We start from the raw sequence: 461,373 nt of genomic DNA, 5'->3' as shown, positions 1-461,373 counted from the left end.
ACGGGCCGTCGGAGGACACCACCTATTCGACCTGGACCCGCCGTGCAGCGGGCGGTCGCGCGAACATCGGCCGTCCCCTCAAGCACACCGCCAGCTATTTGCTGGACGCCGACCTGCAGCCGGTGCCCCAAGGCGTGTCCGCCGAGCTGTACCTGGCGGGCGCCGGCATCACGCGCGGTTACCTCGCACGCCCAGGCATGACTGCCGAAAAATACGTGCCGAACCCGTTCGCCAGCAACGGCGAGCGCTTGTACCGCACCGGCGACTTGACCCGTTATCAGGTCGACGGTTCGCTGCAATACGTCGGGCGCATCGACCATCAGGTCAAGGTCCGTGGCTTCCGTATCGAGCTGGGCGAAATCGAAGCACGGCTGTTGCAGCAAGCGGACGTGCGCGAACTGGCTGTGTTGGCGCAGGACGGCGTCAACGGGCAGCAACTGGTGGCCTACATCGTGCCGACCGATCCGGCGTTGGTCGATGACGCCGATGCGCAAGCCACCCTGCGTGAAACCCTGAAAGCGGCATTGCGCCAACACCTGCCGGACTACATGGTCCCGGCGTTCCTGCTGTTCCTCGCGCAGCTGCCGCTGACCCCCAACGGCAAACTCGACCGCAAGGCCTTGCCGGCGATTGACGGCGCGCAGCAACAGCGTGAGCACGTCGCTCCGCGCACAACGATGGAAAAAGCCCTCGCCGCGATCTGGCAGGACGTGCTGGCCATCGACAACGTCGGCCTTGAAGACAACTTCTTCGAACTGGGCGGCGACTCCATCGTCTCGATGCAAGTGGTCAGCCGTGCGCGCCAGGCCGGGATCGTGTTGAGCCCCAAGGACCTGTTCCAGCACCAGACCGTCCGCAGCCTGGCCCAGGCTGCCCGCAGCGGCGAGCACGCGTTGATCGATCAAGGTCCGGCGACTGGCGCGGTCGCGCTGGCGCCGGTGCAACAGGGGTTCTTCGAGCAAGCAATTCCCGAGCGTCAGCACTGGAACCAGTCGCTGTTGCTGGTGCCGCGCGAGGCGTTGAACGTCGAGGCGCTGGACCGCGCGCTTGAGCAGTTGCTGACCCATCACGACAGCTTGCGCCTGCGTTACGAGCAGACCGCCGATGGTTGGCAGCAAGCCTACGCGGCGCCGACCACCGAGTCAGTGTTGTGGCAGCGTCAGGCGCAATCGGTCGAAGCACTCAATGCGCTGTGCGACGAAGCCCAGCGCAGCCTCGATCTGCAAAATGGCCCGTTGATCCGGGCGCTGCTGGTGGCGATGGCGGACGGTTCTCAGCGTTTACTGCTGGTCATCCATCACCTGGCGGTGGACGGTGTTTCCTGGCGCGTGCTGTTGGACGATCTGCAACAGTTCTACAGCGGCAGCGCCGTGAAGAGGGCGAAAACCAGCACGTATCAACGCTGGGTCGCCCGTCTGCAAGAACATTTGCCAGCGTTTGAAAACAGCCTCGGTCACTGGCAGGCCCAGCTGCGCGACGCACCGACCGATTTGCCGTGTGACCGTCCGAACGGCGCGCTGCAAAACCGCTTTGAGCACAAACTCGAAATCAAACTCGACGCCGAGCAAACCCGCAAATTGCTGCAACAGGCTCCGGCGGCATATCGCACCCAGGTCAACGACCTGCTGCTGACCGCGCTGGCACGGTCGGTGTGCCGCTGGAGCGGGCAGGGCAGCACGCTGATTCAGCTCGAAGGCCATGGTCGTGAAGACCTGTTTGACGACATCGATCTGACCCGCACCGTCGGCTGGTTCACCAGCCTGTTCCCGGTCAACCTGACGCCGTCGAGTGACCTCGGCGGGTCGATCAAGGCCATCAAGGAACAACTGCGTGCCGTGCCGGACAAAGGCCTCGGCTACGGCGCGCTGCGTTACCTCGGCGACCCGGCGATGCGCGCTGAACTGGCCGCGTTGCCGCAACCGCGCATCACCTTTAACTACCTCGGGCAGTTCGACCGCCAGTTCGACGACGCCGCGCTGTTCGTGCCGTCCACCGAAGGCAACGGCGTGGCCCAGGATCCGTCGGCGCCGCTGGGCAACTGGCTGACGGTCGAAGGCCAGGTCTACGGTGGCGAGTTGGCGCTGAGCTGGGGTTTCAGTCGCGAGATGTTCAACACCGCGACCATCCAGCGTCTGGCGGACGATTACGCCCAAGAACTCAACGCGCTGATCGAACACTGCTGCGGCGTTGAAGTGCCTCAGGCCACGCCGTCGGATTTCCCGTTGGCGCGCATCAGTCAGGTGCAACTCGACGAATTGTCGGTCGCGACCCTTAAAGACCTGTATCCCCTGTCGCCAATGCAGCAGGGCATGCTGTTCCACACGCTGTACGAACCGCAAGTCGGCGCCTACATCAGTCAGTTACGTCTGGACATCCAGGGCCTCGATCCGCAGCGATTCGCTCAGGCCTGGCAAACCGCGCTGGAGCGTCACGACATCCTGCGCAGCCGCTTCCACTGGCAAGGCCTCGACACCGCGCATCAGGCGATTGTCCGCAACGTCGCGTTGCCGCTTGAAGTGCTGGACGCCACCGACACCGATGCGCTGGCCGACGCCGAACGTGCCCAAGGTTTTGAGTTAGGCAGTGCGCCGCTGTTTCGCTTGAAGCTGGTGCGCATGGGCGCCAATGACTGGCACCTGATCTACACCAGCCACCATATTTTGATGGACGGCTGGAGCAACGCGCAGTTGCTCGCCGAAGTGATCCAGCATTACGCCACTGGCAAGGCGCTGCCGGCACCGACCGGGCAATACCGTGATTATCTGGGCTGGTTGCAGCAGCAATCGGCTGCCGAAGGCGAGCAGTTCTGGAAAGCCGTTTTGGCACCGCTGGAAGCGCCGACGTTGCTGGCCGAAGCCTTGCGCCCGCCCGTGGGCGCCGTGGGCAGCGAGGAGTACCGCGTCGCCCTTGATAGCCGCGCCACCCAGCGTCTGATCGAGTTCGCCCGCCAGCAGAAAGTCACACTCAACACCGTGCTGCAAGGGGCGTGGAGCCTGTTGCTGCATCGTTGCACCGGCCAGGATTGCGTGGTGTTTGGGGCCACGGTTGCCGGGCGTTCGGCGCCGTTGCCGGGGATCGAAGCGCAACTCGGGTTGTTCATCAATACGCTGCCGCTGGTCTGTGCGATGAAGCCGGATTGCACGGTCAGCCAATGGCTGGGCGAGCTGCAAGGGCTGAACCTGGCCATGCGCGAGTTCGAGCACGTGCCGCTTTACGACATTCAGGGCTGGGCGGGACAGCAGGGTTCGGCGCTGTTCGACAGCCTGCTGGTGTTCGAAAACTTCCCGGTGGCCGAAGCGTTGAAACAGGGCGCACCGGCCGGGTTGTCGTTCGGCAATTTGCACAATCACGAGCGCACCCACTATCCGCTGACGTTGGGCATCGAGTTGGGCGAAGGCCTGAGCCTGGACTTCAGCTACGACGCCGCGCGTTTCAGCGCGGCGCAAGTTGCCGGGTTGTCGGCCAATTTGCAGCACCTGCTCATGCAACTTGTCACCCAGCCGGACGCCGCACTTGGCGCGCTGGAACTGCTCGACGTCGACGGCAAAAACGCGCTGCTCGCGATCAGCCAACCGCCGACAATCGAGTTGTCCACAACACTTCTGGCCCACGAGCAGATCGCCGCGCAGGCCACCGCGACCCCGGACGCGCTGGCGTTGCAGGTTGACGGCCAGTCCCTGAGCTACGCGCAATTGAACACCCAGGCCAACCGTCTGGCCCATCGTCTGATGGCCAACGGTGCCGGTCCGGGCAAGCGTGTCGGCCTGGCGCTGCACCGCGGTCCGCAGCTGATCGTCAGCCTGCTGGCGGTGCTCAAAAGTGGCGCCGCCTACGTGCCGCTCGATCCGAAATACCCGAACGAACGTCTGGCCTACATGATCGATGACAGCCGTCTCGACGTGCTGCTGTGCGAATCCGGTCTGCTGGAGGAGGTGCCGGACGTGCGCCGTCTCAGCCTTGAGGACGGCACCGACTACCCCGACAGCAATCCGCACAACCACGCGGTCGCCGGCGATCTGGCCTACATCATCTATACCTCCGGCTCCACCGGCCAACCCAAAGGCGTGGCCATCGCCCATGCCGCGTTGCGCGAGTTCTGCCAGAGCGCCGCCGACTATTCGGTGCTGTCGGCGTCGGACCGGGTGTTGCAATTCGCGACCTTCAGCTTCGACGGTTTCGTCGAGCAATGTTTCCCGGCGTTGTGCGTCGGCGCGGCGTTGATCATGCGCGGCGATGACGTGTGGGACGCCGGTCGCCTCGCCGCCGAAATCGTCCGGCACGGCGTGACCGTGGCGGACTTGCCGGCCGCTTACTGGTACTTGCTCGCTCGCGAATGCGCGAGCGGCGTGGTCAGCGGTCTCGGTGCTTTGCGCCAGGTCCACGTCGGTGGCGAAGCGATGTCGGTCGAAGGTTTGCGCCTGTGGCATCAGGCCGGATTGAGCCACATGCGACTGCTCAACACCTACGGCCCGACCGAAGCGACCGTGGTGTCCAGCGTGCATGAGTGCCGTCTCGACGATGCCAGCGATGCGTTTGGCATTCCGATTGGTCGTGCCATCGCCGGTCGTGCGCTGTATGTGCTGGATGCGGCGGGTCAGTTGCTGCCGTCCGGCGGTGTCGGCGAACTGTGCATCGGCGCTCCGGCTTGCCTCGCGCAAAGCTACTTCAATCGTCCGGCGCTGACCGCTGAACGTTTCCTGCCGGACCCGTTTGCCCGTGAACCGGGCGCGCGTCTGTACCGCAGCGGCGATCTGGCGCGCTACAACGCTCAAGGGCAGCTGGAATACGTCGGCCGCATCGACCATCAAGTGAAGATCCGCGGTTTCCGCATCGAAATGGGCGAGATCGAAGCCTGCCTGCAAGCCCGTGAAGACGTGCGTGAAGCGGCGGTCATCGCCCAGGACGGCACGCAACTGGTGGCGTACATCGTGGCCGGCGATTCGCTGTCGTCCGAAGTTGATTATCTGGAAGGCCTGAAAGCCGCTCTGCATCAGTCGCTGCCGGAATACATGGTGCCGAATCACTTGGTCCTGCTGCCGAAGCTGCCGCTCAACAACAACGGCAAACTGGATCGCAAAGCCTTGCCACGCGCCGAGGCCAGCGATGCACAGCGTGACTTCGTGGCCCCGGTCGAAGGGCTGGAAACGCAACTCGCGCTGATCTGGCAGGACGTGTTGCAGGTCGGGCAAGTTGGCCGCAACGACAACTTCTTCGCGCTCGGCGGGCACTCGTTGCTGGTGCTTCAGGTGATCTCGCGGGTGCGGCAGCAATTGCAGCTCGAACTGTCGGTGAGCAGCCTGTTCTCCGCTGCGAACCTGGCGGAATTTGCCGGGCGTGCCGCGCTGGCAAATATCAGCGGTCAACCTTTGCTACAACGTGCCGTGATCGATCAGCCGCAGGTTTTGTCTTTTGCCCAACAGCGCCAATGGATTCTCTGGCAACTGGACCCGCAAAGCCCGGCCTACAACATTCCTGCCGCACTGCGCCTCATAGGCCCGCTGAACCGCGAAGCCCTGCGCGAAGCCTTCGCCCGGTTGCAGGCCCGTCACCAAACCCTGCGCACGACCTTCGAACAAGATGGTCAGCAGGCACGTGCGGTGCTGCACGACAATCTGGCGATGCAACTGGAGGAACGCACACTCGATCAGGTGTCGGTCGACACGGCCGTGGCCGAAGAAATCGCCCGTCCGTTCGACCTGAGCAACGGTCCGCTATGGCGCATGTTGCTGCTGCAAGTGAACACCGACGAACACGTGCTGGTCCTCACCGTCCATCACATCGCTGCCGACGGCTGGTCGATGCAGGTCATGGTCGATGAGTTCAGCTCCTTGTATCAGGCGGCCGCCTGCGGTCGCGTCGCCGGTTTGGCTGACCTGCCGGTGAACTACAGCGACTACGCTCGTTGGCAGCGCGACTGGCTGGAAGCGGGCGAGGGGGCACGCCAACTGACGTGGTGGCGTGAGCAACTGGCCGGCAGCCAGGCGCCGCTGGAATTGCCCAGCGAACTGACCCGTCCGGCCCGCCGCAGCGAGCGCGGTGCCAGCCTGATGCTCAACGTGGATCGCGAGTTGCTCGCCGGTTTACGTCAACGCGCCCAGGAACAACAAGTGACGTTGTTCATGCTGTTGCTGGCGAGTTTCCAGACCTTGCTGCATCGCCAGAGCGGGCAGTCGCGTATCAGCGTTGGCGTGCCGAGCGCCGGTCGTTCGCGTCTCGAAACCGAAGGCCTGATCGGCTTCTTCATCAACACCCAGGTGCTGCGTGCCGAGATCGATGGGCAGCAGCCGTTCAGCACCTTGTTGCAACAGGTCAAACAGGTTGCATTGGGCGCGCAAGCGAATCAGGACTTGCCGTTCGAGCAGCTGGTCGACGCCTTGCAACCGGACCGCAGCCTCAATCACAGCCCGTTGTTCCAGGTGCTCTACAACCATCAGCAGCCGTTGGGCGCGAGTGTCGAACGCACGGTTGCCGACCTGAACGTCGAGCGTCTGCACTGGCAGCAACACACCACGCAATTCGATCTGATCCTCGATACTCAGGAGCAGGGCGAAGCACTGGATGCCAGCCTGACCTATGCCACGGATGTGTATGACGAAGCGTCGATGCAGCGCCTTGGCGAGCAGTGGCTGAACCTGCTGCGCGCGGTGGTCAGCGATCCGCAGCAACGCGTCGCCGAACTGCCCCTGATTGACGGGTCGCAGCAAGAGGCTTTGGTGCAGCACTGGAACCCCGCATTCCAGGCGCAACCGACGTCGCCGACCTTGCATCAGTTGTTCGAAGCGCAAGCCGCACAACGGCCGAATGCCGTCGCGCTGGTCTACGAAGGCGAGCAATTGACCTACACCGCACTCAACGCCCAGGCCAACCGCTTGGCGCGCACACTGCGCGAGCAGGGCGTCGGGCCTGAAGTGCGGGTAGGCATCGCCGCCCAGCGGGCGGTGCCATTGGTGATCGGCTTGCTGGCGATTCTCAAGGCCGGCGGCGCCTACGTGCCCCTCGACCCGCATTACCCGGCCGAACGCCTGAGCTACATGATCGAAGACAGCGGCATCACGCTGCTACTGACCCAGCAACACTTGATCGACAGTCTGCCGGCCCGAGACGGCGTGCAGGTGCTGAGCCTGGAATCGTTGCAGCTGGATGGGGTCAGTGACGCCAACCTGCCTGCGTTGGCGACCCCGGACAACCTCGCCTACGTGATCTACACCTCCGGTTCCACCGGTCGTCCTAAAGGTGCATTGCTCAGCCATGGCAACGTCGGGCGTCTGCTCACGGCCACGGCTGGCGAGTTCAGCTTCGGTCCGGACGATGTCTGGACGCTGTTCCATTCCTACGCCTTCGACTTCTCGGTGTGGGAGCTGTTTGGTTCGCTGTGCACCGGCGGGCGTCTGGTGATCGTGCCGTATGACATCAGCCGCGAGCCGCAGCAATTCCATCGCTTGCTCTGTGATGAGGGCGTGACGGTGTTGAACCAGACGCCGAGCGCGTTCCGCCAGTTGTTGCCGATTGCCTGTGCCAGCCCACGAAGCATGGCGTTGCGTCAGGTGATTTTCGGTGGCGAAGCCCTCGAAGTCGCGAGCCTGCGTCCGTGGTTCGAACGCTTCGGCGACCAACAGCCAACCCTGGTCAACATGTACGGCATCACCGAAACCACGGTGCACGTGACCTACCGTGCAATCCGCCTGGCCGACCTCGACGGCAAGGCCCAAAGCCCGATTGGCCTGCCGATCCGCGACCTGCGCTGGTACTTGCTCGACAGTCAGCTGCAACCGGTGCCGGTGGGTGTGGCGGGCGAGTTGTACATCGCCGGCGCCGGTCTGGCGCGGGGTTATCACGGCCGTTTCGGCCTGACCGCCGAGCGTTTTGTGCCGAGCCCGTTCGAGGCTTCGCAGCGTCTTTATCGCAGCGGCGACCTGGCGCGTCAGCGTGCCGATGGCAGCATCGACTACCTCGGCCGGATCGACCAGCAAGTAAAAATCCGCGGTTTCCGCATCGAATTGGGTGAAATCGAAGCTGCGCTGCTGGCCCAACCGGGCGTGCGCCAAGCGGTGTTGAGCGTGCATGCCGGCGACGGCGGGCCGCAGCTGTGCGCCTACGTCGTGGCCGAGCAAACCCCGCATGACCCGATCGCCTGGCGCGACAACCTGCGCACCGCGCTCAAGGTGGATCTGCCGGACTACATGGTGCCGAGCCACTGGTTGCTGCTGGATGCCTTGCCATTGACCGGCAACGGCAAGCTCGACCGCAAGGCGCTGCCGGTGCCCGATGCCCAGGAATGGCAACGGCCGTTCGAAGCCCCCGAGGGCGACCTCGAACAGCAACTGGCCGCGATCTGGGCCGACGTGCTGGGCGTGGCGCAGATAGGCCGACGCGACAACTTCTTTGAATTGGGCGGGCATTCATTGCTCGCGGCCCAGGCCAATGCCCGTGTGGAACTGGAACTGGGCATCGAGCTGCCGCTGCGCGCGCTGTTCGAATCCACCGACCTTCAGGCTTATGCCGCCATGGCCGGGCAACACGCCCCGGCTGACAACGATGCACGTCTTGATGCGCTTGAGTCGCTTCTCGACGAGATGGAGATCAACTGATGGAACACACTACTGCCCAGCGCATCGCCAGCCGCTTCGCCGGCCTGCCGGCTGATAAGCGCCGCGAGTTTCTGCAACGCATGCAAGAGCAGGGCGTGAGCTTCGGCCAGCTGCCGATTCCGCCGGCTGCCGAGCCGCAAGCAACGTTCGAATTGTCATACGCGCAGCAGCGCCAATGGTTCCTCTGGCAACTTGATCCACACAGTTCGGCGTACAACATTCCGGCCGCGCTGCGTTTGCACGGGCCGCTGAACGTTGCTGCGTTGCAGCAGAGTTTCGATGGGCTGCTGGAGCGGCATCAGAGTTTGCGCAGCCGGTTCGTCGAGGATGACGGGCAAGTGGTGCAGACGCTGGTCGAGTTCACCTCGCTGCCCATCGAGCAGATCGACCTGCGCGGCGAACCTCAGGATCAGCGCTTCGATCAGGCGATGAACAGCGTCGAACAGGACATCGCCCGGCCGTTCGATCTGCAACACGGTCCGCTGTTGCGGGTCAGCCTGTTGCAACTTGATGCCGAAGACCACGTGCTGTTGCTGACCTTGCACCACATCGTCACCGATGGCTGGTCGATGGGCGTGCTGGTGGAAGAGTTTTCCCGGCTCTACGCCGCGCATTGCCAAGGTCAGAACACGGAGCTGGAGGCACTGCCGATCCAGTATTCAGACTATGCGATGTGGCAACGCCGCTGGATGGAGGCGGGCGAGCTGGAACGTCAACTCAACTGGTGGCGCGACCGCCTGGGCAGCGAACAACCGCTGCTCGAATTACCGACCGACCGTCCGCGCCCGGCGCAACCGAGCCAGCGCGGTGCGCGTCTGGATTTCGCCCTCGATACCACGTTGGCCAGCGGTCTGATGAGCCTGGCCAAGCAGCGCGGTGTCACGCCGTTCATGCTGTTGCTGGCGAGCTTCCAGGCCTTGCTCTATCGCTACAGCGGCCAGGCCGACGTGCGTGTCGGTGTGCCGATTGCCAACCGTAATCGCGCGGAAACCCGTGGCTTGATCGGGTTCTTCGTCAACACTCAGGTGATGCGTGCCGAGCTCGATGGACGTCTGCCGTTCAGCCAATTGCTCGACCAGACCCGCGCCGCCTCGCTGGATGCCCAGGATTATCAGGACTTGCCGTTCGAGCGTCTGGTGCAGGCGCTGCAAGGTGAACGCAGCCTCAGTCACAGCCCGCTGTTCCAGGTGATGTTCAACCACCAGCAAGCCAAACCCGCGGCGGTCAGCGGCTTGCTCGCCGGCCTGCGCGTCGAGGCATTGAACGCCACGGCGCACACCACCCAGTTCGACCTGCAACTGGACATCCAGGAGGAGGGCGACAAACTGTTCGCCAGCCTGACTTACGCCACCGATCTGTTCGACGCTGAACGTATCGAGCACCTCGCGCGGCACTGGCGCAATTTGTTGGCCGGTGTTCTGGCCAACCCGCAATGCCCGCTCGCCGAGTTGCCGTTGCTGGACGCCGATGAGCGTCTGCGCATCCTCGACGAGCTCAACGACACCGCTCAGGCCTATCCGGGCGAAGTCTGCATGCAGCGCCATTTCGAAGAACGCGTAGTTGAACACCCAGAGGCGACGGCGCTGGTGTTCCAGGGCCAGTCCCTGAGTTACGCCGAGCTGAACCGGCGCGCCAACCGTTTGGCTCACCACTTGCGTGCCCAGGGTCTCGGCCCGGACGTGCTGGTGGGGATTGCCTGCGACCGTTCGTTTGAAATGGTTGTCGGCCTGCTGGCGATTCTCAAGGCGGGCGGTGCGTACGTGCCGCTGGACCCGGAATACCCGGTTGATCGCTTGAGCTACATGATCGAAGACAGCGGCATTGCGTTGTTGCTGACCCAGGAATATCTGCTGGCGCAACTGCCGACCCCGGACAACGTGCGCACCTTGTGCCTGCACGCCGACGCCGATTGGCTGAACGACTTGCCGGGCACTGACCTGCCCAACCTTGCGGTCGCGGAAAACCTCGCTTATGTGATTTACACCTCCGGCTCCACCGGCAAACCCAAGGGCGCCGGTAACCGCCATGTGGCGCTGCATAACCGTCTGGCTTGGATGCAGCAAGCCTACAACTTGCAGCCGAGCGACCGCGTGCTGCAAAAGACGCCGTTCAGTTTCGACGTGTCGGTGTGGGAGTTTTTCTGGCCGCTGATGAAGGGCGCCACCCTGGTGATCGCCGCGCCGGGCGAGCACCGTGATCCGCAACGCCTGGCCGCGTTGATCGTCGAGCAGGCGATCACCACGCTGCACTTCGTGCCGTCGATGCTCTCGGCGTTCATCGCTGCCGACGAAGCGCTGGCCTGCAACTCGTTGCAGCGGATCATTTGCAGCGGTGAAGCGCTGCCGATGGAACTGCAACGCCAGACCTTGCGCAGCCTGCCGCAAGCCAATCTCTACAACCTCTATGGTCCGACCGAAGCGGCCATCGACGTGACCCACTGGACCTGCGTGGAAGAAGGGCGTGACAGCGTGCCGATTGGCCGGCCGATTGCCAACTTGCGCACCTGCATCCTCGACAGCGAACTGCAACCGTTGCCACTGGGCGCGGTGGGCGAGTTGTACCTGGGCGGCGTCGGCCTGGCGCGCGGTTACCACCGTCGTGGCGCGCTGACCGCCGAGCGTTTCGTGGTCGACCCGTTTGGCAGCGGCGAGCGTCTGTACCGCACCGGTGACCTGGCACGCTATCGCACGGACGGCGCCATCGAATACTGCGGGCGTATCGACCATCAAGTGAAGATTCGCGGTTTGCGCATCGAACTGGGCGAAATCGAAGCGCGCCTGCAAGAACATGGGGACGTGCAGGAAGCCGTAGTGTTGGCCCTCGATGGCCCGGGCGGCAAGCAGTTGGTCGCGTACATCGTGCCGCAGGACCGAGCCTTGGTCAGCGCCGATGCCGAGCAACAAGGCGCGTGGCGTGAAACCCTGAAAAGCCATTTGCTGGCGGGCCTGCCGGATTACATGGTGCCGGCGCAGACCGTGCTGATCGAGCAAATGCCCCTGAGCCCCAACGGCAAACTCGAGCGCAAACGCCTGCCCGCGCCGACCGCACAGGTCAGCCAACGCGCCTTCGAAGCGCCACGCAGCGAACATGAACAGGTGCTGGCGCAGATCTGGCAGGACGTGCTGGGCGTGGAGCAGGTCGGGCGTCAGGACAATTTTTTTGAACTGGGCGGCGACTCGATCATCTCGATCCAGGTGGTCAGCCGTGCGCGCCGCGCCGGCCTGAGCCTGCAACCCCGCGACCTGTTCCAGCAGCAAACCTTGCAAGCCCTGGCCGCCGTGGTCAAGGAACAGGCCGCCCCGCTGGCGCAGCAAGGGCCGGTGGAAGGTGTGCAAACACTCACGCCGATCCAGCGCTGGTTCTTCGACGAGCCGATCCCGCAACGCGCGCACTGGAACCAGGCGGTGCTGCTGACGCCACGCGAAACCCTTGAATTGCCACGCCTGCAAGCCGCGCTGCAACGTTTGCTCAAGCAGCATGATGCCCTGCGTCTGCGCTTCAGTCAGGTCGATGGCCAATGGTCGGCGCGTTATGTCGGGGCCGACAGCTGCGATGTGATCGACATGCTCTGGACCGCCCGCGTGGCCAACGATGCTTCGCTGGAATCGGTGTGCGACGAGGCGCAGCGCAGCCTCAGTCTGCAAGACGGTCCGCTGCTGCGCATCGCGTTGATCGCTCAGGCGGATGGTTCGCAGCGGTTGCTGTTGGTGATCCATCACCTGGCGGTGGACGGGGTGTCGTGGCGGGTGTTGCTGGAAGATTTGCAAGCGGCTTATCAAGGGCAAGACCTGCCACCGAAGACCAGCGCTTTCCAGGCCTGGGCCGACAAACTTGACGCCTACGCCCGCTCCGAAGCCGCTGCCAGCGAACTGGACTGGTGGCAAGCGCAGCTGAGCGTCGCCAATGATTCGCTGCCCGCCGCCAATGCCCAAGCCAGTCAGGCCGGGCATCTGCGCCAAGGCGTGAGCATCGGCCTGGACCGCGATCAAACCACCAGGCTGCTGCAACAGGCGCCAGCGATTTACCGCACACAGGTCAACGACCTGCTGCTGACCGCGCTGGCCCGAACCCTCAGCCGCTGGACCGGTGACGCTTCGGCGCTGATTCAACTCGAAGGCCATGGTCGCGAAGAGCTGTTCGATGACATCGACCTGACCCGCACCGTCGGCTGGTTCTCCAGTCTGTTTCCGGTGCGCCTGACGCCGACCGCCGACCTGGCGGGCTCGATCAAGGCCATCAAGCAGCAACTGCGCGAAATCCCCGGAAAAGGCCTGGGCTACGGCCTGCTGCGCTACCTGGGCGATGCCTCGACCCAAGCGGCGTTGGCCGGTTTGCCGCAAGCACGCGTGACGTTCAACTACCTCGGGCAGTTCGACCAGAGCTTCGCCGAAGACGCCCTGTTCACCCCGGCCAAGGAATCCAGCGGCGCCGCGCAATCGGCGGACGCACCGTTGCCGAACTGGCTGTCGGTGGACGGCCAGGTGTATGGCGGCGAACTGAAACTCGACTGGACCTTCAGCCGCGAATGCTTCGACACACGTGAAATCGAAGCGCTGGCCGCCGATTACCAACGTGAATTGCTGGCGCTGATCGCCCATTGCCTGAGCGACGGTGCGGGAGGCGTGACCCCGGCGGACTTCCCGCTGGCACGCCTGACCCAGGCGCAACTCGATGGCTTGCCGGTGCCGCCGGCGCAGATCGAAGACCTGTATCCGCTGTCGCCGATGCAGGCCGGTCTGTTGTTCCACAGCCTCTATGAATCGGCGTCTGGCGCCTACGTCAATCAGCTCAGCGTCCAAGCCTGTGGCCTCGACGCCGAGCGTCTTGGCCGCGCCTGGCAAGCGGTGCTCGACACCCATCCGATCCTGCGCAGCAGCTTCCACTTCCCCGACGGTTTCGAAGCGCCGGTGCAAGTGGTCCATCGTCATTTGCAACTGCCGATGACGTGTCTGGACTGGCGTGGCCGCAGCGATCAGGCCGAAGCATTGATTGAACTGATCGACAACGAGCGCCTGCAACTCGATTCGACCCGGGCGCCATTGATGCGCCTGACCCTGGTGCGGCTGGACGATGAGCGTCAGCAATTGATCTACACCCACCATCACCTGTTGCTGGATGGCTGGAGTAATTCGCTGCTGCTGAGCGAAGTCTTGCAGCGTTATGCCGGGCAGGATGTGCAGGCGCCGACTGGGCGTTTCGCCGATTACATCGGCTGGCTGCAACGTCAGGATGCCCACGCCGACGAGGTCTTCTGGCGCGAGCAGCTGGCGACCCTCGACAACCCGACGTTACTGGCGCAGAGCCTGGCCCATGGCGACGGTAAAAATCAGTTGGCCGTAGAATTTGCCGACCATCGCCAGACCTTCGATGTCGCCACCAGCCAGCGTTTCAGCGAGTTTGCCCGTCAGCAAAAAGTCACCCTCAACACCTTGGTGCAAGGCGCCTGGGCACTGTTGCTGCAACGCTACAGCGGCCAGCGCAGTGTCGCGTTCGGCGCGACTGTGGCGGGGCGGCCGGTGGATTTGCCGGGTGCCGAAAGCCAGCTGGGCCTGTTCATCAACACCTTGCCGGTGATCAGCAGCCCGGACGCGGTGGAAAGCGTCGGCCAGTGGCTGACCCGTTTGCAGGCACAAAACCTCGAACTGCGTGAGCATGAATTCACCGCATTGGGGGACATTCAGCGCTGGGCCGGGCGTGCCGGTGAGCCGCTGTTCGACAGCCTGCTGGTGTTCGAAAACTTCCCGGTGGCCGAAGCGCTGCAACAAGGCGCGCCGGCCGGTTTGAGCTTCTCGGTTCCGCAGAACCATGAACGCACTAACTTCCCGCTGACCCTGGCGGCCACCGCCGAAAGCCAATTGAGCCTGAACTGGAGTTACCAGTGCGCCCATTTCAGCGGCGAAGCGATTGTTCGGATGAGCGAGCATCTGGCCGCGCTGCTGGCGGCGATGGTCGCCGCGCCAAACGCGGCATTGAGTGAACTGGACCTGCTGACCGCGCCGGAACGCGCGCAACAGTTGGTCGAATGGAACCCGGCATTCACGGCCGCGCAAAACCCGCTCTGTGTGCATCAGTTGATCGAGGCCCAAGCGGTCATTCGCCCGGACGCCACCGCGCTGATCTTCAACGATCTGCAATTGAGCTTCGATCAGCTCAACCGTCGCGCCAACCAATTGGCCCATCGTCTTCGCGCACTGGGCATTGGTCCGGAAGTGCGGGTTGGCCTGGCGATGCAGCGCTCACCGGAAATGATCGTCGGCCTGCTGGCGATCCTCAAGGCCGGCGGCGCCTACGTGCCGCTGGACCCGGCTTACCCGACGGAACGCCTGCGCTACCTGATGGAAGACAGCGGCATTTCGCTGATGATCAGCCAGTCGTGGCTGCGGGAAAAACTGCCGTTGCCCGAAGGCCTGCCGGTGCTGGAAATCGACCGCGAGCCGCTGGCGTCCATGGCGGACACCAATCCGGTCAACCTGACCTGCGGCGAAAACCTCGCGTACCTGATTTACACCTCAGGCTCCACCGGGCGGCCCAAAGGCGTCAGTGTGGCCCACGGTCCGCTGGCCATGCATTGCCTGTCGATCGGCGAGTTGTACGGCATGACCCCGGACGACCGCGAGTTGCAATTCGCCTCGATCAGTTTCGACGGCGCCCACGAACGCTGGCTGACGCCGCTGGTGTTCGGTTCGGCAGTCATGCCCCGCGATGACGAGTTGTGGAGCGTGGAGCGCACCTGCGCCGAGATCGAAAAACACGGCATCACCATTGCCTGTTTTACCCCGACCTATCTGTCGCAGATCGCCGACTTCATGGGCGAAGCGGGGCGTGATTTGCCGATCCGCTCCTACACCCCGTGCGGCGAAGGCATGGCCAAGCACGCGTTCGATGAAGTCCAGCAAGTGCTGCAACCCAAGCGTTTGATCAACGGTTACGGTCCGACCGAAACGGTGATCACACCACTGATCTGGCTGGCGTACCCGGATACCGAGTTCGACTCGGCGTTCATGCCGATTGGCCGGCCGGTGGGCAACCGCAGCGCCTACATTCTGGACGTCGGCTTGCAACCGCTGCCGGTTGGCGTCGCGGGCGAGTTGTACCTGGGTGGCGAAGGCGTTGCCCGTGGTTACCATCAACGTCCGGACCTGACCGCTGAACGCTTCGTGCCGGATCCATTCGTGCCGGGTGCGCGTTTGTACCGCAGCGGCGACCTCGCACGGTTCCGCGCCGATGGCGTCGTTGAATACCTCGGCCGTATCGACCAGCAAGTGAAGATTCGCGGGTTCCGTATCGAACTCGGCGAAATCGAAGCCTGCCTGTTGGAACACGAAGGTGTGCGTGAATCGTTCGTGATCGACCGTGAAGGTCCGGTGAGCCGCCAGTTGGTCGGTTACGTGGTGCCCCGCGATCCGCTTGCCGATGAGCAGGCTCTGCGTGAAGCGCTGACGGCTCATCTGCGCAGCCGATTGCCGGCGCACATGTTGCCGGCGCACTTGATGTGCCTGGCCGCGTTGCCGCTGACGCCGAACGGGAAGCTTGATCGCCAAGGCCTGCCGGCGCCGGAAGCCACTCGGCAGAACCACGATCACGTGGCCGCCGCAACACCGGCCGAAGTGTTGCTGGTTGAGATCTGGCAGGAACTGCTGGGGCTGGAGTCGGTGGGTGTCACCGAGAACTTCTTTGAGCTGGGCGGTGATTCGATCATTTCGCTGCAAGCGGTGAGCCGTGCCGGGCAGCGTGGGCTGGTGTTCAGTCCGAAGCAGCTGTTCGAGCAGCAGACCATTCGTGCTTTGGCCTCCGTGGCCAGCAGCCGTGAAGCAAGATTGATCGAAGCGCCAAACGTCGAAGCTTTCTCACTGGTGCCGCACATCGACATCGCTGCCCGTGAAGGTCTGCAAGACTTGTATCCGCTGTCGCCGATGCAGCAAGGCATGCTGTTCCATTGCCTGGATTCACCGGAGCTCAACCCCTACGTCAACCAGTTGAGCGTGGCGGTCGACGGCTTGCAGGTGCCGCGTTTCCGCGCGGCCTGGCAGACGCTGGTCGAGCGGCATGAAGTGCTGCGCGCCGCGTTCCGCTGGCGCGATGGCTTGGCCGATCCGCTGCAAGCGGTGTTCGCCGACGTCGAGTTGCCGATCGAAGAACTCGACTGGCGCGACCGCTCCGACACCGAGCAGGCGCTGGGCGAACTGGCCGCAGCGGAACAGGCCAAGGGCTTCGACCTGAGCTGCCCGCCGTTGATGCGTTTCATCCTGGTGCGCCTGGGTGATGACCGTTACCAGATGATCTGGATCTACCATCACCTCTTGCTCGACGGCTGGAGCGCTTCGCGTCTGTTGGGCGACATGCTGCGCCTGTACCACAACGACAGCCTGCCGACCCTGACCGGGCGCTACGCCGACTACATCGCCTGGCTGCAACGCCAGGACGGCGCGCAAGCCGAAGGCTTCTGGCGTGAGCGCCTGGCGCTGCTCGAAGAACCGACCATTCTGGCCAAAGCTTCCGGTGCCGCTGGTTCCGGCCACGGCGTGATGTACAGCCACCTCGACGCCGAGGCGACGCGCAAACTGCACAGCTTCGCCAAGCGTCAACGCGTGACACTGAACACGCTGGTGCAAGGCGCGTGGCTGTTGCTGCTGCAACGCCACAGCGGCCAGCGCAGTGTCGCGTTCGGCGCCACGGTGGCGGGGCGCCCGACCGGGTTGGCCGGTGCGCAGGACATGCTCGGTCTGTTCATCAACACCTTGCCGGTGATTCAGACCCTTGATCCGCAACAGCCGGTGGGCGAGTGGCTGCGCGACTTGCAGGATTACAACCTGATGGTGCGTGACTACGAACACACGCCGTTGTCGGACATTCAGCGCTGGGCCGGGCAGGGTGGCCAGGGTTTGTTCGACAGCATCATCGTGTTCGAAAACCATCCGGTGGACCGCGCCTTGAAAGGCGGCGAGGAAGGCGAGCTGCGCTTTGCCGAAGTCGGCAGCGGCGGGGTGACCAACTTCCCGATGGACTTGATGGTCAGCGCCAACGAAGAAGGCCTGGAAGTTGAGTACCTGTTCCTGCGTGATCGCTTCAGTGACGTGGAAGTCGAGCGGATTCGTGCGCAGTTGGAAGGATTGCTGCGTGCGTTGCCGGAGGATGCTACGCGTCTGCTTGGCAATATTGGCTTGCCTGAGGCGCGTTTGAGTCTGCCGCAGGTGTCAGATGACAGCGCTGATTTGCTTCACGCGTTTAATCAACACGTCAAAGCGCAGCCGCAGAAAATCGCCTTGATCTGCGAAGGTCGGCACGTCAGTTATGCACAGCTTGAGGCGCAGGCCAATGGGTTGGCGCAGCAACTGATCGGTCGCGGCATCGGCCCGGAAAGTCTGGTGGCGGTGGCGTTGCCGCGTTCCGAACGCACCATCGTTGCGTTCCTCGCGGTGCTTAAAGCAGGGGCGGCGTATCTGCCTTTGGACCTCGCGTACCCGGCCGAGCGGCTGGCTTATATGTTGAGCGATTCTGCGGCCAGCCTGTTGCTCTGTGACAGCAATCTGGGGGATCGACTGACCCCGGCCGACAGCCCGCCACGTCTGCTGCTCGACCAGTTGAGCGTTACCGATCACGCTGAATGCCCGGTTTCCAATCCGTTGCCGGGACACTTTGCGTATTTGATTTACACCTCCGGTTCCACGGGCCAGCCCAAAGGCGTGGCGGTGGCACGTGGGCCGATTGCCCGGCATTGCCGCGGCATCATCGAGCTCTACGAACTGGCACCGCGCAGCCGTGAGCTGCACTTCATGTCGTTCGCCTTCGACGGTGCGCAGGAGCGTTGGCTGAGTGTGATGCTGGCCGGTGGCAGCCTGGTGATCCGCGAGGACAGTTTATGGACCCCGGAGCAAACCCTCGAAGTGATGCAGCGTCATGGCGTCACCGTCGCCTGCTTCCCGCCGGCCTACTTGCAACAGATGGCCGAAGTGGCCGAACGCCTTGGCAATCCACCGGCGGTCGAGGTGTATTGCTTTGGCGGTGATGCGGTGCCGGAGGCGAGCTTCGAGCAGGTCAAGCGCGCCTTGCGTCCGCAGCGTCTGGTCAACGGTTATGGCCCGACCGAAACCGTGGTCACGCCGCTGCTGTGGCGTGCCGAGGCCAGCGAAACCTGCGACGCGGCGTATGCGCCGATTGGGCGTGGCGTGGCCGGGCGTGGTGTGTATGTGCTGGACGCCGACCTCAATCCGCTGCCGGTCGGTGTCAGCGGCGAGTTGTACCTGGGCGGCGAATGCCTGGCGCGCGGTTACCACCAGCATCCCGGCATGAGCGCCGAGCGTTTCATCCCCGATCCGTTCGAGGCCGGTGGCCGCATGTACCGCACCGGCGACCTGGTGCGCCAGCGCGAATGCGGGTTGATCGACTATCTGGGGCGTCTTGACCAGCAAGTGAAGATCCGTGGTTTCCGCATCGAGCCGGGCGAGATCGAAGCGCGTCTGCGCGAATGCGTTGGGGTGCAGGATGCCGCCGTGGTGGTACACGACACGCCGACCGGCAAGCAATTGGTCGGTTATGTGGTGGCGGCCGGTGCTGTCGGGCTGGATCGTCGCTTGAAATCTGAGCTGCAAGCGCAACTGCCTGACTACATGGTGCCGCCACGGATCCTGGTGCTGGAACGCTTTCCGCTGTCGGCCAACGGCAAGCTCGACCGTCGCGCACTGCCAATGCCTGAATGGGCGCTCGGTGGTTATCGCGCGCCACGCAACGATCTGGAAAAGGCGCTGACCGCGATCTGGCAAGAGGTGCTCGGCGTGCCGCAAGTGGGCATCGACGACAACTTCTTCGAACTGGGCGGCGACTCGTTGCAGGTGCTCAAAGTCATCTCGCGGGTGCGCAGTCAGCCGCAACTGGGCTTCGAGTTGAAGCTGCGGGATCTGATGCAGAAACCGTGCATTGCCGAACTCAGTGGTTTTCAGGTGACCGAACCCACGTCTGCGCCGGACCCTTTGCTGGCGCTGAATGCGCGGATCCCGAATGTGCCGGCGCTGTTTTGCCTGCACGCCGGTTTCGGCACGGTGTTCGACTACGAACCGTTGGCCCGGCGTCTGGAAGGACGACGCACGGTTTACGGCGTGCAATGCCGCATGCTGCTTGACCCGCACTGGCAGGACGAATCGCTGCTCGCCATGGCGCAAGCCTATGCGCAGCGGATTCGCAGTCAGCAGGCCAAAGGACCGTATTACTTGTTGGGCTGGTCGTTGGGCGGCGCGTTGACGCAGTTGGTTGCCCACGAATTGGAAGGCCAAGGTGAAACCGTGGCGTTTGCCGGGTTGGTCGACAGCTACGTGGCCGGCACCGCAGAGGCGGGGGACTGGCGTGAGGACCTCGGTGATTTCCTGAGGTTTGTGCTCGGTTTGCCCGCCGATGAGGCTCAGGCGTTGATTGCGCGCAAAGCCGCTGGCTTGAGTGAACGCGAGGGCTCCACCGCCGTGATTGAAGCCGCCTTGCACGGTTCCAATGAACAAGCCGCATTGGGCGCGGGGGAGCTCACGCAGATCTTCGCCACCGGCTCACGCCTAAAGCAACTGGCGCTGGCGCATCGGCAACTGCCGACGATCAAGGCCTCGGCCCATCGTTGGTGGGTGGCCGGGCGCGACGACGAACGTCGGGTGTTCGAGGGCCAGGTCGGCAGTCATGGCGTTGATCGCCTGTTGGCCGGCGGGCACTACGAGTTGTTGCGTGGTGATGAGTTGCTTGATGAGCTTGAGGACTTACTGGAACGCCGTTTGGCCATTGCGTAACTCATTTTTGTAGGAGCGAGGCTTGCCCGCGAAGGCGATCTCAAGGACGCCTTCGCGGGCAAGCCTCGCTCCTACAGATCACGGCTTTTCTCGCATTTTTTTACTTGTTTATTTAAAGGATTCGTCCCATGGCCGTGTTGCCAGAACTTGAAGCATTTCTCGAACTCGCCGAGTTCGGCCGGATGACCGGCAAGAGTCGCGCGATGCATGAACAATCGCCGCAACAGGCACGGATCGATTTTGAAGCCTCCTCGGGGTTTCTCGATGTGCCGCTGGACAGCGTGGCCTGCGAGGACTTCACCATTGCCGCGCGGGATGGCCACAGTCTGTCGGCAAGGGTGTATCGCGATGGGCAAGCGGTCGACGGCTTGCAGCCGGTGTTGCTGTATTTTCATGGCGGCGGCTATGTGGTCGGCAGCCTCGATTCCCATGATGCGCTGTGCCGGCGACTGGCCTCGCAAGGCGGGTTTGCGTTGTTGACCGTGGATTACCGACTGGCGCCGCAATGGCGTTTCCCGACGCCGGTGCAGGACGCTTGCGATGCGGGCAACTGGCTGGTGCGAGAGGGCGCTGCGCGTGGGCTGGATGCGAACCGGGTGGCGCTGGTCGGTGACAGCGTGGGTGCAACATTGGCCACGGTGTTGTCGATCATGGCAGTGCGTGAACCTGAGGAACTGGCGTTGAAACCCAAGGCCCAGGTGTTGCTGTATCCGGTAACGGATGCGACGACGAAACGCGCCTCGCACCGGGATTTTGCCGAGGGCTATTTGCTGGAGACGCCGACGCTGGACTGGTTCTACGCGCATTACGGGCGCACGCCGGATGACCTGGCGGATTGGCGTTGCTCGCCGTTGCTGGCGGCGGATTTATCAGGCGTGGCACCGGCGCTGGTGTACTTGGCCGGGCATGATCCGCTGCATGATGAAGGGCTGGCGTATGCCGAGCGGTTGCGTGCGGCGGGGAATGAAGTGACATTGCTGGAACAGCCGGGGATGACCCATGACTTCATGCGCATGGCCGGGTTGCTGGGGGAAGTGGAAGGGATTCACTCGGAAGTGGCGGGGTGGGTGCGTTCGCGGATCTGAATTGCCATGAAAAAAACCGCCATGCCTGGATCAGGGGTGGCGGTTTTTTTGTGTCCGGTCCAGGGGATTTCTGGTGGGCGACAATTGCCTTCGCGGGCAAGCCTCGCTCCTACAGGTTGGCGTCGAGTTGTGGCATGGTGCCAACCTGTAGGAGCGAGGCTTGCCCGCGAAGGCGGACTCCCATTCACCACAAAATCCCTGGCCAAAAAAAATGCCCGCATCTGACGACACGGGCATTTTTCATTTCAGCTCACGACTCAGAAATCATACTTCGCGGTGACCTGCACGTTACGCGGCTCGCCGTAGAACGTGGTGTCGAAGTTGCCCAGGCCCGTCAGGTAGTTCTTGTCGAAGACGTTGTTGGCATTGACGGTGAAGCTCAGATGGTCGTCGTACTGGTAACGGGTCATCAGGTCCACGAGGGTGTAGCCACCTTGCTTGATCTGGGTGTAGTCGCCCGCGCTGGCGCTGTAGATCTTGCCGTAGAACGCGCTCTGCCAGCTCACGCCGCCACCGACGGTGAACTGGTTCATCACGCCCGGCAGACGGTAGGTGGTGAAGGTACGAACGACGTGTTCAGGGCGCGTGGTGGACAGCGGGTAGCCAAAGATCCGTTGCTCGTCCTGGTCACGGGTCCGGGCGTAGGTGTAGCCCGCGGACAGGTTCCAGCCCTCGGCCAGTTCACCGGCCAGTTCCAGTTCCACACCTTTGGTGGTCGCGCCGTCGATGGCTTTGTAGATACCTTCGTTGGTGACCGGGTTGGTGCCGATCGATTCAGCGACGTTGTCCTGTTCGATGCGGAAGAAGGCCAGGCTGGCGTTCAGCTTGCCTTCGAAGTAGGCCGCTTTCAGACCGGTCTCGTAGGCGTTGCCTTCAACCGGCTGCAGGGTCGAGCCGTTGGCGTCCTTGTAGATTTGCGGCTGGTAGATATTGGTGTAGCTGGCGTACGCGGAGTACGTGTCGTTGAGGTCGTAAACCACACCGGCATACGGGGTGACGACGCCGTGTTCCTTGTAGCTGGCGTGGGTGTCGGTCTGGTTGGCGCCCGGGTTGTAGTTGTAGTCTTCGTTGTACTTGAAGGTGCTCAGGCGGGTGCCGAGGATGAACGACAGGTCATCGGTCGGGCGCAGGCGCGTGGCCAGGTAAACGCCGTTCTGGCTCTGGGTACGTTCGTATTTGCCGTTCTTCGGGAATTCCTGTTTCGGCAGTTCGCCGTTCCAGTCATAGATGCTGCCGGGCACTTGGGAGAACGCACTGGTGTCGTAAGTCGAACCGGTCTGGCGCGAGTGGGACGCCATGACACCGGCGACCAGTTCGTGCTCGCGACCGCCCAGGCTGAAGGGGCCGGAGACGTTCACGTCAGCGGTGTTCTGCACGCGATGACCTTCCCAGCGACCCCAGTAAAGGAACATGCCTTCACCAGTGGCGCGGTCCGGGTTGCCGCCGCTGGCCGAGGCCAGTTGGGTGTCGTGATCGGTGGTTTTCTGGTCCAGGCTGACTTTGAGTTTCCAGTCATTGGCCAGCGCTTGCTCCAGCGATGCAAAGTAGGTGGTGCTGTCGAAATCACGACGGCTCCAGTCGGCCGCCGGGTTGAAGTGACGCGGGAACTCGGTACGGCCGCCATCGGCGAAATATGTCGGGTTACCGGTCCACGACGAACCGCGCGGGGTGGCGCTGGATTTGTCGATGCCGAAGATCAGCAGGGTGTCGTCGGTCAGGTCGGCTTCGAGTACGCCGTAAAACAGGTCTTTCTTCTGGCTGTAGTGATCCAGGTAGGAGTTGGCGTCCTGGTACGTGGTGACGAAGCGACCGCGGACGTTGCCGGAATCGGTCAGCGAACCGGAAATATCACCTTCAGCACGGTACTTGTCCCAGCGGCCGGCGGTGGCGCTGACCGAGGCCTTGAATTCCTTGGTCGGCTTCTTGCGGATCAGGTTGACCGTGGCGGACGGATCGCCGGTGCCGGTCATCAGGCCGGTAGCGCCTTTGATGACTTCGATGTGGTCGAGGCTGGCCGAGTCGTCGCTGTTGTTCGGGTTTTCACCGTACACACCGTCGTAGATAGTGTTGACGCCATCGTACTGGAAGTTGGTGATGGCCTGGCCACGGGCGGAAAACTCGGTACGGTCACTGTCGTACTTCTGCGACGTGATGCCGGGGGTGTTGCGCAGTGCGTCGGCAACGCTGGTGACGCCGCGATCGTCCATCTGCTGGCGGGTGACCACGGTTACCGATTGCGGTGTTTCGCGAAGGGTCAGCGGCAGCTTGGTCGCGGTGGTGGTGGCGCCGGTGGTATAGGAGCCGGTGTCTTCAGTGGTCAGGCCCAGGGCCTGGCCGGAAATCGTGGTCGCGCCCAGTTGCAGGCCCGAACCGCCGCCGGAGACCAGCGTGACGCTGTTGCCGTTGATCTGGAACGAAATGCCGGTGCCTTTGAGCAGGGCACTCAGGGCTTCGGACGGCTCCAGCGAACCTGACACTGCACGGGACTTGATACCCGCCACCTGATCCGGGCTGTAGAGGATCTGCAGGTTGGTCTGCATGCCCAGCTCGGTCAGCGCGTTGGAAAGCGGCTGGACGGCAATGTTCACTTTTACAGGTGCAGCATTGGCCATCGAGCTCCCCAGCAAGGTGGCGGTCAGCAGCACGCTGGTAAACAGGGTGCGATGCAATGTCGGGCGCTGTACGGCCAGCGCGAGAGGTGTGCGGCGTGGTAGAGGTCGCATTACTTACCTGAGCTCCTGAAAAGTGGGGTGCAGAGTTTTTGTTAATAAGAATGATTATTAGACGCGGCGCGAAGCAAAAACCGGAAAGAAAGACGTCAATTAATTTTCAGAAAGAAGAAACCGTGGCGAGGGGTTCGCCCAAATGTCGGCCCGTTAAGAGAAACAACGGTGGGGGCGAGCCTGCTCGCGATGGGGGTATTTCATTCACCATTGAAGGTGACTGATCCACCGCTATCGCGAGCAGGCTCGCTCCCGCAGGGTCAGGCCGGTGTCAGCTCGGTGACGACCCGGCCGCTCTCCATGCGCACCAACTGGTCGGCCACGTCGAAGTAACGGTCATCGTGGGAGATCACGATGATGGTTTTGCCCAGGCGCTTGAGGTCCGGCAGCAGCTCGGTGTAGAAAATCCGGCGGAAGGTCGGGTCCTGGTCGGCCGCCCATTCATCGAACACCAGTACCGGGCGTTCTTCGAGCCAGGCATTGACCAGCGCCAGGCGCTTGCGCTGGCCGGTGGAAAGGTCGGTGGTGGTGAAATTGCCGTCCTTGACGCTGACCTTGTGCGCGATTTCCAGGCGTTGCAGGTATTTGTTGGCGTCTTCGGGGATGTGCGTGTCGCCCTGGACCACGTCATCGAACAGGTAATAATCAGCGAAGATCGTGGTGAACAACTGGCGATAGTCATCACGATTTTGCGCATCAATCGCCTCGCCGTTGACCCGGATCTCGCCCTGTTGCGGCGTGTACAAGCCCAGCAGTAACTTGATCAGCGTGGTCTTGCCGCAACCGTTCTCACCGACAATAAACGTGATGTCGCCTTGCTTGATCGTCAGGTTGACCGGGCCCAACTGGAAGGGTGCAGCGCCTTCGACAGCCGGGAAGGCGAAACGCACATCGGCCAGTTTCAGTTCGTGCACGGCTTGCTTGACGTTGCCCTGATCGCTGAGCAGCAAGTGCGGCTCAGGGGTGGAAAACTGCTCGGACAACTCGGCGATCCGGCGGAAGGCGATCTGCGCACGGCTGACAATCGGCAACGTGCTGATCAAATGCTCCAGCGGGCCTTTCATATACAACAGCACCAGCACGAAGCCGCTCATCACGGTCTTGTCGGCGTTTGGCCAGAAGGATTGCAGCGCCAGCACCAGGCCGATGACCACGAAGAACAGCATCGAGCCGAAGGTCTTGGCGATCACGAAGGTGTTGACCGAGCGCACCTGGGTCTTGCAGATGAAATCGGCTGTCGCCTTGATCCCCGACACGAACATGCGTTGGCGACGCGGGCGGTGGATTCGCAGTTCCTTGGCGCCATCGGCAATCGCGTTGTAGTGCTTTTGCAGCTCGTCTTCAGCGTCACGGGCGGCCATGAAACCCTGCACACCCTTGCTCTGGGCGTAAGCCTGGATCGCGGTGCCGATCAGGATCGCGGCGACCATGATCAGGAACATCGGCCACGACAGGATGGCCAGGTAACCCATGCAACCGAGGGTCACGGTGAGGGAAATCGCCAGGGGGGCGAAGGCGAAGGCGAAGTCGCTGATGGTATCGACGTCGTGGGTCAGGACCGGAATCAAGCGGTGGCTGCGATAGCGTTCGATCTGCTCGATGGGGGCCGACAGGACTTTTTCACCGAGCTGTTTGCGCAGCCTGGCAATGATGTGCTGGCCGACGTAGTTGGTGCCGATGTCCGAGCAGATCGAGCTCAGCAGCGCCAGCAGGCACAGGCCGGCAAACAAGGCGACTACGCCTTGGGTCAGGCCGGTGTCCGAATGCAGGGCGTTGTTGATGGTCGCCAGCAGTACCGTGACACTCAAGCCGCCGACCATGCCCAGGAAAATGGACGCGGCGACGATGAGTCGAAACGGTTTCAACAGGGCGAACAACTCGCCGATGGCGCCACGGGGAGGCTGGGTCATGGAAGACAGTTCCTTGGGTATAAAGGCAGATACCCAGTAGAACGTCTGATCGAAGGGTTAATTTACAGGGGCGCCGACTGGCGGCGTTTGCCGGGCATAGCGAAAATAACTGACACCACACTAAACCTTGTGGGAGCGAGCCTGCTCGCGAAAGCGGTGAGTCAGCCGACATCCATGTCGACTGTTAAACAGCCTTCGCGAGCAGGCTCGCTCCCACAGGATCGGGATTATGGTTTAGAGATCACGCACGATACGGAAACCTATCCAGTCGCCACGCTCTTGCGGGTACTGGCTGTTGCGGTTGCCGGAGCGGGAGAACACTGGCGCTTCACCCCAGTCGTTGCCGCGAATGCGCACCGCTTCGCAGTTGGGTTCTACCCAGGCACTGCCATCGGTGGGCGCGCCGACGTAGTTGGGGTGTTCGCAGTCTTCGACCCATTCGTAGACATTGCCGTGCATGTCGTACAGGCCGAACGCATTCGGTGCATAGCTGCCGACCGGCGAGCTGTAGCTGTAACCGTCCGCCGGGCCGTAGGTGTTGGCGTGTTGGCTGATGCTGTATTCCTTGCCTTCATCGAACGGGAAGGGGAACGGACCCTTGGTGCCGCCGCGCGCGGCGTATTCGCGTTGAGCTTCGCTGACCATGTGGTACTTCTGCCCGGTCTTCTTCGAGAGCCAGGTGATGTAGTTCTTCACGTCATCGAAATTCATGCACACCGCCGGCTGACGCGGGCCTTGCGGGTAACGCGGTTTGCTGGCGACGCACTCGCGACCCGGTCGGGTATCGCCATTTTCGATGGTCACGCCACTCTCGCGCACGTAGCTGTCCCATTCACCTGCGGTGACCTGGAAGCGGCTCATGGCGAAGGGTTTGGCGAAGGTCACCTCGTGCATCGGGCTTTCGTCGGGCTCGCGACCGACTTCATCGTCCGGCGTACCCATGGTGAACGTACCGGCGGGCAGCACGACCATTTCCGGGCAATCGCGGCAGTCCTTGAATACTTTGCCGGGTTGCGGGGTGGTGGCCGCCTGGGCGGTGGTTGGCAGCAGACCGGCGAGGAGGGCGGACAAGGCGAGGGCCTTGAGAGGCACGGTTAATAGATCTCGGTTCATTTGTCGTCTCGATTCAAAGAAAACTGGCGTCTCTGTGGCGAGGGAGCAAGCTCCCTCGCCACAAGGGGCCGCATCAGACGGTTTTGCTCAGCAAGGCCATGACGCGGTCGATATGGTTTTCGGTGTTGAGCAGGCCGGGCGCGATGCGGATCACCGGGCCGACGTCGCGGTCCACCGAGTCGCAAACCACGCGGTTTTTCATCAACTGGACGGCGATTTTTTCGCAGTCGCGGTCCTTGACCCGGAAGAAGGTGAACCCGGCCGACAGGTCCGGGCTCCTGGGCGTGACCAATTCAATCTGCGGGTGTTCCAACAGCCGGTTTTTCGCATAGGTATTGAGGGCGTGAATGCGCGCCTGGACCTCGGCCTTGCCCAGTTCCAGGTGCAGCTTGAACGCCTCGTCCAGGGCCCAGCGATGTTCGAAGCTGTGATAACCGCCGGGGGTCATGATCGTCGAGAACGTGGTCGCTTCGGAGAAGGTCGGAATCGTCGGCGTCACATTCTTGAGCTCGGCTGAACGGGCGCAGATGATCCCGGTGCCGCGCGGGCCGAACATCCATTTGTGGGTGCCGGCGATGAAAAAGTCGCAGTGCATGTCTGGGAAGTCGAGCTCTTCGACGCCGAAACCGTGCACGCCATCGACCACATACAGGATGCGGTCCTTTTCCTCACGATTGCGATTGCGCTCCGCCACCAGCTTGCCGATCTCACCAATCGGCAGCTTCACGCCGCTGCCGGACTGCACCCAGGTCATTCCCAGCACGCGGGTCTCAGGGCGAATGCCTTTGGCAATCGAACCCAGCACCTCATCCGCTGAAACGTTGTGGCTGTTCTCGAACAGCTTGAGCTTGCGCACCTTGACCCCGTCCTTTTGCTGGCGATAGCCCAGAGCGTAATTGGTGGCGTAGTGTTCGTGCTCGCTGGTGAGGATTTCCTGATCCGGGCGCACATGGATGCCGCCGTAGATCAGCGACAGACCTTCTGTGGTGCTGCCGGTCAGTGCGATTTGCTCAGGCTTGGCCTTGAGGTAATGACCGGCCCAGACGCGCACCGCGTGCTCGCGTTTTTCGGTTTCGCCCAGGTCCCAATCCATTGCCAGCCCCGGGTTGCGGTCGAGGTTGGCGCGGTGGCGTTCAATCGCCTCACGCACCGGACGTGGGTGGGACGTCACCAGGAAATTGGCGAAGTGCAGGTAGTCCGGATCCTGGTCGAACAATGAACGCAATTGCGCCCATTTGTCCTTGGACAGTGGCGGTGGATTGGCAGCCAGTGCCGGCAGATTCACGGCAGCACTCAGGGGCAGGCCAGCCGCGAGAATACCGGCCTGCTTGAGGAATGAACGGCGGTTAGTCATGAGCTCGGTTCGCTTTTGCAAAAGAGGACATCAGTTTTTTGCCACCGGTCTGGACGACTTCTGCACCTGGTCCCAGACCCGCAGGAAATTCCCGCCCCAAAGCTTGGCGATATCGGCCTCGCTGTAGCCGCGACTGATCAGCTCGGCCGTCACGTTGCGAGCTTCGCTCACATCCTTCCAGCCCTCCAGACCGCCGCCGTCGTTGAAATCGGAACTGATGCCGACGTGGTCGATACCGATTTTTTTTACCGCGTAATCAATCGCGTCGCCGTAGTCCTTGAGGGTGGCTTTCGGTTCTTCGTCGACGATGGCGTAGAGCTGGCTGGCGTACTCGCCGAAACGTTGCTCGGACCAGACGGTGATCACCGGGTCGCCCGGCATCAGCGCCATCTCCAGGCCTTGCAGCGGTTGCAGGTCGAAGCGTGCGCGCAGGGCGTTGAGTTTGTCTTGGGTGGCCTGGCTCAGCGGACGGATGTAGGTCGGGAAGCCGACAATCTGCACCACGCCGCCGCTGTTCTTGATCAGCTGCATTTCCTGGTCGCTGAGGTTGCGCGGGATGTCCACCAGGGCGCGCGGTGCCGAGTGCGAGGCGACCATCGGCGTGCGGCTCAACTGGGCGACTTGCTCCAGGGCTTTGGTCGACATCTGCGACACGTCGATGATCACGCCCAGATCGTTGAGACGATGCACCGCTTGTTTGCCGATCTCCGACAGGCCCCCAAGGGCGTCGCGCGAATCATTGAAGAACGGCAGCGGTCGGGACGAATCCGCCCAGGCGTTGTTACCCACGTAACTGAAACCGAACATGCGCATGCCACGAGCGGCCCAGGTGTCCAGCGCGGTCAGGTCGTTGCCCAGCGGGTAGGCGTTGAGCATGCTCATGAAGATCGCGAACTTGCCTTCGCCGTGCAGGCGACGGAAATCGTCCGGGGTGTAGGCAATGGCAACCTGGTTGGGGAAGTCGCGAACCATCGTGCTGATGATTTTGTAGCGGGTTTCCTGCTCGAACCGGGCTTCGTCGACGAAGCCGGCGGTGGGGCGATGCGGGGCGTTGGCGCCGTTCCAGATTTCCGGCCAGCCGAAAATCGTCAGGGCCGCGCCGGACAAGCGACCGCGGCCGGTCTTGACCAGGTCGAATTGCCCGGTACCGTCCTTGTCCGCTTCATTGCCGGCGGTGCCGAAGTCCAGCGGTACGGTGACGTGGCTGTCGAACGAGAGGATGCGCTCTTGCAACTCATCGGCCTGTTTCATCACCTTGGCCGGGTAGCCTGGATTGTCCTTGAACCAGTAATCCCAGGCCGCGTAGCCTGCCCCGGCACTGATCGCCAGGGCCAGCGGCAGGCCGATGTAGAGAGCCTTTTTCGAACGTGGTTTTGTCATTGCCATCTCAGTCAGGTTCGTCGCCCCGGTGCGGGCGCAGGGGCCTTTGCTATCTGGGAAGAACGAGTGGTCCGGTTGGAAATTTAGTGGGACTGATGGCCTCTTCGCGGGCAAGCCTCGCTCCTACGGGTTAATGCAGGACCTGTAGGAGCGAGGCTTGCCCGCGAAGCTTGTAAATTTTTGCAGGCAACAAACGTTCTAGCTTGGATAAAGCCTGCTTCATGGCTGACACAGGTAGGGCAATGACGATTTCTCGACGATGGTTCATGGCAGGCCTGGCGCTCACCGGCGCCGCCGTGCCTGCGGCTTTTTATGGGCATCGCGAATGGACGAAACCGGATCCGACGATCACCCCCGGCGAAGCTTCATTCGATGTGGCGGATGTCGCCGGCCAGCAGTTGGCGAACACCTTGCGTGGCGTCTGGCAGATTCGTTTCGAAGGGCGTGACGCCGGTATCGAAGGCTTGCCACGGGACGGGCTGGAAGTGTTTCTCGACGTCGGCCACAAAGGTCGCGGCCTGATCGGATTCCTCGACACCGCCCAGCGTTTACGCTCCAGCGATGAGCCGCGCTACCGGGTGCTGGGCGATCTGGCAGAAGCCAAACCGGCCGAGCTGAGCTGGCGGCTGGTCAGTGCCACCGCCGCCAGAGGCACGCCAGATTACGAATTCAGCATGTCGCTGGACGAAGTCTGGGCCGGTTTCGGCAACGCAGGCAGCGGCACCCTCAGTGGCCGGGTGTTGAACCTCGATCGCCCGTTGATGATGACCGCACAAGACAATCGCTTCATCGCGGTCAAGCGGGTGTTTCCCGAAGCTCGCGAGCGAACCGGTCTCAACGCGCCGCTGCTGGCGTGGCTGGTGTCCGCCGAACATCGGCTGTTTCACCAGCTCTGGCATGCCTCCCGGGACAAGTGGCACACCCTCTCCGAAGACAAGCGCAACGCCCTGCGCGGTATCGGCTGGCAGCCCGGCCCGCGGGACAAGGAGCGTGATGCCCGTGGCGCGCGAAAGGATCGCAACGGTTCAGGCGTGGACTTTTTCTTCATGCACCGGCACATGCTGGGCACGGCGCGTTCGATGCAGAATTTGCCGTCATGGCAGCATTTTCCACTGCCGCAGCCGGAACTGGCCCGGGATCGCATCGGTTTCGCCAATTACTGCGACAACCATGACGGCACCGCATTGCCACCGACCTGGCAGGCCGACGACGATGCCGAATATTCGCAATGGGTCAGCGACATCAAGACCGCTGAGACGTATCACAGCAACTTCCAGGTCTGGGAGTCGCGCTATCGGGATCCGCGTTATCTGTCGAAACTCACCCTTGGGCAGTTCGGTTCAGAGGTCGAGCTGGGGCTGCACGACTGGCTGCATATGCGCTGGGCGTCGGTGCCGCGTGATCCGTCCAATGGCCAGCCGGTGCCGTTCGCGAGGGATCCGGCGGACTTTTCCGCGCGCTGGTATGCGCCGGAAAACGACTTCCTCGGCGACCCGTTTTCATCCCACGTGAACCCGGTGTTCTGGCATTTTCACGGCTGGATCGACGATCGCCTGGAAGACTGGTTTCGCGCCCACGAGCGTTTTCATCCGGGGGAGGTGAGTCGGCTGGAGGTCAACGGTGTGGCGTGGTTTGCGCCGGGGCGCTGGGTCGAGGTGGCTGATCCGTGGCTGGGGCCGAGCACCCATGGTTGCAGCACGACGCCGGGGTTGCAGATGGGCAAGTCGGTCGAGATGGACCCGGAAACCATGAAACTGGCGTTGCGCATCACCTTTGGTGAAGACGATAAAAAGCTGGCGGACCTGTTCCGCAAAGTGCCGCAGCGGCCTTGGTATGCGCGGCATTTGAAGGCCAGGCCGATTGCCAGCTAAACCGATAGACCGGGTTATCGTTCTTCGCGGGCAAGCCTCGCTCCTACAAGGGCATCATATGTACCTGTAGGAGCGAGGCTTGCCCGCGAAGCGGCCCTCACTGGCATCTCAAATCACAGAACCTGCCACCCGCCACCCAACGCCTTGTACAGCGCAATACTCGCCTGCAACCGTGACAACCGCAGCTGCACATTCAGATCCTGCGCCGCATACAGCGTGCGCTGGGTCTCCAGCACGGTCAGCAAATCCTCGGCTCCGGCCTGATAACGGCTTTGCGCGATATTGAAGGCGGTCTGCGCCTGGCTCAGTTCCTCGCTTTGCCACTGTCGCTGTGCATCCAGCCCGCGAATGCTGTTGAGGGCTTTTTCCACGTCGGCGAAGCCGTTGATGATCGCCCCGCGATAGGTTTCCAGCAGTTCTTCCTGGCGGGCCGTGGCTTTGTCGCGCTCGGCGCCCAAGCGACCATTGTTGAAGATCGGCGCAAGCAATCCGGCGGTGAGGTTGTAGAAAGGACTGCGCAGAATATCTGCCGCCCGGTTCGCCCCCGACCCCAGTTCGGCACTCAACGTCACCTTCGGCAGCATCGCCGCGCGGGCGACGGTGACGTCGGCTTGTGCGGCGGCCAGTTGCGCTTCGGCGCGGGCGATGTCCGGGCGGCGGGTGAGCAGTTCGCTGGGGGCGCCGGCCGCTATGGTCGGCCATGACAGCTGATCAAAGCGCTCCTGCCCCAGCGCCAGTTGCTGAACCGGCCGGCCGAGCAGGGCGGCCAGACCGATCAGCGCGTCTTGAGCCTGTTGCTGCACCAGCGGCAACTGCCGTTGTTGCGCGGCCACCAGGCTCTTCTGCTGCGCCAGCTCAAGTGCCGTTGCGGACCCTGAATCGAATCGCGTCTGCACCAGTTTCAATACGTTCTGCGCGTTGGCCAGGTTCAGCTCGGCGATGCGGCTTTGCTCGCGCAGCGACAAGGCCTGCGCGTAGGTGTTGGCGACGCCGCTGAGCAGCGTCAATTCCACGGTGGCCTGATCAAACTCGCTGGCCTGCAAAGCGAATTGCGCGCTGTCACGGGAGGCCCGTTGACCACCCCAGAAATCGATTTCGTAAGTGGCGCTGAGGCTCGCGTTGAAGTAATCGACGGCCTTGTTTTCGCTGTCGGCGTCGAGCTGGCTGTAACCGTTGCCGCGCAGCAGTTTTTGCCGATTGGCGTTGAGGCCAGCCTTGACCTCCGGCAGCAGCGAGCCACCGGCAACCACCGTCTCGGCCTGCGCCTGGCGCACCCGCGCGATGGCCGCGGCCAGGTCGTAACTGCCGACCCGCGCCTGTTCGATCAGTTGATCCAGCTGTGGGCTGCCAAACCGCGTCCACCATTGCAGGTTGTTGCGGGTGGCGTCTTGCGTGTGCGGCGATTGCCAGGCGTCGGGTGGCTGGAGGCCGCTGTCCGGGCGCTGGGCGGGCGTGCCGCAGGCGCCGAGCAACAGGCAGAGGGTCAGTAAACTCAGTTGCGGCTTCATGGAGAGATCATTCACTGGTAAGGGCCGTGACCGGATCGAGTCGGGCAGCTTTGCGGGCCGGCATGAAGCCGAAGACAACACCGGTGACCAGGGCGCAGGCGAAGGCGCCGAGCACCGCTATCAAAGAGAACGCGACCGCGACTTCGCTGAGGATCAGCACGCCGCCGACGATCAGCGCCAGGGCAATCCCGGCGAGACCGCCGACCACCGAAAGCATCACCGCTTCCGTCAGGAACTGGCGCAGGATGTCGCGCTGACGGGCGCCGGTGGCCATGCGGATACCGATCTCCCGCGTGCGCTCGCGCACGGTCATCAGCATGATGTTCATCACCCCGATGCCGCCGACCAGCAGTGAGATGGCGGCAATCGAGCCGAGCATCAATGACAAGGTGTTTTGCGTGCGCGCTTCGGCCTGGATCATCGCGGCGTTGTTGGTCAGTTCGAAATCCTTCTTGCCGTTGTGCAGGCGCAGCATCAATTGCTCGATGGCGATTTCGGTCTCCTTGACCTTGCGTGCGTCGGCAGCGGCGATAGCCACGTATTCGGGATTATGCGTGCCGAACAGCCGCACACTGGCGGCGGAGTAGGGGATGGCGATGCGGTCGTCGCTGTCGGAGTCGCCGGAGCTGGCGCCTTTTTCGGCGAGCACGCCGACCACCTGGAACGGCACGTTTTCGATCAGGATGTACTCGCCGATCGGGTTGGCCACGTCCTTGAGCAACTTGGTCCGCACCTTGTGGCCAATCACTGCCACTGCGGCGGCGTTACGTTCATCGTCCTGGGTGAAATAGCTGCCTTGCACCACCGGCCAGTTGAAGATGGCCGGGAAATTGGTGTCGTTGCCGCCGACGTAGCTCAAGTGGTCGAGGTTGCCGAAACGCACCCCGGCCTCCTGGCCGTTGACCGGCATGATCCGCGTCACCTGCGGCAGGCTTCCCACCGCCGCGACGTCATTCAGGGTGACGATGCCTCGCGGTGTTCGCGGGTTGGGTGATGAGCCACTGAGATAAATGATGTTTGAGCCGAAGGCGCCCATTTGCGCCATGACCTGGCGTTTGCTGCCTTCGCCGACGGCCAGCATGACCACCACCGACGCCACGCCGATGATGATGCCGAGCAGCGTCAGCGCGGTGCGAAAGCGGTTGATCCACATCACCCGCCACGCCGCTTGTACGGCGTCGATCAGTTCGCCTTTCCAGGCCCCGGTCGCTTCGGCGCCTTCGGTCAGGCGCTTGCGCAGATCCACCGCTTGCAGCGCACCGGGGTTGGCCGAGGTTTGTGCTTGAGGGTTGTCCACCGCGCTGTCGCTGATGATCAGCCCGTCGCGGATTTCGATGATGCGCTTGGCCCGGGCCGCGACTTCACGGTCGTGGGTGATGAGGATGACCACGTGGCCCTGGCTCGCCAGTTCGTCGAGCAGGGTCATGACCTCGGCGCCGCTGTGGCTGTCGAGGGCGCCGGTGGGTTCGTCGGCGAGGATGATGTGGCCGCCGTTCATCAAGGCGCGGGCAATCGACACCCGTTGTTGCTGGCCGCCGGAGAGCTGGTGCGGGCGGTTGCCGGTGCGCGACGCCAGGCCGAGGCGGTCGAGCAGGGCGGCGGCGCGGGCATGGCGTTCGGCGGCGGGCAGGCCTGCGTAGATGGCCGGCATCTCGACGTTTTCCTGGGCCGAGCCGGACGGGATCAGGTGATAACCCTGGAACACAAAGCCAAAGGCTTCGCGGCGCAGCCAAGCCAGCTCGTCGCTGTCGAGGGCGGCGACGTTTTGCCCGGCGAACCGGTATTCGCCCGAGGTCGGGCGGTCGAGGCAACCGAGGATGTTCATCAGCGTCGATTTGCCGGAGCCGGACGCGCCGACAATCGCCACGAATTCCCCGGCATGAATCGACAGGTCGATGCCGCGCAACACGTGAACTTGCGGTGAATCGCCGCCGCCGTAGGCTTTGCGGATGTCCTGCAGGTCGATCAGAGGCGTCTGCATTCAGCCGCCACTCCCGTCGGCCGTGCCGATCAGCAGGTGATCGCCTTCCTGCAAACCGTCGAGGATCTGTACCCGCAGACGATCGCTGATGCCGGTGCGCACGTCGCGCTGCTGGATATTGCCGTTTTCAGCGACGACCTGGGCAATTTGCCTATTCGCTTCAGTGCCGGCCTGCAGCGCCGCGACCGGCGCGGTCAGGGTGTTTTTTGCCTGATCCGAAACGAAGAACACCTGGGTGGTCATTTCCGCCATCAGCGCGTTGTCGGCGTTATCGACGTCCAGCAACACCGTATACAGCACCACGCGCGCGCTGCCGCTTTTGCTCGAACTGGCCGGGCTGCCGCCGCCCTGGCTAGTCTGGTCCAGTGGCTTGGGCGGCACCGGCAGAATCTGCCGCACGGTGCTGCTCCAACGCCGGTTGCCGCTGCTGAGGGTGGTGAACCAGGCGGTCATGCCGGGTTTGACGTGGCCGATGTCGGCTTCCGAAACTTCGGCCCACACCGTCATTGGCGACAACTTGGCGATGCGCAGAATCAACGGTGTTTGCTGCTGGGCGTTGAGGGTCTGGCCGACCCGGGCGTCGAGGGCGACCACGGTGCCGGCCATCGGTGCGTAAATCCGCGTGTAACCGAGTTCGGCCTGATCGCTGCGCAGGCTGGCCTGGGCCTGACGGATCTGCGCCTGAAACATGTCGATGCGCGCCTGGGTGGCACGCAGTTCGGCCTGGGCGGTTTGCACGTCTTCTTCGCGGGTCGCGCCGCCGGCCTTGAGGTTCTGCTGGCGCTGGAATTTCTGCCGGGCCAGTTCATGCTGGGCTCGTTGTTCCTGGAGCTGCGCCTTGAGGTTCTCGATGGAGAACCGGCCGGCGTCGAGCTTGGCCTGCTGGGTGGACGGATCGATCTCCACCAGCAGCTGGCCTTCCTTGACGACGTCGCCGACCTCCACATGAATCTTCTGGATCTGCCCGGACGCCTGCGCACCCACGTCGACATAACGCCGGGGCTGCAGGGTGCCCAACGCGGTGACGCTGCTTTCAATGTCGCCACGACTGACTTGCACGGTGGCGAATTTATCCCGGCCCGGTGGGATCACTTGCCAGGCGGCGATGGCGATAACGGGGATCAGACAAAGTGCTACAAGCAGGGCGCGTCGGGTCTGTCGGGGACGTTTCATGCAGGGTTCCGGCCAATGGGTATCGGCCCGTCGTTCATCCTGCGCACGAAAAGCGGCGGCAGGCGAACGCTGTCGGGGAGCCGACAGACACGGGGAGCTGTCCTGTAAACGAGGAATGTCGCGGGGAATTTAGGTGCGGACACATACCGTTACAGGTGTAGCGCATGACTATTTATCAGGTAAGTCAAAGCAACACTTTAAATCTATATGAGAATTACTATAAATTACGCGACTCGAACTGCCACCATCTTGCCACTGCCCATTTGTGCGGTCGCGGAAGTGGCTCAAGGATAGAAACCGCACCCTGTGCGGCCGGGAGTCATGTTGGAAAACTACTATCGCGAGCTGGTGTGTTTCCTGAACGCCAGGCTAGGCAACCGTCAGGTGGCCGAAGATGTGGTGCATGACGCTTATCTGCGGGTGCTGGAGCGTTCCAGTGACACACCGATCGAGCAGCCCCGGGCCTTCCTTTATCGCACCGCGCTGAACCTGGTGATCGACGATCATCGCCGCAATGCCTTGCGCCAGGTTGAATCGCTGGACGTGCTCGACAACGAAGAGCGCTACTTCACCCCGTCCCCGCACAACTGCCTCGATCATGGCCAGCGCCTGGAAATGCTCCAGCGTGCCCTGGCGGAATTGCCGCGGCTGTGTCGCGAAAGTTTTCTGCTGCGCAAGATCGACGGCCTGTCGCACCCGGAAATTGCAGAGCACCTCGGTATCTCGCGCGCGCTGGTGGAGAAGCACATCGTCAATGCCATGAAGCATTGCCGCGTGCGGATGCGACAGTGGGACGCCCATTGATCCCTTCTCTCTAAATTTTTTTTCATTGTCCTCGTTCCTACTCAACAGACGACCTGCTGTCCTGCATCAGGTCACTTAGGCTTATTCCCCTTGTTGAGGGGTTCATCCAGAGGACACTGGAAATGACACAGGCAATTGCATCGCCCATCGTTCACGACCTGATCGGCGTCGGTTTCGGCCCTTCGAACCTGGCGCTGGCCATCGCTCTGCAAGAGCGCGGGCCGAGCCAGGGCGAGCTGGATGTTCTGTTTCTCGACAAGCAGGCGGACTATCGCTGGCACGGCAACACCCTGGTGACCCAGAGCGAGTTGCAGATCTCCTTCCTCAAGGACCTGGTGACCCTGCGCAACCCGACCAGCCCGTATTCGTTCGTTAACTACCTTAAGCATCACGGACGTCTGGTGGACTTCATCAACCTCGGCACCTTCTACCCGTGCCGCATGGAGTACAACGACTACCTGCGCTGGGTCGCCGGCCAGTTTGAAGCCCAGAGCCGCTATGGCGAAGAAGTGCTGACCATCGAGCCGGTGCTGCACAACCAGCAGGTCGAGGCGCTGCGGGTGATCTCTCGCGATACCCAAGGGCAGCAACACGTGCGCACCACCCGTTCGGTGGTGGTCAGTGCCGGCGGTACGCCGCGCATTCCCGAAGCGTTCAAGGCGCTCAAGGATGACGGCCGCGTGTTCCACCACTCGCAGTACCTGGCGCAGATGGCCAAACAGCCTTGCGTGAACAATCAGCCGATGAGCATCGCAATCATCGGCGGCGGCCAGAGCGCGGCGGAAGCCTTCATCGATTTGAACGACAGCTTCCCGTCGGTGCAGGTCGACATGATCCTGCGTGGCTCGGCGCTGAAGCCGGCGGATGACAGCCCGTTCGTCAACGAAGTGTTCTCGCCGGAGTTCACCGACCTGGTGTTCCAGCAGGCGAGCAGCGAGCGTGAGCGTCTGGTCAACGAGTACCACAACACCAACTATTCGGTGGTGGACATTGACCTGATCGAACGCATCTACGGCATCTTCTATCGCCAGAAAGTCTCGGGTATCGCGCGTCACACCTTCCGTACGCTGACCACCATCGAAAAAGCCACCGCCACCGAGCGCGGCATCGAGCTGGCGGTGCGCAACAATGCCACCGGTGAAGTCTCGGTTCGTCTGTACGATGCCGTGGTATTGGCCACCGGCTACGAGCGCCAGATGCACCGTAAACTGCTGGCGCCGCTGGAGCAATACCTGGGTGATTTCGAGGTGGATCGCAACTACAAGCTGATCACCGACGAGCGCTGCAAGGCCGGCATCTATATGCAGGGCTTCTGCCAGGCGAGCCACGGTTTGAGCGACACGCTGTTGTCGATCCTGCCGATACGCGCGGATGAGATTGCCGGGTCGTTGTATGACCATGGCAAGCACCGTGGGCATAGCCGGTCGGTGGTGGATTTGTTGTTGGCCACTGCCAGTTAAATTTTCTGTGTCTGTTGACCCGTCATCGCGAGCAGGCTCGCTCCCACAATGGACCTGTGTCTGCAGGCCTGATGCGGGAGCGAGCCTGCTCGCGATGGGCCCTGAAGAACACCACAAATATTGAAAGCTGAACCCTTCCTGAAGAACCCCGCAATTCCCCCACCCGCCGCCGCTCCTTCGTTTACTCTCCAGAAATCGGGGCGTAAGCATCGCGCGTTTTCATCAATAGCGGAGACCCTCAGTGGGTACTTGTTCGAGTGACAGTAGTCGGCCGGTTTCGATAACCGGCACCTTCCCGGCAAGATAACGCGCAGCCTCTTGCCGTTGTCTCGCCGATAAGCGAGCAGCGGAAATCCCGATCGCGGCCAGCCCTGGACCTGGTACGTATTCGACGCCAATACCCCGGTCCATCAAACGCTCTTCCAGTCCGGCTGGTTCGTGGTCGGGCTGCTGACTCAGACCTTGATCGTGCACATGATCCGCACGCCGAAAATCCCGTTCCTGCAAAGCCGCGCAGCCATGCCGTTGATGGTCATGACCGGGGTCATCATGGCCGTGGGGATATTCCTGCCGATGGGGCCGTTGGCGCACTACTTCAAGCTTCAGGCGTTGCCGTCGCTGTATTTCGTGTTCCTGCCGCTGATTCTGCTGGCGTACATGGGGCTGACTCAGGCAGTGATGGGTTTCTACATTCGGCGGTTTGGATGGCAGTAATGGCCGGAAACTGCGGTCTTTTAGGAAAAGTCCTACAGAAACATCTGTGCGCCTCCCGTAGCCTCGCCGCTTCAAAAATCAGCTATTCACACATGAGGCTACGATGCCGAATAAAGCCTTGCGCATCTTGATCGCCGACGAGCAACACTTTCACCGGATGCTGATCGAGCGGCTGTTCAATCAGCTCGATTATTACCGCGTGGCGCCGGTGCAGGACCTTGCTTCAATGCTGACTCTGGTCGAGTACGGTTGCGAGCCGTTCGACCTGGTGGTCGTCAATGCCGCGCTGGCGGCAGGCGAACTGGATTTGCTCAGCTATTTTCTCGATAACCGGCAGGTTCGCCACGCACTGATTTTCGACGGCCAACGGGCACAGTTGCCGACGATCCCGGCCAACTCGCGACCCAAGGTTCAGGTGAGTCACGCGGCGCTGCCTGATCTGCGTTGTATTCAGACGTTGCTGGCGATCATTGATCCATCGTCGCAGGAGCGTAATCAGCGGTACGCCGGGTGATTGCCGCATACCGTTCGTCGGTACTGTCATTTCTGACAGGTAGATTCTGCCTTTCTCCCATGCAACAGTCCTGGCGCAGCCGTTGCGTCTGCCCCGGCGTTATCCGACGGGCATTCGTTGAGTTTTTGCACAGGGAGTTGCCATGAAGAGAGCGATGATTGTGGACGATCATCCGGTGGTTCGCGCCGCAGTGAAACTTGTACTTGGGCGGGAAGGCTTCAAGCAGATTCATGAGGCGGCCAGCGTTGGGGAAGCGTTGACCACACTCCGTGAGCAACAAGTGGATCTGCTGATCCTGGATCTGGTGATGCCCGGCGGCAACGGCCTGGACCTGCTGGAGCGAATCAAGGCCTGCGACTGGAAATGCGTAGTGCTGGTGTTCACCTCCCTCGATCCACTGTTTTTCCAGGAGCGATGCATGCGCGGCGGCGCGTTGGCGTATGTCTCAAAAAACAACAGCCTGGAGCAATTGCAAAAGGCTGTGCACGCGTTGATGGCGGGCTACACCTACTTTTCGCAGTTGCTGTCCAGACCGATGAACCCGCTGCAACACAGCGAAAAAAAGTTGATCGATACACTGTCCAACCGCGAGTTGACCATCTTGCAATACCTTGCCCGAGGCTTTTCCAACAAAGCGATCGCCGAAGCCATGAACCTGAGCCACAAAACCGTCAGCACCTACAAAACACGCTTGGTCATAAAACTGGGGGTTGTGGCGGCAGTGCATCTGCGGGACTTCGCCATACGCAATAACCTGATCTGAGTGCGCCTGACCGTGCGTGTATGGCTGCTGCGCCTCATGTTATGTCTCGTGCCGGCGGTATCGGCTATCGCCGGCGAGCCTGAGCGCTTGCAATTGCTGGGGCGTTCCACGGTGGAGGGCTACGCGGTCGATCTGGATGAACAAGACCGGCAATGGCTGCGCAACAAGCGTGTGTTGCGCCTCGGGGTGAGCGGGCCGGACTACCCGCCGTTCGAAGTGACGCGCAATCACGACGAGCTGGAAGGCATCACCGCCGATTACGCCATACTCGTTGCGCAACTGCTGAACGTACAGATCGAAGTGCTGCGTTATGTCACCCGAGAAGCGGCCATGGAGGCGCTTAGATTCGGCGAACTGGATCTGCTGGGCACTTCGAACAACTTTGAACTGGCCGACCCCGAGCTGATCCTGTCCAGCGCTTATGCTGAAGACCAGCCGATGCTGGTCACCCGACTGGACGAGCACATGCCCGTGGATCTGGCGGGTAAGCGCATTGCCATGGCCGATGATTACCTGCCGGCGCAGACCGTTGAATCGTTCTATCCCCAGGCCAGCCTGCAACGTTATCCTTCGACGCTCGATGCGCTCGGGGCGGTGGCGTATGGGCAGGTTGACGTATCCCTCGTAGACATCTTCAGCGCCAATTACCTGATCAACAATAACTACCTCAATGACATTCAACTGATGGGGCCGGCCAGCCTCGACGCTAACCCGTTCGGCTTCGCGCTGGCTCGGGACAACCTGGCGCTGAAGGACCTCATCGACAAGGCGCTGGTGGCGATCCCCATGGAGCAGCGCTCTATCATCGAGCAGCGCTGGAGCGCCGGCAGGGCGAAAGTGGCGGGACAGCAACGCGTGGATCTGAGTGAGAGTGAACAGCGCTGGCTGGATCAGCATCCGACGGTCAATGTGGGGGTTGTGGAGAATTTTGCGCCCTTGACGTTCTACGATCCCGAGGGCCGATTCAGCGGGTTGGCGGCGCAAATGCTGACGCTCATCAGCCAGCGCAGCGGTTTGAATTTCAACGTGTTGCGAGGCCAATCCCTGGACCAGCAGATCCAGCGACTCAAGGCCGGCGAGATTGACATCTTGCCCGCCATCATTCCCACGACCGAAGGCGTATCCGGGCTGCACTTTACCCGGTCCTATGCAGTCAATCCCTACACGCTGGTCAGTGCGACCACCTCCGGTAGTCCACAGACGCTGGGCGATCTGGCCGGTAAGCGCCTGGCGATTTATCCCCGTCACCCCATGCGCGCGTTCATTCAGGCACGGTCACCGCAGGTGCAGATGGTGGACGTACAAAACCCGGCCGAAGGTCTGGAGTCGGTGGCGAAGGGACAGGCCGATGCCGCGCTCAGTTCATTGTTCATGACCCGTTACCTGATTGCCCGGTATTACCAGGGACGTTTACGCATCAGCAGTACCGTGGGCGATGAACCGGCGCGCATCTCGATGGCAACCGGCCGTGATGAATCGGTGTTGAACTCGATTTTGAACAAGGCCTTGCTGAGCATTTCGCCCGAGGAAATGGACGATCTGGTCGCCCGCTGGAGCAGTGATGCGGTGGTCGATGACAGTTATTGGCTGCGCCATCGGCGAGCTATTTTGCAGGGGTTTGCGGCGGCCGGGGCGTTGTTGTTGCTGGCCTTGGGATGGATCGCCTGGCAGCGTCGGCAAATTCGCCAACGCCAGCAGTGGCTGCAGCAGTTGCAGCAGGCCAAGGACGTTGCGGACGATGCCAACCGTGCCAAAACCACTTTTTTGGCAACCATGAGCCATGAAATCCGCACACCGATGAGTGCCCTGATCGGGTTTCTGGAAATGGCCTGGAAGCGGGCTGAAGAGGGCGTTGCCGATCGCCGATCCCTTGAGGTCGCCGCTACGGCTGCTCAGCAGTTGCTGGCGTTGATCGGCGACATTCTGGATATCGCGCGCATTGAGTCCGGGCGTTTATCGCTGACGCCCGAACGTGCCAATCTGCGTGATCTGGTGGCGTCGATCTGTCGGGTCTTTGAAGGACTTGCCCGGGAAAGGCACTTGGCGTGGCGCGTCGATCTGGACCCGCGCAGCGACCGTGAGGTGCTGATCGACCCCACGCGCTTCAAGCAGGTGCTGTCCAACCTGTTGAGCAACGCGATCAAGTTCACCCGTGAGGGTGAGGTGAGTTTGACGTTAAGTGTGGTGCCCGGATTGTCAGGGCATCTGGGGGTCAATGTGCGCATTGAAGACACCGGCATCGGCATCAGCGCAGCTGACCAGAAACGCTTGTTCAGTCCGTTCGTTCAGGCCGGTAACAGCCAGCAATCCGCGAGCATGGGGTCCGGGCTGGGGTTGGTGATCAGTCAGGCGTTGTGCGAAATGATGGGGGGGCGGCTGGTGCTGCGCAGCGTCCTCGGCCAAGGCTCGCAAGTCGACATCAGCCTTTCGCTGATGGCGTTGAAGCCGTTACCACCCTGTGCATCAGTCGACAGCGGATCACCGATACCCACGCGGCCACTGACCATTCTGGTGATTGACGATTACCCGGCCAATCGCCTGTTGCTCTCAAGCCAGCTGAGCTACCTGGGGCATCGCGTGATGGAGGCCGAAGAGGGAGAGCGAGGGCTGGAACTGTGGCGTACACACGAGTTTGATGTGGTCATCACTGACTGCAATATGCCGAAGCTCAGCGGTTATGAATTGACCGGTGAGATACGCGATGAAGAGCACGCGTATGGCCTGCTGCCGACGCTGATCCTGGGTTTTACCGCCAATGCGCAGCCTGAGGAAAAGGTCCGGTGCCTGGAAGCGGGCATGGACGATTGTCTGTTCAAGCCGATTCGGCTGGCGGATCTGAGTAGTTGGTTGGCCGACCGGTTTGCAGAGACGACGAACGAACAACCCCCATCATCCGAGATCGATTTGAGCGAGCTGGAGCAATACGTCGGAGAAGACCGGACGTTGATCAATCAATTGCTGCGTGAACTGGCAATAACCAATCGCAACGACCGCGAACATCTGCTTCAAGCACACGCCGACAACAATCTCCCGGGTCTGCGAGACCTGGCGCACCGTATCAAGGGCGGTGCGCGCATGGTCCGGGCCCAACGGTTGATCGAAAGGTGCAAGGCGCTGGAACGCGCCTGCGCCGAAGGTCGTGCGACATCGATCGACGAAGCCGTCGATCAATTGCAGGACGCCATGCGAAGTCTCGATCAGAGCCTTGAGACGGGCTGACACTTAATCCCAGTGCGGCGCGATACCTTTGGGGCTGGTCAATCGATGGCCGCGATCCAGGCCGGCGATCAACGCCATGTCGGCTTCGCTCAACTGCAGGTCACAGGCTTTCAGATTGCTTTGCAGGTTGGCGCGTTTGGTGGAAGAGGGGATAACCGCGTACCCCGACTGCATGGCCCAGGCCAGCGTGACTTGGGCCGGGGTAGCCTGAAGACGAGCGGCGATTTGCTGGATGACCGGGTCTTTCAACACTTCGCCGTAGGCCAGGGTCATGTAGGACGTGATCTGGATGCCCTGGCGGCGGGCAAACTCAACGACCTTGCGGTTCTGCAGGTACGGGTGCAGCTCGATCTGGTTGGTCGCGATGTTCTCGGCACCGACCGCTGCAATCGCTTTTTGCATCAGCTCGACGGTGAAGTTGGAGACGCCGATCTGCCGGGTCAGGCCCAGTCGCTTGGCTTCGAGCAAGGCGCCCATGAACTCTTCGACCGGCACTTGATCGTCCGGGGACGGCCAGTGGATCAGCGTCAGGTCCAGGTAATCGGTCTGCAGTTTGCGCAGGCTTTCTTTGAGGCTGTCGATCAACCGGTCTTTGGCGAAATTGGCGATCCAGATTTTACTGGTGATGAACAATTCTTCACGGGCGATACCGCTGGCGGCAATGGCCTCGCCGACCTCGGCTTCGTTTTCGTAGATTTGCGCGGTGTCGATCACTCGGTAACCCAGCGCGAGGCCGGTGCTCACCGAATCGATGACCACTTGGCCTTGCAAACGAAAGGTACCAAGACCGAATGCGGGAATAGACATCAATGACTCCAAGGGTTGCAGTGGGAATGGACAGGAGTATCCCCGGCTGCCTCCCTGGGAAAAACCGCTGGATGGGCAAAGCAATGTTTACCGCAAGTCATGAATCGGGGGGCCGCCTGGAGGATTGAGGGTGTCTGGTCTGCCGTCTTCGCGGGCAAGCCTCGCTCCTACAGGGCGGCGTTGCGTTTGTAGGCGCGAGCCTGCTCGCAATGGCCACAACTCGGTCTCGGAACTTACCCCCGAGCCTCAAGAATCATGCAAGTCGTCGACCCCGTCGCATACAACCGTCCATCCACATCATAAATCCGCCCCTCGGCCAGGGCGGTGGAGCGGCCCAGATGCACAATTTTCCCTTCGGCCCGGACTGGTCCGCTGGCGCCGGTCAACGCCCGGACGTAGCTGATGCGCAAGTCCAGCGTCGTATACCCCTGGCCTTTCTTAAGCTGTGTATGAATCGCGCAGCCCATGCACGAATCCAGCAAGGTCGCCGCGTAGCCGCCATGCACGCTGCCCAGCGGGTTGTAGTGCCGCGAATCCGGCGTGCCCTGGAAAATGAACAGCCCGGTCGACCATTCGATGGGGATGAAATCCATCAAGACGCCGATGGGCGGTGAAGGCAGTGCGCCGTCGCCGATACCCTGGAAAAACTCGGCGGGTGACAGCGCGCTGACCTCAGCCATGGACAGGCTGCCCGGTCCGGCCAGACGCGAGCGCATGGCCTGTTCCTGGGCGATCCATTGGGCGAGGGTGGCGTCGCGGGTGGGGCTTTGCATGATGAGTTCCTCGAACGAGAGCGGATATTATGGTTGTAATCTCGATCGATATTATGTCTGAAATAAAAACTCCGCCAGCCCCGCGTGTCGAGTCGTCACACGCTATCGCCCAGGCGCAATTCCTCGCCGATTACCGGCCCTGTCGAAACCTTTGCCATCGTTCTCCAGGTAGAACGCTCAGGCTGATTTTTGCCGTCTAGTGGATTGAAGCGTTCGGTCTTAAGCTGAGTCCATTGCGTCAAACAACGAATTTGGAGGCAGGATGAAAAACATCATCGGTATTTACACCAGCCCGCGCACCCACTGGGTCGGCGACGGTTTCCCGGTTCGCACACTGTTTTCCTATGACAACCTGGCCAAACACATCAGCCCGTTTTTGCTGCTCGATCATGCTGGCCCCGCCGAATTCACCCCGACCACCGAGCGTCGTGGCGTGGGTCAGCATCCGCACCGCGGTTTCGAAACCGTGACCATCGTTTACAAGGGCGAAGTGGAGCACCGCGACTCCACCGGCAGCGGCGGCAGGATTGGCCCCGGCGATGTGCAATGGATGACCGCGGCGTCGGGGATTCTCCACGAGGAATTTCACTCCGAAGAGTTCGCCAGGACCGGCGGCACCCTGGAAATGGTGCAGCTGTGGGTCAACCTGCCGGCCAGGGACAAAATGGCCGATGCCGGTTACCAGACGATTCTCGATGGCGACATCCCGAACCTCCCGCTCAAGGACAAGGCTGGCAGCTTGCGCTTGATCGCGGGCGAGTTTGAGGGGCACACCGGTCCGGCGCGCACGTTCACGCCGATCGACGTCTGGGACCTGCGCCTCAACGGCGGCAAGTTGTTGACCCTCGACCTGCACGAAGGCCGTAACACCGCGCTGGTGGTGTTGCGCGGCACGGTTGAGGTCAACGGCCTGGAACTTATGCGCGAAGGGCAGTTGGCGTTGTTCGAACGCGATGGCCATCAGCTCAGCCTGGAAGCCAATGATGACGCCGTGGTGTTGCTGCTCAGCGGCGAGCCGATCGACGAACCGATTGTCGGTCACGGCCCGTTCGTGATGAACAGCGAGCAAGAGATTCATCAGGCCTTTGCTGACTTCCAGTCGGGCCGTTTCGGCCAGATGAGCGGTTGAGCTCATTATCTTGACGCTGGGCTGTGCCAACACTCATCCCTGTGGGAGCGAGCCTGCTCGCGAATGCGGTAGGACAGCCACCGACTCAGTGACTGTCTGACCGCCATCGCGAGCAGGCTCGCTTCCACAGTTTTTTGAGGTGTTATCAGATCCGCATTTACTCCTACACTGTGCCCATCCGTACATGGCTGGAGTTGTTTGATGCTGTCACTGCTTACCAATCACCCCTTGATCAGCGCGCTGGTCCTGATCCTGATTGATCTCGGCTTGTGGCGCTTGATCAGTGCCAACGGCAGCAACTGGAAACTGGTCGTGCGGCTGGTGATTTTTGCGCTGTTCAGCGTCTTGTTGTTCAACGAAGGCATGAACCCGCTGGAGCCGGCACCCTGGGCCGATAACGTACCGCTGCACCTGGCGGCCACGGGGTTGCAGATCGGCTGGTGGCTGTTCGGCGCGCGCACCCTGACGGTGTTGATCGGTGCAGTGATGATGCAACGGGTCGGGCACACGGGGCGGTTGCTGCAGGATCTGCTCGGTGCGGTGATCTTTCTGATCGCCGTCATCGCCGCCCTGGCCTATGTGCTCGAACTGCCGGTCAAAGGCGTGCTCGCGACCTCCGGTGCGTTGGCGATCATCGTCGGCCTGGCCTTGCAAAGCACCCTCAGCGACGTGTTCTCCGGGATCGTCCTCAACACCACCAAACCCTATCAACTGGATGACTGGATCTCCATCGACGGCACCGAAGGCCGGGTCACCGACATCGATTGGCGCGCCACGCGCCTGCAAACGTCCCAGGGCAGCATGGTGGTGATTCCCAACTCGCTGGCGGCCAAGGCCAAGATCATCAATTTCAGCCGGCCGAGCGATATGTTCGGCGTCTCGATCAGCCTGCAACTGAGCCCGCACGCGCGCCCGCAAACGGTGCTCGACGCGTTGGAGCGGGCGATGCAGGGTTGCCGTTATCTGCTGAGCAAACCGGCGCCAAGTGTGGCGTTGAAAGGCTCGAGCGCCAGTGGCGTGGAGTACGAAATCAGTGGCTTCGTGGTCTCCATGGATCAGAAACGCATGGTGCGCAATCTGCTGTTCGACCTGGCGTACCGGCACTTGCAGGCGTCTGGTGTCAGCCTGTTGTCGAGCGTCGAATCCAACGCGCCTGCCGTCCTGTCACGGCCACGGGCGTTGCTGGACAGTTCGAACATTTTCTCGACCCTGCGTCAGGAAGAGAAAGACACCTTCAGCCAGAACATGACCCTGCAAACCTTCCGCGCCGGTGACATGATCCTGCCGGCGGGTGAGGTCAGCGATCACCTGTTCATCATCGAATCGGGTGTGGTTTCGGTGCAGTTGAGCCGGGCCGGGGTCAAGTTCGAATCCGGGCGCATGGGCCCGGGCGAGGTGATCGGCGAGGGCGGGATTTTGTCCGATACCGCGCTGCCGGCGGAGTTCAGCGCCAAGACCGCCTGCAGCTTGTATCGCATCGAGAAGGACTACCTCAAACCGTGCCTGGATGCGCGTCATGACATCAGCGAAGCGATGACGGCGTTGCTGGATTTCCGCTTGCACAAGGCGCAGGCCCTGACCCAGGAAGTGCCGAAGGTGGTGGAGAAGAAAGGGTTTTTGCGCTGGTTACGCAGTCGGGCGTAGGGATCTTCGGGGATGAGCACTGCGCGGTTCGTGAGCAGGAAAACCGCGTTTCAGCTCGCCAATCCATCATCGGCACATCCAATGGTCTCCTTGACTTTGGTGATATTGGTTATTTGTGAGAGGGGTGTGGGGGATTAACTTGGCTCCACCCCCATTTGGTATTGGAGTCCACCATGAAACCTCGCCTCGATTTCTACACCGCGTCCCCTGACGCACTCAAAGCCATGATCGCGCTGGAAGGCGCGGTTTCGAAGCTGCCGCTGGAAAAGACTCTGATCGAACTGGTCAAGCTGCGCACCTCGCAAATCAACGGCTGCGCCTTCTGCCTGGACATGCACAGCGCCGATGCGCGCAAGGGCGGTGAAGACGAGCGCCGTCTGTACACACTGTCGGCCTGGCGGGAAACGCCGTTCTTCACCCCGCGTGAACGTGCGGCGCTGGCGTGGACCGAGTCCCTGACGCTGCTGAGTCAGACTCACGCGCCGGATGAGGACTACGAACTGGCGGCGTCCGAGTTCAGCCCTAAGGAATTGGTCGACCTGACCGTGGCCATTACCACCATCAACGCCTGGAATCGCCTGGCGGTGGGTTTCCGCAAAATGCCTCAAGCCTGATCAGTGAGCGTCTGCTGACGGCGCGGCCGGTGGCTGCACCTTGCGCATCAAGGGCACCATCGCCGTGGCTATGATGAAGCACACCATAATCATCAGAAAGGCGTCGCCGTAGGTCTGGGTCTGGGCTTCGCGGTAGGTCAGCAGCCAGAGTTGATGCAGGCTGGCGGTGACGCCGGCGTCGCCGCTCTGGCCGAGGGCGGCGAAGTTATTGCCGACCTGGGACAGCCATTGGTTCAGCGCTTCGTTGGTGCTGTTGAGGTTTTCCGCCAACCGGGTGAAGTGCAGGTTGGTGCGGTCGTTGAGGATGGTCGCACACGCGGCAATGCCGATGGCGCCCCCCAGGTTTCGCATCAGGTTGAACAGCCCCGAGGCATGTTTGAGCCGTGCCGGCGCCAGTCCGCCGAGGGTCAATGTCACCGCTGGCGGCACGGCCAGTTGCTGGGCGATTCCGCGCAAGGCTTGCGGCAGCATCAGTTCTTTGGCCCCCCAGTCATGGGTGATCGGGCTGAAATCCCACATCGACAGCGCGAACAGACCAAGGCCGCTCATCATGATCCAGCGCAGGTCGATGCGATTGGCCAGAAAGGCGTACAGCGGAATCGCCATGATCTGGAACACTCCGGTGGAGAAAACTGCCAGACCAATGTCCAGCGCACCGTAGCCGCGCACCCGGCCGAGGAACAGCGGCGTCAGGTAAATGGTGGCAAACAGGCCGATCCCGGTGACGAACGAGAAGAAACAACCGAGGGCGAAGTTGCGGTCCTTCAAGGCACGCAAATCGACGATCGGGTTGGCCACATGCAAGGTTCGCCCGATGAAAGCCAGGCCGGCCAGGCCACTGATCCATGCCGTGGTCAAAATTGTGCTGTCGCTGAACCAGTTCCAGCGCGGACCTTCTTCGAGGGTGTATTCCAGGCAACCGAGAAACAGCGCCATGAACACCATGCTCAAGTAGTCGGCGCCCTTGAGCAGCGACAGTTCCGGCTGGTCGATTTTCACCAGCATCGGCACTGCCACCGCGACGAAAATCCCCGGCACCAGGTTGATGTAGAACAGCCAGTGCCAGGATGAAATGTCGGTGATCCAGCCACCAATCACCGGCCCCAGGGTCGGTGCCAGCGAAGCCACTGCGCCGATGGTCGCGGCCGCGATCACCCGTTGTTTGCCGGTGAAGAAAAAGAACGCGGTGGTGAATACCAGCGGGATCATCGAACCACCGAGAAAGCCTTGCAGGGCACGGAAGGCGATCATGCTCTGGATGTTCCAGGCCGCGCCGCAGAGCAGGCTGGCCAAGGTGAATCCCACCGCAGAAGCGCAAAACAGCCAGCGCGTCGAGAACACCCGCGACAGCCAGCCCGACAGCGGGATCACGATGATTTCGGCAATCAGGTAACTGGTTTGCACCCACGCCGTTTCATCGGTGCCGGCCGAGAGTCCGCCGCCGATGTCACGCAGCGAAGCGGAGACGATCTGGATATCCAGCAGCGCGATGAACATGCCGATACACATGGAGGCAAAGGCGAAAACCTTGGTCGCCGTCGCCATGTTCGCGGCATTGAACGGTTGCGCGGGGGCGGCGAGGGCGCGGCTCATGGCGCGCGGGCCACGGCCGGGGTTGCAGATTCCTTGCGAGTGTCCACTTCGGCGGTGACCGACAGGCCCGGACGCAGGTGGCCGAGCACGCCATCGGCCGGATCAAGCACGATGCGCACCGGCACCCGCTGAACGATTTTAGTGAAGTTGCCGGTGGCGTTTTCCGGCGGCAGCACGCTGAACTGTGAGCCACTGGCCGGCGCGAGGCTGTCCAGATGACCATGAAACGCCTGCCCGGAAAGCACGTCGGCATGAATAACCACCCGCTGCCCCGGATTCATGCGCGCCAGTTGATCTTCCTTGAAGTTGGCATCGACCCACAGGCCACTCGACGGTACCACCGACAGCAGTTGCGAACCGGCCTGGGCATAAGCGCCGACCCGCGCCCGACGATTGCCGATTACGCCGTCCACTGGGGCCTTCAGTTCGGTGTAACCCACGTTCAGTTGCGCCAGATCACGTTCGGCGTGGGCCTGCATCAGCGCGGCACGGGCCTGCTGCTTTTGCGTTGCGATCACGTTGAGCTGCCGCTGCGCCGCCAGCAGTTCGGCCTGGGCCCTCGAACTGAGGGCCTGAGCCGTTTTGAACGTCGCGTCGGCGCGTTGGGCGCTTTCCACCGAGACCGCATTACTGCCAACCAGTTTTTTGTAGCGCGCATTGTCGTCCCGTGAGCGAGCGGTTTCGGCGCCGGCGGCATCGATGCCGGCGCGGGCCTGGCCGATCACCGCGTGTTGCAGTTGTTCGGTGGCGTCGAGGTTGGCCAGCAACGCTTCTTCGGCGGCCACCGCGCCGTCGGCCCTGGCCAGGTTGGCGCGGTAGTCACGGGCGTCGAGGCGGATCAGCACGTCGCCGGCCTTGACCTTCTGATTGTCGGTGACCAGCACTTCTTCGATGTACCCCGCGACTTTCGGGCCGATCACTGTCACGTCGCCGCCGATATAGGCATCGTCGGTTTCTTCAATGAAACGCCCGGTGGTCCACCAATGCGTCGCGTACAGCCCGGCAAACACCAGGGCAGCGATGGCCGCCGTCAGCAAGATCAACCGTTTGAGCAGGGGAGACTTGGGTGTGCTCACCGGGACAGCGACGTCGGGTTCGAGGCTGGGCATGCTGGTCATTGAGTAAATACCTATGGGAAGCGGGTCTTTATTACGCATGTAATATGACGTAGGTAATATTTTGTGGCAAATGATTTCTGTTGCCAGTCGTCAGGGCGATGACAGCGGGAACGAACAGGAACGATAAGGAAACCAATTGTTTAAGAAATGTAAGCGTTGTAGGACGCATCTTGCATTTGTGTAGGAACGATCTGACTATCACTCGCATTGATGGGATGGCATTAAGCCATTTGATGATGACAGGGATGTTGAGTGCCGTATTCGTTTCGCGTTGTGCCTCGCCGTTGTTGCTCGCCTTGCACGCTGTTGTTGGCTTCGTTGTTGAGCCTGAGTGCTTCTGCACTCCAGGCGGCAGAGCCTTCCGCCCCAGGCCAGGAAGTGCTGCGCCAGCAACAACAGCAACAGCGCGATCTGCAACAGCTGCAACTGGAGCAGCGTCGCCGGCAACTGGAGCGCGGCAGCTTTGGTCCTGCGCCAGTCGCGCCGGCCGTCCCCGCCAGTGTGCCCGCCGATGAACGTTGCTGGCCCCTAAGTGGCACGCGTGTCGGTGGCGTCACCCTGATCAGCAGCAAGACCCTCGACGAGCGGATCAAGCCGCAACTGTCGTCGTGCATGGGCGTCGGCCAGATCAACCATCTGTTGGCGACCATCACCGGCCTGTATGTGGACGCGGGGTACATCGCCAGTCGGCCGTACCTGCGCAGCGCTCCGGTCGCCGGGCAATCGCTGGATATCGTGGTCGATGAAGGTTACGTCGAGTCCATCGAACTGGCCGACCAGCGCCTGCCGGTGTCCCTCGGTGGCGCCTTCCCCGGAATGCTCGGCAAGCCGCTGTACCTGCGCGATCTTGAGCAAGGCCTGGATCAGTTGAACCGCTTGCGTTCGCTTGACCTGACGGCCGATATAGCCCCCGGCTCGCAGCCCGGCGCCTCGCGGATCATCCTGCGTTCGCGCACCAGCGGCCAATCTCGATGGGCGTTGGGGCTGGGCGTCGACAACTTCGGCAGCGCCAGCACCGGGCGTGATCGCGACACCCTGAGCCTGAGCCTCGACAGTCCGCTGGAGCTCAATGACGCCCTCAACGTGAGTGCCAGTGACACCCTCAATCGGGGCGATCGCTACAGCCGCAACGCCAGCGTTTACTACGCCATTCCCTACGGTTACTGGACCTACAGCGTATTCGCCAGCCATGCCGAATACCGCGCGCCGTTCAAGCTCAGCACCCTGAAATTCCACAGCAGCGGCATCACCGACCAGCTCAGCGTGCGCGCCGACCGGGTGTTGTGGCGCGATCAGAGCCATCAGTTCAGCGCCAACCTGCAACTGGCCCACAAGGACGTCGACAGTTATCTGGAGAACATTCGCCTCGGTATCCAGAGCCCGACCCTGACCGTGGCCGAAGCCGGTTTGAACCTGTTCTGGCTCAACAGCGCCGTGTGGAACCTGGACGTCAATTACGCCCAGGGCCTGCGCTGGTTCGGTGCCGATGACGATGCCCAGCGCCAGGTCAACAACCTGCCCAAGGCGCAGTTTCGCAAGTACCGCGCCGGTCTCAGCCAATGGCGAAACGGCCAGTTTGGTCAGCAGACATGGCAGTGGCAAAGCCAGTTGAACATTCAGTACAGCCCCGATCCGCTGCCGGCGATCGAACAACTGCTCGGCACCGATGATTCCGCCGTGCGCGGTTACCGGGTCAACAGTGCGTCCGGTGCCAGCGGCGCGATCTGGCGCAACACCTTGCGCCTGCCGTTGCGCAGCGATTGGCCGGTGCAAGTCACTCCGCGCCTGGGGCTGGACAACGGCTGGATCAAGGCCGACCACGGCACCCAGGGGCAACGCCTGAGCGGGGCCAGCGCCGGGGTCAACCTGAGCTGGAAAAACCTGCAAGTGGACGTCGATTACCAACGCAGCCTAAACACCCCCAGCGGTTTAAGGCATGAGCCAGAAACCTGGCTGATGCGCGTGGGGGTGCAGATATGACCACCGACTCACTCGACACACATTCAGCCGTCGGACCTGTGCGCGACAGCCTCGGCAATCATCCCAACGCGCAACGTGATGCCGCACTTTTATTGAGAGGTTCCTATGCCTGAACAAACATTTGCGTTCCATCTTTCCCCTCGGGGAAAACTGCGCTGGGCGATTGCCAGCCTGTTCCTGATTGCCCATCTGCCAAACGCCCTCGCGGGTGGCGTGGTGGTCGCACCGGGCCCCGGCGGCACCGCACAACTGCAAACCCAGGGCGGCGTGCCGATCGTCAATATCGTTGCACCCAACGGCTCGGGCCTGTCGCATAACCAGTTCCTCGACTACAACGTCGATCGCCAGGGCCTGGTGTTGAACAACGCCTTGCAGGCCGGGCAATCCCAACTCGCCGGGCAACTGGCCGCCAACCCGCAGCTCCAGGGCCAGGCCGCGAGCGTGATCCTCAACGAAGTGGTCAGCCGCAACGCCTCGGCCATCAACGGCGCCCAGGAAATCTTCGGCCGCGCCGCCGATTATGTGTTGGCCAACCCCAACGGCATCTCGGTGAACGGCGGCAGTTTCATCAACACACCCAACGCCAATCTGGTGGTCGGCCGTCCCGAATTGAACGACGGCAAGCTGCAAGCCCTGAGCACCCGTGAGGCCACCGGGACGTTGCAGATTCAGGGCGCGGGCCTGCAAAACCGTGAGGGCTCGATCAACCTGATCGCCCCGCGCATCCACAGCCAGGGCAGCCTCAACGCTCGGGATCAACTGAACCTCACCGTCGGCCGCAATCAGGTGGATTACGCCTCGGGCCAGGTGAAAACCGTGGACCCGGCCGGCAACACCACCGACCACCGCATCGACGCCAGCCTGTTTGGCGCCATGCAAGCGGGGCGCATCAACATCGTCAGCACCGCTGAAGGCGCCGGCGTGCGGGTCGGGCCGGTGCAGGTCGCGGGTCGCGAGGGTGTGCAGATTCGCTCGGCAGGGGATTTGAGCATCAGTGGCCAAGCCGTCCCCGACAGCCTTGAGGTAATCCGGGCAGGCGTTCGCAGCAGCCAGGGTGACGTCCGCTTGCACAGTGGCAAGGACCTGACCCTGGCCGCCGCCGACGTCAGTGGCCGTGACGTCAAACTCGACGCCGGACGCAACTTGACCTTGAGCACCGTCGAAAGCCGCCGTCTCCAGGAGACGCGCGAAAACTGGAACAACAGCACCATCGGCATCACCTGGGAAACCTACGACCGCACGCAGACCGACAGCGATTCACGCCAGCACGGCAGCCAGATTCTCGCCAGCCGCGACGCGCAATTGTCGTCCGCTGGTGACACTGAACTGAAAGCGGCCAAGGTCAAAGCGGCGAACAATCTGACCGTGCAAAGCGGCGGCGATCTACGCCTGAGCGCCGCCACCGAAAGCCACACCCAGACCGATCAGGGCAACCACCGCAAACACTTGTGGAAAGCCGATTGGAACACCAGCAGCGAAGAGCAGCGCAGCATCACCAGCCACTTGGAGGGCGGCAACATCGCCCTGCAGACCGCCGCGTTATTGCGTTCCGAAGGGGCTGAGTTGAGCAGCGCCGCTGACATCCACCTCGCGGGCAAACAGGTGGAAATCACCAGTGCGAGCCGCACTCAGCGCACCAGCGACAACCGTTACTCGGGCGATCTGGTGGGCGGCGGTTTCTTTGGCAAGACCGGCGACGCCGATCAGGGCAAGACCCAGAACCAGGGCAGCAAAATCAACGCGGCCGGCAAGTTGATCGTCAAGGCGGACGACGTGCGGATCAGCGGCAGCCAGGTGCGCGGCGGTACCGAATCGAGCGTCATCAGCGACAAGGGTTCGCTGGTGATCGATGGCGTACAGGACACTTCTCACACCAACAGCCACGACAAGGACAGCAAGTTCTTCGGCATCACCAAGGACGAAACCCGGCAGAACGCCAAGGACAGCAGCACGGTGCGCAGCGAGCTGACCTCGGACAGCAACCTTGGGCTCAAGAGCGCCAAGGACATTGAGGTGGCCGGTTCCACGGTCAAGGCTGGCGGCAACCTGAGTGCTGACGCGGCGGGGGATGTGAAGGTGCATTCCGCGCAAGACACTCGCGACAGCAGCACAACCACCGAGACGCGTGGCTTCGATGCCTACGCCAGGGAAAACAGTCCGGACGCCGGGCAGTATCGTGCCGGTGTGCATTACGAAGGCAAGCAGAAAACCGTGACCGGCAACGACATCAAGCAGCAGGGCTCAAGCCTCAGCGGCGGCACTGTGCAACTGGCGGCGGGCGGCGACCTGACGCTCAAAGGCTCCGAGGTCAACGCCACACACGGCGACGCGACGCTGACCGGCAAGAACGTCTCGCTGCTGGCCGAGCAGAACAGCCACAGCACCTCGACGGATAAAACCGGCACCAGCGGCGGCTTCTACTACACCGGCGGCCTCGACCGCGCCGGCAGTGGCATCGATTTCGCGCACACCTCCTCGCAAGACACCACTGGCACAACCACCGCGCAAACCAGCAGCGTGCAGAGCAGCGGCAACCTGAACATCAACACCGGCAAACTGACCACCGAAGGCGCGCGTCTGGATGCCGGCAAAGGCCTGAATGTCGCTGCCGTCGAGGTAGACAATCGCGCTGCGCACAACACCGACAGCAGCACCCACAAAGACAGCAACTGGTCAGCGGACATCGGCGCCAACGTCGAGTACAAGGACATCGCCCGGCCGATCGCCGGAGCGGTCAAGGATGTGCTGGCCGGCAAGGTGCCGGACAAGGATGCGCTGGCCAACCTCGGTCAACCCAACGTCGGCATCGGCGTTGCGATCGGTCATCAGAACGCCAGCCATACCGAGCAAACCAGCACCGCCGTGGTCAGCCAGTTCAAGGGCGGCACCGTGGAGATGAACGTGGCCGGGACGTTGCAGGACCAGGGCACTCAGTACCAAGCGAGCACGGGCAAGGTCAACATCAACGCCGATACCTTGGTGGCGACCGCCGCGAATAACACCCACCGCAGGACCGATCAGGCGCTGGACGCCAAGGCTGATGTGCGGGTCTACACCAAGACCGGTGAGGACGTGAACGTCGCCGGCAGCGGTGCGGGTGGCAGCAGCCAGACGCGCAAGGACACGTCCACTGCTGTCGTCGGCAGCTATGCCGGCAGCAAAGGGGTGACCATCAATCTGCGTGGCGATGGCCAGTTCGAAGGCAGCCATTTCGATGGCGGGCAGGGCGGTGTCTCGATCAAGACCGGCGGTGACCTGGCGCTGAATCAGGCCACTGACCGCCAGAGCAACGACACCTCCAGCCTACGCGGCAACGGCTCGTTGAACGTCGGCACTGCACCGGGCACCAACGGCACCAATGTCGATCTGGGTGCGGGTTTCCAGCTCGATCACACCGGCAAACAAACCCGGGACAGCCAGGCGCAGGTGTCGAGTATTCAGGGTAAAGGTCCGGTGCTGTTGAGCAGCGGTGGCGATCAGATCCTGCAAGGGACGAAGGTCGACACGCGGGGCGGCATTGACCTGAAGGCTGGCGGCCAACTCGATCTGCAAGCGGCAACCGACACCCACACCGCGACCGGCAGCAACCTCGGCGGCGGCCTCAAGGTGGGCGGCAGCAAAACCAGCACGGAGATAAGTGCTGACCAGGGCGGCAACGTGAGCGGCAATTTCAACATCGGTCGGGTCAACGAAACGACACGGACTTTGACCGGTGGACAGCTCAACAGCCAGGGCAACATCGCCCTCGGTGGTGACGCGATCCACCTGCAAGGCACCCAGGTCAGCGCCCCGAGCGTCAGCCTCGATGCGCAGAGCGGCGGCATCCTCCAGGCGTCGGCCGAGTCCACACAGAACCGCACAAACTGGAATGTGGCACTGAATGCCGGCGGCAACCTGAGCAACAGCACACCGGTCGTCGCGGATGAAAAGCACGTCGCCACAAGTGATCACGGCTTCAATGCCGGGGCCAAGGTCGGCGTGGATTACCTGCAAGGCACGATCCAGCAGAACAGCCAGATCAAGGCTGACAACGTGGTGTTGAACAGCGTGGGTGATACTCGTCTGGCGGGTGCGCGGATTGATGCGACGACCGTCAGCGGCAAGGTCGGCGGTGACCTGAGCGTGGAAAGTCGCCAGGACAGCCAGACTAGCGCCAAGGTTGATGTTGACCTCGGCCTGACAGGCAAGAAGGTTGCACCAGCCGACAAGGACAAAGTGGCCGAGAACACCAAACCGGGCGGGACTGACTACAAGCCGACACTGAAACTAGATGGCGGTTACGCGCATAAGGACAGCGTCGGCCAGGCTTCCGGTATCAGTGGCAGCCAGGGTGTAAGTCTAAAGGTGGGCGGCGCCACGCAACTGAGCGGTGCACGGATTGCATCGACTGACGGCCGCGTGGGGCTCGGTGGTTCCAAAGTCACCACTGCCACCGTGAGCAACCGTGATTACGGGATCAACGCCGGTCTGGATTTGCCTGAAAAGGCAGAAGGTGAAGCCGGTAAACCGGTCGTTACAACCCCGGGTGAGCACAGCATCAAACTCGGTCCGGTCACCCTGGGCGGTCATTACGACAGCCAATCGTTACAAGCTGGGATCGACGAGAAAAATATCTAGGCTCCGCCTTCCCTGTGGGAGCGAGCACGCTCGCTTCCCCATTTGATTGTTAGCGGGAAACTTGCGGTGCGTGACTCGGAGGGGTTCTCAGCCCTGCCGTTTCACCACCGTCCACCGTCAACACCGTACCGTTGACGTAGCTGGACGCTGGCGACAGCAACCAGCAAATCGCCTGGGCCACTTCTTCGGGCGCGGCCAGGCGGCCTACGGGAATCCTTGCGGTCAGGGCAGCCAGACGAGGTGCGTCCTTCATGATCGCGTCCATCATGCGCGTGGCGATCTGACCGGGGCACACCGCGTTGAACCGTACGCTTGCGCCATATTCCAGGGCCAGCGCCTGCGTCATGCCAATCAAGGCCGCCTTGCTGGCGCAGTAAGTGGCCAGTCCCTCTTCGCCGGTCTTGCCGGCGATCGACGACACATTCACCACCGCTCCATGACCCGCCTGCAAGCCGGGCAAGGCGTGCTTGATGAAGAAAAATGCCGAGCGGGTGTTGACCTCGAACATCGTGTCCCATTCCAGTTGTGAGGTCTGTGTGAGCGCCTTGCGCCCGGCCATGCCGGCGTTGTTGACCAGACCTTGCAAGGAGCCGTTACCCAGTTCCAGTGCGCGGTAGACGACGCGTTGACAGTCGGCCTCTTGCCGCACGTCGCCCGCCACGAACGTGCTGCCCGGCAGGCGCTGGGACAGCTGCTCTCCCGCATCGACGTCACGTCCAGTGAACACCACTGACATGCCCTGGCCGATTAACTGCTCTACGGTGACGGCACCGATGCCCTGGGTGCCGCCGGTCACGATGTACATGCTCATAGGTTATTGCTCCTTGAGTTGGCGGGCGTTGCGTTGTGCTCGCAAGGTCAGCCAGGTAGTGGTCATCAGCCCGACAATGCCCACCAGTAGCAACAATGTCGACATGGCGAGAATCGAGGGGTCGATGGTGTCGCGTATGCCATCGAACATTTGCCGGGGCAAGGTCCGTTGGCTGGGGCCGCCGATGAACAGCACCACGACGATTTCGTCGAACGATGTCATGAAGGCGAAGAGTGCGCCCGATATCACACCAGGTGCGATGATTGGCAAAGCAATACCCGCGAAGGCCCGCACAGGTGAGGCGCCGGACATGGCGGCGGCCTTGAGCAAGGTCATGTCGAAACCCTGCAGGCTGGCGGCAACACTGATCAGGACGAAAGGCGTGGCCAGGACGGTGTGGGCCAGAATCAGACCGAACAAAGTACCTGTCAGGCCCAGTTTGCCGAAGAGAAAATACATGCCCAGCCCGGAGATCACAGGTGGGAAAATCATCGGTGAAATCAGCAGGCCGAGCATTCCGCTGGCGGCTGGCAGGTTGCGGCGTGCAAAGGCCAGCGCGGCCAGCGTTCCGAGCAATGTCGCCAGCAGTGTCGAGGCGATGCCGACCCACAGGCTGTTGCTCAGCGCTTGCATCCAGGGACCGCTGGTGAATACCCGTTCATACCATTGCAGGGAGAGTCCCGGGAGCGGGTAGGAGAGGAACGTGCCACTGCTGAATGAAATCGGTACCACCGCCAACAGTGGTGCGATCATGAAAATGCTCATCAATAGACCGAACAACACATGAGCCTTGCGGGCGAGGTAAGCCTGTATGAAATGGTTCATGGGAGCTCCTTCAGCGCAGGCCGGCAATCTGGCGAATACCCACCAGGCGCGCGGCCAGCAGGTAAATGACCATGACACAGGAAATCAGCACCAGCCCGAGTGCCGAGGCCATGCCCCAATTGACGGTGGTGTTGGTATAGAACGCAATGAAATAGCCAAGCATCTGTTCGCGGGCACTGCCCACCAGGGTCGGCGTCACGTAGTAACCCGCCGCGACGATGAACGTGAGCAGGGTGCCGGAACCGATCCCCGTCAAGGTCAGGGGCAAGTAGACCTGCATGAACCCGCGTATGGGATGAGCGCCGAGTGAGGCTGAGGCGCGCATGAAATGGGGCGGGATATTTTTCATCACGTTGTACAGCGGCAGCACGCTGAACGGCAGCAGGATGTGCACCATCACGATGTACACACCCGACAGGTTGAAAATCATCGGCAGCGGGTGATCGATCAGGCCGAAGCGCAGCAGTAACGTGTTGACGATGCCTTTGTCCTGCAGTACCACGATCCAGGCCGTGGTTCGTGCCAGCAACGAGGTCCAGAACGGCAGCATGACCGCCAGAAACAGCAAGACTTGCAGGGCCGGTGAAGCCTTGACCATCAACGCGGCAAACGGAAAGCCCAGCAACAGACACAACAGCGAGACTATCAGGGCGATTTTCAGGGTCTTGAAGGTCAAGTCCAGGTACACCCGCTGGCTTTCTTCGACCGGCGCGACACCTTGATCCGTTTGCTTCAAGTCCAGGGCGGCCAGCAGGTAATACGGCGTATAGGCCGGGGACGCGCGGCGAAAGTCCTCCCACACCTGTGGTGAAATCCAGCGTTCATCGATGGCGGCCAAACGCTCTCGGGCGCTCTGGCTTTCCGGGTTCGCCAGCGGCGTTCTGTAGGTCCGTGCGGTGTTCATGACCAGGAAGCGATAACCACTGTTCTCGTAGTTGAGGCGTCGTGCCGCCTCACCAATGACTGCATTGCTCGGGGCGTTGATAAAGTCTTGCTCGAGCGCATCGAACACCCGGTCAGTTGGCAGCGCCGTTGAATCCTTCGCCGGCTCGTCGACCATCGTCCTGATGGCCGTGGGGAACGCTTGTAGCAGTTCGGGATTGCTGACGGCCCGGTAGAACATCATGCCGATCGGCAGAGCGAAGAAAACACAGGTGTAAGCCAGCAGCGGCAAGAGCAGCAGCATCGAAACCCAGCGCTTGCGGCGACTGGATTGATAATGGGCGACGGCCAGCGTGTCGACGCAAGCCGGTGCATCTATTGAGGAAACGGACATAGTGAAACCCACCTTGATAAAACCATACTCGAACCGCGCCTCCGTCATCGGCGGCGCGGTCTTGAGGCCTGTTTACTGTGCGACCCAGCGGGTAAACCGGTTCATCAGGTCTTCCTCGTAGTTGACCCAGAACGGTGTATCGAGCAGCAGGGCATCTTTCATGTTGGCCGGGGCGTTGGGCAACGCGCTGGCCGTCTTCTCATCCATGGCCGCTATGGCCTTGCTGTTGACAATGCCGTAAGGAATCGCGTGGGCGAAATCGCTTTGGGCCTTGGCACCGAGGATGTAGTCGAGGAGTTGATAACTGGCGGTTTTGTTCGGGGTGTTCTTGATGATGGTCCAGTAGTCCATGCTGTACAGCTGTTGCTGCCAGATCAGTGGAAAATGGTTTCCCTGTTGATTGGCGATGGCGATCCGGCCGTTGTAGGCGGCACTCACGGCGATGTTACCGGCGGCCAGCCATTCCAGCGGCTGAGCGCCGGTTTCCCACCATTGGATGTAGGGTTTGATTTGGTCCAGTTTGGCAAATGCACGGTTCTGTCCCGCCGGGGTCGCCAGCAATTTATAGACGTCGGCCGGTGCGACACCGTCGGCCATCAAGGCAATTTCCAGGGTCATGCGTGCCTGTTTACGCAAGCCGCGTTTGCCTGGCCATTTCTGGACGTTCCAGAAATCAGCCCAGCTTTTCGGGCCGTCGGCGCCAAATTTTTTCGGGTCGTAGGTCATCACTTCGGACCAAACAAACGCCCCCACACCGCACTCCGAAAAGGCCTCGGGATTAACCTCGGGCGCATTCTTCAATTGTTTGTGATCCAGGTCTTCGAGCAGGCCCTGTTCGCAGGCCAATTCCATTTCGTTCTGGTCCATCTGCACCAGGTCCCACGTGGGATTACCTGACTCGACCATCGCTTTCTGTTTCGCCAGGCCGCCGCCGTAGCTGTCTTGAACCACCGGTTTGGCGCTTTGCGCGGCAAACGGTTTGAACCAGGCCTTGTCGAAAGCCTCCTGCGTGGCGCCACCGAAACCGACCACCGTCAGGTCGCGGGCCTGGGCGAGGGGGCCGGTCAGTGCCAGCGTGAGTACAAGGGCCAAGCGTGTTGAATGTGAGTGCATGGTGCAACTCTCCTGCTGAAGGAAAAGCAAATAGGGATTAGCGGGTGTACCGGCAGGAAAGCGGCTCAGGTCGAGTGATCGAAACTGTGCATAGTGATGACCTTCTTATTGTTGTGGGTGTGGTGTGTTTCGGTGGTGACAAGGGTTTTGGGTCAGGCGCGGAGCGGTGCTCAACCCTGCGCGAAAACCCGCGCGTCTTCGGGGCGCCAGCTAAAACCGATGCGCTGACCGTTGTTCAAGCCCTTGATGGCCTCATCGTTGGCGGTTTTCACAATCAGCGTGTCGTCGTTGTCCAGTTTCAAGTGAATGCGCAGGTGATCGCCCAGGTAGACACGGTCGGCCAGAGTTGCCTGATAGCTGTTCTGATTGATCGGGGACAGTCGGATGTTCTCCGGACGGATCAGCAGCTCGACTTTTTTCGAGGCGCCGATTGGCATCGTCACGCCCATGCCACGGGCCTCGAAACCAGCGTCAAGTGCGACCTCGACCTCATGCCCATGGCGTGCAACGAGACTCCCGCGCAATACATTGTTTTCACCGATAAACGTGGCCACGTAAGCGTTTTCAGGATGCTCGTACAGCGAAACCGGATCGCCGATCTGGGCAATATCACCTTGATGAAACACGGCTACCCGGTCGGACATGGTCAAGGCTTCGCCCTGATCGTGGGTCACGTACACCACCGTGACGCCGAGTCTTCGATGCAACTGTTTGATTTCGTACTGCATGTGCTCGCGCAGGTTCTTGTCGAGAGCGCCGAGCGGTTCGTCCATCAGGATGACCTGTGGCTCGAATACCATGGCGCGGGCAAGGGCGACGCGTTGCTGCTGGCCGCCGGACAACTCCGTGGGGCGCCGTTGCTGCATGTCATGCAACTGGACCATCTCGATCGCACGCTTGACCTTGCTCTGCACCTCGATGCGATTGAGTCCGCGCATTTTCAATGGATAAGCCAGGTTCTCGGCCACGGTCATGTGCGGAAACAGCGCGTAGTTCTGGAATACCATGCCCATGCCGCGTCGGTGTGCCGGGACGTTCTGGATCGGTTTGCCCATCATGCGGATTTCGCCGCGGGTCGGGGTTTCGAAGCCGGCAAGCATCATCAGCGTGGTGGTCTTGCCCGATCCGGACGCACCGAGCAGCGTCAGGAATTCTCCTTGCGCGATGGAGAGATTCAGGTCCTTGATGATCAGCGTCTTGCCGTCATAACTCTTTTGCACATGGTTGAGGTCGATCAACGCACCGGATGAGTCGAGGGAATGGGCGAGGCTATTCATGAGCAGTGTCCCGTGGCGTGATTGACGTCGTTCAGCGCGTCCGTCAGGCGGCTGACCAGTTCGCGCAGCTGTGTCGGTTCAATAATGAAAGGTGGCGCCAGGGCGATTGAATCGCCCATGTTGCGCACGATCAGGCCGTGCTTGCGTGCCGCCAGTTCGACCTGCGCGCCGATCGCCACCTGCGCCGAAAACGAGCGTCGCGATGACTTGTCAGCCACCAGTTCCAGACCCGCAACCAGCCCGATGCCGCGGATTTCGCCAACCAGAGGGTGGTCGAACAGTGGCGCCAGTTCGCCGTGCAGAACCTCACCCAACTGGCGGGTGCGGGCAGGGATGTCCAGCTCCTGGTAGATGGATAGCGTCTCAAGGGCGACGGCGGCGGCCACCGGGTGCCCGGAGTAGGTGAAGCCATGTCCGAAGCCGTTCAGTTGCTGGCTCTGTTCTTCAAGCACTCGGTAGACCGGGCCGCTGACCACGGTGCAGGAAATTGGCTGATAGCCCGCCGAAAGGCTTTTGGCGCAAGCCATCATGTCGGGTGCAAAGCCCATCGTCTGATGGCCGAACCACTGACCGGTACGACCAAAGCCACAAATGATTTCGTCGGCCAGCATCAGAATGTCGTAACGGGCCAGCAGTGCCTGTACCGCGGAAAAATAGCCGGATGGCGGGACGATCACGCCGCCGGCTCCCATGACAGGTTCGCTGATGAAGGCAGCGATGGTGTCTGCTCCTTCAGCCTCGATGCGTCGCTGCAAGTCGGCGACCAAGCGTTCGCAGAAGGCGGCCTCAGACTCACCGGGCAAGCCATTACGGTAGTAATGGGGGCACTCGACATGAATCACCTGGTCCAGCGGCAAGCCGAATGCAGCGTGCATGTTTGGCAACCCGGACAGCGTCGCCCCCATCACCGTGGAGCCATGAAAACCTTTCTGGTGGGCGATGATTTTGCGCTTGTGCGTATTGCCCCGCGCCCGGTGCCAGGCCCAGGACATTTTGATCATCGAGTCGTTCGCTTCCGAGCCCGAACAGGCAAAAAACACTCTCGCATCCGGTAGTGGCGCGAGGGTGGCGATGCGTTCGGCTAAGCGTGCCGTCACCGCTGGAACCCGATGATTGAAGGTGTGGTAGTAGGGCAGCACGTCGAACTGGCGTTGTGCGGCGTCGGCCAGTCGACGATTGGAAAACCCCAGACTGGCACACCAGAGACCGGACATTCCTTCAATGTATCGCTGTCCGTGTTCGTCGATGACGTGGATGCCATCTCCGCGTTCGATGACCATCGGGCCTTGTTGTTGATGGCGCCGCAGGTTGGTCTGCGAGTGCAGGTGAAAGCGTTGATCTGCCTGGGCCAGAACGCTGGCTGCGGGGGTGTTTTCGTGCGGCACGAGTGGCATCTCCGAGAGCTGAAATCAATATAACTTATAAGATCGCAAAATTCGGCCTAGTCTGGCCGGGGCATTTCTGCCTGTTGGAAAAAATAACGCCAACGGCTTGTTGTTGCAATATATATCTTATAAGTTGTAAGAAGGAGGCCGTGAGAGCGGTCGCCTTTCTAACAACCATTCAGGAAATGCAGCCATGTCGATAGCCGCTCCACCCCCCATTCCCGTTCCGGTCGAGGACCTGAGTCCCGGGCACATCGCCCACCTCAAAGAGCGCGCGCTGTTTGTACGCCTGGAAACCGTGCGCCTGATTTCCATCGCCAAGGTGGGGCACTACACCTCGGTGTTTTCCTGTGCTGAAATTTTCTCGGCGCTGTATTACGACGCCATGCGCTTGCGCCACGGCGAGCCCAAGTGGCCAGGTCGTGATCGCTTCTTGATGGGCAAGGGACATGCCGCAGTTGGGCTGTATCCGTTACTGGCGGACTGGGGCTTTTTCGACAAGGCGCTGCTCGACGGCTATACGCGCCTGGGTAATCCGTTAGGTGATCACCCGGATATGCGCAAGGTCGCGGGGGTCGATTTCAGTTCCGGTTCCATTGGTCATGCATTGTCCGGCGGACTGGGCATGGCGTTGGGTGGACGGCTGCAGAACAATCCGTTCGATGTGTATGTGCTGCTTGGCGACGGCGAAATGCATGAAGGCCAGGTCTGGGAAGCGGCAATGGCGGCTGCGCATTACAAAACATCGAACCTGATCGCGATCATCGACCGAAACGGTTACCAGCTCGACGGCAAGGTCGACGACATCATCGGAATTGAACCGCTGGGCGACAAATGGCGCGCTTTCGGCTGGGACGTGCATGAGGTCGACGGGCATGACGTCGCCGCCGTGGCTCGTCTGTTGCGCCAGCTGAAAGCCGATACGCAACGCGAAAAGCCAGTCTGCGTGATCGCCTTGACCGTCAAGGGCAAAGGCGTCGAGTACATGGAAACCGAGCCCGGCTGGCATCTTGGCTGGTTGGCCGAGGAAGACGAATTGCTCGCTATCGAAGAAATCAAATCCAAAGGAGGTGTGCAATGAGCTCGCCCGTCAGCGCCGATACCTGGCAGTACCGGCAGATCAACGCTCGCGCCCCCGGCCTGAACTATTTGTCTGATGCGTTGATCGACCTGGTTGACGCCGGTCACAAGATCGCCGTCGGCACCGCTGACCTCCAGTACTCCAACGGCTTGAGTCGCTTCGCTCAGCGCCACCCCGAACTGTTTATCCAGTTCGGTATCTCCGAGCAAAACATGGTCACCGCGGCGGCGGGCATTGCCACCACCGGGAGCATGCCGTTTGTGGCGACATTCGCTTCATTCCTGGCCTTGCTCTGCTGCGAGCAGATTCGCATGGATGTGGCCTACAGCGCACTTCCGGTGCGGCTGATCGGACACCATTCGGGAATCAGCCTCGGTTTCTATGGCACCTCGCATCACGCCACCGAAGACCTGGCAATCACCCGCAGCATCGCTGATCTGACGGTCGTCGCACCCGCCGATGGCCCACAGTTGGCGGCGGCGATACGTGCCTCGATCAACCATTCGCAACCGATTTACTTCCGTATTGGTCGGGGCCAGGAACCTAACGTTTACCCCGATGACGTGGTGTTCGAGTTTGGCAAAGCCATCGTTCATGAGCGGGGTAGTGACCTGACCCTGATCGCCACCGGCAGCATGCTTCACCCGACGCTGGAAGCCGCGCAGGCCTTGCGCGCCAGTGGTTTATCGGTCGGGGTGATCGATATGCACACCATCAAACCGCTGGATCGTGATGCGGTGCTGCATGCGGCGGGCGAAAGCGGGTTGTTGATGACCGTCGAAGAACACAACGTGCTGGGAGGGCTGGGCGGTGCTGTGGCGGAAGTGCTGGCCGACACGGGTCAAGGGACGCGTTTGCGGCGTCACGGGATCGAAGATGAATACAGCCTCATTGCCCCGCCGACCCATCTCTATCGCCATTACCGGCTGGATGCCGTGGGTATTGAAGCCGTTGCCCGGGAGGCACTTGCCCCAGGAGTCGATCATGTTGCTTGACGCCAATCAGTCCTTGCATGAACGGGCTCGGCAGGTGTTGCCGGGCGGCCATCTGAGCCCGAGCCGCAAACTCGGTCAGCCTTATGCGTTTGTTCGTGCAGAAGGTCCGTATCTGTACGACGCCAACGGCGACCGTCATACCGATTTCCACTGTGGTTTCGGCGCGCATGTGCTCGGGCACGGCAATCAGGCGATTCGTCAAAAGGTTGCACACGTCAGCGAACGCCTTGACCTGATCGGCGCCGGCATTACCGATCTGGAAGTCGAGACGGCGCAAGCGCTGGTCGAGTGCATTCCCTGCGCCGAGCAGGTCGCGTTTTGCAACAGCGGCTCCGAAGCGACTTATCACGCCTTGCGCCTGGCGCGGGCCGTCACCGGCGCCAAACGGATCATAAAATTCCAGGGCGGATATCACGGCTGGCACGACTATGTGGCGATGAACGGCCAGACATCCCGTGAGCGCATGGACAGTTTCGACCCGATGTCTGACGGTATTCTGCTGGATGCCGCGCAGTACACGATCATCCTTCCGTATAACGATGCCGAGGCGGTGGAGCGTTACCTCAAGTCCAATCCGGGGGAGGTCGCGGCGATCATCGTCGAACCGATTGCCCACAACATGGGCTCGGTGACGGCATCGACGGCATTTCTGCGGGCGCTTCGGCAATTGACCGTCGAGCACGGCGTGATTCTGATTTTCGATGAGGTCATCACCGGCTTTCGTCATGCGCTGGGCGGCTATCAGTCGATCGTCGGCGTGACACCGGATCTGGCAACCTTCGGCAAGGCGGCTTCATCAGGTTATCCCGTGGGCTTGGTCGCCGGCCGTCGGGATCTGTTGGAGCGCGTAGGGCAGTCGGGCGACCGGGGCGTGTTCATGGGCGGAACGTTCAATGGAACGCCATCGACGCTGGCGGCGGTGCTGGCGACCATCGAGGAGCTTTCTCGCGAAGGCGTCTACGAACGCCTGTTCGCCATGGGCGACTATTTGCGCGGGCAGCTCGACGGCATTATCCAGCGGCTGGGCATTCCCGCTCAAAGTGCCGGATATGGGTCGGTCTGGCTGATGTACTTTTTCGAGGGGCCGTACAGCCAGTACCGTGATTTGTTGCGCAACGATGACGCGCTGGACCTGGCGTTTCGCAAGCGTTTGATCGAGCAGCGGATGATTTTTCAGCCATTACCCCTCAAGCGCCTGTACCTGTCGACCTCGCATACCACAAAGATTCTCGATGAAAGCCTCGACGTCATCGAAAACGCCCTCAAGGCGCTGATTCGCTAGGCCGAGCAACGGAGAGCGGCACGCGCAGTGCCGCTCTTTCTGCATATGATTCCCAAACCGCTGTAGAGCGAGGTTGAGTGTTACTTATAGGATATAAGACAATGTATTTCAGATTTTTGGCGCAACCCCGACAGGCTGCGCAATAAAAAGCATTATCCAGGAGTTCGACCGTGCAGATTCAACCGCTGGAACAAGGCAACCTGTCCGCCCGCGCCTATTACGCCATTCGCGAAGGACTGATCGCCGGCAACTTCCGGCCCGGCGAGCGGCTGGTCATGCAAGACCTGGCCGACAAGCTTGGCACCAGCGTCACCCCAGTCCGCGAAGCCTGCCTGAGGCTGGTCAGCGAGCGCGGTCTCGAGTTGCGTTCGGGCCGTTTTGCCATGGTTCCGGAGCTGACCATGAGCCGGTATTTGGAGGTGCGCACGATCCGCATCGCACTGGAAGGCCTGGCCGCTGAGCTCGCCACGCGCAACGTTACGCCGCAGGACCTGACTCGGCTGGAAGAACTGCATGCCAGTTTTCAACAAGCCGACCAAGCCAACGACGGTCCGCAAGCAATGCATTTCAACCGTGAGTTCCACTTCACGGTCTACCGGTTGGCGGCAATGGACATGCTGACTGCCCAGATCGAAGGGTTGTGGGTTTCCATGGGGCCGATCCTCAATCTGTTTTACACCAAGGGGCATAACACCTACATCGGTGCCGACGAGCATCTGGTACTGATCGAAGCCCTGCGCGAGAAAAAGCCGGCCAAGGCGCGCAAGGCCATTGCTGAAGACATCATGCGCGGTGGTGTCAGCATCATCGGCTTCATTACCGAAAGCGAAGGCAAGTAATCCGAGATTGAAGTAGATAACCCACCAGTTCCTCGATACGGACCTGGGGAATGTTGGCCGCACGGCACGGCGACGTGTTCTGGGAGTTAATCCAGGGCGTGGGGAAGGGGCGGGATTGATGGATTGCGACCAGTTGCCGAAGGAAATCATCAAGCAGCAGCGATGCCCGGCGTTGCACCGGACATCGCGCTAACACTCAAACTCGCTCAAAAATCGCCGCAATTCCCTGACCACCGCCAATGCACATGGTCACCAGCGCATATCGCCCGTTGATGCGCTGCAGTTCGTGGATGGCTTTGGTGGCAATCATTGCGCCGGTCGCGCCCACTGGGTGACCGAGGGAAATACCCGAGCCATTCGGGTTGACCTTGGCCGGGTCTAGGTCCAGTTCCTGGCTGACGGCACAGGCCTGGGCGGCGAAGGCGATGTTGGCTTCGATCACGTCCAGGTCAGCCACGGTCAGGCCTGCGCGTTTGAGTGCCAGGCGCGTGGCGGGAATCGGGCCCAGGCCCATCAGTTCTGGCTCAACACCGGCGTGGGCATAGCTGACCAGGCGAGCGAGCGGGCGCAGGTTGTTGACCTGCACCGCGCTGCCGGTGGCCATGACCAGTGCCGCAGCGCCGTCGTTCAGGCCCGAGGCATTGCCGGCCGTGACTGAACCGTCCTTCTTGAACGCCGGCTTCATCTGCGCGAGTTGTTCCAGGGAAGTGGAACGCGGGTGTTCGTCGATGCTGAACAGCGTCGTTTCCTTGCGGCCACGGATTTCGACCGCTGCGATCTGCTCACTGAAGTAGCCATTGGCGATGGCGAACGCCGCGCGTTTTTGATCTTCCAGGGCTAGGGCGTCTTGCATGTCGCGGGTGATGCCGTTGCGCTCGGCAATGTTTTCGGCGGTGATGCCCATATGGATGCCATGGAACGGGTCATGCAGGATGCCCAGCATGTAGTCGATGGCCTGGACGTTGCCCATGCGCGCGCCCCAACGGGCGGACGGCATCAGGTACGGGCCGCGGCTCATGGACTCGGCACCGGCGCCGATGGCAATCTCGGCGTCGCCCAGCAGCAAGGTCTGGGCCGCGCTGATGATGGCTTGCAGGCCGGAACCGCAGAGGCGGTTGACGTTGTAGGCGGGGGTTTCCTTGGGGATACCGGCGTTCATCGCGGCGACCCGGGAAATGTACGCGTCGCGGGTCTCGGTCGGGATCACGTTGCCCATCACCAGATGGCCGATTTGCGCCGGGTCCACGCCGGAGCGCTCCAGGGCGGCCTTGACGGCCGTGGTCGCCAGATCGGCCAGCGGGACATCTTTGAGCGAGCCACCAAAGGAGCCGATGGCGGTGCGTGCGGCGCTGACAACAAATACGTCTGGGGTGTTCATGAAGGCTTTCCTGTAGATGGGTTCTTTTCAGTGCTGCGATTAACCAGTGCGTTCAACGCTGCCTGCGCTTCAGGGGTGGTCAGGCGCTTGATGAACAGCAAGTTCTCCTGGCGAATGGTGGCTTGCAGTTCCGGCATGGACGTCTGCTTGAGCAGTTGCCGGGTCTGACGCAGGGATTCCTGGGGGAGCGCCAGCAGGCGACGAGCCATGCGCTCGGCGGCCGCCAGGCACTGTGGCCCGTCGTCGAACAGTTCGTTGGCCAATCCGCACGCGACGGCGGCGGCACCGTCCAGGCTGTCGCCCCACAGCAGCAAGCGCGCCGCCCGGGCATGACCGAGCAGGCGCGGCAGCAGCAGGCTGGCGCCGAACTCCGGGCACAGGCCCAGGTTCACGAACGGCATGCGTAACCGGGCATTGCGCGTGACCAGCACCTGATCGCAATGCAGCAGCAGGGTGGTGCCGATGCCGATGGCCGCTCCGCAGACCGCCGCGATCAACGGTTTTTGCAGGTGGATCACCACGCGCATCAGGCGAAACGCCGGGCTATCCAGATCGGTCGGCGGATGCTGGAGAAAATCCGCCAGGTCGTTGCCACTGGTAAAGCAGGTGTCGCCACCGGTGACAATGATCACGCCGATTTCAGCGTCTTCATCAGCGGCCAGCAACAGATCGGCCAGCTGCGTGTACATGCGATTATTCAGCGCGTTGAGCTTGTCGGGGCGGTCAAAGGTGAGCGTCAGTACACCTTCGTTTCGTTCTTGTTTGATCAGGTCGTTCATGTACGTGCCCTGGGTGATCGCTATGAACGGCACTCTAAGCGCGGGACCGGCGCCGGATCTATGACAAAACCAGTCAACGAAACTGCCGCTTTTTGCCATGTCGGCCGTCGCGAGCGCCACAAACCGGCCCACACACCCATTCGGGGTATGGCGCGGTTGGCTGAATCGACCAATAGTGGATTCATCCGCTCATCCAGATCGGAACTCGCTTGATAAGGTGAATTTGCTATGCGCAAGGCCTTCTTGGTGATGCTTGGTGCGTTGATTGTGCCGCTGTCGGCAGCCGTCCACGGCGCCGAAGTGGACGATAGCCACACGCTGCGGCTGTATAACTGGGCGGATTACATTGGCGAAAAAACCATTGCCGACTTTCAGAAAGCCACCGGCATCCGGGTGATCTACGACACCTTTGATGCCTATGAAACGGTTCAGGCCAAGTTGCTCACCGGTCACTCCGGCTATGACCTGGTGGTGTTGAACGCCTCCCTCGCACCACCGCTGATCAAAGCCAAAGTGTTCCAGCCGCTCGACAAAAAGTTGCTGCCAGGCTGGGCCAATCTGGACCCGAAAGTCTTGCAGGACTTGCAGGGGTTCGATGCAGGCACGCTGTACTCGGCGCCCTATACCTGGGGCAGCAATGGCATCACGTACAACGTCGACAAAATCAAGGAGCGCATGCCGGACGCGCCGATTGGCTCGTTGGCGATGATCTTCGACCCTAAAATCGTCTCGCGCTTCGCCGATTGCGGCGTGACCCTGGTCGATGCACCCACTGAAGTCATTCCACTGGCGCTGAAGTACCTGGGGCGCGACCCGCGAAGCGCCGCGCCGGAGGACCTCAAGGCCGCCCAGGATTTGCTGCTGTCGGTCAGGCCGTACATCCGCAAGTTCGACTCGGTCAACTACCTGACCAGCCTGCCCAATGGCGATGTGTGCATGGCCATGACCTGGTCCGGCGATTACGCGACCGCCATGGCTCGCGCCGAAGAAGCCAAACTGAAGATCAAGCTGGCCTATTTCATTCCCAAGGAAGGTTCGCTGATCTGGTTCGACAACCTGTACATCCCCGCCGATGCGCCCCACGTGGCCAACGCCCACACGTTCCTCGATTACTTGATGCAGCCACAAGTCATGGCCGACGTGACGGACTTCATTCACTACGCCAACAGCAACGCGGCGGCCACACCGTTAGTGCACGCCGATGTGCGCAATAACCCGGCGATTTATCCCGATGACGAAACCCGCCAGCGGCTGTTTCCGCAGAAAACCCAGGATGCAAAAGAGATGCGTGCCATGACCCGGGTCTGGAGCACGGTGAAGAGCGGGATTTGATCGTTTACCCCCTTTGGTTTGAGGTTTGTGTATGGCTACTCCAACTCAGAAAATGCTGTCGAGCGTTGATAACGCCCATTTGCTCAAAGCCGATAAAGCCCACTACATGCACGGCTATCACATGTTCGACGAACACGCCGAGCAGGGCGCGCTGAACATTGTGGCCGGTGACGGTGCTTATATTTACGACACCCAGGGCAACCGCTTTCTCGATGCGGTGGGCGGCATGTGGTGCACGAACATCGGGTTGGGCCGAGAGGAAATGGCACTGACGATTGCCGACCAGGTCCGTCAACTGGCGTACTCGAACCCGTTTTCCGACATGTCGAATAACGTCGCCATCCAGTTGTGCGAGAAACTCGCCAGCCTTGCCCCCGGTGACCTCGATCACGTGTTCCTGACCACCGGCGGATCCACTGCCGTGGACACCGCTTACCGGTTGATTCAGTACTATCAGAACTGCCGTGGCAAACCGGAAAAGAAGCACGTCATCGCCCGTTTCAACGCGTATCACGGCTCGACCACACTGACCATGTCGATCGGCAACAAGGCCGCCGACCGTGTGCCGGAATTCGATTACGCCAACGACAAGATTCACCACGTCTCCAACCCAAATCCTTACCGGGCGCCGGATGGCATGGACGAGACGCAGTTTCTCGAGTTTCTGATCAAGGAGTTCGAAGACAAGATCCTGTCCATCGGCGCAGACAAGGTCGCGGGCTTTTTTGCCGAGCCGATCATGGGCTCCGGCGGCGTGATCATTCCGCCCAAGGGTTACCTGAAACGCATGTGGGAAGTCTGCCAGCGCTACGACATTCTGTTTGTCGCCGACGAGGTGGTGACGTCGTTCGGGCGCCTGGGCAAGTTCTTCGCCTCGTATGAGGTGTTCGATGTTCAGCCGGACATCATCACCACGGCCAAGGGGCTGACGTCGGCTTACTTGCCGTTGGGCGCGTGCATTTTTTCCGACCGTATCTGGAAAGTGATTGCCGAGCCCGGCAAGGGCCGTTGCTTCACCCACGGCTTCACCTACAGCGGCCACCCGGTCTGCTGCACGGCGGCACTGAAAAACATCGAGATCATCGAGCGCGAACACCTGCTGGAGCATGTCGACGTGGTCGGCGCGTATCTGGAACAGCGTCTGGCCACACTCAGCGACTTGCCGCTGGTGGGCGATGTGCGCTGCCAGAAGTTCATGGCCTGCGTGGAGTTCGTGGCCGATAAACGCACCAAGGCGTTGTTCGCCGACGAGATCAATATCGGCGAGATGATTCACTCCAGGGCGCAGGCCCGGGGGCTGCTGGTGCGGCCGATCATGCACCTCAATGTCATGTCGCCGCCGCTGATCCTGTCTTGCGCACAGGTGGATGAAATCGTTGAGACCCTGCGGGTGTGCATTCTTGAAGTGGCGGGCGAACTTGAGCAGAACGGCCTGTATTTCGGCCAATGAGTTCGTCGAATCCGCGGTTATCAGGTGCCGGTTCACCCGCTAGACTGCGGGGCATGAGCAAACCAAACGATGACACATTGATCGCCTTGCCCTTCGGCGCCTTGCATAAATGGCACGGCGAAATGCGCCAGGCCTTCGCCCATATCGATGAGCCCGACGCGCTGAGCTTTTTGGCGTCGGCCTTCGGGCATCTGGTGGCTATCGAATCGGTGATGATCAGCCTGGAACACAAGGACCGCCCGCCACAATTGTTGTATCAGCGGGGCATCCCGGAAAAATACCGGGAGTCGATCATCGACCGCTATTTTTCCGGGGGCTACCTGCTCGACCCGTTTTGCCTGGCGGTGGAGCAGGGGCTGGCGCAAGGGTTTTATCACCTGGAGGACATTGCCCCGGACAACTTCTTCGACAGTGAGTACTACAAGACTTACTACTTGAAGGCCGGGAGTTCGGAAGACAGTTTTTACATTGTCGATACCGGCCATGACACCCAGGTGTCGGTGAGCCTGTTTCAAGGCTTCGGCGGGGAAAGTCTGCGGCTTGAACAGCTGAACCTGCTGCGGGCGGTTGAGCCGCTGGTGCGCGAATTCATCAGCGAGTTCAGCCGCCGGGGCTTGCAGCTCAGCGCCGTCAATGAGGGCGTGCGTGACGATCTCAAACAGCGTGTGCAGTCTGCCTTCGAGCAGTTCGGCTGCGACTTGCTGACCGAGCGCGAGCGGGAAGTGGCGCACATGGTGCTGCGGGGGCACTCGGTGAAATCCACGGCCAGCCAGATGAGCATCTCGCCGGAGACGGTGCGCATGCACCGCAAGAACCTTTATCTGAAGTTGAACATCGGTTCACAGTCGGAATTGTTTGCGCTGTTTATCGAGTGGCTGCGCAAGCACTGATCCAACCGCCAGCCGCTCCCACAAGGCATCACGATAGACGACGGGATGAGCAATTAGCCGGGTCTTCGAACCACTACGGATCTGACTTTTTATCGACCCGGGGAGCCAAGGGGCTATCCAGCACCCAATGCATTTTCTGAAAGGCTTTGCGCTCGCGCGCGACCGCAACGTCCCATTCATCCCCGAACGCCTTGCCCGAGCGGACCAGCTCCATGACGGCCGCCGTTGCGACGGTCAGTTCGAGGCGCGCCTGGCGCAGGTCTTCGTTGAACTTCTCAATCGTCATCCATGCACTCTGAAAGTCGTCGCAGCCGTTTGTATGGCCGGGAAGCAGATTTTTTCGGCCAGATTTGAGGGTCGATTGGTCGCAAGTCATCGAGGTTCAACTAGAATTTTAGACGTCGGAAGGCAGGTTGCAGCCGCGCTCAAACAACAAAAACAGTGCAAAACAAGGGGCATCCAACCTTGAAAATTTCAGCCCTCTGCGCTACCGGGAGCTTGTTGGTTTCGACTGCGGTGTCTGCCACCGGGATTATTCCTGTCCTCGACCTGGACTTCACACGACCGGCTGTCGAGACCCTGAAAAAAATCGGCATCAATGACGCGTGTATTATTGCCGCCTCCAACCCTGCAGCGTTCACCTACTGCCGGGAAGGGTCATCAACGCTCTGGAAGTATCAGGCGCTCGATCTGGAGCAACAGGCGTCGATCCTTAAAGGCGAACAGCGACCCGCCACGGATTTCGGGCGAATCACCGTGGTGGAAGTTGACAGTGCCGCCTGCCTGGAAGACACCCCTGCGCCTTTGATCAAGCCGGCTATCACTCGCGGGTTGGCCTTGGGCGTGATCTTGCTGTTTTTGTTGATCGGCTTTCGATACACCTACCGGGCGATCATGCCCCACCGCGATGACCACGCAGTGCTGTCGGACGCGTCCTTGCAACGATTGACCGGATACTTGCCGGCAAAGGCGCTGGGAGCGTTTGGTATTGCCGCTGCCGTGACGCTGGTTTACTGCTTCTGGTGACATCACCGGCAACAGCGTTCGTCCGACAACTCGATCAACTGTGGGAGTGAGCCTGCTGCCTGTTTGGCGTGCATGTTTAAAGGCGTTTAAGGTTACTTCCTGAAAGCTACAGCGCCTTGCGCCATTGCCTACGACTACGCCAGAATCCGCCGGCTTGTGCGCTTTTGTCCCCCTCGGTAACTTGGTCCCCGTCACTGATTCCCAGTGATCGGGTTTAGTAGCCCGAAGGTTTGAAGGCTGCACAAGCGTCTGTCAGACAGGTGTTCCAATGCCTGTCCCTGATGGTGGCTGTGCGCAGGGCGCCCTCGGGCGCGCCGGCTTTGCCTTCTTTCCCCGGTCTACTAACCTGCGTACAGCCGCCACCCCTTGTATTAGTAGCGAGGTGTGGCTGCCCATTAAGGAAGAAAGGCATAGGTGCAAAGTTACTCCAAACCCGCCAGACACTGATCCGGCATCCCCCTACGAATCACTCGATTCCAAAAAACTCCACGAAGCCGCCGAACGCGCCCTCGACCATTACCTCAACCCCGCCGCCCTCAAAATCCCGGTCATTCGAAAACCGAGCACCATGTTCATGATTGCACCGGACATCAAAGACGAAGACCTGCTGGCGCACACCTGCGAATCACTGGCCTCGGCCAGCGTCATGACCGCCGATTTCGCGGCCTTCCTGGAAGGACCGCATCGGCATACGGCGCTGGGGATCCAGCAGATCATCATGCAAGCGGAACTGGCGGTGAACCGGATGATGGATAACGTCGACGTGCCCCAGTAAGCAGCGTAATACCGCGTCGTCGTTCTTCGCGAGCAGGCTCACTCCCACATTAAACCGCGTCCGCCCGGACAACTCGGTCAACTGTGGGAGTGAGCCTGCTCGCGGTGGCATCACCTCGGTCTCAAGTGAGCCGATATCTACACATCAACTCATGCAGGGTTTGCACGTCCTTGAAGTAAGACTGTGCTGTCAGCTCCTTCTGATTTTTCCTGTTCGTCGGCTATACACACCAACGGCTGTGTACCTTGTCGGCAAGGACTCAATTTTGAGAGAAACAGCATGGAAACGTCTTCAAGGAAAACCGTTACGGACAGCGTTCTGGAACAGGCCCTGTTAATGGTTGATCTAACCGAATCAAACAATCCCGACCATTCCGTCCGGCTCCTGCTAACTGAAATACTCCAAGGACTTGCCGAAAAAGGTTGGCCTCAGGCTCAACTGCAAACGGGGCCGCGAATTGTCTCCGCCGAGGAAAATTACGGATTACTCGGCTATGACCCGGCAGAGGTCACGCTAGGGAGTGAGCACACCCGTTGGGTCGATGAATACTCGCTGTTGAGAACACAAACCACCAGCCAGATTCCGGCCGCGCTTCAGCGAGCGGCTCAAGTGCGGCAACCGGGGCAAACGATCTTGCTGGCCGCGCCGGGTATAACTTTCCGTCGTGATAGCCGGGATCGTTGGCATTGCGCGGAGCCACATCAGATGGATGTCTGGGTATTGGGTGATCCGGAGCTGTCGACGCATGAACAGCTGTTGCGTCTGGTCGGCGACATCCTCAAGTCTGCTGTTCCTGAAAAATCCTGGGTCTACAGCGACAGTCCGCATCACTACACGGAGGGTGGAATCGAAGTGAATGTGGTGAATGACGGTGCTCCGGTTGAAGTACTGGAGTGCGGCCGTATAGCGAGGTCTTTGTTGGAGCGCTTGAAGATTGATCCGCAGCGTCATGGAGGGTTGGCGCTTGGGATGGGGCTGGATCGGCTGACGATGTTGCGCAAAGGTATCCCGGATATTCGCTTGCTGCGAGATCAGAACGTGCGAGTGCAGGCGCAGATGCATGATCTGAATCCATGGGCCCCGGTATCACGTTTGCCATCGATTGCTCGTGACATTTCGTTGGCGGTTACGCCCGGGCTGAGCGAGGAGGTGTTGACCGAGAGAATGCTGCAGGCGGCGGGTGACTGTTCTGACTGGATCGAGGAGATGCAGATCAAGGGGCGTTGGGCATTCTCGGATTTACCCGCGCAGGCGATTGAACGGCTCGGGCTGCTGCCGGGCCAGGAAAATGTGCTATTGCGCGTGGTGCTGCGTGATTGTTCGCGATCGATCACTACTGCTGAGGCGAACGCTTTGTATGCGGACATTCAGGCGGCGATGCATGAAGGAGCGCCGGGGGCTGGTTATCGAATGGATCTGCCAAAAGCCTAAAACTAACCTACCCGCGTATTCATTGATGCGTCGCGTCATCGTTCTTCGCGAGCAGGCTCGCTCCCACATTAAACCGCGTCCGTCCGGACCACTCGGTCAACGGTGGGAGCCTGCTCGCCATAGTAGTCTTTCAGGCGACATCATTCCTGGGTGACTAACGGCAAATGAGGGCTTTCAAAAAAGATGACTTTTTGAGGCCTGTAAAATCAATAGGTTGTGCATCTTTTTTGACATGACCGCTTCATGGGGTTTTCAGTTTTGTTGATAAAAGCCTTTGAAGTTTTCAAAATAAATGAACCAGCTTCGGCTGGTTTTTTTATCAACCTCCTATGGCAAGAAGAAATCGACCGGATGCACACGTTCGTGACCATCCCCCAAAAGCCGAAGTTTCAGTCTCAAGGCCACTCCCGGCCCGAAGTCGGTTGCTCATGCCTTCTTCTCCTTGGGGTTCAGCCAATCAAGGACCTCCTGGCATATAGCAGGATCGCCGAGGTCGGCGATCAAGGTATCCTCGGCTTTTTCGCTCGGTCCGGTCTTCACCCATGCGAGCGATGAGTGATTGTCGGGAAGAAGCTGCTCGATAGCTGACCTCGAAGATTCGTCAGGTCCTACCGCCGGCCAAAGCATTAAGAGGAGAAGAGCTCGCCGCTTACCGTTCTCCGATATTCCGCGCGCAAGCTCAAGGCGCTCCTGAAGATCCATTCGACATGCTGCGATGAGAGTCAACATGGCGGCTATTGATGGGTCGCGCTTTGCCAAGAGATCTACGGTGATCTGGTCAATTACCGCAGAGTCCAGTATTTGTACCTCCATCAACATCGCGCGGGCTGCCGCGCGCCTGACGTGAATGCGACCGGGCGTAACTGCGAGCTCTAAAAGCCGCTCTTGGAACGTGCCTCCGCCCTGCACAGCGATAATTTTGAACAAGTTAGCCCGGACCAGGCAGTCAGAGGTCCCAAGCGCGATCTCCTGTAGCTTTTCAAGGATTTCAGCATCAAGAGGCTCAAGAACGGCGATCGCATCGACTGCCGAGCGCGCGATGGGGAATTTGTCATCTTCGCCATAGAACCGTGATGATGAAGACCATTGATCATGCGCTAGGTGCAGCAGCACTGGAAGGTGGTTCAGATGAGGCTTGGCCCCTAGTAAGCGGACCAAGGCCTTCCTCACTGGGCTAGCTTGGGCATGTGCCAAAGCGAGTAATTCTGCGGGTAGGGGCGCCGCTATGCTGGCTCCGACCTCAAGGAGTGCTTTAGCCACGACATGTGAATATCTATGGTCGAGCGCCCCGGCGGTAATATCTGTCATTCCAAGTGCAATGGCGGCATCAATTGCTTCAACGCATGACTCATGATCATCGCTATGGGCGAGGGTCCACTCTATGTCCGCGCGCGCAGAGCTTGGAAGGTCAAGGTGTCGACGAATGCGCAACGCACGCACGCTTGGGCTTGATCGGATCGGCTTTGCCAGTAGGGTGATTGCGGCCGAAGATAAAGGCAGCGGTTCTTCTTTCGCGCTCTTCTGGGCTGCTCTGCACAGTTCGCGAAGTTCGGGATTGAGGCTATTCAGAGCAATTGTGGCGGCTGATTCATGCTTGTCGCCGTCGCCCTTGTGCTGATCGTGAAGATGTGCGAGGTCGATCATGAGTTCGACAACCCGCTCATCCTTTCCAACCTGACGAAGGTCATCGGCAATCGTCGACAGCGAGTCTGGTGTTTTTTCAATGACGCACGCCAGTGCGGCATGCCGTACTGCGGCTAGTGAAGCCCCCTCACGGACGCGGGAAAGAAGCTGCTCCCGATACTGCTCGTCCCAATGCTTCACCATGATTAACCATAGGGCATCCTCTTCGTCGCTACCGAATGCGGCGGCGAATGCACCAGCGATTTCGTCGATAGACGGCGGCTCGGTATCTGCTTCCTTCATGAGAGAGCGCATCCAATAGGGTAGGAGCGGCGCGGCGTGTCGGTGCTGCGCGAGACTGCGCCACCCGTTCACTTCACGTATACGATCGGCATAGGCTTGTAGAAACTCCGCCGCCGTATAACCATCATCATTGTCGGAGAGATGTTCGGCGTAATCGCTGTTGTAAACATCATTGATGATGGCGAGGTGGATGGCGCGCGTCTCTGCCTGCTCGTCGGGTGTTGGTGTGAGTACTTCGATCGCTATATCTACGATAGTCTCGAAGCCGTCAAGATCGCGCAAGGCGCCGGCAGCGATAACATCGGAGGAGTGGATGACCCCATAGCGGACGATGGCCGCAGCTGTTTCGAGATAGGCGGAAGTCAGGTCGGGCGCCAAGCGATTGAGGTCGTCGACAAAAGACAAACTATAGTGATCTTGATCATCTGGCAGCATTTCTCGGATGTAGCGCCCGGCGATCACTGCAGTCGTTCGATCTGCGCGTAGGCGGTCGTACCAGGCTTCGGGATGTTCAGGACTCTCCCAAAAATGCATACCGCCAAAGCTATGATCCGGTCGGTGTAGAAGGTAGCGAGCAAACTCGGCAGCGTTGGACGCAGGTGACCCCGCCGCAGCTGCAAGCTTTGCATACTCGCTCAATTTGAAAGAAGGGTCGAGGAGTCGATCAGATAGCCAGGCGTCGATCTTAGCTGCCGCTTTAGGGCGCGGAAGGAGCCTCAGCTGTGTGATACGCTGTGCAGCAGCGACGATGCGCGCGGCGATCCCCGCTCCCCAATCTTCCCCTGGTCCATCTGCATCGGTCAGTACGTCGAGGAGCGTCCGCAATGCGAGGGTTACGGGAATCGAATGGCGCTTGAGTGCCGCTTCTACACCGGCTTCGACACGGGGATGATAATAACTTACGTCCCCTGCGCCTGAACGCAGGTTGCGTGCGGCGACGAAAAAATCCACCAAAGGCATAATGCCTTTTTCGAAGGCCGGCAGCGATTCGGCAAGATTAAGCTCCAAGTTGCGAAGCATCTGGAGTGACAGATGATCGCTTGCCTTCAGGAACCCCCAGATAACGGCTGCGGCTCGAACATCTTCCCGCTCTTCAATTTGCTGAACGACTGTTAATTCAATCGACTGCTCATGAGCTTTGGCGATCGCGTCACCTATGAACGCATGCTCACCATATTTCTGTGGACGCCCCATGGTGCGCAGCGCATCGAAAAATTTTTCGATTTCAAGCGGGGTTGCCAAGCTATCGAGTACCTGCGGCTCTGCCCCGGCCGCCAGTAGGCGTACGTCCCTTGGCAGAGTATCGATTCTTGTGCGATAGAGCCGCTGTCGCTCAGGCTTGCCGTAATGTTCTGCCTCGAGCCGAACCACCCACGGATCAACCGATTTCAGCGCGCCTGACGACATGGCCACGTCCCGCCGGCTCGTCGCTATGATCATACTATCGGCACGTGCTCGCCCAAGCCATTTGGCAAGTTCGTCGTTCCAAGGCCGGTTTGCAGGATCGAAATCGTAGCGGCCCCACGGATCCTCGATGTCATAGAGAACAGGCGGCGACGTCACGTCATCGCGCAGCTGTTGCGGGCTGCGGATTGGAACGCGGGTCAACTCTGGGTTCTCGCGGTGAAGCTCTTCGTAGAGTTTGCTTGTCGCGAGCGTCTTTCCAGTCCCGGATTGACCAATGATGATAGCGGCGTATTTAGGGCTTTTCATCGCGTCGCGCAGATCTTGCCAGTTTCGTGGGTGGACATAGTTGTCGAGTTGCGGCGAACTCGCGAGGTAGCCGTCGTGGCTGCGGATCACCTGCGCGAGATCTTCCCGGCGCCAGCGTCCTTCACCCGCGCGCCGAACGCGCAGCCGTGCCTCTTCGCGGAGCGCGTGGAGACACTCGATCCAGCGTGAGTTCGGGACTCCAAACCGTTCGATCAGGAGTCGTTTAATTTCTTGGATTAAGTGTTCTACGCCCAAATTGCCAATGACGGCGACGCGCCCTGCGGCTCCTGCCGGTAACTCCTTGACCATCGAGGCAGGCATTCCGCTGCTATTAGGCCAACTCCCAGGACGCTTGATTGCTAGCCCTCTCGTTTTTCCGTTTAAAGCCGCGCTTGTTACTAAAAGGTATCGGATAGTAGGGGAGGCCAGCCGCCGCGCTGCCGATAATCGGGTTGCACTTCCATGTTTCAGGACACGACTGATGCCCTTGACGGTCCAGGCGTCGCCGCTGCGGAGTTTTGCCTGCACGACGAGGGTGTAGCCATCCAGACCAACTTTTGTTGCTACGCGCCCGGGCTCGTCGTCTGCCAGTTGCGCTTCGAGATCCTCCTCGCTGCTGGGCTCAAGTTCGACCATCTGAGTCAGGCCAGTACCAAGCATTAGATCGAGGGCCAACCAGATGGAGATGTCGACTTGATAGTCATAGCCAGCGAGAGAATGGGCGCCTGAACCTGCTTCCTCCCCAGCGTCACGGTCTGCTGAGAACATCGGCTCCTCATCCTCTTCCATATCATTTCACTCCGAATTGCGCGCCTGCGTTTCTACAACGGTAGACATATCCTACTTGAATTCCTATAAGCCCCTGTATAGGGCAAAAAAGGAACGCATTCCGTGCATTTGCAGAGAACAAGGCACCTCCCAAGTCCTAAAGGCTGAAGTGAAAATGCCTAACAAAGGAAACCTCCTGTAAACCCATTTTTTTCACTGTTAACAGCACTGGTTAACAGTGAAAAAAATAGGTTTACAGTCTCAGCAGTGCACCGAGTTGACTTGCCTGGTTGGGAGTTGCCGAGACACAGCAAGTGCTGCTGAGGTTGAAGAGCTACAGCTACAGGCGCTGAGCAATCGCAAAAAGCAGAAGCACAAGGACTTGCAATGCCCCTTCGATCTGCCCGATGCGATGAAGCCAAACGTCGTAGATTTCACCCGTGCAGATCGTAGCGAACGTGTGATTGCGACGGTCTTTCAATCCTCGTTGAGCGAGAAAGAACGAGCAGCAGTCAGAGATATGGGTACTCTGGGGATCGACGCGCCCAAGGCAGTCAAATCGCCCTGTCGCACTCCAGTTTCGAATCTGACTGATGAGGAGAAAGCGAGTGCTTTCCTTGAGTATAAGGACAACGTGGCACGTCCCAAGCCGGAACGGCCAACGTGACAAGCCAAATGAAACAGGCATGCTTTCAGCTATTCATCCCCAGTGTTAACCGCTTTTTCACTGTGTTAACCATCTTGGTTTACTGATTATTCTGTTATGAGAGAGTAGGTTGTAGTGATGTTCACTTTCTCCACATACGGTTAAACGAATGGTTCGCGGATAGGTCTACTCAATAATACGGTAGGCGATGAGTCATCGTTTCTATGCCATTCAGCAGCCCTGCGCTTCAAGACCGGGCTAGCCACTCTCTACGCCAACGTGGTGGCGACGTCCTAGTTCCAGGAAGGTCAGATGAAAAGTCTCCCCGATATTCAAGAATTGGAGGTGTTCGAAACATCAATAAAGTCTTTTGATTTTATGCTGTGCATCGACCTTGAGGCGACATGCGACGAGCTCATGGAGTCCGAAAATCCTCGAGCACTGGTCGTCAGCCCAGATGAGATGGAAACGATCGAGATAGGCGTAGCCGTGATTGATCTACGAAGAATGGAAACCGTAGACATGTTTCAGCGCTATGTGCGCCCAGTCCTCCACCCTACACTGACTGACTTCTGTATCAATCTGACATCTATTAGGCAAGCCGATGTGGATGCTGCCCAATCGTTCCCAGAGGTAGCAACGAAGCTCACTGCATTCCTTCAGAAATACCCCAACGCAGTATGGGGATCGTGGGGAGATTACGACGCTGATCAGCTCGCAGCTGACGCCCTGAGAGCCAATTGCACGCCGATACTGCGTGGAGTTCAACATTTGGATGTTGAACGAATCTATCGCGAAATATTTGCATGTCAGTCAATAGGATTGAGGGCTGCCGTCGAAGCACTTGGGCTAAATTGGAGCGGCCAGTACCACCGAGGGATCGATGACGCCAAGAATCTAGCCGACATGGTTGTGCTACTGCTCGCAAGGTCTCGAAAAATCCAATAGATGCACGCACCCTGGTGCCTATCGAAGTTATCTTGCTCCCGCTATCAACACTCTCCGCTCGATGGGGGAATGCTTCGCCATTTTTTGCCGTTCGCGCGCAAAGACTGGTCAGTTGCGGCTGCTCTCGTTCTGAGCATAACCGAGTGTCAGGCGATAGACCTTGATGATAGCCGTCGGCTACTATGTCGAGACCCCAACAGAGCGTGATTGGGGAACTGACGAGTAGGGATACCAATGTCAACTGCTACTATTTTTAAGGATTTTGTCTCCAATCTGCGCATCACCAACCACGTGACGATTGAAGATCGTTACTCCGGTATCACTCGATCGCTCAATAAGTATTTTCGTACGCTGGACTCGACCGCCAATAACCTCCAAGTAGGCTCCTATGGCCGGTGGACAGCCATCAAAGGCGTTTCCGACCTCGATATGTTGTACATCATGCCCAACAGTGCCTGGGACAAGTACGACAAGGAAGGCGGGCAGTCGAAGCTACTCTCAGACGCCAAAGCTGCCATCCAAGAACGGTACTCCACGACCGCGATCACTGTTGACCGCTTGGTGGTTTGCGTTAAGTTCCTGAACTTCAACGTTGAGGTTCAGCCTGTTTTCAAGCAAGACGACGGTAGCTTCAAATACCCTGATACGTACAACGGCGGATCGTGGAAGATCACCAAACCCAAAGATGAAATTAAAGCTACCGGCGATGTCGATGATGACCAGAATGGAAACTTGCGTCGCCTCTGCAAAATGCTACGGGCGTGGAAGAACAAACACGGTATCGGGATTGGGGGGCTGCTGATCGACACGTTGGCGCATAATTTCCTCACGCAGACAGACGATTACGCTGACAAAAGCTTCGCCTCCTACGACTGCATGGTCAGGGACTTCTTTCACTACGCGTCAAACCTTCCACAACAGGAACGCTACGCGGCTCTGGGCAGTCGCCAACACGTCAAGGTGAAACAGAAATTTCAAAAGCCGGCCAAGCGAGCATACGAGCTATCCCTGAAGGCCATTGAAGCTGCAGGTAAGGAAACTGAGGGTGAGCGTTGGAGGAAGGTGTTCGGTCGCGATTTCCCAACAACACGGGCCGCCGCACGCGCCGGTATGGAGTCGCTGGCCGCCAATTCCCTTTATGCCTTCAAGGACACCGAAGAATTTATCGAGGATATCGCACCTGTCGATATTCGCTACCCACTATTGATCGACTGTGACGTTGAGCAGAAAGGTTTTCGAGAACGGTTGCTGAGTGAGCTGATTTCACTAGGATTGCCCCTTCAAGCGCGCAAGACGCTCAAATTTAAAATCACTCGAAACGACGTTCCAAAGCCGTACACCGTTAAATGGAAGGTGCTCAATATCGGGCAAGAAGCTGAGAAGCGTGATTGCGTCCGCGGCTACATAACAGGCGACACGGGACATGAGACAATTCAGGAATCCACGAGCTTCAAAGGCGACCACCTGGTTGAATGCTACATCCTGAAGGATGATGTTGTCGTAGCCCGCAGCGAAATAACCGTACCTATTAGTGAAAGCATATGAGCCAAGTGTCTTTACTCAAGAGCATCGCAGAAACGGGCTACAACGTTGGTTTCGGCGGCCGAAAGCATTGGGCAACTTATGACATCGTAGAAAAGATTCCTGGGTTGATTGGATTCATCGGCACTGCCATAGGCATTTTTTCTCTGGTTTATGATTCTTTGTCAGCCAAAGACGTCTCCGCAGCACTGGCAGTGTTGGGAGTTATCGGTATTTACATCTCGGTTTACGATTCAAAAAAATCAGACTATGAAAAATCTGCTGTGGAGATCACCAAAATTTTCAACGGCCTGCGAGACCTGTACCGAGAGGTTGAAGCGCTCGCGCCAAATGCTGACTTTTCCCTTTACTGGGCGCGCTTGGCGGCATTTGAATCGCAATACTATGGTGCTTCTATCAGTAAACAAATTCTCTTCAGCGACTGGTACGCTCACTATAAATTCTTTTGGCAGTACCAAATTGACTGGGTAGCAAAACAGAAAAACTTCAGTTTTTGGAGAGATAAGGTACCTCTTACGGGATGGCTGGCTTTATCCGCCATTGTTGTTTCGGTAGCAACCTACTTCGCCTTACACATCGACTCAGTCAAGAACTGCTTCGGTGTAGTCTGAGCCATTTGGATGGGCGGATGTTTACTTTAATATCGTTGGTGAAAAACGCGACGATATTAACTGGGGACCTCTGATCAAAGAGTGATTCTGGGTAGTCCCGGTGCGGGCCTACCTTATTGCGGAAAAAAGGCGGCAGATTTGTCGCCCATGCACACCACAAACCTCGCATAAGTTGGTCAACTAATCCTGGAGACATAAATGCCAAAAATTACTTTGAAAGATGGCGTACTTAGTTCTGACAGTTATGTCAAAGCAACTCGCCAATACACCTGTGGCAAGGGAACAGTCAGTGAGTTGACGTTGGACATGCCGGCAGGCCTGACTGTTCAGGGAGCGATCAGCGTAAATGCCCACTGCTCTTGTTGTGGAGAGAAGGTAGAAATCCCAACTGGGAAACACAGTGTCAATAGCGATGGCGTCCTGATCACCGAGTAGCCTAACGTCGCTCTGTTAACGCTACCTGCTCAAGATCACTCGGTCACCACGCTGAGGTAGGGGAAAGTCGCGGAAAAGCTCAAGCCCAGCCCCTGCTGGGCTCATGCAGTGAAGCGGTGGTCCGATTCGCCGATGCCATCGGCTTGTGCAATTTTTCGGTCAAGATGAGACGCGTCGCGTGGATAAATCACGGGTATAAAAGCCGCCTTTCAGGGGCGGCTTTTTGTGCCTGTCCGGTTAGTAGCCGTGTCGGCTCGCTCACACGGAACGCGTCGTGCGAAATGAGCTTACACAGGTGGCCAGAGTGGTCGAGACTTGCCCATCAGGCGAATGGTGGATCTACTCTCAACATTGGCAGACAGGCGATGAAGCCGCTGTGCCGGAGAGAGGCTCGTGTCGTTGGACTCGGGCATCCTAATGTCCATTGGTATCGAGTTGATCATTACTACGACGAGTTGCACAAAGTTCGGAGTACGGTTGTTAAAAATTTTTCTTTAGAAAAAGGGAGTTGCACCATGACAGCATTCAAATGGCTGGTGAAGGATTCCCCCTATTGAGTCGCCTTGGCTGCGCGGCACAAAAACCTTTGGGGTCAATAAGCCCGTCATGTTGATCGATCAGTTCGGCGGTAAACAACCGTATCTGATCAACCAGCAGTATCGGGAAGAGGGCGAGTTGAGTTATCCGGCCTGCGCTAGGGTCGTGGTCGACTCCAATTTGTTGGACGGCATCGCAGGATTAATGTCCGGTGAGGAGATAGATGATGGCATGCGTGGTTTTATTGAATTCGTCTCTCGCGAAGGCTGGGATATCAACGCCGGCTTCTTTTTGACCGAGCAGTATGCGAAATCAACACGTGCGAATTTCTTGCTTCATGCTACACGGCGGTTACGTTTGCTTTATCGATTTCTAGCCATGGACACCGAGTATTTTCTGACGACGGGCAACGTCCGCCTGCTCCCGGCTGCCGTCGCGCATTATCTTGCGAAGGAAGGCGTAGATTCCCTTGATGAAATCGCCGAGCAGCACGTGCAATCATTTATCGCAAACCACACCCAGCGTGAGGCCCTGGAGACTGTTGAAGTTACCGAGATCGCATTACTGAAGATGGTTCTATTACGCGAATTTGAAATGCGAGGTTCACCGCCTGCGGACCAGTACATTGCTTATCAGCGCTTCATCAGCGCTACGGTGAATGTTTCGCTTGCCCGGGAAAGCCAGTTAGCCTTGCACTATTTCAGCGGGCAAGCAGGCTCTCTGCTCGGAATCAAGGAGAACACCTCGCGTAAAAAGGCGCTCAGAAATATTTCCGCTACAGCGTGGGACTTGCTGCTGCTGAGGACGCCGGAACTGTTATTGAAGCCACCAGTGAGTGGCGGTCATGTCGAGATAGTCTTTGTGGCGACGCATGAGCAGAAGCTGGCCGAGCTGGCACAACTCATGGCAATACATACATTGTTCCCTGGCACGACCCCCATCGTTCAATACGATATGACGAAGGTACCGGATGACATCATCGATACCATTCGAAATGAGTTTGATGGGCAAATGGTGAGCCCGATTTTACGGAAGGGACCACCGAACATCCCGACGGGGCTGCGTGATGCGCTTAGTCATGCCCTTATGGAGCGATTGCCGCCTACGAAGGAAGTTTGAATAAGAAATTTGTTAGATGGACATTTTGCAGCTAGAGAAATGTTCATTCCACATACCGTGCCGCGGATGTGCAATGCCTTGCCGATAATAATTATTCTCATGCTGCGGATTGTTTCTCAACCGGAGCTGAGTTCACCGTTATCCATGTCGCGTAAATATTCGATGTTTTTTGGATTTGGCAGCGTTTTTCTGCTCACAACAAACGAAGGCAAGGCGCTAGATTGCCCATTGTGACATTTTTCCGAGAAACTGCTCCTGATTGTCGTTGAAACCCAAGAAAACCGGGCAATTTCAGAAAGTATTCGCGATAGCTGAACGACCCTTGTTATCAAGTGTATAAATAGCGCAGTGTGACTTTAGTCTGGGAGCAATGATGTCGAAGGACGCGATAGCGGAAATATTGGCCAAGAGCGGACCAATGCTCAGCAGCGAGCTTGCGAAGATTTTGGAGGCTACATATAAGTTGGCAGCTCCGGCAGCACGCAAGCGTGTAGAGCGCGGCTGCGATGATATGAGAAAGCTTGGTCATTTGGTTTTCCCGCATCGCGCCCGGTTTGTCTACTTGCGTTCCGATTACGGTTCGCCAAGATTTTTCTCGAAGCTGATGGATGCGCTCCAGGAGACGAACAGTACGTATTACCAAGCGCTCCAGGCTTTGAAGATGCGCTCCAACATAATGATGCGTTCACACTTTCTCATAGCCTGTGGGGCGCCAGTCGCTCAGCTAAAACACATTTCCGCGCATACTCTCCTTGAGCGTTTGATCAGTGCAGATCTCGTCAAGGAGGTCACCCTCCCGGGTGGTGATGTATGCATCGTGAGGTGCGATCAGGAGATGTCTCTCAACGACGGATTCACACTTCCCCGACTTAAAGCTCGAAATATTTGTGAGCGAGTGGCGCTCTTGGCAGTTAAAGACTGGGCGCGAAATTTGGGCCTGGTGAGCTACGAGGCGGTCAAAACGCGTGAAGACGACGGTCTTGAGAAGATGCCTCAAGTAGGCACGTTCCAATGGGATATGGCCGGGCCGTCTTATCTGTTCCCAATGCGTTCCTACACTGAAGCCGCTGGCGTTAAAGGAGGCTTTTTTGTTTGCGACATTGCCTTGAATGGCAAGGTAACAGCCAAAGAGCTGAGCGCGTTCGTAAAAAAATGTACGACGCTTCGAAGCCTGAAGAAGGTGAACCGCTGTCTTCAGCTTTTTGTAGCCGAAGAGTTTTCAATGGAAGCGTTCGCGCTGTTGAAAAGCGAGGGCGTCATTCCGGCCACAACAGAAAACCTCTTCGGCCTAGAAGTCGCTAGGGTCCTTAAGAATTTATGCTCGGTGCTCGAGAATACGGCGAGGCTTCTGGATAGCCCTGAGACTCTGGATAAGATTTTCAACGTCCTTTCCCGAATCGAAGGCGCCGCCTCCACGTTACGAGGCAGTCTGTTCGAATTTGCGGTGGCTCTGATTGCCAAGACCAGCTTTCCAGGTGGCGATCCTGAGGTAAATCGCAAGGTCAAAGATAGCCTAGGACGAGTAGCTGAAATTGACGTCTTGATTGCCAGAAGAAATCGAGACGTAGTGTTCATTGAGTGTAAGGGGGTTAACCCCATGGGCAATGTTGACGACGCTGAGGTCGTGAAATGGCTTGATGAGCGGATCCCGGTGATTCGCGAAGTGGCCAAGCGTCACTCAGAGTGGCAAGACCTTACGCAGCGTTTTGAAATTTGGAGCAGTGGTCGATTCACGCCCGAGGCGCTGCTGATGATCTCGGAGAGAAACCTTCAAACTCAAAAGTACGAGATCGTTGCCAGGGGCTCAGATCAGGTTTTCGAGCAAGTCTTGGGTAGTAACGATGCAGGGCTGATCCGCACCTACGAACAGCACTTCATCAACCACCCTTTGAAAGAAATTGAGATGAGCCACGAGCGAGCGGCCAGAAAAAAGGAGCGGGACAAAAAGCGAGCCGCGGTTGAGAACACTTCAGTGCCAGCTTCCCCAGCGCCACTCATATCTGTATCAGCTTCCGGGGCGGCGTAGTGCTGCTGGTATGGTAACGGCGCCTCCTTTTTTACCCAGTGATGCCAATGTGGTATTACTGGGTTAATATACAGCTCTATCACTGGTGTTCGCTCAAGAGGACTGTATGGCTCCTACTCATGGCATCATCGAACTCAGATCGCTTGTCGATCTCCTCTCCCTGTTCAAAATCTGCCCTGACATCACGTTGACCAAGGAGCAGTACAGTCACCCATTACGCCCATATCGCTTGATCCAGCCTGAAGCCAGTTGCCAATACCAAAAAAAAGGTACGCGCTGTTCGAAGATGCATCAGCATGGCTTTGTCGTCGAACTCAAAGATGGCTCTAACGTATTGATCGGTCATTGCTGCGCCCACAATCACCTGGGCCTTCATGACGCTGAGGTCAAAGGCGCGTTAAAACAACTTTCAGCTGCGGAAAAACGAAATATTCGCCGCCATAAGGTGGAGACGTTACTCCTCCAGCGGGATGCGTTTGTTGAGCGGGTAAGAACGGCAAATATCAGGCATCGCGGGCTATTGGAAAGAATTGACCACCTCATGCAAATCCTTCCCGAGCGTGTGGGTGACATCCTGCGAACTCGGTGGAAAAGCAGCCAGTTGGAAGTGCGATGGGACTATCAAATCATCAAAAAAGGGATTGATGAGAAGGGTAAGTCCTATGAGGAGCGTCACTGGTACCCCCATTCCTTCGGAAATCTCAAAGGCATGGGGTTATGGCTACAATTGGATCAACAGAGGTACCAGGAGCGTTTGTTCGATTTTCGCCGCTTACTTGAAGCCATTCCCTCAAGTACTCGTTTGACCAATGCACAGCTAGAACAGGCAGAGGCTGTTTTCAACCGACTGAATGAGCTCGCAGTCATCGAGAGAGATATACAGTCCCAGACGAAGCTGATCGACGAATTCCTTAATCCCGCCAATCTGGAAATGGTTATCCAGTTGACCAGCAATCAAAAAATCCGCGCGGAAACGGTGCTCGCCGTGTATCAGCTTCGAAATGAGCCTTGCGGCATGCCTCCTGAGAAATACGTAGCCGAAATCGACCGAATGCTGAAGCAACGATATTCCGCCGGAGCAATACGAATCTCTGAGTGATTCTTCTCGCCCCGCGTCAAAGCTCGGTTCGCCGATATCGACCTCTAGGGCAGAGCGCGCGGGTCCTGCGTTGGTGTAGGGGGCGGGTTGGTGTTTTGCTGGTCGATGAGCTGTGCTCGAGAAATTCGCCAAGTCCAGATAATCGTGGTGAGCATGCAGATGACGGCTACGATCATGGCAATCGTAATTCCTGTAATGCTCAGCAGAAAACCTAATACGCCATCTATGTCTGCGCTTTGCCCCACCGTGCGCTGTAGAACCATGAAACGAATTCTGGCTGCGATGTCGGCCTTCATTGCGCCGAACGCCGCTTTCTCTATGTTCACATCTGTGTCACTGGGCATCATCTTGAACGTTGTCTTGTAAAGCTCCACTGCCGTGCCGCAATAGTAATTGAGGTTCGCATCATTATTTTTTGATGCATCGATGCAAAGCTCAAGGTAATCAATCGTTCGCTGGTCTTGGTTTTCGGCAAGCATGAAACCGTATTTAGCGTTATGTTCGTTGGAGCTTTTCCGGTACTCACCTAGCAGGTAGGTAAGATATCCAAGGTAGCTACCTAAGATGACAATTCCCACGGTGGCCATGAGCAGCACCCTAGTCAGTACGCGTTTCGAGGCCTTGAGCGTAATCTTTTTGGCTAGCTTTCCCAGAAAGCCTGCATCATCAAATCCATCCTTAATGCTGCCCATGTAGTTCCTTCAACAGTTTCGTGCTTATCTTAGGTGGCCAGCATTCCTGCCTGCACGTGAGTGGGTGAGTACACCCTACGCCAGGGAGAAGTGAAAAGCGGCACGACTTTGTGCCGCTTAGCAGGGGCTTACCAATCCAATAGCTCGTCTTTGTTTTGCACCCAGGCCTCAAGGTGACGTCGCAGCGTTGTGAGCGGGAGTTCGTAACCGGGGAAGTCGGCTGGATTGATTGACTCGCACCGTGCGATGGCGATGTCTAGTCCGACGAATGTTTCAATCGTATCTCTGCTGAACATGTATTGCACTTTGCCCACTCGATCGCCGAGTACGTGGCTGGTCCCAGAGCTCATCAGATTTGAGGCCATGATCGTGAATTTCTGATCCGTACCGATCGCACCCTGTAACCACCTTCGTGGCTCATCAACCGATCCGGAGTAGTTCTTCCATCGATAAAGCAGTGAAGCAAGGTCGGGCTCTAACAACAGCGCGTTATCGTCTGCTGCTCGACTCCGAACCAACTGCAACCAGATAGCCTTCATCGCTTCGACCGTCGGTACATCAAGCGTAGGCTTGAAATCAGCCTTGTCTTTATGATCTGCAGGGTCACTGAGATGAACGAGGATCGCGGCCACGGACAAAGCTTTGGTCTCCCGAAAAGCCTCGACTGCTAGGCTACCGCGCTTGTCCTCGGGGATGGCCTTCAAAAACCATGATGTCGTCCTCCATGCGCGAACCCATGGCGAGCTAAATGGATCACCGTCATCGCCAACGAATTTTTGTGCGATGGTAAATAGTCCTGGAAGCAGCACTGCAGCATTCTCGACCGGCAGCCGATTGACCGATTCGTCGAGCCTCGCCACGAGCGCAGGGAGCAGCCCGTCTTTCTCGATTGCCGCGATCGAAGCGGCCAGTTGCTCTTCCGTCAGCGCTGCATTGATGAACTGAGTGAAGCGGCGTTCTGAAATTTCACCGAGTGCGGTCTGCAGTTCGAAATACCGCGGGAAAAATCGAGAACTGCACACTTGCTTCGCTTCAGCCCATTGCTGTTGAAAACCATGGTCGTAACGAGGGCCGCCCATTGCCCACTCGACCTGAGGGAACAGCAGCTTTAAGGTTTCCTTGGCCAGCTCGCGGCGTTCCTCCGTCACGGTGTTGAGTAGATCCTTAATGGCTGCTTCCTCTATCGGCCTTTTGCCGTCTCCCATGTGCCGACCGCCCTGCAGCAGCAGAGATTTTTCCAGAAAAATCGTTTCGTGCAGATCCGGCTCGAAAACCCGAAGTGTTTCCAAAACTAAGAAATCCACGATGTTTACTTCGAGCAAATCACCAGACGCATGCAGCGGTAGATGGACCGCCACGGAGGAGACCAACCGATGGGCATCCCGCATGTTACGAAGCCGTGGTTGAATGGAGCCAATTAATGCATTGCCCCAGCGGGTCTGATCAAAACCGTTTTTCTCTGTGGCGTAGGAGTTCGCCAATTGCGACAAATTTTCAGTGAAAATCCTATGCACCATATGTGTTGGCACCATGGGAAGATCGAAGCTCGCTTGGACGATTTTCTCAAGAAAGGCTCGACCATCCCCGTCTGCTACTGGGTTCAGTGCGCTCTCCACGATGCTCGGCTGGAACAGCAAAACGAAAACGATGTTGGGGAGGTTCGCATTGGCTTTAACCTGACGAAGCAGCACTCGAATCTGGTCTGGTTCGAGCCGATCTATGTCGTCGACAAAGACGATTAGCGGCCGTTTCAATTCGCGGAGACGCTCCTCTAGGGCTTTACGGACTTGATCGAGTGATTCGTTGCTACGGTCCCGTCCTAGATGACTTAACCAGCGACCGAGTAGTGATATGGCAATAGCTATCCCAGCCAGAACACCAGCGACCGTCGCTGCCGAGGGCAAGTCGAAGCCGATGGAGGAGGCAATGGAAATCAAAGATGCATTCGTGAGTATCGTCGTAATCTTTTGTTGCGAACCTCCAGCCTGCTTGAGCGGTGCACTTCCGCCTGACAGTATCGCGCCGTATTTCCGAAGGGTCGCGGCGCGCTTCAGCGCTTCCTGGGAGTTATCGCCGCCCAGTCTGTCCGCGATCTGGCCGAAAAGTGCTCGGCTGATGGCGTTTCCGTCACCCCACTGCCACGGGTTGAAATCCAGCCAATTGGAGTGCTTGTCTCTGGCCTCAAGCTGTTCAATGACAAGGTGTTTTAGGGAAGATTTGCCAAAGCCCCAGCCACCGCGGATCGCAAAGACCCGCCCTTCACGAGGGCTAAGCTCCGACAGCACGTCCGCGATGCGAGATGCATAACCTACTCTGCGCAGACGGTCTTCGCCCTTAGTACGGATAGGAGCCTCTGTACCTATTTCCATCGGCGGTGGTGCTAGAGGGACTACGCTCGTTATCCCTCGTAGGTTGGCAAGCCAATGCTTCACAACGTTCCACAGGTCTCTCAAATCCCTGAGCTCCAATCCAGTTCCTTAACCTTTCAATGCACAGCAATCTAATGCGGGACCTCCAGCACATGAACAGCAGGAGTCACACTGCTGATGCTGGGTGCCAGGATTCTTGGTGTGTGAGCCCGGTTGCCGGAAATTAGGAAACCTTTCGCCATCAACACAGGGAGTGTAATGGGCATGAACGTCCCTATGCACGACCTGAAAGCCCCTCGGCGATTTGGCAGAGTAAACCAGCTAACTCGATAAGTAGCCACCCGGGGCGCCTGTTCGAATTTTGGGCAGGAAAATCTCAGCTGTTTTTGAACCAAGCGTTGGACTCGGCGATTGCCAGCAAGCACATACCCAATGCGCGTGTCTTGGCATGAGGCTGTTGGAACCCCAGGATGTAGCGTGGGCGGTTCAGGAGGGACTTGAGGTTATCGTCGTATTCGCTGAAATCGGCTGCGCGGCCGACCATGTCGTGAATTTCCGGCTTGTACCACTGATAGCGTTCGGGCAGGCGGAAAAAGTTGGCGAAGTCATCCCATTCTGGCGTATTGCCCTTGACTTTGAGTTCGATGTCGTCCTCCTTAAGATGGCGAATGTCTATGCTTGAAAACTTCGTCTCGAAGGACATCTGGGACGTTGTTGCCGGATCGAATGGATTAGGCAGCGTTTTACTAGGGCAATTATCGAGTTTTACGCTGGAGTTGCACTGATGGCACGAGGGTACGAGGTTCTGGATCGATACCGCGAGATAAGGGTAGCGCGACTTGGGAAGGTAGTGGTCAAGTGGCGGGCGGAGTGTCAGGGAGCCTTTTTTATTTGCGTTGTGGTAGTTGACATGCTGTAGCTGGCAATACGGACAGATGCGAAGCCCGTGTTTTGTTACAAGTGCGTAGGCATTCCAGTCATCGTTTTTTTGAATGAACATGGAGTAGTCGAAAAGCGATGCTATTTGGGTGATCAGCTTCTGGAAGGAGTCGTTATACTTGTTTTTTGAATTCCTTTTTGGGCGATCTTCCAGGTACTTCTTGAAGTTGGCATCCACGTCGTCTACTTCCTGGATAACTCTCCATAGCTCGCTCGGAGTGCCTATCAGCAGCACGTCACGGTGCTTTTTCAATAGGTCGACAATGTCGCTGGTGAAAGCGGGAAAGTCATTGCCGTATGGTTTCGTCCAGAGATTCAGCGCAGAGTCGAAGCGGGCGCCCAGAACCTTCCGATGAAGGTCGAGGGTAGCGCTGTCGAGCGCCTTAGTCTTGAGCATTCAGGTTCTCCAGATGCTGATGAAGGCGCTGCTCCACCTGCTCCCTGACATCGTCATTGGAAAGGCTTCTGGCAATCTGCAGGGCTTCTCTGAGCTGTTCGTCCGTCGAGTGCTTGGATTTCAACGTGGCGGAGATTTTGGCTATGAGCCCTGCGCTGTAGTCTCCGCTAAACTCCTCGACGTTGAATACACCAGAGAGGGTCTGCTTCGGGCTGTAGCCGAACGCGTTTTTCAGGCGCTTTTCCTCCAGGTCGAACAGCCTGCCGGGCGGCGAGTCGGCAGCGACGATGAGCGAGTGCGTGGACACCAGCAGGTGGAGCTTGCTGGCGGCACCGGGGAAGGTATGGGTGAACTCCAGCAGGTGGGAAATGTATTCCCGTTGCCAGCGCGGGTGCATGAACATTTCCCCTTCGTCGATGCACAGCAGGAGGGCGGAGGCGTCGCTGTCCTTTTCGAACGCGCCCAGTGTCATTGCCAGTGAGCAGTACAGCGACATCATGCTCGCCTGGCCTGAACTGAGTTCATGAAACGACCAGCGCAGAAAACCCAGTTTCGTCAGCTTTGCGACCAATCCCGCGTTGCCACGGATCAAGTTGCCGATCTTTTCGTCCAGGAAGGAAATCTTGGCAGTACGCCGCCAGCTTTCATTATCTTCGAATAGCGCGCAAATCAACTGATAGCCATTAAACGCTTCCTGATACCTTTTTCTCAGGTCTGTATTGGTGAAAGCGAGGTAGGAAAACTTTGCCCACGTGTCCGCACTAGGCTGCGTAGCTGAGGCCGAATGGTTGTAGAGCATTTCCCGCAGTTCATCGGTAAAGCTGTACAACTCACCGGCGGTATCGTTCTCGGCACTGTCGAGAATTATGAAGCTGAGCGCGAACCGCTCTTCCTGGTCGAGCGCGCGGCTTGCGGCCTTTACGCTGTTATTGCGCAAGGAGGGTGACTGTGAAATCTCCTTCCTTACCGATGGGAAACTGTAGGTTTTCAGCAGGGAGAAAAGGTCGGGTATGCTCGCCTTCATTTCCACCTTGGCATTGGCAACGAACGGGGCCCTGTTTCTCAACAACTCATAGGCGAGGAAGGTTGAGGGTGCATCGAAGCTGACCTGGCTACCGAAGCGAGGGCTTATGTCGAGTACGCCACGGGCTTTCAGTCGGGCTCTTCGCAGGCTCTCGAAAGGCGAGGTGGTATAGAACGCAGTGGTGATTGCCGGTGCTTTCTTATGAACGATCCCCTCGAAGGGGGACTGCACCGGGACCTTCTTCAGAGAGTCGCTGCGGGCCAGTTTCAGCCCGTGCTCGTCTTCCCACAACAGGCTGAGCCGGGACTTGGGCGTCCATGCCGCCAACCCCTGACACAACGTTAGGAGCAGGTCGGTTTTTCCGCTGCCGTTCTCACCGAACAGGGTGGTGAAGGAGGCGAGGTTAAGTGACACGCCCGGGTGTTTTTCGGTGCTTCGGCTGATTTTGATCTCACTGGCTTGTCCGCTTTGTGGGTTGTTGCTCAGTTCAACCGAATATTCCGAGGTCAGCGCAAGTACCGTGAGCTTGCTTGCTTCAAGGAAAAAAACGTTATGGATTTTCAACGTGTTGACTGGCAAGGCTTTTCTCGCTTAGGGTCGGTGATCGTTGCGCAATGGATGATATACCGGGTATTTAACAGGTAATAAAGGCCATATGCCACTTCGGCGCCCGCAGGCGTTTTCATCTGGTGCCAGGTTCCAGATGCCAGTCAACTTCCCAAGCGTGGTGTTACAGAAGTACCGCCGAAAAAATCATGGCCCCAGCGCTCCAAGAATATCCTGACGGGATTGAACCGCGGATACGAGTAGCCTCGATTTATCAGTGTGCTATGCGGATCGGGATCGCGAAATATTCGCAGGTGCAGAGGACGGTGGTTGTCGAACGTTATCTAATTCACGATAGCTGCATTGATGCGACGTTGAGGATGGGAGCTATCACAGTCGGGCGACGTTGACCGCATGGGTTCGCCAAACATAGCCTGAACAGGGTGACGACTATAATTTTGACAGTCGACAAGAGTGCGTGCAGGCTGTAGCTGAAAGACTTGGTATATGCAGGCCGGCGCAGCTACTTAGTCTGGAGGCTACCGAATCTATAAAACCAAACAACGTATAGGTGATGCGGCCAAGCCTTGACAAATTGAGAAGGGTGCTCGCTAGAAAAAAGCGATCACAGTCGTGTTGTGAAGTTCATTGGACAAACGGATGCCATTAGTCGGTCCGCTTTGTGTTATCGCTGAAAGTCCCGTTCCTTGAGATACCGAGCCGCAACCCTGAGAAAGGCGGCTCTTCTGGTGAGAGTCGCTCTATGGGCTACATTCGTTGGTTTCTAAGCACGTAACCTTCTGCCATACGTATTGCCTACATTTCAGAGGTGTTGAGGAGGGGCCAGCGACGGGTACTACACCCAGTTTTTCCATGTGACTGACCGCTTGTTTTGAGGTTAAGCAAAAGGTTTTGGCAAGCTCACTTCCCAAAATGTAGGATTGCTTGAAATGCTCGATTGAATCCAAATTGATCCGTTGTGATGTAACACCGTTTTTGAATTCAGCGTTCGAATTCAGCAGCCCGTAACGAATGAGGGTATAGGCCACGTCGTTCGTAATACCTAAAATTTTGGCAGCTTGCGCAACGCTTAGCGATTGAGAAGCAACTGTTCGCCTCATATGCGCGCTGAGCCAGGTCTGCCATTCATCACTTTCCAGTCGCCACTCCCCAATCACACCGGCGTCCGATTTAGCTTTGAATGAAACCGATAAGGTGCCTTCCTGAATTGCTTTGAAAAGGTGAGCTACCCCTTCCCCTGAAATGAAGGGGTGACGGAGTGCATCACTCAAGGAGAGAGTGCTCGAGCTTGATCGTCGATATTTGATGCAAACATTGGAGATGTCGAACGAATTTGTATCGATCCACCACGATTGTCCCGCTGCGGGCCGGCCGCCTCGGCAAGTAAAACAGCCGTTTTTGCATAGCACTTTGATGGTATTGACTGGCAGCTTTAGTTGATTGGCTGCTTGCGCAATATTTAACAAGGGAGGCAGGGTGGCGGCGAGGTGCCTGGCTTGTATCAGATCAACGGCAATCGTCTTATTGCCGCATGCAGAGATGCCTCTATATCCGTGAAGTTCGCCTTCGGCGATCAACCTTTTTAGCAATGGAACGTTAAGGTTGAGTGTTTTTGATGCGACCTCCAAGGACGCCAACTTCTTTGGTTCACTGCGTAAATGGGAGCCGGGATGCGAATTGCCTCGGGCACAGTCTGGATGAAGTGAATGTGTTTCAAGCTCAGAACGAACAAAATCAAAGGCGTGACTCGTGAGCCCTTCATAGATATTCATTCTCAAACGATCTGCATGTCTTGCCGCTGAATTCCTCTTGGCGGTTGCAATACGTGCATCCAGTTTTTGAAGCGAGCAATGAAAGGAAGCTGGCCAGTCCGACAAGAGTCGGCCGGCCATCGAGGTCATTTGATAAACGTTCTCTACCTGGCACAGGTTGTTGGTTCTCTTCGCAAAGGTATTTTCAGCGGTGCATCCAAGAGCTGCTAACCACATTGCAATGCAGTGAAGATCCAGGGCATCCAGTTGATCGATGGGGGAGTCGCCGTCGGAGTCGGTGCCCCTCAGTCGCTTTTCAAATTCACAACACAACCACACCGCCTCTTGAGAGGCGATGTGGTGCGCTGTTGTACAGTTGAAGATTGAGGCACCACAACGCAGGCACTTTTGGCATTCGATGGTTTGAAGGTTGAAAGGATTTGCGCAATGATGGCACCGATCCCTAAGTAAAATGTTATGTGAAGCGCATACAGTGTTCAGTGTCAGATCCCAGGTCTCCTTGATTTGTTGATGCTCCGAAAAGCAGGAGGTGCAAATTTTGGGTTTTAGACAAGACCACGTTTTATTAGTGGTTTGAGATGTCAGGTATTCATAGGCTGATCTCCAGGTTTTTGGGAACAATGAGTCCGGAAAAATGTTCGGCTGTGTAGAATCCCTAAGGTGTGACACGAGATCTGTTAACTTTAAAAAGTTGGCAGCAGCTACTCGTTGCAGAAAATTCGTCAAGCTTTCGCCAGGAACAGCACTCAGGCCAACTGTTAGGCCGAACATCGGTACTCTCTCCTCTAATAAGAAGAATGGCTCCACGATTCGCGGTTACTCAAAAAGCTTTCTACGCCGGACAAAATAAAGCGGCACCATTTTCGTTGCGTCCCAACAGGGATCGCGCCAACAACATGAGAAATGCTGTTGTATACAGTGGCGGACGTGTCGTTGTATGACCTAAAACTTCGAGTAGAGGCCAGTAATCTATGAAAACCGTTCGGCCAGTCCAATAATGCGCTGGTCGCCTTTTTACAGCGCCGATGACAGAGTTTTAGGCTCACGATTTTACGACTTAAATCCAGATACGTCGTACTTGGGTCTTCTGACAGGGCTGCTAGTAACGTTAGCAATTCCAGTACGTCCAGTAACTCCATCGAGAGAACTTCATCCGGATAAAAACGGCTGTCATCAGCAATAGGTTGCCTGGTAAATTTTGCCGCAATGATGCTACCCATCTCTTGTAGCGGTTCAGAACTGTCAGTTGAGGACATTTTTGAGTAGCGTGCCCCACACGAGCAAACATCGTAAGCGGGACGTGTTGCTGTTAGCGGTTTTTCACATGCTGCGCAAGTGTCGATCAGCATACATTTATGCATCTCACAGACGGAAAACAGGGCCAGCGACCAGTATGATTTTCCGTATCCTAGTTCCTCCACACAATGAGGACACACGCGGTAGGAACTGAGCGCGAGGTGCTTGATCGGTAAAAGATGCCCCTGCAGCCTAATCGCCGATTTGCTCATCAGAGTTGGAATTGCTGGGGATAGTGCTCTCAAGTCCTGGCCGAGCGCTATGCCTAACTGCAGGTGTCGCGGAAACGACATCACCCCATTCTCCGGAAGCATGAGTGCACGCTGCAGAATGGAAATGCCTGAAAGTTGATTCAACGTAGATACCCGAAAGAGTAGGCTTTCAAGGCTTTCCCAAGGAAAAAGTTTGGTCTTGATCAGTAAGTTGATGGTAGGTGGCGCAAGTGCTTCATTTGCGGCGTGCATTCTTTGCATCGCAGCAAGCTCGCGGGCCTCATTTTTTTCTCTCAATACAATGAGCTGTTGGTCGATGTGTTCAGCGCTTTTATAAAGCATGGTGACGCTCCTCGTTATTGTTGATCGTTGTCAACTTTATAGAATGGTTCGTGGCGCCCGATAAGAGAACGGAAGTTAAACTGAGAGGAGAAGGGATTGCGGTTGTCCTTTGCACCGCTCCAAACCTCGTCGGCGAATGCCTGAGAAAGCACTTCAAGGGTAATGCCCTCTAATCTATTTTTGATAACAAGAAGTGTTGCGCGATCAAAGATTTTGACCAAATAGTCTATAAGGCCATAAGAGGCGTAGTAGAACCTTTGGAGCATCTCGTTGGTAGTGAAGCTGATGGATTTAACTTTGATGATGGTCTCCAGGGTTTTGAGTAGTGAGGAGAAATGGCTTGGAGGTGAGTTGTTGATATTGAATCTGTCAAAATCAACTGTGGCGGAAAAGCGCCTGCGTAGCTGCTGGTCGTTATTCAATATTTCTTGGGTTTCTCGCATGCCAATAAGAATCACAGCTACACCTGTGTGGTTCATCAGGTACTTAATCCATTTGCTTGTTTCTTCAGTGTTTCGACGATACTCAACGATGTGTTGAACCTCGTCAAAAATAATAAGCTCAGTTCCGATTGTCTTAATTAATCCGACAATTCGAAGTAGTTTGAACTCCGCCGAGTGACCATGCTTCCTCGCAAAAGGATCTTGTAGTGCTTCCAGAAATGCTTCCCCCATAGATTTTGTTGTAGGTTTTGAGGGTATCTCCATGTAAATAGTTTTAAAATCTTGGTCGTCAGTAATTTCAATGCGGCGATCCTTTATGATTTTTTTGATCATGGTACTTTTACCAGCACCGCTGGGGCCGCAAATGACAAGACCTTTAGCCTTTCCAGAGGATCTTGTATCATCGATAACCTCATATATTCGTGCCGAAGTTCGCTCGATCTGAGGGGTAGTAATGAAATGGTTGCTTAGCCTAGATGTCTCCCCGGTGGTTGGCGTCAGGTTCATGTCACACCTCCACCGGGGAAAATGATTGAACGGGGAACATCGACGGAGTTTCGTCGCGATCATTTTCCATAAAAGGAAATTCATACGAGTTCGGTGATGCTGCGATGGGTTGGCTGCTAGAATTTTTATTCAAAGTAGCCTCTTTTTTTGCAGCGTCACGTCGAGTACGCAATTTGTTAGAGCGACGCTCCTCTTCTATATCTGCACGGAGTTGATGATATGCGCGCTGAACGGCCTCTCGATCTATACTGCTTGCGTTTTCGAATTTAGCTGCTTTTGTCGCAACCTTGTATAAGTCTCGGCTCATACCTACGAGTCGCTTGTCCTTAGCCGGAACTTCAAAAAAAACGTTGCGGAAAGGATCATGTACCCAAATATGACCGAGTTCGTCCCGATATCTGATCTGTACCTTTTTTTCTTCGCCCAATCTAACTCGTAAGCTGGCGAGCTCATCAGAATGATAAAAGTTGTTGGACAGTTGTATGCCATACGCTTGTATAGTCGAGAGTTTCCTGTGCGATAGCGCGGTCTCAAGGGCGTCAAGATCTGCTGGCATCTGTATGACGCGAGATGGCTCCATGGCTTTCCAGATTGCCATGGGTGTCATCGAAGCAAGCCCTTTGTGTGGCGTTTGGTGATAGATATCCACTATCCATTTAATAAGGGCCGACTCGAGGGCCTGTAGTGTGAGGCACGCGTGTTTTTCAGGAGTGTAATCCCCCCGTTCTTTGACACTCGAAAAGGTAGTACCTGGAAGGGTATGTATTAGCCCCATGTTTAGAGTTCTAAAGAAACGCTCGACAGCACCTTTCATTTGAGGGCCCCTAGAGCGTGGGAACATTATTTCGATACCCATTTCCGTAAATGCGATGACCAAATTGTCAGCGTGAAATTCGGCAGCGTTATCAGGAACGATACGCAAGGGGAGGCCGCGAGCTGGCCATTCGTTTATAACGTTAGGAAATTTCGCGAGCCAAGATGCTTTCGGGCTAATTGCTCTCTCTATCACTTGCAGAACACTTTCTGTATTGGGGGCTGCAAAGTGGAGCCAGAACGCCATAATCATCCTGCTATAGCGGTCCATTACGACAGTGAGGAAGGGGCGCCCAATCATACGACCTGTGACTGGATCCACTGCCATGACATCGAGTGCTGTATGGTCAATTTCCCAACGATCAAGAATATTGCTGACGGTAAGTTGTCCAACCGCTTTCGAGAATTTTTTATCTGCCGCGTGCCGTCCATTTTTTTTGACTTCGACCTGGTAAGGGTCGAGTTTCTCGATGTAGCGTCGAACAGTAGATTCAGAAATATGTTTCAGCTGTGCGGACGGCAATTTATCCTTGTTGTATTCGCGGGTTCGACGAATGAATTCTTCGTAAACGTGCTTAATTGGTACCGACTCGGGTTTAAAATAAATCGTGTTTAAAACATCTAGGAGTAAATCTTCTAGTTCGGGAGTGTATACTGTCGCTCGACCTTTTTTTGCGTGCTGCGGTACCAAAGCAACGATGCTGTTGCCTTTAGCTTTGTAATACCAGCGTCTAAACGTAACCGCTGAGGGCGCTCCCTTCAGGTCTTCAAGCTTCTTTGCAAGCTCCGGAATCTTTTTATTTAGTTCTTTTCTGCTAGGTAGTTCGCCTTCAAAAGTTGCAGCATCAAGATAGCGTTTACGTCGCACTGCTTCTTCCGAGTGATGTTTCGGATAGCACGTCAAATCTGGCGCGACATTACGAACGTATGGGATTTGGCCTAGGTGAGGCTGATTTTTATCGATGGTGATCTTCCGTTGATCAAAGAGATAGTAAAATTCTCTCTCGGAGAAGGTAATAGGTTCTCCGTATTCGTCCTTGAAAATTAGTTTGTGGTTTATGCTTTTTCCCATAAAACGCATAACACGATCTTCATGGATTATCACAAGTGAAGGTTTAAGCGAAAAGGTTTTCATGGCGATGACCTCCGGTCAGGAAAATTGGAGTCGAGGCGGAAATAGGATTTCTAAGATCTATACCTATGTAACCCAAACCTAATAATCGCCATGCTTCTTGCGCACCTAATAGATCAATCAAATCAGCCAGTGTCTGACTGGGGGCGCTGTTGAATTTAGAACTCAAACTTTCACTGTACTCCGCTGATACGTCCTCTCCGCGCCGGTGGTACATCAGGGTTAAAAGGTTGTCTGCCATCGGCACCGCGAGGATTAATTTCTCTGTCGCGATATGGAATGTGCGCTCCGTACTTGCGAAGTGAGCTTGTATCGCCTTGGTTTTTAGTGCCACCTTATGGTTGAGAAGTCGCATCGACGGTTTAACTTCAAACCACCCCGTCGTCCCATCGATAAAATTGACGCATACATCTGGTATGTATTTGGTTTCCTTGCCGTCGATAGAAAATACCTCCACTGACGGCTGGACTTCATATGTCAGGACTTCAGGGGAGAGCTCTAGGAGACGAAGGAAGCTAGCTTCCAACTGGGACTCCCAGGCAATAGATAGTCCATTCTTACGTGACGGATGAAATCCCCTGAAATGGTTTGACCTTCGCGTTACGACTTTTCTTACAGGCATCTGCAACTCCCTCACGAGCAAGCGTCTACACAACGCTCGACAAGTGCGTTGGACTTGAGGCTTTCGACAGGCAACACTTTCCCGTCGAGTGGCCTCGCTGAAATCGAAGTTATGGGAGGGGCTTGACAGACGACGAAAAAAAGGAAGAAACTACAAGCACCACACTGTGTAGTTGCTTCAATTGTTTTCGTCGCGGTCTTAACCCCTCAAGGTTGGCCGCGTTTTACATTCTGATACCTCCTCTTTAAAGCCAGGTAGTGAGTCTAAAACTCATTTCTGGCTTTTTTCGTTTTTATGACGAACGGTTCACAATCCTCCGACAAAGCCAGAGTGTCTTGCTAACCAATTTTTTACACGTAGTTATAATTTTCTGCATCTGTCAGTGATTCGATAACGTGTAAGTGTAAAGCTCTTTAGCACTCTTCCCGTGAGCAACACGTAAGTATATTCCGGTGCCTGACTACGAAGCCGATAACGCGTAAGTATATTTCGGCGCCTGACTGCGAAGCCAATAACGCGTAAGTGTATTTCTGAGGTGGCTCGGCGCGCCGATAAGGTCGGATCTTAATTCAATAAAATTCGCCGTGACAATAATTATTTTGAGGGCGTTAGATTTATTTTTTTTCAGAAGGATTTTGATAATTAAGTGTTTGGCGGGTTTTGTTAAATATTTGTCGATGTGCGAATACACAGTATGCAATGTGCATTGCACATAGATGTTCGCTACTTATCGAAGAGCAGCCACTTAGCCCAGAGGGAGAGTTTTTTAGGTCTTTAGCAATGCTGAAACCCTTTACAGCACGCTGCTGGAGCCAGCTTTCACCCCGTTTTTTCGCATTCCATGTGAAAGCTTTCGTAAAAAAAACAATTAGTTAGATAGTCTGCCTGGATCATTTATTTGCCATTTTTGTCATCTTTTTTGAAAACCTACAGCAAACCTGGCGATGTGGAATCCATTGCTTCCCATTAATAGGAAGCATTACTATTCACGCCCCGTCTCCACAGCACACCGCAATGACCCCCAAGTTGCCCCGCAGACACGGCTTTTTCGAGCATTACGAAGAGTTGGTTGGCACCTGGACCCGTCGCCTGAGAAATCGTCAGCAGGCCGAGGACCTGGCGCACGACACCTTCGTGCGGGTGCTTGAGTCCGATTCGTCGGCGGTGGAACAACCTCGGGCCTATTTGCACCAGACCGCGCGCAATATCGCGGTGGATGGTTATCGGCGTGAGGACCGGCGGGGCGCCATGGAGTCGGAGGCGGTTGATCACAGTGGGTCTTCGTCCGGCGACCCGGAGCATTTCATGCAGGCGATCCAGTTGGCTGATTCCATCGAACGGGCGCTCTGCGAGCTGCCGGTCAACTGCCGAAAAGTTTTTGTCTGGCAGAAGATCGAAGGCCTGACCCAGGCGGAAATCGCCGAACGCCTGGGTCTGTCCAAGAACATGGTGGAAAAGTATATGATCCGCACCTTGCGGCATCTGCGCGACCGCCTCGACGGACTGCACCCATGATCGGCCGCGCTTTCTCATCCCCAGCCAAACAGGAACTTCCATGATGGATACTCGTGATTGTGCGTGCGGGCAAACAACGGTGCGCGACGATGCGGTGCGCTGGTTTGTGCGTTTGCAGGAACCGGCCGTGGACGTCGAAGCGTATCGGCGTTTCGAAGCCTGGCTGGCTGAACATCCCCAACATCGCGACGAATTCCAGGTGCTGCAGGGCTTATGGACGGCCGCCGATCTGCTGCCCGCCAAGCGTCTGCAAGCCCTGTGCGAAACGCCGCCGGCACGTCGCAAGCGTCAGCCGCTGGTGCGTTATGCGGTGGCGGCCAGTGTGCTGGCCGTGGCGCTTGGCTTGGGGTTGTTCAGCGGGTTGAATCACCCGACGACCTACACGGCCGACTATTCCACGGCCTTGGGCGAGCGTCGTCATGTGGCGTTGCCCGACGGTTCGGTGATCGACCTGAACAGTCGCAGCCGCGTTCTGGTGCGTTATGAAAAGGACCGTCGCGGTATCGAACTGATGGAAGGTGAGGCCATGTTCAGCGTCGAGCACGACATCAACCGGCCGTTCGTGGTCGAGGCGGGTAGCGGCAAGGTGACGGTCACCGGCACGCGTTTCGATGTGCGCCGCGACCTGACCGAAACCCGGGTCGCGGTGGAGCAGGGCACGGTCAAGGTTCAGGGGCAGGGACCTGATGTGATCAGCCTCACCGCCGGCCTCGGCACTCGTGTCGATGCCAAAGGCGTGGTTGCCGCCGCTTATGCGGTCAATCCGGCGGAACTGACCGCGTGGCGCAGCGGCAAACTGGTGTTCAACAACGCCAGCCTTGCCGATGTCGCCGCAGAAGTCTCGCGCTACCGCGAGAAGCCACTGACGGTCGGCAACGACAAAGTGGGCAATCTGCGCCTGACCAGCGTGTTCAAAGCCGACAACACCGACGCGCTGCTCAAGGCCTTGCCGAGCATTCTGCCGGTGGCCGTGCGGACCCTCGATGACGGCAGTCAGGAAATAATTTCCAATTAATTTCCAAACCGATTCAGGTTTTTTTTGAGTTCTTCGTCTTCTTGTCCAACTGCAACTGGTTTGCATTAACAGCCGCACACTCTTGCGATCTACAGGACAATGTTCGACGTGAAGAAAACCCCCGCTAAAAACAATAAGTCACCTTGGCTGCGGCTTGTGCTCGCCCTGGCCGTCAGTGCCGCGCTTCCCCAGGCATTTGCCGCCGACGGCATTCATATTCCCGCGCAACCGTTGGGCCAGGCCTTGAGTGAGCTGGGTCAGCAAACGTCGTTGCAGGTTTTCTTCAGTCCTGAGCTGGTGGCCGGCAAACAGGCCCCCGCCGTCGACGGCGACCTCTCGCCGGAACAGGCCTTGCGCCAATTGCTGCAAGGCAGCGGCCTGCAATACCAGATCGATCAAGGCTCGGTGACCCTGATGCCAGCGCCGACTTCCGCAACGGCCGGCCCGATCGAGCTGGGCATGACCGACATCAAAGTGGTCGGCGACTGGCTCGGCGATGCCGACGCTGCGGTGGTGCAGAACCATCCCGGCGCACGTACCGTGATCCGCCGCGAAGCGATGGTCGAGCAGGGCGCCATGAACGTCGGCGACGTATTGAAGCGCGTGCCCGGCGTGCAAGTGCAGGACGCCAACGGCACCGGCGGCAGCGACATTTCCCTGAACGTCGGCGTGCGCGGCCTGACCTCGCGCCTGTCGCCACGCTCCACCGTGCTGATCGACGGCATACCGGCAGCCTTCGCGCCCTACGGCCAGCCGCAACTGTCCATGGCACCGATTTCCTCCGGCAACCTCGACAGCATCGACGTGGTGCGCGGCGCCGGTTCCGTGCGGTATGGACCGCAGAACGTCGGTGGCGTGATCAACTTCGTGACGCGCGCGATCCCGGAAAAAGCCACCGGTGAAATCGGCACCACCCTGGAAACGTCCCAGCACGGCGGCTGGAAGCACATCGACACCGCATTCCTCGGCGGCACCGCCGACAATGGCATCGGCATGGCGCTGTTGTATTCCGGCGTGAACGGCAACGGTTACCGCGAGCGCAACAACGGCAATGACATCGACGACGTGATGCTCAAGACGCACTGGGCGCCCACCGATGTCGACGATTTCAGCCTCAACTTTCACTACTACGACGCCAGCGCCGACATGCCCGGCGGCCTGACCCAGGCACAGTACGACGCCGATCCGTTTCAGTCCGACCGCAATAACGACAACTTCAGCGGGCGCCGCAAGGATGTCTCGTTCAAGTGGACGCGGCAGCTCGATGATCGCACTCAGGCCGAAGTGCTGACGTACTACACCGACAGCTTCCGTGGCAGCAATATTGCGGCTCGCAATCAGCAAACCCTGGGCTCGTTCCCGCGCACGTATTACACCTTCGGTATAGAACCGCGGGTGTCCCGTGTGTTTGACGTCGGCCCGACCACCCAGGAAGTCAGTGTCGGTTATCGCTACCTCAAGGAGGGCATGCACGAGCAGGCGAGCCGCCTGGCGCTGGTCAACAACGAGCCAGTGATTCGTCCTGGTTCGGACGGCCATGTGTACCAGGATCGTACCGGCGGCACTGAAGCCAACTCGGTGTACGTCGACAACAAGATCGACGTCGGTAACTGGACGATTACGCCCGGCATCCGCTTCGAACACATCAGCACCGACTGGCACGACCGCGCCGTGCTCGACACCGCCGGCAGACGTGTACCGGAGAAGAACCGCAGCATCGAAAGCAACGAGCCGCTGCCTGCCCTGAGCGTGATGTATCACCTGTCGGAGGAGTGGAAGCTGTTCGCCAACTACGAAACCTCGTTCGGCAGCCTGCAGTATTTCCAGCTGGGTCAGGGTGGCACGGGGGATGAACCCGCCAATGGCCTGGAGCCAGAAAAGGCCAAGACTTATGAAGTCGGCACGCGCTACAACAATGAGGTGTGGGGCGGCGAGTTGACGGCGTTCTACATCGACTTCGATAAAGAGTTGCAATACATCAGCAATGACGCGGGCTGGACCAACCTCGGCGCGACCACGCACCAGGGCATCGAGGCGTCAGTGCACTACAACATGGCGGCACTGGACCCACGGCTCGACGGCCTGACCGCCAACGCCGGGTTCACCTACACCCGTGCCGTGTATGAAGGTGAAATTCCAGGCTTCAAGGGCCGTGACCTGCCGTTCTATTCGCGCCAGGTGGCGACCGCCGGCCTGCGTTACGACATCAACCGCTGGACCTACAACCTCGACGCGTTTGCCCAGTCCAAGCAGCGCTCACCAGGTGTTGCGGTGAACGCCGATGGCAGCTTCACCAACAACTACATCACTGAAGGCTCTGCTGATGGTCAGTACGGCGACATTCCGGGCTACGTAACTTGGAACGTGCGCGGTGGGTATGACTTCGGCGCGCAGTTGTCGAATCTGAAGCTCGGGGCCGGGGTGAAAAACATCTTCGACAAGCAGTACTTCACCCGCTCCAGCGACAACAACTCGGGGATGTACGTCGGTGCACCACGCACGTTCTTTGTGCAGGCCAGCGTCGGGTTCTGATAGCCCGAGTCGCCTTCATTCGCGGGCAAGCCTCGCTCCTACAGGGATCACCGAACCTGTAGGAGCGAAGCTTGCCCGCGAAGCTTTCAAACCTTCAACACTTTCCCGCCAATGGCTACCGCCACCAGCAACACCGCCATCAACCCGAAGGCAAAACTCAAGCTGCTGCCATGGGCGATAAAGCCGATCACTGCCGGGCCCGCGAGAATTCCTGCGTAGCCCAATGTGGTAATGGCCGGCACTGCAATGTGCTCAGGCATGACCGTCTGTTTCCCGACCGCGGTGTACAGCACCGGCACGATGTTCGAGCAGCCCGCACCCAATAACGCATACCCGACCAGTGCCGCCTCCCAGGCCGGCGCAAACGTCGCCAATGTCAAACCCGCCGCCGCCATCAGGCCGCCGAACACCATCACCCGCGTCGCGCCCAGGCGTCGGACAATCCTGTCGCCGGTCAGCCGTCCGGCGGTCATGGTCAGCGCAAACGCGGCGTAACCGAGCCCCGCATACGCCGTGTCAATCCCGCGTTCCTGCGCCAGGAACACCGCGCTCCAGTCGAGCGCCGCGCCTTCGGCTAGGAACACGATGAAACACATGCCGCCAATAAACAGCACGATGCCATGGGGCACGGCAAAGGCCGGTCCCGAGCTTTCGCTGCCGTAAGGCAACAGGTGCGGCGCGGCTTTGAGCAAGGCCAGCACCAGAACCACGATCACCACCGCCATCGCCCCCAACGGCGACAGACCCAAGCCGAGCAGGGCGCTGACACCCGCCGCGCCGACAATCCCGCCGAGGCTGAACATCCCGTGAAACCCCGACATCATGTTCTTGCCGCTGGCCCGCTCGACGATCACCGCTTGCAGGTTCACCGTCGAGTCCACCGTGCCCAGGCCCGCGCCGAACATGAACAGCGTGGCGATCAATGCCGGTATTGACGACACGGTGGCCAGCAACGGCAACGCCGCGCAAATCAACAACGTCCCCCCGGTTGCCACACGACGGCAGCCGAAACGCGTGGCGAGCAGGCCAGCTATCGGCATCGCCAGAATCGAGCCCACCCCCAGGCACAACAGCAACAACCCGAGCGTCCCTTCGTCGAGCCCGGCCCGTGCCTTGGCATAAGGCACCAGCGGCGCCCAGGCGGCGATGCCAAGACCGGCAATGAAAAAGGCGATGCGGGTGGACATCTGCTCCAGGCGTCCGGGAACAAATGAGGCTTGGGTATTGAGGCTGGTCATATCGATCCTTGGCAAAAAAACGTCGCATTCCCAAAGGGACAGTGACTGACCCATAGGGTTCGGTCAGCGTCCACAGCGGTTTGCGGTCAGGCAGGGCGACATCCTTGCATAGCCTGACCCTCTGTCGCGAGCGCAGGCCGCGAGTTAATCGCCTGTGCAGGCGACAACGTATGGATTCTGAAGGTTTGCAGCGATATTTTCCGACGCACTGGCTGTGGTCACGAACGGTTGTCGATCAACGAGCAATAAAACGTGTCACCGAGACGATCTGCGTTCCTTGCACTCGAATGTGCAAGAGCGCGGCAGGGAGGGAGGGCTCGTCGTCGAAACATTCAACAATGACAGTGCTGGCTGTTGTCGCCTGGATCGAAAGGCGCAGCGAGCGGCGTAACAGGCGTTTGATCGCAGCACTCAGGGGGACGGCTGATTTGCCATTGCGCACTTGCTCACAAAACGCCAGCGCTACCTCGCGCGGTGTGGGGGGAGGCGGCGAAACAATTGCGGCTTCGTCAAACAGTCGATTGAGCTGATCGGCCGCAGCCACCGCTCTCGGAAAACCGGCGAAGGCTGAAGCCTGCAGCAATATTCCCGTCAGTTCTGCCGGTGCGAGCCCCGAGGCCAGCCCCGTCTTGAAATGCACACTCAACGGTGGCCCGACCATGCCCGCCGCGACAATCGCAGCAAACGACACCGCTTCACGCAGACGAGGATCCAAGTCAGAACAGTCATGCAAATAACCGTAAACAACACCCACCGCCAGTTCGCCCAGGGCCGGAACCGTTCTGAACAGTGCGCCCAGGCGAGTTGCGCCGTCAGGAACCAGATCGATGAAGGATTTCCGGCCCTCGCTGTATAGCGTTTCCATGGGAGAGATCGGGTATCGGCTGCTCATGTCGTGCCCTCTTTTCAGACCTGCAACGCCAATCTAGAAGGTGCCTCTTGTCTCGCTCTCGGTGCCGCTGGTGAAGCTGACGTTTGGTTCTGGCTGCCAACGCGCGGCGTGCGACGCGTCGTTATTGCGCTCGATGCATTTCCACAGGATGTCTTGATCCGCCGGCACATCAATCGAACCGTTCCATTGGTTCTGTGCAGGCCTGTGGGCCAATGCCACGGCATGACGAGGATCCCAGGCCCCCAGTTCCAGCGATGAGCCCACGGCATAATCGTCGCGCAGCGTGATGAATTCGGCGTTGAAGGTTTCGAACACGCGCGGGTTGTCGGTCTTTAGATCGGCGTTGCCATCGCGGAAGGTGTCGCCCTTAGCGCAGGCGCCACAATCATGGCGGCATTCGCTCCGGCCTCTGAGGAACAGCGGTTCATTGCGATTGTTTTCGGCCATGGGGTTGGGTACGACGTCGTAGACCAATTTAACGCCTGCAGTTACTCCGCCGAGTACCAGGGCAATGAGCAGGGACACTAGGGAAGCCCGTTTCATGACCTTCCTCCGAACGTGCATCAGGAGCTTCACTCTGGCCCGGGGGCGAAGGCTTGTCTGCTGTCATAACTGACAGATCTGGCAGACTTGTTCGCAATAAGTGTCGAGGGATTTATAACTGAGTGACTGGAGGAACGCCCGGCTCTTGCTCACACAACGCCCGAACCAGTGGGTCGCGCACCTGCATCAGTTCGAACAGGCCCAGGGCACGTAGCGCCGGCAACGCCTGGAGAATGTCTTGCGTGGCGGCCGTGCGTTGATCCTCCGGTGTCTGGGGATCGATCAGCATCCGGGCATTGATCAGAAAGGCCCCGACCGTGCCTTTGCGCACGACAGTTCCATTGAATTGGCTTTGGTTCAGATCGTCGGGAAGCAGGTCTTCGGCGCGCATGGTTGAGACTCCGGTGAATGAGTGCCCAGACTAATCCGTTGCTCATGGCTAAACTGCGCTATCCGGGTCATTCGATAACGTGAAACTGCCAATGGCTGAACCGCTGATATCTATTGAACAGGCGCAATCCAACGCAGGGCCGCTGGTGATTGCCTCGGTCCTGGACAGTCCCATTGAGCGCACCAGCGCTCCCCACCGGCATGCGCGCGGGCAACTGTTGGGCGCGCGGCGCGGGCTGTTGACGGTGGAGGCGGCAGATCATCACTGGGTGGTGCCGGCGACCCATGCGGTGTGGATTCCACCCGACTGTGTGCATGGCTTGCGCTCCCACGGCCCCTTCCATGGCTGGAGTGTCTACGTGGTCGCGCCGGCCTGTGTCGTATTGCCCGGACAACCCTGCATCATTGCGACTTCGGGTTTGCTTTGTGAGGCCGTCGACCGGGCGGCGACCTGGAGCGAGGGACCGCTGGATCAGCGACAGGAGCGGATCGCTCAATTGATTGTGGATGAGGTCGCCGCGCTGCCCGCCGAGCCCTTCGGTCTGAAGCTGCCGCTCGACCCGCGTCTGCGGCGGATCAGTCAGGCGCTGGCCGACGACCTCGCCGACAACCGTTCGCTCACCGAGTGGGCGCAATGGGCCGGTTTGTCCGCCCGGACCCTGGCCCGGCGCTTCGTCGATGAAACAGGCTTCAGCTTCAGCCAATGGCGCCAGCGCGCACGCTTGCTGCGAGCGCTGGAGTTACTCGCCGCCGACGTACCGGTGACTACCATCGCCCTGGAACTGGGCTACGACAATGTCAGCGCGTTCATTGCGATGTTCCGGCGAACGTTTGGCGTGACGCCGGGGCGGTATTTCATCGCAGGCCGTTGACGCCTACAGTACGGGCTCTTTTCAAGCTGACTTTCAGGACTGATCCATGACGCCGTTCTACGATGCTCGAGGCAATATCTACGCGGTGCTGACGCCCGACGAGGTGCGCGGTCGCGGTATCGATTTGCCGGACCACGCTCGCGACGCCGCGCAGATCCGCGAGCACTGGGCATCGGCCGCTATCGAGGCATTCTGCAGTTGGGCGCCCGGTTCACAGCCATCGGGCAGCAAAGACCATCGCTGCGACGGGCTGCTGGTGGGGCCGTTTCAATCCTCGCCGCCCTTTGATCTGTTGATCGTCAATACCGACGGCACCCTGGCCGAGCGCAGTGGTAATGGGCTGACGATTTTTTCCCAGGCGCTCAGCGAGCAAGGATTGATGCCCGAGGAGCAGGCGTGCCTGCTGCGGGTTCATCACGACAAGCGCGATGCGGTTTCACCGGTGGAAACCACTGTGGACGCCGCTGAGGTCGACGGTGTGCAAGGGTTCTGGCTGGATTTGGGCAAGCCTTCGTTCGGGCCGCAAGCGGTGGGTGCGCGCGAGGCTGAACGCGTGACGCTGAACGAGCGCGAAGTCAGCCATGTGCAGCCGTTGTCGGCGCTTGATCCTGCCTGGAACCGCAGCCAGTTTGTGCGCATCGGCAATCCCCATTGCGTGACGCTGCTGACGAATGCCGACGCGTTGCCCAGCAATGAGCAGATGCGAGAATCGCCCTTGGCCCAAGGCTTGATGCGTATCGCCTATGCCGCGCCGACCGGGGCTGGGCAGCCGTTTCCGGCGGGGGTGAATTTGCAATGGGCGATGCTTGAGTCAGAGGGGAGAGTGGTGGCGCGGGTGTTTGAGCGCGGGGAAGGGCCGACGGCGTCGTCAGGCACCAGCGCCAGTGCGGTGGCGTGTGCGGCGTGGCGGGTGGGTTGGGTGACGGCGGGTGAAGTGAAAGTCGTCATGCCGGGCGGCACGGCGCCGGTTTTGTTGGAAGAGTCGGAGGGGAAATTGAGTCGGGTCAGGCTGTTTGGCACGGCGCGGTTGATGGGTTGATTATTAGATAGCCATCGCGAGCAGGCTCACTCCCACAGGGGGTTTATGATCGGCTCGCCCCCCCTGTGGGAGCGAGCCTGCTCGCGAAGAGGCCCGCCCAATCAGCGAAATTTCAGAGCTGATCCGCCCATTCCACCACCGGCATCGTCCGCTTCATCAACACCTTGCCATCGCGCACCGAATACAACGGCAACCCCTGGCTGCGAATCACCTCGTAGTCACTGTCCGCCGACAGAATCAGCAAATTCGCCGGCCGTCCGGCCTCCAGCCCATAACGGTCCCCAAGGTTCATGGCCTTGGCGCTGTTGTCGGTGACCAGGTCCAGCGCACTTTGCAGGTTGCGATACCCCAGCATGTGGCAGATATGCAGCCCCGCTTCCAGCACCCGCAGAATGTTGCCGTTGCCCAGCGGATACCACGGGTCAACGATCGAATCCTGGCCAAAGCACACGTTCATCCCCGCTTCCAGCAACTCATTGACCCGGGTCACGCCGCGGCGTTTCGGGAAGGTGTCGAAGCGCCCTTGCAGGTGAATGCTTTCGGTGGGGCAGGAGACGAAACTGATCCCTGAATGCCCGAGCAGACGGAAGAGTTTGGCGCAGTACGCGTTGTCGTAAGAGCCCATGGCCGTGGTGTGGCTGGCGGTCACCCGCGAACCCATGCCACGGCTGCGGGCTTCTTCGGCCAGCACTTCCAGAAACCGTGAATGCGGGTCGTCGGTTTCGTCGCAATGCACGTCCACCAGGCAGCCGGTGCGCTCGGCGAGGTCCATCAGAAACTTCACTGAGCTGACGCCCTGATCGCGGGTGTATTCGAAATGCGGAATGCCCCCCACCACATCGGCGCCCATACGGATCGCTTCTTCCATCAGCTCCCGGCCGTTGCGGTAGGACTCGATGCCTTCCTGCGGGAACGCGACGATTTGCAGGTCGATCAGGTGCCGGCTTTCCTCGCGCACTTCAAGCATTGCCTTGAGCGCAGTCAGTTGCGGGTCGGTGACGTCGACGTGGGTGCGCACATGCTGGATGCCGTGGGCAGCGAGGGTCTGGATGGTTTTCTTGGCGCGGGCCTTGGTGTCTTCCTCGGTGATGGTCACCTTGCGTTCGCCCCAGCACTCGATGCCCTCGAACAGCGTGCCACTCATGTTCCAGCGTGGCTCGCCAGCGGTGAGGGTGGCGTCGAGGTGAATGTGCGGCTCGACAAAGGGCGGCACCACCAGGTTGCCGCCGGCGTCGAGGTCGTCGGGCCCCAGGGTGGGGGCTTCGGTCTGACGGGCGATGGTGCGGATCAGGCCGTTTTCCAGGTGCAACTCATGCAGGCCTTCTTGGTTGCGCAGGCGGGCGTTGATGATGTGCATCAGGCGAATCCTTTTATAGATCTTGTAAGGGAGCTTCAGCGGCACGGGCACCCAGTACGCTGGTCAATAGCACATACGTTAGCGCGGCAGCGGCAATCCCTACCAGTGGCGCGATCCAGGGCGAGCTGAATGCGGCGACGGTGCCGACGGCATAGGCGGTCAAACCGGGCCAGTTGAACGCCGGCAATCGAGCATCGGCCAGACGAGGATATTGACCACGATAGCGGTAGAAGAAATCCGCCATGATCACGCCGCCTATCGGCGGAATCACCGTGCCCAGCAGAATCAGATACGGCACCAGCATGTCGTACATGCCCAGCAGCGCGAGCAAGGTGCCGATCACCGCGCCGGCCAGGGTCACGGTTTTGCGACGTCCGGTGCGCAACAGGTTGCAGCCGGCGACGGCGAAGTTGTAGATGGTGTTGTCCTGGGTGCTCCAGATGTTGAGCAGCAACATGGCCATCGCGGCCATGGCGAAACCTTGCAACAGCAGCACTTCGACCACGTCCGGTTGCTGGTAGACGATGGCCCCGTAGGCCCCGATCAACACCATCAGGCCGTTGCCGATAAAGAAGCCGATCAGGCTCGCCAGCACCGCGACCCGGGCGGAACGGGAGAAGCGCGTCCAGTTGGTCGCTTGGGTGGCGCCGCTGACAAAGGTGCCCAAGACCAAAGTGATCGCGGTCGACCAGTCAAGCGTTCCCGTCGGAACCACCGCGAGCAGCCCATCGAGCCCGCCGACCTTCACTGTGGCGACCCACATCGACAGCATCAGCAGCAACATCATGGCGGGCACCGCGATGTACGAAAGGATTTCCAGCCCGCGATAACCGACATACGCCGTGGCGCAAAATGCCAGGCCGAACAGCACCATCAGGCCCAGAACGGTGCCCTCGCTCAGTTCGAAATACTTGCCCAGCACCACGGCGGCTGTGGCCGTGCCCCAGGCGTACCAGCCGATCTGGGTAAAACCGAGGATCAAGTCGCTGAGCTTGCTGCCGACCTCGCCGAAGCAAAAACGCCCCATCAGCACCGAATTGAGGCCGCTCTTGAAGGCGATGTAACCCAGGCTTGCGGCGTAGATGCCCAGCAGCAGATTGCCGACGATAATCACCGCCATCATCTCGCCAAAACTGAACGCCACGCCGAGCTTGCCGCCGGCGAACATGGTGGCGGTGAAGAAGGTGAATCCCAGCAGCACCATGGCGGTGGAGGCGAGGCCTTTGCGGGCATGCATCGGTACTTCGCTGAGAGGGTAATCGTTGCCCGGATCTTTTTGCGTCATGTGGCGTTCCTTGCTGAATGGGTGACGCGGGAGGCGTTGCAGTGGTCGTGGCAATGGCTGGATATGCAGTTACTTATAGTCGAGCCGGAGAGTTTGGCGCGGGAGGGGCACAAATGCGGTGCACCTGAAGGAATATGGAGCCCATGTGGGAGCGAGCCTGCTCGCGAATGCGGTGTGTCAGGCAATGTAGATGTCGACTGATACACCGCATTCGCGAGCAGGCTCGCTCCCACAGGGATTCGGTTTCTTCAGGAGGGCTGGATTAAGGGCAGGAACCGCAGTAAAGCCGCGACGATGGCCTCGGGCGCATCCTCCTGAACCAGGTGCCCGGCATTGGGAACCGGATGAAATTGCGACCCGGCGATCATCTGATGCAGTGCCCGTCCACGCTCGATGGGAATCCACTGATCCTCCTCGCCCCACAGAATCTGCACCGGGCAACGCACCGTTGGGTACAACACCTCCGCCTCGCGGGTGTAACGCTCGTCCATCTGCGCAATCTGCCGATAGAACGCCGCTTGCCCGGGATCGCCCAGCCACGGTTGTACATACGGGTCGAGCTCTTCATCGGGGATGTCGCGCTTGATCGCCCCGCGAATATATGTCGGCACAATCGCCTGTTGAATGTAATCGGGCAGTCCGCTGAACGCCGCTTCATGCTGGCGTACATGCTGCACGAACGGCGAACCCCAGGGCGTCAACGCCACCGGATCAATCAATGTCAAACTGCGGTAATCCTTGCCGTTGAGCAGGTGCGCGCGCAGCGCGGTGGCACCGCCGAAGTCGTGGGCGACCACGTCCGGCCGCGCCAGGCCCCAGTGATCGAGCAAGCTCGCCAACAGGTCGTTCTGTACCCCCAGCGATACGTCGCCGGTGATTTTCTCGGATTGCCCATAACCCAGCAGGTCGAAGTAATGCACCCGGTGGGTGGTGATGAAATGTGGAGCGATGCGGTGCCACACGTAAGACGAAAAGGGCGTGCCGTGCACAAACACCAGTGGCGGGCCGTCGCCGCGTACGGCGTAGCGAACGGAATGCCCGTTGAAGCGATAGGTCTGAGCCAGCGGCCAGTCAGTCCTCATGGGGATGTCCTCTTGGCATGTTCGAGCCAAAAAGCATAGGCATAAAAAAACAGCCAATGAAGGCTGTTTTTTGTATCACTGACGAAACGCATTGCTCCTTGTGGGAGCGAGCCTGCTCGCGATAGCGTCGGCACACATGGCATCAATGTGACTGACAGGGCGCTATCGCGAGCAGGCTCGCTCCCACAGGGGAATTGTGTTGTCTTTTAGAGCGGGTTACTCGCCGTGATAGATGCAGCCGCTGGTGCACGTCTCGTGGATACGGATCGCGCTGAGTTCCGGCAGCAGGGGCTTGAGTTCCTTCCAGATGAACTTGGCCAGCACTTCGCTGGTCGGGTTTTCCAGGCCGGGAATATCGTTCAGGTAGTTGTGGTCGAGGCGCTCGTACAACGGCTTGAAAATCGCCTTGATTTCCGAGAAGTCGCGGATCCAGCCGGTGTGCGGATCGAGGTCGCCGCTCAAGTGGATCGCCACTTTGAACGAGTGACCGTGCAAACGGCCGCATTTGTGGCCTTCCGGTACGTGAGGCAGGCGGTGGGCGGATTCGAACGTAAACTCTTTGAAGATTTCCACAGTGATTTCAGCTCTGTCAGGTGGCGATCGCCGCGGCGATGTGGGCAGGCGGCGAGTTTACCAGAGCGCCAGGCAAAACACTGACTAAAGGGTCAGCAAGCGCTCGCCGAGGCGACCATTGGCGGCCAGTTCGAGAAACTCGTCACCCAGGCGACGGCTTTCGTCCATCGTCGCACGCCAGTATTTCTGCCGGCTCGGGGCATCGCCCATGAAGCGCTTGAAGTCGTTGCGGTCCGGCAGTTTGCCGTAGGGCAGGCGCGCCAGGTAGTCCTTCGATGGCGCCAGCAGCAGGACATCCTGCAACCGCGCCGGGCAGGCTCGGCGCCACGGCAGGGTCTTGTCGAACCAGCCGGGAATGACCCGGTCGGTGAAATGCGGATAGAGCACGATGTCGTTGCCGCTGTAGGGCAGGTCGAGGTGATAGTCGAGCAGGCCGCCATCGCGAAACGTCCCCGCGCCTGCGCCCGGCAGGTCACGCACGCCTTCCATCACCATCGGGATCGAGCCCGACGCAAGCAGCGCCTGACGCAGGTTACCGGCATTCAGCGCGACGAAGCGTGACGGGAAATCGTTGAGTGCATGGACCGGCGGCGCCAGGCGCGGGTCGTGGATGATCAGCCGTTCGAAATGCCGCGACAGCCGTGCGCGCCCCCGCAGGTTGTCGGCGATCACCGACGACAGGCCCAGCCCGAGACGGCCGCGATGATCGTCCGCGAGCAAGCCGTGGCTTTTGACCACCATGATGTTCAGGCGGTAGTGGGCGTTGTCCAGAATCGACGCATCGCGACCGTCGAGCAGTTCATCGAGCATGCGCCGGGAGCTCTGGCTGATCTGCGCCATGGTCACGCCCTTGTCGAAGTTCTGCTCGGTGTAGAGGTGACCGAGGCGCCGGATGCCTTCGGCGGCGTCCGGCAGACAGGCGCTGGCGAAGCGCCAGGAGCCCACCGACGCTCCGATCAACGCACGCTCGCGCGGTGCGGCCGGCAGCCATTCGCCAAACAACGCCAGGTCCAGACCTTGAATCCCCAACGCTTTCGGCCCCCCGGCGGCCCCCGGCAACGTGCCGACATCGGCGGCGCTCAAACCGTTTTCACGGATGCGTGCCAAGGCCCGCGGGCCGGCCTTGAGGGTCAGGGAAGGGAACTTGATGTGGATGGCGGTCATACCGGTCTCGATGTCGGGCAAGCGGGGGATTATAAACAGCTCAGGCAACGCCACCAATCCACACTGTGGGCGTGAGCCTGCTCGCGATTGCGGTCTGTCAGGCAATAAAGATGTCGACTGACATGACGCTATCGCGAGCAGGCTCGCGCCCACAGGGTCGGTGTTCGCCCAGGGTTTATGGGTTGCTCCAATGATGGCAATTCAGTTTCAGTTAAGTTCAGCCCGCTAAGGTGCTCCTCGTAGGCAACACATAAAAAATACGGAGACACCCATGAAAACCCTGACTGCCCTGTTCACCGCGTCCATCCTTACCCTGACCGCCAGCCTCGCCCACGCCCGTGATTTAGGCCCCGATGAAGCCCTGCGATTACGCGACGCTGGTACCATTGTGTCTTTCGAGAAGCTCAACGCCACCGCTCTGGCCAAACATCCCGGTGCCAAAATCACCGAAACCGAGCTGGAAGAAGAGTACGGCAAGTACATCTACCAGGTTGAGCTGCGCGACCCACAGGGCATTGATTGGGATCTGGAATTAGACGCGGTCAGCGGCCAGGTTCTCAAGGATCATCAGGATACGTAATGAAGGTGTGTTCATTTTCACGCATGGCGCTGGTGCTGCTGGCGTTCTGCTCGGTCGTCATGGCCCGCGACCTCGATCAGGACGAAGCCCTGCGCTTGCGCCAGCAAGGCGTGATCCTGCCGCTTGAGCAATTGTTAAAACAGGCGTTGGACCGCTACCCCGGCTCCAAACTGCTGGAAGCCGAGCTTGAAGAAAAACACGACGTCTACATTTACGAAGTCGAGTTGCTGACTACCGAAGGGGTGGTTCGTGAACTGGACCTCGACGCCACCACTGGCCAGTTACTGAAAGACAAGGAAGATTGATCGATGCGTTTGCTTCTGGTGGAAGACCACGTGCCGCTGGCCGACGAATTGATGGCCGGCCTCAACCGGCAGGGGTATGCCGTGGACTGGCTGGCCGATGGCCGAGACGCGGTGTATCAGGGCAGCAGCGAGCCGTATGACCTGATCATCCTCGACCTGGGCCTGCCGGGTTTGCCGGGGCTTGAGGTGCTGGCGCAATGGCGGGCCGGTGGTCTGGTCACGCCGGTGCTGATCCTCACGGCACGCGGTTCCTGGGCCGAGCGCATCGAAGGCCTCAAGGCCGGTGCCGACGATTACCTGACCAAACCGTTCCACCCCGAAGAGCTGCACCTGCGGGTCCAGGCGTTATTGCGGCGCTCCCACGGTCAGGCCAACCAGCCGACGCTCAAATCGGCGGGGCTGCACCTGGATGAAGGTCGTCAGTGCGTCACGCGTGACGGTGCCGATATCCAGCTGACAGCCTCCGAGTTTCGCCTGCTGCGCTATTTCATGCTGCACCCCGAGCAGATCCTTTCCAAAAGCCACCTCGCCGAACACCTCTACGACGGTGAAACCGAGCGCGATTCCAACGTGCTCGAAGTCCACGTCAACCACCTGCGGCGCAAGCTTGGGAAAAGTGTGATCGAAACCCGTCGCGGCCAGGGCTACCTGTTCGGCGGACAAGCCCAGTGAGGTCGATTCAGCGCCGCTTGAGTCTGGGGCTGATCAGCGTGATGGTGGTCGTCGGCCTGGTGCTGGCGCAAACCAGCCTGTGGTTGTTCGAAAAAGGGCTGCAGCGTTACCTCGAAGACGGTTTGCGCAACGACAGTGAAAACCTGCTGGTGGCGCTGGTGCGCGGGCCGGCGGGGTTGCAACTGGATGAGCGGCACCTGTCGCCGGCCTATCAACGGCCGTTTTCCGGGCACTACTTCCGTATCGATTTCGCCGACAAGCATTGGCGTTCCCGCTCGTTGTGGGATCAGGAACTGCCGCCACTCGACCATCCCGGCCTGCACAGCAACCTGCAACTGGGGCCGGAAGGTCAGCAATTGCTGGTGCTGCGTTCGGACTATCGCCGGCTCGGGCAATCGATTTCGATCAGTGTGGCGCAGGACTACACGCCCGTGCGCGAGAGTTTTCGGCGCATGCAACAAGTCGGCCTGGGCCTCGGGCTGGCGGGGTTGCTGCTGATTTTGCTGCTGCAACGGATCACCGTGCGCCGCGCCTTGCGCCCACTGGAAAAGGCCCGTGAGCAAATCGCCCAGTTGCAGCAGGGCCAGCGCTCGCAACTCGATGACCAGGTGCCGGTGGAGCTGGAGCCGCTGGTGGCACAGATCAACCATTTGCTGGCCCACACCGAAGACAGCCTTAAACGTTCGCGCAATGCCCTGGGCAACCTTGGGCATGCGTTGAAAACGCCGTTGGCGGTGTTGCTGAGCGTAGCTTCCAGCGAGAAGCTCGACGCTTATCCCGAACTGCGCAAACTCCTCAAGGCTCAATTGGAACAGGTCCAGCAGCGGCTCAGTCGCGAACTCAATCGCGCCCGCTTGTCCGGCGATGCGTTGCCGGGAGCGCTGTTTGATTGCGATGGGGAACTGCCGGGGTTGTTGGCGACGTTGAACATGATTCACGGCGAACACCTGAACCTGAGCTACCGCGCACCAACCGGTTTGCAGCTGCCGTGGGATCGCGAGGATTTGCTCGAACTGCTAGGCAATCTCTTGGATAACGCCTGCAAATGGGCGGACGCCGAGGTTCGGTTGAGCGTGGTCGAGACGGCGCAAGGGTTTGAATTAAGCGTGGAAGATGATGGGCCGGGGATTCCCGAGGCGCAGCGCGATCAGGTGCTGAACCGGGGGACACGGCTGGATGAACAGACGGATGGGCATGGGTTGGGGCTTGGGATTGTGCGCGACATCGTCGACACGTGGGGCGCGGTGATGCGGTTGGAGGAAAGCGAGTGGGGCGGCCTGAAAGTGCTGATCAAACTCCCCAAACGCTGAGTATCCCTGTAGGAGCGAGCCTGCTCGCGATAGCGGTGTGTCAGTCGACATCTCTGTTGGCTGACAAACCGCAATCGCGAGCAGGCTCACTCCCACACTTTGATCTTCAGTGGACGCGATAACGGCGTTAAACGCGAAACTGATCCATCAGACTCTGCTGCTGATTCGCCAGGCTATTGAGTGACTGACTCACCCGCGCCGATTCATTCGCCTGTCCCGACAGCGACTCCGTCACATCGCGAATCGTCGCCACGTTGCTGTTGATCTCCTCGGCCACCGCGCTCTGCTCTTCGGCCGCAGACGCAATCTGCAGGTTCATGTCGCTGATTACCGTCACCGCCTCGCCGATCTGGCGCAGCGCTGTCACCGCTTGGCCCACTTGCTCGACGCTGCCTTGCGCCTGGCGATGGCTGTTGTTCATCGAGCCAACCACGTCCTGCGTGCCGCACTGCAATTGCTCGATCACGACGCGGGTTTCTTCAACCGACTCCTGGGTGCGTCGCGCCAGGTTGCGCACTTCATCGGCGACCACCGCAAAACCTCGTCCGGCCTCACCGGCGCGGGCCGCTTCGATCGCGGCGTTGAGGGCCAGCAGATTGGTTTGTTCGGCAATGGCGCGAATCACTTCCAGCACCGAACCGATTTTCTCGCTGTTGGCCGCCAGGCCTTCCACTTGCACCATGGCCGCGCTCATGTCGGCGGCGAGGTTGCCGATGCTGGTGGTGGTCTGGTCGATGACGGTCAGGCCCCGGCGAGTCGCTTGGTCGGCATCCTTCGCGGCCTGGGCGGCTTGCGCGGCACTGCGGGCGACGTCCTGGGCGGTGGCGCTCATTTCGTGGGAGGCGGTGGCGACCTGATCGACCTGACGGTATTGCTGCTCCATGCCGGCGCTGGTCTGCGTGGCGATGGCGGAGGATTGATCCGCGGTGCTGCGGGCGTCCTGCACCGAGCGTTTCACTTCGGCGATGATCGGTTGCAGCTTGTCGAGGAAGCGGTTGAACCAGCCAGCCAACTGGCCCAGTTCGTCCTGCTTGTCGTAAGCCAGGCGTCGGGTCAGGTCGCCTTCGCCGCTGGCGATGTCTTCGAGCATGTGCGCCACGCCGAGGATCGGTCTGGTCACGCTGCGCGCCATCAGCCACACCAGCAGCAAGCCAATCAGCGCGGCCAGTACACCGAGGCCGAGCTCAATCAGGGTGCCGCTGCGGTTGCTGTCATCGAGTTGGTTTTTCAGGGTTTCGGCGGGGCCGACCAGGACTTTTTCCGGCACGTCGAGCAACACGCCCCAGGACTTCCCGCCGGGAATCGGCTGGAACGGCGACAGCACTTTCAGTTGCTGGTTGCTGTGCAGGCTTTCGGTGGTGCTGCTGGCCGCGAGCATGCGAATCAGCTCGGTGCCGTCGGACGTGTCCACGGTGTCCAGGCGCTGGCTGAGTTTGCTGGCGTCCGCGCTGTAACCGGCGAGTAAGCCGACCGGGCTGATGATGCTGACGCGGGTCTGGCCGTCGTAGAGCTTTTTGCTCGCGCCCTGACTCATGGCCTGCAAGCTGTTGAGGTTGATGTCCACCGACAGCGAAGCGATGACTTTGCCGTTGACCATCAGCGGGAACACGATGCTGGTCATCAGCACCTGCTGGCCGTCGATCACATAGAAATACGGTTCGATCACGCACGGCTTGAGCGTTGTGCGCGGGCAGGTGAACCAGGCGTTGGCCGGCTCGCCGCTGGGACCGGCCTTGGTGTCGGCCATGTCGCTTTCCGGCAGCGCCATGGAGGTCACTTTGCCAGGCACAGGTTGCGACCAATACAGGGCAAAACGGCCCTTGTCGTTGCTGCCCAGTTCAGCCTGGCCAGCGAACAGATCGTCCTTGCCGTCCAGCGCGTTGGCTTCGAACACCAGGGACAGGCCGAGCAAATCCGGGTTGGCTTGCAGCGCCGACTTGACCTGGCGGGTCAGGTCTTCACGCAGGTCGAAGGCGTCCAGAAAACGCTTTTCCGCCTGGTCGCGCAGGAACAGCACCTGGCGCGAAAAGCCGTGGCCGTATTGATAGGCGTCCATGAACTGCTGACGAATCACCAGCGCCTGGTTTTCCCCCTGGGATTCGATCCGGGCCTGAGCGGCTTCGGTGAGCATCTCCATGCTCGAGGCTTTCACCATCTCGGAGCTGTGCTCCATGCGATACAGCGAAAGACCCACCAGCAGGGTCACGATGCCGGCCAGGCAAAGCCCGGCCAGCAGGGTGATTTTCCATTGGATGGAAAGTTGTCTGAGCGACATGGAGAGACGTCCTTATTCGATATTTATCTGAGACTTTGCACTGTAACGGCCACGATTCAGCTTTCTTTATGCCTGTATCCGAATAAGGCTCGCCGCTGATTTTGTGGCGAGAACGCTTACCTGTGGCGAGGGAGCTTGCTCCCGTTGGGTTGCGAAGCGACCCCTGGCATTCCGTCAGCCACTACGCATCGGCAGGTTTTACGCCTGCTGCGCAGTCGAACGGGAGCAAGCTCCCTCGCCACAGGTATTTCGTGGCCCGTTACATACAGGTCGGCCCATGCGCTTTGACACCGGGCCGACTCTGCGGCACAGTGCGCGCCCTCTAATAAAACCCATTCCTTGATCTGCTGGCGGCGCTTCGCAGACTGCCGGCTGAGCTCATTTCGCTTGCCCTGAGGTAACGATGATTAATGCTGTAATTGCCGCGGTCGGCGTCATGCTGGTCCTTAGCCTGTCCCGTGTGCACGTAGTGATCGCGCTGATTGTCGGCGCCCTGGTGGGGGGGCTGACCGGTGGCCTGGGCATCGATGCCACCCTGAAAGCCTTTAATAGCGGCCTCGGCGGCGGGGCGACGGTGGCGTTGTCCTACGCCTTGCTTGGTGCGTTCGCCGTGGCGATTGCCAAGTCCGGCCTGGCCCATGCCCTGGCGGACAAGGCCCTGTTGATGGTGGATCGCCAACACGCCAGCGGTGGCGGCCAGGTCAAGTGGCTGCTGATCGGCTTGCTGTGGGTGGTGGCCATCGCTTCGCAGAACATTCTGCCGATACATATCGCCTTTATTCCGCTGCTGGTGCCGCCGCTTTTATATGTGCTGACCAAGTTGCAACTGGATCGCCGCTTGATCGCCTGCGTCATGACCTTCGGCCTGATCACGCCGTACATGTTCCTGCCGGTGGGCTTCGGCAACATCTTTCTGAATGAAATCCTGCTGGCCAACGTTGCGCGCAGCGGCGTCGATATCAGCGGCATCAACGTCACCCATGCCATGGGCATTCCGGCGTTGGGCATGGTCGTCGGCCTCGCGGTGGCGTTTATCAGCTATCGCAAGAAGCGCGTCTACGACCTGGAAAAGATCGAGAAAGTCGAGCAAGTCGCGGTGGAGTACAACCCGCTGAGCCTGATCGTCGCCGGTGTGGCCATCGCGGCGGCGTTCATCATTCAGCTGCTGCTGGACTCGATGATCATTGGTGCGCTGGCGGGTTTCCTGATCTTTTCGGTGTCGGGCATTGTGAAGTGGCGCGACACTGACGACCTGTTCACCGAAGGCATGAAAATGATGGCGATGATCGGTTTCATCATGATCGCCGCCTCGGGTTTCGCCGAAGTGATGAAAGCCACCGGTCAGGTGCAGACGCTGGTGCAAACGTCGGCGTCGTGGATCGGGCACAGCAAAGGCGTCGGCGCGCTGTTGATGTTGCTGGTCGGCCTGCTGGTGACCATGGGCATCGGCTCGTCGTTTTCCACCGTGCCGATCCTGGCGGCGATCTTCGTGCCGTTGTGCGTGCAGTTGGGTTTCAGCCCGATCGCGATCGTGTGCATCGTCGGCACGGCCGGTGCGTTGGGTGACGCCGGTTCGCCGGCCTCGGACTCGACGCTGGGCCCGACCTCCGGTCTGAACATTGATGGCCAGCATCACCACATCTGGGACACCGTGGTCCCGACCTTCCTGCATTACAACCTGCCGCTGCTGGCGTTCGGCTGGGTGGCCGCGATGGTCCTCTGATTTCACTTCCGTAGGAGCCAGCGGTTCGGCGATCCGATGCCGCTGGCTCCTACAGTTTTTCGTTGGCGTGCCGTTAAAGCCTTTAACCACGCCAACAAAATCAAAAGAGTGAACCGTCATGCGCATGAGCCTGAAGGCTAAAGTCCTGTCCCTTGCTGTCCTCCCGGTGTTGCTCTTTGCGCTAGTCATCAGCCTGACCACGCTGTTCATTCTGCAGGAGCAGGCCAGCAAGGAAGTCGAGGAAACCCGCCAGCGCCTGCTCAGCGATGCCAAGGCCACCCTGCAAAGTTACGTGGCCGTGGCCATGACCACGATCAAACCGCTTTACGACGCGGCCACCCCTGGCGATGACGCGGCGCGGGCGCAGGTGATCAAGCTGTTGTCGAGCATCACCTACGGCAAGGACGGCTACTTCTTCGGCTACGACTCCAACACCGTGCGCCTGTTCAAGGCCAACAGCCCGGAAGGCGTGGGCCAGAGCTTCAAGGACAACCGCGACCCGAACGGCGTCTACGTCAACCGCGACCTGGTCAAAGTCGCCAAAGACGGCACCCACTACCTGCAATACAGCTCGCCACTGCCCGGCAACACTCAAGTGCTGGTGCCGAAACTGGGCTACACCGAATACCTGCCGAAGTGGGACATGGCGGTCGGTACGTCGGTGAACCTTGATGGTATCGAGGCGCAAGTCGCGCTGGTCCAGGCCAAGGTGCAGGAGCGGATGGAAGGCGTGGTGCTGACCATCGTCGGTATCGCCGTGGTGATGCTGCTGGTGATCGCGGCAGCCGGGATGCTGCTGGCCAATACCATTCTGCGTCCGCTGAACCTGATGAAAGCCAACCTCGATGACATCGCGGCGGGCGAGGGCGACCTGACCCGTCGTCTGACCATCACCAGCCAGGACGAACTCGGCGAACTGGCCGGCTCGTTCAATCGCTTTGTCGACAAGATCCACGGCCTGGTGCGTCAGATCACCGAAATGACGTCGCAACTGACCGGCCTGGTGAATCAGGTCTCCGACCAGGCCCAGCGCTCGGATCAGGCTATGGAGCGTCAGCGCCACGAGACCGATCAGGTCGCCACGGCGATCAACGAAATGTCGGCGGCGGCTCAGGAAGTGGCGAAAAGCGCACAAAACGCGGCGGTAGCGGCCCAACAAACCGACGAAGAAGGCCAGGCCGCCAAGCGTGTGGTGGCCGGCAGCATCGTCAAGATTCATGCGTTGGTGAACGACATCCGCAGCAGTGGCGTGTCCCTCGACAGCCTGCAAAAAGACGTTTCGTCGATTGTCAGCGTGCTGGGGGTGATTCGTTCGATTGCCGAACAGACCAACTTGCTGGCACTGAACGCTGCCATTGAAGCCGCGCGTGCCGGTGAAGCCGGTCGTGGTTTTGCGGTGGTGGCCGACGAAGTGCGGGCGCTGGCCAGCCGCACGCAGATCAGCACCCAGGAAATCCAGGGCATGATCGACCGCTTGCAGGCCGGAACCCAATCGGCGGTGGAAGCGATGCGTCGTTCCAGCGAAGCGGGCGATGGCACCTCGGCCCAGGCCAATGAAGCCGGCGCATCGCTGGACACCATGGCCCAGCTGATCGGCACTATCAATTCGATGAACGCGCAAATCGCCAGCGCGGCTGAAGAGCAGACCGCCGTGGCCGAAGAGATCAACCGCAGCGTGCATCAGATCGCCGTGGCGGTGGACAGCGTCGCCGACGAAACCCAACTCGGTGCCCAGACCTCACGCAGCCTCGCCGACCTCGGCCAGCGCTTGGGCAAACTGGTCGGCCAGTTCCGGATCTGACAAGCGACGCGAGCCTGCTCGCGATAGCGGTCTGTCAGCCAATATTAATGTTGGATGTGCCGGCCCCATCGCGAGCCGGCTCGCTCCCACAGGGTTTGTTTGGTGTCAGGGTCTGTCCCAGTAGGGCACCGTTCCGAAGCACTCCACGAAGAAATCAATCACCGTGCGCACCTTCACCGACAACCGTCGGCTACCTGGCCACAGCACCGCAATCTGCTGCGGTTCGAGGCTGTTGGACACCTGATATTCCCCCAGCACCGGCACCAGCGTGCCGTTGCGCACCGCCTCGCCGATCAGCCACGACGGAAACATCACCAACCCCAGGCCTTGTTCGGCGGCTTGCGTGAGCGTGTCGGCGTGGTTGCCGGTGATCGGGCCTTTGACGGAGTAGGGCGTCCAGTCCTGCGCGTCCTTGCGGAAAAACCAGCGTTGCTGCCCGGCCACGCCCTTGTAGGCCAGGCACTGATGCGCCGCCAATTCTTCGGGATGGTGCGGCGTGCCATGGCGTTTGAGGTAGGCCGGGCTGGCGGCAACTTGAAAGCGATGGGGCGCCAGAATCCGCGCCTGCATGCTCGAATCGTGCAGCGGGCCAATGCGAAACAGCAAATCGGCGCCTTCCTGCAACGGGTCGACGTAGCTGTCGGTTTGCTGGATATCCAGTTGCAGTTTCGGATAGCGCTCGCACAACAGCCCCAGCCACGGCGTCAGATGCCGTTGCCCGAAGACCACCGGCGCATTGATCCGCACCAGCCCGCCGGGTTCGCTTTGCTGCTCCTGCAAGGCCTGTTCGGCTTCCTCCAGTTGCACCAGCACCAGCCGCGCGTGATGACCGAGCATGCGGCCGGCTTCGGTGGGCGTGACGGCGCGCGTGTGGCGGTAGAGCAATTGCTGGTTCAAGGCTTGTTCCATCAACTGGATCTGCCGGGAAATCGACGAGGGTGCCAGGCCCTCGCGGCGGGCGACTTCGGAGAAGCTGCCATGGTCGAGCACCGCGACAAACAGCCGAAGTGCCTTGAATCCGAGCTCGTTGAGGCCATGCATGGTCGATCCTGCTGTGCGAGTTGCGCAAAAGTGTTGTCGGGATGCTCCCATTTATCGCAAAGGATCGCCAGCCGATAATGCCTGCCACAACAGCCCCTTGGCAGGAGCGAAGGTTGCTCGCGAAGGCGGCGTGTCAGACGCCGGAAATGTCGACTGATATGACGCCTTCGCGAGCAAGCTTCGCTCCTACCGGGGCCGTATTCATCTGACGAGCAGGTTTTCCTTATGCAATCTTCTTCAATCGACATCGCTTCAGTGCCAGCGGCCAAACCAGGGCTGCGGCTGTTGCTGCTGCCTCTGGTGATCCTCGCCGGCATGGGCCTTTCCGTGGAGGCCGGTCTGCTCGGGCCGCTCGGGGTTCAGGTCGGGCATTTATGGGCGACGTTGAGCATCTTCGGCGTCGGCTCGGCGATTCTGTTTCTGCTGTTGTTGTTCAGCGGCAAGCAACAAGGTCCGGCGTTGAACACCTTGCCGCGCTGGCAGTTGATCGGCGGCTTCCTCGGGCCGATCTACGTGGTGGTGCTGACCCTGGCCACGCCGCACATCGGGATCGCGATGACGATGATCGCGATCCTCTCCGGGCAGGTCGGCAAAAGCGTGTTGATCGACCACTTCGGATGGTTCGGCGCCACCCGCAAAAAGGTCAACGGTGAGCGTTGGCTAGCGTTGCTGCTGATTGTCGCGGCACTTGTTCTGATTGCTCGGGGTTGATGATGAATCTGATTATTTTGTTGGCCGTGGTGGTGGCCGCCGGCGCGGTGTTGAGCATCCAGGCGGCGATCAACGGGCGCCTGGGGGAAACCGTCGGCGTGTTGCGCAGCAGTTTGCTGACTTTCGCAGTGGGCGCGGTGGTCACCGGGTTGCTGATCCTGTTTTTTGAACCGGCCCATGCCGTGAGCCTGCTGGACGTGCCGAAATGGCAACTAAGCGGTGCCTTGTTCGGCGTCGTCTACATGATGGTCATGGTCGGCGCGGTGCCGCGGGTCGGCACGGCGGTGGCAACCGTGGCGGTGATCGTCGGGCAGTTGGGCATGGGGATGTTGATCGATAACTTCGGCTGGCTGGGTAACCCGGCGATCGAGTTGTCGAGCAGTCGGTTGCTGGCGATGGTGTGCCTGGCGCTGGCGTTGCTGTTCATGTATCGCAGCAGCACTCGAAGCGAGTAACTGCGCGCCATTTTGTAGCTCCTACACTGATGAGTGAAGTGCGCATTTGCCGCACGCGACGACCACACCCAAGGAGTCAGACTCATGATCGACAGTGAAAGTACCTGCGACTGCCCCAAATGCTCCTGCAAACTGGGCGAGCACCCGATAGCGCGTCACGGCAAACACTATTGCTGTGAAGCGTGCGCCAAGCACCACGAACATGGCGAGGAGTGTGCGAGCAAGGGTTGCAAGTGCGCACACGCCAAATAGCTTATCAACATGAAGTGGAGCCTCTCGGGCTCCACTTTCAATGTCGGATAACTACCCCCTGTAATGCTCAGCCCGCCGGTCGCCACGTTACATTTTCGATGCCGAATTTCTCCGCCAGCGGCTTGCTGGTTTTTTGCACCTTCTCTCGGCCAAAGCGGGGTATTCGTCCAACCCCTGCGTCACAACTGGCCCAGTGCCAAGCCTCCGCGTTGTCCATTTTGTCCAGGCGGATAATGAAAGACTTTGGCGCGCCATGAAGGGTGTATTCAATGACGAAAAGTTTTGCGTTGTTCATAAAGCCCGTATTCCTCCCTGTGGTAATACAAGGATCGTTGGGGTTAAGGAAAATTCATTCGGATTGTCAGACGGCTGCCGCCGGTGGCGACAAGGTGAGTGGCCCGTTACCATGCAAGACCTGAAAACCCCAATGATCATTGCCCATGGCCCTTGCCGCCCCGCCAGACCTGAGTGACACCGATGTGCCCGTGCAACCGCTGGCACGCACTTACTCGCGTGGCTTGTACATCGAGCCCCACGAGCATGAATGGGGCCAATTGCTGTACGCCATGAGCGGGGTCATGTGGGTGGAAACGCCCCAAGAGGCGTTGGTGGTGCCGCCGCAACGGGCGGTGTGGCTGCCGCCAGGCGTGCCGCATGGCATCCGCGTGGTCTCGGACCTGCAGATGCGCAACATCTACCTTCGGCCCTCATTGGCGGTCACGTTGGATGACAGTGTTCAGGTGATCGAAGTCGGCGGGCTGCTGCGTGAGCTGATCGTCGGGCTGGTGGAGCAGGGCGATGATGGCGCGCCCGAGTACTACGAGGCGCTGGTCGGCCTGGCGTTGCTGGAGCTTAGACGAGCCAGGCGTTCGCTGTTGAAAATCCCGTTGCCGGATGATTCCGACCGACGCCTGATGAACCTGTGTCAGGCGGTCATGGCCGCGCCTTCGCTGGCCATTCCCTTCGAGCAGCACGCGGAAAATGCCGGTGCCAGCGTGCGCACCCTGGCGCGGCTGTTCAAGGAAGGCCTGGGCATGGGCTTCGCCGAATGGCGGAGGCAGGTGCAATTGGCGACCGCGGCGGCGGAGTTGATTCAAGGCGTGCCGGTCAGCACGATTGCCCGCGAACTGGGCTATTCGCCGAGCAGCTTCAGCGACATGTTCCGCCGGGAACTGGGTGTCGCGCCTTCGCAGTTTGCGGCGAGCCAACACCCCGTCCAGCCATGACGCACCCCTGTAGCAGAGCGAAAACCTTGTAGGCGTGAGCCTGCTCGCGATAGCGGTGTATCAGGTAGCACAGATGTCGACTGACACTCCGCTATCGCGAACAGGCTCACGCCTGCAGGGCTCCGCCGCTACACAATTGGCAGTGCACCCGCCGCGCTTTGGCCGATATTCAGAAGCACTTGGCCGATGCCCGCCGCCAACGCTCTTTAGACTTCAGGCATACCTTGTTTGCCCACGGAGTCTGCCATGAGCTACCTCATCTCGCTGGTCATTGGTCTGGGCGTCGGCCTGCTCTACGGCGCACTGGATTTTCGTTCGCCCGCCCCACCGGCGATTGCCCTGGTGGGCCTGCTGGGCATGCTCGCCGGCGAAAAGTTGTGGCCCATGGGCCGGCAACTGGTGGCGGGCTGGGTCTCCTGAAACCCCTTTCTTTATGCGATGGACACTCCCATGAAAGCACTGCAATTCGACCAGACCGGCGACCTCTCGGCCTTGCGTTATGTCGATGTCCCGACCCCCGTTCCCGGCGCCGATGAAGTGCTGGTGCAGATCAAGGCGGCCGGCCTCAACCCCAGCGATGTGAAGAACGTGTTGGGACGGTTTCCCTACACCACCTTGCCACGGATTCCCGGTCGGGATTTCGCCGGTGTGGTGGTTGAAGGGCCGCAGGCACTGATCGGTCAGGAAGTCTGGGGCACCGGTCGTGAACTGGGTTTCTTTGCCGATGGCTCCCATGCGCAATTCGTCAAACTGCCGGCCAATGGCGTGGCGCTCAAACCCACCCATCTGAGCTTCGCCCAGGCCGCCAGCCTCGGCGTGCCCTACACCACGGCGTGGGATGCGCTGGAACGCAGTCTGGTGACTGCTGCAACGCGGCTGTTGGTGATCGGCGGCGGAGCGGTCGGCAGTGCCGCGCTGGCGTTGGCCAAGGTGCGGGGTGCTCAAGTCCTGGCGGCGGCGCGGCGACCCGAGCAGGTCAAGGATCTCCAGGCGCAGGGGTATCAGACGCTGCAACTGGATAAACCGGACGAGCTGGGGGCGCAGGTGCAGGCCGTGTATACCGGCGGCGCCGACGTGATTTTCGACACCACCGGCTTCTGGCTACCGGCCTCGGTCCCGGCGCTCGCGGCGTTCGGCCGCATCGCGATCATCGCGGCGCCGGTCGACGGCATGGTGCAACTGCCGGCGCTGGCGTTGTATCGCAAGGGCGGTTCGGTGGTGGGGATCAATTCGTTGTTGTATGGCGTGCAGGCGTGTGCGGCGATGCTCGATCAGTTCGGCAAGTTCTTTGATCAGGGGGTGTTGCCGTTGCCGGAAGGGTTGTTTGAATCGCCGCTGGCCGAAGGGCTGGAACGGTATGAAGAAGTGAACCAAGGTGCCGGGGATAAGGTGATTTTGGTGCCGTAACGCCGATCAAAATGTGGGAGTGAGCCTGCTCGCGATGACGGAGTGTCAGTCGACATTTGTGTTGCCTGATACACCGTCATCGCGAGCAGGCTCGCTCCCACAGGGTTTTGCATTGTCAGATCAAGCCTCGGGAACACCATTCTCCCACGCCGACCAATTGTTCAAGATCTCCAGCACCAACGGATTCCCCGTCCGGTACAGGTTCTCCAGTGCCGGCACAAACCCGCCCTGATCCGCATACTTGAGCAGGTTGTCCACCTCGCTCTGGCCCGGGGCCGGTCGATCAAAGTCGGAGCCCGCGCGCACCACCGCCAGGCGTTGCACATCCACCAGACCCTCGCGACTGGCCCGCAGCAGCGCTTCGTAGGTGGAGTTATCTTCCTGTTGCGTCGTGCAGTATTCGCCTTTGTCGTCGGTCAACAGCTTGGTCCAGACCTCGGCACGTTCACTCAAGCGCGTCCCGGAAAACCAGGTATTACCGGCCAGCGTGTCGCACTTCGTCACCGTCGGTGGCTGATTGGCTGGGGCCGACGGGTATTTCAGGCGCCATGCCGCCGATTCCTTGCTCTCGCTCAACTTGACGTTGTGCGTCAGGGCGAATGCCTTGGCCTGCAACTTCGGATTGAGCTCGAACACTTCGGTCTTGTAGTCCAGCGGCGGTTTTTGGTTCGGGCCTTGGGTGTTGATGCCGATGTATCCGGTTGGCCAGTCTTTCGGCGCGTCTCGCGAATCCAGTTCCCACTGGGTGCCGAACTCCACCAGGTAATGGGCCCACGCGGCGGTGCCAATGGTCCCGTGTTTCGGGCTGATTCCGGCAATGCCGGCGATCAGGAAGTAGCTTTTACGCAGGTCGAATTTCGGCGACAGGGCCAGGGCCAGTGTCGAAGCTGCGGCGTTGGTCTGGCCCATGCCTGTGACCATCAGGCACACCTGCTGCGTGTTGCAGCGAATGGTCGGGTACTCGGCGGACAGGCCCGGCACTCGAACTTCCTGCTTGAGCTCCAGACGATCGATCCAGTTTTGCGCCTCGGGGGCGAACATGGTGATCAGCATCACTTTCGGCTGCATCGGTGCTTCGCTTGCCCAGGCAGTGGAAGAGAGCAGGGCGGCACAGGCCAGGGACATACGCGTCATTGCATTCATAAAACCTCCAGGTTCAATCAAGCCTCAGAACTGATAACCGATGCCGGCGTAGTAACCCCAGCCATTGGAGCGAGCGCGGAAGTCGCCGTCGCCGAAATTCAACTCGCTGCCATCCTCCCAGTTGCCGCCGTTGTGGAAGTAACGGCCGACCAGGGTGAAGCGCAAGTGTGTGAACGAGTACAGCAAGACGTTGGTGGCGACGGTGGCGTTGGCGGTGCGGGCCGGGTTGTCCTTGTGCAGGTCGGAGCCGAAATCGAAGTTGGTGAAGCCGATGTACGTCAGTGACGCGCCGTTGCTGAAGCTGCTGATCGGCACGATGTATTTGAGCTGGGCACGGTAGCCGTCCCACGAATACTCGTTGCTGGCGCCGTAGTTTTCCCACTGATAACGCCCGTAGAAGTTCGCCGACAAGTTGACTCGCGAGTGGGTGTCGATGTCGGTGCCCAGGCCGCTGTAAAGCGTATTGGCGCGGTTGGCGCTGTTGCTGCCGTGGTCGTAGATCCAGTCGAACGCCACGTACCATTCTTTGAACGGCCCGATGGCCAGGCTGCGGCCGGCAAGGTGGTCGATGGAAATGCGCGGTTCGTGCTCCATGAACACCGGCGAACCGTGGTCCCACACGCCTTTGTCATGACTGTTGCCGATGTCGAAGATCTTCGGGATGTCGATGTAGCCGTACAACTCGAACGGCCCTTTGCGCCCGAAGTACTCGTACTCCAGGTAAATATCGTCGGCCGGTTGCGGGCCGAAACTGATGTCTTTGCTGCCGATGACGGTCAGGTCCTGATTGAACCAGTCCGACAGGTAAACGCCTTTTTTCGGCGGGCTGGCTTCGGGACTCAGGGTTTCGCCCTGGGCGGATTCTTCGGCGGGCGCGGATTGCGCCAAAACGGTGCTGCTGAGTAGTCCTGTAACGCTGGCCAGCAGCAAGGAAACAGCAAGAGTGCGCGAGCAAGTCACGCGGCTGGACGTGCGGTGCATTAAAAGTCCCTTTTCGTGCGGATCAAAAGCCCGATTCTTCGGGCTTGCGCGGTTATGTCGCGAAAACGTCTATATCAGCGACTCGCAAACGTTTGCATAACAGATGCCAATTATTTCAATTCCATGAAAAATCGACGAAATAAGGCTTTTTATTGTCGGGTTGGTCAGTTACGCGAACTGACACTTCTGTAGCTGCTACAAGGCCGGTGGTGTTGCGCCTTGGATTGACCGCCAGTGGTAGACTCGCCCCCATTGTCTTCACGAGGTATTCCCATGAGCGAGCCGATTCGTCTGACCCAATACAGCCACGGCGCCGGCTGTGGCTGCAAAATTTCGCCGCAAGTGCTTGAGGTGATTCTGGCCGGCAGTGGCGCGCAGAACCTGGATCCCAGGCTTTGGGTCGGCAATGCCTCGCGCGATGACGCGGCGGTGTACGCGATCGACGAAGAACGCGGCGTGGTCTCGACCACCGACTTCTTTATGCCGATCGTCGACGACCCGTTCGATTTCGGCCGCATTGCCGCCACCAACGCCATCAGCGATATCTACGCCATGGGCGGTGATCCGCTGATGGCGATTGCGATCCTTGGCTGGCCGGTGAATGTATTGGCGCCGGAGATTGCCCGGGAAGTGATTCGCGGTGGACGTTCGGTGTGTGACGAGGCGGGCATTCCGTTGGCCGGTGGGCATTCCATCGACGCCCCGGAGCCGATCTTCGGCTTGGCGGTGACCGGGCTGGTTGAAAAGCGCCACATGAAGCGCAACGACACCGCCACCGCCGGTTGCCTGCTTTACCTCACCAAACCGCTGGGCATCGGCATCCTCACCACCGCCGAGAAGAAGGGCAAGCTGCGCACGGCCGACATTGGCCTGGCTCGCGACTGGATGTGCACCCTGAACAAACCCGGCAGCCGTTTCGGCAAGCTCGACGGCGTGACGGCGATGACCGACGTCACCGGTTTCGGCTTGTTGGGGCATCTGGTGGAAATGGCCGACGGCAGCAACGTCACCGCACGCATCGAATACAACCGTGTGCCGCGTCTGCCGGGTGTCGAGTATTACCTCGACCAGGGCTGCGTGCCGGGCGGCACCCTGCGTAATTTCGACAGTTACGCGAGCAAGGTCGGGCGCGTGCAGGAATTGCATAAGCGGGTGCTGTGCGATCCGCAGACCAGCGGCGGCCTGCTGGTGGCGGTCACGCCCGAAGGCAACGAGCAATTCCTCAAAGTGGCCAGCGAATTGGGCCTGGCCCTTGAGCCAATCGGTGAGCTGGTCGAGCGACAGACCCACGCGGTCGAGGTGTTTTGATGTCAATCGACTTCACCGACTACCGCGACATCTTTCTCAACGACCGGCCGATGCTGGATGCCCGCGCGCCGATCGAATTCCACAAGGGCGCGTTCCCCGGGGTGGTCAATCTGCCGCTGATGAACGACCACGAGCGGCAGCGGATCGGCACCTGCTACAAGCAACACGGCCAGCAAGCGGCGATCACCCTGGGGCATCAATTGGTGTCCGGCGAGATCAAGGCCGAACGCATCCAGGCCTGGGCCGATTTTGCCCGGGCGCACCCCGAGGGCTATTTGTATTGTTTTCGCGGCGGCTTGCGTTCGCAGATCGTCCAGCAGTGGCTCAAGGACGAGGCCGGCATCGACTATCCGCGCGTCGGTGGCGGCTACAAGGCCATGCGCAGCTTCTTGCTGGACACGGTCGATCAGGCCGTTGCCCAGTGCGATTTCGTATTGCTGGGCGGCATGACCGGCACCGGCAAGACCGAGGTGCTCACGCAGCTACGCAACGGCCTGGACCTCGAAGGCCACGCCAATCATCGCGGTTCCAGCTTCGGCAAACGCGCCACCGTCCAACCGTCCAATATCGACTTTGAAAACCGCCTGGCGGTAGACGTGCTGAAGAAGCGCGCTCACGGCATCGAGCAGTTTGTGCTGGAAGACGAAAGCCGGGCGATTGGCAGCTGCGCGTTGCCCTTGCCGCTGTTTCAGGGCATGCAGCAGTACCCGATGGTCTGGCTGGAGGACAGCCAGGAAGGGCGGGTCGAACGGATCTTGCGCGATTACGTCGTGGACTTGTGTGCCGAGTTCATCAGCGTGCATGGCGATGAAGGCTTTGCGCTGTTTTCCGAGCGTCTGCTGGAAAGCTTGAACAATGTGCAGAAGCGCCTGGGCGGTGAACGGCACCGGCGGATGTTGATCTTGATGGAAGACGCGTTGGCGGAGCAGGCGAACAGCGGGGCGGTGGATTTGCACCGGGGCTGGATCGAAGGGTTGCTGCGTGAGTATTACGATCCGATGTATGCCTTTCAGCGGGAGAAGAAGGGCGCGCGGATTGAGTTTGCCGGGGAGCGGGAAGCGGTTCTCGAATACTTGCTAGAGCGCATCAATCAGCGAGGGTGAGGTTGTTTTGCCGGCCCCATCGCGAGCAGGCTCGCTCCCACACTGGATTTGTGTCGCGCCGGAGATCCAATGTGGGAGATCAACCGACAGTGATGTGTCGGTTGATCTGGCCCCATCGCGAGCAGGCTCGCTCCCACACTGGATTTGTGTCGCGCCGGAGATCCAATGAGGTAGATCAGCCGACAGTGATGGGTTGGTTTTCTGGCCCCATCGCGAGCAGGCTCGCTCCCACACTGGATTTGTGTCGCGCCGGAGATCCAATGTGGGAGATCAACCGACAGTGATGTGTTGGTTTTTCTGGCCCCATCGCGAGCAGGCTCGCTCCTACACTGGATCTGTGTCGCGCCGGAGATCCAATGTGGGAGATCAACCGACAGTGATGTGTTGGTTTTTCTGGCCCCATCGCGAGCAGGCTCGCTCCCACACTGGATTTGTGTCGCGCCGGAGATCCAATGAGGCAGATCAACCGACAGTGATGTGTCGGTTTTTCTGGCCCCATCGCGAGCAGGCTCGCTCCCACACTGGATTTGTGTCGCGCCGGAGATCCAATGAGGGAGATCAACCGACAGTGATGTGTCGGTTTTTCTGACCCCATCGCGAGCAGGCTCGCTCCCACACTGGATCTGTGTCGCGCCGGAGATCCAATGTGGGAGATCAACCGACAGTGATGTATTGGTTTTTCTGGCCCCATCGCGAGCAGGCTCGCTCCTACACTGGATCGGTGTAGCGCCGGAGATCCAGTGTGGGAGCGAGCCTGCTCGCGATAGGGCCCAGACAGGCGCTATAAACTTTAATGCCTGGAGGGTATCGACTGCTTACGTCGGACACGTCTCCCGCCCATTATCGAGCCCTTGCTTGTAGCTATGGCTCTGCAGGCTCGCCTTGCCGTTATGCCAGGTCAGCGTGAGCACAAACAGCGAGTCGTAGTCGCTGGATTCCCAGTCTTCGGTGATCTTCTGTTTCTTTCCGACTGCATCTCCCGCGACCTTGTTGATCAGCTCGGGCAGGTAACCGTGGGACCAGGCGGTGTAGATGACCGAGTTGTGGTACTTGTCGTGGAGCAATTCATCGGCCAGGTCGCTGGTGTCGTTGGCTGAAAAGTTGATGTTCACCGGCAAGCCGAGCTTGATCGCGCTGGGGCTGATGGTCATCAGGGGGCGAATGTAGCTGTAGGAATTGTCCAGTTCGCCTTCCTCGACATTACGTGTCGGGTTGGCGGCAAAGACGTAATTGGCCTTGCCGAATTTTTCCGGCAGCAAGGTGGCCAGGTCGATGGCACGGTTCAGGCCCTGGCAGTTGAGCTGGCCCAGACCACCTTCGGGTTTTTCCGCGTGACGCAGGAATACCAGGGTCTGGGTGCCGTCTGCCGGTTGGGCGCGGCTTTCACTGGACTCCAGCGACAAAAACAACGCGCTCATCGCCAGCAGGGAGGGCAGGACGACATACGCGCGTTGCTTGAAGCGATCGGCAAATTTGAAAAGGTTCATCATTTAATAGGTGATCTTCAGCGCATTCGGTTAAGGCTGACAAACCTTTACACCACGAGCTCCCAGCATCGGGTGTTTTCCATGTCATTGGGCCGGTCCGTTTCCGAAAGGGCAGTTCTCAGAGTCCTCTGAAGCCCATTTGGTTCGATTCCGGCGAGTGCGCCGCAATGTACCGGTAACCTTGCATGGGTTGGAGCAGAGGTTATCGACAGGATGTTGCGGATTTATGGACACGGTACAGGTAGCGGCGCAGAACGATGACTGCAATGTTTTGATCTTCTTCATCAACAAGATTGATACGCAAAAAACCAGTCTCCTCCATTATGATCAGCGCTTACTGTTCACTGTGGATGCTCCCCATGACCGATCTGTCCGCGTTCCCGATTACCCAAAAATGGCCGGCCCACTACCCGGACTGGATTCAGCTGTACTCCTTGCCGACCCCCAATGGCGTCAAGGTCTCGATCATGCTCGAAGAGATCGGTCTGCCCTACGAGCCCCATCGCGTGGGCTTCGACAGCAACGATCAGATGTCCCCCGAATTTTTGTCGCTGAACCCCAACAACAAGATTCCGGCGATCCTCGATCCCCACGGCCCTGATGACAAACCCCTGCCGCTGTTCGAGTCCGGGGCTATCCTGATTTACCTTGCCGACAAGAGCGGCCAGTTACTGGCGCAGGAGTCGGCGGCGCGTTACGAGACGATCCAGTGGCTGATGTTCCAGATGGGTGGCATCGGGCCGATGTTTGGCCAGCTCGGGTTCTTCAATAAGTTCGCCGGCAAGGACTACGAGGACAAACGTCCCCGTGACCGCTACGTCGACGAAAGCAAACGCCTGCTGAAAGTACTGGACAGCCGTCTGCAAGGGCGCGACTGGATCATGGGCGAACGCTACACCATTGCCGACATCGCGACCTTTCCGTGGGTGCGCAACCTGATCGGCTTCTATGAGGCTGGCGATCTGGTGGGCATCAAGGATTTCCCCAACGTCACTCGCGTGCTGGAGCGCTTCCTGGCGCGGCCGGCGGTGATACGCGGGCTGGAAATTCCCAAGTAAATATCTTCGACTCTCTCAAGACCAAGGCAGGCAATGAGCTCATTCGATTTCAAACAAGTAGATGTCTTCAGCCAGGTTGCACTCAAGGGCAATCCGTTGGCAGTCGTGTTCGACGCAGACAGGCTCAGCGATGAACGCATGGCGGCGTTCGCAAGCTGGACCAACCTCAGCGAAACCACATTCATCCTCGAACCGCGCGACCCTCGCGCCGACTATCGGGTACGGATCTTCACCACCCTCACCGAGTTGCCGTTCGCCGGTCACCCGACCTTGGGCACTTGCCATGCATGGCTTGAGGCCGGGGGCGTGCCCAAGGGCGAGGAGATCATTCAGGAGTGCGGCGTCGGTCTGGTGCGGGTCCGCAGGCAAGGCGCGGAGCTGGCCTTTCTCGCGCCGCCACTGATCAAGACAGGGCCGGTGGACGCTGACGTCGTCGAGCGCGTGCGCCGAGGGCTGCGACTGGAGCCGGGGGCGATTGTCCGGGCTCAATGGGTCGATAACGGTGCCGGCTGGTTGGCGGTGATGGTCGAGGACCGCCGACAGGTGCTGGATTTGCAGCCGGATCATTCACAGATGCTGGGCCTGGCCGTCGGCGTGATAGCGCCATGGCACCCTGAGCGCGATGGCGATGATGCGCAGTTTGAAGTGCGCGCTTTCATCTCCGGCGATGGCATGCCGGAAGACCCGGCTACCGGCAGCTTGAACGCCGGGATTGCGCAGTGGTTGCTTGCCGAAGGCTTGGCGCCGGCGTCCTACGTGGTCAGCCAGGGCCTGACCATGGGCCGCGCCGGGCGCATTCAGGTGGAGCAGGTGGGTGATGAGATCTGGATTGGTGGTTCGGTGGTGACCTGCATCAGCGGTGTGCTGGAAATCTAAAACTTGTGGGCGCGGGCTTGCTCGCGAAGGCGGTGCGTCAGATACATCCTTGTTGGATGTGCCGCCGTCTTCGCGAGCAAGCCCGCTCCCACAGGGAACCGCGTTATATCGCGCGATTATTGCGGCCTCGGTAACGCAGTCTTGGGCGATCGAGGTTTGTGCCCCGCGCCTTTGAGGGCATAAGCTTCGCCCCCTACGACTTTCATCTCGACCTCCGTTTTTCAGGAACCCCTCATGTCAAGCCAGTTCCCCGAAGCACGTCCACGCCGTCTGCGCCGCAATGCGAGCCTGCGCAGCCTGTTCCAGGAAACCGAGTTCAGTCTGAACGACCTGGTGCTGCCGATTTTCGTCGAGGAAGAAATCGATGACTTCGTGCCGATCAAAAGCATGCCCGGCGTGATGCGCATTCCAGAGTCGAAACTGGCCGGTGAGATCGAGCGTTACGCCCGCGCCGGGATCAAGTCGGTGATGACGTTCGGCGTGTCCCATCACCTGGACAGCAGCGGCAGTGACACCTGGAGCGACAACGGCCTGGTGTCGCGCATGTCGCGCATTGCCAAGGACGCGGTGCCGGAGATGATCGTGATGTCCGACACCTGCTTCTGCGAATACACCGACCACGGCCATTGTGGCGTGATGCACAACCATGAAGTCGACAACGACCAGACCCTGATCAACCTCGGCAAACAAGCCGTGGCGGCGGCACGGGCCGGTGCGGATGTGATTGCACCGTCAGCGGCCATGGACGGGCAGGTCCAGGCCATTCGCCGGGCCCTCGACCAAGCCGGTTTCACCCAGACCGCGATCATGGCCTATTCGACCAAATTTGCGTCTGCGCTCTACGGCCCGTTCCGCGAAGCTGGCGGCAGCGCGTTGAAAGGCGACCGCAAAAGCTACCAGATGAACCCGATGAACCGCCGCGAAGCGGTGCGCGAGTCTCTGATGGACGAGCAGGAAGGCGCCGATGCGCTGATGGTCAAACCGGCCGGCGCGTACCTGGACATCATCCGCGACATCCGCGAAGTGTCGCGTTTGCCGTTGTCGGCGTATCAGGTCAGCGGCGAGTACGCGATGATCAAATTCGCCGCGCAGGCCGGGGCGATTGATGAGGACCGCGTGGTGCGTGAAAGCCTTGGCGCGATCAAGCGGGCGGGGGCGGATCTGATCTTTACCTACTTCGCGATGGACCTGGCCCTGGCCGGGATCTAAGAAACACCTCGGAACCCCTGTAGGAGTGAGCCTGCTCGCGATGGCGTCTTGTCATTCGACCCATGTATTGACTGATACGCCGCCATCGCGAGCAGGCTCACTTCCACAGTAAATACTGGGGGCTCAGGGGCTGCCGAAAAACGGCCGGATCCCGTGCTCCTTGAAATACCGCTCAATCACCTTGGGATCCGCCGAGTTGTCGGCAATCGCCACATACGTATCCGGACGCAGCAGGTAAAACCCGTTACGCCCCAACCCCGCCGCTTCAAACGCCGGCCGCCAGTCGAACACGTGCAACGGCAGGTGATGCTCGTGACACCAGGCGATCATTTCGTCACTGGTGTCGCCATACACATGCACCTGCCAGGTCAGACACTTCAGCGATTCGAAATTGTCCCCCTCACCGTCGTGAGCCCAGGGCAGGCGGTCGCCGCCATGAACGTGGCCCGCGACCCCCGTGCTCAACGCCGTCCCACGATAGTTCAGGGTGATCTGCGACACCGTGCGAAACAGGAACTCACGGGACGTTTCGAATGAGGCCATTTTGGGGATCAGGAACGGCGCCAGACGGGTGCGCAACAAATCGGCCATGCGCCCTTCGGCAGTCACGAAGGTGAAGACCCGGTCGGTGGTGGCCACCAGTTTGCGGGCGAAGGTGATGCGTTCGGTTTCGTAGGTGTCGAGCAGCGTGGCTGTGGCGCCGCCGCTCAAGACGGCCGCCAGCTTCCAGGCCAGGTTGATGGCATCGCCGATCCCGGTGTTCATGCCCTGACCGCCCGCCGGGCTGTGGACGTGGGCCGCGTCGCCCAATAGAAAGGCGCGACCGTTGCGAAAGTGATCCGCCACCCGATGATGCACACGATACGTCGAGAACCAGTTGACCTGCTCAATCTGCACCTTCAGGTGTTCGATGGCCCGACTGCTGACGTCGGCAAACCCGAGGGTTTCAGCACGGTCGGCGCGCTCGTCGCGCACGGTGCCGATCAAGCGGGCGCGGCCTTCGCCGGCTAACGGAAACACCGCGAGAAAGTCCGCTTCATCCAGGTCCAGGTGCAGTTCGCCGTTGAACGTCGGCCCGTGAGCCTGCACGTCCGCCACGTAGAAAACCTGCTGGTAGGTGCCGCCGGGAAAACCGGTGTCGAGGGTCTTGCGCACGATTGACCGGGCGCCGTCGCAACCCGCCAGGTAACACGCCTGGCAGATTTCCTGTTGGCCATCGTGCAAGCGCAGCCTTGCACTGATGCCATCGCCGGTCTCTTCAAAACCCTCCAGTTCGGTGCTGCGTTCGACCTTGATACCGAACCCTTCGAGGCGTTCAATCAGCAATTGTTCGTGCTCATCCTGAGGGAACATCTCGAGAAACGCGTAAGGCGTCAGCCCCTCGCCGATGCCGGTCAATGGCAAGCGCGCTACGGGCTCGCCCTTGACCCAGAAATTCGCTGCGTCCACCCGGTGGCCTTTTTGTACCACGGCATTGCTGAGGTCGAGCTGACGGTAAAGCTCCAGCGTCCGTGCCTGGACCGCCAGCGCCCGGGACGTGGTGCCGGGGGCCGACGTCTTGTCGATAATCCTTACCACAATCCCCAGTTTGCTCAGCCACAGCGCCAATACCAGCCCGGTCGGGCCGGCGCCGACGATCAGCACGTCGCTACGGTTCATGAGCCTGTCCTCCTCGGTGTGTGGCACAAGTATGGTCCAGCGCGGGGATATGAAAAGGCAGGCCGCCCAACGGAAAAGGCCCGCAACCGTGAAGTGGTGGGGGATGAAAGGGGAACGGGGCGTTGCGGCAGCAGTCATAGCCTGCGCCATGCCTTTGATCGTATGGTTAACCCGGTTCAGCAGAGTTGATGGAGCACCATGCAAGCCAATCGATTGATCATGAGTCTCGCGGCGCTGCTGGTGCTGGCGGGTTGCGGCACCCAGCGCACTCAGGAGTTGCCGGCCCGCAAACCCGCCGAGGTCAAGGCCGAGATTGTGCGCCTGCTGCCGGCGAAAACCGTTGACCGCCAAGGCTGGGCCACGGACATCTACGCCGCTTTTGCCGCGCAGAACATCTATCCCTCCACGCAAAACCTGTGTTCGGTGCTCGCGGTCACCGAGCAAGAGTCGACCTTCCAGGTCGACCCACCCGTGCCGGGCCTGGGCAAGATCGCCCGCGAAGAGATCGACCGTCGTGCCGCTAAAGTCCATATCCCCAGCCTGCTGGTCAGCGGTGCACTGCAGGTCAGTTCATCCAACGGTAAAAGCTACAGCGACCGGCTGAATGCGGCGCGCAGCGAAAAAGAACTCAGCGCGATTTTCGATGACTTCATCGGCATTGTGCCCATGGGGCGGACCTTGTTTGGAGGGCTCAATCCGGTGCACACCGGTGGGCCGATGCAGGTCAGCATCGACTTCGCCGAGCAACAGGCACGGGATTATCCGTATCCGTATCCGTATCCGGTGAACGGCTCGATCCGTCGTGAAGTGTTCAGCCGTCGCGGCGGCATGTACTTCGGCATTGCTCACTTGCTCGGGTACCCGGTGAGCTACAAACAGCCGCTGTATCGCTTCGCCGATTTCAATGCCGGTTGGTACGCCAGCCGCAATGCGGCGTTTCAGAATGCGGTGAGTCGAGCGTCAGGCATCCCTTTGGCGCTGGATGGTGATCTGGTGCGCTACGACGCGATCATGCCGGGCACCACGGAATTGGCGGTGCGCAGCCTTGGCAAGCAATTGGGCATGCGCAACACGACCATTCGCGATCAATTGGAGGAGGGCAAAAACCTGCAGTTCGAGGACACCCAGCTTTATGCGCGGGTGTTCGACCTGGCCGAGAAGGCGGAAGGTCGGCCGTTGCCTCGTGCAGTGTTGCCGGGGATCGTGCTGCAAAGCCCGAAAATCACCCGCAAACTCACGACGGCGTGGTTTGCCAAGCGGGTGGATGAGCGTTATCAGCGCTGCATGACACGGGCGGGCAAGTGACCGGCCGCAAAAAACAGGCAAAAAAAACCCGGCTGATGAGGCCGGGTTTTTCATTGAGTACTGCGGTAAAACCCTTCATTTATACAGCGCGGCTTTCGATCAGACGATCCGAACCACCTTCAGCGACGCGGTTTTCGATCAGACGATCCGAACCACCTTCAGCGACGCGGTTTTCGATCAGACGATCCGAACCACCTTCAGCAACGCGGTTTTCGATCAGACGATCCGAGCCACCTTCAGCGACGCGGTTTTCGATCAGACGATCCGAGCCACCTTCAGCGACGCGGTTTTCGATCAGACGATCCGAGCCACCTTCAGCAACGCGGTTTTCGATCAGGCGATCCGAACCACCTTCAGCAACGCGGTTTTCGATCAGACGATCGGAACCACCTTCAGCTACGCGGTTTTCGATCAGGCGGTCAGAACCACCTTCAGCAACGCGGTTTTCGATCAGACGATCCGAACCACCTTCAGCGACGCGGTTTTCGATCAAACGATCCGAACCACCTTCAGCCACACGACTTTCGATCAGGCGATCCGAGCCGCCTTCAGCGACAACCGGGTGAGCAGAAGAAGCGGCGAAAGCGTTAACTGCAAAAACCGAGAAAGCGATGCTGAGAAGGATTTGGCGTTTCATGATGGTGTGCTCCGGGGTGTAGTTGTTTGGTATGGAGGCGATGTTACGCCGCGGATTTTTTATGAGAACTTCATTGAGGTGATGGTGAACATCGACGGCATTGATAGGTGACACGATCCCCCTCACGCGGGCGTGATGGTTCAGTCGTCGGATGGCGGCGGCGGGGTCGATCGGCGCTTCTACACTGGATAGCTGGCGCGTGCCTTTACCTTCGAGGAGTCGATCATGAGTGCCAGTTCCCATGCTCCCGAGCACACCGGCCTGCTGCTGGTGGATCCTTACAACGACTTCCTCAGCGAAGGCGGCAAACTGCATGGCCGCGCTCAACCGGTGGCTGATAGCGTCGGTACGCTGGCCAACCTGAAAACCGTGGTGGCGGCTGTTCGCAAGGCCGGCATCCAGGTTTTCTATGTTCCGCATCACCGCGCCGAGCCCGATGAACTGGCGCGCTGGAAACACCCCACTCCCTATCAACAAGGCGCCAGCCGTGCGCAAGTATTTGCCGCCGGAACCTGGGGCGGGGAATGGCACCCGGATTTCCAGCCACAGGCCGGTGACGTGGTCGTCAAGGAACACTGGGGCGGCAGTGGTTTTGCCAACACCGATCTGGACTATCTGCTCAAACAGCACGGGATCAACAAGGTTGTGGTGGTGGGGATGCTCGCCAATACGTGCATCGAAAGCACCGCCAGGTTCGCCGCCGAACTGGGCTATCACGTCACGCTGGTGCGCGACGCCACGGCCGCGTTCAGTGTCGAGGCCATGCACGCCGCGCATGAGATCAATGGCCCGACGTATGCCCACTCGATTGTCACGACGGCGGAGTTGATCGCGGCGCTCGGTTGATCGCGCTCAGATGACTTTCACTGCCCGACCGATGAATTGAATCGGCCCGGTCGGCTTGCCGATCGGTGAGCCCTGCGGATTTTCCAGGGTCAGCTCGAACAGTTGATTGGGTTGCAGTGGCGGCAATTTGTCGAGCGGAATCGATAGGGTCTGTCCCGGTTTGACCAAGCCCAGAGACACCGGTCCTTGCCAGTCATCGGCCTTGGTCCAGAACTCGAGCGCCTTGTCGGCCGGGACCTCAATGACACCCAGCGGAATCAGCTGGATTTCCCTCGGGTTGCTGGCCTGGATCACCCAGCCAGGTGCCTTGTCCTGAGGACCGACCAACACCACCAGATAGGTAGGCTTGACGGTGGTTTGCGTCAGCATCAATGCGCCGAGCAGCAACGTGGCCGCCAGCCCTGCACCGGCGAGCCCGCGCCAGAGCGGCAACAGATTCCACCAGGATAAAGACTGAGCCGCGATGAGCGACGGTGGCCGTGTCACCTTGTTCACGCTGCGCTCGATACGCTGCCAAAGGTAGGGTGACGGCGGGTGAGGTTCTGCCAGATCGGTCAGGCCGAGCAGGCGACGCTCCCAGGCGTCCACGGCGGCCCGCAAATCAGGTTCGTCGCGCAGGCGCTGTCGGACCTGGGTGCGAAGCTCTGCGGACAGGGTGCCCAACACATATTCGCTGGCCAGTTCGTCGAGTTCTTCCGGGGTTTCATTCGTCAGTTTGCTGATCATCCCATGCACTCCCGCAGTGCCGTCAGGCTCCGCTTGATCCAGGCTTTGACGGTGCCCAGCGGGGTGCCGAGTTTGTGTGAGATTTCAGTATGAGAATACCCGTCGACGTAGGCATGCAGGATACAGGCGCGCCTTGCAGGCTCCAGTTGCTCCAGGCATTGATGAATGCGCCCGGAATGAGCCTGGGCATCGAAGGTTGCCGTGTCGTCCACCCCATCGAAATCACCTTGAATCTCGCGGCTGTTGTCACGGATGAAATTCAGGGCCAGATGCCGCGTCAAACTGAATATCCACCCCCGCGCCGACCCTCGCGCCGGGTCGAACTGCGCGGCGCCATTCCATATCTTGATGAAGGCATCGTGGACGATGTCTTCCGCCAGCGCAGTGTCACGCACCAGGCGTTTGGCAACGCCCAGCAGGCGCGGACTCTCCTGCACATACAAATCACGCAGGGCCTGACGCTCACCGCGGGCGCAGGCGGCGATATGGGCTTCGTAATCGAAAAGAGTTTCGGGTAAGGACACTGAGTTCAGCCGTCAATAATGGGCAGCAGCCCCGGGCCATCGGACCGGGGCCAGTGCTGAGCAGCGTAGACCAATTTCCCGCAGGCCTGGTTTCAGTTGGCCGCCCAGAAAATGTAATCCGCCTGGTACTTCACTATTTCTTGCTTGCCCTTGTTGGCCGCCGAGCATTCAGCGCTCGGGGCCACGCCACCTTTGAGGGCGACGCGCTGGATGTAGCTGACGCCGGTCATTGCGCCTTTTCCTTCGGCCGGGTTGGCCTTGACCAATTGATAGGGCAGGTTGCCCGGACTCGAAGGCGCGACAGCCAGTTGAGTGCCGGTGACTTTCGAACCGTCTTTCGCCTGCCAGGTGGCGGGCGGTCCGAAATAGGTGCCGACCTGTTTGCCGCTGCGATCATTGAGTACCGCTTTGGGGCCGACAAAGAACCATTCGGTCTGGCCGGCGGCATTGACCTTGTCACGGCATTCGTAAGTGATCTCGCCGACACCGGTGGTTTCCAGGGCGACCTTGTGCCCGTCCGGGACCTTGATACTGTCGGGCAGACCTGACTGGGCGTAGGCCATTGGGCCCGCGACGAACAAACCGGCAAGGCAAATCAGCTGTTTGGCATTCATGAATAGCGCTCCGTAAATGAGTAATCTGCTCGGCAGCCTCAGGGGCTGTTACTGGTACTACCCATCGGAAAGCGATTTGGATGCAGTGGCATAAAAAGAAATTTTCCAGCATGGTCAGTATCAGATGCTACAAAGAGACACTCTTGAAGGGGGGGCTTATGTACCAGCTCTACGGACACCAGAATTCCGGCGCCGCCGCGATAGAGGCCGCCCTCGAACTCTGTGAAATCCCTTATCGTTTTATCGACGTCGAGTCGTCTGCGGAGGCTGCCAAAGCCCTGGAGAAACTCAACCCGCTCAAGCAGATTCCCACCTTGCAATTGCCCGACGGCAGCGTCCTCACCGAAAGCGCGGCGATCCTGATTCATCTGGGGCTCGCGTTTCCCGAGTCAAACCTGCTGTCGAACACGCCCGCCGAGCGTGATCAAGCGATCCGGGGCCTGGTGTACATCGTCAGCAATTGCTATGCGGCCATCGGCATCATCGATTACCCCGAGCGCTGGCTGATCGAGCCGAATCAATCGGCCATGGAAAACCTCATGGCCGGCGCCCGTCGACGGTTGCACTGGAGTTGGGAGGTGTTTGCCGATCAGTTCTCGGGCGAGTTGTACCTGGACGACGAGACGCCTGGGGCACTGGATGTGCTGGCGGCGGTGGTGACGCGATGGGCGGGCAGTCGTGAGCATCTGCGCAATGCCCGACCCGGTTTTTATGCGTGGCTGACGCGAATCGATCGCCACCCGACGCTGGCACCGGTTTTCGCCCGGCATTGGCCAACCTGAAAACCAGGCAAATCAAAAGTGGGAGCGAGCCTGCTCGCTCCCACAGGGGAACTGCGTAATTTCAGAGTCACTCGCCGCGAATGTACTGCTCCAACTGGCGAATCAATTCAGCCTGTTCGGCGATGGCTTCCTTGACCAGGTCACCGATCGACAGCAAGCCGATCAACTTGCCGTTTTCCACCACAGGCAGGTGGCGCAGGCGTCTGTCGGACATGATGCCCAGGCAGGTATCAACGGTTTGATGGGTGTCCACGGTGATCACCGGCGACACCATGATGTCGCGAACCGGCGTGCCCACCGAAGAACGGCCATGCAGCACCAGTTTGCGCGCGTAGTCCCGCTCGCTGATGATCCCCAGCACTTCGTCATTCTCCACCACCAACAAGGCGCCGACGTTTTTTTCGGCCATCTTCATCAGGGCTTCGAGCACCATGTGATCGGGTTTGATCTGGTGCACTTCCTGATTTTTCTGATCTTTCAACTTGAGCAGTTGGGCGACGGTTTTCATGATGGCTTCTCAGGTGTTGTCGTTGTTATTGAAGAATCGTAGACCCAGGCGCCGAGGGCAAGGCGGAAAGCGGCAGATAACGCGCAAAAAACGTCATTCGGCGGATTTTCTTCGATTAACCGGAAGTTTTTCGCTGATCCATGGGCTGAACCCAGCCCCCTGTGGGAGTGAGCCTGCTCGCGATAGCGCAGGGTCAGCCAATACAAGCGGCGACGGATGCACCGCCATCGCAAGCAGGCCCGCTCCCAAAGGGGGTGCATTCAGCTCAGAGAGGGCTATCCCCCGCGATGACGCGTAGAATTGCCGCTTGAATCAAATCTTGAGGTTGCAGTGGTGGATTTACAGCAGGGCTTCGTCCTGACCCGGCATTGGCGCGACACCCCGGCCGGTACGCAAGTCGAGTTCTGGCTGGCGACCGACGCCGGTCCCCAACGTATCCGTCTGCCACATCAACCGTCGGTGGCATTTATCCCGGCGGCCCGGCGCGAGCAAGCCGAGGCTGTTTTGCGCGGCGAAAAAAATGTCGAGCTCAAGCCATTGGCCCTTCAGGATTTCGAGCACCGCCCGGTGCTCGGCCTGTATTGCCAGCAACATGGTCAGTTGATGCGCCTGGAAACCGCGCTGCGCAAAGCCGGCGTCGAGATGTTCGAAGCTGACGTGCGCCCGCCGGAACGCTACATGATGGAGCGTTTCATCACCGCGCCGGTCCTTTTTGGTGGCACGCCAGGGTCCGAAGGCCTGCTGCTCGACGCGCAGATGAAACCCGCTCCCGACTACCGGCCCAACCTCAGGCTGGTGTCCCTGGACATCGAAACCACGGCTCAGGGCGAGTTGTATTCCATTGCCCTGGAAGGCTGCGGCGAGCGCCAGGTCTACATGCTTGGTCCGCCCAATGGCGATGACAGCGCGGTGGATTTCCAACTCGACTACTGCGACTCCCGAACCGTCCTGCTGAAAAAGCTCAACGAATGGTTCGCCCGCCATGACCCCGACGCGATCATTGGCTGGAACGTCGTGCAGTTCGACCTGCGCGTGCTGCACCAGCACGCCCGTCAGCTGGGTGTACCGCTGAAACTGGGGCGCGGCGGCGAAGAAATGCAATGGCGCGAGCACGGCAGCCGCAACCATTACTTCGCCTCCGCCGCCGGTCGGTTGATCATCGACGGCATCGAATCCCTGCGCTCGGCGACCTGGAGCTTCCCCTCGTTCAGCCTGGAAAACGTCGCGCAAACCCTGCTCGGCGAGGGCAAGGCGATCAGCACGCCGTACCAGCGCATGGACGAAATCAACCGCATGTTCGCCGAGGACAAGCCGGCACTCGCCACGTACAACCTCAAGGACTGCGAGCTGGTGACGCGGATTTTCGCCAAGACCCAACTGCTGACCTTCCTCCTGGAACGGGCCAGCGTCACCGGTTTGCCGGCGGACCGCAGTGGCGGCTCGGTGGCGGCGTTCACCCACCTGTACATGCCGCTGATGCACCGACAGGGTTTCGTGGCGCCGAATCTGGGCAACAAGCCCGCGCAGGCCAGCCCCGGCGGTTTTGTCATGGATTCGCAGCCGGGCTTGTACGAGTCGGTGCTGGTACTCGACTACAAAAGCCTCTATCCGTCGATTATCCGCACTTTCCTGATTGATCCGGTCGGGCTGATCGAAGGCTTGCAGCATCCCGAAGACAGCGAGTCTGTGCCGGGTTTTCGCGGTGCGCGTTTTTCCAGGACCCGGCATTGCCTGCCGGCGATCGTCGCGCGGGTAGCCGAAGGCCGCGAGACCGCCAAGCGCGAGCACAACGCGCCGTTGTCGCAAGCGCTGAAGATCATCATGAACGCCTTCTATGGAGTGCTCGGTTCCAGCGGCTGTCGCTTCTTCGATACGCGCCTGGCGTCGTCCATCACCTTGCGCGGCCACGAGATCATGCTGCGCACCCGGCAGCTGATCGAAGCCCAGGGGCACACGGTGATTTACGGCGACACCGATTCGACGTTCGTCTGGCTGCGTCGTGCCCACGGCCAGGAAGAGGCCGCGCAGATCGGCCGCGCGCTGGTGGACCACGTCAACCAATGGTGGCGCGAACATGTGCAACAGGAATACGGGCTGGAAAGCGCCCTGGAATTGCAGTTCGAGACCCACTACAAACGCTTTCTGATGCCGACGATTCGTGGCGCCGAGGAGGGCAGCAAGAAGCGTTACGCCGGGCTGGTCACCCGCGCCGATGGCACTGACGAAATGGTCTACAAGGGCCTGGAAACCGTGCGCACCGACTGGTCGCCGCTGGCCCGGCAATTCCAGCAGGAACTGTACTCACGGATTTTCCATCGCCAGCCCTATCAGGATTACGTGCGCGACTACGTGCGCAAGACCCTGGCCGGCGAGTTCGACGACCGCCTGATCTACCGCAAGCGCCTGCGCCGTACTCTGGATGACTATGAACGCAACGTGCCGCCCCACGTCCGTGCGGCGCGGATCGCCGATGACTACAACGACCAGCAGGGCCGCCCCAGGCAATACCAGAACGGCGGCTGGATCAGCTACGTGATCAGCGTCGCCGGGCCCGAACCGCTGGAGATTCGCAGCGCGCCCATCGACTACGACCATTACGTCACCCGGCAATTGCAACCGGTGGCGGATGCGATTCTGCCCTTCGTGGACGACGACTTTTCAACCTTGATTGGTGGGCAACTGGGCTTGTTTTGAGTCCAGCAGCTGCAGCGTCCAGTCATCCCGTATGCCGTGAAAGTATTGATCCAGTGCCTTATGGAACACGCTGCCCTTGGGGGCGATTTGGGCGAACAGGGTCATCGACGAGTGAAACTTGAGGTTGTCGGGGTGTCCGAAAATCTCGGCGATCGAGCGTTGTTTGATGTCCAGGACCAATTGAGTGCAGGTTCGCAGTCGAGCGCCCAGCGTTGGATGCTCAAGGTAGGCCATGGCTTCCTCGCGGGAGTGGATCGCGTAATGTCGAGACATCTGGCTACCGCCCAATCCGGCGAACTGCGGAAAAACGAACCACATCCAGTGCCGGCGCTTGCGGCCGGCTTTCAACTCTTCCCGGACCCACTCGAACACGGGGTCTTGTGCTTGCACAAAGCGTGGCAAATTGAAGTCGTCGAGCTGATCAGTGCTTCTCATGCAGAAGCCCTCTGACAGTACCGCGATGGCTTAGACCATGGCCAACCGGTGCTTGCGTTGTGGCGCGTGAAACGCGTGGTCCAGCGCCTTCAAGTCCTCGTCGTCGAGCCGCAGTTGTGCGGCCTGCGCATTCAGTTGCACATGTTCAGGAGCGACCGCTTTGGGGATGGCGATCACGCCTGTCTGTCGCAGAATCCATGCCAGTGCTATCTGAGCCGGCTTCGCGGCGTGACGGGCGGCAATCTGCCTGAGCGCCGGATGGGTCAGCATCGTTCCTCCCTGACCGATGGGACAGTATGCCATCAACGGCTGCTGATGCTGTTGACACCAGGGCAGAAGATCAAATTCGATGCCGCGCTCTTCCAGGTTGTACAGCACCTGGTTGGTAGCGCAGGCCGGTGAGTTCAATTCCTCCAGGTCGTCAACGTCGAAATTGGACACGCCCCAACGGCCGATTTTGCCGTCTTCTCGCAGTCGTTCGAAGGCTGCGACGGTTTCCTCGAGCGGATACTGGCCGCGCCAATGCAGCAGGTATAAATCGATGTAATCGGTGTTCAAGCGCCGCAGGCTGCGTTCGCAGGCCTGGGGGATGCCTTTGCGGCTGGCGTTGTGCGGGTAGACCTTGCTGACCAGGAAGACCTTGTCGCGCAGGCCTGTTATGGCTTCACCCACCACTTCCTCCGCGCCGCCTTCAGCGTACATCTCGGCGGTGTCGATCAGGGTCATGCCCAGCTCGATGCCCAGGCGCAGCGCGGCAACTTCCTTGTTGTGTTGCGAGGGATCTTCGCCCATGCGCCAGGTGCCTTGACCGATGACCGGTACGTCGACGCCGGCCAGTTCGAGGGTCCGCATGAAAACCTCCTTTTTCGAATCGATAGATACTCTCCAGTTGGCAGCAGAATACCCCGGTGGTTCCGTGGACGTGTAGCAGCTGCTCGGCAGCTGCTTGATTGTGGGGGGGTTTAGTGGGCCGAAAACTTCAGCACAGTGCTCTGGGTATAGGTCTTGCCCGGGTCAAGTCGGGTGGACGGGAAGTTCGGCTGGTTCGGTGAGTCCGGGTAGTGCTGGGTCTCGAGGGTAAACGCGCCCCAATGCGGATAAACCTTGCCGCCCTTGCCCTTGACCGTGCCATCGAGGAAGTTGCTGGTGTAGAACTGCACGCCGGGTTCAGTGGTGTAGAGCTGCAAGCGGCGCCCGGAGAGTGGGTCGCTGACATCGGCCGCCAGCTTGCCCACATCACCCTTGGCGTCCAGGGCCCAGTTGAAGTCAAAGCCGCCCTGTTTCGGCTCGGCGAATTTCAGTTGCGGGTGATCGGCCTTGATGTTTTTGCCGATGGCGGTGGGTTGTGTGAAGTCCATCGGCGTACCCGCGACCGGGGCCAGTTCGCCGGTCGGAATCAGTTTGGCGGTGACCGGCGTGTAATGGGTCGAATGCAGGGTGACGAGCTGTTTCAGAACATCCCCGTTGCCCGCGCCGGCGAGGTTGAAATAGCTGTGATTGGTCAGGTTCAGTACGGTCGGTTTATCAGTGCTGGCCTTGTAGTCGATGCGCAGTTCATTGTTCTCGGTGAGGCTGTAAGTGACCTCGGTCTTGAGGTTGCCGGGGAAGCCCATTTCGCCGTCCGCCGACAGATAGGTCAGGGTAACGCCCACAGAATCCTTGCCTTTGCTCGGCTGAGCTTTCCACACGTGCTTGTCAAACCCTTGCGGGCCGCCGTGCAGCGAGTTGGAGCCGTCGTTGAGCGGCACCTGATAGCGTTTGCCGTCCAGTTCGAACGCGCCGTTGGCCAGGCGATTGCCGAAACGCCCGATGGTCGCGCCAAAGTAAGCGGTGCCGCTCTGATAGCCCTGGACATCGTCAAAACCCAGCACCACGTCGTCGAGCTTGCCGTTTTTGTCCGGCACCTTCAGCGACTGCAAAATGCCGCCGTAGGTAATGATCGTGGCTTGCAGGCCATGGCTGTTGCGCAAGACGTATTGCTCGACGGGTGTGCCGTCGTTGGTCTTGCCGAAGGCTTTGTGTTCGCTGGACAGGCCAGCCGCTTGAGTGGGGAGGGTGGCGATCATCAGGGACAGTCCGAGGCCGGAGAGCAGGTGTCGGGAGTGCAGCATGGTTGACCTTCCTTTTTGTTGTTTTTGGAATGTAGTCATACTAATGATCGATTTTGATCGTCGATCAAGGAAGGATTTATAGCTGATATGTGAAGTGTTGCAATTAAAAGTATGACTAATTTGTCGGTGTTTGTTATGGAGGCCAGGGTTTACGGACCATCGGCACTGCACTTTTTCAGCTTTGGCGGCTCTATCCTTGGCCAGCCTGCGGCGATCCCCTCCGTCGGCCCATGCCCAAGTTCAAGCACCCATGGTTCGAGTTTTACCCTTTTTTGCTTCACTTCTACGTCGCCGATGCCTGCTGCTGGCCAGCCTGTCGATGCTCTTCGCCAGCGGTTGCAGCCAGCAACAGGGCAGCGACATCGTCAACCAGTTCCGCGAAGGCACGCCCCGGGAATTCCTCCAGACCAGCGTCGACCGCATGGCGACCCTGGCGATGCGCGACAACCTCGACAGCCTCTACTTGCTGATGAGCAAGCTTTACCTGCGTAACCCGGACGAGTTGAAAAAATCCGGCTTCCTCGACGCCCGCACCGCCGGTAAACAAGTGCGCCTGGCCATCGAACAACAGCAGCCGCTGCCGACCCTCGGTGGCAAGAAGGACCTCGCGGCGCTGAGCTACGCCATGAGCCCGGAGTTTCTCGGCGACCGGGTCGGCGCCTTCATCTACGCCATCGGCAGCATGCTGGTCACCGCTCACGGCAACCGTCTCGAGTTCTATATGACCGATGCGATCAACCCGACCTTCGTCAACAACGCCGCTCGCAACATCGAGAAAGCCACCTGGATCCTGAGCCAGCGGCAAAACAAAAACGGCGAGCCCTTGCTGTTCTCCAACGAAATTTCGGAGGAGGGCAGCAACCTGAGTTTTGCCGTGGAGTTCGGCAAGATCGTCGCGCGGCTGGATCTGCTGACGCAGATGCTGGACGAGCGTTATCGGCGGATCGGCCTGAACTACGCGCAGAGCTTGCTGTTTTTGAATTTCCTGCCCGTGCAGTAAATCAACCCCACCGCACTCACTGACACAGCAGATCCCCCTGAGGCGCGAGCCTGCTCGCGATAGCGTTGGCACATTCAATATCACGTGACTGAAACATCGCCATCGCGAGCAGGCTCGCTCCCACAGGGGGGGTTGAGTAAATAGGAAAAGTAGTAAGTTGTGGAATAACGATAGTTCGCATCGATATAACTGGTTATAAGAAAAATCGCTATGCTGCGGTCCAGTTTTTCCATGCGTTTTATTGCGGGCGTGTTAATGGATTTCGTTAACTTCGGGTTGGTGGTGGCAGGGTTGGTCGTCGGCTTTATCGTCGGCATGACCGGGGTAGGCGGTGGGTCTTTGATGACCCCGATTCTGCTGTGGTTCGGTATCAATCCGGCCACGGCGGTGGGCACCGACTTGCTGTACGCGGCCATTACCAAATCCAGCGGTGTGCTGGTTCATCGCAAGAACAATAATATCGACTGGGCGATCACCGGTTGGCTGACCCTCGGCAGCGTGCCGGCAGTAGCGCTGACGTTGTGGTTCCTGAGCAGTTTGCAGACTTCTCCCGACGCGATGAATGCCGTTATCAAACAAGCCCTCGGCTTCGTTCTGTTTGCCACGGCCCTGGCGATTTTCTTCAAAAAACGCTTGCTCGACTTCGCCCACAAACGGGCTGGCGGCCATTACAACCCCAGCGGTTCGCGCCTGAATGTGTTGACGGTCATCACCGGTCTGGTCCTGGGCACCATGGTCGCGCTAACCTCCATCGGTGCCGGCGCCCTCGGCACCGTAGCGCTGTTCATCCTCTATCCGTTGCTGCCGACCCGACGCCTCGTCGGCACGGAAATCGCCCACGCCGTGCCGTTGACCCTGGTCGCCGGCCTGGGCCATGCCAGCATGGGCAACATGGATTGGCAGGTGCTGGGTTACTTGCTGGTGGGTTCGCTGCCGGGGATTTACCTGGGCAGCCACTTGACCGGTCGTATCTCCGACGAAGTGCTGCGTCCTTGCCTGGCCACGATGCTGGTGTTGATCGGCTACAAACTGGCGTTTTAGCGTGTACCCCAGATAAAAATGTAAATTGTCTAGTCTTGAAGCAGGGCTACGCCTGTTTCACCCGAACGCCCGATGCACCGCATCGGGCGTTTTGTATTTTAAGGACAGGTGTGGGCACTCTTGGTTGTCGATAAAGATCGCTGCCGCACCCTCTGCTCAAAAAGTGCTGCGCAGGTGAACGTCAGTTGGTGACCAACAGCTCCGGGCCGAGGTAGTCGTTGATGTGGTCAATATCGTCGTCGCCCAGACTGCCCACCGAAGAGGCCAGGCGCAGGCGCGACATCAAGTAGCGCAGCTTGGCCTCGAACAAATCGTGGCGCGCATCGAAGAGCAGCTCTTCGGCATTGAGAACGTCCGAGTTGGTGCTGGTGCCGCCTTCTTTGAAGCCTTTGCGTGTCGAAGTCAGTGAGCGTTCGTTGGACTCCACTGCTCTCTCCAGCGCGCGAATACGTTGGGCGCCGCTCTCTACGCCGCGATACTCACGGGTGGTACCGGAGATGACTTCCTGGCGCGTAGCGTCGAGTTCGTCCAGGGCCTTATAGCTATTGGCACTCGCCTGGCGCGTCAACGCGCTAGTGCCACCACCGTTGTACAACGGGAAGTTTGCCTCCAGCCCGATTGAGGCGTAGCGGTTGCGTTGATTCAGCTCGGAGATTGATTGGCTATCGCCCGCGGTGTAGCCGGCAACGAAATCAAGTGTCGGCCAGTGACCAGCCCTGGCGCGCTTCACTTCTTCTTCAGCGAGGTCGCTGCTATGACGGCGCGCATGGATCAGCGGGCTGTCAGTCTGAGCCTTGATTAACCAGTCCTGCAGGTTGCTCGGTAGCAGCGGTGGCGTATTGAAGGTCGGACGCAAGGTGGTCAGGGATTCGGGGGATTCTCCGATGTATTCCTCAAGCTTGCGGCGCGCGTTGACCAGGTTGTCCTGCGCTTCGATCAGCTCAACCGCGGCGAGGTCGCGGCGAGCGATCGACTCGTCGATGTCGGTGACGGTACCGGCCCCCAACTCCATGCGTCGTTTAGCCGAAGCGAGTTGCTCGTCAAAGGCGTTTAACTTGGCTTTGGCAAGGATGATGGTTTCGCTGGCCAGGAGCACGTCGAAATAGCTTTCGGCCAGGCGCACTGCGGCGTCCTGACTCTTGGCATCGAACACCGCGACGCTGTAGTCGGCACGCTGTTTACCCTGGCGGAACTCGGCCATTTTCTGTTTGTTGAACAGCGGCTGGCGCAAGCGCACATTAGCGCCCTTGGAGTCGTAGTCGAGATCCCTTTCGATGCCGCTCTGGCGCTGGGTGCCATTGACCTTGTTGTCGTAGGCCGAGGCACTGATCTGCGGTAGCAGGCCGGCCTGGCCAATGGCGCGGTTTTCCAGGCCGGCCTCTTTTTCATGTACGGCGGCGCGATAGACGGGGCCTTGGTACTGCAACAGATCCCAGGCTTGCTTGAGGTCCATGGCGCTAACCGGGAAGGACAGCGCAAGCAGGCAAAAGATCAGGCAATGACGGTCCATTTCATTGTTCCTTGAACGAGCTGTCGACACGCTCGAGCATTGGTTTGAGAAGATAGCTCATCAAGTTGCGCTCGCCGGTCTTGATGGTGACGCTGGCGGGCATACCGGGACGAATGTGATTGCTGCCAAGCTGGCTCATGCCATCGGGAGTGACTTCTACCTGTGCCAGATAGAACGGTTGCTTGCTTTCCTCGTCGAGCAGGCGGTCGGCGGAGACTGTCTTCACACGGCCAGGGATGTTGGGCGTCTGGGCATGGTTGAAGGCCGGAAACGCAATGTCCACGGCCAGGCCGGGGACCATCTTGTCGATCGCCTGTACCGGAATCATCGCGTCAACCTGCAGCGGTTCATTGTCCGGAACGATTTCCATGATTTTGAAGCCGGGCTGAATGATCCCGCCGATGGTCGCAATGCTCAGTGAATGGACGATGCCATCGATCGGCGAGCGAATCACCGTGTGGGTCACTTCATAGTCCAGCGCACGCAAGCGGTCGGCCAGGGTGGTATTTTCCTTGGCGGTGTCGGTGAGCTGCGATTCGACTTCCTTCTGGTAATCGTGCTGGCGCTGAAGGATGCGCAGCTTGATTTCGGTGGTCTGGCTGCGTATGCGGGCGATGTTGTTGAGGTTTTCGGCCTGGCCGGCGGAGAGGTCGGAATTGCTGCGTTCCAGCTCAAGCAGGCGGTTGCGTGGCACATAGCCTTCGGCCGCCAGCACGCGGGTACCTTTTAGTTCCTGGTTGAGGAAGTCGATCTGCGAGGCGCGGGCGCCATAGACCTGCTGCAGGCCCTTGAGCTGCACCGCCGACGCCGCGAGGTTTTCCTGAAGGATGCTGATTTCGCCAGCGAGGCCGGCGCGTCGGGTGTCCAGGAGGCGTTGTTGCAGATTCATGGCGGCCACCAGGCGGTGGTCATTCCCGAAGCGCTTGAGCAATTCGGGGTCGTAGTTCACCACGTCGCGGCCGTCGCGTTCCGCTTCCAGACGGTTTTCCACCGTCTTGCTGACGATGTACTGGGCGCTGACCGCACCCTGTTCGGAGGCGGCGCGCAGCGAGTCGAGGCGGACCAGCTCCTGGCCTTTTTTCACTGCATCACCTTCGCGAACAAGAATGGCCTCCACAGTGCCGCCGGTCAGATGCTGCACGGCTTTACGATTGCTGGTGACTTTGACCGTGCCAGTCGCGACCACGCCGGCATCCAGTGGCGCCAGCCAGGACCACAGGAGGAAGCCGCCGAAGCCGGCGAGCATCAGCAACATGCCCCAGCGCACGGGTTTACCGACGTCCAGATCCACCACGTTCCTGGGATCGGCGAGAATCATCTCGGTGTGTTGGCTCATTTGCATGATCGGTCACTCCCGTGATTTGACGGAGGCCAGCGGAGTCGATGCGCCTGCAGGCATCACACTGGCCTTGCGCAGCGCTGCAAATACTTCGTCGCGAGTACCGAGCATCTGCACACCGCCGTCGCGCAGCATCAGCACCTTATCGACGGCGCAGAGCACATTGGGACGGTGGGAAATCAGAATGACGGTGGCGCCGCGGTTTTTCAGTTGAGCCAGCGCCTCGACCAAGCCCTTTTCACCGACGTCGTCGAGGTTGGCGTTCGGCTCGTCCAGCACAATCAGATTGGGTTCTCCATACAGCGCGCGAGCCAAGGCGATGCGTTGCTTCTGGCCTCCGGACAGCGGGCTGCCATCGGTGCCCAGACGGGTCTCATAACCCTGCGCCAAACGCAGGATCATCTCGTGCACTCCTGTCGTCCTGGCGGCGCGTATGACCGCATCGCTGTCCACTTCGCCAAAGCGCGCAATGTTGTCGGCGATGGTGCCCTCGAACAGCTCCACGTCCTGTGGCAGGTAACCGAGCCAGGGGCCAAGTTCGCCCTTGTTCCAGGTGAATATGTCCGCGCCGTCCAGGCGCACCTTGCCGGCCTGCGCCGGCCAAACGCCAACCAACAGACGAGCGAGGGTGGATTTGCCCGAGGCGGATGGACCGATAATGCCAAGGCTTTCGCCGGGGGAAAGGTTGAAGCTCACTCCGCGCAGAATCGTGTTGCTGGTGCCGGGCGCACCGGCATACACATTCTCCACCGCCAGCATGCCCAGCGGCCGCTGCAGCGACATGCTCGGTGGCCGGCGAGGATAGTCGTTCAGCATCTCGTTCAACCGGGCCCAGGCCGAACGGCAGCCAAGCAATTGCTTCCATGACGCGATGACTTGTTCAACCGGGGCCAGCGCGCGGCCGGTGAGGATCGAGCAAGCGATCATCATCCCCGGGGTGATCTTGCCTTCGATCGCCAGCAACGCGCCGGCGCCGAGGATCAGCGATTGCAAAGTGATGCGCACGAAGCGTCCGGTACTGCTGATCAGGGCGGCACGGTCGGAAGCCAGGGTCTGCATTTCCAGAATGTGCAAATGGCTTTGGTACCAGCGCTTGCCGATCGAAGGCAGCATGCCCATGGCCTCGATAACCTCGGCGTTGCGCAGGTTGTTGTTGGCGTAGCTGGCGGAGGTGAGGGCAGCCTGATTGGCTTCGGCCAGTGGCTTTTGCGTTGCCTTCTCGGTGAGATAAGCCAGGCCCACCAGAATCAGCGAGCCGATCAGCGTGACCAGTCCGAGCAGCGGGTGGATCAAATAGGCGACCAGCAGGTAGATGGGGGTCCAAGGCGCATCAAAGAATGCGAACAGACCATTGCCGGTGAGAAATTGACGCACCTGTGCGAGATCTTGCAGGGCCTGGGCCGGATTGCCTCCGGCGCGACTCAGGTTGCGCTCGAATGCTGCGGTGAAAATGCGTCGATTGAGGTCCATGTCGAGGCAGTTGCCGACTCGGATCAGCACACGGGTGCGGAACATTTCCAGCGTGGCCATTAGCAAGAACAGGCCTATCACCAGGAAGGTCAGCATCGTCAATGTTGTGACGTTACGACTGACCAAGGCCCGATCGTAGACCTGCAGCATATAAATAGCTGGCGTCAACATCATGACGTTGATGACGCCGCTGAATCCGGCCAACGAGTAAAAACTGCGGCGAAGTCGAAAGAGCGCGTCGGCCAGTTCGGATCGGGTACTTGAGAGCTTGTGCATTTGATAGACCCTCACCGAAAAGCCGGGTGTGCTTGCGGCAAAAAGCAGCAAGGAAAATGTGTGAAAAACCATAGATGTAGTTGCGAATGCTTCTCGCGGACACAAGCCATAGCGTTCCTGGAAAAGTTCCGTAAATTTTTATGTTCACATGCAGCAGCGTAGGTGGCGTTTGTCTCTCTAGCGATACAGTTTGAAATAACATTTCGCTCTAGTAGTTCGTATGAATATTTATATGTCGTTTAATAACAGTAAGTTGGCATGTCCAATGACGATGATATTTTTTTACGTCGTAATATTGACAGCGCATTGCTATAGAACTTTAGTCATGTTCAAGGGCGCCCGTCTGAATCTTGCCATCGCTTCGAAAGTGCAGGGCACGGTGGTCCTGAAGGAGCACGGCATGTCGATCATTTTGTTCTGTTGCACCGTGACGGAGCTGTTCAGGAAGTTCGCTTCGACTTCCCGATTCCATGGCCCACCAGTGGCTCGGAATCGCTCTGCCTAAACGCTCAGCGAGCAATTTCATCCAGCGAATTCCAGGCGCGCATTCACCGGCGCAGGGGACGGCTTTGCCTGCCCCACGCCTGCTCTCGCCAAACACTGAACCAACGAACTGCGCAAGCCAGCACGTGACTTGGCGCGGGAGGATTTATTCGTCCCGAGCCTTTCCCATATAGATCGAGGGCAATCGAAATGGCCAATTTCAACAAGTCGGACCTGGAGTTCATTCTCAAGCAAATCTTCATCGCAGAAGCGCATGCCGACGGCGCCAGCCTTAGTGATTTGCTACCCAACAGTCAGGTGCCATACGGCCTGCGAACCGTCGATGGCAGCTACAACAACCTGGTCGCCGGACAAAGCGAATTTGGCGCTGCGGACAATTCCTTCCTGCGCCTGCTTGACGCTTCGTATCGTGCGTCGTACGCCGGGACAGGGACGGTGGTCGATCCGCAGCCACGGATTATCAGTAACCTGATCAACGACCAGACCGCCAACAACCCGGCCGCTGTCGCTGCGAACGGTGGTGCTGACCCAGTGATCAGCCCCGGTCTGGACGGCGTGTTCGGCACGGCCGACGACAAGGAAGTATTCTTCATCCCCAACGAGTCGCCGGACGCCGGCCTGACCGCCGGCTTCAACTCGTGGATGACCTTCTTCGGCCAGTTCTTCGACCACGGCCTTGATCTGCTCAGCAAGAGCAGTACCGACGTTGTGTTTATTCCGCTGCAGCCGGACGATCCGTTGTTTGTGCCGGGCAGCCCGACCAACTTCATGGTGCTGCCACGTGCAGTGCGTACGGCCGGCGCGGACGGAATTGTCGGCACTTCCGATGATGGTCAGCCCAACACCACCTCACCGTTCGTAGACCAGAGCCAAACATACAGCTCGCACCCGTCGCACCAGGTGTTCCTGCGTGAGTACGTCCTCAACGCGGCCGGTGACCCTATTGCAACGGGGCGCTTGATTACCAACCGCGATCTCGGCGCTGATGGCAAATTCGGCACGGCCGATGATGGCGACGGCGAAAGCGGCGGCATGGCGACCTGGGCAGTGGTAAAAGCCCAGGCCCGTGACATTCTCGGCATCAACCTGACCGACCTCGATGTGCACAACGTGCCGTTGCTCGCGACTGATGCCTATGGCAGCTTCATCCGGGGGCCGAACGGTATGCCGCAGGTGGTGATGCGCACCAGTAACGGTACCGACGGTATTGCCGGGACGGCTGATGACGTCACGCAACTGGTCGAAGGCAACCGGGATGCGCCGATCAGTCTGGCCAACGCCGTAAGCACCGGACATGGTTTCCTCGACGACATCGCCCACAATGCCGCGCCGGTCGTCGTCGGTGGGGTTCTGCAAGCGGATGCCGACGCCGATGTCGGCAATGCGCAGCCCGTGGGTGCGGGCGGAAACAACCTGACCTATGACAACGAACTGCTCGACGCCCACTACATTGCCGGCGACGGCCGGGCGAACGAAAACATTGGCCTGACCGCCGTGCACCATGTGTTCCACTCCGAGCACAACCGCCTGGTCCAGCAATCCAAGCAAACCATCCTGGCCGCCGGCGATCTGGCGTTTCTCAATGAGTGGCTGGTGGACGACGTCGCCGCAATGCCTACGACACTCGCCGAAATATCAGCCTTGGTGTGGGACGGCGAACGCCTGTTCCAGGCCGCCAAGTTCGGCACCGAGATGCAGTACCAGCACCTCGTCTTCGAAGAGTTCGCGCGGACCATTCAGCCGCAGGTTGACGCATTCCTTGCCCCCAACGGGTATGACACCTCGATCAACCCGGCCATCCTCGCCGAGTTCGCCCATGTGGTGTATCGCTTCGGTCACTCGATGTTGACCGAGACCGTCGATCGTTTCGACCCCGAATTTAATCCGCTGCTCACTGACCCGAACAACCCGGATTCGCAAATGGGTCTGATCGCGGCCTTCCTCAATCCGCTGGCATTCGCCGGCAGTGGCGCTACTGCAGACGAAGCGGCAGGGGCGATCATTCGCGGTGTGACCCGTCAGGTCGGCAACGAGATCGACGAGTTCGTCACTGAAGCGTTGCGCAACAATCTGCTCGGTCTGCCCCTCGATTTGCCGGCCTTGAATCTGGCGCGTGGTCGCGACACGGGTATCCCGACCTTGAATGAGGCGCGGCGTGAGTTCTACTCATCAACCGGCGACAGCCAACTCAAGCCGTACATCAGTTGGGCAGACTTCGCGGACAACCTCAAACACCCCGAGTCGTTGGTCAACTTCATCGCAGCCTATGGCACGCATGAAACGATTACGGCGGCGACCACGCTGGCAGACAAACGCGCTGCAGCCCTGGCACTGGTATTCGGTGGTGATGATGCGCCGGCTGACCGCCTGGACTTCCTCAACAGTACCGGTGCCTATGGCAACGTAACGCTGGCCGGCAAGGATGGGCTGCTGGGTACTGCCGACGATGTGGCGGGTGTAACGATCACGGGCGTCGACGATATCGACTTCTGGGTCGGTGGCCTCGCCGAGCAGAAGATGCCGTTCGGCGGTATGCTCGGTTCGTCGTTCAACTTTGTGTTTGAGACCCAGATGGAGGCGTTGCAGGACGGCGACCGTTTCTACTATCTGTCGCGTACCGCGGGCCTGAACTTCGGCACCGAGTTGGAAAACAACTCCTTTGCCAAGCTGATCATGCTCAACACCGATGTCACACACCTGTCGAACACCGTGTTCCTGACGCCGACGTTCACCCTCGAAGTGGATCAGGCCAATCAGTTCACTGGCCTTGGCGCGGGCAGCGCCGATCCAACTGGCGGCCTCATGATCAACGGTGTGGAAATCGTGCCGCTGGTGATCCGCGATAACCCCGACACCGTGGGGGCGGACAGTAATTATCTGCAATACACCGGCGAAGACCATGTCGTTCTGGGTGGCACCGCTGGCAATGACATCATCGTCTCCGGTGAGGGCGATGACACCCTTTACGGCGACGGTGGCAACGACCGCCTCGAAGGCGGCGCCGGCAACGATGCGGTACTGGGCGGCGCGGGCGATGACATCATCACCGACTCGTTCGGTGACAACCGTCTGGAAGGTAATGCCGGTAACGATGTGATCGTCGCCGGTAGCATGCTGGTTGGCGGCAACCTGATCCTGGGGGGCGATGGCCAGGACTTCATCATCACCACCGAAGACATCAGCACCACCTTCGGCGGTCAGGGTGACGATTTCATCCTCGGGGCCAAGACCAACCTGCCAGCTACGGGCAATGAAGGAGATGACTGGATCGAGAGCGGCACCCAGGACGGCGCGCCAGGCGATAACGCCTCGCCGTTGCTCAATGACGACGTGATCGGCAACGATATCTTTGTCGGTGGTGGTGGCTTCGACGAAATGATCGGCGAGGGTGGCGATGACATCTTCGTCGGCAGCGATGCCCAGGACAATATGGACGGCATGTCCGGTTTCGACTGGGTGACCTACAAAAATGACAGGGTCGGTGTGACCGTTGACCTGACCATGGCCACGCTGGCGCAACCACACGGCAACGCGCCAAACCAGAACAACGGGCCGTTCAATCCGGTCGGTGCCTCGCCGACCTCGATCCTCGACCGTTTTGCCGAGGTCGAAGGCTTGTCCGGTTCGCAATTTGGCGATGTGCTCAAGGGCGATAATGTTGATGCGATCACGATTGCCGACCACGGCGGGACCACGGGCAGTGCGCTGACCAATGTGGCGTTGATTCGCGGACTGGAGCAATTCCTGGCCGATGCCGGCTTGCCGACCACTGGTTTTGCCACGGGCAATATCATCCTCGGTGGCAATGGCAGTGACCTGATCGAGGGGCGTGGTGGCGATGACCTGATCGATGGCGACAAATGGATCAACGTCAGAATTGCGGTGTATGGCCCCAACGACGTCAACCATACCGGCCCTGAAATCGCCACCTTCGACAGCATGGTCGACATGATTCCGTTCATGATCGACGGCACCTATAACCCAGGTCAGCTCAAGGCCGTGCGGGAAATCCTGCCCGGCACTTCGACAGGCGGGGCGGCTTTCGACACTGCCGTTTTCTCCGGCCTTCAGTCTGAGTATGTGGTGACGCGTGACACCCGAGGCACGGCCAATGTGGCGGACGATGTCTGGACAGTGACCGATACCGAAGCGGGTCGCGACGGCACCGATACCTTGCTGCATATCGAACGCCTGCAGTTCGCCGATACCCAGCAAGTGCTGGTGCCGGATCTGAACGCACAACCGTTGGGCAGACCGACCGTCGCGGATGGAAACGGCGGCGCGATCACAGTGGGCGACACATTGACGGTGAGCATGGCCGGAGTGCGCGATTCCGACAACATCACGGTGGGTAACCCGCAGGGTTTCGTCAACAATGCCTCGGTGTCCTACTATTGGCAGTTCGAAGCCGACCCCGGCACCGGCGTGTTCGAAGACATCATCCAGCTGCCAGCGGGTGACCTGGCGTTCCAAAGTGCCGACGGCACCACGTTCAAGGTCTCGCCGGATCTTGCCGGGCTGGCACTGCGGGTCAAAGCGATCTACCAGGATGGTCACGGCACGACTGAAGTGGTGTTCTCGCAACCGACTGATGTGGTGGCTCCCGGCGAGCCGGTTGTGCCGACGGCGCAGACACCGGTAGTCAATGCCACCGCGGGGGGCGAGGGCCTTAACATGGTCCGCTCCGACCTCAACTTCATCCTTGATCAGATCAAGATTGCCGAGGCTGATGCGGCCGGTCAGGACATCCTCTCGCTGATCCCGAATATCCGCGCGCCGTTGGGCCTGCGTGCGGTCGACGGCTCGAACAACAACCTGATGAACCTCAACGGCATCAACAACACCGAGTTTGGTGCCGCGGATAACACCTTCCCGCGCTTGACCGATCCGGTCTTCAATCCGGCGGAAGGTGCTCCTGCCGGCTTCTTCGGCCCCGGCTCGCCGGCCATTCCGGGATCGTCGTATCAGCAGAACAGCGGCTTTGTGTTTGACTCGCAGCCGCGCACGATCAGTAATCTGATCGTCGACCAGACGTCGAACAACCCGGCGGCCTATGCCACTGCTTACGACCCGGGTGCGGACGGTGTGCTCAACTTCGGCGCAGAGGGGAACGACGACGTGCTCAAGGATGGCACTCGAATAGTCGCCAGCCCCGGCATGGATGGTCAGTTCGGTACTGCCGACGACCATGATGTGTACCTGTTCGAGAACACCGCGTCGGACGCAGGGTTGTCCGCGCCGTTCAACGCCTGGATGACCTTCTTCGGGCAGTTCTTCGATCACGGTCTGGACCTGGTGACCAAAGGCGGTTCGGGCACGATCTTCATCCCGCTGCAACCGGATGATCCGCTGTATGTGCCCGGTGGCAACACCAACTTCATGGTGCTGACCCGCGCGACCAACCTGCCCGGGGCGGATGGCGTTCTCGGCACGGCCGACGACATCCATGAGCACACCAACACCACGTCGCCATTCGTGGATCAAAACCAGACCTACAGCTCGCACCCATCACACCAGGTTTTCCTGCGCGGTTATGAGCTGACCGACAACGGCCCCATCGCGACCGGCAGATTGATCACTAACCGTGACCTGGGGGCGGATGGCAAGTTTGGTACCGCAGACGACACCGAAATCGGTGGTATGGCGACCTGGAAAGTGGTCAAGGCGCAGGCCAACGACATTCTGGGTATCCGCCTTACCGACGCCGACGTCGACAACTCCCCGCTGTTGGCGACCGACGCTTATGGCAATTTCATCAAGGGGCCGAACGGCTTCCCGATGGTCGTGATGAAGGGCGCTGACGGTCTTGGTGGCACGGCTGATGACGTCCTTGTCGAAGGCAATCCGCTCGACCCCATTAGCCTGACCAACGCTGTGCGTACCGGTCACCAGTTCCTCGCCGACATTGCCCACAATGCGGCGCCGGTGTTCAGCGGTGGCGTGCTCGTGCCTGACGCGGATTCGGATACTGGCAACGCAGTGCCGTTCAATCCGCAGACCGGGGCCAACCTGGCCTACGACAACGAGTTGCTCGATGCGCATTACATCGCTGGCGACGGCCGGGTCAACGAGAACATCGGCCTGACCGCGGTGCATGCGATCTTCCACTCCGAGCATAATCGGCTGGTCGCGCAGACCAAGGACACCGTGCTTGATTCGGGTGACGTAGCCTTCCTCAACGAGTGGCTGCTCACTCCGGTGAGCGCTTTGCCCGCCAACCAGGCTGAGATCGATGCGCTTGTGTGGAATGGCGAGCGCTTGTTCCAGGCTGCCAAGTTCGGCACCGAGATGCAGTATCAGCACCTGGTGTTCGAGGAGTTTGCGCGGACCATCCAGCCCAACGTTGACCTGTTCTTTGCACCGACCCAGGTCTATGACGTTGACCTCGATGCCTCGATCGTCGCCGAGTTCGCCCATACCGTGTACCGGTTTGGCCACTCGATGCTGACCGAGACCGTCGATCGCTTCGACGTCGACTTCAACGTGATCGGCGATCCGAACAGCGCTGATCCTGATCAGCAACTCGGTCTGATCGCGGCGTTCCTCAACCCGTTGGCGTATGCCGCCAGTGGCGTGACGCCCGAAGATGCGACCAGTGCGATCGTGCGTGGGATGACTCGGCAAGCCGGTAACGAAATCGACGAGTTCGTCACCGAGGCGCTGCGCAACAACCTGCTCGGCCTGCCGCTCGACCTGCCGGCGATCAACATTGCCCGTGGCCGCGACGTGGGGATTCCTTCGCTCAATGCGGTCCGCCGCGACATCTACAGCCAAACCGGTGATACCCAACTCAAGCCTTACATCAGCTGGGTCGACCTGGTGCAGCACCTCAAGCATCCAGAGTCGTTGATCAACTTCATCGCAGCCTATGGCACGCATAGCACGATCACGGAGGCGACCACACTGGAAGCCAAACGCGCTGCAGCCATGGCGCTGGTATTTGGTGGTGATGATGCGCCGGCTGACCGCTTGGACTTCCTCAACGGAACCGGTACCTGGGCCAACGTCACGCTGGCCGGCAAAGATGGGGTGATGGGAACTGCCGACGATCTGAAGGGAGTGACGATCACGGGCGTAGATGCCATCGATCTCTGGATCGGCGGCCTGGCCGAAGAGAAAACCCCGTTCGGCGGCATGCTCGGCTCGACCTTCAACTTCGTGTTCGAGAACCAGCTGGAAAAACTGCAGGACGGTGACCGCTTCTACTATCTGGAGCGTACGGCTGGCCTGTCGATGAATGCCGAACTGGAAAGCAATTCGTTCGCCAAGCTGATCATGGCCAACACCTCGGCTACGCACTTGCCGGGCCTGGTGTTCTCGGACCCTGGTTTCTATCTGGAAAGGGACCAGAGCAAGCAGTACAACGATGGCCTGGGCAACGCTGATCCGCTTGGCGAGAACGGCGAGCAGGTCGTGTTCCGCGACAACCCGCTGACCGCAGGACCGGACACCAACTACATCAAGTACACGGGTGATCAGCACATCGTGCTGGGCGGCACCAACAATGCCGACATCCTCATCGCCAGTGAAGGCGATGACACGGTCTGGGGTGACGGCGGCAACGATGTCATCGAAGGCGGTGACGGCAACGACCAACTGCGCGGTGGCGCCGGCGACGACATCATCACTGACCGCGGCGGCGACGATAACATCCAGGGGGGCGACGGCAACGACGTGCTGCACGGTGGCAATGGCGTCAACCTGATCATCGGCGGGTTCGGCAATGACTTCATCGTGACCGGCGAGGACGCCTCCGAGGCTATTGGTGGCCACGGCAACGACTTCATTCTGGGCAGCAAAGCCAACGAACAGGACATGGGTAACGAAGGCGACGACTGGATCGAGAAGGGCACGTCGGATGGTGCACCTGGCGACAACTTCGACCCGCTCGGCAACGACCCGATAATCGGCCACGATGTGTTCATCGGCGCTAGCGAAAACGACAAGTTCAACGGCGAGGGCGGCGACGACATCATGGTCGGCAGTCTCGGCCTGGGTGACCGCTATATCGGTGGCTCCGGCTATGACTGGGCAACCTTCAAGGGGCTCGCCCAGGGCGTGACCATCGACTTCACCGATCGCTTTTTCGATGTTCCGCCGGTGCCGGGTTCGGGGGCTTCGGCGCTGGTGCGGTTCGACATCATGGAAGGTTTGTCGGGTTCATCACACGGGGACTACCTGCGCGGTGATAACGAAGATGCCACAACACTGCCCGGCGCCGGAGCAACTGGCAGTGTGCTGACCAACATCAACCTGATCGACGGCCTGGTTGATCTTCTGCCCGCCGGAGCAACGTTCTTCGACGGTGGCAACATCATCCTCGGCGGCAGCGGCAGCGACCTGATCGAAGGTCGCGGTGGTGACGACATCATCGATGGTGACAAGTGGCTGAACGTGCGTATAAGCGTGCGGGAAAATGTCGATGGCACAGGCGAGGAAATCGCCACGTTCGACAGCATGGAGCCGCTGGTGCCGTTTATGTTGAACGGTACTTACAACCCGGGCCAGTTGGTCATCGTGCGGGAGATTCTGACCGGCAATGACAGCTACGACACTGCATTGTTCTCCGGTAATTTGGGGGAATACGGCATCGAGATCGATGGCGACACTGTCATCGTGACCGACTCGGTGGCGGGGCGTGATGGCGTCGATCGCCTGACAGGCATCGAGCGTCTGCAGTTCGCTGACGTGGCGCAATCGTCCGGAGTGGGCACCGCTCAAAACAACGACCCATCGGGTCATCTGGCAATCCTCGATGCTGCAACCGGTGTGCGTGACGAAACGCCTGTCGCCGGCCAGTTGCTGCGAGTCAGTGATCGGGCGGTACACGACGCGGACAACCAAAACGGGACCAACCCGACGGGTGCGGTGACTGGCGGGGTGGCTTACTACTGGCAGGTCGAAACCATTGCCGGCACGGGCGTTTATGATGACATCACCTCCCTCGCTGCGGGCGAGGCAACGCGGGCGATCGGCACCACCTACCGGGTGACGGACGATGTGGCAGGTCTGAACATCCGCGTCCGGGCGGTGTACCAGGATGCCAAGGGCACGCTGGAGATCGTCGATTCGTCCGGGAACAGCACACCGACCGAAGGGCCGACCGTTACCGGGCTTGCCGTGCAGAACCAGCTGTTGACCGCTGACCCGTCGAGCATCATCGACCTCGATGGCCTGAGCAATCCGCAGTTCACCTATCAGTGGCAGGCGAACGACGGGCTTGGCTTCGTCAACATCGCCGGCGCTACCGGTAGCACGTTCGCGCTTGGCCAGGCTCAGGTCGATCAGGAAGTGCGCCTGGTCATCGGTTACGTAGATGCGTTCGGTGTGGCCGAAAGCGTTTCGTCCAACATCCTGGGGCCGGTGGAAAACGTCAACGATGCTCCGACTGCAGGGCCAACCTTAACCGGGCTTGCCGTGCAGAACCAGGTGTTGACCGCTGACCCGGCGAGCATCATCGACGTCGATGGCTTGAGCAATCCGCAGTTCACCTACCAATGGCAGGCGAACAACGGGTCTGGCTTCGTCGACATCAACGGCGCTACCGGTAGCACGTTCGCGCTTGGCCAGGCTCAGGTCGGACAAGCAGTGCGCGTGGTCATCGGTTACGTGGATGACTTCGGTGCGGCCGAAAGCGTTTCATCCAACACCCTGGGGCCGGTGGCCAACGCCAATGATGCACCGACAGGCGCATTGCTGATCAGCGATACGACACCGAATCAAGGGCAGGTGCTAACCGCGCTGACGGGCGAGATTGTCGATGCGGATGGGCTGGGCACCTTCAGCTTCCAGTGGCAGCAAGGTGTCGGTGTGTCCTTCACTGACATCAACGGTGCGACTGCTGCGACCTTCACCCCGGGTGCGGCGCAGGGCAATCTGCAACTGCGAGTGATCGTGCGCTACACCGATGGCTTCGGCACGCTGGAGTCGGTGACCTCTGCGGCGACGGCGGCAGTAACGGTACTGAGTGGCGTGGTCCTGCAGGGCAATGCTTTTGCGAACACCCTCACCGGCACAGCGGGTAACGATGTGCTGATTGGCCTGGGCGGGAGCGATACGCTGAATGGCCTGGCCGGTATCGACCAGTTGTTTGGCGGCACGGGCAACGACATCCTCAACGGCGGAGACGACAACGACGTCCTCAATGGCGAGGACGGCACCGACACCCTCAACGGTGGGCTCGGCGCGGATACCATGAACGGCGGTGCCGGCAACGACACGTTTGTGGTCGACAACGTCGGTGACCTTGTCACCGAGGCGCTGGGTGGTGGTACCGATCTGGTGCGGACCAGTCTGACGAGCTACCAGCTCGGTGCCAACGTCGAGAACCTGACCTATACGGGAACCGCAAACTTCACCGGTACCGGTAACGCGCTAGCCAACATCATCACCGGCGGGGTGGGTAGCGACCTCCTCAATGGCGGTGCAGGTGCTGACCGGTTGGTGGGGGGCGCCGGCAACGATACCTATGTCGTCGACGCAGCCTTGGACGTGGTGGTCGAGGTGTTAGGTGGCGGTACGGACACCGTGCAGACCTCGCTGGCCAGCTACACGCTTGGCGCTAATGTCGAGAATCTGACCTACACCGGAGTCGGCAACTTCGTCGGCAACGGCAACGGGTTGAACAACGTCATCACCGCCGGAGCGGGTAATGACACCCTCAATGGTAACGACGGCAACGACCAACTGTTCGGTGGCATTGGCACCGATACCCTGAACGGCGGCAATGGCGATGACAGCCTCGACGGCGGTGATGGGGCGGATGTCTTGAATGGTGGATCAGGCAACGACACGCTGCTCGGTGGTGACGCTAACGACATATTGTTGGGTGGAACCGGCGTTGACTTTATCGATGGCGGAATTGGCAACGATACGGTCACTGGCGGTGCCGGTAACGACATGATGGTTGCCAGCAGTGGCAACGATATCTTCATGTTCGCAGCGGGCTTCGGGGCCGATCAGATCATCGGCTTCGATGCCGACGCGGTGGGAGGCCAGGACCGGCTCGATATTTCCGCGTTCGGCGTCACTGCTGCGACCTTTGCCGGCATCGTTATCATCACCGATATCGGTGCGGATACCTTGATCAGCTCCGCAGGGCCTGAATCCATCCGCCTGGTCGGTGTGGCCGATGCAACAACCGTCACTGCCGCAGACTTCATTCTGGCCACTTGAGGTTCTGATCAACAATGTCGCAGGGAGCGTGGACATCGGAGGGGAGGGCAATGGATGCCCTCCGTTTTTTTAAAACTCTGGCCGTTTGTTCGGCCGAAAATGCGTGAACCACTCTGCCACGCCGGTATGTCGGTTCGTGGGAAACGCTCGATCAACATTTGACCAGGGAATGGAAATAGGGGAGCCCGACCTTGAACATTTCAACGACCTGCGCCATGAGCAGCCTGTTGGTTTCGCTCACCGCTTCTGCTACCGGGATCATTCCGGTCTTCGAGCTGGACTTCACCCGATCCGCAACAGAAACGCTGCAAAAAATGGGCATCAACGACGCTTGTATTATTGCCGCTTCACATCCCGCTGAATTTACCTACTGCCGAGAAGGGTCTTCAACGCTCTGGAAGTATCAGGCGTTGGATCTAGAGCAACAGGCGGCGATCCAAATTGGCCAAACGCGGTCTTCGATGGATCATCAGCGAATTACTGTCGCGCAATTCAATAGCACTGCCTGCGAAGAAGATCACCTTGAGCCAGTGGTAAATCCGGCGATTAGTCTTGGATTTGTCCTCGGCCTGTTCACCCTGTTTCTGTTGATCGGTTTTCGACGCGCCCGCCACCTGTAATCCAAACGTGATGAATGCTTCCCACGGACTCTTGACTGCTGAACAAGCTGATAAGACGCCGGGCTGTTCCTGTCGCAAAAATCCTGGAGCAACGCAGCCTGGCGTTCCGGCCTTTTTTCACCACCAGGCAAGGTGGCCTGGTGCAGGTCAAGCGGATGATGGAGCGGTGCGGCGGGGTGTTCAGTCGGGAAAGTCGCGAGGGCGACGGCACGGTGTGTCCGCCTGTTGTTCAAGCGAATTCCCTGAATATGGGGAAGAACTTTACCCAGTAGCGGGTGCCATGCCCCAGTCGCTTTCGGGCATGGCAAATTGATGTTGATAAGCCATTGTTCTGCTGGGTATTGATGCTTTGTATAGAACATTACGAATCTGGCGAACTCCTTGCACTCCTCCCATTACCCCCTTCACGATTTAGAGGCGGCTGGTGATGGACAGAAAAGCGCGGCACCCCTGCAAATGGTTTGGTCTCCTGACGCCCCTGAGCGTCCTTCTGACAATGACGCTCGGCACAACAAACCTGCGCGCCAGCCCGATCGACGACGAACGACAGCCCGAACCCTCCGACCCTTCAGCGTACTACGACGAACCGACTGACAAAGTAGGCGCCTTGAACGCCATTTTGACCATGCCCCCGGCTAACCTCGATTCCTTCGACTTGCCGGGTGGCGTCAAAGGCAGCAAAGACACCACGCGCAAGGAAAACATCCTGCCGCCAGCGCTGCAGACCAGTTTCAATTACCCCACCAACGGAAAACCCAGTCCGCTGTATGGTGCTCTGCCGTTCACTCAACCACTGGCGCTGTTCGAAGAATTCGGTGTGGAAAAACTCGACCCCACCACCCCGGCGGCACTGTTGCCGTTTCCACCCGCCGCCATTGGCCCGCTGCCACAACAAGATCCCACCAGCGTCGCACGCAGCGCTCCGCCGAGTGCGGCGCTCGACGCGTTCTTGCGTCAACCAGGCCTGACTCCGTTCCCCAGCCAGTATTCCAACGTGGTCGACCGCAACCCTTGGCAGAAGCAGATTGAATTTTTCCTCAACCGCCGTATCGGCTCGTCGGCTGAAGGCCGTCCGCCAGGAAAAGGCTGGTCGCACCAACGCTGGAACGAGTTTTACCCGCAGGTGGCCTACAAGACCGTGCAAGCCGGCGCACGGGTGAATACCGGTTTGCGTGACAGTCGCCAGATGCACCGCTATGCCGTGGGTGAGTTCGGTCCCAGTGGTCTCTATTACAACGTGGCTGGCGTGCCAGCGACAGCTGGCACCTCCAAAGGATTTGAACCGCGTTTTCACCCGAAAATGCCGGTGCAGAAACACAACTCGGTCTGGACCTTCGACGGCACCTTGCCGCCAAAATTGCTCATGGTGCGGTACGGGCAACCTGTGTTGATGCGTCATTACAACGGCTTGCCGATCGACCCGTCGGCGAACATGGGTTTTGGTCTGCACACCATCACCACCCACGAACACAACGGCCACGTACCGGCGGAAAGCGACGGTTACACCAATGCGTTTTTCTTCCCTGGGCAATTCTACGACTATCGCTGGCCGATCCAGTTGGCCGGTTACGACAGCATCAACACCAAGGCTGAAGACCCGCGTGCAGCGTTTCCGTGCTCGCCGGGCGAAACCCTGTGGACTAACGACCTCGCCCCCGGCCGCAAAACCTGCGACAACGGGATGATCAAAATCCGCGGTGACTGGCGCGAAACCATGAGCACCCACTGGTTCCACGACCACATGCTCGATTTCACCGCGCAGAACGTCTACAAGGGCAACGCGGCGATGATGAACTACTACAGCGCCCTGGACCGCGCCAATGAATCGGTGAATGACGGCGTCAACCTGCGCCTCCCCAGCGGCAGCGCCTTGCCCTGGGGTAACCGCGACTACGACGTCAACCTGATGTTTGCCGACAAGGCGTGGGATAAGAACGGTCAACTGTGGTTCAACCCCTTCAACACTGCCGGCTTCCTCGGTGACCAGGTGCTGGTCAACTGGAAGTGGAAACCAACCTTGGACGTCCGTGCCCGCAGCTATCGGTTCCGTATGCTCAACGGCTCCGTGTCGCGCTACTTCAAGATGGCGCTGGTGCGCGAGATCAAGGGCACCAGCGGCGAGTTCCAAGGGCCTGTCGGGTCGGGCGTGTCGTATGCCCGGGTGCCGTTCCACCTGATCGCCAACGACGGCAATATCATGGAACACGCCGTGCCGTTCGACGGCACCATGGACCTGGATGCCGACGGTGACAAACAGAACCACAACGCGATCCTGCCAACCCTGGGCATCGCCGAGCGTTTCGACATCATCGTTAACTTCTCGAAAAACGGGATCAAACCAGGCGACAAGCTGTTCTTCGTCAACCTGCTGGTGCACCAAGACGGCAAGGGTCCGGAAGAACCCGTCGCCCTGGCTGACGTGCTGTCCGAGAAGTACCGGGCGATCATCAAGCAAACCAGCAAGGGGCCAAAGTGGGAGGACGGTGATCCGGCGGTAGGCAAGGTGTTGCAACTCAACGTCAAGGCTTACACCGGTCAGGACCTGGCCATGGACCCGGCCGCTTATGAGCCGGCCAAACCGGGCAAGGCTGAAGGCCTGTTTATGATCCCGCTGAAAATCCATCGCGACAATGCGGCCGACAAGGCGCTGCTGGCTCAGGCTCGTCACCGCACCTTTACTTTCGGCCGTTCTGATGGCACCGATGAAGCACCCTGGACGGTCAAGACCGACGGCGGTTTCGGGTTTCGCATGGACCCACGTCGGCTGAACACCTCGACCAAACTGGCCAGCGGTCCGACCGATGCCGGCGCCACGGGCTTCGGCACGCTGGAAGTGTGGCACATCAAGGGTAATGACACGGGCTGGGGCCACCCGGTGCACGTGCACTTCGAGGAAGGGATCATCCTCAGCCGTGGCGGCAAGCCACCACCGGAATGGGAAAAATGGGCACGCAAGGACGTGTATCGCGTCGGTTCGGAAAAGGATGGTACGGACAATGTCGAGATTGCGATCCAATTTCGCGAATTCGCCGGCACCTACATGGAGCACTGCCACAACACTCAGCATGAGGACAACTCAATGCTGTTGCGTTGGGACGTTGAAAAACCCGGGCAAGTGCAGTTGATGCCGACTCCGTTGCCGAGCTGGGATGGCGTGCGCTACGTGAACTCCGCTGCGCTGCCAACCTTCCGCACCGGCGACGGCTACGGTACCAAAGCAGCGGTCACACCATGATCCGCAGGGGAGCCGACATGACATCAACTACGCCGCGCTCCCGCGCCCTGGGCATGCACCTGATTTTGCTGCTGGTCACCGGCGTGCTGGCCGCTTGGCTGCTGCTCGCTCATGAAGGTGCACCGTCGCCCACGGAATCGGCGACACCCTGGGGCGGCGATTACTTCCCCAACACCTTGCTGACCGATCAGGACGGTCGGCAGGTGCGTTTTTTCGAGGACCTGATCAAGGGCAAAGTGGTGGTGATCAACTTCATCTTCACCACGTGCAGCGACTCCTGTCCGCTGGAAACCGCGCGCCTGCGCCAAATGCAACAGTTGCTCGGGGACCGGGTCGGGAAGGATATCTTTTTCTACTCGATCAGCATCGACCCGCTGAGCGATACCCCCGAGGTGCTTAAAGCCTACGCCCAGCGCTTCAAGGTGGGACCGGGCTGGCAGTTTCTCACCGGCGAATTCGAGGCCGTTACCGACCTGCGAAAAAAACTCGGGCTGTTTATCGAAGGCGTCGACAACGGACGCAGCAAGGATCACAACCTGAGCCTGATCGTTGGCAACCAGAGCACCGGTCGCTGGATGAAAGCCTCGCCGTTCGAGAACCCGTGGATCCTCGCCGATCAGTTGGCCAATACCTTGCAGAACTGGAAGCAGGCCAGTGCCGAAGGGAGCTACGCCAATGCGCCCGAGATTCGTCCGCCGAGCAACGGAGAAGAATTGTTTCGCACCCGTTGCGCGTCGTGTCACAGCCTCGGGCCGCAAGACGGGCAGGGCATCGGCATGCGCAGCATCGGCCCGGACCTGATCGGCGTGACCCGTCAGCGAGACCCCGCCTGGCTCAATCGCTGGATCCGCGAACCGGACCGCATGCTTGCCGAGAAGGACCCGATTGCGCTGGAACTGTTTGAGCGCTTTGACAAGATTCCGATGCCCAACCTGCGCCTGGATGAAGACGCAGCGCAGTCGATCATGGATTTTTTGCAGGAAGAAACTGACCGTCAACAATCGTTGCAGGCGGCGCAGCTGCAATAGCAGCTGAATACAATCATTGAGCCGTCGGGCTCGATCAATGCCACCTGCACTGATCTGATGAAAAGGCTTCGTCCAGTACTCAGGAGCCACCCATGCAGATACTCCAGCGCCAAAAAGTACCTGCGCTGCCGCACACGGCGGCAGGAGAAGGCACGGGCTTGCGTGGTCAGTTCAATCTGCTGCGCTGGTTTTCCCTGGGCAGTTTTTTCATCATCGCCGCCGTGGCGCTGGGGCTGGGTTATATATCTACGCGCTTCGTCGTCGAGGAAAGCATCGAGCGCGACTCCATGCTGACCGCGCAATTCATTCAGGCCATTGGTGATGCCGAAATCCGCCACGCCTCGATTACCCCGAACAGAACCATGGGCGAAATGCTCGATCCTCGAGGTGACAATTCCTATTCCGACGTCGATCCGGGCTCTCGTGCGGCTGCCCGCACAGAGTTTCTCGATCATGTCGCACACTTGCCGGACACGCTGTTGGCGGTGGTGTACGCTCTGGATCGCACGGTGGTCTGGTCGACCAACCCGGAGTTGGTCGGCGTGCGCATTGAAAATGATAAGGAGCTGGACGAATCCTTTGAGATGAAGGAAACCGTGTCCACCAGCTACCACCAGATCGATGAAGAACGTCCCGAACAGATGCTGCTGCGCGAACCCAAGTACTTGTTCATCGAGAACTACATCCCGATGTTCAATGCCGACAAAAGCAAAGTGATCGCCATGGTGGAGATCTACAAAGAACCTGCAGACCTGGTGGCGCGCATCCAGCGTGGTTTCAAGTCGATCTGGCTGGCGACCCTGCTTGGTGGTGCCGTCATTTACCTCGGGCTATTCTGGATTGTCTGGCGTGCGTCCGAGCTGCTCGAGAGCCAGCAGAAACAGTTGATCGCCAACGAAACCTTCGTGGCGCTGGGTGAAATGTCCTCGGCCGTGGCCCACAGTTTGCGCAATCCGCTGGCGAACATTCGCTCGAGCGCCGAACTGGCCCAGGAAATCGCCAGCCAGAATACGCAAAAGAACATCGGCGACATCATCAATCAGGTCGATCGCATGTCGCGTTGGGTTCGTGAATTGCTGATGTCGTTGCGGCCGATGAATGACGACTATGAGGCGGTGGATCTGGTATTGATCATTGATGACACCCTGGGTGCCTTCGACGCGCTGATCAAACGCTCCGGCGTTGAAGTCCGTTTCACACCCAAGGTCTGCCCGCCAGTGGTTAGTCAGCAGGTGTTGCTGACGCAAATTCTCAATAGCCTGATTGCCAACGCCCTGGAAGCCATGCCCAGGGGCGGCGTGCTGAGTATCGAGATTGAATCGCCGCAGACGGGCCATGTGTGCATGATCCTGAGCGATACCGGCAAGGGCATGACCAAGCAACAGCAACAAATGGTCTTCAAGCCGTTTTTTACCACCAAACAAGGCGGGTTGGGCGTAGGCCTGGCCCTGGTCAAAAGGATAATGGAACGCTTAGAGGGCTCGGTCGAGCTGACCAGCCAGGAGCAGGCAGGAACCCGCGTTTGTCTCAACTTTAAAGTGGCAACGGGGGGAGAGTACGGAGCACAGCATACCGCTGGTCGAGGATGATGGAGCGCTCATGGCGGGTTCTCACGGCGGATCAGGTGTATCGTCATAAGGGATGAGATTAGCTCAGCCTGTTGCGCAATGACCGCCCTGACCTAAGCTTTGGTCAAGGCGGAACACAATTGCGGTGCGTCACCCGGAACGATCGCCGCGATGCGCAATCATTAGAGCGTGGATATCAAAAGGAGATGCGCATGCTCATCAGGTCTTTGACCCTGACTACCTTGCTGGCTTTCGCCGGCCCCTTGCTCGCCGCCGAAGACGGCTCACCGCTGGACAATGACAAAGGCAGATCCCGGCCACTGATTGTGATTGCTTCGAGTACCGTTGACCCGGTCTGGGTGAGCCTGAAAAAGGCGATGGACGATCCGGCCAACAAGGATGGCGTCAAGCAACGCAATATCAGGGTGTACACCGTGCTGAACATGTTCGGTCAGCTCGACGGCAAGGATCTCGGCCAGCAGGACACCATGGCGCTGATCCGCTCGCTGAAACTCGGCGCGGGGGCGTTTCCCAAAGTCATCCTGGTGGGCAAGGATGGTGAGAAGAAGTTCGAGAGTTCGGGGGATGAATCGAAGTCGGTCGACTTGAAGAAGATTTTCGACACCATCGACGCCTTGCCAGCCGCCGAAAAAGAAGCCGCACCGCCGACAGTCGCAACGCCCGTCGTCGCCGAACCGGCCGCTAAAGGCGCCAAGGGTGCAAAACCGGGAAAACCGGCGAAACCGGCCAAGCCTCCTGAAATGCCGGATGATTGAATCCCTATTGACCCCGGGTGAGCAGACTCCGATTCTTGTAAACGTCGCCACCCACTGTGGGCGCGAGCGTGCTCGCGAAAGCGGTCTGGCAGGCAACCTTGATGTTGGATGTGCCAGCTCCTTCGCGGGTAAGCCCGCTCCCACAGGGATGCCCTTTTGGCACAAGGGTTGGGGGCGTTACCAGTTGTAGCGATAGCCGACCGTCAGCGCCCAAGGCTGTTCGATATCGTTGCCTTTGGTGTAGCCCGCTTCGGCGAAGAAGTTGTGTTTTTCAACCGCCGTCACAGTGACGCCACCCGCTACCTCGGCTCGTGAACCCGGCAAGCGGCTGTCGAGTTTTGCCCCGTTGACGTTCACTGTGCTGTCGCCTGCATGTTCGGTGATCCAGGCGGCCTTGACGTAAGGTTTCACCGCAACGCCATTGCCTGGCTGCAGATTTCGCCCGAACGCCCCGCCAACACGGCTTTGCAGCGAAACCATCGAATCCTGTTTAACGCTCAGGCCATTGCTCGCCGTGTAGCTGCCGCCACTGATGCGCGCTACCTGCAGCCCCGCTTGGGGTTCAACGAACCAGCCCTGGCTTAGGTCGATAGTCTTGCCGAGTTGAACGTCAGCACTCACGGCGTGGTTCTTGTAGCGCGCCTTGACCTTGTCGCCGAGGTTGCTGGTGATGTCGACGTCATTGTTCAGGTGGCTGTATTTCAGCGCGCCATCGACATACATCCCGCTGCGGTCCAGATAGGCGGCATAACCCCCCAGCGTCGCGCTGTCGATCGTGCCATTGCTGGCCTCGCCAAAGTGTTGCCGCGCCTGACCCTTGCCGAGCAAGCCGCCCACATACAGCGTACCGTCGGCAAAGGACAGGGCCGTGTCGGCGCCGATTTCCAGGCCGTTGACCTGTTGCTGGAACGCGCGACTGGCACCTGTGTCCAGGCGTTGTTCAGTGCCATAGCCACGGATCCACAGACCTCCCTGATCCTTACCCGAACGAAGATCGCCCAAATGCTGGGTCGTCGCATTCATCTGCGCGCCGATCAGCGCAGCGGAGGCGGCGTGGCTGGCGACCGCCGCGTTGGCGCCTTTGCTGAGAACTTTTGCCTGAGGAACAGGGTGAGTCTGGATCGGTTGCGGCGTTTGCGGTGGCGGGGCGATGACTGGCTTGTCTGGCTGTTCAGTGACGGGTGGGGTCACCGGGTTCACTGGATCGACCGTATCGATCGGATCTACGGGATCTGCCGGATCTACCGGATCTACGGGATCTGCCGGATCTATGGGATCTACCGGATCAACCGGATCCAGGTCAGGTGTGTTTTCGCCTGGTTTGGCCAGGAACCAATCGTCGTCGTGCTGTTGCAGGGTGTAGCGGTAGGCGCCGGCATCGACGGTCCCGCCATGGAGTTTAAAATCACCGCTGCCACCGTTGCCATCCACCAGCATCAGTTGCTGCTGCTCGCCGCTCGGCGCGTTCCCGGAGTCGGCAACCACCAGGGTGTGGCTGTCGCTGATCGGCCCTTGCACCTTGATCAGGTCGCCTTGCAGTGAGGCCAGGTCCGTGTTCATCAGGAAGCTGCCATTGCCGGTCAACGGGCCTTTAATCGTCAGCGTGTGAAAACCGTTGATGGCCGGATCGGCGAACGTGACTTGACCGGTGATATGGTTCGCGCCGCCCAGCACTGCATCACCCTTGAGTCGCAGAACACCACCCGAATTGATCGTTGTGTCACTGGCTTCGGCCAGGTCGCCGAGCACCATGAGGCCACCCTGATTGACGGTGGTGAAGTGGATATGCGGGCCAGCCCCACTATCCATCATCCCGCCCTGATTGACCACGGTGTTGATGACCGAGGCGTTCTCGCTGAGGGAAAGTTCGCCACCGTCATTGACCGTCGTGCGGTCGGCATTGCCGTTTTCGTAAACGGTCATCTGACTGTTGTTGACGAAAGTGTTCTTGGCGGTGGCATCGGTATACACCCACATAGTGCCGCCTTTGAGCTGGGTATCACTGACCACCGCGTTCTGCGCCACCTCCAGGTTGCCGTCGTTGACGATGGTGCGCAGGGCTGTGGCTGAACCGACGACGACCATGGTGCCGTTTTCAACGACGGTGCTGAATGCCGCCGCAGAGTCATAGACACTCAGCCTTCCACTGCCATCGACTGTGGTGCCGTTCGCGCGCCCGCCGTCCAGAAGTTGGATGAACCCATTGCTCACGGTGCTATCGGTCAGGGTGCCGCCCGTACCGACGTAAATCGTCGAGCCATCGTTCACCGCTACATTGGCCTGAGGCGTTGTCAGGCAGTTGAGCGAGTCGCAGCTGGCAGCAAAGGCGCCGGCAGGCGCGCAGCCCAGCATCAACAATGCCCCGGACAGGGAGACACGAGAAAACGGTACACCAAAAGTAAACATAACGATCCGCCGACTGCATGGAAATGAGCGCGGATTCTCCGGGTGTGGGCGAGGCGGATAACGCAGCCGCTTCCTATCTTTTTGTAGGACGCGTCCTACAAAAGTCGACCGTTGAGGTGCTCTTGAAGGCTGTTTTGCAGGCGTTGCATCTGCTTGGCAAAGGCCTGATGCAGGCGACTCAAGGCGTCTAGCGGAATCGACTGGCCACACGCCTGCTCCAGTTCCTCGCAAGCGCTGATCAGCGGCGCCGCGTGGATGATCCGCGCGCTGCCGAGAATCTTGTGACTGCGCCGCCCCATGGCGCTGTAATCGCCAGCGGCATACAGCGCCTGCATGGCGTCGAAGTCTTCCTGATTAGTGCGCAGTACCGTGGCCAGCAACTGGCGAGTCATGGCCGCATCACCCGCCGTAATATCGCTGACCTTCGAGATATCGAAGCAGGGAGCCGCCGCCTGTTGCACTTGTTCGACCTGGCGAAGATAGCGCTCAAGTGCCGAGCGGGTGACGGGTTTGAACAGGCAGTCGTTCATGCCGGCATCCAGGCAGCGCTGTATTTCCTGAGGCTGAGCATTGGCCGTCAGTCCGACCACATGGGTTGCAGTTCGTCCTTCCCGGGCCTCGACCGACCTGAGTTGGCGGGTCATCTGGTCGCCGCTCATTTGCGGCATGTTGCAGTCGGTGATCACGTAGTCGAAGATTTCCCGGTCCCACACCCGCAATCCCTCGAGCCCGTTCTCGGCGCACGTCACGCGCATGCCCAGCGACTCCAGTTGACGTTGCAGCACCACGCGGTTGAACTCGTGATCTTCGACGATCAGGATATCGCGCGCCGGCAGCGGTGCCAGGTGTTCAGTGCTGTCCAAAGGCACCGGGGCGTCGTCAGGCGCCAGGTCCGCGTCGAGTTCCAGGGTAAAACGCGAGCCTTGTCCCGGCGCGCTGACGCAGCTAAGTCGCCCGCCCATCAACTGCGTCAACTGCTGACAGATCGCCAGGCCCAGCCCCGTACCGATCTGCAACTCGCTGTCGCTGGATGCGAACTGGGTATAGGGCTGGAACAGCCGCTCGCGCTGTTTATCATCCATGCCGACACCGGTGTCTTGAACACTCAGGCGCACGTGGGCGAGGTCGCCTTGCGGTTCAATCAACAGCCGCACCATCACCGAACCTTGCGGAGTGAATTTGATCGCGTTGCTGATCAGGTTGGACGCAATCTGGCGGAACCGCAGCGAGTCCAGCTCCACCGCGGTATCGAGCCCTTGGTTGATGAATTCCAGCGCGACGTTTTTCTGCTGCGCAAGGCTGGCGAAACTCTGAATCACCGTGCTGACCAATCGCTCGGGATGGCAGGTGCCGCTGCGCAGCTCGAACTTGCCGGATTCGATTTTCGACAGATCAAGAATTTCGCCGATCAGCTCCATCATGCCGCTCGCGGACTTTTGTGCGATGTCGATCAGCTGCGCGTCGGAGCGATGGTCGCGCATCAGTTCGAGCACGCCGATCAAGGCGCTCATCGGCGTGCGGATCTCATGGCTCATCACCGCGAGGAAGTGACTCTTGCCCCGGTTGGCTGCTTCTGCCAGGTCCTTGGCCTGATGCAGTGCGTGCTGCAAATGCTGCTGTTCGGTAAGGTCGATCCAGCCGCCGATCACCCCGGTCATGGTGCCGTCGGAATCGCGGTAGGGCAGGGCCCAGTGGTAAATGTGGTACGTCTTGCCGTTGACGGTCATGGTGAAGTTGTCGAAGGACGGCTCGCCGCTGTCGAGCGTCGCGCGATGAATGCGCTTGTAGCTCCAGGCGTCGTCGGGGGCAAGAATGTTTGCTTCGATCAGGCCTTTGCCCTGCACCTGCTCCAGTTCGATTTCCATCACTTGCAGGTAGGCGCGGTTGCAGGTCAGCAGCAAGCCTTGGCGGTCGCGCACGTAAATCGGATGCGGCGTGCCGTCCACCAGCACTTTCATGAACTCCAGTTGGTCATTCAGGGCTTTTTGCGCTTTCTGACGTTCGGCGATTTGCCGGCGCAAGCCGCGGTTCCATGCCAGGATCGCCAGCACTACCACCAGTAGCCCCAGCACCGCTTTATAGAACCAGCTTTTGTAAGCGCTCCAGCCGCCCTGGCTCTCCTGCGGGTTCTGCCAGCGGTTGGCCAGGTCGCTGAACTTCTCGGGACGGATATCGAGCAGGGCCTTGTTGAGGATCGAGACCAGTTCGGCATTCTGATGCCCGGTGGCAAAGCCGATCAGCGCGGGTTGGGAGCCGATCACCGAGTCGATTTGCAGTCGGCCACGGAAAAAACGGTCGATCAGGTACGTCGCGCCCAGTTGCGGCTGGATGACGCCCTCGACCCGGCCTTCAGCGAGCAATTCATATGTCTCGATGGGCGCGTCCACTGAGACCTGTTGAATGTCCGGCCACTCGCGTTCCAGCCAGTTGGCGGCGGCCGAGCCTTTGACGAGCGCGACTGGCCGGCCTTTCATGCCCGTCAGGCCCGAATGCTCGGGTTGCGTGCGTGTCACCAGCACAAAGGGGTTGATCACGTAGGGGCGGGAGAACATCAGGCCGGGTTCGCGGCGTTCACTGTAGGTCAGCGCGGCAATGATGCTGACCGGGTCCCGTTGTGCCCGGCTGGTCATGGCATCGACGGAAGTGATTTTGCTCGGACGGAACACCAGCCCCGTTCGGTCATTGATCAGTTCGAGCAAGTCCGCCGCCATACCGCGGAGTTGACCTTCCGCGTCGAAAAAGCTGAAGGGCGAATACAAGTCGTTGGCCAGCACATCGATCTGCGGGTGATCCTTGATCCATTGCTGTTCCCCCGGCGTCAATTGCAGACGGCTGTAACCCAGCCTTGGATTGGCGCCGATGCCCCAGCGCCGGGCCATCACGCCGCGTTCCTGGGGGGAAATGTTTGCCAGGGCACTGTTGAGCAGCGTGCGCAACGGCGTGTTCCCGCGCTGTACCGCAAAGCTGAAGCCCAGGCCTTCGGAGTCGCGCTGGATCGTCTGCTTAAGGCTTTGCTGATAGCTGCGCTCCACCAGGTACTGCGCGGAAATGGCGTCGGTGAGCAGCACCATTCCTTCGCCATAGGCAACCCGGCCCAAACCTTCATCGGTCGATTGCACCGACTCGACCTGCAACTGCGGGAACAATGAGGCAACCCGTTCCCGCTGAATCCAGTCGGGATCGAACAATACGGTAGTGCCGGCCGGGGGGTGGTCTGCGGGCCAGTGCGTACCGAACTTGCTGATCAACACCGCCTGGTCGTAGGCGTAAGGTGCACTCAGCAGCAGATCGGCACGGACGGCTTCGAGGTGATTGATTCGCGGCACCAGATCGACTTCGCCCTGTTGCAGCGCGGCCAGCGCCTGTTCCTGGCTGGCATAGCGATTAACCTGCAAACGTACACCGAGCCCACGGGCCAGCACGTCGAGGTAATCGGCGGAGAGGCCTTCGTAATCCTTTTGATTGGCGGTGATATCCAGCGGCGGCCGGTCGGGCAGATACACGCCAACCCGCAGCACGGCATTTTGATGGAGCCACTGGCGTTGCGCGGCAGTGAGTGTGAGCGCGACGCTGCTGTCCGCGGCGCGGCTGAGCAATGAAAGCGGTTCTGCGCACGCGCTATAGGACAGGAGCATCAGCACGCCCAGCAGCACTCGGCGGATCGCGGTCATGAGTCAGACCAGATCATTGCGTTTGGCAAATTCGATCAGCTCCAGCAGCGTCGAGACGTTGAGCTTTTCCATCAGGCGGGTTTTATAGGTGCTGACCGTCTTGTTGCTGAGCAGCATGTCGTCGGCGATTTCCTTGTTGCTCTTGCCCAGTGCCAGACCGTGCAGCACTTTGAGTTCACGGCGGGTAACGGCGCTCAGGAGCTGCGCATCGTTGTGGGCGAAATCGCTTTTGCGCACCGAATCGAACGTGCTGACCGGAAACCATGTCTTGCCGCTGGCCACGGCTTTGAGCGCGGCGACGATTTCTGCCGGATCATCGATTTTCGACAAAAAGCCCGATGCGCCGGCCCGCAGGCACTGCGCCGCGTAGGCCTGGCTTTTCAGCCCGGTGTGCACCAGCACATGGGCCTGGCTGCCGCCGATGCGCAGCCGGTCAATGACTGCCATGCCGTCGAGTCGCGGGATGTCGAGGTCCAGCACAATGGCATCCGGCTTCAGCTCGAATGCCTTGCTGAGGGCGTCTACACCGTTGTCGCACTCACCGACAATCTCATGGCCCTCACGGGCCAGAATCATCCCGATTGCCATGCGCACCACAGCGTGATCATCGACCAACAGTACTTTCATGGGTCAGCCCTTAATGCTCTGATTCAGCATAGTCCTGTCGCAGATAAGCGGTATGGAGGGCTGATGCGTGGTGGTGGGGTGAGAAAAAAGAGGGCGATGCTACTTGGTTTGGGTGGGGTATGTAATCTTTAACGAGGGGGCCATTGTGCAGCACCACAGGTTTTGCATTGGTCGACAATCGGGTTCAAATCGATCCTCCACAGCGGCTATAAAAACCGCGTGTACCGCTGGGGGCCTGATTTCATTGGTCTCGGAAATTTCCTGCAAGTCCTGTCGGACTTCATGAACTGGTTTCTGTCAGAGCGCGCCGTTAGCCTTCGTCAGCCACCGCAACCATCGCGGTCGGACGTGGGAGTCCGCAACACTGAGGGATCCAGGGACGAAATAACCAATGGCCAGAAAGGAGCCTCGTCTATGAAGAAGTTCGGCAAAAATGATCCGCAACGCCCAACCGATGCCACTCACCTGAAGCTTGTCCGGGCGGGCGACACGACCGAGCACGACACCCGCATTCGAGTGCGCAAGCCCAGACGTTCCGTCCCGGTCAACCAGATCTTGTCTGTTGCCCCGGGCGTCGACACCCTCACTCTCTTGCATCAGGCCAGCGAAACCCTTGCGTCGCTGAATGCGGTGCTTGTGAATTTTGCCGTCAAGCTGGATGGCTCGAACAGGGTGATGCTGGGGGCGATTCAGCAGTTGGCGGGGATTGCAGAGTTGTTGGTGGCTCAGGCTCGGGACAATCTTGATCCGAGGAACGATGCGCCTGACGCTCCAGCGCCGACTCGGCATTGAGCCGACGTAATAACGACAATGGGCGACCCCAAAGAGGTCGCCCATTTTTATTGCCAGCATTGACCCCTGTGGCGAGGATTACTCGGTAAGGGCACTCAATATGTTGTGAGCGATCTTGATTCGCTCGGCGTTCGGGTAATTCTTGTTCGCCAGAATCACGATTCCGATATCTTCCGAAGGCACGAACGCGACATACGCGCCGAAACCACCCGTCGACCCGGTCTTGTTGAACCATGCCGCGTCTTGCGCAGGTTGTGGCGGGTTCAGCCACTGGACTTTGTGCGCCTCCATCGCCATCTCCGTCGAGTTGCCACTCAGTAACGTTTCGAGGCTGGCCGGATAGTGGTAGTGCTCCCAGCCCAAGCCTTGCGTCATCTCGCCCACGGTGTAGTAACCGCTGTGAGTGAGGGCGATCGCTTGTTGCAATGGCTTCTCCAGCGCTGCCGGTTTCAGGTTCGCTTCAACATAACGAAGCAAATCCGCCGCGCTGGTTTTCACCCCATACGCCTCCGAATCCAGCGCTCCCGGGCTCACCCGCACCGGTTTGCCATCCTTGCCGTAACCCTGGGCGTAAAGCCCCATCTGATCCTGCGGCACCTTGAGATAGGTGTGCTTGAGGCCGAGTTTGGGCAGCAGGTTTTTTTCCATCAGCTCATCGAACGGCTGGCCCATGCTTTTGGCCGCCAGATAACCGGACAGCCCAAGGCTGGGGTTCGAATACTGGCGGTGGGTGCCTGCGGCATAAACGGGCTTCCACTGTTTGAAGTAGGCGAGCATTTTGTCTGGATGATCGGCCTCGTCAGGAAACTGCAGCGGCAACCCGCCAGCGGTGTAAGTGGCGAGTTGCAACACGCTGATGGTGTCGAATGCACTGCCGCGCAGATCAGGCCACACCTGGCTGGCCCGGTCAGACAAAGACAGTTTGCCGCTCGCCTGGGCGTAAGCCGTCAACGTGGTGGCAAAGGTTTTACTCACGGAGCCGATTTCGAACAGCGTGTCTTTGCTGACGGGTTTACCGTCCTCTTTCGACGCCATGCCGTAATTAAAGTAATGCTGCTGACCCTTTAAGGTGATCGCGACCGCGACGCCAGGGATATTCTGTTGTTGCATGACCGGCCCGATGGCGGCTTTCACCAGGGCGTCGAGCTGATCGTCGGATTTTGTTGCGGCCATACAGTGACTTGCGCCGAGGAACAGGGCGAAAGCGCTGAGGGACGCCAGTCTTGGCAGTTGAAATTTGAACATGATTGGAATCACTCTCCATGAGTTGCCATTACTTTAACCGCTACACTCCGTCCGGATCCAACACCGGACGGCTGATGGGCGCGCCAAATCTAGGCAGTCGGGTGAAAATCGACAAACGACGATATTTCGGGTTAGCCATTAGAAAAATTTGGGAGTTGGCATGATTCGTCCTCATCTGCCGCTGAACGCATTGCGGGCCTTCGAGGCTTCCGCACGCCATTTGAGCTTTACTCGGGCAGCGGTGGAGTTGTTCGTCACGCCGGCGGCGGTCAGCCATCAAGTCAAAAGCCTTGAAGCCCAGCTTAACGTAACGCTGTTCAAACGCTTGCCCCGCGGCCTGATGCTGACCAGTGAAGGCGAAACCTTGCTGCCGGTGTTGCGCGAGTCCTTTGACCGGATTGCCGAAACCCTTGAACGTTTCGAGGGCGGGCATTTTCGTGAAGTGTTGACCGTGGGTGCCGTGGGGACCTTTGCGGTGGGTTGGCTGTTGCCGCGACTGGCGGACTTCCAGTCGAAACATCCGTTCATAGATTTGCGCCTGTCGACTAACAACAATCGGGTGGACGTGGCTGCCGAAGGCCTGGATTACGCCATCCGGTTTGGCGCCGGCGCATGGCACGGGATCGAGGCGTCAAAGCTGATCGAGGCGCCGTTGTCGGTGCTCTGCGTGCCGGAAATAGCCGGGCAGTTGCAAGAACCTGCGGACTTGCTCAAGCAGACGCTGTTGCGTTCCTATCGCACGGACGAGTGGCCCGAGTGGTTTCTGGCCGCCGGGTTGCGGGCCAATACGCCGGCGCCCAGGAGCATCGTCTTCGACTCCTCGCTGGCCATGATGGAGGCGGCGCTACAAGGCGCCGGCATTGCCTTGGCGCCGCCGCTGATGTTCGCCCGGCAACTGGCGGCGGGGGCGATCGAGCAACCGTTCGACATCGGTATCACCACCGGCAGCTATTGGCTGACCCGTTTGCAGTCGCGTCCTGAAACGTCGGCGATGACGATGTTCAAGGAGTGGCTGCTGCAAGCGGCCAGGACCCACTGACGAATACCATTTCCCCTGGAGGCGTGAGCCTGCTCGCGATGGCGGTGTAACAGTCAACGATGAGGTTGAATGTTATGGCCTCATCGCGAGCAGGCTCGCTCCTACAGGGGATTTTTGGTGCTGCGAGGGTTTAGCGCACCAGGCACGGCCGCTTGTTATCGAACTTCCACCCCGGAATCAGAAATTGCATCGCCACGCTGTCATCCCGGGCGCCCAGTCCCATGCCTTTGTACAACTCATGAGCCTTGGCCAGTTGATCCAGATCCAGCTCAACCCCTAACCCGGGCTTCTTCGGCACCTGCACGCACCCCCCGACGATTTGCAGCGCAGCCTTGGTCAGGCGCTGACCGTCCTGCCAGATCCAGTGGGTGTCGATGGCCGTGATTTCACCCGGCGCAGCCGCGGCGACATGGGTGAACATGGCCAGGGAAATGTCGAAGTGGTTATTGGAGTGCGAACCCCAGGTCAGGCCCCATTCGTGGCACATCTGCGCCACGCGAACCGAACCCTGCATCGTCCAGAAATGCGGGTCGGCCAGCGGAATATCCACCGATTGCAACTGGATGGCGTGGCCCATTTCCCGCCAGTCGGTGGCGATCATGTTGGTCGCGGTTTTCAGGCCTGTGGCACGGCGGAACTCAGCCATGACTTCTCGCCCCGAATACCCGTTTTCCGCCCCGCACGGGTCTTCGGCATAAGCGAGTACGTGATGCTGGTCGCGGCACAGTCGAATGGCTTCCTTGAGTGACCACGCACCATTCGGGTCGAGGGTAATGCGCGCATCGGGAAAGCGTTCGGCCAGCGCGGTGACGGCTTCGATTTCCGCGTCGCCGCTGAGCACGCCACCCTTGAGTTTGAAGTCCTTGAAGCCGTAACGGGCGTGCGCGGCCTCGGCCAGGCGCACCACGGCATCGGCGGTCATGGCTTTGTCGTGGCGCACGCGAAACCAGTCATTATCGGCCTCCGGTTCGCTGCGATAGGGCAGGTCGGTTTCATTGCGGTCACCGACATAAAACAGATAACCGAGCATCTTCACTTCGTCACGTTGCTGGCCTTCACCGAGCAGGGCCGCAACCGGCACGTCCAGATGCTGGCCGAGCAAGTCGAGGAGGGCGGCTTCCAGGCCCGTGACCGCGTGGATGGTGATGCGCAGGTCAAACGTCTGCAATCCGCGACCGCCAGCATCACGATCAGCAAAGGTCTGGCGCACCTGATTGAGGATCTTCTGATACGTGCCGATCGGACTGCCGACCACCAGCGAACGTGCATCTTCCAGCGTCTGGCGAATGCGCTCGCCCCCCGGCACTTCGCCGACCCCGGTGTGCCCGGCGTTGTCCTTGAGAATCACGATATTGCGGGTGAAAAACGGGCCGTGGGCGCCGCTCAGATTGAGTAACATGCCGTCATGACCGGCCACCGGCACCACTTGCATGCTGGTGATGATCGGGGCTTTGGCGGTGTCTTGTGGGTTCATTGTCTTGTCCTTCAACACAGAGATTCAGGCGTGATTGGGCGCTGGTTTGCCCAAGGCAACGGCGGGTGCGGTTTTCGGTGTGTTGCGCGCGGCGAAGACGATGATCGCGGCGATGATCGATGTCGCGGCCAGGCCATACAGCCCGCCCTGAATCGACCCGGTATGTTCTTCCAGCAGACCGAACGTGGTCGGTGCCACGAAGCCGCCAAGGTTGCCCACCGAGTTGATCAGCGCGATGACGCCCGCCGCGATTCGCGCATCCAGATAAGCCTGAGGAATCGGCCAGAACAGCGACGAGGCCGACTTGAAGCCCAGCGCCGCGAAGCAGATCGCCACGAAGGCAAAGATCGGCCCGCCCGTGGTGGACATGAACATTCCGGCAGCCGCGATCAGCAGGGCAGCGGCGACCCAGGCCTGCTGGTGTTTCCATTTCGCCGACAGCGAAGCGAAGGCGTACATGCCGACGATCGACAGCAACCACGGGATCGAGTTGAAGAGCCCGACCTGAATGTCGCTGAGGTCGCCCATCTTTTTGATGATGCTCGGCAGCCAGAAGGTCGCGGCATAAATGGTCAATTGGATGAAGAAGTAGATCAGGCAGAACAGGATGATCTGGCGATCTTTGAGCAACGTGCCCAACGACGGCTTGATCGGTGTCGCTGCTTCCCGGGCCAGTTGTTCGTCATCGATGGCTTTGACCAGCGCATCTTGCTCGGTGCGGGTCAGCCATTTGGCGTCGTGGGGTTTGGAGTCCAGCCAGAACCACACAAATACGCACAGCCCGACTGAAAACATCCCCTCGATGAAATACATCCACTGCCAGCCATGCATCCCGAATCCGCTGATCTGCAACAGCAAACCGGACAGCGGGCCGGAGATCAGCGAGGCAATGGCCGAGCCGCTGAGGAAAATGGCAATCGCTTTGCCACGCTCGACGCCAGGCAACCAGCGCGTGAAGTAATAGATCACCCCGGGAAAGAACCCGGCTTCAGCCACGCCCAGCAGGAACCGCAGGATGTAGAAGTGGGTTTCGTTCTGGATGAAGGCCATGCCGGCGGCGACCAGGCCCCAGGTCAGCATGATGCGGGTCAGCCAGATGCGGGCGCCGACTTTTTGCAGAAGCATGTTGGAAGGGACTTCGAACAGCGCATAGCCGATGAAGAACAGGCCGGCGCCGAGGCCGTAGGCGGCAGCTCCGATGCCCAGGTCCTGCTCCATGTGGGCGCGGACGAAGCCGATGTTCACGCGGTCTATGTAATTGACGATGAACATGATGACGAAGAGCGGCAGGACATGGCGTTTCACTTTCGAGATGGCGGACTTCAGGACCGAATCGGCGCCCTCGTGCATCCCGGATATGGAGGTATTCACTTGGTTTTCTCCCACTGATTATTTTTATGCGGGGTGTGGCTGGATGTTGCTGTGTTGATAGACATCATACAACTACATTTTTTTTTCCTGCAAGCAGTCTGACCTAATAAAATGGCGTTTATTTTCGCTGTGCTCACTTTTTTGCTGATGGGTGGCGCCTTAAATAACGGTCTTTTTTAGCCGATTGTTGAGTGTTGTCATACAAGTTGGTCGTGGTTTTCTTGGGATTCCAGCTGAGCGCAGTGCTACGATTCCGTTAGCCCTGCTTCCGGATGATCGCCATGCAAGAAGACCTCGACGCGCCTGCCCGCAAGCGCACCCACAACCTGGCCCATGACCTGGTGGCCAAACTGAGCCAGAGCATCTTGCTCGGGCAGATGTTGCCGGGAGACAAGCTGCCGTCGGAGAACACGATTGTTCAGGAGCACGGGGTCAGCCGCACCGTGGTGCGTGAGGCGATCTCGAAGTTGCAGGCCTCAGGCCTGGTGGAAACCCGTCACGGCATCGGCACCTTCGTGCTGGAGCGCGCACCGGAGCAGGGGCTGCGATTGAATGTCGATACCGCGCTGGGAGTGCGCAGCATTCTGGAGTTGCGCATGGGCCTGGAAACCCAGGCTGCCGCGTTGGCGGCGAGCCGTCGTACCGATCAGCAGTTGATGCAGATGCGCGAAGCGCTCGACGACTATCAGAGCCTGCTCGCCAACAACGACAGCTGCGTCGAGGCCGACAAGCGCTTCCACCTGCTGATCGCCGAAGCCACCGGCAATGTGTGCTTCACCGAAATCATGCAGCACCTGGGCAGCGCCATGATTCCCCGGACCCGGGTCAATGCCGCCGAACGCGGCGCGGCGGATTTGAGCAAACTCGGGCAACTGGCCAACCTCGAGCACGAGGCAATTCTCAACGCGATCAAACGCCAGGACCCGGACGCTGCGCGGGCCGCCATGTGGCTGCACCTGACCAACAGCCGCGACCGGTTTTCGGCCGGTGCCTGACAACCGTTTGTCCAGTTGATAGCACGCTATTCCCGCACCCGCTTCCAACCAGTACGGCCCGGATTTTCTGGACCTCATCAGTGAGGTGCGTCATGGCAAACGACTCAATGCTCCAGGGTGGAACACCCAATACCGACCCCACCAGACCCATGCCCGGCACTGACGAGCCGACGCTGGATGACGATGCTCCGCCTGGTAGGGACCCTTCACTGGACCCGGCGGCCGCAGACGCCGATCGACCTGAAGACTGGAAGGATCCGGCTGCTGACGAGGACGTACCGCCGGCGGATGAGCCAACCCCTTTATCCGATGACAGGCGATAAAAAGAACCCGGCCACTGTGCCGGGTTTTTCTTTACTGTTCGACCTTGACCAGCCTGACTCGACTCTCGGTGCCCCCTAACTTGGACGAGGACACAAAGAAGTAAGCGTAGTCTTCAAGGTAGAAAATCTTGCTGTCACGTTTGATCTTCTGGCCAAGGTCAAACTGACAGCGCAGTTCTTTGGCGGGGCCTTTCAGTTCGCTGTTGACCTGGGCTGCGTCGAGCACACGCTGCACGGTGCATTGCACACTTTCCCGTTTCATTGTTTCGCCGTCGAGGGTGCTTCGTTCCCGTTTGCTGGCACGCATTTCCAGTGACGCACCCACCGGCATGCGTTGCCAATCGCCGGTGAAACTCAGTTGCTGAGTGTCGGTGACGGTGGATAACGGTGGTCTGTTTCGCTTGCTCTCTGTCAGCGAGTATTGTTCTGCCAGTGGCAACAAGCCCCTGAAACTGACGATGTACCGGCCGACGGGAGCCTGTTCCCGGCGCTCGCGCAATTGTCCGCTCTGAGCGTCGGTGTCGAACACCAGCGCATTTTCCGTGCTTGAGTTTGAAAAATAAAAGTGCGTGTTATTGATCTTCGACACCGTGCGCTTGAGTGTCCGGGTGGGCGGCGCAAGCTTTAAATCGGTGATGGCTTTCAATACCGAAGCGGACACAGGTTCTATCTGGTAGCTCAGCGGGAAGTTTGGCGCGGGCGACATACGCAGGCAGTGTCGAGCGCGGCGAGGGTGCGGTGCACGCAGCGCTCAGCAAGGTCTGGGTGTCCGCGCTGCCTTGGGCGAAGGCCTGCGACGGGTTGTTCAGTACCCCGCCCATGGACACCCGATCATTCGGGCCAAGCTGGAATGAGCTCAACACTCGATAGGTCTTGCGTGCGCAATCGACTTCGTAGCGCTCGCGAGTCTGTCCGAACAGTTGCAGGTTGGGCTTGTCGGTGAGCAGCACGGGTTCGTCGAATCCGCCCCAGAACCGCCTGACGTTGCCCTCGATTTTCAGGCTGTTGACGTCGATCATCACCCAGCGAGCGGCTTCAGTGCGATGGACAATGCGCCAGTCCGACGCTGCGGTGCGCGCACAGGCTTCGCTGAAGTGCGGCTTGCTGGCCAGTTCGGTTGCCAGTTCCTTGGGAATCAGTACGGTCAGCGGTGTGTGTTGGTGGCTGCCATCCGTCGTCGCGATGGGGAAGTTGTCGAGGAACAGTAGTTTGACATCGGGCACCTTGCAGTCCGCTTGCAGCTGTACAACGCTCGGTAAACCATCGCGAGTGTAAGCCGGTGTGTGGACTTGAAAGCTGAGGGTATCGCCGTTACGCATCACCGAGTTTTCCAGTGGCGTTTTCTTGAACACTTCTTGCACCGTCAGTACCGGCTGCCGGTAGGGAGGTGTGGCGGGAGTCGCGGGTGGCGGGCTGGCGCAACCGGACAATATCCCTAGCACACAGGCAGCAGCGAAACGGGTCATAAGCATTTCCAGGCGATGGCGTCACGTTCATGTGAACAGAGGACGTCGGCATCGCCAGGCGATTCTTTAATTCGCATGGCGTGCAGTCATGGCCGGGCGGGCGGCGCCGCGATGACGGCGGAACGCCGCTCCAGATTCAACGCCAGCACGCTGATCAGCACCACCATCGCACCTATCCCGACCATCAACGTTGGCTGCTCGCCCAAGGCAAACGCTGCAATCGCCATGGCGGTGGGCGGAATCAGATACAGCGTCATGGTCGCGCGACTCAAATCGATGTGGGCCAGTACAAATGCCCAGGCCAGGTAGGCGAGGGCGCTGGGAAACACGCCCAAGGCAACCACGGTCATTTGCACCTGCATCGGCGCGCTGGCGACTTTGCCGGCCAGCCCCGGCAGGTAAATCAGCAACAGCGCCGTGCCCGACCAGACCGTGTAGCAGACCAGCGTCAACCCGTCGTAGCGAGCGCAATGATGCTTTTGCAAGGCGAAGTAGAAACTCCACGACACCGCCGCCAGCAAGATCAGCAACCCGTGCGCATCCATGCTGCCCAGCCCTCGATCACCGGCCACCACAATCACCACGCCGATCAATCCCAACAAGACACACCCCCAGCGCCAGGCGCTGACCCGGTCCTTGAACACGAAACGCGCCAGCAAGGTACTGAACAACGGGGTCGATTGCGCCAGCACACTGGAGGCGCCGGCGCTGACATTTTGCTGGCCGATATTCAAGGCGACGTGGTGAAGGCTCACGGCAAAAAAACCAAGGACGAACAGTAACGGCAGATCGCCAAGCTTCGGCAGACTGATGCCTTTGAAGGCGGCGACGACCGCCATGAACACCGAAGCGATCAGAAAGCGCAGCAGCGCCAAGTGGCCGGGGTCGTAGGCCTGCAAGCCGATGTGGATGCCGGTCGGTGAGAAGCCCCAGCAGGCGACGACAAACGCCATGGCCAAGAGAATTTTCAGGGTGTGCGTGGAGGGCTTCATGGTCGATTACCGGTGGGTTGATGCACCGAGTATCAGAAGTCTGACCATTCGCAACAACTGACTTATACTGCGGCAACTGTTCACTTTGGGTGATGTATGGAGTTGGCGCAGATTCGCATGTTCAAGACCGTTGCCGAGGTCGGCAGCATCGCCCGGGCGGCGGAGCTGTTGCATTGCGTGCCGTCGAACATCACGGCACGCATCAAGTCGCTGGAAGCCGAGTTGGGGGTGGCGCTGTTTCTACGCGAGGGCCGAGGCTTGCGTATCAGCCCGGCGGGCCAGACGTTTCTGTCATACGCCTCGAAAATTCTGGCGCTGACTGTTGAAGCCAAACGGGCGGTGGACCCTTCGGCCGAACCGTCCGGCCCGCTACGCATCGGCGCCATCGAATCCTCGGCCACCGGTCGCCTGCCGCGTCTGCTGGCCAAGTTTCACAAGCGATATCCTGGCGTCGCGTTGGAACTGACCACCGGAACCTGGAGCCAACTGCTCGATGACACCCTCAATCATCGGCTCGACGGCGCGATCGTCGCGGTGGATGTCGAGCGCTCGCTGCTCAAGCGCACGCCGATGTACCGCGAAGAGCTGCTGCTTATAGCCTCGACATCCCTGGGGCCGGTGCGCGATATCGCCGACTTGCAGGACAAGACCGTGTTCATGTGGCCGCAAGGCTGTCCTTACCGGGCGGCGCTGGAGCACTGGTTGTTGCGGCAGGGGCAGGCGCTGCCGATTGTCAGTCTGGCCAGTTATGGCGCGATAGTCGGGTGTGTCAGCGCCGGGGCCGGCGTCGCGCTGGTGCCCAAAGGGGTATTTGAACAGTACGCCAAAGGGGCGGGGTGCGCGGGGTTTGAGTTCCCTGAGCTGACGGCGATCGACAACCTGTTTTACTGGCATGAAAACGCCGGGGTTCACCCGGCGCGGGAAGCGTTTGTGGCGATGTTGCGTGAGGAATTTGCGTAGGCGCGGGCGCAGACGGCGATCTTTGGTACGGATCTACACGCCCACATCCCGCATCAACAACCCGAACTTCAAATCCACCGCATCCGGAATCGGCACATACACCGTGTGCCCATCCCCCGGCGCCACTTCGATCGCTTCACCTTTGATGTTCTGCAACTGATGCAGATCGAAGTGGAAATTACCCTGGGGCGTCATCAGTTCCATGTGATCGCCCAGGCTGAACCGGTTCTTGACCTTCACTTGCGCCAGGCGATCACGGCGCTCGCCGGTCAACTCGCCGACAAACTGCTGGCGCTCTGAAACCGAGCTGCCGTGCTGATAGTTCTGGTATTCGTCATGCACATGCCGGCGCAGGAAGCCTTCGGTGTAGCCGCGCTGGGCCAGGGACTCCAGATCCGTCATCAGGCTGCGATCAAATTCGCGGCCGGCCACGGCATCATCAATCGCCCGGCGATAGACCTGCGTGGTGCGTGCGCAATAGAAGTGCGATTTGGTCCGGCCTTCGATCTTCAGCGAGTGCACGCCCATCTGCGTCAGCCGCCCGACATGCTGAACGGCGCGCAGGTCCTTGGCGTTCATGATGTAGGTGCCGTGCTCGTCCTCGAAGGCCGGCATCAATTCGTCCGGGCGATTGGCTTCCTGCAACAGGAACACCTGGTCGGTCGGTGCGCCGATGCCCAGGGTCGGCTCGGGCTGGAATTGCTGAACGATTTCACCGAGCTGACTTTCCGTGGCTTGCGTCGCCGAATACTTCCAGCGACAGGCGTTAGTGCAGCTGCCCTGATTGGCATCGCGCTTGTTCATGTAGCCCGATAACAGGCAGCGGCCGGAATAGGCCATGCACAACGCGCCATGGACAAAGACCTCCAGCTCCATCGCCGGGACGTGCTGGCGGATCTCGGCGATTTCTTCCAGCGACAGTTCCCGGGACAGGATGATCCGGCTCAAGCCCTGTTGCTGCCAGAACTCGACACTGGCCCAGTTCACCGTGTTGGCTTGTACCGACAGGTGAATCGGCATCTGCGGGAAGTGTCGGCGTACCAGCATGATCAGGCCCGGGTCGGACATGATCAGCGCATCCGGGGCCATGGCAATCACGGGGGCCAGGTCGTTGAGGAAGGTCTTGAGCTTGGCGTTGTGCGGCGCAATGTTCACCACCACATAGAAGCGCTTGCCTTGGGCCTGTGCCTCTTTGATGCCGAGCGCGAGATTGGCGTGGTCAAATTCGTTGTTGCGCACCCGCAGGCTGTAACGTGGCTGGCCGGCGTAGACCGCATCGGCACCGTAGGCGAAGGCGTATCGCATGTTTTTCAAGGTGCCGGCGGGAGCGAGCAGTTCTGGGGCAAGGAGCGTCATGGCAGTGTCGATCGCAAAAGTCCGGGAGGGTAATCGCCTTGCCCGCGAGGTTCATTGATCTGGATCTATGCTTGATGAACAAACGGATGGCACTCGCGCGAACCGTGGCGGACTAAGCATCAGCACGGCTCTTCAATACGAGAGCGCACTGACATGGATCGGACATGAACGAACAGACGGTACACAACAAATCGCTGGTGATCTTGCTCGGGGTGGTCACCGCCGCCTTTATCTGGATTTTGCTGCCGTTCTACGGCGCGGTGTTCTGGGCGGTGATCCTCGGGATTCTGTTCGCGCCGCTGCAACGCCGGATACAACTGAAGTTCAGCTGGCCGCGCAACCTGACGTCGTTGCTCACCCTGAGCATCTGCCTGGTGATCGCGATCCTGCCGGTGATTATCCTCAGCATCTTGCTGGTTCAGGAAGGGGCTGCGCTGTACAAGAGCATCGAAAGCGGCGAGCTGGACATCGCGGGGTATGTGACGCATTTCAAACACAGCCTGCCGCCGTACTTCCAGCATTTGCTGGATCGGGCCGGGCTCGGCGAGCTGGACGGGCTGCGGGAGAAAATCATCAAGAGTGCGGTGACGGGCAATGAGTTTGTCGCCACGCAAGTCTTCAGTTTCGGTCAAGGCACGTTCGATTTTGTGGTGGGTTTTTTCATCATGCTCTACCTGCTGTTCTTCTTCCTGCGAGACGGTGCGGAACTGGCGCGTAAAGTTCGCTCCGCCGTCCCGTTGCAGGAGCACCAGAAACGCCGTTTGCAGCTGAAGTTCAACCGTGTGGTGCGGGCGACCGTAAAGGGCAACCTGCTGGTGGCGATTACGCAGGGCGCATTGGGCGGTTTGATTTTCTGGTTTCTGGACATCCCGAGCGCGTTGCTCTGGGCGGTATTGATGGCGTTTCTATCGCTGTTGCCAGCCGTGGGGGCCGGGATTGTCTGGGCACCGGTGGCGGCGTTCTTCCTGTTCACAGGGGCGATCTGGCAAGGGGTGGTGCTGGGGTTGTTCGGGGTTTTTGTGATCGGCCTGGTGGATAACGTGCTGCGCCCGATCCTGGTGGGCAAGGACACGAAGATGCCGGACTATCTGATCCTCATCTCGACCCTTGGCGGTCTGGCCATTTTCGGCCTGAACGGCTTTGTCATTGGGCCGCTGATCGCGGCGTTGTTCATGTCGAGCTGGGCGATCTTCATCGAAACCAAACCAAGGGTGCAGCTGCCTTAAGCGCTGAGCTGCCCCTGGCCGATTTGTTGCGACAGTGCCTTGGCGGCCGGCAGCGAAGTGAGCGGTCCGCTGATCGGTTCGCCGTCCTGCACCAGATACCAACAGGCGAGCAATCCTAGCTCTCTGAGCGGTGCGGGAACGGCGCTGCCAATTACGGACATGATCTGAACCTGGGACATAAATACCTCCATCAATCGATGGAGCTACCTTACGGACCTGCCTCGTTAACGGACAATCAACACTTTCGATAGTCGTCATTGACGCCAATGAGTTTTCAGCTCAGTCGACCACCAGGTCAAGCATATGGACCACTTCCTGCTCGTTGAGCAGGCCTTTGCGCACCAGGTTTTCGGCCAGCAGCGAAAGAAACTTGGCGCTGCGATGGCCTTCCAGGTGCTTGAGTTCGGTCAAAGCGTTGTACACCTTGCTGGAAGTGCACAAGCCGACAATGCGGTGCGGGTTTTGCGTGGGCATGAGGTCGTCCTTGTTTTTATCAACCTGTTGTTTACGTACAGATCCAAGCTTGCGGAGCTGACATGACATAAATATGACCGTTTTTCCCAAGTCGGGGGAAGGGCGGTCGAGTCAATCTTGCCAACTTGAACCGTCCACACTGTCTCCACAGCGACATTGGCGCGATTTTTCCAGACCTTCGCCGACGAACGGTCACAAAAAAGCCCCGCTGATTAGGCGGGGCCTGATGAGTCTGTTACCAGCGGCCATAACCGTGGGGATGGCCGTAGTAACCGCGCGGTGGACCGTAATAACCACGGGGCGGGCCGTAGTAAACCGGCGGTGGTGCGTAGTAGACCGGTTGCTGCACGTAGACCGGCGCAGGCTGGTAATAAACCGGTGGTGGCTGTTGTATGTAAACCGGCTGAGGCTGGGCGTAGACCGGTTGCTGTACATACACCGGTCGGTTGCTGTTGATGATGGCCGAGCCGACGATTGCCGAACCAACGATCGCGCCAAATACCGCTGGACCCTGCCAACCGTGACCGCCGCCAGCCTCTGCCTGCCCTGTAATAGCAAGAGCACCGAGCAGCAAGGCAACTGTGGGGATTTTACGGATCATGATAATTCCTCGGTTCTTCGACCCGGCGCTTGCGTCTGCAATAGACCCAAGGATCGTCGCGGGGATACCTCTAAGACAGCGTTTTTTTGAAAATCAGCACAGCCGTTGGGTAAATTTTGTGTAAGGTCTGTACCGGCTTCTTTACGGCCGCTGCCACCCTGCGCGGGCACGCCGTTATGATCGATCAGAATTCGATGGAATGGCTCATCCCGTCCATCTGAAAGTGCTTATGAAGGAGATATTTCATGCAGATGAACCCCAACCGAGACACCCAGCTGTGCATGTCGCTTTCCGGGCGTCCCGGCAATTTCGGCCTGCGGTTTCACAATCATCTGTATGAACAGTTGGGCCTGAATTTCTACTACAAGGCGTTCAGCAGTCAGGATCTGCCGGGTGCTGTTGGCGGCATTCGTGCGCTGGGTATTCGTGGCTGCGGCGTGTCGATGCCGTTCAAGGAGGCCTGCATTGCGCTGGTCGATGAGCTGGACGCGTCCGCAGCGGCCATTCAATCGATCAATACCATCGTCAACACCCATGGCCATCTCAAAGCCTACAACACCGATTACATCGCCATCGCCCAGCTGCTTGAAACCCATCAGGTGCCGAAGGAATCGACCTTTGCCCTGCGCGGCAGCGGCGGCATGGCCAAAGCCGTGGCCAGTGCCTTGCGTGATGGCGGCTATCAAAACGGCGTGATCGTGGCCCGTAACGAACAGGCCGGGCGGGCGTTGGCTGAATCACTGGGCTATCAGTGGCAGGCGGAACTGGGCTCTCAGCGTCCGCAGATGTTGATCAACGTCACGCCGATCGGCATGAGCGGCGGTCCCGAGGCCGATCAACTGGCGTTCGACGCTGAAACCATCGCGGCTGCCGAAACTGTCTTCGATGTGGTGGCGATTCCCTCGGAAACACCGCTGATCGTGCGCGGTCGCGCCGAGGGCAAACGCGTCATTACCGGGTTGGAAGTGATCGCGATCCAGGCGCTGGAGCAGTTTGTCCTGTACACCGGCGTGCGGCCGACGGATGAGCAGTTCAAGAAAGCGGTGGAGTTTGCTCGCGGTTGATCCTTCAGATTATTGGTTGGCTGTACCGGCCTCATCGCGAGCAGGCTCGCTCCCACAATGGATTGGCGTCGTACACATTTTTTGTGTCCGACAGAAAACCCTGTGGGAGCGAGCCTGCTCGCGATGGGCGCAACTCGGTCTCTCAAGTGCATCTGCCGCCTATACTCCCCGCCAGCAAAGACTTGCCGCCCCAACCAACAAACCGTGCCCGAGGTTCCCATGCATCCCCCCATTCTCAACCTGAATCAGGTCGAACTCGAACCGTTGCCCGAAGCCCTGGCGCCCACCGGTGATACCGCTGGCCGCTACCAGCAAAGAATGGCCCGTGTCGGCCAGCAGTTGGGGTCGCAAAAGCTCGGTTATCGGTTATACGTGCTGGAACCGGGCATGCGTGGCAGCCCGTTTCACAGTCATCGGGTCAACGAGGAGATGTTTTACGTCGTGGCCGGGGAAGGGGAGGTGCGCCTCGGTGCCGAACGGTTTCCGATCCGCGCCGGCGACGTGATCGCCTGCCCGCCGGGCGGTCCTGAAGCGGCGCACCAGATCATCAACACCAGCAAGGGCGAACTGCGCTACCTGGCGGTCAGCACTCAGCAATCGCCGGAGATTTGCGAGTACCCGGATTCCGGCAAATACGTGGTGATGGACCACTTCAAGGTCGACGCCGAAGGTAATCCCTCAGGCTTCGTCGCCATCGCCCGGCCGGGCGATGGCGTGGATTACTGGGACGGCGAGTAGCACTCCCTTTAGTAGGCGCGAGGCTTGCCCGCGAAGGCGATTTTCAGTTCGACGATAATGTTGAATCGCTTTCGCGGGCAAGCTCCTTACAAATCACAACGTTGGTTATTCGAGGCGCGCCAGGCGCTCTTCGAGTGCGGCAATCCTCGCTTCGAGCTCTTCGATTCGTTCAACCGACACACCGCTACCGGCACTGCGTTCGGCCGGGTTTTGCCGGGCGGCGAGGATGACTTCGATATCCGCCGGATCCCCCAGCGCATGCATATAGCGGTCTTCCCGCTGGCCGGCCTGACGCGGAATCAGCAGTGCCAATCCGCGAGCAATCAGACGTTCCAGTTGATGCACAACCTGCTCGGCATCTTCAAACTCATGCATGCGTGCGCTGCGGGTCAGCAGTTCATTGACCGTCTGCGGACCGCGCAAAAACAACAGCCCCGTCAGAATCACCTGGGACGGCACCAGTTCCAGTGCCTTGTCGACCTTATGTTCCCAGCGATCGGCACGGCTGCCCATCACCAGTTTGGTAAACCCGCGGCCTTCAAGGGCGCGCAGGCTCTGGCCGACCTGGCCCTGAGTGAGGTTCATCACCGGTTCGCGACTGGTTTTCTGGTTGCAGGCAATCACCAGCGCATTGAGGGTCAGCGGATAGGTTTCCGGGCTGGTGGCCTGCTTCTCGATCAACGAGCCCAGAATGCGGATTTCCGTGCTGTTGAGGCGCGGCTCGTCGAAGGTCGTTTCTTGCTCAGTGCTCATCGCGCTTTTCCCTATGCAATCGAAGCATGCAGTCGAAGCCGCCTAGCCTAATCCTTGCTGGATAAAAGACAAGCCGCAGGAGGGGCGGGCATGGCTATAATCGGCCCACGTTTTCCTCCTGTCACCACACGAGACTGTCATGACTATTTCCCTGTATGCCGCTTCCGTTCCTGTTTTCAAACAAATGCTCAACGCCCTGAGCGACGTTCTGAACAAGGCCGAAGCCCACGCCACCGCCAAGAACATCGACCCGAACGCATTCCTGCAAGCCCGCCTGTACCCGGACATGTTCCCGCTGGTGCGTCAGGTGCAGATCGCCGTTGATTTCGCCAAAGGCGTGTCCTCGCGCCTGGCCGAGATCGAAGTGCCGAAGTACGACGACACCGAAACCACCTTCGCTGAACTGCAAGCCCTGATCACCAAGGTTCTGGCCTACATCGGCGAGATCAAGCCAGAGCAGATCGACGGCAAGGAAGGCATCGAGATCGTGACGCGTCCAGGCACGCCGAAAGAGAAGCGCTTCAGTGGCCAGGCTTACCTGCTGACCTACGGCCTGCCGCAGTTCTTCTTCCACGTCACCACCGCTTACGCACTGCTGCGTCACAACGGTGTGGAAGTGGGCAAGCGCGATTACATGGGCGCGTTCTAAACCGCCCGCGCACAAAAAAGCCCCCGCAGCCTGACGTTGCGGGGGCTTTTTCATGGGTAAGTATTATTCAACGATGCCGCAGATCCTGTGGGAGCGAGCCTGCTCGCGAAGGCGGTACATCAGCCAACATCATCGTTAAGTGTTGGTCGGCATTCGCGAGCAGGCTCGCTCCCACAGAGATGTGGGTCAGGCCAGGCGTTCGGCTTTTGCTTCTTCACCCAGGCAAGCCGCGGCGGTGAACAGCACATCCGTGGACGAGTTCAGCGCCGTCTCCGCGGAATCCTGCAACACACCAATAATGAAACCCACCGCTACCACCTGCATGGCGATTTCACTCGGAATGCCAAACAGGCTGCACGCCAGCGGGATCAGCAATAACGAACCACCGGCCACGCCCGAAGCACCACACGCACAGATCGCCGCCACCACACTGAGCAGAATGGCTGTCGGGATATCCACGGCGATGCCCAGGGTATGCACGGCCGCCAGGGTCAGCACGGTGATGGTAATCGCCGCGCCGGCCATGTTGATGGTCGCACCCAGCGGAATCGATACCGAGTAAGTGTCTTCATGCAGGCCCAGGCGCTTGCTCAATTCCAGGTTGACCGGAATGTTCGCCGCCGAGCTGCGGGTAAAGAACGCGGTGATGCCGCTTTCTCGCAAGCACATCAGCACCAGCGGATACGGGTTGCGGCGCAGTTTCCAGAACACGATCAGCGGGTTCATCACCAGCGCGACAAACAACATGCAGCCCAGCAGCACGGCCAGCAGATGCACGTAGCCGATCAACGCCCCGAAGCCAGACGTGGCCAAGGTCGACGCGACCAGGCCGAAGATCCCCAGCGGTGCGAAACGAATCACCAGGCGCACGATCAGGGTCACGCCATTGGACAGGTCGCCGAGCACCTCGCGAGTGGTGTCACCGGCATGGCGAATCGCAACGCCCATGCCGATCGCCCAGGCCAGAATGCCGATGAAGTTGGCGTTCATCAGCGCACTGACCGGGTTGTCGACCACGCTGAGCAGCAGACTTTGCAGCACTTCGCTGATGCCGCCCGGCGCAGTCACGGCGACGTCATGAGTGGACAGCACCAGGCTGGACGGGAACATCATGCTGGCAACCACCGCGACCACCGCGGCGGCAAACGTCCCCAGCAAGTACAAAAACAGAATCGGCCGGATGTGGGTTTCCTGGCCGTGCTTATGGTTGGCGATCGACGCCATCACCAGCACGAACACCAGAATCGGCGCGACGGCTTTGAGTGCCGAAACGAAGACCTTGCCGATGAATGCCGTGGATTTCGCCACCTCAGGCGCGATCAGCGCCAGGGCAATCCCGGCGATCAGGCCGATGACGATTTGCGAGACCAGGCTCAAGCGTTTCAAGCGTTGCAATAGCGAAGGGGATGAAGCAGTCATAAAACGGCATCTCTGATTATTAGGTGCGGGGGTGTCGCGACATCAATGCCAGTGAATGGCCGATGAACAAGGTGTACGTATCGCAGGGCGCGGACTTTATCACAGCGTGGTCTTGATCCTTCAGACCTGTGACGATCTGCCGCCCGCGTGATCAACGAGATCGGCAGGTTCGTGCAACCCTGATCGGAAACACTCTGTTAAGATTGCGCATCCTCATTTTCAAGTCATGCCAGTGGGCCTTCGGGCTATCGCTGGTGTTGTCGTTTTCTGGAGTTCTGCATGCTGTTGCCCATCCTTCTGTTGTCGGCCGCCGGTTTTACCGTGCTGACCACGGAATTCGTCATCGTCGGCCTGTTGCCGGCGATTGCCCGAGACCTTGAAGTCAGCATCCCCCAAGCAGGTTTGCTGGTGACCCTGTTCGCCTTTACCGTCGCCGCGTTCGGGCCGTTCCTGACCGCGTACTTCGCCAGGTTCGAGCGGCGCAAGCTGTTCATCTCGGTGCTGATCATGTTCGGCCTGGCCAACACCCTCGCGGCGTTTGCGCCGAACATCTGGGTGATGGCCATCGCCCGCTTGATCCCCGCGTTGGGGTTGCCGGTGTTCTGGGCGCTGGCCAGTGAAACCGCCGTGGACATCGTCGGGCCGGATTACGCCGGGCGGGCAATTGCCAAAATCGGTTTCGGCATTGTCTGTGCCACGGTGTTCGGCATTCCGGTGGGCACGTTGATTTCCGATGCGTTCGGCTGGCGCAGTGCCTTCGGCATTCTGGCGGTGATCGCGTTTGCCAAGGCGTTGCTGCTGTTTATCTACCTGCCGAAAACCAACCTGCATCAGCATCAGGTGAGCTTCCGTTCGCAGTTCAAGATCTTGCGCAGCCCGTTGATGCTGGGCCATGTGCTTCTGTCGATCCTGGTGTTCAGCGGCATGTTTACCGCTTACACCTACCTGGCGGACATCCTTGAGCGCCTCGCAGGTTTCAACGGTACGGTGGTCGGCTGGTGCCTGATGGGCTTCGGCGCGGTCGGTCTGATCGGCAACTCGTTGGGTGGTCGCGCGGTGGATCGTCATCCGTTGATGGCTTCGATGATGTTCTGCACGTTCATGATCGCCGGCATGGTGGCGTTGGTACCGAACATTCATTCCCCGCTCGGTCTGGCGGCGGCGATGGGCATCTGGGGCGTGACTCAGGCGGCGTTGTTCCTGGTCAGTCATGTGCGATTGATGAAGGCCGCGCCCGAGGCACCGGCCTTTGCCGCGTCGCTGAACATCGCCGGGGCCAACCTCGGGATCGGCCTGGGTGCGATGGTCGGCGGACGGGTGATCGACAGCGTTGGCCTGGGCGGGCTGGGTTTTGCGGCTGCCGCGTTTATCCTGGTTTCGATTCTCCTGGCCATGGCGCTGATGACCATGAAACCTCGCGAGATCTGCGCCTGACCTTCACAGCTCGGTAAACAGCTCGCGTCGGGCACCTTCGGTAATCGCCACGATGCCGGGGTGCTTGACCTTGCGTTCCACGGAAATGGCGTAGAACGACTCCGTCACGGCGTCGGTCTGGCCAATCAACTCCACGCCGTATTGGCGTTTCACTTCGTCGGCAATCACGCTCGGGCCGATGAAAATCCCGCTGCCCGATTGACCGAAAGCCTGCATCAGCGCGCTGTCGTCGAACTCGCCGACAATGCGCGGCTGGATTTGCTGCTCGGCAAACCAGCGCTGCAAGCGACTGCGCACCACGGTTTCCGGCCCGGGAATCAGCAGTGGTGCGCCGTGCAGGCTGCGTGGGAAATCCTGACCGTACTGTGCTGCCAACTCGGCGGTGGCGAAGAAGCTGATCCCGCATTCACCGAGTTTCTGGCTGTAACCCTTGATGTCCAGGTGCGAGGGCATCGGGCTGTCGGAAATCACCAGGTCCAGGCGCTGGATCGCCAGGTCGGCGAGCAGCCGTTCCAGTTTGTCTTCGCGGCAGGTGATGCGCAGCGGTTCACTCAACTCCATGGTCGGTGCGATCAGGCGATAGACGATGGATTTGGGCACCACATCGGCGACGCCCACCCGAAACAGGATCTGCTGTTCATTGGGTTGTGCCCGCAGCATCAACTCCAGTTCGCCGCCCAGCTGAAACATTTGCTCGGCGTAGGGCAGGGTCTGACGCCCGGCCTCCGTCAGCTCAAGCTGGCGACCGACCCGCCGGAACAGCTCGATGCCATAGGTTTGTTCGAGCAGGGAAATCTGCCCGCTGATGGTCTGGGGCGTCAGGTTCAGCTGCTCGCAGGCGCGCACGATGCTGCCGGTCTTGGCCACCACCCAGAAGTAATGCAATTGGCGATAGTTGAGCATGACGGCCTACAGTTCGTAAAAACCGAAGTATAACCGCTAAAAATACGAATTTTCCTGAAGTGTTTGCCTCCCTAGAATGCCTCGCTATCAACGGGCCATCGTTTCGGCCCGTTTTGTTCTATCGAGGAAAGCATCATGAAGCTTAAAACCACGGCACTGTTGATTGCGTCTTTACTGGTATTGGCCGGTTGCGACCAGGCCGAGAAAAGCGCGCAGCAATTGATGGGCAAGGCTGCCGAATCCGCCAAACAGGCGATCGACGACACCCACAAAGCCGCCGAACAAGCGATCAGTGATGCCACCGGCGGCCTGATCAGCAAGAAAGAATCATCGGCCGAAGACCAGCGCAAAACCGAATCTTCGTCCCAGGAAATCTAAACCGTCTACAACGAGTCAGGACTGACCCATGGAATATCTTTTAGAACTTGCTGCAAGCCCCACCGCCTGGGTCGCCCTGGCCACGTTGATCGTCATGGAAATCGTGCTCGGCATCGATAACCTGATCTTCATCTCGATCCTGACCAACAAGCTGCCCGAGCAGCATCGGCAGAAAGCACGCCGCATCGGTATCGGCATGGCGCTGATTCTGCGACTGGGCCTGCTGAGCACTATCGCGTTCATCGTCCAGTTGACCGAGCCTGTGATCGATATTCTCGGCCATGCGTTCTCCTGGAAGGACATGATCCTGATCGCCGGTGGCCTGTTCCTGTTGTGGAAGGCGACTACCGAGATCCATCACAGCATGGACCCGGCCCCGGATGATCCGATGTCGGCGACCTCGACCGTGACCCTGGGCTTTGCTGCCGCGATCGGTCAGATCCTGATGCTGGACATGGTGTTTTCCATCGACAGCATCATTACCGCTGTGGGCATGACCGAGCATTTGCCGATCATGATCATCGCCGTAGTGGTGTCGGTGCTGGTGATGTTGCTGGCGGCTGATCCTCTGGCCAAATTCATCAACGACAACCCGACCGTGGTGATGCTGGCGCTGGGCTTCCTGATCATGATCGGTATGACACTGATCGCTGAAGGTTTCGGGGCTCACGTGCCTAAAGGCTACGTCTATGCGGCCATGGCTTTCTCGGCGACCATCGAGGGCTTGAACATGATGTCGCGTCGGGCCAAGCAGAAGAAAATAGCGGCTGAAGCTTAACCCGCGGAAAAACGAAACGGCCGCCTGCGCTCGAAAGAGCCCAGGCGGCCGTTTTTGTTGGCGAATCCGAAGGATCAGTGCGCGGTCGCGTGGTGGACCGGTGGTTTGTCGGTCTTCGCCAAAGGCGCCGATTGAACGGGGTGGTGATGGTGCCGACGGGTAATCCGCAAAACGCCCCACAGCATGGCGGCGGCCACGGCCAGCCAGCCGGAAATCAACATCACGATTGTCATTGTCAGGCTCATCAGTGCCTCCTCTTTGCCCTGCATCGGGCACACACTCTTTGCAAATGACAGTCTAGTCGCTGCTGTGTTTCAGGCTATTGACCAAAGGTCGGCTGTCATCAACCAGTTCGCTCTATTGAATGCACTCAACTGTAGGTTAAGGCTATACCGCCACCGCGTGGCGTCCTATGATCGACGGCCAAGCCGGGAGCGTATTGACTGGCGTCTGAACAAGAGAGTGATGATCGTGCGGGTATTTTCTCGAATTCGAGCGGCGGCGCTGATTGTCGGCTGCGTTGCAGGTTTGGCCGGATGCGCAGGGAGTGTGGCGCCGGAGATCAAGCGGTTGCCCGAGCGGGTAGAACTCAGCGGCACGTTCTACCGTGGCCAGGACTATCAGAGCGGGCCACAGGTATTGGCCAGCATGCTGGCACAGCAGGGCATCGTGATTACGCCCGGGTTGCTGCAAAAACCCCTGCACTTGCCCGGCGCCGAAGCACAGCTGCAACAGAATATGCAAAACCTGGCGCGTGAGTACGGGATGGTGGTGTATCCCCTCGACAGCCATTTGCCGGCGCTGTTGACCCAGGTCGCGGCCGGTTATCCGGTGATGGTGCGCTTCACTGAAGGCTCGGCGCTCTGGGCTGAGCCGCGTTACGCCATTCTCGCCGGATACAATCGCCAGAAGCAGACGGTGTTGCTGCGTGCCGGGATGAATCGCCGGAACTTGATGAGCTTCAGTTCGTTTGAGTCCTCTTTCAAGGATGCTGGCGGCTGGGCCGTATTGATTCAGAAACCCAATCAGATCCCTGCCAACGTTGATCAGCAGCGCTGGCTGAAGGCGGCGAGCGATCTTGGCCAGGCCGGTCAGGAACAGGCCGCTGCCCGCGCGAAGAAGGCGTTGACCGCACAATAAGCTTCCGTTCGTCATGTGCCCGGCACCGTCGGGCATGCCTGGCCTCTAAAGGACAAGACCCGGTTTCTCCGGGCCAGATCCCAGGAGGCGCCCCATGGCACATTCCAATACCCCCGACGGCCCGCATTCATCCGAACATTCTTCGGGCGACGAATTGGGATTCGACCCCGATTCGCCGGACCTCGCCGACCCTCAGGTCGATCCCATCGGTCCTGCCAAGGCGCCGAGGGATGTAAAGCCGGGCGACAATCCCAAGGCTCCGGCGAAGCCTTACGACCCACTCGCTGATCTGAAACCCTAACCCTTGGTGAGGTGCGTATGTCTACTGATTCGAGTTTCAACGACAAACGTCCGGACAGTGTTCCAACGACCCCTGAAGAGGGTGTTGATCCGGTGATGGATCCGAACGATCCGTTAAGGGATCCGTTGGCCCGTCCGATGGTGGTCCCGACGGAGCATCCCCATGGCATGAAAGATCCAAGCGCCGGGGATGGCATTCCGGATGACGATCAGATGCCGCTGCCCAACGATTAACGCCAGACGAAAAAAAGCCCCGAATGATCGGGGCTTTGTTTTTTCTGTCGCTGACTTATTTCGAGGCTTCAACCACACCGCTCTGGCGGTGCTTGAGGTTCTTGTCCGACTTGTACTGCAAGGCTACCGACGGCACGTCTGCGCCTTTGCCGGTTTCCACCCAGCTGCGGATGCGGGCGGCATCGGCAAAATGCGTGTACTTGCCGAAGGCGTCGAGAATCACCAGCGCCACTTGGCGATTGCCCATGCTGGTCACCAACACCAGGCAGTGACCGGCTTCGTTGGTGAACCCGGTTTTGGTCAGCTTGATGTCCCAGTTTGGCTTGCGGACCAAATGGTCGGTGTTACGGAAACCCAGGCTGTAGTTGGGTTTGCGGAAGGTGACGGTTTTTTCCTTGGTGGTGCTCAACTCGGTCAATAACGGGTATTTGTGTGCGGCGATCAGCAATTTGCTCAGGTCGCGGGCGGTAGAGACGTTACGCGGGGAGAGGCCCGTCGGCTCGACGAAGTGGGTGCTGGTCATGCCCAGCGCCTTTGCCTTGGCGTTCATCGCGGCAATGAATGCGACGTAGCCACCCGGATAATGATGAGCCAGGCTCGCCGCTGCACGGTTTTCCGAGGACATCAGGGCGATCAGCAGCATTTCCCTGCGCGGCAATTCGCTTTTGAGTTTGACCCGGGAAAACACGCCTTTCATTTCTGGCGTGTCGCTGATGTTGATATTGATGTACTCGTCCATGTTCTGCCTGGCTTCGACCACAACCAGACCGGTCATCAATTTGCTGACCGAGGCGATAGGGACAACCACATCGGGGTTGCTGGCATAGATGACTTTGTTGGTCTGCATATCCAGCAGCAAAGAGCTGCCGGAAGCGAGCTTGAGTTGTTTCGTGTCTCGGGGGGCTGCGGTGGTCTCCGCGGCGCTGGCGATTGGCGTGATGAACGTCCCTGTAAATACAAAAAATAGGCTCAGGATGGAAAGACGGATTTTCACGCTGGCGGACTCATAAGGTGTTGATAAGCCGTTATGTAACGGGTTATTTCGTAAAAAGCGCGACATTCTGGAGTATGGCTGAATAACTGTCGATGGTTGTTCAAGGAGGAGGTGAAAGTCCTTGGAAACATGAAAAAAAAGTCATTTTCCGGCGGATGGTCGATCTTTCACCCCAGGCAAAAAGAACCCCGCCATTGGCGGGGTTCTTTTGTACATCGCTTATTTCGAAGCAGGCACTCAGCTGTGCAGTGTTTCTGCCGCGTACAGCGTGTTTTCCAGCAGGCAGGCACGCGTCATCGGGCCAACACCGCCCGGTACCGGCGTGATCCAGCCAGCGCGGGGCAGGGCGGTTTCGTAGATGACGTCACCGACCAGTTTGCCGTCTTCCTGGCGGTTGATGCCGACGTCGATCACGATCGCGCCTTCCTTGATCCACTCACCTTTGACCAGGCCCGGTTTGCCGGCGGCGACGACAACCAGGTCGGCACGGCCGACGTGGCCGGCCAGATCCTTGGTGAAGCGGTGGGTGACGGTCACGGTGCAACCGGCGAGCAGCAATTCCATCGCCATCGGACGGCCAACGATGTTGGAGGCTCCGACGACCACCGCGTCCATCCCGTAAAGGTCGACACCGGTGCTTTCCAGCAAGGTCATAATGCCTTTGGGGGTGCACGGACGCAGCAACGGGATGCGCTGGGCCAGGCGGCCGACGTTATAAGGATGGAAGCCGTCGACGTCTTTATCTGGACGAATGCGCTCCAGCAATTTGGAGGCATCCAGGTGCTCAGGTAAAGGAAGCTGAAGCAGAACGCCGTCAATTGCCGGATCGTCGTTCAGGCGATCGATCAGGTCGGTCAGTGCTTCTTGAGTGGTTTCGGAAGGCAGGTCGTAGGCTTGGGAAATGAAGCCGACCTCTTCACAGTCTTTACGCTTGTGCGAGACATAAACCTGAGAGGCGGGATCGCTGCCGACCAGGATCACCGCGAGGCCCGGGGTGCGCAGGCCTTGCTCGCGACGCTCGGTGACTCGTTTGGCGATCTGCTGGCGCAGGCTGGCGGCGATCGATTTGCCGTCGATTAGTTGTGCAGTCATTGCGCGTGATTAACCATCGAGAGGGGAAAAAAAGAGAACGCATTCTCGCATGTCATGAGGTGAGGGCAAAGGCGCTTGGTCTGCAAATTCCTCTAAGCCCTTTAATTAAATGAATTTTTTATAAAAAGCATTTGACGGCCTTCGGGGCGCTCTATACTATTCGTCGCACTTGTCGGGCACAGCCTAGCACTGGATGAGAAGGTCAAGCGGAATTACGGTTCTGCGAGACTGGAAAGCTCTTAGTTTGTAGTCCTCCAAGAGTACAGATTAATAAGGCGCCCGTAGCTCAGCTGGATAGAGCATCCGCCTTCTAAGCGGATGGTCGCAGGTTCGAGTCCTGCCGGGTGCGCCATTAGGCAGCTTTGGCACAAGTAGCGCGATATGGTGGGCGTAGCTCAGTTGGTAGAGCACGGGATTGTGACTCCCGTTGTCGAGGGTTCGATCCCCTTCGTCCACCCCATATTTCAAAAGGCGCCAGATTAACAGTCTGGCGCCTTTGCTTTAACAGCTTCAAACGCGGATGTGGTGGAATTGGTAGACACACTGGATTTAGGTTCCAGCGCCGCAAGGTGTAAGAGTTCGAGTCTCTTCATCCGCACCAAATAAAGCTTCACTCAAGCCGGTTGGCCTGGTTGGGGCGCAGCAAGGGAGTTGATTGGCTTCTTTGCAAGGCAATATGGTGGGCGTAGCTCAGTTGGTAGAGCACGGGATTGTGACTCCCGTTGTCGAGGGTTCGATCCCCTTCGTCCACCCCATATTTCGAGAGGCGCCAGATTTAACAGTCTGGCGCCTTTTTTGTTTTAGCGGTTCGAGTGTCAAGCGGCTGCATGTCCTGGGTCGCAGGGGTGGGGTGTTTCGTCGTATTTATGTTTCTCGATGATGCCGCGCCGCCCGCCGGCTTGCTCGCAAGACCGGCTGTCAGGGAGATGATTGGCAACTTCTTCTATATATAGAAGGATTGGTGCAGAGCCCTGGCGTGACTGGCTGTATTTGCTAACAGGGCGAGGCACAACCGTTTGTCCCCGCCTATAAATTGCCTGCTGCTTTTTTACCCGTTTTCAGTAGGGTGACTTCTTGAGTTTGACCCACTAGAATGCATGCCCTTGATTCTGGGGTCGGAAACGGCCGGCTAACGTCTGTGCAACGAGGAATATCCATGCAAGTTTCTGTTGAAAATACTTCTGCTCTTGAGCGCCGCATGAGCATCACCGTGCCGGCTGAGCGCATCGAGACTCAGGTCAACAAGCGTCTGCAGCAGACTGCCCAAAAGGCCAAGATTGCTGGCTTCCGTCCAGGCAAAGTGCCAATGAGCGAAATCAAGCGCCGTTTCGGTGCTGATGCGCGTCAGGAAGCTGTAGGCGATGTGATCCAGTCTTCGTTCTACGAAGCTGTTGTCGAGCAAAAGCTGAACCCGGCTGGCGCTCCTTCGATCGAGCCTAAATCGATGGAAGCTGGCAAAGATCTGGAATACGTTGCAGTTTTCGAAGTGTTCCCTGAGTTCACCGTTGCTGGCTTCGACGGCATCACCGTAGAGCGCCTGAGCGCTGACGTGGCTGACGCCGATCTGGACAAGATGCTGGACGTGCTGCGCAAGCAGAACACCCGTTTCGAAGTGGCTGAGCGCGCCGCTCAGAACGAAGACCAACTGAACATCGATTTCGTTGGCAAGGTTGACGGTGAAGTGTTCGCTGGCGGTTCTGCCAAGGGTACTCAGCTGGTGCTGGGTTCCGGCCGCATGATCCCTGGTTTCGAAGACGGCCTGGTTGGCGCTAAAGCCGGCGAAGAGCGCGTGCTGAACCTGACCTTCCCGGAGGACTATCAGAACCTCGACCTGGCTGGCAAAACCGCTGAGTTCACCGTGACCGTGAACACTGTTTCCGAGCCGAAACTGCCAGAACTGAACGAAGAATTCTTCGCTCAATTCGGCATCAAGGAAACGGGCCTGGAAGGCTTCCGCACCGAAGTTCGCAAGAACATGGAGCGTGAACTGCGTCAGGCGATCAAATCCAAGGTCAAGAATCAGGTAATGGACGGTCTGCTGGCCACCAACCCGATCGAAGTGCCTAAGGCGCTGCTGTCCAACGAAGTTGACCGTCTGCGCGTGCAGGCTGTTCAGCAGTTCGGCGGCAACATCAAGCCTGACCAACTGCCGGCCGAGCTGTTCGAAGAACAAGCCAAGCGCCGTGTTGTTCTGGGTCTGATCGTGGCTGAAGTGGTCAAGCAATTCGACCTCAAGCCTGACGAAGCCCGCGTTCGTGAAATGATTCAGGAAATGGCTTCGGCCTACCAAGAGCCTGAGCAGGTTGTGTCCTGGTACTACAAGAACGACCAGCAACTGAACGAAGTTCGTTCGGTTGTGCTGGAAGAACAAGTTGTGGATACTGTTCTGCAGAAAGCTAGCGTGACCGACAAATCGGTCTCTTACGAAGAAGCAGTCAAGCCGGTAGAAGCTCCACAAGCCGACTGATCGTTTTTGCGGTAAGAAGCACACACCATAAGCCAGCCTTCGTGCTGGCTTATGCGTATTCAAGACATAACTATTTGGGAGTGACTGCAGAGCATGTTCCGTAATTCGTATATTCAGCAGAACTCTGATATCCAGGCCGCTGGCGGCCTGGTCCCGATGGTTGTCGAGCAGTCTGCTCGTGGCGAGCGCGCCTATGACATCTACTCGCGCCTTCTCAAGGAACGAGTGATTTTTCTGGTTGGCCCGGTAGAGGACTACATGGCCAACCTGATTTGTGCGCAATTGCTGTTCCTTGAAGCGGAAAACCCGGACAAGGACATCCATCTCTATATCAACTCCCCGGGCGGTTCGGTGACAGCGGGCATGTCGATCTATGACACCATGCAGTTCATCAAACCCAATGTATCGACCACCTGTATTGGTCAGGCCTGCAGCATGGGCGCCTTCCTTTTGACGGCCGGTGCCGCCGGCAAGCGTTATTGCCTGCCGAATTCGCGCGTGATGATTCACCAGCCACTGGGCGGTTTCCAAGGCCAGGCTTCGGATATCGAAATCCATGCCAAGGAAATTCTCTTCATTCGTGAGCGTCTCAACACGCTGATGGCCAAGCACAGCGGCCACACACTTGAAGAAATCGAGCGCGATACCAACCGCGATAACTTCATGAGTGCAGAAGCCGCGCGTGAGTACGGGTTGATCGATGAAGTGATCAACCAGCGCCCCGCTTAAATTAAGCAGCTCAAAATAGGGTGGGTCGGCTGGTCCGATCACCGGCGGGCTTGAAAAAGCCCGCAATAGCCTTCATCTTGTGTTGCAAGCCTATCGGATTTGGATCGAACGAATGACTGACACCCGCAACGGCGAGGACAACGGCAAGCTGCTCTATTGCTCCTTCTGTGGCAAAAGCCAGCATGAAGTACGCAAATTGATTGCCGGCCCCTCGGTCTTTATCTGCGACGAGTGCGTCGACCTGTGCAATGACATCATCCGAGAGGAGGTGCAGGAAGCCCAGGCCGAAAGCAGCGCGCATAAATTGCCTTCGCCTAAAGAAATCAGCGGCATCCTTGATCAGTACGTGATTGGTCAGGAGCGTGCGAAAAAGGTTCTGGCCGTAGCGGTGTACAACCACTACAAGCGTCTGAACCAGCGCGACAAAAAGAATGACGACGTCGAACTTGGCAAAAGCAACATCTTGCTGATCGGCCCGACAGGCTCGGGTAAAACCCTGCTTGCCGAAACACTGGCCCGCTTGCTGAACGTTCCGTTCACCATCGCCGATGCAACCACCCTCACCGAGGCGGGTTACGTGGGTGAAGATGTCGAGAACATCATTCAGAAGCTGCTGCAGAAGTGCGATTACGACGTGGAAAAAGCCCAGATGGGCATTGTCTACATCGACGAAATCGACAAGATCTCGCGCAAGTCTGACAACCCGTCGATCACCCGGGACGTTTCCGGTGAAGGCGTGCAGCAGGCCCTGCTCAAGTTGATCGAAGGCACGGTCGCTTCCGTTCCGCCGCAAGGTGGTCGCAAGCATCCGCAGCAGGAATTCCTTCAGGTCGACACCCGTAACATCCTGTTCATCTGCGGTGGTGCGTTCTCCGGTCTGGAAAAGGTTATTCAAAACCGTTCCACCAAGGGCGGCATCGGTTTCAACGCGGAAGTTCGCAGCAAGGAAGAAGGCAAGAAGGTGGGTGAATCCCTGCGTGAAGTCGAGCCTGACGATCTGGTCAAGTTCGGTCTGATCCCGGAGTTCGTCGGTCGTCTGCCGGTCCTTGCCACGCTGGACGAGCTTGATGAAGCTGCGTTAATGCAGATTCTCACCGAGCCGAAAAATGCTTTGACCAAGCAGTATGCCAAGCTGTTCGAGATGGAAGGTGTAGACCTGGAATTCCGGGCCGACGCACTGAAGTCGGTCGCCAAACGTGCTCTGGAACGCAAGACCGGTGCCCGTGGACTGCGTTCGATTCTCGAAGGTGTATTGCTCGACACTATGTATGAAATCCCCTCGCAGTCCGAGGTGAGTAAAGTAGTGATCGACGAAAGCGTTATAGAAGGCAAGTCCAAGCCACTGTATATCTACGAAAACAGTGAGCCGGCTGCCAAGGCTGCGCCAGACGCTTAAGCGTCCGGCAGCTGGAACAAAGAAGGGGCCTTCGGGCCCCTTTTCTTTTAAAGCGTTTTTAACACCCTCTTTGCGCTTGTTTTTTTTCAAAGCAGCCCCCATCTTGGTTTCAAGCTTACTTCCATCTGTTTACGGCCATATGGCCGCCGTAGAGGCGAAATCATGAAGACAACCATCGAATTGCCTCTCCTGCCATTGCGTGATGTTGTGGTTTATCCGCACATGGTTATCCCGCTGTTCGTGGGGCGCGAGAAATCCATCGAAGCCCTCGAGGCTGCGATGACGGGCGACAAGCAGATTCTTCTGCTGGCTCAGAGAAACCCTGCTGACGACGATCCCGGTGAAGATGCACTTTATCGCGTAGGCACCATTGCGACCGTTCTGCAGCTGCTCAAGCTGCCTGACGGCACGGTCAAGGTTCTGGTCGAAGGCGAGCAGCGGGGCGCCGTGGAGCGCTTCAGCGAAGTGGACGGCCACTGCCGTGCCGAAGTCTCGCTGATCGACGAAGTCGACGCGCCTGAGCGCGAGTCGGAAGTGTTCGTCCGCAGCCTTTTGGCTCAGTTCGAACAATATGTGCAGCTGGGCAAGAAAGTCCCGGCTGAAGTCCTCTCGTCGCTCAACAGCATCGACGAGCCGGGTCGCCTGGTCGACACCATGGCCGCTCACATGGCCCTGAAGATCGAGCAGAAGCAGGAAATCCTCGAAATCATCGATTTGTCGGCCCGGGTCGAGCACGTTCTGGCGTTGCTGGATGCCGAGATCGACCTGCTGCAGGTCGAAAAACGCATTCGCGGTCGCGTCAAGAAACAAATGGAGCGCAGCCAGCGCGAGTACTACCTGAATGAGCAGATGAAGGCCATTCAGAAAGAGCTCGGCGACAGCGACGAAGGCCACAACGAAATCGAAGAGCTGAAAAAGCGCATCGATGCCGCGGGCCTGCCCAAAGATGCCTTGGCCAAGGCCCAGGGTGAACTGAACAAGTTGAAACAAATGTCGCCAATGTCCGCGGAAGCGACCGTGGTGCGTTCGTACATCGACTGGCTGGTTCAGGTGCCGTGGAAGGCCCAGAGCAAAGTGCGCCTGGACCTTGCGCGCGCAGAAGACATTCTTGATGCAGACCACTACGGTCTGGAAGAAGTCAAAGAGCGGATCCTCGAATACCTCGCCGTGCAAAAGCGCGTGAAGAAAATTCGTGGTCCGGTGTTGTGCCTGGTCGGTCCTCCAGGGGTGGGTAAAACCTCTCTGGCAGAGTCGATCGCTCACGCCACCAACCGCAAATTTGTCCGTATGGCCCTCGGTGGCGTGCGTGACGAAGCGGAAATTCGTGGTCATCGCCGGACTTACATCGGTTCGATGCCAGGAAGATTGATTCAAAAGATGACGAAGGTGGGCGTCCGCAACCCGCTGTTCCTGCTCGATGAAATCGACAAAATGGGCAGCGACATGCGTGGCGATCCGGCGTCGGCGTTGCTGGAAGTGCTCGATCCGGAGCAGAACCACAACTTCAACGATCACTATCTGGAAGTCGACTACGACTTGTCCGATGTGATGTTCCTGTGCACCTCGAACTCCATGAATATTCCGCCGGCGCTGCTCGACCGGATGGAAGTGATTCGTCTGCCTGGCTACACCGAAGACGAAAAGATCAACATCGCCGTCAAATACCTCTCGCCCAAGCAGATTACTGCCAACGGCTTGAAGAAAGGCGAGCTGGAATTCGACGCCGAAGCGATCCGCGACATCATCCGCTACTACACCCGCGAAGCCGGTGTGCGTGGGCTGGAACGCCAGATTGCGAAGGTTTGCCGCAAGGCGGTCAAAGAGCACGCACTGGAAAAACGCTTCTCGGTGAAGGTCACTGCCGAGATGCTGGAACACTTCCTGGGTGTGCGCAAATTCCGCTACGGTCTGGCTGAATCGCAGGATCAGATCGGTCAGGTCACCGGTCTGGCATGGACTCAGGTGGGTGGTGAATTGCTGACCATCGAAGCTGCTGTTGTGCCGGGTAAAGGCCAGTTGATCAAGACCGGTTCGCTGGGTGATGTGATGGTCGAATCGATCACGGCCGCGCTGACCGTTGTGCGCAGCCGTGCGAAGAGCCTGGGGATTCCCCTGGACTTCCACGAGAAGCGCGACACGCACATCCACATGCCGGAAGGGGCGACCCCGAAAGACGGCCCTAGCGCCGGCGTAGGCATGTGCACGGCCCTGGTGTCGGCATTGACCGGGATTCCAGTACGTGCGGATGTTGCCATGACAGGCGAAATCACCTTGCGTGGCCAGGTGTTGGCGATTGGCGGATTGAAGGAAAAACTGCTGGCTGCTCACCGTGGCGGGATCAAGACCGTGATCATTCCTGAAGAGAACGTGCGCGATCTGAAGGAAATTCCTGACAATATCAAGCAAGATCTGCAGATTAAACCGGTTAAATGGATTGACGAGGTCCTGCAAATTGCGCTGCAATACGCGCCGGAGCCGCTGCCAGATGTGGTTCCAGAGATAGTTGCAAAGGATGAAAAACGCGAGTCTGACTCTAAGGAAAGAATTAGCACGCATTAGTACGCATTTGCCTGAGTGGCTTGTTGACAGCTTTTTAGAGCCCTTGTTATAAAGCGGCTCTTAAGTGTCTGTAGGCCATTCAGCACTCGTTTTTGCTTTCACCAAAAAACTTAGAATCATACTCAAATAGATATAAGGGGACTTAGAGTGAACAAGTCGGAACTGATTGATGCTATCGCTGCATCCGCTGATATCCCGAAAGCTGCTGCTGGCCGTGCGCTGGACGCTGTAATCGAATCCGTCACTGGCGCTCTCAAGGCTGGCGACTCTGTTGTTCTGGTTGGTTTCGGTACCTTCTCCGTTACCGATCGTCCAGCTCGCATTGGTCGTAACCCACAGACCGGTAAGACGCTGGAAATCGCAGCAGCCAAAAAACCAGGTTTCAAAGCCGGTAAAGCACTGAAAGAAGCTGTCAACTAAGTTCGTTTCAGGTTTTTGCCTATCCGGGTCGGGGTCATGCCTGACCTGGCAGCGGAGCGGTAGTCCAGTCGGCAAGTTGCCGGTCCGAGACGCCGAGGGTCGCAAGTTCGAACCCTTGGTCCGCTCCGCCAGTTACGAGAAGGCGCATCCTCGGATGCGCCTTTCTTCTATCCGGATTCTACCCACGCTCCACGGTTGCCTAATTTTGAAGTTCAACCGTTTCTGGGGGACGCATGCTGCAGAATATCAGGGACAATTCACAAGGCTGGATTGCCAAGACCATTATCGGGGTCATCGTTGCACTGATGGCTTTGACCGGTTTCGACGCCATTTTTCAGGCCACCACCAGTCGTAATGATGCGGCCAAGGTTAACGGCGAAGAAATCAGCCAGAACGAGCTGAGCCAGGCGGTCGATATGCAACGCCGTCAGCTGATGCAACAGCTGGGCAAGGATTTCGACGCTTCCTTGCTCGACGAAAAAATGCTGCGCGAATCGGCTCTCAAAGGCTTGATCGACCGCAAACTGCTGCTGCAAGGCGCAGAAGAATCGAAATTCGCTTTCTCCGAAGCGGCCTTGGACCAAGTGATCCTGCAAACACCTGAGTTCCAGGTGGATGGCAAGTTCAGTGCTGAGCGCTTCGATCAGGTGATTCGTCAACTGGGCTACAGCCGCATGCAATTCCGCCAGATGCTGGCTCAGGAAATGCTGATCGGTCAGCTGCGCGCTGGCCTGGCGGGTAGCGGTTTCGTCACCGACGCACAGGTTCTGGCCTTCGCCCGTCTGGAAAAACAGACCCGCGATTTCGCTTCCCTGAACGTCAAGGTTGACCCGGCAGCGGTGAAGCTGACCGACGATGAGGTCAAGGCCTACTACGACGAACATGCCAAGGAATTCATGACGCCGGATCAGGTTGTCATCGATTACCTGGAATTGAAGAAGTCTTCCTTCTTCGATCAGGTCAGCGTCAAGGACGAAGACCTGCAAGCGGCGTATCAGAAAGAAATCGCGAACCTGTCCGAGCAACGCCGGGCTGCGCACATTCTGATCGAAGTGAACGATAAAGTGACCGAGGCGCAAGCCAAGGCCAAGATCGAAGACATTCAGGCGCGTCTGGCCAAAGGCGAGAAATTCGAGGCGCTGGCCAAGGAATTCTCCCAGGACCCGGGTTCGGCGAACAACGGCGGTGACCTGGGCTACGCAGGCCCTGGTGTATACGACCCTGCATTTGAAACCGCGCTGTATGCGTTGGCCAAGGATCAAGTGTCGGCACCGATTCGCACTGACTTCGGTTTCCACCTGATCAAACTGTTGGGCGTTGAAGCACCGGAAGTGCCGACGCTGGCCAGCCTGAAAGACAAGCTGACCCGTGAGCTGAAAACCCAGCAGGTCGAGCAGCGTTTTGTCGAGGCGACCAAGCAACTGGAAGACTCTTCGTTCGAGTCCTCCGATCTGGCCCAGCCGGCGCAAGACCTGAAGCTGACTGTCCACACCTCCAAGCCGTTTGGCCGCGAGGGTGGCGAAGGTGTGGCGGCTAACCGTGCCGTGATCACCGCGGCGTTCAGTCCTGAAGTGCTGGATGAAGGTGCCAACAGCACCGCCATCGAGCTGGACCCGGAAACCGTGATCGTGCTGCGCGCCAAGGAACACTTGAAGCCTGCGCAACTGCCGCTGGAAAGCGTCAATGCCAGCATTCGTGCGCAGTTGGCCAAGGAGCACGCCAGTGCTGCCGCCAAGACCAAGGCTGATGAGTTGATCGCCAGCCTGCGCGATGGCAAGACTCCGCTGGACAAGGCGATTGACGGTCAGAACTGGAAAGTGACTGAAGCGGCAACTCGCGCTCAGGAAGGGATTGACCCAACCGTGCTGCAAGCGCTGTTCCGCATGCCAAAACCTGTCGCCAAGGACAAGCCGACCTACAGCAGCGTGACCCTGACGGATGGTAGTCTCGTGATCGTGCGCCTGAACGGCGTGAACGAAGCCGCCGCGCCGACCGAAGAAGAGAAGGCCCAATACCGTCGCTTCCTCGCCTCGCGCATTGGCCAGCAGGACTTTGCGGCCTACCGCAAACAGCTGGAAAGCCAGGCCGAGATCAAGCGTTTCTGATGCTTGACTGAGTTGCCCGTTCCATAAAGACCCCGGCCGAAAGGCCGGGGTTTTTTATGTGTGCGATCCAGGCCGCGACTTCCGAGGGGCCCTTCGGTCACTCAGACGGGACTTTTTCCCATAGCTGACAGTCAGTAGCCTTGTAAATGTTTTAAGACACTAATCGATGCTCCGCTAAGCATCGATCTGTTGCACAATACGCCCCGGACCGTTTCCCTCAGGATGTTCAATGTTTAAATCAATTCCCATGCGTGTTGCCGGGCTGGCGTTGTTGCTGGCCGCCGCTGCCGGCTGCTCGTCGAAGAAAGCCCCCATCTACGAGCATGAGAACTTCGATGACTCCGGGACGTTTTCGCGCAATTACCCGGTGACGGATGCGCAGACCTGCGAAGCCGCCCGTCGGGCGTTGCTGAGCCAGGGCTATATCATCACCAGCGCCGACCCGAAGCTGGTCAGCGGACACAAAAGCTTCCAGCAGACCGGCGAGACCCACATGGAGATCAGCTTCAGTGTGGTGTGTGCCGATGATGGCAGTGAGGGCCATCATGCGACCATGTTCGCCAACGCCCTGCAGGACCGTTATGCGCTGAAGAAAACCAATAACTCGGCCAGTGTGGGCGTGGGTGTGTTGGGTTCGGTGTCGATGCCGATCGGTTCCTCCGACGATTCGATGGTCAAGGTTGCCAGCGAAACCGTCTCGTCGGCCAAGTTCTACGAGCGTTTCTTTGCGCTGGTGGAGTTGTTCCTGCCGCCGGAAGCGAAAAAGGCTGCACACATCCCCGAGAAACCCAAGACCGACCTGGGCATGCCGGAAGCCAAGGCTGCTCCGGCGCCTTTGGCCCCAACGCCGGCCCCTGCTGCGGAGCCTGCGCCAGCGCCTGCAGTTGAACCTGCTCCAGCCCCCGCGGCCTCGGAACCCGTCGCACCACCGCCTGAAACAGCGCCGATCACCCCGGTTGAAAACCCGGAGCCGGTTCCGTCCCCGGAAACCGTTACGCCACCGCCGCAATCCAGCCTGCCGCCACCGAGCGAGCCTATTTCGGCCATGCCGGCTGCCAGCCAGTAATCGATGTACATTTCGGGATCGTGTCAGATGGCACCGTTCCCGAAATGGCTGTTAGTTTGATCCGCGTCAACCAGGCTGCAGTCCTACAGCCTTTATCGAAAAAATCCTGTGATAAATTCCTGACCGCCTGCTACGTTTTATAAGTAGCCGCTGAGCGGTGCGCCCGCGTCATTTTTCTTTCACGCGGGCACTTTATGCTCGGGGCGTTGGTCATTTATTCAGGCATTTTTAAACGAGCGGTAGGGGGATTTCACAATGGACGATTATCAAGAAGAGCTGCTCGAGTATCAGGCATTTGAACTGGACCCATTGGAGCCAGCAGAAGACGCTACAGAGCTTTGAGCATCACGCGGATTGGCGATGGCTGCGGCGAAACTCGCCGGGTGTCTGGCCGTTCCAGCGTTTGAAGGCGCGTTGGAAAGCTTCGGCTGAGGCAAAACCCAGCAGGTAGGCGATTTCACCGAACGCCAGTTCCGTGTCGCGAATGTAGGTCATGGCCAGGTCGCGGCGCGTGTCATTGAGAATGGCGCGAAATTGCGTGCCTTCCTCGGCGAGTTTGCGACGCAAGGTCCAGGTCGGCAGCTTCAGGCGTGCCGCCACTTCTTCCAGGTCGGGTTCCCGGCCACCATTGAGCAATGGCCCCAGCAACTGAGTGATGCGTTCACGCAGGCTGCGGGTGCGTGTCAGTTGCTCCAGTTCCCGCTCACAGAGTTGCAGCAAGTGTCGCCAGGTACTCGGGCAGTGCTCCGGGTTGCGCTGGGCGAGGCTGGCCAGGCTCAGGCGCAGTTGATTCTGTTCTGCACCAAACTGAATCGGACAATCGCCCAGCGCGGCATATGCTTCACGATAATCCGGTTCGGCAAACTCAATCTCGATCCGTTCGGCGCGAAGCGGGGCAGGGCTCACGCTGGACAATTGCTGCAACCACCCGGCGATGATCGAATCCACCACGAAGCGGTTGTAGGCGTTGTAGGGACTGATGGAATAGAACCGCAGCCACGCGCCCTGAGCGTCTTCATGAAAGCTCGATTGACCACGGTAGTTGGAGCCATACAGGGCTTCAAAACGAATCAGGCAGCGCGCCGCTTCGCGAACCGTCGGCGCCTGGGCGGCGGTGACTCCGGCCAGGCCGGCCTGACTCAGACGACTGAGCTGGCCCATGCGCAAACCCAGCGCCGGGTCATCGGTCAGTTGAATGGCTCCGTGGCCCAGGCGCATGTAGCGCGGGATCGACAGCCGGGCCCCCGCTTCGGCCAGGCGCGCGGCATCGAGGCCGTATTGCTCAAGCAACGGTTGCGGGTCCACACCGTGGCTGCGCACGGCGTCGGCCAGGCTGTGTACAAAGCCCACCGACAGATCCCCAAGGCGCATCGGCAGCGGTTTCATGGGTTACAACCAGAGGTTCAGCAAACGCGCGCCACGGGCGTTGCCGTCGGCGAACTGCTGCCCGTTGTTGATGAGAAAACTTTGACCCGCGCTGCCCTTGTCCCAGAATTGACCGCGCAGGAACACGCTCATGCCGGCAATGGCCTGGCTGCTGGGCGGCTGGCCGGTCAATGTCAGACGATGCCAGGCCTGGCCTTCACTGAGTTCACCGGCCTTGAGGCTGACGGAGCTGGGCGTCGACAGCCCCTTGTAACCCCGCCACGGTTTGTCCCAGGTGTCGCGGCCAACGACATACGCCGGAACAGCCACCAAATGGGCGCCCTGTGCGTCGAGTTTGCGGTAGTTGTCCGGGTACCAGCTGTCGCTGCCGATCAGTATGCCCAAGCGTCCAGCCGGTGTGTCGACAACGTTGAGCGTATGCTCGCCATTGGCCTGGATGACGTCATGGTCAGCAAAGACCGGATGCATCTGGCGTTGCGGCTGGCCGATCGGCACACCGTCGCGACCGAACACCACGCTGCTGTTGTACAACGCACCGCGGCCGACTTTCAGTGTTCCGTCGATGATGCTCGGTTCGGGCAGCACGATAGTGCCGGCCACCAGGGTCACGTTGAACGCCTTCGCCAGCCCCCCGAACAGTGTCTGATAATCCTTGGCCATGCTTTTGGCCTTCATTCGCAAGTGAGCGTCATCGAGACGACTGTCGCCCTTGGCGCTGATCAACGCACGGACGAACTGCACAGGATTGCTCACCGCCAGCCAGTTCATGGCTTCCTCAAGTGTGGTCGCCTGGTACAGCTCATCTTTCTCGCCGCTGACCATCAGCCAGGTGCCGATATGTTCGGGCAGCACGACGATGGTCTTTTCATTGAGCAAGCCTTGGTCCTGGGCCTGCTGCAAATAGGCGGCGAGCTTGCGGTGCAGGCGTTCGGGGCTTTGATAGTCGGTGGGAAACAGCTCGGGCTGGATACCCAGCAGATTGCCGCGATCGGCGGGTGTGCCTTGATCGACCGCGAGTTGGATGCGCAGGTCCGACAGGTAATGACCCACCGGACGGTCCGCGGCCCACATGGCGTAGGTCGTGAGGGCGGCAATCAATGCCATGGAGAAAGTCAGGTACAGAAGTTTGCGCATGGAAAACAGTCGACAGCCGTGTGCAGGGTTCGCGACTAGGGTAGGGCCCATGCCGACGCTTGCCAAGGGGCGCTGCACATTTGGATCAATAAGTTGTCAGTTTCGGTCATTGAGTGACGGGGGCGCGACTCTTAGTCTGTCCAACATGACTGACGGGGGCCGAAGAGCTCCTGCATTTTTTCCGTGATCGCTCGATGTGGAGTTACAAATGGCCGCCGCTCATTACCCGCACCTGTTGGCCCCGCTGGACCTGGGTTTCACCACGCTGCGCAACCGCACCCTGATGGGTTCGATGCACACCGGTCTTGAGGAAAAGCCTGGTGGTTTCGAACGCATGGCGGCGTACTTCGCCGAGCGTGCTCGCGGCGGTGTCGGCCTGATGGTCACCGGCGGCATTGGTCCGAACGATGAGGGCGGGGTGTATTCCGGCGCGGCCAAACTGACCACCGAGGAAGAAGCGCTCAAGCACCAGATCGTGACCCGTGCAGTGCACGAGGCGGGCGGCAAGATCTGCATGCAGATCCTCCACGCCGGTCGTTATGCCTACAGCCCGAAACAGGTCGCGCCGAGTGCCATTCAGGCGCCGATCAACCCGTTCAAGCCTAAAGAGCTGGACGAGGAAGGTATCGAGAAGCAGATCAGCGATTTCGTCACGTGCTCGACCCTGGCGCAAAAAGCCGAGTACGACGGCGTCGAGATCATGGGTTCGGAAGGTTATTTCATTAACCAGTTCCTCGCCGCCCACACCAACCACCGCACCGACCGTTGGGGGGGCAGCTACGAAAACCGTATGCGCCTGCCGGTGGAAATCGTCCGCCGTGTACGCGAAGCGGTCGGCCCGAACTTCATCATCATCTTCCGCCTGTCGATGCTCGACCTGGTGGAAGGCGGCAGCAGCTGGGAAGAGATCGTGACCCTGGCCAAAGCCATCGAGCAGGCCGGCGCGACCATCATCAACACCGGCATCGGCTGGCACGAAGCGCGGATTCCGACCATCGCCACCAAAGTGCCGCGTGCGGCGTTCAGCAAAGTCACGGCCAAGCTGCGTGGTTCGGTGAGCATTCCGTTGATCACCACCAACCGCATCAATACGCCAGAAGTGGCCGAGCAGATTCTGGCCGAAGGCGATGCCGACATGGTGTCCATGGCGCGGCCGTTCCTCGCCGACCCGGACTTCGTCAACAAGGCGGCCGCTGGCCGTGGCGACGAAATCAATACCTGCATCGGTTGCAACCAGGCATGCCTGGATCACACCTTCGGCGGCAAGTTGACCAGCTGCCTGGTGAACCCCCGTGCTTGCCATGAAACCGAGCTTAACTACCTGCCCGTGCAGCAGATCAAGAAAATCGCCGTGGTGGGTGCCGGTCCTGCGGGCCTGTCCGCGGCCACTGTGGCGGCCGAGCGTGGGCACTCGGTGACGCTGTTTGATTCGGCCAGCGAGATTGGCGGTCAGTTCAACATTGCCAAGCGTGTGCCGGGCAAGGAAGAGTTCGTCGAAACCCTGCGCTATTTCAACCGCAAACTGCAAACTACCAACGTCGAGGTGTGCCTGAACACCCGTGTCGACGTGGCGAAACTGGTTGAGGGCGGTTACGACGAAATCATCCTGGCCACCGGCATCGCCCCAAGAACCCCGGCGATTCCCGGCGTTGAAAACGCCAAGGTGCTGAGCTACCTGGACGTGATTCTCGAGCGTAAACCGGTGGGCAAGCGTGTCGCGGTAATTGGCGCAGGCGGTATCGGTTTCGACGTGTCGGAATTCCTGGTTCACCAAGGCGTTTCCACCAGTCTGGACCGCGATGCGTTCTGGAAGGAGTGGGGCATCGACACGCATCTTGAAGCGCGCGGCGGTGTTGCCGGCATCAAGGCTGAACCCCATGCGCCGGCTCGCGAGGTGTTCCTGCTGCAACGCAAGAAATCCAAGGTCGGTGACGGCCTGGGCAAAACCACGGGCTGGATTCATCGCACCGGTCTTAAGAACAAGCAGGTGCAGATGCTCAACAGCGTCGAATACTTGAAGATTGATGATGAAGGCCTGCACATCCGCATCGGCGAAACCGGTGAGCCGCAGGTGCTGCCGGTGGACAACATCGTGATCTGCGCCGGGCAGGATCCGCTGCGTGAATTGCAGGAGGGTCTGGTGGCTGCCGGGCAGAACGTGCATTTGATTGGTGGCGCGGACGTGGCGGCGGAGTTGGATGCCAAGCGCGCGATCAATCAGGGTTCGCGGTTGGCTGCTGAGTTGTAAGCAACTCAATCCCTGTGGCGAGGGAGCTTGCTCCCGTTGGAGTCCGAAGGACTCCCTCTATCAGCGATCGTGGTGTGTCAGGTTAATCACTGTCGCCAGTTTTGCGGCCGCTGCGCAGCCGAGCGGGAGCAAGCTCCCTCGCCACACATTGGCTGCTAAGATGCCGACTCTTCACCCAGAGCCGGCATTGATGCTTCTCCCTCCCAACGACTGGCTACCCCAAGCCCCGCTCCAGCCCCTTGACCTCGACTGGCTCACCACGGCCAGCATCGAAGTCGCCATCCTGCGTCTCGACCGGATCGATCCACTGATCAGCGGCAACAAGTGGTTCAAACTCATCGAACACCTCAACGCCGCTGACCGGATTGGCGCCCAAGGCATCATCAGCCTCGGCGGTGCCTACTCCAATCATCTGCATGCACTGGCAGCTGCCGGCAAACGTTTCGATTTCAAAACGGTCGGCCTGCTGCGCGGTCATCCGCTGGAAACACCGACGGTGAAAGACTTGCAAGCGTTCGGCATGCAGTTGCACTGGTTGGGTTATGGCGGTTATCGAGCGCGGCATGAAGCGGGTTTCTGGCTGCCCTGGCAGGTGCAATATCCCGACCTGTATCCGGTGCCTGAAGGCGGCGGCGGTCTTCGGGGGGCGCGGGGTTGCAGGCAGTTGAAGGCGATGGTCCTCGATCAACTCGGCGACCTGGGCTGGAGCGATTACGACGGTTGGTGGCTGGCTTGCGGAACCGGCACGACCCTGGCCGGCCTGACGCTGGCGGAGGCGGGCGAACACCCGGTGTATGGCGCGCTCGCGGTGCCCGACGATCATGGTGTGGCACAGCAGGTTGAATCGATTGTCCGAGAGGCGGGTAGTCATGACGTGGCTTACGAACTGTTCGATGCCAGCCGTGGTGGCTTTGCCAAAGTCGATCCTCTGCTGCTCAGTTTCATCGACCAGGCGGAACAGGCTTCGGGAGTTCCCCTCGAACCGCTGTACACCGGCAAGGCGCTGCTGATGCTCAAGCAGCAAGTCGAGGCTGGAACATTTGAAAAGGGCACACGGCTGATCTTCGTCCACACGGGCGGATTGCAGGGCTGCCGGGGGGCAGCTTGAAAACCTGAAACCCCCTCGCCATAGGGATCAGTGTTTTTCACCCGCGCTTGGGCATCATCCGCAGCAGCGTGTTATCGCGCACCACGTAGTGGTGATAAATCCCCGCCGCCGCGTGCAGGCCGATCAGCCAATAGCCGATGGTGCCGCCGAGTTCATGCCATTCCTCGATTTGCTTGGCCAGCGTCTTGTCCTCCGGGATCAGCAGCGGTAGGTCAACGCCATAAAACATCACCTGATGCCCCTTGGCGCTGGTCACCAGCCAACCGAGTATCGGCATCGCGATCATGAAAATGTACAGCGCCCAGTGCATCAGTCTGGCCAGCACGGTCTGCCAGCGGGGCGAGGCCGGGAAGATCTGTGGTGCCGGGCCCAGGCTGCGCGCGAACAACCGCAGCCAAACCAATACGAACACCGTCAAGCCGAGCATGAAGTGCGATTCGGTGATCAGCGTCCGGCCACCGCTGCCTTTTGGAAAGATCCCGCGAAATTCGATACAGGCGTAAACCAGCGCCAGCAGGACCAGCATCAACCAATGCAGCGTGATCGATACAGTGCTGTAGCGTGATTCGGAGTTCTTCCAGGGCATACGGTGTTCCTCACAGTCTGGTCAAAAAGCCCAACGTTCTTGTTCGACGGTGTTTTTTAACTGTAAACCGCTTTGGTCGATTTGCCTGTGGCTGTTTGGGCATTCAATGCTCTGGCTCAAGTGATCGCCCAAAAAAAGCGCCAGTTCCGAAACGGAGCTGGCGCTTTTTTATGAATCAGTAAACGTTATCAACTGCTTTGTGGCATCTCACCCTTGGCCAGACGCTTGTTGATGTCGGCGATCACTTGCGGCAAGTCGGTGATGGTATCGATCATGTAGTGCGGCCGCGAACCTTCGAACATCGCGTGGATGCGTTTGCGTTCACTGTCGAGTTGCTCGCTGCCCAAGGCGCGGAAACCTTTGTAATCCAGCCCCAGCGCGTTACCGGAGCAGATCAGCGCCACGGTCCACATGCCGGCGCGACGTCCTTCGAGAATACCCGGCACAGTGTCATCGATCTTCACGCAGGCCGCGACGTCGTCGATGCCCAGCGCAATCACGTTGGCCAAGGCCTGTGCCGGCCATGGACGGCCGTTAGGCACTTCGTCGGTGGCGACCACGTGATCGGCCACGTAACCGTTGGTGGCGGCCAGTTCGACCACCTTGTCCATGACCTGTTTCGGGTAGCCGGAGCAGGAGCCGATCTTGATCCCTTGCTGACGCAGGTTGGCGATGGTGTCGAGTGCACCCGGAATCAGCGCCGAGTGCTCGGCGATTTTCTCGATCTGCAGCGGCATGAAACGCTTGTAGATGGCGGTGACATCATCGTCGGTCGGGGTGCGGCCGAACACGGTGCGATAACGCTCGGCAACTTCCGGCTGATCACACAGGGTGCGAATGTGGTCCCACTTGCCCATGCCCATCGGCCCGCGGGCTTCTTCGATGGAGACCTGGACGTCGAACTCGGCGAAGGCTTCGACAAAAATCTGCGTCGGCGCGAACGAGCCGAAGTCGACCACGGTGCCGGCCCAGTCGAGGATGGCGGCCTGTAGTTTGGTTGGGTTGTTGTAGTTCATGTGTTGTGTCCCTTGTAGGAGCGAGGCTTGCCCGCGAAGAACGATAATTCGGTGTGTTCGAAGAACCGCGTCGTCTGCATTCGCGGGCAAGCCTCGCTCCTACAGGATCAGCGGTGCCTGCCCATTCAGATTTCGAGGACTTCCATCTCGCGCAGTACGTCGGCCACCGCCGCTACCGCTGCGTGCATCTCGGCCTGGTTGACGTGTCCGATGCAGCCGACGCGGAAGGTTTCGACCTGGGTCAATTTGCCGGGGTAGAGGATGAAACCCTTGGCCTTGACGCGTTCGTAGAACTCCTTGAACTGATAGCGCGGGTCTTTCGGCGCGTGGAACGTGACAATGATCGGGGCCTGGATCGCGGCGGGCAGGAAGCTGCGCAAGCCGAGTTTGGCCATGTCATCGAGCAGCACCTGGCAGTTGTTGGCATAGCGCTGATGCCGCGCCGGCAAACCACCTTCTTCGTTGTATTGCAGCAAGGCTTCGTGCAGCGCGGCGACCACATGGGTGGGCGGCGTAAAGCGCCATTGGCCGGTCTTGGCCATGTAGGTGTGCTGGTCGAACAAATCCATCGCCAGCGAGTGCGAATTGCCAGCCGCGTTGGCCAGTGCGTCTTTGCGGGCAAAGACGAAACCCATGCCCGGCACGCCTTCCAGGCATTTGCCCGAGGCGGCGATCAGCGCGTCGAACGGCACCTGTTGCGCATCGATTGGCAGCGCGCCAAAGGAACTCATGGCGTCGATGATCAGGCGTTTGCCGTGTTGCGCAATGACGTGGGCAATCTCCGGCAGCGGATTGAGGATGCCGGTGCTGGTTTCGCAGTGAATCAGCGCAACGTGGGTAATGCTGGCATCGGCGTGCAGCAGACGGTCGACGTCGGCGGCGGTGGTCGGTTCGTCTTCGGCGGTTTCGAAGGTGCTGAAGGAGCGCCCGAGCACTTCGCAGATTTTCGCCAGGCGTTTGCCGTAGGCGCCGTTGATCAGCACCAGCACTTTGCCGTCGCGAGGCACCAGCGTGCCGATGGCCGCTTCGACCGCGAACGTACCGCTGCCTTGCAAGGGCACGCAGTGGTGGCTGTCGCCGCCGTTGATGATTGCCAGCAATTGCTCGCACAGGCTGGCGGTCAGTTGATTGAAGCGGTCATCCCATGAACCCCAGTCGACCATCATCGCCTGACGGGTGCGGGCCGACGTGGTCAGTGGGCCGGGGGTGAGCAGGATTGGCTCGGCAGTGCTCATTCTTGTGTCCTCGCAAAAGCTCTCTGTGGGATGAAGCTACGGGGCATAAATTGCAATTTCGGGTGCTATCAATCAAATTGTTTGTTGTTATGCCAGCCATCAGTGAGAGTTATTCATGAACCTGTTCCAGCTTCGAGCCTTCGACGCCGTGGCCCGCGAAGGCAGCTTCACCCGTGCGGCCGAGCGGCTGTTCATCAGCCAACCGGCGGTCACCGGGCACATCAAGGCGTTGGAGGAGCATTATCAAATCACCTTGCTGCGCCGCACCGCGCGACGCGTGGAGCTGACGGAGGAGGGCACCAAGCTGGCGGCGATCACCCGGGCGATGTTTGGCCTGGCCGAAGAAGCGCAAGTGCTGCTGGAAGCGAATCGACAGTTGCTGACCGGGCGCCTGGAAGTCGCAGCGGACGGGCCGCACATGGTGATGCCGATGCTCGCCAGTCTGCGCGCGCGATACCCCGGAATTACCGTGAATCTGCGCTTGGGCAATGCTCAGGAAACCCTGGCAGCGTTGTTGTCCGAGCATGCCGACGTGGCGGTGTTGACTGAAGTCGAGCCGCGCAAAGGCCTGCATCTGCAAGCGTTGAGCGAATCACGGATTTGCGCGCTGGTGCCTGACAGTCATCCCTGGGCCAAGGCGTCCAAGGGCGTGAAGCTCAAGGAGCTGGATCAGGTGATCATGGTGTTGCGTGAGCCGAGTTCGATTACCCGGCGGACATTCGATGAAGCTTGCGCGTCGGCATCGGTCAACCCGAGGGTGTTGCTGGAGTTGGACAGTCGCGAGGCGGTGACCGAGGCCGTGGCCGCCGAGTTGGGGGTTGGCGTGGTGTCTTCGGTTGAGGTCAGTCATGACCCGCGGGTGGCGGCAGTGCCGATTTTGGGTGAAGGGCTGGTTAACCGGCACATGATCGGGTGCATGGAACGGCGGCGGGATTTGCGTTTGATTCGGGCGTTTTTTGAGTTGGCGCCTATCCGATAAACCGAGGCGCGGCCTTCGCGGGCAAGCCTCGCTCCCACAGGTTATGCGTCGTATACAAGATCTGCGGCCAGCATAAACCCCTGTGGGAGCGAGGCTTGCCCGCGAAGAGGCCAGACCTGCCTACACCAGACTCTCGCGCACCATCTCCAGAAACGTCGCCACCACCCGCCGTGAACTCTGCTCGCGCAGGCACACCAGCGTCTCTGTCAATCGCCGTGTGCAATCGGTAATCGGCAACGCACACACCCGCGAATCCGCGCCAAACTCGGCGGCGGACACCACGCCCACCCCGATCCCCACGACCACCGCCTCACGCGCCGCTTCCCGGCCTTCAACCTGGATCGCCGGGCGGATGGAAAACCCGGCCTGGGCCATTTCCTCTTCCAGTGTCTGACGCGTCACCGAACCGATTTCCCGCAGCACCAGGGGCGTGTCGTGTAAATCCGCCAGGCAAATCGATTCGCGATTCGCCCACGGATGATTGTGTGAAACGAAGGCCACCATCGGGTCATTGCGCAGCGGCAGCGAGATCAGCCGCTCGTCACTCACATCCCGGCCGAGCAACGCCAGGTCGGCCTGATAGTTGAACAGGCGAAACAGAGATTCGTCGGTGTTGCCGGTTTCGATTTTTACGCTGATGCCGGGGTAGCGTTCACAGAAACGCGCAATCTGCGGCAGTACGTGCACCGGCGCATCCACCGCGAGAATCAGGCTGCCGGTCTGCAAGGCCCGGGAGTCATGCAAGAGCTCCTGCGCCTCGTCCTCGATGACGAACAGGCGCTGGGTAATGCTCAACAAGCGCTCGCCCAGATCCGTCAGGCGCACCGAGCGTTTGTTGCGGTGAAACAGCAACACCCCGAAGCGCTCTTCGAGCTTGCGCACTTGGTCGGAAATCGCCGGTTGCGTAAGAAAAAGCCGCTCGGCGGCTTTGGTAAAGCTTCCGTGGACGGCCACGGCGTGGAAGGCTTTGAGTTGGGCGTGGGAAACCGACATCGAAACCTCCAGTAACAAGTCGAGCCTATATTGGAAATACGATAAATCGATTTCACTTATTAATCAGTAATTGTTTTTATCGAACTGAGCCCCGGTGACTGATCAGTCGAACAGCGTCGGTGGCCATGAGCCTGCGCGTGCAGTTACAGGCCTCATCTGACCGGTATCGCCTCAGGGAAGCAGCGGTATCGAAGTGCTCAACAATAAAAAAACAGGCGTTATTTCTCAATTTCTGCCGGCACACTCACACCCTGAGGTCAGAAATCACAATGAACAATTCCATCGGCACCATCAAGCGGTGGCGCGTGCAGATCTTCGCGATCACCTGGCTCGCCTACGCCGCTTTCTACTTCACCCGCAAAGCCTTTTCCGTGGCCAAACTGGGGATCGCCGAAGACCCCACCTTCATGCTCGACAAAATGGCCATGGCCAACCTCGACGCCCTCTACCTGACCGCCTACGCCTTCGGTCAATTCACTTGGGGCATCCTCGCCGACCGCTTTGGCCCTCGGGTCGTGGTGCTTGGCGGATTGCTCATTTCCGCGGCGGCCGCCCTGGTGATGGGCAGTTTCGCGACGTTACCGATCTTTGCCACCTGCATGCTGATTCAAGGCCTGGCGCAGTCCACCGGATGGTCGGGGCTGTGCAAGAACATGGGCAGTTTTTTCCCTGCCCGGCAGCGCGGAAGGGTGCTGGGGCTGTGGAGTTCCTGCTACGCCTTTGGCGGTCTGGTGGCCTCGCCGTTTGCCGGCTGGTGGGCGTATACGCTCATCGGCAGCTGGCACGCGGCGTTCATTTCCAGTGCGGCAGTGGTTGGGCTGGTCGCCGTGCTGTTTCTTATTTTCCAACGCAATAAACCGCAAGACGTCGGCTTGCCCGCAGTGGAGCCGGAACTGACAACGAAAGAGGCCTGCGCGCAAAGCAAGACCAGCGTGCTTGAACCGTTAAAGGAAATCCTGCGCAACCGCACGGTGCTGGTATTGGGCCTGGCGTATTTCCTTTTGAAACCGGCGCGCTACGCGATTCTGCTCTGGGGGCCGGTGATCGTCTTCGAGCAGATGCCCTCGGTGGGCAAAGTGGGCGCGGCAATCATTCCTACCGCGTTTGAACTGGCCGGGCTGCTGGGGCCGATCCTGCTTGGGCTGGCTTCGGACAAACTGTTCGGCGCCCGGCGCATGCCGGCCTGCGTGATCAGTCTGTTGGCATTGACCGTTTCCCTGGCGCTGTTCATGGGCGCTCTGCACACCGGCAGCGTGTTGTGGGTGGTGGCGCTGCTGTTTGTCATGGGCCTGACCTTGTACGGGCCGGATTCGATGATCAGCGGGGCGGCAGCGATTGATTTCGGCACCGCCAAGGCGGGCGCCACGGCCGCCGGGTTCGTCAACGGTTGCGGCTCGGTCGGGGCAATTCTCGGCGGATTGCTGCCGGGTTACTTCGACTCGGTCACCGTGTTCATCGTCTTCGCCGGCTGCGCATTGTTTTCCGCCCTGGTGCTGATCCCCCACTGGAACAGCCGTCCGACTGGCCTGCGCGTCGAAAGCGCTTCCGTGCCTAACCAGGCGATGACCGTAAAACCCCTGCGTACCTGAGGAAAAACCGATGAGACCTTTCTGGCTGAAACAGGCGCTGGAGGCCTGGTCCTGCGTGCCGTAAAAACATACAGGAACCTGCAGGAGCGAAGCTTGCTCGCGAAAGCGCTGTGGATGTGCGCCTGACCAGGTTCGCGGCGGCTGGCAAGGCTGACAAGGGCTGATCAGTCCCGACGGTTGACCAGCCAATCGAGCAACAGAAGGCCATCGCTGCGTGGCTGGCGAGTGGGTCGAGGCGCTGGCGGGTTGCTCGCCGCCGCACACAACACAGGACGATCCGGGTCGCTGTCGAGAAAACTGATGAGCACGTCGGTACCGGCGAGCGGCAGCCTGGACGGGTCGATCCGACCGTCCGGCGTGGCGAGGGCCACGGGTAGCCAGAGGCCGGTGGATTCCTTGTCGTCGGCTTGTGCGGTGGGCCACAACCGGACCTCAATCCGCCCTTGAGCATCCAGCACCGCGGGTTGCCCGACAGCGCCCAGCACTCGCGCCTTCTGATAGCCCGGAATGCTCGGTCTGGCCTGTGTGAGCGCTGGCCGGAACACCGTGGACCACGGAATCGCGCTGAACTGATTGCTGTAACGCCGGAGCTTGTCGGTGTCCTCGGCGAGAATCGACGGCTGTCGGCCCTGATGCCGGATCTCGGTCAGCAGCCATTGGTCGTTGAAGTTCGCGATGGGATGTTCCGACACTTGCACGATGCATCCGCCGCGCAAATCACTGTGATTGCTTTGCCCCTGAATCTGCCGATGCCGGCAGCGCAGCCGTTCCAGTGATCGACGGCTCGATTGCTCGCGCTGGAGCTGTTGCGGTGCAGGCGAGGCATGGCGCTGGAACAACTCAGTGATCACCGGCACGCTGGCGGGGTCGGCCGTCTCGCCGTGAAAGGGCATCAGCAGCGGTTCCTGGGGAAAGCTCAGGCTGTCATCCGCCAACACCAGCACATGGCCGTCGTGCTGATGTTCGAAGTGATAGTGGATGCCTTCCTCTTCGCAGAGCCGTTGCAGGAACGCCAGGTCGGTCTCATCAAACTGAATGCAGAACGGTCGCACCGCATAGCGTCCGTTGGGCAGTTCAAAACGGAAGCTGTCTTCGGCGATCGCGTTTTCGCTGAGCAACTGACGCAGGATGGCGGGCGCGTCGAGTTGATGAAAAACCCGACGGCAAGGGTGTTGGTCCAGTTGCTGCAACCAAGGCACCAGCACCAGATGGTAGCCGATTCGGTGCGGGCCACGGTGCTCGCGACTGGCGCTGTGCAAGATGCCGTGAATGCCGCTGTCACCCCTCAGGCTCAGGAACGCCGGTTGCTGCAGCAACTGCTCGAGGTTCATGGCGGGTGCCAGGCCGATTACTTCGATCTCGAAACGATAGGGCTGGTTGAGACTTTCTCGGCCACTGAACTGCAACACCTGCAGAGTCAATCCACTGTCCAGGAGGGTCAGGGTGTAGGGACTTTCCTTGTCGTTGTGCATCGAACGCGCTTCTGCCATGGAATATGGGCGCAGAGGGTACGAAACCACGGGCCTTTATGGTCACCGCAAGTGAACATTTCAGAATCGCCCTACAACCGCCGGTGAAGAAGTCGATTGGTCATGCCGGTGAGCCGGGGTGGATTTTTTGGTCGATTGCCAACTTTAGGCCGTATAAACTTGCGCAAAGCGTCGGCCAATAGATGTCTCGGCGCCACAGATAAGAGAGTGAGTAATGGGCGCACAGTGGAAGGTTAAACACAAAGAAGCGGCATCTAACGCCAAGGGCAAGATCTTCGGCAAACTGGTGAAAGAAATCACTATTGCTGCCCGCAACGGTGCCGATACCGCCACCAACGCACACCTGCGTCTGGTGGTCGAGCAGGCGAAAAAAGCCTCGATGCCCAAGGAAACCCTGGATCGTGCGATCAAGAAAGGCGCGGGTCTGTTGGGCGAAACCGTGCAATACCATCGTGTGACGTATGAAGGTTTCGCTCCGCATCAGGTGCCGCTGATCGTTGAATGCGTCACCGACAACATCAACCGCACCGTCGCGGAAATCCGCGTGGCTTTCCGCAAGGGCCAGTTGGGCGCTTCCGGTTCGGTATCGTGGGACTTCAACCATGTGGGCATGATCGAAGCGTCTCCGGACAGCCCTGACGCCGATCCGGAAATGGCTGCGATTGAAGCGGGAGCCCAGGATTTCGAGCCAGGAGACGAAGAGGGCACGACCCTGTTCCTGACCGACCCTGCGGACCTGGACGCCGTTCAGAAAGCGCTGCCTGAGCAAGGTTTTACCGTGTTGTCGGCCAAATTGGGGTATCAGCCAAAAAACCCGGTAAGCGGTTTGAGCGATGAGCAGATGGCTGAAGTCGAGGCGTTCCTGGAAGGCCTCGATAACCATGATGATGTGCAGGATATGTTTGTGGGTTTGGCGGGTTAAGCCGAACCGGTTGTAATTCTATTTGTGGCGAGGGAGCTTGCTCCCGCTCGGGTGCGCAGCAGCCGTCGTTTTTGGGACGGCTGCGCCGTCCAGCGGGAGCAAGCTCCCTCGCCACAGGTTTTGTACTTGCCTTTAGCTCAGTTGAACGCGGCTAACGCCTGTCCTATCTCACTGAACCCCGGCCGCGCCAGCACCTGCGGCTGGCAGCAGCGCTGCTGCAACGCCTCCAGCTGTAAACGCCTTTCATCACTCAACCCAGAGTCGATCCGCTCCAGCAATTCCCCCAGCAACACCCCGAATGCCCGCACTTCGATCCGTTGCAGCGCACGGCTTTCAAGGCTGTCGCACGTCGCATGGAAAGACGCCGCGCCAAAGTCCCCCAACAGGCAATTACCGTGCTCGTTGCACAAAATATTGTGGCCATAGAGATCGCCATGGGTGATGCCCTGGTGATGCAGATGCTCGGCCACCGAGGCGATTGCGCGGGCCATGCGCAGTGCTACGTGCGCACTGAAACGGGTGCCATCGGCATAGACGTCACGGGTACAGGACGCCAGGCTCGGCAGCCCGGCCAGGTTGCGATAACTCGGATCAATCAGTTGCATCACCAGCCCGGCCTGCTCTTCGGGATGCCCGACGATTCGGCCTTCGACCCGGATCAGATTGGGGTGAAGACCGGCGGTAATGCAGGCGTTCATTTCGTGCAGCGGTGAACCGTCGCTGGTCATTTCGCCTTTGTAGAGTTTGACCGCAACCTGGGTGGCCGGTTGACCCGGTTGCTCCCACGCCGCCCGATGAATCACTCCCGAAGCACCTTCGCCCAGCTGTTGCTCCAGGCGCAGCTCGGACCACGCAATACTCGCCGTGGCATCGAGGGCTGCGGCATCGGCTTCGGTTTCCAGCGGGTTACCGGCATAGGCCAGCCAGGTCAGGCTTGGCAGGGTCAGCAGCCACTCGGGCAGCTCAGTCAGTTGGTTGGCGGCGATGCGGATCAGTTCGAGTCGATGGCATTGGCTCAGGCTTTCGGGCAGGCGCTGCAAGCGATTGCCGGCGAGCATGAGTTTTTGCAGGTGTGGGCGCTGACCCAACTCGGTGGGCAATTCACTGAGGCGGTTATCGGTCAGGATCAGCCAACGCAGCAATGGCGGCAGCGCAGCGGCGGGCACCGTCTCGATGGCATTGGCCTTGAAGCCGATCATCGTCAATGCGGTGCATTGGCCGAGGCACGCGGGCAGTTCGGTGAACAGGTTGTCCGAGCAAAACAGCACGCGCAAGCGGGCCAGGCGGTGCAGATCATCTGGCAGCCGGCTCAAGGCGTTGCCGCTGAGGTTGAGCACTTCGAGCGAGTCCGCCAGGTCGAAGATTTCTCGCGGAAATTCAGTCAGGCCGCAGGCCAGGTCCAGGCGGGTGATACCTGTCAGTTGACCGGCGCGCAGTTGGGCAAGGGTATCCATGGGCGGGTTCGCTATTGATCGAGGGGAGGGCGCGGGGGCTTGGAAATGGGCGACATGATAGCGGCAAAGGTGTGCAGCCGGTGCTGCAACACACAATTTACGGCGGCCCGACTTTCACCAACCGTGTGCAATAAACCTTCCGACGGATAATGGGCGCTCGCCCTCAGCAGAATGCCCCGTTGGGCTGCTTAGCAGTCCAACGGGGTGATGCGGCGTGTCAGTCACTACCGTTCGATACTGCGATTCCACCGTGCATTCCACGCCGGGCGCTGCTCATTGACCTGGTCCCAGTCAACGGCAATCGCGGTGGTCAGGTACTGTTTCATCGCCTCGACCTGACCCCGGGTTTTGTCGGTGGTCGGCGTATTCGGGTTGGACGGGATCTGGTCGCCATCCTCCAGCGCCGTGGCCTGGGCTTGCGGCGTCAGCAAAAACGCCGCGAGTTTCTGTGCCAGTTCCGGCTGCGTGTTGTTGGCGATGGCGCACTCGGCCACGTTGAGCACCACGGCGCCTTCCTTGGGCTGCGCGTATTCCACCGGCATGCCTTTGAGTTTCAGCGCAGTGACTTGGGTCGGGGTCAGCGGGAACAGCGCGGCTTCGTCGGTCTGGAGCATTTCGGAAATCTTCGCCGAGCTCGGAATGTATTCCAGCACGTTGCGGCCGACGGTGTTCGGCCAGGCCTTGAAGCCTGGCTCGACGTCGGTTTCGCTGCCGCCCTGAATCCGGTTGAACATCAGGAAGCCATGCAGGCCGAAGGTCGAGGAGGCCATCGACTGGAACACCAGCTTGTCCTTGAAGCGCGGGTCGGCCATGTCCATCCACGAGGTCGGCGCCGCCCAGCCTTTTTCCTTGAACAGACGCGTGTTGTACGCCAGCCCGGTCACGCCGAGGCTGACCGCCACCGCTTGATCCTTGATGCGACCCTTGGCCGGAATCTGCGCCAGCGGTGCGCTGTCTTCGAGTTTGTCGCACAAGCCCATGGCGATGGCGCGGTACATGATGCCGTCGTCGAGGAACATCACGTGCATCTGCGGGTTGCCTTTGCTGGCCTGGACCTTGGCCAGGATATCGGCGGAAGTCCCCGGTACGATCACCACTTTGACGTTGTTGGCTTTCTCGAACGCCGGCAGCACCTTGTCGGCGTAGAGCCGCTCCATGGTCCCGCCGTTCATGCCGAGATAAAGCGTGGGTTCGGCCTGTGCCTGGGTGACCGTGAGCAGGGCAGTCAGACAGGAGAAACCGAGCAGTGCAGTGCGTTTGACGTTATTCATTGGCGCGACCTTCCTCTATCAAGCAACGGAGATGGAGTGAAACCGGGTGATGGAAAACGCATCCAGTGGCGTCTTGGAGGCGCCACTGCAGATGATCTCGGTGAGCGCCTGGCCCACCGCAGGACCGATCTGGAAACCCGCACCGGCAAAGCCGAAGGCGTGCAACAGACCGGGTTGAGTGCTGCTATGACCGATCACCGGTTGGCGATCAGGCAAGTAGCCTTCGGTACCGCTCCAGGTGCGAATCGCCTGGGCGCCTTGAAGAAACGGGTAGAGTTCGACGGCCTGGCGCAGGATCTCGATCACGGCGTGTTGGCCGGGCCGTGCGCGAGCGTCATCGAGGGCAAAACCCTGGCCGCCACCGAGCACGCAATTGCCACGTGCTACCTGACGCGCATAGATGCCGCCACCCTCGACGCCGGTGCTGGCATTCATCACCCATGGCAACGGCTCGGTGACCAGCATCGCCGGGTGGCCGGCGTGCATCGGCACCGCTTCGCCGAATTGTTCAGCCAGGCGTCCGGCCCAGGCCCCGGCGCAGTTCAGCAGCCAGGGCGCGTGCAATTCGAGGCCGGTTTGCGTGCGGACGCGAAAGCGCTGACCGTCGTGTTCTACCGCTGTGACGGCGCATTGTTCATGGACTTGCGCGCCGTGCCGACGGGCCGTTTGAGCAAAGGCGGGGGACACCAGGCGCGGGTTGGCGTGGCCGTCGTCCGGGCAAAACGATGCGCCGGCCGCGACGTCGCCGACCCACGGAAACCGCGCGCGCAATTGATGGCGGTCGAGCAGCTGCAAATCGAGGCCGAAGCCTTGGCTGCTGACGGCATAGTGCTGCAAGGCGTTCAGGTCGTTGAGGCTGCGGGCCAGTTTCAAGTGACCGCTGCGTTGATATTCGCCGTCGATGCCGATCAGTTGCGGCAACTGTCCCCAGAGCTCGTGGGCCCGTTGCGACAGCGGCAATTGCGACAGTGGGCGCCCCTGACGCCGAACACCGCCGTAGTTCACGCCGCTGGAATGCGAGCCGCAAAAGTCACGCTCCAGCAGTGCAACACGCCGGCCGGCCTTGCTCAGGAACAGCGCGGCCGAGGCCCCGACAATGCCGCCGCCAATGATCACTGCATCGACTTCGATCATGCCTCGACCTCCAGGCCAAACGGCAGTGGTTTGATCGGCGCCTGCGCCCGCAAGCGACCGATGTCCGAGACCGGGCGCCGGCTTTCGCAGGCGATGATTTCCGCCGCTGCGGCGCCGCACATGCGCCCCTGACAACGGCCCATGCCAATGCGGCAATGCGCCTTGACCCGATTGATTTCCCAGTGACCTTCGCGCACCACCTGGCGGATGTCGCCGGCCAGCACTTCTTCGCAACGGCAGACGATCACCTCATCGGCGGTTTCGCTGGCCCAGTGCTCGGGGAAGGCGAAGGCGCGCTCCAGTCCGTTGCGGAATTCGCCGATGCGCTGCAGGGCGCGTTCAAGGTGGTCGGGATGTTTTGGCGGAATCAGGAAACCGATGTCTTCGAGCAACGCCAGCGCCGCTCGTTCGCCCGCCATTTCAGCGGCGTCGGCGCCCATGATGCCGGCGCCATCACCGGCCAGATAAACCTCGGCGACACTGCTGCGACCGGCGGGGTCACGTTGCGGTAGCCAGGCGCGGTTGAGTAGGTTCCAGGCGAATTCACAGCCGAGCAAATCGGCGAGTTGGGTTTCACTGCGCAGGCCGTGGGCGAAAGCAACGGCGTCGCAATCGAGCAGATGTTCGCCTTTGGCGTTGGACCAATCCACTGATTGCACGCGCTGTTCGCCATTGATGCGTTTGAGGGTTGCGCCCTGATGCACCGGGATGCCGTGGGCGGTCAGCCAGCTGCGGTAATAAATGCCTTTGGCGAGTGTGGCCGGTTGCGACAGCAGGCCGGGCAGGGCGCGGGCCTGAGCGCTGAAGGGTGAGCTGTCGAGCACCGCGAGCACTTTCGCACCGGCCTTGGCGTATTGATACGCCACCAGGTACAGCAACGGGCCGCTGCCAGCGAACACCACCCGCTCACCGATGGCGCAGCCCTGAAACTTGAGCGCGATCTGCGCTGCGCCAAGGCTGTAGACACCCGGCAGCGTCCAGCCTGACACCGGCAGAATCCGGTCGGTGGCCCCCGTGGCGACGATCACTCGGGAGAATTCCAGTCGTGAGGCACGGCCCTCATGCACCGTGTCCAGCGCACCGTCTTCGGCGTTCCACACCAGCGTCTCGGGGCGGTAGTCGAGTTGCTCACGCAGCGCGTCGATCGTTTGATGCAAGGCACTGGCCTTGCGCGCTTCAAAGCCGTACAGCTTGACCGCCGAGCGTTTGAAATTCTCCGGCTGACGTCGATAAATCTGCCCGCCACCGCGCGCCGCTTCGTCCAGCAGCACCGGACGAACACCATGCGCCACCAACGTCTGCGCCGCACGAATCCCGGCCGGGCCTGCGCCAATGACGACCACAGCCTTCATACCCACCTCATCCATGAGCACTGCAAATCCCCTGTGGGAGCGAGCCTGCTCGCGATGGTGGCGGCACATTCAACAGATGTGTTGGCGGACAAACCGCTTTCGCGAGCAGGCTCGCTCCCAAAGGGGATTCCGGTTCTGCGGGTAGTCAATGTATTCATAGGGTGCGTCCCGGTTCGCGGCTTATTTGTTGGCCAGCTTCGAGCAGCGTCGAGCAGGCCCGCACGCGGCGGCCGTCGCCCAGGCGGACCCAGCAGTCCTGACAGGCGCCCATCAGGCAGAAACCGGCGCGGGGTTCGGCGCTGAAGTCGCTGCCGCGCAGGTGTTCGCTGCAAGTCAGCACTGCGGTCAGCAAGGTATCGCCGAGCAGGCCGCTGGCCGGTTCGCCGTCCAGGGTAAATTCCACAGCCGGGCGATCGCCTTCGGCCAGTCGTTTCAGCAGAGCCATGGCGCCCTCATTGTTTACCCACCAGAACCCGATCCAGGCCGTACACCCGATCGAGCAGAATCATGGTCAGCGCGGTCAGGCCGATCACCAATGCCGACACCGCCGCCATCATCGGGTCGATGGACTCGGTGGCGTAGACGTACATGCGCACCGGCAGGGTTTGCGTGGCCGGCGAGGTGACGAAGATCGACAGCGTGACCTCGTCAAAACTGTTGATGAACGCCAGCAGCCAGCCCCCGGCAACCCCCGGCAGAATCATCGGCAAGGTGATTTCCCGGAACAGCGTGAAGCGTCCGGCACCCAGCGACTGCGCGGCGTGTTCGGCGCTGCGGTCCAGGCCAATGGCCGACGCCAACACCAGGCGCAGCACATACGGCGTGATCACCAGCACATGGGCGAAGATCAGCCAGGCGAAACTGCCGTTGACGCCCATCAGCGCAAACAGACGCAACAACGCCACGCCCAATACCAGGTGCGGAATGATGATCGGTGACAGAAACAGGCCGTTGAGAAAGTCCCGTCCAGGGAACTCGAAGCGCGTGATCGCCAGCGCCGCCGGCACCGCAATCAGCGTGGCAATACTGGCCGCGCAGAACGCCAGGATCAGGCTGTTGTAGAACGCATCGACAAAGTCGGCACGCTCGAACACCGCACGAAACCATCGCAACGAAAACTCGGTGGTCGGCAGGCTCAGGGTGTTTTCCGGGGTGAAGGCCACGAGGCACACCACCACCAGCGGCGCGAGCATGAACAGCACCACCAGGGCATGGAACAGCAGGGCGAAAGGACCGTTCTTGGACATGACGAGTTATCCCAATGACTTCTTGTAGCGGCCTTCGATCATCCGGTTCCACGACAGCATGATCAGCAGGTTGAGCAACAGCAGCGCGACCGCGATGGCCGCGCCCATCGGCCAGTTGAGCTCCGACAGGTATTGGTCGTAGATCAACGTGGCGACCATCTTCAAGCGACGTCCGCCGAGCAGACCGGGAATGGCGAACGAACTGGCGGCCAGACCAAACACAATCAAGGTGCCCGAGAGCACGCCGGGCATGATTTGCGGCAACACCACCTGGCGCATCACCGTGAAGTGGCTGGCCCCCAGCGACAGCGCGGCCTGCTCGGCGGCGGGGTCGAGTTTTTGCAGCGAGGTCCACACCGGAATGATCATGAACGGCAGCATCACGTGCACCAGCGCAATCACCACCGCGAACGGCGTGTACAGCAACTTCATCGGCGAGCCACCAAAGGCTTGCAGGGTCTGATTGACCAGCCCGTCGGCACCCAGCAGCAGGCTCCAGCCGAAGGCACGCACCACCACCGAAATCAGCAGCGGCGTGAGGATCAGAATCAGGAAAATCGAGCGCCAGGGGGCGCCCATGCGGCTGAGGATGTAGGCCTCGGGCACGCCGATCACCACGCAGAGCAGGGTGGTCAGGGCGCTGATCCACATCGTGCGCAGGAAGATCTCGTAGAAGTACGGATCGCCCAGCAAGCTGCTGTAGTGGTCGAGGGTGAAGGCGTCGCCGTTGATCCCCGAGCTGTAATCGAAGACGTTGAACGACAGCACCAGAGTCAGCAGCAGCGGGATGATCAGCAGGCCGAGGTACAACGCCAGGGCCGGTGCCGACAGCCAATACCCTTGGCGTCCCTGGCGAATGGCAGCAAGCGTACTCATGCCGGCACCTCATCCACGCTCAGTACCCGCAGCAAGGTCGCGTCCCAATCGAGTCCGACTGCTGTGCCTTCGGTCAAGGGTGCCGAGCCGTCGTTGCGGCGCACCACGCTGAGTTCGCCCAAGGTCGTCGAGACGCCGTACAACCATTGGCTGCCAAGGAAGAAACGGCTGACGATCTGGCCTTGCAGCCGACCTTGGCCGTGCTCCCGCAGATCGATTTTTTCCGGGCGCAGACTCAGGGTCAGTTCACCGCCCCTTTGCACCTGGACCACGCCCGCGCCATCACGCTCGCCCGGCAGCAAATTGGCTTTGCCGACGAACCCGGAAATGAACTCGGTGCGTGGGTGTTCATAAAGGGTGTAGGGCGCGTCGATCTGGGTGATGCGCCCGGCCTGCATCACCACCACGCGGTCGCTGATGGACAGCGCTTCGGACTGATCGTGGGTGACCATCAACGTGGTGATCCCGACTTCACGCTGGATGCGGCGGATCTCGAACTGCATCTCTTCGCGCAGGTTGGCGTCGAGGTTGGACAGCGGCTCATCGAGCAGCAGCACGGGAGGCTCGATCACCAGCGCCCGGGCCAGCGCGACACGCTGACGCTGGCCACCGGAGAGTTCCCGTGGGTAACGCTCGGCGTGCTGATTCAGGCGCACCAGTTTCAACACCCGATCCACCCGTTGCTGCAACTCGGCGCCTGGCACTTTGCGCATCCGCAGGCCGAAGGCGACGTTGTCTTTGACAGTCATGTGCGGGAACAGCGCGTAACTCTGGAACACCACGCCCAAGCCACGGCTGGCGGGTTTGGCGTGGGTGATGTCGCGACCGTCGAGCAGGATGCGTCCGCTGCTGACTTCGACGAAGCCGGCGATCATTTGCAGGGTGGTGGTTTTGCCGCAGCCGGAGGGGCCGAGCAGGGACACGAACTCGCCTTTCTCGACCGAGAGGTTGGTGGCGACGACGGCGTCGATCTCGCCGTAACGTTTGCCGAGTCCTTCAAGTTGCACAAAAGCCATGACTGCGCTCCACCTGAGATTGTTATGCGTCGCCCGAAGGCGCGCTTTTTTGTATGGGCAGATACGAAAAGATGTTGCGGGGTGCGTTGGCGCTCGACTTCAGTCGGCTGCCGCTGTTGTTCGAATCGCCCCTGTCTGGACGCAGAGTAGGACGAAGAATAGGATGGGCTCAATGGCCTATTTCACTGAAGCGATGACTATTTTCAGTTTCATTCGGTGAGTAAATTTTTTGTCGAGTAATCACATGCCTGATTCCACTGAGCGGAATGAAAACAAAAATGAAGTCGGTGTCGGGGCTGTGTCCAGACTGTTTGCCGTGTTGCGCAGTCTGGGTGACGCCGTCGAGGGCGGGGAGCGTGTGACCCAACTGGCCCAGCGTATCGGCCTGTCGCAACCGACCACGCACCGTTTGTTGCGCAGCCTGATGGACGAAGGCATGGTCGAACAGGACGCTCGCAGCAAACGCTATCGCCTGAGCCTGGATTTTTTTGCGTTGGCGGCGCGGGCCGGCAACACCGGGAATCTGCGCGAACTGGTGCGACCGTCGTTGCTGCGACTGTCGGCTTCGTTGGGGGATTCGTTGTTTTTACTGGCGCGCAGCGGGTTTGATGCAATCTGCCTGGACCGCAGTGAAGGACCGTTCCCGATCCGCACCTTTACCGGTGATATCGGCGGGCGGGTGGCGCTGGGCGTCGGCCAGGGCAGTCTGGCGATTCTGGCGTTTCTGCCGGAAGAAGAGCGCGATACGGTGATCCATTACAACTTGCCGCGGCTCAAGGATTTTCACCTGTACGACGAGGTGTTCCTGCGTTCGGAAGTCGAGAACGTGCGCGCGCTGGGTTACGCCGGGCGCAACACTGGCGTACTGCAAGGCATGGCCGGCGTGGCGGTGCCGATTCTCGATCGGGAAGGACGGGCCGTGGCGGCGTTGAGCGTGGCCACGGTGAGTGATCGCCTGGGGCCGGATCGTTTGCCGACGGTGGTGGAGATGCTCAAGCGCGAAGCGGCGCTGATCGGGCCGCGGATCAATCCGTTTGATCCGCTGCTGCGTAGGCCTTCGCAGGTGTTCGGGCAGGGCTGAGCGCATTCTCCAAATAACCGCCGCTCCCCTGTATGAGTGAGCCTCAAGGGGAATGCGGTGGTGGTCAGAATTGGGTGGTTTGCTTGAGCTTCTGCGCCGCCGGCGTATCGCTCGGGCTGACCATCGCATAGTTGTAGCCGGCGCCGGACCAATACTCGGCCTGCAACTCGCCATCGCTGCGACTGCCCCGAGGCAGCAGGTTGTTTTTCGGTCCTGGTGGTCGCACGTAGAAGCTGATCTTGTGACCGCCCTGGTCTTCGTAAACCACCATCGCTGCCGGCCCTTGCTCGGTGCTGAGCAAGCGACCACTGACCGGCTTGTACCCCGAATCCGTCAGGTCCGGCAGTCGATTGGCGCGGGTGAAATAACGGTCGAGCCAGGCCTGCATGTCACCGTCGTCGCTGACCTTGAAGTCGGCCGGCAGAATGCCTTGCTGGGCGATCAAGCGGTACGCCTGCAGGGCATCGGTCATCGGCGGTTGCGCGCTGACCAGTGTCATTTCCCGCGCCTGCCAGCCGCTCAGTCCACCGACGCTGACGGCGATCAAGAGCACCGCGGCGCTGGCCAGATGACGGCGCGACTGGCGTTTGATCCGCTGGCGAATCAGCGCCGGGTCGAGGTCCGGGTTGGCCGTATGGTGCAACGCGCCGCTCATGGCCGCGCGCAGGTGCTGGGCGTCCTGCTGCCAGGCGCGCACTTGCGCGGCGGTTTGAGGGTTGCTGGCCAGGTAAGTCTCGACCAGGCGTCGGTCGGCGTCATTGAGTTGATGATCGACGTAGGCGTGCAGGTCGCGTTCGCTCGGGGGCATGCTGATCATTTGAGTATCCGCAGAGAAGGGCTGGTGATTTCGCCGTCGCTGAGTTGGCGCAGGGCCTGACGGGCGCGGGACAGGCGGGACATCACGGTGCCGGTGGGGACGTCGAGAATCTCGGCGACCTCTTTATAACTCAAACCTTCCACCGACACCCAGAGCAGCAGCGCGCGCTGTTCGGTGGTGAGTTGGTCGAAGGCTTGCAGAGTCGATTGGGCGAGCACGGTACGTTCTACCGACGGTTGCGCATCGTCACGACCGGTAAAGAATTCGAGCATCCGCGCATAACGCCGGGAGCGCCGGTGGGCGTCGAGAAACTGCCGATAAAGGATCGAAAACAACCACGCGCGCAAGTCGCCCTCGGGGCGTTTGTCGCCCCAGCTCGACAGGGCGCGCTCCAGGCTCGACTGCACCAGATCGTCGGCGCTGCTGGGATTGCGGGTCAGCGACACGGCAAATCGCCGCAACCTGGGAATGATTTCTCTGAGTTGTTCGTCGATATCGTTCATGAAGTTCTGACTAGTCACTACGCTGTGGACTAGGAAGACGCCCGGCATTGGAGGTTATTCCACGTCCGGAAAAATAAATACCGGGCGATGGAATAAAGCTCTGTGGCGTACGTCTGCTTGGTTCTTCTCACTTGTGGCCGATGGCCCTGGAGTCATTCATGGTAGATCGTTCATCACCGCCCACCCGGCCACCGCTGAGTGCTGCAAGCCTGACGTTACGCCTGGGCGGCATTGCCGTGGTAGTCGCGGCGCTGGCCGGTGCTTTTGCCTACGTCAACGGCACGCTCGACCCGCACCGCCTGACGCCGAAAAAGCTGATCAATGTGCTGGAAACCAACAACGGCGTGCACCCCGGATTTCGCCGTAACCACTCAAAAGGGGTGTGCGTGATCGGGCATTTCGAAAGCAGTGGCGAGGCGCGCAGCTATTCCAGCGCCCAGGTCTTCAACGAGGCGCAGACCCCTGTGGTCGGGCGTTTTGCCTTGCCTGCGGGTAATCCCTACGCGCCGGACAGCAGCGTGCCGATCCGCAGCATGGCGTTGCGTTTTACCCAGGCCAACGGCCAGCAATGGCGCACCGGGATGAACAGCATGCCGGTGTTCCCGGTGGGTACGCCTGAAGCGTTCTATCAATTGCAGCAAGCGCAATCGCCGGATCCGGCCACCGGCAAGCCCAATCCTGCGGCGGTTCCGGCGTTCTTTGGAGCTCACCCGGAAGCCGCGCCATTCCTGGCCTGGATCAAGACGGCCAAGCCTTCGGCCAGCTATGCGACGGAGACGTACAACAGCGTTAACGCGTTTTACCTGGTGAACGCGGCCGGCCAGCGCCAAGCGGTGCGCTGGAGCATGACACCGATAGCGCAGGATGCTGCGGGTGCCACGGCGCCTGAAGGGGCAGACTTTCTTGAAAAAGACCTGGTTCAGCGTTTATCCGCCGGGCCGCTGCGTTGGCAGTTGAACATTACCCTGGCTAACCCCGGTGATCCGGTCAACGACGCCAGCAAGGCCTGGCCTGACGGTCGCAAAGTGGTGAATGCCGGCACCTTGGTGCTGGAACGCACCCAGCCGCAACTCGATGGCGAATGCCGCGACATCAACTATGACCCGCTCGTATTGCCGGCCGGTATCGAAGGCTCCGACGACCCATTGCTCGCCGCTCGCTCGGCGGGGTACGCCAGTTCCTATCTGCGCCGCACCAGTGAAGTCAAACAGTTGCCTGCCGCCAACGCTAAACAGGAGGCTCATCAATGAGTGCTCAATCGAATCATTTCGCGCCGTTGGCGCGGCTGCTGCATTGGCTGATGGCGCTGATGGTCATTGCAATGCTGTTTATCGGCGCAGGCATGGTGGCCTCGGTGTCCGAGCGGCATGAGTGGCTGATCCATCTGCACAAACCGTTGGGGATTGCGATTCTGCTGCTGGTGATCGTGCGCCTGGTCGTTCGTTTTTCCACTCGGCAACCACCGTTGCCGGCGGATTTGCCCGGATGGCAGGCACTGGCGGCGAAGGCTTCGCATGTCTTGTTGTACGCACTGATGTTCATTTTGCCGCTGCTGGGCTGGGCGATGATTTCAGCGGCCGGGGATCCGGTGATGCTCAGCAATTCGTTCCAGTTGCCGTCGATCCTGCCCGCCAATGCGCAGATGTTTGCGTTTTTGCGCAAGGCTCACGGGTATCTGGCGTACTTGCTGTTTCTGACCGTGTTGCTGCATCTGGCGGCAGCGTTGTTTCACGGTTGGGTGCGGCGTGATGATGTGCTGGACAGCATGTTGCGCGGGAAGGATCGCGGCTGAAGGCATCACGGCTGCATGCCGGGCATGCAGCCATCGAGGGCGATCAGCGCAGGGTATCGATCATATCGGCAACGGTCGTCAGCACGTCCTTGCCCAACTGCTTGGAGCGCTTGCCCGACCAGCCGGTCAAGGCGTTCGGCGCATCGTTGTTATCCTTGAAGGGCATCTCCAGGGTCAGCGACAGGCAGTCGAATTTCTGACCGACACTGTTACAGGCCAGCGTCATGTTGGCTTTGCCCGGTTCGTCGCGGGTATAGCCGTGCTTGGTCTGGAAGTCCTTGGTCAGGTGTTTCAGATGGCTGCGGAAATGCTCTTCGAGTTTTTCGATCCGCGGCGTGTAGCCCGGGTTGCCTTCGCAACCGGCGGTGAATACGTAGGGGATTTCTTCATCGCCATGGATGTCGAGGAACAAGTCGACGCCGTACTTTTCCATCTGCTGCTGAACGAACAGCACTTCCGGGCTGATGTCCTGGCTGGCGCTCTGCCAGGCGCGATTGAGGTCCTGGCCCATGGCGTTGGTGCGCAAGTGACCGTGAAAGGCTCCGTCCGGATTCATGTTCGGCACCAGGTACAGGTCGGCGCTGGCCAGCAGTTTGTTCAGTACCGGGTCGTCGTGCTTTTCCAGGCGTTCGATCACGCCTTCCATAAACCATTCGGCCATGTGTTCGCCGGGGTGTTGCTGGGCAATCATCCAGACTTTGCGCTGACCTTCGGCGCCGCTGCCTTTACGCAGTAACTGGATGTCACGACCTTCCACGCTTTTGCCGGTGGCGAGCAGTTCGGTGCCAGCCTTGGTCAGCGCCTGTTCGATCAACCAGTCGTGACGGCCACGGCTGTAGGGTTCGAAGTAGGCAAACCAGGCGTGGGTGGCCGTCGCTTCGAGGCTGAAGCGCAGGCAATCGCCTTCGAAGATGGTCGGTACGCGGAACCAGTTGACGTGGTCGTAGGACGCCACCGCCTGATAACCGTCCCAAGCCTTATTGTACGAGGATTTGCTGGCATTGTTCAGACGAAACCAGTGCTCCTGACCGACATGCAGACCGCTGGCCTTGAAATGAAACCACTGGAAATGCTGGCTGCGGGTGTCCGGTTTGATGGCCAGCAGGGCTTGAAGTGGATTACTGATGTCCAGCACTTCAATGTTGCCGCTGTCGAAATTTGCGCTGATGTCGAATGAGGATTTAGCCACGGTCATAGTCGATTCCTGAATATGATTTTTATGGCTGCTACTTTACACGCTGGGAAGGGAAAAACCGGGGGAAATTGCGGGGTAAAAGGGGGCGTCTTCCTTGACGCAGACGCAGCTTAGAGACTGTGTGATTGATTCTCAAGCGCTATTTTTCATTAGTTTGGGCCAATGATGCCGGGCTTCTCTTGCCAGTGGATATTCTTTTGATATCATCCGCGCCAATCGAATTCGCAACACCTGAAGACTTCATTAGCCTGAAGCCAAAGCCAGAATAACTGGCAAAAAAAAGACCCGGCAAAAAGCCGGGTCAAAAACCGTGATTAGCCTGATGAGGAGATAGTCCAGGAGACCGACCTAAGGTCTCTTGGTCCATCGACTGATCTCGCGATCAGCTGCATGCAATAATAATCATTCTCGTTTGCAAGTCAAATGATTTTATCTGCTCGATTGGAAAATTCTTTCCCGTCTTTCCTCAAAAGTGCGTCCGGCTCAAACGCGCTGACCCTGTAAAGAACGATCAATCATCGCCTTGGCCATATCGATCATATGCACTGTCGAAAAGGCCAGGTCCCGACTTGCGCCGTGCAAGTTGCTGGCCGACTCGTAGGCGGTCGCTGCGGCACAGCGCAACAGATCCGACGCATGCACCAGCGCTTCTTCACCGCTGACCGCAGGGTTCACATCAAAAAATCGCTCCTCGACCACCGCTTCTGACACAGTTGGTTTCAAGTAATAGTCCAAGGCTTTTTGCGCGGCGGCGTTGCCTTTGGGCGAGGTGAGGGTGGTGTCCATTTGCATATCCGACAGGTCATTGCGGGGTAACGTCATGGCGATGGCAAGCTCCGTGATAGATTCAGATCCGTGAACCAATCCTAGTACTAACTGTATTTGTGACGAGAATTTAAATACTACAATTTGTGTTTTGTTGCCCGGAGTCCGCCACGTATCGTGCCGCCCATGGATAAATGGATTGAGTTGGTCAAAGCCAAGATGAGTGAGTTGAAAGTCACTCAGGAAGTACTCGCCGATCGCCTCGGGATGTCCCAGGGCGGTGTGGGTCACTGGCTGAATAAGCGCCGTCAGCCGAGCATCGAAGACATGAATCGTGTCTTGCGGGCGCTCGGGATGGATTTTCTGGAAGTGGCGATGGTCATTCGGGAGCCTTTGGTCGTACCGGACGACGAGATGCCCCTGACGCAAAAGTACAACCCGTACTTCCGTTACCCGGTCAGTGACTGGCGCGAGCCTGCGCAGCTGCGTGACGGTGAGCTATCGGTCTACGGCAAGCCGCGTTTCGAACTGACCGATTACCACGCTCAGGGCGCGGCCTTCTGGCTCGAGGTGGTCGGCGACGCGATGACCGCGCCCAGCGGAATCAGCATTGCCGAAGGCATGATGATCCTGGTGGACCCGGCCATTGTGCCGGAACCCGGAAAGCTGGTGATCGCGCAATGGGCGGGCAGTGTTGAAGCGATCTTTCGCAAGCTGATCGAAGAGGGCGGGCAGCGTTACCTGGTCCCGCTCAATCCGACATATCCGAAAGCCCTTTTCACCGAAGAGTGTCGAATCCTCGGCGTGGTGGTTCAGGCAACGGCCAAATTCTAATCAGATCGGTCCTCGCAATGCGTAGGACCGATCTTCATTTCACGCTTCTTCCAGTTCGACCAACGCACTGCCTTCGCTGACCATCTCGCCTTCCTGGCAGTACAGCGCCTTGATCACCCCGGCATGGGGCGCGCGAATGCTGTGCTCCATCTTCATCGCTTCCAGCACCACCAGTTGCGCACCGGCCTCAACCGTTTGCCCAGCCTCGACCAGCACGCGCACGATGCTGCCGTTCATGGGCGCGGTGAGCCCACCCTGATGACTGTGACTGGCTTCGACGGCGCTGATCGGGTCGTAAGCCTCGATGCGGCGCAATTCCCCTTCCCACTGCAGATACACAACCTCGCCACGGCGAATGACCCGGTGCTGGCGGCGTACGCCGTTGTGCTCGGTCAGCAGCTGTTCGCCCTTGAGCTGTGCGGTGTGGGCATCAACGTTACCCAGCGTCAGCGCCCGGTCTTGTCCTTCACAACTGAGGTGGAGGGTGATTTCCCTCGGCAGTCCAGCACGAAAACCATTGCCCACAGCCCAAGGCGAGCTCAGGTCATCAGCGCGCGGAGAACCTGGCTGGCTCTGGGCAAACGCCTGAGCAGCGGCTTGCCAGAACTCGTCACTGAGGTCCGCTGGCTCTGGCAACAATTGCTCCTGATAACGCGGAATAAACCCCGTATCAAGTTCTGCCGCAGCGAATGCCGGGTGAGCGATGATCCTGCGCAGGAAGTTGATGTTGGTCTTCAGCCCGCCGATCGCAAACTCATCGAGCATGCTCAACAATCGCAGCCGCGCCTGCTCACGGTCCTCGCCCCAGGCAATCAGCTTGCCGAGCATCGGGTCGTAGAACGGCGAGATCTCGTCGCCTTCTTCCACACCGCTGTCGACCCGACGTCCCGGACCTTCGGCCGATTCGCGATACAACGCCAGGCGCCCGGTGGCCGGCAGGAAATCATGGCTCGGGTCTTCGGCGTACAGCCGCACTTCAATTGCATGGCCGATCAACGGAACCTGCTCTTGAGTCATCGGCAACGCTTCACCGCGCGCCACACGAATCTGCCACGCCACCAGATCGAGGCCGGTGATCGCTTCGGTGACCGGGTGCTCGACCTGCAGACGCGTGTTCATCTCCATGAAGAAAAACTCGCCGCGCGAATCCAGCAAAAACTCCACGGTGCCGGCGCCGACATAGCCGATGGCCTGTGCCGAACGCACGGCAGCTTCGCCCATGGCGCGACGCAGTTCCGGACTCAAGCCGGGAGCGGGCGCTTCTTCGACGACTTTCTGATGGCGACGCTGAATCGAGCAGTCACGTTCATTGAGGTACAGGCAGTTACCGTGCTGATCGGCGAACACCTGGATTTCCACATGACGCGGCTTGAGCAGGTATTTCTCCACCAGCATCCGCGAATCGCCAAACGAGGATTTTGCTTCACGCTGCGCCGAGGCCAGGGCTTCGGCCAGCTGGCTGACGTCCTCAACCACTTTCATGCCTTTGCCGCCGCCACCCGCTGTCGCCTTGAGCAACACCGGATAACCGATGCGTTCGCAGGCATCGCGGAAGGTATCGAAGTCCTGGGCTTCGCCGTGGTAGCCGGGCACCAAGGGCACGCCGGCAGTTTCCATCAAGGCTTTGGCGGCCGACTTGCTGCCCATCGCGTCAATGGCCGAGGCGGGCGGGCCGAGGAAGATCAGGCCAGCGTCTTCAATGGCGCGGGCGAACCCGGCGTTCTCGGACAAAAAGCCATAACCGGGGTGAATCGCCTGAGCGCCGCTGGCCTTGGCCGCAGCGATCAATTTATCGATTTGCAGATAGCTGTCACCGGCTTTGCTGCCGCCGAGGTCGACGCGGATATCCGCTTCGCGGCTGTGCCGGGCGTCGCGGTCAGTGGCGCTGTGCACGGCCACGGTGGTCAGGCCCAACGCCTTGGCGGTGCGCATCACCCGGCAGGCGATTTCGCCACGGTTGGCCACCAGCAGAGAGGTAATCACAGGTGCGCTCATCAACGCGGCTCCTTGGGGGTGGTCGGTGCTTGCCAGCTCGGCGGACGTTTTTGCAGAAAAGCCCGCAGACCTTCCTGGCCTTCGGGGCTGACGCGGATGCGGGCGATGGCATTCTCGGTGTAACGGCGCAGCGCCGGGGTCAGCGCGCCGTTGCCGACTTCACGCAGCAAGTCCTTGCCGACGCGCATGGCGGCCGGGCTGTTGAGCAGCAGGTTGTCGATCCACTTCTCCACGTTCTGCTCCAGCTCAGCGACCGGATAGCTCTCCGACAACAGGCCGATTTCCCGCGCCCGTTGCCCGCCGAAACGTTCAGCCGTCAGGGCATAACGGCGTGCTGCGCGCTCGCCGATGGCTTGCACCACGAACGGGCTGATCACCGCCGGTGCCAGGCCGATGCGCACTTCTGACAGACAGAACTGCGCGTCATCGGTGCCAATCGCCATGTCGCAGCAACTGATCAGGCCCAGCGCGCCGCCGTAGGCCGCGCCTTGCACCACGGCCAGGGTCGGGATTTTCAGCTTGGCAAGGTTGTACATCAATTCCGCCAGTTCCCGGGCGTCGTCGAGGTTGGTGTGGTAATCGAGCTCGGCCGATTGCTGCATCCAGGCCAGGTCGGCACCGGCGCTGAAATGCTTGCCGCGGCCGCGCACCAGCAGAAACCGCAGGCTGGCATCGGTTGATACTTTGTCCAGTGCGAGTATCAGTTCGCGGATCATCTCGGCGTTGAACGCGTTGTTCTTTTCTTCACGGCTGAGCCACAGGGTCGCGAAACCTCGTGGGTCGGTCAGCAGTTCGAGGGTGTTGAAGTCGCTCATGTTTGTCCGTCTCCACAACTCTATTCTGTGGGAGCGAGGCTTGCCCGCGAAGGTGGTTTGTCAGTCACATCGATGCTGGATGTGCCAATGCCTTCGCGGGAAAACCACGCCCCTACAGGGTCGGATCACATCCGGAACACGCCGAAGCGGCTCGGTTCGATTGGCGCGTTCAGCGACGCGGACAAGGCCAGGGCCAGCACGTCGCGGGTCTGCGCCGGGTCGATGACGCCGTCGTCCCACAGCCGTGCGCTGGAGTAATAAGGGTGGCCCTGTTCTTCGTATTGATCGAGGATCGGTTGCTTGATCTCGGCTTCCTGCTCGGCGCTGAAACCCTGGCCACTGCGCTCGGCTTGCTCGCGCTTGACCTGCACCAATACGCCAGCCGCTTGCTCGGCGCCCATCACGCCGATGCGCGCGTTCGGCCACATCCACAGGAAGCGCGGATCGTAGGCGCGTCCGCACATGCCGTAGTTACCGGCGCCAAAACTGCCGCCGATGATCACGGTGAATTTCGGCACCTTGGCACACGCCACGGCGGTCACCAGTTTTGCGCCGTGCTTGGCGATGCCGCCGGCCTCGTATTTCTGGCCGACCATGAAGCCGGTGATGTTTTGCAGGAACAGCAAAGGAATGCCGCGCTGGCAAGCCAGTTCGATAAAGTGCGCGCCTTTCTGCGCGGCTTCGGCGAACAGGATGCCGTTGTTGGCGAGGATCGCGATAGGGTAACCGTGCAGATGCGCGAAGCCGCACACCAGCGTGGTCCCGAACAGCGCCTTGAATTCGTCGAACACCGAACCGTCGACCAGCCGCGAGATCACCTCGCGCACATCGAACGGTTGCTTGGCGTCGGCCGACACCACGCCGTACAGCTCATCGCTGGCGTAGAGCGGGGCGATGGGTGTGCGCTGCTGCAGTTCGCCGAGCTTGCGCCAGTTGAGGTTGGCGACGCTGCGCCGCGCAATGGCCAGCGCGTGTTCATCGCTCTCGGCGTAGTGGTCGGCGACACCGGAAATCTTGCAATGCACATCAGCCCCGCCGAGGTCTTCGGCGCTGACCACTTCGCCGGTCGCGGCTTTCACCAACGGCGGACCGGCGAGGAAAATGGTGGCCTGCTGGCGCACCATGATCGCTTCGTCAGCCATCGCTGGCACATAAGCACCACCCGCCGTGCAGGAGCCCATGACCACGGCAATTTGCGGGATGCCCATGGCGCTCATGTTGGCCTGGTTGAAGAAGATCCGTCCGAAGTGCTCGCGGTCTGGAAACACTTCATCCTGACGCGGCAGGTTGGCGCCGCCCGAATCCACCAGATAGATGCACGGCAGGCGATTCTGCTGGGCGATGGTCTGGGCACGCAGGTGTTTTTTCACCGTCAGCGGGTAATACGAGCCACCTTTCACTGTGGCGTCGTTGGCGACGATCATGCACTCGACGCCTTCGACACGGCCGATCCCGGCAATCACGCCCGCCGCCGGAACGTCTTCGCCGTAGACCGCGTAGGCCGCCAGTTGGCTGATCTCTAAAAACGGTGAGCCCGGATCGAGCAGGCGATTGATCCGTTCACGCGGCAGCAATTTGCCCCGCGAGGTGTGACGTTCTTGCGCCTTCGGACCGCCACCTTGCTGCACTTGGGCGAGCAGGGTGTGCAGGGCGTCGACCTGTTTGAGCATCGCCGCGCTGTTGGCCGCGAACTCCGCCGAACGGGGGTTGAGCTGGGTATGCAGAATCATGGGGCTACTCCGTAGCAGCTTCGAGTTGCAAGCGACAAGCTACAAGTTGAAGCAAGAGCACGGTCCTCTTGCAGCTTGAAACTTGCCGCCTGCCGCTGACGAAATTTATTTCGTTTCGTTGAACAGTTCGCGACCGATCAGCATGCGACGGATCTCACTGGTGCCAGCGCCGATTTCGTACAGCTTGGCGTCACGCAGCAGACGACCGGCCGGGAATTCGTTGATGTAGCCGTTGCCGCCAAGAATCTGGATCGCGTCGAGGGCCATTTGCGTGGCGCGTTCGGCGCTGTAGAGGATCACGCCGGCGGCGTCCTTGCGGGTGGTTTCGCCACGCTCGCAGGCTTGGGCCACGGCATACAGATAAGCGCGGCTGGCATTGAGTTGGGTGTACATGTCGGCGACTTTGCCCTGGATCAGCTGGAACTCGCCGATGCTTTGGCCGAACTGCTTGCGGTCGTGGATATAGGGAACGATCAGGTCCATGCAGGCCTGCATGATCCCGGTCGGGCCGCCGGACAGCACGACGCGTTCGTAGTCGAGGCCGCTCATCAGCACTTTCACGCCGCCGTTGAGCACGCCGAGGATGTTTTCTTCCGGTACTTCGACGTCATCGAAGAACAGCTCGCAGGTGTTGGAACCACGCATGCCGAGCTTGTCGAATTTATTGCTGCGGCTGAAGCCTTTCGAATCACGTTCGACGATGAACGCGGTAATGCCGTGGGGGCCTTTTTCCAGGTCGGTCTTGGCGTAGATCACGTAAGTGTTGGCGTCGGGGCCGTTGGTGATCCAGGTCTTGCTGCCGTTGAGCACGTAGTGATCGCCACGTTTGTCGGCACGCAGCTTCATCGACACCACGTCGGAACCGGCATTCGGTTCGCTCATGGCCAGGGCGCCAATGTGTTCGCCGCTGATCAGCTTCGGCAGGTACTTGGTTTTCTGTTCGTGATTGCCGTTGCGGTTGATCTGGTTGACGCAGAGGTTGGAGTGCGCGCCGTAGGACAAGGCGACTGACGCCGAGCCGCGACTGATTTCTTCCATGGCGACCACGTGAGCCAGGTAGCCCAGGCCAGCACCGCCATATTCTTCCGCGACGGTAATGCCCAGCAGGCCCATGTCGCCGAATTTGCGCCACAGGTCAGCCGGGAACAGGTTGTCGATGTCGATCTGAGCGGCGCGCGGAGCGATCTCTTTGGCGACGAAGGACTGAACCTGATCGCGCAGCATGTCGATGGTTTCACCGAGGGCAAAGTTCAGGGATGGGTAGCTCATGGGTCACCTTTTGGCTTTTTTGTCGGTTAGTGAGGCCGTCAATTGGCTCTCACCTTTACGTTAACGTAAGCCTGTGACGAATGGCTGTCAATCACCCTTTACGTTAACGTCAACTTGAGCGACAGTAGGGCCAGTTCAAGATCGAACAGCGGCAAATCCTGTAGGAGCGAAGCTTGCTCGCGAAAGCGTCAGATCAGTCGACTTCAGTGTTGAATGTACTGGCCTCTTCGCGAGCACGCTTCGCTCCTGCAGGTTGGGTCGCCCACCCGCAAATAAAGACAATAGGGGTCGTCATGGATCAACCCAGTGCAAGCCCGCAGCGCAGCTATACCCGTGGTTCCCAGGAAAAAGCCTTACTGGCGATGACCATCGGTCAAGCATTCGACAACACCGTCGCGCAATACCCGGCCGGGGAGGCGCTGGTCGTGCGCCATCAACAGTTGCGCTACACCTGGCAGCAATTGGCCGAGGCTGTCGACCTGCACGCCAGAGCTCTGTTGGCGCTCGGCTTGCAGACCGGTGACCGCCTCGGTATCTGGGCACCGAATTGCGCGCAGTGGTGCATCAGCCAGTTTGCCAGTGCGAAAATCGGTGTGATCCTGGTCAACATCAACCCGGCCTACCGCAGCTCCGAACTTGAATACGTGTTGAAGCAATCCGGCTGCCAATGGCTGGTCTGCGCCGGTGCGTTCAAGACCTCCGACTACCACGGGATGCTGCAGGGCCTGGTGTCTGAGCTGGCGGAGCAATCCATCGGAAAGCTGCACAGCGAACGCCTGCCAGACTTGCGCGGCGTCATCAGTCTGGATGCACAACCCCCGTCGGGCTTCCTGCCGTGGTCGCAACTGGGCGATCTCGCCGCCAGCGTGTCCGCCGAACAATTGCGTGAGCGCCAGGACAGCCTGCATTTCGATCAGGCGGTGAACATCCAGTACACCTCCGGCACCACCGGTTTCCCGAAAGGCGCGACCCTCAGTCACTACAACATTCTCAACAACGGGTACATGGTCGGCGAAAGCCTCGGGCTGACGGCCCATGACCGCCTGGTGATCCCGGTGCCGTTGTATCACTGCTTCGGCATGGTCATGGGCAATCTCGGCTGCATCACCCACGGCAGCACCATGATCTACCCCAACGATGCGTTCGACCCGCTGCTGACCCTGACCACGGTGGCCGAAGAAAAAGCCACCGCGCTCTACGGCGTGCCGACCATGTTCATCGCCATGCTCGATCACCCTCAACGCGCCGACTTCGATCTGTCGAGCCTGCGCACCGGGATCATGGCCGGGGCGACCTGTCCGATCGAGGTCATGCGCCGGGTCATCAATGAAATGCACATGAGCGAAGTGCAGATTGCCTACGGCATGACGGAAACCAGCCCCGTGTCGTTGCAGACCGGTCCATCGGACGAGTTGGAACTGCGCGTCACCACCGTCGGCCGGACTCAGCCGCAGCTGGAAAGCAAGATCATCGACGAGGCCGGCAACCTGGTGCCGCGTGGCACCATCGGCGAACTCTGCACCCGCGGTTACAGCGTGATGCTCGGTTACTGGAACAACCCGCAAGGCACCGCTGAAGCCATCGATCAGGCGGGCTGGATGCACACCGGCGACCTGGCGAGCATGAATGATGAGGGTTACGTGTGCATCGCCGGGCGCAACAAGGACATGATCATCCGCGGCGGTGAGAATGTTTACCCCCGTGAGCTGGAAGAGTTCTTTTTCACCCATCCGGCGGTGGCGGACGTGCAAGTGATCGGGATTCCGTGTTCGCGCTATGGCGAAGAGATTGTCGCCTGGATCAAATTCCACCCGGGCCACAGTGCGACAGAACAAGAGCTGCAAGCGTGGTGCAAGGAACGCATCGCGCACTTCAAGACGCCGCGTTACTTCAAGTTCGTGGAAGAGTTTCCGATGACCGTGACCGGCAAGATCCAGAAATTCCGGATGCGCGAGATCAGTATCGAGGAATTGCGCGAAAAGCAGGTCTGACAAATTCGCCCTTGTGGGAGCCAGCAGGCTGGCTCCCACAAGGGCGGTGGTGAAAACCTGGATTGCAGAAAGCACAAAGGGGAGCCGAGGCTCCCCTTTAATTTTCGTCGCACGTGCTCTTTTTTTATTATTGAGGGGCGGTCTGTTGTTGTTTTTAGTGACCGTGACCCTTTACCGCTGTTTTTGTCGATCCCCATCCGGGATCAAGAGCAAACGTATTTTTTTGAGCGCTGATCTACTTTTTCGCTGAGCGATCCAACCAGTTCGGGAGCTACCTGAAGGTAGTTTTATTGTTCTCTGCCCGGTTGCGGGTTACTCCGAAAAGCACCCTGAAAAGCACATCCTCTCCAAAAAAATCTGTTAGCTGCGTCTCTGCCGTGTTGTTTTTGTTATGTCAGAGTCGTTACGTCTTATTTTTATTGGGTTTGCCGCTTTTTTTGTTCTTGTTATGCAGTAGAGATAGCAGAAGCCGTGCCAACTTTAAAAAATCCTTACAAATCAACTATTTAACTTTTTGTAAGATTTTTCCTTCGGATGAAACCAGACAATTTGTTTCCGTGTTACTCGCTTGTGCCCCACGTTTCAGACACAGCGGTAACACCCGCACGCCTCACTGTGCGCTGCGAGCCTTGGCCACGCGCGAACCGGTCGGTCGCCCCAGCACGGAGCAAATCTGCTGGCCGGCCAAAATCAGAGCGTCCAGATCAATGCCGGTCTCAATACCGAGGCCGTTGAGCAGGTAAACCACGTCTTCGGTGGCGATGTTACCGCTGGCGCCCTTGGCGTAAGGGCAGCCGCCGAGGCCGGCGATGGAGCTGTCGAACACCGCGATACCTTCCAGCAGGCTGGCATAGATGTTGGCCATGGCCTGGCCATAAGTGTCGTGGAAGTGCCCGGCCAGTTTTTTACGCGGCACTTGGGCCGACACCACCTCGAACATCGTGCGGGTCGCGCCGGCGGTGCCGGTGCCGATGGTGTCACCCAGGGAGACTTCATAGCAGCCCATCGCGTAAAGCTCGCGGGCGACGTGGGCGACTTGTTCGGGAGCGACGTTACCTTCGTAAGGACAGCCCAGCACGCAGGACACGTAGCCACGCACGCTGACGCCGTGTTGTCTGGCCGCATCCATGATCGGCACGAAGCGCGCCAGGCTTTCGCTGATCGAGCAATTGATGTTGCGTTGCGAAAACGCTTCGGAGGCCGCGGCGAACACCGCGACTTCCTTCACCCCGGCCGCGATTGCATCCTCAAACCCGCGCAGGTTGGGGGCGAGTGCGCCATAGGTCACACCCGGTTTGCGCTGGATTTGCGCAAAGACGTCGGCGGAGCCGGCCATTTGCGGCACCCACTTGGGTGAAACGAAACTGCCGACTTCAATATAGCCAAGGCCCGCAGCGGTCAGCGCGTCGACCAGTTGCACCTTGTCCGCAACGCTGATGGGTTGGGCTTCGTTCTGCAGGCCATCACGGGGACCGACTTCGACCAAACGTACATGAGAGGGTAGGGACATGGAATCGACCTGCTGTAATTGTCTGAATGTTCAGCGAATCCCGTAGGAGCGAAGCTTGCTCGCGAACGCGGTATGTCATTCAACGTTGGTGTCGACTGATGTGGCGCTTTCGCGAGCAAGCTTCGCTCCTACAAGTATCCGGAATGTTTACTGCGCGGGTTGCTGGCTCTTGATCGTCTGCTCCAGCGCCTGGGTGCAGCGCTCCTGCGCGGTGTCCAGTTCCAGTTTCATCTGCTCGATGTCGAGCATCTGCTGTTCCAGCTGTTCGCGGCGCTCGGCGATCTTGCTCAGCATGGTTTGCAGCTGTTTCTGGTTGCCGCCGGTGGGGTCGTAAAGTTCGATCAGCTCGCGGCATTCAGCCAAGGAAAAGCCAATGCGCTTGCCCCGCAGGATCAGCTTCAGACTGACCTTGTCACGGGGCGTATACACGCGTTCCTGGCCACGGCGCTCAGGGCTGAGCAGGCCTTGCTCTTCATAGAAGCGAATGGCCCGCGTGGTGATGTCGAGCTCGCGGGCGAGGTCTGAAATGCTATAGGTCTGGCTGCTCATGGAAGCGCTCGAAGAAGGTCATGGCGCTAAGCTAATGGCAGGTTGACGTTTACGTCAAGGGGCGTGAATTGCTGGCGTCCTTGCTGGCCTCTTCGCGAGCAGGCTCGCTCCCACATTGGATCTGCAAGGAACACAACATCGGTGAGAGATCCCTGTGGGAGCGAGGCTTGCCCGCGAAGAACGATGACGCGGTCCAAAGCCCTACACCTTATCGAGCTTCTTCTCATGCGCCGTCACTTGCTGGCACAACTCGATCATCTGTTCGCGCATCCAGCGGTTGGCCGGGTCCTGGTCAGTGCTTTCGTGCCAGTAGAGGTGCGTTTCCACCGGGGGCACGTCGTTGACCGGCAGGTTCACCGAATACAGGTCATGACGACGGGCGAAGCGCTCCGGCACGGTCATGACCATGTCGGTCTGCTGCAACACCTGGGACGCCATCAGATAATGCTGGGAGCGCAGGGCAATCTTGCGCTGGATGCCCATTTTCCCCAGGGCCAGGTCGACGTGACCCAGACCGCTGCGGCGGCTGGAGATATGAATGTGCGTCAGCGACAGATAATCATCGAGGGTGAATTTCTCCTTGCCCGCCAGCGGATGGCCCTTGCGCATGGCGCAGACGTAGCGGTCTTCCATCAACTTGACGTGACGCACCTGCGGGTCAGTGTTGAGTGGCGCATCCACGGCGAAATCGAGACGCCCGGCCGCCAGTTCCTTGGTGGTCTCGCGGCGCTTGGACAGAAAGCTTTCGATGATCACCGTCGGCGCCAGGCGGCGCAGGCGCTGGAACAGCGGTGGCAGAATCACCGCTTCGGTCAGGTCGGTCATGCTGATGCGATACGTCTTGACCGCTTGCAGCGGGTTAAAAATCCGGCTTTCCTGCACCGACACCCGCAGCAGGGAGAGCGCGTTACGCACCGGTCCGATGATGTTTTGCGCCATCGGCGTCGGCACCATGCCTTGCGCCGTGCGCACGAACAATGGGTCGTTGAAGGTCTCGCGCAGGCGGGCCAGAGCGTTCGAGACGGCTGGCTGAGTAATGCCGACAATCTGCCCGGCTCGGGTCAAATTGGCTTCGGTGTAGATCGCGTCGAAGACGATGAAAAGGTTGAGGTCGACCTTGCTCAGATTCATTGCGCTGCACTCTTATTGTTGGTTCTCAATCAGCCGATCATATATCGGTGATGAATGTTAATACACGCCGAGAATAGGCTAGGTAAATTATCAACGCTGTTCTAGCATCGATGCATGACCTAAAACAACCTCTGCCCAAGAAGGTAATTGCTCATGGATTTCGCTTATTCGCCCAAGGTTCAGGAACTGCGTGAGCGCGTGACCGCGTTCATGGACACTTACGTTTATCCCGCCGAAGCCGTGTTCGAGCGCCAGGTCGCCGAAGGCGATCGCTGGCAGCCGACCGCGATCATGGAAGAGCTCAAACTCAAGGCAAAGGCCGAAGGGTTGTGGAATCTGTTTCTGCCTGAGTCCGAACTCGGTGCCGGCCTGACCAACCTCGAATACGCGCCATTGGCGGAAATCATGGGCCGCTCGCTGCTCGGTCCTGAGCCCTTCAACTGCTCCGCACCGGACACCGGCAACATGGAAGTGCTGGTGCGTTACGCCAACGAAGAACAGAAACAACGCTGGCTCGAACCGCTGCTGCGCGGCGAGATCCGCTCGGCGTTCGCCATGACCGAACCGGACGTTGCTTCATCCGACGCCACCAACATGGCTGCCCGCGCTGTGCGTGACGGCGACGAGTGGGTGATCAACGGTAAAAAGTGGTGGACCTCAGGCGCCTGCGACCCGCGCTGCAAGATTCTGATCTTCATGGGCCTGAGCAATCCTGACGCGCCACGCCACGCCCAGCACTCGATGATTCTGGTGCCGGTGGATGCCCCGGGTGTGAAGATCGTTCGTCCGTTGCCGGTGTTCGGCTACGACGACGCGCCTCACGGCCACGCCGAAGTGCTGTTTGAAAACGTTCGCGTGCCGTATGAAAACGTCCTGCTGGGCGAGGGACGCGGCTTCGAAATCGCCCAGGGTCGCCTTGGCCCTGGCCGGATTCACCACTGCATGCGCTCGATCGGCATGGCCGAGCGTGCGCTGGAGTTGATGTGCAAACGTGCAGTGAGCCGCACCGCGTTCGGTAAACCGTTGGCACGCCTGGGCGGCAACATCGACAAGATCGCCGACTCGCGGATGGAAATCGACATGGCACGCCTGCTGACATTGAAAGCGGCGTACATGATGGACACCGTCGGTAACAAGGTGGCGAAGAGCGAGATCGCGCAGATCAAAGTCGTCGCGCCGAACGTGGCCCTGCGGGTGATCGATCGGGCCATCCAGATGCATGGCGGGGCAGGGGTTTCCAACGATTTCCCGCTGGCCTATATGTATGCGATGCAACGCACTCTGCGCCTGGCCGATGGCCCGGACGAAGTGCACCGCGCGGCAATCGGCAAGTTCGAGATCGGCAAGTATGTGCCGAAAGAGATGATGCGTAGCGGGCAGTAAAACAGCGTCATCGTTCTTCGCGGGCAAGCCCCGCTCCTACAGGGATCACTATTCTCTGTGGTAGCGAGGTTTGCCCGCGAAGGCGTCGACCCATTCAACACAGCAACATCTGACTCAATACACCCAAACCTCAACCCGCCGATTCTTGATCCGCCCCTCATCCGCGCTATTCGCCGCCACCGGCATTTCGGCGCCAAAGCCGCGGATCTCGCGAAACACCACGCCGCTTTTCACCAGTTCCCGCCGCACCGCCATGGCCCGCAGTTTCGATAACAGATCGGCACGCGCCGGATCGCTCTTGGCATCACCAAATCCCACCAGCGTCACCTGCCGATTGGTTTTATCGTGCTGCTTTATATAGTCGAGCACCCGCGACAAGTCTTGTCGGGCCTTGTTGTCCAGCGTCGCGCTGCCTTCCTCGAAACGGAAATTCACCGACAGCCGCTGGGCGTGGCGACTTAGCGCCTGATATCCCTCGGGCATCAGTGCATTCGGCGTAACCGTCATGGCCTGGACGGTCTGCGCGATAAAACCATTGGCTGCGACGATTTCCTGCCCTTTGCTGCTTTGCGCGAACGCCACCAGCGCTTGTGCCCAAGGATTTTTCCCGGTGGGCGGCAGGTAAAAGAACAGTCGCCGGGACAGCGGATAGTCTTCCGTGGCAATAAGGTTGTTGAGCGGCAGCATGGCCTGGGATTGGCCATCGGCAATCGCCACGGCTTTGGCCTGGCGCACGTAGGGCAAACCGATAAAACCGATGCCTTGCCGATCCAGACTGACGGCGTCGGACAATTGCTCGCTGGATTCGAAGCGTTTCGCGGCGCTGTTGAGCGTTTTCCCGCGGCGGCTGAGAACCAATTCCTTGAAGGTGTCGTAGGTGCCCGATTGGTCATCCCGCGCATACAGGTGAATTGTCCCGCCGCTGCCACCGAGCTCTTCCCAGGTTTTTGCCTCACCGCTGAAAATTCGCGCCAATTGGTCGGTGCTGAGCTGGTTCAGCGGATTTTGCGGATGGAGGATGATCGCCAGGCCATCGATGGCGATGACTTGTTCGGCACCGGGGCTTTTGAAGTCGCCCAGGGTTTTGAGCTCGACTCGTTCGCTGTCCTTGATCGGGCGTGACGAGGCGGCGAGGTCGGCGGATGCGGTTTTGAGGGCGCTGAACCCGGTGCTGGAACCATGAGCCGCGACGTCCACTATCACCCGTCGTCCCTGAACCGTTTCGCCGACGATACGTTGTTCGTTGGCTTTGTCCGGGACTTCACTGCGGACCTTGAGCAAGCCTTGTTCGCGCATCAGTCCTTCGACCAGCGCCGGCCCCAACGCGGCGCCGATGGTGTTGGAACCCTGGATGCGCAGGACGGGGCTGTTTTCGGGCGTCGGCAGATCGCCCGCTGAGGTGGTGAAGGGCAAACAGGCACACAGCATCAACAGGAACGATCTGCACAGCGTCATGCCGGCACCTTGTTTGGCCAAAGGAAGTGCCGGGAGAATAAGTCAGTTAGATTTCTAAAAGATGACAGTCACTAGGTGTGGGAGCGAGCCTGCTCGCGATGAGGGCTTAACAGTCAACACTTGTATTGAATGTAAGTCCGCTATCGCGAGCAGGCTCGCTCCCACAATTTGATCTGTGTAAAGCCTGGGGGAATCAGCTCAACTCAAGCCAGATCGGCGCATGATCCGATGGTTTTTCCATCCCACGCAGTTCGTAGTCCACTCCCGCATCCTTGACGCGCGGCAACAACCCATGGGACGCCATGATCAGGTCAATCCGCAGCCCGCGCTTGGGTTCGTCTTCAAAACCGCGGCTGCGGTAGTCGAACCAGCTGAAACGGTCGGCCACGTCCGGGTTCAAGTGACGGAAACTGTCGACCAGGCCCCAGTTCTTCAAGCGGGCCATCCACTCGCGTTCTTCCGGCAGAAAGCTGCATTTTCCGGTTTTCAGCCAGCGTTTCATGTTGTCCGGGCCGATGCCGATGTCGCAGTCTTCCGGAGAAATGTTCACGTCGCCCATCACCACCACCGGCTGTTCATTGCTGAACTGGCTTTCCAGCAACTGCTGCAGGTCGCCGTAGAAACGCTCCTTGGCCGGGAACTTGGTGGGGTGATCGCGGCTTTCGCCCTGTGGGAAATAGCCGTTCATGATGGTCACCGGCACGCCATTGGCGTCGGCGAACGTGCCCCAGATGAAGCGTCGTTGGGCCTCTTCGTCGTCGGTGGCGAAGCCTTTATGCAGGGCAATCGGTTCTTTACGCGAGAGCAGGGCGACGCCGTAATGGCCTTTCTGCCCGTGGAAATACACGTGATAACCCAGCGCCTGTACCTCGGCCAGCGGGAACTGGTCGTCGTGAACCTTGGTTTCCTGCAGCCCGATCACGTCGGGCTGGTGCTTGTCGATCAGCGCCGCCAGCTGATGCGGGCGAGCGCGCAGCCCGTTGATGTTGAAGGAGACGATCTTCATGGTCGGCAGTCCTGGCAAAAGGGCGATGCTAGCTGACCTATGGGAATCGGGCCAGTGTTGGGGTGAGGGGATTCACTGTGTTCTGTCAGATCTGTATTGGCAGTCAGGGCCTCATCGCGGGCAAGCCACGCTCCTGCAAGGTTTCGAGCGGACACAGATTTTGTGTACGCCACAGAACCTGTGGGAGCGTGGCTTGCCCGCGATCAGGCCCGTCCAGTCGATGAAGAGCCCGCCTTGGTCTATACCTGTGGGGGAACTGTATTGCCACCCAAAGGCTCGTACCAATAAGAGCGCCGCCATTTTGAGCAGCGCCCCGGGGAGATCTACCGTTATGCCCGAAACCTCGACCGCCATTGCCGATATCCACATGCTCGACAGCGGCTATGCCCACGAAGCGCGCTCCCTGCTTTACCACGCTTACCGGCACGAACCGACCTTCGGCTATTTGTTCGAGGCCGAACGTCCCGGCTATGAGCATCGTGTGCGAGCGACCGTGCGGGAACTGGTCAAACAACACTTTCTTCAGGATCTGCCGGCCATCGGCCTGCTGGTCAACGACCGCCTGATCGGCATCGCCCTGATCGCTCCACCGCAACGTCGATTGGGCATCACCGAGAGTTGGGCCTGGCGCCTGCGCATGGTGCTCAGCGCCGGTTTCCGTTGTACCCGTCGTTACCTCGATTACCACGCTGCCGTTGCCGCTTGTGTGCCGTCCGACTCGGTGCATGTCCTGCCGTTGCTGGGGATTCACCCGCAGTTCCAGGGCAAACACTTCGGCGAGCAACTGCTGCAAGCGGTGCATAACTGGTGTGCCGTGGATGAAACCTCCCAGGGTGTGATTCTGGACACCGGGAATCCTCGTTATCTGGAGTTCTATAAGCGTCAGGGCTACGAGGAAATCGGCGAGGTAGCGGTAGGACCGATCCGCGAACACGTATTTTTCCACGCCAATCCCCAGGTGTTACAAACAGCAACGGCATAAACGTAAACTTTCGGTAGAACTTTCACTGCATGCCAGGCTCTATCACGCTCCCAAGCTCGTGATAGCATCCGCGCCTATGAAGTTTCCAGGAAGAATTACCAGTGGCGTGCTGATGCTGTTCACCAGCTGCGCGGCACTGGCGCAAAGTGAATTGGATGTGCGGATCAAACCGTCCAACGATGAACTGAAAGCCAATATAGAGGGCTATATCGGCAGCCTCGGCGATCGTGACGAAGAAGCCTTGCTGCGCTTCAGTCGTGGCGCCGAGGAACAGGCGCGCAAGGCCGCCCAGGCGTTGGGGTATTACCAGCCGCAGATCGACAGCGACGTGAAGGGCGGCGAGACGCCGCGCCTGATCCTCAACATCGATCCTGGCGAGCCGGTGCATTTGCGCAATGTCACGATTCGCGTCGACGGCCCGGCGGCCTCGCTCAAATCCTTTCGTGTCCCCAAAAGCGCTGCGCTGAAAACCGGCGCGGTGCTGAACCATGGCCGTTATGAAGACGCCAAGAAACTGATCCAGAATCAGGCCTCGCGTTATGGTTTCTTCAGCGGCCACTTCACGCATCAGACGTTGTCGGTGGACCCACGCGCCGGTGTCGCCGACATCGACCTCGTCTATGACAGCGGCCCGCGTTATGCCCTGGGCAAGGTCAGTTTCGAGGGAGACACGCCGTTCGACGAAGACTTGTTGCGGCGCATGGTGCCGTTCAAGGAAGGCGCACCCTATGACTCTGAACTGATTGCCGAACTCAATCAGGCGATGCAATCGAGCGGCTATTTCGAAAGCGTGCGGGTGGACGCGGCGCCGACGGCGTCCAAGAACGATGTGATCCCGGTCGACGTCAAACTCGAAACCCGCAAACCACGGACCATGGGCCTGGGGCTGGGTTATTCCACCGACGTCGGCCCCCGGGTCAAGGCCAACTGGACCCGGCACTGGGTCAACCCGCAAGGGCACAGCTATGGCTGGGAGACCGAAATATCGGCGCCACGGCAGAACGTCGGGGTGTTCTACGACATCCCCCTGGACCCGCCGCTGACCGACAAATTGCGTTTTGCCGGCGGTTATCAAAACGAAGAAATCGCCGACAAGGACTCCCTGAGCAAACTCCTGACGGTTGGCCCCGAATGGCACAGCAAGTTGCCCAGTGGCTGGCAGCGCGTGGTGTCGCTCAAGTGGCAACGCGAGGAATACCGGCTCGGGGATGACTCCGGACTCAGTACCCTGCTGATGCCCGGCGTCAGTTATTCCTACCTGAAAAGCGACAACCGCATCGACCCGCACAATGGCTATCGCCTGGAATTCGAGAGCAAAGTGGCGAAGGAAGGCTTGGGGTCCGACAACAACCTGATCTACGGCACGGCGCTGGTCAAAGGCTTGACCACGGTCTTCGATAAACACCGTTTCCTCGGTCGGGTTCAGGTCGGCGGCAGCGCCACCAACGGCTACAAATCGATACCGCCGTCGTTGCGCTTTTTTGCCGGTGGCGATCAGAGCGTGCGCGGCTATGACTATCAAAGCCTGTCCCCGGAAAACTCTGACGGCGACCGCATCGGTGGCCGCTACATGATCACCGGCAGCGTCGAATATCAGTACTCTGTCGCCGAAAAATGGCGGGTCGCAACCTTCGTTGACCAGGGCAACTCCTTCAATACACTCGAACTGCCGAACCTCAAGACCGGCGTGGGCATCGGCGTGCGCTGGGTGTCCCCGGTGGGGCCGATTCGTCTCGACCTGGCCCACGCGATGGACGACGACGGCGGCATTCGACTGCACTTTTCCATGGGGCCCGAGCTGTGAAGCGTGGTTTGAAAATAACGCTGCTGGCGATTCCGGCGCTGCTGATGCTGGTCGTTCTGGCCGTGACCACGGTGCTGGGCACTGCGGCGGGCAGTCGCTGGGCGCTCGGCTGGGTGCCGGGCCTGACCGTGGAGAATTTCCAGGGCCGATTGGGCGGGCAGTGGAGTGCCGATCATCTGGTGTGGCAGCAGGACACCCGTCGGGTTGAGCTGAGCAAACCGATCTTCGCCTGGTCGCCGTTGTGCCTGATGCGCATGACCTTGTGCATCGAGCAATTGAAGGCCGATCAGGTCAGCCTGCAATTCCCGCCGGGCAACGAAGAAGACAGCGGCGGGCCAATCACGCTCCCGGATCTGGATTTGCCCCTGGCGATCGAATTGGGTGATGTGCAAGTCGGCAGTCTGCTGTTCAACGGCAGCGAAGAACTCAAAGGCCTGCAGCTGGCCGCGCACTGGACGGTGCAAGGCTTGCAGATCGATTCGGTGAAGTTGCAGCGTGACGAACTCAGCCTGAATCTGTCCGGCCTGCTGCAACCCAACGGAAACTGGCCGCTCAAGGCTGAAGGTACGTTGACCCTGCCGGCCCCCGAGCCTTGGAGCCTGGCGTTGAAGGTGGACGGCGACCTGCTGAAAACCCTGAACCTGAAAGCCGACAGCAGCGGTTACTTGAATGGCCAACTGACCGGCGAGCTGCAACCGTTGGTCGACAACCTTCCGGCCAAAGTACGGATCACCGCCGACGGCTTCAAACCCAGCGCCGACCTGCCGGACACCTTGCAACTCAATCAACTCGAGCTCACCGGTGACGGCGACCTGAAAAACGGTTACCAGTTGCTCGGCAAAGCCACGCTGCCCGCTGAAAAAGGCCCGGTGGCGCTGGTGCTGCAAGGCAAGGTCGATGCCAGCGGCGCGCAGATTGCTGCCCTCGACCTGACGGCCAACGACAAGCAATCACTCAAGCTCACCGGCAACCTCGACTGGAGCAAAGGCCTGAGCGCCGACGCGAAGATCGACTGGCTGGATTTCCCGTGGCACCGTCTCTATCCGTTGATCGACGAGCCAGAAGTGGCGTTGCGCCGCTTCAACGGTGAAGTCTCCTACACCGACGGAAAATACATCGGTCACTTCAAATCAGCCCTCGATGGCCCGGCAGGTGCGTTCAGCCTCGAAAGCCCGTTCAGCGGCGACCTGACGAAAATCTATCTGCAACAGATTCAACTCGAAGCCGGGCAGGGCAAAGCCATCGGGCATCTGAACCTGCAGTTTGCCGATGGCATCGGCTGGGACACCGCGCTCGATCTGTCGGCGATCAACCCGGCGTATTGGGTCGCGGAGTTACCGGGTACGTTGGCCGGACCGTTGCGCAGCAAAGGCGAGATGAAGAATGAAAAACTCAGCCTGGACGCCGACCTCGACCTCAAAGGCAAACTGCGCGGCCAACCGGCGGTGATCCAGGCCAAGGCCGACGGCGGCGGTGAACAATGGAACCTCAATGCGCTGCAAATCCGCCTCGGTGACAACAGCATCACCGGCAAGGGCAGTCTGCAACAGAAGCTCGCCGGGCAGATCGACATCAAGCTGCCACGTCTGGCCCAACTCTGGCCGCAACTGCGCGGACAGCTCAACGGGCGCATTGATGTCGCCGGCACGCTCAAGGCACCGCAAGGCAAGCTCGGGCTGCAAGGCACGCAGCTGGCTTTCGAAGATAATCGCCTGCAAAGCCTGAACCTGGACGCGACCCTCGATGGCGCGCAGCGGGCGAAAATCGACCTCAAAGGCAGCGGCATCCAGGCCGGCGACACCTCGCTGGGCACGCTGACCGCCAGCGGCCAGGGCGATATCAAGAACCAGAAACTCACCCTCGATCTGCAAGGGCCGAAGCTGAAACTGGCGCTCGGGCTGGACGGTAATCTGGACAAGGGCAATTGGCGCGGACGCCTGGCCAGCGGTGATATCCAGGCCGGCGGTCAGGACTGGAAGCTGCAAGGCCCGGCGAAACTTGAACGGCTGGCGGACGGCAAGATCAACTTCGGCGCCCATTGCTGGATGTCCGGCCCCGCCAGTCTGTGTGGCGAAGACCAGCGCCTGATGCCGGAACCGAAGCTGCGTTATCACCTCAAGCAATTCCCGATCGAAAGCCTCGCGCAATGGTTGCCGAAAGATTTCGCCTGGAAGGGCCGGCTCAATGCCGACCTGCAACTGGACCTGCCGGCCAGCGGCCCAAACGGCCAGATCAGCGTCGATGCCAGCGGCGGTACGTTGCGCATCAAGGAAAAGGATCAGTGGCTGGACTTCCCGTACCAGACCCTGAAGCTCACCAGCAAACTCACGCCCAAACGCATCGACACCGACCTCAATTTCGTCGGCGGCAAGCTCGGCGAACTGAGGGTGCAGGCGCAGATCAATCCGCTGCTGAAAAACAAACCGCTCACCGGCTCGTTCCGTCTCAGTGGCCTGGATCTGTCGGTGGCGCGGCCATTTGTGCCAATGGTCGAGAAACTCACCGGGCGCTTGAACGGCAGCGGCACGCTGTCCGGCGATCTGCTGGCACCGCAGGTGAACGGCAATCTGCTGCTCAGCGATGGCGAAGTGTCCGGGCCTGAATTGCCGATGGAGTTGCAGGGCTTGCAGCTTCAAGCGCAGATCGCCGGCGAAACGGTGCAGTTGAACGGCGGCTGGAAAAGCGGCAAGGCCGGGCAGGGCAGTCTCAACGGCCACATCGCCTGGGGCCAGGCGCTGGTGGTGGACCTGACGCTCAAGGGCACGCAATTGCCCGTCACCGTCGAACCCTATGCCAAGCTCGAAGTGGCGCCGGACCTGAAGATCTCGATAAAAGACGAGCAACTGGCGATCGCCGGCAAAGTGCGGGTGCCCAAGGGTGAAATCACCGTGCGCGAGTTGCCGCCGTCGACGGTCAAGGTTTCCGATGACACGGTGATCGTCGGCCAGCAGACCGAAGAGGGCAAACCGCCGCTGGCCATGAAAATGGACATCGACGTGGTGGTGGGTGAGGACAAACTCAGCTTCGCCGGGTTTGGCCTGACCGCCAACCTGCAAGGGCATGTGCACATTGGCGACAACATGGACACCCGAGGCGAACTCTGGCTCAACGACGGGCGTTACCGGGCGTACGGTCAGCGGCTGACGGTGCGCCGTGCGCGGCTGCTGTTCGCCGGCCCGATTGACCAGCCGTACCTGGACATCGAAGCCATTCGCCGGACCGACGACGTGATCGCCGGTATCCGCCTCAGCGGCAGCGCCGAGCAGCCGACCACGCAGATCTTCTCCGAGCCGGCCATGAGTCAGGAGCAGGCGTTGTCCTATCTGGTGCTGGGGCGTCCGCTAAGCACCAACGGTGAAGACAACAACATGCTGGCCCAGGCTGCGCTCGGGTTGGGGTTGATGGGCAGTTCGGGAGTGACCGGCAAACTGGCCAACGACCTGGGGATTCAGGATTTCCAGCTCGACACCCAGGGCAGCGGCAATACCACCAGCGTCGTGGCCAGCGGCAATATCTCCGAGAAGCTCAGCCTGCGTTATGGCGTGGGCGTGTTCGAGCCGGCCAACACCATTGCCTTGCGCTACAAACTGAGCAAAAAGGTCTACCTCGAAGCCGCCGGCGGCGTGGCCAGTTCGCTGGACATCTTCTACAAGCGGGACTTCTAAAACCCCCGTCTTCTCCCAAACCGAGTCGCTGCCATCGCGAGCAGGCTCGCTCCCACAGAGATCACACCGAACTCTGTGGGAGCGAGCCTGCTCGCGATGGGCGTGCTGCGGTCATCGATCCGAAGCAATTTTTTTCGTAAGCCATTTATCGACTAAATAGAAAGCTTCCTAACTATTACGTTGACATTCGCTGCCTAGGCAGTAACATCTCGTCATACATTCTCTGCCTAGGCAGCTAATTGGTGGCCAGATGAAACACTTCACCCCAGACGAATTCCACACGTGCCATCTCGGCCTCCTGCTCGGGCGCGCTGCGCTGCTCAAGGACCGGATCATCGACACGCACATGGAGCCCCACGGCATCACCGCCGCGCAGTTCAAAGTGCTGATCATCATGGCCCAGTTCGGCGTCGATACCCCGGCCGAGCTGTGCCGTCACCTGTCGCTGGACAGCGGTTCGATGACTCGCATGCTCGACCGTCTGGAACAGAAAGGTTTTCTCGCCCGCCAACGTTCCGAAGCGGATCGCCGTCAGGTGCAACTGGTGCTCACCGAGCAAGGCCAGCAATTGACCGACCGTCTGCCGGAGATCGGCGCCGACGCCATGAATGAACTGGCCGGCGCGATCACCCCGGATGAGCTGAAAACCCTGGAGCAGATCCTCAAGAAAATCCTTGTGGCAGCCGGTGACTCGATCACCTTGCTGCGGGTAGGTGACAAATGAGCAGTAAAACGCTGCGTGCCGGCCTGAGCCTGGTGCTGGCGGTCATGACCCTGGCCGGTTGCGCCAGTTACAGCGGCCTGAACACCGAAGGCGTCAGCCTTGATGCGAAAAACCTCAAGGCCGGGCAATCCCTCAGCGGCGTGACTCTGTCGCCCGCGGCCTGGCCGAAAAGCGACTGGTGGAAAAGCCTCGGTGACCCGCAACTCGATGGCCTGATCCGCGAAGCCCTGCACGACAGCCCCGACATGCAGATCGCCGACGCCCGCGCCCACCAGGCCAGCGCCGCCGCGTATGCCGCCGATGCCGCGCGGATGCCGACCCTCGATGCCAGCGCCGGAGTCAGCCGTTCGCGCCTGGCACGAGATCAAGACCCGAGCGGGCAGGGCGGTACGTATTCCACCGTGCGCAACATCGGCGCCAGTTTCAATTACAACTTCGACCTCTGGGGCGGTCAGCGGGATGCCTGGGAAGCTGCATTGGGCGAGGCCCGTGCGGCCGAAGTCGATCAGCAGGCCGCGCAATTGACCTTGTCCGCCGATGTCGCCCGCGCCTATAGCGACTTGGGGCAGGCGCACATCGTCTATGACCTGGCCAATGAAGACCTCAAGCGCACCAAACAAATGCTTGAACTGAGCCAGCGCCGCCTGAGCTCGGGGATCGACAGCCAATACCAGTTCCAGCAAACCGAAAGCCTGGAAGCCAGCTCCGAAGCGAGCCTGATCGACGCCGAAAAACGCCTGCAAAGCGCAAAAATCGCCTTGGCCGTGCTGCTCGGCAAAGGCCCGGATCGCGGCAATGAAATCGCCCGGCCGAAGATCCTGCAAGCCAGCGCCGTGGCGTTGCCGTCGGTGTTGCCGGCCGAGCTGCTCGGTCGTCGTCCAGACCTGGTCGCCGCGCGCTGGCGGGTCGAGGCCGCGAGCAAGAACATCGCCGCCGGCAAGACCCAGTTCTACCCCAACCTCAACCTGAGCGCCGCGGCCGGTGCCGAGTCGTTGCTGGGGGATGCGATGTTTGGTTCGGCCAGCCGTTTCTTTAACGTTGCGCCGACTGTCTCCGTGCCGATTTTCGACGGCGGCCGCTTGCGTGCCGACCTCGATTCCCGCGACGCCGATTACGACCTCGCGGTGGCGCAGTACAACAAAAGCCTGGTGAAAGCCTTGGGTGATGTCAGTGACACCATCAACCAGTTGCGCGACATCGGCCGGCAGATCGGGGCGCAGCAACACGCCACCGACATTGCCCAGGATTCTTACAACACCGTGGTCCAGCGGTACGGTTCCGGCATCGGTAACTACCTGGACGTGCTCAGCATAGAGCAGCAATTGCTCCAGGCCCAGCGCCAGCTGGCCAACCTGAATGCCGAGCAGATCGACCTGTCGATCCAACTGATGCAGGCGCTGGGCGGCGGCTTCCAGGGCGAAACCCTGACCGCAGCCAACGCACTCCCAGCCACGCAGCACAATTAATTCAAGGTATTGGTCATGGCCACTGCAGAACACACACAAACCCCTGACAACACTCCTGACACCAGCAACCCGCGCAAACGCAAAGTCATGCTGGTGGTGCTCGCGATCGTGGTGATCCTCGCCGGTGTCGCCGTCTGGGGATATCACGAATTCTACGGGCGCTGGAATGAAAGCACCGACGACGCCTATGTGAACGGCAACGTGGTGGAAATCACCCCGCTGGTCACCGGCACCGTGGTCAGTATCGGCGCGGATGATGGCGACCTGGTCCATGAAGGCCAGGTGCTGATCAACTTCGACCCGAACGATGCCCAAGTCGGTCTGCAAAGTGCCCAGGCCAACCTGGCCCGCACCGTGCGCCAGGTGCGCGGCTTGTACAGCAACGTCGACGGCATGAAAGCCCAGGTCAACGCCCAGCAGGCGGAAGTGCAGAAGGCTCAGGACAACTTCAATCGCCGGAAAAACCTCGCCGCTGGCGGGGCGATTTCCCAGGAAGAGCTGTCCCACGCTCGCGACGACCTGACCTCAGCGCAAAACGCCTTGGCCAACGCCAGACAGCAACTGAAAACCACAAGCGCCTTGGTGGATGACACCGTGGTCTCGTCGCACCCGGACGTGATGGCGGCGGCCGCGCAATTGCGTCAGGCCTACTTGAACAATTCCCGCAGCACCTTGATCGCGCCGGTCACCGGGTACGTGGCCAAACGCTCGGTACAACTGGGCCAGCGCGTCCAGCCGGGCACGGCGCTGATGGCGGTCATTCCGCTGGATCAGCTGTGGATCGACGCCAACTTCAAGGAAACCCAGCTGCGTGACATGCGCATCGGCCAACCGGTGGATATCGAAGCTGACCTCTACGGCAGCGACGTGAAGTTCAGCGGCACCATCGACAGCCTCGGCGCCGGTACCGGCAGCGCGTTTGCCTTGCTGCCGGCGCAGAACGCCACCGGTAACTGGATCAAGATCGTGCAGCGGGTGCCGGTGCGGATTCACATCAACGCCGAAGAACTGGCCAAGCATCCATTGCGGGTCGGCCTGTCGACTCAGGTCGATGTGAACCTGCGCGATCAGAGCGGCCCGGTGCTGGCGCAACAGCCGCCGCAAAAGGCGTCCTTCAGCACCAACGTCTACGACCGTCAGTTGGCCGAGGCCGACGCGATGATCACTCAGTTGATCCACGACAACAGCGCTGCGGCCAGTAAAACCGCTCAGCGCTGATACCTCCCCTGTGGGAGCGAGCATTTGTGGCGAGGGAGCAAGCTCCCTCGCCACAAAAGCTCGCTCCCACAAGGTCAGCGGCGCCCTTTGAAAGGCGCCGCGCCTGCCCAGCTTCAAGGGATTCACGATGAGCAATAACGCGTCTTTCACGCCGCCCAGCCTGCTGCTCAGCACCATCGGCCTGTCGCTGGCGACTTTCATGCAGGTGCTCGACACCACCATCGCCAACGTTGCGCTGCCGACGATTTCCGGCAACCTGGGCGTGAGTTCGGAGCAGGGCACCTGGGTGATCACTTCGTTTGCGGTGAGCAATGCGATTGCGCTGCCGCTGACCGGCTGGCTCAGCCGCCGGTTTGGTGAGGTGAAGCTGTTTCTCTGGGCGACGATTCTGTTTGTGCTGGCCTCGTTTCTCTGCGGTATCTCGACCTCGATGCCCGAGCTGATTGGCTTCCGGGTGCTGCAAGGCTTGGTCGCCGGTCCGTTGTACCCGATGACCCAGACGCTGCTGATAGCGGTCTATCCGCCGGCCAAGCGCGGCATGGCCCTGGCATTGCTGGCGATGGTCACGGTGGTGGCGCCGATTGCCGGCCCGATCCTCGGCGGGTGGATTACCGACAGTTACAGCTGGCCGTGGATCTTCTTTATCAACGTGCCAATCGGCATCTTTGCGGTGATGGTGGTGCGCCAGCAACTCAAGGCGCGTCCGGTGGAAACCAGCCGCCAGCCGATGGACTACGTCGGGCTGATCACCTTGATCATCGGCGTCGGGGCGTTGCAGGTGATCCTCGACAAGGGCAATGATCTGGACTGGTTCGAGTCGAACTTCATCCTCATCGGCGCGGCGATTTCCGTGGTCGCACTGGCGGTGTTCGTGATCTGGGAAATGACCGACAAGCACCCGGTGGTCAATCTGCGGCTGTTTGCGTATCGCAACTTCCGCATCGGCACCATTGTGTTGGTGTTGGGTTACGCAGGGTTCTTTGGCATCAACCTGATCCTGCCGCAATGGCTGCAAACCCAGATGGGTTACACGGCAACGTGGGCGGGGCTGGCGGTGGCGCCAATCGGGATTCTGCCGGTGCTGATGTCACCGTTTGTCGGCAAGTACGCGCACAAGTTCGACCTGCGGCTGCTGGCCGGACTGGCGTTCCTGGCGATTGGCCTGAGCTGCTTCATGCGCGCCGGGTTTACCAACGAAGTGGACTTCCAGCACATCGCGCTGGTGCAATTGTTCATGGGCATTGGCGTGGCACTGTTCTTCATGCCGACGTTGAGCATTCTGATGTCCGACTTGCCACCGAGCCAGATCGCCGATGGCGCGGGCCTGGCAACGTTCCTGCGGACCTTGGGCGGCAGTTTTGCGGCGTCGCTGACCACGTGGATCTGGATTCGTCGGGCGGATCAGCATCATGCCTATATGAGCGAAAGCATCAGCACTTATGAGCCGGCGACCCGCGAGGCACTGAATGCCCTGGGCGGGCCGAGCAACCCGGCGTATGCGCAGTTGGATCATGTGCTGACCAGTCAGGCGTACATGCTCTCCACCGTGGATTACTTCACGTTGCTGGGTTGGGCATTCATGGGCTTGATCGTGATTGTGTGGCTGGCAAAACCGCCGTTTGCGGCGAAGGCGGGGCCGGCGGCCTCCGGCCACTAAGCCAAACACAAACCCTGTAGGAGCGAGCCTGCTCGCGATAGCGGTGGGTCAGTCAATAAAAGTGTTGAATGTGAATCCGCCATCGCGAGCAGGCTCACTCCCACAGGGTATTGTCGGCGACACAGGATTTGCGTCTCATGAAGATCAAAAAGTGGGAGCGAGCCTGCTCGCGATAGCGTCCTGTCAGTCAACATCTATCTCAACTGACACACCGCCATCGCGAGCAGGCTCGCTCCCACAGGGCATTGTCGGCGACACAGGATTTGCGTCTCATGAAGATCAAAAATGTGGGAGTGAGCCTGCTCGCGATAGCGTCCTGTCAGTCAACATCTATCTCAACTGACACACCGCCTTCGCGAGCAGGCTCACTCCCACAATGGGGTCTGTGGTGGCCTTTCAGTTCGTGGGGGCTGCGAGTTGTGGCGGTGGGGCGAAGTCGAAGGGGGCGAGGGCAAACCCTTGCTCATCCACTTGCAACGCCCAGCCCTGACGGTCCCAATCCCCCAGCACAATGCGCTTGGCCGCTTGCTCGCCAATCTGCAACTTGTGAATGGCCGGGCGATGGGTGTGCCCATGGATCAAGGTCTTAACGCCGTATTCCTGCATGATCCGCGGCACTTCGTCCGGCGTGACATCGACGATGTCATTGGCCTTCATCCGCGTCTGGGCCCGGCTTTCGCTGCGCAGTTTGCGCGCCAGTTTATGGCGAGTGCGCAACGGCAGGTGCCGCAGGATGAACAGGGTGATCGGGTTGCGCAGGTAGCGACGCAGCTTCATATAAGCTTCGTCGCGGGTGCAGAGGCTGTCGCCGTGCATCAAAAGCACCGGCTCGCCGTTGAACTGCACGACACTCGGGTCCTTCAGCAACGTGCAGCCGGCCTGTTTGCAGAAGGCCTGGCCGAGCATGAAGTCGCGATTGCCGTGCATCAGAAATATGGCCGTGCCGCTGTCGCTAAGGGTGCGCAGGGCCTGGCAGATGGAACGCTGGAACGGCGTCATGGCATCGTCGCCAATCCACGCCTCGAAAAAGTCGCCCAGAATGTACAACGCACTTGCCGAGCGGGCGCGTCCGGCGAGCAAATCCAGAAACGCCCGGGTGATGTCCGGGCGCTCCTCTTCCAGATGCAAGTCTGAAATCAGCAGTATCACGCTTCGATGATCTCGGCTTTCTCGATGATCACGTCTTCTGCTGGCACGTCCTGGTGGCCGGATTTCATGGTGGTGGAAACACCTTTGATCTTGTCGACAACGTCGGTGCCTTCAACGACTTTGGCGAATACTGCGTAGCCCCAGCCCTGAGTGGTTTTGGCGCTGTGGTTCAGGAAGCTGTTGTCAGCCACGTTGATGAAGAACTGGGCGGATGCCGAATGCGGCTCCATGGTGCGGGCCATGGCGACGGTGTACTTGTCGTTCGGCAGGCCGTTGTCGGCTTCGTTCTGGATGCTTGGGCGCTTGTCTTTCTTTTCTTTCATGCCTGGCTCGAAACCGCCGCCCTGGATCATGAAGTTACCGATGACGCGGTGGAAAACGGTATTTTCGTAGTGACCGGCTTTGACGTACTCGATGAAGTTGGCAACGGTCAGCGGTGCCTTTTCAGCGTTCAGTTCCAGGACGATGTCGCCATGGTTGGTGGTCAGTTTGACTTGGGTCATGATTACTACTCATTCAATGAATTCGTGGGTTTCGGGGCATTTAAGCCCTCAACCGGTCCGGCCAATGTCGGCCAAGGAGCGCAGTTTAGCGTGCCGGGCGCGAATTTCGAGGCTGTTTTTCATTTGCATCCGATTAAATGCACCCGTTTTCGGGCCTGCTCTGTCAGCGACTTGACGGCATCGGCTATGATAAGCCCCTTTGTTTTAACAGCCGCTTTGATTTGGCCAACTGGCCGCGCACTTGTACGTTCAAGGATCCTATGAGCAAGCCCACTGTCGACCCTACCTCGAATTCCAAGACCGGCCCTGCCGTGCCGGTCAATTTCCTGCGCCCGATCATCCAGGCGGACCTGGACTCGGGTAAGCACACGCAGATCGTCACCCGTTTCCCGCCTGAGCCCAACGGCTACCTGCACATCGGTCACGCCAAGTCGATTTGCGTGAACTTCGGCCTGGCCCAGGAATTTGGCGGCGTCACGCACCTGCGTTTCGACGATACCAACCCGGCCAAGGAAGACCAGGAATACATCGACGCGATCGAAAGCGACGTCAAATGGCTGGGCTTTGAATGGTCCGGCGAAGTGCGCTATGCCTCGCAGTATTTCGACCAGTTGCACGACTGGGCCGTCGAGCTGATCAAGGCCGGCAAAGCCTACGTCGACGATCTGAGCCCTGAACAGGCCAAGGAATACCGCGGCACCCTGACCGAACCGGGCAAGAACAGCCCGTTCCGTGATCGCTCCGTGGAAGAAAACCTCGACTGGTTCGCCCGCATGCGTGCCGGCGAATTCCCGGACGGCGCACGCGTGCTGCGGGCCAAGATCGACATGGCCTCGCCGAACATGAACCTGCGCGACCCGATCATGTACCGCATCCGTCACGCCCATCACCACCAGACCGGCGACAAGTGGTGCATCTACCCGAACTATGACTTCACCCATGGTCAGTCGGACGCCATCGAAGGCATCACTCACTCGATCTGCACCCTGGAGTTCGAAAGCCACCGTCCGCTGTACGAGTGGTTCCTCGAGAACCTGCCGGTCCCGGCAAAACCGCGCCAGTACGAGTTCAGCCGTCTGAACCTGAACTACACCATCACCAGCAAGCGCAAGCTCAAGCAACTGGTCGATGAAAAGCACGTCTTCGGTTGGGACGATCCGCGCATGTCCACGCTGTCGGGCTTCCGTCGTCGTGGCTACACGCCGAAATCGATCCGCAACTTCTGCGAAATGGTCGGCACCAACCGTTCCGACGGCGTGGTCGACTTCGGCATGCTCGAATTCAGCATCCGTGACGACCTCGACCACAGCGCCCCGCGCGCCATGTGCGTGTTGCGTCCGCTGAAAGTCGTGATCACCAACTACCCGGAAGGCCAGGTCGAGAACCTCGAACTGCCGTGCCACCCGAAAGAAGACATGGGCATGCGCGTTCTGCCGTTCGCCCGTGAGATCTACATCGACCGTGAAGACTTCATGGAAGAGCCGCCGAAAGGCTACAAGCGCCTGGAGCCGAACGGCGAAGTGCGTCTGCGCGGCAGCTACGTGATCCGTGCCGACGAAGCGATCAAGGACGCCGAGGGCAACATCGTCGAACTGCGTTGCTCCTACGACCCGGAAACATTGGGCAAGAACCCTGAAGGCCGCAAGGTCAAAGGCGTGGTGCACTGGGTGCCGGCCGCGGCCAGCGTCGAGTGCGAAGTGCGTCTGTACGATCGCCTGTTCCGCTCTGCGAACCCTGAGAAGGCCGAAGACAGCGCCAGTTTCCTGGACAACATCAACCCTGACTCGCTGCAAGTCCTCACCGGTTGTCGTGCTGAACCCTCGCTGGGCAATGCACAGCCGGAAGACCGTTTCCAGTTCGAGCGCGAAGGTTACTTCTGCGCGGATATCAAGGACTCGAAACCAGGTGCTCCGGTATTCAACCGTACCGTGACCTTGCGTGATTCGTGGGGCCAGTGATTCAAGGAAACTAAAGTGCTTACGATCTACAACACGCTCACCAAGAGCAAAGAAGTCTTCAAGCCGCTGGATGGCAACAATGTGCGCATGTACGTCTGCGGGATGACCGTGTACGACTACTGCCACATTGGCCATGGCCGCAGCATGGTCGCGTTCGACCTGGTGACCCGCTGGTTGCGGTTCAGCGGTTATAACCTGACGTATGTGCGCAACATCACCGACATTGAAGACAAGATCATCAATCGGGCCAAGGAGAACGGCGAACCGTTCGACGTGCTGACCGAACGCATGATCACCGCGATGCATGAGGACGAGGCGCGCCTCAATATCCTCAAGCCGGACATGGAGCCGCGGGCCACCGATCACATCGCTGGCATGCAGACCATGATCCAGACCCTGATCGACAAGGGTTACGCCTACGCTCCGGGCAATGGCGACGTGTATTACCGCGTCGCCAAGTTCATGGGCTACGGCAAGCTGTCGCGCAAGAAAATCGAAGACTTGCGCATCGGCGCGCGGATCGAAGTCGACGAGTCCAAGCAGGACCCGCTGGACTTCGTGCTGTGGAAAGGCGCCAAGCCGGGCGAGCCTAGCTGGCCTTCGCCGTGGGGCGACGGGCGTCCGGGCTGGCACATTGAGTGCTCGGTGATGTCGACCTGCTGCCTCGGCGAGACCTTCGACATTCATGGCGGCGGTAGCGACCTCGAGTTCCCGCACCACGAAAACGAAATCGCCCAGAGCGAAGCGGCCACCGGCAAGACCTACGCCAACGCGTGGATGCATTGCGGCATGATTCGCATCAATGGCGAGAAGATGTCCAAGTCCTTGAACAACTTCTTCACCATTCGCGACGTGCTGGAAAAGTATCACCCGGAAGTCGTGCGTTACCTGCTGGTGTCGAGCCACTACCGCAGCGCGATCAACTATTCGGAAGACAACCTCAAGGACGCCAAAGGTGCCCTCGAGCGTTTCTACCATGCGTTGAAAGGCCTGCCGAGCGTGGCGCCGGCTGGCGGCGAAGCCTTCGTCGAGCGTTTCACCCAGGTGATGAACGACGACTTCGGCACGCCGGAAGCCTGCGCGGTGCTGTTCGAGATGGTTCGCGAGATCAACCGTCTGCGCGAGAGCGATCTCAATGCGGCGGCAGGTTTGGCGGCGCGCTTGAAGGAACTGGCCAGCGTGCTGGGCGTGTTGCAGCTTGAGGCCGATGATTTCTTGCAGGCCGGCGCTGAAGGGCGCGTGGATGCGGCTGAGGTCGATGCGCTGATTCAGGCGCGTTTGACTGCCCGTGCCAACAAGGACTGGGCTGAGTCCGACCGTATCCGCGACCAGCTCACCGCGATGGGCGTGGTGCTGGAAGACGGGAAGGGCGGCACGACCTGGCGGTTGGCTGACTGACTGCTTCAAATGCCGCAAAACAAAACCCGCCTTGTGCGGGTTTTTGTTTTTGGGCAGTCCGCGAGGTTATGTGGTGTTTGATCTGGCGCCTTCGCGGGCAAGCCTCGCTCCTACAAGGTCGCGTCGTACACAATATTGGCGAACGACGCGCCCCTGTAGGAGCGAGGCTTGCCCGCGAAGGGTCTCCAGCCGGCCCCAGCCACGAGTGCTCACTCGTCAATCAGCCTGGCGCAACCGCTTGTAAAGAGTATTGCGGCTAACGCCAAGACGCCGGGCAAGGTGCGAAATATTCCCCCCAGCCGCCTGCAACAACCGGTTCAAATCCTCGGCATCATTCAAATCCACCGCCAGCGGTTCCGGCGAATCCACCGGCTCCATCTCCAGATCGACAAAAAAATCATCCGGCAAATGCTCCGGCCGCACCGGTTGTTCTTCGGCCATGGCCAGCGCCACCTGCATCACGCTGCTGACCTGCCTTAAATTCCCCGGCCACGGATGACGGCCGAACAACTCCATCACCTCACGGCTCAACCCGGCCCACTGCGATGGCTCGCGATGCTGTTCCCACAAGCGCTTGAACAGCGCCTGTTTGTCGGTGCGTTCCCGTAACGGCGGCAATTCCAGGGTCAAACCGCCGATTCGGTAATAAAGGTCCTCGCGAAACCGCCCGAGCTGCACTTGCTCGCGCAACGAACGGTTGGTCGCGGAAATGATGCGGATGTCCACCGGGAACAACTCGCTGCTGCCCACCGGTTGCACGCACCGTTCCTGCAAGACCCTTAGAAGGCGAGCTTGTGTCGGCAATGGCATGTCACCGATTTCATCAAGGAACAGGGTGCCTTTGTCGGCCTTGCGGATCAGTCCGATGCTGCCTTTCTGATTGGCGCCGGTGAATGCGCCTTTCTCGTAGCCAAACAGCTCGGACTCCACCAGTTCGGCGGGGATCGCTGCACAGTTGACGGCAATGAACGGTTGTTTGCTTCGCGAACTGGCCTGATGCAGCGCTTTGACGAAGACCTCCTTGCCGACCCCGGTTTCACCGTGGATCAATAGCGGAATATCTTTTTCCAGCAAACGCTCGGCCTGACGCACGGCTTTTTCCACGCGACTGTCGCCGAAATGCAAGGTGCTGAGGCTGATTGCGGCGGGCATGGTCGCCGCCGGTTCCGCGCTCTTGGCCTCAGAAAACAGTCGAGCCTGAATCGATACCTGTTTCGGCCGCTTCAACAGGCATTGAAAACGGTTGCGCCCGGAGGCTTGCAACGCAAAAGGCAGGCCTTCCGGCTGGTTCAGCAGTTCCAGCAGCGACACCTTGAACAGGCTCTCGACACTGACCCGGGACAGGCTGATACCCAGCAGATTGTCTGCCCGGCGGTTAGCCGACAGCACCTGGCCGGTTTCATCGAAGATCAGCAAACCGGCCCATTGGCTGTCGAGGTTGTTCAGCCCGGTGTTGAAGGTCAGTTGAAAATGCTGGCCATGGAACAGGTTGAGAATCAGCCGGTTTTCCACGGTCTGGCTCATCATCTTGACCATGCCGAGGGTGTGGGACGGCGGCAGGTAGCTGTCGCTGGACACGTCCAGCACCGCGATCACCTTGCGCTCGGCATCGAAAATCGGCGCGGCGGAACCGGTCATGAAGCGGTTGGCTTTCAGGAAATGCTCATCGTGTTCGATGTGCACCGCCTGCTCGCAGGCCAGCGCAGTGCCGATCGCGTTGGTGCCGCTGCAACGCTCCATCCAACTGGCCCCGGCGCTAAAGCCGCGGGTCAGGCTCGGCTCGATGAAGCGCTGGGTGCCCCAGGACGTCAGCACCTGGCCCTGATTGTCGGCGAGCATGATCAGGCAATTGGAATTGCTCAGGATGTTTTCGTAATACGGCAGGACTTCCTGGTGCGTGGTCTGCACCAGCGAATGCTGGCTTTCCAGCAACTGGGCGATGCCATCGGCAGGCAACTGATCGAACGCCGGTGCGCTTTGATGATTGAGGCCGAACGCGCGGCAACGGGACCAGGAGTCCTGGATGATGGTGTCGTGGGACAAAACGGGGGCAGGTGCGGCCATGACAGTCAGCCTCTGAATAACGCTTTTATTGTTGTTATAGGTATTCCCTTGTGGGAGCGAGCCTGCTCGCGATAGCGGTGGGTCAGTCAATACTGATGTCGACTGATCCACCGCTATCGCGAGCAGGCTCGCTCCCACAGGTTTTTGCTCGCGGGAAGGCAAAAAGCATCCGTAGAGTGTTGTTCACTATTGTTCATTGTCAACGGCTGGATTGTTCAATTGTTCAGTCGCCGTTGTTCATTTCTGTTCAGCAACGAACGTTGATTTGCCATCACTTCAAACATTTTCAAAGCAGATCAATAGCTTGCATTTTCTGGCATGAAACTCGCTCTACAGCCTGGGTCGCTTGACTCCAAATAATAAAAAGGCCGAGCCATGTCATTAACCCTGGAGCACGTCAGCCGTACCGTCGAGGGCCAGACCTGGATCGACGATGCGTGCCTGAGTTTCGAACCCGGATCCTTCAACGTTTTGCTCGGGCGCACGCTGTCCGGCAAGACCAGTCTGATGCGCCTGATGGCGGGCCTGGACAAGCCCGACAGCGGCCGGATCCTGATGAACGGTGTCGATGTCACACAACGCCCGGTGCGTTTGCGCAACGTGTCGATGGTCTATCAGCAGTTCATCAACTACCCGACCATGACCGTCTTCGACAACATCGCTTCGCCATTGCGCCAGGGCGGTGTCTCCAACGAGTTGATCCAGAGCAAAGTGCTGGAAACCGCGAAGATGCTGCGCATCGAGAAATTCCTCAAGCGCTATCCGCTGGAGCTTTCTGGCGGCCAACAGCAGCGCACCGCGATGGCCCGGGCGTTGGTCAAGGATGCCGAGCTGATTCTGTTCGACGAGCCGCTGGTGAACCTCGACTACAAGTTGCGCGAAGAACTGCGCCAGGAAATGCGCGAGCTGTTCAAGGCCCGGCACACCATCGCCATCTACGCCACCACCGAACCCAACGAAGCACTGGCCCTTGGCGGCACCACCACCATTCTTCACGAAGGCCGGGTGGTCCAGAGCGGTAAATCCTCCGAGGTCTATCACCAGCCAAAAACCGTGCTGGCTGCCGAATTGTTCTCCGAGCCGCCGATCAACCTGATGCCGGGACGGATTGCCGGTAACGAAGTGAGCTTCGCCAATTTTGTGCACTTCCCGTTGAACGTCGATTTGCGCCCGGTGGGCGAGGGCGAGTTCCGTTTTGGCGTGCGCCCAAGTCATATCTCACTGGTGCCGAGCAACGACGATGACCTCGAACTCGCGGTGACCGTCGAGGTGGCCGAGATCAGCGGCTCGGAAACCTTCCTGCACGTGCGCAACGAGCATTTCCTGCTGGTGCTGCACTTGCCCGGCGTCCACGAATACGACGTCGACGCGCCGATCCGCATCTATATCCCGACCCATAAACTGTTTGTATTCGATGCGCAGGGGCGGCTGGTCCAGGCGCCCGGTCGCCGTATCGCGAGGGTTGCCTGATGGCCGAAATCCGTTTGCAGAACCTCGCCCACAGCTACACCAGCACGCCGACCGGCCCCGAGGATTACGCGATCCGCGAGATGGACCACGTCTGGGAACAGGGCGGTGCTTATGCCTTGCTCGGGCCTTCGGGCTGCGGCAAGTCGACGCTGCTCAACATCATTTCCGGGTTGCTCAGCCCGTCTCAGGGCCAAGTGCTGTTCGACAGCAAAGTGGTCAACGACTTGACCCCCGAGAAGCGCAACATCGCCCAGGTTTTCCAGTTTCCGGTGGTCTACGACACCATGACGGTGTTCGACAACCTGGCGTTTCCGCTGCGCAATCAGGGCATGGCCGAGGCGAAAATTCACAGCAAGGTGCAGGAAATTGCCGAGGTCCTTGACCTCCAGGCGCTGCTGAGCAAAAAGGCGCGCAACCTCACCGCCGACGAAAAACAGAAAGTCTCGATGGGCCGTGGACTGGTCCGCGACGACGTTTCGGCCATCCTCTTTGATGAACCGCTGACGGTAATCGACCCGCACCTGAAGTGGAAACTGCGGCGCAAGCTCAAGCAGATCCACGAGCAGTTCAACATCACCATGGTCTACGTCACCCACGATCAACTCGAAGCGTCGACCTTCGCCGACAAGATCGCGGTGATGTACGGCGGCCAGATCGTGCAATTCGGCACCCCGCGGGAATTGTTCGAGCGGCCGACCCACACCTTTGTCGGCTATTTCATTGGCAGCCCGGGGATGAACCTGATCGAGGTGCAGCCACAACCGGGCGGCGTCGGTTTTGCTTCGACGCATCTGCCTTTATCCGACGCACAACAGAAACGTATCGCCGAGTCCGAGTGGAAAACCCTGAAGGTCGGCATCCGTCCGGAGTTCGTGCACGTGTGGGATGAGCCGTTCGATGACGCGATGCAGGCACAAGTCGTACACGTCGAAGACCTCGGCACCTACAAGATCATGACCCTGAACCTCGACGGTGCGCCGTTGAAAGTGCGCCTGGCCGAAGACAAACCGGTACCGGAGGGCACGGCCTGGATCAGCTTCCCGGCGCAGTGGTTGATGGTCTATGCGGACGATTACCTTCTGGAGGTGCAGCCATGAACAAGGTGCAGAACAACAAGGCCTGGTGGCTGGTCCTGCCGGTGTTTCTGCTGGTGGCGTTCAGTGCGGTGATCCCGATGATGACCGTGGTCAACTACTCGGTGCAGGACATCTTCGACCAGTCCAGTCGCTATTTCGTCGGTGCCGACTGGTACAAACAGGTGCTGCTTGATCCGCGCCTGCACGACTCGCTGCTGCGGCAATTCATCTATTCCGCCTGCGTGCTGCTGATCGAAATCCCGCTGGGCATCGCCATCGCCCTGACCATGCCGACCAAGGGCCGCTGGTCATCGCTGGTGCTGATCATTCTGGCGATTCCGCTCCTGATCCCGTGGAACGTGGTCGGCACCATCTGGCAGATTTTCGGCCGTGCGGACATCGGTCTGCTCGGTGCCAGCCTCAAGGCCATGGGCATCAACTACAACTATGCGGCCAATACCATGGACGCCTGGGTCACGGTGCTGGTGATGGACGTGTGGCACTGGACCTCGTTGGTGGCGCTGTTGTGTTTCTCAGGCCTGCGGGCGATTCCGGACGTGTACTACCAGGCGGCGCGAATTGATCGGGCCTCGGCCTGGGCAGTTTTCCGACATATCCAGTTGCCCAAGCTCAAGAGCGTGCTGTTGATCGCCGTGATGCTGCGGTTCATGGACAGTTTCATGATCTATACCGAGCCCTTCGTCCTCACGGGCGGTGGTCCGGGGAATGCCACGACCTTCCTGAGTCAGACGTTGACCCAGATGGCCGTAGGGCAATTCGACCTCGGCCCGGCGGCGGCTTTCTCGCTGGTGTACTTCCTGATCATCCTGTTGGTGTCCTGGCTGTTCTACACCGCCATGACTCACTCTGACGCCAACCGCTGAGGTCCGCCATGAGCAAGAGAAAGCTTATTCCGTTGCTGATCTACATCCTGTTCCTGCTGGTGCCGATCTACTGGCTGCTGAACATGTCCTTCAAGAGCAACACTGAAATCCTCGGCGGTCTGACGCTGTTTCCGCAGGATTTCACCTTCGCCAACTACAAGGTGATCTTCACCGATCCGAGCTGGTACAACGGCTACCTCAACTCGCTGTACTACGTGAGCCTGAACACGATCATTTCCCTGAGCGTGGCGTTGCCAGCGGCTTACGCGTTCTCGCGCTACCGCTTTCTCGGTGACAAGCACCTGTTTTTCTGGCTGCTGACCAACCGCATGGCGCCGCCGGCGGTGTTCCTGTTGCCGTTCTTCCAGCTGTATTCCTCGATTGGTCTGTTCGACACGCACATCGCCGTGGCGCTGGCTCATTGCCTGTTCAACGTGCCGTTGGCGGTCTGGATTCTGGAAGGCTTCATGTCCGGCGTTCCGAAAGAAATCGACGAGACCGCCTACATTGACGGCTACAGTTTCCCCAAGTTCTTCGTGAAGATTTTCGTCCCGCTGATTGGTTCCGGGATCGGCGTCACGGCGTTCTTCTGCTTTATGTTTTCCTGGGTCGAACTGCTGCTGGCGCGAACGCTGACATCGGTGAATGCCAAGCCGATCGCGGCGGTGATGACACGGACGGTCTCGGCGTCGGGCATCGACTGGGGCGTGCTGGCAGCGGCGGGGGTGTTGACCATTCTGCCGGGCATGCTGGTGATCTGGTTTGTTCGCAACCACGTGGCCAAGGGCTTTGCCCTGGGCCGGGTCTGAGGAGCTGATGATGGAATGGATGAGCTGGACGGTCCCCACTGCGGCGTTCTTCATTGTCATTGGCCTGATTCTGACGGGCATGACGACCTGGGAATTACGTTCGCCGAGTGTCCCTCGGCGTGGTTTCTTGCCGATTGCCACCACCCGTGGCGATCGGCTGTTTATCGGTCTTCTCGGCAGCGCCTACCTGCATTTGCTGGTAATCGGCGTCACCGACTGGAGCATCTGGGTTGCGTTCGCGTTGTCCCTGGTGTGGCTGTTGGCTGTGATGCGTTGGGGCTAGTCGAAATCGATCGGCAATGTTGCTCCGAAAACCAAACAGGAGGTCTCTATGTTCGACAAAAACAATAAGCTGCGACATAGCATTTCATTGGCAGCCATGCTGGCACTCAGCGGTCTGAGCGCTTCGGCCTGGGCCGATGCCTACGAAGACGCCGCGAAGAAATGGATTGGCAGCGAGTTCAAGCCGTCCACCCTTACGCCAGAGCAGCAGCTCGAAGAGCTGAAGTGGTTCATCAAGGCCGCCGAGCCGTTTCGCGGGATGAGCATCAAGGTGGTTTCGGAAACCATCGCGACCCACGAATATGAATCCAAAACCCTGGCCAAGGCCTTCACCGAAATCACCGGGATCAAGCTGACCCACGACTTACTGCAAGAAGGCGACGTGGTGGAAAAGCTGCAAACCCAGATGCAGTCGGACAAAAACATCTATGACGGTTGGGTCAACGACTCGGACCTGATCGGTACGCACTTTCGCTACGGCAAGACCGAATCGATCACCGACCTGATGGCCAATGAAGGCAAGAACTTCACCTCGCCGACCCTGGACCTCAAGGACTTTATCGGCATTTCGTTCACCACTGCACCGGACGGCAAGATCTATCAATTGCCTGACCAACAGTTCGCCAACCTGTACTGGTTTCGCGCCGACTGGTTCGAGCGGGCGGATTTGAAAGCGAAATTCAAAGAAAAATACGGTTATGAACTGGGCGTTCCGGTGAACTGGTCGGCCTATGAAGACATCGCCAAGTTCTTCAGTGAAGACGTCAAGGAAATCGACGGCAAGCGCGTCTACGGGCACATGGACTACGGCAAGAAAGACCCGTCCCTCGGCTGGCGCTTCACCGATGCCTGGTTCTCCATGGCCGGTGCCGGCGACAAAGGCATTCCCAATGGCTTGCCGGTGGACGAGTGGGGCATCCGCGTCGAGGATTGCCACCCGGTCGGTTCCAGCGTGACCCGTGGTGGCGACACCAACGGCCCGGCGGCGGTCTACGCGACGCAGAAATACGTCGACTGGCTCAAGGCCTACGCGCCACCGGAAGCGGCGGGCATGACCTTCTCCGAATCCGGCCCGGTGCCGTCCCAAGGCAACATCGCCCAACAGATCTTCTGGTACACCGCGTTCACCGCCGACATGACCAAACCGGGCCTGCCGGTGATGAACGCCGATGGCACGCCGAAATGGCGCATGGCGCCATCGCCACGCGGACCGTACTGGGAAGAGGGCATGAAGCTCGGTTATCAGGACGTGGGTTCGTGGACGTTCATGAAGTCCACGCCTGAGAAGCAGAAACTGGCGGCCTGGCTTTATGCGCAATTCGTCACGTCGAAAACCGTGTCGCTTAAGAAAACCATTATCGGCCTGACGCCGATTCGCGAGTCGGACATCAACTCGCAAGCCATGACCGACCTGGCACCGAAACTCGGCGGTCTGGTCGAGTTCTATCGCAGCCCGGCCCGCGTGCAATGGACCCCGACCGGGACCAACGTGCCGGACTATCCACGTCTGGCTCAACTGTGGTGGAGCCACATCGCGGAAGCGGCCAGCGGCGAGAAGACTCCGCAACAGGCGCTGGATGGCCTGGCCAAGGATCAGGACGCGATCATGGCGCGTCTGGAACGCTCGAAGGCTCAAGCCACCTGCGCACCGAAAATGAACCCTGAGCGCGATGCTCAGTACTGGTTCGATCAGCCGGGTGCACCGAAGCCGAAACTGGCGAACGAGAAGCCCAAGGGTGAAACCGTGAGTTATGCCGAACTGCTGAAATCGTGGGAGGCGGCGCGTAAATAAATAGCTCGATCGTGTGAAGCAGAACGGCACCGAGAGGTGCCGTTTTCTTTAGCGTCTGATCCATTGCCATCGCGAGCAGGCTCACGCCCACAATGAGCTGCGGTGTTCACAGCCTGTGTGACCGGCTCAGCGCTCCACCCCGTCAACCGCAGGAAATCCCAACCGAAACACCGTCATCGCACCCGGCAAGCTCTTCACCTCGGCCACGCCCTGATGAAGGCTCATGATCGACCGCACTATCGCCAACCCCAGCCCGGTGCTGCCCTGTGAACGCGAGCGGCTGCTATCGACTCGGTAGAACCGATCAAACAGGTGCGGCAGATGCTGTGCCTCAATCCCCGCGCCCGGGTTGCTGACCAGCAACGAAACCTGGGTCGCGCCGCGCTCAATCAGCAGCGTCACGGTTTTCCCGACCGGGCAGTGGCGTAGCGCGTTGGACAGCAAATTCGAGATCGCCCGTTGAATCATCAACCGGTCACCCATCACCCGCGCACGGCCGACCACGTTCAAATGGATCTGCTTGTCCTGCGCCGACAGGAAGAACATCTCGGCGACTTTCCAGGCTTCTTCTTCCAGGGCAACCGACTCGAACGGCACGAGTGCCGACGGGTGACTGACCTGTGCCAGAAACAGCATGTCCGAGACGATCCGCGCCACGCGCTCCAGTTCTTCAGTGCAGCACACCAGCACATCCTTGTACTCATCCACGCTGCGTTCGCGAGACAACGTCACCTGCGCCTTGCCCATCAAATTGTTGATCGGCGTGCGCAGCTCATGCGCCAGATCATCGGAGAACTGTGACAGCTGCTGCACACCGGTATCGAGGCGATGCAGCATGAAGTTGATGCCCTGCGCCAACTCACTCAGCTCCTGGGGCATATTCACCACCGACAGCCGATGATCCAGATCCTGAGTCGAGACCATCGCCGCCACTTTGCGAAACTCGCGCATCGGCGCCAGACCACGCTGCACTGCACCCCAGGCGCTCAGTCCGATAAAGATCAGCAGCAACGGCAAGGCAATCAGGGTCGAGCGCAGATAGGCGCTGAGCAAGGCCTCATTGTGGGCGTTGTCCATCGACAACAGCACCGGGACACGGGTGCCGTCCTTGAGGCTGATCAGCCTGGACGCCGTGAGGAATTTCGCCCCCTCGGCGTCAGTGCTGGTGGCGTAGGCCAACTCGTCGCTGACGGCCCGCACCACCTTCAATTCAAGTCGTGGATCGGCCATGCCAGTGCCGGATTTGAGCAGTTGCGTGCGCAGGTTGCCGCGGTCGTAAATCGTTAGCGTGAGGTTGTCATGGCCCATGACCTGATCGAGCAGAATGTGCGGTTTCGCACTGATTTCGCCGGTGTCGGTGTACAGCGACAGGCTGTGTTCGACCTGCTCCATCTTCTTCTCCAGACTGTCCCTGGATAACGCGTTCAGCTCATGGGTCAGTGCGAAATACGCCAGGATCGCCAGGGACACCACCAGCAGCGCGCCGAGAATACTGACCGTCAGCCCCAGCCGCATCGACAGGCTGGCCGGCTTCATTCCCGCGACTCCAGCACGTAACCGACACCGCGCAGGGTGTGGATCAACTTGTTGTCGAACGGGTCATCGATCTTTGCCCGCAAACGCCTGATCGACACTTCGACCACGTTGGTGTCGCAGTCGAAGTTCATGTCCCACACCAGCGAAATGATCTGCGTGCGTGTCAGCACCTCGCCGGACTGGCGCATCAACAGATGCAGCAGGGCGAACTCCTTGGTGGTCAGGTCGATGCGTTGCTTGCCACGAAATGCACGATGACGGCAGGGGTCGAGTTCCAGATCGGCGACTTTCAGTACCTGTGGCAGCGGGATGTTCTCGCTGCGGCGCATCAGGGTGCGCACCCGTGCGAGAAGTTCGGGAAACTCGAACGGCTTGACCAGATAATCATCCGCGCCCAGATCGAGGCCACGAATCTTGTCCGCCAGACGCCCGCGCGCCGTGAGCATCATCACCCGGGTGGAGTGAGTGCGGCGCAGTTGTTCCAGTACGTCCCAGCCGTCCAGTTCCGGCAGATTCACGTCGAGAATAATCAGGTCATAGGCCTGCTGTTGCGCCAGATGCAATCCATCCGCGCCGGTGGCCGCGTGGTCAACGATATAACCACTTTCGGTCAAACCCTGATGCAAGTATTCGGCAGTTTTAAGCTCGTCCTCGACGACAAGGATTCGCATGATCTATCACCACTTTTATTTAAGGGATATTTAATTAAGTTGAGCGGAAAGTTGTTGTTTTTGTAGCGGGTCCGAATGAGTTTCGATCACTGAATGGCGGATACGGTAAAGGCTGTAGTGGCTACAGGGTCAACGTCCGAAGCCTTTAAATCGGCAGTCTGCGACAGCCTGTCGCAGCAAGAATGCGTCAATAGCCATGTATTGCATCCAGCAAGTGCTGTTCGGCAGATAAGTGCCGAGTATTTGTTTCCATACATTGCGACAAAGCCCTGGTGCACTTCGCATCCTAGAACAAAACAACTTCCGCCAACCGTGGATAACGGATTTGTAATGGTCCTGTCACCTTGTCGATAAGTTCAAAACCCTACCGTGGCGGCATCAAAGATTCTTGAATAAAGGAAGACTTCCAATTGCCCGGTTTAATACACCTGACGGCGCGGTCACGCCTGAAAAAAACAGCCAGCGGCATTCTGTTGTTGGCCAGTACAAGCCTTGCGGGGGCATCGACCCTGACCCTGGATCAGGCCCTGCAAACAGCCTTTGCCGGCAACCCGGATCTGGCCGCGGCCCAATGGGAAATTGGCATCGCCGAGGGTGAGCGCAAACAGGCCGGACTGATCCCCAATCCCGAATTGTCGTGGGAAGCCGAGGACACCCGCCGCAATTCGCGCACCACCACTGTGATGCTCAGCCAGCCGATTGAACTGGGTGGCAAGCGCGGCGCGCGGATCGATGTCGCCAGCCGCGCCCAGGATGCCGCCGGGATCGAACTGGAGCGCAAGCGCAATGCCTTGCGCGCCGATGTGATTCAGGCGTTCAACCGTGCGCAAACCGCGCAGCAAAGACTGCAACTGTCCCGACAGTCGCTGCAACTGGCCGAGGATGGCTTGCGCGTGGCCAAGGGGCGAATCGAGGCGGGCAAGTCGTCGCCGGTCGAAGGCACGCGGGCGCATGTGCAACGCTCGGAAGTACGCCTGGAACTGAGCCGCGCCGAGCGCGATCAGACCAACGCTTATCAACAACTGGCGCAGGTCATGGGCGCACCGTTGCCGACCTCGGCCACCGTACAGACCGCCACGCAAAACCTGCCGACAGTGCCGCCGCCGACCCGTTTGCTTGAGCGTCTCGACGAGACCGCCGAGCTGCGCCTGGCCAAGCTCCAGATCAGCCAGCGCGAAGCGTCGCTGGGGCTGGAAAAGTCCCGGCGCATCCCCGACCTGACCGTGAGCATCGGCAGCCAATACAGCGAAACCGAGCGTGAGCGGGTCAACGTCGTCGGCCTGTCGATGCCGATTCCTCTGTTCAACCGCAATCAGGGCAACGTGCTGGCGGCGGCACGCCGCACCGATCAGGCGCGGGATCTGCGCAACGCCACCGAACTGCGCTTGCGCACCGAAATCCAGACCACCCTTGAGCAGTGGCAGACCGCCAACGGCGAAGTCCAGGCGTTCAACCAGACCATTCTGCCCGCCGCACAAAATGCGGTTGAGAGCGCCACGCGCGGCTTCGAAATGGGCAAGTTCGGTTTTCTCGACGTGCTCGATGCCCAGCGCACTCTGATCAGCGCCCGCAGCCAATACATCCAGGCCGTCAGCGAGGCGACAGACGCTCGCGTGCGCATCGAACGGATCTTCGGCGACCTCGTCGTCAACCCTTGAATTTCACCCTTTTGATCACTGCGCGACGGTACGGCGCAGAGGAGTTTCCATGGATAAAAAACTGATGGGTGTCGTGGTGGCGACGTTGGTGCTGGGCATGGGTATCGGTTCGATGTGGGCGGGCAAGGCACCGCTTGAGGCCCACGCCGATGAAGCGGCCGAACACGCGGATCACGCTGAAGAAAACGCGGCAGCCGAGGGCGAGCATGGCGAAGAAGGGCGCATCAAGTTGAGTGCCGAACAGATTGCGGCGGCGGGTATTGAACTGGCCGAGGCGCGGGCGCAGAGCATCAGTTCCGGCCTGTCGTTCCCGGGCGAAGTGCGCTTTGACGAGGATCGCACCGCCCACGTTGTGCCGCGAGTTCCCGGGGTGGTCGAGTCGGTGGCGGTCAACCTCGGGCAGCCGGTGAAAAAGGGCCAGTTGCTGGCGGTGATCGCCAGTCAGCAGATTTCCGATCAGCGTAGCGAACAGGCGGCCGCGCAACGTCGTTTGGCCTTGGCCCGCACCACTTATGAGCGCGAGAAAAAGCTGTGGGAAGACAAGATATCCGCCGAGCAGGACGTGTTGCAGGCAAAACAGGCGTTGGAAGAAGCCGAAATCGCCGTGAACAACGCCCGACAGAAAATCAGCGTGCTCAGCGGGAGCGTGGTCGCCACCGGCGGCAATCGCTATGAACTGCGCGCGCCGTTCGACGGCAGGGTGGTGGAAAAACACCTGGCACCGGGTGAGGTAGTCGATGAAACCACGGCGGCCTTCACGCTCTCGGATCTGTCGCGGGTCTGGGTGACGTTCGGCGTTTCGCCCAAGGATCTGAACAAGGTGCAAGTGGGCAAAGCCGTCACTGTCAGCGCGCCGGAACTCAACGCCGAGGTCACCGGCACGGTGGCCTATGTCGGCAGCCTGCTCGGCGAACAGACCCGCACGGCCACCGTTCGCGTGACCCTGGAGAATCCGCAGGGTTCGTGGCGTCCGGGGTTGTTCGTCACGGCGCGTGTAGCGACCGACAGCCGTCAGGCCAGGGTCACCGTGCCGGAAGCCGCTATCCAGACCGTCGAGGACAAACCCACGGTGTTCTTGCGCACCGACGATGGCTTCAAGGCGCAGGCGGTGGAGTTGGGCAGCCGCGCGGCCGGTTTGGTGGAAGTCACTCATGGGCTGGACGCCGGTGTGCAAGTCGCCAGCGCCGGCAGCTTCGTTCTCAAATCGGAACTGGGCAAAGCCTCGGCCGAGCACAGTCATTAAAAAGCGCGCTGAAGACGCCCATTAATCCGTGGAAGGTTCTCATGTTCGAACGCCTGATCCAGTTTGCCATCGAGCAGCGCATTATCGTGCTGCTCGCCGTTCTGCTCATGGCCGGCCTCGGGATCGCCAGTTATCAAAAACTGCCGATCGACGCCGTGCCCGACATCACCAATGTCCAGGTGCAAATCAACACCGGCGCCGCCGGGTTCTCGCCGCTGGAAACCGAGCAGCGCATCACCTTCCCGATTGAAACCGCCATGGCCGGTCTGCCGGCGCTGGAACAGACCCGTTCGCTGTCGCGTTCGGGGCTGTCGCAAGTCACGGTGATTTTCAAGGACGGCACCGACCTGTTCTTCGCCCGGCAATTGGTCAACGAGCGGTTGCAGATCGCCAAGGAGCAATTGCCCGAGGGCACCGAAGCGGTGATGGGGCCGATTTCCACCGGCCTCGGCGAAATTTTCCTGTGGACCGTGGAAGCCAGAGACGGCGCGCTCAAGGACGACGGTAGCGCCTATACACCGACCGATCTTCGGGTGATTCAGGACTGGATCATCAAGCCGCAACTGCGCAATGTCCCTGGCGTGGCCGAGATCAACACCATCGGCGGCTTTGCCAAGGAATACCAGATCGCTCCCGATCTGAAACGGCTGGCGGCGTACAAGCTGACCCTCACCGACCTGATCACGGCGCTTGAGCGCAATAACGCCAACGTCGGCGCCGGGTACATCGAGCGCAGCGGTGAGCAGTTGCTGATTCGTGCGCCGGGACAAGTGGCGAGCACCGAGGACATCGCCAATATCGTCATGGCCAACGTCGATGGCACGCCGATCCGGGTGAAGAACGTCGCCACCGTGGACATCGGCCGCGAACTGCGCAGCGGCGCGGCTACGGAGAACGGCCGTGAAGTGGTGCTCGGTACCGTGTTCATGCTGATCGGCGAAAACAGCCGCACCGTGTCCCAGGCCGTCGCCAGCAAGCTGGAACAGATCAACCGATCGCTGCCCAAAGGCGTGATCGCGGTGCCGGTGTACGACCGCACGCACCTCGTGGACAAAGCCATCGCTACCGTGAAAAAGAACCTGATTGAAGGTGCGATTCTGGTGATCGCAATTCTGTTCCTGTTCCTGGGCAACATCCGTGCGGCATTGATTACCGCGATGGTGATTCCGCTGTCGATGCTGTTCACTTTCACCGGCATGTTCAGCAACAAGGTCAGCGCCAACCTGATGAGCCTGGGGGCACTCGACTTCGGCATCATCGTCGACGGCGCGGTGGTGATTGTCGAAAACACCCTGCGACGGCTGGCCCATGCGCAGCAGCATCACGGACGATTGCTGACCCGTTCCGAGCGCTTCCATGAAGTATTTGCGGCGGCCAAAGAGGCGCGGAGACCGCTGATATTCGGTCAGTTGATCATCATGGTCGTGTACCTGCCGATCTTCGCCTTGAGCGGCGTCGAAGGGAAAATGTTCCACCCGATGGCGTTCACGGTGGTAATCGCGTTGCTCGGCGCCATGCTGCTGTCGGTGACCTTTGTGCCGGCGGCGATTGCGTTGTTTGTCACCGGCAAGGTCAAGGAAGAAGAGGGCATCGTGATGCGCGGTGCGCGCCGGGTGTATGCGCCGGCGCTGGCGTGGGTGATGAACCATCGCGCCGTGGCGGTGGGCGCAGCGCTGGGTGTGATCGTGCTCAGCGGCGTGCTGACCAGCCGCATGGGCAGCGAGTTTGTGCCGAGCCTCAGCGAAGGTGATTTCGCCCTGCAAGCCTTGCGCGTGCCGGGCACCAGCCTCACGCAATCGGTGGACATGCAGCAGCGTCTGGAGACGTTGATCCTCAACAAAGTGCCGGAAGTCGAGCGGGTGTTCGCCCGCACCGGCACCGCGGAAATCGCCTCCGACCCGATGCCGCCGAACATCTCCGACAGCTACGTGATGCTCAAGCCAAAAGAGCAATGGCCGGACCCGGGCAAGTCTCGCGAAACCCTGATGGCGGAACTGCAACAGGCCGCCGCGACGTTGCCGGGCAGCAACTATGAACTGTCGCAGCCGATCCAGTTGCGCTTCAACGAACTGATCTCCGGTGTGCGCAGCGACGTCGCGGTCAAAGTGTTCGGCGATGACATGGGCGTGCTCAACGCCACGGCAGCGAAGATTGCCGCCGCGATGCAGAAGGTCAACGGTGCGTCCGAGGTCAAGGTCGAACAAACCACCGGGCTGCCGGTGCTGACCATCAACATCGATCGCGACAAGGCGGCGCGTTACGGGCTCAACATCGGCGATGTGCAGGACACCATTGCCGTCGCGGTGGGTGGGCGTCAGGCCGGCACATTGTATGAGGGTGACCGACGGTTCGACATGGTGGTGCGATTGTCCGATGCCATGCGCAAGGACATCGACGGTTTGTCGGCGCTGTTGATTCCGGTGCCGGCACCGCTCAATGCCGCGGCCGATCAGATTGGTTTTATTGCCTTGAAGGAAGTCGCCAGCCTTGATCTGGTGCTGGGACCCAATCAGGTCAGCCGTGAGAACGGCAAGCGCCTGGTGATCGTCAGCGCCAACGTGCGCGGGCGCGATATCGGTTCGTTCGTCGCAGAGGCGGGCGAGGTGATCGAGCGAGAGGTGCAGGTGCCCGCGGGTTACTGGACAAGTTGGGGCGGGCAGTTCGAGCAACTGCAATCGGCGGCCAAGCGCCTGCGGATCGTGGTGCCGGTGGCGTTGCTGCTGGTGTTCGGGTTGCTGTTCATGATGTTCAACAACCTCAAGGATGGCTTGCTGGTGTTCACCGGGATTCCGTTTGCGTTGACCGGCGGGGTCATGGCGCTGTGGTTGCGGGATATTCCGTTGTCGATCTCGGCGGGGGTGGGCTTCATCGCGCTGTCGGGGGTCGCAGTGCTCAACGGGCTGGTGATGATCGCGTTCATCCGCAACCTGCGGGAGGAGGGGCGTTCACTGTCTGATGCGATCAACGTTGGAGCGCTGACACGTTTGCGCCCGGTGTTGATGACGGCGCTGGTGGCGTCCCTGGGCTTTATTCCGATGGCCCTGGCGACCGGTACTGGCGCGGAAGTGCAGCGACCGCTCGCAACCGTAGTGATCGGTGGAATCCTGTCCTCCACCATCCTGACGTTGCTGATCTTGCCGGCGTTGTATCAGCTCGCCCATCGCCGCGATGAGGACACGATCCCCACCCAACCGTGAACACAAACCCTGTGGCGAGGGAGCTTGCTCCCGCTGGACTGCGCAGCAGGCCCCGCTTTTCAGATGAAGAGCGGGGGCCGCTTCGCGCCCCAGCGGGAGCAAGCTCCCTCGCCACAGTTCTTTCTCAGGCCTGACCTGCCTACCCCACATAACGGATATGTAATTTGTGCGCCACCGTCACGAAAGGTTCGGATTGTTACCTTGATTCCGTCAGCTACCAAACGAGGAATCAACCATGAAATTTGCACACATCAGTACCTTTGCAGCAGCGTTGGCGATGTCTTCTCTGGCCTTGGCCGAAGGCGGCGGTGACCGAACGTTCCAACGCATGATGACTGCCAATGACCGCTCCGTAGAGCTGTTCGTCGCCAAGGAAAAAGCGCGCGACCCGGTCGTCGTCAATGAAAAGAAAGACGACAACACCAACGACTTGTAAGCGCATCGCACTTGAACAGGCCTGTCATCGAGTCCCGATGCCGGGCTTTTTTTTGAGCCAGGATTGGAGGGGAGTGGATATGAAAGTACTTCAGTTGATGACGTTCGCCGGCATGCTGGCGATGTCCCTGAATGTGTTTGCCGAGGGGGGTGGTGACCGGACGTTCGAGCGGGCGCTGAGTGCTAACACCAAAGCCATGGAGCAGTACGCGGCCAACCAGGGCAAACCGGCGCCGCAGGTCAAGGACTACGAATACGGAATGAAGCTGGACGTGGCAAAAGTGGTAAGCGTTGTGCGTCCGCAAGTGGCTTGCGCTGTGGTGCCTGCCGCCATGACCTATGAAGACTCGAAAGGCCAACTCAACACCATCAGATACACCGTGGCGGGGGATTGCCGCAATCGTGGCAGCTGACACTGCCCTGATGACCAGGGCCGGAATCCCTGCAGGCGCTGCCGAACCTTCGGCAACGCCTGCAGGTTTTACTCAGGCATAAAAAAGGCGCCCCGAAGGACGCCAAAGATTCACCTCTTACCAAAGGAGCAAGGAGCTTCTAAAGGTGAATGTGTATCAGCCGCTTGATCAGAGAATCGCCAACGGGTACTCGACAATCACCCGCACTTCATTCAAATCCGATTCAAATGCCGTGGCGCGCGTCGTGGCCTGGCGCAAACGCAGCGACAGGTCTTTCATCGAACCACTCTGCACCACGTATTTGACTTCGACATCACGTTCCCAGCGCTTCTGGTCGGTCAGTGGATTGCCGTCAGCATCGCGGCGCATGTACACGGCGTTGGCGTTGGTGTAATCGGCGTCAGTGCCTCGGGCGTAACGAGTCATGAACGAGAGCCCCGGTACGCCGTAAGTGGTCATGTCGAGGTCGTAGCGCGCCATCCACGAACGTTCCTTGGGCGAGTTGAAGTCGTTGTACTGGATGGAGTTGTCGAGGAAGATCGAGTCGGATTGACGCAGGTAATCGAAGTCGTCGTTGCCGTTGTTGCGCTGGTGTGAAAGCGCAACGGAGTGCGCGCCGAGTTTCACGCCCACCCGGCCGCTCCAGATGTTGTTGTCGAGCTTGCCGAGCAGTTGTTTGCCTTCGTCGACCGCCTTGTAATAGTTCAGGCCGCCAAACAGCGACAGGTCATCCGATAGCGGATAGGTCCAGGCAGTGCCGGCGTAGTACTGATTCCAGGCATCCTTGAGGCGGCTGGAGTAGAGGCTGAAGCTGAGGTTCTTGTTCAGTGCATAGTCGCCGCCACCGTAAGCGATCCATGGCGAATTGACCGGGCCGGCATAAAACGTGGCGAAGTTCTCGCGCATATCGCTGGACACGGGTTGGCTCATCGCATGCAGCCGACCGCCCTGAACCGACAGACCCTCGAGGCTGGTGTTGACCGCCGTCACACCGCGAAAGCTCTCCGGCAGCAATCGCGAGTCACCTGCCGCCACCACCGGGTTGGCCGGGAACACGTCACCGACCTTGACCACCGTATCGAAGGCTCGCACTTTGGCGGCTCCACCGACCTTGGTGTACTCGTCCCGCGCCTCGCCATCACTGTTGACGGGCAGCACATCAAACGAACTGCGGCCACCGTTGCGGCCGTCACCGGTGTCGAGCTTCAGGCCGATCATCGAAAACGCATCGACACCGACGCCGACAGTGCCTTGGGTAAACCCGGATTCGAACTTGCTGATCACTGCATGGGCCCAGGTTTCTGAATAACCATTGCCGGTGGGGCTGGACTGGCCATTGCGGTGATCACGGTTGAAGTAGAAATTACGGTTGAGCACCGTCAGGCTGCTGCCCTCGATAAACCCTTCGGCTTTTTCATCCGCCATTACCATGGACGGTCCGGAGCCGACCACCACCGCTAAAGCGGCCATCGACATTTTTGTATTGTTAACCATCAATCACTCCTTGGGTTCGGCAGACGGGAACGTGCTTCGGCGTGGGTTTTATTGTTCGGCGGAGAAGGCCCGCCGGCATGGTCGCCGGGTGACATCGTTGCAAGCTGCGGATAACGCCAAGGTGATGGGGGAATTACAATTTCGTTATGTGGCTGGAGTAACAGCCCCGAGCATTCAGGTCAGCGCTGCGAGCTGTTCGATCGTTTGCGGAAAGCGTTCAACCAGACGTATCAGGGTCGTGGCTTGGGCATTGGGTATTGCCCGTCCCTGTTCCCAGTTCTCGAGGGTTCGGATGTTGGTGCGCAGATACATGGCGAACACTGGCCGGGAGAGGTTGAGCTGTTGGCGTATGGCAACCACTTCCTCAGCCGTGATGGGCATCAGTTTTGGCAGCTGGACCTTGTGGGTGCGCAGAGTGATCTTGCCTTGGCGCTCTTCGGCCAGCGCTTCGAGGCCATCCACAAACGCAAAAACGGCACCCGAAGGTGCCGTTTCTGTTTTCTACCGAGTGTCGCTATGCGATCAGCCCGCCAGACCCGCCTGCTGAACCAGGTTCAGCAATGGCTGCGGGTAGACGCCGAGGAAGAATGCCACCAGAGCGATGGCCAGCAGCATCACGCCGCCTGCACGTTGTTCCCAGTGCAGTTGCGCATCGTGGCGACGCAGGTTCGGTTCGATCAGGTACAAGGTGACCATGACGCGCAGGTAGTAGAAGACGCCGATGGCGCTGCCCAGTACCAGGGAACCGACCAGCCACCATTGGTGCGACTCGACACCGGTGGCGATGATGTAGAACTTGCCGATGAAGCCCGCGGTCAGCGGAATGCCGGCCAGGGACAGCATCATCACGGTCATGACGGCGGTCAGGTACGGACGGCGCCAGAACAGGCCGCGGTATTCGTACAGGGCATCGGCGTCACGGCCGTTGTACGGCGAGGACATCAGCGTGATCACGCCGAACGCGCCGAGGCTGGTGATGACGTAGGTGACCAGGTACACGCCGATGGCTTCCACGGCCAGACCCTTGCTTGCCACCAGGGCAATCAGCAGATAACCGAAGTGAGCGATGGACGAGTAACCCAGCAGACGCTTGAGGTTGCTCTGGGTCAGTGCCAGCAGGTTACCGAACAGGATCGACGCAATGGCGATGATGGTCAGCACGTCGCTCAGCACACCGCTGCTTGCCGCCGGGGAGATCTGGAACAGACGCACCATCACCGCGAAGACAGCCACTTTGGACGCGGTCGCCAGGAACGCCGCCACCGGTGCCGGAGCACCTTCGTAGACGTCCGGGGTCCAGAGGTGGAACGGAACCAGCGACAGTTTGAACGCCAGACCGATCAGCATCATGCCCAGGCCCAGTTGTGCCAGCGAGCTTGGCAGGCCGGTGGCCGCGAGGGCCTGGCCGATACCGACGAAGCTCAGGCTGCCGGAGTCGGCGTAGAGCAGGGCCATACCGAACAACAGGAACGCGGAACCGGCGGCCGACAGCACCATGTACTTGATACCGGCTTCCAGCGAGCGCTTGTTGAAGAAGGCATAAGCCACCAGACCGTAGACCGGCACCGAAAGCAGTTCCAGACCGATGAACAACCCGGCCAGGTGCTGCGCGCTGACCAGGACCAGGCCACCGGCGGCGGCCATCAGGATCAGCAGGTAAAGTTCTTCACGGTTGCCCGGGTAACCCGAGCCGCCATCGCCAAGGTAGGCGTGGGCGAGGGTTACACAGGCGAGGGTGGCGACCAGGATCAGCGCCATGTACAGGCAAGCGAAGGTGTCGATCTGCAGCAACGGAGTCACGGCCAGGGGCGCGACTTTCAGGGCTGGCAGGATCGACAGCAACGCCAGGTTCAGACCCGCCACGGAGATCAGGAAGGTCTGTGAGTGGTTGCGGCGCCAGGCGATTGCCAGCATCACCACGATGATCGTGGCGCTGGTGATCAACAACGGCGCAAGCGCAATAAAGTGTTGAGTCGTGAATTCCATAGCGCTCTTACCGGGCCGAAGCGAGTTGAGTGAAGGCGGTGCCGAGCCATTGCTGCACGCCATGCATCGTCGCAGCAGAGGTATCGAGGAACGGTTGCGGGTACACGCCGATGTAAATCAGCAGTGCCGCCAGACCGACCACCATGATCAGTTCGCGACCATCCATGCCATGCAGCACCGCGTCCGATTTGGACGGGCCGAAGTAGGCACGGTGGATCATGATCAGCGAGTAGACCGAACCGAACACCAGACCGGACGTCGCAATGATCGTGATCCATGGGGCGGCCGGGAACGTGCCGATCAGGATCAGGAACTCACCCACAAAGTTACCGGTACCCGGCAAGCCCAGGGACGCGGCGGCAAAGAACAGGCTGATGGCCGGCAGGTAAGCGATCTTCGACCACAGGCCACCCATTTCACGCATGTCGCGGGTGTGGGTACGTTCGTACAACTGACCGCTGAGGATAAAGAGTGCCGCGGCCGACAGACCGTGCGCCAGCATCTGCATCACCGCGCCCTGCAGCGCCAGTTGGCTGCCGGAGTAGATGCCGATCAACACGAAGCCCATGTGGGAAACGGAGGAGTAGGCGATCAGACGCTTGATGTCGGTTTGGGCGAAGGCCAGGAACGCACCGTAGAAGATCCCGATCAGACCCAGGGTCATGGCAATCGGCGCGAACTCGGCCGAGGCATTCGGGAACAGCGGCAGGGCGAAACGCAGCAGACCGTAAGCCGCCGTCTTCAACAAGATACCGGCCAGGTCGACCGAACCCGCTGTTGGTGCCTGGGCGTGAGCGTCAGGCAGCCAGGAGTGGAACGGCACCACGGGCAGCTTCACCGCGAAGGCGATGAAGAAGCCGAGCATCAGGATGTACTCGGTGGTGAGCGACATCTTGGTTTTCAGCAGGTCGGCGTAGTTGAACGTGATCACGCCGGTGCTGTTGAAGTTGACCAACACCAGCCCCAGGATCGCCACCAACATGATCAGGCCGGACGCCTGAGTGAAGATGAAGAACTTGGTCGCCGCGTAGATCCGGGTTTTCTTGCCGTCCGAAGAACTGTGACCCCAGAGCGCGATGAGGAAGTACATCGGCACCAGCATCATTTCCCAGAAGAAGAAGAACATGAACAGGTCGAGGGCTAGGAACACGCCGACGACACCGCCCAGGATCCACATCAGGTTCAAGTGGAAGAAGCCGACGTGACGCTGGATCTCTTTCCACGAGCAGAGTACCGAGAGGATACCCAGCAGACCGGTCAGCAGGATCATCAGCAGCGACAGGCCATCGAGCGCCAGGTGCACGCTGATGCCGAAGCGCTCGATCCAGATGTGCTTGAACTCAAGCGCCCAGGTCGGATCGGCGCCAGGCGCCGGAGCAAATGAATAATTACCGTGGGCCCACAGCCAGAGGCCGAGCGCGAGTTCCAGGGTCATGGTCAACAGCGCAATCCAGCGGGGGAGGGTAGCGCCGAAGCGCTCACCCATCCAGCACAGCAGGCCGCCGATGAAGGGGATCAGGATTAGCCAAGGCAGAATCATGACGGGCTCAATTCCTTTCGCAAGTTCGCAAGGTTCATATTCAGACCGCTACCAGCACGATGGCGCCGATGACCAGCACGGAGCCGGCTGCCATCGATGCCGCGTACCAACGCAGTTGACCGGTTTCGGTACGGCTCAGGGCGGTGTGACCGCCTTTGGCCATACGCGGGATCAGACCGATGGTCTGGTCGAGCGGGTCTTTGCGCAGTGCGTGGCTGATCGCAAGGTATGGCTTGACGAACAGTTTGTCGTAGATCCAGTCGAAGCCCCAGGCAGCGAACCACCAGGCCGAAAGGAAGCGGCCGATGCCGCTGTTGGCGATTGCAGTGACGAAACGACGCTTGCCGAGGAACAGCAGCGCGGCCAGCAGGATACCGGCCAGGGCGATGGCGCCCGAGGCGATTTCCAGGCTGTGCTTGGCTTCGCCGCCGGCATGGCCGACGCTTTCCGGCAGCACGCCGTGCAGTGGCGGAACGATCATGGCGCCGACGAAGGTCGACAGCACGATCAGCACCGACAGCGGCAACCAGTGAGCGATGCCGTGACCGGCGTGCGCTTCAGTCTTCGCTTCACCGTGGAACGCGATGAAGATCAGGCGGAAGGTGTACAGCGAAGTCATGAACGCGCCGACCAGACCTGCGTAGAGCAGACCGTGGTTGCCGCTGGCAAACGCTTCCCAGAGGATTTCGTCCTTGGAGTAGAAGCCTGCGGTCACCAGTGGCAGGGCGGACAGTGCCGCGCCGCCGACGATGAAGCTGGCGTAGGCCAGCGGCAGTTTCTTCCACAGGCCGCCCATCTTGAAGATGTTCTGCTCGTGGTGGCAGGCAACGATCACCGCACCGGACGCAAGGAACAACAGTGCCTTGAAGAAGGCGTGGGTCATCAGGTGGAAAATCGCGCCATCCCATGCGCCAACGCCCAGCGCCAGGAACATGTAGCCGATCTGGCTCATGGTCGAGTAGGCGAGGATACGTTTGATGTCGGTCTGGACCAGTGCGGCAAAACCGGCGAGTACCAGGGTCACGCCGCCGACGATGCCAACGAGCTGCAGGATGTCCGGCGCCAACGCAAACAGGCCGTGGGTACGGGCAATCAGGTAGACGCCCGCGGTCACCATCGTTGCGGCGTGGATCAGTGCCGAAACAGGGGTAGGACCGGCCATTGCGTCCGCCAGCCAGGTTTGCAGTGGCAGTTGCGCGGATTTACCGACAGCGCCGCCCAGCAGCATCAGGGTGGCCATGACCATCCAGAAGTCGCCGGCCTGGAATTTCTGCGGTGCCAGCACCAGCAGTTCCTGGATGTTCAGCGTGCCCAACTGTTGGAACAGGATGAACAGGCCGATCGCCATGAACACGTCGCCGATACGGGTCACGATGAAGGCTTTGAGTGCCGCGTTACCGTTGTTGCGGTTGCTGTAGTAGAAACCGATCAACAGGTACGAGCACAGGCCCACGCCTTCCCAACCGAAGTACAGGAACAACAGGTTATCGCCCAGGACCAGGAACAGCATGCTGGCGATAAACAGGTTGGTGTAGGCGAAGAAGCGCGAGTAACCGGCTTCACCGCGCATGTACCAGGACGCGAACAGGTGGATCAGGAAGCCGACACCGACGACCACGCCGAGCATGGTCACTGACAGGCCATCCAGGTACAGCGCGAAGTTCGGCGTGAAGCCTTCCACCGCCATCCACTGCCACAACACTTGCGTGTAGTGACCGCCTTCAGGCGGGGCGACGTTGAATTGCCAGATCACGTAGGCCGTGACAATGGCAGACAAGCCGATGGAACCGACGCCAATCAGCGCCGACAGGTTTTCCGAGAAGCGGCCGCGTGAGAACGACAGCAGCAGGAAACCTATGAGAGGGAATACGAAAGTCAGATAGAGAAGATTCATCCGCGCATCTCGCTGGCAGCGTCGATATCGAGAGTGTGGAAGCGGCGATACAGCTGCAACAGAATCGCCAGGCCAATACTGGCCTCGGCGGCTGCCAGGCTGATCACCAGGATGAACATGATCTGTCCATCCGGCTGACCCCAGCGGCTACCGGCGACGATGAAGGCCAAGGCGGAGGCATTCATCATGATCTCCAGGCTCATCAGCACGAAGAGAATGTTGCGCCGGACCATCAGGCCGACCAGACCGAGGCAGAACAAGATGCCGGCGACCGCCAGACCATGCTCCAAAGGGATAGCAGGCATCGTCATTGCTCCTTGGCTTCGTTGCGGCCCAAGTGGAACGCCGTGACGGCTGCGGCAAGCAGCAGCATCGAGGCGAGTTCGACCACCAGCAGATAAGGACCGAACAGGCTGATGCCCACGGCCTTGGCGTCTACGGTGGTGTGGCCGATGGCCTGGCCGCTGGCGTCGCTGAACAGTACGTACAACAGTTCAACCAGCAGCAGGGTGCCGAGGGCGACCGGTCCGAGCCAGATGCCGGGCTTGAGCCAGACGCGCTCTTGCTGAACCGAGGCCGGGCCCAGGTTCAGCATCATCACCACGAACACGAACAGCACCATGATGGCGCCAGCGTAGGCGATCACTTCCAGCACACCGGCAAACGGTGCGCCGAGGGCGAAGAACGTCATGGCCACGGCGATCAGCGAAATGATCAGGTAGAGCAGGGCGTGCACAGGGTTAGTGTTGGTGATCACGCGAAGCGTGGACACCACAGCGATACCCGATGCGAAATAGAAAGCGAATTCCATCTTTCTTCCTTAAGGCAGCAAGCTCTTCACGTTGATCGGCTGGGCTTCATTCTGCGCGGAGCCTTTAGGCTTCCCGGCAATCGCCATACCTGCAACACGATAGAAGTTGTAATCAGGGTTTTTGCCGGGGCCGGAGATCAGCAGATCTTCTTTCTCGTAAACCAGGTCCTGACGTTTGAACTCGGCCATCTCGAAATCCGGTGTCAGCTGGATCGCGGTGGTCGGGCAGGCTTCCTCGCAGAGGCCGCAGAAAATGCAGCGCGAGAAGTTGATGCGGAAGAAGTCCGGGTACCAGCGACCGTCTTCGGTTTCAGCTTTCTGCAGCGAGATGCAGCCTACCGGGCACGCCACGGCGCACAGGTTGCAGGCGACACAACGCTCTTCGCCATCAGGGTCGCGGGTCAGGACGATACGGCCACGAAAGCGCGGCGGCAGGTACACGGCTTCTTCCGGGTACTGCAGCGTGTCGCGCTTGCGGAAGGCATGGCCGAAGATCATCACCAGGCTGCGAAGCTGGGTGAAGAAGCCATGCACGATGTCAAATATGTACTTCATGATTCTCTATCCTCACTGAGCCGCGACGGCGGGCGTGTTGAGCAACACGATCGCAGCGGTCACCAGCATGTTGACGAGGGTCAGCGGCAGGCAGAACTTCCAGCTGAAATCCATCACTTGGTCATACCGTGGGCGCGGGATCGAGGCGCGCAGCAGGATGAAGAACATGATGAAGAACGCGGTTTTGAGCGCGAACCAGATGAACGGGATCTGCGGCAGAATGCCAAACGGACCGTGCCAGCCACCGAAGAACAAGGTCACCAGCAGCGCCGAAATCAACACGATGCCGATGTACTCGCCGACGAAGAACATGCCCCATTTCATGCCGGCATATTCAATGTGGTAACCGTCGGCCAGTTCCTGCTCCGCTTCCGGCTGGTCGAACGGGTGACGGTGAGTTACGGCGACGCCGGCGATGAAGAAGGTCAGGAAACCGAAGATCTGCGGAATCACGAACCACAGGTTCTGCGCCTGGTATTCAACGATGTCGCGCATGTTGAACGAGCCGACCTGGATCACGATGCCCATCAGCGACAGGCCCATGAACACTTCGTACGACACGGTTTGCGCCGAGGCCCGCAAGCTGCCCAGCAGGGCGAACTTGTTGTTGCTGGACCAGCCGGCGAACAGCACCGCGTAGACCGACAGACCGGCCATGGCGAAGAAGAACAGGATGCCGATGTTGATGTCCGCCACACCCCAGGTCGGGGTGATCGGGATGATCGCGAAGGCAATCAGCAAGGCGCTCATGGCCACGACCGGTGCCAGGGTGAAGATCACCTTGTCGGCGAACGGTGGCGTCCAGTCTTCCTTGAAGAACATCTTGATCATGTCGGCTGCAATCTGGAATGCGCCGAACGGGCCGACGCGGTTCGGACCGTAACGGTCCTGCCAGAGGGCGAGCAGACGACGCTCGACCCAGCTCAGCAGCGCGCCGCACACCACCACGGCGAGCAGAATCACGATGGCCTTGAGGACCGCGATGATCACGTCAATCACTTCAGGCGTGAACCAGGTCATTGAGCTGCCTCCTGCAGACCGTCAACGGTTTTGCCAAAGATCGCTGGCGGAATGCCGGCGATACCGGCCGGCAGTGCGACCAGACCGGCACCCAGCTCTTCGTTGATGCGCAGCGGCAGACGCAAGGTCTGGCCAGCCACGTTCAAGCTGAGCAGGGCGCCGTCATTGACACCCAGGCGATCGGCTTCGGATTTGGCCAGCGACACATAAGCGGCCGGGATGCGTTCCTGAACCGGCGCGGCTTTGGAAGAGGTCTCTTCGCTGCCGAACAGGTGGAAGAACGGCACAACCTGCCAGGTGCCCGGCGCCGGGTTGAATGCACGTGGAACAGCCGCGAACCAGTTCAGCGAATCACCGGTGCTTTCGATCAGGCGGGTGCCTGGGTCGCCAGCGCGGATGTGACCACCGACTTCGTCCTGGAACTTGTTCCAGGCTTGCGGCGAGTTCCAGCCCGGAGACCAGGCGAATGGCACTTGCTGACGCGGTTCGACCGAGCCCGAGTAACCTTCCATGGAGAAGGAGAACGCGGTGTCGATGTCCTGGGAAGTACGCGGTTCGTGCACGCTGATGTCGGCGCGCATGGCGGTACGGCCGGAGTAACGCAGCGGTTCGCGAGCCAGTTTCAGGCCTTTGATACGGAACGCGGCGGACGGCGCAGCGTCGACGATGCCCGCCAGTTGCGGTGTGCTGGCGGCGACGGCGGCGGTGACATGGTCCAGTTGGGTCCAGTCGATCGGCTGGTTCAACAGGGTGGCGCGCAGGGCATGCAGCCAGCGCCAGCCTTCGTGAACCAGGATGCTCGCGTCGAGGTAAGTCGGGTCGAACACCTGGAAGAAGCGCTGAGCGCGACCTTCCTGGCTGACCAACGTACCGTCGCCTTCAGCGAAGCTGGCCGCTGGCAGAACCAGATGCGCGCGATCGCTGGTGGCGGTTTTCTGATGGTCTGCAACGATCACCACTTTCGCGGCGGTCAGGGCAGCATCAACCTTGGCTTTGTCGGTGCGGGTGTACAGATCGTTTTCCAGCACGACGAGGGCGTCGGCCTTGCCGTCGATCACGGCTTGCAGCGCTGCGTCGACCGAGTCACCACCGAGCATGGCCAGGCCGAGGCTGTTGGCCTCTGGCACGATCAGGCTGATGGAACCGTTCTTCTCGCGCAGCTTCAAGGCTTTGGCGATGTTGGCGGCGGCTTCGATCAGGGCTTTGGAGCCCAGGGAAGTGCCGGCAATGATCAGCGGGCGCTTGGCCGCGAGCAGGGCGTCGGCGATGCGCTTGGCCAGTTCGAGGGCTTCAGCATCGAGGCCTTCAACCGCCGGGGCGCTGGCGTCGAGGGCGTGAGCCACGGCGAAACCGATGCGCGCCAGGTCGTCTGGAGCGGCGTGAACGCATTCTTCAGCGATGTCGTCGAGCTTGGTTTCAGCCAGGCTGGCGATGAACAGCGGGTTCAGCGCGTGCTGACCGATGTTCTTCACTGCCGCGTCGAGCCAAGGCTGAACGCGCATGGCATCGGCCATGTCTTCGGCTTTGCCTTTGACCGATTGACGCAGGGACAGGGCCATACGTGCAGCGGTCTGGGTCAGGTCTTCGCCGAGGACGAAAATCGCATCGTGATCTTCGATGTCGCGCATGTTCGGGATCGGCAGCGGGCTGTCTTTCAACACCTGCATGACCAGGCGAATGCGTTCCAGCTCGGCGGCTTCGATACCGGAGTAGAAGTGCTCGGCGCCGACCAGTTCGCGCAACGCGTAGTTGCTTTCGAGGCTGGCACGTGGCGAACCGATACCGACAATGTTGCGACCACGCAGCAGGTCGGCGGCTTTATCCAGCGCTTCGTCCAGGCCCAGCTTGGCGCCGTTGGCCAGCAATGGCTGACGCGGGCGGTCTTCGCGGTTGACGTAGCCATAGCCGAAACGGCCACGGTCGCACAGGAAGTACTGGTTGACCGAACCGTTGAAGCGGTTTTCGATACGACGCAGTTCACCGTAGCGCTCGCCCGGGGAGATGTTGCAACCGCTGGAGCAGCCATGGCAGATGCTCGGCGAGAACTGCATGTCCCACTTGCGGTTGTAGCGCTCGGAGTGAGTCTTGTCGGTGAACACACCGGTCGGGCAGACCTCGGTGAGGTTGCCGGAGAACTCGCTTTCCAGGGTGCCGTCTTCAACGCGACCGAAGTACACGTTGTCGTGGGCGCCGAACACACCGAGGTCGGTGCCGCCGGCGTAATCCTTATAGAAGCGCACGCAGCGGTAGCAGGCGATGCAGCGGTTCATTTCGTGGGAAATGAACGGGCCCAGTTGCTGGTTCTGGTGGGTACGCTTGGTGAAGCGATAACGGCGCTCGTTGTGGCCGGTCATCACCGTCATGTCTTGCAGGTGGCAGTGACCGCCTTCTTCACAGACCGGGCAGTCGTGAGGGTGGTTGGTCATCAGCCATTCGACGACGCTGGCGCGAAACACTTTCGCTTCTTCGTCGTCGATGGAGATCCAGCTGCCGTCGGTGGCGGGGGTCATGCAGGACATGACGATCCGACCACGCTTGTCGTTCTCGTCGGTGTACTGCTTGACCGCGCACTGGCGGCAAGCGCCAACGCTGCCTAGGGCTGGGTGCCAGCAGAAATAAGGGATATCGAGGCCTAGCGACAGACATGCCTGTAACAGGTTGTCTGCCCCATCGACTTCGAGCTCTTTGCCGTCTACGTGGATAGTGGCCATGGTTCAAAGTTCTTCGTTGGCCCGGTGTCAGCGGGCGTGGCTAATGGAATCTTGTTATTCGCGTGAATCAACACAGCCGTTTACGGCGTCATCACACGACAAAGCGAAGGGCACGGACCCTTCGCTTTTTTAAGCGTTTACGCGCCGACTACGATCGGCCTTGCCAGAGGCGGGACGACAGCGCTGGTGGGCGCGATGCCGGCTTCGAACTCGTGGCGGAAGTATTTGATTGCGCTGCCCAACGGCTCCACGGCGCCCGGTGCGTGAGCACAGAAGGTCTTGCCTGGGCCGAGGAAACCGACCAGACCCAGCAGGGTCTCGATATCGCCGGCTTGCCCTTCACCGTTTTCGATGGCGCGCAGAAGCTTGACGCTCCACGGCAAACCGTCACGGCATGGGGTGCAGAAGCCGCACGACTCACGGGAGAAGAACTCTTCCATGTTGCGCAGCAGGGACACCATGTTGACGCTGTCGTCCACCGCCATGGCCAGGCCGGTACCCATACGGGTGCCCACTTTGGCGATGCCGCCGGCGTACATTTGTGCGTCCAGGTGTTCCGGCAACAGGAAACCGGTACCGGCGCCGCCTGGCTGCCAGCACTTGAGCTTGAAGCCATCGCGCATGCCGCCGGCGTAGTCTTCGAACAACTCGCGACCGGTGACGCCGAACGGCAATTCCCACAGGCCAGGGTTCTTGACCTTGCCGGAGAAGCCCATGAGCTTGGTGCCCATGTCTTCGCTGCCTTCGCGGGCCAACGATTTGTACCAGTCCACGCCGTCGGCAATGATCGCCGGCACGTTGCACAGGGTTTCAACGTTGTTCACGCAAGTTGGCTTGCCCCACACGCCAACGGCGGCAGGGAAGGGCGGCTTGGAGCGCGGGTTGGCGCGACGGCCTTCCAGGGAGTTGATCAGTGCGGTTTCTTCACCGCAGATGTAACGCCCGGCGCCGGTGTGGACGAACAGCTCGAAATCGAAGCCGCTGCCCAGGATGTTCTTGCCCAGCAGACCGGCTGCCTTGGCTTCTTCCACGGCACGGTTGAGGTGCTTGGCGGCGGTGGTGTATTCGCCACGCAGGAAGATGTAGCCACGGTAGGTTTTCAGCGCGCGAGCACTGATCAGCATGCCTTCGATCAGCAGATGGGGCAGTTGCTCCATCAGCATGCGGTCTTTCCAGGTGTTCGGTTCCATCTCGTCCGCGTTGCACAGCAGGTAGCGAATGTTGATGGATTCGTCTTTGGGCATCAGGCCCCACTTCACGCCCGTGGGGAAGCCTGCACCGCCGCGACCTTTAAGGCCGGCGTCTTTCACGGTCTGGACGATGTCGTCCTGAGCCATGTCAGCGAACGCTTTGCGCGCTGCCGCGTAACCGTTCTTGGCCTGGTACTCGTCGAGCCAGACAGCTTCGCCGTCGTCGCGCAGACGCCAGGTCAGCGGGTGAGTCTCGGCCGAACGCTTGATGCGGTTGGCTGGACCGAAGGAAGTCAGGGTCATACGTAGCCCTCGAGCAATTTGGCAACGCCGGCAGGCTGCACATCACCGAAAGTGTCGTCGTCGATCATCAACGCCGGCGCCTTGTCACAGTTGCCGAGGCAGCAGACCGGCAGCAGGGTGAAACGACCGTCGGCGGTGGTCTGACCCAGGCCGATACCCAGATTGCTCTGGATTTCGCTGACCACCGATTCATGGCCGCCGATGTAGCAGACCATGCTGTCGCAGACGCGAATGATGTGACGGCCGACCGGCTGACGGAAGATCTGGCTATAGAACGTCGCCACGCCTTCAACGTCGCTCGCCGGGATGCCGAGGATCTCGCCGATGGCGTAGAGCGCGCCGTCAGGCACCCAGCCACGTTCCTTCTGGACGATCTTCAGGGCTTCGATCGACGCCGCGCGCGGGTCTTCGTAGTGATGCAGCTCGTGCTCGATGGCCGAGCGCTCGGTTTCACTCAAGGTGAAACGGTCTGTCTGGATAAGCGTGCTGTTCATGCTTAGCGGTCCACGTCGGCCATAACGAAATCGATACTACCCAGGTACGCGATCAAGTCCGCGACCATGCTGCCTTTGATCACCGAAGGGATCTGCTGCAGGTGCGGGAAGCTTGGGGTGCGAATCCGGGTGCGGTAGCTCATGGTGCCGCCATCGCTCGTCAGGTAATAACTGTTGATGCCCTTGGTCGCTTCGATCATCTGGAAGGATTCGTTGGCCGGCATGACCGGGCCCCACGAAACTTGCAGGAAGTGCGTGATCAGGGTCTCGATGTGCTGCAGCGTGCGTTCTTTCGGTGGCGGCGTGGTCAGCGGGTGATCCGCCTTGTACGGGCCTTCCGGCATGTTGCGCATGCACTGCTCGATGATCTTGATGCTCTGGCGCATTTCTTCGACGCGCACGATGCAACGATCGTAGGCATCGCCATTGACGGCCAGCGGCACTTCGAATTCGAAGTTCTCGTAACCGGAGTACGGGCGCGCTTTGCGCAGGTCGAAGTCGCAACCGGTCGAACGCAAGCCTGCACCAGTGACGCCCCATTCGAAGGCTTCTTTGGTGTTGTAGGCGGCGACACCGATGGTCCGGCCTTTGAGGATGCTGTTGTCCAGCGCGGCTTTCTGGTATTCGTCCAGGCGCTTTGGCATCCACTCGACGAAGTCTTTCACCAGTTTTTCCCAGCCGCGCGGCAGGTCGTGAGCGACGCCGCCGATGCGGTACCAGGCCGGGTGCAGACGGAAACCGGTAATGGCTTCGATCACCGTGTACGCCTTCTGACGGTCGGTGAACGTGAAGAACACCGGGGTCATGGCGCCGACGTCCTGGATGTAAGTCCCCAGGAACAGCAGGTGGCTGGTGATCCGGAAGAACTCGGCCATCATGATGCGGATGACGTCGACCTTCTCGGGCACCTTGATGCCGGCCAGCTTCTCGACCGAGAGCACGTACGGCAGGTTGTTCATCACGCCGCCGAGGTAGTCGATACGGTCGGTGTACGGAATGAAACTGTGCCAGGACTGACGCTCGGCCATCTTCTCGGCACCACGGTGGTGGTAACCGACGTCCGGCACGCAGTCGACGATCTCTTCACCGTCCAGCTGCAAGATGATGCGGAACGCACCGTGCGCAGAAGGGTGGTTAGGACCGAGGTTGAGGAACATGTAGTCCTCGTTCGCCCCGGAACGCTTCATGCCCCAGTCTTCAGGCTTGAAGCGCGCGGCTTCTTCCTCAAGCTGTTGCTTGGCCAGGGTCAGACTGAACGGATCGAACTCGGTGGCACGGGCCGGGAAGTCCTTGCGCAGCGGGTGACCTTCCCAGGTCGGCGGCATCATGATGCGGGTCAGGTGCGGGTGACCGGCAAAGTTGATGCCGTACATGTCCCACACTTCACGCTCGTACCAGTTGGCGTTCGGCCAGATACCGGTCACGGTCGGCACGCTAAGGTCGCTCTCGGACAAGGCGACCTTGATCATGACGTCACTATTACGTTCGATCGACATCAAGTGATAGAACACAGTGAAGTCGGCGCCGCTTGGCAGCCCTTGACGCTTGGTGCGCAGACGCTCGTCCACGCCGTGCAGGTCATAGAGCATGACGTACGGCTTGGGCAGGTTGCGCAGGAAGGTCAGGACTTCGACGAGTTTGGCACGGGCAACCCAAAGCACCGGCATGCCGGTGCGGGTAGGCTGGGCGGTGAACGCCTCGGGGCCAAAACGGTTGTTCAGTTCGACGACCACATCCTGGTCGTCTGCCTTATAAGGCGGGATGTACAGAGCACTGCCTGTAGTCATGGTTATTTATCGCTTTCGGTCAACGTAAAGAATGAAGCCAGGTTCTCGTTCTATTAAAGAAGCAGAGCTGGATCAGACTTCGTCGGGGCTGCGCAGGTTGGTGACTGCGATTCGCTGTTCGCGGCGCTGTTCCTTTTGCGAAGGCATCTCGGCGCGGTAAACGCCTTGATCACCGACGACCCAGGAAAGCGGACGACGCTCCTGTCCAATCGACTCTTGCAAGAGCATCAAGCCTTGCAAAAAAGCTTCAGGGCGGGGCGGGCAGCCAGGCACGTAGACGTCCACGGGCAGGAACTTGTCCACCCCTTGAACGACGGAGTAGATGTCGTACATGCCACCGGAGTTGGCGCACGAACCCATGGAGATAACCCATTTAGGTTCGAGCATTTGCTCGTAGAGACGCTGAATGATCGGCGCCATCTTGATGAAGCAGGTACCAGCGATAACCATGAAATCCGCCTGGCGCGGCGATGCCCGGATAACCTCGGCGCCAAAGCGCGCGATGTCGTGGGGCGCCGTGAAGGCGGTGGTCATTTCCACGTAGCAGCACGAAAGACCGAAGTTATACGGCCACAGGGAGTTCTTGCGCCCCCAGTTGACTGTGCCGTTAAGCACGTCTTCGAGCTTGCCCATGAAGATGTTTTTGTGGACTTGATCTTCTAACGGATCGGAAACGGTTTCCCGTTCGCCAATCGGATACTGCTCGTTAGGAGCATCGGGGTCGATCCTGGTGAGATTGTATTGCATTGCCAAAGCCTCATTGTTTCAGCTTCGCCTGCCGCTTGCGACGAGCTTCCGGAGCCCAGTCAAGGGCGCCCACTCGGAACAGGTAGACAAGACCTGCCAACAGAATTGCTATGAAAACGAGAGCTTCGACGAATCCGGTCCAGCCGCTTTCGCGGACGGACACAGACCAGGCAAAGAGAAAGAGGGCTTCGATATCGAAGATCACGAAGAGCATCGCGACCAGATAGAATTTGGCTGAGAGCCGCAAGCGGGCGCCACCTGTAGGTAGCATGCCTGACTCGAACGGTTCGTTTTTGCTGCGGCCCCAGGCTTTTGACCCGAGGAGGCTGGAGACGCCGAGCATGAAGGCGCAGAGGCCGACAACGCCCAGAAGGAAAATGGCAAAGCCCCAGTTGTGGGCCATGAGTCCTGTCGCTTCGGGCATGCTGGAAATCCTTAACAGAGAGCAAAGGTCTCTGAGCTTGAAAAAGAAACAACGCAGTGACGATATGTCGCAGCAATCAATCCCGCTGATTTTATGGCACAACACCGTGCAAGTAAAATTCCTATAGCGAAATTATTTACAGGAATAAGGACATAGCGCACCTCCAAAGCCACGCAGCCCATGCGTTGCGGGCATTAGCCGGGTTTTCATCAATATTGTTTTGTAGGGAATGTAACGAACATAGTTGCCGCCAAATGACAATCATTATTGTTTGCGATGGTTTTTAAACTGGTTATCCAGGTTGGGGCGGGGAAGTTGTCTTATATGCGCGTTACTACAAGTAGCGGGCGGGGTTGTTTTACCCTGCTTTCCTGATCTTGAAACTGCTCTGAATCAAGGTTTTTGGCTGCACGCGTTCCCCCGTAGGAGCGAGGCTTGCCCGCGAAGAATACGCCGCGGTGCTTCAGACTTACCGCGTCATCGTTCTTCGCGGGCAAGCCTCGCTCCTACGGGGGGGGGGCGGTGGTGTTTCAAAAAATGCAGGCAAAAAAACGCCCCGAACCAGTCGGGGCGTCAGATGTGCGACGTTGCGGTTAGCTTTCTATTCGGTCCGCAACGGCCGTTTGCTCAGGCGAATCGGATCAGTGGAACTGTTCTTCTTCGGTCGAACCGGTCAGGGCGGTTACCGAAGACGTGCCACCTTGAATCACAGTGGTCATGTCGTCGAAGTAGCCGGTGCCCACTTCCTGCTGGTGAGCCACGAAGGTGTAGCCCTTCGAAGCGTCAGCGAACTCTTGCTCTTGCAGTTTCACGTAGGCAGTCATGTCGTTGCGGGCGTAGTCGTGCGCCAGGTTGAACATGCTGTGCCACATGTTGTGAATGCCGGCCAGGGTGATGAACTGGTGCTTGTAACCCATGGCGGACAGTTCGCGCTGGAACTTGGCGATGGTCGCGTCGTCCAGGTTTTTCTTCCAGTTGAAGGAAGGCGAGCAGTTGTACGACAGCAGTTGGTCCGGGTATTCCTTTTTGATCGCTTCAGCGAAACGACGAGCTTCGTCCAGGTCCGGCTTGGCGGTTTCGCACCAGATCAGGTCAGCATACGGAGCGTAAGCCAGGCCGCGAGCGATTGCCTGGTCCAGGCCGGCGCGTACTTTGTAGAAGCCTTCCTGAGTACGTTCGCCAGTCACGAACGGCTGGTCGTATGGGTCGCAATCGGAAGTCAGCAGGTCAGCCGCGTTAGCGTCGGTACGAGCCAAAATGATGGTCGGTGTGCCAGCAACGTCAGCTGCCAGACGAGCAGCGGTCAGCTTCTGTACAGCTTCCTGGGTAGGAACCAGTACCTTGCCGCCCATGTGGCCGCATTTTTTCACGGAAGCCAGTTGGTCTTCGAAGTGAACGCCGGCGGCGCCTGCTTCGATCATGCTCTTCATCAGCTCGTAAGCGTTCAGAACGCCGCCGAAACCGGCTTCAGCGTCAGCCACGATCGGTGCGAAGTAGTCGATGTAACCTTCGTCGCCCGGGCCTTTGCCGGCTTTCCACTGGATCTGGTCGGCACGACGGAACGAGTTGTTGATGCGCTTGACCACGGTTGGAACCGAGTCCACCGGGTACAGCGACTGGTCCGGGTACATCGATTCGGCGGAGTTGTTGTCCGCAGCAACCTGCCAGCCCGACAGGTAGATCGCCTGGATACCGGCTTTGACTTGTTGTACAGCCTGGCCGCCGGTCAGGGCGCCCATGCAGTTGACGAAATCTTTATCAGGACGGAAGGATGGCTTGGCGCCCTGGGTGACCAGGTTCCACAGCTTCTCGGCGCCCAGTTTTGCAAAGGTGTGCTCAGGTTGAACCGAGCCACGCAGGCGGACGACGTCAGCAGCGGAGTAAGCGCGTGTCACGCCTTTCCAGCGTGGGTTTTCAGCCCAATCTTTTTCGAGGGCTGCAATTTGCTGTTCGCGTGTCAGTGCCATGGAGATAAACCTCGTCGCATAGGTCTGTGTGGAAAATTCCTGCTCCTGCCAAGTACGCGATTCAATTGGGGCGTAAGAGGCTGCTCGCTGACCAGAAGCTTAGGTGGTCAAGTCGGATTCGGCGGGATTGGCGACGGGATGAACGATGGGCTCGAGGGGAAGTGAGCAGGTAAGGGCGAACTGGCGAGCGCATTCGGGCGTCGTGGGCCTTGGTACGAACTTCAGTGTGGAGCCGGGTTACCTAATTACGCTTCCGTCCCTCGGGACAACTTCGTTCCAGTCGGCAACCTCGTCAAACACACCTTGTGGGCGGTACAGACACGAAGCGGCTCGCGGGGTAGATGCGAGCAGCGCCTCGAAGGCCCTTGCCAGGGCCCCTGATTAGCGGGAGCGAGGCCATCATGCCTTTGCTTTTTTGTATCGTCAAACGTTTTGTAGTGCTTTTTTTCGGGCACTACATCTTTGGTCTAATACGACTAATCAGTCAGTTTTCGGTGGTTTAGTCCAAAGTATCGACTTTCACCCGCAACGTCATGTCATCCCGGCCCTGAGTCGAGTAGCTGCGGGTCTGGCCCTGTTTATCGGCCTGGGTCTGACGGTTCACACCGGCCAGGGTGATCCACTCGCCCAAGCGTCCCGTGACAGTTGTGTCGGTACTTTGCACATTCACTACATCTGGACGTTCCTGGCTCATGCGGTCACGGTTGGTACTGATCGCCAGGTGAACGATGTCGCCGGTAACGCTGGCGGTGACGTAGAAGCCCTGAGTGACGTTGCGGTACTCGGTCTGGCTGCGAAGATCACCATAGGAATCGGTCTGAGTGCTGGTGAGCGGGACGCTTTGGCCGACCTGAATCAGCGCCGGTGTGCCTTCACTGGCCTGAATCTGCTGGATGCCGCCATCACGGCTGTCGGTGCTGCGATTGATGATGCGCGTCTGGCTCGGTTTTGCGCCGTTGACCGAGTAGCCCTCGTCGCCCTGGAAGTTGTTTTCGTTGGTGTCGACCGTGATCAGCAGGCGCTTTGCAGCAACGTCGAGTTGTGCGACAAGGGCCTTAAGTTCGTCGATCTTGCGCTGTTCTGCGTTGACAATCAGTTGGTTGCCGTAAGCGCTGACCTGGCCGTCCTTGCCGATGAAATCCTGTGCCATGGGTAGCATATCGGCGCTGGTGTGGTAATTCAGGGGCACGATCTCGGTGGCTGCCATGACTGAAAAACTGCACGTCAGCAGCAGCGTGGTGAGCAGGGTGCGTAGGGACATATCCGTTATCTCCGACATCTTGAAGTGTTGATATTGCCAGTTTGTCGGCCCGGCGTGGGGCAAGTTGAATCGTAGACAGCAAAACGCCCCGGCATCGGTCGATGGCGAGGCGTTTTGTGGTGTTCTGGTGGGCTTTTGTGGCGAGGGAGCTTGCTCCCGCTGGGCTGCACGGCAGCCCTAAAAATCTTGGGAACGCTTCGCGCCCCAGCGGGAGCAAGCTCCCTCGCCACAGTAATCTCCCATCACAGGGAATTAAGCGGAGTGCCGCACCATGTCCACATGCGGAATCCCGGCTTCCAGGAACTCCTCACTGACCAGGCTGAAGCCCAGGCGCTCATAGAACGCCGTGGCCTGGACCTGTGCGCTCAGCATCTGCTGCTTCAGATCGCGCTTCTCGGCTTCACCGATCACCGCTTGCATCAGCGCATCGCCGACTTTCAAACCGCGCCAGTCTTTCAGCACCGAGACCCGGCCAATGTGCCCGTCGGGCAGCAGGCGGGCGGTGCCAATCGGAAAGTCGCCTTCGAAGGCCAGGAAATGCACCGCCGTTGCGTCATCCGCATCCCATTCTAATTCTGGCGGAACGGATTGCTCGGCAATGAACACCGTCTCACGAATGCGCCGGATCTCGGCGTTGTCCTTTTGCCAGTCTGCGACACGAACGTGAATTTTATTCATCGGCAAACCCCAGGCTTCCTTGCTTGATCAGTTCGCACAGCAAGCCGCGGCTGTCTTCGTCGGTCAGCCACTCGCCCAGATTGTCGGCGTGCAGGGAGTCGGCAGCGCAGATCATTTTCAGCAGCTCACGCAGCTTGCCTGGCAGATAACGGCTCTGGCCGCTGGCGAACAGCAACAGGTCGTCATCGACTTCGGACCAGGCCAGGCGTGCGCTCGGGTTGCGGATCAGTATTGCGCCTTGCTCCAGGCTGGCAAGCAGGTCGTCTTCTTCGATCTCTTCCGGGCCTGCCACGAGTTCCGGGTAGCGCGGCTCGGTCATGTACTGGCCAAACCAGGTCAGCAGCAGGCGCTCGTCGCTCATGTGCTCGGCCAGCAAGGCTTTCAGGCGATCAAGGGCGTCGTGCTGAATCTGGTGCGGATCGACCGCCGGCAGGGCGTCGGCATCGGTGTAGCGCTCTTCATCGGTCAGGAACTGGCTGAGGAAGTCAGTGAAGTGAGTCAGCACTTCAGAAGCGCTCGGGGCGCGGAAGCCGACCGAGTAGGTCATGCAGTCATCAATCGCAACACCGCAGTGGGCCAGGCGCGGCGGCAGGTAGAGCATGTCGCCAGGCTCCAGGACCCACTCATCGGTGGCTTCGAAATCAGCGAGGATGCGCAGGTCCGCGTGTTGCAGCAGCTTGCTCTCGGAATCGCACATCTGGCCGATTTTCCAGTTGCGCTTGCCGTGACCCTGCAGCAGGAACACATCGTAGTTATCGAAGTGCGGACCGACGCTGCCACCCGGGGCGGCGAAGCTGATCATCACGTCGTCGACGCGCCAGCTCGGCAGGAAGCGGAAGTTTTCCAGCAGCTCAGAAACTTCCGGGACGAACTGGTCAACCGCTTGAACCAGCAGGGTCCAGTCACGTTCCGGCAGTTTGCTGAATTCGTCTTCGGCGAACGGACCGCGACGCAATTCCCAAGGGCGCTCGCCGTTTTCGATTACCAGGCGCGATTCAACTTCTTCTTCCAGCGCCAGGCCAGCTAGTTCGTCGGCGTCAATCGGGCTTTCGAATTCAGGAATCGCCTGACGGATCAGCAGGGGTTTTTTCTGCCAGTAGTCGCGCAGGAATTCGCGCGCCGTGATGCCGCCCAGAAGTTGAAGAGGAATGTCAGGATTCATGTGTAACCTATTGAAAAAATGCACTTTTCAGACGGGAATAAAAACGCCCGGCGCTGCCGGGCGTCTCAAACGGGTAAAACGGTCGATCAGATGCGTTTGGCTTGTGCCACGGCGTTACCGATGTAGTTCGCCGGGGTGAGCAATTTCAGCTCGGCCTTGGCAGCGGCTGGCATGTCCAGGCCGTCGATGAAAGTTTGCAGTGCTTCAGGGCTGATGCCCTTGCCACGCGTCAACTCTTTCAGCTTTTCATACGGGTTTTCGATGTTGTAGCGACGCATCACGGTCTGGATCGGCTCGGCCAGCACTTCCCAGCACGCGTCCAGGTCAGCTGCGATCTTCTGAGCGTTGAGCTCCAGTTTGCTGATGCCCTTGAGGCTGGCTTCGTACGCGATCACGCTGTGGGCGAAGCCGACACCGAGGTTGCGCAGCACGGTGGAGTCGGTCAGGTCACGCTGCCAGCGGGAGATCGGCAGCTTGCTCGCCAAATGCTGGAACAGCGCGTTGGCGATACCCAGGTTGCCTTCGGAGTTTTCGAAGTCGATCGGGTTGACCTTGTGCGGCATGGTCGACGAACCGATTTCGCCAGCGATGGTGCGCTGCTTGAAATAGCCCAGGGAAATGTAGCCCCAGATGTCGCGGTCGAAGTCGATCAGGATGGTGTTGAAGCGGGCGATCGCGTCGAACAGCTCGGCGATGTAGTCGTGCGGTTCGATCTGCGTGGTGTACGGGTTGAAGCCCAGGCCCAGCTCGTCTTCGATGAAGGCGCGGGCGTTCTCTTCCCAGTCGATCTCAGGGTAGGCCGACAGGTGAGCGTTGTAGTTGCCGACAGCGCCGTTGATCTTGCCCAGCAGCGGAACGGCAGCGACTTGAGCGATCTGACGCTCCAGACGGTAAACCACGTTCGCCAGCTCTTTGCCCAGGGTGGTCGGCGAGGCCGGTTGACCGTGGGTGCGCGACAGCATTGGCACGTCAGCGAAACGGATGGCCAGTTCGCGGATGGCTTGAGCGGTCTGGCGCATCAGCGGCAGCATCACGTCATCACGACCTTCGCGCAGCATCAGGGCGTGGGACAGGTTGTTGATGTCCTCGCTGGTGCAGGCAAAGTGGATGAACTCGCTGACCTTGGCCAGTTCCGGCAGCTTGGCCGCCTGCTCCTTGAGCAGGTATTCGATGGCTTTGACGTCGTGGTTGGTGGTGCGCTCGATCTCTTTGACACGCTCGGCGTGCTCCAGCGCGAAGTTCTCCGCCAGGGTGTTCAGCACCGCGTTGGCTTCGGCGGAAAACGCCGGCACTTCGCTGATGCCTGGGTGAGCGGCCAGGCGCTGGAGCCAGCGCACTTCAACCAGAACGCGAGCACGGATCAGGCCGTACTCGCTGAAAATTGGGCGCAGGGCCTGGGTTTTGCCGGCGTAGCGGCCGTCAACAGGGGAAACCGCAGTGAGCGAAGAAAGCTGCATGGGGTGTTCTCGGACAGTCGGGCAACGAAATGGGGCGCGTATCATACATGAAAAAATCCGCCGGTCCGTTGCCAACTGACCGGCGTATTACGCGTTACAGATCTAAAGCGGTGTTGCGGGCGCGGTTCAGCTGCTGCGCATCAGCGGGTAAAGCTCTTTGAGCAACTTGCGACGGCTGATCACCAGCTGCCAGCGATGGCCGCCCAACTGCCGCCACAGGCGCGCCGAACGAATCCCGGCCAGCAACAGGGCGCGGATTTTCGAGGCGTTGCTCGGTTGCTGCAGGTTGCGCATGTCGCCGTGGACCTGAATCCGTTGGCGCAAGGTGCTCAGGGTGTCCTGGTACAGCGCACCGCAGGCCGCAATCACGTTTTCGTGGGCCGGGCCGAAGTGCTCGACCTGGGATTGAATCTGCGGCAAACGCCTGCCGATCACATCGAGCAAGTCGTCGCGCTTGGCCAGCTGACGTTCCAGGCCCAGCATGGCCAGGGCGTAACGCAGCGGTTCGCGCTGCAGGGTGCTCGGGTCGCGTTCCAGGGCGCCGATCAATGCGCGATAGCCTTCGCGCAGATTGAGGTCGTCGCCGCCGTACACTTCCAGGGTGTCCTTGGGGTCGCGGATCAGCAGGCTGCCGAGCATGCAGGTCAGGCCGGCTTCGGTGGTCTGGCCGGTCTTGGCAATCTTGTCGACGAGGACGGCGGCGAGAAACACGCCGCCCAGCGCCGTCAGTTGCTCCTGAGTGGGGTTCATGCCTTGCTGCTCCATGGCTCTGCGACTTCAATCACGCCGCCGCCGAGGCAGATTTCACCGTCGTAGAACACCACGGACTGGCCCGGGGTGACCGCGCGCTGTGGGTCATCGAAGGTGGCGCGATAGCCGGCGGCGGTTTTTTCCAGCGTGCAGGGCTGATCGCTTTGGCGATAACGAACCTTGGCAGTCAACTTGCGCGGCTCGGTCAGATCGATCGGGTTGACCCAATAGATGTCCGAGGCGAGCAGGGCGCGGGAGAACAGGTAAGGATGGTCATTGCCCTGGCCGACGATCAGCTCGTTGTGTTCCAGGTCCTTGATCAGCACGTACCATGGCTCGTCACCGGCGTCTTTCAAGCCGCCGATGCCCAGGCCCTGACGCTGGCCGATGGTGTGATACATCAAGCCGTGGTGACGGCCGATGACTTCACCTTCGGTGGTCTTGATCTCGCCCGGTTGGGCCGGCAGGTATTGCTTGAGGAAGTCACTGAAGCGGCGTTCGCCGATAAAGCAGATCCCTGTGGAATCCTTTTTCTTCGCGGTGGCGAGTTCGTGTTTCTCGGCAATCGCGCGCACTTCGGGCTTTTCCAGTTCACCGACCGGGAACAGCGTCTTGGCGATCTGTTCGCCGCCGACGGCGTGCAGGAAATAGCTCTGGTCCTTGTTCGGGTCCAGGCCCTTGAGCAGTTCAGTGCGGCCATCGATGTCGCGGCGGCGCACGTAGTGGCCGGTAGCGATCAGGTCGGCGCCGAGCACCATGGCGTAGTCGAGGAACGCCTTGAACTTGATCTCGCGGTTGCACAGGATGTCCGGGTTCGGCGTGCGACCGGCCTTGTACTCGGCCAGGAAGTGCTCGAACACGTTGTCCCAGTACTCGGCGGCGAAATTGGCGGTGTGCAGCTTGATGCCAATCTTGTCGCATACGGCCTGGGCATCCGCCAGGTCGTCCATGGCGGTGCAGTATTCCGTTCCATCGTCTTCTTCCCAGTTCTTCATGAACAGGCCTTCCACCTCATAACCCTGCTCGATCAGCAGGAGAGCGGAAACGGAAGAGTCCACGCCGCCGGACATGCCGACAATGACGCGCTTCTTTTGTGTGTCAGAAGGGGCTGGATCACGCATAGGGATTCAATGAGTGTCTTGAAAAAGGACGCGATTCTAACAGGCCGAAGCCCGCAAGGCTAAAGAGAAGGGCGGATCAGTTCGAGACTGTAGTGCTGGCCGTCCAGATAATCATCGATACAGCGGATGATCAGCTCACTGCGCCAGTTTGCGCGCTGTGCCAGCAATTCGTCACGCGTCAGCCATTTTGCGCCGACGATGCCGTCATCCAGTTGATAGTCGGGGTAATGTTTGAGCGGCTTTGCGGTGAAACAGACCCGCTGGTAGGTCACGCCGTTGCTGGGGGCGGTGTAGAGGTAAATGCCCACCACGCCGGTCGGTTCGACGTCCCAGCCGGTTTCTTCCAGGGTTTCGCGCACGGCGGCTTCGATCAGGGTTTCGTCCGGGTCCAGATGGCCGGCGGGCTGGTTGAGCACCGCTTGTCCGTGCTTGAGTTCTTCGACCATCAGAAAGCGACCATTGTCTTCGACGATGGTGGCGACGGTGATGTGGGGTAGCCAATCCATGAAGCTTCCTCGGTTTCTAATATTGGAATAAAGAACAGTGTGGGAGCGAGCCTGCTCGCGATGACGGTGGGTCAGTCGACATCAATGTTGAATGATATATCGCTATCGCGAGCAGGCTCGCTCCCACATTGGTGCGTATTTCATAGATGAAAAGTGTGGGGCACAAACAGAAACCCCGGCACTGGGCCGGGGCTTCTTTGCATCCTTACAACCTTAAACCAACGCAGCGATCGCGGCGTTGAAGGTGTTGCTTGGGCGCATGGCCTTGCTGATCAGCTCGGCATTAGCGTGGTAGTAACCGCCGATGTCCACTGGCTTGCCCTGAACGGCGTTGAGCTCGGCAACGATGGTTGCTTCGTTCTCGGCCAGGGTCTTGGCCAGTTCGCCGAACTGCGCTTGCAGTGCAGCGTCTTCGGTCTGGGCGGCCAGGGCCTGGGCCCAGTACAGCGCCAGGTAGAAGTGGCTGCCGCGGTTGTCGATATTGCCGACTTTGCGCGATGGCGACTTGTTGTAGTCCAGGAACTGGCCAGTGGCCTGATCCAGGGTCTTGGCCAGCACCAGCGCTTTCGGGTTGTTGTAAGTAACACCCAGATGCTCAAGGGAAGCGGCCAGGGCCAGGAACTCGCCCAGGGAATCCCAGCGCAGGAAGTTCTCTTCCAGCAGCTGTTGAACGTGCTTCGGTGCCGAACCGCCGGCGCCGGTTTCGAACAGACCGCCGCCATTCATCAGCGGAACGATCGACAGCATCTTGGCGCTGGTGCCCAGCTCCATGATCGGGAACAGGTCGGTCAGGTAGTCGCGCAGTACGTTGCCGGTCACCGAGATGGTGTCCTTGCCTTCGCGGGTACGGCCCAGGGTGAAGGCCATCGCGTCGACTGGCGACATGATGCGGATGTCCAGGCCGGAGGTGTCGTGATCCTTCAGGTAGGCCTGAACTTTCTCGATCACTACACCGTCGTGGGCGCGCATCGGGTCCAGCCAGAAAATAGCCGGGGTTGCGCTTGCACGGGCACGGTTGACGGCCAGTTTGACCCAATCCTGGATCGGCGCGTCTTTGGTCTGGCACATGCGGAAGATGTCGCCGGCTTCAACCGACTGCTCCAGCAGGGTGCGGCCAGCGCTGTCGGAAACCCGAACCACGCCGTTGGCCTTGATCTGGAACGTCTTGTCGTGGGAGCCGTACTCTTCGGCTTTTTTCGCCATCAGGCCAACGTTTGGCACGCTGCCCATGGTGGTCGGATCGAAAGCGCCGTGCAGCTTGCAGTCTTCGATCACCGCCTGGTAGATGGTGGCGTAGCAGCGATCCGGGATCACCGCCTTGGTGTCGTGCAGCTGACCGTCAGTGCCCCACATTTTGCCGGAGTCACGGATCATCGCCGGCATCGAGGCGTCGACGATCACGTCGCTCGGCACGTGCAGGTTGGTGATGCCTTTGTCGGAGTTGACCATGGCCAACGACGGACGAACGGCGTAGACCGCCTGGATGTCCGCTTCGATCTGCGCTTGTTGCTCGGCCGGCAAGGCCTTGATGCGAGCGTACAGGTCGCCGATGCCGTTGTTCAGGTTGAAACCGATCTGTGCCAGCACGTCAGCGTGCTTGGCCAGTGCGTCTTTATAGAACTCGGCAACGATCTGGCCGAACATGATCGGGTCGGAGACCTTCATCATGGTGGCTTTCAAGTGAACCGACAGCAGCACGCCTTTTTGCTTGGCGTCTTCGATCTCGGCAGCGATGAAGCTGCGCAGAGCGTTTTTGCTCATGACCGCGCAATCGAGGATCTCACCGGCTTGCACGGTGGTTTTTTCTTTCAGGACGGTGGTGGTGCCGTCTTGAGCGATCAGTTCGATTTTGACGGCATCAGCGGCGTCGATCAGGGCGGCTTTTTCGCTGCCGTAGAAATCACCGGTGCTCATGTGAGCGACGTGGGACTTGGAGTCTTTGGCCCATGCGCCCATTTTGTGCGGGTGCTTGCGCGCGTAGTTCTTGACCGACAGCGGTGCGCGACGATCAGAGTTACCTTCGCGCAGAACCGGGTTCACGGCGCTGCCCTTGATCTTGTCGTAACGCGACTTGGCGAGCTTGTCGGCATCGCTGGTCACGGTTTCCGGGTAGTCCGGCAGGGCGAAGCCCTGGGCTTGCAGCTCTTTGATTGCGGCTTGCAGTTGCGGAACCGAGGCGCTGATGTTCGGCAGCTTGATGATGTTGGCTTCAGGCGTAACGGCCAGATCGCCCAGTTCGGCGAGGTGGTCGGCTACGGCTTTGTCACCCAATTGCTCGGGGAAGCTGGCCAGGATGCGCCCTGCAAGAGAGATATCGCGGGTTTCCACGGCGATATCAGCCGAAGCGGTGAACGCTTCTACGATAGGCAACAGTGAATAGGTGGCGAGGGCGGGAGCTTCGTCGGTGAAGGTATAGATGATCTTCGAGCGGGTGGGCATATTCGGATTAACTCTCTCTTCTTTGCTAAAGCGTGCGCAGAAACTCGAGGGGCGCCGGGTAAGCGCGTTCGTTCAAAGTCATCCATGAGCCGAATGTCGAGGTTTCTTTGCGGTGATGTTGGGTGCATCGGTCGAGCGTCAAGCGGGTGGGTTGCGGTAACAACCCTGCTTTTTCAGGCCCCAAGCCTCGTAGTAGAGAGGTCGGCCATCGTGACTCTGCGGTCAGCGGGCGGCATTATACATAGGTAGCTGGCAATCTGCCGATGGTTCATATGCAACGATTCTCGTCCATTGGTCTAAAGGTCGCAGGGGCGAGGGGGGCGTAGAGTCTTGCACCGTGCTTGAGTTTGGCGCTTTTCCCTTTGCTTTCAGGCTTGTACGTCGCGAACTGTGCAGCTTTGCGGCAGATGGATGGAACATAGGGTTTGCGTGCCGATTTAACTGGGGTACGCTCGAACGAAGCCAGATGTTCAATCCAAACAATGGAGTTCAGCATGGGATACAAGAAGATTCAGGTTCCAGCAGTCGGCGACAAAATCACCGTCAACGCGGACCATTCTCTCAATGTTCCTAACAACCCGATCATCCCCTTCATCGAAGGTGATGGTATTGGCGTTGATATCAGCCCGGTCATGATCAAGGTTGTCGATGCTGCTGTTAAGAAGGCTTACGGCGGCGAGCGCAAAATTTCCTGGATGGAAGTCTATGCCGGGGAGAAAGCGACTCAGGTTTACGATCAGGACACCTGGCTTCCCCAGGAAACCCTGGACGCAGTCAAGGATTACGTGGTTTCCATCAAGGGCCCTCTGACCACCCCGGTCGGTGGCGGTATCCGTTCCCTGAACGTGGCCCTGCGTCAGCAACTCGACCTTTATGTATGCTTGCGCCCGGTGCGCTGGTTCGAAGGCGTGCCTAGCCCGGTCAAGAAGCCAGGCGATGTCGATATGACGATCTTCCGTGAGAACTCGGAAGACATCTACGCCGGTATCGAATGGAAAGCCGGTTCGCCGGAAGCGACCAAGGTCATCAAGTTCCTCAAAGATGAAATGGGCGTCACCAAGATCCGTTTCGACGAAAACTGCGGTATCGGCATCAAGCCGGTTTCCCTGCAAGGCACCAAGCGTCTGGCGCGCAAGGCGTTGCAGTATGTGGTCGACAACGACCGCGACTCGCTGACCATCGTGCACAAAGGCAACATCATGAAGTTCACCGAAGGTGCCTTCAAGGAATGGGCCTACGAAGTGGCCGCTGAAGAATTCGGTGCGACCCTGCTCGACGGCGGTCCGTGGATGCAGTTCAAGAACCCGAAAACCGGTAAGAACGTCATCGTCAAGGACGCCATCGCCGACGCCATGCTTCAGCAGATCCTGCTGCGCCCGGCCGAATACGATGTGATCGCGACCCTGAACCTGAACGGCGACTATCTCTCTGACGCCCTGGCGGCGGAAGTGGGCGGTATCGGTATTGCACCGGGCGCCAACCTGTCCGACACCATTGCCATGTTCGAAGCGACCCACGGTACTGCGCCGAAATACGCCGGCAAGGACCAGGTCAACCCGGGTTCCCTGATCCTGTCCGCAGAGATGATGCTGCGCCACATGGGTTGGACCGAAGCGGCAGACCTGATCATCAAGGGCACCAACGGCGCGATTTCCGCCAAAACCGTGACCTATGATTTCCATCGTCTGATGGAAGGCGCGAAGCTGCTGTCTTCTTCTGCGTTTGGTGATGCGCTCATCTCGCACATGTAAGCCGATATGTAAGCAATCGGCATAAAAAAACCGCCCTCGGGCGGTTTTTTTTATGACTGGATGACGGGTTGTGTCAGCTCGACACCTTTTCCTGCTGGTTGGCAGGTGCCGTCTTATCATTCTCGACAGGTACATTCGTAATTTTTACGGCATGCAGCCCCTTGGGGCCCTGGACGATCTCGAAGCTTACGATTTGCCCGGCCTTCAGTGTCTTGTACCCGTCCATTTCGATGGCCGAATAGTGGGCAAAAAAATCGATAGCACAGCCATCTTCGTGGCGACCTACGTTGGCTTCGGTATTAATGAAACCGAACCCCTTGGCATTGTTGAACCATTTGACCTTGCCGCTGACCTTGACGCCTGACATACCCATATCCCTCTGCAACAGACTCCATCACTGGAGTATCATCCAGTACATCCGCAGTCGAATCTCGAAATAAGATTGACTCCGCGGACCTTTTTTACCCACTGTGGGCTCTATTGGTTGTAACACCGTTTTGCCGATAGTCAAGGTGACCGGGCGGTCGGAGTTGAAATCGTCCATAGCCGCCCCCACCACTGTATTTGAACAACTGACGAACCTTTCTTTCCATGCATGCAATCAGCCAGATTCGACTAACATTCAATCAGGATCGCCCGGCTCTCCAAAAAGATCACCCGGAGCCCCACGACGACGATTCCGCAGGCATTGCTGTTCAGGAGGCAAAGCCTGCATTACAGGCGCCGCCGATGTACAAGGTGGTTTTGTTCAACGATGACTACACACCGATGGATTTCGTCGTCGAAGTGCTCGAGGTGTTTTTTAACCTGAATCGGGAGCTGGCGACCAAGGTCATGCTGGCCGTCCACACAGAAGGACGGGCAGTATGTGGAGTGTTTACCCGCGACATCGCCGAGACTAAGGCCATGCAGGTCAACCAGTACGCCAGGGAAAGCCAGCATCCGCTACTCTGTGAAATCGAGAAGGACGGTTAATCGCCGACCACTTGGGTATGAGGTGAAGCTATGTTAAACCGCGAGCTCGAAGTCACCCTCAATCTTGCCTTCAAGGAGGCTAGATCGAAGCGTCATGAATTCATGACCGTCGAACACCTCCTGCTGGCCCTATTGGACAATGAGGCTGCCGCCACCGTTTTGCGTGCCTGCGGCGCAAACCTCGACAAACTCAAGCACGATCTGCAGGAGTTCATCGACTCCACCACGCCCTTGATCCCCGTCCATGACGAAGATCGCGAAACCCAGCCAACCCTGGGCTTCCAGCGTGTCCTGCAACGTGCTGTTTTCCACGTACAGAGCTCGGGCAAACGCGAAGTGACTGGCGCTAACGTGCTGGTCGCCATCTTCAGTGAGCAAGAGAGTCAGGCAGTGTTCCTGCTGAAACAGCAGAGCGTTGCGCGCATTGATGTCGTCAACTACATCGCCCATGGCATTTCCAAAGTGCCTGGGCATGGCGATCACTCTGAAGGTGAGCAAGATATGCAGGACGACGAGGGCGGTGAGTCTTCTTCTTCAGGCAATCCTCTGGATGCTTATGCCAGCAACCTCAACGAACTCGCGCGCCAGGGTCGTATCGATCCGTTGGTAGGCCGTGAGCTGGAAGTCGAGCGTGTCGCGCAGATCCTGGCGCGTCGTCGCAAAAACAACCCGCTGCTGGTGGGCGAGGCGGGCGTGGGTAAAACCGCGATTGCCGAAGGCCTGGCTAAACGCATTGTCGACAACCAGGTGCCGGACTTGCTGGCCAACAGCGTGGTCTATTCCCTCGATCTGGGGGCCTTGCTGGCCGGGACCAAATACCGTGGCGATTTCGAGAAGCGCTTCAAGGCGCTGCTCAATGAGCTGAAAAAACGTCCGCAGGCGATCCTGTTCATCGACGAGATCCACACCATCATTGGTGCGGGTGCCGCGTCCGGTGGCGTCATGGATGCCTCGAACCTGCTCAAACCGCTGCTGTCGTCGGGCGATATCCGTTGCATCGGCTCAACCACGTTCCAGGAATTCCGTGGGATCTTCGAGAAGGACCGTGCCTTGGCCCGGCGCTTCCAGAAGGTCGATGTGTCGGAGCCTTCGGTTGAAGACACCATCGGCATCCTGCGCGGCCTGAAAGGGCGTTTTGAAGCGCACCACAACATCGAATACAGCGATGAGGCGTTGCGTGCCGCCGCTGAACTGGCGTCGCGCTACATCAATGACCGGCACATGCCGGACAAGGCCATCGATGTCATCGACGAGGCGGGCGCCTATCAGCGTCTGCAGCCGATCGAGAAACGAGTGAAACGCATCGAGGTGCCTCAGGTCGAGGACATCGTCGCGAAAATCGCGCGGATTCCGCCTAAGCACGTCACCAGCTCCGACAAAGAGCTGCTGCGCAACCTTGAGCGTGACCTGAAGCTGACAGTATTTGGCCAGGATGCCGCGATCGACTCGCTGTCGACCGCGATCAAACTGTCCCGTGCTGGCCTCAAGTCGCCTGACAAGCCAGTCGGTTCGTTCCTGTTCGCAGGGCCGACCGGCGTCGGTAAAACCGAAGCGGCGCGTCAGCTGGCCAAGGCGTTGGGCATCGAGCTGGTTCGTTTCGACATGTCCGAGTACATGGAGCGCCACACCGTATCGCGTCTGATCGGTGCGCCTCCAGGTTACGTCGGGTTCGATCAGGGCGGTCTGCTGACCGAAGCCATCACCAAGCAGCCTCACTGCGTGCTGTTGCTCGATGAGATCGAGAAGGCGCATCCGGAAGTCTTCAACCTGCTGTTGCAGGTCATGGACCACGGTACGCTGACCGATAACAACGGGCGCAAGGCTGATTTCCGTAACGTGATCGTCATCATGACGACCAACGCCGGTGCCGAAACAGCAGCGCGTGCTTCGATCGGTTTCACCCATCAGGACCACTCGTCCGATGCGATGGAAGTGATCAAGAAGAGCTTCACGCCGGAGTTCCGCAACCGTCTGGACACCATTATCCAGTTTGGTCGCCTCAGCCATGAGGTCATCAAAAGCGTGGTGGACAAGTTCCTTACCGAGCTTCAGGCGCAGCTGGAAGACAAGCGCGTGCAGCTGGAAGTGACCGACGCTGCGCGAAGCTGGCTGGCAGCAGGTGGCTACGACTCGGCAATGGGTGCTCGACCAATGGCGCGTTTGATCCAGGACAAGATCAAGCGTCCGCTGGCGGAAGAGATCCTCTTTGGCGAACTGGCCGACCATGGTGGCGTGGTGCACATCGACCTCAAGGACGGCGAGCTGACCTTCGAGTTCGAAACCACGGCCGAAATGGCCTGACGTTAACCGCGACAAAGCAAAAGGCGCCGAGAGGCGCCTTTTTGCTGTTCGCCGAATTTGAACGCCTGACACCTTGTCCTGTGGGAGCAGGCTCGCTCCCACTGGGGGATGGTGTTGATCCATCAAATCGCAGACAAACAAAAACGCCCGGCATAAACCGGGCGTTTTGTATTGACTTGATTAGCGAGCGCGGTAAGTGATACGCCCTTTGCTCAAGTCATAGGGCGTCAGCTCGACGCGCACTTTGTCACCGGTAAGAATACGAATGTAGTTCTTGCGCATCTTGCCGGAGATATGCGCGGTTACGACGTGCCCATTTTCCAACTCCACACGAAACATGGTGTTGGGCAGGGTGTCGACGACAGTGCCTTCCATTTCGAAGCTGTCTTCTTTCGACATGCAGTAAAGCCCTCGGTGTCCAATGAATGGCCCGGTGCAACTGCGCCAGGCAAAAGCGGCGTGCATTGTGCCCGAAAAATGGGGTTTAAGCCAAGGGGTTCTAGTTCAGGATGACCCAGCGCTGATTAATCAGCAGTTCGATAGGTCGATATTGCGTCTTGTAGCTCATCTTTTTGCAGTTTTTGATCCAGTAGCCGAGGTAGACCGCTTCCAGTCCAAGGCGCCGGGCCTCGCCGATTTGCCAGAGGATCGCGTAGCGACCCAGGCTGCGACGTTCTTCATCGGGCTCGTAGAAGGTGTAGACCGCCGACAGACCGTTCGGCAGCAAATCGGTAACGGCCACTGCCAGGAGCCGGCCTTCGAGACGAAATTCGTAGAATCGGGAGAATGGCAGGTCGCGCACAAGGAACGTCGAAAACTGGTCGCGACTCGGTGGGTACATGTCGCCATCGGCGTGACGTTGTTCGATGTAGCGCTGATAGAGATCGAAATACTCTTCGCTGAATTTCGGCCGGGCCGGGCGCACTTGCAGGTCGGCGTTACGTTTGAAAATGCGTTTCTGCTGACGGTTGGGCGAAAATTGCGCCACAGGGATGCGCGCCGGGACGCAGGCATTGCAATTCTGGCAATGAGGCCGGTAGAGATGATCGCCGCTGCGACGAAAACCCATTTCAGACAGGTCTGCGTAGACATGCACATCCATGGGCTGGCTAGGGTCGAGAAACAGGGTCGTGGCCTGCTCCTCGGGCAGATAGCTGCAAGAGTGGGGCTGAGTGGCATAAAACTTCAAACGCGCCAACTCGGTCATGATCAACCCTCGGGAATAAGCTTTGGATTAAGTGTAAGCCACACGGGCAAAAGTCGCTCAGCAAACCCAGGTTGCACGGCTGGGTTGATCCAGATGTTGTGCGAGGAAGTTGGCGAAATCGCGCCGAGGAATCGCTCGGGCGCCGAGGCTGTGCAGATGGTCGGTCGGCATCTGGCAGTCGATCAGCACAAAGCCTGAGTCTTTCAGATGTCGCACCAGCGTGGCAAAGCCATATTTCGAGGCGTTGTCGGCGCGGCTGAACATGGATTCGCCGAAAAACAGCTGACCCATCGCCAGGCCATAGAGCCCGCCGACCAGCACGCCATCATCCCAAACCTCCACGGAATGCGCGTAGCCACGTCGATGCAGCTCGAGATAAGCCGTCTGCATCGCGTCAGTGATCCAGGTGCCGTCGGCGTAGTCCCGAGGCGCGGCGCAGGCGCTGATCACCGAGGCAAAGTCCTGATCGAAGGTCACTTGATAGCGTTGCTGGCGCAGCAATTTATTCAGGCTGCGCGAGACATGCAGTTCGTCGGGAAATAAGACGGTGCGCGGATCCGGCGACCACCAAAGGATCGGCTGGCCTTCCGAGAACCAGGGAAAGCAGCCGTGGCGATAAGCCTGAATCAGACGATCGGCGGACAGATCTCCGCCCGCGGCCAGCAACCCGTTGGGGTCGCGCATGGCTTTTTCCAACGGCGGGAACGTCAGGGTGTTGCGTTGTAACCAAGTCAGCATGGCATCCGGGCTTGCAGAAGGGGAGGGCGGTGACGGGCTGGCGGCCCGCCGTGAAGTGTGCCGTCAAACGGTGGGAATGTCGTCGAGGTATTTCTCGGCGTCCAGCGCGGCCATGCAGCCGGCCCCGGCGGAGGTTACGGCCTGTCGGTAGACGTGATCGGCCACGTCGCCGGCGGCGAACACGCCCGGGATCTGGGTAGCTGTGGCATCGCCATCGCTGCCGCCCTTGACCAGCAGATAGCCGTCGCGCATTTTCAACTGGCCCTCGAACAGGTCAGTGTTGGGCTTGTGGCCGATCGCGATGAACACGCCGGCCAGTGGCAATTCACGGGTTTCGCCTGTGTGGCTGTCGCGCAGGCGGGCGCCGGTCACGCCACTGGCATCACCCAGCACTTCATCGAGATTCTGGTTCCAGTGCAGGCGGATATTGCCGTTGGCGGCTTTTTCGAAGAGTTTGTCCTGGAGAATCTTCTCCGAGCGCAACTTGTCGCGCCGGTGAATCAGGTGGACTTCCTTGGCGATGTTCGACAAGTACAGTGCTTCTTCAACCGCTGTGTTGCCGCCGCCGACCACCGCGACCACTTGGTTGCGATAAAAAAATCCATCGCACGTGGCGCAGGCAGAAACCCCTCGGCCGGCAAAGGCCTCTTCCGAAGGCAGCCCCAGATATTGCGCCGAGGCGCCGGTCGCGATAATCAGCGCGTCGCAGGTGTACGTGCCGCTGTCGCCGATGAGCTCGAACGGGCGTTGTTGCAACTTGGCGGTGTGGATGTGGTCGTAAACGATCTCGGTGGCAAAGCGCTCGGCGTGTTTTTGCATGCGTTCCATCAGCACCGGGCCGGTGAGGCCTTCAACGTCGCCGGGCCAGTTATCGACTTCGACGGTCGTGGTTAGCTGGCCACCTGCCTGTATGCCGGTAATGACGACGGGTTTGAGGTTGGCGCGGGCGGCATAAACGGCTGCGCTGTATCCGGCAGGGCCGGAACCCAGAATGATCAGGCGGGAATGCTTCGGTTCGCTCATAAAAACACCTCATAAGCCTTTGTCACAAAAGAGAATGCATGCTCAAATTGAAACGCGCGTAACGTGCTTTTGGCTATGCTACACCGAAGGGCTTCAAGCATGGCATCGGGCGAACAAACCCGTACAATGCCGTCTGTAACAGTGATTGAAACAAAATAAGCTGTGCGTACCGTGTTTATAAAAACCGGGGTGCAATGTTAAAAGTAGTCCCAGTTGCGCGTGTTAACTTTTTTACCTGCCTGGATTGGGCAGTTTTTTATAGTCATTCAACAGATGGACGCGCCATGGGCGCAGGAAAAGAAGCGTTTTGAAGAAATCCACCGCAGCACCCAAAACAGTCGTCGTTCCACTCTGGCGCCAGCACTTGCACTACCGGCTCAAGGAAGGTGCATTGATCGCCATCGGTGGCCTGTGCCTGTTCCTGATGATGGCCTTGTTGACCTATGGCAAGGACGATCCGGGCTGGAGCCATAACAGCAAGATCGACGACGTACAGAACTTCGGCGGGCCGGTCGGCTCCTACAGCGCCGATATCCTGTTCATGGTGCTGGGTTACTTCGCCTACATCTTCCCGTTGTTGCTGGCGATCAAGGCCTATCAGATCTTCCGTCAGCGCCACGAACAGTGGCAGTGGAGCGGCTGGCTGTTCTCCTGGCGCCTGATTGGCCTGGTGTTTCTGGTGCTGTCGGGCGCGGCACTCGCGCACATCCATTTCCATGCGGCGACCGGTCTGCCGGCCGGTGCGGGCGGCGCGTTGGGCGAAAGTCTTGGCGACCTGGCCAGGAACGCGCTGAACATCCAGGGCAGCACGTTATTGTTCATCGCGCTGTTCCTGTTCGGCCTGACGGTGTTCACTGACCTGTCGTGGTTCAAGGTGATGGACGTTACCGGCAAGATCACCCTCGACCTTTTCGAACTGTTCCAAGGCGCGGCCAATCGCTGGTGGAGCGCCCGTGTCGAGCGCAAACAACTGGTGGCGCAGCTGCGTGAAGTCGACGATCGCGTGCATGACGTGGTCGCCCCGACGGTTACGGACAAACGCGAGCAAGCCAAGGTCAAGGAACGCCTCATCGAGCGTGAGCAGGCCCTGAGCAAGCACATGTCGGACCGCGAGAAGCAGGTGCCGCCCGTCATCGCGCCCGCACCGCCCAAGCCGGCAGCGCCGAGCAAGCGCGTCGAGAAAGAGAAGCAGGCGCCCTTGTTCGTCGACAGTGCCGTCGAAGGCACCTTGCCGCCGATCTCGATTCTCGACCCGGCCGAAAAGAAACAACTCAATTACTCTCCAGAATCGCTGGCCGCCGTCGGCCACTTGCTGGAAATCAAGCTCAAGGAATTCGGCGTCGAAGTCTCGGTGGATTCGATCCACCCGGGCCCGGTCATTACCCGTTACGAAATCCAGCCGGCCGCCGGCGTCAAAGTCAGCCGCATCTCCAACCTGGCGAAAGACTTGGCGCGATCCCTGGCCGTGACCAGCGTTCGTGTGGTGGAAGTGATTCCGGGCAAGACCACCGTCGGTATCGAGATTCCCAACGAGGACCGCCAGATCGTGCGTTTCTCCGAAGTGCTGTCGACCCCTGAGTACGACAACTTCAAGTCGCCGGTCACCCTGGCCCTGGGCCACGACATCGGCGGCAAGCCGGTCATCACTGACCTGGCGAAAATGCCGCACTTGTTGGTGGCCGGTACGACCGGTTCCGGTAAGTCGGTGGGTGTGAACGCGATGATCCTGTCGATCCTGTTCAAGTCCGGCCCGGAAGACGCCAAGCTGATCATGATCGACCCGAAAATGCTCGAGCTGTCGATCTACGAAGGCATTCCGCACCTGCTGTGCCCGGTCGTGACCGACATGAAGGACGCGGCCAACGCCTTGCGCTGGAGCGTGGCGGAGATGGAGCGTCGCTACAAACTGATGGCGAAGATGGGCGTACGAAACCTGTCGGGCTTCAACGCCAAGGTCAAGGAAGCTCAGGACGCGGGCACGCCGCTGACCGATCCGTTGTACAAACGCGAAAGCATTCATGACGAAGCGCCGCTGCTGACCAAACTGCCGACCATCGTCGTTGTCGTCGACGAATTCGCCGACATGATGATGATCGTCGGCAAGAAGGTTGAAGAACTGATCGCCCGTATCGCTCAGAAGGCCCGTGCGGCCGGTATCCACTTGATCCTCGCGACCCAGCGTCCGTCGGTTGACGTGATCACCGGTCTGATCAAGGCCAACATCCCGACGCGCATGGCGTTCCAGGTATCGAGCAAGATCGACTCCCGGACGATCATCGACCAGGGCGGTGCCGAGCAACTGCTGGGCCACGGTGACATGCTCTACATGCCGCCGGGCACCAGCCTGCCGATCCGTGTTCACGGTGCGTTCGTGTCCGATGACGAGGTTCACCGGGTGGTTGAAGCCTGGAAACTGCGCGGTGCACCGGAATACAACGACGAGATCCTGGCCGGTGTTGAGGAGGCCGGTAGCGGTTTCGACGGTGGCAGTGGCGGTGGCGACGAAGACAGCGAATCCGATGCGCTTTACGACGAAGCGGTGCAGTTCGTCCTGGAAAGCCGTCGTGCGTCCATCTCTGCGGTTCAGCGCAAGCTGAAAATCGGCTACAACCGCGCCGCACGCATGATCGAAGCCATGGAAATGGCCGGGGTCGTGACGTCCATGAATACCAACGGTTCGCGTGAAGTCCTGGCGCCTGGCCCGGTACGCGACTGATTTGATTTTGAAAGGATGGCGCAGTGATGCGCCACCCGAACTCCCACGAATGTTATGAGGACTCCCATGCGTCTTATCCGCATGCTGTTGCTGCCGGTACTGGCTTTGACCACGCTCTCGGCCCACGCCGATGACAAGGACGTGGCGCGTCTGACCCAACTGCTGGAAAAATCCCAGACCCTGACTGCGCGCTTCTCTCAGCTGACGCTGGATGGCAGCGGCACCCAGTTGCAGGAAACGGCCGGGCAAATGTCCCTGCAGCGTCCTGGCCTGTTCTACTGGCATACCGACGCACCGCAAGAGCAATTGATGGTTTCCGATGGCAAGAAGGTGTCCCTGTGGGACCCGGACCTGGAACAGGTCACCATCAAGACCCTTGACCAGCGCCTGACCCAGACACCTGCGCTGCTGCTGTCCGGCGACGTGTCCAAGATCAGCCAGAGCTTTGACATCAGCGCCAAGGAAGCCGGCGGCGTGATCGACTTCACCTTGAAACCGAAAACCAAGGACACCCTGTTCGACAGCCTGCGCCTGTCGTTCCGCAATGGCCTGGTCAATGACATGCAACTGATCGACAGCGTCGGTCAGCGCACCAATATCCTGTTCACCGGGGTGAAGGCCAACGAGCCGATCCCGGCGTCCAAGTTCAAGTTCGACATTCCCAAGGGTGCCGACGTCATTCAAGAGTAAGACGCAAAACCTGTTGGAGCTGGCTTGTGTGGCGAGGGAGCTTGCTCCCGCTTGGGGCGCGAAGCGCACCCCGAAATGAGACCGCTGCGCAGTCCAGTGGGAGCAAGCCCCCTCGCCACAGGATTTCGCCAGACTTGAGAACTGCGTAATAAAGCGAGGTTTCAACCGCACGTGATGGACCTGTTTCGCAGTGCCCCGATCGCTCAACCCTTGGCCGCCCGCTTGCGCGCAGCCAATCTGGACGAGTACGTCGGTCAGGAACACCTGCTGGCTCGCGGCAAGCCTTTGCGCGAAGCCCTGGAGCAGGGTGCCCTGCACTCGATGATTTTCTGGGGCCCGCCGGGCGTGGGCAAAACCACCCTGGCGCGGTTGCTCGCGGAAGTCTCGGATGCGCACTTTGAAACGGTCTCGGCGGTACTGGCGGGCGTGAAGGAAATCCGTCAGGCAGTGGAAATCGCCAAGCAGCAGGCCGGCCAGTACGGCAAGCGCACCATCCTGTTCGTCGATGAAGTGCATCGCTTCAACAAGTCGCAGCAGGATGCATTCCTGCCGTACGTTGAAGACGGCACGCTGATTTTCATCGGCGCAACCACGGAAAACCCTTCCTTCGAACTCAACAACGCGTTGCTCTCCCGGGCACGCGTTTACGTGCTCAAAAGCCTCGACGAAGCGGCCCTGCGCAAACTGGTGCATCGGGCGCTGACCGAAGAGCGTGGCCTGGGCAAGCGCCAGCTGACCCTCAGCGATGAAGGCTTCCAGATGCTCCTGTCGGCTGCCGATGGCGATGGCCGGCGGCTGCTGAACCTGCTGGAAAACGCTTCGGACCTGGCAGAAGACAACAGCGAGATCGGCATCGATCTGCTGCAAAGTCTGCTCGGCGATACCCGCCGTCGTTTCGACAAGGGCGGCGAAGCGTTCTACGACCAGATTTCCGCACTGCATAAATCGGTGCGCGGCTCCAATCCCGACGGCGCGTTGTACTGGTTCGCGCGGATGATCGACGGCGGTTGCGATCCGCTGTACCTGGCCCGGCGGGTGGTGCGCATGGCCAGCGAAGACATCGGCAACGCTGACCCGCGGGCCCTGAGCCTGTGCCTGGCGGCGTGGGAAGTGCAGGAGCGCCTCGGCAGCCCTGAAGGCGAGTTGGCGGTGGCCCAGGCCATCACTTATCTGGCTTGTGCGCCGAAAAGCAACGCGGTGTACATGGGGTTCAAGGCCGCCATGCGCAGCGCCACCGAACACGGATCACTGGAAGTGCCGCTGCATTTGCGCAACGCACCGACCAAGCTGATGAAGCAATTGGGTTACGGCGATGAATACCGTTATGCCCACGATGAGCCGGACGCCTATGCCGCTGGCGAAGACTATTTCCCGGAAGAACTCGAGCCGCAACCGTTCTATCAACCCGTGCCTCGTGGCCTGGAGCTGAAGATCGGCGAAAAGCTCAATCACCTTGCACAACTTGACCGTCTAAGCCCCCGGCAGCGGAGAAAATAAGTGATTCCATTGGTCATTGCTGTTTCCGTTGGCGGTGCCGCCGGGACTTTGTTGCGCTTTGCCACCGGTAATTGGGTCAACGCTAATTGGCCGCGGCACTTCTATACCGCGACGCTGGCCGTTAATATCGTCGGCTGTTTGCTGATCGGCGTTCTATACGGTCTGTTTTTGCTACGCCCGGAGGTGCCGATCGAGGTGCGCGCCGGGTTGATGGTCGGCTTCCTCGGGGGGCTGACGACTTTTTCATCCTTTTCACTGGATACGGTGCGCCTGCTCGAAACCGGGCAAATGCCGCTGGCCCTGGGCTATGCTGCCATCAGCGTATTCGGCGGGCTGCTCGCCACCTGGGCTGGCCTGTCCTTGACCAAACTTTGATAACGAGAGACCGACATGCTCGATTCCAAACTGTTACGTAGCAACCTTCAGGACGTAGCGGACCGCCTGGCATCCCGTGGCTACACGCTGGATGTTGCGCGCATCGAAGCGCTGGAAGAACAGCGCAAGACCGTCCAGACCCGCACCGAAGCACTGCAGGCTGAACGTAACGCGCGCTCCAAATCCATCGGCCAGGCAAAGCAGCGCGGCGAAGACATCGCGCCGTTGATGGCCGACGTCGAGCGTATGGCGAACGAATTGAGTGCCGGTAAAGTCGAGCTGGACGGGATCCAGACCGATCTGGATTCGATCCTGCTCGGCATCCCGAACCTGCCGCACGAATCCGTGCCGATCGGTGATGACGAAGACGGCAACGTCGAAGTGCGCCGCTGGGGTACCCCGACCGCGTTCGATTTCCCGGTCCAGGACCACGTGGCCCTGGGCGAGAAGTTCGGCTGGCTGGACTTCGAAACCGCCGCCAAGCTGTCCGGCGCCCGTTTCGCCCTGTTGCGCGGCCCGATCGCCCGTATGCATCGCGCCCTGGCGCAATTCATGATCAACCTGCACACCAGCGAACACGGTTACGAAGAGGCTTACACGCCTTATCTGGTCCAGGCCCCGGCGCTGCAAGGCACCGGTCAGCTGCCGAAGTTCGAAGAAGACCTGTTCAAGATCAGCCGCGAAGGCGAAGCCGATCTGTACCTGATCCCGACCGCTGAAGTGTCGCTGACCAACATCGTCGCCGGCGAGATCGTCGATTCGAAGCTGCTGCCGATCAAGTTCGTCGCCCACACGCCGTGCTTCCGCAGCGAAGCCGGTGCCTCGGGTCGCGATACCCGCGGGATGATCCGTCAGCACCAGTTCGACAAGGTCGAGATGGTCCAGATCGTTGAACCGTCGACCTCGATGGACGCGCTGGAAGGTCTGACGGCCAACGCCGAGAAAGTCCTGCAACTGCTGGAACTGCCTTATCGCACGATTGCACTGTGCACCGGTGACATGGGCTTCAGCGCGGTCAAGACTTACGACCTGGAAGTGTGGATTCCGAGCCAGGACAAGTACCGCGAGATTTCGTCGTGCTCCAACTGCGGCGACTTCCAGGCCCGTCGTATGCAAGCGCGTTTCCGCAACCCGGAAACCGGCAAGCCTGAACTGGTTCACACCCTGAACGGTTCGGGTCTGGCAGTCGGTCGTACCCTGGTGGCGGTGCTGGAAAACTACCAGCAAGCCGACGGTTCGATACGTGTGCCTGAAGTGCTGAAACCTTACATGGGTGGCCTCGAGGTCATCGGCTAAATGGACTATCTGCCGCTGTTCCATAACCTTCGCGGCAGTCGTGTGTTGGTCGTTGGTGGGGGGGAGATTGCCTTGCGCAAATCCCGCCTGCTGGCCGAAGCCGGTGCGCTGCTGCGGGTGGTCGCACCTGAAATCGAACCGCAACTGCGCGAGCTGGTTGTCGGCAGCGGCGGCGAGTGCCTGTTACGGGGCTACGTCGAAGCGGACCTGGACGGTTGCGGGCTGGTCATCGCCGCCACCGATGACGAACCGCTGAACGCGCAAGTTTCCGCTGATTCCCATCGGCGTTGCGTGCCGGTCAATGTGGTGGATGCGCCGGCTTTGTGCAGCGTGATATTCCCGGCGATCGTCGACCGTTCTCCCTTGATCATTGCGGTGTCCAGCGGCGGCGATGCGCCGGTGCTGGCGCGGCTGATCCGCGCCAAACTGGAAACCTGGATTCCGTCCACCTACGGTCAATTGGCCGGTCTGGCGGCGCGTTTTCGCAGCCAGGTCAAACGCCTGTTCCCGGACGTGCAGCAGCGTCGGGCATTCTGGGAGGATGTGTTCCAGGGCCCGATTGCCGACCGGCAACTGGCCGGGCAGGGTGCTGAAGCCGAACGCCTGATGCTGGCGAAGATCAATGGCGAAGCGCCGGTCGCCACCGGTGAAGTGTATTTGGTGGGCGCGGGCCCCGGTGATCCTGACTTGCTGACCTTCCGTGCCTTGCGCCTGATGCAGCAAGCCGATGTGGTGCTCTACGACCGCCTGGTCGCCCCGGCGATTCTCGATCTGTGCCGTCGCGATGCCGAGCGGGTCTACGTCGGCAAGCGTCGCGCCGATCACGCGGTGCCGCAGGACCAGATCAATCAGCAATTGGTCGACCTGGCCAAGCAAGGCAAGCGGGTCGTGCGATTGAAGGGCGGTGATCCGTTCATCTTCGGTCGTGGCGGTGAAGAGATCGAAGAACTGGCGGCCCATGGCATCCCGTTCCAGGTCGTGCCGGGTATCACCGCCGCCAGCGGTTGCGCGGCATATGCCGGGATTCCGCTGACCCATCGCGATTACGCGCAGTCGGTGCGATTTGTCACCGGGCACTTGAAGGACGGTTCCACCGACTTGCCGTGGGCCGACCTGGTTGCGCCGGCACAAACCCTGGTGTTTTACATGGGGCTGGTGGGCTTGCCGATCATCTGCGAGCAACTGATCAAGCACGGTCGCGGGGCGGACACCCCAGCGGCGCTGATTCAGCAGGGCACCACGGTCAATCAGCGGGTATTTACCGGCACGCTGGCTGATCTTCCTCGACTGGTGGCGGAGCATGAAGTGCATGCGCCGACGCTGGTGATCGTTGGGGAAGTGGTGCAATTGCGCGAGAAACTGGCCTGGTTTGAAGGGGCTCAGGCGCAAGTCTGATCGGACCGAGTCGGTCGAGCGCGACCCCGGCCCATCGCTGGCAGGCTAGCTTCCACAGGGGATTTGAGAACGACAAAAATCCAGTGTGGGAGCTAGCCTGCTAGCGATTGGGGGCCTCAAAAACGGCACAAACCTCAGGCCCTGCGCCAAACCCCTTTCCCGTTCAACCGCGCCCGATCATGGGTTGCTGTGAAATCCTGCGCCGTCCCTTTCGGCACAATCCCGGTCGGGTTGATGGTCTTGTGGCTGCCGTAGTAATGATTTTTGATGTGCTGAAAATCCACCGTCTCGGCAACGCCCGGCCATTGGTAAATCTCCCGCAGCCAGTTCGACAGATTCGGATAATCGGCAATCCGCCGCAGGTTGCACTTGAAGTGGCCGTGATACACCGCATCAAAGCGAATCAGCGTGGTGAACAGCCGAATATCCGCTTCGGTCAGGTACTCGCCGACCAGGTAACGGTTGGCGCCCAGCAGTTGCTCCAATCGATCCAGTTCGGCAAACACATCATCAAACGCTTCTTCATACGCCTGCTGTGACGTGGCAAACCCTGCGCGATAAACGCCGTTGTTCACGGCCGGATAAATCCGCTCATTCAACGCATCGATCTCGCCGCGCAGGGGGGCGGGTAGAAATCCAGGTCATTGCCGGTCAGGTCATCAAAGGCGCCGTTGAACATGCGGATGATCTCCGCTGATTCATTGTTGACGATGCGGTTTTGCTGTTTGTCCCAGAGCACCGGCACGGTGACGCGGCCGGTGTAGTCGGCGGTATCGGCGGTGTAGCGCTGGTGCATGAAATTGAAATGATCGAGTTTGTCGCCGGTCGAGCCCAGGTTCTGGTCGAAGGTCCAGCCGTTTTCCAACATCAACCAGCTGACCACCGAGACGTCGATCAGGTTTTCGAGGCCTTTGAGTTTGCGCAGGATCAGCGTGCGATGCGCCCACGGACAGGCGAGGGATACATAAAGGTGATAGCGGCCAGCTTCGGCTGCAAAGCCACCGACGCCCGTCGGGCCGGGCTTGCCGTCGGCGGTCAGCCAGTTGCGACGTTGCGCCTGTTCGCGCTGGAACGCGCCGTCCTTGCTGCTTTCGTACCACTGGTCCTGCCAGCGACCTTCAACTAACAAACCCATGTTCAAGACTCCTCAATCAATAAGCGTTGGAGAGGAGTCTATTCATATAGGTTCGATTAAATAGCGCAAAGGTTCGAGGGTTATGATCGGTTAAATCGATCTGTCCCGAGCGTCCCAATACTGCTGCGCCGTTTCGAAGGCGTGTTCCCGGGTCTGACCGAGGCCACGCAATGCGAGGGCCATGGTCGAAATCAAGGCCATTTGCGGGTAGCTGTCGACCACGTCACCGCGCCAGACGGCTTTCAAATGTTCAGGATCGAGCGAGGCGGGTTTGACGTGGCGTTGACTCGACAACTGCGGCCATTCCTCGTCCCAGCTTTCGCCGCCGGTGGTGCCGTACAGGTGGCTGTCGGCATCCGGGTTGATCTCGATTTCGCCACCGTCGCCCTTGACCACAATCGCGGTGTCGCCGAGCAAGCCGCTGGCATCGCGATGCACCGCCTGGTAACCCGGGTGGAAAATGCTTTGCAGGCCGCAGCGAGCACCCAACGGGTTGAGAATGCGGGTGAGGGAGTGGATCGGCGAACGCAGGCCCAAGGTGTTGCGCAGGTCGATCATGCGCTGAAGCTGCGGTGCCCAATCCACCAGCGGCATAAACGCCAGGCCGCCGTTATCGAGCGCCGAGCCGACCTGTTGCCAGTCGCGGCACAACGGGATGTTCAACCCTTCCAGCAGTTGTTCGGTGTAGAGCCGGCCGGCCGTATGGGCGCCGCCGCCGTGCATGAAGATGCGCACGCCGTTTTGCGCCAGGCATTTGGCCGCCAGCAGGTACCACGGCAGGTGACGCTTCTTGCCTGCGTACGTCGGCCAGTCCAGGTCTACCGCCAGGGCTGGCGGGTTCAACCGTTCGCGCAGGGCCTCGGTGAAACCGGCCATTTCCTCGGCGCTTTCTTCCTTGTGCCGCAACAGCATCAGGAACGCGCCGAGCTGGGTGTCCTCGACCTTGTCGTCGAGCACCATGCCCATGGCTTCACGCGCTTCGGCCCGGGTCAGGTCGCGGGCACCGCGCTTGCCTTTGCCGAGGATCCGCACGAACTGGGCGAATGGGTGTTCGGCGGGCGTTTCGAGGGTCAGCGCTGGAAAGTCAGTCATAAGCAATTCGTCGGTTTGGGCAGGCCCGCCAGTTTCGCGGCGAGTTTGGCAGGGGTGCCTTTGAACAGTCGGTTGAGGTGCAGGCTGTTGCCTTTTTCCGGGCCGAGCTTCAACGCGGTGTACTTGATCAGCGGACGGGTGGCCGGGGATAGCTGGAATTCGGCGTAGAAGGTGCGGAGCAATTCGAGGATTTCCCAGTGCTCCGGGCTCAACTGGATGTCTTCGGCGGCGGCGAGGGCGCTGGCCACCTCGCTCGACCAGTCACTCAGTTCGACCAGGAAACCGTCCTTGTCCAACTTGATGGCGCGTGCGCCGACTGTCAGGGAATTCATAGCCAACTGTTCACCTTGTCGTAGTGAATCGACAACTCGACGAAGGCGGGGTAATCAATGGCTTTGGCCGCGTCAGGAACCGCCAACGCACGGGCCTGGGCGTCTTCGGCCAGTACGAACAGGTTCAACGGGCGGGCATTCAGCGCGTTGAACGGCGCGGTGCCCGGTTGCAACGCATAGACGGCGTCGCCGGTCAGCAGCAACGCGTCGTTTGTGCCGATCACGCGCAGGCAACTGGTCAGGCGGTCATCGCCGAACGGGGAATGAGACAACACATGCAAAGTCGACATCAGAGGGTGATCACCTGGTCGTAACGGTCAATAAGTGCGGTGATTTCCTGGGTGGCCAGCACCCGGGCTTCTTCAAGCGACCGACCGTTGAGGTCCAGACCTCGTTCGGCAGCGCTGTGGCCACAGACATACAGGTCTTCCACACCGAACATCGGCAACGCTTGCAGGTTGGCGCTCAGGTCTTTTTGTTGCAGGGCCTTGGCGTCCTGTTTCGCAGCGAGCTGGAACACCCCGTCATCGAGAAACAGCAAGCCAATCGGCAGGTCGAACGCGCCACCAGCCAGCACGATGTCCAGCGCTTCCCGAGCGTTCGGCCCGGACCACGGGGCCTGGCGGCTGATAATCAACAAGGATTTAGCCATCTCACGCGCCTCCGAAACAGATCAGGCGGTCAGCGTCTTGCACCGCGTCATGCAACTGGCCGAGGCCGGACAATTCCCACGGCGCGCCCACGGCAACGGCGTCACGCTGATAGCGTCCGGCTTCCTCTGCGTTCAACACGCCACGGCGCAGGGCGGCGGCAATGCACACGACGCCATCCAGCTGATGCTCGGTGACAAAGGCGCGCCATTGCTTGGGCAGGTCCTGCTCATCCTGCGGCGTGACCACGCTGCCGGAGGCGTTGTAGACGCCGTCCTGATAGAAAAACAGCCGGACAATCTCATGCCCGCCGGCCAGCGCTGCCTGGGCAAACAGCAAGGCACGGCGCGAGGAGGGCGCATGGGCGGCGGAAAACAGCGCGATGGCGAACTTCATGACGGACTCGATCAGCAAAACTGCGGTCATGATAAAGCTTTATCGCGAGTGCGGCGAAGGGGGTTTACTCGTAGACCGAGTCGCGGCCATCGCGAGCAGGCTCGCTCCTGCAAGGTATTTGGTGGTGCATGACACTGAAATCCACCACAGAACCCTGCGGGAGCGAGCCAGCTCGCGATAGCGGCCTGTCAGGCGACATCAATGCGGAACGTGATAACCCGCTCAACGCGGCATATACCCCAACTGCCATCGCCGTGGAATCTTCAGCGACAGCAATCCAATCGCGCCCGCCAGCAACCCGCTGACAAACAACGCCTTGAGCCCAAGGTGGTGTTCCAGCACCGCGCCGAGCACGGCACCGGCAAACATCCCCGTCCAGGGAATCAACTGAACCCGCCAGCCATTACGCCGCTCACCGAGCATCCAGCGCCCCAGCCCACGCCCGAAGCGCGACAGGGCGCCGGTGACGTAAGTGAGGCCGACCGGCAAGCCGTTCACTTCCTCCACCGCCGCGTTGAGCATGCCCATGGCGATGATTGTCGCCAGCAGTGCCGGCAATTGTTCGTCAAAAGGCCAGGCCGCGGCGCCGCAGAGCAGCATTGCGATGCCCAGCAGCAAGGGCAGCGCCCGGCGGCCACCGAGGCGGCTGACGACAATGCCCAAGGCGTTGCCGACAATGAAGGTGGTCACGAGAATCAGCAGGCGCAGGGTCAGCCCGAGATCGCCGTCGCTGATGGCCACGGCGAGGCGGGTGGTGTTGCCGCTCATGAAGGAGACAAAGTCGCCGCTGGCCATGAAGCCGATGGCGTCAGTCATGCCGGCGAGCACCGAGAGCGCGGCCACCAGCACCATGCCGATGCGTCCGCGCCATTTCTGGATATGAAGATGGCCCGGGCTGGCGCGAGAAGTCGAGAGGGATGGCAACATCGGCGAAAGTCGTCCTCAGGCAGCGACCATCAGGGTCACTTGATCAATCCATGTAGTTCGCAATACTCCAGCCAGTCCATACCGGCCATCTCGGCCACTTCCTTGTGCACTTCAAGACGCTGAGAATCGTAGTCTTCAGGCGTCACGGCGGTCAATTGCAATGTCAGCTCCCAGGCAAACAGACCCAGGCGCTCGGCTTCGGCCTCGAAGGCCTCATGCAAGCGCTCGTCACGATATTGCGCCGCGGTCTCGCCTTTGGCCTGGGCCAACAGCGGGTTGAGGTTGTCGAGCTCATTGCGCAGCTCAGGACGCTCATCGAGAAACTTCTTCAGCGCTTTCTCGTGTTGCTGTTCGGTTGCCGCCATGGTCGCTCCTTGAGGCCCGGGTTTACGAAGATTGCTTCTTGCTGGCCTTGGCCGCAGCCGCCAGGCACTCGAGGGCAAACTGCTCGGGGTAGGTCATCTGGATCGGCGTGGTTTCGCCTTTGACGGTGCGTTCGCCGTCGAGGATGTAACGGATTCGTTTGTCGGTGACGCCAATGCGCTTGGCGATCCAGGACGGCGTCTGACCGATCTGGCTGATCAGCTTGTCAGCGTATTCGGCGGTCGGTTTGTAATACTCGGCGTTGGGTGTCATGACCTTTCCAGAAAATGAGCCCGGAAAAAACGGGCGATGCGACGTTAATGGCGCGACAGGGTGCGCGAATCGTCACGCGATGTCGCGGTATAAATGAAGTAAAGCAGAACGATACGCCGTGCCACGGTGATACAGTCCGCTTTTTCTTGATGAGCGAACACAATGCGAATTCTGATGGTGGCGCTGGCCGTGACGTTGCTGGCGGGATGCGCCGGCTCGGTGATGAACGATGCCCGCACCAAAGCCCCTTACAAAACCCTGAAATCGGACAAGCCGGAAAAAGTCGTCGCCCAGTGCGTGCAGTTTTCCTGGCAGGACGAGGCGGTGTTCGGTGTCGATGCCGGCGCGTATTTGCAGCCGGGAGAGAAGGGTGGGTCCACCGTTTACACGCGTTCTGCGGAGTCCTTTGTCGACGTGACCACCGATGCGTCAGGCACCGTGTTGAGTTACTACGCACAGCAAGATGACTTTGTGGCCAAGCGCCGCCTGGCGGCGCTGGCGACCTGCCTCTGACCTGAGGCGTTGACCCCCATCCCCTGTAGGAGTGAGCCTGCTCGCGATAGCGGCGGGTCAGTCGACATCAATGTTGGATGTCACTCCGCGATCGCGAGCAGGCTCACTCCTACAGTTGGATGGTGTGGATCATACGAGCAGGTTATGCGTCGTTGATCAGGCGCTTCTGGAAAAAGAAGCGCTTATGCCCCGGCGGGTAGTCGACAATCTGCCCCACCTCGCTGTAGCCCAGCTTCTTGTAGAACTCCGGCGCCTGGAAGTCGAAGGTGTCGAGCCAGACCCCGATGCATTCCTTCTCCCGCGCCACGTCTTCGGCCATCCGCATCAACTTCGAGCCTATGCCTTGTCCCCGACCCTGTTCCGGTACCGATAGCAACTCGATGTACAACCACTGATAAAAAACCCGACCATACAGACCGCCAAGAATCTCGTCATGCTCGTCGCGAATCAGCAGGGCAATGGGCTCCTGCTTCGAAACGCCGGCCTTTGAAGCGTTATAGGCGCGCAACGGCAGCAGGATCGCCTGCTCCTCGGCTTCGGTGGGGTTTTGCGACTGTTCGATACGCAGTTCCATCAGCTCAATCCTTATGGCCATGAGGGGCAACAGCCGCAAGCCTAACGCGACCCCCTGCGGTTGTTCCAGCCCCTTGAGTGGAACCCTCGCTCGCGCCCGGATGTCTAGCCTGAAGAGCGTCCTTCCGGAACGCGGCCAATGAGGATCACCCGTGAATATTTTTGAAGCCCTGCGTGAAAGTCACGACCGCCAGCGCACCTATGCCAAAGCGCTCATCAAGACCAACGGCGACACCCCGGAGCGGGTCGAGGCTTACAAGCAGCTCAAGTCTGAACTCCAGGCCCACGAAACCGCCGAAGAGCGCCATTTCTACATCCCGCTGATGGCGTTCGACAATGGCGTCGATCTCAGCCGCCACGCCATCTCCGAACACCATGAGATGGACGAAATGATGGAAGAGCTGGATGAGACACAAATGTCCAGCCCGGCCTGGCTGGCGACCGCCAAGAAGCTGTCCGAGAAGGTTCATCATCACTTGGAAGAGGAAGAGCAGAAGTTCTTCCAGATGGCCGGCAAGCTGCTCGACGACAAGCAGAAAGAGGCCCTGGCCGGCCAATACGAAAAGGAATACAAGGCACAGCTTCCCTAGTCGGTACGATGCCCCGATTGCTACCTGGTGATGTAATCCTTTTGCTACACAGGACGTAGGACTTGGATCAGGGTACTGGTTTTATATCCAGTATTTGCGAGTGATCTGCGAAGGCGGGTTCATTCGGGGCTCAAATGGGCTGATGGACAAAAAAAACAGCGCCGTTAGGTTGGAGGCCTCTCCTCAGGAAGGAGAGTTCTCAAAATCAACGGAGTGAAAAAATGAACCAACCACAGACTCAACCTCAACTTCGACACGGTCGTGTCACCTCCCCCTCCAGCCGCGGTGCGGTCGCCGTAGAGCTGGGGTTGCTGAGTAGCTGGCAAGTCAACGAAATGGAAGGCGGCAAGAACTTCCCTTCGCTGACGGCGGGGCCCTTCGCGGCGCCGTATCAAACCGACAGCGACAGTGTCACGCCACCTGCCGACCGCTACATCCTCAGCGGTGGCAAGACGGATGCCCGAGACTGCATCAACTTCACCAACAAGGAAATGAGCGTCAGGCTCGGCCGCCCCTTCACCTGGCCCTTGTTGAACGTCGATCCGGGCCAGACCTTCAAGGTCACCTGGGAATACACCGCGCCCCATGTCACCCGTGGCTACAGCTGGTTCATCACCAAGGATGGCTGGAGCCCGGAACAGCGCATCGGCCGTGCGCAACTGGAGCCGACATCGTTCTTCGACGACTTCTACACCCAGGTCCCGTACTACAGCCATTCCGCCGAGATGAAAGCCAAGATCAACCACGAAGTGAAATTGCCGGGCAACAAGAAAGGCCATCACGTGATCGTGCTGATGTGGATCGTGGCCAACACCGGCAACGCCTTCTACCAAGCGTTTGACGTGGACTTCAAGTAAGCCCGCAGTGTTAATCCCCCCACACGTTCTGAAGGAATAGAACATGTCAAAATTCGACTTTACGTTATTGAAATCGCCACTCGCCGACGCCGCTTCGTTGATGCCGAGTATTGCCGGCAAAAAGATCCTCATGGGCTTCTGGCACAACTGGCCCGCCGGGCCGAGCGACGGTTATCAGCGTGGCCAGTTCGCCAACATCGCGCTGCGGGATGTGCCCAAGGATTACAACGTGGTGGCCGTGGCCTTCATGAAGGGCAACGGCATCCCGACCTTCAAGCCGTACAACTTGTCCGACGCCGAGTTCCGTCGCCAGGTCGGCGTGCTGAACAGTCAGGGCAGGGCGGTGCTGATTTCCCTCGGTGGCGCCGACGCGCACATCGAGTTGCACAAAGGTAACGAACAGCCGCTGGCCAACGAAATCATCCGTCTGGTGGAAACCTACGGCTTCGATGGGCTGGACATCGATCTTGAACAGAGCGCGATTGATTTCGCCGACAACAAGAGCGTCCTGCCTGCCGCGCTGAAGCTGGTCAAGGACCATTACGCCGGTGAAGGCAAACACTTCATCATCAGCATGGCGCCGGAGTTTCCGTACCTGACCACCGCCGGCAAATACGTCGGCTACCTCCAGGCCCTGGAAGGCTATTACGACTTCATCGCCCCGCAGTATTACAACCAGGGCGGCGACGGAATCTGGGTGCCGGAAGCCAATAACGGCAATGGCGCGTGGATTGCCCAGAACAACGACGCGATGAAAGAGGACTTCCTGTTTTACCTGACCGAAAGCCTGGTGAGCGGCACTCGCGGGTTCACGAAGATCCCGGCGGACAAATTCGTGATCGGCCTGCCTGCCAACGTCGACGCGGCGGCCACCGGTTACGTGATCAATCCGGCGGCAGTGGTGAATGCCTTCAAGCGTCTCGACGCCAAGGGGCTTTCGATCAAAGGCCTGATGACTTGGTCGGTGAATTGGGACAACGGGGTCAATAGGGACCACGTGCCTTACAGCTGGGAGTTCAGCCGTCGTTACGGGCCGTTGATCAATGGCAAGCAGCTCTCTTCACAGGAAGACAGCGCGATACCTGACGTCGCCAGCCAGCAGTAAAAAGAAGCCCGGCAGAGATGCCGGGCTTTTTGGTTTTCGCCTACCATGGGGACCTTCTGACGAAAAAAGGATGCGTTGTGATGGCGAACACAGCCGAGCGGGTCAACATCATCGAGTCCCAGGTGTTGTCCCACGACTGGTACTTGCTGAAGAAAATCACCTTCGACTATCTGCGTAACAACGGCGACTGGCAGCGCCAGACCCGCGAGGTGTACGACCGTGGCAATGGCGTGGCGATTCTGTTGTTCAACCGCGACAAAAGAACCGTCGTCCTGACGCGTCAGTTTCGGTTGCCGGTGTTTGTCAACGGCCACGATGGTTTGCTGATCGAAGTGGCGGCGGGGCTGCTCGAAGGCGCGGCACCTGAAGAACGCATCCGCGCCGAAGCCGAAGAGGAAACCGGTTATCGCGTGCACCACGTGCAAAAGGTGTTCGAGGCCTACATGAGCCCAGGCTCGGTCACCGAAAAACTGCACTTCTTCATCGCTGAATATGACGCAGCGTCGAAAGTCAGCGAGGGTGGCGGGCTGGAAGAAGAAACCGAAGAACTGGAAGTGCTGGAGTGGACATTCGACGAGGCGCTCGAGGCGTTTTATCGCGGGGAGATCTGCGATGCGAAGACCATCATGCTGCTGCAGTATGCGGCGATGAAAAATATCTTCACCGCTACCTGAGACCTGAGTCCCGAGATCTGAACCCTTAACCCCGTGGCGAGCGAGCTTGCTCGCGCTGGGCTGCGAAGCGGCCCCAAAATACTGGCTTAGTCGGAGATTTTTGCCAGTGCTGCGCACTGGAGCGGGAGCAAGCTCCCTCGCCACAGAGATCGGGGGGCAGTCGGCTTAAAACAGCTCGCCCGTCCGGCTAGCCCCGGACCACTCGCAACCTTCCAGCGTCAACAACCGTTCCTTTGCCTCAAGTCCGCCGGCAAACCCCGTTAACTTCCCCGACGCCCCAATCACCCGATGGCACGGCGCAACAATCGAAATCGGGTTCTTGCCATTCGCCGCGCCCACCGCCCGGACTGCGCTTGGATTGCCGATCTGCTCGGCGATCTCGCTGTAACTGCGCGTCTCGCCAAACGGAATGGTCAGCAGCGCCTGCCACACCTTCTTCTGAAAGTCCGTCCCGGCAAAATCCAGTTCCAGATCGAAGCTATTGCGCGTGCCGGAAAAGTATTCCTGCAACTGCTGAACGGCGCGTAGGAGGATCGGGTTATCCGGTGCCTCGCTCATCGGGCCAAGCCGAACCCGGTTCGGCTTGTCGTTTTCCCAGAGGATGGCGGCCAGTCTTGAATCTTTCGCAACCAGTTTCAGCTCGCCGACCGGGGACGCCAGAGTGGTGAAGGTGTAAGTCATGCCGGCGAACTCCTCAGAAGGGCTGAACAGAGGCCAAGCATACTGCCTCGGCGAGGAGGCGCAAAACGCAATCCCGGCCATACTTGCGTCTGCTTTGAAGCGTTTTCTCCGTTTTTAAACAGAGCCTAAAAACAAAAAGAGACCGACTCATGAAGTTCGAACCTTTTGCCAAATCGCTGATTGCGACCTCATTGGCGCTCAGTTGCCTCAGTGCTTACGCAGCCTCCGTGGCCCCGGTCGCGGCCGAAAACGGCATGGTTGTCACGGCCCAGCACCTGGCCTCCCATGTAGGCGTCGATGTGCTCAAGAACGGTGGCAACGCCGTCGATGCTGCTGTCGCCGTGGGTTATGCGCTGGCGGTGGTTTATCCCGCTGCGGGTAACCTGGGGGGCGGTGGATTCATGACCGTTCAACTGGCGGACGGGCGCAAGACTTTCCTCGATTTCCGCGAAAAAGCGCCGCTGGCCGCGACAGCAGACATGTACCTCGACAAAGAGGGCAACGTCGTGCCGGACCTGAGCACCCGAGGTCACTTGGCCGTTGGCGTGCCCGGCACCGTGTCCGGAATGGAACTGGCGCTGAAGAAATACGGGACCAAACCGCGCAAGGAAGTAATCGCCCCGGCGATCAAACTTGCCGAAGACGGTTTTGTGCTGGAGCAGGGCGATGTCGAATTGCTGGAATACGCCACCGACGTGTTCAAGAAGGACATCAAGGATTCCGGCGCGATCTTCCTCAGCAATGGCGAACCGATGCAGGTCGGGCAAAAACTGGTGCAGAAGGATCTGGCCAAAACCCTGCGGGAAATTTCCGAGAAGGGCGAAGACGGTTTCTACAAAGGTTGGGTGGCCGACGCCATCGTCACTTCCAGCCAGGCCAACAAGGGCATCATCACCCAGGCCGACCTCGACAAATACAAGACCCGCGAACTGGCGCCGATCGAGTGTGACTACCGCGGTTATCACGTGGTGTCGGCACCGCCGCCCAGCTCCGGTGGTGTGGTGATCTGCGAGATCATGAACATTCTCGAAGGCTACCCGATGAAGGATCTGGGCTACCACTCGGCCCAGGGCATGCATTACCAGATCGAAGCGATGCGCCATGCCTATGTGGACCGCAACAGCTACCTCGGCGACCCGGATTTCGTTAAAAACCCGATCGAGCACCTGCTGGACAAGAACTACGCGACCAAAATCCGCGCGGCGATCAATCCGCAAAAAGCCGGCGTGTCCCGCGAGCTCAAACCCGGTGTAGCGCCCCATGAAGGCAGCAACACCACGCATTACTCCATCGTCGATAAATGGGGCAACGCGGTGTCAGTGACCTACACCCTCAACGACTGGTTCGGTGCCGGTGTGATGGCCAGCAAAACCGGGGTCATCCTCAACGACGAAATGGACGACTTCACCTCGAAAATCGGCGTGCCCAACATGTACGGCCTGGTGCAAGGCGAAGCCAACGCCATTGCTCCCGGCAAGGCACCGCTGTCGTCCATGAGCCCGACCATCGTCACCAAGGACGGCAAAGTGGTCATGGTTGTCGGCACCCCCGGCGGCAGTCGCATCATCACCGCCACCTTGCTGACCATGCTCAACGTGATCGACTACGGCATGAACATCCAGGAAGCGGTCGATGCGCCCCGGTTCCACCAGCAATGGCTGCCGGAAGAGACCAACCTGGAGACCTTCACCACCAGTCCGAACACGGTGAAGATGCTTGAGGGCTGGGGCCACAAGTTTGCCGGGCCGCAGGATGCCAACCATTTGGCGGCGATCCTGGTGGGCGCGCCTTCGCTGGAAGGCAAACCGGTGGGCAAGAACCGCTTCTATGGGGCCAACGACCCGCGCAGGAATACGGGGTTGTCGCTCGGCTACTAAGGCGTAAGTCCATGGCCACCCTCAAGCTGCGAGGGTGGCCCGACCGACAAGGTTATTCGTCGGGCTTGGTGACGAGGTTATCCGCCTCGTCCACCTGATACGGCACATGCGCTTCCACGCCATCCTTGCCGGTATGCGCCACGACATTCTTGAATCGCTTGCCGTTCCAGCATCGGAAAATCAACGTCGCATTCTCGCCTCCGGTCAACGTTGAACCCAGGCTGCCAATCAGCTTGCTGCGGGCGCCGCCCACCAGGATGCTGTTTTTGCCCGCCGTCAAAACGCTTTTATCGCCGCCCATCAACGTACAGTCATCGCCCGCCGTCAGCTTGCTGCGATCACCGGCCGTGAGGTGGCTATTGCTGCCCGCCAACAGCTTGCTGCGGTCGCCGGCGATTTGGGTGCTGTCCTTGCCGGCTATCAATTTGCTGCGATCACCCGCGGTCTGGACGCTGCCGGCGCCCGCGATGAGGGTGCTGCGATAACCCGCGGTCTGTGAGCTGTCCTTACCGGCAATCAACATGCTTTTGTGCCCGGCAATTTGCGTGCTGTCGGGGCCGGCGATCAATGAGCTTTGATAACTGGCGATCTGGTTGCTGCCGTATCCGGCGGTCAGGGTGCTGTGCATGCCGGAGGTCAGGCTGCTGCCATAACCGGCGGTCAATACACTGCGCAATCCGCTGATCAATGTGCTGCCGTATCCGGCCGTGAGGAAGCTGCGGATGCCGCTGGTCAGGCTACTGCCATAGCCGGCGATCAAGGAGCTGTCCTGACCCGCGGTTTCGGTGCTGCCATAACCGGCGGTAAGGGAGCTGCTGTCCTGAGCGGTGAGGGTGCTGCCGTAACCCGCCGTCAGCGTGCTGTCGTAACCGGCGGTTTGCGTGCTGCCGTAACCGGCGATCAACGAACTTTCGTAGCCGGCGGTTTCGGTGCTGCCATAACCCGCGGTGAGGGAGCTGTTGTCCTGAGCGGTGAGGGTGCTGCCATAACCTGCCGTCAGCGTGCTCTCGTAGCCAGCGGTTTGCGTGCTGCCGTATCCGGCGATCAGCGAACTGTTGCTACCGGCGGTTCCCGTACTGCCGTAGCCGGCGGTGAGAACACTGCTTTCCCGTGCGGTTTGCGTACTGCCATAACCAGCGGTCAGAGTGCTTTTGTAACCCGCCGTCTGGGTGCTGCCGTAGCCGGCCGTGAGTGAACTGTTTTCCCGAGCGGTGAGGGTGCTGCCGTAACCTGCCGTCAGCGTGCTGTCGTGGCCGGCGGTTTGCGTGCTGCCGTAGCCGGCGATCAGCGAACTCTCATGCCCGGCGGTTTCCGTGGTCCCGTAACCGGCCGTGAGAGAACTGCCGTCCTGCGCGGTGAGGGTGCTGCCATAGCCGGCGGTCAGACTGCTGTCATAACCGGCGGTCTGAGTGCTGCCGTAGCCAGCGATAAGCGAACTGTCGCCGCCGGCGGTTTCCGTACTGCCGTAACCGGCGGTAAGGGAGCTGCTTTCCTGAGCGGTGAGGGTGCTGCCGTAACCCGCCGTCAGACTGCTTTCATAGCCTGCGGTCTGGGTCGTGCCATAACCGGCGATCAGGGAACTGGCGTACCCGGCGGTTCCGGTGCTGCCATAGCCTGCCGTCAGGGAACTGCTTTCCTGGGCAGTCTGAGTGCTGCCGTAGCCGGCGGTCAGCGTGCTCTCATAACCGGCCGTTTGCGTACTGCCGTATCCGGCGATCAGCGAACTGTCGTGCCCGGCCGTTGCGGTGCTGCCGTAGCCTGCGGTGAGCGAACTGCTTTCCTGTGCGGTCTGGGTGGTGCCATACCCGGCGGTTAGCGTGCTTTCATGACCGGCTGTTTGTGTACTGCCGTAACCGGCCGTGAGGGAACTGTTCTCCTGGGCGGTTTGGGTGCTGCCATACCCGGCGGTCAGGGTGCTTTCGTGGCCGGCTGTTTGGGTGCTGCCGTAACCGGCGATCAAGGAGCTTTCCGGCCCCGCTGTGCCGGTGCTGCCATAGCCAGCGGTGAGGGCGCTGCTGTCTTGGGCGGTTTGGGTGGTGCCGTAACCCGCGGTCAACGTACTGTCCTGTCCCGCCGTTTGCGTGCTGCCGTAACCGGCAATCAAGGCGCTATCCGATCCGGCTGTTTCGGTGCTGCCGTAGCCGGCGGTGAGGGCGCTGCCCTCTTGGGCGGTTTGAGTGCTGCCATAGCCTGCGGTCAGCGAGCTGTCGCTTCCCGCCGTTTCGGTACTGCCGTAACCGGCGGTGAGGGTGCTGCCGTCCTGGGCGGTCTGGCTGCTGCCGTAATCGGCGGTCAGCGTGCTTTTCTGCCCGGCGATCTGGGTGCTGCCGTACCCGGCGATCAGCGAGCTGTCATCGCCAGCCATTTCCGTACTGCCATACCCGGCGGTCAATGAGCTGCTGTCGGCGGCCGTCAGGGTGCTGCCGTAACCGGCAATCAATGAGCTCTGACCGCCGGCTGTTTCCGTACTGCCGTAACCCGCCAGCAGATAACTTTGATGCCCACCCGTGAGCGTACTGCCGTACACAGCAGTTTCGAAAGTTTGCGAGGCGTCGGTTTTAGCGCCGATGCCGAAAGGACTGTAACCCTGTGCTCGCCGACTTTCGAATTCGCGACTGGAGGTTTTATTTGGTGATTCAAGTGGGGTGTCGATTAAAGGGATGTTTGCTGATTGATAGTGTTCAATGTGCGCTGCAATGTAATTGATCGAACTGTCTTGAGTGCCTGTGTGAACAACTTCCGCCTCCGGAAACTTGATCATGCCGTCTTCATCAAGTTTTATAATGTGACCAATGTGAACTTCGCACACAACCCATTTGGCATCGGCTCGCAAACTCAGTTGAGTAGAGGAACCTTCTCCCCACAATAAGCCGACCAGGCCGTTCTCGAGTTTCTTGCTGGGCTTCCAGTGCTTGCACACCACCAGGCCGGCGTCCGGCCAGACTTGGCCGGCATGGTCCGACATGTCGTTGGCGCAAGTGCGCAAGACAAGGACTTTGTTGTCACTCATATCATATGTGCTCAATGAATATAACGGCATCAGCGGGAATCAGGATTGTAAGTACCCATAGCGTTCAAATAGAACGGTCAGGTATTACTTACACGTCACTGGCTGAAATCCATTAAGAGCCAGCGGCAAAGCCGCAGTCCTGTCATTAAACAGGTCGCAGTCCCTGGCGAAACTTCTCGATATCGAAGATTCACCCTAAAGCAATGACCCGGGTATGACCACACTTATTGTGCTTTGGAAGTGTTTAATGTTGTTCGTTACAATAGATAAAGTAATACCGTAATAGTTGATGTGGTTTAATGAATTTTCAATTCAGCTTAGCGGTGTTGGGGCGGGCTGTGTCCGACTGGATAAATTCGCGGACAGGCAGCGATTTCAAGCTATTCCATCGTAGGTGTTTTACGGCATTATCGACGGTACGCACTCTTCGCTCGGCCCCAGGGAGCAGGTGGCGTACCCCTTAATCTGAAGGACTACTTTAAGGCCTGAGCCCATGACCACTGCATTGCTGATCATCGACGTCCAGCACGCCTTGTGCACTGGCGAGTACGAATGTTTTAAGATCAAACGCGTCATCGAGAATATAAACGGCCTGAGTGCCAAGGCCAGGGAGGCAGGGATTCCGGTCATCCTCATCCAGCACGAAGAAAAGGGCGACCAGCTGCAACATGGTTCTGAAGGCTGGCAACTGGCCGAAAGCCTGAAGACTTCACCGCAAGACCGTCGGGTGCGAAAAACCAATCGAGATTCGTTCTACCAGACCCACTTACAAGCCCTACTGCAAGATTTTGGCTCCGACCGCCTGATCATCTGCGGGCTGCAAACCGACTATTGCGTCAACGCCACCGTCCGCCAGGCCCTGAACCTGAACTATGACGTGGTGCTCGCCGCCGACGCGCATTCCACCGTCGACAACGGCAACCTCGCCGCCGAAGACATCATCGCCCAGCACAACGCGGAGTTGGCGCACTTGACGGGGCCCGTGGCACGGATCGACGTCATCCCGGCCAGCGAGATAGCGATTAAGAATTGAAAATATCGATTAGCTCATTCAGGAACGCACTCACCAGATCCCGCTGCCGCGCCGAATGCCGAACCGCCGCATGAAACCCCACCTCATAACGCAGCAGCTCGGGATTCAGCGGATGCAACTGCCCCAGCTGTTCATGCTTCGCCGCATAGTGCTGCGGCAAAAAGCCCAAATGCTGCCCCGACAGAATGAGCAGCGCCGCGCCGTCCATGCTGTCGGTGAGCACGGTCAGGCGTTCGATCGAGGTGGGTGCAGGCATTTCCGGCAAGGGGTGACTGGGCCATACCCAGTCGTAATCGCGGACGTCATCCCGGGTCAGATCCCCCACGTGCTCAAACAGCGGGTGAGCCGGGGCGCAGTAGGCGATCTGGGTTTCCTGGAACAAGGGGAAGTAATCGATGTTGGGCAAGCGGTGCCAGAAGTAACCGATCGCCAGATCGATATGGCTATTGATGATTTTCTCTTCCAGCAGCGACGACGACAGTTCCGTGAAGTGGAAATACAGGCCTTCATGACGAGCCCTTAAACGCGCGATGGCCAGGGCGATTTTCTTGTTGGCAACAGGATCGATCTGGCCGAGCAAACCGATATTGATGTTGCCCGACACTTTGCGATTGATGTGCTGGACCTCAACCCGGAAACCTTCGGCTGCCGCCAGCAATCGGCGGGCCGCTTCGACAAACTGACCACCCTTGGGCGTCACCGAAAATCCGCCGCGACCGCGCTCGCACAGTCGAAATCCCACCCGCGCTTCCAGCGTCGCCAATTGCGCACTGATGGTCGGTTGGGTGGTGTTGAGCGCAGTTTGCGCGGCCGAGATGCCGCCCGCTTCAACGACGGTCAAAAAGACCCGGATCAAACGCAGATCCAGTTCCGATACAGTGCCCAGCATGGGTGTCCCTCAATGTTCATTCACATAGACGCGGATCTATGTAAACAGTGTGCCTGCGATATTTTATAGCCCTGACCCAGGCCCTACATTGCAATGAAACCGGCGCTTTGCCCATAAAAACAACAATCAACTGCATAGGAACAATCGTATGTCAGGGTCTCCTCATTCTGCGCACGCCCTCGAGGCGAGTGGCGGGTTGGCCATCGAAGGCCACTCGATCGATTACATTCCGGAAAACGAACGTCACGCCAAGCTCAGCAGCCAGGGCCCTTTCTGGTTTTTAGGCAACTTCCACTTCTTCACCATCTCCATCGGTTTTGTCGGCCCAAGCCTTGGCTTGTCGGCGCTGTGGACGATGCTGGCCGGTGCGCTCGGGATCATGTTCGGCACCATCTTCATGGCTTTTCACGGCTCGCAAGGTCCCGAAATGGGCCTCCCGCAAATGATCCAGTCCCGTGCCCAGTTCGGGTATCGCGGAGTGATCCTGGCCTTGATGGCGACGATGTTTGTGTTCGTCGGCTTCAACGTGGTGAACATCTCGCTGATCATGAACGGCCTTGAACACGTCTTCGGCATCGACCCGACCATTGTCGCCATCGTCGTGGTGCTGATCGGCGCGCTGCTGTCGATCTACGGCCACGACCTGATGCACAAAGCCTTCAAATGGGCGTTGCTGGCGACCTTGCCGCTGTATGCGTTAGTCACCATCGCCCTGATGTTCGGTGCAGGCCAGGAAGGCGTCGCCCCGGCGACCGATCTGGGCTTCAGCAGGGTTGCGTTCGCCACGCTGTTTGCCATCGGCGCGAGCTACAACATTTCCTACGCGCCCTATGTCTCCGACTATTCCCGTTACCTGCCGAAAAACACCAGTCGGCCAAAACTGATCGCCGCCGTGTTCATCGGCGCATCGTTGTCGGGGAGCTGGATGATCGGCCTCGGCGCCTGGCTCGCGCAGCAGTTGAAAGCGGCGGATGCGCTGGTGGCGCTTAACCAGGTCGGATCGTCGATGATCCCGGGCCTGGGCAACGTGTTGGTCATCGTCTCCGTGGCAGGCTTCCTGCCGATCATCGCGCTCAACACCTACAGCGCGATGCTGACGTTATTGACCGGCGTCGACTCGATCAAAAAAATCACGCCAACCCCTCGCGCCCGGGTCATGTCGATCTCCGCGATCAGCCTCATCCTGTTGACCTGCGTGCTGTCGATCAAGGGCGATGGCATCGCGCTGTTGAACACCTTCCTCGTGCTGCTGTTGTACTTCCTCGTGCCCTGGACCGCGGTCAATCTGGTCGACTACTTCTTCGTGCGCAGAGGCCGCTACGCGATCCCGCATTTCTTCACACCGAAGGGCATCTACGGCGCCTGGCAATTCCGAGGAATCGTCTCGTACCTGATCGGATTTGCCGCGATGGTGCCGTTCTTCTACATCTTCGATGCCGCCGCCGGCAAAGAAGTGTTCGTCGGGCCGCTGGCGCGCATGCTCGAAGGCGTGGACATCGCCTGGCTGGTCGGCCTGGTGGTTTCGGGCCTGGCGTATTACCTGCTCAGCCGTTCGATCGACCTTGAATACGAACGCCGAATCATCGACTCGATCACCGAGAGCGACATTGTTGCCATGGCTCATCAGCCAGTGGAGGAGGGACGTTGAACAGCGTGAAAAATACCGTGGTCGCCTGCTGCCAAGTGGCACCGAAAATAGGCGACCTCGCTTACAACCGGACACTGACAGAACGAGCGATTCGCTCGGCGGCGTTGCAAGGCGCCCAAGTTATCGTGCTGCCCGAACTGGTGCAGAGCGGTTACCTGTTTGCTGACCGTGACGAAGCGCTGTCCCTGTCCGAAACAACCGACGGACCAACCCTGCGCCTGTGGGCGGCGTTGGCGAAAGAATTGAACGTCGTTGTAGTGGGCGGATTCTGCGAACGACTGCAAGGCGATGCACTGGCCAACAGCGCGGCGATGATCGACCCCCAAGGCCTGCGCGCCGTGTATCGCAAGGCACACCTGTGGGACGCGGAAAGCGAAATCTTCAGCCCCGGCAACGACGCGCCGCCGGTGGTCGAAACGGTCCATGGACGGATCGGCATGCTGATTTGCTACGACCTGGAGTTTCCAGAATGGGTGCGACTGCCGGCGCTGGCGGGTGCAGAATTGCTCTGCGCTCCCGTCAATTGGCCCGATGGCCCGAGGCCGCCAACCGAGCGTGCAGCCGAGGTGGTGCGCGTACAGGCGAATGCTTCGGTGAATAGGATGTTTATTGCCGCGTGTGATCGGCATGGGCATGAACGCGGGGTTGGATGGGTGCAAGGTTCGGTGATTGTCGATGCTGATGGTTATCCGTTGATAGGGCCGGCGGAGCAGGGGGGAGAGCAAATTTTGCTGGCCACACTTAACCTTGCTGAGGCGCGGAATAAGCGGATTAGTGCGCGTAATGATTTGCATCGGGATCGGCGGTTGGGGTTGTATGGAGGCGGCGAGGAGTGAAGCAGTAGGCTGTGCCTATTGGCTATCCGCCCATACTGCTTCTGGCCGATTTTCTGCCTGGTACGAAGGACAGCAATCGGCCGAACGTTCAAACATAGACGGGGGATGTCTACCAGAGCGGAACAGTTCAAGCAGTCATTCAGTACATCGACAAAAGTAGGGGCGATTCAGCTGGATGAGTGTTTTTGATTTCAAACCCTTGCCAATGCTGATAGATTATTTATTGAACATTTCGTAAAAAAGCGTAGCATTGCCGACCATGATACTCGAACAGCTCAAAGCCCTGGCCAATGACACTCGCATGCAAATGATGGAGTGGCTCAAAGACCCACTTAATAATTTCCCACCTCAGGATCATGGAGATCCTGCGATAGGGGTGTGCGTAACCCATTTGCAGCACAAGGCAGGGCTTTCACCTTCTACCGCGTCTGCACACTTAGCTATCTTGCAGCGCGCAGGCTTCGTGCTAACCACCCGCATCGGAAAGTGGACTTACTACCGGCGCAACGAGCAGGCGATTGACGACTTTGCGGCCAGGTTGATCATCGAATTGTAATTTTTAAACTTTCATTTCGTTATTTCGCGTAATTAGAAAACATAAGGAACCCCCTATGAGCAGCAAAACGATCTTCGTCCAACCCGGTGGCGGCTATGAAAACGTTGTGGTTGGCAGCAGCGAAGTCCAAGCCGCAGCGCTTGGCGAAATCACCGTACGACTTCACGCCAACTCGCTCAACTACCACGACTTCGCGGTGGTCAGCGGTATGTGGGGCCCTAGCGAAAAACGCATCCCCATGGCCGATGGTGCAGGTGAAGTCATTGCTGTCGGCCCTGATGTCACTGAATTCAAGGTGGGTGACTCGGTCGTCAGCACCTTCTTCCCGGAGTGGATCGACGGTGTGCCACTGGTTGAAGGCTTTGTCAGCGTGCCAGGCGATGGCATTGACGGCTACGCTCGTGAGCAAGTGACGGCCAAAGCCACATCGTTTACCCTCGCGCCTACTGGCTACAGCCATGCTGAAGCGTCGACGCTTACCACCGCTGGCCTTACTGCATGGCGCGCCCTGATGGCCGATGACTCACTCAAGCCGGGCGACACCGTGCTCGTCCAAGGCACTGGTGGCGTTTCAATTTTCGCCCTGCAGTTCGCTAAAATGGCCGGTGCTACCGTCATTGCGACCTCTTCAAGCGACGAAAAACTTGAACGTCTGAAAGCTCTAGGTGCTGATCATGTCATCAATTACCGCAAAGACCTTAACTGGGGCGAAACTGCACGCGCTCTAACGGGTGGCCGTGGTGTTGACCACATCATCGAAGTCGGCGGCCCTGCGACGCTTGAGCAATCGATGATTGCAATTCGGGTTGCTGGTCACATTTCCGTCATCGGGATATTGAGTGGCGTAAGCGGTGCAATGAATTTTGTACCGGCACTGATCAAGCAAGTGCGTCTGCAGGGTGTATTGGTGGGTAGCCGCAGCCAGCAGCAAGACATGATCCGGGCCATCAATGCTAATGGCATGCGCCCGATTATTGATCGTCATTTCCCTTTGAGCGAGATTGTCGAAGCGTTCAAGTATCAGGAAACCAACCAGCATTTCGGCAAAATTTGTCTGGATATCTAAGCCCGCATGAATGGGCATGATCCATATGCCTATCTCAAAGAGCCCATTGCTCCCTGTCGCACCGGCAGCCATGTGTAAAAGGGGGCTGATTTATTTGTGATCCAGTTGCCTGAAGCGCTGTTAAAAATAAATCCGTCCCCTTTTTTCAAAGGAAATTACTGGCGTGGGATGAGGTGATTTGTGAGGTAACGCTGTCGTTCCGAAAAGTTCGGGCCCGCTACATTACTTCCTGTCACGCCATCGACTTCGGGCGTGGAGATACGCCGTCAAATCGCTGTAGCCTAGTTGAGCTGCAATCTCCGTTAATGACTCTCCTTGCAATTCAAGATGCAGTTCCAATTCTGCGCGAATCTGATCGAGCAATTGCCTGAAGGTTGTACCTTCCTCTTCCAGTCGTCTCCGTAAGGTCCTTGGCGTCTGGTGCAGCGCCTTCGCCAGATTGTCCAGATTGGGAGTTTCACCTCTCGCTAGAGATCGTCGCGCTCCTTCAGCAACCTTGGCTGACCAACCGCTGAAATTCCGATGCACGGCGATCCGTCGATCCAGTTCCTGGGTCAATAACTCAAGCATCCCGTGATGACGTGTCTGCATCGGCAGGCTCAAGCTTCGAGCATCGAAATAGAAGCAGTTAATCGGACAGTCAAACTCGACACGGCCCCCAAACCATTGGGTGTATTGCTTGTAATACGACGGACGAGAGTGAGTAAATCTTGCCAGGACCGGCTGCACCTGCTGCCCTGTTCCACGCCGCAACTGCGCGATGGACATTGCGCCGTAGTGCTCAATGACATAGCGCGCCAGCTCACTGGGCGCATCGACGCACAGCTCGATGCCGACGCCGTTTTCATCATCGAGCAGTCTCACCGTGTCTGTGTCCGCCGCAAGCCGCGCGTACCGGGCCCAAAGCTTCATGGATGATAAAACGTCGGGGCTGTACAAGCACAGATAGGCCAGGACGTGCCAGTCCTGAGGCGTGAATAGCGTGAACAGTTTCAACCCGATCGCCGGATCGATGCGCGCCGCCTCGCGCCAAAGCTGATCCAGCTCGATCAGGCTGTAATCCCTGTTTTCTCTCAGGGCCTGGCTATCCAGGAAACGCTCCAGCACCTGGCCCAGTTTGCCGCGGTGAAAGCGCTGGGGGGAACGATTGACCTGTTCTCGCTCAATTTTGTCCGTTTCGCGCATAGGGACGGCTTACTCGTTGGCTTCTAATGAAATGGCATTGCCCGCAAGGGCCTTAATCGAGAGTGCCATGAATACAATAATGCTCGCCAACAATCCTTCCGTAATAGTGGCCGGGATATTCCTTGCCTTCATCTTGCTGGAACTCGCGTGTTCTTCGCTCCGACACCCGTCGAGCGGGAAGCGTGACGTACTGATCGAAGTCATAGGCTCCGGGATCCTGGTTGCAATCACGTTCCCCAGTGTCATGTGGCTCAGTGGAAAAATCCTGAGCCTGGCTGTTCCGGAAATGAAAGGCGCCTTGGCCACCATTCCTTGGGTCGCAGGGTTCGTGTTGTTTCTAGTACTGGATGACATGACTCAATACTGGTGGCATCGACTGACACATCGGGTCCCGGCACTTTATGCGCTGCACCGCGCTCATCACTCCGCGCCCTACATGAGTGTCCGCATCGTTTATCGAAACAACAGCTTCTACTACATGCTGATGCCCGGCATCTGGCTGTCCGGCATACTGATCTATCTAGGGCTTGCGCATATTTACTATGTTTATCTGATCCTGAAGATGATCGTCATCTTCGCAGCGCACAGCAGCGTTGCGTGGGACGACAAACTGTATGGCATCCGTGTGTTGCGTCCTGTTGTCTGGGTTCTGGAGCGAACGATTTCCACCCCCTCCACTCATTCAGCCCATCACGGCTTGACTGCCGAGGATGGTGTCACGCATTACAAGGGCAACTTCGGCAACCTGTTGTTCTTCTGGGACATCCTGTTCGGTACGGCCAAAATTACCCGCCGGCGTCCGCCCTTATACGGTATCGAACACTTGTCACCGATCAGCTGGAAAGAAGAGTTGTTCTGGCCCATCGTGCGTTCACGCCGTGTCGCCCCCAAAGCACACAAGGCTAAACAGAAGGTGGCGCAATGAGCCGTCATATCGTTCTGCTGTCTGGATCGAATAGATCAAACAGCCAATCACTCAAAGTCGCAAAATATTTGCGCGACCGATTAGAGCAACTTGGTCTTTGTGATTCAGGCGAACTGCTGAACTTGGCTTCCAGTCGGCTACCGCTGTGGCCAGAAGAAGACATTGATGGAATCTGGAATGTCCAGCAAACCATCCTCAAAAAAGCTACCGCACTGATCGTGATCAGCCCGGAGTGGAATGGCATGGCTTGCCCGGCGCTGAAAAATTTCTTTTTGTACGCAGGACTCGGTGAACTTGGACACAAGCCAGCGCTCCTGGTGGGGGTTTCGGCTGGGCTCGGGGGAGCCTATCCAATTGCTGAATTGCGTGCTTCGAGCTACAAAAACAGCCGGATCATGTATTTGCCTGAACAACTCATCATAAGAAATGTTGAATCGATGATGAATAGCGAAATTCCCTCAGACGAAAATGATATTCGCATACGCACACGTATCGACTGGGCTTTGCATTTACTTTGTCAATACGATGACGCCTTACGCACGATACGAACTGCAATCAAACACCCACCTGAGTTCTCTACGGGGATGTAAAACTGTCGCACCTCAACGAATTGAATAAATAAACCTTGCGCTAATGTGTGCATTTCAACCACGTCGATGCAAAAACATTCAATATTGAGCCAGCAGGGTGTTGCATCGACGGGTTGATCTAAGTCAAACGGATACGCGGTTGGCATGGTTAAAAACCACCATCAACGCACCAGCAATTAAGATGCAGCGATTAATTACAAATGCGATTTTTTACAACTCAATCTTAATAGCTCATGACGCTGGAATAACTATTTCGCGACAGACAACCGCCAGCCAATAATTGCCTGCCATGAATGTCCGTTTAGGGCCGTTTCCTACCCGTCGCGAAGGGCAGTTATCGACCCAAAGCAGTCAGTCCTGCGATCTCGCCTAGAGCTAAATCAATATAGAGCGTTATGGGAAAAGGTCGGGACTTCCAGATGGGAAATCCAAGCTGGCGGAGTAGCTGGCTCCAAACTACGCTCAATGACGGATCCTTCTTTCTTCAGCGAAAGCTGGTGAAATCACCTGTCTGTTTGGGAATGTTAATTTTTTGCTCAAGGACAAGATAACTTAGTAAGATCTCGAGATTACGATCTACAAGTACTAATCGAGGAGAATTTCAAACTCCGCCAAGTGGTACTAGTTGACAGCCTTAGTCGCACGAAATGAAATAGCCAAAACCAAGTCCGTTTGGGCTCGCCCAAACCGATTTTAGCTGCACACTCTTCCGCTCATACTTGAGTATGATTTACATTCAATCTAAAAAGCGTAGCCTGTATACAGATATCATTATCTTCAATCACGTGACAAAGAGAAGAACCTCGTTTACAACCCTTGAATCCGCCAATTTGTAATTCGAACACTACAATCTTTTCTTGTTTCGAACTTACTGTGGAGTTTTGTATGCACCCTTCTGAAAGTCCCGAATTAACAAGCATGTTCGATAACATAAAATCGGCATCGCCCGTACTTGAGCGCTATACCAAAGAAGTGCTTTTCGGCGCGCTATGGCAAGGCCCAGAACTGTCCACCAGAGACCGAAGTATTGTGACGCTTTCGGTAATGATTTCGCGTAATCAGAGTGCGCACATGACCAGCTATTTGGATCTCGCGCTCGACAATGGCGTAAGCCCTGACGAAATTTCGGAAATCATTGCGCACTTGGCGTTTTATACAGGATGGGCTAACGCGATGTCAGCTGTGGGGGTGACGAGATCAGTCTTCGAGCAACGCGGTATTACGACAGATCAGCTGTCACCAGCCATCGTCAATTTGCTCCCGGTTGATGCCGCTGCCGAAGAGCAGCGTGCGCTTGCCGTCGTTGAAAAATTCGGCACGACAGTGCCTGAGCTGGTTCAATTCACAAACGACATACTGTTCAGCGACGTATGGCGCCGGCCCGGCCTTTCGCCGCGAGATCGGTGCCTGATCACAGTCTGCATGGTGATTGCCACTTCACAGGTTACAGTGCTGCCTTTCTATTTGAACCGAAGCATGGACTATGGTCTAACTCGCGTGGAAGTTGCGCACGTTATGACTCAACTGGCGTTTTACTCAGGCTGGTCGACCGTCTACTCGGCACTGCCCTTCATCAAAGACGTATTTGAAAGTCGATCGAGTTGATTGAGAAAATGCCGAGTTCCGGCATACCGGTCCTGACTGGACGCGCAGTTCCGTTAGCTAGCGGCATCAAAATGTAGCTGGGTTCCCCCGCGACTTGCATCAGGCCCTTAAATGCCGATCTCTGTTCACCGATATATGGCTCCGCAAGGTAGTGGAACACTTCACCAGTTTTGGTCAGCCGAACACTGCGGGGCGGTGGGTGCGGCTGTTAAACGCACATCGGCCTTATTCATATCTGATGCGGATTGTTACGCACACGTAACGGCTGCGGCGGTAATGCTCAGTCCAAAACTATCAGTATTAATTATCGAATCCCGCGTCACAGATTGTGGGTGTTGGAGCTAATTTATCAACACTTGGGTAAATCCACGATCAACTTCTCCAAGCAAATTATCGCGGGACCTACTCTATACCGCTAAGGAAAAACTCATGACCTATACCGCTAAAGCCGCGTACATACACCAATATGGCGCTCCCGAAGTTTTGGTTTTTGAAGAAGTTCAAGTTAGCGCGCCAGCTGCCGGGCAAGTGTTGATTCGCAACACCGTGATCGGCCTCAATTTCGTCGAAGTTTATTATCGTCGCGGAACATTCCCAGTACCTTCGTTCCCGGCGATCCTCGGTAATGAAGCCGCCGGTATCGTCGAAGCGGTGGGCAGTGATGTAACTTCGGTCAAAGTGGGGGATCGAGTGGTCTACTCCGACGACGTCCATGGCGCTTACACAACCTTGTGCCTATACCCCGCCGACCGCGTAGCGATTATTCCTGACAGGATCACCGATCATCAGGCCGCTGCGGCATTCCTGAAAGGCCTGACCGCACGTTATCTACTCAAGGAAGTCGTCGACCTGGCAAAGGGTGACACAGTGCTCTACCACGCGGCAGCCGGTGGCGTCGGGTTGATCTTCGTACAATGGGCCAAGGCTTTGGGCTTGCGGGTGATCGGCACTGTGTCCTCCGACGAAAAAGCCGCCATTGCCCTAGCGGCTGGCTGTAATCACGTCATCAACTACCAAGAGGAGAACTTCGCTGAGCGGGTGCTGCAATTCACCGATGGCACCGGCGTTAAAGCCGTGTTCGACTCGGTCGGCAAAGACACTTTCAACGACTCATTGGCGGTCCTCGCACCACGCGGAACCCTCGTAGTGTTCGGTAAAGCCTCCGGCAATCCGCCGCTGATCGACCCGTTCGCCCTGGCACCACGCTCGTTGAAACTGACCTGGCCCATCCTGCCGGTGTTCGTCGCCACCGCGCCACAACTGGCCCACGCCGCCAAAGACTTGTTCGCCGCCATCAGCAATGGCCTGATCAAGGTCGAGCCGAGCCGGGTGTATCCGTTCGAGCAATTGGTAGAAGCGCATCGTGATCTGGAAGAGCGACGCACGACTGGGGCGGCGGTTCTGGTAATCTAAAAGATCTTCTTATTTCACAAAGCACAATATGAGCCGCATCTGCGGCTCATATTGCGGCGAGTTCCTCTTCTTTCATCCTCAAGTGATTATTCCGCTTTAACCGAAGATTGATGCGCTTATTGCCGGATTGCTGTCTCGCGAGGGGCAGCAATTGGCCGATTACAGCCCGTCGCGAAGGGCAGCAACCGACCCATGGCTGCCGGTCAGCAACCGCAGAATTCGGCCAGCAACCGTCTTGTCAGCTTTCATGCCGCTCAGAGCGACCGCCATACTCTCAACTGATCGTGCCGTAACCACAGAGCGGCCTCTCGGTGAGCAAATCATGACTTTGAAATAGGCCGCCTCTGGTCCAGAGGGCTGCGTCCGTTTCGCCCGCGAACTGCTCCAGTGATTCGAATCAATGCTATCTGGCTCTCCACTGAGCCGATGGACCTGCGTGCCGGTACCGAGACGGCATTGGGCCGGGTGATCGCATTCTTTGGTCGCAAGGAGGCGATCGGCAAGTGAACACAGTATCGGCGCAACTGCTAAATGCCAAAGCTGAATCGGACTTGTGCAGTGTCTGGTTGGCTAGCGTCACCGATGAGTGTAATGCTGCTGTATGAAGTCGTGATCGACTTCGACCAGTCGAGGGTATCTGCTTTCGTCAAGCGTTTCGCGAAGTCGCCTAGAGTAGCTTGCCTGCTCAAAGGCAACTTGGCACCTGGCGCTGTCAAAGAATGACCGGAGATGGGCGAGTGCCTGATCAAATGCAGGGCTTTCAATACGCAGAAATAGACCTGTCAAATCTTGCTGGTCCGTGAGTTCTCGATACAAGTCGATTGCGAAAATACTGCCTCCGTTATTTTGAGCATGATACACATGCACGTCGCCGTAGCCGTTGTAAAGGTGGGCGAAATACAACTCGTGGAGTTCGATAATGTTGACGGGAATTTCAAGGGTGGTAAATACCGCCTGCAGGTCGGCGCTGGGAGCCTTCTGGTCACCTTCCCAGGTTACTAAATCTGACATCGAAACACAGATGTCGAATTCTTTGGCATAGATGGTTTTTTTGGACATTCTCATTCCATCGCTGAGTGTTGGAATTTTAAGGGTGGAGCTTCATAAGGCATCGACTACGGGTTATGCCTGATATCGACCGGACGAAGCATCAGCTCATCACAGAAAGAACCAGCGGTCGCTATTCTATCTCCGCGAGAGGCCGGAAATGACCTATTGCTGCCTCACAAGAGGATCCCCTACGCTTGCAAAAATCGATCGGGCCGGCATGGGCAAAGGGAACTGGACGCCTTGTCATCGATGATCTCCTCGCTGGCCAGACGTCCCACTATTGCCGCCAAAGTAATTCCGGGGTGCATTGCACAAACATAGACGCCACCTACTTTGGGTAGATAACCGATGATGGGGATGCCATCGGCAGGCATGGGCCTGAGTCCGACACAAGCCCATTCCGGATCTATGGAAACAACACCATGGAGTTCGTTCTGGATTGTCTTGGCAGTTCGAAGCGCTATCGCTGCCGGCTGATTTTCCATGGCGTCGTCCAGGTAATCTTCTGCCGCCAGCAACGCACCATCCGAACTTTGCCTCACTTCCATTTCAGGGCTGGAGATGAGGGTGTGCACGAGGTTGGGTTGTGACTTGTAACGGATGAAAATGGCAGGCGAGGCCTCTATCGGCAGGGACACTCCAAGCATGTCTGTCAGCTTCGTGATGCCTGTCCCGGCTGCCAATACGACAATATCGGCATCGATGATGCCTATTGTTGTTTCGACTCCGGTCACCGTTTCACTCTGGGTTACAAAACCGAGCACTCGCGTCTGAGTGAGAATCTTCGCCCCATACGCCTGGGCACCTGCGATCAACGCATGCGTAGCTGCCACTGCGTCCAGCGCTCCTTCTTCAGCCGCATATAGAGCAGACTGGGGAGGGTTCTTGAGATTTGGTTCAAGGTCGAGAATCTGCGATCGAGACACCAGGTTTGCCGAAGCTTGGTGACCTGGGATCGGCAGCGCTCCAATCGCCATCACGCTGTAAGACAAGGCACCTGTCCATCGTATCTCCAGACCAGGCAGCTGCGTTTCGAGTCGGCGGTACTCCTTGATGGCAGAACCGCGCAGTTGCGCAATTGGGTCTGGTTCGGGGTGTGAGGTATTGAGCCAAGCGAATGAGCTGCCAGTCACTCCCGAAGCTATATCTTCAGCCTCTACCAAGGTGACATTCGCGCCTTTACCGGCCAAGTGATACGCCAATGACGCGCCAACGATGCCTGCACCAATGACAACGACTCGTCTGCCCTGACCATTTCCCATATCAACCTCCGTTCTGTCGATGTGACGATGGTACGACAGCTGGATGATTTCATGACATGAGAACCTGATCGTTCAGCACGCTTTTTGAGTGTCTGCTTTTGGTCGATAACAGGCTGATTCAAGAGACCACGTTGCTATCACACTTGTGACGGTCATCTTGTAAATACGGCAGTGGCTTCCTGAATTTTTTTCGAAGCTTTCACCGCCTGTAGGAAGCGCGTATCAGCTTTTTCAACAACCCTTGAGCGCGCATGTTTAAACGCCCTCAAGGTTACGTCCTGAAAGCTACAAAACCTTGCGCCATTGCCTACGGCTGCACCAGAATCCGCCGGCTTGTGCGCTTATGGGCCGCTCGGTAACTTGATTCGTGTCACTGCCCTTCAGTGATCGGGTTTAGCAGCCCGGGGTTACAAGCAAGCTGCACGAGCTCTTGTCAGTCAGGCATTCCCACGCCTGCACTTGATGGTGGTTGTGCGCAGGGCGCCTTCGGGCGCGCCGGCTTTGCTAGCTTCCCCGGTCTGCTAACCTGCGTACAGCTGCCTCCCTCTCGTTTAGCAGCAAGAAGGTTGGCGCTCAATTTGAGAAGCGAGCTTATGTTCAAAATTACACCTAACCCACCAGACACCGATCCAGTGTCCCCCTACGAACCCGATTCAAAAAAACTCAACGAAGCAGCCGAACGCGCCCTCGATTTCCACTTCCCATCAAACGCCGATATCAAAGCCACCCCGCGTACCTCCAGCAAACTGTTTTCCGTGGACCCAGAAGCCACAGCCGAAACCCTGGCGGTTTTTTTGGTCGAGACGTTGGCGTCGGTCGACGTGATGGTCCATCAGTTGGTGGATCATCTGGAGGGGGAGTCGCGCTATGCCTTGCTGGGCATTTCAAACAGCATCATGGTGGCGGAGATTACGGCGAACCGGATGTTGGATAGGGTTGAGCCGTCTAAGTAGTTGCTGACCTGTGGTGAGGGGGATTGCTTGCACTGGGTGGCGAGGCGGCCTTAACAGATGGGCCTGCTGCGCAGCCAGCGGGAGCAAGCTCCCTCGCCACAGGTTGTTTGTTCTATTTGTGTTTGTAAAAAACGGGACGCTTGGCGTCCCGTTTTTTAGGGGGTGGTATCAGCCTCCGGCGCGTTTATTTAACGCCTCTGCCGCTGCAGCGATTCCAGCCTGGCGCCTGCGCGAGCCAGCAGTCAAGCAGCGGCAAGCCCGCCATCAATCAGGTAGATCGCAAAGGAGAACGTCACGATCGACAGCACGGTGCTGACCAGAATGGAGGTCGCGGCTTCGCTTTGATAGGCGCCGGTCTGGTTCGCAAACATCGCCGGGATCGTCGCCGATGGAAGGGCGCAAAGCAGGATCATCTGTTGTGCGTACAGGCCATGAGTGCCGAGCAGTACCGTGGCGCCGAACATTAACACCGGGTGAATGAGCAGCTTGAGCCCAAGGTTGCCCCAGACTTCACCGGACATTTTCAGTTTCTCCGACGACATGATCAGTCCCAGGCACAGCAGGGATACACCGGGCGTGGCCTTGCCGAGCAGGGTGAAAGACTCCGCCGCAAGCGCAGGCAACTCGACCTGCAGCACGGACAGTAGGATCCCCAGGGCCGGCGCCCACATCAGGGGACGACGTACCGCCCCTGAGAGGCTCGACAAAAACGCCTGGCCGCCACTGGCCTTTCCATCGGCGATGGTGAGCAACATGGTCGTCAGCGGGATCATCACCAGGCTCGCGACCAGGTTGAGTACCAGCACCGAGTAGATGCTGCCCGCGCCGAACATTGCACCCAGGATAGGGATGCCCATGAAGGCGGCGTCTGGATAACCGTTCACGAAGCCCTTGAGCGTTGCCACCTTGAGATCGCGAGTGCTGAACCAGCCGATTGCCAGCGCTATCGTGTACATGCCCATGATGCCGATGAACGTCGCCACGATGAACTTGAAGTCGAAGAGCTGTTCACGGGGCGTGCTCGCCATCCCGACAAAAAGCAGCGCCGGGAATATCCAGCCCAGCACCAGGCGGCTGATCAGCAGGCTGTCCGAATGGGTCAGCCGTCCGCGCTTGCCGGCGATATAGCCCAGCGCGATCACAAAGGCGACGGGCAAGATGGGTCCTACGATCCTGTCTAACATGTCATCAATCCTCGTATTTATTTTTATCAAGAATGTCGTCATGGCTGATCGAGGCCGACACGTCGGCGTCGATCAACGTTGCAATGAGCCAGCGGCTTATGGGGTCAAGGTTTGAAGCGGTAATCCCGGATGACGTCCTGGTCAGGCTCGATGCCGAGTCCCGGCCCTTGCGGTACGTCGATGCGTCCGTTACGCGGGATGATGGCGTCGCCATAGAGTTGCGCTTCGAGGTCGAAGTAACGCCATTCGACCAGTGACTTGGCGCCGCCCAGGGCTGCACTTCCATGCACCGCCGCCAGCAGGCCGGGGCCGTCATAAAAGGCGTGGACCATCACGGTGACGCCATGGGCGTTGGCCAGTGCATAGACTTTTTGCAGTTCGGTGATGCCGCCCATTTTGGCGGGGCTTGGCTGCACGAAATCCACCGCGCCGGCCTCAAGCAGGTGCTGGAAGTCCATGAGCGTCGAGGCATTTTCGCCAGCCGCAACCGGGATGCCGCCGTGCGCGCGCACCCTTGCCAGCCCTGAATAGTCTTCCGGCGGCCACACCGGTTCTTCGATCCAGCGAAGGTTCAACGGGCGAAGTTTCTCGGTCATGTCCAGCGCTTCGCGCACCGTCCACGGAGCGTTGACGTCGAGGGTGATTTCCACGCCGGGGCCAGCGGCTTCGCACGCAGCGCGGATGACGTCGATATCCACTTCGTGCAGCTTGAGGTGGCGGAAACCGCTGTTGACTGCGCGCTGCACATTGACGCGGATGAGTTCGGGGTCTGCATACCGGATCAGGCTTGCGTACGCCGCAAGAGACGTGGCCTCACTGCCGCCCAGCAACTGGTAAATCGGTTTTTCGGCGGCTTTGCCCGCGATATCCCACAGCGCGATGTCAATCGCCGAGAGGCCATAGATGAACGCGCCGCTGCGACCGAAAACGTGAAACTTCCTCTGCAGATCGCCCTGTAATTTCTCCCGTCGAGTGACATCGCTGCCAATCAGTTCAGGCGCAAGGATGGTGTCGATCACCACTTTTACCGCCGGGATTGCGGTGAAGCCGAAGGTTTCGCCCCAGCCAACGATCCCGTCGTCGGTGGTGATCTTGACCACGAGAGAGTCGACCATTTGCAGGTCTTTCGGCCCCCAGACCCCGCCGGCCGACGGGCCGCCCGTGGTGAAGGGAATACGAAGCGGAATGGTTTCAATGCTGGCAATTTTCATAGGATTGCGCCTCAAGCGGGTTGCGAAGCTGACACGGCAATTTTTTATTCGTCCGTATCAGGTTGAGGGCAACGTACATCACATCCTGTTGTCCTTCAACAGAACAACTGCGGCATTTCAGCAGGCTTTAATCTATTTATTAGATAAGTCATTGTTTTAATTGGATTAAGTGTTTGATGTGTTTTGCGAATTTCAGTTTCAACTGTCAGGAACAAGTCTTCTGATGTAGATTAAGTAGACAAGTGAGGGGAGAAAAAAGAATGAGTGAAATGAATGTGCAACCCGTAACCCGCCGACCTCATCTGGCCGAGCACATCGCCCGCTCGCTGAGCGATGAGATTGCTTCCGGGCGGCTGCGGCCGGGAGACCGTTTGCCCACTGAACAGTTTCTCTCGCAGAACTTCGGCGTCAGCCGCAACGTGGTGCGCGAGGGCATCGCCACGCTGCGGGCGCAGGGGCTGATTCAGTCTCGCCAGGGCGTAGGCGTCTTCGTCTCCGCCACCTCCCAAGCGTCAGAGCCTTTGGCACCGCAGGCGAGTGCGCCGATCCTGGACGGTGACAACACCATCCGAAACATGTTTGAAGTGCGGGCCGTCCTGGAAAGCCAGGCCGCCGCGCTCACCGCCTCGCACATGACCCCGGCCAAGTTGAAAGTCATTCAGGCCGCGGTCTTGCGCATGCAATACGAAGGCGAACCGACCCTGGAAACGGTCAACGCCGACCTCGATTTTCACAGGGCCGTTGCGGCAGCGTCGGGCAACGACTATCTCGAGACGATGATTCGCACAGTGCTCGAGCCAATGCGCGCACTGATCACCATGAACTTCGCGCGGCGCGGCCCGGTGTTCAGCAACATTCCTCACGCGGCGCGAGGGGAGCATGAAGAACTCGTGCAGGCTTTTATCGATCGAAATGCGACGGCGGCACGCCAGATCATGGGGGAACATATCGTCAACGCAGCCTCGCGATTCGGCTACGAGATCACATTTTTCTGATGATTTGAGCCGAGCGGATCTTGTTTCGTTGTTCTACAACCTGGTCAGGTTGTTCCTTTGGCCTTTCGAGCATCTCGAACGCGTCTGTTCCATCAGCAGAGAAGGCGAGGCAATAGGGATGACTTGTCTCTGGTCAGGCACTCGGCACTCCCGTATCAGACGCAAACATCGGCAAGCGCTGCAACATCCAGTTCAGTAGCTCTTGAGCAGGGGCGGCCAACGGTCGGCCGGACTTCACCAACAGTTTTGCTTCAACCCCAAGAAGCAACGGATGGTCGATCGATACCGCCGCCAGGCTGCCGTTGGCGATTTCCCGATAGGCCGCGAATTCGCCGAGCAACGAAGCAAAACCGCCGTCCTCCACCATGCGCTTGAGCGCCGCGAGGGAGTTGCTGACGAGTACCGGGCGGATCTCGATTTTCTCGGCATACTCGAGCATCTTGATCGCATGACCGATACCGAACGTCGTGGGTGTCAGGACCAGTTGGCAGGCGAGGATATCCTCGACGGTTGCCGCCGCGCCCCGCGATGCCAACGGATGATCCGGGCGAACCAGCAGCATCACCGGTTGCGAAAACGTCGCGCGGTAGTCGATGTGCGGATGCGGCGGCGGATTGTACGCAAGGCCGATGTGCGCACGATTTTCGGCGACTTCGTTGAGGACATCGTCGACGGGCAGAATGTCCAGCCGCACATCGAGCTTGGGGTACTGCTTGCAGAACGGCGCGAGCACGTTGTCGACCAACGCGTCGACATAGCCCTCGCTGATGACGACGCGCACATGGCCTTGCTGCAGGCCCTTGATCGCTTGCAACTGATCTTCGAGTTTCTCCTGGTGCGATCGATAGCCGCGCCAGAACTCCAGCAAGTGCGCCGCGGCCTCGGTGGGCTGAACACCGCGTGCCTGGCGCTCGAATAGTTTGGCGCCGATTTCCTCTTCCAGCAGCTTGATCTGGCGCGTGATCACCGAGGGCGACGTATTGATGCTGTCGGCCGCGCCACGGATCGATCCGTGAGTCAGCACCTCATGAAAATACCGAAGCCGTTGTTGATTGATTTCGCGCATGCCGGGAACTCTCTCCAGAGATGTTGCGTTGCCTGTAGAGCAACACTACACGAACTTAGTTGCTCTTGCTGGTCCTGAGGTGCCGGTGCAACATTCTCTGACACGAACTCGGACCAACAAGAATAACGGGAGATTCGCATGTCAATTCTTCAGGCGCCGGCACGAAGTGATGCCATTTCAGCCCTTTACCGCAAGCTCAACTGGCGGCTGCTGCCGCTGCTGTTCATCTGTTACGTATTTGCGTATCTGGACCGGATCAACGTCGGCTTTGCCAAACTGCAGATGCAAAATGACCTTGGTCTTTCCGATGCTGCCTATGGTGCGGGCGCCGGTATTTTCTTTCTGGGATACGTATTGTTCGAGTTGCCGAGCAACCTGATGCTGCCGAAGGTCGGCGCGAGGAAAACCTTCAGCCGTATTCTGGTGTGTTGGGGCATCACCTCGGCCTGCATGTTGTTCGTGCGCAACGTGCCGATGTTTTACGCCATGCGCTTTCTGCTGGGTGTGTTCGAAGCCGGTTTTGCACCGGGCATGATTTATTACCTGTCCTGCTGGTACGGTCCCAAGCGTATGGCGCGGGCCATTGCGATCGTGTTTATCGCCGGCCCCATTGGCGGCATTGTGGGCGGCCCACTGTCTGCGTGGTTGATCACCACGTTCCAAGGCGTTGGTGGTCTGGCCGGCTGGCAGTGGATGTTTTTGATTGAAGGCTTGCCGTGCGTTTTCCTCGGTGTGCTGACTTTTTTCATCCTTTCCAATCGACCCGCTGAGGCGCGCTGGCTGAGCCAGGAAGAAAAGGCCTTGCTGGCCAGTGAGCTGGGTGAATCGACCGGGCGCGTCCATTCGTTCCGTGCAGTGTTGCGCGACCCGAAAATCTACATTCTCGCCAGCGCCTATTTCTGCATCATCTTCTCGATCTACGCCATGAGTTTCTGGCTGCCGGCAATCCTCAAGGCCCAGGGCGTCAACGACACCATGCAACTGGGTTGGTACGCCGCGATTCCCTATGTCGCCGCCGCTTGCGGCATGTACTGGATAGGGCGCCGGTCGGACCGTGTCGGTGAAAGACGCTATCACTGCGCAGTGCCGGCGGGGATCGGCGCGATCCTGCTCCTTATGTACCCTTTTGCCGACGGCAACCTGATGGCCGCGCTGGCACTGCTGACCGTGGCAACCGCCATGATGTTCATGGCCTACACCGTGTTGTGGGCGATGCCCTCCGAACACATCAAGGGCGAGGCGGCGGCAGGGGGCATTGCCTTGATTAATACCATCGGTCTTTCCGGCGGCTTCTGGGGGCCGGCCATAATCGGCTGGGCAAAAACCGCAACCGGCAGCGCGAATCTTGGCGTCGTTATCGTGGGTTGCGTATTTTTGTGCGCAGCATTGGTGATCCTGTCGACCAAGCCGAAAACGCGTGACGGCGCGATTCCGGAATACAGTGCGGGTTGATCTGTTGCCACCCGCGTCCTTTGTCATGTTCCGCAAGGAACCCTTTAAAAGAGAGAACTCAAATGCTTTTACACCTGTCGACCTGGGCCGAGATCGGCCAATTTCTTCAACGCAGCCGCACCATCGTGATCCCGATTGGTTCGAACGAACAACACGGTCCTACCGGTCTTCTGGGGACCGACTGGATGTGCCCGGAAATCATTGCCGGTGAAGCGCAAAAAAACGCAGACATCCTGATTGCACCGACCTTCAATATTGGCATGGCCCAGCACCATCTTGGGTTCCCTGGAACCATCTCGCTGCGTCCGTCGACCTTCATTGCGGCGATTGGCGATTGGGTGCGCTCGCTGGCCGCTCACGGGTTTGAAAAAATCCTCTTTCTCAATGGCCACGGTGGCAACGTTGCATCGATTGAGGCGGCGTTCTCTGAGCTCTACGCCGAAGCCAGCTTCGCTCGACGCCCAGCAGGGTTCGCGCTGAAGTTGTGCAATTGGTGGGACCTTGAGGGGGTAGGGGAGCTTGCGCGCGAGCAGTTTCCTACGGGGCACGGCGTTCATGCCACGCCGTCCGAGATTGCGGTCACACAATGGGCCTACCCGGATTCGATCAAATCGGCTGAATACTCGCCGCAGATCGCCCCTTGGGGCCCGATCCGCGAAGCGATGGACTTTCGCGCACGCCATCCCGATGGCCGCATGGGCTCGGACCCGGCGCTGGCGACGCCAGACAAAGGTCGTGAACTGGTCATGCTGGCAGCACAGAGCCTGGTGCGGGAGCTGGACGCTTTCAGCCGCGAATCAATGCCCGGCTGAACAATCACATCAAGTCTTTTCAATTGGCCAACGCCCGGTATTTCCGGGCGTTGGCACGTCCTGTTTGAGGAAATCCCTATGATCGTTGATACGGAGGGTTATCCATGCCCGGAGTTTGCACCGAGAAAATTTCAACCACGGGCCGAGCACTTCAGCGACAGCAAGCCCCAACTATTGATTACCCAGTGTAATAAGTGAAATTCAATTCAGGGGCTCTATCACTCTCTGCTCTAGTAATAAGATGGCGCCAACAAACCACTGCTACTGGAGAATCGCGTGAAAAAAACCATTATTGCCGCCCTGCTAACCGCTGCCGCTAACTATGCCAACGCCGGTACGGTATTGGTTGTACTGTCGGATCAGGCTCAACTGGACCTGAAAGACGGCAAGGTCATGCAAACAGGCTTCTTCCTGAACGAATTAATGCAACCGGTGCAGACCTTCATCGAGGCGGGTCAAACCGTCGTATTTGCCACCCCTAGCGGCAAGGCGCCAACCGCAGACCAGAAATCCAATGATGTGAACTTCTGGGGCGGCGATGAAAAGGCCCGTCAGGAAAGTCTTGCGCTGCTGGACACGCTGAAGCTGACCTCGAAGAGCGGCTCGCCGGCAATCAGCTTCGCGCAGGTTCAGAAAATCGGCTACGACAAGTTCGATGCCGTATTCGTGCCTGGCGGTCATATCCCGATGCAGGATCTGCTGAAGGACAAGCAACTGGGCCAACTGCTGACCAACTTCCATGAAAAAGGCAAGATCACCGGCTTCACCTGCCATGGCACCATAGCCATGTTGTCGGCGATCCCGGATGCGCACGGTTTTGTCTCCGCACTGGAATCGGGCAAACAGCCGGCAGCGCCAGCCAATTGGATTTACAAGGGCTACAAAGTCACCGCCTTCACCGACGCGGAAGAGGAGCAGGCCAAAGGTTTCCTCGGCGGCGGCCATATGAAACTGTTCCCGCAGGATGGCCTGACGGCAGCCGGTGCTAACTTCTTTGAAGCCAAGCCATGGAGCGAGAACGTGATCGAAGATCGCGAAGTCATTTCCGGCCAGAACCCACAGTCGGCCAAGGCAGTCGCCGTGGCCATGCTGGCGAAACTGAAGTAATCCTGGGCGGCCGTTCCGGGCAAACCGGGCCTTAGGTGCTGGGGTCGATCTGCTTTGGCTCCAGCGCCACCGTCTATCCCGACACGCTGCACGCTAATGTGGCGGAAGACGACCCCCGCACATTTCGTCCAAGCCCAAGGGCGGCTTCGTAATACCTCGTTTAGAGATTTACCGCCCGATAGTTGTTGTTCCCGCCTTCCAATGCCCGGCTTCAAATTCTTGTGCCAACGACGTTATCGCTTGGTAGAGGGCCTCGTACAAAGTACCGGATTGGTCCGAACTGAAGTCAAGATGTGATCGATAATCTGCTAAGTCGCATCTCACCTGGCTACTTATATGCGTTCGACCTGACCCATTATGTGCATTGCACCTGACTAACCAGATACCAAAGTTGTAAGCGGCGGGAATCGACCCGGTGAGGCTGGCGACAAACAGCAATCGGCTGTGGCAGGCTGATTCAAGAGACCACGTTGCAGACACATTTGCGATGCTCACCCTCGTAATCACGGCGGTCGCTTCCTGAGTTTTTTTCGATGCTTTCACCGCCTGTAGGAAGTGCGTATCAGCTTTTCAACAACTCTTGAAAACGTATGTTTAAGTACCCTCAAGGTTACGTCCTGAAAGCTGCAAAACCTTGCGCCCTTGCCTTCGACTGCACCAGAGTTCGCCGGCTTGTACGCTTTTGGGCTGCTCGGTAACTGATTCCCGTCACTGCCCGTCACTGCCCGTCACTGCCCTTCAGTGATCGGGTTTAGCAGCCCGTCGTGACGAAGCGTATCTGCATCCAGACAGGCAGGTCATTTCATGCCTGCACTTTATGGTAGCTGTGCGCAGGGAGCCCTCGGGCACGCCGGATTTCGTCTCCGCGTTTTCGACGGCCCCAGCACGCCATGGGTTGATTTAAAACTGGAGACGGCCAATGGAGCTAGTCGCCCACTCTGGCCCAGAACTCTTCAGCAGATGGACTGAGTGGCGCTGTTGGGCGGGTCAGGTGAATCTCCAGCGGGATATCCCAGCTTTCATCGAGTGCCCTGACTAAGCGTCCATCCATTATTTCCTGCTCGGTGAGGCTCTTGGGCAACCACGCCACGCCTTTGCTTTCCATGGCCATGGACATCAGCACTGCCGCGAGGTGGCTGCTGAAAAGGGGTTTGAGGTGAAGGTAATCTTCCTTGCCATGCAGCCGGTGAGCAACGATGCGCCCCAGTCCGGACTCATGTGTGTAAGCGAGGTAAGGCAATGCCGCTGGGGAGGTGCCGAAGTGGGCGGAAGCACTGGCCAGTGGAACGAGAACGTCCTCACCAACTTTCTTGCCGATGAACTGGTCAGGGGCCAGCAAGGGTGGAACGTCGGGGTGGCGGTGGCAGAGCAGAAACTGAACCTGACCATGTATCAGCATCTGCTCACAGACAGCCATGCTGTCTGAGTGCAGTTGCACAGCCTCGATTGGGGCACCGTTTTCCGCGCTACGAAGCCACCTTGGAAAAAAAGTAAACGAGAGGGAGTGAGTTGCGGCGAAGTGCAGGGATTTAGCGGCCATTCCCGCCACTTCTTGAGCTTCGTTGCGCATTCGGTACAAGCGCCTGGCAGCCTCCTGAGCACTCGGCAATATTTGCCTCCCCGCTTCGGTCAGGGTCGCCCCTTGAGGGGTGCGAACGAACAGTTGTACGCCCATCCAATTCTCTAGGGAGCGGACTCTACGACTGAATGCCGGCTGAGTAACGTGCCGCGCTTCAGCCGCGCGAACGAAGCTGCCGTATTCCGCAAGGGCTGAAAAATCTTCGAGCCAGACGAGTTCCAAAGGCCATGCCTCCTGTGCATAGGGTGCGGCATTAATAGCATTGGGCGGGGGGCATCGCAAAGCATAACGTGGGGCCATCAACAACAAGAGGAACCCGTCATGCGTATCGTAGACATCCGTGAAAAAACCGTCTCCATCGCTTCTCCAATCGCCAATGCCTATATCGATTTTTCGAAAATGACCTGCTCGGTTGTCGCTGTCGTCACGGATGTGATTCGCGATGGTAAACCTGTCATCGGCTACGGTTTCAACTCCAATGGTCGCTACGGTCAAGGCGCACTGATGCGCGATCGTTTCCTGGCGCGGATCACTGAAGCTGATCCAGATACTCTCGTCGATCATGAGAACAACAACCTGGATCCGTTCGCCATCTGGAAAGCCCTGATGACCAACGAAAAGCCAGGAGGCCACGGCGAACGTTCAGTTGCAGTCGGCACGATTGACATGGCTGTGTGGGATGCCGTTGCCAAGATCGAAGGCAAGCCGCTGTACCGCCTTCTGGCTGACCGCTATCGCGGTGGTGTCGCCGACGACAAGGTCTGGGTCTACGCAGCAGGTGGTTACTACTACCCTGGCAAAGACCAGACCAAGCTCAAAGCAGAAATGCAGAGCTATCTGGATCGCGGCTATGACGTCGTGAAAATGAAAATCGGTGCTGTACCTCTGGATGAAGACATTCGTCGTATTGAGGCTGTGCTGGAGGTTGTCGGCGATGGCCGCCGCCTGGCAGTCGACGCTAACGGTCGCTTTGACCTTCAAACCGGTATCGCTTACGCCGAGGCGATCAAAAAGTACAACCTGTTCTGGTACGAAGAAATCGGCGATCCGCTGGACTACGCGCTGCAAGCTGAACTTGCCAATCACTACGAGCTGCCAATGGCTACAGGTGAGAACCTCTTCTCGCACCAGGATGCTCGTAACCTGCTGCGCCACGGTGGCATGCGCCCTGATCGCGACTACCTCCAGTTTGACTGTGCACTGTCCTACGGGCTTGTGGAGTACATGCGCACCTTGAAAGTGATGGAAGACATGGGCTGGTCTTCGCGTCGTGTGGTTCCGCACGGTGGCCATCAAATGTCTCTGAACATCGCCGCAGGCCTGCACCTTGGCGGCAACGAATCCTATCCAGACGTGTTCCAGCCTTTTGGCGGGTTCGCTGACGGGATTCGCGTAGAAAACGGCTACGTGGGTCTGCCGGATATTCCGGGTGTCGGCTTCGAAGCCAAGTCCGCCTTGTACGCCGTCATGCGCGAGCTGGGCGAGGGCTGATAGCGCCCGAACCGTGGCTTCTTCGCTGGAGGCCACGGTTATCCGGCGTCTTCCCCTGACGTCACGCCACACGCCCATCACAACAATAAAATGAGGTGCTTCCGTGGAAATCTCCAAGTCCCGCTGGTACAGCCAGCTGTATGTGCAGGTGCTGATCGGTATCGTCATTGGTGCCGCAATCGGTCACTTTGAACCGCAATTCGGAGCCAAGCTGCAACCTTTTGCAGACGGCTTTATCAGACTCATCAAAATGCTGTTGGCCCCTATTATTTTTGGCACCGTGGTTGTCGGTATCGCCAAGATGGGCAGCATCAAAGAGGTCGGGAGAATTGGCGTTAAATCGCTGCTCTACTTCGAAGTTCTTTCAACCATCGCACTGGTCATCGGCCTTATTGTGGTCAACGTCGTAAAGCCAGGCGTTGGGATGAACATCAATGTCGACACGCTGGATGGCAGTTCAATCGCCAAGTACAGCCAGGCTGCCAGTGAGCAGGGTGGCACCGTCGATTTTTTCATGAACATCATCCCGCATACGTTTGTCGGCGCGTTCTCCAATGGCGTCATGCTCCAGGTCATCCTGCTGTCGGTGCTGATGGGGGTTGCCCTGGTTCAAATGGGTGAAACCAGCAAGCCGCTGATCAATACCATTGATCTGTTCCTGCAAGGCCTGTTCAAGATCGTGGCAATGGTCATGCGTCTGGCTCCAATTGGTGCTGGTGCCGGTATGGCTTTCACTATCGGCAAGTACGGAATCGGTACGTTGTTGTCACTTGGCCAGTTGTTGATAGCACTCTACGCCACCACCCTGATCTTCATCGTGGTCGTGCTGGGCACGGTTGCTCGATGGTCGGGAATGCCCTTGTTTCAGTTTCTCCGTTACTTCAAGGACGAGATTCTGATCACGCTCGGAACCTGCTCGACTGAGGCTGTGCTGCCACGAATGATGGTCAAGCTTGAAAAGCTGGGCTGCAGAAAGTCGGTCGTGGGTATGGTGCTGCCGACTGGCTACACCTTCAATGCGGATGGCACCTGCATTTACCTCACCATGGCGGCGATTTTCATCGCGCAGGCAACCAATACACCGCTGACGTTTATGGATCAGATGATTCTGTTGGGCGTCTTCCTGCTGACCTCGAAAGGCTCGGCTGGCGTGGCGGGGGCCGGGTTCATCACCCTGGCGGCAACGCTCACAACCATCCACTCCATTCCGTTGGTAGGCCTTGTCCTGCTCCTGGGCATCGACCGGTTCCTGAACGAAGCGCGAGCCGTGACCAACCTGATCGGCAACGGTATCGGCACTATCGCCATTGCCAAGTGGGACAACTCGTTTGATGTCGAGGCCTGCGAGCGTGAAATGGCCGCAATGAAAAACGAAAAGGCAGAGCGTAAAGCCTTGTTAGCGCAAAAGTAATCAGCCTCGCTTACCGGCCATTGCGCTTCGAACTGGGTGTAATGACCGGTAGCTAATGCATGTTTCGTACTCGCAAGACGATTCAAGCGATGTACTCAGTGGAAGGTGATGGAGCCGAAAAAATGATTGAGCGATCTCATCATGAACTACGTAAGGCGTTCGGTGATTTGCTTCATGGAACAGTCTGTAAATTTGCCGCATCCGTGTTCGATCCGATCTCCGTTCGAATGGCCTCTGACCTTGGCTTTGAGGTCGCGATTCAGGGGGGATCCATCGCCTCGCTTCAAGTGCTTGGTGCCCCAGACATCTCGTTGCTCACGCTCGATGAATATTCAGAGCAAGTTTCCAGGGTTGGTCGCGCCAGCCAAATCCCGATCATTGGGGATGCTGACCATGGATTCGGAAACGCGCTCAATGTGATGCGAACAGTCACAGAGTTACAAAAGGCGGGTGTTGCTGCGCTGACACTCGAAGACACGCACCTACCCGCCAGGTACGACGAGCAGTCGAGCGTGCTCATCAATATGGAGGAGGCGGCGAGCAAGATCTACGCTGCACGATTTGCCCGGTCAGACGATGCATTGAGCATCATCGCCAGGACGAATGTGGCCCTCACTACTTTGGACGATTCGATTGCTCGGACTACGGCCTATGAGAAGGCTGGGGCAGACGCTGTTTGCCTTGTTGGCGTCAAGGACTTCCAGCACTTGGAAGCACTCACAGCGCATCTTTGCGTCCCGATCATGCTCATCAACTACGGTAATCCCGCACTGAGCGATGTTGAGAAACTGAGTGCGGCTAATGTACGGATTGTGGTCAATGGACATGCCTCCTATTTGTCCGCGATCAAAGCGACTTACGAGGCGTTACGCGAACAAAGCGGCACAGCGGGGCGCGAGCTTTCGGTCTCTGAGTTGCTTTCAAAATACACACACTCGGACAAATACCGCGAATGGGCAACGACCTATTTGAAGTCAGATAACGTCTCCGTTTGAGCTTGAGACGGTCACCTTGTAAACCCGATTCAAAAAACTCGACGAGGAATACCTCGGCTTCCACTTCCCGTCGAACGCCGATATCAAAGCCACCCCGCAGCCGAAAAAAAAGGGGACGGATTTATTTTTCCATCGAACGCCCGGTAGATCCGGGCGTTGGCACATCTGCTTGAAGGCATCCCATCACTGAACGCTTTTCCCGTCGCTGCATTGATTTTTGTCAGAAATGCGAATGCCATCTGGTGTTAGCGTTTTGATGAACAATGGCTACGGCCTTGCCCTGATATGGCTCATTACAACCGTGGTTGACTCAATGGTGCCCCAGAGAACAAAGGAGCGGACATGTCTCGCAACAAGCAGAGTCCTATCAAAGGTACGTTGAAGGACGCAAAAGGCATGGAGAACGATGAACCGATATTTCGCTCGCGCAAAGAACGACTGGAAGCAGGTGAGCGTTTATCCGAGAGCGTGCCGCACGCACTTCACGCCGTTTGGAAGCCGAAGCGTAAACACCGCGACCCGATTGAAATCCTGGAAGCGTCTAACCGATATCGCCTGCCCAATCTGATTCCGGTTCGCTACGGGCGCATGTTACGCAGCCCGTTTACCTTTTTGCGTGGCTCTGCCGGGGTGATGGCTCATGACTTGGCTAATACGCCGAACACAGGCATTCAAGTCCAAGCCTGCGGGGATTGTCATCTTTTGAACTTCGGACTTTTTGCCACTCCTGAACGCAACCTGATTTTTGACATTAACGATTTCGACGAAACGCTTCCAGCCCCCTGGGAATGGGATGTAAAACGCCTCGCAATCAGTTTCGTCGTGGCTGCCCGTGACAACCGGCTCAGCGACAAAGACGCCCAGGCGATAGCGGTCCAGTGTGTTCGTGCTTACCGCGAGCGCCTGCGTAAACTGTCTAAGATGAGCCCGCTGGACGTCTGGTATGACCGCCTGGACGCTCAAACGATCATCGACATGGCCCCCAACGCCAAAATCAAAAAGAACCGAGTTCAGCTGATTGCCAAGGCCAAAGCACGCATCGGCGAATACCTTTATCCGACAATCAGCAGCGTAGTAGCGGGACGTCGACGCCTGCTCGATCAGCCACCGATACTGTTTCATATCTATGAAAAGGACTTTGCACAACGTGTGCAGGTGGCGCTGCAAGACTATCGATTATCGCTACCGCTTGAACGGCGTGTGCTGTTCGATCGTTACCGTCTCGAAGACTTTGTCGTCAAGGCTGTCGGGATCGGAAGCGTCGGCACCTATTGTTTTGTCGGCCTGTTCTTTTCTGCTGAAAATCACCCGTTGCTCCTTCAATTCAAGGAAGCCTGTCCTTCGGTGTTGGCTCCTTTTGCGGGCAAGAGTGACTTTGAGAATCAAGGTGAGCGCGTGGTCACCGGGCAACGCCTGATGCAGTCCTCCAGCGATATTTTCCTGGGCTGGACGCAGGGGGAAAGTGGCCGGCATTTCTTCGTCCGGCAGTTACGAGACATGAAAATGGCGGCCCCTGTCGAGGGCGCGACGGTCGATCAGATGAAGCTGTATGCCGAGTTGTGCGGTCTCACACTGGCCCGTGCCCACGCCAAATCCGGGGATGCTGCGCTCATCAGCGGCTATTTGGGCAAGTCGGACACCTTCGATCTGGCTATTGGCGAATTTGCCCAGAGCTACGCCAAGCAAAACGCGAAAGACCATGCCTCGTTGGTGGCCGCTGAAAAATCAGGGCGCATCAAAGTGTTGATAGAAGAAGACTTATGAAACCGATCCAGTGCGCAGTCATTACCTCGCGTGCTGAACCCGATTGCCCAGTGCAACAGAACAATACGTTGTGAGGCAAGGTCATGGATCACGATCTTTCAACGGCGAAGACCAGGCTATTGCCGGGCCGTACTCGTCAAGTAGCGCTCTTCTTCGTTGCCTGCTGCGTGACCGGGTGCACAACGATGGGACCGAACTCGATTCAGCGTGACCGTACAGATTACAGTGCAGTTATTGCCTCGACCTGGAAAGAACAGACACTGCTCAATATCGTCAAATTACGCTACGCAGATGCGCCCGTGTTCCTCGAAGTTTCCTCGGTCATTGCCTCCAGCGCGATGCAGAGCCAGGTCACCCTCGCAGCGAGTTGGTATTCTGGACTTCCCAGCGATGGAAACAGCCAGGCCATAGGGGCATCCGGGGTGTACACGGATCGTCCGACGATCAGCTACACCCCGCTTTCCGGGGAGAGATTCTCTCGTTATTTATTGCAGCCCCTATCGCCGGCTGCCGTGTTTTCCCTGATTCAGGCCGGCTATCCTATCGATCGCGTCCTGCAATTGACCACCAGCGCCGTTAATGGTGTCTATAACCGATCCACATCCCCCTCGCGTTTTCGAGCAGCAGATCCGCGTTTCTACGAGTTACTGGAGGCCTTCAGACGGATCCAGCGCTCTGAGTCGCTGGGGATGCGCATCAATCAACGAAGCAACGATGAAAGCATGCTCGTCCTGATCTCGCGGGACGTCTCCGACGACATCGAGAAAGATCGCCGAAAGGTGCGCGAACTCCTTCACTTGAGCCCCGATGCCAGCGAGCTGAATCTAAAGTTCGGCATGGTGCAGCAGGATGATACCGAGGTCGTGCTACTCACTCGTTCCATGTCGGAAATCTTCGTGGAGCTGGCCGCTACCATCGAGGTTCCACCTGCCCATGTGCAAGAAGGACGTGCAAACCCGGCGCCTGCCGCGCCTGAGCATCCAAGCCCATGGGACGAACCATTAGTGCGCATTCACTCAAGCAGGGAGCGGCCAATCGATGCCTATGCAGCCGTTCGCTATCGCGACTATTGGTTCTGGATCGATGACCGTGACATGAAATCCAAATCGGAGTTCTTGTTTATTCTTGTACTGTTTTCGCTGGCCGAAACGGGCGTGGCGCCACAGACACCTGTGATCACCGTGCCCGCAAACTGAGCGACTGGAGTGGTGTCAGGTACCACTCGGGAGCGGGCTGAACCGAGAGTCTTAAAACGTGGGCACCCACCTGATAACCATCTGCGCGAAATCTTCGCCGGATGCGGTTTTGTCCTGCGCCGATGATTGAAAGGCCGCCCGCAGGCGGCCTGTAGCTAACGATGTCACTAAGGCAACGCATACACCCTGAACAATTTTTTCACTATGTCGTTGGTCCCCCCCAGATATTTGTCGTAGCCCTTTTCGATGGTGCCCGAACGATAGGCTTCGCTCAGGGCCGTATCGACCAGCAAGCGGAAGTCTTCGTCATTACGCTCCACGATCATCGCCACCGGCGAGTACTCGAATATGCGATCCAGGAGCACCAGGTTCTTCGCAGCACCCTGCTTGGCTATTTCGTTTTTCAGCAACATACGTTCGGCGAAGAACGCATCCACCTTGCCGTCGGCGACCAGGCTGATGCCCTCATCGTTGTTGGCCACGGTTACCAGTGACGCAATCACACCCAGCAGGCGCATCCTCTCGCGAATCCAGTCTTCGGTCACACCGCCCTCAATGGTGGCGTATGTATTGTTAGCCAAGCCATTGTTGATGCTCGCACGCCAGGTCGGGCCACTGTTGGCGACTTTACCACTGAGCACATTGAGCAGCGGTTCGGAGGCGTCCTTGCGCACAACCACAGAGAGGCCGGCGGTATAGATCGGGATTGAATAACTGATCATCTTGCGCCGTTCCAGGGTGGGCGGCGTCGGCGTGCAGAGGATATCGACTTTTCCCTGGTTCACCGCATTGACCTGATCGGAAACCTTTACAGGCTGATAGCGCACTTGCAGGTCGGGCAGGCCCAGCTCGCTCTCGAGTTTCTCGGCGATTTTAAGACACAGGTCGATGGCATAGCCGCTGGCCTTGTCGCCTTCCTGTGCGCTGAAGGGGGCCAGGTCTGGCAAGTAGCCCAAGGTGAAGGTGTGGCTGCTGCGCACGCGTTCAAGGGTGTTGGCGCTGGCCATTAGCGACAGCGTCGAGAGCGCGAAAACAAGCAGCAATCTGGTGGTTTTGGCAAATGGTACGTTCATGTCCGGTTTCCCCGTATGCAGATGTCTGTGCAGTCCTGATTGCCACGCCTAAGGATTGCCCGCCCTGACCTGTTCGGCGGGCGGCGCATCAGTGAAACGCTTGGCGAGGAAGCCGTAGAGCAGGTAACCCACCGCGAGCACCAGGGTGCCGCCCATCACCGCATCCTTGCCGCAGGCATACAGCGCATACAAGCAGTACGTCACCGCAATAAGCAGTATGACCAGGTTGCGTGAGTAGATCGCCGTTGAGACCCCGGCCTTGTACATGATCACCAGCAGGCCGGTCAGCGCGGTTATATAAGGAATGAGGTTGGTCACCGCCGCCAGGTTGACCAGCTTGCTGAACTGAGCGGCGGCATCCGGTGAAATGGTCGACAGGGCCATCAAGGTTTGCAGCACGCCGCAGACGATCATGCCGACGACGGGGGCGCTCATGGAGTTGACCTTGCTGAACAACTTGAGGAACAGATTCTGGTCGGCGGTCATCTTGGCGGTTTGTGCCAAGGTGAATTGCCAGCCCAACAGCGAGCCGACACAGGCCATGACCGCCAGGGCCATGACGATATTGCCCACCATTGGATTGAACATTGTCGCGTAGACCAGCGCGAAGGGTGCCGTGGACTGGGCCAGCTCAGCATTGGGAATGATGCCCTGGATGACGGTGGTCGACAGCACATAGACCACGGCTGCACCCAAGGTGCCGAACAGGCAGGCCAACGGCACGTTGCGTTTGGGATTCTCCACGGCATCGGTGGCCTGGGCCGCCGACTCCATGCCCAGGAAAGCCCATAGGGTCAAGGGGATGGCTTTGGCGATGGATTCGGAAATGGGCAAGTTGTTCGGGTTCCAGGCCGCGGTCAGTACATCGGGCTTGAACCAGAACCAGCCGATGATGCTCAGGCCCGCTACCGGAATGATCACGCCCCAGACCGTGAAGGCGCCGATCTTGCCGGTGATGCTAGGGCCGCCGAAGTTGGCGACGGTGGTCAGCCAGATCAGCGTGATGGTGCCTATGCAAAGCGGGATGGCACCAGTACCCAGCCAGGGCACGAAGGCGGTCATGTAGCCCACCGCAGAGATGGCCACGGCCACATTGGCGATGGCCAAGGACAGGAAATATAGGTACGAACAGAGGAAAAACCCCGACTTCGCATGGGCCTCTTCGGTGTAGGCGGACAAGCCGCCAGAACGTGAGCAGAAGACGCCGCACTGGGCAAAGCAGTAGGCGATGGCCATCGAGCCAATCGCCGTGAAAACCCACGACAACAGCGAGACGGCCCCCAGTTGGGCCATATTGGTCGGCAACATGATAATACCCGAGCCCATCATGTTGACGGTGACCAGCGTCGTAAGCCCCATGAGGCTCATTTTTTTGCTTGAATCAGCCATCATAAACTCCTTGCCTTATGCCATCTTTGGAACCAGGGCCCGGCAACGTGCAGCTCGCGGCCGGATAGGGGTTGATGCTTACTGCTTGACCACGTAAATCTTGTAGGTCGGGCGCCCCTGGCTATCACGCTCAATCTCCACACCATGATTGTCATGCTCGAAGCCCGGGAAATGGCCGTCGAACAATTCCATCGCCAGCAAGTAATCGATGATGGCTTTCTTGTCGGCACCGGCCTTTTCTCCAGGCATCATCAATGGGATGCCCGGTGGATAAGGCACGATCTGAACAGCCACAGTGCGATCGAGCATGTCGCGCACGGCGATTTGCTCGATTTCGCCTTTTACCAGCTTCGCGTAGGTGGCCCGCGGCGAAGCGACCGGGTCCGGCAGCAAGGTGTAGGCCGCATCCATGTTGTGCAGCATCTGCGAGCTGATCATGTCCTGATGCATGGCCTCGGCAAGGTCCTTGAGGCCCATTGCGCCATAGCGCTCAGCATGACTGTTGACCAGGCCAGGCAGCACTTGCTCCAGCGCGCGGTTGTTCTCGTAATGCTTCTTGAACTCCATCAAACCGGCGATCAGCGAACCCCATTTGCCCTTGGTCACGCCCAGGCTGAACAGCACGAGAATGGAATAAGGTTCGGTCTTCTCGACAACGATGCCGCGACTGGAGAGGAAGGACGACACCAACGGCGCAGGAATGCCGCTGCTTTCCATCTGGCCTTCGAGCGTCTGGCCCGGCGTCAGCACGGTGACCTTGATCGGGTCGAGCATGCAGTAATCGGCGCCCAGGTCGCCGAAGCCATGCCAGCTCGCCCCCGGCTTGAGAACCCAGGCGTCGCCGTGATGCAACACCTGGGGATCAAGTTCGGCGAAAGGAACGCCGTTGACCTCATCAGGTTGCCAGACCCCAAACCACCAATCCTGACTATCGCGTTCACGGATTTCATTGCTCAGACGAACCATTGCCTGGCGAAAGGCAATTGCTTCGTCGATGGATTCATCAGTCAGGTAGCCGCCGGCGTCATCCATCATCTTTGAAGAGACATCGATTGAGGCAATGATGCTGTACTGCGGTGACGTCGAGGTGTGCATCATGAACGCTTCATTGAACAGGGCCGGCTTGACCTCGACCTTGCCCGAGCGGACATGGATCATTGAGGCCTGTGAAAGTGCTGCCAGTAACTTGTGGGTCGAGTGAGTGACGGTAACAGTGGCATCGTCAGGGTGGCGTTCGCCACGGTGCATGCCGTAGCGACCCTCATAAAGCGGGTTGAAGCGCGCGTAGGCATACCAGGCCTCGTCATAGTGGATACGGTCGACGCTTTGGCTCAGCTCGCGAGTGGTGGTCTGTACGTTGTAGCAAAGGCCATCGTAGGTTGAATTGGTCAGTACCGCGAGCACCGGGCGTGCCTGTTTATTGGTCGCCAGCGGGCTGTCTGCCAGTTTCTGCGCAACGGCAGCCGACTTCAGTTCCAAAAGCGGCACCGGTCCGATCAGGCCTCGCGCATTGCGCCTTGGACGCAAATACAACGGCACTGCCCCGGACATGTTCAACGCATAGTTCAAAGACTTGTGGCAGTTGCGATCGACCAACACGGCGTCGCCGTCGGTTACGGCCGAATGCAGGATGATTTCGTTGCTGGCCGAACTCCCGCCGACGGAGAAAAAAGTGAAGTCGGCACCGAATACCCGCGCAGCGAACTTTTCCGCGGCGTCCACGGGGCCTGAGTGGTCGTTTAGCGAACCCATTTCGCTGACGGAAACACTGAGGTCGGAGCGCAGCATTTGCTCGCCGTAAAAGTCGAGGAAGGTACGTCCGACAGCGGTCTTCATAAACGCCGTACCGCCGGTATGGCCCGGAGTGTGCCAGGAATACTCACAGGTATCGGCAAAGTTGACCAAGGCGCCGAAAAAGGGCGGAAGAATGGTATCCAGATAACGGCGGGCGGCTGCTTCTATGCGCCCGGCAATGAACTCGGCACTGTCTTCGGGCTGCCAGATAAACCCGTCAATGCACTCGATGAAAGCCAACGGGACTCGGCTCTGATGGGCCTGGCTCATGCCCAGCATAATCGGCAATTGGGCCGTTCTCCGACGCATCAGCTGGATAAGCTGCAGGCCCTGATCCGGTGCCCGCTCACACAAGCCCCATCCAATAATCGCGCAACAATAAGTCGAGTTGGCCTTGATGGCGATTTCGGCCTCATCGAGCGACCGCAACCATTCAACGGCCACCTCATGTTCATGCAGCGCTGCGGCTATGGATTGCACACTGCGCACCAGAATGTTGTCGTCGGCCTCCAGAGCATTGGCCACAATCAGCACGGGGTAGCGTCGCGCCAGATTGGCGGGCAGCTTCGTTTGCGAGTGACTCATGTGAATCTCCTTGCGCAATGATGAGGGTCTAGCATCAGGCCTTGAGCACGTAACCGTAGGCGCGAGTTCGACCGCCCTCGTGTTTGAGATAGACGCCTTGCAGTTCCGGCGTGAAGCCGGGCAATCGGTTGATGCCTTCTTCCAGGGCCAGGAAATACTTCAGTACCGCGCCGCCGCGGATTTCCCCGGGCACCACGCATAAAACGCCCGGTGGGTAGGGCAAGGCGCCTTCGGCGGCGATGCGGCCATCAGCGTCAGCCAACGGCACCCACTCGACATTGCCGCGGATGTACTCGATCTGAGTCGTCGCGAAACAACGTTTCGCCAAAGAAGTCGAAGAACTGCCGGCCGGCCGGATGCTTGCGAAAGAACTGTCCTCCCTGATGAGCGGTGCAGGCAAACGTGGCATTGGGCAGCTGTGGTGTATTGTTTAAGCGCATTGAAAAACGGTGGGAGAAGCGTGTCTTCATAAGACTTCGCAGCGGTTTCGAGGTGGTGGCCGTAATACTCGACGTTGTTCCGCGACAGGTCGAAAACGCCATTGACCTGCAGCAACACATCTTGCAGTTGCTTGTACATGCCTAAGGCATTGCTGACACCACCCTGTGACGCGACCAGGAAAATCGGAATATCGAAACCGGTATGTTTAATGGTTTCCAACGCGCCGGCGAGCACATCGTCCCGGGAAAATACCGCGACAGCGACGTCGGTATAATCGGTCTGATCGAGGGTGACAATATCTCTGGAAGTCCGGAAACAGTTACGAACCGGTAGGCTGGCGGCGATCTTCAAACCGTTCACGGCATTACCTCCAAACTGGCGCATAGCCTTGCTTTTGAGGGCAGCCAACATGCCGGTTACTTCAAAAACCTTAATTCAAATAACTGGCAATATTGGGGACGGACCTTTCCTGGTCAGGTAGTCGTTTTTTCTTTCAATGCCACACGTGTCTTGTGGATCAAGCGTGAGAGAGTTTCTTTTCCAAGTGAGGCCCATCGTGCCGGTTTAAAGATTGGCTGTTCGGGACTTCTTGTGATAACTGAGAATAACTTCCAATCATGTGTGGCGCGTGCGGGGCATTAATGCGCGCGTTCAATCGCTCAACAAATGATTCAGCTCCTTGAAGGCTGTGAAAACCTGCGACCCACTCATCCATGTGGACCCACCAACGATTCTGCAGAGGATCTTTTTTAATAAGGATTTTCATTGAGCGGGCTCCGAAAATACAGGGGACAATCATCCTGATGTGTACTGAGTTGTCCTTTCTTTTTAGTATTCGCCGCAGGTGGAAAACGTTTTGAATACGTCGTTTCGTGTTGGGAATCGTGTACTCAATCAATCAGCATTTGATTGATCAAAATCAACAAATTCAGTCTGGCCCTCTGTTGCCTTATACCGTGCATCGGGAATTAATTGCCGGTCTCATGACCGTCATTGCTTGAACCCTGGCAGTTTTATTGGTCGAGACACTGGCCTCTGTCGCGATCTGATCGGATCAGCCCCCGCACGCTGATTCAACGCCTTTTCCGCCGCAGCAAATTCAGCCTGACGCCAGATGATCACGTCGCCTGTCGGCGGTCCCTGGACGCGGCGGGCTTCGAAGCCGACAACACCGCGAGAGTGGCGCCGGTCCAGATCGCCGACACCGGGCTTCGTCCATGCCTTGGGTCTGCACAGACAACGGCACTAAGTTCTGCCGTGACAGGCCGCGTCGAAAATGCTTGCCGCGCCAGCCCGGGTCAATGGCAGCGGGTTACCGCCGGCAGAGGGGTCGACAATGGCCATGTCCGCGATCAGGTCGGCCTGTTGGTCATCCACGCCCAACTCGACCAGCGTGTGAGGCACGCCGATGTCTTTGCGCAGTTTGAGGATGAAGGCCAGAAAGCTGTCGAAGCCGGGCGAGGGCAGACGCAGATAAGCCGCCAGGCGCGTGATGCGTTCTTCGATGGCGGGGCGATTGAATTGCAGTACGTAGGGCATGAAGGTGGCGTTGGTCATGCCGTGATGGGTGTCGTACAGCGCGCCGACCGGATGCGAGAGGGCGTGCATGCCGCCCAGGCCTTTCTGGAATGCGGTGGCGCCCATCGCGGCGGCGGCGAGCATTTGCGCGCGCGCATCGAGATCGGACGGGGTGTGGACTGCCCGCACCAGCGCGTTGGCCACCAAGCGGATGCCTTCCACTGCGATGCCATCGGCCAGCGGGTGAAAACCAGGCGCGCAGTAGGCTTCCAGGCAGTGCGCCAAGGCGTCCATGCCGGTGCCGGCGGTGACTTTGGCCGGCATGCCGACGGTCAGGGCCGGGTCGCTGATGACCACGCGCGGCATCATTTTGGGGTGGAAGATGATGCGTTTGGTGTGGGTGCGTTCATCGATAATCACTGCTGCGCGGCCGACTTCCGAACCGGTGCCCGCCGTCGTCGGCACCGCGATAACCGGAGCGATTTGGCTCTCGTTGGCGCGTGTCCAGTAGTCGCCGATGTCTTCGAAATCCCAGACCGGCCGGGTCTGGCCGCTCATGAAAGCGATGAGCTTGCCCATGTCCAGGCCGCTGCCGCCGCCAAAAGCCACCACGCCATCGTGTTTGCCGGCGCGCCAGGCATCGAGTCCGCCTGCGAGGTTGGCTTCGACAGGATTGGGCTTGAGGTCGCAAAACAGCGCGACGCCGAGGCCGGCGGCACGCAAGGAATCCAAAGCCGCCGTGGTGATCGGCGCGCGCCCCAGGCCGCTGTCGGTGACCAGCAACGGTCGCTGGATACCCTGGCTGCGACAGACCTCGGCCAGCTCGCCGATGCGACCGACACCGAAGCGGATGCTCGTGGGGTAGTTCCAGTTTCCGGTCAGGCTCATGGCTCAGATCTCATGGCGCAAATGGAAGGATTTTGCTCGGGTCAGATGCTCGTAGCCCAGGCGCGATAGCGTCACGCCGCGACCGCTGTTCTTGACGCCGGTCCAGGCCAGGGCCGGGTCCAGGTAATCGCAGCGGTTCATGAACACGGTGCCGGTGTCGATCGCGTCGCCCAAGCGTTCGGCGGCGGCGAGGTCCTGAGTCCAGACGGAAGCGCTGAGCCCGAACTCGCTGTCGTTCATCAAGGCAATGGCCTGGTCATTGCTGGTCACCGGCATGATGCCGACCACTGGACCAAAACTTTCTTCGCGCATCACCGACATGTGATGGCTGACATCGACCAGCACCTGGGGCGCGAGGTAGGCGCTGCCGGGTGCGTCGAGGGGAAACGCCTTCGGATCGATCAGCGCTGTTGCGCCCTTGGCCAGCGCATCGGCGATCTGCCCGCGCACAAATTCAGCCGCGCCCGGATTGACCAGCGGACCGAGTGTGGTGGCTTCGTCCAATGGATTGCCCAGTACGTATTGATTCGTCAGCGCGACGAATCGCTCGACAAACGCCGGGTAGATTTTTTCATCGACATAAATGCGCTCGACGGCGCAGCAGCTTTGCCCTGAGTTGAAGAAGCTGCCGTCCACCAGGTTCTCCACCGCGTGGTCGAGGTTGGCGTCTGCGCGGACATAGGCCGGGTCCTTGCCGCCGAGTTCCAGGCCCAGGCCGAGGAAGTGGCCTGACGCTGCGCTTTCCATCGTTCTGCCACCGCCGACCGAGCCGGTGAAGTTCACCTGCTGCACGCGGCCAGAGGCAATGATTGCGGCGGTCTGGTCATGATTGAGCAGCAGGTTATGGAACAGGCCTTCGGGCAGATTGGCGCGGCGAAACGCTTCGGCGAACCGTTCGCCCACCAGCAGCGTTTGTGAGGCGTGTTTGAGGATGACGCTGTTGCCGGCCATCAGTGCCGGAATAATCGTATTCACTGCCGTCAGATAGGGGTAATTCCAAGGAGCGACGACCAGCACCGTACCCATCGGCTCGCGCTTGATACAGCGGCGGAAACCGGCGACAGGCGTGGGTTCAATGGCTGCCAACGCTTCGGGTGCAATGGCGATCATATGGCGGGCGCGCTCTTCGAAACCGCGCAGTTCGCCCGCGCCAAAGCGCACGGGGCGGCCCATTTGCCAGGCCAGTTCCGGGACGATTTCGTCCTTCATGGCCAGCATCGCGTCAACGGCGGCACCGCAAAAATCGGCGCGCTCGTTCAGCGGTCGGTGCTTCCATTGCGCCTGGGCCGCTGCGGCAGCCGCCAGCGCCTGCTCGATCTGCGCAGCATCGGCGCAGCGACGTTCGGCATAGACCCCGCCATCGACCGGTGAAATGAGTTGAATCGTTGCAGTCATGATGGCGGTCTCAATAGCGCTCGAAACCGCGCTGCAATTCCCAGTCGGTGATGCGCCGGTCGTACTCTTTCTGCTCCCACTCGGCGGTGTGCACGTAGTGGTCGATCACTTCATCACCGAACGCCTCGCGCAACATGGTGGAGCCCTGAAGGGCGGCGCAGGCTTCGCGCAGTGTCTTCGACACTTCAGGCAAGTGTTCGTCAACGTAGGCATCGCCTTCAAAGGGCGGCGTGAGGTTGAGCTTCTCGTCGATACCGGCCAGCCCCGCAGCGATCAACGCGGCAAAGGCCAGATAAGGGTTGAGGTCGGCGCCGCCGATGCGGCATTCGATGCGGATGGATTTGCTGCTTTCTGCACACAGACGAAAGCCTGCGGTGCGATTGTCGCGGCTCCAGACCGCCCGGGTCGGCGCAAAGGTGCCGGCCTGAAAGCGCTTGTAGGAGTTGATGTACGGCGCGAGAAAGCAGGTGATGTCGTTGGCGTATTTGAGCTGCCCGGCCACCCAGGCACGCATCAACTTCGACATGCCAAATTCGGCCTTGGCGTCGAAGAACAGCGGCTTCTTGGCGTTTTTGTCCCACAGCGAATTGTGAATGTGGCTGCTGGACCCGGCGGCGTCATACCGCCACTTGGCCATGAACGTGATCGCCTTGCCTTGCAGCTGCGCGATCTCTTTGCAGGCGTGCTTGATGATGACGTGGTGGTCGGCCATCGTCAGCGCATCGGCGTAACGAATGTTGATCTCTTCCTGGCCCGGGCCCCATTCACCCTTGGAGTTTTCCACGGGAATGCCGGACGCTTGCAGATGCTTGCGAATCGCCCGCAGCACCGGCTCCTCGCGGGTGGTCTGGAGGATGTTGTAATCCTCGATGTAGTGGCCGGCGGTTTTTGGTTTGAGGTAGTTGCGCTTGTGGATGGCCTCGTAGCTCTCGTCGAACAGATAGAACTCCAGTTCCGAGGCGAACATGCCGGTGTAGCCGCGTTCGCGCAGTCGCTCGATCTGCTTTTTCAGAATCGCCCGCGGGCTGTGCGGCAGGTCCCGCCGATGGTGGTGATCGAGGACATCACACAGCACCAGCGCCGTGCATTCCAGCCAGGGCACCCGTCGCAAAGTGGACATGTCGGGTTTGAGGACAAAGTCGCCGTAGCCTTTGCTCCAACTGGCGGCGGCGTACCCCGGCACGGGTTCCATGTCGATGTCGTCGGCCAGCAGGTAATTGCAGCAGTGGGTTTCTTCGTGGCCGCTGTCGATGAAAAACTCGACCTGGAATCGCTTGCCGACCAGTCGGCCTTGCATGTCGACCATGCAAACCAGAACAGTATCAATCTCGCCGGAGGCGGCAGCACGTTTGAGTTGATCAAAACTGAGGAGGGGCTCGGTCATCACGTAGTCCTGCGTGAATAGGTTGGGCCTGTCTGAAATAGCTGTTGCAGACGCTCTCCAGAACAACCCCAAACCTGCAGACGCGAGCATCGTGTGCAATAAGCTGCTCTAAGCTTAGCTTACGGTTGCTGAACGCAAGTTTTGTTGATCGACGCAGGGTGAGTCAGGCTGGACCTGGCCACAGGTGGCTCACTGAATGACGGCGCTTGAGCGAAGCTCATTCGGGCGGCCGGATAGGCCGGTCACCGGCGTGTCTTGAAGCGTCTCCTATACTGATGCGCGTTGATCGGTTCAACACAGATCCCGAATGCCGTTGGAACAGCGACTGGCGTTGCGACGGCCTCCCTACGAACTCACAGTCAGGAGAACGATATGACCATCCGCATTGGCGACGAAGCACCGGACTTTACCGTCGAAAGCACCGAGGGCACGCTGCATTTCCATGAGTGGATTGGCGACAAGTGGGCGATCCTGTTCTCGCATCCCAAGGACTTCACCCCGGTGTGCACCACTGAGCTCGGTTACATGGCAGGGCTCAAGCCAGAGTTCGATAAACGCAACACCAAGATCGTCGGGCTCAGCGTCGACCCCGTCAGCAATCATGCGAGCTGGGCCAAGGACATCGAAGAAACCCAGGGGCATGCGGTCAACTACCCCATGATCGGCGACGAAAACCTGGTGGTGGCCAAGCTCTACGACATGATCCATCCGAATGCCAGCGGCGGCGCACGCACCGCCGTGGACAACGCCACGGTGCGTTCCGTGTTCATCATCGGGCCGGACAAGAAGGTCAAGGCGATGCTCATCTACCCGATGAGTGCCGGGCGCAACTTTGATGAGGTATTGCGTCTGCTCGATGCACTGCAACTGAACGCCAAACACACCGTTGCCACGCCGGTGAACTGGCGTCCGGGTGAGGATGTGATCATTCCGACTTCCGTCTCTGACGAGGACGCGAAGAAGAAATACCCGGATGGTTTCAAAACGGTGAAACCTTATTTGCGCACGGTGGCGCAACCCAAGTAACCCCTAGGGAGACCCCAGGCATGGCCGTCCAAGTCTTGCGCGTCGAGGCAACGCACATCGACAAAATCGCCCCCCTCTTCGACGCTTATCGAGGCTTCTACGGCCAGCCCTCGAACCTGCCGCAATCCCGGGACTTCATCGCCGAACGCATTGACCGGGAGGAATCCGTGATCTTTTTCGCATCGGACCTTTGCGGTGATGCGCTGGGGTTCGTCCAACTGTACCCGACGTTTTCCTCCATCGACGCCCACCGCACCTGGTTGCTCAGCGACCTGTTCACCAAACCCGAATCCAGGGGGCAGGGCGTGGGCAGGTTGGTGATGAACGCTGCCCGAGCCTTTGCGCTGTCGACCGGCGCCAAGGGCATGGTGCTGGAAACGGCCACGGATAATGTGGGGGCGCAACGTTTGTATGAATCGTTGGGTTACGTGCGCGACACGGGGTATTACACCTACTGCCTTGATTTGAAGCAGGGCTGACCAAGGCAGCCGCTACAGGGCTCCGTGATTAGCCGGCCGGAACCTGTTATCCAGCACTCGATTCACCTCTTCCATCAACGCCGAGGCAATTTCCATCGCTCGCGCAATTGCTCATATTCCCCCTCAGGCATCTGCACCAACACCGGAGACTCACGGGGATTCAGCCACTCGAACAACCGCGAAATATCCCCCTGATCCATTGCCGTACACCCCAACGTCGGCGAGGCAGGTCCCCGCCAGATATGGAAAAAGATGCACGAACCTGCACCCGGTGACGCTGGCGTGTTGTGCTCGATAAAGATCCCTTTGCGATACCCAGCCTCTTCGCGCATCTGCTCGGAACTGTTCCAGTCCTTGGCTATCGCCGCGCCGTCGACCAATTCGTTGTAACGTTCGGATTTTCTGTCATCCACACACTCTGTGGTCGAGGTCAGCGCAAGATAAGGCAGCTTTGTCTCGGCCGTCGCGTCATAACCAAACGCAGTCCCGAGTCTGAAGATCCCGGCAGGTGCTTTCCCATCACCTTCACGTTTGACCGGTCCTTCACCAGCCTCAACGTTGCCCAACCCTTTACCCCACGCCATCCCGTTCTTGCCGACCACCACCGCAAAGCCGTCGCCGACTTTTCGAAAGCTGGCCCCGTCTCGTTCATAGCGCTGGGCGATGCCCTGAATGTCATCCCAGTTTTTTGTGGTGACCACAATCAATTGGTGACTGCTGTCCAGTACCTCGCTGGTACTCAGCGGCGTGATGGGAAAATCCATCACGTTCTTCGGCGCTCCGTCTCCACCGAAAGTGAAGTGCCACCATTCTTTCGAGTAACCGGCGAAACCCTCTTTCTCCATGGCGCTGCTGAGCCGCTGACGGTTTTCCTTCGCCGTCGCATTGATCGTCGGGTTGGCGGTGTGCGCACGCTCATCGAAGCAATCGTACCCGGTGCCCATGTCGAGTGCGCCGTCGCGCCAGCGCTGGGCATAAGGCGCGCTGCAATCGACTTGCGCGGCCTTGGGTATCCAGGTGTCGGCGGGCAGAGCCTTGGGGCCGATGAGCGTCAGGTCCACGGTTGAGCCTCTGGAGTGATTCGACACCCGCGCCACATACCCCAGCCGCCAGAAGTCCTGCTTGTCGACGCGCGGATAGAACTCGGCTTTGCGCGGGTTCCCCGGCTCAGTCGCGAAGCGGCCCATATCGGCCACCGCACGGCTGGGTCGATAGCAGTCGAACACCTTCAAGCCGTAGCCTTGCTTTTGAAGTGCCTGTTGCACCCGGGCGAGGGCCTGGGCGGTGTCCAGCGACAGCAGGCACTCGGCGGCATCGTATCCGTCGAGCGGGTGTCCGGTGAAGTTGTGGGCGCTGGCGTAGCGGATATCTTGCTCGATGGTGGGGTCAATCGTGCGCAGATAAACCATGTTGTCGGGTCTGGGCCCGGCATTGGCGATGCCTGGCAGGATGGCGCTCAGCAACAGCAGTGACCGTAGCCACGTGCGGGCGGGCTGGCGGGGGCATTGAACCGGCAAGGGTAGCGAGGAGGGCATACGAACCTTCAGGTTTAAGCGCATGAAGTGGTTATCAAGTCCGGGGGACGCTTCAAACGATCTTAAACCATGACCGCCAGTGTCTGGCTGATTCATATTGGGTGCAGGCATTACGATGGAAAACGCAAAGGCGCCCGCGATGCTGTCGCGGACGCCACGTTCAGGCGGGTCTTCAGGCCACCGGAATCATCGGGTCGGCCGCTGCCAGAGCGGTGGCACGATCAGCGGCTGGCGGGTAGATCCACTGAGTGTTGATCTGCGTCTTGAGCTCCTTGGCCTCATCCTTGACCAGTTTGAGCTGGCGATCCCAGCCTTCGGTGAACACTGCACCCCAGGCACCCAGGTCGAGGCAGGTCACGTACTTCGGTTGACGGTAAGGGGTCGGCGCAACACCCAGCAGATCCGCGGCGACGTTGTTCCCGGCATGACGGCCCAGGGCGATCGCGTGCTGGCACGACATGGCGGCGAAGTTGCCAAGGTCGTCGGTCGCGGCATAGGCGACGTCGCCGGCAGCATAGACATGCGTCTGGCCCAATACCTTCAGGTTCTCATCGACGTGCAAGCGCCCTTGTGGGTCGCGATCGCTGGTCAGATGTTCGGTCAGCGGGCTGGCGCGGAAACCGACGGTCCAGATCACCGTCTGGGCTTCGATGTGGCGGCCATCGGCGAGGGTCACGCCGTTGGCGTCCACTGCCGCGACACTGGCGTTGACCACCCACTCGACGCCCAGGTGTTCAGACGCCTCGATGATGGAGGGACGAATGCCATCACCCATCGTCGCGCCGATCTGCGGCGCACGGTCGACAATGATCACGCGCACATCCTGATCGTCGCCGAGCACAGCCCGCAGGCGTGCCGGCATCTCGGTGCCGGTCTCTATGCCCGTAAAACCGCCACCCGCGACCACCACGGTGTTACGCGCAACGCTGGCAGGGCGGTCTTTCAGGGATTTGAGGTGGTCTTCAAGGCGCACGGCGGCTTCGATCTGATCCACGTCGAAGGCGTGCTCGGCAAGACCTGGCACCTTCGGCCGGACCAGCTGGCTGCCTGCGGCCAATATCAGACGGTCGTAGCTCAACGTGCCCTCGTGGCCCGCCTCATCGCGGTAGCCGACGGTTTTGGTCTGCTCGTCGATACGCTCGGCCATGCCTTTGACGAAACGCACACCCACCGAATCGAACAGCGCGTCGAGGGGGGCGAACATCTTGTGCACGTCGGTTTCGTAGAAGCGCGGACGTATACGCAATTCCGCCTGAGGCGCCAGCAGAGTGATGTCCACGTCCTTACGGTCGTGCATGTCCAGCAGACGAGCGGCGCTCAATGCACTCCAGACACCACCGAACCCCGCACCGATAACCAGAATTTGCTGTTTCATGATGTGTTCCTGAAAAGAAGTGGTCAATAGTCTTGAAGTTGTTCTTCAAGTTGGCGGGACGGCAGTCGTCCGCTGTGAGTGCATGGTATTGGCGGAACTTTTCCGGCGCACTGCTACGTCGGTTCAGAAAAGTCATACCTCAGTGGCAGGGATCTATACAAAGGTATTAACAGGGGCGCGGAGCAACACATTCAGGAATGTTCTCAGTGGTGTGAAGGTCTGCGAAGTGGCGCTAGTCTGTAAGGTGGTGACACTGGACTGGACGACAGCCTGACCGCAGTGCGGCCTATAAAAAAACCAACGTGTGTTCACCCTCAGATGAACAAAAGCATGCAGTTATCCTGGGACGACGGTGAGCGTATTTTCTGTCGGGAGCTACGCGCGAACGCCGGCAGCGACAGCCCTGTGCTCATCGCGCGGCCTGCGGCGGAACAACCTCTCCCAGCCTGCCTTGGCCGACTCGCACATGAGTTTGGCCTGAAGGACGAACTCGATCGCACGTGGGCGTGCAGCCGCTTGAGATGTTGCGTGCCACGGTGCAATTCACGCTGCCCGGCCCCCGGATTAATACTTAGGTTTAGGGGAGGTATATTCATAGGTCGTTCAGACTAATCGTATGTACAAATGAAACTCCGCAACCCTGTCGATAGAGTCAATGCAAGGGTTACGGAGGAAGTTGTCATGAGTGCTTTTACCGCCAAGTTCGTCGAACGCTGTTTATCGCTTCGTTCAACTGCACGTGTTTGCCTGACCATCATGACAACGGAGATATCCAGTCAGTTAAGCGCCCTGTTGCCCGGCAATCACCCCTTCGCCGAAACCTACCTGTCGTCCGGCGTTGTGTTGAAACTGATCGACGTCCAGGAGGCCGCGGACAGGGTGCCTGTCGGTGCGCATCTGGTGGGGCCACGCACGTTCTATATGCATCACGGCATCTATCTAGGCGGTGGAAAAGTGGCTCACTATTCCGGGTTCAGCAGTTCATTCAAACCCGGCCCCGTCGAAGTCATCGATCTTGAACGTTTCGCCCACGGCAAACCGGTCTGGATGTATCAGGAGCCAGGCGACTTTCCCTGCCATGAAATCGCCAACCGGGCGCGCTCCAGGATCGGCGAGAATCAATACCGGATTTTCTCCAATAACTGCGAGCACTTTTGCAGTTGGTGCACCCGCGGCAAAAGTTACAGCGCCCAGGTCAATGCCTGGTTGCACAGCCCACGTTCTTTGTTCTCTTTTATTTCGGCGCTGGAGCACAACTTTATTGCCTAGTGCGGGTTAGGCCCGAGCGCGACCCTACAAAAACGTCGCGCCTCGGAAATCGGCCTCAGGTGCTGCTACACTTTTTTGCTACCCATTCTCATTGAGGACCGCCCATGAGCGGCAATCCTTCCTCCAGTAAGCAAGGCAATCAAGGTTCGATGGTGTACGTGGTGGATGACGATGCGTCCATTCGTGACGCCTTGGCTAATCTGTTGCGCTCTGCCGGGATCCAGGTCCAGACATTCGCTTCCACGGCCGAGTATCTTCAGCATCCGAAGACCGGGGGCGCCAGTTGCCTGGTCCTTGATGTACGACTGCAAGGGAGCAGTGGCCTGGACTTCCAGCGTCAGTTGGTGGAATCAAACGCGAACATCCCCATTATTTTTATCACCGGTCATGGCGACATCGAGATGTCGGTCAAGGCGATGAAAGCGGGGGCCGTGGACTTTCTGGCCAAGCCGTTCCGTGAACAGGACCTGCTGGACGCGGTGTCAGGCGCACTTCAGGCCGATATCCGGCGCCGGGAAGTCGAGCAACAGCGATCAGACCTGCACAGCAACTACCAATCGCTGACGGCCCGGGAAAAAGAGGTGATGGCCCTTGCCGCCAAAGGCCTGATGAACAAGCAGATTGCCGGGCAGATGAACCTGAGCGAGATCACCGTGAAAATCCACCGCGCCCATGCCATGAAAAAAATGCACGCCAAGTCATTTGCGGACCTGGTGCGCATGGCCGAGTCCTTGGGGATTGGCCACGATCAATGACTCAAGAGGCCCGCTGGCCCGATCCATTTCGTGCTTCTGAGTCAATTCCTGCCTGTCGTAGACGCTCAAGCTGCAATAGCTGAAAAAGAGGCATTTTGCTGGCCCCGAAGCGTCACGGTTGTCGCCAAAATCCACTTCATTTTCAGGTGGTTAGGCGGAATGCAATTGCGAAGTGTATTTGTCACGATGATCTCGTTTGCCCTGGCCAGCGTTGCAGCCTCTGCCCAAGCCAAGGAACTGGCGTCCAATGACCGGTATATGTGCAGCTGGGGGGCGGGCACGGCGGCGAGGGCCCAGGAACTCAAGCTGGCCGGGGTCTCCCTGTATGCCGCCCGGCAGAAGCTACAGGCCTACAAATTCAGCAAGGCGTGGATGCGCATGATGGCGATGGGCATCACCGAACAGACTTACGACAGCAAGTCGCGGTTCAAGCCAGCGGATGTCCGGCAGAATTTTTATGAAGAGTGCGTGCGCTACAAACTGGCGCGCAAGTAAAACTGAGGTGTAGGACCCACCGCAATTCCCTGTGGGAGCGAGCCTGCTCGCGATAGCGGTGTGTCAATCAACATTGATATCAGCTGATCCACCGCATTCGCGAGCAGGCTCGCTCCCACAGGGTTATGCGGTGTTGATCGGGTTTTCAGTTCAGTTCAGACACTGCGCGCCGGCCTTGGCCACTTGTGCATCCTGCTCGGCCTTGACGCCGGACACGCCGACCGCGCCGATCACCTGGCCATCGACGATGATTGGTACGCCACCTTCCAGGGACGTCAGCAACGGCGCGGACAAAAACGCGTAGCGTCCACCGTTGACCATCTCTTCATAGCCTTTCGATTCCCGTCGGCCAAGGGCTGAGGTGCGGGCCTTTTCGGTCGCGATGTAGGCGCCGATCGGGGCGCAACCGTCGAGGCGCTCCAGGGCCAAAGGATGGCCTCCGTCGTCGACAATCACGATGGTCACGGCCCATTGATTATTCTGTGCTTCGTTGCGTGCGGCGCTGAGAATCCGGCTGACTTCGGTCTGGCTGAGGACGGCTTTGCTTTTCATGGGGATACTCCGGGGTTCGATGAGGGCAACGCGGCTTCGACCAGTTCGATCCAGTGGCGCACAGGGGTTCGGCCCGCACCGTCAAGGTGCGACTGACAGCCGATATTAGCCGTGACAATGACTTCGGGATGACCGCTTTCCAGCGCATTGAGCTTGTTGTCGCGCAGTTGCCGGGACAGCTCCGGTTGGGTCAGCGAATAGGTGCCCGCCGAGCCGCAACACAGGTGACCGTCGGGAACGAACGTGAGGTTGAAACCCAGGCGCGTCAGCAGCGCCTCAACCGCACCGCCGAGTTTCTGTGCGTGCTGCAAGGTGCAGGGGCAATGGAAGGCCAGGCGCTGGTCGCTGTGGATGCCTAGCTGGTCCAGCGGCTCCTCGCGCAACACTTCAACCAGATCCTTGGCCAGTGCGCTGACCTTTCTGGCCTTCTCGGCATACGCCGCATCGGTGCTGAGCAGGTGGCCGTAGTCTTTGATGAAGGCACCGCAACCGCTGGCGGTTTGAACGATGGCCTCGGCGCCTTGTTCAATGCTCGGCCACCACGCGTCGATATTGCGGCGCGCGCGATCAAGGCCGGCCGCCTGGGCGTCCAGGTGATAATCGACCGCGCCGCAGCAACCGGCCTCGCGCGCCGGTGTCACGCTGATCCCCAGTCGATCCAGGACACGCGCGGTGGCTGCGTTGGTGTTCGGCGACAGACTCGGCTGCACGCACCCTTCCAGCATCAGCACCTGTCGGGTGTGGCGGGCGGTCGGACGTTGTTTGGCCGGATACACACGACGCGGCAGCTTGGCTCGCAGCGTGTCGGGCAGCAGCGCACGGAACACCTGACCGCTGCTGAGCAGTGCTTTGAACAACCCCGGGTTGGGTACGACGCTGCGCAAGCCTTCGCGCAACAAGCGTTGGTCGAGCGAACGCGGCACAGCCGCATCGACCACCGCGCGGCCGATGTCGAGCAAGTTGTGATAGTCGACGCCCGAGGGGCAGGTGGTTTCGCAGTTACGGCAAGACAGGCAGCGATCCAGATGCTGTTGGGTCTTCTGGGTGACCTCGTTGCCTTCCAGCACCTGTTTGATCAGGTAGATGCGCCCACGCGGCCCGTCCAGTTCATCGCCGAGCAGTTGATAGGTCGGGCAGGTGGCGTTGCAGAAACCGCAGTGCACACACGTGCGCAGGATGCTTTCGGCTTCTTCGGCGCGGGGCAGTTGGCGGGCCTGTTCGCTCAAGGTGGTCTGCATGGGTCAAAGCTCCGCGTACAGGCGACCGGGGTTGAAGATGCCCCGTGGATCGAGTTGGTCCTTCAAGTTGCGGTGATAGCGCATCAGCGCGTCCGGCAACGGTTGGAAGGGGCTGTCGATCAGGCCGTGGCTGTAGCAGGTCACGTGCCCGCCGACTTCAGCGACGACCTTGCGGATGAACGCCGCTTCGGCATCGGATTTGAGCCAGCGCTGGGCGCCGCCCCAGTCGATCATTTGCAGGCCGGGCAGGGACAGTCGAGGCGTGTTGTGCGGGACCGACAGGCGCCACAGCGGCTGGTCTTCATCAAAGAAGCTCAGTCGATGTTCGTTGAGATCCGCCCAATACGAAGCGTCCAGCACTTCGCCACCCAAGCGGTCATGCGCCGCTGCCACCGAGCCTTCGCCACCTTCAAGTCGCAAGTGCAGGCGCTGACCGTCGTGGCACGCGGCGCTGATCGGCAGCGGTTGCTGCCCCCATTCGGCGAGGCGCAGCAAGGCACGATCGCTGTCCATTTCCAGGCTGATGCTTAACGCTTGCCGAGGTTTCGGCAGCACTTTCAGCGAGACTTCAGTGATCACACCCAGTGCGCCATAACTGCCGGCCATCAAGCGCGACAAATCGTAGCCGGCGACGTTTTTCATGACTTCGCCGCCGAAGCGCAAATGCTTGCCGTGGCCGGTGATGACCCGTGTCCCGAGCACAAAGTCCCTGACCGAGCCTGACCACGGGCGCCGCGGCCCGGACAGTCCACTGGCAATCATCCCGCCCACGGTGGCGCCGTCTCCGAAGGAGGGTGGTTCGCACGGCAGCATCTGCTGCGCCGCATCCAGCACGTCGGCCAGTTCTGCCAACGGCGTGCCGCAGCGTGCGGTGATCACCAATTCGGTCGGGTCGTAGCTGACGATGCCTCGGTGGCTGCGGGTGTCGAGCACTTCGCCCGCCGCGATACGGCCCAGAAACGCTTTGCTGTTGGCGCCCTGGATCCGCAGGGGCGTGGCGTTTTGCAGGGCCTGATTAACCTGGTCCAGTAGCGCGCCGCTGTCATCGATGTCGTGTTCGCTGCGCATCAGAATCGCTCCAGATCAGGGAAGGGCATCTGACCCAGGTGTACGTGCATCGCGCCGAATTCGGCGCAGCGATGCAGCGTCGGAATGTTCTTGCCAGGGTTGAGCAGGCCGCCCGGATCGAACGCGGCTTTGACGGCATGAAACAGGGTCAGTTCGTCGCTGTTGAACTGTGCGCACATCTGATTGATTTTCTCGCGGCCGACCCCGTGTTCACCGGTGATGCTGCCGCCGACTTTCACGCACAATTCGAGGATCTTGCCGCCCAGGGCTTCGGCGCGGTCGAGTTCGCCGGGTTGGTTGGCGTCGAACAGAATCAGCGGGTGCATGTTGCCGTCACCGGCATGGAAAACGTTGGCCACCCGCAGGTCGTATTCAGCCGACAGCGCGGCAATCGCCTGCAGCACGCCGGGCAGCTCGCGGCGCGGGATCGTCCCGTCCATGCAGTAATAATCCGGCGAGAGGCGGCCCACTGCCGGGAACGCATTCTTGCGCCCGGCCCAGAAGCGCACGCGTTCCGCCTCATCCCTGGCCTGGCGGACTTCGGTGGCGCCGGCCTGTTCCAGCACCTGGCGCACACGGTCGCAGTCATCGTGGACGTCGGCTTCGACGCCATCGAGCTCGCACAGCAGAATGGCTTCGGCGTCGACCGGATAACCGGCGTGAATAAAATCTTCTGCGGCGCGAATGGCTAGGTTGTCCATCATTTCCAGACCGCCCGGAATGATGCCGGCGGCAATAATGTCGCCGACTGCACGACCCGCCTTTTCGACGGAATCGAACGCCGCCAGCAGCACCTTGGCCGTCTGCGGTTTCGGCAGCAGTTTGACCGTGACTTCGGTGATCACCCCCAGCATGCCTTCGGAACCGGTAAACAACGCCAGCAGGTCAAACCCGGGCGAGTCGAGCGCTTCGGAGCCCAGGCTCAGGTGTTCGCCATCGACGGTGAGGATGTCGACCTTGAGCAGGTTGTGCACGGTCAGGCCGTATTTCAGGCAATGCACGCCACCGGCGTTTTCGGCCACGTTGCCGCCGATTGAACAGGCGATCTGCGAGGAGGGGTCCGGCGCGTAATACAGGCCGAACGGTGCGGCGGCCTGGGAAATCGCCAGGTTGCGCACGCCCGGTTGAACCCGCGCCGTGCGTGCGGCGGGGTCGATGTGCAGGATGTTGTTGAAACGCGCCATCACCAGCAGTACGCCTTTTTCGAGCGGTAGAGCACCGCCGGACAAACCGGTGCCGGCGCCGCGAGCAACCACCGGGACGTGAAACTCATGGCAGAGCTTGAGCACACCCTGGACTTCGTCGATATGGCGCGGCAGCACCACCAGCATCGGCGTAGTGCGGTAAGCGGACAGTCCGTCGCATTCATACGGCTTGAGTTCTTCGCGCTGATGCAGGACTTCCAGGTCCGGCAGGCGAGCGCTCAGTGCCTGGAGCAGGGCGGCTCTGTCGACATCAGGCAGAACGCCGTCGACGCGTTCATCGTAGAGGATGTTCATAGGCGGTTCACGACCCTCCGTTTGTTTTTATTAGAGGTCTGTTTGCGGTGAAAGCTCACTTGCATCATTGGCCTGACGCGACCTACTGTCCATGTGTTGTTTGAGTGGTCGAACCAGTTCTTCAGGGGTTGTTTCCCCGTTTTTGAGAAAAATAACTGCCTATACATAAACTTAGGGTTGTATTCGAACGTGACGGGTTTTGCCGGTGAGGCTGGTCATACCAGTGGGAGGTTCGATGGAGAGTGCGAAAGTGACCCGTAATCCTCAAGTCGCAGACGTGGTCTGTGAGCGCATAGAACGCCTGATCGTCGACGGGGTTCTCAAGACCGGGCAATTGTTGCCTTCGGAACGGCGCCTGACCGAAAAACTCGGCGTCTCGCGCACGGCGCTGCGCGAGGGCCTGAAGTTGTTGCGCGCCCGGGGGATTATCAAGACGGAGCAGGGCAAGGGATCCTTTGTCGCTGATCTGTCGGGCCACGGCGCCGCATCGCCGCTGATGCATTTGTTCAGCTCACAACCGCGCACACTTTACGATTTGTTCGAGGTGCGCAGCCTGCTTGAGGGAGAGTCCGCTCGCCTGGCCGCCTTGCGCGGGACCGAGGCGGATTTTGTCCTCATCACCCGCAGCTATGAAGCGCTGCTCGATGCCCGCACGCGGTCGATGGAAGCGAGCGAACACGCCCGGCTCGATCATGCCTTTCACTTGGCGATCTGCGAGGCTTCGCACAACCCGGTGCTGGTGCAAACCTTGCGCTCGCTGACGGACTTGCTGCTCAACACCGTGTTTGCCTCGGTCAACAACCTCTACCACCGCGCACCGCAAAAACGCCAGATCGACCGTCAGCACGCCCGGCTCTACAACGCCGTGACCGGCCGCATGCCGGAGCAGGCGCGCAAGGCGGCCATCGCGCACATCCAGAGCATCTGCGAGAACCTCAGGGAAATCGAAAGCGAGGAGCAGCGTCTGGTCCGGGCCACGCTGCGCCTGGAAGGGTGGGCGTGAGGCCTGCCGTTTTTGAGTGATGGCCTTTTACTATTGCTGGCAACGCTCTAGAATTCGCGGCCGCCCTCTGGTGTGGAGGCGCAATGCCATCATTTAAAGGAGTTGTCATGCAATTTGGGAAAATTCTAGGGTTGGCCTTGGTGCTCGGGCTAAGTGGTTGCGCCAGCTTTACCAAAGACGAAGTCGCTCCGGTCAATTTGCCGTCGATGGCCAGTTATTCGAACAAACCGAATGTCTACGTAGACTTCGATTTCTATCAAGGCGAGCCGAAAAGCGCTTCAGCCGTTGAAATGCCGCAAGCACGCGACATGCTAAAGCCGGAGCTGCAAAAAGTGCTGACCGATTCCGGTCTGTTCGGTCGCGTCACACTGGACGAGTTCCAGAAGCAGCCGGGTGATTACAACCTGCGCTTGAAGGTTTACAACCATCCACCGGGCGGTGGTCAGATGGTCATGGCCTTTATCAGTGGCCTGACGTTTACCGTCATCCCGACACTGGCGACCGACCAATACACCATGAGCCTGGAGACGCTGGATTCCCAAGGGCAGACGCTGACCAACGCGAGCAACCATGACGGAATCAATACCTGGATGGGCATCTGGTTTGTGCCGTTGATGGCCAACACCCCGAAAGAGGCAATCAGCGATACCTTCAGCCGCCAGGTCAATGCTCTGCTCAAGCAAGTCGTCGAGAGCAAAAGCCTGAAATACTCGGCACTCGATGCACAGGTGCCGCGGGCCTGACAAAAAAAAGAGCCGCACAAGCGGCTCTTTTTTTGCCCTTACTTGAGGGCTTGAATGAACTGCGGGTCGCTGTACAACGTCTTCAGCAAATCACGAACCATCGGGTTGTAGGCATTGGCCGCATTGGGGATCGCAATGGCGCCGAAAAAGCTGCTGTCCCACTGGCGGCTGACATCCTTGGTCGCGTCGTAAACCACCTCGTTGCCCTTGAGCAATGTAAAGCGCGCAGCAAGCTGGCCCGTGCCAGTGCCCATGCCTGCGGTCAGTTCATTCTTGACGACCAGCACATCCAGATGTCGCTGAGCTTGCGGGTTCAGCAGGCCCGCCCGACCCAGTTCTTCGGTAATCGCGTCCTGTATATGTTGCGTGATACTGCCGCTCGGCGAGCTGATCGGGTTGGCCCGGACTGTCAGTGAGCCCTTACCGGCATCCGCCTTGACCAGAGCATTGCTGATCGATTGCAAGGGTGGGGTTTGCTTGAGCTGTTGGACGTTTTCAAAGCTCGGCTCATAACGGGTCATGGTCACGCCACAACCTTGCAGCAACAGGGCGAACAGAGGGACCAACAATAGAAGTTTTTTCACGGCGTTTCCTTACGTGAGTGTTACCGGGGGCAGGATTATCGACTGATGGCAGATGGCTAGCAACCGGCGTTTAAGCGTCGGTCAGAGGAGCGTTGTGCATTTGCCCGGCAGGGCAAAAAAAGGGCGCCTTCTTCAAAGCGCCCGTTTTATGCGGTATGTGATTTGATTTCGCGAACCCTCAAGCTTCGTTCCTGGACAAATCCTCGGTTCTGTTCATGACGATGATGGCGTCGCCTCCACCCAAAGAGCTTGCCTTGCGCGGCCAGCGCGCTTTGAGAAATCGATCTTTGCCTACCCAAGTCAGGCACACCTTGTCCGTTTGATTGCCGCCCAGAATCCGGTACGCGTTGCTATCCTCGCCGGTATAGAACCCGACATGACCCTTGCCACTGTTTTTTGATTCACGCCAGAAGACCATCACCGCGCCGAGTCGTGGCACGGTGGATTCGCCAAATTTTTCCCATTGCCGCGCACCCAGGGGATTCGAAGGAAGCACTTCTTCGGGCATCGTAGAACCCACGCAATGCGCAACAAACAGACCGCACCAAGGCACCTCGTCGCCGGGGTAGTGAAGGTCGAGATCGTCGGCCCAATCCAGAATGGTGGGATTGTTCTTGTCGCCAAGGACTTCCCTGGTACCGATCAAGTTTTCCGCTTCCGCCAGCCACGGTAGAAGCGGGCCCGCAGGGACATGGTCAACATCAGAAAACAAGGCGGCGGAGGTCTTGGGACCGACGATGCCATCGGCCTCCAGTCCAACGCTGTCCTGAAAGGCTTTCACTGCGGCGATGGTTCTTCTCCCCCAGATCCCGTCGACTTCGCCGGGAAAAAAGCCGTCGGCAATCAATGCCTGTTGAATACTTCTTACCGTTTCACTGCTCATATCAATCTCCAGACGATGGCGACTCAGGGAACGACTTTGCCGAGCAAATCCTTCGGCCCGACGATCGCCGGCTTCTGGTCATAACCCAGCTCGGCCAGGAGCTTGCCAGTGGCTCGAACCAGGGCATTGAACGTCGGTCTCTGCTTGGATGAGCGCAGCGTTTGGGCAAGCGCGTAGGTGAACGCACCGTATGAAATAACGCCGTGGCGGTATTCGTAAGACAGCTGGGATTCGCCGCAGGCGTACATGAGGATCGGCAGAAAGGGCCCTTCGTGTTTATAAGCGGCGCGTCGTTTGTCGTAGAGCTTATCGTCGTAACCGCGCACCGCGATGGCCTGGCCGACCCTCCGGATGCCGTCGCGATTGCTCACGGTATTGGCCGATTCGGCCTTCTGCGCACTTTTGCGGGCCCGTTTCACCCAGTCACGTTCCACCCACATTTGCAGCCCGGGCTCCCAGCGCAACGCGCGATGGCGGATGTCATCCGGCGGCGTAAGTCCGCGAGCACGCCGAGCGCCGTCGCGCGTCATGCCGCCCGAATGGCAGCAATCGAAGATCGTTATGAACTGCGTGTCATACGGAAGCTGGATGTAGAGGTCGCGAAAGTCGTTGTCGACGATGGCGTGTGCCGGCGTCCAGTCGAAGTCCCACGGGCACAGGCATTCGTCGATGCGGTCGGCTTCACCCGTGGCATTGGCGTTGGGAATCTGCGCACCGTGCCCAGAATAAAAGAGCACCCGGCGGTCACCGGCCTGGGCGTCGTCGAGCAGCCAATGCAGGCGATCGCGAATGCCAGCAGCGGTAGCGCGGTCATCGAGTACGACGCGGATATCGTCCGGCGAAAACTTCGACTCTTGCAGCAAAGAACTCATCAGGAAAACGTCATTGACGCAACCTTCGAGTCGATCGGACGGATTGGGGTAATTGTTGATGCCGATCAGCAACGCCTTGTCCCGCGAGCGCCGCACCGTGCGCGCCTTGGGGACAGCAATGCCCAGTGACTTGTCGACGGCGGCGAGCCGTTTGTCGAAGCCTTTCGCTTTGCCGGCCTGCAACAGGGGGCCCCAGACATTGGTCACGGTCTCGGCATGGCCGAGGTAGTAAGTCGCGTCATGATTGAGGACGTCGTCGGGCTTATCGAACGGTGTCATGACCTGGGTGAAGTTGGTATCGCGCAGATACAGCGGCGCGGTAAAAACCTGATCGTGTTCGTTGTAGAGGTGGTACCACTTGCGCGCATCGTCGATGCCTTCGATGCGCCCACCAAATGTCTCGCGCACTGCCGGGTTGGCAATCTGTGAGCCGAACGTGATCAGCGCCCGGTTGTTCATCAGGGAGGGATCCCGACGGAACGTGTCGTAGGCGACCAGCGTACCCAGACTGTGCGCACAGACGATGTCCGGTTGCGAATCGCTGATAACGCTGGCGAGGTCCTTACGCAGAGTGGTCCGTAACGCTTCGTCCGCAGACCATTGGGCGACCATGCCGGCCGTCCAGCGCAGGCGATCGGAAAACTGCCCGATGCCGCGATTGCGCCTGAACACGTCACCCACTGAATGGATGACCGCGCTGGTCAGAAGGCGCAGCGTGGCCTCGGCGATGTCGGCTGCCCCCAGTCCACTGGAGGAAAAGCGCTCGTCGTATTGAAGATAATCCAGCTCGACGTCGGTATTTGGCGCCACGCGCGCCACTGCCGTGGTAATCGCCCGGTGCCAGGATTCCTGAAAACTCTCATCTGCCTCTTCGTGGCCTATGCCATGTATACATAGAATTTTGATTTTCATGTTCATTCCCTTGCGCTGACAGCAAACTTGCCGGCGACGTAGAAAAAGGATATTTCTGCGTAGTGGACTGTTAACACTCCAATGGTGGAAATAAGTATTCATTCCTGGTGTTGCGGGAAGCGTTGTTTAAATGTGCTTCTCAGAGGTTTCGAGTTGAGCATATTAGAGGAGTTAAAATCGTTCGAATTTTTTTTATGATCAAATGGAATGAAGAAGCTTGTTTTCAGTTGAGTCAGTGATTGAGGGTGGCTCCTGTTATGTAATTTGTTGATTTTAAATAAATAATTAATATACGAAGGAGTGTTTGTATTGTCCGTTTAAGTGGCTATTTGAGTTCGAATATACAATTGTTTTTAGGGGGCTATTACGTTCTGAAGTTTCTGGTTTTCTACTGTCTTACTTGCGTTACAGTCAAGTGTGCCAACATTGAAACAATAGACTCATTTCTGAAACAGATAATGCCGGATTCAGGTGTTGAAAAAATAAGCAGTGGATAAAAAGGCGCGGATTTCTTTTTGGCCATCGGCTACCCAGTCTTCATGTTTTGAAAAATGTCAGATTGTTTATTGCTGCTGTGGCCAACTTCGAACGAACGACCAGACCCTGCGCTCACGACAAGATCTCCGGACCTAGAAACGGCACGACTGTCGTAAAAACGACCTGTTTACGCTGAACGCGAACCCTGTTCACTTTTCTGTTGAACGAGTGTTCAGCTTCGACTATGTTCGTTCCACCTCCCCGGCTGGTTGCGCGGGCTTGCGTTTCTTCTTTTCGAACGAGGCACTGGCATGCGGTTTTCACCCTTTGTTGAGCGGATTTCAGGCGACGGTGTAGCCGCCTGGGATATTCACAATGCGGCATTTGAAGCCCAGCGCCGTGGTGAGGATGTGATTATTCTCAGCGTCGGCGACCCGGATTTCCCCACCCCCGACTTCATCACCGATGCCGCGATTCATGCGCTGCGTGAGGGTGACACCCATTACACCGAGATCGCCGGTCGCCAGGCTTTGCGGGAAGCCATCGCCGCTCGGTACAGCGTGCTGTTTGACCGTGAGGTGACGGCGCCAAACGTCATCATTTCGGCGGGGGCACAGAACGCGCTGTTCATCACCTCGATGTGCCTGCTCAATACCGGCGACGAAGTGATTGCCCTGGACCCGATGTACGTGACCTATGAGGCAACGCTCAAGGCGTCCGGCGCCACGCTGGTGCGCGTGCCGTGCTCGGCGGATTCAGGTTTCCGGCTCGATGCCGCCGTACTGGCCAAGGCCATCACCCCGCGCACCCGGGCGCTGTTCTTCTCCAATCCGAATAATCCGACCGGTGTGGTGCTCAACCGCGAAGAGCTGCAAGCCATCGCCGACCTCGCCATCCAGTACGACCTGTGGGTCGTGGTGGACGAGGTCTATGAAAGCCTGACCTTCGAACGCGAGCACCTCAGCCTGGCCGCGTTGCCGGGCATGGCCGAGCGCTGCGTAGTGATCGGCAGCCTGTCCAAATCCCACGCGATGACCGGCTGGCGTACCGGTTGGATCGTTGCCGATGAAGCCCTCGTGGCTCACGCCGAAACCCTGGTGTTGAGCATGCTTTACGGTTTGCCGGGCTTTGTCATGGAGGCTGCGCTCAAGGCAGTTCAAGCCCATGAAGAGGTGACCCACGGCATGCGCGACATCTATCGCCGTCGTCGCGATCTGGTGGTGACCAGCCTGTCGGATTGCCCGGGAATTTCTGTGCTCACTCCCGATGCCGGCATGTTCGTGCTGGTGGACGTGCGTGACACCGGCCTGACCTCTCTGGAGTTCGCCTGGCGGCTGTTGCGCGAGGCGCGTGTCTCGGTGCTGGATGCGGCGGCGTTCGGCGAGCCGGCCCAGGGCTTTGTGCGGCTCTCGTTCACTCTGGGTGAAGAACGACTGGCCCAGGCCTGCCAGCGCATTCGCGACTTTGTGCGGGTGTTGAAAGGCGAAGCGCCGCGGCCGGTGATCAGCCGTGTGACCTGCGAAGCGGCGGTTGAGCCGGTCAAGCCCAAAACCATGATCGAAGTCGATGGCCTGCACAAACGCTTTGGCAATATCGAGGTCCTCAAAGGCGTTTCCCTTACTGCTCGCGAAGGTGATGTGATCTCACTGATCGGTGCCAGCGGCTCGGGCAAAAGCACCTTGCTGCGCTGCATCAATATGCTCGAAGTGCCGGACCAGGGGCGCATTCTGGTGGACGGCGAAAGCATTCACCTGAACTTCGATCGTCCCGGCACGCCGTTGGTGAAGGACGCCAGGCAACTGGTGCGTATCCGTTCGAGCCTGGGCATGGTGTTCCAGAACTTCAACCTCTGGCCCCATCGCACGGTGCTGGAAAACCTCATCGAGGCCCCGACCCAGGTCCTGCGTGAAAGCCGTGCGGAGGCCACTGAACGGGCCGAAGCCTTGCTCGAACGCGTGGGGCTGGCGGCCAAGCGCAACGAGTACCCGGCGTTTCTCTCCGGGGGACAGCAGCAGCGGGTGGCCATCGCCCGGGCCCTGGCCATGCGGCCCAAGGTCATGCTGTTCGATGAACCCACCTCGGCACTCGACCCGGAACTGGTCGGCGAAGTGCTGCGGGTGATCCGCTCCCTCGCGGAAGAAGGCCGGACCATGATCCTGGTGACCCATGAAATGGCTTTCGCCCGCGATGTCTCTTCCCAAGTCGCCTACCTGCACCAAGGGCTGATCGAGGAAACCGGTTCGCCGGACGACGTGTTTGTACACCCACGCAGCGAGCGTTGCCGACAATTCGTCAACGCTCATCAGACTCGCTGAAAACATCATAAAAAGACGGGGAAAAATCATGGGAAATCGACGTTTGGCAAACTGGATGACGGGCGTGGCCTGCGTATTGCTGGCCGGGATGAGCGCGGCACAAGCACAACCTATACGGTTCGCAGTCGCAGCCGAACCCTATCCGCCGTACACCGAGAAGCAGGCCAACGGTGAATGGAAAGGCTTTGAAGTCGACCTGATCCACAAGCTGTGCAGCGAAATGAAAGCCGAGTGCGAGATCAAGGAAGTGGCGTGGGACGGGATCATTCCATCGTTGCTGGCGAAGAAGATCGACGTGATTTTCTCGTCGATGTCGGTGACTGAGGAGCGCGAAAAACAGATCGCCTTCAGCAAGGCGTATTACGACTCCGTGATTGCGATTGTCGGGCCGAAGGGCTCGTCGGTGAAAACGTATCCGGATGACCTCAAGGGCAAGATCATCGGTGTGCAGAACTCGACGGTGAGCGCCAGTTACCTCAAGCAGTACTACGAAAAAATCGCTGACGTGAAGTATTACGACACCCAGGACTCGGCCAACGCCGACCTGATTGCCGGTCGCATCGACCTGATGATGGCGGACGGCACGGCGATGGCAGCCTTCGTGCAGACCCCGGATGCCCGCAACAGCAACCTGGAATACCTGGGCGCCGTGCCGTATGACCCGATTTTCGGCAAAGGCGTGGGCGCTGGTCTGCGCAAGGATGACGCCGAACTCAAGGCCCGACTCGACAAAGCCATCACCTCTTTGCTGGCCAGCAAAGACTACGACAACCTGTCCCAGCATTACTTCGGCACCAGCGTGAAACCCGCGTTCTGACGGCCACGCGCAAAACAACTCCATGGAATGAAATTTTCCTGAGGAAACACCCATCCCCGTAGGAGCGAGGCTTGCCCGCGAAGGGGCCCTTGAAGCCGCCAAAAGCTTCGCGGGCAAGCCTCGCTCCCACAAGAGGGCGGTGGTGCGTCCAGGCCACCGATTGGAGACTGAAATGCCAGCCATGTTCGAATTGATCAACTTCAGCGAAACAGGATGGGGCGGTGCACTGTTGAAGGGGCTTTGGATGACCCTGCAAATCTCGGCCGGGGCTTTTGTGGTCGGGCTGTTCATCGGTCTGGTGGTGGCCTGCCTGAAGCTCGGCGCGCCAAAGCCGATTGCGGCGCTGATGCGTGGTTACACGACCTTGTTCCGGGCGATTCCGGAGTTGCTGTTGATCCTGCTGCTGTACTACGTCGGCTCAATGCTCCTCAATTCGCTGATGACGCAGATGGGCTACGGCGTCGTCAATGTCAGCGGTCCGTTGGCCGCCATCGTGGTGCTGGGGCTGGTGCAGGGCGCGTACGCCTCGGAGATTTTCCGCGCGGCGATCCAGGCGATCCCCTTCGGCCAGATTGAAGCGGCGAAGGCCTTCGGGCTGAGCGGTTTCGGTCTGTTCCGACGCGTCACGCTGCCGATCATGGCGCCGTATGCGATGGCCGGCATGGCTAACCTGTGGATCAACCTGATCAAGGACAGCGCCTTGATCAGTGTGGTCGGCACCAACGAGTTGTTGTACACCGCCAAGCAAGGGGCGGGTTCGACGCGTCATTACTTGTTGTTCTACCTCACGGCCGCGGCGTTGTATTACGCGGTGACGTTGGTGTCCAACTACCTGTCTGGACGGCTCGAGCGGCGTATTCGTCGTTGGATGCCTTTGGCTGAGTGAATGAAATGATTCCAGCGTGGATAGTTGAATACGCGGCGCTGTTGGGCCGGGGACTGCAAACGACCATCACCATCCTGTTAATTTCCAGTGTGCTCGGTTTTGCGCTGGCGGTGCTGGTGGCGCTGGCGCGGATCTCGAAAAACAAGGGGATCGCCAAGGCCAGCCAGTTCTACACCAGCGTGTTGCGCGGTACGCCGTTGCTGATCCAGATCTACATCTTCTACTACGGGCTCGGCAGCGTGTTTGCGCAGTTCCCGCTGATACGCGGCAGTTTTCTCTGGCCGTATTTGCGCGACGGTTACTGGTACATCGTGTTCGCCCTGGTGTTGTCGGTGGGCGCGTATGTCGGCGAAGTGATTCGCGGCGGGCTGCTGGCGGTGCCAAAAGGCGAGATGGAAGCGGCCTCGGCGTTTGGCATGACGCCGCGCCAATCGCTGCTGCGGGTGCGATTGCCTCGGGCGCTGCGGTTGCTGTTGCCGACACTGGCCGGGGAAACCGTGATGTTGCTGAAATCCACGGCGCTGGCCTCGACGATTGCGATTGTCGATCTGCTGGGTGCCGCGAACGTGGTGCGGGCGCAGACCTTGCAGGTTTATGAACCGTTGTTGCTGGTGGCCGGGGTCTACGTCTGCCTGACGTTCCTGATCGAGGCGCTGTTTGCCTTTGCCGAACGGCGCGGGACGCCTGTGCGCAGGTCGGTGTAATGAGCACCTCGCAGGTCGTCGACCGTTCGCTGCAGGGCATCGGCCTGTGCACCTTGGGGTACATGTTTCTGACGTTGCAGGACGCGGTCATCAAGTGGCTGGTGACCGATTATTCGGTGGTCACCATCCTGTTCTGGCGCAGCCTGGTGGTGGTCGTCGCGTGCCTGTTGGCCGGGCGCCTGCGCCTGGTCCAGCGGGCCTGGCGTTCGCCGAGCCGGCGCTTGCTGGTGGTGCGCGGTTTGTTGTCGATCGTGGCCTGGCTGCTGTATTACACGGCCGCCCGTGACCTGTCTCTGGCGGAAATGACCACCCTGTATTTTTCCGCGCCGATCATGGTCACGGTGCTGGCGGCGGTGATTCTCAAGGAGCGGGCCAGCGGCTGGCAGTGGTTTTCCCTGATCCTGGGGTTTGTCGGGGTGATCATCGCTTGTCGTCCAAGCAACATCGCCGATCCGTGGCCCATCGTGCTGACGCTGCTGGCGGCGATGTGCTGGGCGTTCACCTACATCCAGTTGCGTCAGGTGGATGACCAGACGTCAGTGCTGGAGCAGATGCTGATCACCAACGTGGTGTTCGTGCTGTGCATGACCGTCGCGCTGCCCTGGACGTTCACCCCGGCACCGACGCCGGCGTGGCTGGGCATGCTGGTTGCCGGTCTGGTGGGTGGTATCGGTCAGTTCCTGCTGTTTGCCAGTTTTCAACGGGCCACTGCCACCTTGCTCGCGCCGTTCGAGTACACCGGTTTGATCTGGGCGTTCCTGCTGTCGAGTCTGATCTGGGGCACATTGATGGATGTGTCGCTGATGATCGGTGCCGGCCTGATCGCGGTCAGCGGCACCCTGGCGATGATCTTCGGGCGCCACCTCTCACAGGATGTCGTCGGTGCTGAATGCTCCGTGACGCAGCCCCTTTATCCAGCAGCGACAGATGTGGAGGCCGTTGGCGGGGCTGAAGGTTTCGGGGTTGAGGCACCACTCGATCCAGAGTCCGTCGAGCATCGCCGATAAACCGATGGCGGCCAGGCGTGTGTCGTGGATCACGAAACCTTCGCTGGCGGCCATGTCATCGAGCAACTGGCGCAGCAGATCGAGGTAGGCGCGGTAGCTTTTTTCGTGGGACTGGCTGACGTGTTCGGAGTGCCGAATCAGGCTCCAGAACACCACCCAGACGCCAAGCAATTGCGGGTCCATGACCCTTGGCGAAAAAGAACCGACGAGAAACGCGTCCATTTTTTGCGCCGGGGTGGCGGCCTGCTGGATTTCCAGGCGCAGGGCGGTGGTCAGTTCGCTGGCGATCTTCTGGTACGTGTCGGCAATCAACGCATCGATGCTGCCGAAATGGTGATTGAGCAGGCCGACGGACACCCCGGCTTCGGTGGCTATACGGCGCACGGAAATGCCCGCATGGCCGTCGCGGACCAGGCAACGCAACGTGGCGGCCACCAGCATCTCGCGACGCTCATCGGGCTCCGCGCGACGGTTTTTTGGAGAGGGGGTTGTCACACGGGAATCCTTGGGTGCAGTGCCAGGTTGGCGAGCTTAGTTGAACATGCGTTCAATCTCCAGTGTCGGCCGCAGTGATGCACCGGTTTTTAACGTTCATGACGGGGGAGGACAAGCAGATGGCGCAGGATATTTCGTTCAGTGTTCGCAACAACAACGGTGATCCGATGCAGGTCGGCGCGTGGCGTTTCGGGGGCGACGGCAGCGGGCCGAAGGTGCATTTGCAGGCGGGGGTGCACGCCGACGAAATCGCCGGGATGCTGGTGTTGCATCTGTTGATGCAACGGCTTCTAGTCGTCGAGGCCGAGGGCCGGCTCAAGGGCAGTGTGACGGTGGTGCCGCAGGCCAATCCCCTGGGTATCGGGCAGTTTCGCCAGGGGCGGATTCTCGGTCGCTTTCACGATGCGACCGGGCATAACTTCAACCGCGCGTTCGACCAGTCAGCCGCGATGGAGCAACCTTCGACCAACGTCCAGGAATGGCAGAAAAGCCTGGTGCAACTGGCGTCCACGGCGCAGGTGATGCTCGACCTGCACACCGATGACGAAGCCTTGCCCTACCTCTACGTGCACCGCAGTTTCTGGCCCCGTGCCCGCGAATTGGCGGCGGCGATGAAGATGGACGTGGCGATCATCTGGGATGACGGCGGCGACGGCTCCTTCGAAGAAACCATCATCGCGCCGTGGCTGCGTGATGGCGTCACCGCGCAACGCATGGCCGCGACCCTGGAGCTGCGTGGGCAGGGCGATGTCAGCGATCGGTTGGCCGAGCAGGACGCCGCGGGACTGTACGCCTGGCTGTGCAGTTGCGGGGTCATCGACGAGGCGTTGTCACCCGGCGACTGGCCCGTCGAAGTGATGGAAATGGGCCAGATGGAAACCATCCTCGCGCCGCAACCCGGGGTGTTGATCTTTGAAAATGAACTCGGTGACTTCGTCGAGGAAGGGCAGCGCTTTGCGCGGATTCTGCGGCGGCCCGGTGATCCGTCTTCCGAAGTGGTGCTGGTGGCCGAGCAGGCGGGGCGGATGGTCACACGCTATCGGGACCGGCTCGTGTCGCAGGGCATGGTGGTGGCGAAATTCACCGGGAGCCGGATTTCGCGCAACTGGAGTGGCGGGTTGCTGGACCCGAACTAGGCGCAGAGCATTCGTTCAGCCTGTTGGCCACCTCCGCTGAAGATAAGCGGGGTGGCCTTCACGCTAGTTCCCATCCGCCACGTTGCGTTCTATCTCATCTATCTTTCGTTGGAGCGCCTCGGCTTCATCCTCTTCGGGATGCGTTTCTGAATCGAGCTCTTCGGCGTCCTTGTCTTTCCGATCCCGTTCGATGTCACTGTCATCGCTGTTCATCGCGTGTACCTCCGTTGACTTACACATTGGATGCAGGGGCGCAGAGGGAGTTCGAGATTTTTTTTGCCGGGGTTCAAGCGCACATGCAATCCCGGCTTCGGCCTGTAAACTGTCCGCGCTCAAGGCATCGACCGCCTCGTTATTCCTTCAAGAAAGAGATCCTCCATGGCAAACCAAGACATCACGTTCACCCCTGATCCCGACGCGGATTCCATCTCCTCCGACGTCGCCGGTTTCGGCGGCATGCTGGTCTCCACCCAAATCCCCACCCGCGCCGATGGCAGCCTGGAACTGGGCGATATCACCCTGCAGAGCGAGTGCACGCTGCAGGCGCTGAAGGTCGCGCTGGAGCGTGCCGGCAGTTCCATGGACCGGGTGCTGCACCTGACCATTTACCTCACCGACATGGCCGACCGCGCCGCGTTCAACGAGGTTTATAAACGCTTCTTCGCCAAACCGTGGCCGGTTCGTGCCGCCGTTGGTGTGGCCGCCTTGGCGGTCGAAGGCATGCGCGTGGAAGTCACCGCGATGGCCGCCAAAGCCTGACGGTGCGGGTCAGGTGTGATGAAAATCCACCTGACCCGGTTTCAAAAACAACGACCTTGCATGCCTCCTCGCGATACCCCTTATCCCTCTACGAATTTAGTTTCGCCTCCCACAGAAAAGCAGATCATCACTCCGTTGGAACTCCCCATCACCCCCCTTCGTCATCTGCAGTGAGGGAGGCTGCACTCACTGCGAACTCCCGGAACGCTTGATTACAGACAGAAGGCGAGGGATGACATGAATACTTCAGACAGCACCACCGGGAGTCAGCCAGACAAGCCCGATTCCCCAGGGCCGGAGCCAGGCTTTGAGCACTTGAAGGAGGACGTGACGGAGGCACTTGAGGGTGCACGACAACAGGCGGACGCTCAGTTCGGGCAATACCGCGACACCGCCGCCGATCAGATCGAGGCTTTGGCCAAGGGCGCGAAATCGGTTGTCTCCGAACTCGAAAGCAAGGACACCCTCGGCATGTCCGACTACCTGGCCGACATGGCGGAATCCATGAGTGGTCTGGCCGGAAACTTGCGCGGCAAAAGTGCCGAACAGCTGCTGCATGACGGGGCCGAGCTGGCCCGCAGCAATCCAGGGCTGTTCATTGCCGGCAGCATCGCGCTGGGCTTCGGCCTGTCGCGATTTCTGAAGGCCGGCAGTTCCCCGGCGGCCACCTTCACCGATGCCAACAACCCGGCAGCCGGCCACTCGATGCCTCCGCCAGGCGGTTTTGGTGCGCAACGCCCCTATGAAACCTCCGTCGCGTCACGCACTGACAACACGCCGGCCCCACCGAGCGAGCAAGACCACCCTTCGAACTTCGCGACGACCTCCACACCAGGTTCGACAAACGTCAATGGAGCACTGTGATGAACAGAGAAGATCCAGATTTTCCAGGCTCAAGACCGGTGCACGCGCCGGACCATGACGCTTCGGTCGTCGGTCTGTTACGTCAGTTATCCCGTGAAGTGCCCGCGCTGTTCACCAAGGAACTGGCGCTGGCCAAAGCCGAACTTCAAGCCAGTCTCACAACACTCAAAGCCGGCATCGCCGGGGTTGCGGGAGGGGCGATTGTCCTGTTGGCGGGGTTCATCATCCTGTTGATGTCCGCAGTCTATGGCCTCAGCACCGTGATGGCGCCGTGGCTGGCGGCGCTGATTGTTGGCGTGGTGGTGATGATCGTCGGGTTCGCCATGCTGCAGTCCGGGAAAAAACAATTCGAGCCGTCCCACTTCAAGCCTGATCGCACGCTGGATGCCTTGAACAAAGACCAGGAAGCGCTGCGGAGGAAAGTCTCATGAACAGTGAATTCGACATCGAAGCGGCAAAAAGCCCTGAAGCCATCGAGCGTGAAATCGATGCTCAGCGGGCGAGTATCGGCAACATCGTCGATGCGCTGGAAAGCAAGTTCACCCCTGGGCAGATGTTCGATCAGGCGCTGACGATGATGCAAAGCAACGGCACGACATTCCTGACTAACCTGGGCACCAGCGTTCGCAACAATCCGGTTCCCGCCGTCCTGACATCCGTCGGTTTGCTGTGGTTGATGATGAGTCAGAATCGCCCGCCGTCACCCCGTCCAGGCTATCGCGTGGGTCCGGATCAAAACAAAGTCGGCGAGTGGGCCGACGGTCTGGCTGATGGCATCGACAGTGCCCGTGACCATTTGCACCAGACGGCTGACACGCTCAAGGACGGTTATCAGACTATCAAGGGCAAGGCCGCTCACATGGGCGACAACCTGGGTGCTGCTACCGACACCATCAGTCATGCCGTGCATGATGCCAGTGACCGGTTGGTCCGCAGTTCGCAGGTGCTGGGGACTCAATTCAGTCAGTTGTTGAAGGAGCAACCCCTGATGGTCGCCGCCGCGGGCATCGCGTTAGGTGCCATGCTGGGCGCGGCATTGCCTTCGACAGCGACCGAGCAACGCTACATGGGCAAAACCAGCGCCGGCCTGGCCGATAAGGTAAAGCAACAGGCGAGGGAGGGGTTCGAGGCTGTGCGCGACACCGTGACCAAAACCACCGATCACTCGGACGTAGAAACGAAACCGCAAGGGGAATACCACGCGGCTTCCGATACACCAGCCGATCTGTCACGAGGTTTGGGCACCTCGTAATCCGGCGCTTCATAAAGGGCTGCAAAAAACAGCGGGAGGCCTGACACAGACCTCCCGTTTTTTTCCGCTTCTCAAGCACCGTCGAACGATGAAAAACAGGTGAGACAGCGGTGGAGATCTGGCGACCGATAAAAGTTTGAATCGATTGATTGATCGCCGACGACTGGTGACAAAAGCATGCCAAAACCCGCCGCCAATGCCGCCTGTCGCGAGTGGCCAATCTTTTTAAAATTTTCTCAGGCGCGGCACCTTCAGATAACTGTGGGCGGCGCATTTGGTCATTTGCCGGATGGGTATCGACGCCCCTTCAGGCCTGAGGAGATTCGTCATGTTTCTACATAACAAACGACTTCAATACACCGTGCGTGTCGCCCAACCCAACCCGGGGTTGGCGAACCTTTTGCTCGAACAATTCGGCGGCGCCCAAGGCGAACTGGCGGCGGCGTCCCGCTACTTCACCCAGGCTTTGGCCGAGGATGATCCGGGAAGAAAGGATCTGCTAATGGACATTGCCACCGAAGAGCTCAGTCACCTGGAGGTCGTCGGATCGATCATCGTGATGCTCAACAAGGGCGCCAAGGGTCAACTGGCAGAAGGGGTGGACGAAGAAGGCGAGCTGTACCGCGCGATCAATGGAGCAGGCAATGACTCGCACATTACCAGCCTGTTGTACGGCGCCGGGGCACCGCTGACCAATTCGGCCGGAGTGCCGTGGTCGGCCGCGTATGTCGACACCATCGGTGAGCCGACCGCTGACTTCCGCTCCAACATCGCCGCCGAGGCTCGCGCCAAAATCGTCTACGAGCGCTTGATGAACATCACGGATGATCCCGGGGTGAAAGAGGCGCTGGGGTTTCTGATGACCCGCGAGATCGCCCATCAACTCTCCTTTGAAAAAGCCCTGCACGCGATCCAGCCGAACTTTCCGCAGGGCAAGCTTCCCGGCATGCCGGAATTCACCAACGTCTATTTCAACCTGTCCCAAGGCGAAGGCAGCACTCGCGGGCCATGGAACCAGGGCGAGGACTGGAATTACGTGGACGATCCACAGCCGGCAGTCGATGGCGGGGACGGCACGGCAAGCGTCCAGCTCAGCGCCGAAGACGAAGAGCTGTTGCTGGCCATGAAAGTCCGCACGATGTCTGACCCTGAAAGCGATCCGATCACGGGTGCTGACTTGGGGGCGGGCCTCTACGGAAAACCCGATGCGTGACGAGGGTCACCGCACGCCACCCGGCGTGCGGTTTTTTGTGGTGCTGGAGAGTTGAGGTGAACCCCATGAATTCCAATCCAGACGCTTTTTCCGCAGAGGCTACACAGGACTTTTATCGGCTGTTCAATACCACTGCAATGGCGTTCGAACGAGACGCTTTGCGGATATCAAAACAGATCCGGATGGCTGCGCCTGAAGCGACCCGTAAGCGCTCCAACGGAAAACAGGTGTCCTGATGTCGGACCATTCTTCGCCTGCAAGAGGCCCTTGGCGCGTCTGGTTTGCCCCAGGAAAAAGCGGCAGTTGGCTGAGCATTCTGTTCTGGTCAACTCTGGTGGGTGTCACCGCTCTGCTGCTGGTCAGCGGCTACAGCGCCTTGACCGGGGCGGACCGAGTCAACTTGCGGTATGCATTCCTGGGCGGCGTCTCGGGTTTCGGCGCGACCGCACTTGGCGCCGTTTTGGCCGTGGTCTTGCGTGACATTGCCGCACGGACTCAGGACATCATGCTGGGTTTCGCCGCGGGCATGATGCTCGCGGCCAGTTCGTTCTCACTCATTCTTCCTGGCATCGCGGCGGCGCAGGCCATTTGCGGCAATAAGCTGCTGGCGGCGTGTGTCGTGGTCCTTGGGTTGGGTTTGGGCGTGGCTCTGATGATCGGGCTGGATCGCTTTGTCCCACATGAGCATCAGAAGATTGGTCGCAAGGGCCCGCACGCACAGCGCATCAATCGAGTCTGGCTGTTCGTGTTGGCTATCACGCTACATAACTTGCCGGAAGGCATGGCCATCGGCGTCAGTTTTGCCAACGGGGACATGAAGGTGGGTCTGCCATTGACCACCGCGATTGCCATCCAGGACATCCCCGAAGGACTGGCCATTGCACTGGCGCTGCGAGTGACGGGTGTGTCGACGTTGCGGGCGGCGCTGATCGCGGTCGGCTCAGGGCTGATGGAGCCATTGGGCGCTGTCGTGGGACTGGGCATTTCCACCGGCTTCGCGCTGGGTTACCCGGTTGCCCTGGGCCTGGCGGCGGGCGCGATGATTTTCGTCGTCTCCCACGAGGTGATTCCCGAGACACACCGCAATGGACACGAAACCCCGGCGACGTTGGGCCTGATGCTAGGGTTCGGGCTCATGATGTTTCTCGATACGGCGTTAGGCTAGGCTTGATTCAAGGGCAAGGTGAGGGGTGAGGCGATGGACAGGCACCTGAAGTTTGGCATTGAAGAGGAATACTTCATTACGGACCTGGCCACCCGGCGCATGGCCGAGAATCCTCCCGACGTATCGATTGAAGCGTGTCAGGGGGTGCTCGGCGATTGTTTTGCCCATGAAATGTTCAAGGGGCAGATCGAAGTCGCGTCCCCCATCTTCACCAGTGTCGCGCAAGCAGCGCAGTACCTGTTTTCTGCGCGCTCAAGGTTGCGGGGGACGCTCGAACGTCACGGTCTGGGACTGCTCAGTGCCGGCAGCCACCCATTGAGCGATTGGCGTTTGCAGCACGCCACCGACCATCCTCATTTTGTTCAACTGTTTGAAGACTACCAGCATGTGGCAAGGCGCAGCGTGCTGTCCGGCCTGCACGTGCATGTTGAAGTGCCAGGGCACGTGGACCGTATTCAAGTGATGAACCAGGTCTTGCCGTGGTTGCCGCTGTTGTTGGCACTGAGCACATCGTCACCTTTTTGGGACGGCGCCGACAGCGGCTTCATGAGCTACCGTCAAACGGCGTGTGATGAATGGCCGCGGATGGGCATTCCTGAATTCTTCGAAGATCAAAGCGCCTATGAAGCCTACGTCGCCATGCTGATCCGCACCGGCACGATCAAGCAGGCGGGCGATTGCTGGTGGGGCTTACGACCTGCCGCGAAATACCCAACGCTGGAGATGCGCATGACGGATGCCTGTCCGCGCCTGGATGACGTCTTGTGCATCGCCTCTTTGTTTCGCTTGCTGGTGGCCCATGCCATTGACCAACCTCGCCCGGGATTGAGCTATTCGCAAGTGTCGCAATGGATCCTCAAGGAAAATCGCTGGCGGGCGAAACGGTCCGGCATCCACGCAGCCTTCATCGTTGAAGGCTACGATCGACCGTTCTCTGCGGCGCAATGGCTGTTCAGGGCGCAACAGATTCTTGGAGACACGGCGCAGAAGATGGGCGTGGAGGATGTGTTCGCCCAGGCCCGTCGGATTCTCCGGGACGGCACCAGTGCAGACCGGCAGCGGAGAGTGTATGCGCGAGCCTTGCGTGGGGGAGGGGATGTTGACGCCGCGTTGTCGCAAGTCGTGGATCAGCTGCTGATGGAAACGTCGCAGGCGCCGTGCATCAGTGAAACGGCGCTCACCTAAGACCGAAGATAATCTCCAGCCGAACAAGCCCCCTGTGGCGAGTAATGCTGTTCACTTAAACGCAACGTCGTATCTGTGGCGAGGAAGCTTGCTCCCGTTGGACTGCGCAGCAGGCCCTTTTTGGGGGCGCTTCGCGACCCAGCGGGAGCAAGCTCCCTCGCCACAGGGTTCTTGTTCGACTGGAGATTGTCTTGGATCAGTGAAGTTTTGAGTTTTGGAGTCCGGGTGAATTGATGACAAGGCGGGATTGGAGCCTGCACTGGCCCAATCCCGCGCGCTGCTATTTCAGCCCTGCAACGGCGGTGTCCGAGGCGGGATCATTCGTTTGCTGCCGGCCGACTCAAACGCTGAAGCGAAGCGCAGCAGCGCTGAGTCGTCATAGGCACGACCGGCAAAGGTCAGCCCGACCGGCATGCCGATGTCCGGCATGATGCCCATCGGCACCGTGACCGTCGGCACACCGAGGTGGCGGATGGCGAGGTTGCCGTTGGCGACCCACACACCGTTACTCCACGCGATGTCCGCCGACTGCGGATCGACATCGGCATTTGCCGGCCCGACGTCGGCCACTGTCGGGAACAGCACCGCATCGAGCTTCAGCCGGTCCATCCAGTCTTCAAGGTCGATTCGACGTGTTTCTTCAAGCCCGCGCAGGCCGTCCGGCAGCGTGGTGATCTGATCCCACGGCGTGATGCCACGCTCGGCCATCTTCACGTATTCGTCCATGCCGGCGGCAAGGTCGTCTTCGCGATTGGGCAGGGTGCCTGGGTCATGCGGGAAGATCAGCGGCCCGTCGACATCGGCCAGGCGATTCAGTTTCGGATCACCGTTGGCCCGCAGAAAATCATCGAACGCCCAGGCCGACAGGTCCCACAACTCATGGTGCAGGAACTCCTTGGACACCAGGCCGCGGGTGAACACGGTCGGTGCGCCCGGACGATCGCCTTCGCAATTCGATACCAGCGGGAAGTCGACTTCGACCACCTCGGCACCCGCGGCTTCGAGTGCCCGCCGGGCGTCTTCCCAAAGACCGATCACGCTAGGGCGGGTATTGATTTTCTGCCCCGTCGGGCCACCGATGCCCGGCGCCTCGCTGGTGCCCGCGTCAGGGTCCGCGTTGATGTACATGCGCGGCACGCCGAAGCGTTTTCCAGCGAGCGCATCGGTGGTCGCGGCCAGCCCGGCGTAGGACGCGGGGCGCACCGAAGCGACGCTCGGTATCGGCACCCAGGGTTGCATCCGCCACAGATCGCCGCGTGTGTCCGGGTCTTGCGCCACCACCACGTCGAGCACCTCAAGCAGGTCGGCCATGGTTCGCGCGTAGGGCACAACCACGTCCATCGTCGGCGTCAGCGGCCAGTTGCCGCGCACCGAAATCACCCCGCGCGAAGGGGTATAGGCGCACAAGCCATTATTCGAGGCCGGACCGCGGCCGCTCGACCAGGTTTCTTCGGCAAGGCCGAAGGCCGCGAAACTGGCGGCGGTGGCCGTCCCGGCGCCGTTCGATGAGCCCGATGCAAAAGGCGCCGTCAGGTAGTCAGCGTTGTACGGGCTCTCGGCCCGGCCATAGACCCCGCGCTGCATGCCGCCATTGGCCATCGGCGGCATGTTGGTCTTGCCCAGGCAGATGGCCCCGGCGGCGCGCAGCCGTTCGATGGTGAAGGCATCGCGATAGGCAATCAGGTTTTTGAAGGCCGGACTGCCAGAGGCCGCGGTGAGGCCTTTCACCAGATAACTGTCCTTGGCCGTGTAGGGAATGCCATCCAGCGGGCCGAGCGTTTCGCCCTTGGCCCGACGGGCATCGGACGCTTGCGCTTCGTTGAGCGCCTCGGGGTTGCGAACCACCACCGCGTTGAGCGCGGTTGGCGTGTCAGGGCCGTCGTAGGCGTCGATTCTGGCAAGGTAGGCCTGGACCAGTTCAACTGCCGTGGTCTGGCCAGACTCCAGCGCCGCTCGCAATCGGGCAATGGACACTTCGGTGACTTCGATCATGCTGTTACCACTGACGGCTGATGGGGAAGGAGGTGGCAGTTGGCCTCTTGCCAGGTCTTGGGCTCAGGGGTATCACTTGTCTGAAAATGGGTGTTCATATCGATTTCTCGTTTCACGGCAATACACGACAGGGTCTGGACTTGAAACCTGGGCTGCCTATTTAGCACCAAGGAAGGCACGGAGGGAAACGGTGCAGCGGATTGTGCCGGTTACGACACCTTCTGTTCCATCCCGTCGTGTTTGATTCAGAGGGGATGCAACATGGACCGATTCACCGGTGGCTGCGTGTGCGGCAATGTTCGAATCGAGGCATCAGGACGGCCCTACCGGGTCGGCCTTTGCCACTGTCTCGATTGCCGCAAGCATCATGGGGCCCTTTTCAATGCCAGCGCGATCTTCCCTCAGGAGGCGGTGACGATCGAGGGCGAAACACGCGACTACGCCGGGCGGCATTTTTGTCCGCGCTGTGGATCGTCCGTTTTCGCACGCACCGCCGATGAAATCGAAGTGAACCTGGGGTCTCTCGATGCCCCTGATCAACTGACGCCAACCTACGAAAGCTGGATCGTGCGTCGCGAGTCCTGGTTGCCGGCGTTTGCGCTCATCAGGCACTACGAACACGACCGTGAGGGTACGGGGCGTTTGGAGGAGTAGGGCGTTCTGCGAAAGCAGTCAAGCCTTGACCCAGCGTTGACGGCTCCAGCTGCTCAATGAATCGACGGCGATCACCAGTAGCAACATGGCCAGGATTACCGTGCTGGCTTGAGCTTCCTGGAACAGGCTGAGGCTGACATACAGCATTTGCCCCAAACCACCGGCGCCGACGAATCCGAGCACACTGGCCATGCGAATGTTGTTTTCCCAGCGGTACAGGATGTACGCCAGCAGCTGCGGCAACAGGTTGGGCAGTGTGCCGTAGCAGAACGCCGAGATGGCATTGCCGCCCTGCAGGCGGATGGCATCGGCCGGTTCGGGCGGGGTGTTTTCCAGTGCTTCGGCAAACAGCCGGCCGAGTACGCCGGTGGTGTGCAGGGCCAAGGCGAGGGTGCCTGCATTGGGGCCGAGTCCGGCGGCCAGCACCATCAGCGCCGCCCATACCAGTTCCGGGACCGCGCGCAAGGCATTGAGGACCAGGCGCGATGCACTCTGCAACGGCCAGCCGAAACGCCCGGCCGCGGGCAATGCCAACAGCAGCCCGAAGACCGCCGCGAGCAGGGTGCCCAGGGCGGACATGGCAATGGTTTCCAGCGCGCCGTGACCGATGGCTTGCAGATGACCCGCGCTCAGGTCCGGGCTCAGGAAACGCTGCACATAGGCAGCCATCTGCTTCAGGTTGCCGGCGCTGCCGAGTTCGCCGAGGTCGATGCCCAGGTAGATGAACGAGGCGACTGCCGCGGCGCCAATGCTCAGGAGCAGCACCAGGTTGATCAGGCGATTCATGTCAACCTCCAGCGCAGCAGGCGGCTGAGTTGATCGGCCAGCAGCACCAGGACGAGGAACGTCAGTAACAAACTGGCCACTTCACCCCCGGCGAACATGCGTAGCGACAGATCCATTTGCTGACCCAGACCGCCGGCACCGACAAAGCCCATCACCACCGAGGCGCGGATCGCGCACTCCCAGCGGTACACCGTGTACGACAGCAGCTCCGCCGCGACATTGGGCAAAATCCCGTAGCAAAACGCCGCCAGTCGACCGCTGCCTGAACGCAGTAATGCATGGGCCGGTCGCTGGTCGACCGACTCGAAAATTTCTGCGTAGACCTTGCCCAACATGCCGCTGTAGGTAATCGCAATAGCCAATACCCCGGCGGTCGGGCCGAGGCCGACGGCGCGCACGAACAGCAGGGCCCAGACGATTTCCGGCACGCTGCGCAGGAAGATCAACAAACCGCGTACCGGCCAACGCAGCAGTTGGCCGCCGAAGCTTGGGTGACCGGCACGGGATGCGGCCGACAGCGACAGGGCGCGACTGGCCAGCAGGCTGGCAGGGACGGCCAACAGCAACGCCAGGGCCATGCCGGCCGTGGCGATGGCCAGGGTCTGCAGAGTGGCTTGCAACAGCAGTTCGATGAACTCGGCGTCATGGGCCGGAGGCCAGAAGGCGGAAACAAACCGGCCCATCTCGCTCTGACTGTCACTCGCCACTAAAACGCCGAGGTCCAATTCGCTGAAGTGGATGCCCGGCCACAACAGGGCGATCGCCAGCAGGGTGAGGAGCAAACGGGGCAGGGCGGCGGGATCGCGCGAGGCAGACGTCAGCATCGGGGAATCTGCACACTCAAGGACACTGGAGGCACCGGTGAGGTGTGCAACTGCTCATTGGCGTAGAGCGTGTCGAGCAGCTCGCGGTCGACGTCGCCGGCCGCAAGGTCGAACAGGATCTGCCCGTCACGCAGGCCGATGATCCGCGAAAAGTGCGCCAGGGCCAGCTCCACCGCATGCAGGCTGGCGATCAGGGTGACGTTGTGCTCCCGGGCGTGGCGGCAGAGCACCGAAAGCGTGTGTTCGGCCAGCACCGGGTCCATTGCCGAAACCGGCTCATCGGCCAGCAGCACCTCGGGCGCTTGATACAACACGCGGGCAATGCCCACGCGCTGTAGCTGGCCGCCGGACAGTTGCTGGCAGTGTGCGAACAGTTTATCGCCCAGGTCCAGCCTGGCCAGCGCCGCGCGGGCGCCCGGAATATCCAGAGGATGCATCAGGTTCAGCAGGCTCTTGCCTAGGCCCCACTGACCCAACTTTCCGGCCAGCACCGCGGTGACCACACGCTGGCGCGGTGGCAGGGGCGGCGATTGATGGATCAGACCGATGCGTGCGCGCAAACGCTGGCGCTGCCGGGCAGACAGCTGCCACGCTCGCTCGCCGAGCACCTGCAACTCGCCGTTGTCCGGTCGCAACGCGGTGGCCAGCAAGTTGAGCAAGCTCGACTTGCCAGCGCCGGACGGGCCGATGACGGCAACCTGCTCGCCTGCACCGATGTGCAGGTTCACCTCTCGCAATGCCTTGACGCCGTTGGCATGGGTCAGGCTGGCCTGGGTCAGACGCAAGGTCATTTCCAGCAGGTCGGCAGCGCGTGCGGCTTCCTCGATGCCTTTGTAATTGTCAGGGCTGGTCTCGATGAACCGGCTGGCCGCCTGCAAATCGAGAATTTCCTTGTCCTTCGGGTTAGCCGGATCGAGTGCCAGGAAGGCCGCCTTGATCTTCGCCGCCAGCGCCGGGTCGAGGGTCCCGCGCACTGTCCAGTTGTAGTCGAAGTAGGCCGGGGTGGTCGCAAACACTTTGACTTTGGCGGTGTCGACCTTGCCGGCAGCGACCAGTTTTTCCCACACGCTGGCGTTCAGCACCCCGGCGTCCACCTTGCCGGCCTGGACCCAGGCGACGGTGGCGTCATGGGCGCCCGAGTAGCCGACGCGGCTGAAGTAGGTTTCTGGCTTGATGCCATCCTTGAGCATGAAATAGCGCGGCATGAGACTGCCCGACGTGGAGGACACCGAGCCGAACGCGAAGGTCTTGCCTTTCAGGTCGGCGAGGGATTTGACGTTCGGGTCGGCGGTGATGAATTTGCTGGTGAACTGGGCATCCTGTTCGCGCTGCACCAGCGGAATGGCATTACCGGTTTTCAGGCGTGCCTGCACAAACGTAAAGCCGCCCAGCCAGGCCAGGTCGATGCGGTCGGTGGCCAGCGCTTCGACCACGGCCGGATAGTCGCTCACCGGCACGAACTCAACCTTCATGCCCAGCTTTTGCTCCAGATAAACGCCCAGCGGCTTGAACTTGCGCAGCAGTTCAGTAGGGGCTTCATCGGGAATCGCGCTGACTTTCAAGGTGTCGGCGGCCTGCGCCAACAGGCTGCCAAATGTCAGGGTAAGGCCGACGGCCAATGCCAGGGTACGCTTGAGCATGGAAGCTCTCCGGTGAATGAACTGAAAAATGATCGATGCGCCTGACGCAAGCTGAACTTGCTTGGCGCTTTGTGAGGGTAGACGAAGCGGGGGCATATTAACCGGTTTTGACCTAGTCAATATGTGTCGTGATGGACTGCACAACCATTGCTCGAACTGAACCTTGACCACGCCGTTGGCATTTAACCGGCATTTTAATCGCTCTCATTGTTTTCTGACGCAAACAGGCCTGCGTGTACGCTTTTGGGCGAGCGCTACGCGTCCCTGTTTTTTGAGTGCTTTAAACATGTTTGGGCGCGCGCGTTTAAAGACACTCGGCGTTACGTCCTAACGGCTACAACGCCTTGCGTCGTTGCCTACGCGTGCGCCAGAATCCGCCGGCTTGTGCGGCTTTTGGGGGGGCTATATCGTTTCCCTGTCACTGAAAAACAGTGATCGGGTTTGGTAGCCCGCTTGTGACAGTCGCATGGCGACACCTTAGGCAGTCCCTTCTTTCGGACTCTGCTTTTATGGTGGGCATGCGTGGGGCTCCTTTGTGAGCGCCGGGTTTCCTGTCGCAACCGGTCTACCAACCCACGTATGGCCGCCACCCTCGTTTGGTAGCGAGAGTGATGGCTCCTTATATTTGTGACGGGAGCTTCATCTATGATCAAACCAACACCCAACCCACCGGACACCAATCCGGCATCCCCCTACGAATCCCTCGATTCCAGAAAACTCCACGAAGCCGCCGAACGCGCCCTCGACCACTACCTCAATCCGGGCGCCCACATCATGGCCAGCAACCACGAACCCGAACCCATGTTCCTCGCCAACCCGGCATACGACACCGAGTCCCTGCTGGCCAACGCCAGCGAATCACTTGGCTCGGCCACTACTATGCTCAGCAATTTTGCGGCGTTATTGGATAACTCACATCGCAAGACGCTGTTGGGGATTACCCAAGTGGTGATGTTGGGGGAATTGGCGGTGAATCAGGCGTTGGATAAGGTTGAGGTGAAAGAGTAAGAGTGCACCCTCTGTGACGGTGGGTTAACCCGTCGTCACAGAGGGGAGGTGACTGCATCAGAATCAAAGGTCCGAACCGGAGGGTATTCGGTTATGAAAGATTTACACGAATTGCCCAGCCTATTGCTCAGGTATGTTCGTCCCTCTTCCTTCCCGTTCGAAGAACCGTTGCACTGGCGGGATGAGCGGGACCGCATCGCCCCCTGACGCGAGGCCCCTGCAAAAAGTAATGACGAATTTGCCTCGACACATCCTGCGCTTTGGGTCGACTGCGACTTTTCGTGACTGACTGCAGTCGGCCAGAAGCAGACGTTCGCAACCGGTTCATCCTTGTAAGGAAAGTCTTAAAACATCAGTATGAATCCACAGATATTTTGAATGGCGAACACATGCGTACTTTTATTTCAGTGCTTCTCATGGGCATAAGCACCTTTGCGGTCGCCGGTTACGATCTACATATCAGTCGCAAGGTTTTCTGGGCTGACGACTTCGGCCCCGAAATTACCTTCGAAGAATGGCAAGAACATTTGAAAATCGACCCACAGGTCGTCAGGGATGTTGCCAATAGCCCTCAGGACTTCATGGTTTCCATACCTGGAGAGTCATTTCCGCTCTGGTATCGCTCAGATCTCGGTGAGCTGTTTACAAAAAATCCGACTGACAAGGCCATCACTAAGCTCGAAGAAATTGCTCGCAGCTTGAACGCAAGAGTTCAAGGTGATGATGGCGAGTTCTATCCAGCGGCACCTTGACTACACATGTCTGCGCAGATGTTGGTCCTGGTGAGAGGTAGTGGTTGCGTAATGGCCGCTTAGGGTCGATGTCTGCCCTTCGCGACGGGCAGACATCGGCCAAAAGCAGTCGGTCGGTCTAGGCTACGAAATCTTGGTTATTCAGAGCGTTCAAGTTTGTTCTAGTGAAGTCACATCGCAATTGTCATCCGGTTGGCCGAGTATTACCGCATAAACTCGGCGGTTACCCTTACCGGACACGACGTATCTGACGTTGTCGAAGAAGTGGGGCCGGGTGTGATGGCCTTGGCACCAGGAGACGAAGTCTGGTACACCCCGGCCAGGAAATTATGCCGAGTGCCACGCTGCTGCAGAAAGCATTATCGGGAAGAAGTCTCCCTCGCCGAGCCATCTTTAGGCGGCAAGCCTGAGCCTAGTCTGCGGAACGGCGGGGGGAGCGTCCTCTCTAGCGATATAGCTTAGTTTCTCTTCTTGATTAGTTTGTTCAAATAGTACTTGAGGCTTAAACGATCTTTGGGCCTTGGCTTGTAATGTGTTTTATTTCTTTGTGCGGGATCGGCCGCCATGGTTTGTGCGGTGTAATAATAAAGCGCTATAGACCTGCGCGTGATGTGCTCCGGAGTCGTTAAAGGCTCGGGGTGCCCATGATTACTGTCTTTGTCTGTGTTGAAAATGACACAGCGGTTATAAATTGGCAGCACTTTTTTAAGACAAGTCTTCATGTCGATATCCCAAAGTTCCAGGTTGCCGCCGTACTCCTCTTGCCAGTCTTCATTCAGATAAATTATGGCATTCAACCTGCGTTCAATATTAAGCTTTTTGTTGAGTCTGAAGTCCGAATGAACACCTAGGAAGCCACCACTTTTCGTTTCATGCAGCCCGCCACCGGTAAAGTAGGGGTCGGGTATCAAACCTTCAATGCCCGTGAGCTTTTCAAGAAACTGCAACATGGGGGCCGAGTTAAAGGCGTTGAAAACAGTCTTCAAATAGGGGGCGCATTCGTTGGGACTGATTTGTCGTTTGCGCTGACCTTTATAGCCACGCTCGTAGAGCATTTCGTTGTTAGTTGGCTCGACTGGGAAGTGCGAACAGATACTCGCAATCAGGTCTTCCTGTAAAAAGTTATCGATGACTATATGCGGAAATGGCGTAGCCTGGATATAGCTACTGGCTAGCGAGTCACCCAAAGCGCTGGCGGCGCTCTGGTCGAAATCAAGCTCCGGGGAGAGGGTGATAGGTAGTGTTTGAGTGATGGGGGCCATTACCGCTCCAATAACTTAATATAAAAACCCAAGGATAATTTCAAGCCGTGTCGCACACACTACTCGCTGCGTGCCTTCAACGCTTAGCTTTGGCTGTTGTCTTTGTTAAGACGCTTGAGAATGTTGTTGTACATTTTGGTTCGTCTATGAGTCTTTTCATAGCCACCAGCCGCTGCGACAGTGCCGGACTGAATGTGATCTAGATAGCTGAAAATTTTACGCGGCGATAACATTTCAATGACATAGCCAAGCTCGGTCATGCGGTCTTGGAGGGTGTAGCCGGGCACACGATCATCCATTGAGAAACGCAAGCCGTGCTGTTTGATAAGTTTGCAGTTCCACAATGTACAGAAACTCTTCAAGTAGACTTCTCTGTACGGTTTTGGTTCTCTGGAACGTAATCCCAAGGAGATTTTCAGGCGTCTGAAATGGTGCTTTAACAATCGTGAGCTAAACCGCCAAAGGGTTCTCGTGGTCCCACGATTTAGTTGCTCTACACAACCGACGGCTACAATGTTGGGGTTTTTCATGCATTTATTTAGCATCATTGGAAAAACATTTTTATCGAAAATAAATGTATCGGTGTGCATCAGGAGTAAATAATCAGACTCAATCCGCTCCAAAACCATGTCAAGTGCTTTGCCATGGGCGATATGGCCCTGCTCTGGTTCAGAAACAGTACGCTCGATTAAGTTGATCCAGTCAAGAGTCCGCAAGTACTCAGTACTTTCATCGGCGGAATAGTTGTCAACTACCCATATTGGAACGATACCACCCACATGCTGATGCAATAAATCCAAACATATCTTGGTGATTTCTGGTGTCTTGTAATTCACTATCACTATACTGAAGCTCTTAGCGCTTTCACCCAGAAAACTAGTGTTATTCATCGCTCAGGCACCCAACGGTGTTGTATGTGAATATAGAAATAACTGACCTATGGACAGTTGCCGCTTATTTGTCTGCGAAAAATTTTGCGTGACTATAAAACACAATTTGTTAATCCGTTCTGTCATACACCGAATAACCATAGCTTACTCAGACGTGATGGGCAGGAATAAATGCGGACTCCATCGTATAAGGACCTACTCCATCGGTAAATATCCGTGAATTAATTCGTCACATAAGGAGGCTGGTCAGGCGAGCTTCTCGGGGAAGGGTGAGCTGAGCTTACGTGTGGCGTTCACATTCGGTGTGTTAGCACCTACAGAGTCTTCCCAAGCAGGGTCGTCATGCGTGTGCCGCGTTTGAGCGCGCATAGGGTGCACGCGATCCATTTTTAGGGTACGCCCACATCAGTGAATGTAACTTGGGGTTAAGACACAAGCAGCGTCTGCTCTTGGCCGATTTTTGCCCGTCGCCACCGTCTGCAATGGGGCAATCCGAGTCATACAGCCGCCAATCATCCACCCCGTGAAAGGCTTCGTTGGAACCCTTTTCTGAGAGCGCTGAAGGGTGCACGTGTCAGTAAGACGCGTGCACGGGCGCTCCCTTGTGGTTCTAACATGACGTCCGGGCGACTAGCGTCATATTTGTCGAAGATTAGCGCCATGGGCCGTCAGTGCCCGGGGCAGGATGCCTTCCTGGAATTCACAAGTCCGGCATGTGCTGCGGGCACGATGAGGGCTTAGTTAACCAACACCTCGTCCAATGCCTGCTCGAGGGTGCTGACCGTGCGCTCGATATTGTGCAGCTTTTCGAGTCCGAACAGACCGATGCGGAAGGTCTGGAAGTCGGCCGGCTCGTCGCATTGCAACGGCACTCCGGCGGCGATCTGCAGGCCGTGGTTGGCAAATTTCTTGCCGCTCTTGATATCGGCATCATCGGTGTAGCTCACCACTACGCCAGGCGCCTGAAAGCCCGCTGCGGCCACGCTCTTGATGCCTTTGCCGGTCAACATTGCGCGCACCCGATCGCCCAAGGCCTGTTGTTCGTCGCGGACCTTGTCGAAACCGTAGGCTTGCGTCTCTTTCATCACTTCGTTAAATCGCGCGAGGGAATCGCTGGGCATGGTCGCATGGTAGGCATGTCCGCCCTGTTCGTAGGCCTGCATGATCTGAAGCCACTTTTTCAGGTCGCAGGCGAAGCTGGTGCTTTGCGTCTGCTCGATGCGCTCGAGGGCCAACGAACTGAGCATCACCAGTGCGCAGCAAGGGGAGGCGCTCCAGCCTTTCTGTGGTGCACTGATCAGCAAGTCTACCGCGCATTGCTGCATATCAACCCAAAGCGTGCCTGAGGCGATGCAGTCCAGAACGAACAGGCCACCCACCGCGTGCACGGCGTCGCCGACGGCCCGCAGGTACTCGTCGGGCAGGATAATCCCTGATGAGGTTTCAACGTGGGGGGCGAAGACAATCTGCGGCTTCTGCGCCTGAATGGCTGCCAGCACTTCGTCCAGAGGGGGCGGGGCGTAGGCCGCCTGGCGACCAGTCTCGACCGGTCGGGCTTTCAGCACCGTGGTGGCCGCCGGGATGTTGCCCATCTCAAGGATCTGGCTCCAGCGATAACTGAACCAGCCGTTGCGTATCACCAGGCATTGCTGGTCGGTGGCAAACTGGCGCGCCACCGCTTCCATGCCAAATGTGCCGCTGCCCGGGACCACCGCAACAGCCTGGGCGTTGTAGACCTGTTTCAAGGTCCTGGAAATGTTCTTCATCACGTCTTGAAATGACTGCGACATGTGGTTGAGCGAGCGGTCGGTGTAGACCACTGAGTACTCGACCAACCCCTCGGGATCGATACTGGGATATACCTTTGACATGGGGTGACTCCTTTGGCAGAGATGTCAGTGGTATCGACCCTGCCCTAAGCCTTGGCAAATGACAAGATTGCTCGGGATCGAATTGCGACTTCTGTCGAGCGGCTGGTATCACCTGTGGGCGGCAACGGGTTCTAACTGCGTAGATTGCGCACATGAAATACAACGGTAAAAAGCAGGCAATTACCGATAACGAGTAAAACGGTGCAACTGCCCCCAGTCCGGTTGGCCGACAACGATGGTGCAACGCGGCAATCAGGTTACAACTAGTCTGTCTACTGACTATGACCGATTACAGCCTGTCGCGAAGGGCAGCAACCGACCCAAAGCGGACGTCATTGGCGAACATCGGCGAATGGTCGTCAGGAGGTTTTTCACGCGGCAAAAGTAAGCACTCTAGTTTCTTGAGTATCTTCAATTAACGCGACCACTTGCTCTTTTGGATGCGGTAAAAGTTCGGGGTATTCATCTGCTAGATATTCGATAACCGCATCTGCATCCCAGGGTCCGAGCGATGTCACGTAGTCAGGGTACTGATTTTGAACCTCTCTCCACGATGGGTAAGGATGCTTGGAGAGCAACATGCCTGTTTGGGTGTAAATAATTTGAATCTGCACAAGTCTATTTCCCGTATGTAGACAGCGGTCTGAATCGAGGCAAAACGAGTGTAAATCCTTTTTAGGAATGCCTGCCAGGCGGTGACGTATTGCCGAAAAAGAGGGGGCTGAGCGTCCGCTTTTGGCCGATTGCAGTCCCTGGTGACGGGCAGAAATCGACCAATAGCTACCGTTCACGAAGGACATCGACCCCAAACGAACAAACCGCTCCGCCTATCTGAATGCTATTCGTAAATCATCAATAACCTGCTTGATTGACGGCCCTTGAACTTCAGGCGGCTCAGGGCTTTCTCCAAATTCACGCCAGATGAAGAGCGTGAGTTCTGCTCCATCAGTCAGTGACTGGGCGTTTTCGTCGCTGGCGAAAGTCTGCAAAAGCCTGTACCGGGCATCTTTCCAGAAAAGCGTCTCGACCCAGGCGTACACCGGAATGAAGTGAAAGTGGATGGGGTAGCCAGGGGCGTGACCGAATCGGCTGATGTAGAGCCATTTCGGCTTCAGCTGCCGTTCAAGGGTTTTCTGGATGTTGGCCATCAGCCCACCCAACTCTGCGAGTGCACCTTCGGGAAGTTCAGCCAGTGAGTTGACCTGAGTTTTCGCCCCCAGCATCAAATAGCCGGGAAGCGCCGACGACATATGATGATTGAGAAGCCAATGGGTGGTTTCAAGAATGACGAATGGTGGTGCTATTTCCATGTGCTGATGTCCATGGTCATGGGGCACATAGAGTATCAAGGCATCGACTGTTGTGAAGGCCACCTCTGTGCCTATGCGCTTCTCACATCGGATTAATGCCGATTCATCACTGTTTTTCAAAGGCTCGGGGCACATTTTTGGCCAAACCCCGACGCCGTACTGCGCGTTATTTCCCACCTGACAAAGCGCAAAAAAATGCGTATTCACTGACGTTTCAGTCGGCACCAATGATTTGAACAACGCCCGCAGTTTCTACGACAGCTTACTGGGCGAATTGGGCCAGAAGCGTATTGCCGACCTCGGCGACAACGGTTCTATCTGGGGCGAGAACTTACCGTCCTTCTTTGTTCTGAAACCGGCGAACGACGCACCTGCCAGCGTCGGTAATGAGGTGACCATCAGTTTCGAAGCGCCGCCCCGTGCCGCCATCGACGCGTTCCATGCAGCCGCTTTGGCCGCTGGCGGTACCTGTGAATGCCTGCCGGGACCGCGTGGCTGGGCACCGAATGCCTACGCTGCCTATGCCCGTGATCTGGACGGCAACAAACTGGCGGCCTATTGCTTCAGTCCCGATTAAAACCCGGTTCGCCTTGATTTTCGCCACCATGATCCTGTTGGACATACCCAGCAGGGCGTAGCGCGATTACCCCACTAGATGATCCACCAACGGGTGAACCGTCTCATCGACCGAGACCGGAGTCTGGACCCGCTGTCATTGGTCGGGCGCTAGCCATGTATCCACCACCCGCCGATCCAGCTCCTCCCAATCAGCCATGCCCAACACCCGCGTGGTGTTCAGCCCGCGCAAATAACCGCGCAGCTGGTTGGCGGTGGCACGGGTTAACTCCCGGTCGGGCGGGTTTTCGCACAGCAGTACAGTTTCGTACTGGATCAAGTACTCGGCCACCCGGTCACGGAACTCGGGCAGGACGGCGTCGCGGATCAGGTCAAACGTTCTCAAGGAGAGGCCTCATCAATGTATTTCGGTTGTGATTGAGTGTGTACGAGTCTGCACGGCGCGCAACTATTGCGTGAGGTAATAGTGACAATCACGAAAGACAAGTTCTGCTTTGTCAGTAATCACCGGAAAATCGCCCCCATCGAACACAGCCCGTGATGCTGCCCCGTCACGCGATGAACCGGACTTTTTATTTTCAGGATGACATCCATGCGCCCTTTATTTGTGCCTGCCATGGCGTTTGCCTCTTTATTGCTCGCCGGTTGCGCTTCTGCACCGAACGACCCGACGCTGACCCTGCAGACCAGTAAGACACCTGCGCAATACGCCGACTGCGTCGTACCGAAATTGCAGGGCAGTGCGTTGAGCCCGACCGTCTCGCAGACCCAGCGCAGCTACCGGATCGTGGTGCCGAGCAAAGTCTCTGCGGACAACGTGCTGGAGGCCTACAAGTCCGGCAGTGGCGGCAAGGTGTTCATCTACGAGCGGCACTTGCTGGCCTCGAACTTCCTGCCGTCGAGTTTCGGACGCGCCGCTCAGGATTGCATCTGACCCCGACCCGTAAACGTTTTTCAAGCGCTCCTTTGGTTGGCCGCAACCAACCAATTTTTGCCCCGCACCGCCTTTCGGTCGCGGGGCTTTTTTTGTCAGGGCTAATTCGAATCGCCATACGGCACGGATTACCTGGTCGATCTCACACGAATGAAAACAGGTTCCCGCGGCACGAAATAATCCTGTTCTCAGGACGCAAAGCATCGTAGTTTACGCGCCATAAATACAAGGACGTCAGGAGTGTAAGTGGGCGCTTATCGTTTGCTGTTGGCTATTCTTGTGGCCGTTTCTCATATGGGCAAAACGTTCGCGGGGCTTAACCCTGGCGTGGTTGCCGTGATTTCCTTTCTGATCATCAGCGGCTTTGTAATGACCTCGCTCATTGAGCGAAATTACAAGGCGCCGCAGAAAATCGGGCTGTTCTACATGGACAGGGCCTTGAGGCTTTACCCTCAATTCCTGTTCTACTTCCTGGCATCGTGCGCCGTGATTTATTGCCTGCTGCCCGGCACGCCTCAAGCCGCCGAGCTGACGCTCGGGAACATCGCGGCGAGCCTCACGATGGTGCCCCTCGGCTTCTACATGTTCGGGCTCGCCGGGCCGCTGATTCTGCCGCCGGCCTGGTCTCTGGGGCTGGAGATGTGTTTCTACCTGGTGATTCCATTCCTGTTGATCTACAAGGCGAGGGGCGTTGCGTTTGTCTTGTCTGTCGCCGTATTTATGACTGCGTGTCTTGGTTTCCTCAACACCGATGTGTACGGCTATCGCCTGTTGCCGGGCGTCTTGTTCATGTTCCTGTGCGGCAGCTACCTGTACAAACCGCAGGCGAAGGGTTTAGCGATCGCTGCCGGCACTGCCGTGGTGGCTGCCTTGATGTTTGTGGCCATCGAAGCGGGACTGATTGAGCGTCGGCCGTTTAACGCGGAGGTGACGGCGGGCATCGCCTTAGGCATCCCGGCCGTGTACGTGCTGACGAAACTCAAGTTTCACCGGGTTGACGAATTCCTCGGGGACATCAGCTATGGCGTGTTTTTGAATCACTTTGTGGTGATGTACTTCCTGCGTGCTTTCTGGCCGGTTGCCTACGACGCGCACATCGTTGCCGCCGTTCTGATCCTGTCGTTCGGGTTGAGTTGCGTTTCGTACTACAGCATCGAACGGCCGGCGCTGAAACTCCGCCATGCGCTTCGGGCGGGCGCGAGGTTCAGCGTGGGTAAACGGCGAGGCGGCGAAAAGGTGGCTTAGTGCGTGTGACTTCGTAGAGCCCGTCTCCACACTTTTGCATGAAACGATCACGCTAAGGTGCAAGCTCACCATACCCAGGTATGGTAGCTGGCGTGGTGCGTCGCGATGCAGACTCGATTCCTGAACGATCAGTCCCTTTCACCTCGAGAGAGTGGCTTTCGCTTAAGACCCCTTGAGTCAGGCAATCGGAGAAAAACCATGACGACGCATCTGAACATCCCCACCCCAAAGGATGGAGCATCTCAGCCAGTGAGCGGTCAGCCGGACTCCGGCTTAAGCTTGTACACCACCTCGAATTTCGGCGGAACGGGGGCGCAAGAGATGGTTTCTTCGCGCTATGCCCTGCGAGTCGGCGAGATTGACGTACTGGTGATCAGCGATGGGGTGCTGCCGCTGCCGACGTCGACGATGTCCACCAATGTCGACCCCGCCGATCGCGAGGCCTGGTTCAAGGATCAATACCTGGGGCCGGACGCATTCGATTGGCCGCTCAACGTTCTGGTGCTGCGCAGCGGCGACCAGACAATCTTGGTCGACGCTGGGCTGGGTGGGCAGTTCCCCGGCTTTCCGCGGGCCGGGCAGTTCCCCAAGCGTCTGGAGTCGGCCGGCATTGACCTGGCGTCGGTGACCGACGTGGTGATCACCCACATGCACATGGACCATATCGGCGGGCTGCTCGTCGATGAGGTGAAGAACCGGTTGCGTCCTGATGTGCGAATTCACGTTTCGGCGACCGAGGTCGATTTCTGGGCGACTCCCGACTTCACCCAAACCACCATGCCGACGCCGGTGCCCGACGTTTTGCGGTCCACGGCCCAGCAGTTCATGGATGCCTTCCACAACCAGCTGAAGACGTTCGAAGACGAATATGAGGTGGCACCGGGCGTGGTCGTCAAGCTGACCGGCGGCCACACTCCGGGGCACAGTGTGGTCTACGTGAACTCCGGCGGTGAGCGGTTGACGTTCGCAGGCGACGCGCTGTTCCCGGTCGCCTTCGAGCACCCTGAATGGCACAACGGCTTTGAACATGACCCGGAGGAAGCGTATCGCGTGCGCGTTCGCCTGATGCGCGAGGCGGCGGCGAGCGGCGAGCTGTTTGTCGCTACGCACCTGCCGTTCCCCTCCGTTGGTCGAGTGGCCATCGACGGAGATGCCTTTCGCTGGATCGCGGCCATCTGGGACTATTGATCGCTCGCGGGAGCCGGACCTCCGTTCAGGCCAAGGCAGGCCGAGCGGGGGGCACAACTTTTACCGGGCCAGCGCTAACCTGGCCCAATGCATATCAACACGGCGCGATGCCGGGCACCCAGTCAGGCATTCTCATTCTCTGATCGGATAATGCGATCTCGAACAACTGCCTCGCAGGGCAACAGCCGATCGGCCTCGTCGAGTTCCATCGCGTGATGGACGCCCCATTCGATCAACAATTCGAGGATGGGCCGCAGGCTTTCGCCCAGCGGGGTGAGCAGGTATTCGATCCCCTGACGATCCCGGGCGCTGGGTTGCCGGCTCACCATCCCGTGTTCCTCAAGCGCTCGCAGTTGCTCGATCAACACCTTCTGTGAAACGCCGACGATGCGCTTCTCCAGATCACAGGTGCGTTGCGGTCCGTCCAGCAGCACATGAAGGATGACTCCCTTCCAGCGCCCGGAGAGCACAGCCAGCGTGCGCTCGATCGGCAAGCCCGGCAGTCTATTGATTGTCTTCATTGGGTACCACTGACTAAACGGTGTGTAGATAGGCCTGATTTAGGAACAGTACGCTTTTCCTTCCGATCAGATGCGACCCGAAGGAAGCCCAATGATAGACCTGTTTGAATCTCAGTTTGTTGGCGGCACCCTCAGATTGAAAAACCGTATCGTCATGGCGCCCATGACGCGCACGCGGACGTCCGAGGGTGACGTCCCCAATGAATTGATGGCCACCTATTACGGGCAGCGAGCCAGTGCCGGCCTGATCGTCGCCGAGGCAACGGACGTTGCGCCTTCCAGCAATGGCTACGCCATGACACCCGGTATCTACACGCCAGCCCAACGGCAAGGCTGGCACCTGGTGACCGATCAGGTTCACCGCAACGGCGGCACGATATTTCTGCAACTGTGGCACGTCGGCCGGATGGCCCATCCATCGCTCATGCCGAACGGCGAGGCGCCTTGGGGCGTGACTGACGAAAGGGCTGAGTCGCAGGTGTTCGCCCACGGCCCGGATGGCAAGTTGGACCACATCCCGGCGGGCCAGCCTCGGCGCCTGACGTCAGAGGAGGTGATGGCGTTGGTCGACACGTTTACACAAGAGTGCATCCACGCCCGGGAGGCCGGATTTGACGGTGTCGAAATCCATGGTGCCAATGGCTATCTGGTCGAGCAGTTCATGAACTCGGTGCTCAATACGCGCACCGATTCATATGGAGGCGGCAGCTTGGAAAACCGTACACGGTTCCTGCTGGAAGTCGTTGAAGCGGCGGTGCGTGAGTGGGGGCCGGGGCGTGTGGGTGTGCGCCTGTCGCCGTTTGGCAAGTTCAACGGTATTCCGGCGGACCCGCTGACCGAGGAAACCTTGCTGTACGTGGCTGAGCGTCTGGGTCGTCTCGGCGTCGCCTATCTGCACCTGGTCTACGAGCTGATGCCTGAGGAAAACATGGAGTTGGCCGAGTTCAAATCGAACCACCTCGACCACGCTCTGCTGGCCAAGGTTCGGGCCGCGTTCCCTGGCGCAATCATCTGGTGTGGCGGGTTCACTGATCGCAACAGCGCGCAGGCTGCGCTCGACACCGGGTTGGTGGACTTAATTGCCTTCGGCAGACCCTTTATCGCCAACCCGGACCTTGCAGAGCGTCTCAAGCACGGCTGGCCGTTAGCCGAAGCGGACCGATCAGCGTATTACACCCGCCGCGGCGAGGTCGGTTATACGGACTTCCCCGCCTATTCCCTGGGGTAGTGCTTTTCGCAGCCTTGGCCTGATTGCGGCGGTGGCAGGCGTTCGGTGGCGGGCGGTTCTGCCAGCGCCTGCGATTTGTCGTCAATTGCCCGCGTTGTGCACCCTGTGCGCACCCTGGGGATCGGGTCCGGCCATTTAAGCTGATATCATTCGGGCGCTGACACACCGAGTGGAAAACCATGAATCGTCAAAAAAAAATCAAGCAGCTATTAAAGGCGCATGCCAAAAAAGCCAGTGCCAAACTGGCACCGGCAAGCAAGTCTAAATACATCAGCAAGGCTGATCGATTGAAGCTCGCGGCTGAATCCACTCTCGACCCCATCACGTCCTCTGAGAGCGAGTGAGTTGCAGGAAACAGTGGTCTGTCGTGTCCAGCGATGTTTTGCCGACACGCCGATTCACTGTTAGCGCCGCATCCGTCCCTGGAGCGTCCAATGCCGTCCATCATCACGCGCCTGGTGGCGCTTGTTGTTCTTTGCCTGACGCTTGAAGTGTCAGCCCAGTCCGGCGCCTGCCCGGCTGGCGAGAAGCAAGTGTGCCTGGACGGCTGCATCTGCCTGCCAGACATGGGGCTGACAGGTGACCTCTACCAGATCGCCGCGCCAGCCTTGGCGCTGTGGCTGACCCAGGCCCGCGCCGACGCCGCCGTCACCGGCCTGCAACCCATTCCACCGCACATCCGGGAGCAATTGCTGCGCTGGTACGATCCCGTCGTCCTCGATGCCGCACGCTACAAAGTCAGCGATAGCGGCCAGTTCAACGCCGCCACTGCCATGCTGCAAAACCCCGATGTCGGTGCCGTGACGCTGATCGACATCATCCTCTTCCGGGATGCTGAAACCGCAGAACAGAACATCGTGCTCTGGGCGCACGAGCTCAAGCATGTGCAGCAGTTCCAGGAATGGGGGGTAGAAGGATTTGCCCAGCGGTATACACAAGATTTCAATGCGGTGGAGGCGCCGGCTTATGCCATACAGGCTGAGGTCAGGCGGACGTTGCGGGACGGAGCTGTCACTCATCCTTGAACCTGATCTGGAGCGGCGCATGAAAGTTGGTGTGATTTCCGATACTCACGGCTTGCTCCGTGCCGAAGCCTTGGCTGCCCTGGCGGGTTGTGAGCGGATCATTCACGCGGGCGACATCGGCAACGCCGACATTCTCGATCAACTCAAGGCTATCGCCGCGCTGTACGTTGTCCGCGGGAATAATGACCTGGACGCCCCGTGGGCAGAAAAACTTCCTGACCTTCTTCGTTTTGATCTCGACGGATGGGAAACGCTGCTGGTGCATGACGTCGCCGATGTCCCGGCCGCGCTCGACTCAGCCATCAAGCTGGTGATCACCGGTCATTCGCACAAGCCACGGATAGAGTGGCGTGGCGACCGGCTTTACCTCAATCCCGGCAGTGCGGGGCGGCGGCGTTTCAAGCTGCCGGTGACGCTGGCGCTGCTGGATGTGTTCGAAACGTCCCTGGAGCCGCGTCTGGTGTCTTTGCTGGAATGATGTTCAGAACGGGGTCGGCGGAATTTTTTCCAACATAAAACGGCTCGTTGATCAAACGAGCCGTCGTTGTGAAAGGACTATTTCAGATCGGCCTCAAAGGTGATCAGCATCAATCACCGCCTTGGCGAACGCCTGTGGATCTTCCTGCGGCAAGTTGTGACCGATGCCGCCGCTGATCAGCCGGAACTCGTATTTGCCGGTGAAGCGCTTGGCGTAATCCTCGGGGGCTGGGTGCGGCGCACCGTTGGCATCGCCTTCAAGGGTGATGGTCGGCACGCTGATGGACGGCGCCGTGGCCAGTTTCTGTTCGAGCGCCTCGTATTGAGGCTCGCCCTGGACCATGCCCAGGCGCCAGCGGTAATTGAAGACGGTGATCTCGACGTGGTCGGGGTTGTCCAGGGCCTTGGCGCTGCGGTCAAACGTGGCGTCATCGAACGCCCATTTTGGCGACGCCAGTTGCCAGATCAGCTTGGCAAAATCATGAGTGTTTTTCTCGTACCCGGCACGACCACGGTCGGTGGCGAAGTAAAACTGGTACCACCATTGCAATTCGGCCTTGGGTGGCAGCGGGTTCTTGCCGGCCGCCTGATTACCGATCAGGTAGCCGCTGACCGAAACCAGCGCCTTGACCCGCTCTGGCCACAGCGCCGAGACGATGCCGGCGGAACGTGCGCCCCAGTCATAGCCACCGAGCACCGCTTGTTTGATCTTCAGCGCATCCATGAAATCAATGACGTCACTGGCCAATGCGGCCGGTTGGCCGTTGCGAAGGGTTTTATCGGACAGGAAATGCGTATCGCCATAACCACGCGCATACGGCATCAGCACGCGATAGCCCTTCGCTGCAAGCAGCGGGGCGACTTCGTCATAGCTGTGAATGTCATACGGCCAGCCGTGCAGAAGGATCACTACCGGACCATCAGCCGGGCCTGTTTCGGCGTAGGCCACGTTCAGCAGTCCGGCCTTGATGTGCTTCAGCGGGCCGAACGGGGAGGGTGTGGCCTGAGCGGCGTCGGCCTTGACCGCCGCCGGCTGCACGGTGGCGCTCGTTTGTGCGTGGGCCGCACCGAGCGCGCCGAACAGGGCGAATGCCAGGATCGACGAGCTGACCAGGTGGCGACGAGTCATGCCGGTTTTGTTCTGCATTGCCATCTTCATGGTGATGTCTCCGTTGCAAGGCGTTGGCCAGGGGTTCTGGCTGAGCCCCTTGAAACCTTGAAAACATTTGAACGCGGCGACGTATCTGGCCTGTGTCGAAACGCAGGCCCGGTGAAAACGCATGTATCAAGAGGGTAGCCGTACACACTGTGATACACAGCGACGCAGGGGGGGGGCGGTGTCATCTTGGTGTCACCTAAGGCATGGCAGGATCATCACAAACCATCTTCAATACCCAGCGCACCCGCCCGCGGGCTGATGAATCTGCCAGGAATCCCCACCATGAAAGGGAACGCCTCTCTGTTTGCGGCCATCGACCTGGGCTCCAATGCGTTTCGCCTGATGATTGGCCAGTCGGTCAGACGCAACCAGCAGATCGTGATCCAGGAAGTCAAAACCCTGCGCGAGCCCGTCCGTTTGGCGGAAGGATTCCAGGGCGGCGCGCTGGATGAGTTGGCGTTGGATCGAGGGTGGCAGGCGCTCGCGCGATTCGGCAAAAAGCTGCGCGGCTTCGAGGCCGGACGAGTGCGGGCCGTGGCGACCAGCGCGGTGCGCGAAGCCGACAATGCCCAGTTGTTTTTGACCAGCGCCGAGCGTCACCTGGGGTTTCGGATTGACGTGATCTCCGGGCATGAAGAAGCCCGGCTGGTGTATGCCGGGGTTGCCCACACGACACCGAGTGCCGCGAGTATGCGGCTCGTGGTGGACATTGGCGGCGGCTCCACCGAGTTGATTCTGGGGCAGGGCGCACAGCCCCTGTTGACCGAAAGCATTGCCATTGGCAGCAGCACTTTTGGCACGCGTTATTTTCACGGAGGCTGCATTACGGCTCAGGGCCTGCTGGAAGCCGAGCGCGTCGCTACGGTGCAGTTTGAAAAGGTCGCACATCGTTACCGGGCGCTGGGTTGGCAGCAGGCCATCGGCTCTTCAGGCACCGCGCGGATGCTCGCCAAAGTCCTCAAGGCCAACGGCTTGAACGATGATGACCAAGGCGGAATCACCTACGGCGGCCTGCTGCGCCTGTCGTTGCGCCTGCTTGAAGCGGGGCAGGTCAATCACCTCAGGCTGGCGGGTTTGCAACCCCATCGCCTGAATAGCTTGCCTGGCGGACTGGTGGTCATGCTGGCCGCGTTCAAGGTCTTTTGCCTGTCGCAAATGACGCCTTCGGAAGCGGGTTTAAGGGTCGGGGTGTTACATGGATTGATGGCCAGGCATTGACTGGACTCTGATAACTGACTGCAGTCATTACCGGTCAGGGACGCAAGCCGTCAGTCAGCGCGCCTCAAAGGCGGGTGAACGCCATCTATCATGAACCGGGCGAATCCATCCTGAAGGAGGCGGTTATCTCATGAACAAGGAACCCATCGGCTCAAAGAACGCAGAGGACGAAGGCGCCTCTGCGCTGATAGACGCGAGAATCAAAGAGCTGAGTGACTGGCGGGGCGAAACGCTCGCCAGGATTCGAACGATCATCCAGCACGCCGACCCCGATGTGGTCGAGGAATGGAAATGGCGGGGCGTTCCGGTGTGGTCACACGCGGGCATCATCTGCACCGGCGAGACGTACAAGAACGCCGTGAAGATGACCTTCGCCAAGGGCGCTTCGCTGGAGGATCCTTCGGGACTTTTCAATGCCAGTCTTGAAGGCAATACCCGACGGGCGATTGATGTGCATGAAGGCGATGAGATTGATGAGGAAGCGTTGAAGGCGTTGATTAACGCTGCCGTCGCGCTCAACTTCTCGCGAGCTGCCGCGCGTGCCAAACCGGTGAAATGAGCAAAGAACTGATGCCGATCAGTGAGTCAATCTCTACGGCTATGCCATTTCAATCCCCATGGCGGCGGTTGGGGCCGATGCTGGCAATGTTATCAAGCTGGACGACGAGCCTGTTTCATCTGCACGTTCACCGGCTGCGATAACTCAGAGCTGAGGCGCGACGTTTCACTCTCTCGAACAAAAGCCGCCGCCAACCAAGGGGCGGCCAATCACCTGCTTTAGCTGATACCAATTGGCCACCTCATCCGTTAGAGTGTGCGCCGCCCGAGAGATGGATCCCGGGCAATATCTCATGGAGCTTTTTCAGTGAAGTACGTTAGTAAAGTTGTCGCAGTAGCCCTGTTCGGTCTGGTTCTGGCGGGTTGCACCGGCACGCCGATGAACACCCAGCATTATGAAAGCAGTCAATACACCGTCCTGGGCCACAGTGAAGCGAGCGCCACGGGCCTGCTGCTGTTCGGCGTGATCCCGATCCAGCAGAACAACCGTTTTGTTCGCGCTCAGAACGCGGCGATCAAAGCCAAGGGCGGTGACGCGATGATCAACACCCAGGTGCAGGAAAACTGGTTCTGGGCGTGGGTCCTGACCGGCTACACCACCAAGATCTCCGGTGATGTGGTCAAGCTGAAAAACGTTCAGTAAGCCCAATACCCGGTCTTGATTGCGGATGCGCAATTGTGGCGAGGGGATAAGTCCCCTCGCCACAGGTTGTCGCTCAGCTGAAGATGTTCTTAAGTGAATAGCCTTGCGGTTTAACCGGGTTTTCATCAGTGGAAGCTGGAGGTCAGTGGCGTTCCGTCACGCGAGCCTGCGGAGCCACCCGATTCCTTCCCGACCACTTCGCCTGATAAAGCTGCTGATCGGCACGTTTGATCAGCGCGGTGGTATTGCTGTCCGATATCTCGGCCAGACCAATGCCGATGCTGACCGTGACGTGCCCGGCCGTAGCAAAAATGGCTGCGGCAATCGCGGCGCGAATCTTCTCGGCAACGACCTCGGGGCTCTCGGGTTCCTCGACTTCCGGTAACAGCACCGCAAACTCCTCGCCACCGTAACGGGCCACGAAGTCAGTGGCGCGGGTGTTGTCCTGGATCAGCCGGGCGAGTTGGTGCAGCACCTCATCGCCGATCGCGTGGCCGTGGGTGTCATTGATTTGCTTGAAGTGGTCGGCGTCGATGAACAGCAACGCAAAGGGCCGTCCGGTGCGTTGAAACAGCAGGTTGCACTCATTCAGTTTCTCGTCGAATCGGCGCCGGTTGTACACGCCGGTCAGTGCGTCGTGGGTGGCCAGTTTCAACAGATCGGCGTTGGCCTGGGTGAGGGCGGCGGTGCGTTGCGCGACCGTGGCTTCCAGCGACGCATTGGCTTCCTGCAACTCGCGCTCCTTGCCGAGCAAGGACTCCGTCATGCCCTGAAGGGATTGGCCCAGCTGGGCAATTTCTCGCACCGAGTGGTCCCGCGGAAACGTCACACCCGGTTGTTGGTTTTGTACCCGTTTGGCTGACTTTGCCAGCTGTTCGATCGGGCGGCTGAGGTACAGCGCCAGGTAGTACGCCACCAGAGCAAACACGATGGCGGCAATGACCCCCAACAGCAGCAATTTGTAAAACAGAATACGTGCGGGTTGAAGCGCAATATCGAGTGGCTGGCGGACCGCGATGTACCACGTCAGGTCCGTGCTCGAGGGCGTGGGCACCGCGACCACGCTGGTCAGGTAACCGTCGCCGACTGACCAGCCGGCGGTGTCGGAATGGTTTTCCCGGGCGACCGGCATGTTCGCCACACGTTGCCCCATGAGCGCTTCCGGATAGAGCACTTTGCCGTCGTGGTCGACGATCAGCGCCTCTACCTCGGGCGTCATGTCCTTGCGCAACACGGCCGCGTCGACAATCCGCGTCGCCCAGCTCCAATGGGCATGGGCGCCCAGCACACCGATCACCTGGCCCTCGGCATTGCGGATCGGCGCGGCGAAATCGATGAAGCGCAAAGGCTCGCCACTGGCGGTTCCGGGCAGCAGTTTGGCCAGCAGGACCGCTTCATGAGGATCGCCGGTATAAGCACCGCGCAACCCGGCCTGGAACCAGGGGCGCTCTTTCACCGATTGATTGACCAGAAGACCGTTCACGGCTTGCCGTACACGCCCGTTGGCGTCAGCCACGCCCATCCAGGCGTACTCGGCACGGGATTGCGAACGCAGCTCCATCGACGACAAGATATCCGGATCGCCCAGGTCGCCGTGCTTGAATAACGGCGCTCGACTGAGCAGAGACACTTCGAGCTGACGCTCATGCAGTTGTGCGCCCAATAGCTCGGCCGCCGACCTTGCCGTACTCAACAACGCATTGCCGCTGGCCTGCTTCATTTGCTCGGTGGCGATGTGGCCCACGTAGAAACCCACACTCACCAGCGTGAGCAACGACAGACCGGCAAACCAGAGTGTCAGGTGGCTTCGCAAGCTGGCTTTGATCATGGAAGACACCTGACGGTTTGAAGTCGCAGCATGGTATGCGCAATGGTCGGGTGGGGGCCAGTGGCGGCGCTTTCATGGCATCGATCGGTACACGCATTCGCCAACGCGATGACAAGAAACAGAGTCAGTCGGACCGAAGCGCCCTCAGTCGGCACGTCCGCGCAGTTGCGCGAGAATCCGCG

Annotated in this window: 375 protein-coding genes, 4 tRNA genes and 12 pseudogenes (2 of these 391 cut by a window edge); 196 read left to right on the top strand and 195 right to left on the bottom strand. The window is 59.3% G+C overall.

Going from position 1 to position 461,373, the window contains the following annotated elements; genetic code table 11:
• The 3 genes from AB4N91_RS17095 to AB4N91_RS17085 all read left to right on the top strand — a co-directional run.
• On the top strand, positions 1 to 8,588 hold the 3' portion of the coding sequence (locus tag AB4N91_RS17095) for an amino acid adenylation domain-containing protein (RefSeq protein ID WP_460111296.1). The gene continues 2,380 nt to the left of window position 1, outside the view; the window shows 8,588 of its 10,968 coding nt (coding positions 2,381-10,968); its start codon lies beyond the left edge, outside the window; it ends in the stop codon at positions 8,586 to 8,588.
• Positions 8,588 to 20,350 carry a non-ribosomal peptide synthase/polyketide synthase gene (locus AB4N91_RS17090; protein WP_460111294.1) on the top strand — a complete coding sequence of 3,921 codons (11,763 nt, stop codon included), beginning with the start codon at positions 8,588 to 8,590 and terminating at the stop codon, positions 20,348 to 20,350. The genes AB4N91_RS17095 and AB4N91_RS17090 overlap by 1 nt, the downstream gene beginning before the upstream one ends.
• Positions 20,351 to 20,478: 128 nt before the next feature.
• The gene (locus tag AB4N91_RS17085) at positions 20,479 to 21,435 is read left to right on the top strand and encodes an alpha/beta hydrolase (RefSeq protein WP_411960675.1); all 957 of its coding nucleotides are present in this window, start codon (positions 20,479 to 20,481) and stop codon (positions 21,433 to 21,435) included.
• Between the two features lie 257 nt (positions 21,436 to 21,692).
• Here AB4N91_RS17085 and AB4N91_RS17080 read toward each other — a convergent pair whose 3' ends face one another.
• The 5 genes from AB4N91_RS17080 to pvdM form a co-directional block, all read right to left on the bottom strand.
• The gene (locus AB4N91_RS17080; RefSeq protein WP_460111292.1) at positions 21,693 to 24,158 is read right to left on the bottom strand and encodes a TonB-dependent siderophore receptor; all 2,466 of its coding nucleotides are present in this window, start codon (positions 24,156 to 24,158) and stop codon (positions 21,693 to 21,695) included.
• A gap of 260 nt (positions 24,159 to 24,418) precedes the next feature.
• Positions 24,419 to 26,068: a cyclic peptide export ABC transporter gene (locus AB4N91_RS17075; RefSeq protein ID WP_460111289.1), complete on the bottom strand. Its 1,650-nt coding sequence runs from the start codon at positions 26,066 to 26,068 to the stop codon at positions 24,419 to 24,421.
• A gap of 234 nt (positions 26,069 to 26,302) precedes the next feature.
• Positions 26,303 to 27,181 (bottom strand): dihydropyoverdine dehydrogenase, encoded by an 879-nt coding sequence (gene pvdO, locus AB4N91_RS17070; RefSeq protein ID WP_458725507.1) that lies wholly within the window; start codon positions 27,179 to 27,181, stop codon positions 26,303 to 26,305.
• 73 nt (positions 27,182 to 27,254) lie between these two features.
• Positions 27,255 to 28,535 (bottom strand): pyoverdine-tailoring periplasmic protein PvdN, encoded by a 1,281-nt coding sequence (gene pvdN / locus AB4N91_RS17065; RefSeq protein ID WP_460111285.1) that lies wholly within the window; start codon positions 28,533 to 28,535, stop codon positions 27,255 to 27,257.
• A gap of 30 nt (positions 28,536 to 28,565) precedes the next feature.
• Positions 28,566 to 29,915 (bottom strand): pyoverdine-tailoring dipeptidase-like protein PvdM, encoded by a 1,350-nt coding sequence (pvdM, locus tag AB4N91_RS17060; protein ID WP_010458449.1) that lies wholly within the window; start codon positions 29,913 to 29,915, stop codon positions 28,566 to 28,568.
• 242 nt (positions 29,916 to 30,157) lie between these two features.
• Here pvdM and pvdP point away from each other — a divergent pair, with 242 nt between their 5' ends.
• On the top strand, positions 30,158 to 31,786 hold the full coding sequence (gene pvdP, locus AB4N91_RS17055) for a pyoverdine maturation tyrosinase PvdP (RefSeq protein ID WP_460111280.1): 1,629 nt from the start codon (positions 30,158 to 30,160) through the stop codon (positions 31,784 to 31,786).
• Between the two features lie 113 nt (positions 31,787 to 31,899).
• Here the strand turns inward: pvdP and AB4N91_RS17050 are convergent, their stop codons facing one another.
• The 3 genes from AB4N91_RS17050 to AB4N91_RS17040 are packed head-to-tail and all read right to left on the bottom strand — an operon-like array spanning position 31,900 to position 36,448.
• Complete coding sequence (locus AB4N91_RS17050) at positions 31,900 to 33,294, bottom strand: efflux transporter outer membrane subunit (RefSeq protein ID WP_200668038.1); 1,395 nt, start codon at positions 33,292 to 33,294, stop codon at positions 31,900 to 31,902.
• A gap of 7 nt (positions 33,295 to 33,301) precedes the next feature.
• Positions 33,302 to 35,275 (bottom strand): MacB family efflux pump subunit, encoded by a 1,974-nt coding sequence (locus AB4N91_RS17045; RefSeq protein WP_460111276.1) that lies wholly within the window; start codon positions 35,273 to 35,275, stop codon positions 33,302 to 33,304.
• The gene (locus AB4N91_RS17040; protein WP_200668040.1) at positions 35,276 to 36,448 is read right to left on the bottom strand and encodes an efflux RND transporter periplasmic adaptor subunit; all 1,173 of its coding nucleotides are present in this window, start codon (positions 36,446 to 36,448) and stop codon (positions 35,276 to 35,278) included.
• A gap of 321 nt (positions 36,449 to 36,769) precedes the next feature.
• Between AB4N91_RS17040 and AB4N91_RS17035 the strand changes: the two genes are divergently transcribed.
• The 6 genes and pseudogenes from AB4N91_RS17035 to AB4N91_RS17010 all read left to right on the top strand — a co-directional run bounded on the left by AB4N91_RS17035 (position 36,770) and on the right by AB4N91_RS17010 (position 43,922).
• Positions 36,770 to 37,252, top strand: coding sequence for a sigma-70 family RNA polymerase sigma factor (locus tag AB4N91_RS17035; protein ID WP_042932216.1), 483 nt, complete (start codon positions 36,770 to 36,772; stop codon positions 37,250 to 37,252).
• 122 nt (positions 37,253 to 37,374) lie between these two features.
• A complete protein-coding gene (locus tag AB4N91_RS17030) occupies positions 37,375 to 38,712 on the top strand; it encodes a lysine N(6)-hydroxylase/L-ornithine N(5)-oxygenase family protein (RefSeq protein WP_077748894.1) in 1,338 nt (445 codons plus the stop codon).
• A gap of 378 nt (positions 38,713 to 39,090) precedes the next feature.
• Positions 39,091 to 39,426: pseudogene (locus AB4N91_RS17025) on the top strand (magnesium-translocating P-type ATPase); the annotation flags it as partial.
• A 103-nt stretch (positions 39,427 to 39,529) separates the two neighbouring features.
• The gene (locus tag AB4N91_RS17020; RefSeq protein ID WP_460111272.1) at positions 39,530 to 39,940 is read left to right on the top strand and encodes a response regulator; all 411 of its coding nucleotides are present in this window, start codon (positions 39,530 to 39,532) and stop codon (positions 39,938 to 39,940) included.
• 142 nt (positions 39,941 to 40,082) lie between these two features.
• Positions 40,083 to 40,703, top strand: a complete 621-nt coding sequence (locus tag AB4N91_RS17015; protein ID WP_042932214.1) for a response regulator transcription factor — start codon at positions 40,083 to 40,085, stop codon at positions 40,701 to 40,703.
• Positions 40,704 to 40,739: 36 nt separating this feature from the next.
• Positions 40,740 to 43,922 (top strand): response regulator, encoded by a 3,183-nt coding sequence (locus AB4N91_RS17010; RefSeq protein WP_460111268.1) that lies wholly within the window; start codon positions 40,740 to 40,742, stop codon positions 43,920 to 43,922.
• Between the two features lie 3 nt (positions 43,923 to 43,925).
• On the opposite strand, the gene dkgB is transcribed toward AB4N91_RS17010, so the two are convergent.
• Both dkgB and AB4N91_RS17000 read right to left on the bottom strand, forming a co-directional pair.
• Positions 43,926 to 44,729: a 2,5-didehydrogluconate reductase DkgB gene (gene dkgB, locus AB4N91_RS17005; protein ID WP_221108879.1), complete on the bottom strand. Its 804-nt coding sequence runs from the start codon at positions 44,727 to 44,729 to the stop codon at positions 43,926 to 43,928.
• A gap of 233 nt (positions 44,730 to 44,962) precedes the next feature.
• The gene (locus AB4N91_RS17000; RefSeq protein WP_460111265.1) at positions 44,963 to 45,502 is read right to left on the bottom strand and encodes a PaaI family thioesterase; all 540 of its coding nucleotides are present in this window, start codon (positions 45,500 to 45,502) and stop codon (positions 44,963 to 44,965) included.
• Between the two features lie 262 nt (positions 45,503 to 45,764).
• Between AB4N91_RS17000 and AB4N91_RS16995 the strand changes: the two genes are divergently transcribed.
• The 3 genes from AB4N91_RS16995 to AB4N91_RS16985 all read left to right on the top strand — a co-directional run bounded on the left by AB4N91_RS16995 (position 45,765) and on the right by AB4N91_RS16985 (position 48,889).
• A complete protein-coding gene (locus AB4N91_RS16995) occupies positions 45,765 to 46,631 on the top strand; it encodes a pirin family protein (RefSeq protein ID WP_010458472.1) in 867 nt (288 codons plus the stop codon).
• A 201-nt stretch (positions 46,632 to 46,832) separates the two neighbouring features.
• Entirely contained in the window at positions 46,833 to 48,275 is a 1,443-nt protein-coding gene (locus tag AB4N91_RS16990; protein WP_458725504.1) for a mechanosensitive ion channel domain-containing protein, read from the top strand.
• Between the two features lie 173 nt (positions 48,276 to 48,448).
• Positions 48,449 to 48,889: a carboxymuconolactone decarboxylase family protein gene (locus AB4N91_RS16985; RefSeq protein WP_077748887.1), complete on the top strand. Its 441-nt coding sequence runs from the start codon at positions 48,449 to 48,451 to the stop codon at positions 48,887 to 48,889.
• Here AB4N91_RS16985 and AB4N91_RS16980 read toward each other — a convergent pair whose 3' ends face one another.
• Together AB4N91_RS16980 and AB4N91_RS16975 are read right to left on the bottom strand one after the other, a co-directional pair.
• Positions 48,890 to 50,482, bottom strand: a complete 1,593-nt coding sequence (locus AB4N91_RS16980; RefSeq protein ID WP_083374640.1) for a DHA2 family efflux MFS transporter permease subunit — start codon at positions 50,480 to 50,482, stop codon at positions 48,890 to 48,892.
• The gene (locus AB4N91_RS16975; RefSeq protein ID WP_460111261.1) at positions 50,479 to 51,600 is read right to left on the bottom strand and encodes an HlyD family secretion protein; all 1,122 of its coding nucleotides are present in this window, start codon (positions 51,598 to 51,600) and stop codon (positions 50,479 to 50,481) included. Before AB4N91_RS16975 ends, AB4N91_RS16980 begins: the two co-directional genes overlap by 4 nt.
• A 252-nt stretch (positions 51,601 to 51,852) precedes the next feature.
• Here AB4N91_RS16975 and AB4N91_RS16970 point away from each other — a divergent pair, with 252 nt between their 5' ends.
• A complete protein-coding gene (locus tag AB4N91_RS16970; RefSeq protein WP_460111258.1) occupies positions 51,853 to 53,580 on the top strand; it encodes a ShlB/FhaC/HecB family hemolysin secretion/activation protein in 1,728 nt (575 codons plus the stop codon).
• Positions 53,581 to 53,685: 105 nt separating this feature from the next.
• On the top strand, positions 53,686 to 58,197 hold the full coding sequence (locus AB4N91_RS16965; protein ID WP_460111256.1) for a hemagglutinin repeat-containing protein: 4,512 nt from the start codon (positions 53,686 to 53,688) through the stop codon (positions 58,195 to 58,197).
• Positions 58,198 to 58,246: 49 nt separating this feature from the next.
• Here AB4N91_RS16965 and AB4N91_RS16960 read toward each other — a convergent pair whose 3' ends face one another.
• The 6 genes from AB4N91_RS16960 to AB4N91_RS16935 all read right to left on the bottom strand — a co-directional run bounded on the left by AB4N91_RS16960 (position 58,247) and on the right by AB4N91_RS16935 (position 64,893).
• The gene (locus AB4N91_RS16960) at positions 58,247 to 59,008 is read right to left on the bottom strand and encodes an SDR family NAD(P)-dependent oxidoreductase (RefSeq protein WP_010458484.1); all 762 of its coding nucleotides are present in this window, start codon (positions 59,006 to 59,008) and stop codon (positions 58,247 to 58,249) included.
• 3 nt (positions 59,009 to 59,011) lie between these two features.
• Positions 59,012 to 59,833 carry an ABC transporter permease gene (locus AB4N91_RS16955; protein WP_010458485.1) on the bottom strand — a complete coding sequence of 274 codons (822 nt, stop codon included), beginning with the start codon at positions 59,831 to 59,833 and terminating at the stop codon, positions 59,012 to 59,014.
• Between the two features lie 10 nt (positions 59,834 to 59,843).
• Positions 59,844 to 61,109: an ABC transporter permease gene (locus AB4N91_RS16950; RefSeq protein ID WP_010458486.1), complete on the bottom strand. Its 1,266-nt coding sequence runs from the start codon at positions 61,107 to 61,109 to the stop codon at positions 59,844 to 59,846.
• Between the two features lie 72 nt (positions 61,110 to 61,181).
• Positions 61,182 to 62,222, bottom strand: a complete 1,041-nt coding sequence (locus tag AB4N91_RS16945; RefSeq protein WP_010458487.1) for an ABC transporter substrate-binding protein — start codon at positions 62,220 to 62,222, stop codon at positions 61,182 to 61,184.
• 170 nt (positions 62,223 to 62,392) lie between these two features.
• Entirely contained in the window at positions 62,393 to 63,499 is a 1,107-nt protein-coding gene (locus tag AB4N91_RS16940; protein WP_010458488.1) for an ABC transporter ATP-binding protein, read from the bottom strand.
• Positions 63,496 to 64,893 carry an aminotransferase gene (locus AB4N91_RS16935; protein WP_186353614.1) on the bottom strand — a complete coding sequence of 466 codons (1,398 nt, stop codon included), beginning with the start codon at positions 64,891 to 64,893 and terminating at the stop codon, positions 63,496 to 63,498. The genes AB4N91_RS16940 and AB4N91_RS16935 overlap by 4 nt, the downstream gene beginning before the upstream one ends.
• A 184-nt stretch (positions 64,894 to 65,077) precedes the next feature.
• Here AB4N91_RS16935 and AB4N91_RS16930 point away from each other — a divergent pair, with 184 nt between their 5' ends.
• From AB4N91_RS16930 to AB4N91_RS16915, 4 genes are all read left to right on the top strand, one after another.
• Positions 65,078 to 65,965, top strand: coding sequence for a transketolase (locus AB4N91_RS16930; RefSeq protein WP_010458491.1), 888 nt, complete (start codon positions 65,078 to 65,080; stop codon positions 65,963 to 65,965).
• On the top strand, positions 65,962 to 66,960 hold the full coding sequence (locus AB4N91_RS16925) for a transketolase family protein (protein ID WP_010458493.1): 999 nt from the start codon (positions 65,962 to 65,964) through the stop codon (positions 66,958 to 66,960). The genes AB4N91_RS16930 and AB4N91_RS16925 overlap by 4 nt, the downstream gene beginning before the upstream one ends.
• Positions 66,950 to 68,242 carry an aspartate aminotransferase family protein gene (locus AB4N91_RS16920; protein ID WP_010458495.1) on the top strand — a complete coding sequence of 431 codons (1,293 nt, stop codon included), beginning with the start codon at positions 66,950 to 66,952 and terminating at the stop codon, positions 68,240 to 68,242. The genes AB4N91_RS16925 and AB4N91_RS16920 overlap by 11 nt, the downstream gene beginning before the upstream one ends.
• A 170-nt stretch (positions 68,243 to 68,412) precedes the next feature.
• The gene (locus tag AB4N91_RS16915; RefSeq protein ID WP_010458497.1) at positions 68,413 to 69,081 is read left to right on the top strand and encodes a GntR family transcriptional regulator; all 669 of its coding nucleotides are present in this window, start codon (positions 68,413 to 68,415) and stop codon (positions 69,079 to 69,081) included.
• Positions 69,082 to 69,277: 196 nt separating this feature from the next.
• Here the strand turns inward: AB4N91_RS16915 and AB4N91_RS16910 are convergent, their stop codons facing one another.
• Together AB4N91_RS16910 and AB4N91_RS16905 are read right to left on the bottom strand one after the other, a co-directional pair.
• A complete protein-coding gene (locus tag AB4N91_RS16910) occupies positions 69,278 to 70,459 on the bottom strand; it encodes an acetyl-CoA C-acyltransferase family protein (RefSeq protein WP_077748879.1) in 1,182 nt (393 codons plus the stop codon).
• Entirely contained in the window at positions 70,456 to 71,238 is a 783-nt protein-coding gene (locus AB4N91_RS16905) for an enoyl-CoA hydratase (protein WP_010458500.1), read from the bottom strand. The genes AB4N91_RS16910 and AB4N91_RS16905 overlap by 4 nt, the downstream gene beginning before the upstream one ends.
• Before the next feature lie 228 nt (positions 71,239 to 71,466).
• Here AB4N91_RS16905 and AB4N91_RS16900 point away from each other — a divergent pair, with 228 nt between their 5' ends.
• From AB4N91_RS16900 to AB4N91_RS16890, 3 genes are read left to right on the top strand one after another with little or no spacing between them, the layout of a single operon-like run.
• A complete protein-coding gene (locus tag AB4N91_RS16900; protein WP_010458502.1) occupies positions 71,467 to 72,570 on the top strand; it encodes a polyamine ABC transporter substrate-binding protein in 1,104 nt (367 codons plus the stop codon).
• A gap of 31 nt (positions 72,571 to 72,601) precedes the next feature.
• Positions 72,602 to 74,020, top strand: a complete 1,419-nt coding sequence (locus AB4N91_RS16895) for an aminotransferase (RefSeq protein WP_460111247.1) — start codon at positions 72,602 to 72,604, stop codon at positions 74,018 to 74,020.
• Between the two features lie 53 nt (positions 74,021 to 74,073).
• The gene (locus AB4N91_RS16890) at positions 74,074 to 74,910 is read left to right on the top strand and encodes a helix-turn-helix transcriptional regulator (protein WP_010458507.1); all 837 of its coding nucleotides are present in this window, start codon (positions 74,074 to 74,076) and stop codon (positions 74,908 to 74,910) included.
• Positions 74,911 to 74,983: 73 nt separating this feature from the next.
• On the opposite strand, the gene AB4N91_RS16885 is transcribed toward AB4N91_RS16890, so the two are convergent.
• Positions 74,984 to 75,196 carry a hypothetical protein gene (locus tag AB4N91_RS16885; RefSeq protein ID WP_304817667.1) on the bottom strand — a complete coding sequence of 71 codons (213 nt, stop codon included), beginning with the start codon at positions 75,194 to 75,196 and terminating at the stop codon, positions 74,984 to 74,986.
• A gap of 179 nt (positions 75,197 to 75,375) precedes the next feature.
• Between AB4N91_RS16885 and AB4N91_RS16880 the strand changes: the two genes are divergently transcribed.
• The 3 genes from AB4N91_RS16880 to srmL all read left to right on the top strand — a co-directional run bounded on the left by AB4N91_RS16880 (position 75,376) and on the right by srmL (position 78,142).
• A complete protein-coding gene (locus AB4N91_RS16880; RefSeq protein WP_154911504.1) occupies positions 75,376 to 75,936 on the top strand; it encodes a hypothetical protein in 561 nt (186 codons plus the stop codon).
• Positions 75,937 to 76,330: 394 nt separating this feature from the next.
• Complete coding sequence (locus AB4N91_RS16875) at positions 76,331 to 76,711, top strand: DUF6124 family protein (RefSeq protein WP_458369500.1); 381 nt, start codon at positions 76,331 to 76,333, stop codon at positions 76,709 to 76,711.
• A 279-nt stretch (positions 76,712 to 76,990) separates the two neighbouring features.
• The gene (gene srmL / locus AB4N91_RS16870) at positions 76,991 to 78,142 is read left to right on the top strand and encodes a PheS-related mystery ligase SrmL (RefSeq protein WP_083374631.1); all 1,152 of its coding nucleotides are present in this window, start codon (positions 76,991 to 76,993) and stop codon (positions 78,140 to 78,142) included.
• A 426-nt stretch (positions 78,143 to 78,568) separates the two neighbouring features.
• Here the strand turns inward: srmL and AB4N91_RS16865 are convergent, their stop codons facing one another.
• Complete coding sequence (locus tag AB4N91_RS16865) at positions 78,569 to 82,570, bottom strand: nSTAND3 domain-containing NTPase (protein ID WP_460111242.1); 4,002 nt, start codon at positions 82,568 to 82,570, stop codon at positions 78,569 to 78,571.
• Positions 82,571 to 83,507: 937 nt separating this feature from the next.
• Here AB4N91_RS16865 and AB4N91_RS16860 point away from each other — a divergent pair.
• The 7 genes from AB4N91_RS16860 (at position 83,508) to AB4N91_RS16830 (ending at position 91,512) form a co-directional block, all read left to right on the top strand.
• A complete protein-coding gene (locus AB4N91_RS16860) occupies positions 83,508 to 84,143 on the top strand; it encodes a 3'-5' exonuclease (protein ID WP_460111239.1) in 636 nt (211 codons plus the stop codon).
• 234 nt (positions 84,144 to 84,377) lie between these two features.
• Positions 84,378 to 85,688, top strand: coding sequence for a nucleotide-binding domain-containing protein (locus AB4N91_RS16855; RefSeq protein WP_460111237.1), 1,311 nt, complete (start codon positions 84,378 to 84,380; stop codon positions 85,686 to 85,688).
• On the top strand, positions 85,685 to 86,296 hold the full coding sequence (locus tag AB4N91_RS16850; RefSeq protein WP_460111234.1) for an SLATT domain-containing protein: 612 nt from the start codon (positions 85,685 to 85,687) through the stop codon (positions 86,294 to 86,296). Before AB4N91_RS16855 ends, AB4N91_RS16850 begins: the two co-directional genes overlap by 4 nt.
• Positions 86,297 to 86,494: 198 nt before the next feature.
• Positions 86,495 to 86,731 carry a hypothetical protein gene (locus AB4N91_RS16845; protein ID WP_460111231.1) on the top strand — a complete coding sequence of 79 codons (237 nt, stop codon included), beginning with the start codon at positions 86,495 to 86,497 and terminating at the stop codon, positions 86,729 to 86,731.
• 606 nt (positions 86,732 to 87,337) lie between these two features.
• Positions 87,338 to 88,387: a hypothetical protein gene (locus AB4N91_RS16840; RefSeq protein WP_460111229.1), complete on the top strand. Its 1,050-nt coding sequence runs from the start codon at positions 87,338 to 87,340 to the stop codon at positions 88,385 to 88,387.
• A gap of 418 nt (positions 88,388 to 88,805) precedes the next feature.
• Positions 88,806 to 90,413, top strand: coding sequence for a hypothetical protein (locus AB4N91_RS16835; RefSeq protein WP_460111228.1), 1,608 nt, complete (start codon positions 88,806 to 88,808; stop codon positions 90,411 to 90,413).
• Positions 90,414 to 90,519: 106 nt separating this feature from the next.
• Entirely contained in the window at positions 90,520 to 91,512 is a 993-nt protein-coding gene (locus AB4N91_RS16830; RefSeq protein WP_460111226.1) for an ATP synthase subunit B family protein, read from the top strand.
• 44 nt (positions 91,513 to 91,556) lie between these two features.
• Here AB4N91_RS16830 and AB4N91_RS16825 read toward each other — a convergent pair whose 3' ends face one another.
• The 9 genes from AB4N91_RS16825 to AB4N91_RS16785 all read right to left on the bottom strand — a co-directional run bounded on the left by AB4N91_RS16825 (position 91,557) and on the right by AB4N91_RS16785 (position 104,543).
• A complete protein-coding gene (locus AB4N91_RS16825) occupies positions 91,557 to 92,204 on the bottom strand; it encodes a hypothetical protein (RefSeq protein WP_460111223.1) in 648 nt (215 codons plus the stop codon).
• A 128-nt stretch (positions 92,205 to 92,332) separates the two neighbouring features.
• On the bottom strand, positions 92,333 to 94,573 hold the full coding sequence (locus tag AB4N91_RS16820; protein ID WP_460111220.1) for a KAP family P-loop NTPase fold protein: 2,241 nt from the start codon (positions 94,571 to 94,573) through the stop codon (positions 92,333 to 92,335).
• Positions 94,574 to 94,949: 376 nt separating this feature from the next.
• Complete coding sequence (locus AB4N91_RS16815; RefSeq protein WP_460111217.1) at positions 94,950 to 95,909, bottom strand: hypothetical protein; 960 nt, start codon at positions 95,907 to 95,909, stop codon at positions 94,950 to 94,952.
• Positions 95,896 to 97,512 (bottom strand): ATP-binding protein, encoded by a 1,617-nt coding sequence (locus tag AB4N91_RS16810; protein WP_460111216.1) that lies wholly within the window; start codon positions 97,510 to 97,512, stop codon positions 95,896 to 95,898. Before AB4N91_RS16810 ends, AB4N91_RS16815 begins: the two co-directional genes overlap by 14 nt.
• Before the next feature lie 728 nt (positions 97,513 to 98,240).
• Positions 98,241 to 100,043, bottom strand: a complete 1,803-nt coding sequence (locus AB4N91_RS16805; RefSeq protein ID WP_460111213.1) for a hypothetical protein — start codon at positions 100,041 to 100,043, stop codon at positions 98,241 to 98,243.
• Between the two features lie 14 nt (positions 100,044 to 100,057).
• Positions 100,058 to 101,122 (bottom strand): TniQ family protein, encoded by a 1,065-nt coding sequence (locus AB4N91_RS16800; RefSeq protein ID WP_460111211.1) that lies wholly within the window; start codon positions 101,120 to 101,122, stop codon positions 100,058 to 100,060.
• A 14-nt stretch (positions 101,123 to 101,136) separates the two neighbouring features.
• A complete protein-coding gene (locus AB4N91_RS16795; RefSeq protein ID WP_460111208.1) occupies positions 101,137 to 102,072 on the bottom strand; it encodes a TniB family NTP-binding protein in 936 nt (311 codons plus the stop codon).
• Between the two features lies 1 nt (position 102,073).
• The gene (locus AB4N91_RS16790; RefSeq protein ID WP_460111205.1) at positions 102,074 to 104,020 is read right to left on the bottom strand and encodes a Mu transposase C-terminal domain-containing protein; all 1,947 of its coding nucleotides are present in this window, start codon (positions 104,018 to 104,020) and stop codon (positions 102,074 to 102,076) included.
• On the bottom strand, positions 104,001 to 104,543 hold the full coding sequence (locus AB4N91_RS16785) for a TnsA endonuclease N-terminal domain-containing protein (RefSeq protein WP_460111202.1): 543 nt from the start codon (positions 104,541 to 104,543) through the stop codon (positions 104,001 to 104,003). The genes AB4N91_RS16790 and AB4N91_RS16785 overlap by 20 nt, the downstream gene beginning before the upstream one ends.
• 1,110 nt (positions 104,544 to 105,653) lie before the next feature.
• Here AB4N91_RS16785 and AB4N91_RS16780 point away from each other — a divergent pair.
• From AB4N91_RS16780 to AB4N91_RS16770, 3 genes are all read left to right on the top strand, one after another.
• On the top strand, positions 105,654 to 106,154 hold the full coding sequence (locus AB4N91_RS16780) for a sigma-70 family RNA polymerase sigma factor (protein WP_010458519.1): 501 nt from the start codon (positions 105,654 to 105,656) through the stop codon (positions 106,152 to 106,154).
• 40 nt (positions 106,155 to 106,194) lie between these two features.
• Entirely contained in the window at positions 106,195 to 107,169 is a 975-nt protein-coding gene (locus AB4N91_RS16775; RefSeq protein ID WP_458369390.1) for a FecR family protein, read from the top strand.
• Positions 107,170 to 107,277: 108 nt separating this feature from the next.
• Entirely contained in the window at positions 107,278 to 109,701 is a 2,424-nt protein-coding gene (locus tag AB4N91_RS16770; RefSeq protein WP_460111198.1) for a TonB-dependent siderophore receptor, read from the top strand.
• Positions 109,702 to 109,787: 86 nt separating this feature from the next.
• Here AB4N91_RS16770 and AB4N91_RS16765 read toward each other — a convergent pair whose 3' ends face one another.
• The 4 genes from AB4N91_RS16765 to AB4N91_RS16750 form a co-directional block, all read right to left on the bottom strand.
• Positions 109,788 to 110,939: an MFS transporter gene (locus tag AB4N91_RS16765; protein WP_460111195.1), complete on the bottom strand. Its 1,152-nt coding sequence runs from the start codon at positions 110,937 to 110,939 to the stop codon at positions 109,788 to 109,790.
• A 235-nt stretch (positions 110,940 to 111,174) separates the two neighbouring features.
• Positions 111,175 to 111,831 (bottom strand): carboxymuconolactone decarboxylase family protein, encoded by a 657-nt coding sequence (locus tag AB4N91_RS16760; protein ID WP_460111193.1) that lies wholly within the window; start codon positions 111,829 to 111,831, stop codon positions 111,175 to 111,177.
• A gap of 33 nt (positions 111,832 to 111,864) precedes the next feature.
• Positions 111,865 to 112,374, bottom strand: coding sequence for a carbohydrate-binding module family 20 domain-containing protein (locus AB4N91_RS16755; RefSeq protein ID WP_460111190.1), 510 nt, complete (start codon positions 112,372 to 112,374; stop codon positions 111,865 to 111,867).
• 112 nt (positions 112,375 to 112,486) lie between these two features.
• Positions 112,487 to 112,765, bottom strand: a complete 279-nt coding sequence (locus tag AB4N91_RS16750) for a hypothetical protein (RefSeq protein ID WP_010458533.1) — start codon at positions 112,763 to 112,765, stop codon at positions 112,487 to 112,489.
• 91 nt (positions 112,766 to 112,856) lie between these two features.
• Here AB4N91_RS16750 and AB4N91_RS16745 point away from each other — a divergent pair, with 91 nt between their 5' ends.
• Both AB4N91_RS16745 and AB4N91_RS16740 read left to right on the top strand, forming a co-directional pair.
• The gene (locus AB4N91_RS16745; protein WP_145308964.1) at positions 112,857 to 113,636 is read left to right on the top strand and encodes an AraC family transcriptional regulator; all 780 of its coding nucleotides are present in this window, start codon (positions 112,857 to 112,859) and stop codon (positions 113,634 to 113,636) included.
• Positions 113,637 to 113,682: 46 nt separating this feature from the next.
• The gene (locus tag AB4N91_RS16740; RefSeq protein WP_460111187.1) at positions 113,683 to 114,675 is read left to right on the top strand and encodes a diaminopimelate epimerase; all 993 of its coding nucleotides are present in this window, start codon (positions 113,683 to 113,685) and stop codon (positions 114,673 to 114,675) included.
• Between the two features lie 112 nt (positions 114,676 to 114,787).
• Here the strand turns inward: AB4N91_RS16740 and codA are convergent, their stop codons facing one another.
• The 5 genes from codA to AB4N91_RS16715 all read right to left on the bottom strand — a co-directional run bounded on the left by codA (position 114,788) and on the right by AB4N91_RS16715 (position 120,136).
• On the bottom strand, positions 114,788 to 116,032 hold the full coding sequence (codA, locus tag AB4N91_RS16735) for a cytosine deaminase (protein WP_145308968.1): 1,245 nt from the start codon (positions 116,030 to 116,032) through the stop codon (positions 114,788 to 114,790).
• 13 nt (positions 116,033 to 116,045) lie between these two features.
• A complete protein-coding gene (gene codB / locus AB4N91_RS16730) occupies positions 116,046 to 117,317 on the bottom strand; it encodes a cytosine permease (protein WP_460111183.1) in 1,272 nt (423 codons plus the stop codon).
• 248 nt (positions 117,318 to 117,565) lie between these two features.
• Positions 117,566 to 118,399 (bottom strand): alpha/beta fold hydrolase, encoded by an 834-nt coding sequence (locus AB4N91_RS16725; protein ID WP_460111181.1) that lies wholly within the window; start codon positions 118,397 to 118,399, stop codon positions 117,566 to 117,568.
• Positions 118,400 to 118,615: 216 nt separating this feature from the next.
• On the bottom strand, positions 118,616 to 118,972 hold the full coding sequence (gene queD, locus AB4N91_RS16720; RefSeq protein WP_008152165.1) for a 6-carboxytetrahydropterin synthase QueD: 357 nt from the start codon (positions 118,970 to 118,972) through the stop codon (positions 118,616 to 118,618).
• 84 nt (positions 118,973 to 119,056) lie between these two features.
• Positions 119,057 to 120,136, bottom strand: coding sequence for a hypothetical protein (locus tag AB4N91_RS16715; RefSeq protein WP_010458552.1), 1,080 nt, complete (start codon positions 120,134 to 120,136; stop codon positions 119,057 to 119,059).
• Between the two features lie 271 nt (positions 120,137 to 120,407).
• Here AB4N91_RS16715 and AB4N91_RS16710 point away from each other — a divergent pair, with 271 nt between their 5' ends.
• The 4 genes from AB4N91_RS16710 to AB4N91_RS16695 are packed head-to-tail and all read left to right on the top strand — an operon-like array spanning position 120,408 to position 123,003.
• Positions 120,408 to 120,716, top strand: coding sequence for a PepSY domain-containing protein (locus tag AB4N91_RS16710; protein WP_145308977.1), 309 nt, complete (start codon positions 120,408 to 120,410; stop codon positions 120,714 to 120,716).
• Entirely contained in the window at positions 120,716 to 121,021 is a 306-nt protein-coding gene (locus AB4N91_RS16705; protein ID WP_010458557.1) for a PepSY domain-containing protein, read from the top strand. The genes AB4N91_RS16710 and AB4N91_RS16705 overlap by 1 nt, the downstream gene beginning before the upstream one ends.
• Before the next feature lie 3 nt (positions 121,022 to 121,024).
• Positions 121,025 to 121,693: a response regulator transcription factor gene (locus tag AB4N91_RS16700; RefSeq protein ID WP_010458558.1), complete on the top strand. Its 669-nt coding sequence runs from the start codon at positions 121,025 to 121,027 to the stop codon at positions 121,691 to 121,693.
• Positions 121,690 to 123,003, top strand: a complete 1,314-nt coding sequence (locus AB4N91_RS16695; RefSeq protein ID WP_083377230.1) for a sensor histidine kinase — start codon at positions 121,690 to 121,692, stop codon at positions 123,001 to 123,003. The genes AB4N91_RS16700 and AB4N91_RS16695 overlap by 4 nt, the downstream gene beginning before the upstream one ends.
• A gap of 127 nt (positions 123,004 to 123,130) precedes the next feature.
• Here AB4N91_RS16695 and AB4N91_RS16690 read toward each other — a convergent pair whose 3' ends face one another.
• Both AB4N91_RS16690 and AB4N91_RS16685 read right to left on the bottom strand, forming a co-directional pair.
• Positions 123,131 to 123,835, bottom strand: coding sequence for a methyl-accepting chemotaxis protein (locus AB4N91_RS16690; protein ID WP_420802913.1), 705 nt, complete (start codon positions 123,833 to 123,835; stop codon positions 123,131 to 123,133).
• Between the two features lie 201 nt (positions 123,836 to 124,036).
• Positions 124,037 to 124,093 (bottom strand): annotated as a pseudogene (locus AB4N91_RS16685) (hypothetical protein); the annotation flags it as partial.
• 1,591 nt (positions 124,094 to 125,684) lie between these two features.
• Here AB4N91_RS16685 and AB4N91_RS16680 point away from each other — a divergent pair.
• From AB4N91_RS16680 to AB4N91_RS16670, 3 genes and pseudogenes are all read left to right on the top strand, one after another.
• Entirely contained in the window at positions 125,685 to 127,001 is a 1,317-nt protein-coding gene (locus AB4N91_RS16680; protein WP_162179694.1) for a Na+/H+ antiporter family protein, read from the top strand.
• Between the two features lie 118 nt (positions 127,002 to 127,119).
• A pseudogene (locus tag AB4N91_RS16675) lies at positions 127,120 to 127,896 on the top strand (cache domain-containing protein); the annotation flags it as partial.
• 84 nt (positions 127,897 to 127,980) lie between these two features.
• A complete protein-coding gene (locus AB4N91_RS16670; protein WP_371860812.1) occupies positions 127,981 to 128,802 on the top strand; it encodes a methyl-accepting chemotaxis protein in 822 nt (273 codons plus the stop codon).
• A gap of 105 nt (positions 128,803 to 128,907) precedes the next feature.
• Here the strand turns inward: AB4N91_RS16670 and AB4N91_RS16665 are convergent, their stop codons facing one another.
• Complete coding sequence (locus AB4N91_RS16665; RefSeq protein ID WP_083377228.1) at positions 128,908 to 129,843, bottom strand: LysR family transcriptional regulator; 936 nt, start codon at positions 129,841 to 129,843, stop codon at positions 128,908 to 128,910.
• Between the two features lie 225 nt (positions 129,844 to 130,068).
• On the opposite strand from AB4N91_RS16665, the gene AB4N91_RS16660 reads away from it, so the two are divergent.
• The 3 genes from AB4N91_RS16660 to AB4N91_RS16650 all read left to right on the top strand — a co-directional run bounded on the left by AB4N91_RS16660 (position 130,069) and on the right by AB4N91_RS16650 (position 131,261).
• On the top strand, positions 130,069 to 130,554 hold the full coding sequence (locus AB4N91_RS16660) for a DMT family transporter (RefSeq protein WP_010458572.1): 486 nt from the start codon (positions 130,069 to 130,071) through the stop codon (positions 130,552 to 130,554).
• The gene (locus AB4N91_RS16655; RefSeq protein WP_010458574.1) at positions 130,554 to 131,009 is read left to right on the top strand and encodes a DMT family transporter; all 456 of its coding nucleotides are present in this window, start codon (positions 130,554 to 130,556) and stop codon (positions 131,007 to 131,009) included. The genes AB4N91_RS16660 and AB4N91_RS16655 overlap by 1 nt, the downstream gene beginning before the upstream one ends.
• A gap of 84 nt (positions 131,010 to 131,093) precedes the next feature.
• Positions 131,094 to 131,261, top strand: coding sequence for a metallothionein (locus AB4N91_RS16650; RefSeq protein ID WP_010458576.1), 168 nt, complete (start codon positions 131,094 to 131,096; stop codon positions 131,259 to 131,261).
• A 67-nt stretch (positions 131,262 to 131,328) separates the two neighbouring features.
• On the opposite strand, the gene AB4N91_RS16645 is transcribed toward AB4N91_RS16650, so the two are convergent.
• Positions 131,329 to 131,556, bottom strand: coding sequence for a DUF6555 family protein (locus AB4N91_RS16645; protein ID WP_010458578.1), 228 nt, complete (start codon positions 131,554 to 131,556; stop codon positions 131,329 to 131,331).
• Positions 131,557 to 131,701: 145 nt separating this feature from the next.
• On the opposite strand from AB4N91_RS16645, the gene AB4N91_RS16640 reads away from it, so the two are divergent.
• From AB4N91_RS16640 to AB4N91_RS16630, 3 genes are all read left to right on the top strand, one after another.
• A complete protein-coding gene (locus tag AB4N91_RS16640; RefSeq protein ID WP_077748862.1) occupies positions 131,702 to 132,487 on the top strand; it encodes an AraC family transcriptional regulator in 786 nt (261 codons plus the stop codon).
• Positions 132,488 to 132,733: 246 nt separating this feature from the next.
• A complete protein-coding gene (locus AB4N91_RS16635; protein ID WP_010458583.1) occupies positions 132,734 to 132,907 on the top strand; it encodes a DUF1427 family protein in 174 nt (57 codons plus the stop codon).
• 30 nt (positions 132,908 to 132,937) lie between these two features.
• The gene (locus AB4N91_RS16630; protein WP_460111169.1) at positions 132,938 to 133,894 is read left to right on the top strand and encodes a quinone oxidoreductase family protein; all 957 of its coding nucleotides are present in this window, start codon (positions 132,938 to 132,940) and stop codon (positions 133,892 to 133,894) included.
• Positions 133,895 to 134,014: 120 nt separating this feature from the next.
• Here the strand turns inward: AB4N91_RS16630 and AB4N91_RS16625 are convergent, their stop codons facing one another.
• Positions 134,015 to 135,037, bottom strand: coding sequence for a purine-nucleoside phosphorylase (locus AB4N91_RS16625; protein WP_460111167.1), 1,023 nt, complete (start codon positions 135,035 to 135,037; stop codon positions 134,015 to 134,017).
• A gap of 24 nt (positions 135,038 to 135,061) precedes the next feature.
• Positions 135,062 to 136,018 (bottom strand): nucleoside-specific channel-forming protein Tsx, encoded by a 957-nt coding sequence (locus AB4N91_RS16620; RefSeq protein ID WP_042932198.1) that lies wholly within the window; start codon positions 136,016 to 136,018, stop codon positions 135,062 to 135,064.
• A gap of 273 nt (positions 136,019 to 136,291) precedes the next feature.
• Here AB4N91_RS16620 and selD point away from each other — a divergent pair, with 273 nt between their 5' ends.
• Both selD and mnmH read left to right on the top strand, forming a co-directional pair.
• The gene (gene selD / locus AB4N91_RS16615) at positions 136,292 to 137,326 is read left to right on the top strand and encodes a selenide, water dikinase SelD (RefSeq protein ID WP_010458591.1); all 1,035 of its coding nucleotides are present in this window, start codon (positions 136,292 to 136,294) and stop codon (positions 137,324 to 137,326) included.
• A complete protein-coding gene (mnmH, locus tag AB4N91_RS16610; RefSeq protein WP_077748858.1) occupies positions 137,326 to 138,429 on the top strand; it encodes a tRNA 2-selenouridine(34) synthase MnmH in 1,104 nt (367 codons plus the stop codon). Before selD ends, mnmH begins: the two co-directional genes overlap by 1 nt.
• Before the next feature lie 815 nt (positions 138,430 to 139,244).
• On the opposite strand, the gene AB4N91_RS16605 is transcribed toward mnmH, so the two are convergent.
• Positions 139,245 to 139,919 carry a hypothetical protein gene (locus tag AB4N91_RS16605; protein ID WP_010458594.1) on the bottom strand — a complete coding sequence of 225 codons (675 nt, stop codon included), beginning with the start codon at positions 139,917 to 139,919 and terminating at the stop codon, positions 139,245 to 139,247.
• 356 nt (positions 139,920 to 140,275) lie between these two features.
• On the opposite strand from AB4N91_RS16605, the gene AB4N91_RS16600 reads away from it, so the two are divergent.
• The 3 genes from AB4N91_RS16600 (at position 140,276) to hemB (ending at position 143,059) form a co-directional block, all read left to right on the top strand.
• Complete coding sequence (locus AB4N91_RS16600) at positions 140,276 to 140,974, top strand: glutathione binding-like protein (protein ID WP_083377224.1); 699 nt, start codon at positions 140,276 to 140,278, stop codon at positions 140,972 to 140,974.
• A 33-nt stretch (positions 140,975 to 141,007) separates the two neighbouring features.
• On the top strand, positions 141,008 to 141,850 hold the full coding sequence (locus AB4N91_RS16595; protein WP_169857397.1) for a PhzF family phenazine biosynthesis protein: 843 nt from the start codon (positions 141,008 to 141,010) through the stop codon (positions 141,848 to 141,850).
• Positions 141,851 to 142,084: 234 nt separating this feature from the next.
• Positions 142,085 to 143,059, top strand: coding sequence for a porphobilinogen synthase (hemB, locus tag AB4N91_RS16590; protein ID WP_077750523.1), 975 nt, complete (start codon positions 142,085 to 142,087; stop codon positions 143,057 to 143,059).
• Positions 143,060 to 143,182: 123 nt separating this feature from the next.
• Here the strand turns inward: hemB and AB4N91_RS16585 are convergent, their stop codons facing one another.
• Complete coding sequence (locus AB4N91_RS16585) at positions 143,183 to 144,718, bottom strand: FAD-dependent monooxygenase (RefSeq protein WP_221108915.1); 1,536 nt, start codon at positions 144,716 to 144,718, stop codon at positions 143,183 to 143,185.
• A 198-nt stretch (positions 144,719 to 144,916) separates the two neighbouring features.
• Between AB4N91_RS16585 and AB4N91_RS16580 the strand changes: the two genes are divergently transcribed.
• Positions 144,917 to 146,023 (top strand): DUF1615 domain-containing protein, encoded by a 1,107-nt coding sequence (locus tag AB4N91_RS16580; RefSeq protein WP_460111158.1) that lies wholly within the window; start codon positions 144,917 to 144,919, stop codon positions 146,021 to 146,023.
• Between the two features lie 79 nt (positions 146,024 to 146,102).
• On the opposite strand, the gene AB4N91_RS16575 is transcribed toward AB4N91_RS16580, so the two are convergent.
• A complete protein-coding gene (locus tag AB4N91_RS16575) occupies positions 146,103 to 146,660 on the bottom strand; it encodes a phage infection protein (protein ID WP_154504014.1) in 558 nt (185 codons plus the stop codon).
• Positions 146,661 to 146,885: 225 nt separating this feature from the next.
• On the opposite strand from AB4N91_RS16575, the gene AB4N91_RS16570 reads away from it, so the two are divergent.
• The gene (locus AB4N91_RS16570; RefSeq protein WP_460111154.1) at positions 146,886 to 147,506 is read left to right on the top strand and encodes a cysteine hydrolase family protein; all 621 of its coding nucleotides are present in this window, start codon (positions 146,886 to 146,888) and stop codon (positions 147,504 to 147,506) included.
• Between the two features lie 6 nt (positions 147,507 to 147,512).
• Here the strand turns inward: AB4N91_RS16570 and AB4N91_RS16565 are convergent, their stop codons facing one another.
• From AB4N91_RS16565 to AB4N91_RS16555, 3 genes are all read right to left on the bottom strand, one after another.
• Positions 147,513 to 148,232, bottom strand: a complete 720-nt coding sequence (locus AB4N91_RS16565) for an anti-sigma factor (RefSeq protein ID WP_010458611.1) — start codon at positions 148,230 to 148,232, stop codon at positions 147,513 to 147,515.
• Positions 148,229 to 148,756 carry a sigma-70 family RNA polymerase sigma factor gene (locus AB4N91_RS16560; protein ID WP_010458612.1) on the bottom strand — a complete coding sequence of 176 codons (528 nt, stop codon included), beginning with the start codon at positions 148,754 to 148,756 and terminating at the stop codon, positions 148,229 to 148,231. The genes AB4N91_RS16565 and AB4N91_RS16560 overlap by 4 nt, the downstream gene beginning before the upstream one ends.
• Before the next feature lie 92 nt (positions 148,757 to 148,848).
• On the bottom strand, positions 148,849 to 149,370 hold the full coding sequence (locus AB4N91_RS16555; protein ID WP_010458614.1) for a DUF3455 domain-containing protein: 522 nt from the start codon (positions 149,368 to 149,370) through the stop codon (positions 148,849 to 148,851).
• Between the two features lie 158 nt (positions 149,371 to 149,528).
• Between AB4N91_RS16555 and AB4N91_RS16550 the strand changes: the two genes are divergently transcribed.
• A complete protein-coding gene (locus AB4N91_RS16550) occupies positions 149,529 to 150,152 on the top strand; it encodes a glutathione S-transferase (RefSeq protein ID WP_010458616.1) in 624 nt (207 codons plus the stop codon).
• Positions 150,153 to 150,219: 67 nt separating this feature from the next.
• Here the strand turns inward: AB4N91_RS16550 and AB4N91_RS16545 are convergent, their stop codons facing one another.
• The gene (locus tag AB4N91_RS16545) at positions 150,220 to 150,660 is read right to left on the bottom strand and encodes a CBS domain-containing protein (protein ID WP_007944798.1); all 441 of its coding nucleotides are present in this window, start codon (positions 150,658 to 150,660) and stop codon (positions 150,220 to 150,222) included.
• Positions 150,661 to 150,993: 333 nt separating this feature from the next.
• On the opposite strand from AB4N91_RS16545, the gene AB4N91_RS16540 reads away from it, so the two are divergent.
• Entirely contained in the window at positions 150,994 to 153,354 is a 2,361-nt protein-coding gene (locus AB4N91_RS16540; protein WP_311099170.1) for a DNA polymerase II, read from the top strand.
• Here the strand turns inward: AB4N91_RS16540 and AB4N91_RS16535 are convergent.
• From AB4N91_RS16535 to AB4N91_RS16525, 3 genes are all read right to left on the bottom strand, one after another.
• A complete protein-coding gene (locus AB4N91_RS16535) occupies positions 153,319 to 153,789 on the bottom strand; it encodes a DUF1810 domain-containing protein (RefSeq protein WP_460111147.1) in 471 nt (156 codons plus the stop codon). The genes AB4N91_RS16540 and AB4N91_RS16535 overlap by 36 nt on opposite strands.
• A gap of 30 nt (positions 153,790 to 153,819) precedes the next feature.
• Entirely contained in the window at positions 153,820 to 154,641 is an 822-nt protein-coding gene (locus AB4N91_RS16530) for an aldo/keto reductase (protein ID WP_102593390.1), read from the bottom strand.
• 110 nt (positions 154,642 to 154,751) lie between these two features.
• Positions 154,752 to 155,900, bottom strand: a complete 1,149-nt coding sequence (locus tag AB4N91_RS16525) for an aldose epimerase family protein (protein ID WP_010458621.1) — start codon at positions 155,898 to 155,900, stop codon at positions 154,752 to 154,754.
• A gap of 250 nt (positions 155,901 to 156,150) precedes the next feature.
• Here AB4N91_RS16525 and AB4N91_RS16520 point away from each other — a divergent pair, with 250 nt between their 5' ends.
• Both AB4N91_RS16520 and AB4N91_RS16515 read left to right on the top strand, forming a co-directional pair.
• Positions 156,151 to 156,900: a hypothetical protein gene (locus tag AB4N91_RS16520; RefSeq protein WP_460111145.1), complete on the top strand. Its 750-nt coding sequence runs from the start codon at positions 156,151 to 156,153 to the stop codon at positions 156,898 to 156,900.
• A 255-nt stretch (positions 156,901 to 157,155) separates the two neighbouring features.
• Positions 157,156 to 157,941, top strand: a complete 786-nt coding sequence (locus AB4N91_RS16515; protein ID WP_010458623.1) for a sulfite exporter TauE/SafE family protein — start codon at positions 157,156 to 157,158, stop codon at positions 157,939 to 157,941.
• A gap of 181 nt (positions 157,942 to 158,122) precedes the next feature.
• On the opposite strand, the gene AB4N91_RS16510 is transcribed toward AB4N91_RS16515, so the two are convergent.
• Genes AB4N91_RS16510 through AB4N91_RS16500 form a run of 3 tightly spaced genes read right to left on the bottom strand, consistent with a single transcriptional unit; the run spans position 158,123 to position 162,536 of the window.
• A complete protein-coding gene (locus AB4N91_RS16510; RefSeq protein ID WP_221108926.1) occupies positions 158,123 to 159,451 on the bottom strand; it encodes a TolC family outer membrane protein in 1,329 nt (442 codons plus the stop codon).
• A 1-nt stretch (position 159,452) separates the two neighbouring features.
• Positions 159,453 to 160,793, bottom strand: a complete 1,341-nt coding sequence (locus AB4N91_RS16505; RefSeq protein WP_077750010.1) for an HlyD family type I secretion periplasmic adaptor subunit — start codon at positions 160,791 to 160,793, stop codon at positions 159,453 to 159,455.
• Between the two features lie 6 nt (positions 160,794 to 160,799).
• On the bottom strand, positions 160,800 to 162,536 hold the full coding sequence (locus AB4N91_RS16500) for a type I secretion system permease/ATPase (protein WP_010458626.1): 1,737 nt from the start codon (positions 162,534 to 162,536) through the stop codon (positions 160,800 to 160,802).
• Positions 162,537 to 163,229: 693 nt separating this feature from the next.
• On the opposite strand from AB4N91_RS16500, the gene AB4N91_RS16495 reads away from it, so the two are divergent.
• The 7 genes and pseudogenes from AB4N91_RS16495 (at position 163,230) to AB4N91_RS16465 (ending at position 181,442) form a co-directional block, all read left to right on the top strand.
• On the top strand, positions 163,230 to 174,215 hold the full coding sequence (locus AB4N91_RS16495; protein WP_460111140.1) for a peroxidase family protein: 10,986 nt from the start codon (positions 163,230 to 163,232) through the stop codon (positions 174,213 to 174,215).
• Between the two features lie 215 nt (positions 174,216 to 174,430).
• Positions 174,431 to 174,835, top strand: coding sequence for a hypothetical protein (locus AB4N91_RS16490; protein WP_154504030.1), 405 nt, complete (start codon positions 174,431 to 174,433; stop codon positions 174,833 to 174,835).
• An 86-nt stretch (positions 174,836 to 174,921) separates the two neighbouring features.
• A pseudogene (locus AB4N91_RS16485) lies at positions 174,922 to 175,081 on the top strand (two-component sensor histidine kinase); the annotation flags it as partial.
• A gap of 181 nt (positions 175,082 to 175,262) precedes the next feature.
• Positions 175,263 to 178,070, top strand: coding sequence for a multicopper oxidase domain-containing protein (locus AB4N91_RS16480; protein WP_154911529.1), 2,808 nt, complete (start codon positions 175,263 to 175,265; stop codon positions 178,068 to 178,070).
• A gap of 17 nt (positions 178,071 to 178,087) precedes the next feature.
• Positions 178,088 to 179,098 carry an SCO family protein gene (locus AB4N91_RS16475; RefSeq protein ID WP_102593394.1) on the top strand — a complete coding sequence of 337 codons (1,011 nt, stop codon included), beginning with the start codon at positions 178,088 to 178,090 and terminating at the stop codon, positions 179,096 to 179,098.
• Between the two features lie 92 nt (positions 179,099 to 179,190).
• Complete coding sequence (locus AB4N91_RS16470) at positions 179,191 to 180,687, top strand: sensor histidine kinase (protein ID WP_427700334.1); 1,497 nt, start codon at positions 179,191 to 179,193, stop codon at positions 180,685 to 180,687.
• Positions 180,688 to 180,878: 191 nt separating this feature from the next.
• Complete coding sequence (locus AB4N91_RS16465; RefSeq protein ID WP_083377207.1) at positions 180,879 to 181,442, top strand: DUF4174 domain-containing protein; 564 nt, start codon at positions 180,879 to 180,881, stop codon at positions 181,440 to 181,442.
• A gap of 177 nt (positions 181,443 to 181,619) precedes the next feature.
• Here the strand turns inward: AB4N91_RS16465 and AB4N91_RS16460 are convergent, their stop codons facing one another.
• The 3 genes from AB4N91_RS16460 to AB4N91_RS16450 form a co-directional block, all read right to left on the bottom strand.
• A complete protein-coding gene (locus tag AB4N91_RS16460; RefSeq protein ID WP_460111135.1) occupies positions 181,620 to 183,848 on the bottom strand; it encodes an autotransporter outer membrane beta-barrel domain-containing protein in 2,229 nt (742 codons plus the stop codon).
• Positions 183,849 to 183,943: 95 nt separating this feature from the next.
• On the bottom strand, positions 183,944 to 187,519 hold the full coding sequence (locus tag AB4N91_RS16455; protein WP_460111133.1) for an ATP-binding protein: 3,576 nt from the start codon (positions 187,517 to 187,519) through the stop codon (positions 183,944 to 183,946).
• 3 nt (positions 187,520 to 187,522) lie between these two features.
• Positions 187,523 to 188,146: a response regulator transcription factor gene (locus tag AB4N91_RS16450; protein ID WP_083377204.1), complete on the bottom strand. Its 624-nt coding sequence runs from the start codon at positions 188,144 to 188,146 to the stop codon at positions 187,523 to 187,525.
• A 414-nt stretch (positions 188,147 to 188,560) separates the two neighbouring features.
• On the opposite strand from AB4N91_RS16450, the gene AB4N91_RS16445 reads away from it, so the two are divergent.
• Positions 188,561 to 188,938, top strand: coding sequence for a DUF6124 family protein (locus tag AB4N91_RS16445; protein WP_460111130.1), 378 nt, complete (start codon positions 188,561 to 188,563; stop codon positions 188,936 to 188,938).
• Positions 188,939 to 189,016: 78 nt separating this feature from the next.
• Here the strand turns inward: AB4N91_RS16445 and ampC are convergent, their stop codons facing one another.
• Positions 189,017 to 190,183 (bottom strand): class C beta-lactamase, encoded by a 1,167-nt coding sequence (ampC, locus tag AB4N91_RS16440; protein ID WP_411960711.1) that lies wholly within the window; start codon positions 190,181 to 190,183, stop codon positions 189,017 to 189,019.
• Between the two features lie 160 nt (positions 190,184 to 190,343).
• On the opposite strand from ampC, the gene AB4N91_RS16435 reads away from it, so the two are divergent.
• Positions 190,344 to 191,222, top strand: a complete 879-nt coding sequence (locus tag AB4N91_RS16435; protein WP_304758764.1) for a LysR family transcriptional regulator — start codon at positions 190,344 to 190,346, stop codon at positions 191,220 to 191,222.
• A 130-nt stretch (positions 191,223 to 191,352) separates the two neighbouring features.
• Here the strand turns inward: AB4N91_RS16435 and gudD are convergent, their stop codons facing one another.
• Positions 191,353 to 192,696 (bottom strand): glucarate dehydratase, encoded by a 1,344-nt coding sequence (gudD, locus tag AB4N91_RS16430; protein ID WP_010458646.1) that lies wholly within the window; start codon positions 192,694 to 192,696, stop codon positions 191,353 to 191,355.
• A gap of 24 nt (positions 192,697 to 192,720) precedes the next feature.
• Positions 192,721 to 194,067 carry an MFS transporter gene (locus tag AB4N91_RS16425; RefSeq protein ID WP_145309011.1) on the bottom strand — a complete coding sequence of 449 codons (1,347 nt, stop codon included), beginning with the start codon at positions 194,065 to 194,067 and terminating at the stop codon, positions 192,721 to 192,723.
• A 281-nt stretch (positions 194,068 to 194,348) separates the two neighbouring features.
• On the opposite strand from AB4N91_RS16425, the gene AB4N91_RS16420 reads away from it, so the two are divergent.
• Both AB4N91_RS16420 and AB4N91_RS16415 read left to right on the top strand, forming a co-directional pair.
• Positions 194,349 to 195,062: a FadR/GntR family transcriptional regulator gene (locus tag AB4N91_RS16420; protein WP_010458651.1), complete on the top strand. Its 714-nt coding sequence runs from the start codon at positions 194,349 to 194,351 to the stop codon at positions 195,060 to 195,062.
• A 92-nt stretch (positions 195,063 to 195,154) separates the two neighbouring features.
• Positions 195,155 to 195,385: a hypothetical protein gene (locus tag AB4N91_RS16415; RefSeq protein WP_010458652.1), complete on the top strand. Its 231-nt coding sequence runs from the start codon at positions 195,155 to 195,157 to the stop codon at positions 195,383 to 195,385.
• Positions 195,386 to 195,416: 31 nt separating this feature from the next.
• Here the strand turns inward: AB4N91_RS16415 and AB4N91_RS16410 are convergent, their stop codons facing one another.
• The 3 genes from AB4N91_RS16410 to AB4N91_RS16400 form a co-directional block, all read right to left on the bottom strand.
• Positions 195,417 to 196,031 carry a hypothetical protein gene (locus tag AB4N91_RS16410; RefSeq protein WP_460111123.1) on the bottom strand — a complete coding sequence of 205 codons (615 nt, stop codon included), beginning with the start codon at positions 196,029 to 196,031 and terminating at the stop codon, positions 195,417 to 195,419.
• Entirely contained in the window at positions 195,958 to 196,851 is an 894-nt protein-coding gene (locus AB4N91_RS16405) for a hypothetical protein (protein ID WP_460111120.1), read from the bottom strand. Before AB4N91_RS16405 ends, AB4N91_RS16410 begins: the two co-directional genes overlap by 74 nt.
• Before the next feature lie 86 nt (positions 196,852 to 196,937).
• Entirely contained in the window at positions 196,938 to 197,843 is a 906-nt protein-coding gene (locus AB4N91_RS16400; protein ID WP_221108941.1) for a DMT family transporter, read from the bottom strand.
• Between the two features lie 96 nt (positions 197,844 to 197,939).
• On the opposite strand from AB4N91_RS16400, the gene AB4N91_RS16395 reads away from it, so the two are divergent.
• Positions 197,940 to 198,803 (top strand): LysR substrate-binding domain-containing protein, encoded by an 864-nt coding sequence (locus AB4N91_RS16395; protein WP_010458658.1) that lies wholly within the window; start codon positions 197,940 to 197,942, stop codon positions 198,801 to 198,803.
• A gap of 33 nt (positions 198,804 to 198,836) precedes the next feature.
• Here AB4N91_RS16395 and trhP read toward each other — a convergent pair whose 3' ends face one another.
• Positions 198,837 to 200,159: a prephenate-dependent tRNA uridine(34) hydroxylase TrhP gene (gene trhP / locus AB4N91_RS16390; RefSeq protein WP_460111116.1), complete on the bottom strand. Its 1,323-nt coding sequence runs from the start codon at positions 200,157 to 200,159 to the stop codon at positions 198,837 to 198,839.
• Between the two features lie 164 nt (positions 200,160 to 200,323).
• Here trhP and AB4N91_RS16385 point away from each other — a divergent pair, with 164 nt between their 5' ends.
• Entirely contained in the window at positions 200,324 to 201,385 is a 1,062-nt protein-coding gene (locus tag AB4N91_RS16385) for an AI-2E family transporter (protein ID WP_077749986.1), read from the top strand.
• On the opposite strand, the gene AB4N91_RS16380 is transcribed toward AB4N91_RS16385, so the two are convergent.
• From AB4N91_RS16380 to AB4N91_RS16370, 3 genes are all read right to left on the bottom strand, one after another.
• Complete coding sequence (locus tag AB4N91_RS16380; protein WP_010458664.1) at positions 201,382 to 201,564, bottom strand: hypothetical protein; 183 nt, start codon at positions 201,562 to 201,564, stop codon at positions 201,382 to 201,384. The genes AB4N91_RS16385 and AB4N91_RS16380 overlap by 4 nt on opposite strands.
• Positions 201,565 to 201,664: 100 nt before the next feature.
• Complete coding sequence (locus tag AB4N91_RS16375; protein ID WP_003179723.1) at positions 201,665 to 201,859, bottom strand: hypothetical protein; 195 nt, start codon at positions 201,857 to 201,859, stop codon at positions 201,665 to 201,667.
• Between the two features lie 235 nt (positions 201,860 to 202,094).
• The gene (locus tag AB4N91_RS16370; RefSeq protein ID WP_010458670.1) at positions 202,095 to 202,460 is read right to left on the bottom strand and encodes a hypothetical protein; all 366 of its coding nucleotides are present in this window, start codon (positions 202,458 to 202,460) and stop codon (positions 202,095 to 202,097) included.
• Positions 202,461 to 202,705: 245 nt separating this feature from the next.
• On the opposite strand from AB4N91_RS16370, the gene AB4N91_RS16365 reads away from it, so the two are divergent.
• Positions 202,706 to 203,524: a shikimate 5-dehydrogenase gene (locus tag AB4N91_RS16365; RefSeq protein ID WP_010458672.1), complete on the top strand. Its 819-nt coding sequence runs from the start codon at positions 202,706 to 202,708 to the stop codon at positions 203,522 to 203,524.
• A gap of 219 nt (positions 203,525 to 203,743) precedes the next feature.
• On the top strand, positions 203,744 to 204,262 hold the full coding sequence (locus AB4N91_RS16360) for a cupin domain-containing protein (RefSeq protein ID WP_010458675.1): 519 nt from the start codon (positions 203,744 to 203,746) through the stop codon (positions 204,260 to 204,262).
• Between the two features lie 105 nt (positions 204,263 to 204,367).
• On the opposite strand, the gene AB4N91_RS16355 is transcribed toward AB4N91_RS16360, so the two are convergent.
• Positions 204,368 to 205,015 (bottom strand): YceH family protein, encoded by a 648-nt coding sequence (locus tag AB4N91_RS16355; RefSeq protein WP_460111108.1) that lies wholly within the window; start codon positions 205,013 to 205,015, stop codon positions 204,368 to 204,370.
• 139 nt (positions 205,016 to 205,154) lie between these two features.
• Here AB4N91_RS16355 and AB4N91_RS16350 point away from each other — a divergent pair, with 139 nt between their 5' ends.
• A complete protein-coding gene (locus AB4N91_RS16350; protein WP_010458678.1) occupies positions 205,155 to 205,664 on the top strand; it encodes a DUF1993 domain-containing protein in 510 nt (169 codons plus the stop codon).
• Positions 205,665 to 205,850: 186 nt separating this feature from the next.
• On the opposite strand, the gene sstT is transcribed toward AB4N91_RS16350, so the two are convergent.
• A complete protein-coding gene (gene sstT / locus AB4N91_RS16345) occupies positions 205,851 to 207,083 on the bottom strand; it encodes a serine/threonine transporter SstT (RefSeq protein ID WP_010458680.1) in 1,233 nt (410 codons plus the stop codon).
• A gap of 279 nt (positions 207,084 to 207,362) precedes the next feature.
• Here sstT and AB4N91_RS16340 point away from each other — a divergent pair, with 279 nt between their 5' ends.
• A complete protein-coding gene (locus tag AB4N91_RS16340) occupies positions 207,363 to 208,517 on the top strand; it encodes an MFS transporter (RefSeq protein WP_010458683.1) in 1,155 nt (384 codons plus the stop codon).
• Positions 208,518 to 208,520: 3 nt separating this feature from the next.
• Here the strand turns inward: AB4N91_RS16340 and nhaR are convergent, their stop codons facing one another.
• On the bottom strand, positions 208,521 to 209,420 hold the full coding sequence (nhaR, locus tag AB4N91_RS16335; RefSeq protein WP_010458685.1) for a transcriptional activator NhaR: 900 nt from the start codon (positions 209,418 to 209,420) through the stop codon (positions 208,521 to 208,523).
• Between the two features lie 135 nt (positions 209,421 to 209,555).
• On the opposite strand from nhaR, the gene AB4N91_RS16330 reads away from it, so the two are divergent.
• Complete coding sequence (locus AB4N91_RS16330) at positions 209,556 to 209,798, top strand: hypothetical protein (RefSeq protein WP_200668126.1); 243 nt, start codon at positions 209,556 to 209,558, stop codon at positions 209,796 to 209,798.
• Positions 209,799 to 209,826: 28 nt separating this feature from the next.
• Entirely contained in the window at positions 209,827 to 210,576 is a 750-nt protein-coding gene (locus AB4N91_RS16325) for a TerC family protein (RefSeq protein WP_010458689.1), read from the top strand.
• Between the two features lie 74 nt (positions 210,577 to 210,650).
• On the opposite strand, the gene AB4N91_RS16320 is transcribed toward AB4N91_RS16325, so the two are convergent.
• Entirely contained in the window at positions 210,651 to 210,821 is a 171-nt protein-coding gene (locus tag AB4N91_RS16320) for a hypothetical protein (protein ID WP_178082292.1), read from the bottom strand.
• Positions 210,822 to 210,988: 167 nt separating this feature from the next.
• Here AB4N91_RS16320 and AB4N91_RS16315 point away from each other — a divergent pair.
• From AB4N91_RS16315 to AB4N91_RS16305, 3 genes and pseudogenes are all read left to right on the top strand, one after another.
• Positions 210,989 to 211,716 (top strand): annotated as a pseudogene (locus AB4N91_RS16315) (cysteine peptidase family C39 domain-containing protein).
• 94 nt (positions 211,717 to 211,810) lie between these two features.
• A complete protein-coding gene (locus AB4N91_RS16310) occupies positions 211,811 to 212,017 on the top strand; it encodes a DUF6021 family protein (RefSeq protein ID WP_010458694.1) in 207 nt (68 codons plus the stop codon).
• 17 nt (positions 212,018 to 212,034) lie between these two features.
• On the top strand, positions 212,035 to 212,250 hold the full coding sequence (locus tag AB4N91_RS16305; RefSeq protein WP_010458697.1) for a hypothetical protein: 216 nt from the start codon (positions 212,035 to 212,037) through the stop codon (positions 212,248 to 212,250).
• A 55-nt stretch (positions 212,251 to 212,305) separates the two neighbouring features.
• Here the strand turns inward: AB4N91_RS16305 and pbpG are convergent, their stop codons facing one another.
• Both pbpG and folD read right to left on the bottom strand, forming a co-directional pair.
• Positions 212,306 to 213,244, bottom strand: a complete 939-nt coding sequence (gene pbpG / locus AB4N91_RS16300) for a D-alanyl-D-alanine endopeptidase (protein WP_010458699.1) — start codon at positions 213,242 to 213,244, stop codon at positions 212,306 to 212,308.
• 237 nt (positions 213,245 to 213,481) lie between these two features.
• Positions 213,482 to 214,336, bottom strand: a complete 855-nt coding sequence (gene folD, locus AB4N91_RS16295; RefSeq protein ID WP_010458702.1) for a bifunctional methylenetetrahydrofolate dehydrogenase/methenyltetrahydrofolate cyclohydrolase FolD — start codon at positions 214,334 to 214,336, stop codon at positions 213,482 to 213,484.
• A 275-nt stretch (positions 214,337 to 214,611) separates the two neighbouring features.
• Between folD and AB4N91_RS16290 the strand changes: the two genes are divergently transcribed.
• The 11 genes from AB4N91_RS16290 to AB4N91_RS16240 all read left to right on the top strand — a co-directional run bounded on the left by AB4N91_RS16290 (position 214,612) and on the right by AB4N91_RS16240 (position 225,078).
• A tRNA-Arg gene (locus AB4N91_RS16290) sits at positions 214,612 to 214,688 on the top strand.
• Positions 214,689 to 214,720: 32 nt separating this feature from the next.
• A tRNA-His gene (locus AB4N91_RS16285) sits at positions 214,721 to 214,796 on the top strand.
• A 56-nt stretch (positions 214,797 to 214,852) separates the two neighbouring features.
• Positions 214,853 to 214,937: transfer RNA gene (locus tag AB4N91_RS16280), tRNA-Leu, on the top strand.
• A gap of 78 nt (positions 214,938 to 215,015) precedes the next feature.
• A tRNA-His gene (locus AB4N91_RS16275) sits at positions 215,016 to 215,091 on the top strand.
• A gap of 401 nt (positions 215,092 to 215,492) precedes the next feature.
• The gene (gene tig, locus AB4N91_RS16270; protein WP_010458704.1) at positions 215,493 to 216,803 is read left to right on the top strand and encodes a trigger factor; all 1,311 of its coding nucleotides are present in this window, start codon (positions 215,493 to 215,495) and stop codon (positions 216,801 to 216,803) included.
• Between the two features lie 93 nt (positions 216,804 to 216,896).
• Positions 216,897 to 217,532 (top strand): ATP-dependent Clp endopeptidase proteolytic subunit ClpP, encoded by a 636-nt coding sequence (gene clpP, locus AB4N91_RS16265; protein ID WP_010458706.1) that lies wholly within the window; start codon positions 216,897 to 216,899, stop codon positions 217,530 to 217,532.
• Positions 217,533 to 217,644: 112 nt separating this feature from the next.
• Positions 217,645 to 218,928 carry an ATP-dependent Clp protease ATP-binding subunit ClpX gene (gene clpX, locus AB4N91_RS16260; protein ID WP_007946893.1) on the top strand — a complete coding sequence of 428 codons (1,284 nt, stop codon included), beginning with the start codon at positions 217,645 to 217,647 and terminating at the stop codon, positions 218,926 to 218,928.
• A 162-nt stretch (positions 218,929 to 219,090) separates the two neighbouring features.
• Positions 219,091 to 221,487 (top strand): endopeptidase La, encoded by a 2,397-nt coding sequence (gene lon, locus AB4N91_RS16255; RefSeq protein ID WP_010458711.1) that lies wholly within the window; start codon positions 219,091 to 219,093, stop codon positions 221,485 to 221,487.
• 147 nt (positions 221,488 to 221,634) lie between these two features.
• On the top strand, positions 221,635 to 221,907 hold the full coding sequence (locus tag AB4N91_RS16250) for an HU family DNA-binding protein (protein ID WP_002552737.1): 273 nt from the start codon (positions 221,635 to 221,637) through the stop codon (positions 221,905 to 221,907).
• Between the two features lie 233 nt (positions 221,908 to 222,140).
• The gene (locus AB4N91_RS16245) at positions 222,141 to 224,012 is read left to right on the top strand and encodes a SurA N-terminal domain-containing protein (RefSeq protein ID WP_083377196.1); all 1,872 of its coding nucleotides are present in this window, start codon (positions 222,141 to 222,143) and stop codon (positions 224,010 to 224,012) included.
• Positions 224,013 to 224,241: 229 nt separating this feature from the next.
• Positions 224,242 to 225,078, top strand: coding sequence for a DUF2242 domain-containing protein (locus tag AB4N91_RS16240; protein ID WP_145309551.1), 837 nt, complete (start codon positions 224,242 to 224,244; stop codon positions 225,076 to 225,078).
• A 345-nt stretch (positions 225,079 to 225,423) separates the two neighbouring features.
• Here AB4N91_RS16240 and AB4N91_RS16235 read toward each other — a convergent pair whose 3' ends face one another.
• Together AB4N91_RS16235 and AB4N91_RS16230 are read right to left on the bottom strand one after the other, a co-directional pair.
• A complete protein-coding gene (locus AB4N91_RS16235) occupies positions 225,424 to 226,464 on the bottom strand; it encodes an AraC family transcriptional regulator (protein ID WP_102593407.1) in 1,041 nt (346 codons plus the stop codon).
• A gap of 3 nt (positions 226,465 to 226,467) precedes the next feature.
• A complete protein-coding gene (locus tag AB4N91_RS16230; RefSeq protein WP_460111094.1) occupies positions 226,468 to 227,598 on the bottom strand; it encodes a carbon-nitrogen hydrolase family protein in 1,131 nt (376 codons plus the stop codon).
• Positions 227,599 to 227,806: 208 nt separating this feature from the next.
• Between AB4N91_RS16230 and AB4N91_RS16225 the strand changes: the two genes are divergently transcribed.
• Together AB4N91_RS16225 and AB4N91_RS16220 are read left to right on the top strand one after the other, a co-directional pair.
• Positions 227,807 to 229,846: an oxidoreductase gene (locus tag AB4N91_RS16225; protein WP_077749744.1), complete on the top strand. Its 2,040-nt coding sequence runs from the start codon at positions 227,807 to 227,809 to the stop codon at positions 229,844 to 229,846.
• 190 nt (positions 229,847 to 230,036) lie between these two features.
• Positions 230,037 to 230,954 (top strand): 1-aminocyclopropane-1-carboxylate deaminase/D-cysteine desulfhydrase, encoded by a 918-nt coding sequence (locus tag AB4N91_RS16220; RefSeq protein ID WP_460111091.1) that lies wholly within the window; start codon positions 230,037 to 230,039, stop codon positions 230,952 to 230,954.
• A 37-nt stretch (positions 230,955 to 230,991) separates the two neighbouring features.
• On the opposite strand, the gene AB4N91_RS16215 is transcribed toward AB4N91_RS16220, so the two are convergent.
• From AB4N91_RS16215 to AB4N91_RS16205, 3 genes are all read right to left on the bottom strand, one after another.
• Positions 230,992 to 231,540 carry a cytochrome b gene (locus AB4N91_RS16215; protein WP_083377193.1) on the bottom strand — a complete coding sequence of 183 codons (549 nt, stop codon included), beginning with the start codon at positions 231,538 to 231,540 and terminating at the stop codon, positions 230,992 to 230,994.
• Between the two features lie 188 nt (positions 231,541 to 231,728).
• Positions 231,729 to 232,556: a phosphonoacetaldehyde hydrolase gene (gene phnX, locus AB4N91_RS16210; protein ID WP_145309552.1), complete on the bottom strand. Its 828-nt coding sequence runs from the start codon at positions 232,554 to 232,556 to the stop codon at positions 231,729 to 231,731.
• Positions 232,557 to 232,681: 125 nt separating this feature from the next.
• Positions 232,682 to 233,791: a 2-aminoethylphosphonate--pyruvate transaminase gene (locus tag AB4N91_RS16205; RefSeq protein WP_145309554.1), complete on the bottom strand. Its 1,110-nt coding sequence runs from the start codon at positions 233,789 to 233,791 to the stop codon at positions 232,682 to 232,684.
• A 115-nt stretch (positions 233,792 to 233,906) separates the two neighbouring features.
• Here AB4N91_RS16205 and AB4N91_RS16200 point away from each other — a divergent pair, with 115 nt between their 5' ends.
• The gene (locus AB4N91_RS16200; protein WP_010458735.1) at positions 233,907 to 234,770 is read left to right on the top strand and encodes a LysR substrate-binding domain-containing protein; all 864 of its coding nucleotides are present in this window, start codon (positions 233,907 to 233,909) and stop codon (positions 234,768 to 234,770) included.
• Between the two features lie 120 nt (positions 234,771 to 234,890).
• Here the strand turns inward: AB4N91_RS16200 and AB4N91_RS16195 are convergent, their stop codons facing one another.
• A complete protein-coding gene (locus AB4N91_RS16195; RefSeq protein ID WP_145309556.1) occupies positions 234,891 to 235,763 on the bottom strand; it encodes a LysR family transcriptional regulator in 873 nt (290 codons plus the stop codon).
• Between the two features lie 269 nt (positions 235,764 to 236,032).
• Here AB4N91_RS16195 and AB4N91_RS16190 point away from each other — a divergent pair, with 269 nt between their 5' ends.
• On the top strand, positions 236,033 to 237,352 hold the full coding sequence (locus AB4N91_RS16190; protein ID WP_460111085.1) for an MFS transporter: 1,320 nt from the start codon (positions 236,033 to 236,035) through the stop codon (positions 237,350 to 237,352).
• Positions 237,353 to 237,516: 164 nt separating this feature from the next.
• On the opposite strand, the gene AB4N91_RS16185 is transcribed toward AB4N91_RS16190, so the two are convergent.
• The gene (locus tag AB4N91_RS16185; protein WP_460111082.1) at positions 237,517 to 238,824 is read right to left on the bottom strand and encodes a type VI secretion system Vgr family protein; all 1,308 of its coding nucleotides are present in this window, start codon (positions 238,822 to 238,824) and stop codon (positions 237,517 to 237,519) included.
• A gap of 232 nt (positions 238,825 to 239,056) precedes the next feature.
• Here AB4N91_RS16185 and AB4N91_RS16180 point away from each other — a divergent pair, with 232 nt between their 5' ends.
• Positions 239,057 to 239,764, top strand: coding sequence for a YebC/PmpR family DNA-binding transcriptional regulator (locus AB4N91_RS16180; RefSeq protein WP_010458744.1), 708 nt, complete (start codon positions 239,057 to 239,059; stop codon positions 239,762 to 239,764).
• Between the two features lie 137 nt (positions 239,765 to 239,901).
• Here AB4N91_RS16180 and AB4N91_RS16175 read toward each other — a convergent pair whose 3' ends face one another.
• From AB4N91_RS16175 to AB4N91_RS16140, 8 genes are all read right to left on the bottom strand, one after another.
• On the bottom strand, positions 239,902 to 241,218 hold the full coding sequence (locus AB4N91_RS16175) for a leucine-rich repeat-containing protein kinase family protein (RefSeq protein ID WP_460111078.1): 1,317 nt from the start codon (positions 241,216 to 241,218) through the stop codon (positions 239,902 to 239,904).
• Between the two features lie 224 nt (positions 241,219 to 241,442).
• Complete coding sequence (locus tag AB4N91_RS16170) at positions 241,443 to 242,489, bottom strand: ABC transporter substrate-binding protein (RefSeq protein WP_010458748.1); 1,047 nt, start codon at positions 242,487 to 242,489, stop codon at positions 241,443 to 241,445.
• 18 nt (positions 242,490 to 242,507) lie between these two features.
• Complete coding sequence (locus tag AB4N91_RS16165) at positions 242,508 to 243,623, bottom strand: NAD(P)/FAD-dependent oxidoreductase (protein ID WP_010458750.1); 1,116 nt, start codon at positions 243,621 to 243,623, stop codon at positions 242,508 to 242,510.
• Positions 243,620 to 244,975, bottom strand: a complete 1,356-nt coding sequence (locus AB4N91_RS16160; protein ID WP_460111074.1) for an FAD/NAD(P)-dependent oxidoreductase — start codon at positions 244,973 to 244,975, stop codon at positions 243,620 to 243,622. Before AB4N91_RS16160 ends, AB4N91_RS16165 begins: the two co-directional genes overlap by 4 nt.
• A 154-nt stretch (positions 244,976 to 245,129) precedes the next feature.
• Positions 245,130 to 245,420, bottom strand: a complete 291-nt coding sequence (locus AB4N91_RS16155; RefSeq protein WP_010458754.1) for a (2Fe-2S)-binding protein — start codon at positions 245,418 to 245,420, stop codon at positions 245,130 to 245,132.
• A gap of 7 nt (positions 245,421 to 245,427) precedes the next feature.
• Positions 245,428 to 246,222, bottom strand: a complete 795-nt coding sequence (locus tag AB4N91_RS16150) for an ABC transporter permease (RefSeq protein WP_077749753.1) — start codon at positions 246,220 to 246,222, stop codon at positions 245,428 to 245,430.
• Between the two features lie 6 nt (positions 246,223 to 246,228).
• Entirely contained in the window at positions 246,229 to 247,098 is an 870-nt protein-coding gene (locus AB4N91_RS16145) for an ABC transporter permease (protein WP_010458758.1), read from the bottom strand.
• Positions 247,095 to 248,114 (bottom strand): ABC transporter ATP-binding protein, encoded by a 1,020-nt coding sequence (locus AB4N91_RS16140; RefSeq protein WP_169857374.1) that lies wholly within the window; start codon positions 248,112 to 248,114, stop codon positions 247,095 to 247,097. Before AB4N91_RS16140 ends, AB4N91_RS16145 begins: the two co-directional genes overlap by 4 nt.
• Positions 248,115 to 248,358: 244 nt before the next feature.
• Here AB4N91_RS16140 and AB4N91_RS16135 point away from each other — a divergent pair, with 244 nt between their 5' ends.
• Positions 248,359 to 249,195 carry an IclR family transcriptional regulator gene (locus AB4N91_RS16135; protein ID WP_083377184.1) on the top strand — a complete coding sequence of 279 codons (837 nt, stop codon included), beginning with the start codon at positions 248,359 to 248,361 and terminating at the stop codon, positions 249,193 to 249,195.
• Positions 249,196 to 249,259: 64 nt separating this feature from the next.
• Here the strand turns inward: AB4N91_RS16135 and AB4N91_RS16130 are convergent, their stop codons facing one another.
• Positions 249,260 to 250,012, bottom strand: coding sequence for an anti-sigma factor family protein (locus AB4N91_RS16130; protein ID WP_102595255.1), 753 nt, complete (start codon positions 250,010 to 250,012; stop codon positions 249,260 to 249,262).
• Positions 250,009 to 250,515, bottom strand: coding sequence for an RNA polymerase sigma factor (locus tag AB4N91_RS16125; protein WP_010458766.1), 507 nt, complete (start codon positions 250,513 to 250,515; stop codon positions 250,009 to 250,011). Before AB4N91_RS16125 ends, AB4N91_RS16130 begins: the two co-directional genes overlap by 4 nt.
• A 158-nt stretch (positions 250,516 to 250,673) precedes the next feature.
• Here AB4N91_RS16125 and AB4N91_RS16120 point away from each other — a divergent pair, with 158 nt between their 5' ends.
• The gene (locus AB4N91_RS16120) at positions 250,674 to 251,765 is read left to right on the top strand and encodes a catalase family peroxidase (RefSeq protein ID WP_083377183.1); all 1,092 of its coding nucleotides are present in this window, start codon (positions 250,674 to 250,676) and stop codon (positions 251,763 to 251,765) included.
• The gene (locus AB4N91_RS16115; protein WP_460111065.1) at positions 251,762 to 252,307 is read left to right on the top strand and encodes a cytochrome b; all 546 of its coding nucleotides are present in this window, start codon (positions 251,762 to 251,764) and stop codon (positions 252,305 to 252,307) included. Before AB4N91_RS16120 ends, AB4N91_RS16115 begins: the two co-directional genes overlap by 4 nt.
• A gap of 43 nt (positions 252,308 to 252,350) precedes the next feature.
• Here AB4N91_RS16115 and AB4N91_RS16110 read toward each other — a convergent pair whose 3' ends face one another.
• The gene (locus AB4N91_RS16110; RefSeq protein WP_010458771.1) at positions 252,351 to 253,502 is read right to left on the bottom strand and encodes a M14 family metallopeptidase; all 1,152 of its coding nucleotides are present in this window, start codon (positions 253,500 to 253,502) and stop codon (positions 252,351 to 252,353) included.
• A 483-nt stretch (positions 253,503 to 253,985) separates the two neighbouring features.
• Entirely contained in the window at positions 253,986 to 254,324 is a 339-nt protein-coding gene (locus AB4N91_RS16105; protein WP_010458773.1) for a DUF6124 family protein, read from the bottom strand.
• A gap of 129 nt (positions 254,325 to 254,453) precedes the next feature.
• Here AB4N91_RS16105 and AB4N91_RS16100 point away from each other — a divergent pair, with 129 nt between their 5' ends.
• Complete coding sequence (locus AB4N91_RS16100; protein WP_077749758.1) at positions 254,454 to 255,101, top strand: LexA family protein; 648 nt, start codon at positions 254,454 to 254,456, stop codon at positions 255,099 to 255,101.
• A gap of 39 nt (positions 255,102 to 255,140) precedes the next feature.
• On the opposite strand, the gene AB4N91_RS16095 is transcribed toward AB4N91_RS16100, so the two are convergent.
• The 4 genes from AB4N91_RS16095 to AB4N91_RS16080 form a co-directional block, all read right to left on the bottom strand.
• Positions 255,141 to 257,096, bottom strand: coding sequence for an acetyl/propionyl/methylcrotonyl-CoA carboxylase subunit alpha (locus AB4N91_RS16095; protein WP_460111062.1), 1,956 nt, complete (start codon positions 257,094 to 257,096; stop codon positions 255,141 to 255,143).
• On the bottom strand, positions 257,096 to 257,911 hold the full coding sequence (locus tag AB4N91_RS16090; protein ID WP_460111060.1) for a gamma-carboxygeranoyl-CoA hydratase: 816 nt from the start codon (positions 257,909 to 257,911) through the stop codon (positions 257,096 to 257,098). Before AB4N91_RS16090 ends, AB4N91_RS16095 begins: the two co-directional genes overlap by 1 nt.
• A 125-nt stretch (positions 257,912 to 258,036) precedes the next feature.
• Positions 258,037 to 259,641 carry a carboxyl transferase domain-containing protein gene (locus tag AB4N91_RS16085; RefSeq protein ID WP_010458780.1) on the bottom strand — a complete coding sequence of 535 codons (1,605 nt, stop codon included), beginning with the start codon at positions 259,639 to 259,641 and terminating at the stop codon, positions 258,037 to 258,039.
• 105 nt (positions 259,642 to 259,746) lie between these two features.
• Positions 259,747 to 260,910, bottom strand: coding sequence for an isovaleryl-CoA dehydrogenase (locus AB4N91_RS16080; RefSeq protein WP_077749759.1), 1,164 nt, complete (start codon positions 260,908 to 260,910; stop codon positions 259,747 to 259,749).
• 293 nt (positions 260,911 to 261,203) lie between these two features.
• Here AB4N91_RS16080 and AB4N91_RS16075 point away from each other — a divergent pair, with 293 nt between their 5' ends.
• Complete coding sequence (locus tag AB4N91_RS16075; protein ID WP_460111058.1) at positions 261,204 to 262,901, top strand: AMP-binding protein; 1,698 nt, start codon at positions 261,204 to 261,206, stop codon at positions 262,899 to 262,901.
• A gap of 610 nt (positions 262,902 to 263,511) precedes the next feature.
• Here the strand turns inward: AB4N91_RS16075 and AB4N91_RS16070 are convergent.
• From AB4N91_RS16070 to AB4N91_RS16060, 3 genes are all read right to left on the bottom strand, one after another.
• On the bottom strand, positions 263,512 to 264,411 hold the full coding sequence (locus tag AB4N91_RS16070; RefSeq protein ID WP_145309573.1) for a hydroxymethylglutaryl-CoA lyase: 900 nt from the start codon (positions 264,409 to 264,411) through the stop codon (positions 263,512 to 263,514).
• A gap of 147 nt (positions 264,412 to 264,558) precedes the next feature.
• The gene (locus tag AB4N91_RS16065; RefSeq protein WP_010458788.1) at positions 264,559 to 264,960 is read right to left on the bottom strand and encodes a MerR family transcriptional regulator; all 402 of its coding nucleotides are present in this window, start codon (positions 264,958 to 264,960) and stop codon (positions 264,559 to 264,561) included.
• 201 nt (positions 264,961 to 265,161) lie between these two features.
• Complete coding sequence (locus AB4N91_RS16060; protein WP_008148497.1) at positions 265,162 to 266,091, bottom strand: LysR family transcriptional regulator; 930 nt, start codon at positions 266,089 to 266,091, stop codon at positions 265,162 to 265,164.
• 153 nt (positions 266,092 to 266,244) lie between these two features.
• Here AB4N91_RS16060 and AB4N91_RS16055 point away from each other — a divergent pair, with 153 nt between their 5' ends.
• A complete protein-coding gene (locus AB4N91_RS16055; RefSeq protein ID WP_010458791.1) occupies positions 266,245 to 267,474 on the top strand; it encodes an acyl-CoA dehydrogenase in 1,230 nt (409 codons plus the stop codon).
• A 114-nt stretch (positions 267,475 to 267,588) separates the two neighbouring features.
• Here the strand turns inward: AB4N91_RS16055 and AB4N91_RS16050 are convergent, their stop codons facing one another.
• Together AB4N91_RS16050 and xthA are read right to left on the bottom strand one after the other, a co-directional pair.
• Positions 267,589 to 268,929: a substrate-binding domain-containing protein gene (locus tag AB4N91_RS16050; protein ID WP_172790596.1), complete on the bottom strand. Its 1,341-nt coding sequence runs from the start codon at positions 268,927 to 268,929 to the stop codon at positions 267,589 to 267,591.
• Positions 268,930 to 269,122: 193 nt separating this feature from the next.
• Positions 269,123 to 269,935 (bottom strand): exodeoxyribonuclease III, encoded by an 813-nt coding sequence (gene xthA / locus AB4N91_RS16045; protein WP_010458795.1) that lies wholly within the window; start codon positions 269,933 to 269,935, stop codon positions 269,123 to 269,125.
• A gap of 331 nt (positions 269,936 to 270,266) precedes the next feature.
• Between xthA and AB4N91_RS16040 the strand changes: the two genes are divergently transcribed.
• The 7 genes from AB4N91_RS16040 (at position 270,267) to AB4N91_RS16010 (ending at position 281,451) form a co-directional block, all read left to right on the top strand.
• Positions 270,267 to 270,917: a GNAT family N-acetyltransferase gene (locus AB4N91_RS16040; RefSeq protein WP_010458800.1), complete on the top strand. Its 651-nt coding sequence runs from the start codon at positions 270,267 to 270,269 to the stop codon at positions 270,915 to 270,917.
• Positions 270,918 to 270,993: 76 nt separating this feature from the next.
• Complete coding sequence (locus AB4N91_RS16035) at positions 270,994 to 272,721, top strand: autotransporter assembly complex protein TamA (protein ID WP_077749765.1); 1,728 nt, start codon at positions 270,994 to 270,996, stop codon at positions 272,719 to 272,721.
• Positions 272,718 to 276,386: a translocation/assembly module TamB domain-containing protein gene (locus tag AB4N91_RS16030; protein ID WP_460111047.1), complete on the top strand. Its 3,669-nt coding sequence runs from the start codon at positions 272,718 to 272,720 to the stop codon at positions 276,384 to 276,386. Before AB4N91_RS16035 ends, AB4N91_RS16030 begins: the two co-directional genes overlap by 4 nt.
• Before the next feature lie 250 nt (positions 276,387 to 276,636).
• On the top strand, positions 276,637 to 277,110 hold the full coding sequence (locus AB4N91_RS16025; protein ID WP_010458806.1) for a MarR family winged helix-turn-helix transcriptional regulator: 474 nt from the start codon (positions 276,637 to 276,639) through the stop codon (positions 277,108 to 277,110).
• A complete protein-coding gene (locus AB4N91_RS16020) occupies positions 277,107 to 278,576 on the top strand; it encodes an efflux transporter outer membrane subunit (protein WP_460111043.1) in 1,470 nt (489 codons plus the stop codon). Before AB4N91_RS16025 ends, AB4N91_RS16020 begins: the two co-directional genes overlap by 4 nt.
• Before the next feature lie 15 nt (positions 278,577 to 278,591).
• Positions 278,592 to 279,794 carry an HlyD family secretion protein gene (locus tag AB4N91_RS16015; protein WP_221108997.1) on the top strand — a complete coding sequence of 401 codons (1,203 nt, stop codon included), beginning with the start codon at positions 278,592 to 278,594 and terminating at the stop codon, positions 279,792 to 279,794.
• A gap of 127 nt (positions 279,795 to 279,921) precedes the next feature.
• Positions 279,922 to 281,451 (top strand): DHA2 family efflux MFS transporter permease subunit, encoded by a 1,530-nt coding sequence (locus AB4N91_RS16010; RefSeq protein ID WP_154504114.1) that lies wholly within the window; start codon positions 279,922 to 279,924, stop codon positions 281,449 to 281,451.
• 396 nt (positions 281,452 to 281,847) lie between these two features.
• On the opposite strand, the gene lpxH is transcribed toward AB4N91_RS16010, so the two are convergent.
• The gene (lpxH, locus tag AB4N91_RS16005) at positions 281,848 to 282,600 is read right to left on the bottom strand and encodes a UDP-2,3-diacylglucosamine diphosphatase (protein WP_010458813.1); all 753 of its coding nucleotides are present in this window, start codon (positions 282,598 to 282,600) and stop codon (positions 281,848 to 281,850) included.
• The gene (locus AB4N91_RS16000; RefSeq protein WP_145309581.1) at positions 282,597 to 283,103 is read right to left on the bottom strand and encodes a peptidylprolyl isomerase; all 507 of its coding nucleotides are present in this window, start codon (positions 283,101 to 283,103) and stop codon (positions 282,597 to 282,599) included. The genes lpxH and AB4N91_RS16000 overlap by 4 nt, the downstream gene beginning before the upstream one ends.
• Before the next feature lie 260 nt (positions 283,104 to 283,363).
• Here AB4N91_RS16000 and AB4N91_RS15995 point away from each other — a divergent pair, with 260 nt between their 5' ends.
• Positions 283,364 to 285,061: a glutamine--tRNA ligase/YqeY domain fusion protein gene (locus AB4N91_RS15995; RefSeq protein ID WP_010458817.1), complete on the top strand. Its 1,698-nt coding sequence runs from the start codon at positions 283,364 to 283,366 to the stop codon at positions 285,059 to 285,061.
• A gap of 15 nt (positions 285,062 to 285,076) precedes the next feature.
• Positions 285,077 to 286,459, top strand: a complete 1,383-nt coding sequence (gene cysS, locus AB4N91_RS15990; protein ID WP_010458820.1) for a cysteine--tRNA ligase — start codon at positions 285,077 to 285,079, stop codon at positions 286,457 to 286,459.
• 216 nt (positions 286,460 to 286,675) lie between these two features.
• Here the strand turns inward: cysS and AB4N91_RS15985 are convergent, their stop codons facing one another.
• Positions 286,676 to 288,523: a sigma-54-dependent Fis family transcriptional regulator gene (locus tag AB4N91_RS15985; protein ID WP_154911552.1), complete on the bottom strand. Its 1,848-nt coding sequence runs from the start codon at positions 288,521 to 288,523 to the stop codon at positions 286,676 to 286,678.
• 375 nt (positions 288,524 to 288,898) lie between these two features.
• Here AB4N91_RS15985 and AB4N91_RS15980 point away from each other — a divergent pair, with 375 nt between their 5' ends.
• From AB4N91_RS15980 to AB4N91_RS15955, 6 genes are read left to right on the top strand one after another with little or no spacing between them, the layout of a single operon-like run.
• The gene (locus AB4N91_RS15980; protein WP_010458822.1) at positions 288,899 to 289,993 is read left to right on the top strand and encodes an ABC transporter ATP-binding protein; all 1,095 of its coding nucleotides are present in this window, start codon (positions 288,899 to 288,901) and stop codon (positions 289,991 to 289,993) included.
• Complete coding sequence (locus AB4N91_RS15975; protein WP_077748734.1) at positions 289,993 to 291,090, top strand: ABC transporter ATP-binding protein; 1,098 nt, start codon at positions 289,993 to 289,995, stop codon at positions 291,088 to 291,090. Before AB4N91_RS15980 ends, AB4N91_RS15975 begins: the two co-directional genes overlap by 1 nt.
• Positions 291,087 to 291,953, top strand: a complete 867-nt coding sequence (locus AB4N91_RS15970; protein WP_102595558.1) for a carbohydrate ABC transporter permease — start codon at positions 291,087 to 291,089, stop codon at positions 291,951 to 291,953. The genes AB4N91_RS15975 and AB4N91_RS15970 overlap by 4 nt, the downstream gene beginning before the upstream one ends.
• An 8-nt stretch (positions 291,954 to 291,961) precedes the next feature.
• Positions 291,962 to 292,762: a carbohydrate ABC transporter permease gene (locus AB4N91_RS15965; RefSeq protein WP_010458825.1), complete on the top strand. Its 801-nt coding sequence runs from the start codon at positions 291,962 to 291,964 to the stop codon at positions 292,760 to 292,762.
• A gap of 10 nt (positions 292,763 to 292,772) precedes the next feature.
• Complete coding sequence (locus AB4N91_RS15960; RefSeq protein WP_010458826.1) at positions 292,773 to 293,045, top strand: DUF2160 domain-containing protein; 273 nt, start codon at positions 292,773 to 292,775, stop codon at positions 293,043 to 293,045.
• A 48-nt stretch (positions 293,046 to 293,093) separates the two neighbouring features.
• On the top strand, positions 293,094 to 294,836 hold the full coding sequence (locus tag AB4N91_RS15955) for an ABC transporter substrate-binding protein (protein WP_010458827.1): 1,743 nt from the start codon (positions 293,094 to 293,096) through the stop codon (positions 294,834 to 294,836).
• A gap of 126 nt (positions 294,837 to 294,962) precedes the next feature.
• Here AB4N91_RS15955 and AB4N91_RS15950 read toward each other — a convergent pair whose 3' ends face one another.
• Both AB4N91_RS15950 and AB4N91_RS15945 read right to left on the bottom strand, forming a co-directional pair.
• Positions 294,963 to 296,372 carry a heavy metal sensor histidine kinase gene (locus AB4N91_RS15950; RefSeq protein WP_200668153.1) on the bottom strand — a complete coding sequence of 470 codons (1,410 nt, stop codon included), beginning with the start codon at positions 296,370 to 296,372 and terminating at the stop codon, positions 294,963 to 294,965.
• Positions 296,369 to 297,043, bottom strand: a complete 675-nt coding sequence (locus AB4N91_RS15945; protein ID WP_010458829.1) for a heavy metal response regulator transcription factor — start codon at positions 297,041 to 297,043, stop codon at positions 296,369 to 296,371. Before AB4N91_RS15945 ends, AB4N91_RS15950 begins: the two co-directional genes overlap by 4 nt.
• Positions 297,044 to 297,453: 410 nt before the next feature.
• On the opposite strand from AB4N91_RS15945, the gene AB4N91_RS15940 reads away from it, so the two are divergent.
• The 5 genes from AB4N91_RS15940 to AB4N91_RS15920 all read left to right on the top strand — a co-directional run bounded on the left by AB4N91_RS15940 (position 297,454) and on the right by AB4N91_RS15920 (position 303,989).
• Complete coding sequence (locus AB4N91_RS15940) at positions 297,454 to 298,701, top strand: TolC family protein (RefSeq protein WP_460111029.1); 1,248 nt, start codon at positions 297,454 to 297,456, stop codon at positions 298,699 to 298,701.
• A gap of 49 nt (positions 298,702 to 298,750) precedes the next feature.
• A complete protein-coding gene (locus tag AB4N91_RS15935; protein ID WP_077748737.1) occupies positions 298,751 to 299,944 on the top strand; it encodes an efflux RND transporter periplasmic adaptor subunit in 1,194 nt (397 codons plus the stop codon).
• Positions 299,945 to 299,985: 41 nt separating this feature from the next.
• Positions 299,986 to 303,141: a CusA/CzcA family heavy metal efflux RND transporter gene (locus tag AB4N91_RS15930; RefSeq protein ID WP_460111025.1), complete on the top strand. Its 3,156-nt coding sequence runs from the start codon at positions 299,986 to 299,988 to the stop codon at positions 303,139 to 303,141.
• Positions 303,142 to 303,376: 235 nt separating this feature from the next.
• A complete protein-coding gene (locus tag AB4N91_RS15925; protein ID WP_010458836.1) occupies positions 303,377 to 303,577 on the top strand; it encodes a co-regulatory protein PtrA N-terminal domain-containing protein in 201 nt (66 codons plus the stop codon).
• A 79-nt stretch (positions 303,578 to 303,656) separates the two neighbouring features.
• Entirely contained in the window at positions 303,657 to 303,989 is a 333-nt protein-coding gene (locus AB4N91_RS15920; RefSeq protein WP_077748809.1) for a DUF2790 domain-containing protein, read from the top strand.
• Positions 303,990 to 304,157: 168 nt separating this feature from the next.
• Here the strand turns inward: AB4N91_RS15920 and AB4N91_RS15915 are convergent, their stop codons facing one another.
• From AB4N91_RS15915 to AB4N91_RS15800, 24 genes are all read right to left on the bottom strand, one after another.
• On the bottom strand, positions 304,158 to 305,483 hold the full coding sequence (locus AB4N91_RS15915) for an OprD family porin (protein ID WP_460111021.1): 1,326 nt from the start codon (positions 305,481 to 305,483) through the stop codon (positions 304,158 to 304,160).
• Positions 305,484 to 305,657: 174 nt separating this feature from the next.
• Positions 305,658 to 305,945, bottom strand: coding sequence for a helix-turn-helix domain-containing protein (locus AB4N91_RS15910; RefSeq protein ID WP_460111018.1), 288 nt, complete (start codon positions 305,943 to 305,945; stop codon positions 305,658 to 305,660).
• A gap of 60 nt (positions 305,946 to 306,005) precedes the next feature.
• Complete coding sequence (gene nuoN / locus AB4N91_RS15905) at positions 306,006 to 307,469, bottom strand: NADH-quinone oxidoreductase subunit NuoN (protein ID WP_460111015.1); 1,464 nt, start codon at positions 307,467 to 307,469, stop codon at positions 306,006 to 306,008.
• 7 nt (positions 307,470 to 307,476) lie between these two features.
• Positions 307,477 to 309,009, bottom strand: a complete 1,533-nt coding sequence (gene nuoM, locus AB4N91_RS15900; RefSeq protein WP_010458848.1) for an NADH-quinone oxidoreductase subunit M — start codon at positions 309,007 to 309,009, stop codon at positions 307,477 to 307,479.
• Positions 309,010 to 309,049: 40 nt separating this feature from the next.
• A complete protein-coding gene (gene nuoL / locus AB4N91_RS15895; RefSeq protein WP_010458850.1) occupies positions 309,050 to 310,903 on the bottom strand; it encodes an NADH-quinone oxidoreductase subunit L in 1,854 nt (617 codons plus the stop codon).
• Entirely contained in the window at positions 310,900 to 311,208 is a 309-nt protein-coding gene (nuoK, locus tag AB4N91_RS15890; RefSeq protein ID WP_010458852.1) for an NADH-quinone oxidoreductase subunit NuoK, read from the bottom strand. The genes nuoL and nuoK overlap by 4 nt, the downstream gene beginning before the upstream one ends.
• 2 nt (positions 311,209 to 311,210) lie before the next feature.
• Entirely contained in the window at positions 311,211 to 311,714 is a 504-nt protein-coding gene (gene nuoJ, locus AB4N91_RS15885) for an NADH-quinone oxidoreductase subunit J (protein WP_007905076.1), read from the bottom strand.
• A 9-nt stretch (positions 311,715 to 311,723) separates the two neighbouring features.
• On the bottom strand, positions 311,724 to 312,269 hold the full coding sequence (gene nuoI, locus AB4N91_RS15880) for an NADH-quinone oxidoreductase subunit NuoI (protein WP_007905075.1): 546 nt from the start codon (positions 312,267 to 312,269) through the stop codon (positions 311,724 to 311,726).
• Positions 312,270 to 312,281: 12 nt separating this feature from the next.
• Positions 312,282 to 313,289 (bottom strand): NADH-quinone oxidoreductase subunit NuoH, encoded by a 1,008-nt coding sequence (gene nuoH, locus AB4N91_RS15875; RefSeq protein WP_008146046.1) that lies wholly within the window; start codon positions 313,287 to 313,289, stop codon positions 312,282 to 312,284.
• Positions 313,286 to 316,000, bottom strand: a complete 2,715-nt coding sequence (gene nuoG / locus AB4N91_RS15870) for an NADH-quinone oxidoreductase subunit NuoG (protein WP_083377169.1) — start codon at positions 315,998 to 316,000, stop codon at positions 313,286 to 313,288. Before nuoG ends, nuoH begins: the two co-directional genes overlap by 4 nt.
• Positions 316,001 to 316,137: 137 nt before the next feature.
• The gene (gene nuoF / locus AB4N91_RS15865; protein WP_010458862.1) at positions 316,138 to 317,493 is read right to left on the bottom strand and encodes an NADH-quinone oxidoreductase subunit NuoF; all 1,356 of its coding nucleotides are present in this window, start codon (positions 317,491 to 317,493) and stop codon (positions 316,138 to 316,140) included.
• Positions 317,490 to 317,987, bottom strand: coding sequence for an NADH-quinone oxidoreductase subunit NuoE (nuoE, locus tag AB4N91_RS15860; RefSeq protein WP_007946422.1), 498 nt, complete (start codon positions 317,985 to 317,987; stop codon positions 317,490 to 317,492). The genes nuoF and nuoE overlap by 4 nt, the downstream gene beginning before the upstream one ends.
• Before the next feature lie 2 nt (positions 317,988 to 317,989).
• Complete coding sequence (gene nuoC / locus AB4N91_RS15855; protein ID WP_010458865.1) at positions 317,990 to 319,774, bottom strand: NADH-quinone oxidoreductase subunit C/D; 1,785 nt, start codon at positions 319,772 to 319,774, stop codon at positions 317,990 to 317,992.
• A 72-nt stretch (positions 319,775 to 319,846) separates the two neighbouring features.
• Complete coding sequence (locus AB4N91_RS15850; protein ID WP_010458867.1) at positions 319,847 to 320,521, bottom strand: NuoB/complex I 20 kDa subunit family protein; 675 nt, start codon at positions 320,519 to 320,521, stop codon at positions 319,847 to 319,849.
• Between the two features lie 10 nt (positions 320,522 to 320,531).
• Positions 320,532 to 320,945 carry an NADH-quinone oxidoreductase subunit A gene (locus AB4N91_RS15845; RefSeq protein ID WP_003223812.1) on the bottom strand — a complete coding sequence of 138 codons (414 nt, stop codon included), beginning with the start codon at positions 320,943 to 320,945 and terminating at the stop codon, positions 320,532 to 320,534.
• Between the two features lie 641 nt (positions 320,946 to 321,586).
• Positions 321,587 to 322,912 carry an isocitrate lyase gene (aceA, locus tag AB4N91_RS15840; RefSeq protein WP_010458877.1) on the bottom strand — a complete coding sequence of 442 codons (1,326 nt, stop codon included), beginning with the start codon at positions 322,910 to 322,912 and terminating at the stop codon, positions 321,587 to 321,589.
• A 499-nt stretch (positions 322,913 to 323,411) separates the two neighbouring features.
• A complete protein-coding gene (locus AB4N91_RS15835) occupies positions 323,412 to 324,173 on the bottom strand; it encodes a secretin N-terminal domain-containing protein (RefSeq protein ID WP_102595125.1) in 762 nt (253 codons plus the stop codon).
• A 252-nt stretch (positions 324,174 to 324,425) separates the two neighbouring features.
• Positions 324,426 to 324,851 (bottom strand): GNAT family N-acetyltransferase, encoded by a 426-nt coding sequence (locus AB4N91_RS15830; protein ID WP_083377166.1) that lies wholly within the window; start codon positions 324,849 to 324,851, stop codon positions 324,426 to 324,428.
• Entirely contained in the window at positions 324,844 to 326,013 is a 1,170-nt protein-coding gene (locus AB4N91_RS15825; protein ID WP_083377165.1) for a ribosomal protein uL16 3-hydroxylase, read from the bottom strand. Before AB4N91_RS15825 ends, AB4N91_RS15830 begins: the two co-directional genes overlap by 8 nt.
• Before the next feature lie 86 nt (positions 326,014 to 326,099).
• A complete protein-coding gene (gene purB, locus AB4N91_RS15820; RefSeq protein ID WP_010458886.1) occupies positions 326,100 to 327,470 on the bottom strand; it encodes an adenylosuccinate lyase in 1,371 nt (456 codons plus the stop codon).
• A gap of 126 nt (positions 327,471 to 327,596) precedes the next feature.
• A complete protein-coding gene (gene hflD / locus AB4N91_RS15815; protein ID WP_460110993.1) occupies positions 327,597 to 328,220 on the bottom strand; it encodes a high frequency lysogenization protein HflD in 624 nt (207 codons plus the stop codon).
• Entirely contained in the window at positions 328,217 to 329,341 is a 1,125-nt protein-coding gene (mnmA, locus tag AB4N91_RS15810; protein WP_460110990.1) for a tRNA 2-thiouridine(34) synthase MnmA, read from the bottom strand. Before mnmA ends, hflD begins: the two co-directional genes overlap by 4 nt.
• A gap of 59 nt (positions 329,342 to 329,400) precedes the next feature.
• On the bottom strand, positions 329,401 to 329,847 hold the full coding sequence (locus AB4N91_RS15805) for an NUDIX hydrolase (RefSeq protein ID WP_083377164.1): 447 nt from the start codon (positions 329,845 to 329,847) through the stop codon (positions 329,401 to 329,403).
• A gap of 213 nt (positions 329,848 to 330,060) precedes the next feature.
• Positions 330,061 to 332,286 (bottom strand): NADP-dependent isocitrate dehydrogenase, encoded by a 2,226-nt coding sequence (locus tag AB4N91_RS15800; RefSeq protein WP_460110985.1) that lies wholly within the window; start codon positions 332,284 to 332,286, stop codon positions 330,061 to 330,063.
• A 494-nt stretch (positions 332,287 to 332,780) separates the two neighbouring features.
• Between AB4N91_RS15800 and icd the strand changes: the two genes are divergently transcribed.
• The gene (gene icd, locus AB4N91_RS15795; RefSeq protein WP_010458895.1) at positions 332,781 to 334,037 is read left to right on the top strand and encodes an NADP-dependent isocitrate dehydrogenase; all 1,257 of its coding nucleotides are present in this window, start codon (positions 332,781 to 332,783) and stop codon (positions 334,035 to 334,037) included.
• A 73-nt stretch (positions 334,038 to 334,110) separates the two neighbouring features.
• Here icd and AB4N91_RS15790 read toward each other — a convergent pair whose 3' ends face one another.
• Positions 334,111 to 334,410, bottom strand: coding sequence for a cold shock domain-containing protein (locus AB4N91_RS15790; RefSeq protein ID WP_304816585.1), 300 nt, complete (start codon positions 334,408 to 334,410; stop codon positions 334,111 to 334,113).
• Between the two features lie 218 nt (positions 334,411 to 334,628).
• On the opposite strand from AB4N91_RS15790, the gene clpS reads away from it, so the two are divergent.
• Positions 334,629 to 335,012 (top strand): ATP-dependent Clp protease adapter ClpS, encoded by a 384-nt coding sequence (gene clpS / locus AB4N91_RS15785; RefSeq protein WP_010458899.1) that lies wholly within the window; start codon positions 334,629 to 334,631, stop codon positions 335,010 to 335,012.
• 30 nt (positions 335,013 to 335,042) lie between these two features.
• On the top strand, positions 335,043 to 337,313 hold the full coding sequence (clpA, locus tag AB4N91_RS15780) for an ATP-dependent Clp protease ATP-binding subunit ClpA (RefSeq protein WP_007946437.1): 2,271 nt from the start codon (positions 335,043 to 335,045) through the stop codon (positions 337,311 to 337,313).
• Positions 337,314 to 337,493: 180 nt separating this feature from the next.
• Here clpA and infA read toward each other — a convergent pair whose 3' ends face one another.
• The 4 genes from infA to trxB all read right to left on the bottom strand — a co-directional run bounded on the left by infA (position 337,494) and on the right by trxB (position 340,281).
• Positions 337,494 to 337,712 carry a translation initiation factor IF-1 gene (gene infA / locus AB4N91_RS15775; RefSeq protein ID WP_002553999.1) on the bottom strand — a complete coding sequence of 73 codons (219 nt, stop codon included), beginning with the start codon at positions 337,710 to 337,712 and terminating at the stop codon, positions 337,494 to 337,496.
• Positions 337,713 to 337,812: 100 nt separating this feature from the next.
• On the bottom strand, positions 337,813 to 338,520 hold the full coding sequence (locus AB4N91_RS15770; protein ID WP_010458901.1) for an arginyltransferase: 708 nt from the start codon (positions 338,518 to 338,520) through the stop codon (positions 337,813 to 337,815).
• 57 nt (positions 338,521 to 338,577) lie between these two features.
• Complete coding sequence (aat, locus tag AB4N91_RS15765) at positions 338,578 to 339,258, bottom strand: leucyl/phenylalanyl-tRNA--protein transferase (protein WP_010458902.1); 681 nt, start codon at positions 339,256 to 339,258, stop codon at positions 338,578 to 338,580.
• 63 nt (positions 339,259 to 339,321) lie between these two features.
• Entirely contained in the window at positions 339,322 to 340,281 is a 960-nt protein-coding gene (gene trxB, locus AB4N91_RS15760; RefSeq protein ID WP_010458904.1) for a thioredoxin-disulfide reductase, read from the bottom strand.
• Positions 340,282 to 340,588: 307 nt separating this feature from the next.
• On the opposite strand from trxB, the gene AB4N91_RS15755 reads away from it, so the two are divergent.
• The 6 genes from AB4N91_RS15755 to cysG all read left to right on the top strand — a co-directional run bounded on the left by AB4N91_RS15755 (position 340,589) and on the right by cysG (position 348,250).
• Positions 340,589 to 342,997 carry a DNA translocase FtsK gene (locus AB4N91_RS15755; protein WP_010458906.1) on the top strand — a complete coding sequence of 803 codons (2,409 nt, stop codon included), beginning with the start codon at positions 340,589 to 340,591 and terminating at the stop codon, positions 342,995 to 342,997.
• A gap of 66 nt (positions 342,998 to 343,063) precedes the next feature.
• Positions 343,064 to 343,687: an outer membrane lipoprotein chaperone LolA gene (lolA, locus tag AB4N91_RS15750; protein WP_007904916.1), complete on the top strand. Its 624-nt coding sequence runs from the start codon at positions 343,064 to 343,066 to the stop codon at positions 343,685 to 343,687.
• A gap of 174 nt (positions 343,688 to 343,861) precedes the next feature.
• The gene (locus AB4N91_RS15745) at positions 343,862 to 345,184 is read left to right on the top strand and encodes a replication-associated recombination protein A (protein ID WP_010458909.1); all 1,323 of its coding nucleotides are present in this window, start codon (positions 343,862 to 343,864) and stop codon (positions 345,182 to 345,184) included.
• Positions 345,185 to 345,559 carry a fluoride efflux transporter CrcB gene (gene crcB, locus AB4N91_RS15740; protein ID WP_145309607.1) on the top strand — a complete coding sequence of 125 codons (375 nt, stop codon included), beginning with the start codon at positions 345,185 to 345,187 and terminating at the stop codon, positions 345,557 to 345,559. It begins immediately after the preceding gene.
• A gap of 15 nt (positions 345,560 to 345,574) precedes the next feature.
• Positions 345,575 to 346,855, top strand: coding sequence for a serine--tRNA ligase (gene serS / locus AB4N91_RS15735; protein ID WP_010458913.1), 1,281 nt, complete (start codon positions 345,575 to 345,577; stop codon positions 346,853 to 346,855).
• Positions 346,856 to 348,250: a siroheme synthase CysG gene (gene cysG / locus AB4N91_RS15730; protein ID WP_010458915.1), complete on the top strand. Its 1,395-nt coding sequence runs from the start codon at positions 346,856 to 346,858 to the stop codon at positions 348,248 to 348,250.
• Between the two features lie 134 nt (positions 348,251 to 348,384).
• Here the strand turns inward: cysG and AB4N91_RS15725 are convergent.
• From AB4N91_RS15725 to AB4N91_RS15685, 9 genes and pseudogenes are all read right to left on the bottom strand, one after another.
• Positions 348,385 to 349,385: pseudogene (locus tag AB4N91_RS15725) on the bottom strand (glutathione S-transferase family protein).
• 90 nt (positions 349,386 to 349,475) lie between these two features.
• On the bottom strand, positions 349,476 to 350,477 hold the full coding sequence (locus AB4N91_RS15720) for a glycosyl transferase family protein (protein WP_460110965.1): 1,002 nt from the start codon (positions 350,475 to 350,477) through the stop codon (positions 349,476 to 349,478).
• The gene (locus AB4N91_RS15715) at positions 350,474 to 350,809 is read right to left on the bottom strand and encodes a TusE/DsrC/DsvC family sulfur relay protein (RefSeq protein ID WP_424479761.1); all 336 of its coding nucleotides are present in this window, start codon (positions 350,807 to 350,809) and stop codon (positions 350,474 to 350,476) included. Before AB4N91_RS15715 ends, AB4N91_RS15720 begins: the two co-directional genes overlap by 4 nt.
• The gene (gene tusB / locus AB4N91_RS15710; protein ID WP_282411158.1) at positions 350,806 to 351,099 is read right to left on the bottom strand and encodes a sulfurtransferase complex subunit TusB; all 294 of its coding nucleotides are present in this window, start codon (positions 351,097 to 351,099) and stop codon (positions 350,806 to 350,808) included. Before tusB ends, AB4N91_RS15715 begins: the two co-directional genes overlap by 4 nt.
• Positions 351,099 to 351,461, bottom strand: coding sequence for a sulfurtransferase complex subunit TusC (tusC, locus tag AB4N91_RS15705; RefSeq protein WP_077748749.1), 363 nt, complete (start codon positions 351,459 to 351,461; stop codon positions 351,099 to 351,101). The genes tusB and tusC overlap by 1 nt, the downstream gene beginning before the upstream one ends.
• Position 351,462: 1 nt before the next feature.
• Entirely contained in the window at positions 351,463 to 351,855 is a 393-nt protein-coding gene (gene tusD / locus AB4N91_RS15700) for a sulfurtransferase complex subunit TusD (RefSeq protein WP_010458929.1), read from the bottom strand.
• A 222-nt stretch (positions 351,856 to 352,077) separates the two neighbouring features.
• Positions 352,078 to 352,782: a YoaK family protein gene (locus tag AB4N91_RS15695; RefSeq protein WP_042932182.1), complete on the bottom strand. Its 705-nt coding sequence runs from the start codon at positions 352,780 to 352,782 to the stop codon at positions 352,078 to 352,080.
• Between the two features lie 35 nt (positions 352,783 to 352,817).
• Positions 352,818 to 353,147 (bottom strand): DUF6388 family protein, encoded by a 330-nt coding sequence (locus tag AB4N91_RS15690; RefSeq protein WP_077748751.1) that lies wholly within the window; start codon positions 353,145 to 353,147, stop codon positions 352,818 to 352,820.
• A 22-nt stretch (positions 353,148 to 353,169) separates the two neighbouring features.
• Complete coding sequence (locus AB4N91_RS15685; protein ID WP_008154823.1) at positions 353,170 to 353,418, bottom strand: hypothetical protein; 249 nt, start codon at positions 353,416 to 353,418, stop codon at positions 353,170 to 353,172.
• A 162-nt stretch (positions 353,419 to 353,580) separates the two neighbouring features.
• Between AB4N91_RS15685 and AB4N91_RS15680 the strand changes: the two genes are divergently transcribed.
• Positions 353,581 to 353,931, top strand: coding sequence for a hypothetical protein (locus AB4N91_RS15680; RefSeq protein WP_010458939.1), 351 nt, complete (start codon positions 353,581 to 353,583; stop codon positions 353,929 to 353,931).
• 142 nt (positions 353,932 to 354,073) lie between these two features.
• Here AB4N91_RS15680 and AB4N91_RS15675 read toward each other — a convergent pair whose 3' ends face one another.
• On the bottom strand, positions 354,074 to 354,505 hold the full coding sequence (locus tag AB4N91_RS15675) for a GNAT family N-acetyltransferase (protein ID WP_010458941.1): 432 nt from the start codon (positions 354,503 to 354,505) through the stop codon (positions 354,074 to 354,076).
• A 151-nt stretch (positions 354,506 to 354,656) separates the two neighbouring features.
• Between AB4N91_RS15675 and AB4N91_RS15670 the strand changes: the two genes are divergently transcribed.
• From AB4N91_RS15670 to AB4N91_RS15655, 4 genes and pseudogenes are all read left to right on the top strand, one after another.
• Positions 354,657 to 355,094 (top strand): hemerythrin domain-containing protein, encoded by a 438-nt coding sequence (locus tag AB4N91_RS15670; RefSeq protein ID WP_326838983.1) that lies wholly within the window; start codon positions 354,657 to 354,659, stop codon positions 355,092 to 355,094.
• Between the two features lie 221 nt (positions 355,095 to 355,315).
• Complete coding sequence (locus tag AB4N91_RS15665) at positions 355,316 to 355,951, top strand: lytic polysaccharide monooxygenase auxiliary activity family 9 protein (RefSeq protein WP_145309621.1); 636 nt, start codon at positions 355,316 to 355,318, stop codon at positions 355,949 to 355,951.
• 43 nt (positions 355,952 to 355,994) lie between these two features.
• Positions 355,995 to 357,029: pseudogene (locus tag AB4N91_RS15660) on the top strand (chitinase); the annotation flags it as partial.
• 107 nt (positions 357,030 to 357,136) lie between these two features.
• Positions 357,137 to 357,730, top strand: coding sequence for an NUDIX domain-containing protein (locus AB4N91_RS15655; RefSeq protein ID WP_042932180.1), 594 nt, complete (start codon positions 357,137 to 357,139; stop codon positions 357,728 to 357,730).
• Positions 357,731 to 357,895: 165 nt separating this feature from the next.
• Here AB4N91_RS15655 and AB4N91_RS15650 read toward each other — a convergent pair whose 3' ends face one another.
• Entirely contained in the window at positions 357,896 to 358,411 is a 516-nt protein-coding gene (locus tag AB4N91_RS15650) for a methylated-DNA--[protein]-cysteine S-methyltransferase (RefSeq protein ID WP_010458952.1), read from the bottom strand.
• A 149-nt stretch (positions 358,412 to 358,560) separates the two neighbouring features.
• Between AB4N91_RS15650 and ggt the strand changes: the two genes are divergently transcribed.
• On the top strand, positions 358,561 to 360,288 hold the full coding sequence (ggt, locus tag AB4N91_RS15645) for a gamma-glutamyltransferase (RefSeq protein ID WP_460110941.1): 1,728 nt from the start codon (positions 358,561 to 358,563) through the stop codon (positions 360,286 to 360,288).
• Positions 360,289 to 360,340: 52 nt separating this feature from the next.
• Here the strand turns inward: ggt and AB4N91_RS15640 are convergent, their stop codons facing one another.
• Positions 360,341 to 363,049, bottom strand: coding sequence for a beta strand repeat-containing protein (locus tag AB4N91_RS15640; protein WP_460112673.1), 2,709 nt, complete (start codon positions 363,047 to 363,049; stop codon positions 360,341 to 360,343).
• A 742-nt stretch (positions 363,050 to 363,791) separates the two neighbouring features.
• Here AB4N91_RS15640 and AB4N91_RS15635 point away from each other — a divergent pair.
• Complete coding sequence (locus AB4N91_RS15635; RefSeq protein ID WP_460110935.1) at positions 363,792 to 364,331, top strand: cysteine hydrolase family protein; 540 nt, start codon at positions 363,792 to 363,794, stop codon at positions 364,329 to 364,331.
• Here the strand turns inward: AB4N91_RS15635 and AB4N91_RS15630 are convergent.
• Entirely contained in the window at positions 364,321 to 365,220 is a 900-nt protein-coding gene (locus tag AB4N91_RS15630) for a LysR family transcriptional regulator (protein ID WP_460110931.1), read from the bottom strand. The genes AB4N91_RS15635 and AB4N91_RS15630 overlap by 11 nt on opposite strands.
• A 148-nt stretch (positions 365,221 to 365,368) precedes the next feature.
• On the opposite strand from AB4N91_RS15630, the gene AB4N91_RS15625 reads away from it, so the two are divergent.
• From AB4N91_RS15625 to AB4N91_RS15610, 4 genes are all read left to right on the top strand, one after another.
• A complete protein-coding gene (locus tag AB4N91_RS15625; RefSeq protein ID WP_460110926.1) occupies positions 365,369 to 366,868 on the top strand; it encodes a purine-cytosine permease family protein in 1,500 nt (499 codons plus the stop codon).
• On the top strand, positions 366,865 to 367,704 hold the full coding sequence (locus tag AB4N91_RS15620; RefSeq protein WP_460110923.1) for a nitrilase family protein: 840 nt from the start codon (positions 366,865 to 366,867) through the stop codon (positions 367,702 to 367,704). The genes AB4N91_RS15625 and AB4N91_RS15620 overlap by 4 nt, the downstream gene beginning before the upstream one ends.
• Positions 367,705 to 367,963: 259 nt before the next feature.
• The gene (locus AB4N91_RS15615; protein ID WP_010458965.1) at positions 367,964 to 368,260 is read left to right on the top strand and encodes an ArsR/SmtB family transcription factor; all 297 of its coding nucleotides are present in this window, start codon (positions 367,964 to 367,966) and stop codon (positions 368,258 to 368,260) included.
• A gap of 55 nt (positions 368,261 to 368,315) precedes the next feature.
• Positions 368,316 to 369,326 (top strand): zinc-dependent alcohol dehydrogenase family protein, encoded by a 1,011-nt coding sequence (locus AB4N91_RS15610; RefSeq protein ID WP_083377148.1) that lies wholly within the window; start codon positions 368,316 to 368,318, stop codon positions 369,324 to 369,326.
• 222 nt (positions 369,327 to 369,548) lie between these two features.
• Here AB4N91_RS15610 and AB4N91_RS15605 read toward each other — a convergent pair whose 3' ends face one another.
• Complete coding sequence (locus AB4N91_RS15605) at positions 369,549 to 370,511, bottom strand: AraC family transcriptional regulator ligand-binding domain-containing protein (protein WP_411960741.1); 963 nt, start codon at positions 370,509 to 370,511, stop codon at positions 369,549 to 369,551.
• A 67-nt stretch (positions 370,512 to 370,578) separates the two neighbouring features.
• Here AB4N91_RS15605 and AB4N91_RS15600 point away from each other — a divergent pair, with 67 nt between their 5' ends.
• From AB4N91_RS15600 to AB4N91_RS15585, 4 genes are all read left to right on the top strand, one after another.
• Entirely contained in the window at positions 370,579 to 371,436 is an 858-nt protein-coding gene (locus tag AB4N91_RS15600) for a sterol desaturase family protein (protein ID WP_460110914.1), read from the top strand.
• Positions 371,433 to 372,026 (top strand): NADPH-dependent FMN reductase, encoded by a 594-nt coding sequence (locus AB4N91_RS15595; protein ID WP_010458976.1) that lies wholly within the window; start codon positions 371,433 to 371,435, stop codon positions 372,024 to 372,026. Before AB4N91_RS15600 ends, AB4N91_RS15595 begins: the two co-directional genes overlap by 4 nt.
• A gap of 885 nt (positions 372,027 to 372,911) precedes the next feature.
• The gene (locus AB4N91_RS15590) at positions 372,912 to 373,631 is read left to right on the top strand and encodes a carboxymuconolactone decarboxylase family protein (RefSeq protein WP_154911570.1); all 720 of its coding nucleotides are present in this window, start codon (positions 372,912 to 372,914) and stop codon (positions 373,629 to 373,631) included.
• Positions 373,632 to 374,060: 429 nt separating this feature from the next.
• Entirely contained in the window at positions 374,061 to 375,044 is a 984-nt protein-coding gene (locus AB4N91_RS15585) for a quinone oxidoreductase family protein (protein ID WP_154911571.1), read from the top strand.
• Between the two features lie 576 nt (positions 375,045 to 375,620).
• Here the strand turns inward: AB4N91_RS15585 and AB4N91_RS15580 are convergent.
• Both AB4N91_RS15580 and AB4N91_RS15575 read right to left on the bottom strand, forming a co-directional pair.
• Positions 375,621 to 376,103 carry a hypothetical protein gene (locus tag AB4N91_RS15580; protein WP_033040639.1) on the bottom strand — a complete coding sequence of 161 codons (483 nt, stop codon included), beginning with the start codon at positions 376,101 to 376,103 and terminating at the stop codon, positions 375,621 to 375,623.
• Positions 376,104 to 376,282: 179 nt separating this feature from the next.
• Positions 376,283 to 377,356 carry an NAD(P)/FAD-dependent oxidoreductase gene (locus AB4N91_RS15575; protein WP_460110902.1) on the bottom strand — a complete coding sequence of 358 codons (1,074 nt, stop codon included), beginning with the start codon at positions 377,354 to 377,356 and terminating at the stop codon, positions 376,283 to 376,285.
• Between the two features lie 593 nt (positions 377,357 to 377,949).
• On the opposite strand from AB4N91_RS15575, the gene AB4N91_RS15570 reads away from it, so the two are divergent.
• Entirely contained in the window at positions 377,950 to 378,309 is a 360-nt protein-coding gene (locus tag AB4N91_RS15570; protein ID WP_460110898.1) for a DUF6124 family protein, read from the top strand.
• Between the two features lie 242 nt (positions 378,310 to 378,551).
• Here AB4N91_RS15570 and AB4N91_RS15565 read toward each other — a convergent pair whose 3' ends face one another.
• Both AB4N91_RS15565 and AB4N91_RS15560 read right to left on the bottom strand, forming a co-directional pair.
• Positions 378,552 to 379,466, bottom strand: a complete 915-nt coding sequence (locus AB4N91_RS15565; RefSeq protein WP_234452944.1) for an AEC family transporter — start codon at positions 379,464 to 379,466, stop codon at positions 378,552 to 378,554.
• 131 nt (positions 379,467 to 379,597) lie between these two features.
• Positions 379,598 to 380,704 carry a mandelate racemase/muconate lactonizing enzyme family protein gene (locus AB4N91_RS15560; protein WP_083377142.1) on the bottom strand — a complete coding sequence of 369 codons (1,107 nt, stop codon included), beginning with the start codon at positions 380,702 to 380,704 and terminating at the stop codon, positions 379,598 to 379,600.
• Between the two features lie 260 nt (positions 380,705 to 380,964).
• On the opposite strand from AB4N91_RS15560, the gene AB4N91_RS15555 reads away from it, so the two are divergent.
• Positions 380,965 to 381,699 (top strand): FadR/GntR family transcriptional regulator, encoded by a 735-nt coding sequence (locus tag AB4N91_RS15555; protein WP_154911574.1) that lies wholly within the window; start codon positions 380,965 to 380,967, stop codon positions 381,697 to 381,699.
• 133 nt (positions 381,700 to 381,832) lie between these two features.
• On the opposite strand, the gene AB4N91_RS15550 is transcribed toward AB4N91_RS15555, so the two are convergent.
• Positions 381,833 to 382,765, bottom strand: coding sequence for a LysR family transcriptional regulator (locus AB4N91_RS15550; protein WP_169857350.1), 933 nt, complete (start codon positions 382,763 to 382,765; stop codon positions 381,833 to 381,835).
• Positions 382,766 to 382,903: 138 nt separating this feature from the next.
• Between AB4N91_RS15550 and AB4N91_RS15545 the strand changes: the two genes are divergently transcribed.
• The 3 genes from AB4N91_RS15545 to AB4N91_RS15535 all read left to right on the top strand — a co-directional run bounded on the left by AB4N91_RS15545 (position 382,904) and on the right by AB4N91_RS15535 (position 386,136).
• On the top strand, positions 382,904 to 384,217 hold the full coding sequence (locus AB4N91_RS15545) for an MFS transporter (protein ID WP_200668185.1): 1,314 nt from the start codon (positions 382,904 to 382,906) through the stop codon (positions 384,215 to 384,217).
• Positions 384,218 to 384,279: 62 nt separating this feature from the next.
• Entirely contained in the window at positions 384,280 to 385,029 is a 750-nt protein-coding gene (locus AB4N91_RS15540) for a creatininase family protein (RefSeq protein WP_033038802.1), read from the top strand.
• Between the two features lie 276 nt (positions 385,030 to 385,305).
• Positions 385,306 to 386,136 carry a type 1 glutamine amidotransferase domain-containing protein gene (locus AB4N91_RS15535; protein WP_460110863.1) on the top strand — a complete coding sequence of 277 codons (831 nt, stop codon included), beginning with the start codon at positions 385,306 to 385,308 and terminating at the stop codon, positions 386,134 to 386,136.
• A gap of 925 nt (positions 386,137 to 387,061) precedes the next feature.
• On the opposite strand, the gene AB4N91_RS15530 is transcribed toward AB4N91_RS15535, so the two are convergent.
• Positions 387,062 to 387,937: a LysR family transcriptional regulator gene (locus tag AB4N91_RS15530; protein WP_145310800.1), complete on the bottom strand. Its 876-nt coding sequence runs from the start codon at positions 387,935 to 387,937 to the stop codon at positions 387,062 to 387,064.
• Between the two features lie 99 nt (positions 387,938 to 388,036).
• On the opposite strand from AB4N91_RS15530, the gene AB4N91_RS15525 reads away from it, so the two are divergent.
• The 5 genes from AB4N91_RS15525 to AB4N91_RS15505 all read left to right on the top strand — a co-directional run bounded on the left by AB4N91_RS15525 (position 388,037) and on the right by AB4N91_RS15505 (position 394,572).
• Positions 388,037 to 389,206, top strand: coding sequence for a mandelate racemase/muconate lactonizing enzyme family protein (locus tag AB4N91_RS15525; RefSeq protein WP_154911576.1), 1,170 nt, complete (start codon positions 388,037 to 388,039; stop codon positions 389,204 to 389,206).
• Positions 389,207 to 389,309: 103 nt separating this feature from the next.
• Entirely contained in the window at positions 389,310 to 390,617 is a 1,308-nt protein-coding gene (gene dctA / locus AB4N91_RS15520) for a C4-dicarboxylate transporter DctA (protein ID WP_145310796.1), read from the top strand.
• A gap of 122 nt (positions 390,618 to 390,739) precedes the next feature.
• Entirely contained in the window at positions 390,740 to 391,612 is an 873-nt protein-coding gene (locus AB4N91_RS15515; protein ID WP_145310816.1) for an isocitrate lyase/PEP mutase family protein, read from the top strand.
• A 588-nt stretch (positions 391,613 to 392,200) separates the two neighbouring features.
• The gene (locus AB4N91_RS15510; RefSeq protein ID WP_318192328.1) at positions 392,201 to 393,376 is read left to right on the top strand and encodes a DUF2252 domain-containing protein; all 1,176 of its coding nucleotides are present in this window, start codon (positions 392,201 to 392,203) and stop codon (positions 393,374 to 393,376) included.
• 83 nt (positions 393,377 to 393,459) lie between these two features.
• Complete coding sequence (locus AB4N91_RS15505) at positions 393,460 to 394,572, top strand: hypothetical protein (RefSeq protein ID WP_010459008.1); 1,113 nt, start codon at positions 393,460 to 393,462, stop codon at positions 394,570 to 394,572.
• 167 nt (positions 394,573 to 394,739) lie between these two features.
• On the opposite strand, the gene AB4N91_RS15500 is transcribed toward AB4N91_RS15505, so the two are convergent.
• The 9 genes and pseudogenes from AB4N91_RS15500 to AB4N91_RS15460 all read right to left on the bottom strand — a co-directional run bounded on the left by AB4N91_RS15500 (position 394,740) and on the right by AB4N91_RS15460 (position 405,039).
• Positions 394,740 to 395,645 carry an amino acid ABC transporter substrate-binding protein gene (locus AB4N91_RS15500; protein WP_154911578.1) on the bottom strand — a complete coding sequence of 302 codons (906 nt, stop codon included), beginning with the start codon at positions 395,643 to 395,645 and terminating at the stop codon, positions 394,740 to 394,742.
• 48 nt (positions 395,646 to 395,693) lie between these two features.
• Complete coding sequence (potE, locus tag AB4N91_RS15495; protein ID WP_154911579.1) at positions 395,694 to 397,034, bottom strand: putrescine-ornithine antiporter; 1,341 nt, start codon at positions 397,032 to 397,034, stop codon at positions 395,694 to 395,696.
• 78 nt (positions 397,035 to 397,112) lie between these two features.
• Positions 397,113 to 399,413: an Orn/Lys/Arg family decarboxylase gene (locus tag AB4N91_RS15490; protein ID WP_154911580.1), complete on the bottom strand. Its 2,301-nt coding sequence runs from the start codon at positions 399,411 to 399,413 to the stop codon at positions 397,113 to 397,115.
• A gap of 34 nt (positions 399,414 to 399,447) precedes the next feature.
• A complete protein-coding gene (locus AB4N91_RS15485; RefSeq protein WP_154911581.1) occupies positions 399,448 to 399,822 on the bottom strand; it encodes an Orn/Lys/Arg family decarboxylase in 375 nt (124 codons plus the stop codon).
• Positions 399,716 to 400,214 (bottom strand): annotated as a pseudogene (locus AB4N91_RS15480) (Orn/Lys/Arg decarboxylase N-terminal domain-containing protein); the annotation flags it as partial. The gene AB4N91_RS15485 and the pseudogene AB4N91_RS15480, both read right to left, overlap by 107 nt.
• A gap of 157 nt (positions 400,215 to 400,371) precedes the next feature.
• Positions 400,372 to 400,620: a hypothetical protein gene (locus AB4N91_RS15475; protein ID WP_154911583.1), complete on the bottom strand. Its 249-nt coding sequence runs from the start codon at positions 400,618 to 400,620 to the stop codon at positions 400,372 to 400,374.
• Positions 400,621 to 401,099: 479 nt separating this feature from the next.
• A complete protein-coding gene (locus tag AB4N91_RS15470; protein ID WP_154911584.1) occupies positions 401,100 to 402,260 on the bottom strand; it encodes an iron-containing alcohol dehydrogenase in 1,161 nt (386 codons plus the stop codon).
• A 3-nt stretch (positions 402,261 to 402,263) separates the two neighbouring features.
• On the bottom strand, positions 402,264 to 403,655 hold the full coding sequence (locus AB4N91_RS15465; protein WP_154911585.1) for an aldehyde dehydrogenase family protein: 1,392 nt from the start codon (positions 403,653 to 403,655) through the stop codon (positions 402,264 to 402,266).
• A 10-nt stretch (positions 403,656 to 403,665) separates the two neighbouring features.
• Entirely contained in the window at positions 403,666 to 405,039 is a 1,374-nt protein-coding gene (locus AB4N91_RS15460) for a glutamine synthetase family protein (RefSeq protein WP_154504162.1), read from the bottom strand.
• A gap of 372 nt (positions 405,040 to 405,411) precedes the next feature.
• Between AB4N91_RS15460 and AB4N91_RS15455 the strand changes: the two genes are divergently transcribed.
• Both AB4N91_RS15455 and AB4N91_RS15450 read left to right on the top strand, forming a co-directional pair.
• Positions 405,412 to 406,065 (top strand): peroxiredoxin, encoded by a 654-nt coding sequence (locus AB4N91_RS15455; protein ID WP_010459028.1) that lies wholly within the window; start codon positions 405,412 to 405,414, stop codon positions 406,063 to 406,065.
• Between the two features lie 20 nt (positions 406,066 to 406,085).
• A complete protein-coding gene (locus AB4N91_RS15450; RefSeq protein WP_154911586.1) occupies positions 406,086 to 406,544 on the top strand; it encodes a GNAT family N-acetyltransferase in 459 nt (152 codons plus the stop codon).
• Positions 406,545 to 406,618: 74 nt separating this feature from the next.
• Here AB4N91_RS15450 and AB4N91_RS15445 read toward each other — a convergent pair whose 3' ends face one another.
• The gene (locus tag AB4N91_RS15445; RefSeq protein ID WP_460112671.1) at positions 406,619 to 408,079 is read right to left on the bottom strand and encodes a M15 family metallopeptidase; all 1,461 of its coding nucleotides are present in this window, start codon (positions 408,077 to 408,079) and stop codon (positions 406,619 to 406,621) included.
• 172 nt (positions 408,080 to 408,251) lie between these two features.
• On the bottom strand, positions 408,252 to 409,454 hold the full coding sequence (locus AB4N91_RS15440; RefSeq protein ID WP_010459035.1) for an NAD(P)/FAD-dependent oxidoreductase: 1,203 nt from the start codon (positions 409,452 to 409,454) through the stop codon (positions 408,252 to 408,254).
• 330 nt (positions 409,455 to 409,784) lie between these two features.
• Between AB4N91_RS15440 and AB4N91_RS15435 the strand changes: the two are divergent.
• The 4 genes and pseudogenes from AB4N91_RS15435 to AB4N91_RS15420 form a co-directional block, all read left to right on the top strand.
• A pseudogene (locus tag AB4N91_RS15435) lies at positions 409,785 to 410,005 on the top strand (serine/threonine-protein kinase PknK); the annotation flags it as partial.
• A 130-nt stretch (positions 410,006 to 410,135) separates the two neighbouring features.
• On the top strand, positions 410,136 to 410,723 hold the full coding sequence (locus AB4N91_RS15430) for a lecithin retinol acyltransferase family protein (RefSeq protein WP_460112669.1): 588 nt from the start codon (positions 410,136 to 410,138) through the stop codon (positions 410,721 to 410,723).
• A gap of 104 nt (positions 410,724 to 410,827) precedes the next feature.
• Positions 410,828 to 411,478, top strand: coding sequence for a response regulator transcription factor (locus AB4N91_RS15425; protein ID WP_010459044.1), 651 nt, complete (start codon positions 410,828 to 410,830; stop codon positions 411,476 to 411,478).
• A 159-nt stretch (positions 411,479 to 411,637) separates the two neighbouring features.
• Positions 411,638 to 411,973, top strand: coding sequence for a hypothetical protein (locus AB4N91_RS15420; protein WP_010459046.1), 336 nt, complete (start codon positions 411,638 to 411,640; stop codon positions 411,971 to 411,973).
• A gap of 150 nt (positions 411,974 to 412,123) precedes the next feature.
• On the opposite strand, the gene AB4N91_RS15415 is transcribed toward AB4N91_RS15420, so the two are convergent.
• From AB4N91_RS15415 to glcD, 4 genes are read right to left on the bottom strand one after another with little or no spacing between them, the layout of a single operon-like run.
• Positions 412,124 to 412,525, bottom strand: coding sequence for a heme-binding protein (locus AB4N91_RS15415; protein ID WP_010459048.1), 402 nt, complete (start codon positions 412,523 to 412,525; stop codon positions 412,124 to 412,126).
• A complete protein-coding gene (gene glcF, locus AB4N91_RS15410; protein WP_460110813.1) occupies positions 412,522 to 413,763 on the bottom strand; it encodes a glycolate oxidase subunit GlcF in 1,242 nt (413 codons plus the stop codon). Before glcF ends, AB4N91_RS15415 begins: the two co-directional genes overlap by 4 nt.
• Positions 413,764 to 413,766: 3 nt before the next feature.
• Complete coding sequence (gene glcE, locus AB4N91_RS15405; RefSeq protein ID WP_077748784.1) at positions 413,767 to 414,831, bottom strand: glycolate oxidase subunit GlcE; 1,065 nt, start codon at positions 414,829 to 414,831, stop codon at positions 413,767 to 413,769.
• A complete protein-coding gene (glcD, locus tag AB4N91_RS15400) occupies positions 414,831 to 416,330 on the bottom strand; it encodes a glycolate oxidase subunit GlcD (RefSeq protein WP_010459055.1) in 1,500 nt (499 codons plus the stop codon). The genes glcE and glcD overlap by 1 nt, the downstream gene beginning before the upstream one ends.
• A gap of 235 nt (positions 416,331 to 416,565) precedes the next feature.
• Here glcD and glcC point away from each other — a divergent pair, with 235 nt between their 5' ends.
• Together glcC and AB4N91_RS15390 are read left to right on the top strand one after the other, a co-directional pair.
• Positions 416,566 to 417,333: a transcriptional regulator GlcC gene (glcC, locus tag AB4N91_RS15395; protein ID WP_077748786.1), complete on the top strand. Its 768-nt coding sequence runs from the start codon at positions 416,566 to 416,568 to the stop codon at positions 417,331 to 417,333.
• Between the two features lie 107 nt (positions 417,334 to 417,440).
• Complete coding sequence (locus AB4N91_RS15390; protein WP_010459059.1) at positions 417,441 to 418,076, top strand: hypothetical protein; 636 nt, start codon at positions 417,441 to 417,443, stop codon at positions 418,074 to 418,076.
• A gap of 38 nt (positions 418,077 to 418,114) precedes the next feature.
• Here AB4N91_RS15390 and AB4N91_RS15385 read toward each other — a convergent pair whose 3' ends face one another.
• From AB4N91_RS15385 to AB4N91_RS15375, 3 genes are all read right to left on the bottom strand, one after another.
• The gene (locus AB4N91_RS15385; RefSeq protein WP_077748788.1) at positions 418,115 to 418,660 is read right to left on the bottom strand and encodes a hypothetical protein; all 546 of its coding nucleotides are present in this window, start codon (positions 418,658 to 418,660) and stop codon (positions 418,115 to 418,117) included.
• Between the two features lie 178 nt (positions 418,661 to 418,838).
• Positions 418,839 to 419,543, bottom strand: coding sequence for an NlpC/P60 family protein (locus tag AB4N91_RS15380; RefSeq protein WP_010459062.1), 705 nt, complete (start codon positions 419,541 to 419,543; stop codon positions 418,839 to 418,841).
• A 23-nt stretch (positions 419,544 to 419,566) separates the two neighbouring features.
• Positions 419,567 to 421,327, bottom strand: coding sequence for a caspase family protein (locus AB4N91_RS15375; protein ID WP_191650589.1), 1,761 nt, complete (start codon positions 421,325 to 421,327; stop codon positions 419,567 to 419,569).
• A 788-nt stretch (positions 421,328 to 422,115) separates the two neighbouring features.
• Between AB4N91_RS15375 and AB4N91_RS15370 the strand changes: the two genes are divergently transcribed.
• From AB4N91_RS15370 to AB4N91_RS15350, 5 genes are all read left to right on the top strand, one after another.
• Entirely contained in the window at positions 422,116 to 424,119 is a 2,004-nt protein-coding gene (locus AB4N91_RS15370; RefSeq protein WP_077748789.1) for an aminotransferase class I/II-fold pyridoxal phosphate-dependent enzyme, read from the top strand.
• Positions 424,120 to 424,147: 28 nt separating this feature from the next.
• Positions 424,148 to 424,936, top strand: a complete 789-nt coding sequence (locus AB4N91_RS15365) for a transporter substrate-binding domain-containing protein (protein WP_154911592.1) — start codon at positions 424,148 to 424,150, stop codon at positions 424,934 to 424,936.
• Positions 424,937 to 425,108: 172 nt separating this feature from the next.
• Positions 425,109 to 425,822, top strand: a complete 714-nt coding sequence (locus tag AB4N91_RS15360; protein WP_010459070.1) for an ABC transporter permease — start codon at positions 425,109 to 425,111, stop codon at positions 425,820 to 425,822.
• A 5-nt stretch (positions 425,823 to 425,827) separates the two neighbouring features.
• Positions 425,828 to 426,526, top strand: coding sequence for an ABC transporter permease (locus AB4N91_RS15355; protein ID WP_010459072.1), 699 nt, complete (start codon positions 425,828 to 425,830; stop codon positions 426,524 to 426,526).
• Complete coding sequence (locus tag AB4N91_RS15350) at positions 426,526 to 427,533, top strand: DMT family transporter (protein ID WP_154911593.1); 1,008 nt, start codon at positions 426,526 to 426,528, stop codon at positions 427,531 to 427,533. Before AB4N91_RS15355 ends, AB4N91_RS15350 begins: the two co-directional genes overlap by 1 nt.
• Here AB4N91_RS15350 and AB4N91_RS15345 read toward each other — a convergent pair.
• Positions 427,489 to 427,974 (bottom strand): annotated as a pseudogene (locus tag AB4N91_RS15345) (TetR family transcriptional regulator C-terminal domain-containing protein); the annotation flags it as partial. The gene AB4N91_RS15350 and the pseudogene AB4N91_RS15345 overlap by 45 nt on opposite strands.
• A 173-nt stretch (positions 427,975 to 428,147) precedes the next feature.
• Between AB4N91_RS15345 and AB4N91_RS15340 the strand changes: the two are divergent.
• Positions 428,148 to 429,164: a M14 family metallopeptidase gene (locus AB4N91_RS15340; RefSeq protein ID WP_460110784.1), complete on the top strand. Its 1,017-nt coding sequence runs from the start codon at positions 428,148 to 428,150 to the stop codon at positions 429,162 to 429,164.
• A gap of 63 nt (positions 429,165 to 429,227) precedes the next feature.
• On the opposite strand, the gene AB4N91_RS15335 is transcribed toward AB4N91_RS15340, so the two are convergent.
• A complete protein-coding gene (locus tag AB4N91_RS15335) occupies positions 429,228 to 429,377 on the bottom strand; it encodes a hypothetical protein (protein WP_191650590.1) in 150 nt (49 codons plus the stop codon).
• 165 nt (positions 429,378 to 429,542) lie between these two features.
• Here AB4N91_RS15335 and AB4N91_RS15330 point away from each other — a divergent pair, with 165 nt between their 5' ends.
• The 8 genes from AB4N91_RS15330 to AB4N91_RS15295 all read left to right on the top strand — a co-directional run bounded on the left by AB4N91_RS15330 (position 429,543) and on the right by AB4N91_RS15295 (position 435,602).
• Positions 429,543 to 429,923, top strand: coding sequence for a RidA family protein (locus AB4N91_RS15330; protein ID WP_010459079.1), 381 nt, complete (start codon positions 429,543 to 429,545; stop codon positions 429,921 to 429,923).
• 237 nt (positions 429,924 to 430,160) lie between these two features.
• On the top strand, positions 430,161 to 430,787 hold the full coding sequence (locus AB4N91_RS15325; protein WP_083377122.1) for a hypothetical protein: 627 nt from the start codon (positions 430,161 to 430,163) through the stop codon (positions 430,785 to 430,787).
• A complete protein-coding gene (locus tag AB4N91_RS15320; RefSeq protein WP_083377121.1) occupies positions 430,787 to 431,218 on the top strand; it encodes a phage holin family protein in 432 nt (143 codons plus the stop codon). Before AB4N91_RS15325 ends, AB4N91_RS15320 begins: the two co-directional genes overlap by 1 nt.
• Positions 431,215 to 432,039, top strand: coding sequence for a DUF3618 domain-containing protein (locus AB4N91_RS15315; RefSeq protein WP_102593351.1), 825 nt, complete (start codon positions 431,215 to 431,217; stop codon positions 432,037 to 432,039). Before AB4N91_RS15320 ends, AB4N91_RS15315 begins: the two co-directional genes overlap by 4 nt.
• A 328-nt stretch (positions 432,040 to 432,367) precedes the next feature.
• Positions 432,368 to 433,252 (top strand): manganese catalase family protein, encoded by an 885-nt coding sequence (locus AB4N91_RS15310; RefSeq protein ID WP_154911596.1) that lies wholly within the window; start codon positions 432,368 to 432,370, stop codon positions 433,250 to 433,252.
• Positions 433,253 to 433,317: 65 nt separating this feature from the next.
• On the top strand, positions 433,318 to 433,488 hold the full coding sequence (locus AB4N91_RS15305) for a hypothetical protein (RefSeq protein WP_154504182.1): 171 nt from the start codon (positions 433,318 to 433,320) through the stop codon (positions 433,486 to 433,488).
• Positions 433,488 to 434,417, top strand: a complete 930-nt coding sequence (locus tag AB4N91_RS15300) for a ZIP family metal transporter (RefSeq protein ID WP_154911597.1) — start codon at positions 433,488 to 433,490, stop codon at positions 434,415 to 434,417. The genes AB4N91_RS15305 and AB4N91_RS15300 overlap by 1 nt, the downstream gene beginning before the upstream one ends.
• A 33-nt stretch (positions 434,418 to 434,450) precedes the next feature.
• Complete coding sequence (locus AB4N91_RS15295) at positions 434,451 to 435,602, top strand: carboxylate-amine ligase (protein ID WP_460110764.1); 1,152 nt, start codon at positions 434,451 to 434,453, stop codon at positions 435,600 to 435,602.
• A gap of 285 nt (positions 435,603 to 435,887) precedes the next feature.
• Here AB4N91_RS15295 and AB4N91_RS15290 read toward each other — a convergent pair whose 3' ends face one another.
• Positions 435,888 to 437,594: an amidase gene (locus AB4N91_RS15290; protein ID WP_460110761.1), complete on the bottom strand. Its 1,707-nt coding sequence runs from the start codon at positions 437,592 to 437,594 to the stop codon at positions 435,888 to 435,890.
• A 261-nt stretch (positions 437,595 to 437,855) separates the two neighbouring features.
• Between AB4N91_RS15290 and AB4N91_RS15285 the strand changes: the two genes are divergently transcribed.
• Complete coding sequence (locus AB4N91_RS15285; protein WP_010459086.1) at positions 437,856 to 438,248, top strand: GFA family protein; 393 nt, start codon at positions 437,856 to 437,858, stop codon at positions 438,246 to 438,248.
• An 18-nt stretch (positions 438,249 to 438,266) separates the two neighbouring features.
• Here the strand turns inward: AB4N91_RS15285 and phnE are convergent, their stop codons facing one another.
• The 4 genes and pseudogenes from phnE to AB4N91_RS15265 form a co-directional block, all read right to left on the bottom strand.
• The gene (phnE, locus tag AB4N91_RS15280; protein ID WP_145310745.1) at positions 438,267 to 439,034 is read right to left on the bottom strand and encodes a phosphonate ABC transporter, permease protein PhnE; all 768 of its coding nucleotides are present in this window, start codon (positions 439,032 to 439,034) and stop codon (positions 438,267 to 438,269) included.
• Positions 439,031 to 439,858, bottom strand: coding sequence for a PhnE/PtxC family ABC transporter permease (locus AB4N91_RS15275; RefSeq protein ID WP_077748803.1), 828 nt, complete (start codon positions 439,856 to 439,858; stop codon positions 439,031 to 439,033). Before AB4N91_RS15275 ends, phnE begins: the two co-directional genes overlap by 4 nt.
• On the bottom strand, positions 439,852 to 440,649 hold the full coding sequence (locus AB4N91_RS15270) for a phosphonate ABC transporter ATP-binding protein (protein WP_077748804.1): 798 nt from the start codon (positions 440,647 to 440,649) through the stop codon (positions 439,852 to 439,854). Before AB4N91_RS15270 ends, AB4N91_RS15275 begins: the two co-directional genes overlap by 7 nt.
• Positions 440,650 to 441,498, bottom strand: a pseudogene (locus AB4N91_RS15265) (putative selenate ABC transporter substrate-binding protein); the annotation flags it as partial.
• A 645-nt stretch (positions 441,499 to 442,143) separates the two neighbouring features.
• On the opposite strand from AB4N91_RS15265, the gene AB4N91_RS15260 reads away from it, so the two are divergent.
• The 3 genes and pseudogenes from AB4N91_RS15260 to AB4N91_RS15250 form a co-directional block, all read left to right on the top strand.
• Complete coding sequence (locus AB4N91_RS15260) at positions 442,144 to 442,506, top strand: DUF6124 family protein (protein ID WP_010459091.1); 363 nt, start codon at positions 442,144 to 442,146, stop codon at positions 442,504 to 442,506.
• A 389-nt stretch (positions 442,507 to 442,895) separates the two neighbouring features.
• Positions 442,896 to 443,258: a hypothetical protein gene (locus tag AB4N91_RS15255; protein WP_172962148.1), complete on the top strand. Its 363-nt coding sequence runs from the start codon at positions 442,896 to 442,898 to the stop codon at positions 443,256 to 443,258.
• Between the two features lie 228 nt (positions 443,259 to 443,486).
• Positions 443,487 to 443,652: pseudogene (locus AB4N91_RS15250) on the top strand (alcohol dehydrogenase catalytic domain-containing protein); the annotation flags it as partial.
• A gap of 64 nt (positions 443,653 to 443,716) precedes the next feature.
• Here the strand turns inward: AB4N91_RS15250 and AB4N91_RS15245 are convergent.
• From AB4N91_RS15245 to AB4N91_RS15225, 5 genes are all read right to left on the bottom strand, one after another.
• Entirely contained in the window at positions 443,717 to 444,520 is an 804-nt protein-coding gene (locus AB4N91_RS15245; protein WP_077748806.1) for a 2OG-Fe(II) oxygenase, read from the bottom strand.
• Between the two features lie 83 nt (positions 444,521 to 444,603).
• Positions 444,604 to 445,410, bottom strand: a complete 807-nt coding sequence (locus tag AB4N91_RS15240; RefSeq protein ID WP_083377112.1) for a glycosyltransferase family 2 protein — start codon at positions 445,408 to 445,410, stop codon at positions 444,604 to 444,606.
• A 737-nt stretch (positions 445,411 to 446,147) separates the two neighbouring features.
• Positions 446,148 to 447,281 carry an aminotransferase class V-fold PLP-dependent enzyme gene (locus AB4N91_RS15235; protein WP_200668216.1) on the bottom strand — a complete coding sequence of 378 codons (1,134 nt, stop codon included), beginning with the start codon at positions 447,279 to 447,281 and terminating at the stop codon, positions 446,148 to 446,150.
• Between the two features lie 371 nt (positions 447,282 to 447,652).
• Positions 447,653 to 447,895, bottom strand: a complete 243-nt coding sequence (locus tag AB4N91_RS15230; protein WP_077747374.1) for a hypothetical protein — start codon at positions 447,893 to 447,895, stop codon at positions 447,653 to 447,655.
• A gap of 213 nt (positions 447,896 to 448,108) precedes the next feature.
• Complete coding sequence (locus AB4N91_RS15225; protein ID WP_154911651.1) at positions 448,109 to 448,591, bottom strand: HIT family protein; 483 nt, start codon at positions 448,589 to 448,591, stop codon at positions 448,109 to 448,111.
• Between the two features lie 232 nt (positions 448,592 to 448,823).
• Here AB4N91_RS15225 and AB4N91_RS15220 point away from each other — a divergent pair, with 232 nt between their 5' ends.
• Positions 448,824 to 449,168, top strand: coding sequence for a VOC family protein (locus AB4N91_RS15220; RefSeq protein WP_460112640.1), 345 nt, complete (start codon positions 448,824 to 448,826; stop codon positions 449,166 to 449,168).
• Between the two features lie 135 nt (positions 449,169 to 449,303).
• On the opposite strand, the gene AB4N91_RS15215 is transcribed toward AB4N91_RS15220, so the two are convergent.
• On the bottom strand, positions 449,304 to 449,552 hold the full coding sequence (locus AB4N91_RS15215; RefSeq protein WP_010459104.1) for a hypothetical protein: 249 nt from the start codon (positions 449,550 to 449,552) through the stop codon (positions 449,304 to 449,306).
• 207 nt (positions 449,553 to 449,759) lie between these two features.
• Between AB4N91_RS15215 and AB4N91_RS15210 the strand changes: the two genes are divergently transcribed.
• The 3 genes from AB4N91_RS15210 (at position 449,760) to AB4N91_RS15200 (ending at position 452,534) form a co-directional block, all read left to right on the top strand.
• Positions 449,760 to 450,101: a YajG family lipoprotein gene (locus AB4N91_RS15210; protein ID WP_010459105.1), complete on the top strand. Its 342-nt coding sequence runs from the start codon at positions 449,760 to 449,762 to the stop codon at positions 450,099 to 450,101.
• 246 nt (positions 450,102 to 450,347) lie between these two features.
• Positions 450,348 to 451,346, top strand: a complete 999-nt coding sequence (locus tag AB4N91_RS15205) for an acyltransferase family protein (protein WP_460112639.1) — start codon at positions 450,348 to 450,350, stop codon at positions 451,344 to 451,346.
• Positions 451,347 to 451,544: 198 nt separating this feature from the next.
• Positions 451,545 to 452,534 carry an MBL fold metallo-hydrolase gene (locus AB4N91_RS15200; RefSeq protein ID WP_042932166.1) on the top strand — a complete coding sequence of 330 codons (990 nt, stop codon included), beginning with the start codon at positions 451,545 to 451,547 and terminating at the stop codon, positions 452,532 to 452,534.
• A 122-nt stretch (positions 452,535 to 452,656) separates the two neighbouring features.
• Here AB4N91_RS15200 and AB4N91_RS15195 read toward each other — a convergent pair whose 3' ends face one another.
• Entirely contained in the window at positions 452,657 to 453,028 is a 372-nt protein-coding gene (locus tag AB4N91_RS15195) for a winged helix-turn-helix transcriptional regulator (RefSeq protein WP_234452946.1), read from the bottom strand.
• 118 nt (positions 453,029 to 453,146) lie between these two features.
• On the opposite strand from AB4N91_RS15195, the gene AB4N91_RS15190 reads away from it, so the two are divergent.
• The 4 genes from AB4N91_RS15190 (at position 453,147) to AB4N91_RS15175 (ending at position 455,786) form a co-directional block, all read left to right on the top strand.
• Positions 453,147 to 454,283, top strand: a complete 1,137-nt coding sequence (locus AB4N91_RS15190; RefSeq protein ID WP_427700255.1) for an alkene reductase — start codon at positions 453,147 to 453,149, stop codon at positions 454,281 to 454,283.
• Positions 454,284 to 454,462: 179 nt separating this feature from the next.
• Positions 454,463 to 454,627, top strand: a complete 165-nt coding sequence (locus tag AB4N91_RS15185) for a DUF2986 domain-containing protein (protein WP_311099408.1) — start codon at positions 454,463 to 454,465, stop codon at positions 454,625 to 454,627.
• A 90-nt stretch (positions 454,628 to 454,717) separates the two neighbouring features.
• Positions 454,718 to 455,308, top strand: coding sequence for an eCIS core domain-containing protein (locus tag AB4N91_RS15180; protein WP_458369442.1), 591 nt, complete (start codon positions 454,718 to 454,720; stop codon positions 455,306 to 455,308).
• Positions 455,309 to 455,327: 19 nt separating this feature from the next.
• Positions 455,328 to 455,786 carry a metallophosphoesterase family protein gene (locus AB4N91_RS15175; protein WP_077750085.1) on the top strand — a complete coding sequence of 153 codons (459 nt, stop codon included), beginning with the start codon at positions 455,328 to 455,330 and terminating at the stop codon, positions 455,784 to 455,786.
• A 93-nt stretch (positions 455,787 to 455,879) separates the two neighbouring features.
• On the opposite strand, the gene AB4N91_RS15170 is transcribed toward AB4N91_RS15175, so the two are convergent.
• Positions 455,880 to 456,944: an alpha/beta fold hydrolase gene (locus tag AB4N91_RS15170; RefSeq protein ID WP_077750086.1), complete on the bottom strand. Its 1,065-nt coding sequence runs from the start codon at positions 456,942 to 456,944 to the stop codon at positions 455,880 to 455,882.
• A 282-nt stretch (positions 456,945 to 457,226) separates the two neighbouring features.
• Between AB4N91_RS15170 and AB4N91_RS15165 the strand changes: the two genes are divergently transcribed.
• The 3 genes from AB4N91_RS15165 to AB4N91_RS15155 all read left to right on the top strand — a co-directional run bounded on the left by AB4N91_RS15165 (position 457,227) and on the right by AB4N91_RS15155 (position 459,363).
• Positions 457,227 to 458,162, top strand: coding sequence for a Ppx/GppA phosphatase family protein (locus AB4N91_RS15165; protein ID WP_077750087.1), 936 nt, complete (start codon positions 457,227 to 457,229; stop codon positions 458,160 to 458,162).
• Between the two features lie 130 nt (positions 458,163 to 458,292).
• Positions 458,293 to 458,721 (top strand): DUF1801 domain-containing protein, encoded by a 429-nt coding sequence (locus tag AB4N91_RS15160; protein ID WP_077750088.1) that lies wholly within the window; start codon positions 458,293 to 458,295, stop codon positions 458,719 to 458,721.
• 306 nt (positions 458,722 to 459,027) lie between these two features.
• Positions 459,028 to 459,363: a hypothetical protein gene (locus AB4N91_RS15155; RefSeq protein ID WP_010459119.1), complete on the top strand. Its 336-nt coding sequence runs from the start codon at positions 459,028 to 459,030 to the stop codon at positions 459,361 to 459,363.
• A 142-nt stretch (positions 459,364 to 459,505) separates the two neighbouring features.
• Here AB4N91_RS15155 and AB4N91_RS15150 read toward each other — a convergent pair whose 3' ends face one another.
• Positions 459,506 to 461,191, bottom strand: a complete 1,686-nt coding sequence (locus AB4N91_RS15150; protein ID WP_427700257.1) for a sensor domain-containing diguanylate cyclase — start codon at positions 461,189 to 461,191, stop codon at positions 459,506 to 459,508.
• A gap of 144 nt (positions 461,192 to 461,335) precedes the next feature.
• Positions 461,336 to 461,373 carry the end of an AraC family transcriptional regulator gene (locus AB4N91_RS15145; RefSeq protein ID WP_145310866.1) on the bottom strand. It continues 856 nt past the right edge of the window, so the window shows 38 of its 894 coding nt (coding positions 857-894); its start codon lies off the right edge, out of view; its stop codon occupies positions 461,336 to 461,338.

The organism is Pseudomonas sp. H3_D04, assembly GCF_054669175.1.
The sequence above is the reverse complement of the archived record's forward strand: the minus strand, read 5'-3'. Positions and strand labels throughout refer to the sequence as shown.

Coding starts and splice junctions, on each gene's coding strand:
- AB4N91_RS17090 (WP_460111294.1), top strand. CDS start 8,588: ATGGAACACACTACTGCCCAGCGCATCGCCAGCCGCTTCGCCGGCCTG.
- AB4N91_RS17085 (WP_411960675.1), top strand. CDS start 20,479: ATGGCCGTGTTGCCAGAACTTGAAGCATTTCTCGAACTCGCCGAGTTC.
- AB4N91_RS17080 (WP_460111292.1), bottom strand. CDS start 24,158: ATGCGACCTCTACCACGCCGCACACCTCTCGCGCTGGCCGTACAGCGC.
- AB4N91_RS17075 (WP_460111289.1), bottom strand. CDS start 26,068: ATGACCCAGCCTCCCCGTGGCGCCATCGGCGAGTTGTTCGCCCTGTTG.
- pvdO (WP_458725507.1), bottom strand. CDS start 27,181: ATGAACCGAGATCTATTAACCGTGCCTCTCAAGGCCCTCGCCTTGTCC.
- pvdN (WP_460111285.1), bottom strand. CDS start 28,535: ATGACTAACCGCCGTTCATTCCTCAAGCAGGCCGGTATTCTCGCGGCT.
- pvdM (WP_010458449.1), bottom strand. CDS start 29,915: ATGACAAAACCACGTTCGAAAAAGGCTCTCTACATCGGCCTGCCGCTG.
- pvdP (WP_460111280.1), top strand. CDS start 30,158: ATGACGATTTCTCGACGATGGTTCATGGCAGGCCTGGCGCTCACCGGC.
- AB4N91_RS17050 (WP_200668038.1), bottom strand. CDS start 33,294: ATGAAGCCGCAACTGAGTTTACTGACCCTCTGCCTGTTGCTCGGCGCC.
- AB4N91_RS17045 (WP_460111276.1), bottom strand. CDS start 35,275: ATGCAGACGCCTCTGATCGACCTGCAGGACATCCGCAAAGCCTACGGC.
- AB4N91_RS17040 (WP_200668040.1), bottom strand. CDS start 36,448: ATGAAACGTCCCCGACAGACCCGACGCGCCCTGCTTGTAGCACTTTGT.
- AB4N91_RS17035 (WP_042932216.1), top strand. CDS start 36,770: ATGTTGGAAAACTACTATCGCGAGCTGGTGTGTTTCCTGAACGCCAGG.
- AB4N91_RS17030 (WP_077748894.1), top strand. CDS start 37,375: ATGACACAGGCAATTGCATCGCCCATCGTTCACGACCTGATCGGCGTC.
- AB4N91_RS17020 (WP_460111272.1), top strand. CDS start 39,530: ATGCCGAATAAAGCCTTGCGCATCTTGATCGCCGACGAGCAACACTTT.
- AB4N91_RS17015 (WP_042932214.1), top strand. CDS start 40,083: ATGAAGAGAGCGATGATTGTGGACGATCATCCGGTGGTTCGCGCCGCA.
- AB4N91_RS17010 (WP_460111268.1), top strand. CDS start 40,740: ATGTTATGTCTCGTGCCGGCGGTATCGGCTATCGCCGGCGAGCCTGAG.
- dkgB (WP_221108879.1), bottom strand. CDS start 44,729: ATGTCTATTCCCGCATTCGGTCTTGGTACCTTTCGTTTGCAAGGCCAA.
- AB4N91_RS17000 (WP_460111265.1), bottom strand. CDS start 45,502: ATGCAAAGCCCCACCCGCGACGCCACCCTCGCCCAATGGATCGCCCAG.
- AB4N91_RS16995 (WP_010458472.1), top strand. CDS start 45,765: ATGAAAAACATCATCGGTATTTACACCAGCCCGCGCACCCACTGGGTC.
- AB4N91_RS16990 (WP_458725504.1), top strand. CDS start 46,833: ATGCTGTCACTGCTTACCAATCACCCCTTGATCAGCGCGCTGGTCCTG.
- AB4N91_RS16985 (WP_077748887.1), top strand. CDS start 48,449: ATGAAACCTCGCCTCGATTTCTACACCGCGTCCCCTGACGCACTCAAA.
- AB4N91_RS16980 (WP_083374640.1), bottom strand. CDS start 50,482: ATGAGCCGCGCCCTCGCCGCCCCCGCGCAACCGTTCAATGCCGCGAAC.
- AB4N91_RS16975 (WP_460111261.1), bottom strand. CDS start 51,600: ATGACCAGCATGCCCAGCCTCGAACCCGACGTCGCTGTCCCGGTGAGC.
- AB4N91_RS16965 (WP_460111256.1), top strand. CDS start 53,686: ATGCCTGAACAAACATTTGCGTTCCATCTTTCCCCTCGGGGAAAACTG.
- AB4N91_RS16960 (WP_010458484.1), bottom strand. CDS start 59,008: ATGAGCATGTACATCGTGACCGGCGGCACCCAGGGCATCGGTGCCGTC.
- AB4N91_RS16955 (WP_010458485.1), bottom strand. CDS start 59,833: ATGAACCATTTCATACAGGCTTACCTCGCCCGCAAGGCTCATGTGTTG.
- AB4N91_RS16950 (WP_010458486.1), bottom strand. CDS start 61,109: ATGTCCGTTTCCTCAATAGATGCACCGGCTTGCGTCGACACGCTGGCC.
- AB4N91_RS16945 (WP_010458487.1), bottom strand. CDS start 62,222: ATGCACTCACATTCAACACGCTTGGCCCTTGTACTCACGCTGGCACTG.
- AB4N91_RS16940 (WP_010458488.1), bottom strand. CDS start 63,499: ATGAATAGCCTCGCCCATTCCCTCGACTCATCCGGTGCGTTGATCGAC.
- AB4N91_RS16935 (WP_186353614.1), bottom strand. CDS start 64,893: ATGCCACTCGTGCCGCACGAAAACACCCCCGCAGCCAGCGTTCTGGCC.
- AB4N91_RS16930 (WP_010458491.1), top strand. CDS start 65,078: ATGTCGATAGCCGCTCCACCCCCCATTCCCGTTCCGGTCGAGGACCTG.
- AB4N91_RS16925 (WP_010458493.1), top strand. CDS start 65,962: ATGAGCTCGCCCGTCAGCGCCGATACCTGGCAGTACCGGCAGATCAAC.
- AB4N91_RS16920 (WP_010458495.1), top strand. CDS start 66,950: ATGTTGCTTGACGCCAATCAGTCCTTGCATGAACGGGCTCGGCAGGTG.
- AB4N91_RS16910 (WP_077748879.1), bottom strand. CDS start 70,459: ATGAACACCCCAGACGTATTTGTTGTCAGCGCCGCACGCACCGCCATC.
- AB4N91_RS16905 (WP_010458500.1), bottom strand. CDS start 71,238: ATGAACGACCTGATCAAACAAGAACGAAACGAAGGTGTACTGACGCTC.
- AB4N91_RS16900 (WP_010458502.1), top strand. CDS start 71,467: ATGCGCAAGGCCTTCTTGGTGATGCTTGGTGCGTTGATTGTGCCGCTG.
- AB4N91_RS16895 (WP_460111247.1), top strand. CDS start 72,602: ATGGCTACTCCAACTCAGAAAATGCTGTCGAGCGTTGATAACGCCCAT.
- AB4N91_RS16890 (WP_010458507.1), top strand. CDS start 74,074: ATGAGCAAACCAAACGATGACACATTGATCGCCTTGCCCTTCGGCGCC.
- AB4N91_RS16885 (WP_304817667.1), bottom strand. CDS start 75,196: ATGACGATTGAGAAGTTCAACGAAGACCTGCGCCAGGCGCGCCTCGAA.
- srmL (WP_083374631.1), top strand. CDS start 76,991: ATGGAAACGTCTTCAAGGAAAACCGTTACGGACAGCGTTCTGGAACAG.
- AB4N91_RS16865 (WP_460111242.1), bottom strand. CDS start 82,570: ATGGAAGAGGATGAGGAGCCGATGTTCTCAGCAGACCGTGACGCTGGG.
- AB4N91_RS16860 (WP_460111239.1), top strand. CDS start 83,508: ATGAAAAGTCTCCCCGATATTCAAGAATTGGAGGTGTTCGAAACATCA.
- AB4N91_RS16855 (WP_460111237.1), top strand. CDS start 84,378: ATGTCAACTGCTACTATTTTTAAGGATTTTGTCTCCAATCTGCGCATC.
- AB4N91_RS16850 (WP_460111234.1), top strand. CDS start 85,685: ATGAGCCAAGTGTCTTTACTCAAGAGCATCGCAGAAACGGGCTACAAC.
- AB4N91_RS16845 (WP_460111231.1), top strand. CDS start 86,495: ATGCCAAAAATTACTTTGAAAGATGGCGTACTTAGTTCTGACAGTTAT.
- AB4N91_RS16840 (WP_460111229.1), top strand. CDS start 87,338: ATGTTGATCGATCAGTTCGGCGGTAAACAACCGTATCTGATCAACCAG.
- AB4N91_RS16835 (WP_460111228.1), top strand. CDS start 88,806: ATGCTCAGCAGCGAGCTTGCGAAGATTTTGGAGGCTACATATAAGTTG.
- AB4N91_RS16830 (WP_460111226.1), top strand. CDS start 90,520: ATGGCTCCTACTCATGGCATCATCGAACTCAGATCGCTTGTCGATCTC.
- AB4N91_RS16825 (WP_460111223.1), bottom strand. CDS start 92,204: ATGGGCAGCATTAAGGATGGATTTGATGATGCAGGCTTTCTGGGAAAG.
- AB4N91_RS16820 (WP_460111220.1), bottom strand. CDS start 94,573: ATGGAAATAGGTACAGAGGCTCCTATCCGTACTAAGGGCGAAGACCGT.
- AB4N91_RS16815 (WP_460111217.1), bottom strand. CDS start 95,909: ATGCTCAAGACTAAGGCGCTCGACAGCGCTACCCTCGACCTTCATCGG.
- AB4N91_RS16805 (WP_460111213.1), bottom strand. CDS start 100,043: ATGTTCGGCCTAACAGTTGGCCTGAGTGCTGTTCCTGGCGAAAGCTTG.
- AB4N91_RS16800 (WP_460111211.1), bottom strand. CDS start 101,122: ATGCTTTATAAAAGCGCTGAACACATCGACCAACAGCTCATTGTATTG.
- AB4N91_RS16795 (WP_460111208.1), bottom strand. CDS start 102,072: ATGAACCTGACGCCAACCACCGGGGAGACATCTAGGCTAAGCAACCAT.
- AB4N91_RS16790 (WP_460111205.1), bottom strand. CDS start 104,020: ATGAAAACCTTTTCGCTTAAACCTTCACTTGTGATAATCCATGAAGAT.
- AB4N91_RS16780 (WP_010458519.1), top strand. CDS start 105,654: ATGACCCCCAAGTTGCCCCGCAGACACGGCTTTTTCGAGCATTACGAA.
- AB4N91_RS16775 (WP_458369390.1), top strand. CDS start 106,195: ATGATGGATACTCGTGATTGTGCGTGCGGGCAAACAACGGTGCGCGAC.
- AB4N91_RS16765 (WP_460111195.1), bottom strand. CDS start 110,939: ATGACCAGCCTCAATACCCAAGCCTCATTTGTTCCCGGACGCCTGGAG.
- AB4N91_RS16760 (WP_460111193.1), bottom strand. CDS start 111,831: ATGAGCAGCCGATACCCGATCTCTCCCATGGAAACGCTATACAGCGAG.
- AB4N91_RS16755 (WP_460111190.1), bottom strand. CDS start 112,374: ATGAAACGGGCTTCCCTAGTGTCCCTGCTCATTGCCCTGGTACTCGGC.
- AB4N91_RS16750 (WP_010458533.1), bottom strand. CDS start 112,765: ATGCGCGCCGAAGACCTGCTTCCCGACGATCTGAACCAAAGCCAATTC.
- AB4N91_RS16745 (WP_145308964.1), top strand. CDS start 112,857: ATGGCTGAACCGCTGATATCTATTGAACAGGCGCAATCCAACGCAGGG.
- AB4N91_RS16740 (WP_460111187.1), top strand. CDS start 113,683: ATGACGCCGTTCTACGATGCTCGAGGCAATATCTACGCGGTGCTGACG.
- codA (WP_145308968.1), bottom strand. CDS start 116,032: ATGCACATCATCAACGCCCGCCTGCGCAACCAAGAAGGCCTGCATGAG.
- codB (WP_460111183.1), bottom strand. CDS start 117,317: ATGACGCAAAAAGATCCGGGCAACGATTACCCTCTCAGCGAAGTACCG.
- AB4N91_RS16725 (WP_460111181.1), bottom strand. CDS start 118,399: ATGAGGACTGACTGGCCGCTGGCTCAGACCTATCGCTTCAACGGGCAT.
- AB4N91_RS16715 (WP_010458552.1), bottom strand. CDS start 120,136: ATGACCGCCATCCACATCAAGTTCCCTTCCCTGACCCTCAAGGCCGGC.
- AB4N91_RS16710 (WP_145308977.1), top strand. CDS start 120,408: ATGAAAACCCTGACTGCCCTGTTCACCGCGTCCATCCTTACCCTGACC.
- AB4N91_RS16705 (WP_010458557.1), top strand. CDS start 120,716: ATGAAGGTGTGTTCATTTTCACGCATGGCGCTGGTGCTGCTGGCGTTC.
- AB4N91_RS16700 (WP_010458558.1), top strand. CDS start 121,025: ATGCGTTTGCTTCTGGTGGAAGACCACGTGCCGCTGGCCGACGAATTG.
- AB4N91_RS16690 (WP_420802913.1), bottom strand. CDS start 123,835: ATGAGCGCCACCGCCCAGGACGTCGCCCGCAGTGCCGCGCAAGCCGCC.
- AB4N91_RS16670 (WP_371860812.1), top strand. CDS start 127,981: ATGACGTCGCAACTGACCGGCCTGGTGAATCAGGTCTCCGACCAGGCC.
- AB4N91_RS16665 (WP_083377228.1), bottom strand. CDS start 129,843: ATGCATGGCCTCAACGAGCTCGGATTCAAGGCACTTCGGCTGTTTGTC.
- AB4N91_RS16660 (WP_010458572.1), top strand. CDS start 130,069: ATGCAATCTTCTTCAATCGACATCGCTTCAGTGCCAGCGGCCAAACCA.
- AB4N91_RS16655 (WP_010458574.1), top strand. CDS start 130,554: ATGATGAATCTGATTATTTTGTTGGCCGTGGTGGTGGCCGCCGGCGCG.
- AB4N91_RS16650 (WP_010458576.1), top strand. CDS start 131,094: ATGATCGACAGTGAAAGTACCTGCGACTGCCCCAAATGCTCCTGCAAA.
- AB4N91_RS16645 (WP_010458578.1), bottom strand. CDS start 131,556: ATGAACAACGCAAAACTTTTCGTCATTGAATACACCCTTCATGGCGCG.
- AB4N91_RS16640 (WP_077748862.1), top strand. CDS start 131,702: ATGGCCCTTGCCGCCCCGCCAGACCTGAGTGACACCGATGTGCCCGTG.
- AB4N91_RS16635 (WP_010458583.1), top strand. CDS start 132,734: ATGAGCTACCTCATCTCGCTGGTCATTGGTCTGGGCGTCGGCCTGCTC.
- AB4N91_RS16630 (WP_460111169.1), top strand. CDS start 132,938: ATGAAAGCACTGCAATTCGACCAGACCGGCGACCTCTCGGCCTTGCGT.
- AB4N91_RS16625 (WP_460111167.1), bottom strand. CDS start 135,037: ATGAATGCAATGACGCGTATGTCCCTGGCCTGTGCCGCCCTGCTCTCT.
- AB4N91_RS16620 (WP_042932198.1), bottom strand. CDS start 136,018: ATGCACCGCACGTCCAGCCGCGTGACTTGCTCGCGCACTCTTGCTGTT.
- selD (WP_010458591.1), top strand. CDS start 136,292: ATGAGCGAGCCGATTCGTCTGACCCAATACAGCCACGGCGCCGGCTGT.
- mnmH (WP_077748858.1), top strand. CDS start 137,326: ATGTCAATCGACTTCACCGACTACCGCGACATCTTTCTCAACGACCGG.
- AB4N91_RS16605 (WP_010458594.1), bottom strand. CDS start 139,919: ATGATGAACCTTTTCAAATTTGCCGATCGCTTCAAGCAACGCGCGTAT.
- AB4N91_RS16600 (WP_083377224.1), top strand. CDS start 140,276: ATGACCGATCTGTCCGCGTTCCCGATTACCCAAAAATGGCCGGCCCAC.
- AB4N91_RS16595 (WP_169857397.1), top strand. CDS start 141,008: ATGAGCTCATTCGATTTCAAACAAGTAGATGTCTTCAGCCAGGTTGCA.
- hemB (WP_077750523.1), top strand. CDS start 142,085: ATGTCAAGCCAGTTCCCCGAAGCACGTCCACGCCGTCTGCGCCGCAAT.
- AB4N91_RS16585 (WP_221108915.1), bottom strand. CDS start 144,718: ATGAACCGTAGCGACGTGCTGATCGTCGGCGCCGGCCCGACCGGGCTG.
- AB4N91_RS16580 (WP_460111158.1), top strand. CDS start 144,917: ATGCAAGCCAATCGATTGATCATGAGTCTCGCGGCGCTGCTGGTGCTG.
- AB4N91_RS16575 (WP_154504014.1), bottom strand. CDS start 146,660: ATGAAACGCCAAATCCTTCTCAGCATCGCTTTCTCGGTTTTTGCAGTT.
- AB4N91_RS16570 (WP_460111154.1), top strand. CDS start 146,886: ATGAGTGCCAGTTCCCATGCTCCCGAGCACACCGGCCTGCTGCTGGTG.
- AB4N91_RS16565 (WP_010458611.1), bottom strand. CDS start 148,232: ATGATCAGCAAACTGACGAATGAAACCCCGGAAGAACTCGACGAACTG.
- AB4N91_RS16555 (WP_010458614.1), bottom strand. CDS start 149,370: ATGAATGCCAAACAGCTGATTTGCCTTGCCGGTTTGTTCGTCGCGGGC.
- AB4N91_RS16550 (WP_010458616.1), top strand. CDS start 149,529: ATGTACCAGCTCTACGGACACCAGAATTCCGGCGCCGCCGCGATAGAG.
- AB4N91_RS16545 (WP_007944798.1), bottom strand. CDS start 150,660: ATGAAAACCGTCGCCCAACTGCTCAAGTTGAAAGATCAGAAAAATCAG.
- AB4N91_RS16535 (WP_460111147.1), bottom strand. CDS start 153,789: ATGAGAAGCACTGATCAGCTCGACGACTTCAATTTGCCACGCTTTGTG.
- AB4N91_RS16530 (WP_102593390.1), bottom strand. CDS start 154,641: ATGCGGACCCTCGAACTGGCCGGCGTCGACGTACCGGTCATCGGTCAA.
- AB4N91_RS16525 (WP_010458621.1), bottom strand. CDS start 155,900: ATGCTGCACTCCCGACACCTGCTCTCCGGCCTCGGACTGTCCCTGATG.
- AB4N91_RS16520 (WP_460111145.1), top strand. CDS start 156,151: ATGGTTCGAGTTTTACCCTTTTTTGCTTCACTTCTACGTCGCCGATGC.
- AB4N91_RS16515 (WP_010458623.1), top strand. CDS start 157,156: ATGGATTTCGTTAACTTCGGGTTGGTGGTGGCAGGGTTGGTCGTCGGC.
- AB4N91_RS16510 (WP_221108926.1), bottom strand. CDS start 159,451: ATGGACCGTCATTGCCTGATCTTTTGCCTGCTTGCGCTGTCCTTCCCG.
- AB4N91_RS16505 (WP_077750010.1), bottom strand. CDS start 160,793: ATGCAAATGAGCCAACACACCGAGATGATTCTCGCCGATCCCAGGAAC.
- AB4N91_RS16500 (WP_010458626.1), bottom strand. CDS start 162,536: ATGCACAAGCTCTCAAGTACCCGATCCGAACTGGCCGACGCGCTCTTT.
- AB4N91_RS16495 (WP_460111140.1), top strand. CDS start 163,230: ATGGCCAATTTCAACAAGTCGGACCTGGAGTTCATTCTCAAGCAAATC.
- AB4N91_RS16490 (WP_154504030.1), top strand. CDS start 174,431: ATGAGCAGCCTGTTGGTTTCGCTCACCGCTTCTGCTACCGGGATCATT.
- AB4N91_RS16480 (WP_154911529.1), top strand. CDS start 175,263: ATGGACAGAAAAGCGCGGCACCCCTGCAAATGGTTTGGTCTCCTGACG.
- AB4N91_RS16475 (WP_102593394.1), top strand. CDS start 178,088: ATGACATCAACTACGCCGCGCTCCCGCGCCCTGGGCATGCACCTGATT.
- AB4N91_RS16470 (WP_427700334.1), top strand. CDS start 179,191: ATGCAGATACTCCAGCGCCAAAAAGTACCTGCGCTGCCGCACACGGCG.
- AB4N91_RS16465 (WP_083377207.1), top strand. CDS start 180,879: ATGCTCATCAGGTCTTTGACCCTGACTACCTTGCTGGCTTTCGCCGGC.
- AB4N91_RS16460 (WP_460111135.1), bottom strand. CDS start 183,848: ATGTTTACTTTTGGTGTACCGTTTTCTCGTGTCTCCCTGTCCGGGGCA.
- AB4N91_RS16455 (WP_460111133.1), bottom strand. CDS start 187,519: ATGACCGCGATCCGCCGAGTGCTGCTGGGCGTGCTGATGCTCCTGTCC.
- AB4N91_RS16450 (WP_083377204.1), bottom strand. CDS start 188,146: ATGAAAGTACTGTTGGTCGATGATCACGCTGTGGTGCGCATGGCAATC.
- AB4N91_RS16445 (WP_460111130.1), top strand. CDS start 188,561: ATGAAGAAGTTCGGCAAAAATGATCCGCAACGCCCAACCGATGCCACT.
- ampC (WP_411960711.1), bottom strand. CDS start 190,183: ATGTTCAAATTTCAACTGCCAAGACTGGCGTCCCTCAGCGCTTTCGCC.
- AB4N91_RS16435 (WP_304758764.1), top strand. CDS start 190,344: ATGATTCGTCCTCATCTGCCGCTGAACGCATTGCGGGCCTTCGAGGCT.
- gudD (WP_010458646.1), bottom strand. CDS start 192,696: ATGAACCCACAAGACACCGCCAAAGCCCCGATCATCACCAGCATGCAA.
- AB4N91_RS16420 (WP_010458651.1), top strand. CDS start 194,349: ATGCAAGAAGACCTCGACGCGCCTGCCCGCAAGCGCACCCACAACCTG.
- AB4N91_RS16415 (WP_010458652.1), top strand. CDS start 195,155: ATGGCAAACGACTCAATGCTCCAGGGTGGAACACCCAATACCGACCCC.
- AB4N91_RS16405 (WP_460111120.1), bottom strand. CDS start 196,851: ATGACCCGTTTCGCTGCTGCCTGTGTGCTAGGGATATTGTCCGGTTGC.
- AB4N91_RS16400 (WP_221108941.1), bottom strand. CDS start 197,843: ATGAAGCCCTCCACGCACACCCTGAAAATTCTCTTGGCCATGGCGTTT.
- AB4N91_RS16395 (WP_010458658.1), top strand. CDS start 197,940: ATGGAGTTGGCGCAGATTCGCATGTTCAAGACCGTTGCCGAGGTCGGC.
- trhP (WP_460111116.1), bottom strand. CDS start 200,159: ATGACGCTCCTTGCCCCAGAACTGCTCGCTCCCGCCGGCACCTTGAAA.
- AB4N91_RS16385 (WP_077749986.1), top strand. CDS start 200,324: ATGAACGAACAGACGGTACACAACAAATCGCTGGTGATCTTGCTCGGG.
- AB4N91_RS16380 (WP_010458664.1), bottom strand. CDS start 201,564: ATGTCCCAGGTTCAGATCATGTCCGTAATTGGCAGCGCCGTTCCCGCA.
- AB4N91_RS16375 (WP_003179723.1), bottom strand. CDS start 201,859: ATGCCCACGCAAAACCCGCACCGCATTGTCGGCTTGTGCACTTCCAGC.
- AB4N91_RS16370 (WP_010458670.1), bottom strand. CDS start 202,460: ATGATCCGTAAAATCCCCACAGTTGCCTTGCTGCTCGGTGCTCTTGCT.
- AB4N91_RS16365 (WP_010458672.1), top strand. CDS start 202,706: ATGCAGATGAACCCCAACCGAGACACCCAGCTGTGCATGTCGCTTTCC.
- AB4N91_RS16360 (WP_010458675.1), top strand. CDS start 203,744: ATGCATCCCCCCATTCTCAACCTGAATCAGGTCGAACTCGAACCGTTG.
- AB4N91_RS16355 (WP_460111108.1), bottom strand. CDS start 205,015: ATGAGCACTGAGCAAGAAACGACCTTCGACGAGCCGCGCCTCAACAGC.
- AB4N91_RS16350 (WP_010458678.1), top strand. CDS start 205,155: ATGACTATTTCCCTGTATGCCGCTTCCGTTCCTGTTTTCAAACAAATG.
- sstT (WP_010458680.1), bottom strand. CDS start 207,083: ATGACTGCTTCATCCCCTTCGCTATTGCAACGCTTGAAACGCTTGAGC.
- AB4N91_RS16340 (WP_010458683.1), top strand. CDS start 207,363: ATGCTGTTGCCCATCCTTCTGTTGTCGGCCGCCGGTTTTACCGTGCTG.
- nhaR (WP_010458685.1), bottom strand. CDS start 209,420: ATGCTCAACTATCGCCAATTGCATTACTTCTGGGTGGTGGCCAAGACC.
- AB4N91_RS16330 (WP_200668126.1), top strand. CDS start 209,556: ATGAAGCTTAAAACCACGGCACTGTTGATTGCGTCTTTACTGGTATTG.
- AB4N91_RS16325 (WP_010458689.1), top strand. CDS start 209,827: ATGGAATATCTTTTAGAACTTGCTGCAAGCCCCACCGCCTGGGTCGCC.
- AB4N91_RS16320 (WP_178082292.1), bottom strand. CDS start 210,821: ATGAGCCTGACAATGACAATCGTGATGTTGATTTCCGGCTGGCTGGCC.
- AB4N91_RS16310 (WP_010458694.1), top strand. CDS start 211,811: ATGGCACATTCCAATACCCCCGACGGCCCGCATTCATCCGAACATTCT.
- AB4N91_RS16305 (WP_010458697.1), top strand. CDS start 212,035: ATGTCTACTGATTCGAGTTTCAACGACAAACGTCCGGACAGTGTTCCA.
- folD (WP_010458702.1), bottom strand. CDS start 214,336: ATGACTGCACAACTAATCGACGGCAAATCGATCGCCGCCAGCCTGCGC.
- tig (WP_010458704.1), top strand. CDS start 215,493: ATGCAAGTTTCTGTTGAAAATACTTCTGCTCTTGAGCGCCGCATGAGC.
- clpP (WP_010458706.1), top strand. CDS start 216,897: ATGTTCCGTAATTCGTATATTCAGCAGAACTCTGATATCCAGGCCGCT.
- clpX (WP_007946893.1), top strand. CDS start 217,645: ATGACTGACACCCGCAACGGCGAGGACAACGGCAAGCTGCTCTATTGC.
- lon (WP_010458711.1), top strand. CDS start 219,091: ATGAAGACAACCATCGAATTGCCTCTCCTGCCATTGCGTGATGTTGTG.
- AB4N91_RS16245 (WP_083377196.1), top strand. CDS start 222,141: ATGCTGCAGAATATCAGGGACAATTCACAAGGCTGGATTGCCAAGACC.
- AB4N91_RS16240 (WP_145309551.1), top strand. CDS start 224,242: ATGTTTAAATCAATTCCCATGCGTGTTGCCGGGCTGGCGTTGTTGCTG.
- AB4N91_RS16235 (WP_102593407.1), bottom strand. CDS start 226,464: ATGAAACCGCTGCCGATGCGCCTTGGGGATCTGTCGGTGGGCTTTGTA.
- AB4N91_RS16230 (WP_460111094.1), bottom strand. CDS start 227,598: ATGCGCAAACTTCTGTACCTGACTTTCTCCATGGCATTGATTGCCGCC.
- AB4N91_RS16225 (WP_077749744.1), top strand. CDS start 227,807: ATGGCCGCCGCTCATTACCCGCACCTGTTGGCCCCGCTGGACCTGGGT.
- AB4N91_RS16220 (WP_460111091.1), top strand. CDS start 230,037: ATGCTTCTCCCTCCCAACGACTGGCTACCCCAAGCCCCGCTCCAGCCC.
- AB4N91_RS16215 (WP_083377193.1), bottom strand. CDS start 231,540: ATGCCCTGGAAGAACTCCGAATCACGCTACAGCACTGTATCGATCACG.
- phnX (WP_145309552.1), bottom strand. CDS start 232,556: ATGAACTACAACAACCCAACCAAACTACAGGCCGCCATCCTCGACTGG.
- AB4N91_RS16205 (WP_145309554.1), bottom strand. CDS start 233,791: ATGAGCACTGCCGAGCCAATCCTGCTCACCCCCGGCCCACTGACCACG.
- AB4N91_RS16200 (WP_010458735.1), top strand. CDS start 233,907: ATGAACCTGTTCCAGCTTCGAGCCTTCGACGCCGTGGCCCGCGAAGGC.
- AB4N91_RS16195 (WP_145309556.1), bottom strand. CDS start 235,763: ATGTCGGTTTCCCACGCCCAACTCAAAGCCTTCCACGCCGTGGCCGTC.
- AB4N91_RS16190 (WP_460111085.1), top strand. CDS start 236,033: ATGAACAATTCCATCGGCACCATCAAGCGGTGGCGCGTGCAGATCTTC.
- AB4N91_RS16185 (WP_460111082.1), bottom strand. CDS start 238,824: ATGCACAACGACAAGGAAAGTCCCTACACCCTGACCCTCCTGGACAGT.
- AB4N91_RS16180 (WP_010458744.1), top strand. CDS start 239,057: ATGGGCGCACAGTGGAAGGTTAAACACAAAGAAGCGGCATCTAACGCC.
- AB4N91_RS16175 (WP_460111078.1), bottom strand. CDS start 241,218: ATGGATACCCTTGCCCAACTGCGCGCCGGTCAACTGACAGGTATCACC.
- AB4N91_RS16170 (WP_010458748.1), bottom strand. CDS start 242,489: ATGAATAACGTCAAACGCACTGCACTGCTCGGTTTCTCCTGTCTGACT.
- AB4N91_RS16165 (WP_010458750.1), bottom strand. CDS start 243,623: ATGATCGAAGTCGATGCAGTGATCATTGGCGGCGGCATTGTCGGGGCC.
- AB4N91_RS16160 (WP_460111074.1), bottom strand. CDS start 244,975: ATGAAGGCTGTGGTCGTCATTGGCGCAGGCCCGGCCGGGATTCGTGCG.
- AB4N91_RS16155 (WP_010458754.1), bottom strand. CDS start 245,420: ATGGCTCTGCTGAAACGACTGGCCGAAGGCGATCGCCCGGCTGTGGAA.
- AB4N91_RS16150 (WP_077749753.1), bottom strand. CDS start 246,222: ATGTCCAAGAACGGTCCTTTCGCCCTGCTGTTCCATGCCCTGGTGGTG.
- AB4N91_RS16145 (WP_010458758.1), bottom strand. CDS start 247,098: ATGAGTACGCTTGCTGCCATTCGCCAGGGACGCCAAGGGTATTGGCTG.
- AB4N91_RS16140 (WP_169857374.1), bottom strand. CDS start 248,114: ATGGCTTTTGTGCAACTTGAAGGACTCGGCAAACGTTACGGCGAGATC.
- AB4N91_RS16135 (WP_083377184.1), top strand. CDS start 248,359: ATGCCTGATTCCACTGAGCGGAATGAAAACAAAAATGAAGTCGGTGTC.
- AB4N91_RS16130 (WP_102595255.1), bottom strand. CDS start 250,012: ATGATCAGCATGCCCCCGAGCGAACGCGACCTGCACGCCTACGTCGAT.
- AB4N91_RS16125 (WP_010458766.1), bottom strand. CDS start 250,515: ATGAACGATATCGACGAACAACTCAGAGAAATCATTCCCAGGTTGCGG.
- AB4N91_RS16120 (WP_083377183.1), top strand. CDS start 250,674: ATGGTAGATCGTTCATCACCGCCCACCCGGCCACCGCTGAGTGCTGCA.
- AB4N91_RS16115 (WP_460111065.1), top strand. CDS start 251,762: ATGAGTGCTCAATCGAATCATTTCGCGCCGTTGGCGCGGCTGCTGCAT.
- AB4N91_RS16110 (WP_010458771.1), bottom strand. CDS start 253,502: ATGACCGTGGCTAAATCCTCATTCGACATCAGCGCAAATTTCGACAGC.
- AB4N91_RS16105 (WP_010458773.1), bottom strand. CDS start 254,324: ATGACGTTACCCCGCAATGACCTGTCGGATATGCAAATGGACACCACC.
- AB4N91_RS16100 (WP_077749758.1), top strand. CDS start 254,454: ATGGATAAATGGATTGAGTTGGTCAAAGCCAAGATGAGTGAGTTGAAA.
- AB4N91_RS16095 (WP_460111062.1), bottom strand. CDS start 257,096: ATGAGCGCACCTGTGATTACCTCTCTGCTGGTGGCCAACCGTGGCGAA.
- AB4N91_RS16090 (WP_460111060.1), bottom strand. CDS start 257,911: ATGAGCGACTTCAACACCCTCGAACTGCTGACCGACCCACGAGGTTTC.
- AB4N91_RS16085 (WP_010458780.1), bottom strand. CDS start 259,641: ATGATTCTGCATACCCAGCTCAACCCCCGTTCGGCGGAGTTCGCGGCC.
- AB4N91_RS16080 (WP_077749759.1), bottom strand. CDS start 260,910: ATGAGCTACCCATCCCTGAACTTTGCCCTCGGTGAAACCATCGACATG.
- AB4N91_RS16075 (WP_460111058.1), top strand. CDS start 261,204: ATGGATCAACCCAGTGCAAGCCCGCAGCGCAGCTATACCCGTGGTTCC.
- AB4N91_RS16070 (WP_145309573.1), bottom strand. CDS start 264,411: ATGTCCCTACCCTCTCATGTACGTTTGGTCGAAGTCGGTCCCCGTGAT.
- AB4N91_RS16065 (WP_010458788.1), bottom strand. CDS start 264,960: ATGAGCAGCCAGACCTATAGCATTTCAGACCTCGCCCGCGAGCTCGAC.
- AB4N91_RS16060 (WP_008148497.1), bottom strand. CDS start 266,091: ATGAATCTGAGCAAGGTCGACCTCAACCTTTTCATCGTCTTCGACGCG.
- AB4N91_RS16055 (WP_010458791.1), top strand. CDS start 266,245: ATGGATTTCGCTTATTCGCCCAAGGTTCAGGAACTGCGTGAGCGCGTG.
- AB4N91_RS16050 (WP_172790596.1), bottom strand. CDS start 268,929: ATGACGCTGTGCAGATCGTTCCTGTTGATGCTGTGTGCCTGTTTGCCC.
- xthA (WP_010458795.1), bottom strand. CDS start 269,935: ATGAAGATCGTCTCCTTCAACATCAACGGGCTGCGCGCTCGCCCGCAT.
- AB4N91_RS16040 (WP_010458800.1), top strand. CDS start 270,267: ATGCCCGAAACCTCGACCGCCATTGCCGATATCCACATGCTCGACAGC.
- AB4N91_RS16035 (WP_077749765.1), top strand. CDS start 270,994: ATGAAGTTTCCAGGAAGAATTACCAGTGGCGTGCTGATGCTGTTCACC.
- AB4N91_RS16025 (WP_010458806.1), top strand. CDS start 276,637: ATGAAACACTTCACCCCAGACGAATTCCACACGTGCCATCTCGGCCTC.
- AB4N91_RS16020 (WP_460111043.1), top strand. CDS start 277,107: ATGAGCAGTAAAACGCTGCGTGCCGGCCTGAGCCTGGTGCTGGCGGTC.
- AB4N91_RS16015 (WP_221108997.1), top strand. CDS start 278,592: ATGGCCACTGCAGAACACACACAAACCCCTGACAACACTCCTGACACC.
- AB4N91_RS16010 (WP_154504114.1), top strand. CDS start 279,922: ATGAGCAATAACGCGTCTTTCACGCCGCCCAGCCTGCTGCTCAGCACC.
- AB4N91_RS16000 (WP_145309581.1), bottom strand. CDS start 283,103: ATGACCCAAGTCAAACTGACCACCAACCATGGCGACATCGTCCTGGAA.
- AB4N91_RS15995 (WP_010458817.1), top strand. CDS start 283,364: ATGAGCAAGCCCACTGTCGACCCTACCTCGAATTCCAAGACCGGCCCT.
- AB4N91_RS15985 (WP_154911552.1), bottom strand. CDS start 288,523: ATGGCCGCACCTGCCCCCGTTTTGTCCCACGACACCATCATCCAGGAC.
- AB4N91_RS15980 (WP_010458822.1), top strand. CDS start 288,899: ATGTCATTAACCCTGGAGCACGTCAGCCGTACCGTCGAGGGCCAGACC.
- AB4N91_RS15975 (WP_077748734.1), top strand. CDS start 289,993: ATGGCCGAAATCCGTTTGCAGAACCTCGCCCACAGCTACACCAGCACG.
- AB4N91_RS15970 (WP_102595558.1), top strand. CDS start 291,087: ATGAACAAGGTGCAGAACAACAAGGCCTGGTGGCTGGTCCTGCCGGTG.
- AB4N91_RS15965 (WP_010458825.1), top strand. CDS start 291,962: ATGAGCAAGAGAAAGCTTATTCCGTTGCTGATCTACATCCTGTTCCTG.
- AB4N91_RS15960 (WP_010458826.1), top strand. CDS start 292,773: ATGGAATGGATGAGCTGGACGGTCCCCACTGCGGCGTTCTTCATTGTC.
- AB4N91_RS15955 (WP_010458827.1), top strand. CDS start 293,094: ATGTTCGACAAAAACAATAAGCTGCGACATAGCATTTCATTGGCAGCC.
- AB4N91_RS15950 (WP_200668153.1), bottom strand. CDS start 296,372: ATGAAGCCGGCCAGCCTGTCGATGCGGCTGGGGCTGACGGTCAGTATT.
- AB4N91_RS15945 (WP_010458829.1), bottom strand. CDS start 297,043: ATGCGAATCCTTGTCGTCGAGGACGAGCTTAAAACTGCCGAATACTTG.
- AB4N91_RS15935 (WP_077748737.1), top strand. CDS start 298,751: ATGGATAAAAAACTGATGGGTGTCGTGGTGGCGACGTTGGTGCTGGGC.
- AB4N91_RS15930 (WP_460111025.1), top strand. CDS start 299,986: ATGTTCGAACGCCTGATCCAGTTTGCCATCGAGCAGCGCATTATCGTG.
- AB4N91_RS15925 (WP_010458836.1), top strand. CDS start 303,377: ATGAAATTTGCACACATCAGTACCTTTGCAGCAGCGTTGGCGATGTCT.
- AB4N91_RS15920 (WP_077748809.1), top strand. CDS start 303,657: ATGAAAGTACTTCAGTTGATGACGTTCGCCGGCATGCTGGCGATGTCC.
- AB4N91_RS15915 (WP_460111021.1), bottom strand. CDS start 305,483: ATGGTTAACAATACAAAAATGTCGATGGCCGCTTTAGCGGTGGTGGTC.
- nuoN (WP_460111015.1), bottom strand. CDS start 307,469: ATGGAATTCACGACTCAACACTTTATTGCGCTTGCGCCGTTGTTGATC.
- nuoM (WP_010458848.1), bottom strand. CDS start 309,009: ATGATTCTGCCTTGGCTAATCCTGATCCCCTTCATCGGCGGCCTGCTG.
- nuoL (WP_010458850.1), bottom strand. CDS start 310,903: ATGAATCTTCTCTATCTGACTTTCGTATTCCCTCTCATAGGTTTCCTG.
- nuoK (WP_010458852.1), bottom strand. CDS start 311,208: ATGCCTGCTATCCCTTTGGAGCATGGTCTGGCGGTCGCCGGCATCTTG.
- nuoJ (WP_007905076.1), bottom strand. CDS start 311,714: ATGGAATTCGCTTTCTATTTCGCATCGGGTATCGCTGTGGTGTCCACG.
- nuoI (WP_007905075.1), bottom strand. CDS start 312,269: ATGAAGTACATATTTGACATCGTGCATGGCTTCTTCACCCAGCTTCGC.
- nuoH (WP_008146046.1), bottom strand. CDS start 313,289: ATGACCTGGTTCACGCCTGAAGTGATTGACGTGATCATCGCGGTCCTC.
- nuoG (WP_083377169.1), bottom strand. CDS start 316,000: ATGGCCACTATCCACGTAGACGGCAAAGAGCTCGAAGTCGATGGGGCA.
- nuoF (WP_010458862.1), bottom strand. CDS start 317,493: ATGACCCTGACTTCCTTCGGTCCAGCCAACCGCATCAAGCGTTCGGCC.
- nuoE (WP_007946422.1), bottom strand. CDS start 317,987: ATGAACAGCACGCTTATCCAGACAGACCGTTTCACCTTGAGTGAAACC.
- nuoC (WP_010458865.1), bottom strand. CDS start 319,774: ATGACTACAGGCAGTGCTCTGTACATCCCGCCTTATAAGGCAGACGAC.
- AB4N91_RS15850 (WP_010458867.1), bottom strand. CDS start 320,521: ATGCAATACAATCTCACCAGGATCGACCCCGATGCTCCTAACGAGCAG.
- AB4N91_RS15845 (WP_003223812.1), bottom strand. CDS start 320,945: ATGCCCGAAGCGACAGGACTCATGGCCCACAACTGGGGCTTTGCCATT.
- aceA (WP_010458877.1), bottom strand. CDS start 322,912: ATGGCACTGACACGCGAACAGCAAATTGCAGCCCTCGAAAAAGATTGG.
- AB4N91_RS15835 (WP_102595125.1), bottom strand. CDS start 324,173: ATGTCCCTACGCACCCTGCTCACCACGCTGCTGCTGACGTGCAGTTTT.
- AB4N91_RS15830 (WP_083377166.1), bottom strand. CDS start 324,851: ATGAATAAAATTCACGTTCGTGTCGCAGACTGGCAAAAGGACAACGCC.
- AB4N91_RS15825 (WP_083377165.1), bottom strand. CDS start 326,013: ATGAATCCTGACATTCCTCTTCAACTTCTGGGCGGCATCACGGCGCGC.
- purB (WP_010458886.1), bottom strand. CDS start 327,470: ATGCAGCTTTCTTCGCTCACTGCGGTTTCCCCTGTTGACGGCCGCTAC.
- hflD (WP_460110993.1), bottom strand. CDS start 328,220: ATGAACCCCACTCAGGAGCAACTGACGGCGCTGGGCGGCGTGTTTCTC.
- mnmA (WP_460110990.1), bottom strand. CDS start 329,341: ATGCGTGATCCAGCCCCTTCTGACACACAAAAGAAGCGCGTCATTGTC.
- AB4N91_RS15805 (WP_083377164.1), bottom strand. CDS start 329,847: ATGGATTGGCTACCCCACATCACCGTCGCCACCATCGTCGAAGACAAT.
- AB4N91_RS15800 (WP_460110985.1), bottom strand. CDS start 332,286: ATGCCCACCCGCTCGAAGATCATCTATACCTTCACCGACGAAGCTCCC.
- icd (WP_010458895.1), top strand. CDS start 332,781: ATGGGATACAAGAAGATTCAGGTTCCAGCAGTCGGCGACAAAATCACC.
- AB4N91_RS15790 (WP_304816585.1), bottom strand. CDS start 334,410: ATGGGTATGTCAGGCGTCAAGGTCAGCGGCAAGGTCAAATGGTTCAAC.
- clpS (WP_010458899.1), top strand. CDS start 334,629: ATGCATGCAATCAGCCAGATTCGACTAACATTCAATCAGGATCGCCCG.
- clpA (WP_007946437.1), top strand. CDS start 335,043: ATGTTAAACCGCGAGCTCGAAGTCACCCTCAATCTTGCCTTCAAGGAG.
- infA (WP_002553999.1), bottom strand. CDS start 337,712: ATGTCGAAAGAAGACAGCTTCGAAATGGAAGGCACTGTCGTCGACACC.
- AB4N91_RS15770 (WP_010458901.1), bottom strand. CDS start 338,520: ATGACCGAGTTGGCGCGTTTGAAGTTTTATGCCACTCAGCCCCACTCT.
- aat (WP_010458902.1), bottom strand. CDS start 339,258: ATGCTGACTTGGTTACAACGCAACACCCTGACGTTCCCGCCGTTGGAA.
- trxB (WP_010458904.1), bottom strand. CDS start 340,281: ATGAGCGAACCGAAGCATTCCCGCCTGATCATTCTGGGTTCCGGCCCT.
- lolA (WP_007904916.1), top strand. CDS start 343,064: ATGCGTCTTATCCGCATGCTGTTGCTGCCGGTACTGGCTTTGACCACG.
- AB4N91_RS15745 (WP_010458909.1), top strand. CDS start 343,862: ATGGACCTGTTTCGCAGTGCCCCGATCGCTCAACCCTTGGCCGCCCGC.
- serS (WP_010458913.1), top strand. CDS start 345,575: ATGCTCGATTCCAAACTGTTACGTAGCAACCTTCAGGACGTAGCGGAC.
- cysG (WP_010458915.1), top strand. CDS start 346,856: ATGGACTATCTGCCGCTGTTCCATAACCTTCGCGGCAGTCGTGTGTTG.
- AB4N91_RS15720 (WP_460110965.1), bottom strand. CDS start 350,477: ATGACTGACTTTCCAGCGCTGACCCTCGAAACGCCCGCCGAACACCCA.
- AB4N91_RS15715 (WP_424479761.1), bottom strand. CDS start 350,809: ATGAATTCCCTGACAGTCGGCGCACGCGCCATCAAGTTGGACAAGGAC.
- tusB (WP_282411158.1), bottom strand. CDS start 351,099: ATGTCGACTTTGCATGTGTTGTCTCATTCCCCGTTCGGCGATGACCGC.
- tusC (WP_077748749.1), bottom strand. CDS start 351,461: ATGGCTAAATCCTTGTTGATTATCAGCCGCCAGGCCCCGTGGTCCGGG.
- tusD (WP_010458929.1), bottom strand. CDS start 351,855: ATGAAGTTCGCCATCGCGCTGTTTTCCGCCGCCCATGCGCCCTCCTCG.
- AB4N91_RS15695 (WP_042932182.1), bottom strand. CDS start 352,782: ATGTTGCCATCCCTCTCGACTTCTCGCGCCAGCCCGGGCCATCTTCAT.
- AB4N91_RS15690 (WP_077748751.1), bottom strand. CDS start 353,147: ATGGCGGCAACCGAACAGCAACACGAGAAAGCGCTGAAGAAGTTTCTC.
- AB4N91_RS15685 (WP_008154823.1), bottom strand. CDS start 353,418: ATGACACCCAACGCCGAGTATTACAAACCGACCGCCGAATACGCTGAC.
- AB4N91_RS15680 (WP_010458939.1), top strand. CDS start 353,581: ATGCGAATTCTGATGGTGGCGCTGGCCGTGACGTTGCTGGCGGGATGC.
- AB4N91_RS15675 (WP_010458941.1), bottom strand. CDS start 354,505: ATGGAACTGCGTATCGAACAGTCGCAAAACCCCACCGAAGCCGAGGAG.
- AB4N91_RS15665 (WP_145309621.1), top strand. CDS start 355,316: ATGAACCAACCACAGACTCAACCTCAACTTCGACACGGTCGTGTCACC.
- AB4N91_RS15655 (WP_042932180.1), top strand. CDS start 357,137: ATGGCGAACACAGCCGAGCGGGTCAACATCATCGAGTCCCAGGTGTTG.
- AB4N91_RS15650 (WP_010458952.1), bottom strand. CDS start 358,411: ATGACTTACACCTTCACCACTCTGGCGTCCCCGGTCGGCGAGCTGAAA.
- ggt (WP_460110941.1), top strand. CDS start 358,561: ATGAAGTTCGAACCTTTTGCCAAATCGCTGATTGCGACCTCATTGGCG.
- AB4N91_RS15640 (WP_460112673.1), bottom strand. CDS start 363,049: ATGATCAAGTTTCCGGAGGCGGAAGTTGTTCACACAGGCACTCAAGAC.
- AB4N91_RS15635 (WP_460110935.1), top strand. CDS start 363,792: ATGACCACTGCATTGCTGATCATCGACGTCCAGCACGCCTTGTGCACT.
- AB4N91_RS15630 (WP_460110931.1), bottom strand. CDS start 365,220: ATGCTGGGCACTGTATCGGAACTGGATCTGCGTTTGATCCGGGTCTTT.
- AB4N91_RS15625 (WP_460110926.1), top strand. CDS start 365,369: ATGTCAGGGTCTCCTCATTCTGCGCACGCCCTCGAGGCGAGTGGCGGG.
- AB4N91_RS15615 (WP_010458965.1), top strand. CDS start 367,964: ATGATACTCGAACAGCTCAAAGCCCTGGCCAATGACACTCGCATGCAA.
- AB4N91_RS15610 (WP_083377148.1), top strand. CDS start 368,316: ATGAGCAGCAAAACGATCTTCGTCCAACCCGGTGGCGGCTATGAAAAC.
- AB4N91_RS15605 (WP_411960741.1), bottom strand. CDS start 370,511: ATGCGCGAAACGGACAAAATTGAGCGAGAACAGGTCAATCGTTCCCCC.
- AB4N91_RS15600 (WP_460110914.1), top strand. CDS start 370,579: ATGAATACAATAATGCTCGCCAACAATCCTTCCGTAATAGTGGCCGGG.
- AB4N91_RS15595 (WP_010458976.1), top strand. CDS start 371,433: ATGAGCCGTCATATCGTTCTGCTGTCTGGATCGAATAGATCAAACAGC.
- AB4N91_RS15590 (WP_154911570.1), top strand. CDS start 372,912: ATGCACCCTTCTGAAAGTCCCGAATTAACAAGCATGTTCGATAACATA.
- AB4N91_RS15585 (WP_154911571.1), top strand. CDS start 374,061: ATGACCTATACCGCTAAAGCCGCGTACATACACCAATATGGCGCTCCC.
- AB4N91_RS15580 (WP_033040639.1), bottom strand. CDS start 376,103: ATGTCCAAAAAAACCATCTATGCCAAAGAATTCGACATCTGTGTTTCG.
- AB4N91_RS15575 (WP_460110902.1), bottom strand. CDS start 377,356: ATGGGAAATGGTCAGGGCAGACGAGTCGTTGTCATTGGTGCAGGCATC.
- AB4N91_RS15570 (WP_460110898.1), top strand. CDS start 377,950: ATGTTCAAAATTACACCTAACCCACCAGACACCGATCCAGTGTCCCCC.
- AB4N91_RS15560 (WP_083377142.1), bottom strand. CDS start 380,704: ATGAAAATTGCCAGCATTGAAACCATTCCGCTTCGTATTCCCTTCACC.
- AB4N91_RS15555 (WP_154911574.1), top strand. CDS start 380,965: ATGAGTGAAATGAATGTGCAACCCGTAACCCGCCGACCTCATCTGGCC.
- AB4N91_RS15550 (WP_169857350.1), bottom strand. CDS start 382,765: ATGCGCGAAATCAATCAACAACGGCTTCGGTATTTTCATGAGGTGCTG.
- AB4N91_RS15545 (WP_200668185.1), top strand. CDS start 382,904: ATGTCAATTCTTCAGGCGCCGGCACGAAGTGATGCCATTTCAGCCCTT.
- AB4N91_RS15540 (WP_033038802.1), top strand. CDS start 384,280: ATGCTTTTACACCTGTCGACCTGGGCCGAGATCGGCCAATTTCTTCAA.
- AB4N91_RS15525 (WP_154911576.1), top strand. CDS start 388,037: ATGCGTATCGTAGACATCCGTGAAAAAACCGTCTCCATCGCTTCTCCA.
- AB4N91_RS15515 (WP_145310816.1), top strand. CDS start 390,740: ATGATTGAGCGATCTCATCATGAACTACGTAAGGCGTTCGGTGATTTG.
- AB4N91_RS15510 (WP_318192328.1), top strand. CDS start 392,201: ATGTTACGCAGCCCGTTTACCTTTTTGCGTGGCTCTGCCGGGGTGATG.
- AB4N91_RS15505 (WP_010459008.1), top strand. CDS start 393,460: ATGGATCACGATCTTTCAACGGCGAAGACCAGGCTATTGCCGGGCCGT.
- AB4N91_RS15500 (WP_154911578.1), bottom strand. CDS start 395,645: ATGAACGTACCATTTGCCAAAACCACCAGATTGCTGCTTGTTTTCGCG.
- potE (WP_154911579.1), bottom strand. CDS start 397,034: ATGGCTGATTCAAGCAAAAAAATGAGCCTCATGGGGCTTACGACGCTG.
- AB4N91_RS15490 (WP_154911580.1), bottom strand. CDS start 399,413: ATGAGTCACTCGCAAACGAAGCTGCCCGCCAATCTGGCGCGACGCTAC.
- AB4N91_RS15485 (WP_154911581.1), bottom strand. CDS start 399,822: ATGCCACGTTTGCCTGCACCGCTCATCAGGGAGGACAGTTCTTTCGCA.
- AB4N91_RS15475 (WP_154911583.1), bottom strand. CDS start 400,620: ATGAAAATCCTTATTAAAAAAGATCCTCTGCAGAATCGTTGGTGGGTC.
- AB4N91_RS15470 (WP_154911584.1), bottom strand. CDS start 402,260: ATGAGCCTGACCGGAAACTGGAACTACCCCACGAGCATCCGCTTCGGT.
- AB4N91_RS15465 (WP_154911585.1), bottom strand. CDS start 403,655: ATGACTGCAACGATTCAACTCATTTCACCGGTCGATGGCGGGGTCTAT.
- AB4N91_RS15460 (WP_154504162.1), bottom strand. CDS start 405,039: ATGACCGAGCCCCTCCTCAGTTTTGATCAACTCAAACGTGCTGCCGCC.
- AB4N91_RS15455 (WP_010459028.1), top strand. CDS start 405,412: ATGACCATCCGCATTGGCGACGAAGCACCGGACTTTACCGTCGAAAGC.
- AB4N91_RS15450 (WP_154911586.1), top strand. CDS start 406,086: ATGGCCGTCCAAGTCTTGCGCGTCGAGGCAACGCACATCGACAAAATC.
- AB4N91_RS15445 (WP_460112671.1), bottom strand. CDS start 408,079: ATGCCCTCCTCGCTACCCTTGCCGGTTCAATGCCCCCGCCAGCCCGCC.
- AB4N91_RS15440 (WP_010459035.1), bottom strand. CDS start 409,454: ATGAAACAGCAAATTCTGGTTATCGGTGCGGGGTTCGGTGGTGTCTGG.
- AB4N91_RS15430 (WP_460112669.1), top strand. CDS start 410,136: ATGAGTGCTTTTACCGCCAAGTTCGTCGAACGCTGTTTATCGCTTCGT.
- AB4N91_RS15425 (WP_010459044.1), top strand. CDS start 410,828: ATGAGCGGCAATCCTTCCTCCAGTAAGCAAGGCAATCAAGGTTCGATG.
- AB4N91_RS15420 (WP_010459046.1), top strand. CDS start 411,638: ATGCAATTGCGAAGTGTATTTGTCACGATGATCTCGTTTGCCCTGGCC.
- AB4N91_RS15415 (WP_010459048.1), bottom strand. CDS start 412,525: ATGAAAAGCAAAGCCGTCCTCAGCCAGACCGAAGTCAGCCGGATTCTC.
- glcF (WP_460110813.1), bottom strand. CDS start 413,763: ATGCAGACCACCTTGAGCGAACAGGCCCGCCAACTGCCCCGCGCCGAA.
- glcE (WP_077748784.1), bottom strand. CDS start 414,831: ATGCGCAGCGAACACGACATCGATGACAGCGGCGCGCTACTGGACCAG.
- glcD (WP_010459055.1), bottom strand. CDS start 416,330: ATGAACATCCTCTACGATGAACGCGTCGACGGCGTTCTGCCTGATGTC.
- glcC (WP_077748786.1), top strand. CDS start 416,566: ATGGAGAGTGCGAAAGTGACCCGTAATCCTCAAGTCGCAGACGTGGTC.
- AB4N91_RS15390 (WP_010459059.1), top strand. CDS start 417,441: ATGCAATTTGGGAAAATTCTAGGGTTGGCCTTGGTGCTCGGGCTAAGT.
- AB4N91_RS15380 (WP_010459062.1), bottom strand. CDS start 419,543: ATGAGCAGTGAAACGGTAAGAAGTATTCAACAGGCATTGATTGCCGAC.
- AB4N91_RS15375 (WP_191650589.1), bottom strand. CDS start 421,327: ATGAAAATCAAAATTCTATGTATACATGGCATAGGCCACGAAGAGGCA.
- AB4N91_RS15370 (WP_077748789.1), top strand. CDS start 422,116: ATGCGGTTTTCACCCTTTGTTGAGCGGATTTCAGGCGACGGTGTAGCC.
- AB4N91_RS15365 (WP_154911592.1), top strand. CDS start 424,148: ATGGGAAATCGACGTTTGGCAAACTGGATGACGGGCGTGGCCTGCGTA.
- AB4N91_RS15360 (WP_010459070.1), top strand. CDS start 425,109: ATGCCAGCCATGTTCGAATTGATCAACTTCAGCGAAACAGGATGGGGC.
- AB4N91_RS15355 (WP_010459072.1), top strand. CDS start 425,828: ATGATTCCAGCGTGGATAGTTGAATACGCGGCGCTGTTGGGCCGGGGA.
- AB4N91_RS15350 (WP_154911593.1), top strand. CDS start 426,526: ATGAGCACCTCGCAGGTCGTCGACCGTTCGCTGCAGGGCATCGGCCTG.
- AB4N91_RS15340 (WP_460110784.1), top strand. CDS start 428,148: ATGGCGCAGGATATTTCGTTCAGTGTTCGCAACAACAACGGTGATCCG.
- AB4N91_RS15335 (WP_191650590.1), bottom strand. CDS start 429,377: ATGAACAGCGATGACAGTGACATCGAACGGGATCGGAAAGACAAGGAC.
- AB4N91_RS15330 (WP_010459079.1), top strand. CDS start 429,543: ATGGCAAACCAAGACATCACGTTCACCCCTGATCCCGACGCGGATTCC.
- AB4N91_RS15325 (WP_083377122.1), top strand. CDS start 430,161: ATGAATACTTCAGACAGCACCACCGGGAGTCAGCCAGACAAGCCCGAT.
- AB4N91_RS15320 (WP_083377121.1), top strand. CDS start 430,787: ATGAACAGAGAAGATCCAGATTTTCCAGGCTCAAGACCGGTGCACGCG.
- AB4N91_RS15315 (WP_102593351.1), top strand. CDS start 431,215: ATGAACAGTGAATTCGACATCGAAGCGGCAAAAAGCCCTGAAGCCATC.
- AB4N91_RS15310 (WP_154911596.1), top strand. CDS start 432,368: ATGTTTCTACATAACAAACGACTTCAATACACCGTGCGTGTCGCCCAA.
- AB4N91_RS15305 (WP_154504182.1), top strand. CDS start 433,318: ATGAATTCCAATCCAGACGCTTTTTCCGCAGAGGCTACACAGGACTTT.
- AB4N91_RS15300 (WP_154911597.1), top strand. CDS start 433,488: ATGTCGGACCATTCTTCGCCTGCAAGAGGCCCTTGGCGCGTCTGGTTT.
- AB4N91_RS15295 (WP_460110764.1), top strand. CDS start 434,451: ATGGACAGGCACCTGAAGTTTGGCATTGAAGAGGAATACTTCATTACG.
- AB4N91_RS15290 (WP_460110761.1), bottom strand. CDS start 437,594: ATGATCGAAGTCACCGAAGTGTCCATTGCCCGATTGCGAGCGGCGCTG.
- AB4N91_RS15285 (WP_010459086.1), top strand. CDS start 437,856: ATGGACCGATTCACCGGTGGCTGCGTGTGCGGCAATGTTCGAATCGAG.
- phnE (WP_145310745.1), bottom strand. CDS start 439,034: ATGAATCGCCTGATCAACCTGGTGCTGCTCCTGAGCATTGGCGCCGCG.
- AB4N91_RS15275 (WP_077748803.1), bottom strand. CDS start 439,858: ATGCTGACGTCTGCCTCGCGCGATCCCGCCGCCCTGCCCCGTTTGCTC.
- AB4N91_RS15270 (WP_077748804.1), bottom strand. CDS start 440,649: ATGACCTTGCGTCTGACCCAGGCCAGCCTGACCCATGCCAACGGCGTC.
- AB4N91_RS15260 (WP_010459091.1), top strand. CDS start 442,144: ATGATCAAACCAACACCCAACCCACCGGACACCAATCCGGCATCCCCC.
- AB4N91_RS15255 (WP_172962148.1), top strand. CDS start 442,896: ATGCGTACTTTTATTTCAGTGCTTCTCATGGGCATAAGCACCTTTGCG.
- AB4N91_RS15245 (WP_077748806.1), bottom strand. CDS start 444,520: ATGGCCCCCATCACTCAAACACTACCTATCACCCTCTCCCCGGAGCTT.
- AB4N91_RS15240 (WP_083377112.1), bottom strand. CDS start 445,410: ATGAATAACACTAGTTTTCTGGGTGAAAGCGCTAAGAGCTTCAGTATA.
- AB4N91_RS15235 (WP_200668216.1), bottom strand. CDS start 447,281: ATGTCAAAGGTATATCCCAGTATCGATCCCGAGGGGTTGGTCGAGTAC.
- AB4N91_RS15225 (WP_154911651.1), bottom strand. CDS start 448,591: ATGGAAATAGCACCACCATTCGTCATTCTTGAAACCACCCATTGGCTT.
- AB4N91_RS15210 (WP_010459105.1), top strand. CDS start 449,760: ATGCGCCCTTTATTTGTGCCTGCCATGGCGTTTGCCTCTTTATTGCTC.
- AB4N91_RS15200 (WP_042932166.1), top strand. CDS start 451,545: ATGACGACGCATCTGAACATCCCCACCCCAAAGGATGGAGCATCTCAG.
- AB4N91_RS15190 (WP_427700255.1), top strand. CDS start 453,147: ATGATAGACCTGTTTGAATCTCAGTTTGTTGGCGGCACCCTCAGATTG.
- AB4N91_RS15185 (WP_311099408.1), top strand. CDS start 454,463: ATGAATCGTCAAAAAAAAATCAAGCAGCTATTAAAGGCGCATGCCAAA.
- AB4N91_RS15180 (WP_458369442.1), top strand. CDS start 454,718: ATGCCGTCCATCATCACGCGCCTGGTGGCGCTTGTTGTTCTTTGCCTG.
- AB4N91_RS15175 (WP_077750085.1), top strand. CDS start 455,328: ATGAAAGTTGGTGTGATTTCCGATACTCACGGCTTGCTCCGTGCCGAA.
- AB4N91_RS15170 (WP_077750086.1), bottom strand. CDS start 456,944: ATGAAGATGGCAATGCAGAACAAAACCGGCATGACTCGTCGCCACCTG.
- AB4N91_RS15165 (WP_077750087.1), top strand. CDS start 457,227: ATGAAAGGGAACGCCTCTCTGTTTGCGGCCATCGACCTGGGCTCCAAT.
- AB4N91_RS15160 (WP_077750088.1), top strand. CDS start 458,293: ATGAACAAGGAACCCATCGGCTCAAAGAACGCAGAGGACGAAGGCGCC.
- AB4N91_RS15150 (WP_427700257.1), bottom strand. CDS start 461,191: ATGATCAAAGCCAGCTTGCGAAGCCACCTGACACTCTGGTTTGCCGGT.